Genomic DNA, 452,651 nt, shown 5'->3' with positions numbered 1-452,651 from the left:
TCGATCCCGACCTTCTCGCTCGACAGCGGTCTGGAGTTCGACCGCTCGGTGCGGCTGTTCGGGCAGGACTTCATCCAGACGCTCGAGCCGCGGCTGTTCTACGTCTACACGCCGTACCGCAACCAGCTCGACGCGCCGCTGTTCGATACCGCCGAGTCCGACTTCGGGCTCGCCGAGATCTTCACCACCAACACCTTCGTCGGCAACGACCGGATCGCCGACGAGAACCGCATCACCGCCGCGCTGACCACGCGATTCCTGAACCCGGCCACGGGCGACGAGCGCGCGCGCTTCGTGATCGCGCAGCAGTATTACTTCACCAACCAGCGCACCACGCTGCTGCCGACCGACTCGGTCGCGCAGGCGCGCCACTCGGACCTGATCCTCGGCGCCTCGGTGAAGCTCGGTGCCGGCTTCGCGTCGGAGACGGCGTTCCAGTACAACGCCGACAACAATCAGCTCGTGAAGTCGAGCGTCGGCTTCGGCTACAGTCCCGGCGAGCGCAGCGTGATCAACGTGGCCTATCGCTACACGCGCGCCAATACCACGCTCAACGGCGATCCGATCAATCAGGTGCTGATCTCGGGCCAGTGGCCGCTCACGCGCCATTTGTACGCGGTCGGCCGCTTCAATTACGATCTGGCCAGCAACCGGGTGGTCGACGGTCTACTCGGCTTCCAGTACGATGCCGACTGCTGGGCGCTCGGCGTCGGCGTGCAGCGCTACGCGAACGGCGTCAACACGTCGGGCCAGCAGAGCTCGGCGACGCGCTTCATGGCGCAGCTGACGCTCAAGGGGCTGACGAGCATCGACAACGGGCTCGTCGCCGCGTTCCGCCAGGGCATTCCGGGCTATACGCCGCTGCCGCCCCAGGCCCCGCCGCTGGCCCGTTTCAGCAACTATGAGTAACCAAGCTTCGCGCACCATCGCCGCGCCTGACACGGTGCCGGCCAGCCTGCTTTCAATGGAGTCTCCGTGGCAATGAAGAAAACCCTTCGCTTCGCAGCAATCGTGTCCGGCCTCGTCGCCGCCATGTCGCTGCTGTCCGTCACGCCGGCGGTCGCGCAAGCGCTCGGTTCGAATGGCGCGACGCTGGCCGACGAGGTCGTCGCCGTCGTCAACAACGACGTGATCACCGGCCGCGAGCTCGACCAGCGGGTCGACCTGATCGCGCGCCGGCTGCGGCAGCAGAAGGCGCCGGTGCCGCCCATCGACGAGTTGCGCATGCAGGTGCTGAACCAGATGGTGTTGGAGCGCATCCAGGTGCAGAAGGCGAAGGAGGACGGCATCGTGGTGGACGACGCGATGGTGCAGGCCACGCTGCAGCGCCTGGCCGCCGCCAACAACATGTCGCTCGACCAGTACCGCGCGCGGCTCGAGGCCGAAGGGGTGCCCTGGAACATCTTCGTCAGCGACGCGCGCACCGAACTGATGCTCTCGCGCCTGCGCGAGAAGGAAGTGGACAGCAAGATCACCGTGTCCGACGCCGAGGTGGCCAGCTACATCGCGAGCCAGCGCGGCCCGAACGCGGGTTCGCAGCAGGACCTCCGGCTCGAGCACATCTTCGTGGCCGCCCCGCAGAACGCGCCGGAAACGCAGATCGACGCCGCCCGGAAGAAGGCCGAGGGCCTGCTCAAGCAGGCCCTCGCGCCGGGCGCCGATTTCGAGCGGCTCGCGAAGAACAATTCCGAGGCGAAGGACGCGAAGTCGGGCGGCGACCTCGGCTTCAAGCCGCCGGGCTCGCTGCCGGCCGACGTGGTGCAGGCCGTCGCGCAACTGCGGCCGGGCCAGGTCAATCCGGCGCTGATCCGCGTGCCGGACGGCTTCGAGATCGTGCGTCTGGTCGATCGCCGCCCCGCGCAGGGCACCTCGGCCGCGTCGCCGAAGATCGTGCAGACCCACGTGCGCCACATCCTGCTGCGCGTCGGCGAAGGCAAGTCCGAGGCGCAGGCGCGCCAGCAGCTGATCGACATCCGCAACAAGGTGGAGGCGGGCGGCGATTTCGCGAGCTTCGCGCGCACCTACTCGCAGGACGGCTCGGCCTCGCAGGGCGGCGATCTCGGCTGGATCAGCCCGGGCGAGACGGTGCCGGAATTCGAGCGCGCCATGAATTCGCTGCAGGACGGCCAGATCAGCAACCCGGTGCGCACCGAGTACGGCTATCACCTGATCCAGGTGCTCGGCCGCCGCGACGCGGAAGGCTCGATCCAGCAGCAGATGGACATCGCGCGTCAGGCGATCGGCCAGCGCAAGGCCGAGCAGGCCTATGCCGACTGGCTGCGCGAGCTGCGCGATTCGTCCTACGTGCAGATCAAGATCGGCCAGCCGCAGCCCTGAGCGAGCCCGCCATGGCCACCGACCCGACGCTGCGCATCGCGATCACCACCGGCGAGCCGGCCGGGGTCGGCCCCGAGCTGAGCGCGCGCGCGCTTGCCGAGGCGCCGCTGCGCTGGCCCGACGCGTGCTTCGAGGTGCTGTGCGACGCGGCGCTGTTCGCCGAACGCGCGCAGGCGGCCGGCGTCGATCCGGCCGCGCTCGGCGTCGGCCAGCGCGTGACGGTGGCGCATCGCCCGCTCGCCGCGCCGGCGCGGGCCGGGCAGCTCGACGCGGCCAACGGCCGCTACGTGCTGGGCCTGCTCGACGCGGCGATCGACGGCGCGGTGGCGGGCCGCTACGACGCGATCGTCACGGCGCCGCTGCAGAAGAGCACCATCAACGATGCCGGCGTACCGTTCACCGGCCATACCGAATATCTGGCCGAGCGCACCGGCACGCCGCGCGTCGTGATGATGCTGGCCGGCACCGGCGAGCGGCCGCTGCGCGTCGCACTCGCCACCACGCACCTGCCGCTCAAGGACGTGTCGGCCGCGCTGACGATCGACTCGCTGGTCGAGACGCTCGCCATCGTCGACGCCGACCTGCGCCGCCATTTCGGCCTGGCCGCCCCGCGCATCCTCGTCACCGGCCTGAACCCGCACGCGGGCGAGAACGGCTACCTCGGCCGCGAGGAGATCGACGTGATCGCGCCGGCGCTGGCCGAGGCCAAGGCGCGCGGCATCGACGCGCGCGGCCCGTATCCGGCCGACACGCTGTTCCAGCCGCGCTACCTCGAGCACGCCGACTGCGTGCTCGCGATGTTCCATGACCAGGGCCTGCCGGTGCTCAAGTTCGCGACGTTCGGCGAAGGCATCAATGTCACGCTCGGCCTGCCGATCGTGCGCACCTCGGTCGACCATGGCACCGCGCTCGATCTGGCCGGCACCGGCCGCGCCGATCCGGGCAGCCTGATCGCCGCGCTCGACACCGCGGTCGCGATGGCGCGCCACCGCCGCGGTGCCTGAGGCACCGCTCGCTCCACTTTCGTTTGATTCTTTCGATGTCGAACAGCAGACAGCACCAGGGACACTTCGCGCGCAAGCGCTTCGGGCAGAACTTTCTCGTCGACACCGGCGTGATCGACTCGATCGTCTCGACGATCCGCCCCGAGCGCGGCCAGCGCATGGTCGAGATCGGCCCCGGCCTCGGCGCGCTGACCGGCCCCGTGATCGAGCGGCTCGCCACGCCGGAGGCGCCGCTGCACGCCGTCGAGCTCGACCGCGACCTGATCGGCCGCCTCAAGCAGCGCTTCGGCAGCCTGCTGGAGCTGCATGCCGGCGACGCGCTCGGGTTCGATTTCGGCGCGCTCGCGCTGCCGGGCGAGCAGCCGTCGCTGCGCATCATCGGCAATCTGCCCTACAACATCTCCAGCCCGCTGCTGTTCCACCTGATGAGGTTCGCCGAACGCGTGGTGGACCAGCACTTCATGCTGCAGAACGAGGTGGTCGAGCGGATGGTGGCCGAGCCGGGCAGCAAGGCGTTCAGCCGGCTGTCGGTGATGCTGCAGTACCGCTACGTGATGGACAAGCTGATCGACGTGCCGCCCGAGTCGTTCCAGCCGCCGCCGAAGGTCGATTCGGCGATCGTGCGGATGATTCCGCATGCGCCGCACGAGCTGGCCGAGGTGGATGTCGGCGTGCTCGGCGAGGTGGTCACGGCGGCCTTCTCGCAGCGCCGCAAGATGCTGCGCAACACGCTCGGCGCGTACCGCGACGTGGTCGATTTCGAGGCGCTCGGCTTCGATCTGGCGCGCCGCGCCGAGGACGTCGGCGTGGCCGAATACGTGAGGCTGGCGCGCACGGTCGCCGCGACGCGGCCCGCCGCCGGCTGAGGCGGGCGGCGGCGCGGGCCGTCATGCCCGCGGTCCGGATCGGCCGGCCGGGCCGGTTCGCGGATGCGCCGGCCCGCCGGCGAAAATCGGCCGCGTCTGGTAAATTCGGCTGTTCCCCCAGATGGTTTACACGGAGTTCCCCACCATGCGAATGCTGCATACGATGCTGCGCGTCGGCGATCTCGACCGCTCGATCCAGTTCTACACCGGGCTGCTCGGCATGAAGCTGCTGCGCCGCAACGACTATCCGGAAGGCAGGTTCACGCTCGCGTTCGTCGGTTACGAAGCGGAATCGACCGGCACCGTGATCGAGCTGACCCACAACTGGGACACGCCGTCCTATGAGATCGGCACCGGTTTCGGCCACCTCGCGATCGAGGTCGACGACGCCTACGCGGCCTGCGAGCGCATCAAGGCGCAGGGCGGCAAGGTCACGCGCGAAGCGGGCCCGATGAAGCACGGCACGACCGTGATCGCATTCGTCGAGGACCCGGACGGCTACAAGATCGAATTCATCCAGCGCAAGTCGCACTGAGCCGGATGCCCATGAAAAACGGCGCCTCACGCGAGGCGCCGTTTTTCATGGCGCGGCATGCTGCGCGCCTACAGCGCGGGCAGCAGCTCGGGCGGATGGTGCTTGAGCGTGTGCCGCGCCTCGCGGAATTCCGGGAAGATCGATTCGACCGTCTGCCAGAACGCGGGGCTGTGATTCATCTCGCGCAGGTGCGAGAGTTCGTGCGCGACCACGTAGTCGATGATCGAGACCGGGAAATGCACGAGCCGCCAGTTCAGGCGGATCTTGCCGTCGCTCGAGCAGCTGCCCCAGCGCGTCGAGGCCGACGACAGCGCATAGGCGCTGTAGCTGACGCCGAGCTTCTGCGCGTACACCACCAGCCGCTCGCCGAAGATGCGCCTGGCCTCGCCCTGCAGCCAGCCCTGCACGCGGTCCTTGATCTGCTGCGGCCCGGCATGCGCGGGCAGCCCGAGCGCGAGCACCGAACGCGCCGCGTCGTAGCCGAGCGAGCCGTCGGCCGACGCCAGCGCGATCTCGACCGGCTTGCCGAGGAACGGGATGCGCGCGCCGTCCTTCCAGTCGATCTGCGGCAGCGCGCGCTGCTCGATGCGGGTCTGCCATTCGGCGAGCTTCACGAAGATCCAGCGGCGCTTCTCGGCGATCGCGGACTCGATGTCGGCGAGCGTGACCCAGCGCGGCGCGGTGATGGTGAGCCCGCTGCCGTCGATCGCGAAGCCGATGGTGCGGCGTGCCGAGCGCTTGAGCCGGTACTCGAGGACGCGGCCGTCGAGCGTCAGCGAGCGCCGCGACCGGTCGCGCTCGGGCGACGGCGAAGCGGGCGGCGCGGGCGGCGGGCCGTCGAACAGCGGCAGATCGAGCTGGTGGTGATCGAGTGCGACGACGGCGGGCCGTGGCCTGGGACGCTTGGGCATCAGTTCGCTTCGTTTGGCGGTGCGCAATATGAATGAAACCTTGAATCGGGGTCGTGCGGCGGGCTCCGGCCGGGCATCGTCAGCGGCGCTCGCCGCTTGCGCCTCGATAGGCGTCGGGATCGATGCGGCGCATTTCCGTCTCGATCCACTGCTCGACGCGCGCATTCAGCTCCTCCGGGGTGAGGCCGCGCGAATCGATCGGCTTACCGATCGACACCGTGACTATACCCGGATACTTGATGAACGAATTGCGCGGCCACACGCGCCCCGCATTATGGGCGATCGGCACCACCGGCGCGCCGGTGCCCACCGCGAAGCGCACGCCGCCCGTCTTGTACTTGCCCTGGCTGCCGGTGGGGGTGCGCGTGCCTTCCGGGAACATGATCACCCAGGCGCCCTCGGCGAGGCGCTTCTTGCCCTGCCGGATCACCGAGTCGAATGCGTTCTTGCCTTCGCTGCGGTTGATGTGGACCATGTGCAGCAGCCCGAGCGCCCAGCCGAAGAACGGCACGTAGAGCAGCTCGCGCTTGAACACGTAGCAGAGCGGGCGCGGCATCAGTGCCGGAAACGCGAGCGTCTCCCACGCCGACTGGTGTTTCGAGAGCAGCACGGCCGGCCCGTCGGGCAGGTTCTCGAAGCCCTCGATGCGGTAGCGGATGCCGTTCAGCCAGCGCGTCACCGCGAGCGTGGAGCGGCACCAGCCCGCCGCCATCCAGTAGCGCGCGTCGGGACGCAGGAACGGGAACGCGATGAAACAGGCGGTGGCGTAGGGCACCGTGTACAGCACGAAGAAGATCAGCAGCAGCAGCGAACGGAGGAGGCGCATCGGAGTCGGGGGCTCGGGGGTGGGGAGGGGGCGGCGGGCGGCGGCGGATGCCCCCTCAGGCCGGCTCACGGGACAGGAAATCGAGCGCGAAGGCGCGCAGGTCGTCGTGCACGCGCGTGCCGTCGGGCAGGTTGCCGGCGGCCAGCGTCCGGCGGCCCTTGCCGGTCAGCACCAGGTGCGGCTGGAAGCCCAGCGCGGCGCCCGCCTGCAGGTCGCGCAGCGAATCCCCGACGACCGGCGTCTGGTCGGGCTCGACCTCGAAGCGCTCGGCGATCATCGCCATCATGCCGGGCTTCGGCTTGCGGCACTCGCAGTTGTCGCCGGCCGTGTGCGGGCAGAAGAACACCGCGTCGATGCGCGCGCCCACCGCCGCGGCGGCCTTGTGCATCTTCAGGTGCATCGCGTTGAGCGCGGCCATGTCGAACAGTCCGCGGCCGATGCCCGACTGGTTGGTCGCCACCACCACGCGATAGCCCGCGTGGTTGAGCCGCCCGATCGCCTCGAGGGCGCCGGGCAGCGTGATCCATTCGTCGGGCGTCTTGATGAACGCGTCCGAATCGACGTTGATGACGCCGTCCCGGTCGAGGACGACGAGCTTGCGGTTGGCATTCGTCGGCATGGCGTGCTCTCCTGGCGCTGGCTGGCGGTGGGCCGCCCGGGGCGGCGGGTTGGGCGGCGGTGAGGGCGCTCAGGCGGCGAGCTTCGAGATGTCCGCCACGCAGTTCATCTGCTGGTGCAGCGCCCCGAGCAAGGCGAGGCGGTTGGCGCGCAGCGCCGGGTCCTCGGCGTTCACCATCACGTCGTTGAAGAACGTGTCGACCGGCGCGCGCAGCGCGGCGAGCGCCGACAGCGCGCCCGTGTAGTCGCGCGCGGCGAGCTGCGCCTGCACGCGCGGGGCGACCTGCGCGAGCTCGGCGGCCAGCGCCTGCTCGGCCGCCTCGGCCAGCAGCGCCGCGTCGACTTCGCCCGGCGCGCCGCCTTCGGACTTCTTCAGGATGTTCGAGATGCGCTTGTTGGCGGCCGCGAGCGCCCCGGCCTCGGCCAGACGCGTGAACTCGCGCACCGCGTCCAGGCGTGCGATCAGGTCGTCGACGCGGCTCGGCTCGAGGCCCAGCACCGCGTCGATCTCGCCCGTCGAGTAGCCGCGCTCGCGCAGCAGGCCGCGCAGCCGATCGAGGAAGAACGCATAGATCGCGTCGGTCGATTCGGCCACCCCGGCGATGCCGGCGAAGCTCGCGTAGGTGGTGCGCAGCAGGCCGCGCAGGTCGAGCGGCAGCTGCTTCTCGACGAGCAGGCGCAGCACGCCGAGCGCGTGGCGGCGCAGCGCGAACGGGTCCTTCTCGCCGGTCGGCGCGAGGCCGATGCCCCAGATGCCGACGATCGTCTCGAGCTTGTCGGCCAGCGCCACTGCCGTGCTGACCGGCGCGGCCGGCAGCGCGTCGCCCGAGAAGCGCGGCTGGTAGTGCTCGGTGCAGGCCACGGCCACTTCGTCGGCCTCGCCGTCGTGGCGCGCGTAGTAGGTGCCCATGGTGCCCTGCAGTTCGGGGAACTCGCCGACCATGTCGGTCAGCAGGTCGGCCTTCGCGAGCCGCGCGGCGCGGCGCGCGAGCGCGGCATCGGCGCCGACGGCCGGCGCGATCTGCTCGGCCAGCGATTCGATGCGCTCGACGCGCGCCAGCTGCGAGCCGAGCTTGTTGTGATAGACGACGTTGGCCAGGCGCGGCACGCGGTCCACCAGTGGGGTCTTCTTGTCGGTCTCGAAGAAGAACTTCGCGTCGGCCAGGCGCGGGCGCACCACGCGCTCGTTGCCGTCGATGATCTCGGCCGGGGTGGCCGTCTCGATGTTCGAGACGATCAGGAAGCGCGAGCGCAGCTTGCCGGCCGCGTCGGTCAGCGCGAAATACTTCTGGTTGGTCTGCATGGTCAGGATCAGGCATTCCTGCGGCACCTGCAGGAACTCGTCCTCGAACTTGCAGGCGTAGACCACCGGCCATTCCACCAGCGCGTTGACTTCATCGAGCAGCCACTCGGGCATCACCACGGCGTCGCCGCCGGCGTGCTCGGCGAGCGCGGTGCGGATCGATTCGCGGCGGTCGGCGAAGTGCGCGATCACGCGGCCCTTCTCGCGCAGCGTGTCGGCATAGCGGCTCGCCGAGCCGATCGCGACGAGCCCGTCCGACAGGAAGCGGTGGCCGAGCGTGGTGTCGCCGGCGTCGATGCCGAACGCCGACACCGGCACCACGTGCGTGCCGTGCAGCACGGTCAGGCGTTTCACGGGGCGCACGAACTGCACGTCGGTGCCGTCCGGGCGCTGGTAGGTCATCACCTTCGGGATCGGCAGCTTCGCTAGCGTCTCGTCGAGCGCGGCCTGCAGCCCGTCGGCGAGCGTCGCGCCGGGCGCCGAATAGTTGACGAAGAACGCCTCGGCCTTGCCGTCCTGCGCGCGTTCGAGATCGGCGACCGTCAGGTTCGGATGGCCGAGCGCGGCGAGCTTCTTGGCAAGCGGCGCGGTGGGCTGGCCGGCCGCGTCGAGCGCGACCGACACCGGCAGCACCTTTTCGCGGACCTGGCGCTGCGGGGCGACGGCGCGCACGTTGGTGATCACCACGGCCAGCCGGCGCGGCGTGGCATAGCGTTCGAAGACGGGCGCGCCGTCGGTCAGGTCGCGCGCGGCGAGGCGCTGGGCGAGGCCCTCGGCGAACGCGTCGCCGAGGCGCGCGAGCGCCTTCGGCGGCAGTTCCTCGGTCAGCAGTTCGACCAGCAGCGGAGCGGATTGGATGTGCGTCATGATGGGGGGAATCTCGTCAGTCCTGATCGATCTTGCGTTCGGCCTTCAGCGGCGGCGCCCAGCCGGGCTGTGCCGCGTCCTGCGCGTCGGTCGTGAGGCCCGGCACGCCGCGGATCGGGTCGCCGATCATCGGGAAGCCGAGCGCCTCGCGCGATTCGTAGTAGCTCTGCGCGACGAGGCGCGACAGCGCGCGAATCCGGCCGATGTAGGCGGCGCGCTCGGTCACCGAGATCGCGCCGCGCGCGTCGAGCAGGTTGAACGTGTGGCCGGCCTTGAGCACCAGCTCGTAGGCGGGCAGCGCGAGCTTCGCCTCGATCATGCGCTTCGCCTCCGCTTCGTAGCTGTTGAAGAACGTGAACAGCAGGTCGACGTTGGCGTACTCGAAGTTGTAGGTCGACTGCTCGACCTCGTTCTGGTGGTAGACGTCGCGATAGGTCAGGCGCCGCGTCTGCGGGCCGTTCGGGCCCAGCTCCTCCCACTCCGTCCAGACCAGGTCGTAGATGTTCTCGACCTTCTGCAGGTACATCGCGAGCCGCTCGATGCCGTAGGTGATCTCGCCGAGCACGGGCTTGCAGTCGAGGCCGCCCACCTGCTGGAAGTAGGTGAACTGCGTCACCTCCATGCCGTTGAGCCAGACTTCCCAGCCGAGGCCCCAGGCACCCAGCGTCGGATTTTCCCAGTCGTCCTCGACGAAGCGCACGTCGTTCTGCTTCAGGTCGAAGCCGAGCGCCTCGAGCGAGCCGAGATACAGGTCGAGGATGTTCTCCGGTGCCGGCTTCATCACCACCTGGTATTGGTAGTAGTGCTGCAGGCGGTTCGGATTCTCGCCGTAGCGGCCATCCTTCGGGCGGCGCGATGGCTGCACGTAGGCGGCGCGCCACGGTTCGGGGCCGATCGCGCGCAGGAACGTGTGGACGTGCGAGGTGCCGGCGCCGACTTCCATGTCGATCGGCTGGAGCAGGGCACAACCCTGTTTGTCCCAGTAGGACTGGAGCGTCAGGATGATTTGCTGAAACGTGAGCATGAGGGGCCTTCGTAGGCGCTTTGCGTTCCGGGGTGAAGCCGGCGCGAGCGGGCTCGGGCCGGGGCTCCAGTCCGGCGCGCGGCTTGGATGGGCGTAAAGCGCGTAATTTTACCGGATCGGCGCGACGCTGCGGCCGCGACCGCCGCCACGGACTGCCGGGCCGGCCGCACGCGGCCGCGGCGGTTGGCTTTCACGCCGCGCAAGCGGGTGCGCAGCAGGTCGCGAACGACGGCGTGGCGGGCGCCGCGCGTTAAGATGCCCGGACTGCCGCTCGTGCCGATCATGGACCGATGACGCTCATGTTCAAACCGCCCGTCGACCCGCATTTTCCGTTCTACCCGCCGTTCCTCGAGTTCCTGCGCGAGGCCGCCGCCGCCGGCGCAGCGGGCCGCGAGACGGCGCGTGCGGTGTGGCTCGACGCCGCCTCGCGGCTGCACGCGCTCGACTACGCGGCGCTCGCGCGGCTGACCGCGAGCCTGATCGAGCGCCAGCGCCACGCCGATGCGGCCGAGTTCGCGAGCTGCCTGTGGCGCATCGAGCCCGACGTGGCCGCGCTCGCGTTCAATTGCGGCTACGCGCTGCAGATGGGCGGCCGCCACGCCGAGGCGCTCGCGCCGTACCGGCACGCGCTGGCGCTCGATCCCGACTGGCCGTCGCTGCGCAACAACCTGGCGCTCGCGATCCGCCTGTCGAACGGCGATCCGGCCGAGGAGCTCGCGCTGTTCGAGCAGGCCGTCGCGGCGAACCCGCGCGACGAACAGGCCTGGATCAACCTGATCGTCTCGTATCGGGCGCGCGGCGATCTCGCGGGTGCGCTCGCCGCCGCCGGGCAGGCGCTCGCGCTCGCGCCCGACAGCGCGCTCGCCTGCAACAACGCGAGCTGTGCCTACAAGGAGGCGCAGCGCTGGGACGAGGCCGAGCGCTGCGCGCGACGCGCGCTCGAGCTCTCGCCCGGCGACCCCGCGTTTCGCTTCAATCTCGCCATCATCGAGCTCGTGCGCGGCAACTTCGCCGCCGGCTGGCTCGGCCACGAGGCACGCTGGCAGGGCTCGCTCGAGCTGCGCGCCTCGTGGCCGAGCCTGCCGGCGCCGCGCTGGCGCGGCGAGCCGCTGGCGGGCAGGACGCTGCTGGTATGGGGCGAGCAGGGCATGGGCGACCTGCTGCAGCTGTGCCGCACCATCCCGCTGCTGGCCGAGCGCGTGCATCGAGAAGGCGGGCGGCTCGTCTGGAACGCGTTCGCGCAGATGGGCGCGCTGCTCTCGCGCAGTCTCGGCAGCTACGTCGAGCTTTATCTCGACGAGGCCGACGCCGATCGGCTGCCGCCCGCCGATTACCACCTGCCGATCGGCAGCGTGGCGTGGCAGCTCGGCCTGCCCGACGCGGCGGCCGGCGCGGCCGTGCCCTACCTGCGCGCCGACGCGGCCGCGCGCGAGGCGTGGCGCACCCGCCTGGCGGCCGAGGCGCGGCCCGGCGAGCGGCTGCGCGTGGGGCTCGCCTGGACCGGCAGCGCCGGGCACCAGCGCAATCCGTTTCGGCGCATCGACATCGGGCGCTATGCGGCGGCCTTCGCGGGCATCGAGGGTGTGAGCTTCCACTCGCTGCAGCCGGGCGGCGAGGCCGAGGTGGCCGCCGCGCGCGCGCTCGGCCTGCCGATCGTCGATCACAGCGCCGAATGGCGCAGCTTCGACGACACGGCCGCCTATCTCGGCGCGCTCGACCTCGTGATCACCGTCTGCACCTCGATCGCCCACCTGAGCGGGGCGCTGGGACAGGCCTGCTGGGTGTTGCTCGACGTCAATCCGCATTGGGTCTGGCAGCTCGAGCGCCGCGACAGTCCGTTGTATCCGAGCGCGACGCTGTACCGGCAGCCGGCCTTCATGCAATGGCAGCCGGTGCTCGACGCGGTCGCGCGGGATCTGCGCGCGCTGGCGGCGACGGGCGGCCGGGGCGGGTGAGGTGAGGCGAGGCCGGCCCGGCGCCGGCCGGGCCTCAGCCGCGCCGGCGCAGCCGCGGCCCGGCCGCCAGCGCGAACGCGAGCAGCAGCGCGGCCACGGCCAGCACGATCGCGTTGCCGTGGGCGACGAACGGCGTGATGCCCTGGGTGCCCTCGATCGTCACGTCGAGCGAGCCGACCGTGAACGGCTTGAGGCGTCCGATCACGCGGCCGTGCGCATCGATCGCCGCGGTCATGCCGGTGTTGGTGGCGCGCAGCATCGGCCGGCCCGTTTCCAGCGCACGCATCCGCGCGATCTGCAGGTGCTGGTCGAGCGCGATGGTGTCGCCGAACCAGGCCAGGTTCGTGACGTTGACGAGCACGCCCGGCGACGGCGAGTTGTCGCGCACGGTCGCCGCGATCTCCTCGCCGAAGATGTCCTCGTAGCAGATGTCGGCCATCACCGGCTGGTCGTGGACCAGGAACGGCGGCTGCACCGGCGCGCCGCGCGCGAAGTCGCCGAGCGGCATCTTCATCAGCTTCACGAACCAGTGAAAGCCCCACGGGATGAACTCGCCGAACGGCACCAGATGGTGCTTGTCGTAGTGGTAGATCTTCATCGAGCCCGGCGACACGCCGTACAGGCTGTTGGTGTAGTCGACGATGCTGCCGTCGGGCAGGATCGTGTCGCCGACGGCGCCGAACAGCACCGAGGTGCCGGTCCGGTCGACGAAGCTGCGCACCGCCTTCGCGAACGGCGCCGGCACGTCCTGGATCATCACCGCGATCGCCGTCTCGGGCGTGACGACGAGATCGGCCGGCTTCTCGGTGATCATCTTCGTGTACATGCGGATCGCCGCGTCGATGCCGGCCTGCTCGAACTTGATGTCCTGCTTCACGTTGCCTTGCAGCAGGCGCACGTTGAGCGGCTTGTTCTCGGGCTGGGTCCACGGCACCAGCGGCAGCAGCAGGCCGAGCACCACGAGCGCGGCGGCCAGCGCGGCCGGGGCGAACGCGCCGCCGCGCGCGCGGCGCGCGCGCACGATGGCGTTGACCACCAGCGCCGCGAACAGCGCGAGCACCCAGCCGATGCCGTAGACGCCCGCCACCGGCGCATAGCCGGCGAACGGGCCGTCCACCTGCGGATAGCCGCTCGCCAGCCACGGAAAGCCGGTCAGCACGGTGCCGCGCGCCCATTCGCCCAGCGCCCAGGCGCTCGCGAACGCGAACGCGCCGTGCCACGACGGCGCGAACGCCTGCCCCGCGCGCTTGCCCGCGGCCAGCGCCCAGGCCAGCGACGACAGCGCCGGATAGAGCGCGAGGTAGAGGCAGCACAGCACGAGCGCGCCGGCCGCGATCGGCGTGGCCATCTCGCCGTACACGTGCATGCTGATGAACAGCCACCAGATGCCGGACAGGAAGTTGCCGAAGCCGAACGCGGCGCCGGTCAGCGTGGCTTGCCCGCGCGTCGCGCTGCGCGCGAGCTGCGCGTAGAACCAGATGAACACGAGCAGCTGCAGCCAGCCGCCGTGCGGCGTGGGCGCGAAGCTCAGCGTGTTGGCCGCGCCCGCGAGCAGCGCGGCCGGATAGTGCCAGCGCGGCAGCGCGCGGCTGCCGGCCGCGAAAGTGGCGCCGCGTCGCGCGCGGGTCGGGAACGATTCGGCCATGCGGGTCGAGGGTGAGGCGTTGACTGAGGAGGCGGCCGGACGATCAGTCCGCGCCGGCCGATTCGCCGCGGCGGCCGGCGGCGAGCGGGTCGCGGCGCACCAGCAGCACGTGGATCTGGCGTGCGTCGCCGCGCTGGATCTCGAAGATCAGCCGGCCCAGCCGCAGTTTTTCGCCGCGATGCGGCACGCGGCCGAAATGATGGGTGATCAGCCCGCCGATGGTGTCGACCTCGTCGTCGGGGAAGTCGGTGCCGAACGTCTCGTTGAACTGCGAGATCTCGGTCAGCGCGCGCACCCGGAAGCGCCCGTCGGGCGCCGAGATGATGTTGCCGGCTTCCTCGTCGAAGTCGTATTCGTCTTCGATGTCGCCGACGATCTGTTCCAGCACGTCCTCGATCGTGATGAGGCCGGCCACGCCGCCGTATTCGTCGACCACGATCGCCAGGTGGTTGCGGTTCACGCGGAAGTCGTGCAGCAGCACGTTCAGGCGCTTCGACTCGGGGATGAACACGGCCGGGCGCAGCATCCCGCGCACGTCGAATTCCTCTTCCGCGTAGAAGCGCAGCAGGTCCTTCGCGAGCAGCACGCCGATCACGTTGTCGCGGTTCTCTTCGTAGACGGGGTAGCGCGAGTGTGCCTTGTCGAGCACGAACGGAATGAAATCCTCGGGCTTGTCGGCGATGTTGAGCGCGTCCATCTGCGCACGCGGCACCATGATGTCGCGCGCGCAGAGGTCGGAGACCTGGAACACGCCCTCGATCATCGACAGGGAATCGGCGTCGATCAGGTTGCGCTCGTGCGCGTCCTGCAGGATTTCGAGCAGCTCGCCGCGCGATTCAGGCTCGGGCGAGATGAAATCGGTCAGGCGTTCGAGAAGCGAACGCTTTTCGGAAGGTTTGTCGGCGGACTTTCGACTGGGATACGAATCGTTCATGGTGGTGCGCCCGGGGCGGACCGCGGACGCGTGATCACGGAGTTGGCAAGGATACACCAAGGCCGTGGTGCTGCCGTGTCGGCCGGATGGCGAACGCGGAGGCCGGCCCGGCGGCTCGCGTCCATCCTAACCCGGAAACGGCGCCGCGCCCAACGGGCCAAAAAGCGGGGCGCGCGCGGCCGGCCGGATGCCCCGGCCGAGGCGGGCGGCCGCACCTTCGGGCGTGACGGCCGGCCGTCCGCCCGAAAACGGGGCCTGCTGGCGCCGCGCGGGCCGCCGGCGCTCGTCTCAGCCGCAGCGCGCGAGCAGCGCCTCCAGCGCACGGTCGGGAATGCCGCTTTCGCGCAGCGCGGCCACGGTGCGCGTCACGTAGTCGAGCGTGGTGCCGTAGCGGCCCTGCGCGCTGCCGAACACGGCGCGCACCACCTCGTCGGACAGCTTGCCGGTGTAGGTCGGCACGTCGCGACGCATCACGAACGCGAGCGCGCGTACCCGCTGGCCGGTCCTGAGCGTGCAGGGCAGCCAGGCGGGCCGGTACGAACCCATCGGCATTTCGCGCTGCCAGAGCGTTTCGAGATGCGGCAGCGCGCTGGGCCCGGCGATCCGGAACGCCACGCCGCTGCATGAGCCGCCGCGGTCGAGCGCGAGCACGAGGCCCGGCCGCTCGGGCGTGCCGCGGTTGACGCGCGACCACAGATAGAGGCCGCGGTGATAGCCGTGGACGCGCCCGTGGACCTGTTCGACGGTCGGCAGGCCGGGATTCCAGATCAGCGAGCCATAGCCGAACAGCCAGAGATCGGCCTGGCGGTCCCAGTGCGCCAGCGTCGCCTGGAGCGAGGCGGCGAGTTCGGCTTCGGAGAGCAGCCGGCCGGAGCCGATCGACGGCGGATACGCGTTGGTGGCGGGAAAGGGCGTACTCACGATGGGGGCTCGCGGCCGGTTCAGGGAATCGACGATGCCCGGCCGGCCGTGCTGCCCCTTATTGATACGGGTTCGGGAAGCCGAGCTTGGCGAGGATGTCGGTTTCGAGCGCTTCCATTTCGGCCGCGTCCTCCTCGCTACGTTCGTGATCATACCCCTGCGCGTGCAGCGCGCCATGGACGAGCAGATGCGCGTAATGGGCCAGGAGCGGCTTGTCCTGCTCGGCTGCCTCCTTTTCCACCACCGGGCAGCAGATCACCAGATCGCCGATCGTGGTGCCGTCGGGCGCCGCGTCGTAGGCGAAGGTCAGCACGTTGGTGGGGTAGTCCTTCTTGCGGTAGCCGCGGTTCAGTTCGCGGCCTTCCTGCTCGCCGACGAAGCGCACCGTGAGCTGCGCATCGGCCGACAGCGAGGTCGACAGCCATTCGGCGATCAGCTTGCGCTTGGGCAGCGTCTTGCGCTGCGCGGTGGTGATCTCGTCGCCGTATTGCACGACCAGTTCGAGCTCGGGGGCGCCGGCCGGCGGCGGGGCGTCGTCGTCGTCGCAGGGGGCCGCTGCGTTGCCGTCGAGATCGGGCAGGATCGCGTCGGCCGCGGCCGCTTCGGCGCCCACCGACAGCGTGAGGCTGTCGTAGTGTTCGGGGCGCAACGTCAGCGTCGCGCGCTGCTCGGGATCGGCATGCTGCGCGACGATCGCGACCGAGGCGTCGCCGGCACCGCCGGACAGGTCGAACATCAGCGCGCGGCCGTCGGGAAAATCGATGCGCAGGCCCTGCGCGTCGATCGACTTGACCTTGCCGCGTTCGTCGAACAGCGAGACGCGGGGGGCGCCGGTGAGGGCGGGCTTGGAGGCTTTCTGGGAGCGGGAGGATTTCATCGCTGGAGGAGCAAACGCAATCGTCCGAGCATACACCAAACGGCCTGCTGTTTCGCCCTCCCGGCAGGCCGGCAGGCGTGCCGCGGCAGGCTTGGGCAACCCGCCGAAACGCGGCGCCCGGGCCGCCGCGCCGCGCCGGCGCGGCTTCGCGCCGGCGCGGCTGCCGGCGGCCGCCCGCCTGCCGTGACGGACGGTCGCGCCGCGACGGCGAAGCGGGCGCGCCGCTCAGTCGTCCTGGCGCTGCGCGTGGAACTCGTCGTAGGCCTCGACGATCCGCGCCACCAGCGGATGGCGCACCACGTCGGCGCTCGTGAAGCGCGTGAGCGCGATGCCGCGCACCTGGCCGAGCACCTGCTGGGCCTCGACGAGGCCGCTCTTGTGGCCGCGCGGCAGGTCGATCTGGGTGGTGTCGCCGGTGACCACCGCCTTCGAGCCGAAGCCGATCCGCGTCAGGAACATCTTCATCTGCTCGGGCGTGGTGTTCTGCGCCTCGTCGAGGATGATGAACGCATGGTTCAGCGTGCGCCCGCGCATGTAGGCGAGCGGCGCGATCTCGATCATCTGGCGCTCGAACATCTTGGCGGTCTTGTCGAAGCCGAGCAGGTCGTAGAGCGCGTCGTAGAGCGGGCGCAGGTACGGATCGACCTTCTGCGAAAGGTCGCCTGGCAGGAAGCCGAGCCGCTCGCCGGCCTCGACGGCCGGCCGCGTCAGCACGATGCGCTTGACCTGGTCGCGTTCGAGCGCGTCCACCGCGCAGGCCACGGCGAGGTAGGTCTTGCCGGTGCCGGCCGGCCCGATGCCGAACGTCACGTCGTGCGAGAGGATCTGCTTCAGGTACTCGCGCTGCGCCGGGGTGCGGCCGCGCAGGTCGGCGCGGCGCGTGTAGAGCTTCGGCGCCGGCTCTTCGTCGGGCGGGGCGGCCGGAGCCGCGGCGGGCTCGTCGAACGGGTGGTCGGGGCTGCCGCGAAAGCGCACGTCCGGCGCGTCGTCGCCCAGGCCGCCGCCGTCGCGCCCGCTGCCCGGGTGACGCGCCTCGACCAGCGCGAGCTGGATGTCGTCGAGCGAGAGCGGATCGCGCGCGCGGTTGTAGAAGTTTTCCAGGGCGGCCAGCGCAAGCTTCGCGCCGCGGCCGCGGATCGCGATCCGGTGGCCGCGACGCTGCAGCGTGACGTCGAGCGCCTGCTCGATCTGCCGAAGGTTCTCGTCGAGCGGACCGCAGAGGTTCGCGAGGCGCGCGTTGTCGTCACGCGGCGCGGTGAATTCCAGGGCTTGGGTGGCTTTCAAGGTTGCGTCGGCTTCCTTCGGTTGGGCGCTCAGTGGCTGGCCGTGCTGGCGTCGTCGTGGGCCAGCACGAGTTCGCCGCGCAGCGAATGCGGATAGGCATGGTTGATCCGCACGTCGATCATCTGGCCGATCAGCCGCGCGTGCGAGGCCAGCGGTGCCGGGAAGTTGACCACGCGATTGTTCTCGGTGCGTCCCGCCAGCTCGTTCGGGTCCTTGCGCGACGGGCCTTCCACGAGAATCCGCTCGACCCCGCCGACCATCGACGCGCTGATATGCGCGACGTTCTCCTCGATGGTGGCCTGCAGATGTTGCAGGCGTTTGAGCTTGACCTCGCGCGGCGTGTCGTCGTGCAGGTTGGCGGCCGGCGTGCCGGGGCGCGGGCTGTAGATGAACGAGAAGCTGGTGTCGTAGCGCATCTCGTGGACGAGCGCCATGGTCTTGTCGAAGTCGGCCTCGGTCTCGCCGGGGAAGCCGACGATGATGTCGGTGGACAGCGACAGGCCGGGGCGGATCGCGCGCAGCTTGCGGATCAGCGACTTGTATTCGAGCACCGTGTAGCCGCGCTTCATCGCCATCAGCACGCGGTCCGAGCCGTGCTGGACCGGCAGGTGCAGATGGTTGACGAGCTTCGGCACGCGCGCGTAGACCTCGAGCAGGCGCTGCGTGAATTCCTTCGGATGCGAGGTGGTGTAGCGGATCCGCTCGATGCCGGGCAGGTCGGCCACGTACTCGATCAGCGTGGCGAAATCGGCGATCTCGGTCGAGCCGGCCGTCAGCGCGCCGCGGTAGGCGTTGACGTTCTGGCCCAGCAGCGTGACTTCGCGCACGCCCTGGTCGGCGAGCCCGGCGATCTCGGTCAGCACGTCGTCGAGCGGGCGCGAGACCTCGTCGCCGCGCGTGTAGGGCACCACGCAGTAGCTGCAATACTTGCTGCAGCCTTCCATGATCGAGACGAACGCGCTCGGGCCCTCCACGCGCGCGGGCGGCAGATGGTCGAACTTCTCGATCTCGGGAAACGTGATGTCGACCTGCGAGCGGCCGCTCGCGCGGCGCGCGTCGATCATCTTCGGCAGCCGGTGCAGCGTCTGCGGGCCGAACACGAGGTCCACGTAGGGCGCGCGCGCGACGATCGCCGCGCCTTCCTGGCTCGCCACGCAGCCGCCCACGCCGATGATCAGCCCGGGCTTGGCTTCCTTCAGCTCGCGCACCCGGCCGAGATCCGAGAACACCTTTTCCTGGGCCTTCTCGCGCACCGAGCAGGTGTTGAACAGGATCACGTCCGCGTCTTCGGGCCTGTCGGTCTTTTCGAGCCCTTCGGCGGCGTTGAGCACGTCCACCATCTTGTCCGAGTCGTACTCGTTCATCTGGCAGCCGAAGGTCTTTACGTAAACTTTTTTCGTCATCTGGGGTTCGCCGTTCGCAGTGGTTGACCTGGGGGCGTCGTTGCGGGGGAATCGGGACGGTCCGGGCGGCCCGCGCCCGGTTGCGCTGCCGGCCCCGCGCCGGCGGGACCGCTTCGCCGGGGTGGAGCGGAAGGCGCCGCGAAAAAGGGCCGCATGGTGGCCGCGCGGGCCGGCCGGAGCCGTCTGGAAAACCGTGCATTATAGCTTTTCGAAGGCCGGATCGCCGGTGCGGGAGACGGCGCCGGGCGCGATGGCGGTGCCGATCGCGCCCGGCGCGGCGGGTGAACGACTCCTTCGCGATACTGATAACAGTGTGAAGATAACTTCGTTTGCCGCCGAAAACCGTGGTGCTAGGCTTGCCGCCAATCGAGTTCGCTGCGCGCCAGGCGCGCTGGAGGCTACCCATGCATTCGCCCCTCGCGCTGGTGCGCGACCCCTCGCCGGCCGACCCGGCCGCCGCCGCGCCGGCGGAATCGTTCGATGCGCTGGAGCGGCTGGTCGGCCTGAATCTGGCGCGGCTGCGCGCCGAACGCCAGCTCTCGCTCGACGCGCTGGCGCGCCTGTCGGGCGTGTCGCGCGCGATGCTCGCGCAGATCGAGTCGGCGCGCAGCGTGCCGTCGATCAAGGTGCTCTGCAAGGTCGCCGCGGCGCTGAAGGTGTCGGTGGCCGCGTTCCTGCGGCGCCACGCGGTGCTCGGCTTCGAGCATCTGCCGGCCGAGCGCGCGGTGCGCGTGGTCGGCTCCAGCGGCCGCTTCTCGTCGCGCGCGCTGTACCCGGAGGGGGAGCCGGCCGCCGCCGAATTCCACGAGCTGCGGGTCGCGCCGCTGCACACCGAGACGGGGGCGCGCCGCGCGCCCGGCACCACCATCAACCTGGTGGTCAGCGAGGGCACGCTGGAGCTGGCCGTCAACGATCGCCGCCAGTTGCTCGCCACCGGCGACGCGATCGTGTTCGACGCCGACCAGCCCTACACCCTGCGTAATCCGGGCGACTCCGAGGCGCGCGCGTTCCGCGTCACGATCAACGCGGAAGTGCCGCCGCGCTGGGATCTGCCGCAATAGGGCGGGCGGCGGTTCGCGCCGCCGGGCGGGCTGCCGCTACGATTGCACGTCGCCGAATTCGCCGCGCATGCCGGCCTCCACGAGCGCCGGCAATTCGCGCATGCTGCGCACGATCCGCGTGATGCCGGTCGCGCGCAGCACGCTCTCGTAACCATCCGGAATGTGGCTCGCGCCGACGAACGCGATCGTCTTCATGCCGGCCGCGCGCGCGGCGGTCAGCCCCGACAGGCTGTCCTCCACCACCACGCAGCGCGCCGGTTCGACGCCGAGCGTGCGCGCGGCGAGCAGATAGACGTCGGGGTAGGGCTTCGGCCGCGCCACCTGGTCGGCGCTGAACACGCGTTCGCCGAACACGTCGGTGAGCGCGGCGCGCGCGAGCGAGTTGCGCACGCGTTCGCCGCGTGCGTTGGATACCACGGCGGCCGGCAGCGGGATGCGCAGCAGCGCGTCGCGCACCCCCGCGATCGGCGCGAGCGTGCGCGCGAGTTCGGCCTCGGTGGCGCGATCGATGGTGGCGACGAAGCCTTCCGGCATGCGGATGCCGTGGCGCGCCTCGACCGAGGCGAGAAACAGCGAGGTCTTCTGGCCGAACGCGGCGGCCGCGTCGGCGCTGAAATCGAGCGAGGGAAACGTGGCGCCGAGCACGTCGAGCAGCACGCGGTCGGCGATCACTTCACTGTCGACGAGCACGCCGTCGCAGTCGCAGATCAGATGGTCGAGCATGGCAAGCGGCAGGGCGCGGACAATCGCTGAGTTGGGCGAATCGCCATCATACGTGCTTTCGCGGCGCGGCCCGGGCAGCCCGCGCGCGCCGCGCAGGCACCGATGCGTGGCACGTTGGGAGGGACCATGAAAGACGGCGCACGCGAGCCGGACGACCCGCGTGCCCCGTGCTGTTGCGGCAAGCTGCGCTCAGTGCGTCCGGTGCAGGGCCAGGTAGAGGCAGGCCGCCGCCGCGCCGCCCGCGAGCGGGCCGAGCACCGGAATCCAGGCGTAGCGCCAGTCGCTGTCGCGCTTGCCGGGGATCGGCAGCAGCGCATGCATGATGCGCGGCGACAGATCGCGCGCCGGGCTCATCGCATAGCCGGTCGGGCCGCCGAGCGAGATGCCGATGCCGAGCACCAGCAGCCCGACCGGCAGCGCGTCGAGCGCGCCCAGCCCGACCTGCGGGGCCGCCAGATACAGCACGCCGAGGATCAGCACGAAGGTGCAGATCGCCTCGGTCAGCACGTTGTGCACGACGCTGCGGATTGCGGGCGCGGTGCAGAACACGGCCAGCTTCAGGTCGGGGTCGGCCTCCTTGGCGAAATGCTGGCGATAGGCGAGCCATACCAGCAGCGCGCCTGCCATCCCCCCCAGCATCTGCGCGGCGATGTAGCCGCCGACCTTCGACCACGCGAACTTGCCGGCCAGCGCGAGACTGATCGTGACGATCGGATTCAGGTGTGCGCCGCTGAACTTCGCGGTCACGTAGACGGCCACGAACACGGCCATCGCCCAGCCCATCACGATGACGATCAGGTCGGCGCCGCGACCTTTCGTTTTCGCCAGGAGCACGTTCGCGACCGCGCCGTTGCCGAGCAGCACGAGGATTGCCGTGCCGATGAACTCCGCAATATAAGGTGACATTTGGGTGTCTCTCTACCAATGCGGCGGACTCGCGCGCTGCACGGTCCGCCTGCTCGTTATGAATCGTGGTGGTGTTGCCCGCTGCCGGCCGCCGCGGTCGTGCGGCGGACCCGCAGTTTACTGCGCGTCGTCGGCCCACGCCTTGGCGGCGCGCACCGCGCGCTGCCAGCCGGCCAGCGCCGCGCTCACCTCGTCGGACGGCAGCGACGGCGAGAAGCGCCGGTCGAGCTTCCACTGGCTGCGCACCTCGTCGATGTTCTGCCAGTAGCCGGTGGCGAGCCCGGCGAGATACGCGGCGCCGAGCGCGGTGGTTTCGGTGATGCGCGGGCGCACCACGTCCACGCCGAGCAGATCGGCCTGGAACTGCATCAGCAGGTTGTTCGCGCTCGCGCCGCCGTCCACGCGCAGCTCGCCGATGCTGATGCCCGAATCGGCTTCCATCGCCGCGAGCACGTCGAGCGACTGGTAGGCGATCGCGTCGAGCGCGGCGCGCGCCAGGTGCGCATCGGTGGTGCCGCGCGTGACGCCGAACAGCGAGCCGCGCGCGCGGGCGTTCCAGTGCGGCGCGCCGAGCCCGGCGAAGGCCGGCACCAGATAGACGCCGTCGGTGTGCGGCACGCTCGCCGCGAGCTTCTCGATTTCGGCGGCCGACTTGATGATGCCGAGCCCGTCGCGCAGCCACTGCACCACCGCGCCGGCGATGAAGATGCTGCCTTCGAGCGCGTAGTTCACCTGGTCGCCCACCTGCCAGGCGATGGTCGTGACGAGGTTGTTGCTCGACTCGATCGGCGTGTCGCCGGTGTTCATCACGAGGAAGCAGCCGGTGCCGTAGGTGTTCTTCACCATGCCCTTGGTGGTGCACATCTGGCCGAACAGGGCCGCCTGCTGGTCGCCCGCGATGCCGGCCAGCGGCAGTTTCGAGGCGAACACGGTGGTCTTGGTGTGGCCGTAGACCTCGGACGAGGCGCGCACCTCGGGCAGCATGCTGCGCGGGATGTCGAGCGCGGCCAGCAGCTCGTCGTCCCATTGGCGCGTGTGGATGTTGAACAGCATGGTGCGCGACGCGTTGGTCACGTCGGTCACGTGCAGCTCGTGCTTGGTGAAGTTCCACACCAGCCAGCTGTCGACGGTGCCGAACGCGAGCCGGCCCTGGCGCGCCTTCTCGCGCGCGCCCTCGACGTTGTCGAGGATCCAGCGGATCTTGGTGCCCGAGAAGTAGGAGTCGATCGGCAGGCCGGTCTTCGCGCGCACCATAGCTTCCAGGCCGTCGGCCTTCAGCGCGTCGCAGAAGTCGGCGGTGCGGCGGTCCTGCCATACGATCGCGTTGTAGATCGGCTGGCCCGTCTCGCGGTCCCAGACGATGGTCGTCTCGCGCTGGTTGGTGATCCCGATCGCGGCGATCGCGGTGCCGTTGAGGCCGACTCGCGTGACCGCCTCGGCGGCGACGCCGGCCTGCGTCGACCAGATCTCGTGCGGGTCGTGCTCGACCCAGCCCGGGCGCGGATAGATTTGTTCGAACTCCTTCTGGGCGATCGATACGATGTTGCCCTGGCGATCGAACAGCATCGCGCGTGAGCTCGTCGTGCCCTGGTCGAGTGCGAGGATGTATTGATCCTGCATCTGTCTCATCTCCATTTGGTGCGTAATTGTGATCCGCATCGCCCTGGTGGCGGCGCGTGCTGCTGTCGCTGCCGCGCGGCGCGCCCCTCGGCGCCCCGCGCGTTTACTGCCTTCAGTGGGCGGCGGGGACGGCCTGCCGCGCGCCCGCGAACCAGGCGTCGAGCGCCGCCGTGACTGTCTCCAGCGTGCCGGGCGCGACGTGCAGCCCGAGCTTGCTGCGCCGCCAGAGCACGTCGTCGGCGCAGGTGGCCCATTCGGTGTCGCGCAGATAGCGCAGCTCGGCCTCGTAGAGGCCCGGCGCGACGGCCGCGCCGAGGCCGGCGAGCGAGGTGGCGCCGGCGATCACGCGCTCGGCGCGGGTGCCGTAGGCGCGCGCGTAGCGCTGCGCGAGCGCGGCCGGCAGCCAGGCATGGCGTTTCGCGAAATCCGCTGCGAACGGCGCGAAGCGCGCGCCGGCGATGTCGCCGCCGGGCAGCGGCCGGCCTGCCGTCCAGGCCGGCGCGGGCGCGCCGAGCGCGTCGCACAGCATGCCGGTGGCTTCCTCGGCGAGCTTGCGGAAGGTGGTGATCTTGCCGCCGAACACCGACAGCAGCGGCGCGCCCGGGCCGTCGTCCATCTCGAGGCGGTAGTCGCGCGTGACGGCGGACGGATTGTCGGCGTTTTCGTCTTCGAGCAGCGGGCGCACGCCCGAGTAGGTCCAGCGCACGTCGGCGGGCGAGATCTTCTGCTTGAAGTAGCGGTTGATCGAGTCGCAGAGATACTGCGTCTCGGCGCCGTCGATCGCGACCTTCGACGGATCGTCGTGGTACTCCACGTCGGTCGTGCCGATCAGCGTGTAATCGTGCTCGTAGGGAATCGCGAAGATGATCCGCTTGTCCGGGTTCTGGAAGATGTAGGCGTGGTCGTGGTCGAACAGCTTCGGCGTGACGATGTGGCTGCCCTTGACGAGCCGCACGCTGTGGCGCGCCTCGCGGCCGAGCGCGCCGTGCAGCAGCGAGCCGACCCATGGGCCGGCCGCGTTCGCGATGGCGCGCGCCTTTACCTCGAAGCTGGAGCCGTCGGGCCGCTGCAGCTGCGCGCGCCAGGTGTCGCCGTCGCGCGAGGCGGCGGTGAGCCGCGTGCGCGTGAGGATCTCGGCGCCACGTTCGCGCGCGTCGAGCGCGTTGAGCACCACCAGCCGTGCGTCTTCCACCCAGCCGTCCGAGTAGACGAAGCCGCGCCGGATCGAATCGACCAGCGGCGCGCCGGCCGCGTGGCGTTGCATCGTGATGCCGCGCGAGCCGGGCAGCAGCTCGCGCTTGGCCAGGTGATCGTAAAGGAACAGGCCGAGCCGGATCAGCCAGGCCGGGCGCAGGTTCGGCATGTGCGGCATGACGAAGCGCAGCGGCCAGATGATGTGCGGCGCCGCGCGCAGCAGCGTCTCGCGCTCCTGCAGCGCCTTGCGCACCAGCCCGAACTCCTTGTATTCGAGGTAGCGCAGACCGCCGTGGATCAGCTTGGTGCTCGACGACGAGGTGTGCGACGCCAGATCGTCCTGTTCGCAAAGCAGCACGGACAGCCCGCGCCCGGCGGCATCGCGTGCGATGCCGGCGCCGTTGATACCTCCGCCGATCACGAGTAGGTCGTAGCGAGTCTGTTCAATCACCTGCGGGCCTCTCTCCATTGTTCGAACTAAAATTTTCGAATTCGAAATTTAATGAACAAAAGCGAAAAAGTAAAGTTCTTTTAAGCAGGGCGGGAACCGGAGGGCGGTTGCGGCGCGGCATGGCGCGCGCCGCGATCCCGAACGATACTGGCGGAATTGTCGACACCGAGGAGGGAACATGCGTCAGATCATGCTGGCGGGAGCGTTCGCGCTGCTGGCGGGATGCGCGGGAATGCCGAGCTTCGGCCCCGGCCCGTCGCTCGATGCGCTGCAGCGCGCCTGCGGCGAGCCGCACGACTATGGCGGCGACGCTCCGGCCGTCCAGGCCGCGTTGCAGGACGCCTGGGTGGCCCAGCGCCACCGCGGGCTCATGCAGGCGCAGTATTGCGGGTTCGCGAACGCGCTCGCGGCGCACCATGCGGCGCTCGGCGCCCGGCCCGGCGCCGCCGCGCGGGAGCAGTGGGTGAATTATCTGAACGAGCAGCGCGCGCAGGCGATCAGCTGGCGCTCACGGGTCGATCCGACGCTGCGCGGCGGCTGAGCCGCGCAGCGCGCCGGCTGGCGGGGGGCGCCGATCGGGCGCGACGCGCCTGGGCGGCCCGTGCGCCGTGCCACGCCGACGAGGGCGCCACCAAGCGCGGCACGAACGGCGCATGCCGGCGAGCGCGGTGGCGCGGCTGGCGCATTGGCCATGGCAGAAGGGTGAGGGCGGCGGTGCCGCAATACGCGCGGGCCGCCGTCCGGATACGGCGGCCCGCGGTTCAGGAGTAGCGGACCTTGATCGAGCGCAGCGCGGCGTCGCCGCTCTCGGTGACGCAGTATTTGCGGCCCGAACCCAGCGCTTCCAGCCGGACCAGTTGCTGCTCGAGCAGCGCATCCAGCTCGTCGCGGTCCATTTCGGCCTGGTCGGGCGCATCCTTGACGAGCAGCAGGGTGGCGAATTCATGCGGACTTAGCATCGTTCTCTCCAGACAAACCATACTTCTCACGGCCGGACGATTCCGGGGCGCGTTACCCAGCAAGGCTGGCGTGGGGGAATTAAGCTTCACGCCGGCACGCGTGGCACACGGGCGGCGGGGATTCGGAGTGTAGTCAAGCTCGGGCCGAATACCAAATGTGGCCCTAAAAATTTTCCGATTGACAATTCGTCACAATTAAAGCGATCGAGGCAGCGCGCCAACTTCTTGATTTCACTTCAAGTTCACGCTGCGACGCAGCACGGCGCGCGCGCTGCCGGCGGGGGGATCGCCGTGCGCGCCGCCGCGCGCCAGGGACGGGTTCAGTCGGCGATGTAGACCTGCGTGCCGGCCGCGGCGATCGTATCGCCCATCTCGGCGGGCAGCGCCTTGTCGGTGAACAGCGCGTGTACCTGCGACAGGTGGCCCTGACGCACCAGCGCGGGGCGCCCGAACTTCGAGTGGTCGGTGACGAGATAGACGGTGCGCGCGTGCTGCATGATCGCCTCGGCGACGCGCACCTCGCGCGTATCGAAGTCGCGCATCGTGCCGTCGGTCTCGATCGCCGAGGTGCCGATGATCGCGTAGTCCACCTTGAACTGGCGGATGAAGTCGATCGCGAGCTCGCCGACGATGCCCTTGTCCCAGGGCCGCACGATGCCGCCGGTGATCAGCACCTCGCACTCGGGATAGCCGCTCATCATGCTCGCCACGTTCAGGTTGTTGGTGACCACCCGCAGGCCGCGGTGGCGGTTCAGCGCGCGCGCGACCTCCTCGGTGGTGGTGCCGAGATTGATGAACAGCGACGCCTGGTCGGGGATGTGCGAGGCCGCCAGCGCGGCGATGCGGCGTTTCTCGTCGTGGAACATGCGCTGGCGGGCGCTGTACGAGACGTTTTCCGAGCTGGTCGGCAGGCTCGCGCCGCCGTGATAGCGGCGCAGCAGGTTCAGGTCGGCGAGCCAGTTCACGTCGCGGCGGATCGTTTGAGGCGTCACGTCGAAGTGCGTCGCGAGATCGTCGACGGTGACGAAGCCGTCGCGCTGCACCCATTCGAGCAGTTCCTGCTGGCGGGCGTTCAGCGACAGGCGGGGGTCTCGTGTCATGTTCGTTCGAAGGCTCGGGAAGCGGGTTCCGTATTGTAAGCAATGTGCGCGAACGAACATTCCGTTTTCGCGCGCGCCCGCCCGATACCGATGCCCCGCTTGCTCCGCGCGCGCATTCGCGCTGCAATGGCGCTTTGTCGCCTGCGGCAATCGCTTGCCTTGCCGCGCGCCCTTTCTGTTGTCGGCCGTGTTCGCACGTCCATTCCACCGGAGCCGCAGCATGACCCGCTTCAACTGGCAGAACCCCTATCCCACCGTCCGGCAGCCCGTGTTCGCCCGCAATCTGGTCTCGACCTCGCACCCGCTCGCCGCGCAGGCCGGCCTGCGCATGCTCTGGCAGGGCGGCAACGCGGTGGACGCGGCGCTCGCCGCCGCCGCCGCGCTCACCGTCGTCGAGCCGGTCTCGTGCGGACTCGGCGGCGACGCGTTCGCGCTGGTCTGGGACGGGGCGACGCTGTCGGGCCTCAACGCCTCGGGCGTCGCGCCCGCGGCCTGGAACCCGGACTATTTCCGCCGCCGCCATGGCGAGGACGGCAACGGCCACGCGCGGCAGCCCGAGCGCGGCTGGGATACGGTGACGGTGCCGGGCGTGGTCGCGGGCTGGGAGGCGCTGCACGCGCGCTTCGGCTCGCTGCCGTTCGCCGACCTGCTCGCGCCGGCCATCGAACTGGCCGAGCGCGGTCATGCGGTGGCCTCGATCGTGGCCCAGAAGTGGGCTGCCGCGGTGCCGGCGCTGCACGACCAGCCCGGCTTCGCGGCGGCGTTCCTGCCGCGCTCACGCGCGCCGGAGGTGGGCGAGCGGGTGGTGATGCCAGGCCACGCCCGCACGCTGCGGCTGCTCGCGCGCGACGGCGCGCGCGCCTTCTACGAGGGCGAGCCGGGCGCGGCGCTGGCCGCGTTCGCGCGCGAGACGGGCGGCGCGCTGACGGCCGAGGACCTGCGGGCCTGGCGCCCCGAGTGGGTCGAGCCGATCGGCAAGTCGTTTCGCGGCCACACGGTGCACGAGATCCCGCCGAACGGGCAGGGCATCGCGGCGCTGATCGCGCTCGGCATCGTCGAGCGCTTCGACCTGGCCGGGCTGCCGCTCGATTCGCCCGAGGCGCAGCACGTGCAGATCGAGGCCATGAAGCTCGCGTTCGCCGACGTCTACCGCTACGTGGCCGATCCGCGCGCGATGGAGGTGACGCCCGAGGCGATGCTCGACGATGCCTACCTGGCCGAGCGGGCGAAGCGCATCAACCTGTCGCGCGCGACGCATGTCGAGCACGGCAGGCCGCGCGCGGGCGGCACCGTCTACCTGTCGGCTGCCGACGAGCGCGGCATGATGGTGAGCTTCATCCAGTCGAACTACATGGGCTTCGGCTCGGGCCTGGTGGTGCCCGGCTACGGGATCGCGCTGCAGAACCGCGGCCACGGGTTCTCGATGGACCCGGCCTCGCCGAACGTGGTGGCGGGCGGCAAGCGGCCGTTCCATACCATCATCCCGGCCTTCGTCACGCGCGAGCGCGACGGCCGCCGCGAGGCGGTGATGAGCTTCGGCGTGATGGGCGGCGACATGCAGCCGCAAGGACACCTGCAGACCCTCGTGCGCATGCTCGGCTATGGGCAGCAGCCGCAGGCCGCCTGCGACGCGCCGCGCTGGAAGGTGAACCGCGATTTCACGCTCGACGTCGAGCACACCCTCGACCGCGGCGTGGTGGCCGCGCTCGAGGCGCGCGGCCACCGGCTGCAGTCGATCGCCGATCCCTACATGGACTTCGGCTCGGGCCAGTTCATCTGGCGGCTCGACGCCGACGATCCCGAGCGCGGCTACGTGGCCGCCAGCGACAGCCGTCGCGACGGGCTCGCGGCCGGCTTCTGAGCGCGGCCGCGTGTCGCGTCCCGGCCGCATCGGCGCGCGGCGCTGCCCCGCCGCGCGCGCGCGGGGCCTGCGGCATGCGCGCCCGGTGCCGCCTGGTCCGGATGCCGATTTCGCAGATTTCAATGGAATGACCGGCAAGCTTCGAATTACCTGTCAGTTATGGGCGGTCGGCGGCGCGGAACTGCAACGTGCGGGTACGGTCAGTGCTGGATGCACATTCAGTCAACTCCGGCTAAGATAAGCGGATCCAGATCGAATAATTCAATTCATACCCGCTTCGCCTGACAGGCTCGCGGCGGCACCGGCAGGACTGACGCCGGCCGCTGCGCCATGCCGGGACGAGGCGTTTGGGAGCCATACGATGCTGGCCGAAACGAAACACGTGATGCCCTGGCGCATCGAAGACATCGACCTCACGCGGATCGACCGCGCGAAAGCCGCCGCCGACGAGGATCTGCTGCTGCTGCTCTGCGCGGCCTCGTTCATCGAGAGCGGGTCCGATCTCTACACGAGCAATCTGAGCCAGTTCTTCGGCGAGGATCCCGAAGTGGCCACCTGGCTCAACGAGCAGTGGGAGCATGAGGAACTGCAGCATGGCCGCGCGCTGAAGGCCTACATCGGCTACGTATGGCCGGAATTCGACTGGGATCTCGCGTTCCGCAATTTCTTCGACGAATACTCGAAAATGTGCTCGCTCGACGCGTTCGAGAAGACGCGCGCGCTCGAGATGGTGGCGCGCTGCGTGGTGGAGACGGGCACCGCCACGCTGTACCGGGCGATCAACGAGTGTTCGCAAGAGCCGGTGCTGAAGGAAATCACCAACAACATCCGTACCGACGAAGTGCGTCATTACAAGCACTTCTTCAAATATTTCAAGAAGTACAACGAGATCGAGGGCAACGGCCGGCTCGCCGTGCTCGGCGCGCTGACGCGCCGCGTGCTCGAAATGCGCAACGAGGATTCGGAAGTCGCGCTGCGCCATGTGTTCGCGGTGCGCTATCCGGACCGCGTCGGCGACGCGGCCTACGTCCGCGAGCGCACCCATCGCGTCAACACGCTGGTGCGGCGCAATCTGTCGGCCGACATGTGCGTGAAGATGCTGCTGAAGCCGCTCGACCTGCCTTCGAAGATCCAGCCCGGCGTGCAGTATCCGCTGACGAAACTGACCCAGCATGTGTTCTTCCGCTGATCGCGGTGCGGCGCCGGCCGGCCGCCACGCGCTCGAGCGCTGGCAGTTCGAGCGCTGGCCGCCGGCTTGCCTCGCGCTGTTCGACGGCGAGGCGCTGGCCGACAAGGCGGGCTTTTCGGCTTCGCTGGTGGTGGTCGAGCGCGGCGTCGAGCCGCCCGAGGCGCGTACCACGCTGCTCGGCGTCGGCGAATTGTATGCGAGCGATCCGGCGACGCTGTTCATCGCCCTCTGGCCGGGTTCGCGCGCCGCGCGGCTGCTGGCACAAGAGCGCGCGGCGATGCTGAGCTTCGTCGCCGACGCTGCGTTCTACCAGGCGCGGCTGCGCGTGAGGCCGGCCGGCTTCATTGGCGACGGCCCGGCCGACGACGGCTCGGCGCTGCCGGGGCTGGCCTGCTTCCGGGCCACGCTGGCGGGCGGCGAGGCGCAGCGCGTGGCCTACGCGCGACTGACCTCGGGCATCGCGTTCGAGCTGGAGGACGGCGGCGAGGCCGTGCTCGCACGCTGGACCCGGCAGATCGAGCAGATCCGGCTGATCGCGGCGGCGTGACCGGCCCCGGCCGCGGCGCTTGCCTGCGGCCGCTTGCGGCCCTTCCATCCTCGGGCCGACCCTTCCGAAGCCAAAAAAAGCGGGGAGCGCGACGCCGTCGATGCGTCGCGCTCCCCGTCTGTCACGATCGGCTGGCGCGGTGAAAAACCGCGCGCGGCTCAGCGCCCGCGCTGGCTGCCGCCGCTGCCGCGTCCTGAGCGGCTGCGATTCGCCGGCTGCGCACCGTTGCCATTGCCGCCGCCCGCTTGCGGCCTGGCGGCAGGCTTCACGGCCGGCTTCGCAGCACCGCCGCCCGCGGCCTTGACCGGCCTGGCGGCGGGCTTCGCGGCGCCCGACTGGCCGCCGTCGCGGCGCGCCGCCTGCGGCTTGCCCTGTCCGCCGCCCTGCGGCTGGCGCCCGCCGCCGCCGCCGCTGCGGCGCTGGATCGGCTCCGGCTTGGCGTTCGGATCGGGCTCGAAGCCGGCGATCACCTGCTGCGGAATCTCGCGCTTGATGAGCCGCTCGATGTCGCGCAGCAGCGGCTTCTCGTCGACGCAGACCAGCGACACCGCCTCGCCGTTCGCGCCCGCGCGGCCGGTGCGGCCGATCCGGTGGACGTAGTCTTCCGGCACGTTCGGCAGCTCGTAGTTGACCACGTGCGGCAACTGGTCGATGTCGATGCCGCGCGCGGCGATGTCGGTCGCCACCAGCACCTGCAGCGTGCCGGCCTTGAATTCGCTGAGCGCGCGCGTGCGGGCCGACTGGCTCTTGTTGCCGTGGATCGCGAGCGCGCTGATGCCGTCCTTGGTCAACTGCTCGGCGAGCCGGTTCGCGCCGTGCTTGGTGCGCGTGAACACCAGCACCTGAAACCAGTTGTGCTCGCGGATCAGGTGGGTGAGCATCTCGCGCTTGCGGTCGCGGTCCACCGGGTGGATCTTCTGGGCGATCGTCTCGGCGGTGGTGTTGCGGCGCGCGACCTCGATCAGCGCCGGCGAGTCGAGCAGGCTGTCGGCGAGCGCCTTGATCTCGTCGGAGAAGGTGGCCGAGAACAGCAGGTTCTGGCGCTTGGCCGGCAGCTTCGCCAGCACGCGCTTGATGTCGTGGATGAAGCCCATGTCGAGCATGCGGTCGGCCTCGTCGAGCACCAGGATGTCGAGCTGCGAGACGTCGATGGTCTTCTGCTGCATGTGGTCGAGCAGGCGCCCGGGGGTGGCCACCACGATGTCGACGCCGCGCTTGAGCGCGTCGATCTGCGGATTGATGCTGACCCCGCCGAACATCACGGTGGAGCGCAGCTTCAGGTACTTGCCGTAGGCGCGCACGCTTTCCTCGACCTGCGCGGCGAGTTCGCGGGTGGGCGTGAGGATCAGCGCGCGCACGGCGCGCTTGCCGTTCGCGTTGGCGGGCTGGAACGCGTTCAGGCGCTGCAGGATCGGCAGCGTGAAGCCGGCGGTCTTGCCGGTGCCGGTCTGCGCGCCGGCCAGCAGGTCGCCGCCGCCGAGCACGGCCGGGATTGCCTGGGTCTGGATCGGGGTCGGTTCGTTGTAGCCGAGTTCGTTGACGGCTCGCACGAGGGGTTCGGCGAGGCCGAGGGAAGCAAAAGACATAAACTCTCTTGGTGTTCAGGAAGGCAGCGCCGCCGCCCAGGTCGGAGCGGCGGGCGTGCCGTCGTACAAAAAACAAAAGGGCGCGGCCCGCGGTTGCCCGCGGCCACGCCCCGTGGTTGTGAACCGTCCGTCAGTCGAGCGGCGCGGATCTCAGATCGCTGACCTGCTGCGGTGAAATCGGCGAACCGTTGTTGCCCCAGGCCGATCGAATATACGACACGACTGCTGCAACCTCTTGATTCGACAGGGCTTGCGCGAACGGCGGCATCCCGTATGGACGCGGATTCCGGAACGTGCTCGGCGGGTATCCGCCGTTCAGCACCATCCGGATCGGGTTCACTGCAGACTCCATCATAATCGAATGGTTCTGCGCGAGCGGCGGATACGCCGGCGGCTTGCCCTGACCGGACGCGCCGTGGCAGGTCGCGCAGTTGTCCGCGTAGAGCTTGCGGCCCTGTTCCAGCAGCTGGTTGCCGAACTGCTGCGAGGTCTCGTACTGCAGGTGCGACGGCGCCTCGCCCTTCTGCGGGATCGACTTCAGGTAGATCGACATCGCCCGGGTATCGTCGTCGGTCATGTATTGCAGGCTGTTGTGGACCACGTCGGCCATCGGCCCGAACACGGCGCCGCGATTCGACACGCCGGCCTGCAGCAGGTCCGCGAGTTCCTGCACGTGCCAGTCGCCGAGGCCGAACTCGGTGTCGTTGGTCAGCGACGGCGCGTACCAGTTCTGCAGCGGGATCAGGCCGCCCGCGAAGGCCGAGGAACTGACCGGCGCGCCCATCAGGTTGATCGAGGTATGGCACATGCTGCAGTGGCCGAGCCCCTCCACCAGGTAGGCGCCGCGGTTCCATTCCACCGACTTGGTCGGATCGGGCCGGAATTCGCCCTCCTTGAAGAACAGCGTGCGCCAGCCGATCAGCAGGTTGCGGTTGTTGAACGGGAATCTCAGCTCGTGCGGGCGGTTCGGCTGGTTGACCGGCGCGACCGAGCGCAGGTAGGCGTAGATCGCGTCCGAATCGGCGCGCGAAACCTTGGTGTAGCTCGTGAACGGGAAGCCCGGATAGAGCAGGCTGCCGTCCTTCGAGCGGCCCGTGTGCATCGCCCGGTAGAAGTCGTCCGCGCTCCACTTGCCGATGCCGTACCGCGGGTCGGGCGTGATGTTCGGCGTGTACATGGTGCCGAACGGCGTCGGCATCGCGAGGCCGCCCGCGAACGGCTGGCCGCCGCGCACGGTGTGGCAGGCCACGCAGTCGCCGATCCGCGACAGATACTCGCCCTTCTTGACGAGCGCGGCGTTCGAGGCGTCGCCCTCGGTGGCGGCGCGGGCGGAGGTGCCGAACAGCTTCGCGGCGCCGGGCCAGAACACCGGGGCGAGCGTCGCGGCCGCCGCGAGCAGCACGGCGCAGAAGGCATACAGGGACTGGCGTTTCATGGCGTCTGTCTCCTGGGTCTCATTGCGGTTCGCTGCCGCACGCGAGCGGCAGCTTCAGCGAGCGGGCCGCAGCCGGCACCGGATTGGCCGGCGCGGGCTGCGCGGCGAGCCACGCGGTCACGGCGGTCACGTCGTCGTCGGTGAGGCGCGTGGCGATCTCGTGCATGCAGTCGGGCGCCTTCGCGCGCCGGTTGCCGGAACGCCAGGCGCCGAGCTGCGCGCTCAGGTAGTCGCTGTGCAGGCCGACGAGGCCGGGGATGGCGGGCTGCATGCCGGTCAGCGCGCTGCCGTGGCAGGCCACGCAGGCCGGGACCGAGCGCGCGGCGTCGCCGTGCATGGCGAGCGCCTTGCCGCGCGCCAGCACGTCGTCGGACACGCTCGGCGTGGCCGGCGCCGGATAGGGCGGCCGCAGGTTCGAGAAGTGGGCGGCGATCTCGTGCAGGTAGTCGTCGCTGAGGTAGGTGAGCAGGTAGTTCATCGGCGGATACTTGCGCCGCCCGTCACGGAAATTCATCAGCTGGTTGTACAGGTACTCGACGGGCTTGCCGGCCAGGCGCGGGAAATAGTCGTTGTCGGTGCCCTGGCCCTGCGCGCCGTGGCAGGCGGTGCAGCCGCGCACGCGCTCGGCCATGGTGTCGGGCGCCTTCAGCGGCGCGGCGCCGGCGGTGCCGGCCGGGGTGGCGTGAGACGGGGGATTCTGGGCCCGCGAGGGGAGCGGCAGGCAGGCGGCGCCGATCGACAGGGCGGCCAGCAGGGCACGGAAGACACGCATTGAAGACACGAGAGGCTCCAATTTTTTATATCGTCGGGGACCTGGCCGGCTGCGCCGGCTCGGGCTTTGACTACACGTGTTTCGGCAGCCCATCTCCGGTCGGCTGCGCTGCGAAGTTTAGCATCGATGCCCGACGCGGGCGAACCGCCCGACGGCCCGCCTCGCAGGCGCTCGGCGCGATAACAACAGGGCGGCGGCGCGCGCCTGCAGGAATTCCGGGCTTTTTGACGAACCCTCGCGCCGCTTCGCGATCGAAGCCCGTACACTCGCTACTCGCGCGCCGCCGGCCAGCACCAAGCCGGACCGGGCGATCGTTCCCACTCCGAAATGCCGATTCACGTGCCGATGTTCCCGAACCTTCCCGTACCCGATTTACCGCCTTACAGGTTTTCCCCGATTCCCTCCGCCGCGCGGCTGCGCGCGGCGTGCGAGCCCGCCGTGCGGGAGGGCGCCCGATGACGTTCGACAGCCTCTGGACCGGGCAGGTCGCGATGGCCGCGCTCGCGCAGATCGCCTTCGCGATGGCGGTCGGCTCGCTGCTGTTCGGCGCCTGGCTCGGCGCCGAGGGCGGCCGCGCCAAGGTTTCGCCGGCCCATTACGCGTGGCGCCGCGCGCGCGGCTCGCTGAGCCTGGCCGCGCTGGTGCTCGGGCTGGCCGAGCTCGGCTGGCTCGTCTACGAGGCGGCGGCGATGAGCGGTGCGGGGCTGGGCGGCGCGTTCGGCGCGCTGCCGACGGTGCTGGCCGACACCCACGTCGGGCACGCATGGAGCTTGCTCATGCTCGGCGCGCTGGCGCTGCTGGTGCTCGCGTGGCTGCGGCCCGCCGGCCCGGCGGGGGGCGCGCTGCTCTGGCTCGCGGTGCTGGTGGTGGCGGCCGGCCAGGCCTCGATCGGCCACGCGGCCGACGCGGGGCCGTGGTCGCCCGCGGTGCTGGTGCAGATGCTGCACGTGCTCTCGACGGCGGTCTGGGGCGGCATCGTGCTGGCGGGCTGGATGGCCGTGCTGCCGGCGCTGGGCGCCTCGATTGCGCGCGGCGCGCTGATCCGCGTCGCGCAGCGCGTCTCGCGCGTCTCGATGGCGGCGGTGCTGGCGGTGCTGGCCAGCGGCGCGTTCAACGCGTGGCGCGGCACCGGCGGCTCGCTGGCCGTGCTCGACGCGAGCCCCTGGGGCCGCGTGCTGCTGCTCAAGCTGGTGCTGGTGGCGCTCGCGCTCGTGCTGGGCGGGTTGAACCGGTTCTCGGCGCTGCCGCGGCTGCGCCGCACCGCCGCGACCGCGGACGCGCGCACCTTCACCAACGTGCTCTATCTCGAGGCGATTGCAATGATCGGCGTGTTCGTGGCGGCGGCCGTGCTCGCCTCCATCGTGCCGGGCTTCGCGGCGATGCGGTGAGCGCCGGCGCACGGCGCCGCGCGGCCGCGCCGCGCCGGTTCGGGTAGCATGGCGCCGTGGCCGGCATCGGGCACGGATCGTGCCGCGTCGGCCGCGGCCGGTTCGGTGCGCCGTGCCGGATGGTCCCGGCCCGCCGGACATGAAGGGGAGAACACGAGATGGTTGCGCAGGGCAATGAAGCAGCAAGGCAGGCGGTCGCGCGCCATGTCATGACGGTGTTCGACGGCATGCCGAAAGCGCAGCCGTTCTCGCGCGACGCGCGCGAGCTGGCGGTGCTGTCGGTGGCCGATGCGCCGGACGAGGACGTGGTGTCGTACAGCACCGCCGGCCTGTGCGAGTTCGCGCTCGACACGGGCGGGTTCGACACGCGCATCGAGCTGTGCGGCGCGATGCCGGACGACGTGGCGCACTGGCCCGACATCCTCGCGGCCGCCGCGTTCGAGCTGGCCGCGGCGGCCTCGCCAGTGCGGCCCGGCGTGGTGGTGCGCGAGGTGGTGGCGCGTTGCTATCCCAAGACCACGGTGCCGCATCTCTATCTGTCGATTCCGTTCATCTGGAACGACGGCGAGTTTCCCGAGTGCCGGCTGGACGGCATGCGCATCAACTGGCTGCAGTGCTTCCCGGTCTCGGACGAGGAGGCACGGCTCGCGAGCGAGCTCGGCGCCGACCGCTTCGAAAGCCGGCTCGACGAGGCCGGCATCGACACCTACGACCTGCGCCGCAAGTCGCTCTGAAGCCGAACGGCGCCGGCGTCGATCACCACTCGGCGACGCTGCCGTCCGCGTGACGCCACACCGGGTTGCGCCAGCGATGGCCGACCTTCGCCATCTCGCGCACCTTTTCCTCGTTGACGTCGATGCCGAGCCCCGGACCCTGCGGGATCGTCACGAAGCCGTCCTCGTAGCGGAACACTTCCGGATTGCGGATGTAGTCGAGCAGATCGTTGCCCTGGTTGTAGTGGATGCCGAGGCTCTGCTCCTGGATGAACGCGTTGTAGCTGACCGCGTCGAGCTGCAGGCACGCGGCCAGCGCGATCGGCCCGAGCGGGCAGTGCAGCGCGAGCGCGACGTCGTAGGCCTCGGCCAGCGAGGCGATCTTGCGGCACTCGGTGATGCCGCCGGCGTGCGAGGCGTCGGGCTGGATGATGTCGACGTAGCCGCCCGCCAGGACGTGCTTGAAGTCCCAGCGCGAGTAGAGCCGCTCGCCGAGCGCGATCGGCGTGTCGGTCTGGTTGACGATGTCGCGCAGCGCCTCGGCGTTCTCCGAGAGCACCGGCTCCTCGATGAACATCAGCCGGTACGGGTCGAGTTCCTTGGCGAGCACCTTGGCCATCGGCTTGTGGACGCGGCCGTGGAAATCGACGCCGATCCCCACGTGCGGGCCCACCGCCTCGCGCACCGCGGCCACGTTCGCGATCACCTTCTCGACCTTGTCGTAGGTGTCGACGATTTGCAGTTCCTCGGAGCCGTTCATCTTGACGGCCTTGAAGCCGCGCTCGACCACCGCGCGCGCGTTGTTGGCGACGTCGCTCGGGCGGTCGCCGCCGATCCACGAATAGACCTTGATGCGATCGCGCACCTGGCCGCCGAGCAGCGCGTGGACGGGCGCGCCGTGGAACTTGCCCTTGATGTCCCAGAGCGCCTGGTCGACGCCCGCGATCGCGCTCATCGTGACCGGGCCGCCGCGATAGAACCCGGCGCGGTACATCACCTGCCAGTGGTCCTCGATCAGCAGCGGGTCGCGCCCCACCAGGTAGTCGGCCAGCTCCTGCACGGCGGCCTCCACCGTGTGCGCGCGCCCCTCGACGATCGGCTCGCCCCAGCCGACGATGCCCTCGTCGGTCTCGATCTTGAGGAACAGCCAGCGTGGCGGGACGACGAAGGTTTCGAGGCGGGTGATCTTCATGGCGGTGTCTCCGTGAGGGGGACGCGTCAGGCGGCGTCGATGATGGCATCCTACACGAAAGCGCTAAAAAGTAGTATTAATAGCACTTTTGCGCAGATAGTGGTCAGCGGCATGCCGCGTGACGAGGAGAACCGTGATTCAACGAGACCTGCATGGACAAACCGCGTTCCGGCTCGCAACCGCGATCCTGCGCGGCGACTACGCGCCCGCGGCGACGCTGCCGCGCGAGGCCGAGCTGATGCGGGCGTTCGGCGTGAGCCGCACGGTGCTGCGCGAGGCGCTGCGCACGCTGACCTCGAAGGGGCTGATCGAGTCGCGGCCGAAGGTCGGCACGCGGGTGCGCCCGCGCCACGCCTGGAACCTGCTCGATGCGGAGCTGCTCGACTGGTATTCGCAGGTGGCGCCGCCGCTCGCCTTCGCGATGCAGCTGCAGGAGATGCGCGAGATGGTGGAGCCCTACGCGGCGGGGCTCGCCGCGCGTGCGTGGGCACCCGACACCCTGGCCGAGATGGAGGCCGCGCACGAGGCGATGTGCGAGGCCAGGCAGGTGGACGAATGGGTGCGCGCCGACCTGCGCTTTCACCTGAGCGTGCTGGCCGCGGGCGGCAATGAACTGCTGATTCCGCTCGGCGCGCTGATCGAGCGCACGCTCGAGGCGCAGCTGCGCGTCAACGCGCGGCGCGCCGACGTGTTCAACGCGTCGCTGGCCGAGCACACGCGCGTGTGCGAGGCGATCCGCGCGCGCGATGCCGAGGCGGCGCGCCGCGCGATGGCGGCGCTGCTCGGCACCACGCGCGCGCGCATCGAGCGCTGAGGCCGCCGTCGGCGCCGCGGTCGCGCCGCAGCCGCCGGCCTCAGCCGGCCGGCTTCGCGCCGGCCGCCGCGTCGGCCGGCACCTGCGGCGCGGTCGCGTCGGTCTGCCAGCCGAGGCCGAGGCTCTTTTGCAGCGAGATGTAGTCGTCGAGCAGCTCGGCCTGTCCGGCGATCACGTTCTGCCGTGCCGAGAGCGCCGCGCGCTGGGTGTCGAGCAGGTCGATCAGCGACGACACGCCGGCCCGGTAGCGCTGGTTCATCAGCGCGGCCGAGCGCGTGGCCGAGGTCTCGATCTTGGCCAGCGCGACGACGTGGTCGCGCTGGTGCCCGTAACGCGACAGGGCGGTGTTGGCGTCCTGCAGCGCGGCCAGCACGGCCTTCGTGTAGTTCGCCTCGGCCTCGTCGCGCGCGGCTTCGGCCGCGCGCACGGCACCGCGCGTGCGGCCGAAGTCGAACAGGTTCCACTGCAGGTAGGGCGCGCCGATCCACGAGTAGTTCTGCTTGCGCAACAGGTGGCCCGGGTCGGACGCGCTGAAGCCGAGGTCGCCGAACAGCGTGACCTTCGGAAAGTAGTCGGCCACGCGCTCGCCGATCTGCGCGTTGCTGGAGGCGAGCCGGCGCTCGGCCGCACGGATGTCGGGACGCTGCTTGAGGAGCGCGCCGGCGTCGCCGATCGCCACCGTCGCGGGCAGCGTCGGCAGCGCGGCGCCGGGTGCCGAGAGCTGCGCATCGAGCGTGCCCGGCGCGCGTCCCGTGAGGATCGCGAGGCGGTCGAGCGACTCGGTCACCTGCGCGTCGAGCGGGATCAGCGTGGCGCGCGTGTTTTCCACCTGGGTGGTGAGCCGCTCGATGTCGGCATCGTCCACCACGCCGCGATCGCGCCGCTGCAACGTCAGCTCGAGCATGCGCTGCTGCAGTTCGGCGGTGCGCCGCGACAGCGCGAGGCGCTGCTGCTGGTCGCGCAGGCCGACGTAGGCGTTCGCGACTTCGGCCGCGAGCGAGACCTGGGTGTCGGCGAGATCGGCGTCGACGGCCTCGGCCTGCGCGGAGGCGGCCTCGATCGCGCGCCGCGTGCCGCCGAACAGGTCGATTTCCCAGCTCGCGTCGAAGCTGGCCGTGTAGAGCTGGATCGGGCCGGTGCCGGGCCGCGACGCAGCGTTGCCCGAGCCGCTGGCGCCGCTCGAGCCGGTCAGCGCCGCGAACGCGTTCGCGTCGGGCTCGCGCGTGCGCAGCGCGGCTGCGTCGGCGCCGAGCTTCGGCAGCGCGTCGGCGCGCTGCCGGCTCAGTTGCGCGCGCGCCTCGCGCAGGCGCGCCTGCGCCGCGTGCAGGTCCGGGTTATGGGCCAGCGCGGCGGCGATCAGCGCGTCCAGCTGCGGGTCGCCGAGCGCGTGCCACCAGGCGCTCGGCGCCGGCGCGGCGGCCAGCACGCCGGCCTGCGGCGCGCGCACGAAGCCGGCGTCGGCGGGCGCGGGCGGCGCGCCGTGATAGTCCGGGCCGACCGTGCAGCCGGCGAGCAGGCCGGCGAGCGCGAGCAGCGTGAGGGGCGCGGCGGCGCGGCGGCGGGCGGGCGGGGAAAACGTCATGATCTGCATCGATTCAATGGCCGGACGAGGCGGGCGGCGGCGAACCGCGGCGCGGCGTTCTGAGCAGCAGCGCGAGCGGGACGCAGGCGATCAGCGCGAGTCCGAGCAGGTAGAAGGTTTCGGAGTAGGTCATCACGGTGGCCTGCACCTGGATCTGCTGCGCGATCTGGCCGAGCGCGCGCAGCTTCGAGTAGGCCATGTCGCCGGTGCGCGCGAACCAGCTCGCCGCATAGCTGGCGATGCGCTCCTGCCCGACCGGCGAGTTGGCGCTGAGCGACTCGCGCAGCGCGGCGGTATGGAACGTGGTGCGCCGGTCGATGATGGTGCCGATGATGGCCAGCCCGATCGAGCCGCCGAGATTGCGCGCCATGTTGTAGAGCCCGGCCGCGTCGCCCGATTCCTCGCGCGAGACGGCGGCCATCGAGGCCTGGTTCAGCGGCATCATCGCGAGCATCTGGGCCACGCCGCGGATCAGCTGCGACCAGACGAAGTCGTGGCCGACGCTCTGCGCGGTCAGCGAGATGTCGAGCATGCAGCTCAGGAAGAACAGCAGCAGCCCGGTGATCACGAGGATCCGGAAATCGACCTTGCCGAGCAGCCTCGGCAGGATCGGCATCATCAGGAACGCGGGCAGGCCCGACAGCAGCATGATCTCGCCCGCCTGCTCGGCGTTGTAGCCGGACACGATCGCGAGGAACTGCGGCAGCAGGTACGACACGCCGTACAGGCCGGCACCGACCGCCGCGACGATCAGGATCACGCTCGCGTAGCGCGGGTTGCGCATCAGCGAGAGCCGCAGGATCGGCCGCCTGGCCGTGAGCTGCGAGATCGCGATCAGCAGCATGCCGGCGAACGAGACCCAGCTCAGCGTGACGATCATCTGCGACTCGAACCAGCGCTCGCGCTGGCCTTCCTCGAGCACCACCGTCAGCGACGACAGCCCGATCGCGAGGCCCGCGATGCCGACCCAGTCGGCGTCGAAGAACTGCCGCCACTGCGGCTTGTCGGAGCTGAGGCCCACCACCAGCAGCGTGATCAGCAGCAGGCACACCGGCAGGTTGATGAAGAAGCACCAGCTCCAGCTGACGTTCTCGGCCAGCCAGCCGCCCAGCACCGGCCCGAACAGCGGCCCGAGCAGCACGATCAGGCCGAACAGCGTCATGCCCACCGGCAGCTGCGAGGGCGGCAGCCGGGTGCGGATGATGGTCTGCGCGGTCGGGATCATCGCGCCGCCCGTGAAGCCCTGGCCGATCCGGCCGACCACCATCAGCGCGAGCGTGTTCGACCAGCCGCAGATCATCGAGAACGCGATGAACAGCACCGACGAGGCGAGCAGGAAGTTCTTCAGCCCGAACACGCGCGTGAGCCATGCGGCGAGCGGGATCATCACGATTTCCGACATCAGGTAGCCGGTGGAGATCCAGGTGCCCTCGGTGCCGGTCGCGCCGATCTCGCCCTGGATCTGCGGCAGCGCCGAGTTGGTGATCGAGATGTCGAGCGTGGCCATCAGCGCGCCGAGCGAGCCGGCTGCCACCGCGATCCAGTCGGAGGCGGTGGCGCGCTCGGCGGCCGGGGCGGGGGCGGCCGGTGCGCCGGCCGGCGTGGCGGACTCAGCCATGCTGGTTCCCGTCGTCGCGCGTATCGACGTCGACGGTCACCGACAGGCCCGGCAGCAGCACGCGGCGCGCCTGGTCGTCGGTGTCGACGTGGATCCGCACCGGCACGCGCTGCACGATCTTCGTGAAGTTGCCGGTGGCGTTCTCGGGCGGCAGCAGCGCGAACTGCGCGCCGGTGCCGGGCGCGAAGCTCTCGACCCGGCCGTGCAGTTCGCGGCCCGGCAGCGCGTCCACGTGCAGCGTGACGGGCTGGCCCGGGCGCATCCGGCCGAGCTGGGTTTCCTTGAAGTTCGCCACCAGATAGAGGCTCTGCACCGGCACCACGGTCAGCAGCCGCGTGCCGGGCTGCACGTACTGGCCCACGCGCACGGTGCGGTCGCCGACCCGGCCGTCCAGCGTGCTGCGCACCACGGTGTTGTCGAGGTCGAGCTGCGACTGCGCGGCGCTCGCCTGCGCGGCCTCGAGCTGCGCCCGCGCCTGCTGCAGCTGCGCGGTGCTGGCGGCGATCTGGGTGCGGGCCGCGGCGATCGACGCCGTGTTGGCGGCCAGCGTGGCCTGCGCCTGGTCGCGCGTGTTCCTGAGATCGGCGATGCGCTCGCGGGTCTCGGCGCCGGTCGCGGCGAGCGGCGCGTAGCGCGCGTACTCGTCGCTCGCGTGATGCAGGTTGATGCTCGACACGCGCGCCTGCGCCTGGGCCTGCTCGAGGTTGGCGCGCTGCTGGGCGATGTCGGCCTCGGCGCGCGCGATGTCGGCGCGGCGCGCGTCCACGGTGGCTCGCGCCTGCTGCAGCGCGACCTGATACTGGCGCACGTCGAGCCTCACGAGCGGCGCGCCGGCCTTCACCGGCTGGTTGTCGCCCACGTAGACGTCGGTCACGTAGCCCGACACCTTCGGCGCGGCGGTCATGCTGTCGGCCTGCAGGTAGGCGTCGTCGGTGCTTTCGATGAAGCGGCCCACGGTCCACCAGTGAAGCAGCCAGATCGCGCCGCCGAGCAGCGCGAGCACGGCCAGCGCGATCAGGATCCGGCGCCGGTTCGGCTTGCGTGCGGGGGTGTCGGGGGAAGGCTTGCCCGCAGACGGCGTGGCGGCAGGTTCCTGACGATTGCCTTGCGGTGCATCCTGAGGGGTCGACGACATTCGGGTATCCAAATTATTCCAAGCGGAAGAATTATTCCAGTTGGTAAATTTGTGTCAAGTAGAATGTGGTCTGTTTGAATTGCGAGGGGTCTATGACGGAAGCGAAGAAGCTGCGTCGCGCGTCGTCGAGCGGCTATGCGCGGGGCGACGAAACACGCCAGCGCATCATCGAGGCCGCCATCGAGCTGTTCGGCGAGCGCGGGTTCGCCGGCGCCTCGACGCGCGAGATCGCCGCGCGCGCGGGGGTCAACGCGCCGGCGCTGCAGTATTACTTCGAGAACAAGGAAGGGGTGTTCCGCGCCTGCGCCGACGCGATCGCCGACAGCGCCTGCGGGGCGTTCGGCCCGCCGCTCGACCACGCGCGCGCGATGCTGGCCGCGCAGGCCGGCGTGGAGACGCTGATCGACGCGTTCCTCGGCATCATGCATGCGCTCCTGGAGCGGATGTTCACGGCGCCCAAGACGGCTCACCAGCGCATGTTCTTCGCGCGCGAGCAGGCCGGGCTCGAACCGGACGTGGCCACCGAGATCCTGATGGAGCGCATCCGGCGTCCGCTCAACGACGTCTGCGCGGAGCTGGTCGGCCGCATCTCGGGCCTCGATCCCGACAGCCCCGTCACGCGGATTCGCGCGTTCAGCCTGCTCGGCCAGCTCACGGTGTTCCACATCGCCCAGCGCTCGGCGCTGACGCTGCTCGGCTGGGAGTCGTTCGACGGCGGGCGCGGCGCGCTGCTGCGCGCCACCATCGACGGCCAGACGCGCACGCTGCTGCGCCAATGGCACGCCGAGCACGGCGTGCTGCCGGCCGCGCTCGCCGAGGCGGCGACGGCCATCGGCAGGCCGTCGTCCGGGTCCGCCCCGCCGTCTTCACCGGCGCCGCGCCGCGCCGCCGCGCGCCGTGCCCCGGCCGCGCGCGGCACCAGGCACGAGCCGCCGGCCGACGGCGAGCCGAAGCCGGCCGCGCCGCGGCGGCGCGCGCCGCGCCCGGACAACAAGACGCGCGCGCGCTGAGCGTGCCGCCGGCGGCCGGACCGAGCCCGGTTCACGGCCCGGCGCCGCGTGCATGACATCCGCGCGTCACGATTGCCGGTCTATCGTCGGGGTTCCGGGCGACGGCGAGGGCCGTCGCCTCCCTCGTGCAGCGCCCGGCCGTGCCGCCCTCGGGCCGCCCCGGCCGGGCCGCGCGATCGATACGAGACAAGATCGGAGCCCACCGATGTCGAAACAGACGCCCCCCGAAGCACCGTCCGCCGGCCCGCATGCGTCGCAGCACGCAGCGGTCTCGCGCCGCGGTTTCCTGAAGCTGGCCGGCGTGTCCGGCCTCGCCACCGCGAGCGGCCTGGGCGCCGTGCGCGCGGCCGCGGCCGCGCCGGACGGCACGCCCGAGCAGATCCACCTGACCTGGGGCGACGATCCCTCGTCCGAGGTGACGATCTCCTGGGCCTCGCTCGCGCCCGCCGCGAACCCGCGCGTGCGCGTGTCGGGCGACGCCGGCCGGCCATTCACGGTGCATGCCGTGCAGCGCAGCTACACCGACGGCCTGAACGGCGCGGTGGTGTTTGCCTATCACGCGCGCCTGCTCGGGCTGCGGGCCGACTCGCGCTACGCCTACGAAGTCACCGCCGACAACGACGCCAACGCCGCGCGGCCGTTCGCTGCCAGCTTTCGCACCGCGCCGCGCGGGCGTGCGCCGTTTCGCTGGACCAGCTACGGCGACCTGGCCACGCCGAACACGGGCTGGGTGCTGTCGTCGCCGCAGAGCCGCTTCGCGGTGCAGGCGGTGGAGCGCTTCCAGCCGCTGTTCCACCTGCTCAACGGCGACCTCTGCTACGCGAACCTGAATCCCGCGCACCAGCCCGACGTCTGGCGCGACTTCGGCAACAACAACCAGAGCTCGGCCGCCAACCGTCCGTGGATGCCGTGCCCCGGCAATCACGAGATCGAGTTCCACAACGGCCCGCAGGGGCTCGATTCCTACCTCGCGCGCTACGCGCTGCCCGGCAACGGCACGCGTTTCCCGGGGCGCTGGTACACCTTCCGCGTGGGCGCGGTGCGGTTCATCTCGCTCGACGCCGACGACGTGGTCTACCAGGACGGCGCGGCCTTCGTGGCCGGCCCCGCGCCGCTGGTGCCGGCCGCCAGCACCGGCCACGAGCCGGTGGCGCCGGGCACCTCGTTCTACGTGCGCGGCTACAGCCAGGGCGAGCAGACCCGCTGGCTCGAACGGACGCTGCGGCATGCCTCGCAAGACGGTTCGATCGACTGGATCGTGGTGCAGATGCACCAGGACGCGCTCAGCTCGTCGAAGTCGGGCAACGGCTCCGACAAGGGCATCCGCGAGGCGTGGCTGCCGCTCTTCGATCGCTACGGCGTCGATCTCGTGCTGTGCGGCCACGACCACGACTACGAGCGCAGCTTCCCGGTGCGCGGCTGCCATCACCACGCGGGCGTGGACGCGGCCACCGGCTCGGTGGTCGACACGCTGCAGCCGAAGCCGGTGGTCACCGCCGATCCCGAGGACCGCACCTTCGACACGCGTCACGGCACGATCCACCTGATCCTCGGCGGCGGCGGGACCAGCGCGCCGACCGACAAGTATGGCGACGATCCCGCCACCGGGCAGCCGCAGGCGATGGTCTTCACCAAGCCGAACCGGCCGGTGCCGGGCGCCACCGCCGGCACCTTCGTGCGGCCCGGCGCCGATGCGCGCGAGGACGCGGTCTGGTCGGCGCGGCGTGATGCCGGCAGCGGTTACGGGATCGCCGTGTTCGACTACGAGCCGGGCGAGGTGGGCGGCAATACCACCATCACGGTCAGCTACTACCACGCGGCCGGCGCCGACTCGACGCCGAACCCGGACTACTCGCTGTTCGAGACCATCGTGCTGAGCAAGCCGCATCGCTGCTGAGCGCGGCGCGGGCAACCAGGCGCGCGCCATCGAGCACGCGGGGCGCCGCTGACGAGCCGGCGCCCCGCCTGTCGTTGCGGCCCGCCGTGGCCGGCACCGCGCGTCGGTCAGCCGTGCGAAACCGTCTCGGCGGGCGTCGCGGTGGTGCCGCGCGCCGCCGCGTCGGCGCCGGCCGGGCTGCCGGCGGTGCCGTGCGCCGCCTTCAGCGCCGCGTCCGGCCCCTCGACGAGCGGCTGCAGCGCCGGAGCCAGCGATTTCAGCAACTGCACGGCCAGCGCGCTCGTGTATTCGTAGCGCGCGGCGTAGGGCTCGTGCGCGTTGGCCGTCAGCACGCCGAAGAAGCGCTCGCCGATGCCGAACACGAAGGTCGCGCTGCGGTTCACCTTGCGTGATTCGATCAGGCGCGCGCCGGGCGCGTAGACGTTGAAGCGCTGGTCGCCGGTGCCGGTCTTGCCGAACACCTCGAGCGTCCTGCCGTCGGGGAACGTCATGCCCTGCGCGAGCCGCTTGCCGGTGCCGTGCTGCACCACGTCGCGCAGCATCGGCTGCACGGCCGCCGCGATCTCGGGCGAGAGCAGCGGCTTCGGCGCGGTGTCGGCATGCACGAAGCGCGTCTCGAAGGGCGTGTCCTTCGCGAACGCGAGCTGCGTGATGCTCTCGGTGGGCATCTGCGCGCCGCCGTTGGCGACGAGGCCGATCAGCTTCGCGAGCGCGTCGGGCTGGTCGCCCGAGGCGCCGATCGCGGCGGCGTAGGACGGCGTGAGCGCCGCGAACGGATAGCCGAGCGCCTGCCACGACCGGCCGATCTCCTGGTAGGCCCGCAGCTCGACCATGCGGCGGATCCGGCGGTCCTGGGTGGCGTGGTACCGGGTCTTGTAGAGCCACGCGTAGGAGGCGGCGCGCACCTCGCGGCTCGCGCCCTGCACGGCGTCGAGCGTCGCGTCCGGATGCGCGCGCAGGTAGGCGAGCGTCCAGAGCGCGAGCGGATGCACGCTGGCGATGTAGCCGCGGTCGTTGAGGCTGAAGCGGTCGGCGCCGTACTTCGCGTAGAGCGCGGCCAGCTCGTCGTCGGCGAGGCCGGCGGCCGGCGTGCCCTTCAGCGCCGTCTTCATTTGCGTGTCGAACCACGGGCGCGGTGCGTCCGGCGCCACGCTGCGCAGCACGGTGGCCAGCTTCGGCGGCGTCTTGCGTACCGTCCTGAGCATCAGCGCGAGCGCGTCGTCGGGCGGCTTGCCCGCGTACTGCACGTAGAAGCGCTTCACGTAGACGCGGCTTTCCTGGTCGACGAACTGCGCGAGGTAGCGCGCGCGCAGGTCCGGATCGTCGAGCCATTGCGCCGACAGGCCCGCGGCCTGCACCATCTCGTAGCGCACGATGTCGCGCATCAGCCGCACGAACACGAGGTTGACCGAGTCGCGGAACGCGAGCCGGATCGTCAGGATCTGGCCGTCCTCGCTCTTCTCGAAGTTGGTGAAGGTCTGTGCTCCGCCGCCGGTGTAGAACGTCTCGCCGGGCGAGGCCGAGTACTTGCGTTCGAGCGCGGCATCGAGCATCGGCGCAAGCGAGCGGTCGCGCGCGCCGATCAGGTAGTCGAGCGACCAGCGCGTGAGCGGGTCCTGCGGGTCGGGCTGCACGCGCCTGAGCTCTTCGGTGGAGCGCGGCGCGTACTGGTCGTGCAGCCGCGAGACGATCTGCAGGTAGGTCAGCACGGTGCGCAGCTTCGCGGTCGAGCCGAGGTTCAGGCGCGCGCCGCGGTTGACGTCGAACGGCTGGTCCACGCTGTCGGTCTGCACGCGCAGCAGGTTCGCGCCGCCCTGCCGTTCGTAGAGCGTGAAGCTGTACGAGATCTTCGAGGGATCGTCGCCGGGCCGCAGCATCTGCTGGCCGATCAGGCCGGCCTGCCTGGCGCCGTCGCGCGTGGTCACGGCCGCGAGCTGGTCGGCCACGGCCTGCTGCACGGCGTTGTCGAGCGTGACGGTGGCGTCGAGGTCGAGCCGGTCGAGCTGGTAGGTGCTCGACAGGCCGAGCGCGCCGAGCAGCCGCGAGCGCGTGGAGGTGATCGCCTTGCGCGTCACGTAGGACGCCTGGGCCGGCAGCGCGGGCGGCGCGTGCCGTTCGATGCGAGCGGCCAGCGCCGCGTCGCGCAGCGCCGGCGTGATCGCGCCTTCGTTGGCGAGCAGCCGCAGATAGCTGTCGGTCAGCTTCTGCAGGTCGGCATAGCCGCGATTGAGGAAGAACGACGGCGCGCGCTGCGCGATCAGCAGCGACAGCACCTCGCGATAGGTGCCGGCCTGCTCGGCGCGGTTCGCCTCGCTGGGCGGCGCGGCGAGGATGCGGTTCACCTCGCCGAAATCGCGTCCGTACCAGGCCGCCAGGCCGTCGCCGATGCCCGTCACCTCGCCCACGTGCGCGCGCGCCGCGAGCGGCACCGAGTTCAGGTAGCGCACCACGATCTGGCGGCGTGCCGGCAGCGTCTGCGGGCCGTCGAGATAGGCGCGCACCGAGGCCGACGCGATCTGGCGCAGCTTCTCGGGCGGCGTGGCGGTGCGCCCGTCGGGCGAATGGCGGAACTTCTCGATCTGGGTGGCCAGCGTGCTGCCGCCCGGCGTTTGCTGGTGGGGGTTCACGTAGCGCAGCGCCTGGTCGGACAGCGCGCGGCCGAAGCGGCGCCAGTCGATCGCCGGGTTGCGATTCGGCGCGTCGGGATCGAGCAGGTAGCGGTCCTCGATGAACAGCAGCGAGCGCACCACCAGCGGCGGTATCGCATCGAAGTCCGGATAGACGCGGTGCGGGAACGTGGCGTCGTAGATCGGCTCGCCGCGCGCGTCGCGCACCGTGAGGCCGGCCTGGTCCTTTTCCGCGTAAGGCACGAAGAGGCCCTGGTCGGCCAGCGAGAGCAGCCGCTCCGAGCCGCGCGCCTGCGCCGCGATCGTGTAGCCGCGCGCGACGAGGCGAGGTTCGAACTCGGGCAGCTGGGAATAACCGAGGCGCAGGTCGTAGGGGCCGCCCGCCGGGTAGCGGATGCTGTCGCTGGGACCGGGGCCCATCGTGTAGCCGACGTCGCCGGCGAGGCTGGAGAGGTAGCGCGCCTGCCACCGGGAGGTCGCGAATTCGATCTGACAAAGCCGCGCCACCACCACCAGTGCGATCAGCACGGCCGCGACCAGCAACCATTTGACGCGCTTCCAGACCGGCATGGCGGTGCGGGCGGCGCGCAGCGGGATTCGGATAACCGGCCGATTCATGGCATCTCCCCGACGGCGCAAATCGTCCGACCCCCGCGCCGCAACGCGACCAGTGTAGTCCTGAATTCGAGATACGGTGGGACAGAAAATCGTGGACTGTGACGCGGATGCAACCGCCGCCGGAACGGAGAATTGGGGGCGCATTTAGGGGACGGCGCGGCCGTCGGCCGGGGCGGGCGAAGCGGGGTGCCGCGCTCCCTTCGGATGCGTCCGCGAGGCGCCGCGGGCGGGCCTCGGAGCGGGCCTCGGAGCGGGCCTCGGAGCGGGCCTCGGAGAGAGCAACGGGCGCTGCGCACGGCTGCGACAGGCGGGCCACGCCGGGGGCGATTCGGCCGGGCGATTCGGTCGGGCGGCGCGCCCCCGGAGGGGCCGGCAGCCACGCGCGGTGGCTGCGAGCGGCTGCCGCGCCAAGGCGGGCTGCTTGCGGGCTCGCGTGGCGCGCGCGAGCGTGCGACGGCGTGCCGGCGGCCCGCCGCTCAGCAGTCGGAGAACGTCGAGCAGACGATCCGCACGTCGAACAGCTGCGCGATCGTGGTCAGCGCGTAGAGCAGCGCGAACGAGTGGCGGTCGGCATAGGGCAGCGAGGGCTGGAACGCGCTGCCGTGCCATTGCCAGTCGGCCTCGGCCTCGGTGTCGCGGCGCGGCCGGTCGAACACCGCCTCGATCTCGTAGCCGCCTGCGCCCTTGGCCGGGATGCCGACGTTCAGCGCGAGCCCGGCGAGCCGGTCGAGCGGGAAGCGGAAGCTGTCGCGGCCGAGCCGAAAGCCGGCCCAGCGCGCGTCCCGGCTGCGGAACGCGACGAACAGCGTGTCGTCGGCGCGCTTGAGGGCCTCGAAGTGCTCGGGCAGATCGTCGAGCGGCGCGATGCCGGGCTGCTGTTCGGCCGGATTGTCGTCGATGTCGACGTGCTTGAGGCAGGCCGCGCGCAGGCCCGCGTAGAGCTGGCGATGAACGGCGCCGGGCGAGGTCGCGCGCAGGTCCACGTCGAGCACGATGCGCTGGTAGCTCGCGTAGTCGCCGAGGAAGGCCGGCAGCGGCTGGCCCTGGTCGGCGCCGAGGAATGCGGAGCGGCTGCCGAGCGGGCTTGGCAGCAGGTCGATCGGGCGCGGCCGGTCGTCGGGGCGGCGCGCCCGGATCTCGGCCAGGCGTGCCGCGGGCGAGCGCGCCGGGGCCGGAGTGGATGCGTGCGCATCGATCCCGGGCGCGGCGGAGGGCTCGGCGGCCAGCGGATCGGGAGCGGCGAGCCGCTCGGCGTCTTCCGCGGCGGCGGCGCGGCGCGCGGCGGCCTTCGCGTCGCGGCGCCGGGCCAGCACGCCCGCCACCGACAGCAGCAGGAGTTCGGCGACGGTGGCCACCGCGCCGGCGGCGAGGCCGGCCAGCACGCCGTCCCGGAAGCCGGCGATCAGGCCGGCCAGAAGCGGTATCAGCAACAGGAGCGCGAGCATCGGCGTTCGATCGTGGGGGTGGGGCGGTGCAAGGCCGGCATCCCGCTTCGCCGCCCGGCGAGGCAGGCGCGGGCGCCGCGGTACGGCACGATGATAAGCGCGCGGGCGCTCGCCGAACAAGCGGGAATCGGCGCGCCGCGTGCCATGCGCGGCCCGGCTGGCGGGCCGGCCCGCGGCTCCCGTCGCCGACGGGTCGCCGCGCGTGCCGGCGCGAGCCCCCGGGCGCGCGCCGCGCCCTTGCCGGCGCGGGCTTCGTGGCCGGCGCAAAGCGGCCGCGCCGTGCCGCTTCGCAGGCGTCGCCGTGCTGCCCGGGCAGGGCAAGCGGCGTGTCTCGCGGCACGCCGCCGGCGCGGCCGCGCCGCCGGGCACGCAGGCGGCGCGCGCCGCGTCGAACGCGCGGCCGCGTCCCGGCACGCACCGAAATTTGACCATCACGGCGGTGTCGAAGCGCCAGCGTAGAATGCCGCTGCTGCCGTGCGGTGCCGGCATCAGTTCTTTCGTCAGCGATGCACGTCGACCTTCTTACTTTTTATTTCCTCGCGATCGGAACGCTGCTTGCCAGCGCGGGCATGACGTTCTGGGAACATCGCACCCATCCCAATCGCAGCCGGGCGCTGCGCACGTTCGCGGCGGGCTATGCGACGCTCGCGATCGGCTGCGCCGTGGTGCTGGTGCGGGGCCGCCTGCCCGGCGCGTGGGGGTCGGCGCTCGCCAACCTGGTGATGGTGTCCGGCTACCTGCTGATCCTGGACGGCGTGGCCATCCTGAACGGCAGGTGTCGGCGCGGCGCTTCGCTGGGCCTGGTCGCGCTGCTGGCGCTGGCCTGGGTCGTGGCCGGCACGCGCGGGCAGCAGACCATGTGGCTCTATCTGAGTGCGATTCCGATCGCGCTGGCGAGTGCCATGACCACGCGCGAACTGCTGCGCAACGCGGCGTTGCGCGTGCTCCCGGCCTGGCGCATCGCGGTTGCGGTGACGGGCCTGCATGCGCTGCTCTATCTGGCCCGCGCGCTCGCGCTGCCCTGGCTCGCGAGGGAATTCGGGCCGTCGTTCGTGCTGGCCGCCAGCCAGCTCACGATGTACGAGGGCGTGCTCTATTCGGTGGTGCTGCCGATGACGCTGCTGCGGCTGGTGCGCGAGGAGACGCATGGCGAGCTGCTGCGCGAATCGCGTACCGACTACCTGACGCGGCTCGGCAGCCGCCGCTGGTTCTTCGAGGAGGGCGAGCGCGTGGTGGCCGCGGCGGCGGGGCGGCAGGCGCTCGCCGTGCTGGCCTTCGACCTGGATCACTTCAAGCGCATCAACGACCGTCACGGCCACAAGACCGGCGACGAGGTGCTGAAGACTTTCGCGGAAGTCGTGCGCGGCGAGCTGGGCGAGGGCGCCATCGTCGCGCGCCTCGGCGGCGAGGAGTTCGCCGCGCTGCTGGCCGGTGCCGATGCGCAGCGCGCGGCGGCACTGGGCAGGGCCGTCGCGCGCCGCTTCGCCGAGACGATCGACAGCCGCGGCGACGGCCTCGAGATCCGGGCCACCGTCAGCATCGGTCTGGCCGCCGACGAGGCCGGCACCCCGCCCCTCCCGCCGCCCCTCCCGCCGGCGCTGCTGCTGGCCGACCTGCTGGCCAGTGCCGACGGCGCGCTGTACCGCGCGAAATCGCTGGGCGGCAACCGGCTCGAACGGGCATAGCGCCGCCTCGCCCGCGCGCCGCGCGCCGCGCGAGGCCGGCTGTCGGCAGGACGAGCCGGCCTCGGCCGGCCGGTGCGATGGCGAACGCCCCGCATGCCGTGCTTGCGCCGCCTCAGCTGCTGATCTGCAGGCACCCCTCGATCACCGCGATCCGGCCGCCGCCGCTCGAGAGCGCGGCCGTGGCGTGCCGGAACGGATGCTCGGGCGCGTCGGTCGGCCGCCACGCGTAGCGGCGCAGCAGCTCCAGATAGCCGCCGCGGATCACGAAGCCGTCGCACTTGGCCAGGTAGGCCTCGCGACGCATCCGGTACGCGGCCGGCAGCTGGAACCACGGCAGGCTGGGCAGATCGTGATGCACCAGATGGTAATTGTTGTTCAGGTAGAGCAGGCGCATCGCGAGGCCGGCCTCGTTGATCGCGATGCGTGCCTTCGGATGGACCGCGGCGCGATGCTCGTGCAGCGAGCGCACCATCGCGAGCGACAGCGCCGGCCAGCTCACGGCGAGCAGGTAGACCCACCAGGCGATGCCGGCCGAGTGCTGCACCCAGGCCAGCAGCGCCGCCACGCAGGCGCCGTGCGTGGCCCACATGCGCAGGGCGCCGCGCTCGCCGCGCCGGATGCGCCGCAGCGCGTCGGCGAGCGTCGCGGCCACGCTCATCGGCGGCCCCACCACGAGCCGCCCGACGAAGGTCTTGCGCAGCACCCACAGCGCGCGCCGCCAGCGCGGCAGCGTCGCCCATTGCCCGCGCGGCAGGTAATTGCCTTCCGGGTCCACGCCGGGCACGGTCAGATCGTCGTCGCGATGGTGCGCGAGATGCGTGTCGCGATAGCAGGTGTACGGATACCAGATCGCGAGCGGCGGATAGGCGAGCAGCCGGTTCAGCCAGTCGAGGCGCGTGGGATGGCCGTGCAGCAGCTCGTGCTGCAGCGACATCTGCCAGGCCGCCAGCACGATCAGCATCGGCGCGGCCGCCGCGAACGGCAGCGCGCCGGCGCGCACCAGCAGCATGACGCCGAGCCAGCCGCCGTAGATGGTCGCGATCAGCAGCCAGGTCGGCCACTCGGTGCGCGCGGCGAAGCGGGCGCCGAGCGCGCGGATCTGGTTGGCGTGGTCTACGTCGAAATATTCGGCCATGTCGGGAAGGCGGGGCGGCGCGCGGGATGCGGGGCGGCGCCTCGACGGCGGGTGCCGGACCCGGCTCGCTCGCGGTTCGCGTGACGCAGCGCTCACTCTAGCGAAGCGGCGGCGCGCCACCAAGCAACGAATTCGCATTTGCTTATCAGGCATCAGGCGCGCGGCCGCCGCGATCCGGGCGCAGAATGAGGGCCCGCCACGCCACCTTTTCCGAACCTGCTGGCCAGGAGCCGCCGCGCATGAGCCGATGGATCGCCGGACTGCCGATGTACAACGTGACGCCGCGCCATGGCGCGCTCTGGCGCGCACTGCTCGACGATGCGCTCGAGGCGTTCGCGCGGCGCGGCGGCACGCGCGAGGTCAGCGTGCTCGGCGAGCCGTTCGGCGAACTGATGCCGCTCTGGCGCCGCGCCGATCTGCTGCTGTCGCAGACCTGCGGCTATCCGTTTCGGATGCTCGGGCTCGCCGGGCTTGCGCGGCTGATCGCGACGCCGTGCTTCGACGCCGAGGGCTGCGACGGCGCCCGGTATTCGAGCGTGCTGGTGGTGTCGGCCGCCGCGCAGGCGGGCGGCGCCACCACGCTGGCCGCCTGCCGGGGCCTGCGCGCGGCCTGCAACGGCAACGATTCGCACAGCGGCATGAACGCGTTTCGCCATGCCGTCGCGCCGCTCGCGCAGGGCGGGCGATTCTTCGCCTCGGTCACGGCGTTCGGCTCGCATCGCAACGTGCTCGACGCGCTGGCGGCGGACCGGGCCGATTGCGCGGCGATCGACTGCGTGACCTTCGCCTATCTGCGCGACGCCCAGCCCGAGCGGCTGCGCGAGATTCGCGTGATCGGCGCGAGCGCGGGCGCGCCGGGGCTGCCGCTCATCGCCTCGCGCCGTCTCGGCGACCACCAGGCCGGCTGGCTGCGCGAGGCGCTCGACGCGGCGTGCCGCGCCGATCCGGCGCGCGCGCGGGCGCTGCGCCTGCGCGGCTTCGAGGCATTGGAGGAGGCCGATTACGAACCGATCGCGCGGATGGCCGACGAGGCCGCGGCGCTCGGCTATCCGCGGCTGGCCTGACGGGCGCGCCGGCAGCAGGCGCCGGCACCGCCGCACGGCGGCGCGCCGCCCGTGCGCACAGCACTTGTCCACCGCGGCGCTTGGATAAATGCTGTGCGCGGCGGCCGGCTCCGCGGCCCTGCGATTTGGGCGGCGCGGCCCTGGTCGTGCGGCTCAGGCCGTGCGCAGCGGCGGCGCCATGAATTCCGGCCCGACCGGGTCGGTCACGTGCCGCGCCAGGAGCGCGTCGATGTCGGCCAGATCGCGCGCGTCGAGCCGCCAGCCGAACGCGTCGCCGATGCCGCTCAGCTGCTCCGGCCTGCGCGCGCCCCACAGCGCGATGGTCGGCCCCTGGTCCAGCACCCAGCGGATCGCGAGCGCCAGCACCGATTTGCCGTGCCGCTCGCGGGCGAGGCCCGCCAGCGCGTCCACCGCCGCCAGGTATTGCGCGAAGCGCGGCGCCTGGAACTTCGGATCGGTGCGGCGCAGGTCGTCGCCCTGGAAGCGCGTGTCGGCCGTCATCCGCCCCGACAGCAGGCCGCGGCACAGCGCGCCGTAGGCCAGCACCTGCAGCCCATGCTGCTGCGCATACGGCAGCACGTCGGCCTCGATCGCGCGCTCGAACAAGTTGTAAGGCGGCTGCACGGTGGCCAGCGGCGCGGCCGAGGCGAATCGCTCCATCTGCGCCGGGCTGTAGTTGCTCACGCCGATCGCGAGGATCTTGCCGTCGCGGCGCAGGCGTTCGAGTTCGGCGGCGGTCTCCTCGAACGGCACCAGCGGGTCGGGCCAGTGGACCTGATAGAGGTCGATGCGGTCGGTGCGCAGCCGGCGCAGCGAATCCTCGATCTCGCGGCGGATCCGCGCGACGCTGGCATTGCGCATGACCTGCTCGTCGGCGTTCCACTCGAGCGCGACCTTGGTGGCGATCACGGCCTGGTCGCGGATGCCCGCGAGCGCCTCGCCGACGATCGACTCGGCATGGCCGAAGCCGTAGACGGGCGCCGTGTCGATCAGGTTGATGCCCTGCTCGACGGCCTGGCGCACGGTGGCGATCGACTGCCGGTCGTCGGTGCCGCCCCACATCCAGCCGCCGATCGCCCAGGTGCCCAGGCCGATGCGCGACACCGGCGTGTCGATGCCCGCGATGCGGGTGGTTTCGATGTTCATGCTGATCTCGCTTGGCGGGTTGAAAGCGCCAGTCTAGACCGGCGATCAATGCGCTGCGCGCGCTTGCCGCGCCGTTGCGGCGGCAGGCCGGCACGATGGGGTGCCCGGGCCGGCGGGTGCCGCGGCGGGCGCGGTGGGCGAGGCTCCCGGGCGGCGGGCGCCGTGCGGATCGAACCGGGCGCGTGCGCTTGCCGGTCGCCCGATGCCGCATGTCGCGTGCCGCATGCCGCCGGGCGCGCGGCCGAGCTGCCCGGCTTCGGCCCGGCCTCAGCCGTGCCGCTTGCGCTGGTCGGCGAGCGCCCAGGCGTGGACGCCGATCCCGGCCAGCGCGAGCAGGCTGCCGACCCAGCCGGTGGACGACCAGCCGAGCCCCGCGTCGATGGTGAGACCGCCGAGCCAGGCACCGAGCGCGTTGGCGATGTTGAACGCGGCGTGGTTCAGCGCCGCGGCGAGCGTCTGCGCGTCGCCGGCCACGTCCATCAGCCGCGTCTGCAGCGTGGCGGCCAGCGCGACGATGGTGCCCACCAGCAGGACCGTGAGCGGCCCGAACACGGCGCTGTGCGAACTGAAGGTATAGGCGCCCATCACCACCACGGCCCAGATCAGCACGTAGCGCACGGTCTTCTCCAGCGCGCGGTCGGCGAAGCGCGAGCCGGCCAGGTTGCCCGTCACCATGCCGAGCCCGAACAGCGCGAGCACCACCGGCACCAGCGCGACCGGCAGATGCGCGAGCTCGGTCATGGTCGGCTTCACGTAGCTGAATACCGAGAACACGCCGCCCGCGCCGATCGCGCCGATGCCGAGCGTGAACATCACCTGCCGGCTGCGCAGCGCGCCCAGTTCGCGCAGCGGGCTCGCCCCCGCGTCGCCGGGCATGAACGGCACCCAGCGCCGCACCAGCAGTGCCGAGAGCAGGCCGATCGCGCCGACGATCGCGAAGGCGAGGCGCCAGCCCAGCCACTGGCCGATCGCGGCCACGACCGGCACGCCGAGCAGCGTGGCCACCGTCAGGCCGAGGAATACCAGCGCCACGGCCTGGGTGCGCCGCTCGCGCGGCACGAGCCCGGCCGCGACCAGCGCCGCGACGCCGAAGAAGGTGCCGTGCGGGAAGCCGGTCAGGAAGCGCGCGAGCGCCATCGACGCGAAGCCGGGCGCGACGGCGCTGACCAGATTGCCGAGCGCGAACACCAGCATCAGCCCGACTAGGAAGCTGCGCCGCGCCCAGCGTGCGCCCAGCACGGCCAACAGCGGCGCGCCGATCACCACGCCGAGCGCGTAGATGCTGATCAGGTGGCCCGCCTGCGGGATCGTGATGGCGAGGTCGCGTGCCGCGTCGGGCAGCAGGCCCATGATCACGAATTCGCCGGTGCCGATGCCGAAGCCGCCGACGGCGAGGGCAAGCAGGGCACGGCGCGTCTGGGCAGGCGAGACGGCAACGCAGGGGCGGGCCACGTCGTGTTCGACGATGCCGGAGGTGCTGGTCATGGGAGAGAGAATCGATTCGCGGATGGACAGGATCGTGGCCCGCGCGCGGGCCGGAGGCGGTGCGCGGATCGTAGCGTTTAAACCGGTGAAGGGAATTCAATAAGAAAATGAGATAATCTCACCAATCGCGCGCGTCGGGCGGATTCGTCCCGGGCGAGGCGGCCGGGCGCCGCCCGGCTCGCTACCCGGCGGCCGCGGCGCGAAAGCGCGGGCCGAAAGCGCGGGCCGGACGCCCGGCCGAGGGCGCGCGAGAGGTCGGGGCGAACCGGCAGTCCTTGCGCGGCGAGCTCGGCGCCGCCTGTTGCCGGCGGTCAAACGCAGGCGAGCACGTCGCACCGGCGCCACGAGCGGCCGGCCGACCGTGGCGGTCAGGGGCGCGGGTTGGGGCGATCAGGGGCGATCAGGGGCGATCAGGGGCGGGCGCCGCCGAGGGTAAATACCGACAAAACTCGCGAGGCGCCGAAGGCAACCAGAAAGCGTCCGATTTTTATACTTGGCACCGTTGGCGCGGCGCCTGCGCGTTATCCCGTTTTCCGCCGCGCGGCCTGGCCGACCGGAGTTCCCGAACACAAGCGCGGCGTCGGCACCGCGAGAAGGAGACAGTTTTCCCGATGCGTTCCCTGGCCCGTCATCTCGGTCGATGGTTGCGATCCGGCATGCTGGCGTTCGTGCTCGCCGCCGGCGGCGCGACGTTCGCGGTGCCGGCCGGCGCCGAGCCGATCAAGCTGATGATGGGCGGGATGTCCAAGATCTTCTATCTGCCGGTCGTGCTGGCCGACCGGCTCGGCTATTTCCGCGACGAAGGGCTCGACGTGCGCGTGCTGTCGGTGCCGGCCGGCATCGACACCTCCACCGAGCTGATCGCGGGCGCGATCCACGGCGCGGTGGGCTTCTACGACCACACGATCGACCTGCAGAGCCGCGGCCAGGACGTGCTGTCGGTGGCGGTGTTCGTGCGCGCGGCCGGCCTCGCGGAGCTGGCGTCCACGCGGCCCGCCGCCGGCGCCGCGATGACCTCGGTCGACGAGGCGCGCGGCCGCCGGCTCGGCGTGACCGGCTTCGGCGCCTCCACCTGGCTGCTCACGCGCTATCTGACCGCGCGCGCCGGCGTGGCGCCCGGCGACTACACGGTGGTGCCGCTCGCCTCGGACACGCGTTTCGTCGAGGCGATCGAGCAGGGCACGATCGACGCCGGCATGGTCGAGGAGCCGACCGCCACGCGCCTGCTGTCGAGCGGCGCGGCGCGCGTGCTGGTGGACCTGCGCAGCGTGGAGGGCTCGCGCGCGCAGCTGGGCGGCACCTATGTCGGCGCGTGCCTGTACCTGCGCCGCAGCTGGGCGCTCGCGCATCGCGACGAGACCGCGCGGGTGGTGCACGCGCTGGTGCGTGCGCTGCGCTTCATCGGCAGCCACGATGCCGGGCAGATCGCCGCCGTGCTGCCGCCCGGGCTGGTCGGCAAGGACCGCGCCGGCTACGTGTCCGCGCTCGCGCTGGCCAAGCCGTCGTTTTCGGCGGACGGCCGGATGCCCGCGGATGCCCCGGCCACCGTGCTGAAGGTTCTGGTATCGACGGGAACCGGCCTGATGGCGCGGCATGTCGACTTGTCGCGTACCTACACGAATGCGTTCGTCGACGGCACGCAGCAGGAAGCGTTTCATTGAACCGGCTGCCGCGGCGCCGGAACGCGTGATGTAACACCGATGAGAGCGATTCGAATCGAGCCAGACGGCCCTGTGCCGCGTCGAGAGTCCCGTGCCCGTGCCCGTGCCGGGTCCGGGCGAGGTGCTGATGAGGCTCGCGGCTGCCGGCATCGGCTGGCCGGGCGTCCCGCCGCGCCAGGGCAGGCGCCGCGATTCGCGGGCCCGCCCGATGCGGATTGGCTGCGCGCCCGGCATCGAGCTCGACGGCCGCTACGGGCTCGACGGCGTCGAGGCCGCGCATCGGCTGCCGGAGCCGCGCCGGCAGGCCGGCAAGGCGCTCATGCGGCTCGCCCGACGGGGCCGCCGCCCGCGGCGACGGCCGCGTGAGCTGCCCGCTTCGTCGTCGTTTCATCGTTTTTCTTCGCCGTGGAGGCGGCCCGCCGGGGCCGCCGCGGCAACAGGCGCACAGCGCAAGGAAGGTCCCCATGTCAGCAGTCATCCAAGTCGAGCGGCGCGATTCGCGCGCGCGTTCGGTGTTTCGCGCCGTCAGCGGCAATTTCCTGGAGATGTACGACTTCACCGTCTACGGCTATTACGCGGCCGCGATCGCGGCGACGTTCTTCCCGTCCGGCAACGAGTTCGTTTCGCTGATGCTGGCGTTCTCCGTGTTCGGCGCGGGCTTCCTGATGCGCCCGATCGGCGCGATCGTGCTGGGCGCCTACATGGACCGCCACGGCCGCCGCAAGGGGCTGATCCTGTCGCTCTCGCTGATGGCGGTGGGCACCATGTGCGTGGCGTTCGTGCCCGGCTACCAGAGCATCGGCCTGGTGGCGCCGGCCATCGTGCTGTTCGGCCGGCTGCTGCAGGGCTTCTCGGCCGGCGCCGAACTCGGCGGCGTGTCGGTCTACCTGGCCGAAATCGCCTCGCGCGGCAACCGCGGCTTCTTCTGCTCGTGGCAGTCGGCCAGCCAGCAGGTGGCGGTGGTGTTCGCGGCCTCGCTCGGCGTGCTGCTCAACGCGTTCGTGCCCGCCCAGCAGATGACGAGCTGGGGCTGGCGCGTGCCGTTCCTGGTCGGCTGCCTGATCGTGCCGTTCCTGTTCTACATCCGCCGCACGCTGCAGGAGTCGGACGAATTCGCCGCGCGCAAGCACCATCCCAGCATCGGCGAGATCACCCGCACCATCGTCGCCAACGCCGGGCTGATCCTGGCCGGCATGGGCCTGGTGATCATGACCACCACCTCGTTCTACCTGATCACCGCCTATACGCCCACCTTCGGCAAGGTGGTGCTGAAGATGTCGTCGTTCGACGCGCTGCTCGTCACGGCCTGCGTGGGCGTCTCGAACTTCATCTGGCTGCCGATCTCGGGCGCGGTGTCCGACCGCGTGGGCCGGCGCCCGGTGATGCTGGCGTTCACCATCCTGACCGTGTTTACCGCCTATCCGGCGGTGCAGTGGCTGATCCACGCGCCGTCGTTCGGCAAGCTGCTGGCCGTGGAGCTGTGGCTTTCGCTGCTCTATGCGTGGTACAACGGCGCGATGGTGGTGGCGCTGACCGAGCTGATGCCGGCCAAGGTGCGCTCCACCGGCTTCTCGATGGCCTATAGTCTGGCCACGATGGTCGGCGGCTTCACGCCGGCGATCTCCACCTGGCTGATCCATGCCACCGGCGACAAGGCCGCACCGGGCGCGTGGATGGGCGCGGCCGCCGTGTGCGGCATGGTGGCGACGCTGCTGCTGTACCGGACGAAATCCGCCCGCGAACAGTATCGGCTCGCCTGATTCGAATCGTAGCGGGAGGGCGCGTGAGGCTGCTGCTCGTCGAGGACAATGAGGAGCTGGCGCACTGGCTGGCGATGACGCTGACGCACGACGGCTTCATGCTCGATCGCGTCGGCGCCGGCGAGGCCGCCGAGGATGCGCTGCGGGCGTCGACCTACGACGTGGTGCTGCTCGACCTGAACCTGCCCGGGGTCTCGGGCAAGACCGTGCTGCGCCGCATGCGCGAGCGCGGCGACGCCACCCCGGTGCTGATCCTGACCGCCACCGGCGCGGTGGACGAGAAGGTGGTCTGCCTCGGCGCCGGCGCCGACGACTACATCGTCAAGCCGTTCGACGCGCGCGAGCTGGTGGCGCGCATCAAGGTGCTGGCGCGCCGCCAGGCGCCGTCGCGCTCGAACCGGGTCCGCTGCGGCAACCTCGTCTACGACATGGACCGCCTGCAGTTCGCGATCGACGATGCGCCGCTCGTGCTCACGCCGCGCGAACACGCCGTGCTCGAGGCGCTGATGCTGCGCGCCAGGAAGACGGTGTCGAAGGCCACGCTGGCCGAATCGGTCAGCGCCGCCGACGCGCCCACCAGCGAGGACGCGATCGAGATCTACGTGTCGCGGCTGCGCCGCAAGCTCGAGGCGAGCAGCGCCACCATCATCACGCTGCGCGGGCTCGGCTATCTGCTGGAAGACGGCGCCGCCGATGAATAGCCTGCGCGTGCGGCTGCTGATCTGGCTGGCGCTGCCGATGACGGTGTTCATCGTCGCGGCCGGCCTGATCACGCGCAGCAACGCGTGGCGCACCGCCAACCTGCTGCAGGACGAGGTGCTGCTGTCGGCCGCGCGCGTGATGGCCGGCAATGTCGGCTGGGACGGCAACGACCTGAGCGCGGCCGTCTCGCCGAGCGCGATCGAGATCCTCAGCACGCCGCGCGAGGACCAGGTGTTCTTTCGCGTGCAGGAGATCGGCGGGCCGATGATCGCCGGCACGTCGGACTTTCCGCAGGTGGTGCCCGAGGTCTCGCCGAAGTGGTACGACGCGGTGATGAACGGCGAGCCGGTGCGCGCCGTGTCGGTGATCCGGCCGATGTACGACGCCGGCGTGACGCGCCGCGTGGTGATCTCGGTGGGGCGCACGCTGCGGCAGCGCGATGCGCTGGTGCACGCGCTGTGGCGCCCGCAGATGTTCTATTTCTCCGCGATCCTGACGATCGCCGTGGTGCTGGTCTGCGTCGGGCTCACGCTCGAGCTGCGGCCGCTCGCGCGGCTCGCGCGGCGCATGCCCGAGCGCGTCCTGACCTCGTCGGTGCGCGTGAAGGTGGAGCCGCTGCGCAGCGAGCTGCGGCCGATCGTGAGCGCATTCAACCAGTGCCTCGAGATCATCGAGAAACAGACCGCCATGCAGCGGCGCTTCATCGCCGACGCCGCGCACCAGCTGCGCACGCCGCTCACGCTGCTCGGCACGCAGCTGCAGTACGCGCGCCGCCAGCACGATCCGGAACAGGTGCAGGACACGCTGAAGGCGATGGCCCGCAGCAATCGCTCGCTGGTCGCGCTGACCAACCAGCTGCTGACGCTGGCGCAGGCCGAGGCGGCCGACTACGCGCAATACGCGGGCGTGAAGGTGGACCTGCGCGCGATCGCGACCGGCACCATCGAGCAGCTCGCGCTGCTCGCCCAGCGGCGCCGCGTGGAGCTGGCCGCCCGGCTCGACGCGCCCGATGCGTTCGTGAACGGCAACGAGCAACTGCTGGCGGTGCTGGTGTTCAATCTGGTCGACAACGCGATCCGCTATTCGCCCGAGGGCGGTACCGTGACGGTCTCGCTCGAGGCCGCGCCGGAGGCGGTGCGGCTCGCCGTTGCCGACGAGGGGGCGGGCATCGCCGCCGGGCTGCGCGAGAAGGTGTTCGAGCCGTTCTTCCGCGCCTCGCCGCTGCCAGGCAGCGGGCTCGGGCTGGCGATCGTGCGCGAGATCGCGCGCGCGCACCGCGCGACGCTGCGGCTCGACGACGGGCCGGGCGGGCGCGGGCTGCTCGTCACGGCGGCGTTTCCGGCCGGCTGAGCAATCGGGCGGGCCGGCCCGCCGCGCCCCGGCCTCAGGCCTGCACGTGCGCTTCGCCCGGCACCCAGCCCAGTTCGCGCCGGGCCTTCTGGTTGGATACCTCGCCGTTGTCGTCGACGATATTGAACACGCCGGTGGCCTTCTTCTGCAGCACCAGCAGCGCCGCGCGCGCCGCGTCGTTGACATGCAGCGCCGGCGCCGCGGGCGGCGCGTCGGCGCCCGTTTGCGGGCCGTAGAGGCGGCCGTAGCGCAGCACCGCGCCTTGCAGCTCCGGCGTGTCGAACACGGCCTGCTCGAGCGCGGCCACCCCGCCCACCGAGATCTTGCGGGCGCCCTCGGCCGCCAGGTCGAGCGGCTGCGCCTCGCCGTAGGGCTTCTCGCCCAGCGACGCGAACGCCCAGGCGATGCTCTGCGCGATCATGCGCCGGCAGCCCGCGGCCAGCGACGCCTGCACGAGATTGCGCGTGCCCTCGCCGCGAATCCGCGCGTTGTTGACGATGGCCTGCGCCATCTGCGAGGGATCGAGGCCGGCCGGCAGGTCGGTCAACTGGTGGATCACCGCGGCCGGCGCGATGCGGCGCAGCTCGCTCGTGAGCCGGTCGGCGTTGAACACGTCGACCACCACCGGCTCGGCGCCCAGGCCGGTGAGCAGCGCCGCGCGCTCGGCACGGCGCGTGGCGCCATAGACCCGATAGCCGGCTTCGACCAGCAGCGGCACCAGCACGCGGCCGATCACGCCGGTCGCGCCGGCAACGAACAGTTTTTCACTCATGATAGGGCTCCGGGGTTCTTTGATGGTTTCGGTGGCTTCGACCGGGCCGCGTCGCGTCGGCCCTTGCCGGACGGCGAGCGGCGCATGACGGGACAGCCTACCCTGCTCGATGGCCCGCCGTAAGGTCCAAATTCGATCAAAACGACCAGGACATGGGCGGGCGCGGCGGGCCGTGCCTGGGCGCCGGCCGCGTTGCGTGGCGTGCCGCGATATGCCAACCTTGTCGCCCGCCGCCCCAGCGCGGTCAGACCGAGGAGTTCACCGAATGCGCAATTCGTGCCGGATCGAGACCAAGCTGCCGCAAAGCGGCATTTCCGTCTTCTCCCGCATCGCGGAGCAGGCCGCGCGGCACGATGCCGTGAACCTGTGGCAGGGCGCGCCGTCGTTCCCCGCCGACCCGGCGCTGATCGCCCGCGCCGAGCGGGCGATGCGCTCGGGCCTGAATCAGTACGCGCCGATGGCCGGCTACGCGCCGCTCAGGGCGGTGCTCGCGGAGAAGACCGAGCGCCTGCACGGCGCGCGCTACCGGCCCGACAGCGAGATCACGGTGACTGCCGGCGCGAGCGAGGCGATCTACGCGGCGATTGCGGCGCTCGTGCAGGCCGGCGACGAGGTGATCTTCTTCGAGCCCGCGTTCGAGGTATACGAGCCGTCGATCCGGCTGCAGGGCGCCACGCCGGTGGCGCTCGGCATCCGCCTCGACACGCTGCGCATCGACTGGGACGAGGTGGCCGCCGCGATCACGCCGCGCACCCGGATGATCATCGTCAACACGCCCCACAATCCCACCGGCGCGCTGCTCGACGCCGGCGACCTCGCGCGCCTGGCCGCGCTCACGCGCGACACCGACATCGTGATCCTCTCCGACGAGGTGTACGAGCACATGGTCTATGACGGGCGCGAACACCTGAGCCTCGCGCGCGTTCCCGAGCTGGCCGAACGCAGCGTGATCGCGCTGTCGCTCGGCAAGACCTATCACGCCACCGGCTGGCGCGTCGGCTACTGCCTCGCGCCGGCCGAGCTGACCACCGAGATCCGGAAGGTGCACCAGTACGTGGTGTTCTCCGCGCCCGCGCCGCTGCAGGCCGCGCTGGCCGAGGCGCTGGCCGAGCCGCACAGCTATCTCGGGCTCGCCGCGTTCTATCAGCGCAAGCGCGACCTGCTCGTCGAGTCGATGGCCGGCTCGCGGCTGTCGGTCGTGCCGAGCGCCGGCGGCTTCTTCATGCTGGTGCGCTTCGATCGGGTTTGCGCGCAGGGCGACGAGGCGTTCGCGATGGCGGTGCTGGAGCAGCATGGGGTCGGCACCATTCCGCTCGCGAGCTTCTACCAGGACCGGCGCGATACCGGCATGCTGCGCCTGAGCTTCTGCAAGGACGACGACACGCTGCGCGAAGGCGGCCGGCGCCTCGCGGCGATCTAGCCCGGCCCTGCGGGCGGTTTCGACGGGATCGTCGGTTCGTTCCGGTATCGGCGATTGCGCCGCCTATGCCGCGGCGCGACCCTGCGGAATCGATGCCACCCAATGATGCGCACGCCTGCCCGAGCGGCACGCGCGCGGTGCGCGCCTGCACCAGCTGCGAGGCGCGCCGGCCGGCCGCGCGCACCCCAGCGCGCCGCGTCGGCCGGCGCGGGCGGCCGGCCGATGCTTGCGGCCGCACCAAAATTCCTTGTGAATACAACCGAATAGTCGCGCGCGCGGCGGCGCCGCCCGATGGTCGCGCGCATGGCGTGCGCAGATGGGTCTGTTGTTTGCTCTGATATGACGGCGGCACGCTTCCGTCCATCGGACCCAAGGGGAAACAGACATGGCCAATCCACGCGAAATCGTCGATTTGACATATGCGGTCAGAAAGCTCGCCGCCGGCAAGATCGGCGACATCAACGACATCAATCGGGAGACGACCTTCCTGGCGCTGAACGCGCGGATCGAGGCCGCGCGGGCCGGTGCAGCGGGCAAGGGCTTCGCCGTCGTCGCGAATCAGGTCAAGCAGGTCTCCACGCGCATCGGCGAGATCACCGAGAGCCTCAACAAGGAGCTGGCGGGGTCGCTCACGCGGCTCACCGAGCTGGGCGACAGCATGATCGAGCGCATGCATCTGCTCGACGGCCAGCGCTGCGCCGATCTCGCGCTGAACATGATCGACATCGTCGATCGCAACCTCTACGAGCGCTCATGCGACGTGCGCTGGTGGGCCACCGATTCCGCGCTGGTCGACTGCGTGACCTGCCACGGCGACGAGCTGAGCCGGCATGCCGGCGAGCGGCTCTCGGTGATCCTCGACAGCTACACCGTCTACCAGGACCTGTGGGTGGTCGATGCCGGGGGCGTGGTGGTGGCGAGCGGGCGCGGCGCGACCTATCCGGTGGCCGGGCAGCGGGTGGGCACGGCCGGCTGGTTCGACGCCGCGCTGCGTACCGCGAGCGGCGCCGACTATGTGGCGTTCGACATCGAGACCCAGCCGCTGCTCGGCAACGCGCAGGTCGCCACCTATGCCACCGCGATCCGTGAGGGCGGCGAGGCGAACGGGCGCGCGCTCGGCGTGCTCGTGATCTTCTTCGACTGGGCGCCGCAGGCCGCTGCCGTGGTCAAGGGCGTGCGGCTCAGCGACGAGGAATGGACGCGCACGCGCTGCCTGATCGTCGACGCGGCGGGGCGCGTGATCGCCAGCTCGGACGGCCAGGGCCTGCTGCAGGAGCGCTTCCGGCTGCGTGCGGACGGCCGGGCGGCAGGGTTTTACCGCGACGAGGCAAACCGCATGACGGTGTCGTTCGCGGCGACGCCGGGGTATGAGACGTATCGCGGGCTCGGATGGTACGGGGTGATCTGTCGGCGCGATGCGGGAGCGGGACAGGGGCCAGTCAGCTGAACGCCGGGCGCGGCTCGCGCTGCCAGGCGGCCGGGCCAGGCATCGGGCGGCGGCGCGCGTTTCCTTTAGCCGTTGCCTGCCCGGGCTCAGGGCAGGGATGGCGGGGCGATCCGGCCTCTGCACACGAAATTACCGGCACGCCGCCGCTGCCGGCCTGTCATTCACTCTTTTGCGACACGGTGAGACTATGCAGCATGTAGGTATCGTATTCGAGCCGCGAAAACTTCCGGTCGAGCACCAGCACCGCAATCACCACGAGTATCAGCAAGCTCACCGCGAAACCATAGCCATACGCGTTCGGGCTCATCTGCAGCGTGCACCACGTCAGCACGCCGTTCAGCAGCACGAACGCCGCGCACAGGCGTAGTACCGTGCGGCGCGCATCGAGGTAGAAGAACACGTTCAGCAGGCCGAGCAGCACCACCTGCAGGCTGGCCGCGATCGCGTCGACGGTCAGCAGCGGCATGTAGAGCGTGGAAACATGCAGCGCCCGCAGCAGGTGGCTGCCGAACGCCACGATCAGCAGCAACAGGACGGCCTGAATCTTGACGATCTCATAGAGGCCCGAGCGCACGCTGCTCACCATCATGTCGCGCATGTCGTTGATGTGACGCAGCGTCGAGCCCTTGCGCACCGCATCGTAGAACGCGTCGTAGTACTCGACGAAATCGGTTTCGATGCGCACCAAGAAGGCCGCCATGCCGGGCATCACGCACACGTAGGCGATGAACACCGGCATGTCATAGATCACCGACGCGCGTAGCGGCCCGATGACCGGCGAACCCGTGTCGGGCGAATACCAGAACATGAACTTGTCGATCCACACGCCGAGGTTGAACAGCAGCCCGACGAGCGCGAGCGACGGATACGCGAAGCGTCGGTCGAACGCCTCGAACGAGATCAGCCGGCCGCTGCGATAGCCACGGTAGATCAGCCCCGACAGGCCACCCAGCAGCACCACGTGCCCGGCGACGAAGCCGCCGAGCAGGCCGGCCAGCCCGTACCGGTTCAGCGACAGCGCGAACGCCACCGTGCAGCCGTAGCCCGCCACGAAGGTGTAGAGAATCTGCCGGTACTGCTTGACGCTCGACAGGAAGATCACCGAGATCCAGATGTTGCTCATCACCACGAAGCCCGCCACCATCAGCACGCGGTAGGCGAGCGGCTCGCCGCGAAAGCCGGCCGCCATCGCGAGACTGGCCGACAGCCCGGCGGCCAGCGTGGTCACCAGCACCACGCCGTTATAGTTCGACAGCACGAGGTCGTCACGCTTCTCGAACAGGCGATCCGAGATGAAGCGCGTGAACGCGAGCTGCAAGGGCCCGGTGAGGATCAGGCTCAGCGCGATCAGGTAGGTGACCGACACCTGGAACTGCACGATCGCGAACTTCGGCACGACCACCGCCAGGCTCATCACGCCGATCAGCAGGATGCCGAAGATCGACAGGATCAGCGGCCCGGAGCTGATCAGCCCGGCATACGCGTAAGCGCGCGCGGCGCCGAACAAGGTGTCCTTGCGCAGAATCTTGCGCAGTTCGAAACCGATCCCGGCCATCAGCGTGCCTCCCCGGCCGGCTTGGCACCGTGCGGCGCCGGACACGCGCGCCCGGTGCCCGGCGCCGGCCGCGCATCGGGCGCGGCAGCGAGCTGCGTGTAGAGCGCGGCGTAGCGGTCCGTCATCTGCGCCTTGGTGTAGTAGCGGCGCACGCGCGCGAGGCCGGCCTGCTGCGCGACGCGCCAGCGCGTGTCGTCGTCGAGCAGCGCGAGCGCCGCCCGCGCGAATCGCGCCGGGTCGGCGATCGGCACGACCGCGCCAGCGCTGCCGAGCGCGCGATCCTCGTCGCCGTAGCCCTCGATCAACTGGCGGCACGAGCCCACGTCGGTGGTGATCGCGGGCACCCCGGCCGCGAAGCCCTCCAGCACGACCAGGGGCAAGGCTTCGCTGATCGACGACAGCGCGATCAGGTCGATCTTCGGCAGCACCGCATCGATTCGCTGGAAGCCGAGGAACTTCACGCGCGAGGCCAGGCCCAGGCTCTCGACGAGCGCGCGGCATTCGAGCGCGTAGGCCGGATCCTCCTCCTCCGGGCCGACAATCCAGCCTTCGAGGTCCGGCCTGCTGTGCGACGCGACGAACATCGCGCGAATGAACGTCTTGATGTCCTTGATCGGCACCACGCGGCCGATCAGCGCGACCACGCGACGTGGTCCGTCGGTGCGCTGCGCGACCAGCGGCGCCAGCGCGTCCACATCGACACCATTGGGAATGCTGCGGGTTTTCGCGGCGGGCGCGCCGTCGGCCACCTGGCGCAGCCGGTTCGCCTCGTAAAGCGCGACGATCTCGTCGGCGGCCTCGTACGCGAGCCGGCCGAGCGCCTCGAAGAAGCGCACCCACAGCTCGCGGAAGTAGCTGATGCGCGAGATGTCGCGCTCGAACGCGCCGCGATTGTCGCGAATCCACTGGCTCTGCAGCAAGTCGATCTTGCGTTCCTTCGTATAGATGCCGTGCTCGGACACCAGCAGCGGCCGCCCGCTGCGGTAGTGCAGCAGCGTGCCGAGAAAGCCGGCATAACCGGTGGACACCGTGTGATAGAGGCGCGCCGGCGGCAGCTGCTCGGCCACGTTCGCCAGCTGCCACAGCGGCTTGTGCATGATCCGCACGGTCCAGAAGTAATCGGTAAACGACGGGTCGGTGCAATGCCGCTCGTATTGATCGACGATGAAGTCCCAGGCGGCGCGGCTGGTGGAGAACTGCTGTTCGTTGAGCGTGCCGTGCGCGCCGAGCGTGGGTGCCATCTGCGCCATCAGGGCGGCCACGCTGTCGCCGCCCGTGCGCTGCGCGCCGCTCGCGCCGCGCAGCGCCTCATGCAGCCGCGCCGACTGCGCGAACGCGGCCGGGTCGCCCGCGACCTCGCGCGGCCGCTCGTCGACGCTGCCGGCCGTCGCGTACAGGTAATGCGCCTCGAAGTGCACGACGTTGTCGGGCAGCGCGTAGGCGGCGTCCCGGTAGTCCTCCTCGCGGCTGCCGATGAACACCACGGCAAAGCGCAGATGCGGGTACGCGCGCAGCATCTCGTTGACCCAGCTCGACACGCCGCCGCGCACGAACGGGAAGGTGCCCTCCAGCAGCAGGCAGACATCGGCATCGGCGGCGCGCCGGTTTAGGGACGGGTTCATCGGGACCAGTAGGTGACAATCGGTTTGAGCGTCGGCAGCACCGCGGCGTTGCCGTGCGACGCCAGCAACTCGCGCACGCGCAGGTAATCGCCGCGCAGGAACGCTACCTCGGCGAGCCACGGCGTCAGGCGCTCGCGCGGAAAGCCGAGCTCGAGCGCGCGCGCCATCGCGAGGCCCGCATCGTCGGCGCGCCGCTCGGCAAGCGCGAGACGGCCGAGGATCAGCCACAGCGCGGCATCGCGCTCGTCCACCGCGAGCGCGGCGCGCGCGTACCGTTCCGCCTGCGCCAGCGTGTGCCGGTACACGGCGCCCTGCACGAGCCGCTGGTAGATCAGCTCGAAATAGAGCTCGGCGAGCTGGCGGTTCAGCGCGTAGCGCTCGGGCTCCGAGCCGGCCCGGGCCAGCGCCTGCCCCGCGGCGTAGATTTTCTGCGTGATTTCGTTTTCGGCCTGATCGAGCGTGCCATACGCGATCAGCCGCACGTCCTCCACCGGATCGGTCAGCAATTCGCGCAGCAGGCTGCCGGTGGTGCGGGTCGGCATGCTCTGGATCGCGACGAGCGCCGTCAGCCGGTCGGTGGACGACACCTGCGTGTTGACGAGACGCGCCTGCAAGCGCGCGCCGCCGCCATGCGCGACGCGCGACACCAGATGGGTAATGAACTCGGGGCGCCCCACCTCGGCGAGCCGGTCGTTCTCGCGCTCGGCCGGCAACAGCGCCGCCCAGGCGCAGCTCGCGAGCACCAGCATGCCGCCCGCGAGCGGCATGAACGTCAGCAAGGCCCACAGCAGCGCGAAGCTCGCGCGGCGCGGTTCGCGATAGCGCGACGGCAGCATCGGAAGCAACAGCCAGGCCTGTACCGCAGCGGCGAGCGCCTGCAACGCGAGGCCGGCCAGCAACGGATCGAAGTCCGCGCCGGCCCGCCCGGCCGCCCGCCAGACGAGCGCCTCCGCCAGCAGGCAGCCCGCCACGCGCAGCACGCCGGCGACGAAGACGGCGGGCCTAGACATCGACGCCACTGCGCTTGAGCAGGCGCCGCAACGCCGCGCCCGGTTCGAGCGGGCCCAGGTGCAGCGTGTGCACGCCGATATGGGCGCGTTCCATGTCGAGCCCGAACTGCGAGTCGAGACTGGTTTCGATGCGCGCCAGGTAGCCGTCGACGCCGGTCGTGTCGGTGGCCGGCATCAGGTTCACCAGCACCGAATGCGAGGCGGTCTGCAGCGGCCACATCAGGTCGAGTGCGCGGCGGCGGCGCAGCACGTGCTCGAACAGCGAATCGCCCGCTTCGCTGCGCGGAAACGCCAGCGCGACCAGCGACGACGCGATGCCCGCGTCGCGATTCAAACGCGCGAGGCGGCCGAGATCGAGCGCGAAGTCGTATGGGCAGCCCGGCACGTCGGCAAGAATGTCGCGCACCACGCTCGCATGCTCGACGCCGTCCGCGTAATACGCGAGCAACACGAGCAGCAGCTGCAGGTTGTCGAAGTTCAGCGCCAGGAACGGCATGCGCGGCACCGCCAGCAGCGCGATCACCTCGCCGTCGGCGCTCACCAACGGGGCGCACACCAGGTAAGCGCTCTGTGCGAGGTCGGCATGTTCGCCGCGCAAGTGCGCGACGCTTCGGGTACGCAGCGCGTGCACCACGAGTTCGTCGCTCGTGCACAGCGGGAACGCATCGCCGACGCAGGCCACGGCCTCGGTCGCGGGCCGGCCGTCGAGCACCGGAAACACCGCGCCGATCTCGATCTGGCAGACCTGCGCCACGAATTCGAGCATGCCCGCCGCCGACGGCAGCGCACGCAACGGTGCGGGCGCGCCGGGCCCATCCTGCGGCTCGGCGCCGACCGACAGGCGCCGCAGTTCGGTGATCGAGTCGCGCAGGGTGGTGGGCTTGGACAGCAGATCCTTTTCCAGCCGCTCGTGCGACAGGCGCATCAGGTAGTGGCTGTTGGTGATCGCGACGAGCCGTTCGTTCAGGTAATCGTTGAGCGTCGAGGCGCGCCGCGCCCGATGGCCCCAGGTGTCGCCGAAGTGCCCGGCGATCACCGTCTGGGTCAGGCCGCCCACGAACATCATCACCGGCCACGGCGCCCCCGGCGGATAGCCGAGCTTCCAGGCGGCCACCATCAGCGCGCCGCCAAGCAGCCCGAGCAGCGTGCCGTAACGCAGCGCGACGATCATCGGCGGGAACCACAACCAAGGGAAGCCGGCCTGCAGCAGCAGCGGATCGTGCGGCGAGCACAGGCGGCTCACGGCCAGCGCCAGCATGACGAACGCGACCGCCTCGACGATCGCGAACGGCCGCGTGACGGCCGGCGCGATAAACCGGCGCATCGGCCCGAGCCGGCCCAGCGCGTTGGAGCTGCGCGTCTTCGACGCGTCGGCGGCGGATTGCATCGCAACGGAATTCACTGCCGGTTCCTTTTCATGAGTTCGGAAGCGCAAGGGCAAGCGCGTGGCGCGCCCGGCCTCAGCCACGTGGCGCGAGCGGCGCGAGCACCTTCTCGATCAGCCCGGTAGCCACGCCCGCGAGGCTCGAACGGCTCCAGCCGCTGCGCGTGCCGGTGGCGCTCCAGACCACCTTGCCGGTGTTCACGTCGGTCAGCTCGAAGGTCAGGCCGACCACCGGCTCGCCGTCCACGCCGGTCTTGTAGCGCCACTCCTCGACCGAGCCGGACAGGACATAGCGGATCTGCCGGGACCGCGCCCACGCCAGCTTCTGCTGCCCGTCGCTGCGCTGCGCGGTATCGAACAGCGCGTTCGAACCCGCGTCGTCGGGCGCGAGGCGCACGTCCGCGAGGCCGTCCGCGCGCAGTACGTTGGCTGCGATCGACGCGGCGCTCTGGCCGGCCGAAGGCGTTTCGGTGTAGTTCGCGATCGAGCCGACCGCCACCGCGTCGTGCGCCTGCAGCGCCGGCGCCGCCGTGCTCTTCAGCGTACCGCAGCCGGCCAGCAGCAGCGTTGCTGCGAGGGCCGCCGCGCACCACGACCGAGCCCGCTTGCCACGTTCCATTCCACTCATTTCCTTGCCCCTTCGTTCATGTCGTCATGCATTCGCGGCGCGCGGGCCGGGTCGGCTCGCGCGTCAATAGAACCAGCTGTAGCGGCCGCCGATCACCGTTACCGGTTGCGAGCTGGCCTGCGACACGCTTTCGCGCTCCAGATAGAGCACCGCGTGATCGCCGCCGAACACGCTGCCGGCCGCGCCCGCGGTAATCTGCGGCCCCCAGCCCTGCACCGAGTCGTGCACCAGGCCGATATCGAGGAATGGCCGCCAGCGATGCGTGTAGCGATCGAGCAGATCGGTGCCGAAGCCGAACGAGAGCCCGTACTGCGCATAAGTCGGCGGCATCGCGTTCGCGGCGGTGAGCGGCCCGAGCGCGGCCGGCGACAGCCGCGCCAGCAACGGGTCCACCGTGCCGGTGGCGTTGTATCGGCCGCGCGCGCCGCTGAGCCGCAGCGTGAAGTCCGGATAATCGATGCGGACCTTGTATTCGATCTCGCCCGAGCTCAGCACACCGCTGCCCAGGAAGTTGCGAGCCTGGCTGCTGAAGCGGTCCGCCTCCACGCTGCCCGTCACCAGCAGGCGCTGCGAGACGGTCCAGCGCGCGCTGCCGATCAGGTTGTCCTTGATGCCGCCCACCGACAGCAACTGCGATTCGGTCGCCCGCTGGTTGTGCCCGATGCTGCCCGTCAGCCCCACCCATGAATCGCGGCCCAGCTCACCCGACACGCTCGCCGTGTTGAAGCCGTCGGCGCCCTCGCGCCGCCCCAGCGTCACCTGCACCGCGGTGCTGCGCGTCTGGCGGCGCAGGCTGAGATCGAGCGAGCGGTCCACGCCCGGCACGTTCACCAGTTGGGTCGGGTCGGCGCTGTGCTGGAAACGTTGCAGCGCGGTGGCGCCCACCATCAGCGTGTCGCCGAGCTTCGCGCTGCCGCTGATGCGGTGCTCGACGGTGTCGAGCGGATGCTCGACCTGGCTTTCGATGCCCGTGCCGAGCGACTGCGGCCACGCCATCGAGGTATCGACCATGCGATCGTGCAGCAAGGTGTTGCGCGGCGCGCCGGCCAGGCCGTCGAACGCGAGCTGCTCGGCTGCGCCGGGGCGATCGAGCGCGAGCAGCGCATCGATGCGCCCGTCGATCGGCAGCCGCGAGCCGCGCTGGTCGACGAGCCGCTGCATGGTCGCGGTGTCGCCCTCGGCCAGCGCGAGCGTCAGTTGCGAATCGGCCGGGCGCGCGAGCCGGCTCGCGTATTGCCGCGCCAGCCAGCGCGTCGCGAGCGGATTGGCGTCGTGCGACAGCGCCGAGGCGATCGCCACGTCGATCGCCACCGCCGAGCGCAGCCGCGCGGCCGCCGCCCGGTCCAGCGCGTGGCTGGCCGGCGCGGGCGGCAAACCGGCCGCGTCGCCGAGCAGCGTGCGCCGCGTCGCGGCCATCGCGTCGATTCCGCCGTCGTTCTTCAGCAACTGGCCGAGCAAGGCAGCCGCCGCGTCGCCGTTCTCGAAGATGTCGGCCAGCAACACGCGGCGGCCGCGCAATTCTGCGCGACGCTCGGCGTCCTGCCCGGCGCGGCGTGCCTGCAGCGCGCGCGCCGCGTCGCCGCCCGCTGCCGCGGTCTTGACCTCCTGCGCCATCTGCAGCCAGACTTTGCGGCGGATCGACCACGCCAGGTCCGCATCGCCCGCGTCCTCATGGGCCTCGGCGAGCGTGAGCAGCCACAGCGGATCGCGCGACATCGACGCGCCCTGGCGCCGCAGCAGATCGAGCGCGGCGGCCGGCCGGCCCATCCGCATCTCGGCCGCCGCGAACGGCCCCCACAGCGCGCTGTCCTGCAACGCGCGCGCGCGCCACGCCACCATCACCTTGCGCAGCTCGGCATCGCTGCCGTAATCGACCAGTGTCCAGATCAGCGCGGCGCGCACGTCGTCGCTCGCGCCCGGCAGGCCGACCGCGCGCCGCAGGTCGGCGAGCGCCGCAAGCGGCGCGCCGGTCTCGCGGTAGAACTCGGCACGCGCGCCGAGCACGCCCGGCGATTGTTCGGCGCGCACCCGATCGTCCGGCGAGAGGCCCTTGAGCAGCGCATCGACGCGGTCCATCGCGCGCGCGAGCGTGTAGTAGTAGATCGCTTCCTGCAACGCGCGCATCGTGTGATCGCGCTCGAACTGAAGCTGCGAGGTCCGGCCCGCATCGAGCGGATTCGGATCATAGAAATACGTCATCGCGCTCAGATCGTCCGGGGCCGCCGCGCCGCTGGCCAGCAGGTGCCGGTAGGCCGTGTCGGCGATGCCGTCCTGCTGCAGCAGGCGCGCGAGCTGCGCCTCGTTGCGCCAGAACTCCGTGTCGGCATCGGCCGCGCCCGGCTGCGCGGTCTGCAGCATCGCCAGCGCGGCGGCATACTGGCCCTGGCGATACAGGATGCTCGCGCCATGCAGCGCATACGAGGTGTTGCTCGGCTCTGCCTGCTGGAGCTTGCGCCAGATGCCGAGCGCCTCGTCGTCGTGGCCGGCGCGCTCGGCCAGCAGCGCCATGCGCTCGTCCAGCGCGTGGCTGCCGGCCGTGCGCAGGCGCGCGTGCAGGAAGGCCAGGGCGTCCTCGGGCCGGCCCAGCCGCTCCAAGGTCTCGGTGGTGGCATCGACCAGCCGCATGTCGTGCGGCGCCGCATCGGACGCATGCTCCAGCGCCACCGCGTAGCTCGCGTCGTCGTGCAGCATCGGCGCGAGCCGCAGCACGTTGGACCAGCCAAGCGGGTCGTTCGACGCCTGCGCGTAGCTCAGCCACGTATGCAGCGCGAGCAGCGGCGCGTTGTTCCATTCGGCGGCCTGCGCTAGACGCTTGAGCCACGGCGCCGAATGCGGATGCCTGGCGACCTGGGCGGCGGCGACCTTCTGCGCGTTGGCGAGGTCGTTCGATTCAAGGAACGACTGGTAGAGCAGGCTCGGCAGATCGTCGGAGGCGCGCCGGGCGGCGGGGGCGCCGGCGGCCCGCGCCGCGGCTTGGCCGGCGGCGGCGATGGGTAGGATGCGCGCCTCGCCCACCTGCGTGGCGATGCGCTGCAGGCCCTGCCAGCCATCGCCGGCCGGGCCGTCCATGTAAAGGCGCGCCACGCGCTCGGGCCTCGGCAGCGGCGCGACCCGCAGCGCGGCAGGTGCGATCCGGCCCGCGTCCGTGTGGCCCGCTTGCTGCTGCGACGCGTCGAGCAGCGACCTCGCGTAGCGGTCCACCAGGTCGGGGCGTTGCGCGGCACGGGCCAGATTGAGCAGCACGATCAGGGTGTCGCGATCGTCGGTGAGCGTGCCGATGTGTGCCTGAGCGGCCGCCAGCGCCTCGTCCAGATGATTGCCCGCGCGCAGCGCGGCCACGCCCGCGATGAAGCAGCGCCGCTGTTCGGCACGCGTGGCCGCATCGTCCTGCAAGCGGAACCATGCCGCCGCCGCACGCCGGTAATCGCCGCCCCACAGGGCGTACTTCGCCACCTCGGTATTCCAGTGCCGTCGGTTCGGCGCGTCCTGCCGCACCAGGCGCTCGTAAAACTGCGCGGCCAGCGCCGGCAGATCGAGCGAGGCGGCGTCACGGGCCAGCACCGTCAGATCGGCGGTATCCCACGCATCGCCCGCCACCGCCGCGAGCCGGGCCTGCAGCGCGGCGATCGCGCTCGAGCGGCGCCGATCGCCGGGCGGGAACGCGAACGCCTGCTGCTCGTCCACCTTCAGGCGCAGCAGCGTGGCCGCGCGATGCAGGCGCACATCGGGCTGCGCGTCCATGCGCGCGGCGATCCGCTCGGCGTCGTCGCGACGGCCCATTTGCTCGTATTGCTCGCCGAGCGTCTTGAGCAGCTCGACGTTGTCGGGCTGCGCGCGCAGCCAGGCTTCCTGATACGCCACGCCCAGTTCGCTCGGGCCCGCCGTCGAGGCGATCCGCTCGCGCAGCGCTTCGCGCGGCCATGCCGTATAGAGGATCACGACCACCCCCAACGCAAGCAGCAGCACGAGCCAGGGCGGGGCGATGCGCGGACGACTAGCGGTCACAATCGATCTCGACGGGTTGATAGGTGACGCGCGCGCCGGCCACGCCCGTCGTGTCGAACCGTAGCAGCGCGCCGTCGGCGCGCGTCGCGACCGGCTGGCCGGCCACGCGCGCGCGGCAGCGCTGCGCGTTCGCCAGCTCGACGAACGGCTGGTAGTAGCCGCCGAATTCGAATGCCAGGCCGTGCGGCGTCACCCGGAAGCGGCGCACGAAACCGTTGGCCTGCGCGATGTACGGGCGCTGCGGCGCGGCGCCGGAAGCGGGCGCGAGCGTGAAGCGCGCGGCGCCGCCGTCGATATGAAGGTAGTTGCCGTCGGGGCCGGGCGCGTAGCCGGTCACGCCGAAAGCCTGCGTGAGGTCGGGCACCTCGCTGCCGGCCCAATGCAGCTCGCGCACCGCGCCGTTGCCGCGCACCACCCAGCCGTCGCGCGTGCCGGTCTGACGCGCCACCGCGAACGTGCGCCAGTCGAGCACCTTGCGGATGTAGTCGGTCACGTGCACCGGCAGCAGCGGCTGCTTCAGCACCGCCGAGTAGATCTTGTCGAGCGAACGCAGCGACGCCAGCTTGGTGCCGCTGTACATGTGGTAGTAGATGTCGATCGGCTTGAAGCGCAGCGGGCTCTCGGTCATGGCGAAGGTTTCAAGCACGCGGTCGAAGCCGTAGAACGGGCCTTGCCAGTCGTTGGTATAAACATTTTCGTCCTGGTTGGGCGCGTAGACCTGATAGGCGTTCGGCCCCTTGTCGACGCCGATCGGCGCGATCGCCGTCCAGGTCGGCTGCGAGCGCGTGATCACCGTATCGCCGCCGTTGAAGTTGTAGACGCCGGCCTCGTAGACCTTGCGCACAACGATGCCGGGCGGCTGACAGTCGCCCGACCATTGCAGCACCACCACCTTTTTGCCCGGCGGCGCGAGCTTCGCGTTGATGTAGTCGATCGAGCCGGAAATCTCGCGGTCGATGTTGAACTTGTAGCCCGGAATGTTCAGCGAGAACGCTGCATCGCCGCCGCCGCGATCGACCTTCGCGCCGGTGCTGCCGTCCACGTCTTCCCACTGGAACGGGTGCGAGTAGGTATGCGTGCCGATCTCGACCCACGGCAGCGCGAACATCTTGCGCGCGATCTCTTCGAGCCGCGGCGAAATCTTCGGATACAAGCCCGCCGGGCCGACCTCGCCCTCGATCACCGACAGCGTCATCGGGATCTTGTAGTGCGAGAAGATCTGCTCGTAGAGCGCTTCGCCCGAATAGTCCGGGCCGGGAAACTCGGTGCGCGACGCGAAGCCGTCACCGTCAACGTGCGTCATGAGCAGCCGACGGCCGTTTTCGGTGGTCACGCTCGGCGACGGCAGCGCCGGCAAGCGCAGCGCCGCAGTCAGGAACCGCATCGGCTGGATCGCCCAGCGCTCCATCTGAACGCCGTCGAGCGACACCACCGTGTACGGCGCGAGCGCGTAGCCGCCCCATGGCAGGATCGCCACCGGGTCCAGCTCGCCGCCGTTCACGCTCAGGCGCAGCAGCGCGTGCCCCGTCTCGCCGACGCGCACGCCGAGCAAGTCGCGCGGATCGTTGCGAGGATTGATTTCGAAACCGATCATCGGATCGCGCGCGATCACGTTCACCGGCCCCGAGAACGGCCCCTGCACCGTTTGCAGGCCCAGTCCGGCCGCAAGCGGGCCGGATGGATCGAAGCCGAACTGGTCGAGGAACGCCACCGGCACATGATCGACGATGCGCGCGGCGACCCAGCGTTCCCAGGCGCGCGTGTTCGGCACGCCCGTGCCTTGCAGCCACACGACCACGCCCGCGTATCGGTCGGGCGTGATGTCGTCGGGCAGGCCCGACGCAAAATCCGCGTATTGCACGTCGTAGCCGAGATAATTCAGCGGCGTGGCGAGATCGCGCACGCCGATGCTGCCGTCGAGCGGCTGCTTCGGGTTGTGATCCTGCACCACGAGAATCTTGCGCGGCAGCACCTCGATTGCGCCGATCCCGACGACGTCGCGCGCGGGGTTCGTCACGTACGGCTCGACGCCAAGCTGCAGCACCGTTTCGGCGGTCTGGCGCGCGCAGTTGCGATCGGTGCGCGCGCAGTATTCGATCGACACCACCGGCACCCCGGTTTGCGCGGTGAACGCACGGGCGGCCGCCGCGCGGCTGTCGCGCAACGCCGGCGGCACATCGAGCGGGAGCGTACCGGGCGCGTCCAGGCCGCGCACCAGCGATTCGCCGACCACCGCGTAGAGTTCGCGCGCGAGCGGCATGGCGGCCCGCAGCGCATCGGGGCCGCCGGCGATGAGCCGTGCATCGGGGTGTGCCGCGTGGATCGCGGCGACGGCGGCGAGCGCCTCCGGCGAGTCGAGCAAAAAGCCGCGATAGCCGCGCTGCCACAGCGGCTCGATGGCCTGGGCGACGAACTGCGCCGGAGTTTGCCCGGCCTCGGCCGTGGTGCGCGCCATCCACAGCGTGTGCGCGAGCGGATGGGCCTGCGGATCGAAACCGCGCGAGGCATCGACGACCACCGCGTCGAAGGCCTGCAATGCGTCGACGGGCGGATTCGCGCCGAAGAAGAATGCCAGATTCGGGCGGCTGGCGGTGGCCGCGAACGGCTGCACCGCCGGCGGCACTGCGCCGTGCGCGGGGGCCGGTTCGGCGAGCGCCTGAGCGGGTGCATTGATCGCGCAAACGAGCAGCCACCACCGGCCGAGACACTGCGCACGCGTCACGATGCGGCGTAGCGCGTTCCACTGTAGCCGGGGTGCGCGCGATGCAGTGCCTGACAGATTGGTTTGGTTTCGCATGCGGGTCTTCGGAGTGCACCGCGCATGAAAGCGCAATGTCATTTTGGGTTTGCGAATTTCCGGCGCGGGAAATCGCTGTGACAGTCGGCGGCGGCCGTAATGTTGAGCGATGCTGCGGCGGATGCCGCCAGTGGCTTGCCGGGTGGATCAGCGCCACTCCCCATCAGTGAAACGTCGCGGATTGTAACTTGATTGCAAAATCTTAAACGTTATTTTTTTATTTACACTTCGATCAGGAGTGAATCGCGGCGAATGCGGGTGATTGTTTTTTTAAAATTTGGAGTTTACATCTTCGCAAACGTTTTCTTATTTTTTATCGGCGAACGGCCCGCCGGAAAATAACTTCGATTGAACTTCCAATCCTCCGGATCGGTGCCTGGGAGCGGCGCATTCGCGGCGCCGCTTGGTCCGCTTTCCGAACCGCGCAAGCTCTTTGTTAATCGTTGTGTAATCTTTGTCGGCACCATGTAATCGCGGTAATTGACCTGCCCGGCCGGTTTCGGACCGGTTGGCGCTTGAGAGAATAGCTTTCAATGCAGAAAGAAAATCGTGAACCAGAGGCGGTTCACGCAATGGCAAATGGCCAGGATCCTGCGCGAGGCGGACGAGGCGCCGGCTGCCGGGGTGTCGAAGCGGCATGGATTCAGCGCGCAGATCGTCCACAACTGGCTTGCGGTCGGGATATCCGAAGCGGCGCGGCTTTGGCGGTGGCAGCAGTGGTGCGATCCGTGCCCGCGGTTCGGCATCGAGGGTTGGCTTACCCATCTCCTTGGCGCGTTTGTCACGACGGTCAAGGTCAACAGGATGCTGAAAAATTCAGTTTGGGGGCGTTCGGATTGCCTGCATGGATGCCGGTTGCAGGAGCTGAAGTGGTCAGCTTGTACCAAGTTAATGTCGGCGGACCGGCGCTGCTTTCCGGGGAGTGCGCGGGATGGCCGGTGGTTCTGTCGCGATGATGTTGTCTGGTGGAGTGACGAGCCGAAAGCGTTTCGAGATATGACCCTGAAGCTGGCGGGAACGTTCGACATCGCGAGGCGAATCGCTGAAAATCAGCCGATCGGCCAACTCACGAGGAGCCTCGCAATGGCAGAAGTCAATCTTTCCGAGGTGTACCGAGACTATATTGCGTGTCTGAACGCGCAGGACTGGTCCAGGCTCGGACGCTTTGTCAGCGACGACGTGGTGTACAACGGGAAAACGATCGGCTTATCGGGCTATCGCGAGATGCTCGAAAGGGATTTCCGCGAAATTCCGGATTTGTGCTTCGACATTAAGCTCATCGTTTGCGAGCCACCGCACATCGCAAGCCGTTTGCACTTCGACTGCACTCCAGTCGGGACCTTTCTCGGGCTTCCCGTGCAAGGCAAGCGGGTTGTGTTCACCGAAAATGTTTTCTATAAGTTTCGCGACGACAGAATTCAGGAAGTCTGGTCGATTATCGATAAAGCTGCGATTGAAAAACAGCTGTGTCAACGCGGGGAGTGACTGGCAGGTCAGTGAGCGGAGGGCCCGTGAGCTGCAAGAAGATGGGCTCGACGGAGGGTTGGGAAATTTCTAGAGATCGCTGCGGCCCACCTTGGTTTTCCCCGAATCCCGTCGGCACTATCCAGACAGGGGTTACATCGAGCGTGCCTTGGAGTATCGCGGATGGGAAATATGACGATGGCGCTCGGCGCCAAAAGTAATGTTAGAGGTTTGAATTTGGGTGTGACCCGCTCCCCGCGTTAAGTGAGTGGCCGTGTACGGCGTTTCAGGGAGCTGCTCCACTTGTGCATCGGCGGATGGCTCACCAAGTGGCTCACCGCGCGCCGAATGGCAAAAGGCCCGTGTTCCTGAGAACACGGGCCTCTGCGCTGATTTGGTGGCGAATCAGGGACTCGAACCCCGGACCTGCGGATTATGATTCCGTCGCTCTAACCGACTGAGCTAATTCGCCAACAGAAGACGGATTATGAGGAAAGATCGTGGCAGTGTCAACACTTTCCTCGAATTTTTTCAGCTAGGCGCCACCGCCCCGCCCGCTCGCCTCAATCCTGCGAGTAGATGTTCGACCCCTTCGTCTCCTTCACGAACAGCAGCCCGATCACGAACGTCACCAGCGCGATCGTGATCGGATACCAGAGCCCCGAGTAGATGTTGCCCTTGGCGGCCACGATCGCGAACGCCGTGGCCGGCAGGAAGCCGCCGAACCAGCCGTTGCCGATGTGATAGGGCAGCGACATCGACGTGTAGCGGATCCGCGTCGGGAACATCTCCACCAGCATCGCCGCGATCGGCCCGTACACCATCGTCACGAAGATCACGAGGATCGTCAGCACCACGATCGCCATCGGCCAGTTGATCTGCGACGGGTCGGCCTTCGCCGGGTAGCCGGCGCCCTTCAGCGTCGCGGCCAGCGTCTTGTCGAACGCGGCGGCCTTCAGCTTGGCGTCGGCGGCCTTGCCGTCATAGGTGTCGATCACCGTCTCGCCCACCTTGATCTGCGCCAGCGTGCCGGCCGGCGCGGCCACGTTGTCGTAGTTGAGCCCGGCCTTCGCCAGCGCCGCCTTCGCCACGTCGCACGAGTTCGTGAACTTCGCCGTGCCCACCGGGTTGAACTGGAACGAGCATTCGTCCGGGTTCGCGATCACGCTGATCGGCGCCTTCTGCGTTGCGGTCTCCAGCGCCGGGTTCGTGTAGTGCGTGAGCGCCTTGAACAGCGGGAAGTAGGAGAGCGCGGCGATCAGGCAGCCGGCCAGGATGATCGGCTTGCGGCCGATGCGGTCCGACAGCGAGCCGAAGAACAGGAAGAACGGTGTGCCGATCAGGAGCGCGATGGCGATCAGGATGTTGGCGCTGCTGCCGTCCACCTTCAGCGTCTGGGTCAGGAAGAACAGCGCGTAGAACTGGCCCGTGTACCAGACCACGGCCTGCCCGGCGGTCAGCCCGACCAGCGCGAGGATCACGATCTTCAGGTTCTTCCACTGGCCGAACGCCTCGGTCAGCGGCGCCTTCGAGGTCTTGCCCTCGGCCTTGATGCGCAGGAACACCGGCGATTCGTCGAGTTGCAGCCGAATCCATACCGACACGCCGAGCAGCAGGATCGAGGCGACGAACGGGATGCGCCATGCCCAGGCGGCGAACGCGTCCTCGCCGAGCGCCAGGCGCACGCCGAGAATCACCAGCAGCGACAGGAACAGGCCCAGCGTGGCGGTGGTCTGGATCCACGCGGTATAGAAGCCGCGCCGGTTCGACGGCGCGTGCTCGGCCACGTAGGTGGCCGCGCCGCCGTACTCGCCGCCCAGCGCGAGCCCCTGCAGCAGCCGCATCACGATGAAGATCACCGGCGCGGCAATGCCGATCGACGCGTAGCCGGGCAGGAAGCCCACCACGAAGGTCGACAGCCCCATGATCACGATGGTCATCAGGAACGTGTACTTGCGCCCGACCATGTCGCCGAGCCGGCCGAACACGATCGCGCCGAACGGGCGCACGGCGAAGCCGGCAGCGAACCCGAGCAGCGTGAAGATGAACGCGGCGGTCGGGTTGACGCCGGAAAAGAAGCTCTTGCTGATGTAGGCCGCGAGCGAGCCGGCCAGATAAAAGTCGTACCACTCGAACACGGTGCCGAGCGACGACGCGAAGATCACCCGCTTCTCGTCACTCGTCATCGGCGAATGCGCGATGTGTTCGCCTACTGTCGCCATGAGTCGTCTCCAATCTTGATGTCGATATGTCGGTTCGCCATCCTGACGAACTGGCGACGATTATTGGCGGGCAAACTTACGGCCTACTGACTGGTGCGGCGATCAGGGTTTGTCGGGAGAGGGGCGCGGTGGCGGCGACAAGATCGGGGAATTCGCCAAAAACTAGCCGTCAACATCGCGCATTTCCGCTTTACGTGCGAATTCGCCGCTGCGCGAGACTGCCCGCGGGGCGGCGGCTCAGGGTTATTCCCGGGCGGCTCGGCGCGGCGCGAAGCTGACGCGTACCAGCGTGCCGGCGCGCGGCGGCGACGCCTGATAGACATGATCCTCGATCGTCAGCGTGCCGCCGTGCTGGGCCACGATCTCGCGCACGATCGCGAGCCCCAGCCCGCTGCCTTCCCCGCCGCGGCCGAGAATCCGGTAGAAACGTTCGAGCACGCGGCCGCGTTCGTGCACGGGAATGCCGGGGCCGGTGTCCTCGACCTCGAGATGGACATGGTCCGGCGGCACGTCGCCGCCGGGCGCGCGGGAGCCGGCGCGCACCCGTACCGTGATGCGGCCGCCCTCGGGCGTGTAGCGGATCGCGTTGTCGATCAGGTTGCCGAGCATCTCGCGCAGCATCACCGGGTTGCCGTCGATCACGAGTGGTGCGGCGCCGGCCGGTTCGCCGTCGGCATCCGGCCCTTCGTAGCCGAGATCCATGTGCCGCGCGAACGCGGCCTGCATCCAGTCGCGCACCGTCACGCGCGCAAGTGCGGCCGGATCCACGGGCTCGAAGGTCAGGCCGCTCGCGCGGTTCTCGGCCCGCGCGAGCGCGAGCAGCTGCGTGACGAGCCGGGCGGCCTGGCTCGAGCTCGTCGCGATCTGCTCGAGCGAGCGCGCTACCTCGGCCGATACGTCGTGCCGCAGCGCGAGTTCGGCCTGGGTGCGCAGGCCGGCGAGCGGTGTCTTCATCTGATGCGCCGCGTCGGCGATGAAGCGCTTCTGCAGTGCGATGTTCTGCTCCAGGCGCGCGAGCAGGTCGTTGAACGAGGTGACGAGCGGCTCGATCTCGGGCGGCGCGCGCTGCGCATCGACGGGGGAAAGGTCGTCGGGGCGCCGCTCGCGGATCTGCGCCTGCAGGGCGGTGAGCGGCGCGAGCCCGCGCGAGAGCCCGAACCAGACCAGCACGATGGCCAGCGGCAGGATCACGAATTGCGGCAGGATCACGCCCTTGATGATGTCGTTGGCGAGCGCGTTGCGCTTGTCGAGCGTCTCGCCCACCTGCACCAGCACGGGCTGCGCGCCGCGCACGCCGGGCAGCGCGACGGTGGTGTAGGCCACGCGGATCTCGTTGCCGCGCAGCAGGTCGTCGCGGAACACCACGACGCCGGGCGGCGGGCGGTCGTCGTCGCGCGGCAGCGGCAGGTCGGCCTCGCCCGCCACCAGCTCGCCGCGCGCGCCGAGCACCTGGAAGTAGAGGCTGTCGACGTTGTCGGCGCGCAGCAGGTCGAGCGTCGCGCGCGGCAGCACCAGCTCGGCCGCGCCGTTGACGGGCGTGATCTGGCGGGCGAGCACGTAGGCGTCGGTCTCGAGCGCGCGGTCGAACGGGCCGTTGGCGATCGTCTTGGCCACCAGATAGGTGACGGCGATGCTCATCGGCCAGAGCAGCAGCAGCGGCGCGAGCATCCAGTCGAGGATCTCGCCGAACAGCGAGCGCGCTCGCGTGGCCTCGCCGGCGTCGGCGTCGTCGGGCGGCGCGAACGGATCCTCGTAGCGCGCGTCGCGTTCGGCGTCGCGCAGGTCGGCGGGGCGCCGAGCGGCGCGAAGCGGCGGGCTCATGGCCGTGGCGCGCGCGGCGCGGGCGCCCGTCAGCGCAGCGACGGCGTCGCCGCGGGGTCGACCGCCCCGGCTGCCCCGACCGATCCCGCCGGGGCGCCGGTCGAGGCCGGATCGGCGGCCGGCGCGGCCTTTTCGAGGCAGTAGCCGAGGCCCCGCACGGTCGCGATACGGGCGCCGCTCGGCTCGATCTTCTTGCGTAGCCGGTGGACGTACACCTCGATCGCATTGTTGCTGACTTCCTCGCCCCATTCACAGAGGTGGTCGACGAGCTGCTCCTTCGAGACGAGCCGGCCCACGCGCTGCAGCAGCACTTCCAGCAGCCCGAGCTCGCGCGCCGAGAGGTCGAGCACGCGCTCGTTGGCATAGGCCAGCCGGCCGACCTGGTCGAAGCTCAGCGAGCCGTGGCGGATCACGGTCGGGCCGCCCCCGGCGCCGCGCCGCGTCAGCGCGCGCACGCGCGCCTCGAGTTCGTTGAGCGCGAACGGCTTGGCCATGTAGTCGTCGGCGCCGAGATCGAGCCCCTTCACGCGCTCGTCGACGCTGTCGGCGGCGGTCAGGATCAGCACCGGCAGCACCGAATTGCGCGCGCGCAGGCGCCGCAGCACGTCCAGGCCGGGCATCTTCGGCAGGCCGAGGTCGAGGATCAGCAGGTCGAAGGTCTGCATCGACAGCGCGGTGTCGGCGTCGACGCCGCTGCACACGTGGTCGACGGCATAGCCCGACTGGCGGAGTGATCGGGTCAAGCCGTCCGCGAGTATGCTGTCGTCTTCGGCAATCAGGATTCGCATGGTGCGTGGCCGTGGGCCGGCGGCACGGCGAGGTGGCGCGGGCGCGGTGTCTCCGGAGTGGATCGGACGTGCGAAACCCGCAAATCGGGCTTGCACAAACCACTGTTTTTTTATACAGTGTCTGCATTCGTGCACCTAACGGCTTGTCTGCCCGGTGCGCCCCAATCAGACGCTGCTCATCATAGCAAAGGACGATTCATGGAAGATAGCAAGAAAGGCGCCGGGCTGACCGCGGAAAAGAGCAAGGCGCTGGCCGCCGCGCTTGCGCAGATCGAGAAGCAGTTCGGCAAGGGCTCGATCATGAAGCTCGGCGATGCCGAGGCCAAGGAAGACATCCAGGTGGTCTCCACCGGCTCGCTCGGCCTCGACATCGCGCTCGGCGTCGGCGGCCTGCCGCGCGGCCGCGTGGTCGAGATCTACGGTCCGGAATCGTCGGGTAAGACCACTCTCACGCTGCAGGTGATCGCCGAGATGCAGAAGCTCGGCGGCACCGCGGCGTTCATCGACGCGGAACACGCGCTCGACGTGCAGTACGCGGCGAAGCTCGGCGTGAACGTGCCGGAGTTGCTGATCTCGCAGCCGGACACGGGCGAGCAGGCGCTCGAAATCACCGACGCGCTGGTGCGCTCGGGCTCGATCGACATGATCGTGATCGACTCGGTCGCGGCGCTGGTGCCGAAGGCCGAAATCGAAGGCGAGATGGGCGATTCGCTGCCGGGCCTGCAGGCCCGCCTGATGTCGCAGGCGCTGCGCAAGCTCACCGGTACGATCAAGCGCACCAACTGCCTCGTCATCTTCATCAACCAGATCCGCATGAAGATCGGCGTGATGTTCGGCAACCCGGAAACCACCACGGGCGGCAACGCGCTGAAGTTCTACGCGTCGGTGCGCCTCGACATCCGCCGGATCGGCTCGATCAAGAAGAACGACGAGGTGATCGGCAACGAAACGCGCGTGAAGGTCGTCAAGAACAAGGTCTCGCCGCCGTTCCGCGAGTCGATCTTCGACATCCTCTACGGCGAGGGCATCTCGCGCCAGGGCGAGATCATCGATCTCGGCGTGCAGGCCAAGATCGTCGACAAGGCCGGCGCCTGGTACAGCTACAACGGCGAGAAGATCGGCCAGGGCAAGGACAACGCGCGTGAATTCCTGCGCGAGAATCCCGATATCGCCCGCGAGATCGAGAACCGCATCCGCGAATCGCTCGGCGTGGCGGCGATGCCGCAGGACGTGATCGGCGGCGGCTCCGAGGCCGACGAGGTGCTGGACGAAGAAGAGTGATGCGTCGAGGCCGCGGCCGCTCGGACGCATCGTCGCCCACGTCGCCGCGCGAGGATCGCGCGGCCGATGGCGGGCCGGACGATCGATCCACGGCGGCGCCGGTTTCGCGCGACGGGCGGCCCGCGGGCCGCTGCGCAACGAGGGCATCGGACGATGCCCTCGTGTCGTTTGCGGGCGCAGCGCCGGGCGAGGCGGCCGCTGCCGGCGCGCCCGCGCGACGGCGCGGCGGGCCGGATACGACGGATTGCGCTGCGCCGGCGGGTTCGACCGCTGCGGCGGACCGCGCCACTGGCGCCTTCGATTCCGACGAGTCGTTCGAGGCTCATGACGTGGCGCGCGGCATCCGCACCCGCACCGTGCGCGGCGCGGCGAGTTCGCCGATGTCCGCTCACGACGGCGCGGCGCGGCCGGTCGCGCCGGCCGTACCGCGTTCGTCCAGCGGCCGCCACTTCGAGAGCGCGGGCGGCGACCACTATTCCCGCACCAGCGAGCAGGCCCGCCGCGGCCGCCGCGCAGCGGGGCCGTTCGAGCACCGCGAGTCGCGCCCGGATGGCGGCATCGGTGCCGCGCAGGCATCCCCATCCGCCGAATCCCGCGAAGCCGACGAAACGCTGCGCCCCGCGCGGGCACGCCCGGCGCGTTCGCTGAAAGGGCGTGCGCTCGATTACCTGTCGCGCCGCGAATACAGCCGTTCGGAACTCGCGCGCAAGCTGGCGCCCCATGTCGGGGAAGGCGATGCGCCCGAGGCGCTGCTCGACGCGCTCGAGCACGAGGGCTGGCTGTCCGACGCGCGCTTCACCGAGAGCCTCGTGCATCGCCGCGCGTCGCGGCTCGGCACGGCGCGCATTCTCGGCGAGCTGAGGCGTCATGCGGTGGACGGCGCGCTCGTCGAGTCGGTGGGCGAGCAATTGCGGGAAACCGAGTTCAGCCGCGCGCAGGCCGTGTGGCGCAAGAAGTTCGGCAGCCTGCCCGCCACTCCGGCCGAACGTGCGAAGCAGGCGCGTTTCCTCGCCTCGCGCGGGTTTTCCAGTGCCACGATCGTGAAGCTGCTGAAGGTCGGCGACGACGAGTTCGGCGAATTCTAGCGGCACCGTACCGTGGTCGGCCCGCCTTGGTCCGCATGCACGCAGGCGCCGGTCGGCCGTGCGCCGTGCCGTGTCCGCCGCGCCGGCCCCGGGTTCCGACCCGTCATGTTGCACTGCATTCGCTTTGCCAATGCGGGTCACACCGGATATTCCGTGGCGGCGCGACAAACACCCGGTATGCTAAAATCCGCCGGTTTTCCTATTCGGCCTCAACCTTTCGCATGCCGTCATTCGAGCCCGTGTCACGCCAGCCGCGCCATTGCGCGGCCGCGGCGGAAACCGACCCGCGCGGCGGCGTGCGTGGCAGCGTCGTCGCTGCGCCGGCCGGCCCGCATCGCGCGGCGCCACCGGCACGACGCACGCGACCGAGTGGACAGCCGAACCATGAACTCGGGCTCAGCCCCCGCTCCGATCGCGAATCCCAGGTCGTCGACGCCGCCGCGTCGTCCGCCCGGACAAGACATTCCGGTCGCCGCGAAGCCGCCCATCCCGCCTGCCCAGTCCGCGCCGCTCACTTTCCAGCGTTCACGTTTCCCCCGTTTTCTCCCGTCGCATCGCGCACCGCTTCGCCGGCCGCGCCGGTGCGGCTCGGGCGCGTCCGGCGTGGCCGGGCAGCCGCCGCGCGACGAGCAGACGGAACCGGGCACGGCGGCGCGGGCCAGCGCGGCGCCCGGGGGGCCGGCCGTTCTCTCCGACATGGCTCGGCGCGAGCCGCCACGCGCGTCTGCCGCGCGGGCGGCGCGCACGAATGATCGGAAACATCAGTAGAAAGAAGCGACATTCAATCGACTTTTCATCCAACTCTCAGACTGAAGGAATCACGCATGAAGATTCACGAGTACCAGGGTAAGGAAATCCTGCGGAAGTTCGGCGTCGCGGTCCCGCGCGGCAAGCCGGCGTTCTCGGTGGACGAGGCGCTGAAGGTGGCGGAAGAGCTGGGCGGCCCGGTGTGGGTCGTCAAGGCGCAGATCCACGCGGGCGGCCGCGGCAAGGGCGGTGGCGTGAAGGTGGCCAAATCGCTCGACCAGGTCCGTGAATACGCGAGCCAGATCCTCGGCATGCAGCTGAAGACCCACCAGACCGGCCCGGAAGGCCAGAAGGTGAATCGCCTGCTGATCGAGGAAGGCGCCGACATCAAGAAGGAACTGTACGTCGGCATCGTGATCGATCGCGTCACGCAGAAGGTCGTCGTGATGGCCTCGAGCGAAGGCGGAATGGACATCGAGGAAGTCGCGGAAAAGACGCCGGAGGCGCTGCACAAGGTCGCCGTCGAGCCGTCGAAGGGCCTGCAGGACGCGGAAGCCGACGAGCTCGCCACCAAGATCGGCGTGCCGGCTGCCTCGCTGCCGCAAGCGCGCGCGATCCTGCAGAACCTGTACAAGGCGTTCTGGGAAACCGACGCGTCGCTGGCCGAAATCAACCCGCTGGTGCTGACGGGCGACGGCAAGGTGATCGCGCTCGACGCGAAGTTCAACTTCGATTCGAACGCGCTGTTCCGTCATCCGGAAATCGTCGCGTACCGCGATCTGGACGAAGAAGATCCGGCTGAAATCGAAGCCTCGAAGTTCGACCTGGCCTACATCTCGCTCGACGGCAACATCGGCTGCCTGGTGAACGGTGCCGGCCTGGCGATGGCGACCATGGACACGATCAAGCTGTTCGGCGGCGAGCCGGCCAACTTCCTCGACGTGGGCGGCGGCGCGACCACCGAGAAGGTGACCGAAGCGTTCAAGCTGATGCTGAAGAACCCGGACCTGAAGGCGATCCTGGTGAACATCTTCGGCGGCATCATGCGCTGCGACGTGATCGCCGAGGGCGTGATCGCCGGCTCGAAGGCCGTCAATCTGGGCGTGCCGCTCGTGGTGCGCATGAAGGGCACCAACGAGGACCTGGGCAAGAAGATGCTCGCCGAATCCGGCCTGCCGATCATCTCGGCGGACAGCATGGAAGAAGCGGCGCAGAAGGTCGTGGCGGCCGCTGCCGGCAAGTAAGCATCGTTGCATTGAACACGCATGGCGGCGCGCCGGTTCGCGACGCCTATCGAACAGAGGTCAATACATGTCGATTCTGATCAACAAAGACACCAAGGTCATCACGCAGGGCATCACCGGCAAGACGGGCCAGTTCCACACGCGCGCTTGCCGCGAATACGCGAACGGCCGCGAGGCATTCGTCGCGGGCGTGAACCCGAAGAAGGCCGGCGAGGATTTCGAAGGTATTCCGATCTACGCGAGCGTCAAGGAAGCGAAGGCCGAGACCGGTGCGACCGTGTCGGTCATCTACGTGCCGCCGGCAGGCGCGGCAGCGGCCATCTGGGAAGCCGTCGAGGCCGATCTCGATCTCGCGATCTGCATCACGGAAGGCATTCCGGTCCGCGACATGATCGAAGTGAAGGACCGCATGCGCCGCGAAGGCCGCAAGACGCTGCTGCTCGGGCCGAACTGCCCGGGCACGATCACGCCGGACGAGCTGAAGATCGGCATCATGCCGGGTCACATCCACCGCAAGGGCCGCATCGGCGTCGTGTCGCGTTCGGGCACGCTGACGTATGAAGCGGTCGCGCAGCTGACGGCGCTGGGCCTGGGCCAGTCGTCGGCGGTCGGTATCGGCGGCGATCCGATCAACGGCCTCAAGCACATCGACGTGATGAAGATGTTCAACGACGATCCGGAGACGGACGCGGTCGTGATGATCGGCGAAATCGGCGGCCCGGACGAAGCGACGGCGGCCGAGTGGATCAAGGGCAACATGAAGAAGCCGGTGGTCGGCTTCATCGCCGGTGTCACGGCGCCTCCGGGCAAGCGCATGGGCCACGCCGGCGCGCTGATCTCGGGCGGTGCGGATACGGCCGAGGCGAAGCTGGAAATCATGGACGCGTGCGGCATCAAGGTCACGCGCAATCCGTCCGAAATGGGCCGTCTGCTGAAGGCAGCGATCTGAATTTCGGTTGGGGCGTCCCGCCCCGCGGTAAGGAAACGCCGGCTTCGCGCCGGCGTTTTTTTTGCTAGTCTTCACGGACGGCGTGGGCGGCGGCCCGGGTCGGCACTGCGTCGCGCCGCGATGTTCGACCCGCGCCGGCGGCCGCGCCGTCCGGTCTTCGCCGCCGCGACCGCGCCGCGCCTCGAGCGCGCCCGGCTTCGCGCCACGCCCCGCCGCCGGCACCAGCCGTTCGCCCGCGTCTGTTCCCATCTTCTTCTTTGCTGCCATTCCTGCCGATGATCGAATTTCTCGCCACGCTTCATTGGGGCGCCGTCCTGCAGATCGTCGTCATCGATCTGCTGCTCGGCGGCGACAACGCCGTCGTGATCGCACTGGCCTGCCGCAACCTGCCGGACTCGCAACGCCTGCGCGGCGTGATCTGGGGCACCGTGGGGGCGATCGTGCTGCGCGTGGTGTTGATCACGTTCGCGGTGCTGCTGCTCGATATCCCGTTCCTGAAGCTCGCGGGCGGCCTGCTGCTGCTCTGGATCGGCGCGAAGCTGCTGGTGCCCGACGACGCCGCGCACGACGGCATCCAGGGCGCGGACCGGCTGTGGGCCGCGGTGCGCACCATCATCGTGGCCGACGCGGTGATGAGCATCGACAACGTGATCGCGATCGCGGGCGCCGCCGAGCGCGCCGACCCGGAGCATCGGCTCGCGCTCGTGATCTTCGGCCTGGTGGTCAGCATCCCGGTGATCGTCTGGGGCAGCACGCTGGTATTGAAACTGCTCGACCGTTTCCCGGTGATCGTGATGCTCGGCGCGGCGCTGCTCGGCTGGATCGCGGGCGGGCTGATCATCGCCGACCCCGCGCTCGACCGCTGGCCGCAGCTCGACGCGCCCGCCGCCGGATATGGCGCGAGCATCGCCGGGGCGATCCTGGTGGTGGTGGCCGGCATGGCGTGGAAGCGGCGCCGCCGCCCGGCCGGCGCGCATTGAGGGGCGGCCTCGCCGCCTCGGCCCGACGCGGCCGCGGCGGGCGAGGGCGATGCGCGCGTGCTTGCCCCGGCCGCGACCCTGGCCGTCCGGCCGACTGCCCGGCGCGCGACGCGCTGGCTAGGATCGAGGTGCCCGTCCTGTCATCGACGGGCATCGTTCGTTTCCGGAGCCCTGCATGTTCGAAGCCCTGTCCCTTGCTCTCTTTCACCTGTTCTCGCGGCGCCTTCGCGGCATGCGCATGCGCGCGCCGGCCGGCCCCGGCCGGGCACGGCTGCGCGCCTTCACGCTGATCGAGTTGATGATCGTGCTGGCCATCGTCGGCGTGGTCGCGGCCTACGCGATCCCCGCCTACCAAGACTACCTGGCCCGCAGCCGTGTCGGCGAGGGCATCTCGCTCGCCGCCTCTGCGCGGCTCGCGGTGGCGGAGAACGCGGCGAGCGGCGCCGCGTTCGGCAGCGGATACGGGTCGCCGCCCGCCACGCGCAACGTCGAATCGATCACGATCGACGACGACACCGGCCAGATCCGCATCGCCTACACCACGCGCGTCGCGCCGGCCGGCTCCAACACGCTGGTGCTGGTGCCGTCCGCGCCCGACAACGCCGAGGCGCCCACCGGCCGCGTCGCGCTCGCGAAGGGCAGCCTGCAGGCCGGCTCGATCACCTGGGAATGTTTCGCGGCGGGCAAGACGGCCTCGTCGCTGCCGGCACCGGGCGCCGGGCCGATGCCGGCCGACGCGGCGACGCTGGCGGGCCGGCTCGCGCCGCCGGAGTGCCGCACCTAGCGCGGGCCGGCTTTGCCCGACCGCATGCGCGGGGCGGGGCGGTGAGCCGGCAACGCCGCGCGGCCAACGCCCGCCTGGCGCGCGCCAGGCGCGAGCGGGCGCGCCGGCAAACGGGGGCGGACCATCGGCAGACCGGCCGCGGCTGACGATGTGCCGACAGTTGCGCACACGGGCGACTCAGCGCCGGAAATTTTTTGTATAGTGCGCCGGTTGCTGACATCCGGTTCGCTCATGCCCTCATCCGTTCTGCGTTCTCTGGCGCTGATTGCGCTTGCCGTCGCCCTGATCCTGCCCTACGCGGTTACCAACCACACCTATCCGATCCCGACGTTCTATTCCGAATTCACCGCATTCGGCCTCTATGCGTTGCTCGGCGTGCTGGTGGTGCTGCTCGCGCGCGGCGAGCGCGCGGTGCGGCCGTTCGCGGCGCCGCTCGCCTGGGGCGCGCCGCTCGCGTTCGGCGCGGTACTGGTCGTGCAGACGCTGGTGCTGCCGCTGTCGCAGCCGTCCATGAACGGGCTCGCGCTCGGCTACCTGCTCGCCTCGCTGGTGGCGATGCAGTCGGGCTACGTGCTGGGTCGCGTGCTGTCGGTGGAGGCGGTCGCGCGGATGATGGCCGGCGCGCTGATCGTCGGCGGGGTGTTCGCGGTGGGCTGCCAGGTGGTGCAACTGCTCCATCTCGAATCCACGTTCTCGCCGTTCGTGGTCAGCTACGGCGTGCTCGCCGACCGCCGGCCATACGGCAACATGGCGCAGGCGAACCACCTGGCCACCTACATCGCGTTCGCGCTGGCGAGCACGCTCTATCTCGCGCAGGCGCGCCGGCTGCCTGCCTGGGGCTGGCTGCCGCTGTCGATCGTGCTGTCGGCCGGGCTCGCGTTCACGGTGTCGCGCGGGCCGTGGCTGCAGGTGGCGGTGATGGTGGCGGCGGGGCTCTGGACGGCGCTGGCCGCGGCGCGGCGCGGCCAGGGGCGCGGCGCGGCGTGGCTGTATCCGCTCGCGCTGGCGGTGGTGTTCGTCGCGGTGAACGTGGCGGTGCGCTGGGCCAATCTGCACTATCACCTCGGTCTCGCGGAATCGGCCGCCGAGCGCATGCGCGACGCCGGGCAGATCGCGCCGCGCCTCGCGCTCTGGAAGTACGGGCTGACGATGTTCCGTGAGCATCCGTGGCTCGGCGTGGGCTGGGGCGAATTCCCGCTGCATCAGTTCGAGCTGGTGCGCGCGCTCGGCGGCGTCGAGATCGCCAACAACTCGCACGACATCTTCATCGATCTGCTCGCGAAATCGGGCTTGCTAGGCCTTGGCGCGCTGCTCGTCACGCTGCTGCTGTGGTTCGTGCGCGTGCTGCGCGTGCCGCACACCGGCGAGCGGCTCTACGGTCTCGCGCTGCTGGGCGTGCTGCTGATGCATGCGCTCGTCGAGTACCCGCAGCAATACACGTTCTTCACGCTGCCCGCGATGTTCGTGATCGGCCTGCTCGAGACGCGCGCGCTGCGCGCACTGCCGGGGCGGCTCGCCTATGCGGTGTTCGCGATCGTGTCGGTGGCGGCGCTGCTCGCGCTGTATCCGGTGCTGCGCGACTATCAGCGCGCCGAGGTGCTCTATTACGGCACGAACCCGGCCGAGCAGTATCGCGCGGCGCCGGCGTTCCTGTTCGGCGCCTGGGGCGAATACGGCGCGGCGACCCTGATGCCGATCTCGCGCGAGGGCCTGCCGGCCAAGCTGGCCGCACACCAGCGCGCGATCGCGCTGCTGCCGGGCGAGACCGTGCTGCGCCGCTACGCGGTGCTCCAAGCGCTCGACGGGCGCGACGGCGACGCGCTCGACACGGTCGCGCGCCTGCGGATCTTCGCCGAGGAACTGCACGACTGGCCCGCGCAGCTTGCGGCGCTCTACAAGCTCGTCGACGCGCAGCCCACGCTGGGCGCCTTCAAGCAGGCGCTGGTGGCGCGCTACGGCAAGGACGCGGCCGCGCCGGACGACGCTGACGACGGCGACGATTCGGACGACTGACGCACGAGCGCACGAGCGCAGGAGCGCACGCGAGGCCCGGGCCGCCTCGCCGCGGCGTGCCGCGGGGCGTGCGTTCCCGCAGCCGAGCGATGCACCGCACAGGCCCGCAGGACGGGCACCAACTCGGCCTCGCTCCTGCGGCACGGGCTTGCTGCAAAGGCCGTCGATTCCGCCCGCATGACGCGGCGCCGGCGCGGGCGAGCGCGAAGCCACGGCTGTCCTGGCGGCGGCTCGGCAGCCCCGCCGTCCATCGCCGGAGGATCGCGATGCCGCTTCGCACCGGCCGGGCCGTCGCCGCCAGCGTCATGATCGGCCTGCCCGAGCAGCCCGGCGGCGCGATCAAGGCGGCCCGTCGCTGATGCCGGGCTGTCTTCGCGATGCCGCCGGCCTGCCGCAGTTGCGCATCCCGGAGCCGGTGGCTCGCCGGCGGCGCCAGCGCCGAGCAAGGCGTGCCTGCCGGCAATCCCGGCACCGACGCCGGGCTCACGAGCGATGCACGCGGCAGCCTCGATGTCGGCAGCGGCACGAGGCTCGCCTCCTGCGGCCGCGGCATCCGGCCAGCGCTGACGACGCAGATTTGCGACGCCTTGCTGACGCCGGCGAAGCCGATGCGGTAAGCTCGTCGCGCGCCGCTTCCGAACGGCCACACCACGCAGCGAGACCATGCGGGGCCGCCACCATCACGAGCGCGCCCGCGCGACATAAGACATAACTTACGGGGAAGCCTTCCAGATGATTCGCCACGCAAAGCGTTTCGCCTTGCCGCTCCTGGCTGCGCAGCTTGCCGGCTGCGCGACCTTCCAGTCGCACGACAACACGCTGTCGTGCTCGATTCCGGTGGCCGTCTATCCGTCCGATGCGCGTGCGCTCGATCGTCCGCTGACGGTGCTCGTGCGCGCGCTGATCAACACCGCCGGCGAGCCCGAGAACGTGACGATCACCACCAGCAGCCGCAACGCGGCGGCGGACCGGGCCGCCGTGGCGGCGATGTCGCGCGCGCACTGCACGCAGCATGCCGCAGGCAGCGGCCGGCCCGCGCCGTTCACGCTGACGCAGCCGTTCGTGTTCGAGCCGGCCGGCACGCCGGGCAAATGACGCGCCGGCGTCGCGCCGCGATGCCGGCGGGCATCGATGCCTTGCAGCAGTTCACCGACGCAGCCGCCTACCCATCTCGTCGCGTTCGCGCAGGCTGCCGGGCCCTACGGCGGAGCGCTGCAGTGACAAGGACGAACCCGGCGAGCCGGTGCCGAGCCTCGATCACCTGCTGCAACTGCGCGGCGATCTGCTGAAGACGGCCGCGCGCGGCCAGGGGGGATCTCGCGCGTGTTCGGCCAGCCGCCCGAGCCGATCCGGGCCGACCTGCACGTGCCGGACATCCGCAGCGGCTCCGACCGATTCGAATGACGCAACCGGGAGGCTCGCGCGGCGGACTCGTCGCCGGTGAATCAGGAGGAAGGCACGGCCTATTTGCCGAACGGCTGCGCGCTGCCGGAGAGCGACGAATCGGCGAGCACGCAGCAGCGTCCCGATCCGGCCTGCCGATGGTAGGCGCAGGGGAAGTTCGTCGAACTGAAATACGAGCGCGACGCGCGCTCCGCCGATCTGCCGGTCATGCCGGGCGACCAGCTCGATCTGCGGATTCGGTCCGAGGCCGCGTGGCTCGAGACGTTCGGGCCGGCCGACGAAGCGGCGCGGGCCAGCTACGCGAGCGAGATTCCCGCGCTGCTGAGGCAGCGGCACGCGGCCGAGGCGAAGGCGCGGGGGTGCGGAGGCTGACCGACTGGATCGGTCCGGCCATCGCCGGCGTGGCGGTGCCGTGGCAGTGAGGCGGCGAGGGTGCGTGAACCGATTGCGCATCCATGACGGACCGATTGCGGATCGCTGACGGGATGCTTCGTTTTCCCTACGATCACCGCACGCTTGACGGCCTGCCGTTGCGAGGATGGCGCCGCCGGTGCGGGCTGGAAATCCGTCGCCGCGATCCACGTGTCGCGTTGCGGCCACACCGGTAAACGCCGCGAAAGTTTGCCTCTCTACAATCCCCGTCCGCAGTCTTGGTCGCAGCGCACAACATCATCACGAATCAAACGCGCTTTACGGGGATTTCATGAAAATAGCAAAAACACTCGTTCCTGCGGTGCTGGCCGTCGGTGCCGGCATCGCCCATGCACAGAGCAGCGTCACGCTGTACGGGACGATCGACGAAGGCTTCGAGTACGCCAGCAATCTGGGCGGGAAGTCGGCCTACCGGCTGGTGAGCGGCAACCGTCAGCTCGGCGACCGCTGGGGCCTGAAGGGCAGCGAGGACCTCGGCGGCGGCCTGCATGCCGTCTTCCAGCTCGAGAACGGCTTCAACCTCAATAACGGTGCGCTTTCGCAGGGCGGCGAGATGTTCGGTCGCCAGGCCTTCGTCGGCCTGGCCTCGGAGCGCCTCGGCACGCTGACGCTGGGCCGCCAGTACGATTCCGTGGCCGACTACGTCGCGCCGCTGAGCGCGGCCGGCAGCTGGGGCGGGTCGTTGTTCTCGCACCCGTTCGACGCCGACAATCTCGACGAGACGTTCCGCATCAACAACGCGATCAAGTACGCGAGCCCGGAATACGCGGGGCTGCAGTTCGGCGGCCTGTACGGCTTCAGCAACCAGGCCGGCGGCTTCACGTCGAACCGCGCCTGGAGCGCGGGCGCGCGCTACCGCCTCGGCTCGCTGGTGGCGGCGGCGGCGTTCCTGAATGTCGACGGCGAGGATCGGAACACCAGCGGCGCCGCGGTGGGGACGCCCTACGAGGCGGCCAGGCAGACCGTGGCGGCCGCGGGCCTCGGCTATGCGTTCGGGGCGGCGACCTTCGGTTTGGTCTACACGCATACGAACCTCGACGGCGCGCCGAGAACCACCTTCCTGCGTCACGTGCGATTCGACAACCTCGAGTTCAACGCGAAATACGACCTCACGCCGGCGTGGTATCTGGCGATGATGTACCTGTACACCAGCTCGTCGATTCGGATCGACGGCCTGAAGCGGGACCCGTCGGTTCGCGTCACGGCGCCGCTCAACAGCCCCCATTACAACGAGCTCGGGGTGACGGTGGGCTACCACCTGTCGCGGCGCACCGAGATCTATCTGCAGGGTCTCTATCAGCACGCCTCGGGCAATCAGAATGCGTCGATCGGCGCGCTCGAGGAGTCGTCCACGGGTAACCAGACCGTCGCCCGCGTGGGTATCCGTACCGCGTTCTGAGGTGGCGCCGGCGGGGCGGAGCGGGTATTTCCGCTTGCGGCGGCGGGTTGCGCCGGATGGTGCGGGGGCCCGCCCGCCAGCCCTGCGCATCGGCGCGAAGCCGCCGGCGGCTCAGCCCTCCGCCTTCCACTCCCCCGACTTCCCGCCTTTCTTCTCCACCACCCGCACGTCGGTGATGGTCATCCCGCGATCCACCGCCTTGCACATGTCGTAGACGGTCAGCAGCCCGACCTGCACGGCCGTCAGCGCCTCCATCTCCACCCCGGTCCGGCCCAGCGTCTCGACCTGCGCGGTACACCGCACGCCCGGCAGCGCCTCGTCGAACTCGAAATCGACCGTCACGCGCGTGAGCGCGAGCGGGTGGCAGAGCGGGATCAGGTCCGCCGTGCGCTTCGCGCCCTGGATCGCCGCGATCCGCGCCACGCCGATCACGTCGCCCTTCTTGGCGCGGCCGTCGCGGATCAGCGCGAGCGTGTCGGGCAGCATCCGGATCATGCCGCGTGCCACGGCCACGCGGCGCGTTTCCTGTTTGTCGCCGACGTCCACCATATGCGCGTGGCCTGCCGCGTCGAAGTGAGTCAGTCCTGACATGATGCGCTCCTGAAGATGGGCGCCCATCATAGCAGCGCGCCGCCCCAGTACAATGAGCGCGATTCGCCCGGCGTGGATTCCGGGGCGCGCCGCGCGCCGCCGTCGAATCGCGTCGCGGGCCGCCCGTCGCCTCCGCCGCGTTCGATGTCATCCATGCGTCCGAAATCCCTGCTCGCCGTGTCGCTGTCGCTCGCCCTCGCGCTGCCGCCGGGCAGCCGCGCGCAGTCGTCGCCCACGCCGCCGCTGCCGCGCGTTCTCGACGCCATTTCCACGGCCCCCGAGATTCCGCCCGAGATCGCGCCGGGCGTGTTCGGCACCTACGGCGGCGAGCATGCCCGGCTCGCGGGCACGCCCGGCGCGGCGGCGCCGAGCCTGCGCGGGCCGCTGCACAACCCGCAGCTGCCCGACCTCGGCGACGGCTCGGGCGGCGCGCTGACGCCGCAGGCCGAGCGCCGTCTCGGCGAGCGCGTGATGCGCGAGATCCGGCGCGACCCCGACTATCTCGACGACTGGCTCGCGCGCGACTACCTCAACGCGGTCGCGGCGAAACTGTCGGCGGCGGCGGCCGCGCAGTTCATCGGCGGCGATCGTCCCGATTTCGACCTGTTCCCGATGCGCGATGCGCAGATCAACGCCTTCTCGCTGCCGGGCGGCTTCATCGGCGTGAACACCGGCCTCGTGATCGTGACGCGCACCGAGTCCGAGCTGGCCTCGGTGCTCGGCCACGAAATGGGCCACGTGCTGCAGCGGCACATCGCGCGCATGCTCGGCGCGAGCGAGAAGACGGGCTACGCGGCGCTCGCGGCGATGCTGCTCGGGGTGCTGGCCGGCGTGCTCGCGCGCAGCGGCGATCTGGGCAGCGCGATCGCGGTGGGCGGCCAGGCCTACGCGGTTGACAACCAGCTGCGCTTCTCGCGCGGCGCCGAGCGCGAGGCGGATCGCGTGGGCTTCCAACTGCTCGCGGGCGCCGGCTTCGATCCGTATGGCATGCCCGGCTTCTTCGAGCGCCTGGAGCGCGCGTCGATGGGCGACGCGGGCGTGCCCGAATACGCGCGCACCCATCCGCTCACCATCGACCGGATCGCCGACATGGAGGCACGCGCGCGCCGCGCGCCGTACCGCCAGCCGCGCCAGTCGAGCGAATACGGCTTCGTGCGCGCACGGCTGCGGGTGCTGCAGCTGCGCGCGCCGTCCGACATCGCCGACGAGGTGCGGCGCATGCGCGGCGAGATCGACGACCGGCTCGCGCCGAACGTGGCGGCCAACTGGTACGGCATCGCGCTCGGCGAGATGCTGCTCGGCCGCTATCCGGAGGCGGATGCGGCGCTCGCGGCCGCGCGCGGGCGTTTCGAACGGTTCGAGGCCGACCAGGGCGCGCTCCCCGCCAGCTCGCCGAGCCTCGACGTGCTGGCGGCCGACATCGCGCGCCGCGCCGGCCGCGCCGCCGACGCGGTGCGGCTCGCGGCGGCGGCGCAGCAGCGCTGGCTGGCCTCGCACGCGGCGATCGCGATGCATCTGGAGGCGCTGCTCGCGGCGAAGCGCTTCGGCCAGGCGCAGGCGCTCGCGCAGGAGCAGGCCCAGGCGGACCCGCGCCAGCCCGACTGGTGGCGCTATCTCGCGCAGGCGGCGCAGGGCAGCGGCGATGCGATCATGCGGCGCCGCGCGCTGGCCGAGCAGCTCGCGCTCGGCGGCGCGTGGCCGTCGGCGATCCGTCAGCTGCAGGAGGCGCGTGACGACAAGTCGGTCAGCTTCTACGAGCAGTCGATCATCACCGCGCGGCTGCACGACTTCGAGGCGCGCTACCAGGAGGAGCAGGCCGACCGGGACGAGCGCGGCTAGGGCCAGGGCCGGCCTGCGGCGGCGCGGCGTCAGCCGCCGGCCGTGCCCGCCGCGCCGGCGCCGCCCGCCCGCGCCGCCGGGCTGGCGACGAACGCGAAGCGTGCCGGCACGTCGTCGCGGCGGATCGCACCGAGCGCGAGATCGGCACCGGGCCGCCAGTGGAAGCGGCCGCCCGCGCCGTCCTCGTCGAGCGTGGCGTGGTCGGCGAACAGGTCGAGGTCGTGGTCGTGCAGCACGGCCACGCGCGGCGGCGCGCCCGCATCGGAGAACAGCACGCCGCCGGCGTCGTCGAGCCAGGCGGCCGCCGGCTCGAACGGCGCGCCGGCCTGGTCGGTCAGCGTCAGCGCGCCGTCCGCGCCGGTGGCGAGCCGCACCACCCACGGCGTGTAGGCGAGCTCCACGTAGACGCGCTGCGGCCCGTTCTGGAAGAACCACTGGCCGGCCTCGTCGCGCGCGTAGTTGCGCGTGATGAACGCGATCAGCGCGGCGTGCCGGATCGGCGAGCCGGGCGCGCCGGCTGCCTGGGCGGCCTCGTCGCGCATGCGCCAGGCGCCGCGCCGGTCGAGCTGCAGCCAGCCGGTGCAGTGCGGTACGTTCGGCCATTTGGCGAGGGCCTGGCGGACGATTTCATCCATGTCGGGTCGGCGCCGCAGGCGCGAAGCGGGAAATGAAACGGAACACGCGCAGCGGCATCCAGTCGTCGTGCCCGGGGAACGGGCCGGTCATGAAGCCGACGTGGCCGCCGTGCGCGGGCTGGTCCAGTTCGACGGCCGGCGCCACGTCGGCCGGCCCCGGCAGCGCCGAGGCGGGCAGGAACGGGTCGTTGCGCGCGTTGAGCAGCAGGGTCGGGATCTCGATGGCGCGCAGCAGCGGGCGCGTGGTGGCGCGGGTCCAGTAGTCGTCGGCGCTCGCGAAGCCGTGCAGCGGCGCGGTGACGATGTCGTCGAATTCGTGCATGGTGCGCGCGGCCAGCATCCGGCGCGCGTCGAACAGGTCCGGATGCTGGACCAGCTTGGCCGAGGCCTTGATCTTCAGGGTCTTCAGGAACGAGCGCGTGTAGACCATGGAGAAGCCCTGCGAGATCGCGCGGCCGCCGGCATGGACGTCGAGCGGCGTCGACACGGCCGCCGCCGCCGTGACGATCGAGCGATCGCCGCGCCGCTCGCCGAGCCAGTGCAGCAGCACGTTGCCGCCGAGCGAGACGCCGACCGCGAACACCGGGCCGCGGCGGCCGGCGGCGAGCCGGCGCAGGATCCAGTCCACCTCGGCGCCGTCGGCCAGGTGATAGAAGCGCGGCAGCCGGTTCAGCTCGCCGCTGCAGCTGCGGAAATGCGGCACCACGCCGTGCCAGCCGCGCTCGCGCGCGGCGGCCATCAGCAGCAGCGCGTAGCGCGAATCCGAGTTGCCCTCGAGACCGTGGAACACCACCATCAGCGGCGCGTCGGGCGCCGGTTCGGCGCCGGCCGGATGGGCCAGCCAGTCGAGATCGATGAAGTCGCCGTCGGGCGTGTCCCAGCGTTCGCGCCGATAGGCCACGGCAGGCCGGCGCCCGAACAGGGCCGGGAAGATGGTCTGCGCGTGGCTGTTGGGCAGCCAGCGCGGCGCGCGGTAGCGCGCCGCGCCGGCCGGCTCTTCGGGCCCGGCCAGCGGCGAGGGCGGGGAGGCGGAGGACATCGCGCGGGCGCCTCGCTCAGTGCAGCGGGCCCTGGCCGTGACGGATCTTGGCGGCGAACTGGGTGGCCGCCTGCTCCGGGATCGGGCTCGCATGGATGTGGGCGATCCGCCATTCGCCGCGCTCGTGGATCATCACGTAGGTCGCGAACACCATGCCCGGATCGGCGGCCGGGTCCGCGTACTGGTGCGCCTCGGCCACCGTGTAGACCACCGTGCCGAGGCTGTCGTAGACGCGGATGTCGAGCGGCTCGATCGTGACCGGCTGCGACGAGAGGCGTTGCCCGAAGCCGCTGCGGATCTGTTCGAGGCCGTGCAGATGCGCACCGTCGGACCAGATGCAGCTCGCGAAATCCTCGTCGATCCACAGGACCATCAGGGCGTCGAGGTTCGCGTCGGCGACCGCCTGGTAGTAGGCGTTCAGCGTATCGGCGGCAGCTTCGAAGAGGCGGGCAAAACGTGGCATCGGGTTTGTCTCTTGCGCTTGCGCGCTGTTACGGGGCAGCGGCCGCGAGGCCGCCAGCGTCAGTCATGCGTCGAGGTCGGATACCGGGGCCGTCAGCGCTGCGCCACGAGCATCCCGCGCAGATCGGCGAATACCTGCTCCGGACTCAGCTCGCGCAGGCAGTTCAGATGGCCGAGCGGGCATTCTCGCTGGAAACAGGGACTGCATTCGAGATGCAGCCATTGTACCTTTGCCAGATCGGACAGCGGCGGGGTGTGGCGCGGATCCGTCGAGCCGTACAGCGCGACGAGCGGCCGGCGCAGCGCGGCGGCCACGTGCATCAGCCCGGAATCGTTGGTGACCACCGCGTTGGCGCGCGCGATCAGCGCGCAGGCCTCGGTGAGCGAGGTCTGGCCGCACAGGTTGCGCACGCCCGGCGCCTGGTCGGCGATCGCCTGGGCGGCCGGGGCGTCCTTCGGCGAGCCGAGCGCGATGATCTGCGTGTAAGGGAACGATTGGCCGACGATCCGCGCGAGCGCCGCGAAATGCTCGGGCGGCCAGCGCTTGGCGGGGCCGTATTCGGCGCCGGGGCAGAACACGATCAGCGGCTTGCGCGTATCGAGGTGAAAGCGCGCCGAGACGCGCGCGGCCTCGTTGAGATCCGAATCGAGCCGCGGCATCGGCAGCGCCTGGAGCGTCTCGTCGAGCCGCACGCCGGGCTTGTAGGCGAGCGCGGCATAGAACGGCACCATCGGCGGGCGCGCGTCGCGCGCCTTCGGCGGATTGGCATGGCGCACGTTGAGCAGCGCGTAGCGCGACTCGCCGGTGTAGCCGATGCGCAGCGGGATGCCGGCGAGCCACGGGATCAGCGCCGACTTCAGCGAGTTCGGCAGCACGTAGGCGGCGTCGTAGCCCACCTCGCGCAGGTCGCTCGCGAGTTGCCAGCGGCGCAGCATCTGCAGCTTGCCGTGGGCCAGGTCGGTGGCGTGCACCTCCTGGATCTCGGGCATCCGTTCGAGCACCGGCGCGACCCAGCCGGGCGCCAGCGCGTCGATTTTGAGGCGCGGATGCAGTTTCTTGAGCAGCGCGAAAAGCGGCTGCGCCATCAATGCGTCACCGATCCAATTCGGTGCGATTACCAACGCGCGACGCATCAGGTCGATATCCGGTGTCGTGATGAAACGCGGCGCCGTGGCGCCGCGCTCGGGTGGGCGGGACGAGTGAGACGAGGGGCGGCCCGGGCGGCGCGCCGGGTTCGGCGGGGCCGGCGGCCCTCAATGGCCGTGGACCACCTCGCCGTCGCGCAGCTTGTAGCGCGTGCCGCAGTAGGGGCAGCGCGCCTCGCCGTGCGTGACGTCGATGAACACGCGCGGATGGGCGCTCCAGCGCGCCATCGCCGGGTTCGGGCAGTACGCCGGCAGATCCTTTGCCGACAGTTCGACGAGCGGTCGTTCCTTGATTTCACTCATGGCGGTCTCTTGTTGCGGTAAAGGGGGAACGGCGCGCGCCGCCTGGCGAATCACGGGCCTGGTCAGGCGTGCCGTCGTTGCCCGACACGATAGCGAAAAAACCCCGCGCGCGGCAGGCCATCGTCCGAGCAGTCGGGCCGCACCGTTGCGCCGGGCCGCGCCGGTCGGGCATTTTAGCGTCTTTTAGCGCCTCGACGGTTCGCTCGGGCGGGGTCCGGCGCTATAATCCTGCGGTCGTTCCACAAAAGCACCACGGCAGACAACGCGGTCCGCGCGCCAGCCCGCCCCCATTGCGCCGCCGCCCGGCGCCGTTCCATGCTCGCTCGCCTGTCCCCCACCGATCGCCACGCCTGCCTGCAGGCGGCGCGCGACTATGCGCCGACGCTGACGGCGATACTGTCGTGGGGATTCGTTACCGGGATCGCGATGAGCCAGTCGGTGATGACGACCGGGCAGGCGGTCTGGATGTCGCTGCTCGTCTACGGCGGCTCGTCCCAGCTCGCGGTGCTGCCGCTGATGGCGGCCAAATTGCCGCTCTGGACCCTCCTGCTAACGGCCGCGATGGTCAACCTGCGCTTCGTGATCTTCAGCGCCGGCCTCGCGCCGCACTTCTGCTACCTGCCGATGTGGCGCCGCATCCTGATCGGCTATTTCAACGGCGACGTCATCTACCTGATATTCGTCAAGCAGGGTTTCGCGACCGGCCGCGTGCCGGGCAAGGAAGCCTACTTCTGGGGCATGGCGCTGCTCAGCTGGGTGTCGTGGCAGGCTTCGTCGCTGGCCGGCATCGCGCTGGCGAGCGTGGTGCCGGCCAGCTGGGGGCTGGGTCTGGCCGGCACGCTCGCGCTGCTGCCGATCATGGTGTCGGCGGTGGCGAACCGCTCCACGCTCGCGGCGGTGGCGGTGGCCGGCGTGGTCGCGCTGCTGGCGCTCGACCTGCCTTACCGGCTCGGGCTGCCGCTCGCGGTGTTCGCCGCGCTCGCGGCCGGCACGCTGGCCGACACCTTCGTCGAGCGCGCCGACTGGCGCCGGCTGCGTGCCCGGGTGCGCAGCCGCGACGCGGTCGATCCGGCCGCGGCCGCGAGCGACGGCGAAGGAGGCCGGCGGTGAGCGGCGCGCAGGTCTGGTGGCTGATCGCGGGCATGACGCTGGTCACCGCGCTCACCCGCGCGCTGTTCCTGATCGGCGGCGCGCGCACCGTCCTGCCCGCGCGCGCCCAGCGCGCGCTGCGCTACGCGCCGGCCGCGGCACTCGCCGCGGTGGTGCTGCCGGACCTGCTCGACACCCCGGCGGGGCTCTCGTTCTCGCTCGCCAACCACGATTTCTACGCGGCCGCGGCCGGCCTCGGCTGGTTTCTCTGGCGCCGCAGCATGCTCGGCACGATCGTCGTCGGCATGCTGGTGTCCACCGCCCTGCGTCTGATGATTTGACCGCGCCGCACCGCGCGTGGCGGCCTGCTGCCAGGCCGCGGCGCCGGGCGCGGCCAAATAGAGGGAATTCGCCCTGCGTCACGGCAGGCCGCCGGACGGATCGGCTAGAATGGCCCTTTCCGGAGATCTCGAACGTGTCGCACGGCCCAGCCCGGCCGTCCGGCGCCCCCGTCGGCAGCCCGCGCGCGAGGTTTCAGCACCGCCTTCCTCATCAACCTTCAATCAGTCCCATGAGCCAAGTAAAGCGTCTTACCGACCTGATCGCCGAAGGCAAAGTCTCCGGCCAACGCGTGTTCATCCGCGCCGATCTGAACGTGCCGCAGGACGACCACGGCAACATCACCGAGGACACGCGCGTGCGCGCCTCGGTGCCGGCGATCAAGGCGGCGCTCGACGCGGGCGCGGCGGTGATGGTCACCTCGCACCTGGGCCGTCCGACGGAAGGCGAGCTCAAGCCCGAGGATTCGCTCGCGCCGGTGGCCCGGCGCCTCGCCGAGCTGCTCGGCCGCGACGTGCCGCTGGTGTCGAACTGGGTCGAGAACGGCGTGAACGTGACGCCGGGCAACGTCGTGCTGCTCGAGAACTGCCGCGTGAACAAGGGCGAGAAGAAGAACGACGACGCGCTCGCGCAGAAGATGGCCAAGCTCTGCGACATCTACGTCAACGACGCGTTCGGCACCGCGCACCGCGCCGAGGCCACCACCCACGGCATCGCCAAATATGCCGGCATCGCCTGCGCGGGCCCGCTGCTCGCCGCCGAGCTCGACGCGCTCGGCAAGGCGCTCGGCAATCCGAAGCGGCCGCTGGTGGCGATCGTCGCCGGCTCGAAGGTGTCCACCAAGCTGACCATCCTGAAGTCGCTGGCCGAGAAGGTCGACCAGCTGATCGTCGGCGGCGGCATCGCCAACACCTTCATGCTCGCCGCCGGCCTCACGATCGGCAAGTCGCTGGCCGAGCCGGACCTCGTCGACGAGGCGCGGACCATCATCGACGAGGCCCGCAAGCGCGGCGCATCGGTGCCGATCCCGTCGGACGTGGTCACGGCCAAGCAATTCGCCGCCACCGCCCAGGCCACCGTCAAGCAAGTCGGCGAGATCGAGGCGGACGACCTGATCCTCGACATCGGCCCGGAAACGGCCAAGGCGCTCGCCGGCCAGCTCGAGAAGGCCGGCACCATCGTCTGGAACGGGCCGGTCGGCGTGTTCGAGTTCGACCAGTTCGGCAACGGCACCAAGACGCTCGCCGAGGCGATCGCGAATTCGCCGGCGTTCTCGATCGCCGGCGGCGGCGACACGCTCGCCGCGATCGCCAAGTACGGCATCCACGACAAGGTCAGCTATATCTCCACCGGCGGCGGCGCGTTCCTCGAGTTCCTCGAGGGCAAGACGCTGCCGGCCGTGGAGGTGCTGGAAACGCGCGGCGCCTGAGATGGCGCGAGGCCGCGCGGCAGCAAGCCGGAAGGCGGCGGGGGCGGCGCGCTCGCGCCCCGGACCGCGCGCCGGCGCCCGGCCGGAGCGCGTCGCCCCCGCCCGCCCGGCCATCATGATGACGGACAGCCAGAACAAAGCGACGCCGGCCGAAGCCGGCGCGCGCACCGGAGCACCGGCCGCTGGGCCCGGCGGCTCCGGCTCTCGCAGCAGTATCTCCAGCGCTTCCTCCACCCAGACCATCATGAGGAGTTTCATGCTTCGCGCCACCAAGATAGTCGCCACGATCGGCCCGGCTTCCAGTTCGCCCGAGATTCTGCTGCAGATGATTCAGGCGGGCCTCGACGTCGTGCGGCTCAACTTTTCGCACGGCACCGCCGACGACCACCGCCAGCGCGCCGAGATGGTCCGCGAGGCCGCGCGCAAGGTCGGCCGGGAAATCGCGATCATGGCGGACCTGCAGGGCCCGAAGATCCGCGTCGGCCGGTTCGAGAACGGCAGGACCACGCTCGCGCCGGGGCAGCCGTTCATCCTCGACGCCACCTGCGAACTCGGCAACGACGAGCGCGTCGGCCTCGACTACAAGGACCTGCCGCGCGACCTGAAGGCGGGCGACGTGCTGCTGCTCAACGACGGCCTGATCGTGCTGACCGTCGAGCGCGTGCTCGGCGACGAGATCCACACCATCGTCAAGGTGGGCGGCGAGCTCTCGAACAACAAGGGCATCAACCGGCAGGGCGGCGGGCTGTCGGCGCCGGCGCTGACCGCGAAGGACATGGAGGACATCCGCACGGCGATGTCGCTCGGCGCGGACCTGGTGGCGGTGTCGTTCCCGAAGAACGCCACCGACATGGAAATGGCGCGCCAGCTCGCGAACATCGCGGGCGCGCCCTACGGCATCAAGCCGAAGATGATCGCGAAGATCGAGCGCGCCGAGGCGATCCCGGCGCTGCAGGACATCCTCGACGCCTCGGACGGCATCATGGTGGCGCGCGGCGACCTGGCCGTCGAAGTCGGCAACGCGGCCGTGCCGGCGCTGCAAAAGCGCATGATCCGCATGGCGCGCGAGTCGAACAAGCTGGTGATCACGGCCACCCAGATGATGGAATCGATGATCCACGCGCCGGTGCCCACCCGCGCCGAGGTGTCGGACGTCGCCAACGCCGTGCTCGACGGCACCGACGCCGTGATGCTGTCGGCCGAATCGGCCGCGGGCAAGTACCCGGTCGTGACGATCGAGACCATGGCCGCGATCTGCGTCGAGGCCGAGAAGTCCGAGCAGGTCGAGCTCGACCGCGATTTCCTCGACCGCACCTTCACGCGCATCGACCAGTCGATCGCGATGGGGGCGCTCTTCACCGCCTACCACCTCGGCGCCAAGGCGATCATCGCGCTGACCGAGTCGGGCTCGACCGCGCTCTGGATGTCGCGCCACTACACGCACGTGCCGATCTTCGCGCTGACGCCGCGGGTGGGCAGCGAGCGCACCATGGCGCTGTTCCGCAACGTCACGCCGCTGCACGTCGATTTCAACAGCGACCGCGATTCGGCGATGCAGGCCGCCATCGAGATCGTGATGCGGCAGGGCTACGTGGGGCTCGGCGACATGGTGGTGCTCACCGTCGGCGAACCGATGGGCCAGGCGGGCGGTACCAATACGCTCAAGATCGTGCGCGTCGGCGAGACGTTCTGATCGATCTGTCCCGATATTTCGGGCCATAAAAGCCGCGCGGGGTCGAACGCCCCGCGCGGCTTTTTTCGCATTTTTGCCGCGATGGCCGGCACGGAATTCGTAACAAATTGCTGAAACGCGCGGCAATCTGGGCAGGGGCCCGGCGGCTTCGCGATAAAATGTCGCTCATTCGACGCTCGGCCGCGCCGCGCCCGCCCCGTGTTCTCGTCCGGAGCCGGCATGTCGCCGCCGCCCAAAGCGCACCGGTTTTCATTAGACGGAGTACCACAATGCCTCTCGTATCAATGCGTCAACTGCTGGATCACGCGGCAGAGCATGGCTATGGCCTGCCGGCATTCAACGTGAACAACCTGGAGCAGGTGCAGGCGATCATGGCGGCGGCCGACCAGGTCGGCGCGCCGGTGATCATGCAGGCGTCGGCCGGCGCCCGGAAGTACGCAGGCGAGGCGTTCCTGCGCCATCTGATCGAATCGGCGGTCGAGTCGTATCCGCACATTCCGGTCGTGATGCACCAGGATCACGGCCAGTCGCCGGCGGTCTGCCTCGCGGCGATCCGCAGCGGCTTCTCGAGCGTGATGATGGACGGCTCGCTGGAGGCCGACGGCAAGTCGGTGGCGTCGTATGAATACAACGTCGACGTGTCGCGCAAGGTCGTCGAGATGGCCCACGCGATCGGCGTGACGGTGGAGGCCGAACTCGGCGTGCTCGGTTCGCTCGAGACCATGAAGGGCGACAAGGAAGACGGCCACGGCGCCGACGGCACCATGACGCGCGAGCAGCTGCTGACGGACCCCGAGCAGGCCGCCGACTTCGTCAGGGAGACGCAGTGCGACGCGCTGGCGATCGCGATCGGCACCTCGCATGGCGCCTACAAGTTCTCGAAGAAGCCCACCGGCGATATCCTCTCGATCGAGCGGATCAAGGAGATCCACGCGCGCATCCCGAACACGCACCTCGTGATGCACGGTTCGTCGTCGGTGCCGCAGGAACTGCTGGCCGAGATCCGCGAGTTCGGCGGCGACATGAAGGAAACCTACGGCGTGCCGGTCGAGGAAATCCAGGAAGGCATCAAGCACGGCGTGCGCAAGATCAACATCGATACCGACCTGCGTCTGGCGATCACGGGCGCGATCCGTCGCTACCTGTTCGAGAACCCGTCGAAGTTCGATCCGCGCGACTATCTGAAGCCGGCCCGCGAGGCCGCCAAGCAGGTCTGCGTGGCGCGCTACCTCGCGTTCGGCTGCGAAGGCCAGGCCGCGAAGATCAAGCCGGTGCCGCTCGACAAGATGGCCGAGCGCTACAAGGCGGGCGAACTGGCCCAGCTCGTGCGCTAACATAGCTGCCGCGGCCGCCCGGTGCGCCGGGCGGCTGTCGGCCGGAGGCCTCGCCGCCGTTCCCGCCTGTCGAAGGGGAACGGCGTTTCCCTTTTGTTTGGCTCACATTTTCTTCGATACGACGATGTCTACCCTTTACGAATCCACGCTCCGTTCGCTGCCGCTCCTCGGTCGCGGCAAGGTCCGCGACAACTACGCGGTCGGCACCGACAAGCTCCTGATCGTGACGAGCGACCGGCTCTCGGCGTTCGACGTGGTGATGGGCGAGCCGATTCCGAACAAGGGGCGCGTGCTGAACCAGATGGCCAATTTCTGGTTCGAGAAGCTCTCGCACATCGTGCCGAACCACCTCACCGGCGACGCGCCGGAGGCGGTGGTGGCGGCCGACGAGGTCGAGCAGGTGAAGGGCCGCGCGGTGGTGGTCAAGCGCCTCGAGCCGATCCTCGTCGAGGCGGTGGTGCGCGGCTATCTGGCCGGCAGCGGCTGGAAGGACTACCAGGCCACCGGCGCGGTGTGCGGCGTCGAGCTGCCGCCGGGCCTGCAGAACGCGCAGAAGCTGCCCGAACCGATCTTCACGCCGGCCGCCAAGGCCGAGCTGGGCCACCACGACGAAAACATCAGCTACGACGAATGCGAGCGCCGCATCGGCACCGAGCTGACCGCCACGATCCGCGACATCTCGATCCGCCTCTACAAGGAAGCGGCCGACTACGCGGCCACCCGCGGCATCATCATCGCCGACACCAAGTTCGAGTTCGGCCTCGACCAGCACGGCAAGCTCTACCTGATGGACGAGGCGCTGACGGCCGATTCGTCGCGCTTCTGGCCGGCCGACCAGTACCAGGTCGGCACCAACCCGCCGTCGTTCGACAAGCAGTACGTGCGCGACTGGCTCGAAACCCAGGACTGGCCGAAGGCGCCGCCCGCGCCGAAGCTGCCCGACGAAGTGATCGCGCGCACCAGCGCGAAGTATCAGGAAGCGCTCGAGCGCATCACGGGCCGCCCGCTCGTCTGAGCGCGCCGCCCCCCGCGGATAACGAAGGAAACGCCGTACATGAGTGAAGTCCAGACCGCCCACACGCACAGCGCGCCGCTCGTCGGCGTGCTGATGGGCTCCAGTTCCGATTGGGACGTGATGCAGCACGCCGTCGTGATCCTGCAGGCGTTCGACGTGCCCTATGAAGCGAAGGTCGTGTCCGCGCACCGGATGCCCGACGAGATGTTCGCGTATGCCGAAGGGGCGCGCGAGCGCGGGCTGCGCGCGATCATCGCCGGCGCGGGCGGCGCGGCGCACCTGCCCGGCATGCTGGCCGCGAAGACCACGGTGCCGGTGCTCGGCGTGCCGGTGGCGAGCAAGTACCTGAAGGGCGTCGATTCGCTGCACTCGATCGTGCAGATGCCCAAGGGCGTGCCGGTGGCCACCTTCGCGATCGGCGAGGCGGGCGCGGCCAATGCCGGCCTGTTCGCCGTGTCGCTGCTGGCCGGCACCTCGGTCGATTACGCGAACCGGCTCGCTGCGTTCCGCGTGCGCCAGAACGAAGCCGCGCATGCGATGGTGCTGCCGCCGCTGTAAGCGGCGCGGCTCCCGAAGTCCCACGGCGGCGCGCCCGACGGCGCCCGCCGCGCTCGATCACTGACATGACTGCACACTCCACTCCGGTTTCACCGATCCTGCCCGGCGCCTGGCTCGGCATGGTCGGCGGCGGCCAGCTCGGCCGCATGTTCTGCTTCGCGGCGCAGGCGATGGGCTATCGCGTCGCCGTGCTCGATCCCGACGCGGCAAGCCCCGCCGGCTCGGTGGCCGACCGCCACCTGCGCGCGGCCTACGACGACGAGGCGGCGCTCGCCGAACTCGCCGCGCTGTGCGCGGCCGTGTCGACCGAATTCGAAAACGTGCCGGCCGCGAGCCTCGAGTTCCTGGCCCGCACCACCTTCGTCGCGCCGGCCGGGCGCTGCGTGGCGATCGCGCAGGACCGGATCGCCGAGAAGCGCTTCATCGCTGGCTCGGGCGTGCCGGTCGCGCCGCACGTCGTGATCGAATCGGCCGACGCGCTGGCCGCGCTTGGCGACGCCGAGCTCGACGCGGTGCTGCCCGGCATCCTGAAGACGGCGCGCCTGGGCTACGACGGCAAGGGCCAGGTGCGCGTGGCGACGGCCGCCGAGGTGCGCGCCGCGTTCGCCTCGCTGCGCGGCGTGCCGTGCGTGCTGGAGAAGCGCCTGGCGCTCAAGTACGAAGTGTCGGCGCTGATCGCGCGCGGCGTCGACGGCCGCTCGGCCGCGTTCCCGCTCGCGCAGAACACGCATCATCAAGGCATCCTGTCGCTGACGGTGGTGCCGGCGCCGGCCGCCGACGCCGCGCTGGCCGCCGCCGCGCAGCAGGCCGCGGTGCGGATCGCCGATTCGCTCGACTATGTCGGCGTGCTCTGCGTCGAGTTCTTCGTGCTGGAGGACGGCAGCCTGGTCGCCAATGAGATGGCGCCGCGCCCGCACAACTCCGGCCACTACACGGTCGATGCCTGTTCGGCCAGCCAGTTCGAGCAGCAGGTGCGCGCGATGACGCGGCTGCCGCTCGGCAACCCGCGCCAGCATTCGCCGGCGGCGATGCTGAACGTGCTCGGCGACATCTGGTTCGCCGACGGCGCGAGCGAGGCGGTCACGCCGCCGTGGGAGCGCGTGGCGGCGATGCCGGCCGCGCACCTGCACCTGTACGGCAAGCAAGAGGCGCGCGTGGGCCGCAAGATGGGCCACGTGAACTTCACCGCCGAGACGCTCGACGCGGCGCTCGAGGCCGCGCACGACTGCGCGCGGCTGCTGCGCGTGCCGCTCGACTGAGGGGCGCGCCACGATGACTTCCGACGCCCGCCCGACGCCCGCCGGCAGCGCGCCCGACGCATCCGGCCCGCACGGCGTGCCGGCCGCGCGGATCGACGAGGCCGCGGCGCGGCTCGCCGCCGGCGAGCTCGTCGCGTTTCCGACCGAAACCGTCTACGGCCTCGGCGGCGACGCCGAGTCGCCGCAGGCGGTCGCGCGCATCTACGCGGCCAAGGGCCGGCCGGCGAATCATCCGGTGATCGTGCACCTGCCGCCGGGCGGCGATCCGGGCTACTGGGTGCCGGCGCTGCCCGCCGACGCACGCCGGCTGATCGAGGCGTTCTGGCCCGGGCCGCTCACCTTGATCCTGAAGCGCGCCGCGCACATCCCCGACGCGGTCAGCGGCGGGCAGGACTCGGTGGGGCTGCGCTGCCCCTCGCATCCGGTCGCGCAGGCGCTGCTCGCGGCCTTCAGCGCGCGGCGCGCCGGCCACGGCGGCGTCGCCGCGCCGTCCGCGAACCGCTTCGGCCACGTCAGTCCGACCACCGCGCAGCACGTGCGCGACGAGTTCGGCGACGCGGTCCACGTGCTCGACGGCGGCGCCGCCGAGGTCGGCATCGAATCGACGATCCTCGATCTGTCGCGCGGCTTCCCGGCGCTGCTGCGGCCCGGCCACGTCACGCCGCAGCAGATCGCCGAGGTGCTCGGCACCCTGCCGCGCCTGCCGGACGGCGGCGACCCCGGCGCGCCGCGCGCCTCCGGCACGCTGAAGGCGCACTACGCGCCGCGCACGCCGCTCGTGCTGCTGCCGTTCGGGCGGCTCGCGCCGCTGCTCGAGGCGGCCGCGGCGGCCGGCGAGCCGGTCGCGCTGGTGGCGCGCGCCTCCAGCGCCGGCGCCTGGGCCGCGGCGCCCGGCGTGCATTTCGTGGCCGCGCCCGAGGATCCGCAGGCCTATGCGCGCGAACTCTACGGCCTGCTGCGTGCGCTCGATCGCGCGAGCGTGACGCGGATTCTGGTCGAGCAACTGCCCGGCACGCCCGAGTGGGCCGCCGTCAACGACCGGCTCGGCCGTGCCGCCGCGGCGTTCGAACACGGTGCCGGCACCGGCCGCTGAAGCGCGGCGTACCCGATTCAGCGGCGAGCGGGCCGCCGGGCGCTCCGGCGGTCCATGAAACAACGCCCGGCGCAAGCGCCGGGCGTTGTCGTCTGCGGCGCCCGGCGGCGCCGATTTCGCTGCTTACTTCGGCGCCCCCACGCCGGAGGCCGTGATCTGCTGCTCGACGAACTGCGCGAACAGCGCATGCAGGCGCGTGCTCGGATGGACCGAGTCGGCGAACATGTAGGTCTGGTCGGCGTTGGGGGCCGTGTAGGTCTGCGGCGAGCAGAACAACGACGAGGCGAACGCGCTCGCCTGCGCCACGCCGGCCTTCGCGGCGGCGGTGGCCATCGCGGTGAGGTTGCAGGCGGTGCCGGTGTTGCCGACCGAGAAGCCGTTGGCCGCCAAGTTCGCGCCGATGCCGTCCTGCCACGTGAAGGTGTCCATCAGCTTGACCTTCGTGGTGTCGACGTTCAGCGCCGTCAGCGTGCCCGCCAGCGTCTTGTTGAAGAGGCCCGAGAGCTGCGTGAGCGCGGCCGCCGTGGCCGCGCCGCCCGCCACCGCGAGCGGCGTGGTGCCGATGTCGGGCATGTTCGATACGAACACGTGGGTCGCGCCCGAGGCGGCGATCTTCGCGATGATCCCGCCCAGCTGCTGCGCGGCGAGGCCCACCGCCTGGGCCGCCGCGAGCTGCGCGGCCGGCGTGCCGCCCGCCGCCTGCGCGATCTGCGCCTGCAGCAGGATGTCGTTGGCGCCGCCGTTGACGAGCACGATCTGGTTCGCGTTGAAGCTGCCGTACTGCTGCAGGTACTGCTGGACCTGGGTCGAGATCGGCGTGGTGGTGGCCTGCGCGTAATCGGCGTTCGCCACCGACGCGTCGGCGTGGCCGATGCCGGGCTGCTGCGTCACGCGCGAGCCGCCCTGCGCGTAGCCGAGGCCGCCCGTGGCCTGCAGCGGCACGCCGAACCCGCCTTCATAGGCCGGCTTGAGCGTGTCGCCGTAGAACTCGGCCACCTTCTGGGTCCAGACTTCGCCCGGATTGGTGGTGAAGCGCCCGCCGCCGAATCCGAGCAGGATCTGCGGCGAGTAGGTGCCGACGTCGGACAGGCTGTCGCCGAACGACACGACCTGCATCTTCACGCTGGCCGTCTGGGTGGGCGCGGCGTTGTCGTCACCGCCGCCGCAGGCGGCGAGCAGCGCAAACACGGCACTCGCGATTGCCAGCTGCGCCGTGCGCTTCAGGCGGCCCGGCTGGCGGGGCGTGGCGGTGGGGGTCGGCTTCATGCGTTCATCTCCTCGTATAGATATATGGCCAGACTGCTTGGTGTTACGCGTCGTCGGACGCGTGAGGCCCGATGTCCGGCGGCACGGCGGCGTGCCGTCTCGTGCCTTCCGGCCCCCGTCGGGCCGCGGCGGCCGCGGTGGGCGGCGCGCCGGTAACCTGCGCATGATAAGCGCTTGCCCACTCGGGCGCTCCGAAAATCGCGCGCCACTTGTTGCGCGCGCCGGCCGCCGAGATCGCGTCGGCCGCCATCGAGCGCCATTCGTGGAACGTCGCGGCGAGCGGATTGTGCGTGTTCAGCGGCTCGACGATGCCGTAGACGGGCGGGTCGCGCGGATCCTCCTCCGCATAGCTGCCGAACAGCCGGTCCCAGATCACCAGCACACCCGCGTAGTTGCGGTCGATGTAGCGCGGGTTGCGCGCGTGGTGCGCGCGATGGATCGACGGCGTGTTCAGGAAGGTTTCGAGCCAGCCGAGCTTCGGCACCGTCTGGGTGTGTACAAAGAACTGGAAGGCCAGATTGATCAGGACGACGCCCACGATCTGCTGCGGTGCAAAACCGAGGAACGCGAGCGGCAGCCAGAACAGCCACATGCCGGCCACCGGATACATCAGGCTCTGGCGGAACGCGGTCGAGAAGTTGAGCCGCTCGGACGAGTGGTGGACCACGTGCGCGGCCCACAGCCAGCGCACCCGGTGGCTCGCGCGGTGGAAGCCGTAATAGAGCAGGTCCTGCGCGACGAACAGGACCAGGAACGGCAGCCAGCCCGCGGGCCAGGTGTGGATGCGGTAGTGGTCGTAGCAGTAGGCGTAGATCGGGAGCACCACCAGCCAGGCGAGCTTGTCGGCGCCCTGGTGCATCAGCGCGAGCGCCGCGTTGCAGAGCGTGTCGCGCCAGCCGTAGACGGCGTCCTGCGGGCGTGTGCGCGCCAGGTGCCACGCTTCCCAGCCGATGCAGAGCAGGAATACGGGCGCCAGCGCGAGCAACAGCAATTCGACGTCGAATTGCATGGTGGTCTCCCCCTCTTCGAGTCTGGTCAGCCATCGCCCCGGCTCGTTCATGGCCGGCCGGGTGGGATGCAGAGGCCAAGCGTACGCAATCGCCGCCGGCGGCGCGACAAGTTCCGTAGAGGGAGTGTTCGGGGCAGGGTTTGCCCGCAAGGCGCGGCGCCCGAGGGGGCGCCGCCGGGGCCGCTCAATTGCCGTGCGGCCCCGCGTAGACCCATTCGAGCAGCGCGTCGTGGGCCGCGCGCGCGGCGGCCGCATGGGCATCGTTGATGAAGCTGACCACCACGTAGCTGTTGCCGTCGGCCGAGGCCACGTAGCCGGCGATCGCACGCACGTCGCGCAGCGTGCCGGTCTTGATGTGCGCGTTGCCGAGCACGGGCTGGTTGGTCAGGCGCCGCTTCATGGTGCCGTCCACGCCGACGATCGGCAGCGAGTCGATGAACGGCTGGGCCACCGGGCTCGCATTGGCCGCCTGCAGCAGCGCGGCGAGCGACAGCGCGCTCACCTGTTCCTCGCGCGACAGGCCCGAGCCGTTCTCCAGCACCAGCTCCGGCATGGCGATGCCGCTTCTGGCGAGGAACGCGCGGATCACGCCGGCCGACTGCTCGGGCGTGGCGGGCGGCTTGCCCTCGATCGCGCCGAGCGACAGGAACAGGTTGCGCGCCATGGTGTTGTTGCTGTTCTTGTTGATGTCGTAGACGATGCTCGACAGCACCGGGCCGCGGTGGACGGCCACCGGGCGCGCCGTGGTCGGCACCTTGCCCTCGACGATGCGGCCGTTGAAGATGCCGCCCGTCGAGCGCCACAGCGCGAGAAAGCCCTGCGAGAAGAACTGCGAGTGATCGAGCACGGCGATGTTGGTGGTGATCGGTTCGCAGTGCCGGGGGAAGCGCCCGGCGAAGGCGGCCGTCAGCGCGCCGTTGGGGTCGGTCGTCAGATGCGGGCGCGCGGCCGCGGCCGCCGCCGCGCAGGAGCTGCCGCCCTCGCTGACCTCGTTGTCGATCGTCAGGTTCGCGAGCGGCGGCTGCACGTCGATCGCCACCGCGCCGCCGTCGCCCGGGGTGACCGTAAACGACAGCGACTTGAAGGCATAGAGCAGCGGGTCGGGGCCGACGTTGTACGGCGCGAAGGTGCCGTCGTCGAACGCGGGCAGGTCGCGCGTGGACGGCGCGAAGAAGGTCTTGTCGAGCACCAGCGCGCCGTCGATGTTGACGATGCCGGCACGCCGGATCTTGTCGACCAGGTCGATCAGTTCCTCGGGCACCAGCTTCGGATCGCCGGTGCCCTTGATGTAGAGGTTGCCGTGCAGCGTGCCGGTGGGGTCGACCGTGCCGTCGGCCCAGGCGCTGGTGCGGTAGCGGTAGTCGGCGCCGAGCAGCGCGAGCCCCGAGTAGGTGGTCACGAGCTTCATCGTCGAGGCCGGCAGCATCGGCCGCTCGCCGTTCCAGTCCACCACCGGCGCGCGCGCGCCGATCTTCTCCACCACCACGCTGAGGTTCGCGGCCGGCACGTGGGCGCGTTGCAGCCCGGCCAGCACCGAGGCCGGCAGGATGCCGCGCGCGGCGGCCACGCTGGCGGCGGGGGCCGCCGCCACGGCCGCCGCGCGCCGTGCGGCGCGCGGTTTCTTGCGCGCCTCGGCCGGCGCGGCGAACGCGAGCGCCGCGCAGGCGGCCAGCACGAGGGCGGTGCGCCCGTGACGCGCGCGGGAATGAAGGACAACGGTAAGGCGGCGAATGGGATTCATCGACGAGCGAGTAGAGCGAAGCCGGCCGGATTTGGCCGCGAGCGCACATTGTAGAGACAAGCGTCGCGGCCGGGATGACGAAATGCGCCGCGCGCGGCGCTACAATGAAGGCCATTGATTGCGGCGTCATGGATGCGGACACGATGCGAATACTGCTGGTCGAAGACGACAGGATGATCGCCGAGGGCGTGCGCAAGGCGCTCAAGGCCGATGGCTGCGCGGTGGACTGGGTGCAGGACGGCGAGGCCGCGCTGACCGCGCTCGGCGGCGAAACCTACGACCTGATGCTGCTCGATCTCGGGCTGCCCAAGCGCGACGGCGTGGAGGTGCTGCGCACGGCGCGCGCGCGCGGCCACGCGCTGCCGGTGCTGATCATCACCGCGCGCGACGCGGTGCCGGACCGCGTGAAGGGGCTCGACGCCGGCGCCGACGACTACCTCGTCAAGCCGTTCGACCTCGACGAGCTCGCCGCGCGCATGCGCGCGCTGATCCGCCGCCAGGCCGGGCGCAGCGAATCGGTGATCCGCCACGGCGCGCTCACGCTCGATCCGGCCTCGCATCAGGTCACGCTCGACGGCGCGCCGGTGGCGCTTTCGGCGCGCGAGTTCGCGCTGCTCGAGGCGCTGCTCGCACGGCCCGGCGCGGTGCTCTCGAAGAGCCAGCTCGAGGAGAAGATGTACGGCTGGGGCGAGGAGATCGGCAGCAACACCGTGGAGGTCTACATTCACGCGCTGCGCAAGAAGCTCGGCTCGGACCTGATCCGCAACGTGCGCGGGCTCGGCTACATGGTCGTCAAGGAAGCGTAGCGCGTGCGGTCGATTCGTCATCAATTGCTGATCTGGCTGCTCGCGATCGTGGTCGCGGGGGTGGGCGCGGCCGGCTGGCTGATCTACCGCCAGGCGCTCGCCGAGGCCAACGAGCTGTTCGACTACCAGCTCCAGGAGATCGCGGCGGCGCTGCCGTCCGAGCCGTTCTCGCAGGTATTCGGTTCGCGCACCACCGGCGGCGACGAGGGCATCGTGATCCAGATCTGGAATCGCAACGGCAACCTCATGTATTTCTCGCACCCGCGCGCGCCGATCGCGCCGCGCGCGGAGCTCGGCTTCTCGACCGAACACACCGATCGCGGCGAGTGGCGCGTGTACGGGGCGATCGTCGGCGACAACGTGGTGCAGCTCGCGCAGCCGGTGTCGGTGCGCAACCGGCTCGCGGCCAGCGTCGCGCTGCGCACCTTGTGGCCGCTGATCGTGCTGCTGCCGTTCCTCGGCGCGGCGGTCTGGATGATCGTCGGGCGCGGCATGCGGCCGTTGCGGCGCGTCACGCGCGCGGTCGAGTCGCGCCGCCCCGAGGCGCTCGATCCGCTGCCCGATGCGCGCCTGCCGCTGGAGGTGCAGCCGCTCGTGCATGCGCTGAACGGGCTGCTGTCGCGGCTGGCGGCCGCGCTCGACACGCAGAAGGCGTTCGTCGCCGATGCCGCCCACGAGTTGCGCACGCCGCTTGCCGCGGTGCAGATCCAGGCCCAGCTGGTGGCGCGCGCGCAGGACGACGAGACGCGCCGCGAGGCGCTCGCCGACCTGCAGAACGGCGTGACGCGCGCCACGCGCCTGGCCGAGCAGTTGCTCGCGCTGGCGCGCTCGGAGCCCGACGGCGCCGGCGTGATCGAGCCGGTCGCGCTCGACGAGGTGCTGGCCGGCTGCGTGAGCGCCTATGCGATCGTGGCGCAGAAGCGCGGCATCGACCTCGGCATCGAGGCGACCGAGCCGGCCGTGATCGACGCCGACATCGGCGCGCTGCGCGTGATGATCAACAACGTGCTCGACAACGCCGTGAAATACACGCCCGACGGCGGCCGCATCGACGTCTCGCTCGGCTTCGCGCCGGACGGCCCGGCGCTGGTGCGGATCGCCGACAGCGGACCGGGCATTCCGCCCGACGAGCGCGAGCGCGTGTTCGACCGCTTCTACCGCGACTCGTCCGCGCGCGCGCGTACCGACGTGTCGGGCAGCGGCCTCGGGCTCGCGATCGTCAAGCGCGTGGCCGCGCAGCAGGGCGCCGTGGTCACGCTCGGCGAGTCGGACGCGGGCGGGCTGCTGGTGACGCTCGCGTTCGCCGCCGCGCGGCGCCCTTGAAAGCTGTTTGAATGCCGCCCGGCCTGGCCTTTGGCTCTGGCCCCGGTTCGGTTAAGCCTCCTTTAAGACAGCGTCGTTACGCTGCGAACCAACATGAGGAGGTAGTGACGATGAAGACTCGTTTCCTGGCGCGCAGCGCCGTCGCCGTGGCCGTCGCGGCCGCATTGTCAGCAGGTTATGTCGCCGGCACGCGTCACGCGCAGCCCCCCCAGATCATCACGCCGGCCTCGGCCGCCGCGCTGATGCCGGCTGAGGCCGCCGCCAAGACCGGCATTCCGGACTTCTCCGGGCTGGTCGAGACCTACGGCCCGGCCGTGGTCAACATCAGCGCGAAGCACGTCGTGAAGGCGTCGGCGCGGCGCGGCGGCGGTGGTCCGCAGCAACTGCCGATCGACCCGAGCGATCCGTTCTACCAGTTCTTCAAGCATTTCTACGGCCAGGTGCCGGGCATGGGCGGCGGCCAGACCGACGACCAGCCGAGCACGAGCCTCGGCTCGGGCTTCATCGTCAGCCCGGACGGCTACATCCTTACCAACGCTCACGTGATCGACGGCGCCAACGTGATCACCGTCAAGCTGACCGACAAGCGCGAGTATCGTGCCAAGGTGATCGGCTCGGACAAGCAGTCCGACGTCGCGGTGCTGAAGATCGATGCCACCGGCCTGCCGGTCGTGAAGATCGGCGATCCGCAGCAGAGCAAGGTGGGCCAGTGGGTGGTGGCGATCGGCTCGCCCTACGGCTTCGACAACACCGTCACCTCGGGCATCATCAGCGCCAAGTCGCGCGCGTTGCCCGACGAGAACTACACGCCGTTCATCCAGACCGACGTGCCGGTCAACCCCGGCAACTCGGGCGGCCCGCTGTTCAACCTGCAGGGCGAGGTGATCGGCATCAATTCGATGATCTACTCGCAGACGGGCGGCTTCCAGGGCCTGTCGTTCGCGATTCCGATCAACGAGGCGATCAAGGTCAAGGATGAGCTCGTGAAGACCGGCCACGTCAGCCGCGGCCGGCTCGGCGTGGCGGTGCAGGGCCTCGACCAGACGCTGGCCAGCTCGTTCGGGCTGCCGAAACCCGACGGCGCGCTGGTCAGCTCGGTCGATCCGAAGGGGCCGGCCGCGAAGGCGGGCCTGCAGCCCGGCGACGTGATCCTGGCGGTCAACGGCGTGCCGGTGCAGGACTCCACCATGCTACCGGGACAGATCGCGAGCCTGAAACCGGGCACCAAGGCCGAGCTGCAGATCTGGCGCGACAAGTCGAAGAAGGACGTGTCGGTGACGCTGGCCTCGCTGGCCGATAGCCAGCAGACCGCCAGCAACGACGGTCCTGCCGAGCAGGGGCGCCTGGGCGTGGCGGTGCGGCAACTGACCCCGCAGGAACGCGCCGGCACCTCGCTCACGCACGGGCTGGTGGTGCAGCAGGCGACCGGGCCGGCCGCCAACGCCGGGATCCAGCCGGGCGACGTGATCCTTGCCGTGAACGGCCGGCCGGTGACGAGCGCCGAGCAGCTGCGCGATGCGGTGAAGAGCGCCGGCAACAGCCTCGCGCTGCTGATCCAGCGCGACAACGCGCAGATCTTCGTGCCGGTTGATCTGAGCTGAGCGGATGAAGGCCGCCGCTGCCGGCGCCGCCCCGTCTGTGCCAAGCTACGCTCGGGCCGGATGGCGCGCTGGCGTCCGCTCCGGCCAGATCACGCGGCGGCGCGTGCGAGCGCGCCGCCTCCGATTTACCGACCCAGTAGGGAGACGAACCATGCAACATCAACGCATTTCGAAGTACGTGCTTGCCGTGGCGCTGGCTGTCGGCCTCGTCGGCGGAGCCTATGCGCAGACCGACGCCGGCTTGCCGGCCGTGCAGCAGCAGGGCAGCGTCGGCTACGTGTCGGGCGGCGTCGGCCTCGACGAGTCGACCGCGTTCCAGCGTGCCGAGCACCACTGGCCGCTGTCGCTGCGCTTCACCGGCCAGGGCGGCGAGTTCCTGGCGGGCGTACACGTGTCGATCGTCGGCCATGGCGGCGACGAAGTGCTGAAGGCCGACACGCGTGGCCCGTACATGCTGGTGCGGCTCGCCCCGGGCAGCTACAAGGTCAGTGCGTCCTACAACGGCAAGACCGAGACGCGCAGCGTGAGCGTGCCCGCCAAGGGCGGCGCGAAGGTGGCGTTCTCGTGGAACGCGCAGTGAAGTCGGCCTAAGCGGCCCGGCTCGCGATCCCTGCACGCGATCGCGGCGTTTCCGAGATAATGAAAACCACGGCTCAGGCCGTGGTTTTTTTACGTCCGCCGCCGGTCCGCCGGCCCGCCGGCCGGCATGGCACCGCAGGCGGCGCGGCGACCGCGGATTTCGAGGAGACGCATGGAGCTGAACGACGCGCTGTGCATCCCGCTTGCGCCGTCGGATGTCTGGGCGGCGCTGCAGGACATGGCGCTGCTGCGGGCGAGCATCGAGCATTGCGAGGCGCTCGCCAGGCTTTCCGCTGACGATTACACGTTCGTGTTGACGGTGCCGTTCGGGCCGTTGCGCGCGCGCTACGACGTCCGCGTCCACCTGCGCTCGCCGTCGGCGAGCCGGCCGCGCCGCGCCTTCGAGTTCGCCGCGCGCAGCGAGGGCATCGGCATGCTGCGGGGCCAGTTCGAGATCCGCCTGGCCGGCTGGCGCAGCGGCGACACGTTGGGCACGCGGATTCACTACGGGATTCGCGCCACCGCCAACGGCGCGCTGGGGGCGCTGCCCGCGCGCCAGATCGAGCACGCGCTGCACGGCCTGGCCGAGGATTTCTTCTCCGAATTCAGCGCGAGCCTGCTGGCTCGCCACGGCCTGGCGCCGAATCTCGCCACGGCCGAGCCGCGCCGCCGCCACGTGTTCCTGCGCCCCGACGAGTTGTCGGCCGCGCTGCGCGGCGCGCGCGCGCATTCCTCGCTGCTCGGCCAGGCGCTGGCGGGCCGCGCGCAGGACGCGCCGCCCGGCGACCGCCCGGCGCGCCACCCGCTGCAGCCCTGGGCATGGGGGGGATTGGTGGTGCTGGTGATCGCCCTGCTGGGGCTGGCGCGCTGGCTCGCCGGCGGGCAGTGACGGGGAGCGCCGAGGCGCGGCGCGGGGGCGCGACGAGAACGCGGATGGCTCCCGCGCGCCGGGCCGGCCGATAATCGGCGCCGGGCCGGCCGCGGATGGCTCAGTCCGGCGGCGGCGCGCGCCGCATCGCCGGGCTCAGGCTCAGCATGTCGAACACGGCATCGACGAGCCGCTCCGCGTGCTGCTCCGCGTCGATCTCGTCGGGCAGCATCAGCATGTCGCGCACGAAACCGCTCACCAGCGTGTGCAGCATCAGCGTGGCGCGCCAGGTGTCGAGGTCGGCCGGCAGCTCGCCGCTGGCCACCGCCTGTTTCAAATCGCCCTCGATATTGTGCAGCGCCTTGGACATGCCGGCGCGGTTGCGCTGCAGCAGCGGCTCCATGTCGGCCACGTACTCGCACTTCATGAACAGGATGCTGAACACGCGTCGCAACTGCGAATCGCGCGCCACGCCGAGCAGACACCAGACCAGGATCTTGCGGATCCGCCCGAGCGGATCGGCACGCGGTTTGTCCGAGGTTGCCTTCAGCTCGTCGATCGGCAAGAACACACGGTCGGACATCGCATCGAACAGCTCGCTCTTGTTCGCGAAGTGCCAGTAGATGGCGCCGCGCGTGACGCCGGCGTGCTGGGCGATGTCGGCGAGCGTCGTATGCGACACGCCTTTCTCGAAGAACACGTGTTCGGCGGCATCGAGGATGCGGTTGCGGGTTTCGAGCGCTTCCTCTTTGGTGCGTCTGGCCATTGCGAGTGTCGGTGGCGACGTGCTTGGACGTCGGTAGTGATGAGGGGAAAGGCCGTCGATTGATTCGAATCGTGCAAGAATCGGTGCGACGGGCCCGATTATGTAAGCGTCGGTAATTTGTAAGTGTTTGTGTCGTTCATAAACTGCTTTTACATACATACATGAACGTATATACAATACCATCCACGATCGAACTCCCCAAGCAATAGATCGAAACCCGTGGTGATCAGTTACTATCGCTTTCGCTGATTTCCTCCCGTATCTGCGCCGCGGTTTCTCGCGCGGCGTCCCCCGGCACAGCGGTTGGTGTGCCGTTGTCGTATTCGCAGTCCCGCATCTCTGGTGGGTTCGATCAGCGCCGCGAGGCGCGTTCGTGTCGTGGCTCCAGCCCGCACCCAATTCTTTTGTTACAAACGAGGTCGCTCCATGCGCGTCGAACGGGTTCCATACCGCTTAATCAGTGTTGCCGCGGCAGCCGTATTCCTTGCCGCTTGTGGAAAAAAACAACCGGCACCGCAACAGCAGATGCCCGAAGTCGGCGTCGTGACGGTGCAGCCGCAATCGGTACCGGTGATCACCGAGCTGCCGGGGCGCACCACCGCGTTCCTCGTTGCCCAGGTGCGCGCGCGCGTGGACGGCATCGTGCTGCGCCGCGAGTTTACCGAGGGCTCGGACGTGAAGGCCGGCCAGCGCCTCTACAAGATCGACCCGGCGCCGTACCTTGCCGCGCTCAACAGCGCCAAGGCCACGCTCGCGAAGGCCCAGGCGAACCTGGTCTCGACCAACGCGCAGGCCGCGCGCTACAAGGTGCTGGTGGCCGCCAACGCGGTCAGCAAGCAGGACTACGACAACGCGGTGGCCGCCGCGGGGCAGGCCGCGGCCGAGGTCGCGGCGGGCAAGGCGGCCGTCGACACCGCGCAGATCAACCTGGGCTATACCGACGTGCTCTCGCCGATCTCGGGCCGGGTGGGGATCTCGCAGGTCACGCCGGGCGCCTACGTGCAGGCGAGCGCGGCGACGCTGATGTCGACCGTGCAGCAGCTCGACCCGATGTACGTCGACCTGACCCAGTCCAGCCTGGACGGGCTGAAGCTGCGCCAGGACATCCAGAGCGGCCGCCTGAAGACGGCGGGTCCGAACGCGGCGAAGGTGTCGCTGATCCTGGAGGACGGCCGGACCTATTCCACCGAGGGCAAGCTGCAGTTCACCGACGTGACGGTGGATCAGACCACGGGGTCGGTGACGATCCGCGCGATCTTCCCGAACCCCAACCGGGTGCTGCTGCCCGGCATGTTCGTGCGCGCCCGGATCGAGGAAGGGGTGAACGACAACGCGTTCCTGGTGCCGCAGATCGGCGTGCAGCACGATCCGAAGGGCCAGCCGACGGCGCTGGTGGTGGGGCAGGACGGCAAGGTGGCCACGCGCGTGCTGAAGACCAGCGGCACGCACGGTCAGGACTGGGTCGTGGAAGGCGGTCTGCAGGCGGGCGACCGCGTGATCGTGCAGGGCGTGGCGAAGGTGCAGCCGGGCATGACCGTCAAGCCGGTGGCCGCGCAGTTGCCGCCCGCGCCGGATGCGAGCGCGCCGCAAAGCGCGGCCGACAGCGGCAATGCGAACGCGAACGCGTCGGCGGCATCGGGGGCTTCCGGCGCCTCGTCGGCGGCACCCGCGAGTGCGGCTGCCGGTTCGGCAACGAGTGCGACGGCGGCTTCGGGCGCGTAATCACAGGGGGCCTGTTTCATGGCAAAGTTTTTTATCGATCGCCCGATCTTCGCGTGGGTGATCGCCATCATCCTGATGCTCGCGGGTATCGCGGCGATCTTCACGCTGCCGATCTCGCAGTATCCGACGATCGCGCCGCCGTCGATCCAGATCTCCGCCACCTATCCGGGTGCGTCGGCGAAGACGGTCGAGGACACGGTCACGCAGGTGATCGAGCAGCAGATGAGCGGCCTCGACAACTTCCTGTACATGTCGTCCACCAGTGACGATTCAGGGACGTCGATCATCACGCTGACGTTCGCGGCCGGCACCAACCCGGACATCGCGCAGGTGCAGGTGCAGAACAAGCTGTCGCTGGCCACGCCGATCCTGCCGCAGGTGGTGCAGCAGCTCGGCCTGAAGGTCACGAAATCGAGCAGCAGCTTCCTGCTGGTGCTCGCATTCGTGTCCGAGGACGGCAGCATGAACAAGTACGACCTCGCGAACTACGTGGCCTCGCATGTGGAGGACCCGATCAGCCGTCTGAACGGCGTGGGTACCGTCACGCTGTTCGGCTCGCAGTATGCGATGCGGATCTGGCTCGACCCGAACAAGCTGACCAACTACAGCCTCACGCCATCCGACGTGACGGCCGCGATCACCGCGCAGAACGTGCAGATCGCGGGCGGCCAGATCGGCGGCACGCCGGCGGTGCCGGGCACCGTGCTGCAGGCCACCATCACCGAGCAGACGCTGCTGCAGACGCCGGAGCAGTTCGGCAACATCCTGCTGAAGGTGAACCAGGACGGCTCGCAGGTGCGTCTGAAGGACGTCGCGAAGATGAACCTCGGCGGCGAGAACTACAACTTCGACACGAAGTACAACAACCAGCCCACGGCCGGCCTCGGCATCCAGCTCGCGACCAACGCCAACGCGCTGCAGACGGCCAACGCGGTGCGCGCCAAGATCGACGAACTGTCGAAGTACTTCCCGCACGGGCTGGTGGTCAAGTACCCGTATGACACGACGCCGTTCGTGCGCCTGTCGATCGAGGAAGTGGTCAAGACGCTGCTGGAAGGCATCGTGCTGGTGTTCCTGGTGATGTATCTGTTCCTGCAGAACCTGCGGGCCACGATCATCCCGACCATCGCAGTGCCGGTGGTGCTGCTCGGCACCTTCGCGATCATGTCGGCGGTGGGCTTCTCGATCAACACGCTGTCGATGTTCGGCCTGGTGCTCGCGATCGGCCTGCTGGTGGACGATGCGATCGTGGTGGTGGAGAACGTCGAGCGCGTGATGTCGGAGGAGAGGCTCTCGCCGAAGGAAGCCACCAAGAAGGCGATGGGCCAGATCACCGGCGCGCTGGTGGGCGTGGCGCTGGTGCTGTCGGCGGTGTTCGTGCCGGTGGCGTTCTCGGGCGGCTCGGTGGGCGCGATCTACCGGCAGTTCTCGCTGACGATCGTCTCGGCGATGGTGCTCTCGGTGCTGGTCGCGCTGGTTCTCACGCCGGCGCTTTGCGCGACGATCCTGAAGCCGATCCCGAAGGGCCATCACGAGGAGAAGACGGGCTTCTTCGGCTGGTTCAACCGCAACTTCAACCGCAGCCGCGACAAGTACCACTCGGGCGTGCATCACGTGATCAAGCGCTCGGGCCGCTGGCTCATCATCTATCTGGTGGTGATCGTCGCGGTCGGGCTGCTGTTCGTGAGGCTGCCGAAGTCGTTCCTGCCGGACGAGGATCAGGGCCTGATGTTCGTGATCGTGCAGACGCCCTCGGGCTCGACGCAGGAAACCACGGCGCGCACGCTGAAGAACATCGCCGACTACCTGCTCAACGACGAGAAGAGCATCGTCGAATCGGCGTTCACCGTGAACGGCTTCAGCTTCGCCGGCCGCGGCCAGAACTCCGGTCTCGTGTTCGTGCGGCTGAAGGACTACTCGACGCGCCAGCACGCCGACCAGAAGGTGCAGGCGCTGATCGGCCGGATGTTCGGGCGCTACGCCGCGTACAAGGACGCGATCGTCGTGCCGTTCAATCCGCCGTCGATCCCGGAACTGGGCACCGCCGCCGGCTTCGACTTCGAGCTGACCGACAACGCCGGCCTCGGCCACGACGCGCTGATGGCCGCGCGCAACCAGCTGCTCGGGATGGCCGCGAAGGATCCGACGCTGCAGGGCGTGCGTCCGAACGGCCTGAACGACACGCCGCAGTTCAAGGTGGACATCGACCGCGAGAAGGCCAACGCGCTCGGCGTGACGGCGGCCTCGATCGACCAGACCTTCTCGATCGCCTGGGCCTCGCAGTACGTCAACAACTTCCTCGATACCGACGGCCGGATCAAGAAGGTGTACGTGATGGCCGACGCGCCGTTCCGCGCCACGCCGCAGGACATGGACATCTGGTACGTGCGCAACGGCTCGGGCGGGATGGTGCCGTTCAGCGCCTTCGCGTCGGGCCACTGGACCTACGGGTCGCCGAAGCTGGAGCGCTACAACGGCATCTCGGCGATGGAAATCCAGGGCCAGGCCGCGCCGGGCAAGAGTACCGGCCAGGCGATGGCGGCCATGGAGAAGATCGCGCAGAAGCTGCCGAACGGCATCGGCTATTCGTGGACCGGCCTGTCGTTCCAGGAACTCCAGTCGGGCTCGCAGGCGCCGATCCTCTACGCGATCTCGATCCTGGTGGTGTTCCTGTGTCTGGCGGCGCTGTATGAGAGCTGGTCGATCCCGTTCTCGGTGATCATGGTGGTGCCGCTGGGCGTGATCGGCGCGCTGCTGGCCGCGACGCTGCGCGGGCTCGAGAACGACGTGTTCTTCCAGGTCGGCCTGCTGACCACGGTGGGGCTGTCGGCGAAGAACGCGATCCTGATCGTGGAATTCGCGCGCGAGCTGCAGATGGGCGAGAAGATGGGGCCGGTCGAGGCGGCGCTGGAGGCGGCGCGGCTGCGGCTGCGCCCGATCCTGATGACCTCGCTCGCGTTCATTCTCGGCGTGCTGCCGCTCGCGATCAGCAACGGCGCTGGCTCGGCGAGCCAGCACGCGATCGGCACCGGCGTGATCGGCGGGATGTTGACGGCGACATTCCTCGCGATCTTCATGATCCCCATGTTCTTCGTGAAGGTGCGGGCGGTGTTCGGCGGCGAGAAGGAAGACGCCGACGAGGCGCTGCGTCTGGCGCAGGAGCACGCGCACCGGACCCAGGAAGGCGGCGACGGCAACAAGGAACAGTGACAATGCGAAAATTTGCTTTGACTGCAATGGCGGTCGCGCTGGTCGCCACCGGCTGCACGCTGGCCCCGCACTACGAGCGTCCGGCCGCGCCGGTCGCGGGTACGTTCCCGTCCGACGGCGTCTACGCGACGCAGCCGGGCGCGAGCGCGACCCGCAGCGCGAACGGCCAGGCCGCGAGCGACATCGGCTGGCGCAACTTCTTCACCGATCCGCGGCTGCAGCGGCTGATCGAGCTGGCGCTGAAGAACAACCGCGACCTGCGCGTATCGGTGCTCAACGTGGAGGCGGCGCGCGCGCAGTATCAGATCACCCGCGCCGAGCTGCTGCCGGCCCTGAACGGCACCGGCACCGGCTCGATCCAGCGGCTGCCGGCCGGAGTCTCGACCACGGGGGCGCCGCTCATCTCGCGCACCTACAACGTCGGGCTCTCGGCGTCGTGGGAGCTGGACCTGTTCGGCCGGATCCAGAGCCTGAAGGATCAGGCGCTCGCGAAATACCTGTCCACGGCGCAGGCGCGCAAGGCCGCGGAGATATCGCTCGTCTCGCAGGTGGCGGACCAGTATCTGACGGTGCTGTCCACCGACGACCTGCTGAAGGTGACGGAAGACACGCTGAAGACGGCGCAGGCGTCGTACAACCTGACCAAGCTGCAGTTCGACAACGGCACGGGCTCGGAGCTGGATCTGCGTCAGGCGCAGACGGTGGTCGAGCAGGCGCTGGCGAACCAGCAGGCGCAGGCGCGGGCGCGGGCCCAGGCGCTCAACGCGCTGGTGGTGCTGGTGGGCGAGCCGCTGCCGGACGACCTGCCGGCCGGGCAGCCGCTCGACTCGCAGGACCTGCTGACGGACATCCCGGCCGGATTGCCGTCGGAGCTGCTCACGCGCCGGCCCGACATCATGGAGGCCGAGCAGACGCTGCGCGCGGCCAACGCGAACATCGGCGCGGCGCGCGCGGCGTTCTTCCCGCGCATCTCGCTGACGGGCGCGTTCGGCTCGGCGAGCCCGACGCTGGGCGGGCTGCTCAAGGCGGGGACGGCGGCCTGGTCGTTCGCGCCGGACCTCACGCTGCCGATCTTCGCGGGCGGCTCGAACCTGGCGAACCTGGACCTGGCGCGCGTGCAGAAGCGCATCGAGGTGGCGAACTACGAGAAGGCGATCCAGACGGCGTTCCAGGAGGTGTCGGACGGTCTGGCCGCGCGCGGGACGTACGACCAGCAGATCGCGGCGCTGCAGCGCAACGAGCAGGCGCAGCGGCGCCGCTACGACCTGTCGGAGCTGCGCTACAAGAACGGGGTCGACAACTACCTGACGGTGCTGACGGCGCAGACGGACCTGTATTCGGCGCAGCAGTCGCTGATCTCGGCACGGCTGTCGCGCTGGACCAACCTGGTGGACCTGTACCGCGCGCTGGGCGGCGGCTGGCTCGAGCACTCGGGCGACACGCCGCGCGAGGCGGATGCGCCGGCCGACTACGGCAAGGCCGCGCCTGCGGTGCCGGCTTCGCAGGCCACGGCGGGCTGAGCCCGGCCGAATCCCGCGCGCGGCACGGCAGCACGTCACGACACCCCGGCAGGCTTCACGGCCTGCCGGGGTGTCGTTTTTCTGCGCCGCAACGCGCCACACCCGAACGCGGCCGGGCGTTGCCTCAGCGCCGCCGGCGCGCCGCGCGGCGCGCCGCGCGGCGCGCCGGCGTCGTGCGCTCAGTGCAGGCCGGCCGGGCGCCGTTCGAGGTCGTGGCCGGCGCGGCGGATCTCGCATTCGGCCTGCTGCTCGCTCCTCACGCCGTTGAACACGAGGTTCAGCAGCACTGCCGACACCGAGGCGAGCAGGATGCCGCTGTGCAGGAGCGGGGCGAGCGCGCCCGGCAGCTTCGCGAAGAAGTGCGGCGAGACCACCGGCACGAGGCCTAGCCCGATGCTGACCGCGACGATGAACAGGTTGTTGTGATTGGTGACGAAATCGACGCGTGAAAGCGTTTTCACGCCGTTCGCGGCCACCATTCCGAACATCACGATGCCCGCGCCGCCCAGCACGAAGGCCGGCACCGAGGCGACGATCTGCGCCATCTTCGGGAACAGCCCGAGCAGCACCAGGATCACGCCGCCCGTCACGCACACGAAGCGGCTCTTCACGCCGGTCACGCCCACCAGCCCGACGTTCTGCGAGAACGAGGTGTGCGGAAACGAGTTGAAGATGCCGCCGATCAGCGTGCCGAGGCCGTCCACGCGCAGGCCGCGCACCAGGGCCTGCTGGTCCACCGGGCGCTCGACCATGTCGCCGACCGCGAGGAACATGCCGGTCGATTCGATGAAGGTGACGAACATCACGATCACCATGGTCGCGATCGACAGCGCGTCGAAGTGCGGCACGCCGAAGTGGAACGGCATCACGACGCCGACCCAGGGCGCGGCCGCGACGCCGTCGAGATCGACGCGCCCGAGCCCGAGCGCGATCGCGAAGCCGGCCACGATGCCCAGCAGCACCGCGATGTTGGCAAGGAAGCCGCGGCCGAACCTGTTGATCAGCAGGATCAGCGTGAGCACCAGCAGCGACAGGCCGAGGAACACCGGGTCGCCGTACTCGGGGTTGCCCACGCCGCCGGCGGCCCAGTTGATGCCCACCCCCATCAGCGACAGGCCGATCACCGCGATCACGGTGCCGACCACCACCGGCGGAAAGAAGCGCAACAGCTTGCCGATCACCGGCGCGATCACGATGCCGATCACGCCCGCCGCGATGGTCGAGCCGAATACGTCGAGCAGCCCGAGGCTCGGATTGGTGCCGATCGCGATCAGCGGGCCGACCGAGGCGAAGGTGCAGCCCATGATCACCGGCAGACGGATGCCGAAGATCCAGACGCCGAGCGTCTGGATCAGCGTGGCGATTCCGCACGCGAACAGGTCGGCGCTGATCAGGAACGCGATCTGGTCTTTCGGCAGCTTCAGCGCGCCGCCGATGATGAGCGGCACCGCGACCGCGCCGGCGTACATCACGAGCACGTGCTGCAGACCGAGGGTGACGAGCCTGCCGGCCGGCAAAATCTCGTCGCACGGATGGACCGTGTTCGATTGCATCTGTCTCACTCCATGATCTTGTTGTCGGGGTGGTGTGAAGTTATGCGCATCGCAGCAGGCCAACAAGAGCATTGGACGCTATTCCACGGTTTGCGGGCGGGATATGCGATTGTCGATGCCGGATGCCGAGAATTCATGGGAGACGCCCCGCTGTAATGGGATTGACGAAAGTTATATCCAGTCAAAAACCGCGTGGCGCCGGTGCCAAATATGGTCCCGGTTATGGTCTGTATCCAGCATGGCGCATGGGGCCGCTTCGGACCGGCCGCCCGGGCGGCCGGGTTTACCCGGCAGGCAAGGGTTTTCGCGGGGTCGGACGGCAGTTTGGGCAGGGCGGCGCGGGCCGACATCGATTCGTCGCGTGGCGTCATGCCAGTTTTCGCGGACGGCGTTTACACTTCGGGCTGGTTTCGCCGCGCCGGTCCGGCGCGACTCGCGGCCCGGCGCGCGCCGCATGCCCGCCCCGGGCCCGGCGTCGGCCGCCGCGCGCCGCCGTGCGCGGCGAGCAAGCCCGCAACGTCACAGCACAGACAAGGAGCATCACGATGAAGACGAAAGCCGCGATCGCATGGAAGGCCGGTGCGCCGCTGACCATCGAGGAAGTGGATCTGGAAGGCCCGCGCGCGGGCGAGGTGCTGATCGAGGTGAAGGCCACGGGGATCTGCCATACCGACTACTACACGCTGTCGGGCGCCGATCCGGAAGGCATCTTCCCGGCGATCCTCGGCCACGAGGGCGCGGGCGTGGTGGTGGACGTCGGCCCCGGCGTGGGCACGCTCAGAAAGGGCGACCACGTGATTCCGCTCTACACGCCCGAATGCCGCGAGTGCAAGTTCTGCCTGTCGCGCAAGACCAACCTGTGCCAGAAGATCCGCGCCACGCAGGGCAAGGGCCTGATGCCGGACGCCACCTCGCGCTTCTCGCTCGACGGCAAGCCGATCTTCCACTACATGGGCACCTCGACGTTCTCGAACTACATCGTCGTGCCGGAGATCGCGGTGGCGAAGATCCGCGAGGATGCGCCGTTCGACAAGGTCTGCTACATCGGCTGCGGCGTGACGACGGGGGTGGGCGCCGTGGTCTACTCGGCGAAGGTCGAGGCCGGCGCGAACGTGGTGGTGTTCGGCCTCGGCGGGATCGGCCTGAACGTGATCCAGGGCGCGAAGATGGTGGGCGCCGACAAGATCATCGGCATCGATATCAACCCGGCGCGCGTCGAACTGGCGAAGCAGTTCGGCATGACGCACTTCATCAACCCGAAGGAGGTCGAGAACGTGGTCGACCAGATCGTGCAGCTGACCGACGGCGGCGCGGATTACTCCTTCGAGTGCATCGGCAACGTCACCACCATGCGTCAGGCGCTCGAATGCACCCACAAGGGCTGGGGCCAGTCCTTCATCATCGGCGTGGCGGCGGCCGGCCAGGAGATCAGCACGCGGCCGTTCCAGCTCGTCACGGGCCGCGAATGGAAGGGCTCGGCGTTCGGCGGCGCGCGCGGGCGCACCGACGTGCCGAAGATCGTCGACTGGTACATGGAAGGCAAGCTCAACATCGACGACCTGATCACGCACCGTCTGCCGCTCGAGCAGATCAACGACGGCTTCGACCTGATGAAGAAGGGCGAGTCGATCCGCTCGGTCGTGCTCTACTGATCCGGAGGCAGCGATCATGCTTGAACTGACTGCGTCGCATGCATGCTTCGGCGGCGAGCAGCGTTTCTATCGCCACGAATCGTCGATCATCGGCCTGCCGATGAAGTTCTCGGTGTTCCTGCCGCGGCAGGCGGTGCAGGGCGGCACGCGCGTGCCCGCGCTGTTCTTCCTGGCGGGGCTGACCTGCACCGAGGAAACCTTCATGATCAAGGCCGGCGCGCAGCGCTTCGCGGCCGAGCACGGCATCGCGCTGATCGCGCCCGACACGAGCCCGCGCGGCGCCGGCGTGCCGGGCGAGGCCGATGCCTGGGATTTCGGGGTGGGCGCGGGCTTCTATCTCGACGCCACCCAGGCGCCGTGGGCCACGCATTACCGGATGGAGTCGTACCTGATGGACGAGCTGCGCGCGCTGGTGCTCGGCGCGCTGCCGGTCGAGGGCACGCGGCTGGGCATCTTCGGCCATTCGATGGGCGGCCATGGCGCGCTGACGCTCGCGCTGCGGCACCCGGGCGTGTTCCGCTCGGTCTCGGCGTTCGCGCCGATCGCCGCGCCGATGCGCTGCGCGTGGGGCGAGAAGGCGTTCAGCGGCTATCTCGGCGAGGATCGCGAGGCCTGGAAGGCGCACGACGCGAGCGAGCTGGTCGCGCGCAGCGATGCGCCGCGCTATGCCGACGGGATCCTCATCGATCAGGGGCTGGCCGACCAGTTCCTGCCGACCCAGCTCAACCCCGAGGTGTTCGAGGCCGCCTGCCGCGAGGCCGGCCAGCCGCTCACGCTGCGCCGCCACGAAGGCTACGACCACGGCTATTATTTCATCTCGACGTTCATCGCCGACCACCTCGCGCATCACGCGCGCACGCTGCTCGCGTGACGGAGCGGGCGGCTGGCGCTGCCCGGCCCCGCCCGATGGCTCGGGCCAGGAAACGACGAAGCCCGCCGCCGCGCCCGCCAGCGCGCCGGCGGGCTTTTTCTAGCGCGCGGCGCGCGGCCGCCTCAGGCCGAGGCGCCCGCCGCGAGCCGGCGCCCGCCGAGGCTTGCGGCGTAGACGAGCGCGGACAGCGCGGTGATCCAGAAGCTGGTCGGCCAGTCGGTGTAGTAGGCGAGCGTGATGCCGAGCCAGGCCTCGCCGAGCGCGAACAGGGCGGCCAGCCAGACCCCGGTGGCAAGCCGCGTGGCGAGGTTCTGCGCGGCCGAGGCCGGCCCCACCAGCAGCGTGAACACCAGCAGCACGCCGACGATCTGCGTGCAGGCCGCTACCGCGAGCGCGCAGATCGCGAGGAACAGCACCGACACGAGCCGCAGCGATACGCCCTTGGCCTCGGCCAGTTCCGGCTGCAGCGAGGCGAACAGCAGCGGGCGCAGGATCGCCGCGAGCGCGAGCAGGCTGACCACGCCGATGCCGGCCAGCGCCATCAGCGTGGCGTGGCTCACGCCGAGTACGTTGCCGAACAGCAGCGCGGTGACCTGGGTCGCGTAGCTGGTGTAGAAATGCAGGAACAGCAGGCCCGCGCCGAGCGCCACCGAGAGGATCACGCCGATCGCGACGTCGCGGCCCGCGAGCCGTTCGCCGAGCGCGCCCATCGCGATGCCGGCCGCCAGCGTGAAGCCCACCATCCCCCAGATCGGCGAGAGGCCGAGCAGCACCGCGCCGGTGGCGCCGGTGAAGCCGACGTGCGAGAGCGCGTGGCCGGCGAAGGTCTGGCCGCGCAGCACCAGGAAGTAGCCGACCACGCCCGCCAGCACCGCGACGATCCCCGACGCGGCGAACGCGTTGACCATGAATTCGTATTCAAACATCGTGCGCCTACTCGTGCGAAGGGCCGTGCGGATGAGCGTGGCCGTGCGAATGCGGGTGGGCATGTCCGTGCCCGTGGTGGCCGTCGTCCTCGTGTTCGTGATCGTGCTTTTCCACCTCGACGTCGCCCGACATCACGAAGATCCGGCCGTTAACGCGCATCACGTCGATCGGCGAACCGTACAGGCGCGACAGCACCGGCCGGGTGATCACCTCGTCGACGGTGCCGAGCGCGGCGGTGCCGTTGCCGAGATAGAGCACGCGGTCCAGCGCGTTGAGCAGCGGGTTCAGTTCGTGCGCCGAGAACAGCACGGTGATGCCGAGCTCGCGCTGCACGCGCCGCACCAGCTCCACCACGCCGCGCTGGTGATGCGGGTCGAGGCTGATCAGCGGCTCGTCGAGCAGCAGCAGCTTCGGCGCGCCGAGCAGGCACTGCGCGAGCAGCAGGCGCTGGCGCTCGCCGCCCGACAGCTCGGACAACGGACGTCGGGCGAGCGCCGTGCCGCCCACCAGATCGAGCACGCGCGCCACGTCGGCGCGCACTGCCGGGTTCGCGCGCGGCAGCCCCCAGCGGTGGCCGTCGGCGGCCATCGCCACGAAGTCGTAGCCGCGCACGCGGCGCCCGGCCAGCGCGCTGCGGATCTGCGGCATGTAGCCGATCGCCGGATTGCCGCGCGAGACGGGCGCGCCCGCCACCGAGATGGCGCCGCGCGCAGCCGGCACGAGGCCCAGCACCGAGCGCATCAGGGTGGTCTTGCCGGCGCCGTTCGGGCCGAGCACGCCGACGAATTCGCCGGCCTCGACGGCCAGGCTGACGTCGCGCAGGATGGTGCGCCCGCCCAGTTCGAGCGTGACGCGTTCGAGCGCGAGCGCGGCGCAAGCAGCAGTGGTCATGGTCTCAGTGGCGGCCCAGCGCGGTGCCCAGCGCCTCGAGCTGCGCGAGCATCCACTGCTGGAAGGTCTTGCCGGCCGGCTCGGTCTCGGTGACGCTGACGGTCGGCACGGACGCGTCCTTCGCGATCTTGAGCATGCGCTTGGTCATCGGCTCCTCGGCCTGGCTGTTGTAGATCAGCACGCGCACCTGACGCGTGCGCAGATCGTTCTCGAACGCCGCGATGTCGCTCGCGCTCGCCTCGGTGTCGTTCATGGTCGCGAGCTGGAAGCTCAGGTTGCGCATCGTCAGGCCGATCGCGTCCGACATGTAGCCGAACACCGGCTCGGTGGCGGTGACCGGCACGCCGCGGTATTGCGCGCGCAGCGCGGCGATCTTCGCGTCGATCGGCTTGAGCGAGGCGAGGAAGCTCGCGAGGTTCGTCTCGTACTCGGCCCGATGCGCGGGATCGGCCGCCGCGAGGGCGGCGGCGATGGCTCGCGCGGCGGCCGGCATCGTGGCCGGATCGTACCAGAGATGCGGGTTGTCGCCGGGCTTTTTGCCGACCAGGTCGGCCACCACGATGGTCTTGCGCGCGGCGTTGTTCGAGGCCGCCAGCAGCTTGGCCATCCACGGATCATAGTCGGCGCCGTTGTAGACCACCAGGTTGGCATGCTGCAGCTCGCGCGCCGTCTTCGGGCTCGCCTCGAACAGGTGCGGGTCCTGGTCCGGGTTGCTGAGGATGCTCGACACCGCCACGTTGGCGCCGCCGATTTGCCTGACCACATCGCCATAGAAGTTCTCGGCGGCCACCACCTGCAGCTTCGCGGCCTGCGCGAGCGCCGGCGCGGCGAGTGCGAGCGCGGCGCAGCCGGCGGCGAGCCAGCGGCCCAGGCGGGAGCGGACGGAGCGGGGGGAGCGGGGGGAGCGGGGGGAGCGGGGGGAGCGGGCGCGCAGCGGCGCGCGCGACGTGGCGGCGAAAGTCATGCTGATTCCTCGACGGAGTGGGCGAGCCGCGCGCCCGCAACGGGCGCGCGGCGGGACGGGTCACGCGTTCGGCGCGCCCTTGGGATGAGTCTTGCATTCGCCGCAGAGGCCCGTCAGCTCGATCACCTGACGGTGCATCTCGAAGCCGTGGGCGGATTCGCTGGCGGAGAGCTGGCGCGCGAGTTCGGCGCCGGGAATCTCGACGGTGTCGCCGCATGATTCGCAGATCAGGAACTGCCCCTGGTGGGGCGGGCCGATCTCGCAGCAGGCGAAGAACGCGTTGCGCGATTCGATGCGATGAATGAAGCCGTGCTCGACGAGGAAATCGAGCGCACGATAGACGGTGGTGGGCGGCATGCGGCCGCGCTCGGGCGTGAGTTCGGCGATCAGGTCGTAGGCGCCGATCGGCTTCTGCGCGGCCAGCACCTTCTCGTACACCTGCCGCCGCAGCGGCGTCCAGGTCAGGCCGTGCTCGGCGGCGAACGCATCGGCACGGGCGAGGCGGGCATCCAGGGACGAGGTCGAGGCCATGACGGTGCACCAGCGGAGAACGAGAGATAGCGGATGATATAACGTATCCAGCCATCGTGCATCCGGCCGGTCTTGCGCGGCCCGCAGCGGCGCCCCGCGCCGGCCGCCGTCGCGGCCCGTGCGATGCGGCGGCGCATCATCGAAAGCGGCGTTTTCGCCTTGACAGTCCCGATGCGGTATCCGATTATTCGATCGCAATCTGAGCAAATGATCGTTTAATGAGCGTTAGCTCAGTCAATACCGGATCACAGACGGATAACGAATCGGAGACAGCCAGTGAGATTGCAGGACAAGGTCGCGATCCTGACGGGCGCCGCCAGCGGCATCGGCGAAGCGGTCGCGCAGCGATATCTGGAAGAGGGCGCGCGCTGCGTGCTGGTCGATCTGAAGCCGGCGGGCGGCTCGCTGGCGGCGTTGATCGCCGAGCACCCCGAGCGCGCGATCGCGCTCACCGCGGACGTGACGCGGCGCGAGGACATCGCGCGCATCGTCGCCACGGCGGTCGAGCGCTTCGGCGGCATCGACATCCTGTTCAACAACGCGGCGCTGTTCGACATGCGCCCGCTGCTCGACGAATCCTGGGACATCTTCGACCGCCTGTTCTCGGTCAACGTGAAGGGCATGTTCTTCCTGATGCAGGCGGTCGCGCAGCGGATGGTCGAGCAGGGCCGCGGCGGCAAGATCGTCAACATGTCGTCGCAGGCCGGCCGGCGCGGCGAGGCGCTGGTCTCGCACTACTGCGCGACCAAGGCCGCCGTGCTCAGCTACACGCAATCGGCCGCGCTGGCGCTCGCGCCGCACCGGATCAACGTCAACGGCATCGCGCCGGGCGTGGTGGACACGCCGATGTGGGAGCAGGTGGATGCCCTGTTCGCGCGCTACGAGAACCGTCCGCTCGGCGAGAAGAAGCGCCTGGTGGGCGAGGCGGTGCCGCTCGGCCGCATGGGCCTGCCCGCCGACCTGACGGGCGCCGCGCTGTTCCTTGCCTCGGCCGACGCCGACTACATCACCGCCCAGACGCTCAATGTCGACGGCGGCAACTGGATGAGCTGACGCCATGGCCGAGCTCGTCGTCGCGGGCGAACTGCTCGCCGAATTCGTCGCCGCGCAGCGCGGCCAGGGCTTCGCCGCGCCGGGCGAATTCAGCGGCCCGTTTCCGAGCGGCGCGCCGGCGATCTTCGCCGATCAGGCGGCGCGCATGGGCGTGTCGGTGGCCTACGCGGGCTGCGTGGGACGCGATGCGTTCGGCGACGCGATCGTGGCGCGGCTCGATTCGCACGGCGTGAGCACCGGCGCGATCCGCCGCGTGGCGCGTCCCACCGGGCTCGCGTTCGTGGCCTACCGCGACGACGGCAGCCGCCAGTTCGTCTACAGCATCGACGGCAGCGCCTCGGCGCTGCTCGAGGCGGCCGACATCGGGTCCGAGCTGTTCGAGGGCTGCCGCTATTACCATGTGATGGGCTCGTCGCTGACGAGCGAGAACGCGATCGCCGCGGTCAAGCGCGGCGTGAGCGAGGCCGCGCGCGCGGGCGCCAGGATCTCGTTCGATCCGAACGTGCGCGCCGAGATGCTGGCCGCGTTCGGGCCGATGCGCGCCGCGCTGGAGGAACTGCTCGACGCCTGCCATCTGTTCCTGCCGAGCGAGGCCGACCTGCCGTTCTTCTGCGGCCCGCAGCCGGCCGAGCGCGCGATCGCCGGGCTGCTCGCCACGCGGCCGCTGCTGGAGCGCGTGGTGCTCAAGCGCGGCGCGGCCGGCAGCGCCGCGTTCGACCGCGAGGGCCGGCTCGAGATCGGCGGCTACGAGACCACCGAGCTCGATCCGACCGGCGCCGGCGACTGCTTCGGCGGCACGCTGGTGGCGAGCCTGATCCAGGGCTGGCCGATCGACGCGGCGCTGTCGCGCGCCAACGCGGCCGGTGCGCTGGCGGTGGCCAGGCTCGGGCCGATGGAGGGCAACAGCTCGCCCGCCGAGATCGTCGAATTCCTGGCCCGCCGGGGGGTGGCATGCCCGGCCTGAGCCCCGCCGCCGAATGCAGCCAACGCAGCGAACGCCGCGACGCGCAGCCGGCGGCCGATGCCGGCCGCACCCTCGGCGCGATCTTCGATGCCAATCGCGCCGGCGCGCGGCGCGGCATCTATTCGGTCTGCAGCGCGCATGCGCTGGTGCTGGAGGCGGCCTTCGAGGCCGCGCGCGACGACGGCTCGCCGCTGCTGATCGAGGCGACCTGCAACCAGGTCAACCATCGGGGCGGCTACACCGGCGCCACGCCGGCCGATTTCCGCCGCGACGTGGAGGCGCTCGCCGTGCGCACGGGCTTTTCGCTCGACGCGCTGGTGCTGGGCGGCGATCACCTCGGCCCGAACCCGTGGCGCCACCTGCGCGCCAAGGAGGCGATGCGGGAGGCGGCGGCGATGGTGGCCGCCTACGTGGCGGCCGGCTTCACCAAGATCCATCTCGACGCCAGCATGGCCTGCGCCGACGACGCCGCACCGCTCACCGACACGCTCGTGGCCGAGCGCGCCGCGCAGCTCTGCGCGGCGGCCGAGGCCGCGGCCGAGGCGGCCGGCACGGCGCCCGTCTACGTGGTGGGTACCGAGGTGCCGGTGCCGGGCGGCGAAGCGGGCGGCGAAGCAGGCGGCGAGGCCGACGGTGGCGCCGGCCCGATGTCGCATATCAGGGTGACGCGCGCCGAGGCGATCCGCGCCACGCTCGACGCCCATGAGGACGCGTTCGCGCGCTACGGCCTCGAAGCGGCCTGGGCCCGCACGGTGGCGGTGGTGGCGCAGCCCGGCGTCGATTTCGACGAACGCCGGGTGCTCGACTACGCGCCGGCCCGGGCCGAGGCGCTGGCCGCCAGCATCCTCGAGGTGCCGCGCTTCGTGTTCGAGGCGCACTCGACCGACTACCAGACCGAGGCCGCGCTCGCCGCGCTGGTGCGCGACCATTTCGCGATTCTGAAGGTCGGCCCCGGCCTGACCTTCGCGCTGCGCGAGGCGCTGTTCGCCTTGAGCTTCGTCGAGGACGCGCTGTTCGACGAGCCTCAGCGCTCGCGGCTGCGCGACGTGGTGGACGAGGCGATGCTCGCGCGCCCCGAGCACTGGGCGCCCTACTACCGCGGCGACGCCGCCGCGCAGCGGCTCGCGCGCCAGTTCAGCTACAGCGACCGGATCCGCTACTACTGGCTGCAGCCGGCGGTGGCCGCCGCGGTCGCGCGCCTGTTCGCCAACCTGGCGCGCCGCGCGCCGCCCGAGACGCTGCTCGCGCAGTGGCTGCCCGACGTCTACGAGGCGCGGCGCGCGCACGCGCTCGGCGACGATCCGGCCGCCTGGGTCCGCTTCCGGATCCGCCACACGATTGCCCGCTATGCTCGCGCGTGCGGGATGCAGCAAGGCGGGTAAGGCGCGCGCACCACCGCGCGGCGCCCGCATCACGATGGACAGACCCCAGACGACAAGCCGATAACACAGGAGACATGCCATGCAACGACCGACGCTCATCGCCGCCGCCACGCGAATCCTCGCGGGCGCCGCGCTCGCGTCGTCGGCGCTGGCCGCGCAGGCGGCCACGCTGACGATCGCCACGCTGAACAACCCCGACATGATCGAGCTGAAGAAGCTCTCGCCGGCGTTCGAGAAGGCCAACCCGGACATCAAGCTGAACTGGGTGATTCTGGAAGAGAACGTGCTGCGCCAGCGCGCCACCACCGACATCACCACCGGCAGCGGCCAGTTCGACGTGATGGCGATCGGCACCTACGAGGCGCCGCAATGGGGCAGGCGCGGCTGGCTCTCGCCGATGACGGGCCTGCCCGCCGACTACGATCTGAACGACGTCGTGAAGACGGCGCGCGACAGCCTCTCGTACAACGGCCAGCTCTACGCGCTGCCGTTCTACGTCGAGAGCTCGATGACCTACTACCGCAAGGACCTGTTCGCAGCCAAGGGCCTGACGATGCCGGCCCAGCCGACTTACGACCAGATCCGGCAGTTCGCCGACAAGCTGACCGACAAGGCCAACGGCGTCTACGGCATCTGCCTGCGCGGCAAGGCCGGCTGGGGCGAGAACATGGCCTACGTGTCGACCGTGGTGAACACCTTCGGCGGCCGCTGGTTCGACGAGAACTGGAACGCCCAGCTCACCTCGCCGGAGTGGAAGAAGGCGGTCACCTTCTACGTGGACCTGCTGAAGGCCGACGGCCCCCCGGGAGCGAGCTCGAACGGCTTCAACGAGAACCTGACGCTGACCGCCTCGGGCAAGTGCGCGATGTGGATCGACGCCACGGTGGCGGCCGGCATGCTCTACAACAAGCAGCAATCGCAGGTGGCCGACAAGATCGGCTTCGCGGCCGCGCCGGTGGCCGTCACGCCGAAGGGTTCGCACTGGCTGTGGGCCTGGGCGCTGGCGATCCCCAAGACGTCCAAGCAGCAGGACGCCGCCAGGAAGTTCATCACCTGGGCGACCTCGAAGCAGTACGTGGAGGCGGTGGCCAAGGACGAGGGCTGGGCCTCGGTGCCGCCGGGCACGCGCCAGTCCACCTACGCGCGCCCCGAGTACAAGGCCGCCGCGCCGTTCTCGGACTTCGTGCTGAAGGCGATCGAGACGGCCGACGTCAACGATCCGTCGCTGAAGAAGGTGCCGTACACGGGCGTGCAATACGTCGGGATTCCTGAATTCCAGTCGTTCGGCACGGTCGTCGGCCAGTCGATCGCGGGCGCGTTGGCCGGCCAGATGACGGTCGACCAGGCGCTCGCCGCGGGCCAGGCCGCGGCCGACCGCGCGGTCCGTCAGGCCGGCTACAAGAAGTAAGCCGGGCCAGTCGCGCGACCCGTGCCGGCCAGGCGCGGGTCGCCTCGCCGCAAGGCGCACGCGCTGCCGCGCGGCATGCGGGTGCGCCAGTTTCAGGAGGTCCGAGCATGCGTCACTTACGTCTTCCCCTACATCATCCGGCGCCCATGACCGATTCGTCTCCCGCCTCCGCCGCGTCCTCGCGCGGCAAGCCCGCCCGCTGGCTCGTCGCGCCGTCGGTGGCGGTGCTGCTGCTGTGGATGTCGATCCCGCTCGCGATGACGATCTGGTATTCGTTCCGGCGCTACAACCTGCTCAATCCGGACGAGAAGGGCTTCACCGGCCTCGACAACTACCGCTATCTGGCCACCGACCCGTCGTTCCTGCCCGCGATCTGGCATACGCTGGTGCTGATCGTGGCGGTGCTCGCGATCACCGTGGTCGGCGGCGTGCTGATGGCCGTGCTGTTCGACCGCAAGTTCTATGGGCAGGGCATCGCGCGCCTGCTCGCGATCGCGCCGTTCTTCGTGATGCCCACCGTCTCGGCGCTGATCTGGAAGAACATGATCCTGAACCCGGTCTACGGCCTGATCGCCCACCTGATGCGCGGGCTCGGCATGACGCCGATCGACTGGTTCGCCGACTACCCGCTGAGCGCCGTGATCATGATCGTCGCCTGGCAATGGCTGCCGTTCGCGTTCCTGATCCTGTTTACCGCGATCCAGTCGCTCGACCAGGAGCAGAAGGAGGCCGCGCGCATCGACGGCGCCGGACCGTTCGCGATGTTCTTCTACATCACGCTGCCGCACCTCAAGCGCGCGATCGCCGTGGTGGTGATGATGGAAACCATCTTCCTGCTGTCGATCTTCGCCGAGATCTACACCACCACCGGCGGCGGCCCCGGCAACGCCACCACCAACCTGTCCTACCTGATCTATGCGCTCGGCCTGCAGCAGTTCGACGTGGGCCTTGCCTCGGCGGGCGGCATCCTCGCCGTCGTGCTCGCGAACGTCGTGTCGTTCTTCCTGGTGAGGATGCTCGCGAAAAACCTCAAAGGGGAGTACGAAGCATGAGCGACCTGACCGCAAACCGCGCCGCGGGCTCGCCGGGCGGCGCGTTCGGCACCGTGAAGCGCGCCATTCCCGGCGTGCTCGCCTGGCTGATCGCGCTGCTGCTGTTCTTCCCGATCTTCTGGATGGCGATCACCGCGTTCAAGACCGAGCAGCAGGCCTACTCGATGTCGCTGATCTTCACGCCGACGCTCGACAGCTTCCGCGAGGTGTTCGCACGCAGCAACTATTTCGGCTTCGCCTGGAACTCGATCCTGGTCTCGGTCGGCGTGACGCTGCTGTGCCTGCTGCTCGCGGTGCCGGCCGCCTACGCGATGGCGTTCTTCCCGAACCGCCGCACCCAGAAAGTGCTGCTGTGGATGCTGTCCACCAAGATGATGCCGTCGGTGGGCGTGCTGGTGCCGATCTACCTGCTCTGGAAGAACTCGGGCCTGCTCGACACCGTGAGCGGCCTCGTCATCGTCTACACGCTGATCAACCTGCCGATCGCCGTGTGGATGACCTTCACCTACTTCGCCGAGATCCCGCGCGACATCCTGGAGGCGGGCCGCATCGACGGCGCCACCACCTGGCAGGAGATCGTCTACCTGCTGATGCCGATGGCGCTGCCCGGCCTCGCGTCCACCGCGCTGCTGCTGGTGATCCTGTCGTGGAACGAGGCGTTCTGGAGCATCAACCTGACGAGCTCGAACGCCGCGCCGCTGACCGTGTTCATCGCCTCCTACTCGAGCCCCGAGGGGCTGTTCTGGGCCAAGCTGTCGGCGGCCTCGCTGCTGGCCGTGGCGCCGATCCTGATCGTCGGCTGGCTGTCGCAGAAGCAACTGGTGCGCGGCCTCACGTTCGGAGCGGTCAAATGAGCGCGAGCGACATGCGCCTGCCCGCCGGCGAGGGCCGCGACCGCCTGCTGATCTGCGATTGCGACGGCGTGCTGATCGACAGCGAGGCGGTGGCCGCGCGCGTGCTGGTGAGCGAGCTGGAGGCGCGCTGGCCCGGCGTGGACGTGCGCCCGGTGGTGCTGCCGCTGCTCGGGCTGCGCACCGAGTGCCTGCTCGAGCGCGCGGCCGGCCAGGTCGGCCGCGCGCTTGCGGGCGCCGAGATCGCGGCGATCCGCGCGGCGGTGGAGCGCGCGGCGGTGCTCGCGCCGGCCGTGGACGGCATCGACGCGGCGCTCGCCGCGATCGCGCTGCCGATGGCCTGCGCCAGCAACAGCAATCGCGCCTATGTGGAGGCGGCGCTCACGCGCACCGGCCTCAAGCCCTACTTCGGCGAGCGGCTGTTCTGCGCCGACGGCGTTGAACGGCCCAAGCCCGCGCCCGACGTCTATCTGGCCGCCGCCCACACGCTCGGCTTCGCGCCCGAGCACTGCCTGGTGGTGGAGGACAGCGCCACCGGCATCACCGCCGCGGCCGCGGCCGGGATGGCCGTGATCGGCTTCATCGGCGGCGGCCATGCCTCGCCGTCGCAGGTCGATGCGCTGCGCGCGGTCGGCGCGCGCCGCGTGTTCGACCGGATGGACGCCTTGCCCGGCCTGGCCGCGCAGTGGATCGAGACCGGCAGCGTGCCGTTGCAGTAGGCGAAACGAATCGCGTGCCGCGCCGGCGCCACCGGCCGCGCGGCGCGTCACGAAATCAGCGGTAAGGAAAGCGGAGACAAATCATGGCAAGCCTGCTTCTGCGCAACATCGGCAAGCGCTACGACGACAACGAAGTGCTCGGCAACGTCAACCTCGACATCGCGGACGGCGAGTTCGTGGTATTCGTCGGCCCGAGCGGCTGCGGCAAGTCCACCCTGATGCGGATGATCGCCGGGCTCGAGGACATTTCCAGCGGCGACCTGCTGATCGACGGCGTGCGCGTCAACGACCTGGCGAGCGCCAAGCGCGGCATCGCGATGGTGTTCCAGTCCTACGCGCTGTATCCGCACATGACGCTGTACGACAACATGGCGTTCGGCCTCAAGCTGGCCGGCGCGAAGAAGCCCGAGATCGACGCGGCGGTGCGCAACGCCGCGAAGATCCTGCACATCGACCATCTGCTCGACCGCAAGCCGAAGCAGCTCTCGGGCGGCCAGCGCCAGCGCGTCGCGATCGGCCGCGCGATCACGCGCAAGCCGAAGGTGTTCCTGTTCGACGAACCGCTGTCGAACCTCGACGCGGCGCTGCGCGTGAAGATGCGCCTCGAGTTCGCGCGGCTGCACGACGAGCTGAAGACCACCATGATCTACGTGACGCACGACCAGGTCGAGGCGATGACGCTGGCCGACAAGATCGTGGTGCTGTCGGCCGGCAGCGTGCAGCAGGTGGGCGCGCCCAACACGCTCTACCACGCGCCGGCCAACCGTTTCGTGGCCGGCTTCATCGGCTCGCCGAAGATGAACTTCCTGGAAGGCGTGGCGCAGGCCGTGACGGCCGACGAGGCGGTGGTGCGCTTCGAATCCGGCGAGGCGCAGCGCGTGGCGGTGCGCACCGGCGCCTTGAAGGTCGGCGACAAGGTGACGGTCGGCATCCGCCCCGAGCATCTGCTGGTGGGGGCCGCGCCCGACGGCGCGGGCGTGTCGGTGCGCACCATGGCGGTGGAGTCGCTCGGCGACGCCGCCTACCTGTACGCCGAAACGCCGGTCGCGCCGGACGGCATGATCGCGCGGATTGCGCCGCTCGAGACGCACCGGCCGGGCGAGATGCTGCGCGTGCATGCGCAGCCCGAGCACTGCCATCTGTTCGACGCCGGCGGCCTCGCGTTCGAGCGGCGCTCGCCGCACGCGCTGGCCGCGTGAGGCGGCGCACGGCAGCGCCGACTGCGCGGTAGGCCGCGCAGTCGGCCTGGCGGCCCGGTTCGGACTCAGCCGGCCAGCGCCGCCCGCGCGCAGGTCTCGTCGGTGACGAGTCCCGACAGCCAGCCGCCGCGCAGCGCGGCCAGCACGGCGGCCTGCTTGCGCGGCCCGCCCGCGAAGCCGATGGTCGGCCGGCGCGGCGGCGCCTCCATCGACACGCTCGTCACGCGCGCCGTGGACGGCGTGACCACGCGCCGGCCTTGCGCGTCGATCGGCAACCCGACCATCTCGGCCACCGCGCCGCACGCCATCATCTCGTTCAGCTCGTCGGGCGTGAGGAAGCCGTCCACGAACAGCGGACAGTCCGGCCCGACGTTGCCGATCCCGACGAACGCCACGTCGGCGTCGGCCGTCAGTTGCTCGACGATGCGGTAGAGCCGGTGGTTGCACCACTGCGCGCGTTCGGCGTCGTTGTCGGCGACGAGCGGCGCCGGCAGCAGGAAGTGCTTGCCACCCGTCTTCTCCGAGATGTGCTGCGCGACGTCGTAGGGGTTCGACGAGCCGTCGCGCGCGATCGCGCCCACCATCGACACCAGCCGGTGCTGGGGGCGATCGAGCTGCGCGATCTGCGCGACGGCCGCCTTCAGCGTGCGGCCGCTGCTGACCGCGATCACCATCGCGCGCTCCTCGTTCAGGTAACGCTCCATGACCTGCGCACCCGCCACCGCGAGCTTGCGGTCGACCGCGTCCGGGGTGTCCGAGTCGATCGGCACCACCTCGCACATCGACAGGCCGTAGCGCTTCGAGAGCTGCGCGGCCAGATCGAGGCAGTCGGCCACGCCGTGATCGACGCGCACGCGGATCAGGTTCTTCTCGACCGCGAACGCGACCAGCCGCTGCGCGACCGGTCGCGACACCCGCAGCTTTTCGGCGATCTCGTTCTGGGTGTTGCCGGCCACGTAGTAGAGCCAGGCGGCGCGTGTCGCGAGATCGAGTTTTTCAGAGGATTTGGACACGATGTGTGGACTGTCGGACGAGCGGCTGGACAAGGAGCGGATCGTAACGCAGGCGCCGTCAGGCGAGGCGTGCGCGCGACGGTTCGAACAGCGGCCGGACGTGGCGATACAGCGCGCGATAGGTCTCGAGTCGCTCGCGCAGCCACGCATGGCGGCCCGCGGCCGGCACGTACTCGGCCGACAGCGGCGGCTTCGTCAGCACCTGCGCCGGGTCGCCGCCGTCGGCGAGCCAGCCGAGCCGCGCCGCGCCGAGCGCCGCGCCGGTGGCGCCGCCGCCGAGCTGATGGGTGCGCACGTCGAGTGCGTCGGCCACCAGCTGGGCCCAGTACGCGCTGCGCGCGCCGCCGCCGATCAGCGCGAGCGAGCCGGCCGCCGAGCCCGCCGCGACGAGCGCGTCGTGGCCGTCGGCGAGCGCCAGCGTCACGCCCTCCAGCACCGCGTAGCCGAGCCGCGCGCGATCGGTGCCGTGCGTCATGCCGTAGAACACGCCCTGCGCATAGGGGTCGTTGTGCGGAGTGCGCTCGCCCGACAGGTAGGGCAGGAAAAGCGGCGCGTCGGCGAGCGCGGCCGGATCGAGCGCCTCGACCTCGCCGATCAGGGTCGGCTCGTCGGTGCCGGTCAGCTTGCAGACCCAGCGCAGGCAGCTCGCCGCCGACAGCACCACGCTCATCTGCTGCCAGCGGTCCGGGATCGCGTGGCAGAACGCGTGCAGCGCCGATTCGGGGTAGGGCATGAAGCGGTCGCCGACGATGCTGAGCACCCCCGAGGTGCCGAGCGAGACGAAGCCGTCGCCGGGCTGCGTCGCGCCGATGCCGAGCGCGCTGGTGGCGTTGTCGCCGCCGCCGCCCGCCACCACGATGCCCTCGCGCAGGCCCAGCTCGCGCGCCACCTCGGCGCGCAGCGTGCCGGACGGTGCGTTGCCCTCGACGACGCGCGGCATCTGCTCGCGCGTCATGCCCCCCGCCTCGAGCAGCGCGTCCGACCAGTCGCGGCGCGCCACGTCGAGCCACAGCGTGCCGGCCGCGTCCGACGGATCGGACACGCGGTTGCCGGTCAGCTGCAGCCGCAGGTAGTCCTTCGGCAGCAGCACGCAAGCGATCTGCGCGAACGTCTCGGGTTCGTGCGCGGCCACCCAGATCAGCTTGGGCGCGGTGAAGCCGGGCATCGCGAGGTTGCCGGCGAGCCGGTGCAGGTCCGGCGCGCGCCGCGTGAGCGCCGTGCATTCCTCGTCGCTGCGCATGTCGTTCCAGAGGATGGCGGGGCGCAGCACGCGGTCGTTGCGATCGAGCAGCACCGCGCCGTGCATCTGGCCCGACAGGCCGATGCCGCGCACCTGCGCATAGGCGGCGGGATGGCGTTCGCGCAGCGCGGCGAGTGCCTCGCGCGTGCCGCGCCACCAGTCTTCCGGATGCTGCTCCGCCCAGCGCGGATGCGGGCGCGACACGCTAAACGGCGTACCCGCCGTGCCGACGACCGCGCCGTCGGGGGAAAGCAGCAGCACCTTGACTTCCGAGGTGCCGAGATCGATGCCGAGATACATGGTGGGGGCGGGCCGTGGGTCGTCTGAGAGTCGCTAATGTAGCCGGGCGACGCGGCCCATGCCAATGCCGGTTGACCCGGAGCGGGCCGGGCTTGGCCGCCGCGCGCCCTGCGGGGCGCTCACGCGAGCCAGGCGTCGACGCGTGCGAGCCCGGCGCGCAGCGCCCGCACCAGCCGCTCGTCGCCGGCCAGCGAGCCCCACAGCGCGCGCTCGGCGGCCAGCGCGGCGACCGGATCGTCGGCCGCCACGATCGCGCGCGCGACGCCCGGGTCCATCACGCCGTCCTGGTATTCGTAGGGCAGCAGGCCTTGCGCCCAGCGGCCCAGGAAGCGCAGGAACAGCGCCGGCAGCACCGCGGTGGAGACCGGCTCGGCGCCGCGCGCGAAGCAGTCGGCGAAGGTCGGTGCGATGAAGCCGGGGATCTTCGAGAAGCCGTCGGCCGCGACACGCTGGTTGGTGTCGAGGACGTAAGGGTTGCCGAAGCGTTCGAGCACCACGTCGCGATAGCGCGCGAGATCGAGCGGGCTCGGCCTGAGCGAGTCGATCACGTCGTCGCTCACGTAGGCATGCGCGAGCGCGCGGATCGCCGGATCGTGGGTGCCTTCGTGGATGTAGGTCAGGCCCGCGAGCGTGCCGGCCCAGGCGATGCAGCTGTGGGTGGCGTTGAGGATGCGGATCTTCGCCTCCTCGTAGGGATGGACGTCGTCCACCAGCTCGGCGCCCGCCAGCTCCCAGCGCGGCCGGCCCGCCACGAAATCGTCTTCGATCACCCACTGGATGAACGCTTCGCCCATCACCGAGCAGGCGTCGTCCACGCCGGTGGCGGCCTTGACGCGCTCGCGCACGTCGGGGGTCGGGCGCGGCGTGATGCGGTCGACCATCGCGCTCGGGCACGACACGTGCGCGTCGAACCAGCCGAGCAGGCCGTTCAGGCCGCGCCGTTCGAGGAATTCGCGCATCCCGGCGCAAAACCGCGCGCCGTTGCTGCGCAGGTTATCGCAGCTTTGCAGCGTGAGCGGGCCGGCGCCGCGCGCCTGCCGCTCCGCCAGGAGCGCCGCGAGCGCGCCATAGATGGTGGTGCGCGCGCCCTGCAGGTCGGCCGCGAGGTCCGGGTTGCCGGCGTCGAGGCGGTTGTGTTCGTCGAGGTAGTAGCCGCCCTCGGTAACCGTGAACGAGACGATCCGACAGGCCGGATCGGCGCCCGCCTCGATCAGCGCGGCGAGGTCGATCGACCAAGGCAGCACGCGCGCGATCGAGCCGATCGTCTCGTAGGCGCGCTCGCCGTCGGGCGTGACCGTCTCGAGCGTGTAGCGGCCCTGTTGCGCGGCCAGCGCATCCATCGTCGCGCGCATGTCGTCGCGGATGTTGGCGACCACCAGCGACCAGCGGCTGGCCGGGTCATCCGGCGCGGCCTGTTCGTTGACGCGGTGCAGATACCACGCCTGATGCGCGCGATGGAACGAACCGGCGCCGATGTGGAGGATCACCGGCGCGGCGGTCGGCGGAGGATTCATCCCTTGTCTCCTTGCGGCCGGACATGGCCTCGTTAAGATCATTTGCTCTATTGGTGGGCGAATGATCGTATTCGGCTCCGCGAAAGTCAAGGCGGCCGCACGGGATTTCGATGCTGCACTGCGGCGCTCCGCCCGTCCGCTGGGCGTCTGCCCGCCCCGGGGCATCGAATCGGCCTATGATGCGCGGGCTCGTTCGCGGCCGCGGCGCCGCCGGGCGCGCGCGCCGCGCATCGCGGCAGGCCGCCTGCCATGATTCGGCGCGCGGAACGCGGCATCCCGAGGAGAGACCGACATGAACCGATTCGCGCCGCGCCGCGCGGCCCGCTGCCGATCGCCCGCCGCCCGGTTCGCAGCGGGCGCGGCCAGGCCGGCCCGCTTCGATGTCGGCGCGGCGCTCGACCATGGGCCGTTCACGCCGAGGCAGGCGCTCGCGGTGCTGCTCGCGGCGCTGTCGATCGTGCTCGACGGCTTCGACGGCCAGTTGATCGGCTTCGCGATTCCCGCCCTGATCCGCGAGTGGCATCTCACGCGCGCCGCGTTCGCACCGGCCGTGGCGGCCGGCCTCGTCGGGATGGGCATCGGCAGCGCCGGCGCGGGCCTGCTCGCCGACCGCTCCGGCCGCCGCCGCGCGGTGATCGCGAGCGTGTTCGTGTTCGGCGCGCTCGGCTGCGCGGTGGCGATCGCGCGCTTCGGCTCGCGCTGGCCGCTGCTGTCCTGCAGCCTAGGCGGCGCGGCGAGCGCGGCCTGGCTGCTCGGCATCGACGCAGCCGCAGCCGGCCAGCGCGGCTGGCTGCTGTTCGGGCTCGGCCTGCACGGCCTGTTCGTCAATGCGGTGCAGGCGAGCCTGTATGCACCGTGCGCCGGCCTGTATCCGACGCCGGTGCGCGCCACCGGCGCCGCCGGCGCGCTGCTGTTCGGGCGCCTCGGCGCCATCCTCGGCGCGTTCGCGGGCGCGTTCGTGATCACCTCGGGCGGTGCCGCCGGATACTGGGGCATGCTGGCCGCGGCGATGGCGGCCGCCGGCCTCGCGCTGGCGCTGCTGCGCGGCCATCTGCGGCCGTGGCGCGCGCAACCGGGCGCGGCGCCCGGCGGGCCGGCGGCACGGCGGCGCTGAGCCGCGCCGCGCGAGACGTGCCGGCGCGGCAAGGAAAGCAGAGGGAAAGCGAGCCGCGGCCGGCGCGTGGGCCGCGGCTGTCACTCACAGCGTCGTGCGCACGTGCCAGAGTTCCGGAAACAGCACCACGTCGAGCATCTTGCGCAGGTAGGGCGCGCCGTTGGTGCCGCCCGTGCCCTGCTTGAAGCCGATGATGCGCTCGACCGTCGTGACGTGGCGGAAGCGCCACTGGCGAAACGCATCCTCGAGATCGACCAGTTCCTCGGCCATCTCGTACAGATCCCAGTGCGCCGACGGCTCTCGGTAGACGGCGAGCCAGGCCGCCTCGACCGACACGTCGTGCGTGGTCGGCGCGCGCCAGTCGCGCGCGAGCCGCTCGGCCGCGATCGGGAAGCCGCGCCGCGCGAGCAGGCGCACCACCTCGTCGTACAGCGACGGCGCGTCGAGCGTGGCCTCCACTTCGGCCAGGATCTCGGGCCGGTGCGCGTGCGGCTTGAGCATCTGCGCGTTCTTGTTGCCGAGCAGGAACTCGAGCTGCCGGTACTGGTACGACTGGAAGCCCGACGACGCGCCCAGGTAGGGCCGCATCGCCGAGTACTCGGACGGCGTCATGGTGGCCAGCACGTTCCAGGCCTGCACCAGCTGCTCGAGGATGCGCGAGACGCGCGCGAGCATCTTGAAGGCGGGCGGCAGCGCGTCGCTGCCGATCGAGGCGAGCGCGGCGCGCAGCTCGTAGAGCGCGAGCTTCATCCAGAGTTCGCTGGTCTGATGCTGGATGATGAACAGCATCTCGTTGTGATCGGGCGAGAGCGGATGCTGGGCCGTGAGGATCGGGCCGAGCGAGAGGTAATCGCCGTAGCTCATCGACTTCGAGAAGTCGAGCTGCGCGTCGTGCCAGCCCTCGGGGCCGTCCGGTGCGGCGGCCGGGGCGCCCGAGAACGGGCAGCGCGCGGCGTCGGGCGCGCCCGCTTGCGGTTGATGGGAACTCATGATGGGGGACTCTCCGGCTGGTTTCGTTGCAACGGGTCGGCTCGGCGGGCGATGCGGCGCCGCGGCTCAGGTCACGGCGGTTCGCGCGGCGAATTCGGGCGCCTGCCAGGCCCGGGTCTCGAGGATCTCGCGCAGCACCTCCACGGCGTCCCAGACATCCGCGTAGCGCGTGTAGAGCGGCGTGAAGCCGAAGCGCAGGATGCGCGGCTCGCGGTAGTCGCCGATCACGCCGCGCGCGATCAGCGCGCGCATCACCTCGTAGCCGTGCGGGTGCTCGAAGCTGACCTGCGAGCCGCGTCGCGCATGCTCGCGCGGCGTGACGAGCGTCAGGTCGAGCCCGGCGCAGCGGCGCTCGACGAGCGCGATGAAGGCATCGGAGAGCGCGAGCGACTTGCGGCGGATCGTTTGCATGTCGGTCTCGTGGAAGATGTCGAGCCCGCACTCCACCATCGCCATCGAGACGATCGGCTGAGTGCCGCACTGGAAGCGCGCGATGCCGGCGTCGGGCGCGAAGCCGGGCTCCATCGCGAACGGCGCGCGGTGGCCCCACCATCCCGAGAGCGGCTGCTCGAACTGCGCGAGGTGGCGCTGCGGCACCCAGACGAAGGCCGGCGAGCCGGGGCCGCCGTTCAGGTACTTGTAGGTGCAGCCGACCGCGCCGTCCGCGCCGGCGCCGTTCAGGTCGACCGGCACCGCGCCGGCCGAATGCGCGAGATCCCACAGCATCAGCGCGCCGGCCTGCTGCGCGTGGCGCGTGACGGCCGGCATGTCGTGCAGGTAGCCGGTGCGGTAGTTCACGTGCGTGATCATGGCCACGGCCGTCTGCGCGTCGATCGCCGCTTCGAGTTCGGCCGGATCGTCGACGAGGCGCAGCGTGTAGCCGCGATCGAGCTGGGCGATGAGGCCCTGCGCGATGTAGAGATCGGTCGGGAAGTTCGAGCGCTCGGAGACGATCACGCGGCGTTCGGGCGCGCGCTTGGCCTGCTCGCGCAGCATCGCCGAGAGCAGCTTGAACAGGTTCACCGAGATCGTGTCGGTGATCGTCACCTCGCCGCTCGCCGCGCCGATCAGCGGGGCGAGGCGGTCGCCGAGGCGGCGCGGCAGTGCGAACCAGCCCGCGGTGTTCCAGCTGCGGATCAGGTCGCGGCCCCATTCGTCGGCGATCACGGCCTGCGCGCGCGCGGCTGCAGCGGCCGGCCGCGCGCCGAGCGAGTTGCCGTCGAGGTAGATCGTGTCGTCGGGCAGCAGGAAGCGGCCGCGCAGGGCGGCGAGGGGGTCGTCGCGATCGAGCGCGAGTGCGTCTTCACGTGAGTTCATGGCGAAATCCGGGTGAGGAAAGAACCAATCCTGATTCAGGCCGGCGGCCGCGGCCGGCAGGCGGATGACCGGGAGCGGGGGCGATCTGCGGCCCGAGCCGCCGCCGCGGCCCGCCGCCTACGGCGCGGCCGGTGCCGGCAGCGCGCGCAGCACCGCGCGCACCGGGCTTGCGTCGAGCGTCGTAAACTTCAGCGGCAGCGCGATCAGCTCGTAGTCGCCCGCCGCGACCTCGTCGAGCACCAGCCCTTCGAGGATCGCCATCGCATGCGCGCCGACGCGCCGGTGCGCGTCCATGGTCTTCGATTCCTGCGGGTCGAGCGACGGCGTGTCGATGCCCACCAGCCGCACGCCGTGCGCGGCGAGCAGGTCGATGGTTTCGGGCGCGACGGCGCAGAATGCGCTGTCCCAGGTCTCGCGCGGGGCGCGCGCGTAGGTGCGCAGCAGCACGCGCGGCGGCGCGCCGGCGAGCGAGGCGGCCAACTGCTCGGGCCGCACCAGCGGCGCGGCGCCCAGGCAGTGGATCACGCGGCACGCGCCGAGGTAGGTGTCCAGCGGCACGGCACCGATCGGCGCGCCATGCGCGTCGTAGTGCAGCGGCGCGTCGGCATGTGCGCCGGTATGCGGCGAGAGCGTCAGCCGGGCGACGTTGACGGGCGAGCCGGCCTCGATGCGCCAGACGCGATCGACCGACACACGCGTGTCACCCGGCCAGACCGGCGTATCGGCGAAAATGTCGGGGGAGATGTCCCAAAGCGTAGCCATCTGCGTGTGTTTTCGGGGTATCGATGCACACGATCATAAGCAAACGTCGCCGAAAGGTGCTTGCGAAATAAACATGGACATTCGGCAAATATCGCAGATAATTTGAACGATAGGTAAAACGGGGATCAGAAATGCACGCAATCTCGCTGGATGCTACCGATTGCCGTATTCTCGCCGTATTGCAGCAAGAGGGCCGGATCAGCAACCTCGATCTGGCCGAACGTATTTCGCTGTCGCCGTCGGCCTGCTTGAGGCGCATGCGCCTGCTCGAGGAGCAGGGCGTGATCGAGTGCTATCGCGCCTGTCTGAGCCGCGAGAAGCTCGGTTTCGAACTCGAGGCCTTCGTCCAGGTATCGATGCGCAATGACCAGGAGCAGTGGCACGAGCGCTTCGCCGAGGCGCTGAAGGCCTGGCCGGAGGTGGTGTCGGCGTTCGTCGTGACGGGCGAGACGCACTACCTGCTGCGGGTGCTCGCGCACAATCTGAAGCACTACTCGGATTTCGTGCTGAACCAGCTCTACAAGGCGCCGGGCGTGATGGACATCCGTTCGAACATCGTGCTGCAGACGCTGAAGGACGAGTCGGGCGCGCCCGTGTCGCTGGCGCGCACCGGCTCCGTCAGAGCGGACTGATACCGTGGAACGTGCCGCCGTGGAACACGAGCGGCGCGGCCGAACCGGGGCCGGCATGCCGGCCGCAGCGCTCGACCTCGCCCACGAAGATCACGTGGTCGCCTTCCTCGTAGCGGCTGCGGTTGTGGCACTCGAACCAGGCCAGCGCGTCGTCGAGCACCGGCATCCCCGACTGCCCCGCCGCGTGCGACACCCCCTCGAAGCGGTCGCCCTTGAGGGTCGCGAAGCGCTTGCACAGATCGAGCTGCGAGGCGGCCAGCACGTTGATCACGTAATGACTGTTGCCGCGGAACACCGGCAGCGAGGCCGAGCGCGTGGCGAGGCTCCACAGCACGAGCGGCGGGTCGAGCGATACCGAATTGAACGAACTGGCGGTGATGCCGACCAGCGCGCCCGACGGCGCGCGCGTCGTGATCACGGTGACGCCGGTGGCGAACTGGCCGAGCGCCTGGCGGAACGCGGCGGTATCGAAATCGGGGGGCGCGGCGTGCATCGTCATTGCGGCACCGCCTGCGTCGCCGCGGCGGCACGTGCCGGGGCCGGGAAGCGAGAAATCACGAAAAGAGAAGTCATCGGGCACTCGGAATAGGTGCTCCGATTCTAGCGGAATCGATCTCGGGCCGGCTCGTTCGTCACTGGGGCCGGCGCAACGCGCCGCCGGGCGCTCGCGCGTGGCGGGAGCGCGAAGGACCGGATTCCGGTGCACCTGACCCGGCGGCGCCGTCGAGCTTGCGCTTGCCGTGCCAGCCGCGGGGCCTGGGGAAAAGCACCGGATCGGCGACGTGGGCCGGACGCCCGGCCACGGCAACTGGGCTAAACTTGCCGCAGCGAGGCGGTCGCGGCGCTTGCCCCGGAGCGGCGCGTCGCGAAGGCGGCCGCCCGGGCCACGGCGATGCGCCCGGCCCCACTGCTTTATCGAGAGGACATGACATGGAAAATCAGGTTTCGACGGCCGTGCTCGGCGGCGGATGTTTCTGGTGCACCGAAGCGGTGTTCCTCGACGTCGTCGGCGTGCACTCGGTCGAGTCGGGCTATGCCGGCGGCAGCGTCCCCAACCCGACCTATGCCGCGGTCTGCGAAGGTGACACGGGCCACGCGGAAGTCGTGAAGATCACGTTCGATCCGGCGCGCGTCGGCTATCGCGACATTCTCGAGATCTTCTTCGCCACCCACGATCCGACCCAGCTGAACCGGCAGGGCGCCGACGTCGGCACGCAATACCGTTCGGTGGTGTTTGCCGAAAACGAGGAGCAGCGCGCGATCGCGCAAGAGGTGATCGATGCGCTCGAGCGCGACAAGGTGTTCGACGCGCCGATCGTCACGCGCGTCGAGAAACTCGACGGCAACTTCTGGCCGGCCGAGGAATACCATCGCGACTACTTCGCGCGCAATCCGCAGCAGGGCTATTGCGCGGCCGTGATCGGGCCGAAGATCGCGAAATTCCGCCAGAAGTTCGCGCATCGCCTGAAATCGAACCGCGGCTGAGCGGGCGGGGCGGCACGCGGCGCAGTAACCGGCGGCGGCACAGGAACGTGCCGCCGCTTGTCATTTTGTCGTCGGGTTCGCCGCAGGGCGGCGGCGCCCAAGGTGTCCGCTCAGGCCGGATCGGCGCGCAGCCGCTCGAGCGCCGCGCCGATCGCCTTGGCCAGCTCGATGCATGACAGCGGCGCCGAGCCTTCCGCCTTGTTGTTGATGGTGATGAGCACCGGCTGTCCGGCCAGCACGTAGCGCGCGGCCAGATCGGCGAGCGCGTGGCGCGTGTGCGGGTCCTCGTCGACGAGCCGGTCGAACGGATCGTATTTCGCCTTCGCCTGTTCGTACTTGAAGCCGCCGTGCAGGCTCCAGCGCACCACCAGCGGGCCCGGCGCGTCGCCGTCGAGCAGCGCGAGCGCCGCCGCCTGCCGCAGCGGGTCCGGCATCCGCGCGTGCAGGCCGACGCAGTAGCGCACGCCGGCCGCGGCGAGCGTGCGGATGAAGCGCGGCGTGAGCAGGCTCGCGTCGCGGATCTCGATCGCGTAGCGTGGGCCGTCGGCCTCGCCGCCTCCATCCGGCAGCGGCGGCAGCGCCGCGAAGAATGCCGCGAGCCGCTCGATCAGCGCGGCCGGGTCGGCCAGCAGAGCGTCGGGCAGCGGCGAGAACTGGAACACCAGCGCGCCGGCCTTGCGGCCGAGCCCGTCGAGACAGGGGCGCACGAAATCGTCGGTGGCGATGCGCGCGTCGAGGAACGCCGGATTCGGGCCGGCCGGCTCGCCGCGCGGGCCGCGCACGACGGCATCGGTGACCGAGGCCGGCGCCTTCACGACGAAGCGGAAATCGTCGGGTACCTGCTGCGCATAGCGCAGATAGTCGGCCATCGGCAGCGGCGCGTAGAACGAGCGGTCGATGCTGACGCTCCTGAGCAGCGGATGCGCGCCGTAGGCATCGAGCCCGTCGCGTGAAAGCTTCTGCGCCGAATAGTCGTCGCCATAGACGATGCCGTTCCAGCCCGGAAACGACCAAGTCGAGGTTCCGAGCCGCAGGTTCGGCGGCAGCGCGGCCGCGATCGCGGCAAGCTCGTCGCTGATCGCGGCGCGCGCCACGGCGCGCTTGCGCGAACGGCGCGGCGCCGCGGCAGGGCCGGCGGCGGTATCGGCGGCCATGGACTGGGGGGGCAGTGCCTCGTCGCCCCAAAGCGAGGCGGGCGCCGCCGTGTCGTTGCCGACGGGCGCGGTATGGCGCGAGGCGGCGCCGGGCGTGGACGAACCGGCCGCGGCGCAAGGCGCGGCGTCCGCATGACCGGCATGGCCGCGAGCGACCGGGGCGGGCGGCCCGCCGTCGGCGGCGGGCTCGGCCACGGGCCCGGGCGGCGGCGCGCCGAACAGGTCGAACTGTTCGGCCTCGTGCGCCGCCCGGTCGTGCTTGATGGTGCGCGCGGCGTCGCGCTGCGTGCTGCCGTCAGCCATGCCTGCTCATTGCGTCGTCGGGCGCCGCCGTCAGCGCGGCAGCGGGTTTTCGTACATGTAGCGTCGCGACCACGGCAGCGTTGTCGCGCTGCGGCCGGCCTTGCGGCAGACGAGCTGATAGATCGACACGTCGTCGTTCTCGAACGCATAGGCACAGCCGGCGAGATAGACGCGCCAGATCCGGAACTTCTCGTCGTCGACGAGCTGTCTCGCCGCCTCGGCCTTCGCCTCGAAGTTGTCGGTCCAGATCGCGAGCGTGCGCGCATAGTGCCGGCGCAGGCTTTCGACGTCAACCACTTCCAGGCCGCCGCGCTGCGCCGATTCGAGCGCGAGGCTGATGTGCGGCAGCTCGCCTTCCGGGAACACGTAGCGGTCGATGAACTCGCCGCCGCCGAGCGAGGTTTCGCCGCTGTCGGCGTCGGTCGACGTGATGCCGTGGTTCATCGCGACGCCGTCGTCGGCCAGCAGTTCGCGTACCTTGGTGAAGTAGGCCGGCAGGTTCTTGCGGCCGACGTGCTCGAACATGCCGACGCTGGTGATGCGGTCGAACTGGCCGTCCACGTCGCGGTAGTCCTGCAGGCGGATCTCGATCTGGTTCTCGAGGCCGGCTTGCCTGACGCGCTCGGTGGCGAGGTCGAACTGGTTCTGCGAGAGCGTGACGCCCACGCAGTGCGCGCCGAACTTCTGTGCGGCGCGCAGCACCAGCGCGCCCCAGCCGCAGCCGATGTCGAGCAGGCGCTGGCCCGGCTGCAGCTGGATCTTGGTCAGGATGTGGTCGATCTTCTTGAGCTGCGCGGTGGCCAGATCCTCGTCGCCGTTCTCGAAGTAGGCGCAGGAATAGACCATGTTCTCGTCGAGCCACAGCTTGTAGAACGCGTTCGAGACGTCGTAGTGATACTGGATCGACTTCTTGTCGGAACTCTTGGTGTGGCTGAAGTAGCGCGTCACGCGGGCCAGCTTGCTCGCGTTCGTGACGGTGTTGCGCGCGAGCGAATAGCCGATGTCGATGATGTCGGGCAGCCGCCCGTCGATGTCGATCTTGCCCTTCACGTAGGCCTCGCCGAGGTTGTCGAGGCTCGGCTCGAGCAGCAGCGGCAGCGCCGAGGCGCTGTTGACCTTCAGCGTGACGGCCGGCGCGCTGAAGGTGCCGAAATCATGCTGTTCCCCATTCCAGAGCACGAGGCGCGCCGGCAGATTCGCCTTTTTCCGCACTTCGTCCGCCCACTGTGACAGCTTCTTTTCCCAGAACATTTGGATTCTCCGTTGCCCGTTGAAATGAATACAGCCAAGTCATGGTTCCGGCGCTGCCGCGGCGAGGCGGCGGGCCGTGTTGCAAAACGAAACTCGGAAGGTCGCGGACGAACCCGGGGCGGACCGGTAAGGCGGTGCCGGCCCGGACGATCAGGGCGAGAGGCGTTCGATCACCCAGCGATCGGGCAGGCCCTCGTCGCGCCGGTAGCGCAGGCGGTCATGCAGCCGCGACGGCCGGCCCTGCCAGAACTCGATCGATTCCGGCACGACCCGGAAGCCGCCCCAATGCGGCGGACGCGGCGGATTCTCGCCGTAGCGCTCGCGGGCCTCGCGCTCGCGCGCTTCCAGCACGGCGCGATCGGCAATCACGGTGCTCTGCGCCGAGGCCCAGGCACCGAGCCGCGAGCCGAGCGGACGCGACGCGTAGTAGGTATCGCTTTGCTCGGCGGCGATCTTTTCGAGACGCCCTTCGATGCGCACCTGGCGTTCCAGCTCGATCCAGTAGAACAGCAGCGCGGCGTGCGGGTTCGCCTCGATTTCGCGGCCCTTGCGGCTCTCGTAGTTCGTGAAGAACACGAAGCCGCGCTCGTCCACGCCCTTGATCAGCATGATGCGCGCGGATGGCCGCCCGGCGGCGTCGGCGGTCGCGAGCGTCATCGAGTTCGGTTCGGGCAGCTTGGCGTCGAGTGCCTCGTTGAGCCACTTGTCGAATTGCCGGAAAGGATCGGAGGCCACGTCGTGCTCGTCGAGCGACGCGCGGGAATAATTGATACGGAGATCTGCGAGAGACGTCATGTTCATGCGAACCCTTCAATATGGGGCCAGTATAGCCAAGGATGCGAAATCATGCGTCGGAGCGGGGTGCCCGGCCGACACCGCGCCGATCAGGCAGAATAGGTGCTTTCGCGGCCAGGCCGCTTTCACTTCTCTTACTTTCAGCATGGCCCGAATCGACGTCGTCACGACGCAAGCCGATCTTACTCCTGGCTCGGCGAGACATTTTGACCCGGATCGGGCGAGGCGCTTTGGCGGCGTCTCGCGCCTGTACGGGCCCGACGCGCTGGCGGCGTTCGAGCGTGCGCACGTGGCCGTGATCGGCATCGGCGGCGTCGGCTCGTGGACGGCCGAGGCGCTCGCGCGCAGCGCGATCGGCAACCTGACCCTGATCGATCTCGACAATGTCGCGCAAAGCAATACGAACCGCCAGATCCACGCGCTCGACGGCAATTACGGCAAGGCCAAGGTGGACGCGATGGCCGAGCGGATCGCGCTGATCGATCCGGCCTGCCGCGTGCACCGCGTCGAGGATTTCGTCGAGGCCGAGAACTTCGACGCGCTGCTGGGCGGCGGCTTCGACTACGTGGTCGACGCGATCGACAGCGTGCGCACCAAGGTGGCGCTGATCGCCTGGTGCGTCGCGCGCGGCCAGCCGCTCGTGACGGTGGGCGGCGCGGGCGGCCAGCTCGACCCGACGCGGATTCGCATCGACGACCTGGCCCTGACGATCCAGGACCCGCTGCTCTCGAAAGTGCGCGCGCAGTTGCGCAAGCAGCACGGTTTCCCGCGTGGACCGAAGGCGAAGTTCAAGGTCAGCGCCGTCTATTCGGACGAGCCGCTGATCTACCCGGAGGCGGCCGCCTGCGAGGTCGACGACGCCACGGCCGGCGAGGTGTCCGGCACGGGCGGCCCGGCCGGGCTCAACTGCGCGGGCTTCGGCTCGAGCGTGTGCGTGACGGCGAGCTTCGGGTTCGCCGCCGCCGCGCACGCCCTGCGCGCGCTCGCGGTGGGCGCGCCGCGGTAGGCGCCGGCCGCCCGCGCCGCGGCCTCAGTAGAGCAGCGCGCTGAGCTTGCGGCGCCACGCGGCGACCAGGTTCGGCTGGTCGGCCGCCAGCTCGAACACCGACACCATGGTCTTGCGGCCGACGTCGTCCTTGAACGTCCGGTCGCGCTTGACGATCTCGAGCAACTGTTCGAGCGCACCTTCGTAGACGCGGTGCGCGATCAGCAGCTGGGCGAGATCGAAGCGCGCCTCGAGATCGTTGCCGTCGGCGGCGATGCGGGCCTCCAGCGCATCGGTCGGCGGCAGCTCGACGGCGGCGTCGAGCGAATCGAAGCGCGTCTTGATCGCCTGGTAGCGCGGGTCCACGCCGTTTACGGTCTGCGGCGAGAGCCGCGTGGCCTCGTCGCGCGCGGCGTCGACGCGATCGACGGCCAGCAGCAGTTCGATCAGGTCCAGGCGAATGTCGTCCTGGCCCGGGTTCAGCGCGAGCGCGGCCTGCAGATGCTTGATGGCGTCGTCGTAGCGCTCCTCGGCCAGCGCGATCTGCGCGGCGCGGCGCTCGGCATCGTCGGGCGACGGCAGCAGGCGGTCGATGAAGGCGCGGATCTGGCCTTCGGGCAGCACGCCGACGAACTGGTCGACGGCGCGGCCGTCGGCGAACGCGATCACGTGCGGGATGCTGCGGGTCTGGAAATGCGCGGAGAGTTCCGGGTTCTCGTCGACGTTGACCTTGACGAGTTTCCAGCGCCCCGCGTAGTCGGCCTCGATGCGTTCGAGCAGCGGACCGAGCGTCTTGCACGGGCCGCACCAGGGCGCCCAGAAGTCGACGAGTACCGGGACGTCGAGCGATGCTTCGATGACGTCGCGTTCGAAGGTGGCGAGCGTGGTTTCCATGGGGGTCCTCGTGGATCGGAATAATCACGTAGATGGGGCCGAAGCCGGGTCTTTCAATGCGGGCGCGCCGGCCGCCGCAGGCCGCCGGCGCGCCCCCGGGTTCAATGCGCGCGGCGCTCGGGCAGCGCAATCCAGTCGGTCTCGCCCGGTACGCCGCCCATTGCCTGCCTGGTCCAGGCCGCCTTCGCGCGTTCGATCGCCTCGCGGCTGCTGGCCACGAAATTCCACTCGATGAAGCGCTCGCCGGCCAGCTTCGCGCCGCCCAGCAGCATCAGGCGTGCGCCGCCGCGGCTCGCGAGCGACACCGCCGCGCCGGGCGCGAGCACTGCCATCCGTTCGGCCTCGAGCGGCGTGCCGTCGATCGTCAGGTCGCCCGCCACCAGGTAGACGGCGCGCTCCTCGTGGTCGGCGTCGAACCGAAGCGTCGCGCCGGCCGCGAACTCGGCGGCCGCGTAGAGCGTGCGCGAGAACGTGTTGACCGGCGAGACGAGGCCGAACGCGTCGCCGGCGATCACGGTCAGCGCCACGCCGTCGCGCGCCAGCTTGGGCAGCGTCGCGGCCGGATGGTGCTCGAAGGCGGGCTCGGTGGTCTCGTGCTCGAGCGGCAGCGCCACCCAGGTCTGGATGCCGTGGAGGGTCTGGCCGCGCTCGCGGATCTCGGCGGGCGTGCGCTCGGAATGGACGATGCCGCGCCCGGCCGTCATCCAGTTCACGTCGCCGGGCAGGATGGTCTGCACCGAGCCGAGGCTGTCGCGGTGCAGGATCGCGCCGTCGAACAGGTAGGTGACCGTGGCGAGGCCGATGTGCGGGTGCGGGCGCACGTCCAGGCCGCTGCCGGGCGGCAGCGCGGCCGGCCCCATGTGATCGAAGAAGATGAACGGGCCGACGAGGCGCGCGGCCATCGCGGGCAGCGAGCGGCGCACCTGCAGGTTGCCGATGTCGCTGACATGCGGTTTCAGGACCGCTCGGATCGAGTCGCTCATGGTGGTCGTGGGGCTGGCTTGGGGCGGGCTGCAATTGCGCTCATTGTATCGGGCTCGCGGAAAGCGCGGCGACGGGTTGTCACAGCCGTTACACTGCCGGTTTGGTTCGGTCGGGATCACGGAGGGCATGACGCGATGATGGCCATGAAGGACCTGTTGCTCGCGTTGGTGGTGATCGTCGCGTGGGGCGTCAACTTCGTCGTGATCAAGCTGGGCCTGCACGGCGTGCCGCCGATGCTGCTCGGCGCGCTGCGCTTCGCGCTGGCGGCGCTGCCGGCCGTGTTTTTCGTGCCGCGGCCGCGCATCCCGCTGCGCATGCTGGTGCTGTACGGCGCGACCATCCTGCTCGCGCAGTTCGTGTTCCTGTTTACCGCGATGAACGTCGGCATGCCGGCCGGGGTCGCCTCGCTGGTGCTGCAGGCGCAGGCGTTCTTCACGCTCGGCTTCGCGCGGCTGTTCCTCGGCGAGCGCGTGCGCGCCTGGAACCTGGCGGGCCTCGCGATCGCCGCGCTCGGGCTCGTGACGATCGCCGCGCGCAGCGGCGGAGCGATGACGCTGGCCGGCTTCGCGCTGACGCTCTGCGCGGCCGCGTCGTGGGCGCTCGGCAACATCGTCACGAAGCGGATCGGCAAGGTGGAGCTGGTGCCGCTGGTGGTGTGGGGCAGCCTGGTGCCGCCGCTGCCGTTCCTTGCGCTGTCGTTCGCGCTCGAAGGCCCGGCGCGGATCGAGGCCGCGCTCGGCGCGCTGTCGGGCGCGTCGGTGTTCGCGATCGTCTACCTCGCGTGGGTCGCCACGCTGGTCGGCTACGCGCTGTGGGGCCGGCTGCTGTCGCGCTATCCGGCCGCGCAGGTCGCGCCGCTCTCGCTGGTGGTGCCGGTGGTCGGCATTGCCTCCTCGGCGCTGCTGCTCGGCGAACGCATGAGCGGCGCCGAATACCTGGGCACCGCGCTGGTGATGGCCGGGCTCGTGGTCAACGTATTCGGCGGGCGGCTCGTGCGGCGCACGGCCTGAACACGGCCCGCGCCGCGCGAGGCCTTTTGCGTTGGACGGCGTGGCGGTGCGGCGAAGGCGTCAGCAAACCGCCGCGGACCGGCGGCCGGGCTTTAGGCCATCCGGTTCTTCGCGAGCGGCGGATTGGCCGCGAAATAGCGCTTGATGCCGCGAAAGATCGCGTCGGCCATCTGTTCGCGATAGGTTTCGTCGTTCAGGCGACGCTCTTCCTCGGGATTGCTGATGAAGGCCGTCTCGACCAGGATCGACGGAATGTCGGGCGCCTTCAGCACCGCGAAGCCGGCCTGCTCGACCGAGCCCTTGTGCAGCTTGTTGATGGTGCCGACTTCCTTCAGCACGAAGTTGCCGTAGCGCAGCGAGTCGCGGATCTGCGCCGTGGTCGACATGTCGAACAGCGCGCGGTTGACCGACACGTCCTGGGTCTTCACGTTGATCCCGCCGATGGTGTCCGACGAGTTCTCCTTGTTGGCCATCCAGCGTGCCGCGGCGCTGGTCGCGCCGTGATCGGACAGCGCGAACACCGACGAGCCGTGCGCCTGCGGCGTCGTGAACGCGTCGGCATGGATCGACACGAACAGGTCGGCGCCGACGCGCCGCGCCTTCTGCACGCGCACGTTCAGCGGCACGAAGAAGTCGTTGTCGCGCGTCATCATCGAGCGCATGTTGGGCGTGCCGTCGATCTTCGCGCGCAGCCGCTTGGCGATGTCGAGCGCGATGTGCTTCTCGTAGGTGCCGGCGCCGCCGATCGCGCCCGGGTCCTCGCCGCCGTGGCCCGGGTCGATCGCGACCGTGAGCAGCCGCACCGTGCCGTTCCTGCCCTTCGGCGCCGTGAACGCATAGGACGAATCGCCGTCGTCGTCGTCCTGCTTCGCGATGACGGGCGGCGGCTTGATGGCGGGCCTGGCCGGGTTCGACGGCGCGGAGGGCGAGGGCCGCGCCGCAGGCGCCGGGTTCTGCGCGAAGCGCTGGAAGAACGCGTCGCTGTTGTCGCCGCCCGCGGGCGGCGGCGTGCCGGGGCCGTTCAGCGTCGCCTGCGGCGGCTGCGCTTGCTGCGCGCGCACCGAATCGTTCAGCTGCTGTTCCTTGCGCTCGGTCTGCGCGATCAGCTCCGACAGCGGATCGGGCGCGACGGCCGGATACAGGTCGAACACCAGCCGGTAGCGATACGAGCCGACCGGCGGCAGCGTGAACATCTGCGGCTTCACCGAGCCTTTCAGATCGAACACCATGCGTACCACGTGCGGCTGGTACTGGCCGACGCGCACCGACTGGATCTGCGGATCGTTCGGCGTGATCTTCGAGACGAGTTCGCGCAGTGCCTGGTCGAGATCGAGCCCGTCGAGGTCGACCACCAGCCGATCGGGGCCTTGCAGCAACTGCTGGGCGGCCTGCAGCGGCTGATCGGATTCGATCGTCACGCGCGTGTAGTCGCGCGCGGGCCAGACCCGCACGCCGAGCACCGACGAGGCGCGCGCCAGACTCGGCGCGACCAGCCCGAGCACGAGCGTCGAGGCGCCCGCGACGAGCACCTGCCGACGCCGCCAGTTGTGGGTGACGGTGGCAGCCGATTCGATCGACCGGAACGGCTTGATCAACATCTTTCGAGACATGCGTATCCTGAAGCGCTGTAGGCCCGCGCGTCGAGCCGGCGGCCGTCGCCGTCGATGTCGAGCGCGAACACGAGATCCGGCACGCCGAGCAGCGTGCCGGCCTGCTGCGGCCATTCGACGAGGCAGATCGCACCGGCGTTGAAATATTCGCGAAAGCCCGCGTCCGCCCATTCGGCCGGATCACTGAATCGATAGAGATCGAAATGATGGACCATGAGTTCCCCGCCGTCACGCGCGAGCACGTAGGGCTCGACGAGCGTATAGGTGGGGCTCCTCACGCGGCCGGCGTGGCCGAGCCCGCGCAGGATCGCGCGCACCAGCGTGGTCTTGCCGGCGCCGAGGTCGCCCGCGAGCTGAATTTGCAGGCCGGCGAACGCGTGCCGCGCGACGGCCTGGGCGCGCACCGCCTCGAGCGCGTGCGCGAAGCGCTCGCCGAACGCGGCGGTCGCGGCCTCGTCGGGCAGCGCGAAGCGGCGCTCCGCGAGCGGTGCGGCGGAAACGGACACGGCATGCGGATGGCTGGGCTGCGCGGGCATTCTCGTAAAATAGCGCGATGAACCGTAAACCGGAACTCGCCGTGATCGACGCGCCCGCTTCGCCAAGCGACGGCGCCGCGTGGCGCTGCCTCGACGAGGCGGCGCTGGAGGCGCTTGCGCGGCGCATCCGGGCCTGGGGGCGCGAACTGGGTTTCGGGGCGATCGGCATCAGCGACGCCGATCTCTCGGAGGCCGAAGCGGGGCTCGCCGCCTGGCTGGAAGCCGGTTGCCACGGCGAGATGGATTATATGGCCAAACACGGCATGAAACGCGCGCGCCCGGCCGAACTTGTGGCCGGTACGCGACGTGTGATCTCGGTGCGGCTCGCCTATCTGCCGGCCGCCACGGCGGCGGCCGGCGCCGCGTCCAACGCGTCGGGCTGGCGCGCGCACGAGCTCGCGCGGCTCGAGGACCCGGCCGCTGCGGTGGTGTCGATCTATGCGCGCGGCCGCGATTATCACAAGGTGCTGCGCAGCCGGCTGCAGACGCTGGCCGAGCGCATCGAGGCCGAGATCGGGCCGTTCGGCTATCGCGTGTTCACCGATTCGGCGCCGGTGCTCGAGGTCGAACTCGCCCAGAAGGCCGGCACCGGCTGGCGCGGCAAGCACACGCTGCTGCTGCAGCGCGACGCCGGCTCGCTGTTCTTCCTGGGCGAGATCTTCGTCGACGTGCCGCTGCCGACCGACGCCGAGCTGCATCCCGAGGCCGCGCCCGAAACGCCGGGCTCGCACTGCGGCAGCTGCACGCGCTGCCTCGACGCCTGCCCGACGGCGGCGATCGTCGCGCCGTTTCGCGTCGATGCGCGGCGCTGCATCTCGTACCTGACGATCGAATTGAAAGGCAGTATTCCGGAAGCGCTGCGCCCGCTGATCGGCAATCGCGTGTATGGCTGCGACGACTGCCAGCTCGTCTGCCCGTGGAACAAGTTTGCGCAGGCCGCGCCGGTGGCCGATTTCGACGTGCGCCACGGGCTCGACCGGGCCTCGCTCGTCGAGCTGTTCGGCTGGAGCGCGACGGAGTTCGACGAGCGCATGCAGGGCAGCGCGATCCGGCGCATCGGCCACGAACGCTGGCTGCGCAACCTCGCGGTCGGGCTCGGCAACGCGTTGCGCGCGCCGGCCGGGCGCCTGACGGGCGACGCGCGCGCGGCGATCGTGGCGGCCCTCGAGTCACGCGCCGGCGATGCCTCCGCGCTCGTGCGCGAACATGTGGAGTGGGCGCTGCGGGCCGCCTGACGGCGGCAAGGCGACGATCAAGGCTGTTTCCTGAAGACCAAGCGCTGGTTGCTCGCGCATGAAGGGATCGATTACTGATGACGAGGCAGATCGACGAACCCGCCGCCATGCCGGCGGACCCGCCGCGCGCCGCACCGGCACGCGGCGCCGGCCAGGCGCTGCCTGACGGTGACGGCGCGCCGGTGGCGGCCGGCGCGCCGATGGAGCGCGCGAAGCGGCTGACGGGTATCAAGGGCGCGAGGACCATGAAGGATGCGAAGAACTTGAAGGCCGCCGCGGCGCCGGCCGCGGCCGGCAAGCCGCGTGGCGCGGCGGGCCGCAAACCGCGCACGGCGGCCGGCTCGGCCAACGGGGCAGAGCCGCTCGGCGCAAGCCCGGAGCGCGAGGCGAGCCGGACCTCGATCGAGCTGTTCTGCGATGCGCTCTGGCTCGAACATGGCCTGTCGCAGAACACGCTCGATGCCTACCGGCGCGACCTGACGCTGTTCGCGCAATGGCTCGCGACCGTCCACGGCGCGAGCATCGACGCCGTGGACGAGGCGATGCTGACGGGCTACATCGCCGCGCGCAGCGACGGCAAGGCCACCTCGTCGAACCGGCGCCTGTCGGTGTTCCGGCGCTACTACGGCTGGGCGCTGCGCGAGCACCGCGCCGCGCTCGATCCGACGCTGCGCCTCCTCTCCGCGAAGCAGCCGGCGCGGTTTCCGGCGACGCTCTCGGAGGCGCAGGTCGAGGCGCTGCTCGCGGCGCCCGAGGTCGGGACCGCGCTCGGGCTGCGCGACCGCACCATGCTCGAGCTGATGTATGCGAGCGGGCTGCGCGTGAGCGAACTCGTGATGCTGAAGACCGTCGAGGTCGGGCTCAACGACGGCGTGGTGCGCGTGATGGGCAAGGGCTCGAAGGAGCGGCTGGTGCCGTTCGGCGAGGTCGCGCACGGCTGGATCGAGCGCTACCTGCGCGAGGCGCGCCCGGCGCTGCTCGGCGCGCGCACCTCGGACGCGTTGTTCGTGACCGCGCGCGGCGAAGGCATGACGCGCCAGCAGTTCTGGAACATCATCAAGCGCCACGCGATGCGAGCCGAGATCCGGGCGCACCTGTCGCCGCACACGCTGCGGCACGCGTTCGCCACGCACCTGCTCAATCACGGCGCCGACCTGCGCGTCGTGCAGATGCTGCTCGGCCACAGCGACATCTCGACGACGCAGATCTACACGCACGTCGCGCGTGAACGGCTCAGGACGCTGCACGCCGCGCACCATCCGCGCGGTTGAGGCCGCCCGCGCGCCGGCGGCGATGCCGCGGCGGCGACTGGCGCGCGGCCCCGTGCGCCTTACTCGCCGTAGGCCGGGTGCTCGCGCAGCCGGTGCTTGAGTACCTTGCCCGTCGAGGCGGCCGGCAGCGCATCGACGGCGACGATGCGCGCCGGCCGCTTGTAGGGCGCGAGCCGCGCCGCGCACCAGGCCGCGAGTTCGTCGGACGCGAGGGCCGCGCCCGGCGTCAGCTCGACGAAGGCCATCACTTCCTCGTTGCCCGCCACCGGCCGGCCGATCACGGCCGACTGCACGACGGCCGGATGTGCGTTGAGCGCATGTTCGACCTCGGCCGGATAGACGTTGAACCCCGAGCGGATGATCAATTCCTTGCTGCGGCCGACGAGGGTCAGCGAGCCGTCGTCGGCCGCGCTCGCGAGGTCGCCCGTCTTCAGCCAGCCGTCGGCCGTCACGGCCGCGCGCGTCGCTTCCGGGTCGCGGTAATAGCCGAGCATCACGTTGGGGCCGCGCACGAGGATTTCGCCGACCTCGCCGGGCGCGGCGTCGCATCCGTCCACGCCGGCCAGGCGCACCTCGATGCCGGGAATCGGCGTGCCGACCGAGCAGTCGGCGCGCGGCGCGTCGAGCGAGGTTTGCGCGACGGTCGGGCTGCTCTCGGTCATGCCGTAGCCGTTGTGGATCGGCAGGCCGTAGATGCGCTCGACGCGCGCCTTCAGGTCGGCGTCGAGCGGCGAGCCGCCCGAATAGACGAAACGCAGGTGCGGCGCGTGCCACGCGTGGCCGTGCGCCTGCAGATGGTCGAGCAGCTTCGCGTGCATCGCCGGCACGCCCTGGAAGATCGTCACGCGTTCGTCGGCGAGCGCGCGGCGCAGGGCCTCGGGCGTGAAGCGCTGCACCAGCCGCAGCGTGGCACCGGCATAGAGGCTGCCGAGGCAGACCGAGGTCAGGCCATAGACGTGCGATACCGGCAGCGCCGCATAGACGACGTCGTCGGGACTCACGCGCCGCAGCGTGCTCGACATCGCGGCGACGAACAGCAGGTTGCGGTGCGACAGCATCACGCCTTTCGGCGCGCCGGTGGTGCCGGTGGTATAGATCAGCGCCGCGCACTGCCGGGCGGCGCCGGACTCCACCGGCTCGGCGCCGGCATCGGGATCGAGCGCGACGGCCCAGGTGCCGATGCCGGGCTCGCCCTCGGCGGCGTGCAGCGCGCGGTGGCGCGCCGCGTGGGCGGCCGCGTCGGACGAGGTGGCGGTGACGAACGCGATCGCGCGCGGCCGGGCGTGCGCCGCGATCGCATCGAGTTCGGCCGCCGACAGCCGCGCGTTCGCGAGGCAGGCCCAGGCATCGAGCGAGGCGGTCGCGAACAGCAGCACGATCTGCGCGATGCTGTTCTCGGCGACGATCATCACGCGGTCGCCGCCGCGCACGCCGAGCGCGCGCAACTGGCCGGCCGTCGCCTCGATCGCCGCCGCGAGCTGCCGGTAGTTGAGCCGGCGCGCGTCCTCGACGAGCGCCGGATGGTCGGGCTGGCGCGCCGCGATCCGCGCGGGGATCGCAGTGATCCGCTCGGGCAGCGCGGCGAGCAGCGCCGCCACGTCGAGGCCCGGGGCGGGCGGTGAAAGTGACATCGGGCCTCCGGAAATGAGGCCGTCGCGGGCGCGGCGCGGCCTTTCGCAGGAAAACGTGCCGATCGTGCCATGCCCGCCCGGGCGCGGCAATCCGCCGAACGGACAATAGTGCTTCGCGGCGCGCGCAATTAAAATGCGCGCATGAGCAAATCCCGACACGTATCCGAAACGCCGGCGACGCAGTGGCTGCGCCGCCACGGCATCGCCTTCGGCGAGCACACCTACGATTACGTCGAGCACGGCGGCACCGGCGAATCGGCGCGGCAGCTCGGCGTGGACGAGCACGCCGTCGTCAAGACGCTGGTGATGGAGGACGAGCACGCCAGGCCGCTGGTGATCCTGATGCACGGCGACCGCACGGTGTCGACCAAGAACCTGGCTCGGCAAATCGGCGCCAAGCGCGTCGAACCCTGCAAGCCCGAGGTCGCCAACCGCCACTCCGGCTACCTGGTCGGCGGCACCTCGCCGTTCGGCACGAAGAAGGCGATGCCGGTCTACGTCGAGGCGAGCGTGCTCGACCTGCCGTCGATCTTCGTCAACGGCGGCCGGCGCGGCTACCTCGTGAGCCTCGCGCCGGCGGTGCTGACCGCGGTGCTCGGCGCGACGCCCGTGCAGTGCGCGAGCGTCGACTGAGGGTTTCACCGGCGGCCCGGGCCGGCGCGCTTCGGTAGAATGGGCGCCGCCGCGGCCCGGCGCACGGCGCCGCTTTCCCATTCCTTCGTCGAAATCACGTTCCCATGCAGATTCTGATCGCTACCGTCGCTGCCTACCTGATCGGCTCGGTGTCGTTCGCCGTCGTCGTCAGCGCGTTGATGGGCCTCGCCGATCCCCGCTCGTATGGCTCGAAGAACCCCGGCGCGACCAACGTGCTGCGCAGCGGCAACCGCAAGGCCGCGATCCTGACGCTGCTTGGCGATGCGTTCAAGGGCTGGCTGGCCGTCTGGCTGGTGCGGCACTTCGGGATCGGCGGCGAGACCGGCGTCGCGCTGGCCGCCATCGCGGTATTCCTCGGCCACCTGTATCCGGTTTTCTTTCGCTTCCAGGGCGGCAAGGGCGTGGCGACGGCGGCCGGCGTGCTGCTCGCGATCTCGCCCGTGCTCGGCATCGCCACGCTCTTGAGCTGGCTCGTGATCGCGTTCTGCTTCCGTTATTCGTCGTTCGCCGCGCTGGTGGCCGCCGGGTTCGCGCCGTTGTTCGACGTCTACCTGTTCGGCACGCACGACAATCCGGTCGGCTGGGCCGTGCTGGCGATGAGCGTGCTGCTGGTCTGGCGGCACCGCAGCAATATTTCGAAGCTGCTGAAGGGGCAGGAAAGCCGGATCGGCGAGAAGAAGAAAGCCGCGCCGGCGCCGCGCGCGGAGTGAGCCGGCGCGCGGCGGGCGGCGAACGCCGCCCATGCCAGCGCCGCGGTCAGTCGCGGAAGTTGTTGAAGTCGAGCGGCGTGTCGGAGATTTCCTTGCGCAGCAGCGCGATCACGCTTTGCAGGTCGTCGCGCTTGGTGCCCGACACGCGCACGGCGTCGCCCTGAATGCTGGCCTGCACCTTGATCTTGCTGTCCTTCACGGTGCGCACGACGCGCTTGGCCAGATCGCCCGTCACGCCCTTCTTGATCGTGACGACCTGCTTGAGCTTGTCGCCGCCGATCTTCTCGACCTTGCCGTAGTCGAGGAAGCGCACGTCCACGCCGCGCTTGGCCATCTTGCCGATCAGCACGTCCTTCACCTGGCCGAGCTTGAAGTCGTCGTCGGCAAACATCGTCAGCTCCTGGTCCTTGTGCTCGACGCGCGCGTCGGAGCCCTTGAAGTCGAAGCGCGTCGAAATCTCCTTGTTCGACTGCTCGATGGCGTTTTTCACTTCAATCATGTTCGCTTCGGAAACGACGTCGAACGATGGCATGCGATTCTCCCTGTAAAACGCGCGTCCCGCGCGGAGCGCGGCGCGCTCACTCGCTATAATTGCGGACCTATCGTCATTTTACCGATGCCCCCGCGTTTGCCCAAGGCCGCCCGCCCGCCGCACCGGCGCGGGTTGCGCGAACCGCGCGCCGTCGCCCTCTGCCTGCCGCCGATGTCCGAAGCCCCGATGCCGTCCGATCCCGCCCAGCCGCCCGTCGCCGCCGCGCCGCCGTCGCCCGCGCCTTTGCGTCCCGCGCCTTTGCGTCCCGATTACCCGCTACGCGAGCACAACACGTTCGGCTTCGACGTGCGGGCGCGTTTCGCGGCGACCATCGCCACGCCGGCCGGGTTCGCCGCCGCAGCGCGCGACCCGCGCGCGTCCGGGCTGCCGGTGCTGGTGCTCGGCGGCGGCAGCAACGTGGTGTTCACCGGCGACGTGGACGCGCTGGTGCTGATCAACGACGTGCGCGGCCGCGCGCTGGTGGGCGAGGACGACGAGGCCTGGTACGTGGAGGCGGGCGGCGGCGAGAACTGGCACGCCTTCGTCGACTGGACGCTCGCGGCCGGCATGCCGGGCCTCGAGAATCTCGCGCTGATCCCCGGCACGGTCGGCGCCGCGCCGATCCAGAACATCGGTGCCTACGGCATCGAGATGTGCGAGCGCTTCGTCGCGCTGAAGGCCGTCGACCTGGCCAGCGGCGAGCCGGCCGAGTTCGACGCCGCGGCCTGCGCGTTTGGCTATCGCGACAGCGTGTTCAAGCGCGAGGCGCGCGAGCGTTTCGCGATCGTGTCAGTCACGTTCCGGCTGCCGAAGCGCTGGGCGCCGCGCACCGGCTACGCGGACGTCGCCCGCGAGTTCGCGGCGCGCGGCATCGAGCCGGCCGCCGCGACCCCGCGCGACGTGTTCGACGCGGTGGTCGCGATCCGGCGCGCGAAGCTGCCCGACCCGCGCGTACACGGCAACGCGGGCAGCTTCTTCAAGAATCCGGTGATCGACGCGGCGCAATGGGCGGCGCTGCGCGAACGCGAGCCCGACCTGGTCTCGTATCCGCAGGCCGACGGGCGCGTCAAGCTCGCGGCCGGTTGGCTGATCGATCGCTGCGGCTGGAAGGGGCGCGCGCTCGGCGCGGCGGCGGTCCACGAGCGCCAGGCGCTGGTGCTGGTCAATCGCGGCGGCGCGACGGGTGCCGACGTGCTCGCGCTCGCGCGCGCGATCCAGGCCGACGTGGAGGCCCGCTTCGGCGTGCGGCTCGAGATGGAGCCGGTCGCGATCTGAGGCCGGCCGCGCCGGGCCGCCCAGCCGGGCGCCCAGGAAAAAGCCCCGCTCGGGCGGGGCTTTTTCCTGTCAGCTGCGGTGCAACGCTCAGTGGTTGAGCTTGCCGAGCAGCAGGAATTCCATCAGCGCCTTCTGCACGTGCAGGCGGTTTTCCGCCTCGTCCCAGACCACGCTCTGCGGGCCGTCGATCACGCCGGCCGACACTTCCTCGCCGCGGTGGGCGGGCAGGCAGTGCATGAAGAGGGCGTCGGGGTTCGCGCCGGCCATCATCTCCTCGTCGACGCACCAGTCGGCGAAGGCCTGCTTGCGGACCTCGTTCTCGGCCTCGAAGCCCATGCTGGTCCACACGTCGGTCGTCACGAGATCGGCGCCGCGGCAGGCTTCGTTCGGATCCTCGACCACTTCGTAGGCCGACGCGCTGGCGGCGTCGACGAGCGCCATGTCGAGCGCGTAGCCGGGCGGCGTGGACAGGCGCAGCTTGAAGCCGAGGATCTGCGCGGCCTGGATCCAGGTGTAGAGCATGTTGTTGGCGTCGCCGACCCAGGCGACCGTCTTGCCGCGGATCGGGCCGCGGTGTTCGTAGTACGTGAAGATGTCCGCCAGCACCTGGCAGGGGTGGAACTCGTTGGTCAGGCCGTTGATCACCGGCACGCGCGAATTGTCGGCGAAGCGCTGGATGATCTCCTGCTCGAAGGTGCGGATCATGATGATGTCGACCATCCGCGAGATCACCTGTGCCGAATCCTCCACCGGCTCGCCGCGGCCGAGCTGCGTGTCGCGCGTGCTCATGAACACCGCGTGGCCGCCGAGCTGGAAGATGCCGGCCTCGAACGAGAGCCGCGTGCGCGTCGAGTTCTTCTCGAAGATCATCGCGAGCGTGCGGTCGTGCAGCGGATGGTAGGTTTCGTAGCTCTTGAACTTGCGTTTCAGGATACCCGTGCGTTCGAGCACGTACTCGTAGTCTTCCAGCGAGAAATCCTTGAACTGCAGGTAGTGACGAATGGTTTTGGCGGTCATGAAACGAGACGCGGCGGGGGGCAGGCGGCGCTCGCGCGCCGTGCGGCGCCCGCCGTCGGAGTGTTGTAATCCGGTCGAGCATAAAGGATTTTGCCGGCTTTGACGAGCCGGGGCGCCCTGGCGCGTCCCCGCGCGATGGAGCGGCCGGCGCCGTGCGAAGCGGGCGCGGGCCGGCACGGGCGGCGGTGCGCGGATCGCGCGGCGGCCGCGGCATCGGGGCGCCGCAGCATGCGGCGGTGCGGTATAATTTCGCGGTTTTCCGAAGCCCGGCAGATCGCGCTGCCGGAGACGGGCAGCGCCCACGCTCGCGCGTGGCTGCGTATACCGGTGTGCCTGCGGGCAGCGTCCAGCGAGGGCGGCGGCAAGGCGTCGCGCAGCCGGCATCGCAAGCCGCCGTTCCCCGTTTCCGTCGCGGCCGCCTCATGCCGTCGGCCCATCATCTGGGACCCTTCATGGCAGAAACACCCCCGACCGAATTCTTCATTCAAGGCGTCACGAAAGACGGCAAGACGTTTCGTCCGAGCGACTGGTCGGAACGGCTTGCCGGCGTGATGGCCCAGTTCGGACCGGGCGCGAGCGGCCGCAATGCGTACATGAAATATTCGCTGTACGTGCGGCCGACGATCGTCAGCGGCATCAAGTGCGTGATCGTCGACACGCGCCTGCGCGATATCGAGCCGATGGCCTTCGATTTCGTGATGAACTTCGCGCGCGACAACGACCTGGTCGTCACCGAGGCCTGCGAGCTGCCGCTCGGCAAGCATCCTTGAGCGATGCCGCGCGGGCGGATGGCAGGGCCGCCCCGCCGGCGCCATCCGTCCCGCATCCTGCCCGTCTCCGGCACGCGCCGCCATGCGCAGCGGCACGGCGCGTGAACCGACAGGCACGACAAAAAGCCCGCCGAAGCGGGCTTTTTGCGATCGCGGGAAACAGGGGCCCGCGCGAGGCGGGCACACCGGATTCGAGTTACTGCGCGGCGGCCTGCAGGCCCTTGATCGCTGCCGACAGGCGGCTCTTGTGGCGAGCGGCCTTGTTCTTGTGCACGATCTTCTTGTCGGCGATCGTGTCGATCGTCTTGGTGGCGGCCTTGTACAGCTCGGCAGCCTTGGCCTGATCGCCGGCGTCGATCGCCTTGCGAACCGACTTGATCGCGGTGCGGAATTTCGAGCGCAGCGCCGAGTTGTGCGAGTTAGCCTTCGCTGCCTGGCGGGCGCGCTTGCGTGCTTGTGCGGAATTAGCCATGACGGTTCCTTATCCTGTCCTGTTCCCAGAGCTTGGAGCCTGACGGCCAAGCGCTGCTTTTCGATCCGACCCTCGAGAGCGATTGCCCGGGGCGCAAAAAAACATTGGTTTCACCGAAGTCGGCAACGTGCTCGATGATAGGCGCAGCGCGAATGCAGACTCAGAAACGGGCGATTATAGCAACAAAATCAAGGCAGTGACAAGCTTGCCGATATCGAGTCCTGTCGGGCGATATCGATCCGTATGGCGACAGCCGGGCGGCGCGTGCGGCGCCTTTTTCCGCCGAAGGGGCGGACCGCGACGGGGCTTCCGTATAATAGGCGCCCCATGAATCTATTCCGAGCCCTGCTGACGGTCAGCGGCTTCACGCTGTTGTCACGCGTGACCGGCCTGGCCCGCGAAACGCTGATCGCCCGTGCGTTCGGCGCCAGTCAATACACCGACGCGTTCTACGTCGCCTTCCGGATTCCGAACCTGCTGCGCCGGCTGTCGGCCGAGGGCGCGTTTTCGCAGGCGTTCGTGCCGATCCTGGCCGAGTTCAAGAACCAGCAGGGCCACGACGCCACCAAGGCGCTCGTCGACGCGATGTCGACCGTGCTCGCCTGGGCGCTCGCGCTGCTCTCGCTGGCGGGCATGGCGGGTGCGTCGTGGGTGGTCTACGCGGTGGCTTCGGGCCTGAGCAACGACGGCCATGCCTATCCGCTCGCGGTCACGATGACGCGGATCATGTTCCCTTACATCATCTTCATCTCGCTGACCACGCTCGCCTCGGGCGTGCTGAACACCTACAAGAACTTCTCGCTGCCGGCGTTCGCGCCGGTGCTGCTGAACGTGGCGTTCATCGTGGCCGCGGCGTTCGTCGCGCCGCACCTGACAATGCCGGTCTTCGCGCTGGCCTGGGCCGTGATCGTCGGCGGGCTGCTGCAATTCGCGGTGCAGTGGCCGGGGCTCAAGCGCATCGACATGATGCCGCGCATCGGGCTCGATCCGCTGCGCGCGCTCGCCCATCCGGGCGTCAAGCGCGTGCTCGCGAAGATGGTGCCGGCCACCTTCGCCGTCTCGGTCGCGCAGCTCTCGCTGATCATCAATACCAACATCGCGTCGCGGCTCGGGCAGGGCGCCGTGTCATGGATCAACTATGCCGACCGGCTAATGGAGTTCCCCACCGCGCTGCTCGGCGTCGCGCTCGGCACGATCCTGCTGCCGAGCCTGTCGAAGGCGCACGTCGACGCGGATTCGGCCGAGTATTCGGCACTGCTCGACTGGGGCCTGCGCGTGACCTTCCTGCTCGCGGTGCCGAGCGCGCTCGGGCTGCTGCTGTTCGCCACGCCGCTCACGGCCACGCTGTTCAACTACGGCAAGTTCGACGCGCACACGGTGCAGATGGTCGCGCGCGCGCTGGCCGCCTACGGTGTCGGTCTGATCGGCATCATCCTGATCAAGATCCTCGCGCCGGGCTTCTACGCGAAGCAGGACATCAAGACGCCGGTGAAGATCGCCATCGGCGTGCTGATCGTCACCCAGCTGTCGAACTATCTGTTCGTGCCGATGCTCGGCACCGCGGGCCTCACGCTCAGCATCGGCGTGGGCGCGTCGCTGAATTCGCTGCTGCTGTTCCTGGGGCTGCGCCGCCGCGGCATCTACCGGCCGTCGCCGGGCTGGCCGCGCTTTCTCGCCCAGCTCACCGGCGCCTCGCTGGTGCTGGCCGGCACGATCCACTGGTTCGCGATCAATTTCGACTGGATCGGGCTGCGCGCGCAGCCGCTCGCGCGCATCGCGCTGACGGCCGCCAGCCTGGTCCTGTTCGCCGCACTATATTTCGGTATGTTGTGGTTGATGGGATTCAAATACGCGTATTTCCGCCGCCGCGCCAAATGACGAGCACCATGACCCGCGTTCTCGATTTCTTCAGCGCCCTCGTCGCCGAGGACGACAGCCTGCCTCTGACCGAGGCCGCGCTCTCGCTCGCCCAGGACGCCTATCCCGACCTCGACATGCAGGCGGCGCTCGCCGAACTCGACACGCTGGTCGTGCGTTTTCGGCGGCGCGTGCGGACCGAACTGCCGAAGCGCGAGATGGTGGACGCGCTCAACGATTATTTCTTTCGCGAGCTCGGCTTCGCCTGCAACCACAACGACTATTACGATCCCGACAACAGCTATCTGAACATGGTGCTCAAGCGCCGCCGCGGCATCCCGATCTCGCTCGCGGTGCTGTACCTGGAGCTGGCCGGCCAGCTCGGGCTGGCGGTGCGCGGCGTGTCGTTCCCCGGCCACTTCCTGCTGCGCGCGACGCTGGCCGACGGCGACGCGATGATCGACCCGACCACCGGGCGCTCGCTGTCGGAGACCGATCTGGTCGACATGCTGGAGCCGTATGTCGCGCATCCCGAGGAAACCATGTCGAGCACGCTGCGCGCGCTGCTGCAACCGGCCACCGGCCGCGAGGTGCTCGCGCGCATGCTCAACAACCTGAAGTCGATCTACCTGCAGACCGAGCGCTGGCAACGGCTGCTGGCCGTGCAGCAGCGGCTCGTGATCCTGCTGCCGGGGCAGCCCGACGAGGTGCGCGACCGAGGCTTCGCCTATGCGCGGCTCGACTACCTGCGCCCGGCGCTCGAGGATCTCGAGTCGTATCTCGACGAATGCCCCGAGGCGGTCGACGCGACCATCGTGGAGGCGCAACTGACCGAGCTGCGGCAGCGCATGCGGCGCGGCGGCGACTGACGCCCCGGCCGCCTTCCGCAGTCCCGTACGACGACGCCCGCCCGCTGCGCCGCCCACGCCGCGGGCGGCGCGGCGCGCGGCTCGCTAGGCCGCGCCGGCGCTCATTTCGGCTGCATGCGGATCGCGCCGTCCAGGCGGATCACCTCGCCGTTCAACATCGGATTCTCGATGATCTGGCGCACCAGCATCGCGTATTCGTCGGGCTTGCCGAGGCGCGGCGGGAACGGCACCATCGCGCCGAGCGCGTCCTGCACCTCCTGCGGCATGCCGAGCAGCATCGGCGTCTCGAAGATGCCCGGCGCGATCGTCATCACGCGGATCGCGTTGCGCGACAGGTCGCGTGCGAGCGGCAGCGTCATGCCGGCCACGCCGGCCTTCGAGGCGGAATAGGCGGCCTGGCCGATCTGGCCGTCGAACGCGGCCACCGAGGCGGTATTGACGATCACGCCGCGCTCGCCGGTTTCGATCGGCGCGTTCGCGGCCATCGCGGCCGCGGCCAGGCGCGCCATGTTGAAGCTGCCGACGAGGTTGATCGACACGACCTTCGCGAACAGCTCGAGCGAATGCGGACCGTCCTTGCCGACCGTCTTCGCGGCCGGCGCGATGCCGGCGCAGTTGACGAGGCCGCGCAGCGTGCCGAGCCCGGTGGCCGCCTCGACGGCGGCCTGCGCGTCGGCTTCGCGTGTGACGTCGCAGCTGACGAAGCGTGCGCCGAGCTCGGCCGCGAGCGCTTCGCCCGCCTCGCGGTTCAGGTCCGCGAGCACCACCTTCGCGCCCGCGCCGGTGAGCATGCGCGCCGTGCCGGCGCCGAGGCCCGATGCGCCTCCCGTGATCAGAAAGACGTTGCCGCGTAATTCCATCTTCGCTCCTTGGTTGTCGCGATCCGCCGCCGTGATCGGCCGGCGCGATCCATTGCCGGACGATTGTACGAAACCGCGCGCGGTGACGGCAAAAAATGAACGATCGTGCGATTTATGGCGCGAGGCGAAAAAAAACCGCTCCGGGGAGCGGCGTGTTGCGGCTCGCGGGCCTTACTTCAGGGCCTCGAACGCGCGCTGGCGGATTTCCTCGACGCTGCCGAGGCCCGAGATCTTGCGATAGGCGGGCGCCTGCAGGCCGTTTTCGGCGCCGCGCGCGGCCCAGTCGCCGTAATACGAGATAAGCGGCTTGGTTTGTGCCTCGTAAACGTCGAGACGCTTCTTCACCGTCTCTTCCTTGTCGTCGTCGCGCTGAATCAGCGGCTCGCCCGTCACGTCGTCCTTGCCCTCGACCTTCGGCGGGTTGAACGTCACGTGGTAGGTGCGGCCCGAGGCCGGATGGGTGCGGCGGCCGCTGATGCGCTCGATGATTGCCGAGAACGGCACGTCGATCTCGAGCACGTAGTCGATCGCGACGCCGGCATCCTTCATCGCGTCGGCCTGCGCGATGGTGCGCGGGAAGCCGTCGAACAGATAGCCGTTGGCGCAGTCCGCTTCCTTCAGGCGCTCCTTGACGAGCCCGATGATCAGCGAATCCGGCACCAGCTTGCCCTCGTCCATATAGCCCTTGGCCTCGACGCCGAGCGGCGTGCCGGCCTTCACGGCCGCGCGCAGCATGTCGCCCGTCGAGATCTGCGGAATGCCGAACTTTTCCTTGATGAACGTGGCCTGGGTGCCCTTGCCGGCGCCGGGAGCGCCCAACAGGATCAAACGCATGGTGATATCTCCAAGTTTCGTGAATGTGTGGCGCGAGGGGATGACATCGGCGCGCGGCCCGGCGGTCGGCTTCCACACGGCTCCGGCCGGTCTGACGGCGGCGCGGGCGGGTAAGCCCGCGCGGCTGCCGGCGGGGGAGCTGGCGAGCGCGACTCAACGTGGGCGGCGCCTGACGGCTCGCACAGTCGCCCGATTATGCCATGGGTTATTTTTGTGACGTCTGAAAAAGGGCCTGCACGCGCGCGAGATCGGCCGGCGTGTCGACGCCCGGCGCCGGCGCGGCGTCGGTCACGAGCACGGCGATCCGCTCGCCATGCCACATCGCGCGCAACTGTTCGAGTTGCTCGGCCTGCTCGATCGGTGCCTGTGCGAGCGAGGGATAGCTGCGCAGGAAACGCGCGCGATAGGCGTACAGCCCGATGTGCCGATATACCGGGAAGGCCGGCGCCGGCATGGCTTCGACGGCGGGCCAGTGCGGCTGCCAGGCATCGCGCGACCACGGGATCGGCGCGCGCGAGAAATACAGCGCCACGCTCTTGGCATCGAGCGCGACCTTCACGACGTTCGGGTTGAACACGTCGGCGGCATCGTGGATCGGATGCGCGGCGGTGGCGATGGCGCAGGCCGGATGGGTGGCAAGGTGCGACGCTACGTCGCGGATTAGTGCCGGGTCGATCAAGGGCTCATCGCCTTGAACGTTGACGACGATCGTTTCGTCCGGCAATTCGAGCAGCGTCGCGACTTCGGCGAGGCGGTCCGTGCCCGACGGTTGGTCGGCGCGCGTGAGCAGCGCGTCGAAGCCGGCCGCGCGCGCGGCGTCGAGCACGCTCTGCGCGTCCGAGGCGACCAGCACGCGCGCGGCGCCCGCGTCGCGCGCGCGCTCGGCCACCCGCACCACCATCGGCTTGCCGCCGAGATCGGCGAGCGGCTTGTTCGGCAGACGCGTCGAGGCGAGGCGGGCGGGAACGACGGCGATGAAGGGCGACGGGATGGGCATCGGAGTTTCGGCGGCGAGCGGGTATGGAGTCGGGGGAGCGTGGGGCGAGGGCGCCGGAGCGCCCGGAACCGGGGCGCCGCGCGCCCGCCGCGAGGCGCGGGCGCGAACCGATGCCGGACGCAGTACCGGTGCCGCGGCCGCGGCGCTGGCCGCGGTCAGTGCGTGGCGGCGGGGCCGGCCGGATCGACCGGCGTGCCTTCCACGGTCTGGCGCGCCTCGTCGACCAGCATCACGGGGATGCCGTCGCGGATCGGGTAGGCGAGCTTGTCGGCGTGGCAGATCAGTTCCTGCGCGGCGCGGTCATGGTGGAGCGGGCCTTTGCAGATAGGGCACACGATGATTTCAAGCAGGCGAGCGTCCACGGAGTTTCTCCACAACGAGAGCGATAAGGCGGGGATCGAGCGCGGCCTCGACAGGGACCACCCAGAGTCGGGCATCGCGCCAGGAAGCGCCCAATTTTACTGCATCCTTCTCGGTGATCAGGATCACCTCGGCATCGTCGGCCGCGAACGGATTCTCGGCGAACGCGTAATGATCCGGCAGCGCGCGCGTGGCGGGCGCGAGGCCGGCCGCGCGCAGCGTCGCGAAGAAGCGCTCGGGCGCGCCGATGCCTGCCGCGGCCAGCACGCGCTCGCCGGCGAACTGCGCGAGCGGGCGGCGCCGCGACGGCTCGTCGAGATGCCAGGCGTCGCCGGGCGTGAGCCGCAGCGCATAGGTGTCGGGCCACGGCGGCAGCGCGCGGCTGTAAGGATCATTGACGAGCGTGGCGTCGCGCTGCCGCGTGAGCGGCTCGCGCAGCGGGCCGGCCGGCAGCAGGAAGCCGTTGCCGCCGAGCCGGTGATCGAACACCACCAGCTCGACGCGGCGCGCCATCCGGTAATGCTGCAGGCCGTCGTCGCTGACCACCACGTCCACCTCGGGATGCGCGCGCGCGAGCGCCCGGACCGCGGCCACGCGGTCCGGGCAGACCATCACCGGCGCCTGGGTGCGGCGCGCGATCAGCAGCGGCTCGTCGCCGGCGCGCGCCGCAGGCGAATCGGGGCGGACCTCGGTCGGCTCGCGAATCTCGGCGCCGTAGCCGCGCGAGACCACACCGGGCTGGAAGCCGTTCGCGCGCAGCGCGTCGACCAGCGCGATCACGGTCGGCGTCTTGCCGGTGCCGCCTACCGTGACGTTGCCGACCACCACCACCGGCAGGCCGGCGTCGACGGTTTCCTTCCAGCCGGCCGCGAAGGCGGCGCGGCGCAGGGCGGCACCGGCGCCGAACAGCGCGGCGAGCGGCGTGAGGGCCCAGGCGAGCAGGCCGCGCCGCTGCCATTCGCGGGCGAGCGCCGCCTCGACGCGCGCGAGCGGGCCGCCGCTCATCGGGCGAGGGCGCCGGCGAGGCGCGAAGCGGACCACGGATCGATCAAGCGGATTCTCCAGGACAGCGGGACCGGGGCGACGCGGCCGGGACGGCGCGCGGGATTCCCCTTGGAAGGCGGCACTCTAGCGCGGCGGCGCCGTGCGCGGCAAGTCGAGCCGCGCCGGTGGGCGGCACCGGCGCGTCGCTCTCACGGGGCCAGACGTCGAAGCGCCTGTGGATAACTCTGTGAAGAACTGCCAGGGGGATCGGCGCAGACGCCCGTCTGGCGGGCGTCGGATCGGTGGCAAGACACAATATGTCATAAATATATTGTGTTAAATCAAAAGCTTATTGGAATTTGTGCGGATTTTTCAAGGGGGTGGCGCAACCTCGGCGCGCGCCGGGGCGCATGTGGACACTTCGGGCCGGGTGCGCGCAGGCCGGCTGCGGGGCGGCCGCCCCGCAGGCCGACGCCGAGCACGACGCTTGCCGACGCGGCGCGACGAGGCTATCGTGTGCGCGCCTTCATTCCTCCCTACGCGATGCCATCCGATTCCTTTCCGTCCGGCCCGGGCGGCGCCACTTTCGGCCGTGCCGGCGACACCGGCGACGGCGTGATTCCCGTTTCCGCGCTGAACCGCGCGATCGGCTCGATGCTGGAGCGGTCGTTTCCGCTCTGCTGGGTGTCGGGCGAGGTGTCGAACTTCACGCGCGCGGCAAGCGGCCATTGGTACTTCTCGATCAAGGACAAGGACGCGCAGATGCGCTGCGTGATGTTTCGCGGCCGGGCCCAGCATGCGCCGTTCACGCCGCGCGAGGGCGATCGCATCGAAGTGCGCGCGCTGGTCAGCATGTACGAGCCGCGCGGCGAGGTGCAGCTCAACGTCGAAGCGGTGCGGCGCACCGGGCAGGGCAAGCTGTTCGAGGCATTCCTGCGGCTCAAGGCGCAGCTCGAGTCCGAGGGCCTGTTCGACCCGCAGCGCAAGCGGCCGCTGCCCGCCCATCCGCGCGCGATCGGCATCGTCACCTCGCTGCAGGCCGCCGCGCTGCGCGACGTGCTGACCACGCTCGCGCGCCGCGCGCCGCATCTGCCGGTGATCGTCTATCCGGCGCCGGTACAGGGCTCGGGCGCGGCCGAGAAGCTCGCGGCGATGGTCGAGACGGCCAATGCGCGGCGCGAGGTGGACGTGCTGATCGTGTGCCGCGGCGGCGGCTCGATCGAGGATCTCTGGTCGTTCAACGACGAGGCGCTGGCGCGCGCGATCGCCGCCAGCGCGCTGCCGGTGGTGAGCGGGGTCGGCCACGAAACCGATTTCACGATCGCCGATTTCGCCGCCGACCTGCGCGCGCCGACACCGACCGGCGCGGCCGAGCTGGTCAGTCCGCAGCGCGCGCTGCTGCTGCGCGAGCTGGCCGAGCGCCAGGCGGCGCTCGCGCGCGGCCTGCGGCGCGGGCTCGACGCGCGGGCCCAGCAGCTCGACTGGCTGGCGCGGCGCCTGGTGAGCCCGGCCGAACGGCTCGCCAGGCAGCGCACCCATCTGCAGCAGCTCGCGCTGCGGCTCGCCTCGGCCGGCGCGCGGCCGGTGCGCGATGCGCGGGCGCGCTTCGCGCTGGTGATGCTGCGCTGGCAGCGCGTCCGGCCCGACGCCGCCGCCGCGCGCCAGGCGCTCGCCGGCTGGTCGCAACGGCTCGCCACGGCGCTGCGGCATCGGCACGAGCGCGCCGCGGCGCGCGTGTCCGGCTGCGCGGCGCGCCTCGAGGTGCTGAGCCCGCAGCGCACGCTGGAGCGCGGCTACGCGGCGCTGATCGACACCCAGACGGGCCGCGCCGTGCGCGCGCCGGGCGCGCTCGCGCCGCAGCGCCGGCTCACCGTGCATCTCGCCGAAGGCACGGCGGACGTGTCGATCGCCGACGTCCAGCCGCGCCTCGATGAAACGTTCTGATCGATCGTTTCGCGGGGCCGCGGCGGGACCGGAATCTGCTGAGGCAGGCGGGCGTGCCGCGGGCGCACTGCGGGCTTGCCCTCATCGGGCTTGATCTCGATGTCGGCTATCACGTCGGGGCCGCTGGTCCAACGGAGGCGAGCCGGTCCGAAGACCCGCGAGTTTGCGGGGTTATTCGGTCTCGCCTACAATCGGACGCTTCGCAGGCCCTAGTCCCACACATACACTTCAAAGGAATCCGTCATGGCTCATACGCTCCCGCCGCTGCCCTATGCTGAAGACGCGCTTGCTCCGCACATCTCGCAGGAAACGATCCAGTTCCACTACGGCAAGCACCACCAGACGTATGTGACGAACCTGAACAATCTGATCCCGGGTACGGAATTCGAAAACCTGTCGCTCGAAGAGATCGTGAAGAAGTCGTCGGGCGGTATTTTCAACAACGCCGCGCAAATCTGGAATCACACGTTCTTCTGGAACAGCCTGTCGCCGAACGGCGGCGGCGCGCCGACGGGCGCGCTGGGCGACGCGATCAACGCCAAGTGGGGCTCGTTCGACGCGTTCAAGGAAGCGTTCACGAAGACCGCGGTCGGCACGTTCGGCTCGGGCTGGGCATGGCTCGTGAAGAAGGCTGACGGCTCGCTCGACCTGGTCTCGACCAGCAACGCCGCCACGCCGCTGACGACTGACGCGAAGCCGCTGCTGACGATCGACGTGTGGGAACACGCGTACTACATCGACTACCGCAACGCGCGTCCGAAGTTCGTCGAAGCGTTCTGGAACATCGTGAACTGGGACTTCGCCGCGAAGAACTTCGCGTAAGGTCCGCCGAACCGCCGGCCGGCTGGCCGGCGCGCCTGCCGATGCCCTCCTCGCGAGGGCATCGTCGCTTCGGGCCTATCGGCTTCGGCTGTCGCGTCAGGCGCCGCTGGCGCGCCGTCGCGCCTTTTCATGACGCCGTGCCGGCCCAGGCCGGCCGATCGATCGCCGCGCGCGTCACGGTCGCCGCGCTCGCTTCGACGGTTTGCCCTAGCGCGCCTCGCACCGCGCGCGCCGGCTCAGATCGCGCGGCCGACCTCGCCGCTCGCGGCCCGCAGCGCGTCGATATCGAGGATCTCGATGGCTCCCGCCTGCACGCGCAGCACGCCGCGCGCGGCCAGTGCCTTCAGCAGCTGGTTGGTGGTCTGCCGGGTCAGCGAGGCGAGCGCGGCGAGCCGGTCCTGCGAGAGCCGGATGCGCGTGCGGCCGGTGCTGATGCCGCCGTAGCCCTCGGCGATCATCAGCAGCCGCGCGGCCAGCCGCTGCGCCGCCGGCATCAGGCTGATGGCCTCCACGGTGATGAACGACAGTCTAAGCTTCTGCGCCATCAGGATGCCGAAATATTGCCAATAGCGCGGCTCCTCGTCGAGCAGTTGCTGCAATGCAGCTTGCGTGAAATGCAAAACTCGTGTGTTCTCCACGGCAATCGCATCGTGCGTGCGCGGCTGGCCGTCGAACAGCGAGATCTCGCCGAACCAGGTGGTGGGCTCCAGCACGCTCAGCAGCGCTTCGCGGCCGTCCGAGTCGACCGCGCCGATGCTGAGCGCGCCGGACAGCACCGCGTAGAGTCCGCAGGGCGGATCGCCGCGCCGGAACAGCGTGGCGCCGGCCGAGAGCGTCCGCACGGTGGCGCTGGCGAGCAGCCGGGCCCGCAGCGCGTCCGGCAGGGTCTGGAACCAGGGGCTCGCGTCGAGTTGCGACGCAACGAGGTCGGGCGGCGTGGGCATGGGGATGTCGGGTAGCTGACAGCGCGGGCCTGGGGCAACGCGCATGATAGCGCTCGTCAAAGGAGGCGAACACGATGAAAACACTGATCGATCAACTCGCGAACTACGCCGCATATCACCGCGATACACGCAATATCGTCACTCACCTGTTCGGCATCCCGATGATCGTCGTCGCAGTTGCCGTGCTGCTGTCGCGGCCCGCGGCGGGCCATGCGGCGGGCGTCGCGCTGTCGCCGGCGCTGGTGCTGGCGGTGGCCGCCGCGATCTACTACCTGCGGCTCGACGCGCGCTTCGGCGCGGCGATGAGCGCGCTGCTCGCGCTGGCGATGTGGGCCGGCCAGTCGCTCGCGGCGCAATCCACCGCCTGCTGGCTCGCCTGGGGCGTCGGGCTGTTCCTGGTCGGCTGGGTGATCCAGTTCGTCGGCCACGCGTTCGAGGGGCGCAAGCCCGCGTTCGTCGACGACGTGATCGGCCTGGCGATCGGGCCGCTGTTCGTGGTCGCCGAGGTGGCGTTCTTCGCCGGCCTGCGCCGCGAAGTGCGCGACGAGGTGGAACGGCGCGCGGGGCCGCCGCGCCACCGGCCGCACGGCGCGCGGATCTGAGCGACGGTGGCGATGCTCGCGATCTTCGGCGCGGGCACCATCGGCTGCTATCTCGGCGGCCGGCTGGCACTCGCCGGTGCCGAGGTGGGGTTCGTCGGGCGCGCGGCGACGGGCGAGATGCTGCGCCGGCACGGTCTGACCCTGACCGACTACCAGGGCCGCGAGGCGCAGGTGGCCGCCTCGCGGATCGTCTTCGACACCGATGCGCGGGCGCTCGCCCAGGCCGACGCGGTGCTCGTCACGGTCAAGTGCGCGGCCACGCCTGCCGCGGCTGCCGCGCTCGAACCGATGCTGCGCCCCGGCACGGTGGTGATCAGCTTCCAGAACGGCGTGCGCCAGGCCGATGCGCTGCGCATCGCGTTGCCGGGCCGCACCGTGCTGGCCGGCATGGTGCCGTTCAACGTGATCGCGCGCGGCGACGGGGTGTTTCATCAGGGATCGGCGGGCGTGCTCGCGGTGGAGGCGTCGCCGCGGCTCGCGCCGGTGGCCGCGGCCTTCGAGCGGGCCGGGCTGCCGCTGCAGGCGCGCGAGGACATCGTCGCCGTGCAGTGGGCCAAGCTGCTGTTCAATCTCAACAACGCGATCAACGCGCTGGCCGCGATGCCGCTGCGCGAGCAGCTCGGCACGCGTGACTACCGGCGCTGCCTCGCGCTCGCGCAGGCCGAGGCGCTGCGCGTGATGCGCCGCGCCGGCATCCGCCCCGCGCGGCTCACGCCGCTGCCGGCCAGTTGGCTGCCGAGCGTGCTGTCGCTGCCCGACGCGCTGTTCATGCGGCTCGCGGGCGCGATGCTGGCCATCGATCCGCTCGCGCGCTCGTCGATGGCCGACGACGTCGCGGCCGGCCGCGCGACCGAGGTGGACTGGCTCAACGGCGAGATCGTGCGGCTTGCCGCCGAGTTCGGGCTCACCGCGCCGATCAACGCCCGGCTGTGCGAACTCGTGCGGCTCGCCACGCGCGACCACGCGCGCACGCGCTGGCGCGCCGACGTGCTGCTGCACACGCTGCGCGATTCGGTTCACGATCTGCCGGTGATCGCCGACGAATCCTGAGCGGCCGCCGCGCACGGCACGGCGTCGGGCACGGCGCCCGCGCTCACCAGTTGATGTCGACGCAGAGCACCTGCATGCCGCTCGCGCGCGGCACCGCTATCGAGGCGGTCACGCACAGATGCGCCTCGTTGATCGACAGATAGGGCGCGGTCACGCGCACGCGCCCCGGCGCGCGCATCGCCTCGATGAAGTACGGGCGCCGCTCCCAGCTCGCGCCTTCCGAGTGCAGCAGCGGCCGGAAGCGCTTCGCGCGCTGCGAGGCGCGCGTGCGCGGCAGCACGTTGTCGCCGATCTGGCGGCCCGAGGAATCGAGCACGAAGCAGCGCGCGGTGTCGGCGAGCGCAAGCAGCTCGCCGGTGGCGCTGTCCACGTCGTCGCCGGCGGCGAGCCGCGCGCCGGACTGCTGGAGCGCGATCACATAGGGCGCGAGCCGCGCCTGCTGGCCCCGCTCGCGCTCGGCCACGCGCAGCCGCAGCGCGGCCGACAGCGTGTCCATCGCGCCCGCGGCCGCCTGCGGCTGGACCGGCTCGACGCTCGGCCCCGAGAAATACTGGCCCTGCACGAAATCGACGTTGCATTCGAGCGCGATCAGCGCGTCGCGCTCGGTGGACAGGCCGCCCATCATCACGAGCTGCCCCGATTCGTGCAGCAGCGAGACGAGCCCTGGCAGCACGCGTTCGAGGTGCGAGTGCTCGCTTGCCTGCGCGAGGATGCCGCGATCGAGCGCGACGATGTCGGGATGCAGATGCCAGACCCGGTCGATGTTCGAGTGCTTTGCGCCGAAGCCGCCCAACGCGATCAGGAAGCCTGCCTTGCGCAGCCCGTCGACGATCGCGCCGAAGCGCGGGGTCTCGCCGCCTGCCTGCTCCGGCACTTCCAGCACGACGCGCTGCGGCGGCAGGCCGAGCGCCTTCAGGTTGGCGAGCAGCGCGTCGCCGTAGATGGTGTCCATCAGCGCGGCCGGATGCAGGCTCAGGAAAAGCCATTCGTCGTGGCTGTCGAAGGCATGGAAGTTGCCGAGGTGCAGCGATTCGGCGAGCCGGCCGAGTTCGAGCAGGTCCCCGCGCCGCGCCGCCTGCGTGAACACCTCGTGCGACGGCACCGGCTGGCCGTCGGCGCCGCGCGCGCGCAGCGAGGCGTGATAGCCGATCGCGCGCCGGTGCGAGACCGAGAACACGGGCTGGAACACGCTGAACACGGTGTAGTCGCCGTACAGCACGGTGCGCCGGTTGCCGTCGTCGCCGGCGATGGGGCGCGGCGGCTGGAAGCCGGGGGGATCGATGTCGATCATGGTCATCATGATGTCGGCCGGGAAGAGTATGACAGTTTACCTACCCGGTGTGACCGAGCAAGAAACATGCGCGCCGCCGGCCGGGCCCGACGGCGCGGGCCGCGGCGGCGCCCGGCACGATCGGGCGGCGCGGGCGCATCGATCACAGGCAGCGTCGGTGCGGACCGGGGCCGAGTCGCGCACCGCGTTGGTGCGCCCGGCGCACACGCCGGTGCGCCGGCGGCGGCGCGTCGTTGCCGCCGCCCCGTGCCGCCTGCGCGCTAGGTGCGCTCGGACGGATCGGTCTTTTTCGTGCTGGCGCGCACGTCCGGCGCGAGCTGCGCGAAGATCCACGCCGAGCCGGCCGTGATGATGCCGACGCAGAAGAAGGTCGCGTGGAACGCCGGCAGCGTGTGGGTGGGCGTCACGCTGCGGATCACGCCGGTGAAGGTGGTGAGCAGCGCGCCCGCCACCGTCACGCCGAGGCTCATCGACAGCATCTGCACCAGCGAGAACAGGCTGTTGCCGCTGCTCGCGCCGCCGGTGCCGAGGTCCTTCAGCGTGAGCGTGTTCATCGCCGTGAACTGCATCGAATTGAAGCCGCCGAACACGGCCAGCTGCAGCACCTGCACCCACACCGGCACGTTGTCGCGCATCAGCGCGAAGCTCGCCATCAGCAGCCCGACCATCACGGTGTTGACGAGCAGCACCTGGCGATAGCCGTGACGCTGGATCAGATGCGTGATGAGCCGTTTCGAGAACATCCCCACCACCGCCACCGGCAGCATCATCAGGCCGGCCTCGAATGCCGAATAGCCGAGGCTCACCTGCAGCAGCAGCGGAACCAGGTAAGGCATCGCGCCGCTGCCGATGCGCGCGAACAGGTTGCCGAGCAGGCCGACACTGAAGGTGTGGATGCGGAACAGTTCGAGCGAAAAGATCGGGCTCGGCGCGCGCACCGCGTAGAGCCCGTACGCGACGAACGAGGCGAGGCCGAGGATCATCAGCACCAGCACGGCGGCGTGGTCCATGCCGAGGTCGGCGAGGCCGTCGAGCGACAGCGACACCGCGACCATGCCGACCGTCAGCAGCAGGTAGCCTTTCAGGTCGAAGCGGCCGGCTGCCGGGTTGCGCGAATCGGGCATCGAGTAGAACGTGGCGAGGCAGCCCGCCACGCCCACCGGCACGTTGATCAGGAAGATCCAGTGCCACGACGCGATCTTGACGAGCCAGCCGCCGAGCGTCGGCCCGATCAGCGGGCCGATCAGGCCCGGTATCGCTACGAACGACAGCGCCGGCAGGTAGCGTTCGGCCGGGAACGTGCGCAGCACGGCCAGCCGTCCGACCGGCAGCAGCATCGCGCCGCCCACGCCCTGTGCCACGCGCGAGGCCACCAGCTGCGGCAGCGTGTGCGAGCTCGCGCAGAGCAGGGAGCTGGCCGAGAAGATGAGGATCGCGCTGAAGAACACGCGCCGCGTGCCCAAGGTATCGGCCAGCCAGCCCGAGACGGGGATCATCACCGCCATCGTCAGCGAGTAGGCGATCACCACCGACTGCATGCGCAGCGGCGATTCGCCGAGGCTCGCGGCCATCGACGGCAACGCCGTGTTGACGATGGTCGCATCGAGCGTCTGCATGAAGAAGCCGGTCGCGACGACCCACAGCATCACGGTCAGGGACGATTCGCTCGGGGTGGGGGCGGCAGGACGGGACATGGGCGGGGGCGTGGGCGCGAAACAGCCGACATTGTAAGAAAATCAGGCGGCGCGCGCAGGACAGGTGGGCACGGAGGAGTGCGCGGGATCAGCCCGCGCGCGTCGGACGCCGCGGCGCGATCAGGGCGGCGGCGGTGCGCGCTACTTGCGCAACTCGACCACGAAGTCGTAGTAGTCGTTGCGGCAGTAGGTATCCGTCAGCTCGATCGCGCGCTGGTCGCTGGTATAGCCGATGCGCGTGATCAGCAGCAGCGCGTCATGCGGCGCGATGCCCATCTGCTGCGCGATCTCCTCGCTCGCGTTGACGGCGCGGAAATGCTGCAGCGCGCGCACGATCGGCGTGCCGCGCTGCTCGAGCCAGCTGTAGAGCGAATCGCCGATGGCGCCCGGATCGGGGATCAGCGTGGCCGGGAACGTCGAGTTCTCGACCGCCATCACGATGCCGTCGGCCAGCCGCAGCCGCTTGAGCCGCGTGACGGATGCGGCGGGCGAGAGCCCCAGCTGGATCACCTCGTCCCGGTTGGCGGGCTGCACGCTGCGCGCGATCCAGCGCGAGCTCGGCGTGAAGCCGCGGCGGCGCAACATCTCGCTGAAGCTCGACAGCCGCGAGAGCGGGTCTTTGTAGCGCGGCTGGATGAAATTGCCGGCACCGTGGGTGCGGCGGATCAGCCCTTGCTCGACCAGCAGCGAAATCGCCTTGCGCGCGGTGATGCGCGACACGCCGAGCGCCTCCGACAGCACGCGCTCGGACGGCAGCGCCTCCCCGGCCGTCCAGCGGTTCTGGTGGATCGCGTCGCCGAGCTTGCGCGCGAGTTGCAGGTACAGCGGCGTGTCGTGGTCCGGGTCGGGGCGCAGATCGTGCCAGCGGTCTTCCGTCGATGGCTTCATGAGGGCGGCGTGAAACAGGGTGGGGTCATTTTATGACATTCGCGCGCCGCGGTTGCAGCCGGCCGCGACAGCGGGCGGGCCAGGGCGGCCCCGGCGCCGTGCGCGACTCGCTACACTGATGGCTCGGCATGGTGCCGGACTACTGGCGAGGACGAGATGGCAAACACGATCGAGACGATTGCGCTGCCCGACGGCGAGCGGGTGGCGAAGCTCGGGCAGGGCACCTGGGAGATGGGCGAGCGGCCCGCGCGTCGCGCCGCCGAGATCGCGGCGCTGCGCGCCGGCATCGAGCTGGGGCTCACGCTGATCGATACGGCCGAGATGTACGGCGACGGCGCGACCGAGGAGCTCGTCGGCGAGGCGATCCAGGGCCTGCGCGACGGGCTGTTCCTGGTCAGCAAGGTCTATCCGCACCATGCCGACCGCCGGCAGATGATCGCCTCGTGCGAGGCGAGCCTGCGCCGGCTCGGCACCGACCGGCTCGACCTCTACCTGCTGCACTGGCGCGGCGAGGTTCCGCTCGACGAGACGCTGGAAGCGTTCGAGCGCCTGCGCGCGGCGGGCAAGATCCGACACTGGGGCGTGAGCAATTTCGACACCGACGACATGGAGGAACTCGTCGCCGCGGGCGGCGCCGGTTGCGCGACCAACCAGATCCTCTACAACCTGGCGCGGCGCGGGCCGGAGTTCGACCTGCTGCCGTGGCAGGCGACGCGGCACATTCCGGCCATGGCGTACAGCCCGATCGACCATCTGCGCCTGCCGAAAGGCACCGTGCTCGACGAGATCGCGCGCGAGCGCGACGCCACGCCCCAGCAGGTCGCGCTGGCCTGGGTGCTGCGCCGCGACGACATGATCGCGATCCCGAAGGCGGGCGACGTCGAGCACGTGCGGGCGAACCGCGCGGCGCTCGACCTGGTGATCGACGACGCGGCGCTGGCCCGGCTCGACGTGGCGTTTCGTCCGCCGCGCGAGAAGCAGGCGCTGGAAATGCTGTAGGCGCGGGCGCGCGCCGAGGTGGCGCCGCGCCTGGTCAGACGGGCTGCGTCAGACGAGCTGCGTCAGACGAGCTGCGTCAGACGAGTTGCGAGCTGGCGCGGCGCCAGCGGTGGAACAGGATCGAGCCGACCCAGCAGGCCAGGAACAGCGCGACGATGGCGTAGCCGATCGTGCCGAAGCGATCGTTGATCGCGCCGATCAGGTCCCAGACGCCGCCGGCCAGGCCGAGCCGGTCGGCGACGAGGCCGAGCGCCTCGACGCCGCCGATCACGAGCGCGACCGCGGCCGAGACGAAGGTGATGCTGAGGTTGTAGGCGAGCTTGCGCCGCGGGTCGTCCATCGCCCAGCCGTAGGCGTGGACCATCAGCACGTTGTCGGTCGAATCGATCAGCGTCATGCCGGCCGTAAACAGCGCCGGAAACACCAGCACCGCGTGTAGCGGCAGCCCCTGGTTGGCCTGCGCGGCGGCGATCGCGAGCAGCCCGATCTCGGTGGCCGTGTCGAAGCCGAGTCCGAACAGCAGGCCCACCGGGTACATGTGGGCGCTTTTCGTGACGAGCCGGAACAGCGGGCGCAGCAGGCGCGTGAGCAGGCCGCCCGCCGCGTGATGGTGGCCCGGATGGCCCGCGTGCGCGTCGGCGGCGGGATGGGCGCCGGCCGCGTCGGCTTTGCGCGCGTGCCGGTAGCGGCGCCAGATGTCGCGCAGGATCACGAGATTGATGATCGCGAGCACCAGCAGGAAGCCGGCCGACACCGCCGTGCCGATCGTGCCGCCCACCGCCTTGAAGCCGTCGAGGCGCGTGCGCAGCGCGAGCGCGGTGATCGCGATGCCGAGCGTGGCGACGATCACGATCGTCGAGTGGCCGAGCGAGAAGAACAGGCCGACCGAGAACGGCCGCTGGCCTTCCTGCATCAGCTTGCGCGTGACCGTATCGATCGCGGCGATGTGGTCGGCGTCCACCGCGTGACGCAGGCCGAAGCCGTAGGCGAGCGCGGCCGTGCCGAGCAGCAGCGGATGGCCGTGCAGCGCGACGAGCGCCCAGCTCCAGGCGGCGAGGTTCGCGCCGATGAGCGCGGCGTAGAGCATCAACAACTGGCGGCGGGGCGAGACGGGCATGGCGTGGGGCGGGGCGGTCTGCGGGATTCGCGGATTCTGACACGAGCAAAATTCCAGCGGTATGAGCGGAGCCGCCAGCCGGCGGCAGCAAGATATACAGATTAACTGTACAGTTTTCCTGTAAAAATGATAACGTGTGCGGATGCTTGATATTCCTCATTCCTCCGATCCCGACGATTTGCCCGGCGAGGCCGAGCCGGCCGCGCTGGCCGGAGAGTTGCGGATCGCGCTCGGCAAGCTGATGCGGCGCCTGCGCGAGCAGGGGCGCAGCGGTGACTTCACGCCCTCGCAGCGCTCGGTGCTGCTGCGGCTCGAACGCGACGGGCCGGCGACCGTATCGGCGCTCGCGCGTGCCGAGAGCGTGCGTCCGCAGTCGATGCGGGCCACCGTCGCCGCGCTCGAGGCGCAGGGCGCGGTGCTCGCCTCGCCCGATCCGGCGGACGGCCGGCAGACGCTGATGGCGCTCGCCGAGCCGTTTCGCGAGCGCCTGCGGGCGAGCCGCTCGGCGCGCGAGGATTGGCTCGGGCGCGCGCTGGACGCGCAGCTGTCGGCGCGCGAGCGGCGCGAGCTGGCGGCCGCCGTCGCGTTGCTGCAGCGGCTCGCGGAGTTCTGAGGCATGGGCGCGCCGGCCGGTCCGGCCCGGGCCGTCGTTCCCGCGCGGGCCGCCGGGTCGGATGTGCCGGCCCGCGCCTGCCGGCCCGAGGGCCGCTGGTGCAGCGGGGCGCGGCAATGAGCCTGGCGCGCTCGTTCCGTTCGCTACGTCATTCGAACTACCGGCTGTGGGCGGCCGGCGCGCTCGTCTCGAACGTCGGCACCTGGGTGCAGCGCACCGCGCAGAGCTGGCTCGTGCTCACGCAACTGACGCGTCACGACGCCTCGGCGGTCGGCATCGTGATGGCGCTGCAATATGCGCCGCAGATGCTGCTGCTGCCGTGGACCGGCTACGCGGCCGACCATTTCGACCAGCGCAAGCTGCTGCGCGCGACCCAGGCGCTGATGGGCGCGCTCGCGTTCGGGCTCGGTGTGATCGTGGTGGCGGGCGTGGCGCGGCTCTGGCATGTATACCTGTTCGCGCTGCTGTTCGGCAGCGTGGCCGCGTTCGATGCGCCGGTGCGGCAGACCTTCGTCACCTCGCTCGTCGGCGACGCGGATCTCGCCAACGCGGTCGCGCTCAACTCCACCGTGTTCAACGCGGCGCGCATGATCGGCCCCGCCGTGGCGGGACTCCTGATCTCGTCGGTCGGCACCGGCTGGGCGTTCGTCGCGAACGGCCTGTCGTTCGGCGCGGTGCTGGTGTCGCTGTCGCGGCTGCGCGTCTCGCCGCAGCACCCGGGGGCGCAGTCGCGGCGCGCGCGGGGCGGCCTCGCGGCGGGCGCGCGCTACGTGCGCGGCCGGCCCGACCTGCTTGCGATCCTCGCGATGCTGTTCCTGATCGGCACCTTTGGGCTCAATTTCCAGATCTACCTCTCGACGATGGCCGTCGACGTGTTCCACACCGGCGCGAGCGGTTTCGGGCTGCTGTCGTCGATCATGGCGATCGGCACCATCGCGGGCGCGCTGGTGGCCGCCGGCCGCGACCGTCCCACGCTGCGCACGCTGCTCGGCGGTTGCGCGGCGTTCGGCATCGGCTGCGCCTGCGCGGCGCTGGCGCCGGGCTTCTGGAGCTTCGGCGCGATGCTGGTGGTGGTCGGCGTCGCCGCGCTGACCATCACCAATTCCTCGAACAGCCTGATGCAGCTGTCCACCGAGCCGGGCATGCGCGGGCGTGTGACGGCGTTGCGCGTGGCGATCGTGATGGGCGGCACGCCGCTCGGCGCACCGATCGCCGGCTGGGTGGCGGACCGCTTCGGGCCGCGCTGGTCGCTCGGCGTGGGCGCGGCGGCCGGCGCCGCAGCCGCCGTGGTGGCGCTGCGCGCGATGCGGCGGCAGGCGCGCGAGGCGCGGGCCGCGGCCGAGGGAAGTGACGAGGCCGTCGCGCGCGAGGCGGACCAGAGGGCATCGCGCGCGGTGCGGCGCCGCTGAACGCGGCACGCCGGGAGCGTGCCGCGCAATGAAAAAGCCCGCCCGGAGCGGCCTCCGGGCGGGCTGGCTGGCAGGCGCGCCGCGTCGCGACGAGGCGCGCCCGTTCGCGGGCCTCAGCGCCCCTTCGCGCTGATCACCGCTTCCGACACGTTGGCCGGCGTTTCCGCGTAGTGCTTGAACTCCATCGTGTAGGTCGCGCGGCCCTGCGTGGCCGAACGCAGCGAGGTCGAGTAGCCGAACATCTCCGAGAGCGGCACCTCGGCGCGCACCACCTTGCCGCCGCCGCCGGCGATGTCGTCCATGCCCTGCACGATGCCGCGGCGGCTCGACAGGTCGCCCATCACATTGCCCATGAAGTCCTCGGGCGTCTCGACTTCCACCGCCATCATCGGTTCGAGCAGCACCGGCTTGGCGCGGCGCATGGCTTCCTTGAACGCCATCGAGCCGGCCATGCGGAACGCGTTTTCGTTCGAATCGACGTCATGGTAAGAGCCGAACGTCAGGTGAACCTTCACGTCGACGATCGGGTAGCCGGCCAGCACGCCGCTCTTGAGCGTGTCCTGGATGCCCTTGTCGACGGCCGGGATGTACTCGCGCGGAATCACGCCGCCCTTGATCTCGTCGATGAACTCGTAGCCCTTGCCCGGGTTCGGCTCGAGCGTGACCACCGCGTGGCCGTACTGGCCGCGCCCGCCCGATTGCTTGACGAACTTGCCCTCGACGTCCTTGGCCGTGGTGCGGATCGTCTCGCGGTACGCCACCTGCGGCTTGCCGACCGTGGCCTCCACGCCGAACTCGCGCTTCATGCGGTCCACCAGGATTTCGAGGTGCAGCTCGCCCATGCCCGAGATGATCGTCTGCCCCGACTCCTCGTCGGTCTGCACGCGGAACGACGGGTCTTCCTGCGCGAGGCGGTTCAGCGCCAGGCCCATCTTCTCCTGGTCGGCCTTGGTCTTCGGTTCGACCGCCTGGGAAATCACCGGCTCGGGGAATTCCATGCGCTCGAGGATGATCGGCGCGTTCACCGCGCAGAGCGTGTCGCCGGTGGTGGCGTCCTTCAGGCCGACCGCCGCGGCGATGTCGCCGGCGCGCACTTCCTTGATTTCCTTGCGCTCGTTGGCGTGCATCTGCAGGATCCGGCCGAGGCGCTCCTTCTTGTCCTTGGTCGCGTTGAGCAGCGTGTCGCCCGATTCCACCACGCCCGAATAGACGCGGAAGAAGATCAGCTGGCCGACGAACGGGTCGGTCATGATCTTGAAGGCGAGCGCAGAGAACGGCTCGTCGTCGCTCGGGTGGCGCTCGGCCTGCTTTTCCGGGTCCTGGAAGTCGTGGCCGAGGATCGCCGGCACGTCGACGGGCGACGGCAGGTAGTCGATCACGGCGTCGAGCATCGCCTGCACGCCCTTGTTCTTGAACGCGCTGCCGCACAGCATCGGCACGATCTCGTTGGCGATGGTGCGCTGACGCAGCGCCGCCTTGATCTCCGCCTCGGTCAGCGAATCGTGGTCGGTCAGGTATTTGTCGAGCAGTTCCTCGCTCGCTTCCGCGGCCGCCTCCACCATCTTCTCGCGCCATTCGTGCGCGAGTGCGACGAGATTCGCCGGAATCTCCTCGTAGGTGAATTTCACGCCCTGGCTTTCGTCGTCCCAGAGGATCGCCTTCATCTTGACGAGATCGACCACGCCCTGGAAATGATCCTCCGCGCCGATCGGAATCTGGATCGGCACGGCCACGCCCTTCAGGCGGTCGCCGATCTGCTTTTGCACGCGGAAGAAGTCCGCGCCGATGCGGTCCATCTTGTTGACGAACGCGATGCGCGGCACCTTGTACTTGTTGGCCTGGCGCCAGACCGTCTCGGACTGCGGCTGCACGCCGCCCACCGAGTCGTACACCATGCAGGCGCCGTCGAGCACGCGCATCGAGCGTTCCACCTCGATCGTGAAGTCGACGTGCCCGGGGGTGTCGATGATGTTGATCCGATGCTCCGGATAGTTGCCGGCCATGCCTTTCCAGAACGCGGTCGTCGCAGCCGACGTGATCGTGATGCCGCGCTCCTGCTCCTGCTCCATCCAGTCCATCGTGGCCGCACCGTCATGCACTTCGCCGATCTTGTGGCTCACGCCGGTGTAGAACAGGATGCGCTCGGTCGTCGTGGTCTTGCCGGCGTCGATGTGAGCGCTGATCCCGATGTTTCTATAGCGCTCGATGGGGGTTTTGCGGGGCACGTGAACCTCCTGTGGTTCCTGGACAGATCGAACCGGCCGACATGACCGGTCCGCTACGGCACTTCCGAGATTTCAAGCATAGCCTGTACACGTTGCTTTTGCAGGTGGGGGCGCCGGGCCGGGAAACAAGCGGGGCGGGGCAGGGGCGCTCGGGCGGCCGGAACGGCGGGCGCGGCCCCGGAGGTGGGGCGTTGCGGAGGATGCCGCGGCGAGGGCGGCGAGGGCGGCGAGGGCGGCGAGCGGGCCCGCGGCTGAGACCGGTTCGGCCCGCGCTGCGGCGCCTGGATGGGCGGGACGCCCGTGCGCGCGGCGCTGATTCGCCATGCGGGGCCGGATCGGCCGCGCTTGCGCGCGTGCCGGATATCAAGTGCCGTCAGCCACGGGCGGCGCGCGTTCCGTCGGGCCGCTTACTGCGGTGCCGGCAGCCCGTCGATCTTCATGCCGGGCTTGATGCCCTTGGCCTGGAACCAGCCCTTGCTCATTTCTAGCGCGTAGACGCCATTGTTGCGCGGACAATGATTGTCGGTGGTCTCGGCGCGCATTTCGTCGATGTCGGTGATCGTGCCGTCGGCGCGCATGAATGCGATCGACAGCGGGATCAGCGTGTTCTTCATCCAGAAGCAATGCACGGCGTTCTCGCCGAATACGAACAGCATGCCCTCGTTCGGCGCGAGCTGGCTGCGATACATGAGCCCCTGCTCGCGGTCCGCGTCGTTGGCGGCGATCGCCGCGTCGATCACGTACATGCCCACGCGCAGCTTGGTGTGCGCAAACTCGCTCGGCTGCTTGGCGCCCGGCGGGATGCCGTTCGATTGCTCGAACGCGGGCGCGAGGCCGCCCGCGGCAAGCGCGAGCGCGACGGGGAACACGGCGGTCCGCACGAGGCGGGCGAGCGTGGGGCGCGGAAAGAGTCGCACGACGAAGCTCCTGATCGGGTAATCGAGGGCTGCATGGTACGCGATGCGCGCGCTCCGGTGCAGCAAGGCAATGACGGCCGGATGACGGGGCAAAAAGAAAAGGCAGATCGCCTTGCGGTGATCTGCCTTTCAACGGCGCGGAAACCGGACTGCAGGTTCCCTGCGTTTCTTACAGTCTGCTTGCTTAGTTCGAAGCAGCTGCCGGTGCTGCTGCCTCGCTGGCAGCGGCCTTCTTATGTGCATGCTTCTTCGCTGCGTGCTTCTTGTGCGTGGCCTTCTTCGCCGGTGCCGAAGCGGCTTCCGGAGCGGCAGCCGGTGCCGAAGCTTGTGCGAATGCAGCCGTTGCGAACAGGCCAGCGACCAGAGCGGCGATCAGTTTGTTCATCTTGTGTTTCCTCAGCTTTAGTTAATTAACCAAATGACCCGGCATAGGAGTCAGTTCGTCTAACGAGGCCATCCACCTTTCGGTTGACAGACGCGGCAAGAAAAAAAAATTCCTTGGCGCTGCGGACACTTGGCTGCGAGTCAGGCGTCGCGGACGACACCGGTTTCGCGGCTTGGCGCCAATGCCGGATAGCTTCGGTCGGCATCTTCGTGAAATAACGGACGGTCGAGTCGATTGGTTGACGCGAGTCATGAAACTTTCATTCGATCGGCGCAAAACCGTCCCAGGGCGCGCGCGGCGGCAGCTCGATGGTCTCGCCGGGCGCGAGGCCGAGCGCGAACAGGTCGAGCGCGCCGATGCCGACGCGCACCAGCCGCAGCGTCGGAAAACCGACCGCGGCCGTCATCCGGCGCACCTGGCGGTTCTTGCCTTCGCTGATCGCGAGTTCGATCCAGGTGGTGGGGATCGCAGCGCGAAAGCGCACCGGCGGGGTACGCGGCCAGAGCGTGGCGGGCGGCTCGACCAACGACGCGCGGCACGGGCGCGTGACGTAGTCGCCGAGGTCGACGCCGCGCGCGAGCGCCTTCAGTGCGGCCGCGTCGGGTGCGCCCTCGACCTGGGCCCAGTAGCGCTTGACGAGCTTGTGGCGCGGCTCGGCGATGCGCGCCTGCAGCGCGCCGTCGTCGGTCAGCAGCAGCAGGCCCTCGCTGTCCGCGTCGAGCCGGCCAGCCGGATAGACGCCCGGGGCGCGTACCCAGTCGCCGAGCGAAGGCCGGGTTTCGTGCGGCGAGAACTGGCAGATCGTGCCGAACGGTTTGTTGAGGGCGACCAGAGGCATCGGGCGGGCTGCGCGGCTCGCGCCGCGTCGTATGGCAAATGGCGAAATCTTAATGCATAATACGGAACGGCAGGTCTTTTGTCTTATATAAGACTTGATGGCGGGCGGCGGCACGGCCGTTACGGGCGCTAGAATAGCGGCAACGTTTCTGTGCATCAGCCAGGCAAGCCCCCGCTTTCCATCAGCCCAGCCATATCACTGGAGTCGACCATGCCGTATCAGCACATCGTGGTGCCGGACGGCGGTGACAAGATCACCGTCAACAAGGACTTTACGCTCAACGTCTCGGACCAGCCCATCATCCCGTACATCGAGGGCGACGGCACGGGGGCCGACATCACGCCGGTGATGCTGAAAGTGGTCGACGCGGCCGTCGAGAAGGCCTACGGCGGCCGGCGCCGGATCCACTGGATGGAGATCTTCGCCGGCGAGAAGGCCACGCGCGTCTACGGCCCCGACGTCTGGCTGCCCGACGAGACGCTGCAGGCGGTGAAGGACTACGTCGTGTCGATCAAGGGGCCGCTGACCACCCCGGTCGGCGGCGGCATCCGCTCGCTCAACGTTACGCTGCGCCAGGAACTCGATCTCTACGTCTGCCTGCGCCCGGTGCGCTATTTCAAGGGCGTGCCTTCGCCGGTGCGTGCGCCGGAGAAGACCGACATGGTGATCTTCCGAGAGAACTCCGAAGACATCTATGCCGGCATCGAGTGGCCTGCCGGCTCGGAGAAGGCCAAGCGCGTGATCCGCTTCCTGCAGGAAGAGATGGGCGTGAAGTCGATCCGCTTTCCCGACAGCTCGGCGCTCGGCGTCAAGCCGGTGTCGCGCGAAGGCACCGAGCGCCTGGTGCGCAAGGCGATCCAGTACGCGCTCGATCACGAGCGCAAGTCGGTCACGCTGGTCCACAAGGGCAACATCATGAAGTACACCGAGGGCGCGTTCCGTGACTACGGCTACGCGCTCGCGCAGAAGGAATTCGGCGCCGAGCTGATCGACGGCGGCCCATGGATGCGCGTGAAGAACCCGAAGACGGGCGGCGAGATCGTCATCAAGGATTCGATCGCCGACGCGTTCCTGCAGCAGATCCTGCTGCGGCCCGCCGAATACGACGTGATCGCCACGCTGAACCTGAACGGCGACTACATCTCCGATGCGCTCGCCGCGCAGGTCGGCGGGATCGGCATCGCGCCGGGCGCCAACCAGTCCGATTCGGTCGCGATGTTCGAGGCGACCCACGGTACGGCGCCGAAGTACGCGGGCAAGGATTACGTGAACCCCGGTTCCGAAATCCTGTCTGCCGAGATGATGCTGCGCCACCTCGGCTGGACCGAGGCGGCCGACCTCATCATTTCGTCGATGGAGAAATCGATCCAGCAGAAGCGCGTGACGTATGACTTCGCGCGGCTGATGGAGGGCGCGACGCAGGTGTCGTGCTCGGGTTTCGGCAACGTGCTGATCGAGAACATGTAGGCACGATGCGGTAATGCCGGATCCGTTCCGGCCACCCCGGCGCCAGGCCGATGTCGCCGGGGTGGGAGCTAAGGTTCGTCGGCGCTTGTTCGCGGTCGGTTCGATCGCGGCCCGTTGGGTTCGCTGTCAGCGATCTTCTGTCAATTTTCTCGTAGCAACGCATCAACCATGTCCACCTCGTCCAAGATCATCTACACCCTTACCGACGAAGCTCCGGCGCTGGCGACCTATTCGCTGCTGCCGATCGTCAAGGCCTTCACGCGCTCGTCGGGCGTGGCCGTCGAAACCCGCGACATCTCGCTCGCCGGCCGTATCATCGCCGCGTTTCCCGAGGCGCTCACTCCCGAGCAGAAGATCAGCGACGATCTCGCCGAGCTTGGCCAGCTGACCTTGCGTCCCGAAGCGAACATCATCAAGCTGCCGAACATCAGCGCCTCGGTGCCGCAGCTGAAGGCCGCGATCGCCGAGCTGCAGGCGCAGGGCTACAAGCTGCCGAACTATCCCGACGAAGCGAGCAGCGACGCCGAGAAGGACGCCAAGGCCCGCTACGACAAGATCAAGGGCAGCGCCGTGAACCCGGTGCTGCGCGAAGGCAACTCGGACCGCCGCGCGCCGCTGTCGGTCAAGAGCTACGCCCGCAAGCACCCGCACAAGATGGGAGCCTGGACCGCCGATTCGAAATCGCACGTCGCGCACATGAGCGAGGGCGACTTCTACGGCAGCGAGAAGTCGGCGCTGATCGACGCGGCCGGCAGCGTCAGGATCGAACTGACCACGGCCGATGGTACGAAGAAGGTGCTGAAGGAAAAGACCGTCGTCAAGGCCGGTGAAATCATCGACGCCTCGGTGATGAGCCGCACCGCGCTGCGCAGCTTCATCGAGGCGCAGATCGCCGACGCGAAGGCCCGCGGCGTGCTGTTCTCGGTCCACCTGAAGGCGACCATGATGAAGGTCTCCGATCCGATCCTGTTCGGCCAGTTCGTGTCGGTGTTCTACGAGGACGTGCTGACCAAGCACGCCGAGACGCTCGTCAAGATCGGCTTCAACCCGAACAACGGCATCGGCGACCTGTACGCACGCCTGAAGGACCTGCCGGCCGAGAAGCGCGCCGAGATCGAAGCCGACATCAAGGCCCAGTATGAAAAGCGCCCGTCCCTCGCGATGGTCAATTCGGACAAGGGCATCACGAACCTGCACGTGCCGAGCGACGTGATCGTCGACGCCTCGATGCCGGCCATGATCCGCGATTCGGGCGGCATGTGGGGCGCGGACGGCAAGCTGCACGACGCCAAGGCCGTGATTCCGGACCGCTGCTACGCGGGCGTCTACCAGGCCGTGATCGACGACTGCAAGCAGCACGGCGCGTTCGATCCCGTCACCATGGGCAGCGTGCCGAACGTGGGCCTGATGGCGCAGGCGGCCGAGGAATACGGTTCGCACGACAAGACCTTCCAGATCACGGCCGACGGCGTGGTGCGCGTGACCGACGAGGCCGGCCGCGTGCTGCTCGAGCATGAAGTGAAGTCGGGCGACATCTGGCGCATGTGCCAGACCAAGGACGCGCCGGTGCAGGACTGGGTCAAGCTGGCCGTGAAGCGCGCGCGCGCCTCGAACACGCCCGCCGTGTTCTGGCTCGACGCCGCGCGTGCCCACGACGCGCAGATCATCAAGAAGGTCGAGCGGTATCTGAAGGATCACGACACCAACGGTCTCGACATCCGGATCCTGCCGCCCGTCGAGGCGACGCGCTTCTCGCTCGAGCGCATCCGCGCCGGCAAGGACACCATCTCGGTGACCGGCAACGTGCTGCGCGACTACCTGACCGATCTGTTCCCGATCATGGAACTGGGCACCAGCGCGAAGATGCTGTCGATCGTGCCGCTGATGGCGGGCGGCGGCATGTTCGAAACCGGCGCGGGCGGCTCGGCGCCGAAGCACGTGCAGCAGTTCAACGAGGAAGGCTTCCTGCGCTGGGATTCGCTCGGCGAATTCCTCGCGCTGGCCGCTTCGCTCGAGCACCTCGGCAACGCCTATCACAACCCCAAGGCACTGGTGCTCGCGAAGACGCTCGACCAGGCCACCGGCAAGTTCCTCGACGAGAACCGTTCGCCGGCACGCAAGGTGGGCGGCATCGACAACCGCGGCAGCCATTTCTACCTGTGCCTGTTCTGGGCGCAGGCGCTGGCCGCGCAGACCGAGGACGCGGAACTGGCCGCGCAATTCGCCGGTGTCGCCAAGACGCTGACGGAAAACGAGGCACGCATCGTGGCGGAACTGGGCGCGGCGCAGGGCAAGCCGGTCGACATCGGCGGCTACTACCGTCCGGACGCCGCGCTGACTAGCCGGGCCATGCGTCCGAGCGCGACGCTCAACGGCGTGATCGACGCACTGGCGTAAGCCGTGCGGGCGGTGCCGAGTCCGGCGTTCAACGCGCGAGCGCGCGGCGGCGGCAAGGTGCCCGCTCCAACGCGGCGCAGGCGGCGAACGTCACCGCCTGTACCGCGCCGCCGCGCGCGTCCGATCTGGCGCGTGCGGCGGCACATCACATAAGCAATGGCGCAAACAACGGCGCACGCGCGAGGCAAGGCACGCGTGCGCCGTTTCCCGTTTACACGTGGACGATTTCCCAATCGTCGATCTGTCCGGGGATCTCGAGCGTCGAGGTGTCGATCTCGTCGAGCGCCGCGCAGTGCGCGCCGCGCGCCAGGTGATCGACTGCATGCTCCGGGCTCTTGAACTCGCCCAGCGATGCGTTGCCGAACGTCGCCTCCCAGCCGTCGTTGCCCGGCAGGATGTAGAACGACCCCTGGTCCGATCCATAGCGAAATCCCTTCATGTCAGCCTCCGTTCACCATTCAAGAAAGAAATCGGTTGCGCTCCCGCCGCGCGGCGGGAGCCGGCTCGTCGACGTCCGCGCCGGTGGCGGGCGAGGGGCCGGCGGATCGTGGCCCTCGCGTTGCGTCGATCCATGGAAATCAGTCTACGTGGGCGACGCGCCGCGATCGAGGGCGTAGAGCGTCTGCTCGAAACAAAAATAATCTTGTTAAAACAATGGTTTGGAATTGCATTTTCAGACTGCGGAACGCGTTGCAACATCGCGAAAACGCGTTTTGGTGCTGCGCATCATGATTTTTTACGACGCGCGTTGACGTTCCGTATCATGAAAAATGACGGATTTCGGCGGCGGGCGGGCAGGTGGGGCGGCACGGCGCGGGCATCGGGCGCGTGGCACGAGCACGTCTTCGCCCCGACGAGCGGCCCGCAATTAACGGCCGTCGGTCTTCAAACTTGAGGCGTCGCACGCGAGGCGGCAGCGAAATACAGCATTTCGGATTCGATGCCCGACGGGTCATCGTGAAGTCATACGCCGGCAGCCATAATGCGCCCGCCCGGCGATTCGTCCGACTTTCCAAGTCGATCGGACGGGCGGGCCGGACTCACACACATGGCTGCTACGGGGATTCACATGACCATCCGACATCGCATTACGTTGCTTGTGGCGCTGATGTTCGTCGCGCTCGCGGCGATCGGCGGCTATGCCGTCTATCAGGCGCAGCGCAGCGCGGCAAGCGTTCGTCAGGTGACGCAGGGCGTCGTACCGAGCGCACTCGCTTCCTCCGATCTGGTTGCCGACCTGAAGGACGTGCAGATCGCGATGATGACGTTCGTCTACGCCCCCGACGCGACCATGGCGTCGCAGGCGCTCACGGAACTGAATACCAAGGAGGCGTCGCTGCGTGCGGCGCTCGACGCGCAGAGCCGCTCGGCGAAGGGCCAGGCGCAGACCGGGCTGATCTCGCAGGCGCGCGACAGCCTGAGCAACTACTTCGATGCGATCCACGACACCGCGAAGATGAAGTCGGAGGGCAAGAACGAACTGGCGCAGGCCTACCTGTTCGCCAACGTCGCGCAGTACCGCGACGAGCTCGAAGGCATCATCGAAACGCTGCGCATCGAGAAGAACCGCCAGAAGGACGAGGCGATCGCCACGCTGAACGGCATGCTGGCCACCACCACGATGACGATCGCGATCGTCGCGGGCATCGTGAGCGTGGTGCTGATCGGCGTCGGCCTGATGCTCTACCGCCAGATCGTGCGTCCGCTCGGCCGGATGCAGCACATGATGAGCGAGATCGCGTCGAGCCAGGACTTCACGCGCCGCGTGCCGGTGGGCCGCATGGACGAAATCGGCCGCTCGATCGTTGCGTTCAACGGCATGATCGAGACCATCCAGCGCAACGCCGCCCAGCTCAAGCAGCGCACCGCCGACATCCAGGCGATGCTGCAGAACATGCAGCAGGGCATCCTGACGATCGTGCCGGGCGGCACCGTGCATCGCGAATACTCGGCGTTCCTCGAGCGCATCTTCGAGACCGACGACATCGCCGGCCGGTCGGCCATGGAGCTCGTGTTCGCCGACTCGGACGTCGGCTCGGACGGACGCGCGCAGATCGAGGCGGCGATCGACGCGTGCCTCGGCGAGGACGGCATCAACTTCGAATTCAACCAGCACCTGCTCGTCAACGAGATCGGCAAGCGCATGCCGAACGGCGCCGAGAAGCGTCTCGATCTGTCGTGGTCGGCGATCACCGACGAGACCGGCACCATCGTGCGCCTGATGCTGTGCGTGCGCGACGTGACCGAACTGCGCGCGCTGTCGGCGCAGGCCAACGAGCAGCGCCGCCGCCTGGAGATGATCGGCGAGATTCTCGCGGTCAGCCAGGACAAGTTCCACGATTTCGTGGAGAGCGCCACCGGCTTCCTGCATGAGAACGAGCGCATCATCCGCCAGCACGAGCGCGCCGACAGCTCCGCGCTCGCCGCGCTGTTCCGCAACATGCACACCATCAAGGGCAACGCGCGGACCTACAGCCTCCAGCATCTGACCAACATCGTGCACGAGGCCGAGCAGGTCTACGACGAGCTGCGCAGCGCGGACGCGGCGCGCGAGTGGGACCAGCACGAGCTGATGAGCGATCTGGCGCGCGTGCGCGAGGCGCTCGACCACTACGCGACCATCAACAACGTGAGCCTCGGGCGTCGCGGCCCGGCCACGGGCGCGGAGCCGGACCGCTACCTGGTGGTCGAGCGCGCGCGGATTCGCGAAAGCCTGCGCCTGCTCGACGCGGCCGATCCGGCCGACCCGCACAACTGGCTGTCGATGCGCGATTCGGTGCGCGACACGCTGCGCCTGCTCGGCACCGAAACGCTCGGCGGCATGATCGCCGGCGTGACCGAATCGCTGCCGGCGCTTGCCGCCGATCTCGGCAAGGCCGCACCGGTGGTGCGCATCGACGACAACGGCTATCGCGTGCGCAGCGAAGTGGCGACGGTGGTCAAGGACGTCTTCATGCACCTGCTGCGCAACGCGCTCGACCATGGCATCGAGGCGCCCGAGGCGCGCCGCGCCGCAGGCAAGCCGGACGCGGGCACGATCGACATCGAGGTCGGCGTCGATGCCGGCATGCTGCAGATCACCGTCAGCGACGACGGCCGCGGCCTCGCGCTGGAGCGGATCCGGACGATCGCCGGCGAGCGCGGCTGGCTCGACGACGCGGCGGTGGCCAACGACGACGAGGCCGTGGCCGCGTTGATCTTCCGCCCAGGTTTCTCGACCGCGAGCGCCGTCACCGACGTGTCGGGCCGCGGCGTCGGCATGGATGCGGTGCGCAGCTTCGTGGTGCGCGTCGGCGGCAGCATCGCGCTGCGCTTCACGGACGATCGTCAGGGGGCCGCGTTCCGGCGCTTCCAGACCATCGTCAGCCTGCCGGACCACTACGCCGTCGACAGCGTCGGCATCGAGGTCGCGAGCGCCGAGGCAGCGGCACGCGACGACCAGGCGATCGATCGGGCGTAACGCGATGTCGATGACGGGTGGACTCTGGGCAGCAGGGCTGGGGGTGGTCGCGATCGCGGCCGTCGTATTCGGCTGCGTCATGTATCTGCGCGCGACGCGCGCGCTGGCCGAGGTGGGCCGGCTCGAGGCCGGGCAGGCGGCGGCCGAGGCGCATGCCGCGGCGGCGCAGGCCGACTGGGCGGCGCGCAGCGCCGACCAGGCCCGGCAGGCGGCCGCGCGCGAGCACGCGCTCGACGCCTCGCTCGAGCAGGCGAGCGCGCAGATCGCCGCGGCGCGTGCCTCGCTCGCGAAGGCCGAGGGCGAGCGCGACGCCGCGCATGCACTGGCCGGGCGGATCGCCACCGAGGCGGCGCGGCTGCGCGGCCTGGCCGGCACGTTCGAGCGCTGGCACGAGCAGATGATCTCGCTGATGACGCAGAACCAGGACATGCATGCGAAGAATCGCGAGCTTTCGTCGATCGTCGCGCACGTGCTGATCGTCTCGCTGAACGCCTCGATCGAGGCCGCGCGCGCCGGCACGGCGGGGCGCGGCTTCTCGATCGTGGCCAGCGAGGTGCGCTCGCTCGCCTCGCGCTCGCAGGAGCTTTCCAAGAGCTACCAGAACAGCCTGGACCGCAACGACCTGGTGACCGCCGCCACGTTCCAGGACATCCAGGCGGGCGGCAAGATGATCACCGCCTCGCTCGGCAACGTCGACCTGCTGGCCACCCAGTTGCGCGACCGGCTCGAACGGAGCGAATCGTGATCGGCGCGAACGCGCGCGAGAGCTTCGAGCGGATCTTCTTCGGCGCGGCGCAGGCGCGGCTCGCGACCGACGGCGTCTGCGAGATCACGCCGCGCGAGGCGCCGGATGTGTCGCGCGGCATCGAGGCGATCGTGCTGACCATCTCGTCGCTGCGCTTTCGCCTGCTGCTGCTGCTGCACTACCGCGACGACCCCGCCACGCGCGCCTATTACATCGGCACCGGCGGCACGGCCGGACAGCGGCCGCTGCGCGAGGCGTTCCTGGAAGTCGCGAACCTCTGCTGCGGCGCGATCAACCAGGCGCTCGTCGAGCATTTCCCCGATCTCGGGATGTCGACGCCGTATGGCCTGAACGGCGCGAGCGCCGCGCATCTCGTCGAGCTGAGGCCCGACCACGTGAGCGCCTATGACCTGATGGTGGGCGGCACGGTGCGGCTCGGCGCGACGCTCTGCGTCTGCGCGAACGCGCCCGTCGATTTCGTGGCGCAGACGCTCGATGTCGATGCGGGCGCGGGCGAGCTCGAATTGTTTTGATGGAAGAACCGAATCACCCCTCGGCAGGAGAAGGCATGACGACTCACGACACGCCCGTCAGCAAGGTGCTGGTGCTCGACGACAGCGCGACCCACCTCGACGCGATCCGCCAGTTCTGCGACGAGCACAACCTGGTCGGCCTCAAGGCGCGCCGCAACCGGCTGCTGAAGGTGCTGCGCTCGAACATCGATCTCGGCGCGGTGCTGCTCGCGTTCGACTACGGCGGCTCGACCGACGAGGCTGCCGCGGTGGCCGCGCAGATCGACGCGCTGCGCCCCGAACTGCCGATCATCGTGCGGCGTCCCGACGGCAGCGCCGCCGACGGCCTGCCCGAGGCGCTCAGGCGCGTGGCCTGCGCCAGCTACGCGCTGCCCGACCTCGCGCCGCTGCGCCGCGCCGTCGACGAATACTTGTTCAGCCTCGCCTACCCGAACGCACTGGTGCGCGGCATCGAGGAGATCACCGAGGCGCGCCTCGCCACGATCTTCCGCGGCATGACGATCGGCTGCGAGACGCCCTGCATCGTGCGCGACCAGATCATCTACGGCGAGGTGTTCAGCCTGATCGCGCTGGAAAGCGCGTGGTGCCGCGGCTACATGATGATGCAGACCGACGAGCAGCCGATGCTCGACTTCGTCGCGGCGATGCATCCGGACGAGCGGGCACCGGATTTCCGCGACCTGAACGGGGTGCTCGGCGAGCTGACGAACCTGGTGTGGGGCGCCTTCAAGGATCGCTTCCTGGGCAGCAGCCAGATACCGGCCGCGAGTTCGGTGCAGGTGCCGCTGCTCGTGAACCACAAGCACAAGTACATTTCGTTCGGCTCCGAGAACCCGCAACTGTGTTTCAAGTACCGGGTGACCGACGACAAGTCGGGCCGCACCGTGACGCTGCATCAGCGTTTCGTGTTCAGCCTGCAATGGTCGCCGGAGTCGTTCGACGATCACGCGCAGGCGGTCGGCGACATGGTCGACGCCGGCGAGCTGGACTGGTTTTAAGCAACCGACAAGGGACGACGAACATGGCAAAGATTCTGGTGGTGGACGATTCGAGCACGGTGCGCGACGAAGTGGCGGGCTTCCTGCGCAAGAACGGGCTCGAGGTGGAAACGGCGGTGGACGGCAAGGACGGTCTGGCGAAGCTGAAGACGAGTCCGGCCATCCGCCTGGTGGTCAGCGACGTGAACATGCCGAACATGGACGGCCTGACGATGGTCGAGAAGATCCGCAGCGAACTCGGCAACGCCTCGGTCAACGTCGTGATGCTGACCACCGAAAGCAGCCCCGCGATGAAGGAGCGCGGCAAGGCGGCCGGCGTGCGCGGCTGGATCGTCAAGCCGTTCCGCGGCGAAGCGGTGCTCGAAACGTTCCGCAAGCTCGCCGTCTGACGCGAAACGGCGCGTGCGCCGCTGCAGCGGTGCACGCGCCGGTGTATCGTCATCGCTTCGCTGACAGGGGAGTCGATCGATGATACGCAGGCAATTTCTCCGCCGCGCGCTCGGCGCGGCGGCTTCGCTCGCCTTCGCGCGCGGCGCGCTCGCGAAGGTGCCGGCGGCGGAGGCGCCGCATGCCATGGAGCAGATGAGCGGCATGGCGGGCATGCATGCGGCGCCGGACGCGGCGGGGCCCGCCGGTGGCGGCACGCTCGCGGCTGCCGACGCGCTGCCGGCCGGCGCGCCGCTCGCGCCGCTGCGCGTGCTCGCCAACGAGAGCACGACGCCGGGGCAATTCCGCGCGACGCTCGTGGCGCAGCCGGTCGCGCGGCAGCTATTGCCCGGCGCGGCACCCACCGGCATGTGGCTCTACGGCGACGCGGCGACGGGTGCCGTGGTGGGGCCGCTGATCGAGCTGCACGAGGGCGACGCCGTCGAGATCCGTGTCGTCAACCACCTGCCGCAGCCGACCACGGTCCACTGGCATGGCCTGCCGGTGCCGCCCGACCAGGACGGCAACCCGCTCGCGCTGATCGCGCCCGGCGCTTCGCGCACCTATCGCTTCACGTTGCCGAAAGGCAGCGCCGGCACCTACTGGTATCACCCTCATCCGCACATGATGACGGCCGAGCAGGTGTTTCGCGGCCTGGCCGGGCCGCTCGTGGTGCGCGCGGCCGACGATCCGCTCGCCGGCTGGCCCGAGCGCCAGCTGTTCGTGTCGGACCTGAAGCTGGCGGCCGATGGCGCGATCGCCCCGAACGACATGATGGACTGGATGAACGGCCGCGAAGGCCAGTTCGTGCTGGTCAACGGCGCGCGCCGCCCGCGCCTGGAGGTGGCAGGCGACGAGCGCTGGCGTGTCTGGAACGGCTGCAGCGCGCGCTTCCTGAACCTGTGCTTCGACGACGGCCGCGCCTTCGAACAGGTCGGCACCGACGGTGGCCTGTTCGAGCGGCCGCGCCGCGTGACCGCGCTGCTGCTCGCGCCGGGCGAGCGCGCCGAATTGCTGGTGCGCGCCGGCGAGCATGCCTCGCGCGCGGTGCTGCGCGCGGCCACCTACGACCGCAGCAAGATGGCCATGGCCATGTCGGCCGACGAGGATGCCTCGCTGCCGCCCGATCCGCCGCTTCCGCTCGCGGACCTCAGCTTCGCGCCGGCGCCGGCGCGCGAGGTGCCCGCCGCGCTGCGCGCGGTGCCGGCGCTCGGCACGCCGGTGGCGCGCAAGTCGGTTACGTTCGGCGAGGCGATGGACATGGACGCGATGATGGCCTCGGCGCCGGGCACCCGCCCGGCCGGCATGCGCTTCCTCGTGAACGGGCAGACCTGGTCGCCGCATCGCGCGACGCTCACGAGCCGGCGCGGCGAGGTCGAACTGTGGACCATCACCAACACCACCGACATGGACCACCCGTTCCATCTGCACGGCACGCAGTTCCAGGTGCTCGAGCGCGAACTGCGCGGGCAGCGCACGCCGGAGCCGTTCCGCGCCTGGCGCGACACCGTCAACGTCAGGAAGGGCGAGACGGTGCGGATCGCCACGGTCCAGCACCAGGCCGGCGAGCGGATGTTCCACTGCCATATCCTCGAACACGAGGATCTCGGCATGATGGGCACCTTGAAGGTCGTCTGAGGCGCGGCGGCCGAGCATGGCCGCCGCCGAACGGCGAAGAGGCCGACGCCGATGGGGCCGGCGAAAAAAAACCCGGCTCGGAGCCGGGTTTTTATCGAGAATCCAATGCGCTCAGGCTGCCTGGATGTTCGAAGCCTGCTTGCCCTTCGGGCCTTGAACCACCTCGAAGCTCACTTTCTGGCCTTCTTTCAGGGTCTTGAAACCCTGCATGTTGATGGCCGAGAAATGTGCAAACAGATCTTCGCCGCCTTCATCGGGCGTAATGAAACCGAAGCCCTTCGCGTCATTGAACCACTTGACGATACCAGTTGCCATACCTACTTCCCCTGTCACTCAGTCGTTACCACGAGCACGCTCGAAAAGCTAAACGACCGGCAAATGCAGCCGTTCCCCCCTCACAAGCTCACCTCGGCCCATTCTCCGTCGTCAACACAGACAAAAAGAAAAAAGTGCCAGCTTGATTGTTGGCGCTCTTTATTTGGGTGTCAAGGGGAATTTGTGGGCGGTTTGAGGGCCGTTGTAAAGAATCCATTTTCAGGGTTTATCCCGCTTTTCAGCGCCGGTCGCGTGCCGAGCAGCAATGCTTGAAAAGCCCCATAATCGGCTCATATACCCGACGCGGGTGACGGGCCTTCGAGCTCGCCGGGAATATGGGATACTGATCCGAGCGTCGCGTCACGGTAGCGGTTCCGTGGTCGCATGCGCGACGGGGGCCGGTGCCGCGAGCCGGATGCCGCGTCGCGCCTACCACGCAGATCTGCGAGCATGCAGTCAGAACGGTGCCGGCCGCAAGGCTGGTTAATGACAGGATTGCGGGCCTGTCCGAGTTGTTTAGAATGGGTGTATGGCGATCATCCCGGACAAGCAGGACAACACCGTCCTGGAACGCAGCGAGCAGAAGCTGAAGCCGCCTTCGATGTACAAGGTGGTGCTGCTCAACGACGATTTCACCCCGATGGAATTCGTCGTGATGGTGGTGCAGGAGTATTTCAAGAAAGACCGCGAAACCGCGACGCAGATTATGCTGAGGGTACATCGCGAGGGGCGGGGGGTATGTGGGGTCTATACGCGGGACATCGCGTCGACCAAAGTTGAGCAAGTCGTTACCCATGCGCGGCAGGCAGGGCATCCGCTGCAGTGCGTGATGGAGGAAGCATGATTGCCCAGGAATTGGAAGTCAGCCTGCACATGGCGTTCATGGAAGCGCGCCAGGCGCGGCACGAATTCATAACGGTCGAACACCTGTTGCTCGCGCTGCTGGACAACCCGACGGCGGCCGAAGTGTTGCGCGCATGCGCGGCCAACATCGAGGATCTGCGCCAGAACCTGCGCAACTTCATCCACGACAACACACCGACAGTGCCGGGTACCGACGACGTCGACACGCAGCCGACGCTCGGTTTCCAGCGCGTGATCCAGCGCGCGATCATGCACGTGCAGTCGACCTCGAACGGCAAGAAGGAAGTCACGGGCGCGAACGTGCTGGTGGCGATCTTCGGCGAGAAGGATTCGCATGCTGTCTACTATTTGCAACAGCAGGGCGTGACGCGGCTCGACGTCGTGAACTTCATTTCGCATGGCATCGCCAAGACGGGCAGCTCCGACGCGGCGAAGGCCGGTGACGGCACGCCGGAGTCGGAGGACGCGAACGCGCAGAAGGAAACGCCGCTCGCGCAGTTCACGCAGAACCTGAACCAGATGGCCAAGGACGGCCGCATCGATCCGCTCATCGGTCGCGAGACCGAGGTCGAGCGCGTCGTGCAGGTGCTCTGCCGCCGTCGCAAGAACAACCCGCTGCTGGTCGGCGAGGCCGGAGTGGGCAAGACCGCGATCGCCGAGGGCCTGGCATGGCGCATCACGCGCGGCGAGGTGCCCGACATCCTCGCGAACGCACAGGTGTTCTCGCTCGACATGGGCGCATTGCTCGCGGGCACGAAATATCGGGGCGATTTCGAGCAGCGTCTGAAGACGGTGCTGAAGGAACTGAAGGAGCGTCCGCACGCGATCCTCTTCATCGACGAGATCCACACGCTGATCGGCGCGGGCGCGGCCTCGGGCGGTACGCTCGACGCCTCCAACCTGCTCAAGCCGGCGCTCTCGTCGGGCAATCTGAAGTGCATCGGCGCGACCACCTTCACCGAATATCGCGGCATATTCGAGAAGGATGCGGCGCTGTCGCGGCGCTTCCAGAAGGTCGACGTGAACGAGCCGAGCGTCGAGCAGACGGTGGCGATCCTGCGCGGGCTGAAGTCGCGCTTCGAGGAGCACCACGGCGTCAAGTATTCGTCTGGCGCGCTGTCGGCGGCCGCCGAGCTGTCGTCACGCTTCATCACCGACCGGCACCTGCCGGACAAGGCGATCGACGTGATCGACGAGGCCGGCGCGGCGCAGCGGATCCTGCCGAAGTCGAAGCAGAAGAAGACGATCGGCAAGGCCGAGATCGAGGAAATCATCTCGAAGATCGCGCGCGTCCCGCCGCAAAGCGTGTCGCAGGACGATCGCAGCAAGCTGCAGACGCTCGATCGCGACCTCAAGAGCGTGGTGTTCGGCCAGGATCCGGCGATCGACGCGCTGGCGGCCTCGATCAAGATGGCGCGGGCCGGCCTCGGCAAGCTCGACAAGCCGATCGGCGCGTTCCTGTTCTCCGGCCCGACCGGCGTCGGCAAGACCGAAGTGGCGCGTCAGCTCGCGTTCACGCTGGGCATCGAGCTGATCCGCTTCGACATGTCGGAGTACATGGAGCGTCACGCGGTGAGCCGGCTGATCGGCGCGCCGCCGGGCTATGTCGGTTTCGACCAGGGCGGGCTGCTGACCGAGGCCGTCACCAAGAAGCCGCACTGCGTGCTGCTGCTCGACGAAATCGAAAAGGCGCATCCGGACATCTTCAACGTGCTGCTGCAGGTGATGGACCACGGCACGCTGACCGACAACAACGGTCGCAAGGCCGATTTCCGCAACGTCATCATCATCATGACGACCAACGCGGGCGCCGAGTCGATGCAAAAGGGCACGATCGGGTTCACGACGCGCCGCGAAACCGGCGACGAAATGGCCGAGATCAAGCGCCTGTTCACGCCGGAATTCCGCAACCGACTCGACTCGACCATCAGCTTCCGCTCGCTCGATGAGGAAATCATCATGCGCGTGGTCGACAAGTTCCTGATCCAGCTGGAAGATCAGCTGCACGAGAAGAAGGTGGATGCGCTCTTCACCGACGCGCTGCGCAAGTATCTGTCGAAGCACGGCTTCGATCCGCTGATGGGTGCGCGGCCGATGCAGCGTCTGATCCAGGACACGATCCGCCGTGCGCTGGCCGACGAACTGCTGTTCGGCAAGCTCGTCAGCGGTGGCCGCGTGACGGTGGACGTCGACGAGAACGACGCGGTCCAACTGTCGTTCGACAACTCGGCCGAGCCGCCGAAGCCGAGCGAAGAGACGGTCGAAGTCGAGTAATCGATCGGATCCGGCGATCCGGTCCGCTCGCGCGCGGTGCGTGTGAGCCCAACGGCGCGGAGTTCACTCCGCGCCGTTTTTCTTTTTCGTCAGGGGTGCCCGATTGTTGCGCATTCGGTGCGAGTTTGCGCTCCTGAATGCGTGGCGGCGGCCGCCGGCATGGCCGGCAAACGCCGCCGGCCGGTGATTCGAATGGAATAAACGTACTAATCGCGGCGGCCCCCGCGAGCCCCCCGCGACGTCCCTGCGGCGGGCGCTCTGGTCGCCCTTGGGCCGTCAGCCACGGCCGGTGCTGCCGAAGCCGCCTTCACCGCGCTCGCTCTGTGCGAACGCTTCGACGACGTTGAAGCTCGCCTGCACGACCGGCACGATCACGAGCTGGGCGAGCCGCTCGAACGGCTCGAGCGTGAACGCGGTCTGCCCGCGATTCCAGGTCGAGATCATCAGCTGGCCCTGGTAATCGGAGTCAATCAGGCCGACGAGGTTGCCGAGCACGATGCCGTGCTTGTGGCCGAGGCCCGAGCGCGGCAGGATCAGCGCCGCATAGCGGGCATCGGCGAGGTGGATCGCGAGCCCGGTCGGCACCAGCGTCGTTTCGCCCGGCTGCAGCGTGACGGCGGCGTCGAGGCAGGCGCGCAGGTCGAGGCCCGCGCTGCCCGGCGTCGCGTAGTTCGGCAGGTAGTCGCGCATGCGCGCGTCGAGGATCTTGAGGTCGAGTTTCATGCGGCGGGTCTGCTGGCAGGAGTCGTGAAATTGCAACATGCACCGGGCCGCGCCATGCGTTGCGGCCCGGCGGCTTGGATGGATCAGATCAGGCGCGTGTCGGGCAGACGCTTCGCGATTTCGTCGATCAGCGTGTGCGCGAGCGTGGCCTTCGGCGCGCGCGGCAGCCGCGTCGTGCCGCCGGCTTCGAACAGCACGACCTCATTGTCGTCGAGGCCGAACGTCAGCGGGCCGAGGTTGCCGATCAACAGGGGCACCCCTTTGCGCAGGCGCTTTTCCTCGCCGTGTACGTCGAGGTCGCCGCTTTCGGCCGCGAAGCCGACGCAGTAGGGCGCGTCGGGCAGTGCCGCGACCGCGGCCAGGATGTCGGGATTCTCGACGAAGTTCAGCACCGGCATCCGGCGATCGGCGGTCTTCTTGATCTTGTGCTCGGCGGGCTGGTCGACGCGCCAGTCGGCCACGGCCGCCACCGCGATGAACAGATCCGCGTCGGGCACCGCATGCATCACGGCGTCGTGCATCTGCTGCGCGGTCTGCACGTCCTCGCGGTAGACGCCCCACGGCGTGGCGAGCGGCACCGGGCCCGCCACCAGGTGAACCTCGGCACCGGCCTGCTGCGCGGCGCGTGCGAGCGCGAAGCCCATCTTGCCGCTGGAGCGGTTGGTGAGCCCGCGCACCGGATCGAGCGGTTCGAAGGTCGGGCCGGCCGTGATCAGCACGCGCTTGTGGGCGAGCCGCTTCGGCCGGAAATGCGAGACGATTGCCTCGTAGATGGCGCCCGGCTCGAGCATGCGCCCGTCGCCGACTTCGCCGCAGGCCTGCGCGCCCGAATCGGGGCCGAGCACGGCCACGCCGTCGGCGCGCAACTGCGCTGCGTTGCGCTGCGTGGCCGGGTTCTGCCACATCTGGCGGTTCATGGCCGGCACCACCAGCAGCGGGCAGTCGCGCGCGATGCACAGCGTCGCGAGCAGATCGTCGGCGAAGCCGTGCGCGAGCTTCGCGAGGAAGTCGGTCGAGGCCGGCGCGATCACGATCGCGTCGGCGTGGCGCGACAGGTCGATGTGCGCCATGTTGTTGTCGACGCGCGCGTCCCACTGGCTCGTGAACACGGGCCGCCCCGACAGCGCCTGCATCGTGACCGGCGTGATGAACTGCGTGGCGGCCTCGGTCATCACCACCTGCACGGTCGCGCCGGCCTTGGTCAGCAGGCGCGTGAGTTCGGCGATCTTGTAGCAGGCGATGCCGCCCGTCATGCCGATCACGAGATGTTTTCCTGCCAGTTCCTGGTGTTCCAACTGGACCTCCGGTAACGAAACGGGCCGGCGCCACGCGGCCCGGCCCTGTCACGCGCCGCGCCGCTCGGGCGCGACGGTGAGGCTCAGCGCGTGCCGCGCACGCGGCGCAGCTCGTCGTAGACGAGCAGCACGGCGCCGATCGTGATCGCCGAATCGGCGAGGTTGAACGCCGGCCAGTGCGAGCCGCGCAGATGGAAATCGAGAAAATCGATCACGTGACCGTACATCAGCCGGTCGATCACGTTGCCGAGCGCACCGCCCAGGATCAGCGCGAGCGACAGGCTGAACAGGCGCTGGTGGCCGTGGCGCTTGAGCAGGTAGCAGATCACCAGCGTCGCGGCGATGCCGAGCGCGGTGAACGCCCAGCGCTGCCAGCCGCTCGCGGCCGACAGGAAGCCGAACGCGGCGCCGCGGTTGAACACCAGCGTGAGGTTGAAGAAGCTGGTGATCGGGTGCATCACGCCGTAGCTGAAGGTCTTCAGCACCGCGATCTTGGTCAACTGGTCGAACAGGATCACGATCAGCGAAATGCCAAGCCACGGCGCGAGCGAGCCGCTCGCGGATTTCGACAGGGTTTTCGCCATGGTTAAGCAGCGCTCCGGGTTTCGCCGTTTTCAAAGAGGTTGGAGAAGCAGCGGCCGCACAGCGTCGGGTGCTCCGCATGCGCGCCGACGTCGGCGCGATAGTGCCAGCAGCGTTCGCACTTCGCATAGGTCGAGGCCGCGACTTCGACCGCTTCGTCGGCCGGCGTCTCGACGCGCACGACCTTGGCCGCCGAGGTGATCAGCACGAACTTGAGATCCTCGCCGAGGCTTGCGAGCGCATCGTGGCGCGCGCCGCTCGCGCGGATTTCGATCTCGGCCTGCAGCGACGAGCCGATCCGGTTCGCCGTGCGGGCTTCCTCGAGCGCCTTCGTGACGTCGGCGCGCACGGCGCGCAGCAGGCTCCACTTGTCGATCAGCGCGGCCGCGCCGTCGATCGCCGGATAGGCGTAGTAGGTTTCCGTGAAGATCGTGTCGCTGGCCGGCTGGAACACCTTCCAGGCTTCCTCGGCCGTAAACGAGAGGAACGGCGCGAGCACGCGCAACAGGCCCTGCGTGACGTGGTAGAGCGCGGTCTGCGCCGAACGGCGCGCGGCCGAATCCGGCGCGCTCGTGTAGAGGCGGTCCTTCAGCACGTCGAGATAGAAGCCGCCGAGGTCCTCCGAGCAGTACGTCTGCAGCTTCGCGACGATCGGATGGAACTCGTACCTCTCGTAGTGTGCGAGCAGCTCGGCCTGCAGTTGCGCCGAGAATGCGATCGCATAGCGGTCGATCTCGAGCCATTCGGCGGCCGGCAGGGCGTCCTTCGCGTAGTCGAAGTCGGACAGGTTCGCGAGCAGGAAGCGCAGCGTGTTGCGAATCCGGCGGTAGCCTTCCGTCACGCGCTTGAGGATTTCCTCGGAGATCGCCAGCTCGCCCGAATAGTCGGTCGAGGCGATCCAGAGCCGCACGATCTCGGCGCCGAGCCGGTTCGACACCTCGTGCGGATCGATGCCGTTGCCGAGCGACTTGCTCATCTTGCGGCCCTCGCCGTCCACCGTGAAGCCGTGCGTGAGCAGGGCCTTGTACGGCGCGCGGCCGTCGATCATCGAGGCCGTCAGCAGCGACGAGTGGAACCAGCCGCGGTGCTGGTCCGAGCCTTCCAGGTAGAGATCGGCCGGGAACTGCAGCGCGTCCTTGTGCGAGCCGCGCAGCACGTGCCAGTGCGTCGTGCCCGAATCGAACCAGACGTCGAGCGTGTCGCGGTTCTTCTCGTAGAGGTTTGCCTCGTCGCCGAGCAGCTCGCGCGCATCGAGCGTCTGCCATGCCTCGATGCCGCCCGCCTCGACGCGCTCGGCCACGGCTTCGAGCAGCTCGAGCGTGCGCGGATGCAGCTCGCCGGTTTCCTTGTGGACGAAGAACGCCATCGGCACGCCCCACTGGCGCTGGCGCGACAGCGTCCAGTCGGGGCGGTTCGCGATCATGCTGTAGAGGCGCTGCTTGCCCCACGAGGGATAGAACGCGGTGGCCTCGACGCCCTCGAGCGCGACTTCGCGCAACGTGCGCCCGCCGTCCTTGGGCGGCGTGTCCATGCCGGCGAACCACTGCGAGGTCGCTCGGTAGATGATCGGCGTCTTGTGGCGCCAGCAGTGCATGTAGCTGTGCGTGTATTTCTCGCTGCGCAGCAGCGTGCCCGCGGCCTGCAGCGCCTCGACCACCTTCGGATTGGCATCCCAGATCGCCAGGCCGCCGAACAGCGGCAGCGATTCGATGTAGCGGCCGTCGCCCATCACCGGGTTGATGATGTCGGCGTCGGTCATGCCGTGCGCCTTGCAGGAGACGAAGTCTTCCACGCCGTAGGCCGGCGACGAGTGGACGATGCCGGTCCCGGTGTCGGTCGTCACGTAGTCGCCGAGATAGACGGGCGCGGTGCGCTGGTAGCCGGGGTGCGCGCTCGCGAGCGGGTGATGGAAGCGCAGGCCCGCGAGCTTCGCCCCCGGCGTGGTGGCGATCGTGTTGCCGGTCAGCTTGAATGCCGCCAGACAGGCGGCGACGCGTTCCTCGGCGAGGATCAGCAGGCCGCGCGGCGTGTCGACCAGCGCGTAGACGATTTCCGGATGCGCGTTGAGCGCCTGGTTGGCCGGGATGGTCCACGGCGTGGTGGTCCAGATCACGATGCCGCCTTCCTGACGCGGCAGCGCTGCCAGCCCGAACGCCTGCGCGGTCTTTTCCGGCTCGGCGAAGCCGAACAGCACGTCGATGGTCGGGTCGCTGCGGTCCTTGTACTCGACCTCGGCCTCGGCCAGCGCCGAGCCGCAGTCGAAGCACCAGTTCACGGGTTTCAGGCCGCGGTAGACGAAGCCCTTCTCGATGATCTTGCCGAGCGCGCGCAACTCTTCCGCCTCGTTGACGAAGTTCATCGTCTTGTACGGGTTCTGCCAGTCGCCGAGCACGCCCAGCCGCTTGAAGCCGAGCTTCTGCTTCTCGATCTGCTCGGTCGCGTAGGCGCGCGCCTTCTGCTGCACTTCGGCGGCCGGCAGCGACTTGCCGAACTGCTTCTCGATCTGGATTTCGATCGGCATGCCGTGGCAGTCCCAGCCCGGCACGTAGGGCGCGTCGAAGCCGGCCATGTTGCGCGACTTGACGACGATGTCCTTCAGGATCTTGTTGACCGCGTGGCCGAGATGGATGTCGCCGTTCGCATAGGGCGGGCCGTCGTGCAGGATGAACTTGGGCCGGCCGGCACTGGCCGCGCGGATCTTCTCGTAGACGCCGCGCTGCTCCCAGTCCTGAACCCATTCGGGCTCGCGCTTGGGCAGGTCGCCGCGCATCGGGAACGGCGTGTCGAGCAGGTTGACCGGATACTTGGCCTGCGGTTTCGTGTCGGCTTTCTTGTTGCTCATGTCGGGAGTCGCTATCTCTTCTCGGTGACGCTCGCGCGTCGTGAAATCGGGGAGGCCGGCGCCGGGGCGGCGCGGCACATGCGTGCAGCGCCCGGGGCGGATCAGCTAATTCGGTCGGTGGCGGAGATCGCGAAGCCGGTCCCGCGGCCGCCGTGCGCGGCGAAATAGGCGCGCGTGTCGGCGACGTCCTGCGCGATCGCGCGCGTCAGCGTTTCCAGGTCGCTGTACTTGGCCTCGTCGCGCAGCTTCTTCAGGAACTCGACGCGCACGATCTTGCCGTAGGCGTCGCCGTGCCAGTCGAGCACGTGCGCTTCCAGCAGCACGCGGCCCGCGTCCATCACGGTCGGGCGCACGCCGAGGCTCGCCACGGCCGGCAGCGGGTGGCCGGCCAGTCCGTGCACCAGCACCACGAAGATGCCGGACAGCGCGGGCCGCTTGTGCGCGATCGGCAGGTTCAGGGTCGGGAAGCCGAGGTCGCGGCCGAGCTTGAGCCCGTGCGTGACGTGGCCGCTGATCGCGTAGCCGTGGCCGAGCGCGGCCTTGGCCGCCTCGAGGTCGCCCGCGGCGAGCGAGGCGCGCACGCCCGAGCTCGAGATGCGCGTGCCGTTCGGCGCAGTGAGCGTGGCCATCTGCTCGACGTCGAAGCCGTAGCGCCGTCCCGCCTCGCGCAGCGAGGCGAAATTGCCGGCGCGCCTCGCGCCGTAGCAGAAATCGTCGCCGACCATCATCCAGCGGGCGTGCAGGCCGTTCACGAGCGTCTGCTCGACGAACGCCTCGGGCGGCTGGTTCGCGAACGTGTGGTTGAAATGCTCGACGACCACCCGATCGACGCCGTTCTCGCGCAGCGCCTCGAGCTTGTCGCGCAGCATCGCGATGCGCGGCGGCGCGCCGGCCGGGTTGAAGAATTCGCGGGGATGCGGCTCGAACGTCATGACGCAGACCGGCAGCCCGCGCGCGTCCGCCGCCGCGCGCACGCGCGCGAGCAGCGCCTGATGGCCGCGATGGACACCGTCGAAGTTGCCGATCGTGAGCGCGCACGGGGCGCGGCTCTCGGCGTTGGGCAGGCCGCGAAAGACTTTCACGATAGCGGGTGGCAGCGGGCGAGTGGTGCGGGCGGATGCCGCAAAACGCAAGATTATAAACGTTCGGGCGGCGCGGCGGCTCGGGCGGCGGGAAACCGCCATCCCGAATGGTAAAATCCGCGGATGAAAAAACTTGTCATTCTGATTTCAGGTCGCGGCAGCAACATGGAGGCCATCGTCGACGCGTGCGAGCGCGAGAGGTGGCCCGCCAGCGTGGCCGCCGTGATCGCAAACCGGCCCGACGCGGCCGGTTTGTCGTTTGCGGCCGCGCGCGGGATTCCCGCCGTCGTGGTCGATCACCGCGATCACGACGGCCGCGAGGCGTTCGACGCCGCGCTGGCGGCCGAGATCGACCGCTTCGCCCCGGATCTCGTCGTGCTCGCCGGCTTCATGCGGATCCTCACGCCGGCCTTCGTCACGCGTTACGAGGGCCGCATGCTGAACGTCCATCCGTCGCTGCTGCCGAGCTTCAAGGGCATGCGCACCCATGAGGCGGCGCTCGCCGCCGGCGTGGCGCTGCATGGCGCGACCGTGCATTTCGTGATTCCCGAGCTCGACAGCGGCGCGATCGTCGCGCAGGCGGCGGTGCCGGTGCACGACGGCGATACGGCTCAGACGCTGGCCGCGCGCGTGCTGGTGGCCGAGCATCAGCTCTATCCGCGCGCCGTGCGCTGGTTCGTCGAGGGCCGGCTGCGGCTCGACGGCGGCCGTGCGGTGGTCGCGCCCGGCGCGTGCCGATGGCTCGTCGCCGCCGACAACAACGAACAGGGTGAGGGTGTATGAAGCTGCATGGTTTTCTGATTGGTCAAACCGAGACCTTGCTCGCCGAGGTCCTGAAATTCACCGGCCCCGCCGACGCCGCCACCAGCCGGTTCTTCCGTGCGCATCCGAAGCTCGGCCACGGCGAGCGCGGCGTGATCGCCGAGGCGGTGTTCGCGGTGCTGCGCCGGAAGATGGAGTTCTCGCACCTGGCCGAAAGCGGCTCGGGCAGCCCGGCGCGGCGCCTGACGCTGCTCGGGCTGATGCAGACGGCGGGCCGCTCGGCGCTCCGGCAGCATGTGTCGGACGCGGAGTGGGCATGGCTCGAGCACGTCGCGAAGATCGATCCGGCCAGCCTGCCGCTGCGCGTGCGCACCAACCTGCCCGACTGGATCCATCAGGCGCTCGGCCAGCGCTTCGACGCCGAGGCGCTCGCGCAGTTCGCGGCCGCCGTCAACTATCCGGCGCCGCTGGATCTGCGCGTGAACCTGCAGAAGGCGACCCGCGAGCAGGTGCTCGATGCGCTGCGCATTGCCGGCATCGAGGCCGGCGAGACGCCGTTCGCGCCGAACGGCGTGCGCGTGGTCGGCAAGCCGGCGCTGACGCGGCTGCCGATCTTCCAGGACGGCCTGATCGAAGTGCAGGACGAGGGCAGCCAACTGCTCTGTTCGCTCGTCGCCCCGCGCCGCGGCGAGATGATCGTCGACTTTTGCGCCGGCGCCGGCGGCAAGACGCTCGCGCTCGGCGCGGCGATGCGCTCCACCGGCCGGCTCTATGCATTCGACGTCTCCGAGAAGCGGCTCGCCAAGCTCAAGCCGCGCCTCGCGCGCAGCGGGCTGTCGAACGTGAACCCGGTGCTGATCGACAGCGAGCACGACGCGAAGATCAAGCGGCTCGCCGGCAAGATCGACCGCGTGCTGGTGGATGCGCCGTGCAGCGGGCTCGGCACGCTGCGCCGCAATCCCGACCTGAAGTGGCGCCAGACGCGCGACTCGATCGAGGAACTCGCGCCGAAGCAGGCCTCGATCCTGGCCAGCGCCGCGCGTCTCGTGAAGGCGGGCGGGCGGCTCGTCTACGCGACCTGCAGCGTGCTGGAGGCCGAGAACGAGGCGATCGTCACGCAGTTTCTCGCCGCGCATCCCGATTTCGTGCTGGTGCCGGCCAGCCAGGTGCTCGCCGAGCAGCGCATCGGGCTCGATACGGGCGATTACCTGTCGCTGTGGCCGCATCGTCACGCCACCGACGGTTTCTTCGCCGCCGTGCTCGAACGCCGTCCGAAGCCGGCCGCCAAGGCCGCGGGGAAGCCGGCCCCCGAGCCAGCGGCCGGGAACCAGGCCGAGGCGGCAGGGCAAGCGGCCGGGCCGACGGCGCAGGAGTCCGCCGGGCCGGCCGCCGATCAGGCCTGAGGGCCGTGCGATGGACGGCCTCGGAGCCGCAATGGCTGGCCTGCGCGAGCCTTGATGTCGGGCAGCCGGAGGCGATCTCGTAGCTCGCGGTCAGTCGGGACGCTGGCGCCGGCATCCGGCGCCGGCCTGGCGAGCCCGGGTCGGCGCTGTTTCCGAGGGTGGGGCAGCGGCACGGACGGCGGGCCCGGCTCGGCTTGGTGTGTCCCTTTTCGGCGTTTTCAGAGCGTATCTGGACTCCGAAACCTTCGATGTCCGACGTTAGACTGCAATCCCCTTGCGCCATAGCAACAATCATTCATTTTTGACAGTTGCCAGGAACGGATACAGTAAAATTGCGTCTACACGCGGTAGGCTTTCATTTTTATGACGTCGGCGGCCGCGTCCCGGCGCCGTCTCTGAACCACGGGTAATTTGCCTTGCTGAATTCTGTGCTCGACTTTCTGGCCCACGGGCTGTTGCGTTTTTCGTGGTGGCAGATCGTGCTGTTTACGCTCGTTGCCACGCACGTCACGATCATCTCCGTCACCATTTATCTGCATCGCTGTCAGGCGCACCGCGCGCTCGATCTGCATCCGGCCGTCAGCCACTTCTTCCGGCTCTGGCTGTGGATGTCGACGGGCATGCTGACGGGCCAGTGGGCCGCGATCCACCGCAAGCATCACGCCAAGTGCGAGACCGAGGAAGATCCGCACAGCCCGCAGACGCGCGGCCTCTGGAAGGTGCTGCTGGAGGGCGCCGAGCTCTATCGCGCCGAGGCGAAGAACGAGGAAACCATGCGCAAGTTCAGTCACGGCACGCCGAACGACTGGATCGAGCGCAACGTCTATTCGAAGTACACGATCCTCGGCGTGAGCCTGATGATGGTGATCGACGTGGCGCTGTTCGGCATCGTCGGCCTGTCGGTCTGGGCCGTGCAGATGGTCTGGATACCGTTCTGGGCGGCCGGTGTCGTCAACGGCCTCGCGCACTACTGGGGCTACCGCAATTTCAACTCCACCGATGCGAGCACGAACCTGATTCCCTGGGGCATCGTGATCGGCGGCGAGGAAATGCACAACAACCATCACACCTTCGCGACCTCGGCGAAGTTCTCGAACAAGTGGTACGAATTCGACATTGGCTGGATGTACATTCGCATCCTGTCGGCGTTCAAGCTCGCCAAGGTGAAGAAGATCGCGCCGACGCCGCGCCTCGTGGCACGCAAGGCCGTGGTCGACCAGGAAACGCTGCAGGCCGTGCTGTCGAACCGCTACGAAGTGATGGCGCGCTACGGCAAGGCGCTCAAGCGCGCCTACCGCCAGGAACTCGCGCACCTGAAGGAACTCGGTGCGCGCGAAAAATACCAGCTGATGCGCGGCGCGCGCAAGTGGTTCCACAAGGAAGAGGGCGGCCTGAACGAGCCGCAGAAGCGGCTGCTGCCGGAAATCTTCGCGAACAGCCAGAAGCTGCAAACCTACTTCCAGCTGCGCCAGGAACTGGCCGCGATGTGGGACCGTTCGAATGCGTCGCGCGAGCAGTTGCTGATGCAGTTGCAGGACTGGTGCCATCGTGCCGAGCAGAGCGGCATCAAGGCGCTGCAGGAGTTCGCGACGCGCCTGCGCCGCTACGCATAACCGGAAATCGATTAGAATTTCGGTACGTCACAAACCCCGCGCTGGCGGGGTTTTTTCTTTTGTGCCGCCGGTTTCACGGCGGCCGATCGGCAGGGCAGAGGAGAAGGAAGATGCAAGCGGCGATCAAACCCGTCGAATACGACCGGCCGGGCGCTACCTGCGGCATCGGGCAGGCGTGGGCGAAGGTGCCCGACAGCCCGTCGGCGACGGAGCGCGACGTGCTGAAGGCGCGAATCAGGGCGCTGCTGGCGCGCGAGAAGGCCGTGCTCGTCGCGCACTATTACGTCGATGCGGAACTGCAGGAACTGGCCGACGAGACCGGCGGCTGCGTGGCCGACTCGCTCGAGATGGCGCGCTTCGGCCGCGATCACGACGCGCAAACGCTGATCGTGGCCGGCGTGCGCTTCATGGGCGAGACGGCCAAGATCCTGAGCCCGGGCAAGCGCATCCTGATGCCCGATCTCGACGCCACCTGCTCGCTCGATCTCGGTTGCCCGGCCGACGAATTCTCGGCGTTCTGCGACGCGCATCCGGAGCGCAAGGTGGTGGTCTACGCCAACACCAGTGCCGCCGTGAAGGCGCGCGCGGACTGGATGGTCACCTCGTCGATCGGCCTCGAGATCGTCGCCGACCTGCATGCGCGCGGCGAGAAGCTGATCTGGGCGCCGGACCGGCACCTGGGCAACTACATCCAGAAGAAGACCGGTGCGGACATGCTGATGTGGCAGGGCTCGTGCCTCGTCCACGACGAATTCAAGGGCATCGAGCTCGACCTGCTGCGCGCCCAGTATCCCGACGCGAAGGTGCTCGTGCACCCGGAATCGCCCGAGGGCGTGGTCGCGCTCGCCGACGTGGTCGGCTCGACCACGCAGTTGATCGACGCGGCGGTCAGGCTCGACGCGCAGCGCTTCATCGTCGCGACCGATCTCGGCATCCTGCACAAGATGCGCCTCGCGGCGCCGGGCAAGACCTTCATCGAGGCGCCCACGGCCGGCAACAGCGCGACCTGCAAGAGCTGCGCGCATTGCCCGTGGATGGCGATGAACGGCCTCGCGAACCTGGCCGACGTGCTCGAGCGCGGCCACAACGAGATTTACGTCGATCCGGCGCTCGGCCTGCGTGCGCGCGTGCCGATCGACCGCATGCTCGCGTTCGCCGCCGAGCACAAGCGGCGCGTGCAGGCCAGCGGCGACCTGCAGCGCGATGCGAGCCTGTTCTCGAACGTGGGGGCGGCATGACGGCGGTCTCCGCGATCTACGGCGAGATCGTCGCCGAATACGGCGCGGCCTTCGAGGCCGCGATCGCGCGCAATGTCGCCGATGCGATTGCCGAGGACGTCGGCAGCGGCGACCAGACCGGCCGGCTGATACCCGACGGCCTTGCGCGGCGCGCGCGCGTCATCGTGCGCGAGCGTGCGGTGCTATGCGGCGTGCCGTGGTTCGAGGCGGTGATGCGCGCGATCGATCCGTCGATCGAAGTCGACTGGCGCTATCGCGAAGGCGAACTGATGGAGGCCGACGCCACCGTCTGCGAGCTGCGCGGCCCGGCCCGGGCGCTGCTGACGGCCGAGCGCAACGGCCTGAATTTCCTGCAACTGCTCTCCGGCGTGGCGAGCGCGACGCGCCGCTACGTCGATCTGATCGACGGGCATCGCGGGCGCATCCTCGATACGCGCAAGACGCTGCCGGGGCTGCGGCTCGCGCAGAAATACGCGGTGCGCGTGGGCGGCGGGGCCAACCAGCGGCTCGCGCTGTACGACGGCATCCTGATCAAGGAGAACCACATCGCGGCCGCGGGCGGCGTCGGCGCGGCACTCGACGCGGCGTTCGCGCTGCAGTCGGGCGTGCCGGTGCAGATCGAGGTGGAGACGCTCGCGCAGCTCGATACCGCGCTCGCGCATGGCGCGAAGTCGGTGCTGCTCGACAACTTCACGTTCGAGATGATGCGCGAGGCGGTGCGGATCGCGAGCGGCCGGGCCGTGCTCGAGGTGTCGGGCGGCGTCAATGCCGATACCGTCGTCGAGATCGCGTCGACGGGCGTTGACCGGATCTCGATCGGCGCGCTGACGAAGGACGTGCGCGCCACCGATTTCTCGATGCGCATCGTCGACTGAATCACGAGGCGCGATCAAAGCGAAGCCGCGCGCGGAAGGGTCCGCGCGCGGCTTCGTCGTTTTTCGAGCCGATTCGCCGGTTCGCCGGCCCGCTGCATTAGGGCGGCGCGCAGCCGGCGGCGCTCAGCGCGCCGGCGACAGCACGGTCGGCAGCGCCTTGGGCAGCGTGTCCGGCCAGTCTCGGCTGTAGTGCAGCCCGCGGCTTTCCCGCCGCGAGCGCGCGCTGTCGACGATCAGCGAGGCGACGTCGACGAGATTGCGCAGTTCGAGCAGGTCGGGGCTGACGCGGAAGTTCGCGTAGTACTCGTGGATCTCGTCGCGCAGCAGCTCGATGCGATGTCGGGCGCGCGCGAGGCGCTTGTCGGTACGCACGATCCCGACGTAGTTCCACATCATCCGGCGCAGTTCGTCCCAGTTGTGCGCGACCACCACCTCCTCGTCCGGATCGGACACGCGGCTCTCGTCCCAGGCCGGCAGCGCGCCGTGCGCGGCGGGCTCGTAGCCGGCCGCCTCGATCGCATCGGCGGTCGCGCGGCCGATCACGAGGCATTCGAGCAGCGAGTTGCTGGCGAGCCGGTTCGCGCCGTGCAGGCCCGTGCAAGCCGTCTCGCCCACCGCGTAGAGCCCGGCCAGATCGGTACGGCCGGCCAGATCGGTGACCACGCCGCCGCAGGTGTAGTGGGCGGCCGGCACCACCGGGATCGGCTCCTTCGCGATGTCGATGCCGAATTCGAGGCAGCGCGCGTGGATGGTCGGGAAGTGCCCGCGCAGGAACGCCTCGGGCTGGTGGCTGATGTCGAGGTAGACGCAGTCGATGCCGCGCTTCTTGATCTCGAAGTCGATCGCGCGCGCAACGATGTCGCGCGGCGCGAGTTCGGCTCGCGCATCATGGGCCGGCATGAAGCGCGTGCCGTCGGGCAGCTTCAGCAGGCCGCCCTCGCCGCGCACCGCCTCCGAGATCAGGAACGATTTGGCATACGGATGGTAGAGGCAGGTCGGATGGAACTGGATGAACTCCATGTTGGCGATGCGGCAGCCCGCGCGCGAGGCCATCGCGATGCCGTCGCCGGTCGCCGTGTCGGGGTTGGTCGTGTAGAGGTAGACCTTGCCGGCGCCGCCGGTGGCGAGCACGGTGTGCGGCGCCTCGATCGTCACGGTCAGGCCGGTGCGTACGTCGAGCGCGTAGAGCCCGACGCAGCGCCCGCCCGCGAGGCCGATGCGGTCCGAGGTGATGAGGTCGATCGCGTGGTGGTTTTCGAAGAACGTGATGTTCGGATGGCGGCGCGCGCGCTCGCTCAGCGTCGCAAGCACGGCGTGGCCGGTCGCGTCGGCCGCGTGGATGATGCGCCGATGGCTGTGGCCGCCCTCGCGCGTCAGGTGGAAGCCGAGTTCGGCGGCCGCGTCGCGCGTGAACGGCACGCCCTGCGAGATCAGCCACTCGATCGCGGCGCGACCGTGCTCGACGATGAAGCGCGTGGTGGTCTCGTCGCAGAGGCCGCCGCCGGCGATCAGCGTGTCGCTGACGTGATTCTCGATGCTATCGGCCGAATCGAGCACCGCCGCGATGCCGCCCTGCGCGTAGTCGCTCGCGCCTTCCATCATCGATCGCTTCGCGATCAGCGCGACCCGGCGCGTCTGCGCCAGGTTCAACGCGACCGACAGACCGGCCAGACCGCTGCCGACGATCGCCACATCGAAATTCATCTTGCCTCCGTTTCCACGCTTTGATCCGATGTTTCCGCCGGCGGGGGCCGCGCGAAAGGGCAGAGCATACCGCGTTCGCCACACCGATGTGTCACCGACAAGACAAAAACCGGCGTCGCCAACCACGGGTGCGCCGGCAAAACAAAAAGCCCCGCGCGAGCGGGGCTTTTCGTGTCATCAGACAGGAGACGGAAGATTACTTGATCTTCGTTTCCTTGTACGCCACATGCTTGCGGACGACGGGATCGAACTTCATGATCTCCATCTTTTCCGGCATGTTGCGCTTGTTCTTCGTGGTCGTATAGAAGTGACCCGTACCAGCGGTCGACTCGAGCTTGATCTTGTCGCGTGCGCCCTTTGCCATGTTCGTGCTCCTTGGACTTAAGCTTCGCCGCGTGCGCGCAGGTCAGCGAGCACGGAATCGATGCCGTTCTTGTCGATCAGGCGCAGGCCGGCGTTCGAGACGCGCAGACGCACCCAGCGGTTTTCGCTTTCCACCCAGAACCGGCGATTTTGCAGATTCGGCAGGAAGCGACGCTTCGTCTTGTTGTTGGCGTGGGAAACGTTGTTGCCGCTCATCGGCGCTTTCCCAGTTACTTGGCATACGCGTGCCATGAGAGCACTCCTAATACGCTGAATTCGGGTTCAATGGCCGGTGAAGTTTCTTCGCTCAACGACTGCGGACCCCGCTGCCGTCTTGGAAAGACCAAGCCATTGGTGATGGCCGGACCCTTCGTCCCTTCTTGGCTTCAGAACTGGTTGGAAAAAAGTCAGACGGCGATTCTAACAGAAAAAATTCAGGAAAATCAACCCAATTTCCCGAGCCGGTTTGACGGCGATCCGCCGCCGGGCCCGTTGCCTTGCCAGCGGCCATGGGGCCATATCAGAACGGGCGGCCAGCCGGCGCTGCCGCAGCGGGCCTGCGCGTTCGTCCGCCGTCCGTCACATCAGGCCCGCCTGGGCAAACGAGAACGTCTCGCTCGCGCCTACCACGATGTGATCGATCAGCCGCACGTCGACGAGCGCGAGCGCGTCGTGCAGCACGCGCGTGAGCCGCCGGTCCTCGGCGCTCGGGCGTACCGCGCCGGACGGGTGATTATGCGCCACGATCAGGGCGGCTGCCTTCAGCTCCAGCGCCCGCCGCACGATCTCGCGCGGATAGACGGCCATCCGCGTCAGCGTGCCGTGGGTGGCTTCCTCGTCGTGCACGAGCCGGTGCTGCGCATCCAGATAGAGACAGACGAACACCTCGTGGGCCCGGGTGCCGATCGTCAGCCGCAGATAATCCTCCACGGCGCCCGGCGAATCGACGAGCGGGCGCTCGCTGGCGCGTTCGACGAGCGCCCGGCGCACCAGCTCGGTGGTGGCGAGCAAGACCGCGGTACGCGCCGGGCCGATGCCGGACAATGCGCTGATCGCGCCCGGGCTCGCGTCGAGCAGCGCGCGCAGCGATCCGAAGTGCCGCAGCACCGACCCGGCGATGCCGGCCGTGCCGGGCCCGGCGATGCCGTTGCCGAGCAGCAGCGCGAGCAGTTCGTGGTCGGCCAGCGCGGCGGGGCCGCGATCGAGCAGCCGTTCCCGCGGCCGATCGTGGTGTTCGTTGTGGCGCCGGCATGGGGATTGGCGGCCCGGCGGCGCCGCTGGCGGGCGAAGCGCCGGCGCGGGCCCGGGGGCGGCTCCGGCGCCGTGAGGGTCGTGCCCGGCAGCGGGGCCGCCCGCCATGCGATTGCGGTCCGAACGCATGCGATGATTCTCCGGGTGAGGAGCGCCCGACGGCGGCCGTGGTCCGGCATTCCGCCCCGCGCGCCCAGGTGACTTACAATAGCGGTTTTGCGTTGTGCCGCCCGGCGGCGGATTGAACGAGTAACTCATGAGCCTCATCGATATTTCAGAAGTGAAGCCCGGTTCCCACGTCACGCTTCATTACCGGCTCGCGCTCGCCGATGGTGCGGACATCGTCAATACTTTCACCGACAAGCCGGCTACCCTGCTGCTCGGTGCCGGGCAACTCGCCCCGGCGCTCGAGGCCATTCTGCTCGGCCTGAAGTCCGGACACCATTCGACCTTCCAGCTAGCGGCTGGCGAGGCGTTCGGTCCCCGCAATCCGGAGATGATCCAGCGCGTCAGCCTGAAGACGCTGCGCGAGAACGGCATGGTGGGCGACGACTTCACGCCCGGCGACCTGATCGAGTTCAATGCGCCGGACGGCGGCCGCTACGCGGGCGTGCTGAAGGAGGTCGGCGAGACCTCGGCGCTGTTCGATTTCAATCACCCGCTTGCGGGGCAGGCCATTACGTTCGAAGTGAAAATCATCGGGATCCTGTAACCATGAGCTCCACCGATACGCTGTCCGGCCCCACCGTCGCGGCCGATGCCGAAATCCTGCTCGCCCAGCCGCGCGGCTTCTGCGCCGGCGTCGACCGCGCGATCGAGATCGTCGAGCGCGCGATCGCGATGCATGGTTCGCCGATCTACGTGCGCCACGAGATCGTGCACAACAAGTACGTGGTCGAGGATCTGAAGACGAAGGGCGCGATCTTCGTCGAGGAGCTCGAGGAAGTGCCGTCGGGCAACACGGTGATCTTCAGCGCGCACGGCGTGTCGAAGGCGGTGCGCGACGAGGCCGCGGTGCGCGGCCTGCGCATCTACGACGCGACCTGCCCGCTCGTCACGAAGGTCCACGTCGAAGTCGCGAAGATGCGCCAGGACGGCGTGGACATCGTCATGATCGGCCACAAGGGGCATCCCGAGGTCGAGGGCACGATGGGGCAGGTCGAGCGCGGCATGCATCTGGTCGAGAGTGTCGAGGACGTGCTGGCGCTGGAGTTGCCCGATCCCGAGCGCGTCGCGCTCGTCACGCAGACCACGCTGTCGGTCGACGATGCGGCCGAGATCATCGCGGCGCTCAAGCGCAAGTTTCCGGCGATCCGCGAGCCGAAGAAGCAGGACATCTGCTACGCGACGCAGAACCGCCAGGACGCCGTGAAGTTCATGGCGCCGCAGTGCGACGTGGTGATCGTGGTCGGCAGCCCGAACAGCTCGAATTCGAGCCGCCTGCGCGAAGTGGCGGAAAAGCGCGGCGTCGACGCCTATATGGTGGATTCGCCGGACCAGATCGATCCGGCCTGGGTGGCCGGCAAGCGGCGGATCGGCGTGACCGCCGGCGCGTCGGCGCCGGAGGTGCTGGCCCAGGCGGTGATCGCGCGCCTGCGTGAACTGGGCGTGCGCAACGTGCGCGCGCTCGAAGGGATCGAGGAAAACGTCTCGTTCCCGCTGCCGCGCGGGCTCAATCTGCCGCCCGCTGGCTGAGCGGCGCCTGCTCCCCGGATCGTCCCGGGCTGCCTCGTCTCGAGCCCGAGCGGGTATCGACTCCTACCAAAGCGCGCTTCGGCGCGCTTTTGTTTTAGCGGCCGCTCCCCTGATTTTTTTCGTTTTGCAACTGCTCGCTTCGGATCGGGCGCAACCCGGTTGCGCCGATTTTGAGACGTTTGTTCAAAAATTCGGTTGCAATGCAGGAAAACCCTGTCGAATCAGGAATATTGGTCATCCAGAAATTGGAGTTACAATGCGCGCGTTTTGAAGCTGTAATGCGTTGCAGGCAAGGTTTTGCAATGAGCAGGAGACCGATTTAATGCAGCGTAAGTGGGCCGTCAGCCGCTCGGCGGTAACCCGGGTTGCAATGGGGCAAGACGTTGCGGCGCGAAGTTCGGCCGTGCCGATCGAGACGGTCTCCGGCGAATCCGGGGCCGAATTGAAAGCAGGGTGCCGGCGGGGCGTGCCCAACGGAAAGCAAAACAGGAAGCAGAACGATAACGAGGTCTGTTTGGGGATCGAAGCAATGCGTTTGCGTGACCAAAAGGGCGCGCAAAGCCGGACGACGGCCAGCGAACGGCCGGTGGGTGTCGAAACAGGCACGCAAATTGCTGAAATGTCGGGGCGGGCCGACGTGGCCGGCGCGCGCGACGCGACAGCCGCGATGGCGCCGGCCTGCGCACTCGGCATTTTTGGCGGTTTGGATTTGGGTATTGTGCAGACTACGTCTTTCTCGAGCCGGACCATCGGCCGCGGCGCACCGGCGGTGTGCATGGATGTGCCTGTTATCGGGGCAGGCCTTGCCGGTGACGTGGAGCAATCCGGCGCCGCGCGCAGCGGGCCGGGCCGGACTTCGTGTCGTTCCTATCGGCGTGTCGCGGTTCGCGCCACCTTTCTCAGGACTGTCCCGGGTCGCTCGCGTGCAGGCCACGCGGCGGCCGGCGCGCGCGCGGCCGCTCGCGCGCGGGATGCGGCCGACTCTCATGTTCGGATGCCTAACGACTTCAAGGAGGCCAGGCTTATCGTCCTCGATGTCGTAGAGATGTAGCGACGGGACTCGTCACGGCACCGGAATCGTGCGGTGCCGTTTTTGTATCCGTCCCGACGGCGCGCGCGGTTTCATAGACCGCGTGGCGCGGCCGGGACGTCATTACCCTTACCGGTATTTATTCGTACCCGCAGTGCAACCGGAATCGCGTATCCGCCGCTCGTCGGCGCGGGGCCGCGATTGTCCGGTCGCACGGATCAAGGAGCTTTTCATGGATATTTTCGTCCAGCAGGTCCTCAACGGACTGGTGCTCGGCAGTGTCTACGCCATCATCGCGTTGGGCTACACGATGGTGTACGGCATTCTCGGCATCATCAACTTCGCGCACGGCGATGTGCTGATGATCGGCGCGATGGTGGCCTTGTCGGCGATCACCGTGTTGCAGAACCATTTCCCCGGGCTCGGCAACGTCGCGACGCTGACCATCGGCCTCGTGATCGCCGCGGCGGTGTGCGCGGTAGTGGGCTTCGCCATCGAGCGCGTGGCCTATCGGCCGCTGCGCCGCGCGCCGCGTCTGGCTCCGCTGATCACCGCGATCGGCGTGTCGATCCTGCTGCAGACCGCCGCGATGATGATCTGGTCGCGCAACCCGCTGCCGTTCCCGCAACTGCTCTCGACGAATCCGCTCAACGTGATCGCGGCGACCGACACGACGCCGGGCGCGGTGATCTCGGCCACGGAAATCGTGATCATCGCGGTGGCCTTCATCGTGATGGCCGGCCTGCTGCTGCTGGTCCACAAGACCAAGCTCGGCCGGGCGATGCGCGCGATCTCGGAGAATCCGAACAACGCCAGCCTGATGGGCGTGAACCCGAACTTCGTGATCTCGGCGACCTTCATGATCGGCTCGGCGCTGGCCGCCCTGGCCGGCGTGATGATCGCGTCCGAATACGGCAACGTCCACTTCTACATGGGCTTCATCCCGGGCATGAAGGCGTTCACGGCGGCCGTGCTGGGCGGGATCGGCAATCTTGGCGGCGCGATGGTGGGCGGCGTGCTGCTCGGCCTCATCGAGCAACTCGGAGCCGGCTACATCGGCAATCTGACGGGCGGCGTGTTCGGCTCGAACTACCAGGACGTGTTCGCGTTCGTCGTGCTGATCGTGGTGCTGGTGTTCCGTCCGTCCGGCCTGCTGGGCGAGCGTGTGGCCGATCGCGCATAAGGAGACCAACATGACTTCCATTCAACCGGTCGAAACCTCGACGACGCTCATCGAAGAGCGCAATACCGCGAAGACGCTCGCCATCGGCGTAGTGGTCGCGCTGCTGGTGGCGGCGGCCCCGTTCCTGATCGGCGCGGCCGGCGGCAACTACTGGGTCCGCGTGCTCGATTTCGCGATGCTGTACGTGATGCTGGCGCTGGGCCTGAACGTGGTGGTCGGTTTCGCCGGCCTGCTCGACCTCGGCTACATCGCGTTCTACGCGGTGGGCGCCTACGTCGCCGCGCTGCTGACCTCGCCGCACCTGACCACGCAGTTCGCCTGGATCGCCGCGATGTTCCCGAACGGCCTGCACACGCCGTACTGGGTGGTGGTGCCGGTCGCGATGGCGCTCGCCGCGCTCGCGGGCGTGCTGCTCGGCGCACCGACGCTGCGCCTGCGCGGCGACTACCTGGCGATCGTCACGCTGGGCTTCGGGGAAATCGTCCGGATCTTCATGAACAACCTGGACCGTCCGATCAACATCACCAACGGGCCGCAAGGGATCACGGGCGTCGCGCCGCTGCACTTCGGCAGTTTCAACCTGTCGCAGACGCACACGCTGTTCGGCTTCAGCATCACCTCGGTCTACCTGTACTACTACGTGTTCGTGATCTGCTCGCTGCTGGTGATCTGGGTCTGCACGCGCTTGCAGCATTCGCGCATCGGCCGTGCCTGGGCCGCGATCCGCGAGGACGAGATCGCCGCCAAGGCGATGGGCATCAACACGCGCAACGTCAAGCTGCTCGCGTTCGCGATGGGCGCCTCGTTCGGCGGCCTGTCGGGTTCGATGTTCGGCGCGTTCCAGGGCTTCGTGTCGCCGGAATCGTTCACCTTCTGGGAATCGATCGTGGTGCTGGCCTGCGTGGTGCTGGGCGGCATGGGCCATATTCCCGGCGTGATCCTCGGCGCGGTGCTGCTGGCCGTGTTCCCGGAAGTGCTGCGCTCGACCATGGGTCCGCTGCAGCATGCGCTGTTCGGCCACGAGATCGTCGACACGGAAGTGATCCGCCAGGCGCTCTACGGCCTCGCGATGGTGCTGATCATGCTGTACCGCTCGGAAGGCCTATGGCCGGCGCCGAAGCACGAGGACAAGATCGCCAGGATCTCGAAGCGCAACGGCAAGAAGACGGCGGTTCGCGCGTAACGGACGGATACGGAGAAACAAGCAATGAGCGAGAACATTCGACTGTCCGTGAAGGGCGTGAACAAGCGCTTCGGCGGCCTGCAGGCGCTGTCGGACGTCGGGCTGCAGATCCGCGAGGGCGAGATCTACGGGCTGATCGGTCCGAACGGCGCGGGCAAGACCACCTTCTTCAACGTGATCACGGGCCTCTACACGCCCGATTCCGGCGAATTCAAGCTGGACGGCACCGACTACACGCCGACCGCCGTGCATGAGGTGGCGAAGGCGGGCATCGCGCGCACCTTCCAGAACATCCGCCTGTTCGGCGGCATGACCGCGCTCGAGAACGTGATGGTGGGGCGCCACGTGCGCACGCGCCACGGCCTGCTCGGCGCGGTGTTCCAGACGCCGTCGGAGCGTCAGGAGGAGCGCGAGATCAAGGAGCGTGCGATCGAGCTACTCGATTACGTCGGCGTGCTGCAATACGCGGACTATACCTCGCGCAACCTCTCGTACGGCCACCAGCGCCGCCTCGAGATCGCACGCGCGCTCGCGACCGATCCGAAGCTGCTCGCGCTGGACGAGCCGGCGGCCGGCATGAACGCGACCGAGAAGGTCGAACTCACGCGCCTGCTCGACAAGATCCGCGCCGACGGCAAGACGATCCTGCTGATCGAGCACGACGTGAAGCTGGTGATGGGATTGTGCAACCGGATGACGGTGCTCGATTACGGCAAGGTGATCGCCGAGGGTCTGCCGCAGGACGTGCAGAAGGATCCGAAGGTGATTGAGGCATATCTCGGCGCAGGGGTGCACTGATGGCAGCGGCAATGTTGAAGATTACGGGCTTGCAGGTGAACTACGGCGGCATCCAGGCGGTGAAGGGTGTCGACATGGAAGTTCGCCAGGGCGAGCTGGTCACGCTGATCGGCGCGAACGGCGCGGGCAAGACCACCACCATGAAGGCGATCACGGGCCTCAAGCCTTTCTCGGGCGGCGACATCAGCTACGAGGGCAAGTCGATCAAGGGCGTGCCGGCGCACGAGCTGCTCAAGCGCGGCCTCGCAATGGTGCCGGAGGGCCGCGGGATTTTCGCGCGCATGTCGATCCTCGAGAACATGCAGATGGGCGCCTACCTGCGCCGCGACAAGGACGGCATCAAGTCCGACATCGAGCGCATGTTCGGCTTCTTCCCGCGCCTGAGGGAGCGTGCCACGCAGTTCGCCGGCACGCTGTCGGGCGGCGAGCAGCAGATGCTCGCGATGGCGCGCGCGATCATCAGCAAGCCGAAGCTGCTGCTGCTCGACGAGCCGTCGATGGGCCTCTCGCCGATCATGGTCGAGAAGATCTTCGAAGTGGTGCGCGAGATCTCGAAGGAAGGGCTGACCGTGCTGCTCGTCGAGCAGAATGCGCGGCTCGCGCTGCAGGCCGCCGACCGCGGCTACGTGATGGATTCGGGCACGGTCACGATGGAAGGCCAGGCGAAGGACATGCTCGACGATCCGAAGGTGCGCGCCGCCTACCTGGGCGAGTGATCCGACCCGTCAGGGCCTGAACGGGCCGGCCGCGGGGCCGGTCACGCAAGCCCGGAAGCCCCTGCGAAAACAGGCCGCCGCGGTTTTGCCGCGGCGGCCTGTTGCATTGGGCCGTACCCCGGATGCCACCGTTCAGGCCGACATCGGCAGGCGCTTGCCGAACGACACCAGCTGCTCGACCTGATAGCCGAGCGCCGCATAGAAGCGGCAGGCCTCGTCGTTCTCGGCGAGCACCTGCAGATTGATCTTGCGGCAGCCGAGCGTGGCGAGCGCGGCCTCGGCGTGCGCCATCAGCGCGCGGCCGATGCCGAGCCGGCGCGCCTCGCGCGCGACCGCGAACGAGTAGAGCCAGCCGCGATGACCGTCGTAGCCGGCCATCACGGTGCCCGTCAGCCTGGCGCCGCGCAGCGCGACGAAGAACAGTTCCGGCTGCACGGCGAGCTTGGCCTCGATCGAGCGTCGCGGGTCGCGATGCGGCACGCTTGCATCCGAGTAGTTCGGGAACGCGTCGGCCCACAGCGCGATCACGGGCTCGGTATCGGCGCGCGCGAAGGCGCGGATCGTCACGTCGTCGTCGAGGCGCATGGGCGGCTCCCGGGAAGGCTCAGAGGGTGTCGAGGATCGAACGCAGCATCGCCATCATCTGGTCGATTTCCTCGTTCGTCACGTTCAGCGCCGGCATGAAGCGCAGCAGGTTGGGGCGCGCCGCGTTCAGCAGCAGGCCGTCGGGCTGCATTTCGCGCGCCCTTTCGACGATCTGCGGGCCGATGTCCTTGCCGAGCAGCAGCGCGCGCAGCAGCCCCTCGCCGCGCTCGCCCGCGAAGCCGCGCTCCTCCGACAGCTCGAGCAGGCGCCGCTTCAGGTATTCGCCGCGCTCGCGCACGCCTTCGAGGAAGCCCGGCGCGACCAGCTGCGAGATCACCGAATGGCCGACCGCCGTCATCAGCGGGTTGCCGTTGTAGGTGCCGCCCTGGTCGCCCGCCTCGAACACCGCGACCTCGGCTTTCGAGAGCAGGGCGGCGAGCGGCACGCCGCCGCCGATGCCCTTGCCGAGCGTCATGATGTCCGGCTCGACGCCGGCCAGCTCGTAGGCGAACAGCGTGCCCGCGCGGCCGCAGCCGCTTTGCACTTCGTCGACGATCAGCAGCAGGCCGTGCTGCTGGGTCAGCGCGCGCAGCTGCTGCATGAATTCGCGCGTGGCCGGGATCACGCCGCCTTCGCCCTGGATCGGTTCGAGCATGACCGCCACGGTCTTCTCGTTGATCAGCTTCTCGACCGAGGCGATGTCGTTCAGGTCGGCCTTCGGGAAGCCCGGCACCTGCGGCGCGTAGATCGTGTCCCAGCCCGGCTTGCCGCTCGCCGACATGGTCGCGAGCGTGCGGCCGTGGAAGCTGTGGTCGAACGTGATGATCTCGTAGGCGCCGTTGCGGAACTTGCGGCCCCACTTGCGTGCGAGCTTGATCGCGCCTTCGTTCGCTTCCGCGCCGCTGTTGGCGAAGAACACCTTGTCGAACACGCTGTGCTGCGTGAGCAGCGCGGCGAGCCGCGCCATCGGCTCGTTGTAGAACGCCGGCGACGGGTTCAGCAGCGTCTCGGCCTGCGATTTCAGCGCCTCGACCATGCCTTCGTTGCAGTGACCGAGCGCATTTACCGCCCAGCCCTGGATGAAATCCAGATAGCGCTTGCCGGTGTGATCGTAGAGCCACGAACCCTTGCCGTGCGTGAACACGATGTCAGGGCGGTTCGTGATGTACATCAGCGAGTCGATCGGATATTCGTTCAAAGGCATGGCGGCGAGCTCCAGCGGGTAGCGACGGGAAAAAGACAATAAAAAAGCCACGGAATGCCGTGGCTTGGTGGTCCGAACAGCTTGGCGTAACGAGGAGGGGGTTACGCGTGCGTCCGTGACGAGCCTGCGGCATCCATGAGGAGCGGCGAGCGGCGTCGGAGGGCGGACAGGAAGCGGTTCATGGCGCAAGCATACGGCATCGAGCCGCACCAAGTAAACCGCCTGGTTGCGACAAACGGGTGTCGCCGCGCGAATTTCCGCGTTCCGCGCCGCCGGGCACGCGCGCCGATGCGCTCAGACGGCGTGGGCGAGATCGGCCGCGCTGGTGAAGGAGTCCGCGTAGAACTCGTCCTCGGGCAGCCCGTGGTGCGCCGTGAAATCGCGCTGCGCCGACTCGACCATCACCGGCGCGCCGCAGGCATAGACCTGGAACGGCGAGAGGTCGGGCAGATCCTCGACGACGGCGCGGTGCACGAAGCCGGTGCGGCCGGTCCAGGCATCGTCGGCGTCGGGTTCCGAGAGCACCGGCACGAATTCGAAGTTGGGGATCTCGCGCGCCCATTGCTCGGCCAGCTCGAACAGGTAGATGTCCTTGCGGCGGCGCGCGCCCCAGTACAGGCGCATCGGCCGCGTGAAATTGCGGTGGCGCGCGTGCTCGACGATCGCCTTGATCGGCGCGAAGCCGGTGCCGGAGGCGAGCAGCACGATCGGCTTTTCCGAATCCTCGCGCAGGAAGAACGTGCCGAGCGGGCCTTCGAAGCGCAGGATTTCGCGCTCCTTCATGGTGTTGAACACGTGGTCGGTGAACTTGCCGCCCGGCATGTGGCGGATGTGCAGTTCGAGCGGACCTTCCTCGTGCGGCGCGCTCGCCATCGAATAGCTGCGGCGCGTGCCGTCCTTCAGGATGAATTCGATGTACTGGCCGGCCAGATACTGCAGACGCTCGTTGGCCGGCAATTGCAGCTTCAGCACCGCGACATCGTCGGCGCGGCGCTCGATCGCGTTGACGCGGCACGGCAGCTTCTTCACCTGCACGCCGTCCACGCCGGCGATCTCGCGCACGTCGATCTCGAGGTCGCACTGCGCCGTGGCGCAGCAAAGCAGCGCGAGCCCGCGCGTGCGTTCGTCGTTCGACAGCGCCGAGGCCGCGTGCGGGCCCTGCTCGATCTGCCCCTGCACGATCTGTCCCTTGCACGAACCGCAGGCGCCGTTCTTGCAGCCGTAGGGCAGGTGGACGTTCTGGCGCAGCGCGGCTGCCAGCAAGGTTTCGTCGGCCTCGACCTGGAACTGCCGGCCGCTTTGCTTGAGGGTTACGTTGAATGCCATAAGTCGGTTGAACAAAAGTGGGGACCGTGCGAATCGGGCACGGCGGCTACAATGGTTGTGCTACGAATTCCGCTTACATCCATGATTGCGACACGAATCCTGCGTCGTCCGCGCGTGCTGATCGTCGGTTGCGGCGATGTCGGCATGCGCTGCGTCGAGCAACTGCGCCGGCGGGCGCGCCCGCCGCGCATCATCGCGCTGACGAGCCAGCCGGCGCGGCGCGCCGAACTGCTGGCGGCGGGAGCCTTGCCGATCGTCGGTGACCTCGACCGGCGCACGACGCTGGCGCGGCTCGGTGGTCTCGCGCCGCTCGTGCTGCATCTTGCGCCGCCGCGTCCCTCGGGCGACGGCGATGCGCGCACACGCGCGCTGCTCGCGGCGCTCGGCGCGCGCCCGGCGGTGCGGCGCGGGCCGGCCCGGCAGGCCGCGTCGGCGGTGGGCCGGCTGCGCGCGGCGGTCAGTCACTTGCCTCGCGGCGCGGCCAATCGGGCAGCGCGTATTGTACCCGAGGGGCTCCGACGGCCGATGACGCTCGTCTACGCGAGCACGAGCGGTGTCTACGGCGATTGCGGCGGCGCCCACGTCGACGAAACGCGGCCGGTGCGGCCGGCCAATGCGCGCGCCGTGCGGCGCGTGTCGGCCGAGCGTCAGCTGCGGCGCGCCAGCGCGCGCGGGGCGCTCGACGCGCGGATCGTGCGGATTCCCGGCATCTATGCGGCCAACCGGCTGCCGATCGCGCGGCTCGAACGCGGCACGCCGGCGCTCGTCGAAGCCGACGACGTCTATACCAATCACATCCATGCCGACGATCTGGCCGGCATTCTGCTCGCGGCGGCGCGGCGCGGCCGCATCGGGCGCGTGGTGCATGCCAGCGACGATACCGAGATGAAGATGGGGGAGTATTTCGAGCGCGTGGCGCGTGCGAGCGGCCGTGCGAGCCCGCCGCGCATCACGCGCGAAGAGGCCGAGCAGCGCCTCGAACCGGTGCTGCTGTCGTTCATGCGCGAGTCGCGCCGGCTCGTCAACCGGCGGCTCAAGCGCGAGCTGCGCTTCGTGCTGCGCTATCCGAGCGTCGAGGACTTCCTGCGCACCGTGTCCGCCGACAGCGAACTCGGCTCGCTCAGGTAAGGGCGGGCAGCGCCTCGATCAGCAGGAAGCAGAGCAGGGCGCCGAGCATCGCGCCGATCGGGTTCGGATGGTAGGTTCGCCTGCGGTGCATCATGGCCAGCAGGCCGCCGATCAGCGCGGCGCCGACGAGGGCGAACGTGAGCATGACGGGCGAAAGGGCAAACGCGGTGTCGACCATGATCTTCCCCCTTGAACCATACCGACTCTTGATGTCGTTGTGATTCGAGTATAGCGAGGGCGCAGCGGAGTTCCACATTGCGCCGCAGCGCGCCGTGCGTGGGCGCAACGGCGGGGATTGTGCGGATCGACGCGCGCGCGGTGCCGGGGTAGGCGCGTTCAGCGTGCCGGCGCGGCGGCACGCAACGAGGCGAGGTCGGCCTCGTCTAGCCAGCGCCAGGCACCGGGCGGCAGCGCGTCGGCCGGCAGCGCGAAGCCGCCGATCCGCTCGCGGTGCAATTGCTCGCAGCGGTTGCCCGCGGCGGCGATCATCCGCTTCACCTGATGGTATTTCCCTTCCTGCACGGTCATTTCGAGCTGGTGCGTGCCGCGCGCCTGCGCGTCGAGCGCGGCGATCGGCTTCGGTTCGCCGTGCAGCAGTACGCCGTCGCGCAGCGCGGTCAGTTGCGCGGCGTCGAGCGGATGCTTGAGGGTGGCGAGATAGGTCTTCGGGACCTTGCGTTTCGGCGAGGTGTAGGCATGCACGAACTGGCCGTCGTCGGATAGCAGCAGCAGACCCGTGGTGTCCTGGTCGAGCCGGCCCACGCATTGCACGCCGCGGGTGGCGAGCTGCGGCGGCAGCAGCGCGAACACGCTTTCGTGGTGCTGCGGCTCGCGCGAGCATTCGTAGCCGGCCGGCTTGTTCAGCACGAGGTAGGCGTGCTGTCGGTAGAGCCAGCGCGTGCCGTCGACGTCGAATTCGAGGCCGTCGGTGGGAAAGGACTGCTCGGGATCGTCGCAGATCGCGCCGCCGATCGCGACGCGTCCCGCGGCGACGAGCGCGCGGCATTGGCGGCGCGAGCCGAAGCCCTGCGAAAAGAGGATGGTTTCGAGGTTCATGGCGCGCGCATTGTAGCAAGGGCGAAGGACATGAAAAAACCCGCGAAGCGTTGTGCTGTCGCGGGTTTTGGGACTTCCGGGAATTTCCCGGAACTATGTCATGGTCAGGGCCGGAATGAAATAATTCTCTGTGATGCCCGCAGTGTAAGGGCATTGCTTGTTGGGTGTTGCTGAGTTGCCCCCAGAGTTGCCCCCCGCGCTTCTGGCAGCCGCAGAATTCATATCGCTCTGCTGCGTGTGCCGTTCGGGCGAGGTCGTTCAGAAGATACCGACGGGCGTATCGGCGTAGGCTCGATCAGTCGAAGGCCCGTGCCGTGCGGAACGTTGCTGTGCCGCCGGAAGCAAAAATATTTGGAGATTTGGAGATAGACGGTTGTATCGGCCTGTAAGCCTTGTCTGGTAAGGCTGTGGTTATCTCCAAATCTATCTCCAAAGTACACATTTTCTTGGAGATAAAGTTGGAGACAGGCTGCTTAGCCATGGGGCCCGTACGACGACGTTGAGAGTTGCCCTGCCTTCTGGAACGCTGCGCGCAAAGAACGCCCCGCGCGCCCACGCCCCCGAGCCGCCGTCACGCTAGAAAGTTACTTTGCAACCGTCGCATCACGTCAGTGATTGGCACGAGCAAGCGCGGCATAATCGCGACAAGATTGGTGATTCGGGGGCTGAGATGTGCAAGTCCAGACCTGATCTCTCAGTCGGAGGCAGATCAGGTCTGAGATTGCGTGGACGTCACCTCATCAAGGGCCGTGATCGACCCGGAGCAGACTCACGGAGCTCCCGGTTACGGTCCTTCAACGTCGCCATTTTGCCGACTGCTGGCGACAGCAATCGGCACGGGATGCACCTACGCGAGAGCGATGTACTTACTCATCGGCACGCACGCCAATTCCAATCCACGCGAAGTTCGATATGTCGAAATCGAGTCGCCCGTCCAACCGCAACTACGATAGAACGGCGCTGCATTCAGCGTTGCATCGAGGCGCATTTCGACCAGGCCATGTTCGGCGGCCAACGCCTCGAGAAAGCGCAGCATCGTGCGGCCAATACCACGGCCCATATGGGATGGACGGACGAAGATTGCGTCGACCTGCCCGTTCTCGACTGTAAGCATGCCTGTGCCAACAACCAGTTCTTCATCGATGGCAACGTAGAAGTCACGTGCGACGACGCTCACCCATTTATCGGTGAGCACACCATCGACCCATCCGGACAGAGCGGCCTCCGAATAATGCTCAGCGCATGCAGCATGCACTGAAGTTTTACGTATATCCCATGCGTCGACGGCGTCATCGCAACCCGCTTTTCGTATCGTCAGCATGTCACTCTCCTCGGCTCGAGCGATCGAGTTGACACGCCTGCAAAGGCTCCGGGTACGGAAATACCTACTCTGTCATGCATGCAATCACTCCTGTTTGAGCCAATGCAATCCGGAGCGACTGAAAAGACACGGCCCCGTCATGATGGCGGGGCCGTAGAGGAAATGTGTGTGCGATGTATGAACGTCACGTCTCCCACGACTCGCCATAGGCTGTCATGGTGCACATCATGGATTGGAGCGCGTTGAAGTTCATGCCGACCATATTGCCGTTCCACGAGGTAGCCGTCAATGACCAGCCGGAAATCGAGCGATTCAAGCAGTCTACGCGAATGTCTCAAACTGGCCGAACTGAGCCAGACAACCTGTCTGCTTGGTCCGCTGAGCCGGGCTCTAGCAGGGCGTGAGTTGAACGACGCGCGCCGCTTAGAGGCCAGTTCAAAAACCCTGCTCAGCTCGTCTGAAGATGTTCCAACAGATGAGCGAGCAGCCAAGTTTGAGGAATGCTTCGTGAATGTAGGCACGTCGCTCGAAGCGAGTGCGTAGGCGACGGAAATTGTGGAGCCAGGAATGCGTACGTTCGACTACCCAACGATACTTGCCCAGACCACTGCCATGCTCGGTCCGGCGCTTGGCGATCACGGGCTTGATACCGCGTTCGCGCAACGCGCGACGATGTCGGGTGGAATCGTAGCCACGATCGGCGTAGACGACGCCGGGCTTCTGAAGCGGTCGGCCACGAACGCCGCGAATGGGTGGAATCGCATCAACGAGCGGCAGCAACTGCGTGACGTCGTTGGTGTTCGCGCCAGTCAGGATCGCAACGAGAGGAACGCCGTTGGCGTCTACGAGGACGTGGTGCTTGGAACCGGGTCGCGCGCGATCGGTGGGGTTCGGGCCAGTTTTTCGCCCGCCCCAACGGCGCGCACGGACGACGAATCGACCGCAGCGTATGACAGATCGATTTGGCCGGCCGCACGCAACTTGTCGAGAAGCAACTCGTGCAGTTGGTCCCATACACCAGCCTTTTGCCAGTCGCTCAATCGCCGCCAGCATGTGGCGCCCGAGCCAAAGCCCAGACGAGTCGGCAAGTGGTTCCAACGAATTCCCGTTTTGAACACGAACAGGATGCCGTTGAGAGCCGCACGGTCGGACACGCGCGGGCGACCAGGATCGCTCTTCGCTCGAAGCTTCGCAGGTGGCAGCAATGGTTCGATCAGTATCCACAGTTCGTCGTCAATGATTGGCGCTTCCATCCTTGGACTTCCGTTGTTCTGATGCCCAAGGTTAACAGCTTGCCGAGGAAGTAAACAGCCCCTCTCGGGAGTTTTTGAACTGGCCTCTTAGGCTGCGTCGCGTACCCGCATGATCGTCTGGCGGCTCGTGCCAAATCGCCGAGCAAGCGCGGCCACGCTTGCCCCCGCGTCCAACTCGCGCAGCACGTCCGCCCGCTGCTCGTTTGACAGGGCGGACGGCCGCCCCATCGCCTTGCCTTCCGCCTTCGCGCGAGCGATACCAGCGTGCGTGCGCTCAATCAACAGATCCCGCTCGAATTCGGCCACCGCGTTCAATACCTGCATCGTCATCCGGCCGGCCGCGCTAGTCAGATCGACGCCGCCCAGGGCGAGACAATGAACCCGGATACCGCGTTCGGCCAATCCCTCGACCGTGGCCCGCACGTCCATCGCATTGCGGCCGAGTCGGTCGAGCTTCGTCACGATCAACACGTCGCCTTCTTCCATCTTGACGAGCAACTGCGCAAACCCCGGCCGCTGATCGGCGCTTACGCTCCCCGAAATGCTTTCCGACACAACACGGCGCTTGTCGACCGAGAAGCCGGCCGCCTCAATCTCTCGTAACTGGTTCGCGGTGGTCTGGTCGGACGTACTGACACGGGCATAGGCAAAGGTTCGGGACATATCGGGCACTCAATCTGTACGAAATGGACGTCCGAATGTAAGGCGATGTCCAAAACATTTCAACCCTTATTTACGGACAGGGCAAAATGCCCCTGTCCGCAAGGGATCGGTTTTGGACAGGCGCATTTGATTGGTGGCCGATTGCCTTCCGGTCGGTCGCTGGGACAGACCCGAACCTCTACCGAGTGCCATCGGCGGGTTGGCCGGTATCCGGATCACTAAACAACGACGGGAAATCGCGCTCAAGCTTGGCGCTGAGTTCATGGGTAGGGAAACGTTCTATCGCAGCCGTCCAAATGTCCAGCGCCGTCGCTGCATCGCCACTATTCCAGTGGGCGCCGCCAAGGTCGAACATCGCCACAGCATCGTCTGGGTCGAGCCCAAGCGTCCTCTCGTAGGCGTCAATCGCCTCTGACCACCTGCTAAGGGAGGCGTAAGCTGCAGCCAGCTGAAACCAGCTCTTGGCATCCGGTTGAATGGTCTGAGCCTGTTCCAGCAGGAGCGGCACGCTCTCATCGAACCTCCCCAATTCCATGAGGGCAATCGCCATGCAATAGCCGTATTCGCCGCCCGCCAATTCATACGCCTTGCGAAAGCAGCGCTCCGCCTCCGCCCAGTCTTGGTCGTCCTGCGCCCAGTGGCCCAGACGATCCCAAGGCAGCGCGGCATCGTCGGGGTCGATGTGGGCGATGTGCCTATCGAATTCCTCGCGGAATTCACTATAGGTTTTCGAGACATCCTCTCCTCGGCCGCGCAGATAGAACGTCGTCATGAGAAGTTCCCAATTTCCGGCGGGATCCTCAGGGTTCGCCCTCACGTAGCGTTGCCAGAAGGGCAACGCCTGACGGGCGTTGTCCACATTCGCGCGTCCGAAGGCCGTGACCAGACGGGAACACCACGGCCAAATCCAACGGAAGCGGTCAGCCTGAGCTACCAGGCCGTTGATCTCGCGAAACGCAGCACGGCCGTCGCCGAGATTGAAAAGAACGTTGACGCGCCAGCCGACGACCGCAGAAGTCCTGCCCTGCTTTTGATCCGAGAAGACGACTTGGTCGAGATGACGCAAAGCGTCCTCGTACTTGCCCAAACGAACGTAGTGGGTGCCCAGGGAGTTGTGGGCCTCCGCAAGATCGGGATTCAACCGCAAAGCTTCGCGGTAGTGAGCCACCGCCTGCCCGTCGTCGCCAAGCACGGCGCAACTGGAGCCGAGGTTTTTGTGGATCTGAGCTGCTAGTTCGGAAGTGGCAGCGAGCGCAGGATCGGCGAGCGCGGCTTCGAAAGCTCGCTTTGCTTCTTGCTCGTTACCGAGAGCATGGAAGGCGTTTCCGATCGTGTAGTGCAGGTCGCCGATTTGATAACGATCATCTGCAAGCCTGATCCGAAAAAAACTGATGGCTTCCTCGATCCTCTCTGGGTGCCGGCTCATGCCATCCATGCCGAGGTTGATTTCGGCCATGTAGCAAACGCCCATTTCGTCACTGCCAACGCCGAAAACGGCCGCGAACTTGGCGAAGCCGGCGCTAATCTCCTCGTCGGCGTTCTTCTCGTAGAGTTGTACGAGAAGCTCGCGCGCCAGGGCAGTCTCCTGGGGAACGTGAATATCACGCGGCGACCCCAGAACGTGATTGGATAGGTCGGCGGCGGCCACCCCGACTTGGCCTACGCGCCGATCGCGTGATGACTTTGCCCCGGCACGGGCAAGAGCCGCGAGCCGGCCAAGGCGCTCAATCGACAGCTCCTCAACGAAAGAGACAGTCAGCGACCGCTGGTCGGTCCAGTTTTTCCCGCTATGCTCATATTGACGGGCAACACTTTCTGCCGTGCGAATGCGTAAGGAACCTGTCGGTGCGTGATAGGCAACGTAAACGCTATAGGGCTGCATAAGCAGATAGTTGAGGTTCGTGCGGCGAACTTCGACACTGAGCGAGCCGTCAGCGTTCAACGCACTCTCAGTGCCCTTTAGCTGGACGTGTACCCGGGCGTTGGTGGCATGCCCATCAGCCACCACCTCGATCTGACAGTCCGTTCCGTAGTCCTTGCGGTCCTGCGCCTGAAGGATGAAAGCGCCACTATCGGTGAGCCGCATCTGGAAGGCGGCAATCGCCTCGTCTTCGATCTCGTGATTACCGTCACGACGCGGTAGCTCGTCAAAGTGGCTCATAGCGTTGGCTTGATGCGGGCGTTCGGTGGTTCCGGTTGCTATAGACGATACCTACGACGTCGACCGCACGAACTTGAGCGTTGGCGCCACCAAGACTTTCGTTTGTCGATTGAGGTCTTGGTGCGCCCACTCCGCGATCGCCATGTAGTGTTTGAATGATCCTGTTCGGGCGGCGTTATGAGCTGCATTGTAATTCCCCCCACCTCTGCGTGACCGCAACTCCAGCCGTCCCATGCGTTATCTGATAACCCGTTGTCGAAGTGGTTATCCACGGCTGTGGAATATACGGCATTGAATATGGATGCTCGTTACGCGCCGCTCTCGGATCCCACGTGACCACTCCTCGAACTGGGCCGCGAAGGCGTGTTTTTTGCCGGCAACCGTCGGCCAAGACTCTGTTCGCTGCGCTCAGAGGTCCGCCGTCCACCTCAGAGTAATATTTGACGGCTCGAACTGTCGGGCTACAAATAAGGAGAGCGAGATGAGACTGGAATCTGTTTCGATAAAAAACTTCCGTTGCTACCGTGAAGAGACCACGGTATCTATGGCGGACCTGACGACTTTTGTTGGGAAAAATGACATAGGAAAGTCCTCGGTCCTCGAGGCGCTGGAGATCTTCTTCAACAACGAAACTGTCAAGATAGAGCAGGGTGACGCGAACATCTACAGCGGCGCCCCCCTGGTTTCTATCACCTGCGAATTTTCTGATTTGCCATCCCAGTTGAGCCTCGACGCAGGGGCAGAGACGACTCTAGCAGCAGAATACCTTCTCTCTACCAGGGGCACCCTGAAGATCCAAAAGGTATTCGATTGCAGCAAGAAGACGCCGTCCGCCGAAGTGTATATCCTTGCGAACCACCCGACGGCAACCGGGGTTGCAGACCTTCTTGATCTGAAGGAAAAGGATCTTCAAAAGCTTGTAAAAGACCAGAAGCTCGATGCCGCGCTTAAAGGGAATCCAGGTATGCGGCGGGCCTTGTGGGCGGCGGCGAAAGACCTCGAACTGCAGGAAGTGGCTCTTCCTGTCACCAAGCCGAAGGAAGATAGCAAACGGATCTGGGATCAGCTCGAAAACTACTTGCCGATGTATGCGCTGTTTCAGAGCGATCGGAGCAGCCGCGATTCTGACGGGGAGGTACAAAATCCGATGAGGGCAGCAGTGGCAGCCGCCATCGCCGAAGTGCAGGACGACATCAACCGGATTCAGGAAAAGGTTCGCGAGAAAGCCGAGCTAATTGCGAAGATCACTCACGAAGCTTTGAAGACGATCGACCCCAACCTTGCCAAGGAGCTGACGCCGCAATTCATGCCACCGACTGCAGCCAAGTGGACCGGGTTGTTTTCGGTCGGCATGGACACCGACGACGGCATTCCGCTAAACAAGCGCGGCAGCGGCGTCCGTCGCCTTGTCTTGGTTGCCTTTTTCAAGGCGGAAGCGGAGCGCAGGTTGAAGGCCGGCACCAGCAGGAGCATCATTTACGCGATCGAGGAGCCCGAGACGGCGCAGCACCCGAACAACCAACGCATCCTTATAGAGTCATTCAAGACGTTGGCTTTGGAGCCCGGATGTCAGGTTTTGCTCACGACGCACAGCCCCGGCTTCGCGTCGGATCTGCCTACCGCCAGTATCAGGTTTGTAACGCGAGACGCGGCTCTTCAACCCGTGATCCTGGAGGGCGCAGACGTATTCGGGCAGGTGGCTGAAACGCTCGGTGTCGTGCCGGATAGTCGTGTCAAAGTCCTACTTTGCGTCGAAGGACCGACAGACGTGGCCGCCTTTAAATCGCTCAGTCGGGCGTTACATTTGACCGACCCAACCCTGCCGAACCTAGCTTCGGATGACCGAGTGGCCTTCGTATTGCTCGGTGGCTCAACGCTCAAGCATTGGGTCACACAACATTATCTCCGGTCGCTCAATCGTCCCGAGGTCCATATCTACGACAGCGACGTGGCCAAGTATGCGGAATCTGTTGCTGAGGTAAACCTGCGCACGGATGGCTCCTGGGCCGTGCAAACGAACAAGCACGAGATCGAATGCTATCTGCATGCGGACGCGATCAAGGATGCTTTTGGCGTCGAGATTGTCGTCGTCGATCAGCCCGGCGCCGACGGGAAGTCTGTCCCGAAGATTTTCGCTGAAGCCTTCTCTGCGAAGCAACAGTACGATGGGGTTATGGGCGATGAAAAAGCAAAGCTACGCCTCGCGGATAAGGCATTTCCCATGATGACTGCGGAGCGGCTGGCCGAAAGGGATCCCGCACGAGAGGTTGAGGGGTGGTTCCGCAGACTTGGGGCGATGCTGTAAGCGCCGGATACGCGGGCCGCGCGCTTGCGGCCCGTGCGACAGGAGTGACATAGCTGCCGGCCACGAATGGCACTTTTTGAAGCTATGTGATCACTCCCCTATATGTCGAGCTAAATGATCGCAATCAGGACTAAAGCGAATACGTGGCCCACAATCACGACAGACCGCTTGTAGTCGAACAGTGACACCACGTATTACGGTCTTAGATAATCCGAGACAAATCTTTTGTGGGGGCAGATCTTTCGATATAATTGCGGTACTTGTTAGCACCTAATCGAACACGGTTCTAGGAATCTGTGGGCGATGCAAGGAAAAAGGCGGGGAATGCTCAATCGTTGAGCATATTTCGTCGCGCTGACGAGAGGGTGCCGGGGGTGTGCTACCAACACATCCCGCCGGCGATTTTTGGCTTGGCTGCCTGTTCCATAATTGGAGGAACCACAAGAGCCACCGCGCCTAGGAAACGCATAGCTCTTGTTAGGACGAATGATACCGCGCGCGGCGCGCCGCGCAAAGTAACTTTGCAAAGTTACTTTGCGCGTCTCCCCCGAACTTCATTGCGCCCGTACTTTGATAGTACGGCGTGGTTTATTGCCGCCGCTTTCCTCCTTCTTGCGGAACAGGCCATTTCTGAACAGAAAATGGCTCTTAAGATTCTTCGACTTATTGGTGTGCTGGATTGCGTCGGCGTCAAGAAAACGACGCTGTATCGCTGGATTCGTGAAGGCAAGTTTCCAGCGCCGGTCCAGTTAGGGGCCAGGAGCGTCGGCTGGCGCGCGCAAGACGTCCAGAACTGGGTCGAATCCCGCCAATCGACGCGGGAGCAAGCATGAGCGCGCCCTCCCTTATGATCGATCGCGGCGGCCCGTATGGTCGCGCGATGGGCGCGGCCGTCACGGCGCGCGACGCCGCGCTCGTGCGTTGCCGCGACGCCCGCCTCCGCAAGCTCGCAGGGATCCTCGATGACATCGAGAGTTGCTTCTGGAATCGTGGCGATGACGCAGGGAAGCTCGTAGCGATCGCCGTCACGCTCGCCTCGACGCTCGCGCTTGAAGCCCCGCGTCTGACGACAAAGCAACTTGGAACCGCCTGCGACAAGTTCGTCCAGGCGATTGCCGCTGCTGAACAGGACTCGGCGAACTATCGTCGTCGACAGTATCGACAACTGCGGCAAGCCTATCGTGCGCTTTACAACGACATCGATGCGCAGTGCACGGACGGGACGCGCCGTTTGCAAGTTAGCGCCCTGCTGCGGGGCGTCGCGCTCGGCCAATCACTGGCGCAGGGCAGCTCGCGACTGGATATCGAACAGCTCAAGCTGGCGACTGCCGTGCTCAAGGGGGAGGCCGCCTGATGCTCGCCCAAAGTCGCTTTGCACTAGGCAATACACGGCGAGGGCGTTGCGATTTGCGTCGTCCAGCATCGCGCGGTATCCTGTGCGCGTCGCTGAGACAACAGCGACCGGGATTTGCAGCCCGACAGTTCCAAGGCGGACGACCGCCGCAGTGCGGTTTTTTTACGTCCGTGTGCCTTCGCGCGCCTCTACGATCAATGGGTGGGCGACGGTGGGGAGGCTTCGGCCTGCCGGTTCCCTTGGACGCCGGTCTGCAAACCCTGCCGTCTGCCCGCCCACCCCAATTTGCAGTGGGGAGCGGGGTTCACCCGTCCAAGGAGGTCGCATTCAATGCGCCAGTCCAAACACGCCCGTACCGGGCAGCAATCCCACCTCATTCAATCCATCGTCCGCGCAGCACTGCGCGACGCGGCAACCGCCAGCACGTATCAAGACGCCCTCGATGCAACCGGCGCGGCACTGGCAGCGATCGCGGCGCTCGTTCGTGCGGAGGTACGCCATGGCTGAGCTGCGCTGCAAGATCGGCGATCTGGCGATCGTCACGCAATGCGATGCGCGCTCACGCATTGGCATGCTGGTTGAGGTGGCATCGGCTTCCCCGACGCCCGATCACGATTGGCGCGTGCGGATCTTGGGCGGCCCCGTTGCGGGGCGCAGCGCCTACGATCGGCGGTTCGGCGAATTCACGCATGCTGCCGTCCACGACTGGAACCTCACACCGATTCGCGGCGAAGCGGAGCAGGATTGCACGATCGACGTCCGGCAACTCCTCGCGTCGATCCTGGAGGTGCGCCATGTCTGAATTCCGCCTGCCGAACGAAGTCAAGATGATCGCCATGTGTGCGGCCCATCAGTTCGCCCATCTCGAAGCGCTGTTCGATGCCGTCCGTGCGCATCTTCCGGAGGACACCTACGAGCGCTCGCTCGTCGACATGGGGCAAGGCGTTGCGAGCCGGTACTCGGCCGAAATGCGCCGTACCGCGCAGCCGGAGGTGTGCCATGACTGATCAGCGCATCCGAACCGCGGTTATCAACGGATTCGACAATGCGCCGCCACTCGATACCGGCGCTCCGATCGAGCTGCAATTCGCCGTCGACCTTGGCGCGATCTGCGCTGACGCGTGGCTCGACCTGAAAGGTGACGTGCGGCTGCACGACTACGCGGCCCATCAAGCCGGCGCGTTCGCGCGCGGCATGGAAGCCGCCATGCAGGACGCAGGCGACGTCGACGCGCACCGCCTGACGATCAGCCGCCAAGCGTTCGCGGCCGGCCTGATGGGGCGGGTGCAACAGCACCTGTTCGCCGCGCTCGGCCTCGTCACGCGCGAACCGCGCACGACGCACTGAGGGGCGGCCATGGCAAAGACGAACAAGAATGCCGTGCAACCGCTCGCGTCGCACTTCGTGGCCGAGGTGAATCGGCCCGATCACTACCGCATCGGCACGCGGATCAGCGATGCAATGGAGCTGCTGGACAGCCTGCATTGGGCGGCCGACAAGGCCATGTCCGATGACGACTACTGGCTTGTGCTGAGCCTGTTTCGCGCGTCCCTCCCTTCGATCGGCGCGGCGCTGGAGGCGGCGAACGACGCCCTTGGCGAGTCGCGGCTCGGCCGCTACGTCTACAGCAACGACGTCACGGCCGGCGGGGCCGTTCTGTCGGTGCCTCGCGCGGCCGGCTGACACTCCGCCGCTAGGCATCGTCGCATCATTCAATTCTTCGTGCGTCGAGTCGGTGCTTGCCCGATATGGACTACTAATCGGGAGTCGACCGACGCGCGTCCAGCGGGAATCTATGAGTAACGCACCCATGTCGGAATTCGAGCGGGCGAGAGTCGCGCTCGGCTATGTTCTGCCCGACGACCGCGACACGTGGCGTCAGGTGGGGATGGCGCTCAAGGCCGAGTTCGGCGAGGAGGGCTTTGCCCTCTGGAACGAATGGAGCCAAGGCGCGCAGAACTACAACGGCAAGGACGCGCGGGATGTGTGGAAGTCGTTCAAGGGCGGCAAGATCACCATCAACACGCTGTTTCATCTCGCCAAGGTCGGCGGCTTCGATCCGCGCGCGCATCGGGCGAAACCGGTCGATCCAGCGGAGCGCGAGCGGCAGAAAGCCGAGCGCGCGGCCCGCGAAGCGGCCGAGCTGGCCGAACTGACCGAGAAGCAGCAAGCCGCGTCGGCGCTCGCGGAATCGATCTGGTCGGCGGCCGACCCTGCGCCGGCCGATCACCCGTATCTCGTTCGCAAGCGCATCCCGGTCGACGCGCTGCGCGTCTATCGCGGCGGCTTGTGCATCGGCACGGCCGCGTGCGACGGCGCCCTCGTCATCCCGGCCCGTGACGCGGACGGCAAGCTGTGGACGCTGGAGTTCGTCCTCACGGACGGCCAGAAACGCTATCTGCCGAACGGCCGCAAGGCGGGCTGCTTCTCGTTGATCGGCGGTCCGCTATCTTCCGCGCCGTCCACGCTGCTGATTGGCGAGGGTTACGCCACGTGCGCGACGCTCGCGGCCGCGACGGGCTGCCCGGCCGCCGTCGCGTTCGACGCCGGCAACCTGCACGCGGTCGCGACGGCGCTACGCGGCCAGTATCCGGACACCCGCATCGTCGTGTGCGCCGACGACGACCACACGACGAAGGGCAATCCGGGCGTGACGAAGGCTCGCGCGGCGGCCGAAGCCGTCGCCGGCATCGTCGCGGTGCCGGACTTCGGTCCGAACCGTCCAGCGGCCGGGACGGACTTCAACGACCTGGCTGCGCACGTCGGCCCGGAGGCGGTGGCCGCCGCCGTGCAGGCTACGCTCGCGCCGGCCGGCTCGGCTGACGCTGGCAAGGGCAAGGCCGCTCCAGCCGCCACGAAGCCCGCCAAGCGCCCGAAAACGGCCCGCGCGCAGGACGGCAAGTCGCGGTTCGTCGTCGACGACAAGGGCGTGTGGTTTCACGGCTTCAACAATCAAGGCGACCCGCTCCCGCCGCATTGGGTCAGCACGCGGATCGACGTGATTGCGGAGACGCGAAACGAGATGAACAGCGAGTGGGGCTACCTGCTCGAATTCACGGACCGCGACGGCATCCTGAAACGATGGGCGGTGCCGGCCGGCCTCTTTGCCGGCGACGGTACAGAGCTGCGCCGCATGTTGCTCGATATGGGCGTGAAGCTTGGCGTGACGCAGATCGCCCGCACGCAGATAGCGAACTATGTGCAGATGGCGCAGCCGGACGAGCGCGTGCGCTGCGTGCCGCGCGTCGGCTGGCATCACGGCGCGTTCGTGCTGCCCGATCGCGTGATCGGCACCGGCAAAGAGTCGCTGATCTATCAGGCCGACACGCCGATCCAGAGCCAGTTCAAGGAGCGCGGCACGCTGGACGACTGGCAGCGCGAGGTCGCGGCCTACTGCGTCGGCAATAGCCGGCTGCTGTTCTGCGTCGCTACCGCCTTCGCTGGTCCGTTGCTGCACTTCTCCGGGCTTCAGTCGGGCGGCTTTCACCTGCTCGGCACCACATCCAAAGGCAAGTCGACGGGCGGCGTCATCGCCGCGTCCGTGTTCGGCTCGCCGGACTACGTGCGGAGCTGGAAGGCGACCGACAACGCGCTCGAAGCTGTCGCGACGCAGCATAGCGACGCGCTGCTGATCCTCGATGAAATCGGGCAGGTCGAGCCGCGTCTGGTTGGCGATGTCATCTACATGCTTGCCAACGAGTCGGGCAAGGCCCGTGCGTCGCGTAGCGGCTCGGCAAAGCCGGTTCTCACGTGGCGGCTGCTGTTCTTGTCGAACGGCGAAAAGAGCGTGTCCGCGCTGATGGCCGAGGGCAACAAGCCGATGAAAGGCGGTATCGAAGTGCGCTTGCCCGCGATCCCGGCCGAGGTGGGCGAAATGGGCGTCGTGGAGAGGCTGCACGGCTTCCCTACGCCGGCCGCTCTGATCGAGCATCTAGAGCGCCATGCCGGCATGCACTACGGTACAGCCGGCCCCGCGTTCATCGAGTGGGCGTCGTCGCAGGCCGGCGAGCTGGCCGAGCATCTGCGTGTGCGCGTCGACGAGCTGGTCGGGCAATGGGTGCCGGACGGCTCGCATTCGCAGGTCGCACGCGTTGCCAAGCGGTTCTGCCTCGTTGCGGTGGCCGGCGAGCTGGCGACGGCGCACGGGCTGACCGGCTGGCCGGAGGGCGAAGCGGTCGAGGCCGCGCGTCGCTGCTTCGAGGGCTGGCTCGAACTTCGCGGCGGCACCGGCAATTCGGACGAAGCCGAAGCCGTGCGGCAGGTACAGCATTTCCTCGCCGCGCACGGCGATAACCGTTTCGTGTGGATGAACCGGGCACAGGACGACCATCGGCCGAACGTGCCGCATCGAGCGGGCTTCAAGCAGCACGTGAAGCGCGACGAGCGCCGCACGCCTATCGCCTCCGATCGGGAGTATTACGCCGAGTTCGGCGGCAAGATGAGCGCCGACGACGCGGAAAGCGTCGAGACGGAATACCTGATCGAAGCGGCCGTGTTCCGCAAGGACGTGTGCGCCGGCTTCGATCACAAGATCGTCGCCAAGGCACTGATGAAGCGGGGCGTGCTGATGCCGCGTAGCGACGGCTATCCGTACCGGCAGGAGTACATCCCCGGCCATGGGAAATTCATGGTCTACCGCGTGTTGCCGTCCATCTTCACGCTTGAGCTGTGAAATGCGCCGCCGCCGTCCGGGAGGGCGGTGGCGGGCATTCCTTTGCGCGGCATTTTTGGCCCGCGCGTCAAAGTTACTTTGAGCGATCCGCTCCAGACGGAACCGGGGCGGCGGTTGCTGCGAATCTTGCTGTAGCTGTAACAATCCAGCCCGGTTTATCTCCAGTATCTCCAGCGTTCTCCAAATCGTTTGGAGACACCCGAAGCCTTACCCCACAAGGCTTTGCGGCCGATTCAGGCGTTTATCTCCAAATCTCCAACTCGTTTTGCACTGAGCGGACAGGCAGCGACCGCCTGCGTCGACCGTGAAGCCAGACACGGTGTGGCTCTCCGGGATTAGAAGGGCATCAGCGACGTGTTTTGAAGGGGGCATCTGCGATGCGCCCCGATCCGGCATTGTTACGCCTACAGCAAGTGTCGGGGCGGCCGGAAATGCGGGGGACCCTGCGTCTAGGGCAGAGACGCGGGGGCTCACACCCGCGCTTTTTCTCTACCCCAGAGACGCCAAGGGGGGTCATATTCATACCGAAATGCAGGGAGTCGGTAGCGTCTGACCAAGTACTGGAAAATGGTGGGAGGGGCGTGACAAGGGGGTCATACGCGTGGCGGCACGGGTCTATCCGGCCGCCGCGATCGGAATGATTTCCGCCCCTGCTTTGAGCTTGTCGAGGTAGTCCGCCCACTGTTGCATCATCGAACGTCGGGCCTTGATGAATTTTGTTCGGTTGTACGCCCGCCCAAGGCTGTCAGGGACGGTATGTGCTAGTTGGTGCTCGATCACTTCCGGCTTTTCCTCCAGCTCTTCATGCAGGATCGTCCGTGCCATCGCCCGGAAGCCGTGACCGGTAATCTCGGTGCGAGTGTCGTAGCCGAGGCGACGAAGGGCTGCATTGATAGCGGCCTCGCTCATCGGGCGATTTCGGTCGCGGGCACCGGGGAACACGTAGACGCCATCGCCAGTCAGGGCGTGAAGCTCGCGCAAAATCGCAACCGCCTGTGTGGCCAGCGGAACAAGGTGATCCGTTTTCGTTTTGTTGACGAAATAGCGCCACTCGCCTTTGTCGAGCTCGAATTGTGACCACTGCGCCTTGCGTAATTCGCCTGGGCGGACGAACAGCATCGGGGCTAGTCTGAGCGCGCAGAGAACCGGGAAAGTACCCGTGAAGCCGTCGAACGCGCGAAGCATCTCGGCAACTTTCTCGGGCTCGGTGATCGAGGCAAAGTGCGTTGTCTGGGCGGGCGGAATGGCATCTACCAAATCTCGGGCTGGATCGGCCTTGCAGTGCCCCTCTTTGATGCCGTAGCGGAATACCCGGCTAATCTCGCTGCGGATGCGATGGGCGGTAAATCTGGCACCACGCCCGTCTACGCGCTTCAGTACAACCAGTATCTCCGGGGCGTCGATTTCAGCGATAGGGCGCTTGCCAAGCCATGGGAATACATCGTTCTCCATGCGGGCGAGTGTCTTGTCATGCTGCGCTGGCTCTACAGTCGTCTTGCGCTCGGCCATCCAGCCGCGAGCGACAACCTCAAACGAATGGGCGGCCGCAAGCAGGCCGGCCCTTTTTTCCGCCTTCTTCGCTTCACCGGGATCGATGCCGGCAGCGAGCTTTTCACGGGCTTCGTCGCGCTTCTTCCGTGCGATCGCCAATGTAACGTCCGGGTAGACGCCGAGCGAGTAGCGCTTTTCCTTGCCCCCAAACCGGTATTTGAGGCGCCACCACTTGCCCCCGCTCGGGGCGATTTCCAGATAGAGGCCGCCTCCGTCGAACAGGCGCAAGGGCTTGTCGGCCGGCTTGGCGTTCCGGATGGCTGTATCGGTTAATGGCACGGGGGCAACTCCTGACGGGTAAGGCAATTTCGGGTGGGTTGCCCCCAATGTTGCCCCCACTTGCCCCCGGCTGTCTACGCACCACACGGCACTTTGCCGGAATGAAAAAACCCGCGAAGCCTAGAGCTGTCGCGGGTTTTAGGACTTCCGGGAACTTCCCGGAACTATGTACTGGTGCCCAGGGCCGGAATCGAACCGGCACGCCTTGCGGCGGGGGATTTTGAGTCCCCTGCGTCTACCAGTTTCACCACCTGGGCAGAAGCTGTTGCAGCCTCGCGCGTTCGGTTGCGCGCGAGCGAAACGCGGATTATGTCGGAAAACGCCGCGCCGGGCAAGCCGCCCGTGCGCCGCGGCGGCCGGCGGCCAGGCCGTGTCCGTGCACGCCTTGCCATCGCGCATGGGAAAAGCGCTTGCGCCCTCACAGCTCGTAGGATTCTGCCTCGCCCTGCAGCGCCTGCTCGATCAGCTTGCGGTTCAGCGTCGGCGACAGCAATTCGACGAGCGTATATACATAGCCGCGCAGGTACGCGCCTTGTTTCAGCGCCACGCGCGTCACGTTGCTGCCGAACAGGTGCCCGACCGAAATCGCGCGCAGGTTGCGGTCGCGCTCCGGGTTGAACGCGATGTCGGCCAGGATGCCGACCCCGAGCCCCAGTTCCACGTAGGTCTTGATCACGTCCGCGTCGATCGCCTCCAGCACGATGTCGGGCGACAGCCCGCGCAGCGCGAACGCGTGATTGATCTTCTTGCGGCCCGCAAACGCGTCGTCGTAGGTGATCAGCGGATATTGCGCCAGGTCGTCGAGCGAGGGCGGGCGCCGCTCCAGCAGCGGATGGTCGGCCGGCACCACGGCGGCGTGATGCCACTGGAAGCAAGGCAGCGACACCAACTCCTTGTAGTCGGCGATCGCCTCGGTCGCGATCGCGAGATCGGCCTGATCGTGGATCACCATCTCGGCCACCTGGGTCGGGCTGCCTTGCAGGATCGACAGATGCACCTTCGGAAACCGCTTCTTGAATTCGGCGATCGCCCCCGGCAGCGAGTAGCGCGCCTGGGTATGCGTGGCCGCGATCGTCAGGTTGCCCTGGTCCTGCGCCGCGTAATCTTTCCCGACCCTTTTTAAGCTTTCCACTTCCTGCAAAATGCGTTCGACCGAGGCGAGGATGATCCGGCCCGGTTCGGTCAGCGAGCGCACGCGCTTGCCGTGGCGCCTGAAGATTTCCACGCCCAGTTCGTCCTCGAGCTCGATGATCGCCTTCGACACGCCCGGCTGCGACGTAAACAGCGCCTTCGCGGCCTCGGTGAGGTTGAAATTCTGGCGGACGGCCTCGCGCACGAAGCGAAATTGGTGCAGGTTCATATATAACCCTTTCGCATATGGACAGAATTTTTTAGTCGTTTGAAATATAAGGCGAGTTTATTACGATCCTTCCTGGTTTTTCAAATATGGATATCTGTTTTCGTCATTAGCAAGTGACGCCGCCGGGGAGCAGCCGGCTCGGCGTGGCGGGCGCGAACGAGGCAGAATTCAGGCCTGGCGTGGCTAGGACGCCAAGCCGTCAACACGAAACCTGGGGTCCCCAATGTATCAGTACGACCAGTACGACCAGACGATCGTCGACGAACGCGTCGCGCAATATCGCGACCAGGTGCGTCGCCGGCTGTCGGGCGAATTGAGCGAGGAAGAATTCCGTCCGCTGCGCCTGCAGAACGGCCTGTACATGCAGCGTCACGCGTACATGCACCGGATCGCGATTCCCTACGGCAATCTGCGCAGCGACCAGCTGCGCATGCTGGCACGCATCGCGCGCGAGCACGACCGCGGCTATGGCCACTTCTCGACGCGCTCGAACATCCAGTTCAACTGGATCCGGCTCGAGGAAACGCCGGACCTGCTCGCCAAGCTCGCGTCGGTACAGATGCACGGCATCCAGACCTCCGGCAACTGTATCCGCAACATCACGGCCGACCAGTTCGCCGGCGTCGCGCCCGACGAGACGATCGATCCGCGCCCGTGGGCCGAAATCCTGCGCCAGTGGTCGACGTTCCACCCCGAATTCGCCTGGCTGCCGCGCAAGTTCAAGATCGCCGTGTCCGGCTCGAAGGTGGACCGCGCCGCCGTGCAGATGCACGACCTGGGCGTCTACCTGTCGCGCAATGCCGACGGCGAGATCGTCGCCAGCATCCTCGCGGGCGGCGGCCTGGGCCGCACCCCGATCGTCGGCTCGATCATTCGCGAGAATCTGCCGTGGCAGCATCTGCTGACCTACTGCGAGGCGGTGCTGCGCGTCTATAACCGTTTCGGCCGCCGTGACAATCTCTATAAAGCGCGGATCAAGATCCTCGTGAAGGCGCTTTCGCCGGAGAAGTTCGCGCAGCAGGTCGAGGCGGAATGGCAGCACCTGAAGGACGGTCCCTCGACGCTGACGCAGGACGAAGTCGAGCGCGTGTCGCGCTGCTTCGCCCCGCCGGCCTACGAGAAGCTGGCCGACACCGACGCCTCCTACGAACAGCACCTGCTCGAGAACAAGGCGTTCGCACGCTGGGTCGAGCGCAACGTCGCGCCGCACAAGGTGTCGGGTTACGCGGCGGTCACGCTGTCGCTGAAGCCGAACGGCGTGGCGCCGGGCGACGCAACCGACGCGCAGATGGAGGCGGTGGCCGACTGGGCCGATGCCTATTCGTTCGGCGAGCTGCGCGTGTCGCACGAGCAGAACCTGATTCTCGCCAACGTGAAGAAGCGCGACCTGTTCGAGCTGTGGGAAAAGGCCAAGGCGGTCGGCTTCGCGACGCCGAACATCGGCCTGCTGACCGACATCATCGCGTGCCCGGGCGGCGATTTCTGCTCGCTGGCGAACGCCAAGTCGATCCCGATCGCGCAGGCGATCCAGGAGCGTTTCGACGATCTCGACTACGTCTACGACCTCGGCGAGATGTCGCTGAACATCTCGGGCTGCATGAACTCGTGCGGTCACCACCACGTCGGCAACATCGGCATTCTCGGCGTCGACAAGGACGGCTCGGAGTGGTACCAGGTGTCGCTCGGCGGCGAGCAGGGCACGGGGCAGGACGGCCTGAAGCTGGGCCGCGTGATCGGCCCGTCGTTCTCGGCCGAGGAAGTGCCCGACGTGATCACGAAGCTGGTCGATACCTACGTCGAGTCGCGCATCGACGGCGAGCGCTTCATCGACACCTACAACCGCATCGGCATCGCGCCGTTCAAGGAGCGGGTCTACGCGGCGCGCCAGCCGGCCCACGCGTAACCCCAAGAGGAATTCAGCAGATGGCTTCGATTATCAAGAACCGCGCAGTGACCGACGACGCCTGGCAGGTCGTGCGCGCGGGCGAGGACGGCGCGCTGCCCGAGGTGGGCGCGCTGCCGGCCGGCAAGGTGCTGGTGCCGCTCGCCTACTGGCAGGCCGAGCGCGAGGCGTTGAGCGCCGCGAAGACGAAGGACGAACTCGGCGTGTGGCTCGCGCCGGACAGCGAGCCGGCCGAGCTCGTCGCCGACTTCGACAGGCTGACGGTGATCGCGGTGGACTTCCCGCGCTTCGGCGACGGCCGCGGCTACAGCACCGCCCACCTGCTGCGCAAGCGCTACGGCTGGACCGGCGAGCTGCGCGCGATCGGCGACGTGCTGCGCGACCAGCTGAACTACATGTCGCGTTGCGGCTTCGACGCGTTCGCGGTGCGCGCGGACCGCGACCCGCACGACGCGCTGAACGCGTTCAGCGAATTCTCGGAACGCTACCAGGGCGCGGTGGACGACGCGACACCGTTGTTCCGCCGCCGCGCCGCCGCCGGCCGGGTGGGCGCATGAGCGGCGCCCTCAGCCCCGAACTGGCGGCCAAGGTCGAGCGGCTCGACGCGCTGCTCGCCGCGATCGCCGGGCGCCACCCGCGCGTGAAGTTCGCGAGCAGCCTCGCGGCCGAGGACATGCTGCTCAGCCACGCGATTCTCTCGAAGGGCCACGCGATCGGCATCTTTTCGCTGAACACGGGCCGCCTGCACGCGGAAACGCTCGGCATGATCGACCGCGTGCGCGAGCGCTACGGCTACGAGATCGAGCAGTTCCACCCGCAGCCCGACGCGATCGACCAGTACGTGTCCGAGCACGGCCCGAACGCGTTCTACGAGAGCGTCGAGCTGCGCAAGGCGTGCTGCCAGATCCGCAAGGTCGAGCCGCTCAACCGCGCGCTCGCCGAGGCCGACGCCTGGGTCACGGGCCAGCGCCGCGAGCAGTCGGTCACGCGCGCCGAGCTGCACGAGCAGGAGCACGACGAGGCCCGCGGCATCGCCAAGTACAATCCGCTCGCCGACTGGACCGAGGCCGAGGTGTGGGCCTGCCTGAAGGCGTTCGACGTGCCGGTGAACCCGCTGCACGCGCGCGGCTACCCGAGCATCGGCTGCGAGCCCTGCACGCGCGCGATCCGCCCCGGCGAAGACAGCCGCGCGGGCCGCTGGTGGTGGGAGTCGCGCGACACCAAGGAATGCGGCCTGCACATCACGGTCGCGCCGGTGTCGGAACTGCCGGGCCGCGCCAACGCCTGAGGCGCCGCCGTGCGCCTCGCCCACGAACGACAGCAAGCGCGCCGCCCGCCCCGGCGGGCGGCCATCAGCAAACCAGCAAGGACTGACATCATGAGCACGACGCTCGAACCATCCACCTTCGCCCGGCCGGCCGGCACTGCCGGCCGGATGGGCCATCTCGACTGGCTCGAGGCCGAGTCGATCCACATCCTGCGCGAACTCGTGGCCGAGTGCAGCAAGCCCGCGCTGCTGTTTTCGGGCGGCAAGGATTCGGTGGTCGTGCTGCATCTGGCGCTGAAGGCATTCGGCCTGGGCGCGGGCCGCAAGACCGCGCTGCCGTTCCCGCTGGTCCACATCGACACGGGCCACAATTACGACGAGGTGATCGATTTCCGTGATCGCCGCGCCAAGCAGATCGGCGCCGAGCTGGTGGTCGGCCACGTCGAGGAGTCGATCGCGCGCGGCACCGTGGTGCTGCGCCGCGAAACCGATTCGCGCAACGCCGCGCAGGCCGTCACGCTGCTCGAGACGATCGAGCAGCACGGCTACACGGCGATGATCGGCGGGGCGCGCCGCGACGAAGAAAAGGCGCGCGCCAAGGAGCGCATCTTCTCGTTTCGCGACGAGTTCGGCCAATGGGACCCGAAGGCCCAGCGTCCGGAACTCTGGAGCCTCTACAACGCGCGCCTGCACCCGGGCGAGCACCTGCGCGTGTTCCCGATCTCGAACTGGACCGAGCTCGACGTCTGGCAATACATCGCCCGCGAGAATCTCGAGCTGCCCTCGATCTACTACGCCCACCAGCGCGAGATCGTGCGCCGCAACGGCCTGCTGGTGCCCGTCACGCCGCTCACGCCGATGCGCGAGGGCGAGACGAGCGAGCGCGCGCTGGTGCGCTTCCGCACGGTGGGCGACATCAGCTGCACCTGCCCGGTGGAGAGCGATGCCGACGATGTCGAGAAGATCATCGCCGAGACCGCAGTGACCGAGATCACCGAGCGCGGCGCGACGCGGATGGACGATCAGACCTCGGAAGCGGCGATGGAGCAGCGCAAGAAGCAGGGTTATTTCTGAAGCACGCGAGGATACAGACATCATGAGCATCATCGAGAACCACGAAGACCTCGGCGTGTTGCGCTTCATCACGGCGGGCAGCGTCGACGACGGCAAGAGCACGCTGATCGGCCGCCTGCTGTACGACAGCAAGGCGGTGCTGTCCGACCAGCTGTCGGCGCTGTCGCGCGCGAAGAACAAGCGCACCGTGGGTGACGAGCTCGACCTCGCGCTGCTCACCGACGGGCTCGAAGCCGAGCGCGAGCAGGGCATCACCATCGACGTGGCCTACCGCTACTTCGCCACCGCCAAGCGCAAGTTCATCATCGCCGACACGCCGGGCCACGAGCAGTACACGCGCAACATGGTGACGGGCGCCTCGACCGCGCACGCCGCGATCATCCTGATCGACGCCACGCGCGTGACGGTCGAGGGCGGCGTCACGCAGCTGCTGCCGCAGACCAAGCGCCATAGCGCGATCGTGAAGCTGCTCGGCCTGCAGCACGTGATCGTCGCGATCAACAAGATGGATCTGGTCGAGTATTCGGAGGCCACCTTCGACCTGATCCGCGAGGCCTACGTCGCGCTCGCCGATCAGCTGGGCCTGGCCGGCGTGCGCTTCGTGCCGGTGTCGGCGCTCAAGGGCGACAACATCGTCACGCTGTCGGACAGCATGCCGTGGTATTCGGGCGAGCCGCTGCTGGACCTGCTGGAAACGCTGCCGGTGGCGGTCGACGGCGGCGCGGCGCTGCGCTTCCCGGTGCAGTGGGTGGCGCGCCAGGACGGCAGCTCGGCCGACGACTTCCGCGGCTACATGGGCCGCGTGGAGGCCGGCGAGGTGCGGGTGGGCGACGAGATCGCGGTGCTGCCGTCGGGCCGCACGGCGACGGTGGCCGAGATCATCGCGCCGGTGCCGGGCGGCACGGCTGCGGTAGAATCCGCGTTCGCGGGGCAGACGGTGACGATCCGCCTCGGCGAGGATGTGGACGTGTCGCGCGGCGACGTGTTCGTGCCGAACGCGCAGCGCATCGAGCCGGCCAAAAAGCTCGAGGCGGACCTGTGCTGGTTCGACGAGATGCCGCTGTCGCCGCAGCGCAAGTATCTGCTCAAGCAGACCACCAACATGGTGTTTACGAAGATCGGCGCGGTCCGGCAGGTGCTCGACGTGCATACGCTGTCGCAGGCCACCGACCGCCTGGATCTGAAGATGAACGACATCGGCCGGGTCGCGCTGACGCTGCAAAAGCCGATCGTCTGCGATACCTACGACGCGCATCCGGGCACCGGTGCGTTCGTGCTGATCGACGAGGCGACGCATCACACGGTTGCGGCCGGCATGATCCGCGCGTATTCGGCGTGATGCAGCGCCGTGGGCGGCGTGCGCCGCCCACGGCGACCAACCAATGAAGGGTGTATGGGCAAGGTGTATCTGATTGGCGCGGGGCCGGGCGCAGCGGACCTGATCACGGTGCGCGGCGCGCGGCTGCTCGGCCTGGCCGACGTGGTGCTGCACGACGCGCTGGTGGAGCCGGCGATGCTCGAGCATGCGCCGCACGCGCGGCTCGTCCCGGTCGGCAAGCGCTGCGGGCAGCGCTCCTCCGCGCAGCAGTTCATCAACAAGCAGATTGTCGACGCCGCGCGCGAGCATGCCGTGGTGGTGCGCCTGAAGGGCGGCGACCCGATGCTGTTCGGCCGCGCCGACGAGGAAATGCGCGCGCTGGAGGCGGCCGGGATCGACTACGAGGTGGTGCCGGGCATCACCGCGGCGCTGGCCGGCGCGGCCACGCTCAAGCGCTCGCTGACGCTGCGCGGCGTCGCGCGCAGCGTCGCGTTTGCCACCCGGAGCCGCGCGCCGGGCAGCGACGAGATCCGCGAGCAGGTCAACGCCGATTCGCTGGTGTTCTACATGGGCCGCGACAGCGCGCCGGGCATCGCGCGGCAATTGATCGACGCGGGCCGCGCGGCCGACACGCCGGTGGCGATCGTCGAGGCCTGCAGCACGGCTCGCGAGCGCACGCTCGAGCTGACGCTGGCACGGATGGCGGCGGGCGAGGCGCAGGCCTGGCTCGATCCCGCGCAGCCGAGCCTGCTGATGATCGGCGCCGCGTTCGGCGAGCGCGGGCGGCTCGCGGACGACGGCGCGCCGGCCGAGGCGGGCACGGACGGCGACGGCATGCGCAACGCGGCCTGATGGATGCGCCCTCAATGCAAAACGCCGGCCCCTGGGGGCCGGCGTTTTGCATTGAGGCGCCGCCGCGGCGGGCGGTGTGATCCGTCAGGCGCTCGCCTGCTGCAGGCAGTAGCGTGCGATCGCGTCGAGCACGGCGTCGTCCTCGCCGATCGCCGTGGCGCAGCGGATCTCGATGCCCGGATGGGCGGCGCGGCACGCCTCGACGAGTTCGGGCAGGTCGCGCCGCACGTGGCCGCCCTGGCCGACGAATACCGGCACGATCGTGATGGCCGCGCAGCCCTGCGTGGCGTGCGCGGCCACCGCGTCCGCCAGTTCCGGCGGCATCAGTTCGAGGAACGCGAGCGAGACCGGGCCGAGCGTGTGCGCGGCGCGCACGCGCTCGGCGAGCCGCTCGAAGGGCTCCATCCAGCGCGGGTCGCGCGAACCATGTCCGAACAGGATGATCCCATGCTTGCTCATCGTTCCTCCGTTCTCTGCGGTAATCGGTGATCAGTGCCGGTCGACCCACTTCAGCGCGAACAGGCCGAGCGCGAGGTAGATCAGGGCGGGAAGCGCCGCCGTGAGCGGCGCGGGCCAGGTATTGAGCGTGCCGATGTGCGAGAACAGCGTGTTGAAGAGCTGGAAGCTCATGCCGAGCATGATGCCGCCGAACACCTTCACGCCCACCACCCCGGCGCGCGTATGCAGGTACGCGAACGGCAGCGACAGCACCAGCATCACGAACACCGCGAACGGGTACAGCAGCTTGCGCCACAGCGCGATGTCGTAGGTCTGGGTGTCCTGCTGGTTCTCGCGCAAATGCTGAATATAGCGGAACAGGTTGAAGATCGACATCCGCTCCGGCGACACCAGCAGCACCGACAGGATCTGCGGCGTGAGATCCGAGCGCAGCGAATACTGCGGCATCGACACCTGCTCGGAGCGGTAGACCGGGTTCAGCGCATCCTTCGGCGCATGGCTGTCCGGCGGGATCGGCGTGAGCTGGGTGTCGGTCACGTCGGTCAGCAGCCAGTGGCCGGGCGGCGCGTAGCGGCCCGACTTCGCGATCCGCACGTTCTGCAGCTGGAACTTCGAATCGAACTCGTAGATCCGCACGTTGCTGATGGTCGAATCGGGCGACAGCGTGCCGACGTTGACGAAGCGCGTGACCGGCTCGCCGTTGTCGCGCGCGGTCAGCGTGTCCTTGACCCAGACGCCCGAGGCGAAGTTCGACGACACCGACGAGCCGAGCGCCTCGAGCCGCACGCGCTCGGAGAGCTGATCGGTGTAGGGGCCGATGAATTCGCCGATCAGGTAGGTGACGATCACGAGCGGCACGCCGATCTTCAGCAGCGAGCGCAGCGCCTGGTTGGTGGCGAGGCCCGAGACGCGGAAGATCGTGAACTCGGAGTTCGCTGCCATCTGCGCGAACACGTAGATCGCGCTGATCAGCGTCGCGACCGGGATGATCTCGTAGAAGCGCGAGGGCGTCTGCAGCGCGACGCGCAGCACCGCGTAGCCGAAGTTGTAGGCGCCGTGGCCGACCGAGTTCAGCTCGCTGATCAGGTCGAAGAAGAAGAACAGCCCCGAGAACGCGAACAGCACGAAGATGAACGTCAGGTAGATCTGGCGCGCGAAATACTTTTCGTAGAGCCGCATCGGTCAGGCTCCCCGGCGGAACGTGGCCCGCGAGATGAGCGGCCGGTTGCGCACGCGTAGCCAGAACAGGAACGCGACGATGCCGGCCACCACCAGGTGCAGCACCACCAGCCCGACGCCGAACGGCAGCTTGCCGCGCTCGATCTGCGATTGCACCACGTTCAGCAGGTTGGAATAGGTCAGGTAGATCAGCACGGCCATCACGAGGTTGACGGTGCGGCCGCGCCGCGGATTCTGATAGGCCAGCGGGATTGCCAGGATCATCAGATTGATTGCGATCAATGGCAGGCCGGCGCGCCAGGCGAATTCGGCCAGGTTTTCCTTGGTCGGATCGCGCAGCAGCTCGAGCGTGGACGTGCTGGTGGTGGTGGGCTGCGTGACCACCTGCTTGCTCTGGATCTTCACGCCGTAGCGCTCGAACTGCATGATCTTGAAGTTCGGCTGGCCGGGCACGCCGTCGTAGCGGCGGCCGTTCTCGAGCACGATGAAGCGGTCGCCGTTCTTCTCGGTTTCGACGCGGCCGGTCTGCGAGACGACGATGTTGACCTTGCCCTGCTCGGTGGTCGTGACGAACACGTTCTGCACCCGGGCCTGGTCCGGCGACATCTTCTCGATGAAGAACACGCGGTGGGTCGCGGTCGATTCGCGGAACTGACCCGGCGCGAGCAGCGAGACCTCGTCGCGCTGCTGGAAGCGCGCCTTGATCAGCTTGCTCTGCTGGTTCGACCACGGCCAGCCGACGAACGCGAAGAACGCGATGAGCAGCACGATCGGCGTGGAAAACACGCCGATCGGCCGGATCAGGCGCGTGAGGCTCACGCCGGAGGCGAGCCAGACCACCATTTCGGAGTCGCGGTACCAGCGCGTGAGCACGAACAGGATCGACACGAACAGGGTGCCGACCAGGATCATCGCGAGATAGCCGATCACGGTGAGGCCGATCAGCACGAGCACGTCCTTCGGGCTCACCTGACCGGACGCTGCGTAGCCGACGATACGGATCATCATCGACGTCAGCATGATCGTGAGCAGCACCATGAAGACAGCGCCGGCCGTATACGCAAGCTCGCGCTGGAGGGAGCGTTCAAAGATCATGTTTGATGCGAAGAGGGCGGGAGGGGGTGGGGCGCGCGCCGCCAGGGAAAAAATAGCGGATAATTGCGGCTTTCACCCTTAGCCCAGATTTTATCCGAGGACAAGCGCGATGGACTTTAGCATAAAAGGCTTTGATTGGAGCAAAGGTGCTGCCAAGGGGTTCCTGACCGGAAAATCCGACTGCGTCGTGATCGGCGTGTTCGAATCCCAAACGCTGTCCGGCGCCGCGCTCGACACGGATGAAGCCACCAAGGGGCTGCTGTCGCGGATCATCAAGGCCGGCGACATGGACGGCAAGGCCGGCAAGACCCTGCTGCTGCACGAAGTGTCGGGCATCGGCGCCTCGCGCGTGCTGCTCGTCGGCCTCGGCAAGCAGGACGGCTTCGGCCAGAAGGCTTACCAGGAGGCCGTCCGCGCCGCCTGGCGCGCGCTGCTCGCGACCAAGGTCGGGCAGGTCGCGTTCACGCTCACGCAGTTGCCCGTCGCCGAGCGCGCGTCCGACTGGTGCGTGCGTGCCGCGATTCTCGCGCTGCGCAACGAAACCTACCGCTTCACGCAGATGAAGAGCAAGGCCGAGCCCGAGCCGGCCACGCTCAAGCGCGTCGTGTTCAGCGTCGATCCGGCCGAGGAGAAGGCCGCCAAGCTGGCCGTGAAGCAGGCCGTGGCGATCGCCAACGGCATCGATTTCACGCGCGATCTCGGCAACCTGCCCGCCAACGTCTGCACGCCCACCTATCTTGCGAACTCGGCCCGGCAGATGGCTAAGGACTGGAATCTCAGGTCCGAGGTGCTCGGCCTGAAGCAGATCCAGGCGCTGAAGATGGAGTCGTTCCTGGCGGTCGCGCGCGGCTCGGTCGAGCCGCCGCAGTTCATCGTGCTGCACTACCAGGGCGGGCCGGCCAAGGCGGCGCCGATCGTGCTGGTCGGCAAGGGCATCACGTTCGACACGGGCGGCATCTCGCTGAAGCCGGGCGAGGGCATGGACGAGATGAAGTACGACATGTGCGGCGCCGGCTCGGTGCTCGGCACGATGCGCGCCGTGGCCGAAATGGGGCTCAAGCTCAACGTCGTCGCGATCGTGCCGACCTGCGAGAACATGCCGGCGGGCAACGCGCTGAAGCCGGGCGACATCGTCACGAGCATGAAGGGGCTGACGATCGAGGTGCTCAATACCGACGCCGAGGGCCGCCTGATCCTCTGCGACGCGCTCACCTACGCCGAGCGCTTCAAGCCGGCCGCCGTGATCGACGTCGCGACGCTGACGGGCGCCTGCGTCGTCGCGCTCGGCCACCACCACAGCGGCCTGTTCTCGAAGGACGACGCGCTGGCGGGCGAGCTGCTCGACGCCTCGCGCGAGGCCGGCGATCCGGCCTGGCGTCTGCCGCTCGACGACGAGTATCAGGAGCAGCTGAAGTCGAATTTCGCCGACCTGACGAATCTCGGCGGGCGTCCGGGCGGCAGCGTGACGGCGGCGTGCTTCCTGTCGCGTTTCGCCGAGGCTTACCCATGGGCGCACCTCGACATCGCCGGCACCGCCTGGAAGAGCGGCGCGGCGAAGGGGGCCACCGGCCGGCCGGTGCCGCTCCTGACGCAGTTCCTGATCGACCGCGCCGGCGCGTGAGCGGCGCGGCGACGACGCAGCGGTGCGCGTGATGACGCGGATCGATTTCCACTCGAACGTCGGCGATTCGCTGGCGTATGCGTGCCGGCTGCTGCGCAAGGCGTATCTGGCGGGGCAATCCGTCGTCGTCTGCGCGGAGCCGGCGCGGCTGCGCGCGCTGGACGAGCGGCTCTGGACCTTCTCGCCGCTCGATTTCATTCCGCACTGCTCGATCGACAGCCCGCTCGCCGGCCAGACGCCGATCGTGCTGACCACCGATCTTTCCCGCGCGCCGCACGACGGCGTGGTGCTCAATCTCGGCGCCGAGGTGCCCGCGCAGTTCGCGCGGTTCGCGCGGCTGCTCGAGGTGGTCGGCAACGCGCCCGAGGAACTGGCGGCCGGCCGCGATCGCTATCGTTTCTATCGCGATCGCGGCTATGCGCTGAACAACTACAAGCAGGGCGGCTGACCCGCGCCCGGAGGCAACATGCCCGACACCAACCGCGAGTTCGACATTCCTGTTCTGACCGATGTGCTGGTGCCCGGCAAGTCCGTGCCGGCCAGCTCCGCGACCCCGACTCCGACGCCCGCGCCGCGTGCCGACGGCCTTCCCGTCCTGCAGCCGCAAGCCGCCCCCGAAACGGCCGGCTCCGGGCTGCCGCCCGCCGAGACCCACGCGCCGCTGTCGACGGCCTATGACGCGCCGGCCGGCGCGGCCGGCGCCGATGCGCTGCCGGTAGCGAGGCTGGCGCCCGGGCCGGACGAGACGCGGCTGCGGCAAGCGCGGCCGCCCGCTGCGGACGGCGCGCTTGGCGAGGCTGGCGAGGTGCCCGCCGCGCCGGCCGAGCCGCATGCACCCGCGCCAGCGGCCGGCGCGGCCGCCCCCGACGTTCCCGACGTTCCCGACGTTCCCGCGCCGTTCGTTGCGCCGGAGCCGGCGGTGCCGCACGAACTGGCCGGCGCGCCGCAACCGGAGCCGGCTGCCGATCCGGAACTGAATGCATCGGGGGCGCGGTTCGCCTCGCCTGACACGGCGGCGCGGCCGCAATCGGCCGAGGCGGCCCCGGCGTCCGACGTGCCCGACGCGCCTTTCGCGCCCGAGCCGGCGACGCCGCAGGCATCTACCGCTGCGCCCGAGCCGGTTGCCGCGCCCGAGGAGGCGCGCGCGCCATTGACGCCGCCCGCTCATAGCGGGCTCAGTGACGCGGAGGCAGCGTTCGTCGCGCCCGAGCCTGCCGTGGCGCCGGAATTCGCGGCAATGCCGGAGCCGCTTGCTGCACCGCAGCCCGGCGTGGCATCCGTGACATCGCCGCCGGCCGCCGCGCCGCATGAGGCGGGCGCCGCGCCACTGGTTGGCGACGACGAGCATGACGCCCCGGACGATGGCTCGCTCGCCTACGCGCTGGCCGATCCGGAACAGGCTGCCGAGCAGCGCGACGCCGGGCCGGTCGCTGCCGGCGGTCGCGACGCTTCCGGCATCGCCGCCGCCGTCGACGCGCCGGCCGACAGCGACGTCGTGGCCCGCACCGAGTCGGCGCTGCACGCGATCGAGGCGATGCCGCCCGCCGCATTCGCCGAACTGACGCCGTTCGGCGCCGACGAGCCGATGCCGGCGCGTTTCGCCGATCAGGAGGCGCCGCCGCCCGCCGAGTTGCAGCACGGCGCACCCGAGCCCTTGCCGGTCGCGGCGGCGCCCGCGCCGGTGGCGCCCGCCGTCGATGCGCGGCGCCTCGCCGAGCGGCTGCACGGCCGCGTTGCCGGCTATCTGGCAGGCGAAGGTCGCGCGCTGATCGACGCACGCTGTCGCGAGCTGGTCCAGCAGCACGCGGCGGCGCTCGCGGAAGAAGTCTCGCAGCAGGTGCTGCTGGCGCTCGCGCCTGAAATCGAGCAGTGGGTGAGCGAGGCGGTCGGCGAGGCGCTCGCGGATCACCCGCCGCCGCCGGCGTGAAGCCATGTGATCGAGGCGCGGGCGGCGAGGCCCGCGCACTCGGCGGATCATGGCCGATGCCGCACCTGCCCCGCCAGCGGCGGCGCCGGTGCGGGGGCGAGCGCCTACTTCAGCGTCATGATCCAGCGGGCGAGCAGGTATGCCTCGTCAGTGGTCAACTGCGTGTTGGCCGGCATCGGCACCGGTCCCCAGACGCCGACGCTGCCCTTCACGATCGATTGCGCGAGATAGTCGGCCGCATCGGCGCGCGCGAGGTAGCGGTCGGCGATGGCGTGGAACGGCGGCCCCATCAGCGGGGCCGCGATGGCATGGCAGGCCATGCAATTCTTGCGTTGCGCGAGTAGCGGGCCGCTCGCGGGCTGCTGGGCATGCGCGGGCATAGCCGCGATCAGCAGCGCGGCAGCGGTCGCTCGCAGAAGCTTCATTCTCATACAGGGGTCTCCACCGGCTCGGCGGCCGGTCTGGCTGTCCGCGCATTATAGAAGCAAAGGCCGCCCGCACCGCTGCGCGTCGCCGGCCGGGGCCGCGCGCGGGCGCCGTCGTCATGCCGTGCGGCATGGGATGGCGGCAACCGCCCGCTCGCCTCGCGCGGTCCAGCCGCAGGCCCTGCCTGCCGTGCTCGATGCGCCCGGCGATCGTCTTGCGTGAGGCGGGCGAAGGCTTCGTGCCCTCGGTGTCGGTCGACAGGCGGTCGGCGTCGGTGCGGTTCGCCGAGCCGGCCGATCCGACGCGCGCGATCGGCCCGCTTCGTTGGACGTCCGGCTTTTATGACATCATTACGGGCCGCAACGGCGCGCTCGGCCTGGCGCCGCATATTGGCCTGGCGCCGCGTATTGGCCGGGCGGCGTCCGGCGCCGCACGATCACAGCCTCGCGCGGGCGGCGGGCCGTGGGCGCCGCACGCGTGCCGTCATCGCCGCCGGCCGCTGGCGGGCGGCGTGCCGATCGTCGAGATGAGCCTCGGCCGGCGCACGCGCGAGGCGAGCCCGGTATCCGCGGATTTCATCGAGATCGTGCGGGGCGCGGCGGCGGCCGGATCCGCGTCGCGTGCCGAACGCGCGCGGCGAAACACCTTCAAAGGGCGGGCGCGGCGCATGAACGCCGCACCGATTCAGCAACCTTCCACACCGACTCATGATCATTCACCCCAATTTCGATCCCGTCGCGATTCATCTTGGACCGCTCGCCGTGCGCTGGTACGGGCTCATGTATCTCGTCGGCTTCATCGCGGCGATCGTCGTCGGCCGGGTGCGGCTCAAGCTGCCGCACGTCGCGGCGCAAGGCTGGACCGCCAAGGACATCGACGACATGATGTTCTACGGCGTGCTAGGCGTGGTGCTGGGCGGCCGGCTCGGCTACGTGCTGTTCTACAAGGCGAGTTATTACTTCGCGCATCCGCTCGACATCTTCCGCGTCTGGGAGGGCGGGATGTCGTTCCACGGCGGCTTCCTCGGCGTGCTGGCCGCGATGATGCTGTTCGCGTGGCAGCGCAAGCGCTCCTGGCTGCAGGTGACCGACTTCGTCGCGCCGATGGTGCCGACCGGGCTCGCGGCCGGGCGCTTCGGCAATTTCATCAACGGCGAGCTGTGGGGCCGCGTGACGAGCCCCGATGCGCCATGGGCGATGCTGTTTCCGGGCGCCGCGCGCGACGACGCGATCTGGCTCGCGGCACACCCGGATATCGCTGCGAAATGGCATCTGAACGAGGTGTTCATGCAGTACCAGATGCTGCCGCGCCACCCGTCGCAACTCTACGAGATCGCGCTCGAGGGGATCACGCTGTTCCTCGTGCTGTTCTTCTTCTCGCGCAAGGCGCGACCCACCGGCGCGGTGTCGGCGCTGTTCCTGATCGGCTACGGGCTCGCGCGCTTCACCGTCGAGTTCGCGCGCGAACCCGACGATTTCCTCGGTCTGCTCGCGCTCGGGCTGTCGATGGGGCAGTGGCTGTCGCTGCCGATGGTGGTGGCCGGCGTGCTGCTGATGCTGTGGGCCTATCGCCGCAAGCGCGAGCCGGCTGCGGCATGAAAACAGCCCGGCGGGGCAGGCCCGCCGGGCTGTCGGTGCCGGCGCGCCGCGTTCGTGAAGCCGGGCGCGACGGCGCGGCGGTCCCGCCTGCCGGCGGCCCGCTTACTTCATCTGCACCGAACCGTTGACGGTGACGGTGACGGTGGCCTTGCCGCCCTCGACCGCGATCGGCGCGGCGGCCTTGGCGGCCATCATCGGCGCCGCGTCCATCGCCATCATGCGCGAATACGGCTGCACGCTGCGGCCGCCGCCCACGTTCACCTCGCGGATCGCGAAGCCGCTGTAGCCGAACGCCTTGGCGGCCTCGGCCGCGCGGTCGCGGAACGACTCGATCGCCTGCGAGGTCAGCTTCTGCTCGGCCGCACGCTGCGCCTCGGGCGACAGCGAGAACGCGACGTTGCCGACCTGCAGCGAGTTCGACAGGTCGCCGGCCAGCTTCGAGGCGGCCGCGAAGTCGCGCGATTCGAGCACGATCTCGGTGCGGCCGCGCCAGGCCGAGATTTTGCCGTCGCGGTCGGTGCTCGGGTACACCGAGAAGCCGCCCGTGTGGGCGCTCACGCCCGACACGCCGCGCGCACGCGCGAGCGCCGCATCGGCGCGGCGGTTCAGCTCGGCCGTCAGGCTGCCCGGGTCCTTCGCCTCCTGCTCGTAGAACAGCGTGATGTCGACGACGTCCTGCGGCACGTCGGTGCTGGCCTGGGCCGACAGCGACAGCACGCCGGCGGGCGGCGGCGTGACCTGCGCGCGGGCGGCCGGGGCCGCACCGAGGGCGAGGGTGGAGATGGCGAGCGCGAGTGCGGCAGCGGATTTTTTCATCGTGTGAGCTCCGGTTGGTGCGCGGTAGCCGCGAGCGTTCGCGGTGCCGTGCGTCGTGTCGAGGCAAACGGGCGCGAACCTGCGTCTGCGCCGTTTGCGCGATCATTAGGCCGACGAAAGATGCGCCGAGTTCCGGCGCGGCGCCCGCCAGCGGGCCGATCCGGGCCGGCCCGGCGAGCGGCGCGGCGGCGCGGGTCTCACTTCATCAGCCGCTCGGTGATGAAGCGCCATTCGGCGCGCGTGACCGGCGTGATCGAGAGCCGGTTGCCCTTGGCGAGCACGCGCATCTCGGCAAGCGCGTCGTGCTCGCGCAGCGCGGCGAGCGGCACCAGCGCGGTCTTCTTCACGAAGCGCACGTCCACCAGCACCCAGCGCGGCGCGTCCTGTTTCGATTTCGGGTCGTAGTACGGGCTGTCCGCGTCGAACTGGGTGGGGTCGGGATACGGTGTGGACGCGACTTCGGCCAGCCCGGCGATGCCCGGCTCCGGACAGCTGGAGTGGTAGAACAGCACGCCGTCGCCGACACGCATCGTGTCGCGCATGAAGTTGCGTGCCTGATAGTTGCGCACGCCGGTCCATGGCAGCGTGCGTTGCGGCGCGGCGGCGAGATCGTCGATGCTCGCCTCGTCCGGTTCGGATTTCATCAGCCAGAATTGCATGGATGCTCCGCGCGACAGGGAACAGGGGGGCGGCAGGCCGTGCGCCGCGCACCGCGGCCAGGCGGCGGTGCCAATGAAAAACGGCATCGGACAAGGTCCGATGCCGTCGAATAGGTCCCCGCCTTGGCCGCTAGGCCGGCATCCTGAACCTGAGGTTCAGAATTGGTCGCAGTTAGCAGCACTTCGGGTACATCAGACAGAGTGACGCGCGCGCCCGTGCTACAAATTTCCGCAACCGTGCACATGGCATTGGTTCAAGGAATATATGACCTTGGCGAACCAGGCAGGGAAGCTGAGCAAATCGTTCCAACCAAATCTTTCCGACCGAACCGCCGCCGTGAGCGCGTCGCTTACCGCGCTTCGTGCTGGGCCAGGACCGCGCCGAGCTGTTCGTTCATGTGGCGCATTGTACGCCGGATTTCCTCGGCGGGAAATGCTTCGCCGTGGCGAACGCTCTGTTGCAGGCGAAGCAACTCCGAGGCCAGCGACAGCGCGGCCATCACCGCGATCCGGTCGGTGCCGCGCACCGAACTATTGGTACGGATCTTCGACATCTCGGCGTCCACGCGTGCCACCGCTTCGAGCAGCGCCGCTTCGGTTTCCGGCGAGCACGCGAGGCGATACGCCTGGCCGAGAATCGAGACTTCGATCTGCTTGGTGGTCATGCATGTTCTCCGTGGCTGGACGCACCGCTGCCCGCCGCTTCGGCCGGGGCGTCGAGCAGGTCGAGCTGGCTCTCGCCGTCGGCCGCCTGCTTCGTACGCGGGAGTTTTTCGAGGATCGCATTCAGTTTCACCTGGGCGTCGTCGATCTTCGCGGACAGCGTGTCGCGTTCGGCCACCAGCGCGTTGCGCTCCTCGCGCAGTTGGTCGAGTTCGACGCGCAAGGCTTCGGCCTGCGCGCGCAGCTGCGCGACTTGCTCCTCGAGTGCGATGCGTTCCGTATGATGGCGTTGGTTCAGCGCGATCAGGCGGCCAATGTTCTGGGATAGGGTTTCGAGTTCGTTGAGCATCTGCTGCGTCCTCTAAAGACCGGGCATTTTAGCGCGGAAACGCCGGTGTTCCGACTTTTGTAACGTATCCAGACGTAACACCCCCGCTTCTTGCCGCGAAATGCGCGGCAAATGCCGGATGCCGCGCACGCGCCTGCGCGCGGTCCGCCATGCCGCCGCAGAGGGGCCGCGCCGCGCTGCATGGCGGCCGCCAGCGCGCGGCGCGCTTTGCTTGACGCTCGCTAGACCCGCTCCTACACTGGCGCCGCTTCGGTGCATGCGTGCGAGACCTTGTCGCACGCAGTTAAACGGGAAGCAGGAAGCCGCCGATCCGGACGAGCCAACCTGCGCTGCCCCCGCAACGGTAAGCGACCGCGTCGATCGCGCATCGATCACGACGCGAACCACCCCTTTGGATCGGCCTTCCCTCGCGCTCGCGCGACCGCGCACGGATGGCCGGGGCCACTGCGCTCGCGCGCGGGAAGGCGGGGCCGGTGGTCGCCAGCCCGGATACCGGCCGGAGTGGGGAAGCGTGTCGCCCGCGTGCGCCGCTTCCGTGAGGCGGAACCTGCGGGGAAGCGGGGGCCGCGCTTGTCGACAGGATGTTTTCCGATGCGCACCGCTTTGGTTCGCGCCACGCTCGCCGCGCTATGCGGCCTGCCCGGCTTCGCCCGGGCGCAGTCCGCCGCATCCGCGCCGCCCCCGTCTGTCTCCACTTCCGCGCCGGCTGCCGGGGCGAGCCGGGCGCCCGCCGCCACGGCCGCGGCCGGCGCCGTCGAGCCGGCCGTCCTCGATTCCGTCGTCGTGACCGCGAGCCGCAGCCCGCAGACGCTCGCCGACGCGCTGCCGCAGACCACGCTGTTTACGCGCGAGGACATCGACCACGGCAGCGCCACCGATCTGCCCGGGCTGCTCGCGCTCGCGCCCGGCGCGCAGATCGTGCGCAACGGCGGCCCCGGTTCCACCGCCACGCTGTTTTTGCGCGGCGCGCAGTCCACCCAGTCGCTGGTGCTGATCGACGGCGTGCGCGTCGATTCCGCCAGCCTCGGCGCCGCGCAGCTCAGCCAGCTGCCGCTCGCGCAGATCGATCACGTCGAGGTGGTCAACGGCAACGTCTCGTCGCTGTACGGCTCGGGTGCGATCGGCGGCGTGGTGCAGGTGTTTACGCGCGACGGCGGCAATCATCCGCCGCGCTTCTGGTTCTCGGCCGGCTATGGCAGCTACCACACGCAGTCGCAGGACGCGGGCGTGTCGGGCCGGCTCGATGGCGACGGCCGCAGCACCTTTTCGCTCGCGCTCTCGCGCGAGAAGACCGACGGCTTTTCCGCGCTGAACCCCGCGCAGCAGCCGCGCGCCAATCCGAATGCGAACGGCAACCTCGGCGAGAGTGTCTCGGCCGCGCTCAAGCACCGCTTCGCGAACGGCTGGAGCGCCGGGCTCACCTACTTCCAGTCGAACGGCGCGAACAGCTACGACAATGCGTTCGGCCTGCCCACCGACCTCAACACGCTCTACAGCCGCGTGCAGCAGCTATCGGTGTTCGCCGACGGCAGGCTGGCCGACGGCTGGACCACGCATCTGCGCGTCTCGACCGGCAACGACCGCAGCCAGTCCTGGCTCAACGGCGCCTATACCGACCACTTCGATACCGACAACCGCCAGTACACCTGGCAAAACGATTTCCGGCTCGCGCGCGGCCAGACCGTCCAGGCCGGCTACGAGCGGCTCGACCAGGCACTCGATTCGAACGAGTACGCGGCGCCGCGGCGCCATGTGAACTCTGGCTGGCTCGGCTACACGGGCCGCTTCGGCAACAACCGGTTCCAGGCCAACGTCCGGCGCGACGGGTATTCGGATTTCGGCGGCGCGAACAGCTACTATCTCGGCTACGGCCTGGACCTGGGCGAGCACTGGAAAGTCACGGCGAGCGTGTCGGACGCGTTTCGCGCGCCGACCTTCAACGACCTGTACTTCCCGGGCGCGAGCAACCCCGCGATCCAGCCGGAGCGCAGCCATTCGGTGGAGGCGGCGCTGCAGTACGCCTCGGACGCGCTCGGCGTGATGCGCCTGAGCCTGTTCCAGACGCGCTACACCAACCTGATCCAGTACGTGCCGGACGCCACCGGCTTCGTCTACACCGCGCAGAACGTCGGGCGCGCCAAGGTGCAGGGCATCGAGGGCGCGTGGCAGGGGCAGCTCGGCAAGACCGACCTGCGCGTGGCGGCGACCCTGCAGAACCCTGTCGACGAGAGCGCGAACCAGGATCTGGTGCGCCGCGCGCGGCACTTCGCGTCGTTCTCGGCAAACCGCGCGTTCGGCGGCTGGCGCGTGGGCGGCGAATGGCTCGTGAGCGGCGCGCGCGACGACAGCGGCGAGCCGCTCGGCGGCTACGGCATCGTGAACCTGACGGCGCGCTACGACATCACGAAATCGTGGTACGTGAGCGCGCACCTCGACAACCTGCTCGACAAGGACTATCAGCTTGCGTATGGGTACAACACGCCGCGCCGCGGCGCCTACGTCACGATCGGCTGGCGGCAGCCGTAGGGCGTCGATCATGCCGCGCGCGCCGCGCGCCGCATGCGGGGGGCGCGGTTGCGCGGCGCCGCGATGACGCCCGGCCGGGCCGCGGCGATCTGGGCCGCGCTCGCGGTCGCGGCCGGGCTCGTGCTGGTCGCGTCGCTCGCGCTCGGCAGCGTGCCGATCACGCCGTGGCAGGCGCTGTGCGCGCTGTTCGCGCCGGGCCGCGATGCGCTCGCGGGCGAGATCGTCACCACGCTGCGCCTGCCGCGCGCACTGGCCGGCTTCGGCTGCGGCGCGCTGCTGGCGCTGGCCGGGGCGCTGCTGCAGGTGCTGCTGCGCAATCCGCTCGCCGAGCCCTACGTGCTCGGCGTGTCGGGCGGCGCGGCCGGCTTCGCGCTGGCGGCGATGATCGCGGGCGCCGCCTGGTGGCTCGTCGACGCGGCCTCGTTCGTCGGCGCGCTGCTGTCGACCGCGCTGGTGCTGGGCCTGACCTATCGGCCGCTGGTGCGCGGCGCGTGGCGCGCCGGCCCGGGGGACGCGCGCGATGCGTCGCCCAGGCTGCTGCTGACCGGCGTGGTGATCGCGGCCGGCTGGGGCGCGCTCGTCACGCTGATGCTGTCGATCGCGCCCGACGATCGCCTGCGCGGCATCCTGTTCTGGCTCGCGGGCGACCTCGGCAGCGCGGCGCCGCCGTGGTTCGCGCTCGGTGCGCTGGCCTGCGCCGCGGCGGCCGCGCTGCCGGTCGCGCCACAACTGAACGTGCTGCTGCGCGGCGATACCGCGGCGGCCGCGCTCGGCGTGCCGGTCGCGCGGCTGCGGCTGCGGATCGTGCTGATCGCCTCGCTGGCCGCCGCCGCCGCGCTCACCACGGCCGGCACCATCGGCTTCGTCGGCCTGGTCGTGCCGCATGCCTTGCGGCTCGCGTTCGGCAACGACCAGCGCATGCTGCTGCCCGCCTCGCTGCTGGCGGGCGGCGCCGTCGTGATGGGCGCCGATCTGGTGGGGCGCACCGTGATCGCGCCGGCGCAGTTGCCGGTCGGTGCGATGACGGCGCTGCTCGGCGTACCGGTGTTCCTGTGGATGCTGCTGCGCCGGCCCGCGCCATGAGCGGCGGGGCGAACCGCGCCGCTGGCGCCGGCGGCTGGCGCGCCTGCGGGCTGCGGCTCGCGGCCGGCTCGCGCACGCTCGTCGAGGCCCTGTCGCTCGCGTTCGGCGCCGGCGAACTGTGGTGCATCGCCGGCCCGAACGGTGCCGGCAAGACCACCCTGATCTCGGTGCTGGCGGGGCTCGCCGAGCCGGCCGCGGGACACGTCGAAGCCGACGGCAGACCGCTCGCCGCATGGCGGCCCGAGTCGCTCGCGCGGCGCCGCGCGCTGATGGCGCAGACGCGCCACGACGCGTTCGCCGCGAGCGTGTTCGACACGGTGCTGGCGCATCGCTTTCCGCATCTGGGCGGCTGGGGCTGGGAGCGCGAGGCCGATCGCGCCGCCGCGCGCGAGGCGCTGGCCAGGCTCGATCTGGCGGCGCTCGCGCCGCGCAACGTGCTGACGCTGTCGGGCGGCGAGCGCCAGCGCGTCGCGCTGGCCGGCGTGCTGTGCCAGGGCGCGCCGCTGCTGCTGCTCGACGAGCCGCTCGCGCACCTGGACCTGCACCATCAGGCCGATTGCCTCGACGCGCTCGCGCGCTGGTTGCAGGACGGTGCGCCGCGCAGCGTGATTTTCTCGTGCCACGATCTGAACCTCGCGCGCCGTTTCGCGACCCACGCGCTGCTGCTCGACGGCCGCGGCGGCGCGCTGGCCGGCCCCGCGCGCGAGGTGCTGACGGCCGAGGCCGCGAGCGCCGCGTTCGGCTACCCGCTGGTGCTGATCGAGCGCGACGGCCACGAGGCGCTGGTGCCGGCCTGGCCGGCGCAGCCGCAGCGGGGGCGCACGGCGCCATGACGGCGGCCACGCCACCGACCCACTTACCGAGGCCGGCGCGATCCACGCGCGGGCCGCTATTCGAAACGAATCCGGCATGAACGATACCTACCTGGTCCCGGCCGTCGACGCGCTCGACGACACGCTCACGGCGACGCTGCAGCGCCTGATCGATACCAAGACCAAGCCGCCCGGCAGCCTGGGCCGGCTCGAGGCGCTGGCGCTGCAGCTGGGCCGCATCCAGCGCAGCACCGCGCCGCGCGTCGAGCGGCCCGTGACGATCGTGTTCGCGGCCGACCACGGCATCGCCGCCGAGGGCGTGAGCCCCTATCCGCAGGCGGTGACCGCGCAGATGGTGGCGAACTTCCTGGCCGGCGGCGCGGCGATCAACGCGTTTTCGAAGGTGGCCGGCTGCGAGCTGGAGATCGTCGACGCGGGCGTGGCCACGCCGCTACCGGCGTCGCCCGCGCTGGTGTCGGTGCCGGTCGCTCCCGGCACGCGCAACTTCGCGCGCGAACGCGCGATGAGCGACGCGCAGTTGCATGCGGCGCTCGCGGCCGGCGCGGCGCGCGTGGCGCACCATGCGGCGCTCGGGACCAACGTGCTGGGCTGCGGCGAGATGGGTATCGCCAACACCTCGTCGGCGGCCTGCCTGATGAGCCGCTTCACGGGCCTGCCGCTTGCCGAGTGCGTGGGGCGCGGCACCGGCCTCGACGATCGCGGGCTGGCGCACAAGCGCGCGGTGCTGGAGGCGGCGCTCGCGCGGCACGCCGACGCGCAGGCGCCGCTGGCGGTGCTGGCCGCGTTCGGCGGCTTCGAAATCGCGATGATGACGGGCGCGTTTCTCGCGGCCGCGCGGCTGCGCATGGCGATCGTGGTGGACGGCTTCATCGCCAGCGCGGCGCTGCTGGCCGCCGTGGCGCTCGCGCCGGCCGTGCGCGACTACTGCGTGTTCTCGCACGTCTCGGACGAGGCCGGCCACCGCCGCATGCTCGACCACCTCGGCGCCGCGCCGCTGCTCGCGCTGGACCTGCGGCTCGGCGAGGGCACGGGCGCCGCGCTCGCGCTGCCGCTGCTGCGCGCGGCGGCCGCGTTCGTCAACGAGATGGCCAGCTTCGAGGCCGCCGGCGTCGCGAACCGCGGCGACGCGTAGGCGGGGGCACGCGATGCGCTGGTCCGCCGAATTGCGCTATTTCTTCGTCGCGCTCGGCTATTTCACGCGCGTGCCGATCCCGCGGCGGATCGGCTACGCGGCGGGCGACCTCGATCAAGCGGCGCGCTACTTCCCGCTGGTCGGCGTCGGCGTCGGCGCGCTCGCGGCGGCCGTCTACCTGGGCGCGGCGCGGATCTGGCCGGCCGGCGTGGCGGTGCTGCTGTCGATGGCCGCCACGCTGGTCGCGACCGGCGCGTTCCACGAGGACGGCCTGGCCGATAGCTGCGACGGCTTCGGCGGCGGCTACGCGCGCGACGAGGTGCTGCGGATCATGCGCGACTCGCGGATCGGCACGTTCGGCGCGGCCGCGCTCGCCGTCTCGCTGGCGCTGAAGTGGCAGGCGCTCGCGGCGCTGCCGCCCGCGCGCGCGGCCTGGACCCTGCTGGCCGCGCATGCGGCGAGCCGGGTCGGCGCGGTGAGCCTGCTCGTCACGCTCGACTACGTGCGCGAGGAGGGCAAGGCCAGGCCGGTCGCGCGGCGCATGTCGGCGCGCGCGTTCGCGTTCGCGGCGCTGTGCGGGCTGCCGTGGCTGCTCTGCCCGGGCTGGCCGGACTGGCGCCTGGGGCTCGCCGCGCTGGCCGCGCTGCTGGCGGCGCGGGCCGGCATCGCGCGTTATCTGCGGCGCCGGCTCGGCGGATACACGGGCGACTGCCTCGGCTTCGCGCAGCAGCTGTGCGAGCTCGCGATCTACCTGACGGTGCTCGGATGGACGTCGTCCTGATCCGGCATCCGGCGCCGGCCGTTGCCGGGGGCGTCTGCTACGGCGCGACCGATCTGCCGCTCGCGGGCGACGCGGCGGCGGCGGCGGCCGAACTGGCGGGACGCCTGCGCGCCGATGGCCTCGCGCTGCCGGACCGGATCGTCACGAGCCCGCTGCGGCGCTGCGCGGCGGTGGCCGAGGCGCTCGGCGCATTGCTGCAGGTGACGGTGTGCAGCGAGCCGCGGCTGCGCGAGATCGATTTCGGCGGCTGGGAAATGCGCACCTGGGACGAGATCGGGCCGGCCGCGCTCGACCGCTGGCAGGCCGATCTGATGGGCGCGCGCGAGCATGGCGGCGAGGGCGCGGCGCAGTTCGTCGCGCGCGTGGTACCGGCCGCCGCTTCGCTCGAGCGCCGGGCCGGCGCGCCGCCCGTGATCGCCATCACGCATGCCGGCGTGATTCGCGCGCTCGCCTCGCATTGGCTGGGCGTGCCGCTCGCCAGCCTGCTGGCGCGCCCGATCGCCTACGGAGGGCGGGTCGGCTTCGCGCGCGACGCGCGGGGCTGGCACCTGCGGCGCTGGGACGAGCCGGCGGGCTGAGACGGCGACGGCTCCGGCGGTTCGAGCGGGGCCGCCGAACCGCGGTGGCGGGCGGCTGGCCGGCTGCGCTCGACGATGGCCGCAATCGCGCGGCGGATGGCGGCGCCCGTCGCGCGCGGCGTGACGCCCCCTGCGGCGGCGCCGATGCCCGTCCCGTCGGTGGCGCACGGGCGGGCCGTCCGCGTGCCGCCGCGCCCGGGGCGCGCCTCAGGGGCGCCGCGAGCGCGCCGTCTCCAAATCGCGGCAGACCTGCTCCGCGCCGAGCGCGAGGCGCGGCGTGGGCCGCGTCAGCAGATCCCCGTCGATCGCGAACAGATTGCCGCGCGCAACCGCCGTCAGCAGCGGCCAGCGCTGCCAGCGCGCGAGGCTCGGCAGCGCCGCGTCGCCGGCGGTGGCGCCCTGCGCGGTCGCGATGATCGCCTCGGGATCGGCCGCCAGCACCGCCTCGTCGTTGACGGTCGGCGCCACCGGCTTCAGCGCCGCGAAAACGTTGCGCCCGCCGCAGAGGCGCAGCACGTCGCTGACGGTCTGGCTGCCGTTCAGCGTCATCAGCGGCCGGTCCCAGATCTGCAGAAACACCGCCACGGGCGGCCGCGCGGCGTAGCGTGCGCGCAGCGCCGCGATGCGCCGCCGGTACGCGTCGGCCGCCGCGTCGGCCACCTCGCGCGTGCCGAGCAGCCGGCCCAGCCGGTCGAGCGATACCGCCACGTCGTCGAGCCGCTGCGGCTCGCTGACGTAGACGGGGATGCCTAGCGCCTGCAGCTGCGCGGTCTGGCGCTCGGCGCCGCCGTGGCGCCAGACCACGATCAGGTCGGGCTTCAGCGCCGCGATGCGTTCGAGATCGAGCGAGCGGTTGTCGCCAACGCGCGGCAGCGCGCGTGCGGCCGCCGGATAGTCGCTGTAGGCGACCGCGCCCACCATCGCGGCGGCGCCGCCCGCCGCGTAGAGCAGCTCGGTCGCGTGCGGGGCGAGGCTGATCACGCGCCGCGCCGGCGCGGCGAGCGTGACGGCGCGACCCGCATCGTCGGTCACGGAGACGGCCGCCGCGGCCGCCGGCGCCGCACCGCCGAGGCCCAGCGCGAGGCCCAGCGCGAGGCCCAGCGCGAGGCCCAGCGCGAGGCCCAGCGCGAGGCCCAGCGCGAGGCTGCGCGCGCACCGCGCCGCGCACCGCGGCGGCACCGCCGGATCGGATGGCGCGCGCATCGTTCAGCGCGCCGTCCGGCCGCCGGCCGGCGCGGACGAGTCGAGCCGCTCGGCCGGGTGTGCCGATGCGGCCGATTCGGCCGCGAAGCCGGCGAGCGCGTCCGCGAGCCGCTGCCATTCGGCGTTCGTGCCGGGCAGGCCGATCCGCACGCTCGGCGCATGCGCGAAGAAGCGGGTCCAGATACCCTGCCGCGCGAGCGAGTCGTGCAGCGCAGCGGCGCGCGCGTCGTCGGTCCAGCAGAACAGCGGCGTGGCGCGCACCCTCATCCCCAGCGCGCCGAGCAGTGCGGCGAGCCGGGCGCCGTCGCGGGCGAGCCGGGCGCGCGTGGCGCGCTGCCAGTGCGCATCGGCCAGCGCGGCGTGCACGGCATGCCGCGCGGGGCCGCTGACGGTCCACGCGCCGAGTTCGGCGCGCAGCCGCGCGAGCAGGGCCGGCGCGGCCAGCACGAAGCCGGCGCGCACGCCCGCCAGCCCGAAGAACTTGCCGACCGAGCGCAGCACGACGAGGCCCGGGCGGGCGACCTCGGCGGCGAGCGTCGCGTCCGCCTCGCCGGCGTCGGCGAACGCCTCGTCGACGATCAGCGTGCCGCCGCGCGCGGCGAGTTGCGCATGCCAGTCCAGCAGCCGCGCGCGATCGACCCGCTCGGCGGTCGGATTGTTGGGGTTGCCGACGATCACGTGGCGCAGTGCGGCGGGCAGCCGCGTCGCGCCGACGTCGATGGGCGCGATGGCATGGCCGTGCCGCGCGAAGGCCGGCGCGTATTCGCTGTAGGCGAGCGGCGCCACGCCGGCCGTGCCGTGGGCGAGCAGCCCCGGCAGCGCGCGGATCGCCGCCTGGCTGCCGGCCACCGGCAGCACGTGCGCGGGGTCGGGCGCGCCGTAATGGCTGGCGGCCAGCGCGGCGAGCGGGGCATCGTCGCCGGGCAGCCGGCGCCACGCGTCGGCCGGCACCGGCGGCACCGGATAGCCGAGCGGGTTGATGCCGGTCGAGAGATCGAGCCATTGCGCGGCCGGAATGCCGTAGCGGCGCGCCGCGTCGTGCGGATTGCCGCCGTGCGTGATCGCGGGCGGCGTGAAGACGGAGTCGGTCATGAGCTGAGGCGGCGGCTGCCGGAGGAAAAACGGAGACGGGCGCGAGCCAAGGAGGCCGGCGCCGTGCCGCCGGATGCCGGAGCGCGTGCCCGTGACGGCGCGGCGCGCCTCGCGCAGAGCGGCCCGCGCCGCGCCGCCCGCCGCGGCCGGCGCGCGCGGCGGGCGTCAGCCATGATGCGTCGCCACCGCGAGCGCCGCGCAGGCGAGCAGCAGCGCGAGCCACAGGATCGAGGTGCGCGCGACCAGCGACAGCGCGGCGCGCACGTGTTCGGGCGCGGCCGGGCGGCCGGCGCCGAGCGTCGGCCGCGCTTCGAGCTCGCCGTGGTAGACGGCCGGGCCGCCGAGCACGACGTTGAGGCTACCCGCGCCGGCGGCCATCACCGGCCCGGCGTTCGGGCTGTCCCAGTGGCGCGCCTGGGTGCGCCAGCAGCGCCAGGCGCTCGCGGTGTCGCCGAGCAGCGCATAGCTGGCGGCGGTGAGCCGCGCGGGCACCCAGTTCAGCGCGTCGTCGATGCGCGCGGCGGCCCAGCCGAAGCGCAGCAGGCGCGGCGTGCGGTAGCCCCACATCGCGTCGAGCGTGTTGGCGAGCCGGAACATCAGCGCGCCGGGCCCGCCCGCCACGGCGAACCAGAACAGGGCGCCGAAGATCGCGTCGTTGCCGTTCTCGAGCGCCGATTCGACGGCCGCGCGCGACAGCGCCGACATATCGGCCTCGCGCGTATCGCGCGAGACGATCCGCGCGGTCAGCACGCGGGCGTCGGCGAGGTCGCCGCGCACCAGCGCCGCGCCGATCGGCGCGATGTGTTCGGCGAGGCTGCGCGCGCCGAGCGCGAACCAGAGCAGCGCGACATGCAGCGCGAGCGCGAGCGGCCAGGGCAGCAGCGCGATGCAGAGCGCCGCCAGCGCGACGGGCGGCACGACCGCCAGGCACCAGGCGCTGACCCCCGCCAGCCGGCCCCGCGCGCCGGTGTTCAGGCGCGCCTCGAGTCGGGCGGCGAGCCTGCCGAAGCCGACCAGCGGATGGGCGCGGCGCGGCTCGCCGAACCGCCAGTCAACGAGGAACGCGGCGACCGCGAGGATCGCGACGGCGGGCAGCGACAGCATCAGCATCGCGGGGCCGCCTGCGCGGCAGCGGCGGCCGCCGGCGCGCCCTTGAGGGCGAGCGGCAGGCCGGCCACGACCAGGGTCACGCGCGTGGCCAGCGCGGCGATGCGCTGGTTGAGCCGGCCGAGTTCGTCGACGTAGCGGCGCGTTTCGGCGCCGAGCGGCACCACGCCGAGCCCGATCTCGTTGCCGACCACGATCACGCGCGCGCGCGAGGCGGCGAGCGCGGCTTCCAGCGCGCCGACGCGCGCTTCGAGCACCGCGTCGGAGACGCTCGCGCCGTCGGGTGGGCACAGCAGGTTCGCGAGCCACAGCGTCAGGCAGTCGACCAGCACGCAGCCATGCGGGTCGTCGAGTGCGGCGAGCGCCTCGGCGAGCGCCTCGGGCGCCTCGACGAGCGCCCACGACGCGGGCCGGCGCGCGCGATGGTGGGCGATGCGCGCGTCGAATTCGGCGTCGCCGACCACCGCGGCGGTCGCGACATAGGTGACGGCGCGGCCGCTGTCGGCCGCGAGCCGTTCGGCGAACGCGCTCTTGCCCGAGCGCGCGCCGCCGAGGACGAAGGTGAGGTCGTGCGAAGTCATCGCGTGATTGTAACGGGGCGGGAGATAATGCGGCCTTCGCCTCCCGCCAGTTTTCGCTCCGATGACCGCTTTCGATCGCCTGCCCGCCGGGCCGCTGCCCATGCCCCGCGGCACGCTGATGATCCAGGGCACCACCTCCGACGCCGGCAAGAGCACGCTGGTGGCCGGCCTGTGCCGGCTCGCACGCCGCGCGGGGGCCCGCGTCGCGCCGTTCAAGCCGCAGAACATGGCGCTCAACAGTGCGGTGACGGCCGACGGCGGCGAGATCGGCCGCGCCCAGGCGCTGCAGGCGATCGCCGCCGGCATCGAGGCCCATACCGACCTGAACCCGGTGCTGCTCAAGCCGACCAGCGACCGCGGCTCGCAAGTGATCATCCACGGCCATGCGCACGCCAATCTCGACGCGCGCGCCTACCACGCCTTCAAGCCGGTCGCGTTCGAGGCGGTGCTGGCGTCCTATGCGCGGCTGCGCGCCGGCTACGACGCGGTGATCGTCGAGGGCGCGGGCAGCCCCGCCGAGATCAATCTGCGCGAGGGCGACATCGCCAACATGGGTTTCGCCGAGCGCGTCGACTGCCCGGTGGTGCTGGTGGCCGACATCGATCGCGGCGGCGTGTTCGCGCATCTGCTCGGCACGCTCGCCTGCCTGTCCGACAGCGAGCGCGCGCGCGTGCGCGGCTTCGTGATCAACCGCTTCCGCGGCGATCCGGCGCTGCTCGAGCCCGGCCTCGACTGGCTCGAGCAGCGCACCGGCAAGCCCGTGCTCGGCGTGGTGCCCTACCTGCCGGGCCTCGCGCTCGACGCCGAGGACATGCTGCCGAGCCTCGCCCACACGCGCGCCTCGGATCGCGCGGCGAGCGTGCTGCGGGTGGTCGTGCCGGCCCTGCCGCGTATCAGCAACCACACCGATTACGACGCGCTGCGCGCGCATCCGCGCGTCGATTTCTCGTACTGGAAGCACGGTCCGATTCCGCCCGCCGATCTGGTGATCCTGCCGGGCTCGAAGAGCGTGCAGCGCGATCTCGAATGGCTGCGCGCGCACGGCTGGGAGGCGGCGCTCAAGCGCCACCTGCGTTACGGCGGCAAGGTGATCGGGATCTGCGGCGGAATGCAGATGCTGGGTCGCACGCTCGACGATCCGCACGGCCTGGAAGGCGCGCCCGCGCGCGTGGCCGGCTTCGGGCTGCTCGATTTCGACACCACCCTGATGCCGCAGAAGACGCTCCTCAACGTGAGCGGGCGGCTCGGCTGGGGCGCCGGCGCCGCCGTGGCGGGCTACGAGATCCACATGGGCGAGACGCGCGGCCCGGCGCTCGCGGCTCCCGCGCTGCTGCTCGACGGGCCGCAGGGCACGCGCCCCGACGGCGCGCGTTCGGCCGACGGGCAGATCCTCGCGACCTACGTGCACGGCGTGTTCGAGCGGCCCGACGCCTGCGCGGCGCTGCTCGAATGGGCGGGGCTCGACGCGGCCGAGGCGGTGGACTGGGCCGCGCTGCGCGAGGCGTCGATCGAGCGGCTTGCCGACACGCTCGGCGTGCATCTCGACCTCGATCGCACCTTCGGCGCGTTCGCCTGACGAGGGTGCTCCGATTCATTCTCATTGGGAAGTAATGTAAGCCGTTTCGGCGACTTATCGAGGCATCCGGCTTCGAATACAGTTTGCTGCCTTCCCTTTCGAACCGGAGTCGACGATGAACCCCAACCGTTCTGCCGAACTGGGCGCCACCCTGCTGCGCGTGGTGCTCGGCCTGCTGTATCTGATCCATGCCGCCCAGAAGATATTCGTCTTCACGCTGCCCGGCACCGCGCAGTTCTTCGCGTCGATGGGCCTGCCGGGCTGGCTCGCCTACCTGACCACCGCGGTCGAACTGGCCGGCGGCCTCGCGCTGCTGTCGGGGGTCCAGGTACGGGCCGCCGCGCTGGTGCTGCTGCCGTTCATGCTCGGCGCCGCGCACGCCCACTATCCGAACGGCTTCGGCTTCGCCTCGCCGCACGGCGGCTGGGAATATCCGGGGTTCTGGGCGGTCGCGCTGGTCGTGCAGGCGCTGGTCGGCGCCGGAGCCTACGCGCTCGGCGGCCGCAGCGCCGGGCCGCGGGCCGGCGCGCGCGCCGCGACTTGATGCGGCGTGGCGCAGAAATATTGCAATTTGCCTTCGATCGAGGCGCGCGCCAGCCGGCGCGCCGCGTCCGCTGCCCGGCCGTCGCCGCGTCGACTTGCGCGCCTCGTTCCGGTGCGATGCATTTTGCCGATATCATCGATCCCTGTATCCGCAATCTCGCGGCGCCGGCCGATCGGCGCCGCACGGCTTTCCGGGGGCGTACATGACGGTGATCGTGGTGGCAAATCCGAAGGGCGGCGTCGGCAAGAGCACGCTGTCCACCAATCTGGCGGGCTATTTCGCGGCGCAGGGCGCCTGGGTGGCGCTCGCCGATCTCGACCGGCAGCAGTCCTCGCACGGCTGGCTCGGCCTGCGGCCCGCCACGCTGCCGCCGATCGAGGCCTGGGCGCTCGATCCCGGCAATCCCGCCAAGCCGCCGCGCGGCCTCGAATATGCCGTGATCGACACGCCGGCCGGCCTGCACGGCAACCGGCTCGACGTCGCGCTCGATCTGGCCGACAAGGTGATCGTGCCGCTGCAGCCCTCGATGTTCGACATCCTCGCCACCCAGCATTTTCTCGAGCGCCTCGCGAGCGAGAAGGCGGTGCGCAAGGGCACGGTGCAGATCGGCATCGTCGGGATGCGGGTGGATGCGCGCACACGCTCGGCCGAGCAACTGCAGCGTTTCGTCGAGGGGCTGAAGCTGCCGGTGCTCGGCTACCTGCGCGACACGCAGAACTACGTGCAGGTGGCCGCGCACGGCCTGACGCTCTGGGACGTCGCGAGAAGCCGCGTCGAGAAGGATCTCGAGCAGTGGCAGCCGATCGTCGAGTGGGCGCAGGCCAGGCCCGCGAAAGGCGAGGGCAGGGGCGAGGCGAAGAGCTGACGCCGGAGCGCGCGTCTTGCCGCGCGGGCGCCGCGCCGGCCGTTGGCCGGAACGGCCCTAGGGAGCCGCCTCCGGGGGACCATCACCAACGGGCCGCCTAAAGAAGCCGCTTGCAGGAGCCGCCTACAGGGGGCCGCCTACAGGGGGCCGCCTACAGGGGGCCGCCTACAGGGGGCCGCCTACAGGGGGCCGCCGGCAGGGGGGCGCCGGCCGGTGCCGGCCATCAGGCGCCGCCACCGGCGGCTGGCCCCGGTGCCTGCCCCGGGACGGCTCAGGTCCAGCTCTGGGTCGGCACGTGATCGCGGCTGCCCTTCACCTTGTTGTGCTCGTCGACGAACACCAGGTCCGGCTTCCAGCCCGCCTTCAGGTCGGCCTCGTCGACCACCGCGAACGCGGCGATGATCACCAGGTCGCCGAGCTGCGCGCGGCGCGCGGCCGAACCGTTCAGCGAGATCATCCCGCTGCCGCGCTCGCCCTTGATCGCATAGGTCGAGAAACGCTCGCCGTTGTTGATGTTCCAGATATCGATCCGTTCGTTCTCGACGATGTTCGACGCTTCGAGCAGATCCTCGTCGATCGCGCAGGAGCCCTCGTAATGGAGCTCGCAGTGCGTGACCGTGGCACGGTGGATCTTCGATTTCAGCATGTGGCGCTGCATGGCGTTTCCTGGCGTGGGTTGGCGGGATCGCGGCCGGCGGGCCGTCAGATCTCGAGATTGTCGATGAGGCGCGTGGTGCCGAGCTTGGCGGCCGCCAGCACCACCAGCGGCTCGCCGGCTTCGAGCTGGGCGGCGCTCGGCGCCACCAGATTGGCGCGGCGGCGCACCGCGACATAGTCGGGCTGCCAGCCGCGCGCGGCCAGCGCCTCGCGCGCGCGCGCCTCGACGGCCGCGAGGTCGCGCTCGCCGCCAAGCACGCTCTCGCGCACGCGCTGCAGCGCACGCGCGAGCTGCGGCGCCTCGGCGCGCTCGGCCGGGCTCAGGAAGCGGTTGCGCGAGGACATCGCGAGGCCGTCGTCGTCGCGCACCGTCTCGGCGGCGACGATCTCCACCGGCAGCGCGAGCTGATGGCACATGCGGCGCACGATCATCAGCTGCTGGTAATCCTTCTTGCCGAACACGGCCACCTTGGGCGACACGCAGGCCATCAGCTTGGTGACCACGGTGCACACCCCGGTGAAGAAGCCGGGGCGGAACTCGCCCTCCAGGATGTCGCCGAGGTCGTGCGGCGGCTGCACGCGATATTCCTGCGGCTCCGGATAGAGGTCGCGCTCGGTGGGCGCGAACAGCACGTAGACGTTTTCCTTCTGCAGCTTCTCGATGTCCTGCTCGAGCGTGCGCGGATACTTGTCGAAGTCCTCGTTCGGGCCGAACTGCAGCCGGTTCACGAAAATGCTCGCGACCACCGGGTCGCCGTGCTGGCGCGCGAGCCGCATCAGCGACAGATGGCCGTCATGCAGGTTGCCCATGGTCGGCACGAAGGCCGTGCGGTTCTGGCCGCGCAACTGGTCGCGCAGTTCCTGGATCGTGCTGATGACTTTCATGATCGGTCAGGCGGTTCCTCGCGCGTCTCGCGCGTTGCCGCCGCGTCTGGCGCGGCGTCGTGATCGGAGGTGTCGCTCGCCCGGTGCGGCGCACGGCGGCGGGCAAGCGCGAGCGTCGGCGATTGTAGAGGATTTGCCGCGCCAGCGCACCGATAAGCGCACGATCGTTCGGTTTTTGGCGCAAAGGCTGCGGCGTCGCCCGCCACCGGCCTCAGGCCGGCAGATACGCGAGCCGCACGTAGATCGGCGCGAACGGCTCGGGCTGGGTGATCTCGATCAGCGATTCGCGCGCCAGTTCCAGCATGGCGATGAAGTTGACCACCACCACCGGCACGCCGCGCGAGGTGTCGAACAGCTCGGCGAACTCCATGAAGCGCACGTTCTGCAACTGGCGCAGGATCAGGCTCATGTGCTCGCGCACCGACAGCTCCTCGCGCGAGATCTTGTGATGCTGCACCAGCTTCGCGCGCTTGAGCACGTCGGCCCAGGCCGCGCGCAGGTCGTCGGCGTTCACGTCGGGAAAGCGCGGCGAACTGCTCTGCTCGATGTAGACGTCGGCGCGCAGGAAGTCGCGGCCGAGCTGCGGCAACTGGTCCAGCCGCTGCGCGGCGAGCTTCATCTGCTCGTATTCGAGCAGGCGGCGCACGAGTTCGGCGCGCGGATCCTCGGCTTCCTCGCCGGTGTCGGCCTTCTTGACCGGCAGCAGCATGCGCGACTTGATCTCGATGAGCATCGCGGCCATCAGCAGATACTCGGCCGCGAGTTCGAGATTGGACTCGCGGATCTGGTCGACGTAACCGAGGTACTGCGCGGTGACCTCGGCCATCGGGATGTCGAGCACGTTGAAGTTCTGCTTGCGGATCAGGTACAGCAGCAGGTCGAGCGGGCCCTCGAAGGTCTCGAGGAACACCTCGAGCGCATCGGGCGGGATGTAGAGATCCTGCGGCAGCTTGAAGAGCGGCTCGCCGTACAGGCGCGCGAACGCCGCGACGCCGTCGACGGTGTCGGGCGTCGAATCGGCGCCGGCCGGCGCGGCGAGTGCGTCCTCGGGCTTGGCGGCGGCCTCGTCGGCGGCGCTCACGGGTTCAGAAGTTCTGGTAGTAGACGTAGGAGGTCTGCTTCACGCGCGACTGCTGCTGCGCCGAGCGCTCGTCGAGGTCGATCGGCTGCTTGTCCCACAGCAGCGCGCGGCCCTTGCGCTGTTCTTCCTCGAGCGACGGCTTCTGCTGCTTGAGCTGGTTCAGAAATTGCGTGACGTCGGACTGATACGACATGGTCGGTTCCGTGCGAAACGGGCGCGCCGCGTGCCGGCGGGCCGCCCGGGTTGGGGATGCGGGGATTTTACCGCATCGCGGGGAACAGGCGGCAGCAGGCGGCGTCGAAGCAGCGCGACCCGCCGAGTGCGGCCGCGGATTTGAAGATCTTTCAAGGTTTCGCCGCGGCTACCGGGTGCCGGTGTGGTCAAATGGCGTCTTTTGTTCCGACTATTTTCCGAAGGGGGCGGTATTTGACAGGGCAGGCCATTTCACCAGACGAGCGTCGCGCCCGCCGCGCGGCCACGCACGCTCGCACGGCGGCGCGGCCGCCGCGCCTGTTCCCATGGCTTGCATCGCTGCGGCCGCGCCTCGCGGGCATCCTGCTCGGCTGCCTCGCGGCCGGCTTCGCGCTGCCGGCCCAGGCCAAATACGAGGTCGACATCGACGCGCCGCGCTCGGTGCGCAGCCTGCTCAAGCAGCATCTCGACCTGTCGCGCTTCGCCAAGCGCGACGACATCTCCGACGACCAGTTCGAGTTCCTGGTCACCGCGACGCCGCAGCAGGTGCGCGACCTGACCGCCACCGCCGGCTATTTCTCGCCGGTGGTCTCGACCGACGTGCGCAATCACGACGGCAAGCGCGCGGTGACGGTCAAGGTCGATCCCGGGCCGCAGACGGCCGTGGCCGGCGTCGACCTGAGGTTCCGCGGCCCGGTCGGCACCGAGGACCCCGAGCAGGAGACGGCCACGCGGCTCGCGTTCTCGCTGCACGAAGGCGACGCGTTCACGCAGTCGGGCTGGGACGACGCCAAGAACGGCGCGCTCAGGCAGCTGCAGTCGCGCCGCTATCTGGGCGCGAAGATCGTCGCCTCGCAGGCGCGCATCGATCCGCGCACGCGCACCGCGAAGCTGTCGGTCACCTTCGACAGCGGGCCGACGTTTACGCTCGGCGCGCTCGACGTGAGCGGCCAGCGCCGCTATCCCGAGCGCATCATCCGCAACGTCAACCCGCTCGGGGTGGGCGAGATCTACGACGTGCAGCGCATCAACGAACTGCAGCGGCAGGTGCAGAACACGCCGTACTACGCGAGCGTCGCGATCGACGTCGGCGACGACACCGCGAAGCCCCACGACACGCCGGTCCACGTCAAGGTCAGCGAATACCCGTTCAACAGCGTGCGCGGCGGGGTGGGCTATGCCACCGACACCGGGCCGCACGTGCAGGGTTCGTACACGTATCTGGACACGTTCGGGGCGGCCTGGCCGCTGCAGGTGTCGGGCCGCATCGACCAGATCCAGCAGTACGGCCAGGTGCAGCTGTCGATGCCGCCCGGCCCGCGCGCCTGGACCAACAGCGTGCTGGCCTCGTACACCAACACCAACGTGTCGGGCACGCGCATCTACAGCGCACGGGTGGGCGCGCAGCGCGCGAAGACGAGCCAGAACATCGACTACAGCTACTCGATCATGTTCTACGAGGACCGGCTCGACCAGAACGGCGCCGGCCCGACCACCAGCCGCGCACTGGTGCCGCAGTGGTCGTGGACGCGCCGCAACGTCGACGATCCGCTGTTCCCGCGCTCGGGCAACCTGATCCACGCCGAGGCCGGCTTCGCGATCAAGGGCGCGCTGACCGACCAGACCTTCGTGCGCGGCTACGCGCGCGGCCAGCAGTACATTCCGGTCGGCAAGCGTGACCTGGTGCTGTTCCGTGCCGAAGTGGGCGGCGTGTTTACGAGCGGCGGCTCGGCCGGCATCCCGGCCTCGCTGCTGTTCCGCGCGGGCGGCTCGAACTCGGTGCGCGGCTACGGCTACCAGAGCATCGGCAACACCGTGGACGGCTCGGTGCTGCCGACCAAGTACCTGATGACGGGCACCGCCGAATACCAGCACTGGTTCAACCATGACTGGGGCGCGGCGACCTTCTTCGACGTCGGCACCGCCACCGATGCCTGGGGCGAGCGCGTGTTCTATCCCGGCGTCGGCGTGGGCGCGCGCTGGCGCAGCCCGGTCGGGCCGGTCAACGTCGACCTCGCCTACGGGCTGCGCAACCACAGCGTGCGGCCGTACCTGACGCTCGGCATCGCATTCTGACGATGGTTTTCCGGATTCCAGCATGACGAAGGACGATTCCGTGCCGCCCGGCGGCACCCCGAACCCGGGCGGCCCGCCGCCCGATCACGAGGCGCCGCCGCCCGCGCCGCGCCGCGGCCGCCGGCTTGGCCGCGCGCTGGCCTGGACGGCGGGCGTGCTGCTGCTGGTCGCGGTGCTGCTGGCGGGCGCGCTGGCCGGGGCGGTGTTCACCGAGCGCGGCACCAGGCTCGCCTGGAACGCCGCCGTGGCGCTGCTCGGCGGCCGGCTGTCGGGCACCCTGGAAGGCGGCTCGCTGGCCGCCGGCGTGCGCCTGAAGGACGTCGTCTGGACGTCGCCCGGCGGCAAGGGCACCGAGGTCCGGGTCGATCGAGTCGAGTCGCGCTGGGCGCTCACGCGCGCGCCGCTGCGCTTCACGGTCGATACGCTGCGCGCCGGCACCATCGACGTGACGCTCGCGCCGACGCCGCCGAGCAAGACGCCCGCCGCGCTGCCGCGCAACCTGGACCTGCCGCTGCAGCTGAGACTGGGCGAGCTGCGCTTCGACACGCTGCGTATCCACGAGGGCGGCGCGACCACGGTGCTGTCGAACCTGCTGCTGCATGGTGCGAGCGACGGGCGCCATCACACGCTGTCGCTCGAGCGGCTCGATACGCCGTTCGGCGCGCTGAGCGCGAACGCGCGGCTCGACGGCGCGCGGCCGTTCGCGATCGACGGTGCGGCCAGCTACACCGGCAATCTGTCGAACCAGCAGGTCGACGCGCATGCGCGGCTGTCGGGCTCGCTCGAGGCGCTCGCGGTCGATCTCGACGCCTCCGGCATGAAGCTGGCCGGCCGCGCGCACATCGAGGCCGCGCCGTTCGGCGCGGTGCCGCTCACGCGCGCCACGCTCGCGTTCGATCACGTCAACCCGCGCGCGCTCGCGCCGGGCGCGCCGCTCGCCGACCTGACGGTGCGCGCCGAGCTGGCGCCGGCGGGGGGCGATGGCCCTGCCGCTTCGGCAGGCCCGGGTGCGCCCGCGGCGGTAGCGGCTTCGACGGCGGCGGCCTCCCGCCCGGCGCTGGCCAGGCCGGCCGTGGCGGCGTCAGCCTCGGCCGGTCCGGCATCCGGCGGGGCCGCGCCGGCCGCGTCGCCCGGCTTCGTGGTGGCCGGCACGGTGTCGGTGGTCAACGCCGCGCCGGGCCTGCTGGCCGACGGCAAGCTGCCGCTCGTCGACATCCACACGCGCGTCAGGCTCGACGCGCACGAGCAGCGCCTCGACGGCTTCGTGTTGCGCATGTTGCGCGACGGCAGCGTGACGGGCGGCGGCGCGCTGGTCGCGAACCGCGGCCGCTTCGACCTGAAGGCCGCCAACCTCGATCCGACGCTGTTCTCGAACGCGGTGCGGCCGATGCGGCTCGGCGGCCCGATCATGGTGGCGCTCGATGCCGGCTCGCAGCACGCGACGGTGGAGCTGACCGATCCGAAGCTCGCGCTCGGGCTCAGCGCCGACCTGACGACCGACGCGAACGCCACCACCATCCGGCGCGCGCGCGTGTCGGCCGGCAAGGGCCGCCTGGACCTGAGCGGCGTGCTCAAGCGCGACAAGGCGGCCAGCTACGACCTCAAGGCGACGCTCGTCGATTTCAATCCGCTGGCGTTCTCGACGCTGCACGCGGGCGCCTCGGCCGCCGCGCGCGGCAAGCCCGCGGCGCACCGGCCGAAGGCGGCCCAGGCCGAGGCGCCCGTCGAGGCGCGCGTGAACGGCACGCTCGCCGCCAGCGGCACGCTCGCGCCCGCCTTCGCGGCGAAGCTGCGGTTCCAGCTCGGCGATAGCGTCTACGACGGCGTGCCGATGACGGGGCAGGGCACGCTGCGGCTCGCCGGCATGCGCATGCTGCCGAGCACGGCCGAACTCTCGGTGGCGGGCAACCAGGTGTCGCTGAACGGCAGCTTCGGCGCGGCCGGCGACCGCCTGCGCTTCGCCGTCGACGCGCCGCGGCTCGACCGGCTCGGCTTCGGCCTGCAGGGCCTCGTGGCCGCGCACGGCGAGCTGACCGGCAGCTTCGCGCATCCGAACGTCGAGGCCGACTACAAGGCCACCGGCGTGGTGGTCGGCAGCAACCGGATCGGTTCGGCCGAGGGCCGCGCGCAGATCCGCGACGGCGCGAACGGCGCGCTCGCGCTGTCGGTCGACGCGAACGATCTCGCGCTCGGCTCGATCAGCCTCAAGACGCTCAGCGCGAAGCTGGCCGGCACGCGCGCCAGGCACACCCTCGAGGCGTCGGCGCTCGGCAGCGCCGACGGCCGCGTGATCAACCTGCATCTGGCCGCGGCGGGCGGCCTGAGCGAGGTCGCGGGCGCCAGCCGCTGGGACGGCACGGTTTCGGAGCTGGTCAATCGCGGCACGCCGGCGGTCTCGCTCGACGCGCCGCTCTCGGTGTCGGCCGGCGCCGGGCACCTGGTGCTCGGCGCGACGAAGCTGACCGTCGAGGGCGCGGTGCTCGCGCTGCGCGGCTTCGCGCTCGACCACGGCACGCTGCGCACGGCCGGCACGCTCACCAACCTGTCGGTCGCGCGCGCGCTGCAGGTGCGCGAGTTCCTGACGGGCGCGCGCGCGCCGCTGCGCACCGATCTCGTGCTCGACGGCGACTGGGACCTGACGCTGGCCGGCACCGCCAGCGGCCACTTGCAGATCCGCCGCCGCTCGGGCGACGTGACGATCGAGGCCGGGCGCGGCATCGCCTCGCTCGGCATCACCGAGCTGAGCGCGCGCGCCGAGTTCGGCGCCGGCAATCGGCTCGACACCACGCTGCATGCCAAGGCGAGCCGGATCGGCACCGCCGACGCCGCCCTCGGCGTGCCGTTCAACTTGCGCGACGGCGTGCTCGCCGTGGCCGACGACGGCCCGCTGTCGGGCAACGCGGACCTGGAGATCCCGGCGCTGCGCACCACCGGCGGCCTGCTCGGGCCGAGCTACCTGTTCGACGGGAACGCCGCGCTCAAGCTCAGCGTGGCCGGCACGCCGGCCAAGCCCCAGCTGTCCGGCACGCTGAACGGCGACAAGCTGTCGGTGACGATGGTGGACCAGGGCGTGCAGCTGAAGGACGGCATCGTGCGGATTCGCCTCACCGACAATCTCGTCGATTTCCAGCAGGTCGAATTCCACGGCGCCGAGGGCACGCTGCGCGCGCTCGGCCGCGTGCGGCTGGACGGCGGCGCGCCCGATCTCACGGCCAGCATCGTGGCCGACAAGCTCGAACTGTTCGCCTCGCCGGACCGCAAGCTCTCGCTGTCGGGCCGCGCGAGCGTGCAGAACGACGGGCCGCACGGCCAGCTCGCGATCAACGGCAAGTTCACGGTGGACCGGGCGCTGTTCGACCTGCCCGAGTCGTCGGCCCCCAGCCTGTCCGACGACGTCGTGATCGTGCGTCCCGACGGCTCCGTGCCGGGCGAGACGAAGACCGCCGCCGGCGTGCCCACGGCGGTCGCCGAGAAGCCCGCGTCGGCGCTCGGCCCGCGCGCCAACATCGACATCGATCTCGGCGACCATTTCCGCTTCAAGGGGCACGGCGCCGACCTCGGCCTGCGCGGCACGATCACGGTGATGAGCGCGCCGGGCCTGCCGCTGCGCGCGGTCGGCAACGTCCGCGTGACCGAGGGTTCGACCTACTCGACGTTCGGCCGCAAGCTCGCGATCGAGAACGGCTTCTTCACCTTCAACGGCCCGATCTCGAACCCCGGCATCAACATCCTCGCGATGCGCCGCAATCAGGAGGTCGAGGCGGGCGTGCAGGTGACGGGCACGGTGCAGGCGCCGGTCGCGAAGCTGGTCTCGGAGCCGAACGTGACCGACAACGAGAAGCTCTCGTGGCTGCTGTTCGGCCATGGCACCGACCAGGGCAACAACCTCGGCCAGCAGAACACCATGACGACCGCGCTGGCGCTGCTGGGCAGCGCCACCGGCAAGCGCGTCGCGCAGTCGGTCGGCCTGGACGAGTTCACCATCGGCCGCAGCGACGTCGGGCTCACCGACCCGCAGGTGGTACAGATCTCGAAGGCGATCAACGAGCGCTTCGTGCTCGGCTACGAGCAGGGCCTGCAGTCGGCCAGCAACGCCTTCAAGATCACCATCAACCTGTCGCGGTTCTGGTCGGTGTCCGCCTACGGCGGCACCTTCCAGGGCATCGACCTGAACTACACGCGGCGCTTCGACAAGTGGTGGTGGGCGCGCGGCCACTGACGGCGTTGCCGCCGCGCGCATGAAAAAACCCGCTCGTCGAGCGGGTTTTTTTCCGGGTGCCGCGGCAAGCGCATGAAGCGCGGCGGGGGCGCGCCTTCAGCTCACGCGCATGCCCGGCTTGGCGCCGCTGTGCGGCTCGAGGATGTAGAGGCCCGGTTCCGACTTCTCGTCCTTGGCCGAGGCGGCCAGCACCATGCCTTCGGACATGCCGAACTTCATCTTGCGCGGCGCGAGGTTGGCGACCATCACGGTCAGCTTGCCCACCAGATCCTCGGGCCGGTAGGCCGACTTGATCCCCGAGAACACGTTGCGCGTCTTTTCCTCGCCCACGTCGAGCGTGAGCTGCAGCAGCTTGTCCGAGCCCTCCACGGCCTGGCACGCGACGATCTTCGCGATCCGCAGGTCGATCTTCGTGAAGTCGTCGATCGAGATCGTGCCGTCGCCGGTCGCGGCCGCGGTCTTCGCGTCCTTGGCCGGCTTGGCGTCCTTGGCGCCTTTCGCCTTCGGATCGGCGCTCGCGGCACTGGCCGCCGCGTCGGCCGCCGCGAGCGAGCCGTGGTTCGCCTCCAGCAGCGCCGCGATCTGCTTCGGATCGACGCGCGTCATCAGGTGCTGGTAGGCGTTGACGGGCTGCGTCGACGAGAGCGGCGTCGCGACGCTCGCCCAGGTCAGCGGCGCGATGCCGAGGAACGCCTCGACCGCTTCGACCACGCGCGGCAGCACCGGCTTGAGCGCGAGCGACAGCAGGCGGAACGCCTCCAGGCTCACGCTGCAGGTCTCGTGCAGCGCCACCGCGTTGGCCGGGTCCTTGGCCTGCTCCCAGGGCTTGGCGGTGTCGACGTAGCCGTTCACGGCGTCGGCCAGCTCCATGGTCTGGCGCAGCGCGCGGCCGTATTCGCGCGCCTCGTAGTGCGCGGCGATCTGCGGAATCGTGCCGCGCAGCGAGGCGAGCAGCGGGTGGTTCATCGCGCTGTCCTGCACGCGGCCCTCGAAGCGCTTGATCAGGAAGCCCGCCGCCCGGCTCGCGATGTTCACGTACTTGCCCACCAGGTCGCTGTTCACGCGCGCCTGGAAGTCCTCGAGATTCAGGTCGAGGTCTTCCATCGTCGCGTTCAGCTTCGCGGCGAAGTAGTAGCGCAGCCACTCCGGGTTCAGGCCCGCGTCGATATAGCTCTGCGCCGTGATGAAGGTGCCGCGCGACTTCGACATCTTGGCGCCGTCCACGGTCAGGAAGCCGTGCGCGAACACGTTGGTCGGCGTGCGGTGGCCCGAGAACTCGAGCATCGCGGGCCAGAACAGCGTGTGGAAATAAAGGATGTCCTTGCCGATGAAGTGATACTGCTCGGTCGTCGAGCCGGGACGCGTCCAGGCGTCGAAGTCGAGCCCGAGCTTCTCGCAGTGGTTCTTGAAGCTCGCGTAGTAGCCCACCGGCGCGTCGAGCCAGACATAGAAGTACTTGCCGGGCGCGCCGGGGATCTCGAAGCCGAAGTAGGGCGCATCGCGCGAGATGTCCCAGTCGGCCAGCTTCGCTTCGCCGGCCTCGCCGAGCCATTCGCGCATCTTGTTGGTGGCCTCGGGCTGCGCGAGCCCGCCCACCCAGCCGCGCAGGAAGTTTTCGCAGCGCGGGTCGGACAGCTTGAAGAAGTGATGCGTGGACGTCTTGCGCACCGGCGTGGCGCCCGACACCACCGAGTACGGATTGAGCAGCTCGGTGGGCTGATAGGTCGAGCCGCACACCTCGCAGCTGTCGCCGTACTGGTCCTTCGCGTGGCACTTCGGGCACTCGCCCTTGATGAAGCGGTCCGGCAGGAACATTTGCTTGACGGGGTCGTAAGCCTGCTCGATGTCGCGCTCGGCGATCAGCCCGGCATCCTTCAGCGCCAGGTAGATGGTCTCGCTCAGCACGCGGTTCTCGTCGGAGTCCGTGGTGTAGAAGTTGTCGAACGAGATCGCGTAGCTGTCGAAGTCACGCTTGTGCTCGCGCCAGACGCGCTCGATCAGCTGCTTGGGCGTGATGCCTTCCTGCTCGGCGCGCAGCATGATCGGCGTGCCGTGCGTGTCGTCGGCGCCGATGTAATAGACCTCGTGGCCGTGCATTCGCAGCGTCCGCACCCAGATGTCGGTCTGGATGTACTCGACCAGGTGGCCGATGTGGATTTGCCCGTTCGCGTAGGGCAGTGCGGAAGTGACGAGGATCTGGCGGCGGCTCGAGGGTGCGCCGGCCTGCACGGTATTGAGATCGGATGCGGACATAGGGTCGTCAGGGATGGCCGCGCAGGTCGCGGCTCGGGTCGGGAATGCGTCGGAATGCGAGATTCTAGCAGGCGGTGCGCGAGTGCTCCCCGCGTGGCGGCTACCGCCGCGGCCGGGCGCGGTTTCGGTGGTTTTTCAGCTGGATCCGGGCGGCTTCGCCGCGATTGCGCGAACTCGGCAGCGTGCCCGGCAACAATTTTTCAAAATGCTTTCGGCGCGGGCCGCCACTGTGTTCGCGCGCAGCCGGGGCCGCTGTTGCGGTGCAATATTGCGGTTTCGGGCAAAAAAAACCGGGGCGAATGGAGCCCCGGAGCAACAACGACAAGAGGAGAATGGTGACGCGGCGGCGTTCATTCCACCGCGTACCGTAAGGAAAGACCAAGGCCCGCTCAATAAGTTCGAAAAAATTTTCGGTGCTCGAGCCGGGCCGCCGCAAGGCTTGTCGGGCGGGCCGGCGAGCGATCGGCGCGAGCCCGCCCTGCGGTCGGTGCGCGTTATTGCGGCTGCTGCTGCGGCTGCTGCGGGGCGCGCAGGTAGATCTCGACGCGGCGGTTCTGGGCGCGGCCGGCGTCGGTCGCGTTGTCGGCCACCGGGTTCGAGGCGCCCATGCCCTGCGCCGACAGGCGGCTGCCCGCCACGCCGCGCTGCACCAGCGCGGTGACCACGCTCTGCGCGCGGTTCTGCGACAGCGTCAGGTTGTGCGCGGCCGAGCCGGTGCTGTCGGTATAGCCGACCACCGAGGCGGTGATCTGCGGATTCTGGTTCAGCGAGGTGGCCAGCTCGTTGAGCAGCGGGGCGAATGCCGGTGTGATCGCGTACTGGTCGGTCGCGAACGTCACCGAGCTCGGCACGTTCAGCTTCAGCGAGCCGTCCGGCTGCTCGGTCACCTGCGTGCCGGTGCTCTGCGCCGACGGCGCGAGGCGGTTCTTGATCGCCTGCCAGTTGTAGCCGGCCACGCCGCCGGCCAGCGCGCCGATCCCGGCGCCGATCGCCGCGCCCTTGCCGCCGCCCGCCAGCGCGCCGATGCCCGCGCCGAGCGCGGCGCCCGCGCCGGTGCCCACGGCGGTGTTGTTGCCCTGTGGCGTGGCGCAGCCGGCGAGCAGGGCGCCGGCGATGGCGAAGACGGAGAGGCGCGTCGCGATTTTGGTATTCATGTCGAGTTCCTTTCTGAAGTGAACGAATCGGTCACTACGCTGATGCAAGGCCCGAGGGCGGGCCTTGCACGCAGGCCGCAAGCCCTGTTCGGGACCAAGGCTGTTCGCACGAAGCCGCGTCCAGCCTCTACAATATAGGCGTTGCGGGGCGATGTGTCCCCGAGGGGCGCCGCAGGCGATCATTGCGCCGCCGGCGGTTTCGCGCAATGACTGCAATAAATTTTTTCACTTTTCCCGCCGGCCGGGCCGTTTTCTGACGATTCTTCACGTTTCGTTGCGCCCAATGCGGCTACGCGCCACGCGCGGGTGGATCCACGTCTTCACGGAGTTTCGATGAGTATTGACCGGGCCACTGTCGACGCCGCGCTCGCGGCGCTCGTCGACCCCAACACGGGCCGCCCGTATGCGGCGAACAAGGGCTTGCGCGAGGTCGCGATCGACGGCGACACGGTTTCGGTGTCGGTCGTGCTCGGCTACCCGGCGCGCAGCCAGCACGAGGACCTGCGCCGGCGCGTCGCCGACGCGCTCGCGGCGGTGCCGGGCGTGCGCGCCGCTCGCGTGGCGGTGCAGCAGGAAATCGCCGCGCACACGGTGCAGCGCGGCGTGAAACTGCTGCCGAACGTGAAGAACATCGTCGCGGTGGCCTCGGGCAAGGGCGGCGTCGGCAAGAGCACGACCGCCGTCAACCTCGCGCTCGCGCTGGCCGCCGAGGGCGCCTCGGTCGGCATCCTCGACGCCGACATCTACGGCCCGTCGCTGCCGACCATGCTCGGCATCCGCGGCCGCCCCGATTCGCCCGACAACCAGTCGATGAATCCGATGGAGGGCCACGGCCTGCAGGCCAACTCGATCGGCTTCCTGATCGACGAGGACAACCCGATGGTCTGGCGCGGGCCGATGGCCACCTCGGCGCTGGAGCAATTGCTGCGCCAGACCAACTGGCGCGACCTCGACTACTTGATCGTCGACATGCCGCCCGGCACCGGCGACATCCAGCTCACGCTCGCGCAGCGCGTGCCGGTGACGGGCGCCGTGATCGTGACGACGCCGCAGGACATCGCGCTGCTCGATGCGAAGAAGGGGCTCAAGATGTTCGAGAAGGTCGGCATCCCGATCATCGGCATCGTCGAGAACATGAGCCTGCACGTCTGCTCGAACTGCGGCCACGAGGAGCCCATCTTCGGCGCGGGCGGTGCGGCGCGCATGGCGGCCGACTACGGCGTGCCGGTGCTCGGCAGCCTGCCGCTCGACATCGCGATCCGCGAGCAGGCCGACGGCGGCACGCCGACCGTGGCGGCCGCGCCCGACTCGCCGGTGGCGGCGCGCTATCGCGAGATCGCGCGGCAGGTGGCGATCGCGATCGCCGAGCGCGCCAAGGACATGAGCTCGAAGTTCCCGTCGATCGTGGTGCAAAATACCTGAAACAGGGGCCAAAACGTCGTTTCACGCGCGGCGAGCCGCGGTATCATGGCGACTTTTCCCCTGGTCCCCTTTCCTGTCGGCCAGCGGGGCTGCCGGTGCGGCAGGCCCGTTGGCGTGAGGATCGCATGAAACAACGATTCGAGCGGACGGCCTGCCTCAGCGCCGGTGCCGTCCTGGCCGCCATGGTCCTGCTCAACGGCTGCACGTCGTTCGCGTCCACGCACGAGAAACGCGCCGACGCGCTGCTGCAGCCCACCTTCGGCAGCCAGGCGCGCGGCACGCTGACGTTCGTCGAGCGTCCCGACGGCGTGCAGGTCACCTACAACATCGCCGGGCTGCCGCCGAACACCGATCACGCGCTGCAGGTGCACGACCGCGGCGACTGCAACGCGGTGGACGGCGCGAGCGCGGGCCCCGTGTTCGCGCCCAGCGCCGACCGCCTGCGCGCCGGCGCGCGCGTGGCGGGCGATCTCGGCAACATCCACGCCGATTCGAACGGCGTGGCCGCCGGCTTCATCGTCGCGCCCGACGTGGCCCTCGACGGGGTGCGCTCGGTGCTCGGCCGCTCGGTGCTGATCCACCGCGATGCCGGCGATCCCGCCTTCCCGCAGCACAGCGCCGGCCCGGGCCTCGCCTGTGGCGTGGTGCGCTGAGGATGCGGCGGCGCGTGCCGGCCGCGATCGCGTAAAATGTGCGCCTTTCCCCGCCGCCCGGTGCGACCGGCGGCGCGACCCCGATCTGTAGCGTTATCTGGCGCCTTTTTATGAGCATCAAGTCCGACAAGTGGATCCGGCGCATGGCCGAGCAACACAAGATGATCGAGCCGTTCGTGCCCGATCAGGTCCGTGCGTCCGAGGACGGCCGCAGGATCGTCAGCTACGGCACGTCGAGCTACGGCTACGACATCCGGTGCGCGGACGAATTCAAGATCTTCACCAACATCAATTCGACGATCGTCGATCCGAAGAACTTCGACGAGGGCTCGTTCGTCGACTTCAAGGGCGAGGTCTGCATCATCCCGCCGAACTCGTTCGCGCTCGCGCGCACGGTCGAATATTTCCGCATCCCGCGCACGGTGCTGACGGTCTGCCTCGGCAAGTCCACCTACGCGCGCTGCGGGATCATCGTCAACGTCACGCCGTTCGAGCCCGAGTGGGAAGGCTACGTGACGCTCGAATTCTCGAACACCACGCCGCTGCCGGCCAAGATCTACGCGAACGAGGGCGTCGCGCAGGTGCTGTTCTTCGAGAGCGACGAGGTTTGCGACGTGTCGTATGCCGACCGCGGCGGCAAGTACCAGGGCCAGCGCGGTGTCACGCTGCCGAAAACCTGATCTGGTTGTTTACGGTTGCATGCCAACCAGTGACCGGGTGACCGCCGCGCTTTGAGGCGCCGCGGTCGTTCTTTTTGGAGATTCGCCCATGAAGTTTCGCTTTCCCGTCGTCATCATCGACGAAGATTTCCGTTCCGAGAACATCTCGGGCTCCGGCATCCGGGCGCTTGCCGAAGCCATCGAGAAGGAGGGCGCGGAAGTGCTCGGCCTGACGAGCTACGGCGATCTGACCTCGTTCGCGCAGCAGTCGAGCCGCGCGTCGTGCTTCATCCTGTCGATCGACGACGACGAACTGATGCTGGGCGAAACCGGTCCCGACGGCGAACTGCCCGAGCTCGCCACGGCGATCCTCGAGCTGCGCGCGTTCGTGACCGAAGTGCGCCGCCGCAATGCCGACATCCCGATCTTCCTGTACGGCGAGACGCGCACCTCGCGGCACATCCCGAACGACGTGCTGCGCGAGCTGCACGGCTTCATCCACATGTTCGAGGACACGCCGGAGTTCGTCGCGCGCCACATCATCCGCGAAACCAAGGTCTACCTCGATTCGCTCGCGCCGCCGTTCTTCAAGGAACTCGTCAAGTACGCCGACGAGGGGTCGTACTCGTGGCACTGCCCGGGACACTCGGGCGGCGTGGCGTTCCTGAAGAATCCGCTCGGCCAGATGTTCCACCAGTTCTTCGGCGAGAACATGCTGCGCGCCGACGTCTGCAACGCCGTCGACGAACTCGGCCAGTTGCTCGACCACACCGGCCCGGTGGCGGCCTCGGAGCGCAATGCGGCGCGCATCTTCAGCGCCGACCACCTGTTCTTCGTGACCAACGGCACCTCGACCTCGAACAAGATCGTCTGGCACGCCACCGTCGCGCCGGGCGACATCGTGCTGGTGGACCGCAACTGCCACAAGTCGATCCTGCACGCGATCACGATGACGCATGCGATTCCGGTGTTCCTCACGCCGACGCGCAACCACTTCGGCATCATCGGCCCGATCCCGCGTGACGAGTTCAAGCCCGAGAACATCCGCAAGAAGATCGAGGCGAACCCGTTCGCGCGCGAGGCGTTGAAGAAGAACCCGAACGCCAAGCCGCGGATCCTGACGATCACGCAGAGCACCTACGACGGCGTGATCTACAACGTCGAGCAGATCAAGGATCTGCTCGGCGACCTGCTCGACACGCTGCACTTCGACGAGGCGTGGCTGCCGCACGCCGAATTCCACGAGTTCTACCAGGACATGCACGCGATCGGCGCGGGGCGGCCCCGCACCGGCGCGCTGGTGTTCGCGACGCACTCCACGCACAAGCTGCTGGCCGGCATCTCGCAGGCCTCGCAGATCGTGGTGCAGGATTCGGAGAACCGCACGTTCGACAAGCACCGCTTCAACGAGGCCTACCTGATGCATACCTCGACGAGCCCGCAGTACGCGATCATCGCTTCGTGCGACGTGGCCGCCGCGATGATGGAGCCGCCGGGCGGCACCGCGCTCGTCGAGGAGTCGATCGCCGAGGCGATCGAGTTCCGCCGCGCGATGCGCAAGGTGGACGCCGAGTATGGCGACGACTGGTTCTTCTCGGTGTGGGGCCCGGACACGCTGCCCGACGAGGGCATCGGCTCGCGCGAGGACTGGATGCTGCGCCCGAACGACCGCTGGCACGGCTTCGGCCCGCTCGCGGAAGGCTTCAACATGCTCGACCCGATCAAGGCCACGATCATCACGCCGGGCCTCGACGTGGACGGCGAGTTCGGCGAGACCGGGATTCCGGCCGCGATCGTCACGAAGTATCTGGCCGAGCACGGCATCATCGTCGAGAAGACCGGGCTCTACTCGTTCTTCATCATGTTTACGATCGGCATCACCAAGGGCCGCTGGAACTCGATGGTCACCGAGCTGCAGCAGTTCAAGGACGACTACGACAACAACCAGCCGCTCTGGCGCGTGCTGCCCGAGTTCGTCGCGCAGTATCCGATCTACGAGCGCGTCGGCCTGCGCGACCTCTGCACGCAGATCCACGACGTCTACCGCGCCAACGACATCGCGCGGCTGACCACCGAGATGTACCTGTCGGACATGGAGCCGGCGATGAAGGCGTCCGACGCGTTCGCCAAGCTCGCGCACCGCGAGATCGACCGCGTGCCGCTCGACGAGCTCGAAGGCCGCGTGACCAGCATCCTGCTCACGCCGTACCCGCCGGGCATCCCGCTGCTGATCCCGGGCGAGCGCTTCAATGCGACGATCGTCAGCTACCTGCGGTTCGCGCGCGACTTCAACGAGCGCTTCCCGGGCTTCCATACCGACGTCCACGGCCTCGTCGCCGAGGAACTGAACGGGCGCGTCGAGTACTACGTCGACTGCGTGCGCGACTGACGATGGCACGGTTCGGGACGATGCGCAGCGGCGGTGCGCTGGCCGCGGCGGTGCTGGCCCTGGCGGGCTTCGCCGGCGCGGCCGCGCCGGCACGTGCGGAGGTCGCGGCGGCCGATCCGATCGACGTCGGCATGCGGCAGTGCCTGGCGCGGCGCGACCGCTCGTCGACGGTCGGCCAGATCCAGTGCATGGACGAGGCGCGCGCCAAGTGGCTGGCGGCCGTGGACGATGCGTTCGCGCAGCTGAACACGGTCGCGCCGGCGGCCGCGAAGCGCGGCTGGCAGGAAAGCCAGCGGCGCTGGCAGCTCTGGCGCAAGGACGAGACGCTGCTCGCGCAGGCCGTCTATGCGACCACCAGTGGCACGATGTACGCGATGGCGAGCGCCGACATGCGGATTCAGCCGGTGCGCGACCGCGCGCTGTCGCTGCGCGACGCGGCCGATCGCTACGCCAAGCCGGGCGGCGCGGCCGACGCCGTGCATCGCGTGCGGGCCTGTTCGGACGACGCGGCCTGCGAGCACGCGCTGTTCGACCTGAACCGCTACTACGTGAAGTTGCAAAAGCGCATGCCGTCGCGCTCGCGGCCGACCCTGGTGCGCGCCCAGCGCGCCTGGGTGGCGTTCCGCGACGCGACCACGCCGATGATCAGCGAGCAGCAGCGCGTCGACCTGATCGGCGCGCGCGTGGCGACGCTGAAGCGGTTCTCGGAGACGGTGAACAACAAGTAGCGTCGGTGACGCGCGCGGTCCACAAGCCCCAAAAAAACGGACGCCTCGGCGTCCGTTTTTCCTGGCTGCCCAGCCGGCCGGCTGGGCATGGTGTCGCGCGCGCGTCAGCCGAGTGCCGCACGCGCCGCGGCGATCGCCGCGCGCACTTGGTCCGGCGCCGTGCCGCCCGGGTGGTTGCGGCTCGCCACCGAGCCTTCGAGCGTCAGGTACGAGAACACGTCGTCGCCGATCAGGTGCGCCACGTTCGGCAGGTCGCGCTTCATTTCGTCGAGCGTGAGCTCGGCCAGGTCGATGCCGCGCTCGTCGCAGATCTTCACGGCGTGCGCGACGGCTTCGTGGGCGTCGCGGAACGCCAGCCCGCGCTTGACCAGATAGTCGGCCAGGTCGGTCGCGGTCGAGAAGCCCTGCAGCGCCGCGGCGCGCATCGGCTCGGCCTTCACGGTGATGCCGGCCACCATCTCGGCGAAGATCCGCAGCGTGTCGGCGACGGTGTCGACCGTGTCGAACAGCGGCTCCTTGTCTTCCTGGTTGTCCTTGTTGTACGCGAGCGGCTGGCCCTTCATCAGCGTCAGGAGCGCCATCAGGTGGCCGTTGACGCGGCCGGTCTTGCCGCGCGCGAGTTCGGGCACGTCCGGGTTCTTCTTCTGCGGCATGATCGACGAACCGGTGCAGAAGCGGTCGGCGATGTCGATGAAGCCCACGCGCGGGCTCATCCACAGCACCAGCTCCTCGGAGAAGCGCGAGACGTGCGTCATCACCAGCGCGGCGGCGGCCGTGAATTCGATCGCGAAGTCGCGATCCGACACCGCGTCGAGCGAGTTCGCGCAGATTCCGTCGAAGCCGAGCGTGGCGGCCACCGCGTGGCGGTCGATCGGGTAGCTGGTGCCGGCCAGCGCAGCCGCGCCGAGCGGCAGGCGGTTCACGCGCGCGCGGCAGTCGCGCAGGCGGCCCGCGTCGCGCGTGAACATCTCCACGTAGGCGAGCAGGTGGTGGCTGAACGTGACGGGCTGCGCGACCTGCAGGTGCGTGAAGCCGGGCAGGATCGTGTCGGCGTGCCGTTCGGCGAGGTCGAGCAGGGCGCCGCGCAGCTGGCCGAGCAGTTCGCCGATGCGGTCGATCTCGCCGCGCAGCCACAGCCGGATGTCGGTGGCGACCTGGTCGTTGCGCGAGCGGCCGGTGTGCAGCCGCTTGCCGGCGTCGCCGATCAGCGCGGTCAGGCGCGCCTCGATGTTGAGGTGGACGTCCTCGAGGTCGAGCTGCCATTCGAATTCGCCGCGCTCGATTTCGCCCCGGATCTGCGCCATCCCGCGCTCGATTGCGGCGAGGTCGTCGGTGCTGATGATCTTCTGCGCGGCCAGCATCTTCGCATGCGCGAGCGAGCCCTCGATGTCGACGAGCGCGAGGCGCTTGTCGAAAAACACCGACGAGGTATAGCGCTTGACCAGATCCGACATCGGTTCCGAGAAGCGGGCCGACCAGGCCTCGCCCTTTTTGTGCAATTGGGATGTCATGGCGATGAGTAATGGGAGTGACGCGGCGAGCGCCGCGGGGCAGGTGGGGATTCTAGCATTCGGCGACGCGCGGGCCGACCGGCGCCGGGCGGCAGGCGCGGGCAGCCGGGAACGGGCGGTCGGGAACGGGCGCGGCCAGACACGGGCGGCGGCCGCGGCAGCCCGCCCGCTTCAGCGCCGCTCGCTGCCCGCCGCGCCGTCGGGCACCAGCACGACGAACTTCAGGTCCTCGCGGTGGGCGGGCTTCAGCGTGGTCTGCTGGTAGATCAGGCGGCCCTCGCGCGGATGGTCGAACGCGCGCGCGCCGCCCTCGCGCTCGACCACGTCCTGCGAGGCCCAGTAGTGCGCGAAGGCTTCGCTGTCGGCGATCAGCGCGTCGATCAGCGCGCGGGTCGGCGCGTCGTTCAGATGGCGGATCGAGTCGGCGCGGAATTCGGCGACGAGCCGGCGCGCGCGCGCGTCCCAATCGACGATCAGCGTGCGCGCGGCCGGCGAGGTGAAGGTGAAGCGCAGCAGGTTGCGGTCGTGGCCGGCATCGAGCCAGCCCGTGAAGAGGGCCGCGGCCGGCGCGTTCCAGGCGAGCGCGTTCCACTGACGGTCGAGCACGTAGGCGGGCGCGGCCACCAGCTCGACGGCCGCCAGCAGCGTGTCGGGCAGGTCGGCGCTGGCCAGCTCCGGCTCGGCCGGGTCGCGCTGCGCGGCCAGCTCGAACAGATAGGCGCGCTCGGCGCGCGAGAGCCGCAGCGCGACGGCGATCCGCGCCAGCGCGTCGGCCGAGGCCGACACCTGGCGGCCCTGCTCGATCCAGGTGTACCAGGTCGGGCTCACGCCGCAGAGCTGGGCGACCTCCTCGCGGCGCAGGCCCGGGGTGCGGCGGCGCGGGCCGGGCGGCAGCCCGAGCGCGTCGGGCGAGAGGCGTTCGCGGTGGGCGCGGATGAACTCGCCGAGCGAGCGCGCCGGCGTGGCGTCGGGCGTGGGCGGAGCGGGGCGGGAAGAACTCATCGGAATACGGTGCGACAGGGAAAGGCGGGACGGCGAAACCACAAACGAACCGGGAGCAAGCGAACCGGGACCCCGCTCCGGGAGCCTCGCCGGGCGAGGTAGTGCCGATACCGGGATAAGGCGGCGGCCAGTACCGGTACGGCGAGCGTTGTCGTCATTGTAGCGGCTCGCGCCGCGACATGAACGGCGCAACGGCGCGGGCACCGTCGCCGATGCCCGCGCCGCGCGGTGGCGCGACTGCGCGCCCGCGTCAGCCGGTATTGCGCAGGCCGGCCGCGATGCCGTTGATGGTCAGATGGATCCCGCGCCGCACGCGCGCGTTGGTGTCACCGGCGCGGTGGCGCTTGATCAGTTCGACCTGCAGGTGGTTCAGCGGATCGAGGTAGGGGAAGCGGTTCTTGATCGAGCGCGCCAGCAGCGGGTTGGTGGCGAGCCGCGCCTCGTGGCCGGTGATCGCGGCGAGCGCGGCCGTGGTGCGCTCCCATTCGGCGACGATGCGGCCGAACACGTGCTTGCGCAGCTTCTTGTCGGCGACGAGTTCCGCATAGCGCGAGGCCACCGCCAGATCGACCTTGGAGAGCACCATGTCCATGTTCGAGAGCAGGTGCGAGAAGAACGGCCAGGTGCGGTTCATCTTCTGCAGCAGCGCGAGGCGCCTGGCGCGCTCGGCTTCGTCCCCGGCGCCGTCGAGGTAGGCCGCGAAGGCGCTGCCGAAGCCGTACCAGCCGGTCAGCAGCAGCCGGCACTGGCCCCACGAGAAGCCCCACGGGATCGCACGCAGGTCCTCGATCTTGCGGTGCTTCGGGTCCTGCAGCTTGCGCGAGGCCGGCCGGCTGCCGATGTTCAGCTCGGCGATCTCGTTGATCGGCGTCGAGGAGAAGAAATAATCGGTGAAGCCGGGCGTCTCGTAGACGAGCGCGCGATAGGTGGCGATCGCCACGTCCGACAGCGTCTGCACGGCGGCCTCGAACGCCGGCAGCTGCGCGGGCGCGTTGTTGCGCGGCAGCAGCGAGGCCTCGAGCGTCGCGGCGACCACCGTTTCGAGGTTGCGGCGGCCGATCTCGGGGTTCGAGAACTTGCTCGCGATCACCTCGCCCTGCTCGGTCAGGCGGATCTGGCCGTTCACGGTGCCGGGCGGCTGCGAGAGGATCGCCTCGTAGGTGGGGCCGCCGCCGCGGCCGACCGTGCCGCCGCGGCCATGGAACAGCCGCAGCCTGATGCCATGCGCGCGGAACAGCTCGACCAGCGCGAGCTCGGCGCGGTACAGCTCCCAGTTCGAGGTCAGGAAGCCGCCGTCCTTGTTGCTGTCCGAGTAGCCGAGCATCACCTCCTGCTCCCCGCCCTGGCGCGCGACGAGCGCCGCGGCGCCCGGCAGCGCGAAGTAGTCGCCCATGATCTCGGGCGCGTTGCGCAGGTCGGCGATCGTCTCGAACAAGGGGATCACCATCAGCGAATGCTTCGCGTCGGCCGCCCCGGCGCCGAAGGTGCCGTCGAGCAGGCCGGTCTCCTTTTGCAGCAGCAGCACCTCCACCAGGTCGGACACCGTCTCGGTATGCGAGATGATGTAGTTGCGCACCGCGCGCGGGCCGAACCGCGCGCGTACCTCGCGGGCCTTCTCGAGCACGCCGAGTTCGCTGTTCGCCAGCTCGGAGTAGTCGACGTAGGGAATCCGCAGCGGGCGCGGGTCGGCCAGCGCGGCGAGCAGCACGCGCAGCTTGTCGGCTTCGGGCAGCGCCGCGTAGTCGGCCTCGACGCCGGCGCGCGCGAGCAGCTCGGCGATCACGGCCTCGTGGATGTCCGAGCTCTGGCGCAGGTCGATGCTGGCGAGATGGAAGCCGAACGTCTCGGCCGCGCGCACCAGCGGCGCGAGGCGCGGCGTCGCCAGCAGCGCGCCGTGATGGGCGACGAGCGAGTCCTGCAGCACGCGCAGGTCGCTCGCGAACGCCTCGGCGTCCGGATACGGCGTCGCGCGCACCGGCGGCGCGCCGCGCCCGGCGCTGCGCACCGCCACCACGCCTTCGCCCAGGCGCACCCGCGCGCTCGCGGCGATGCGCGTGTAGATGCCGATCAGCGCGCGGCGGTACGGCTCGTCGACGCGATGCGGCGACTGGTCGGGCGAGGCGGCCGCGAGCGCCCTGACCTCGTCGCTCGCGCCCACCAGCAGGTCCGACACCGACAGCTCGGCGCCGAGCTTGTGGACCTGCTCCAGGTAGTGCTCGAGGATCACGGCGCCCTGGCGGTGGATCGCCTCCTCGAGCGTGGCGGCCGTCACGTTCGGATTGCCGTCGCGGTCGCCGCCGATCCAGCTGCCCATCTGGAAGAAGGCCGGCACGCGCGCGGCCAGGCCGTGTTCGGCGAGCGCCTCCTCGATGTCGGCGTAGAGCGCCGGCAGCTCGTGCAGGAAGGTCGCGCGGTAGTAGGACAGCGCGTTGTCGATCTCGTCGGCCACCGTCAGCCGCGCGTCGCGCAGCATGCGGGTCTGCCACAGCGAGGCGACCCGCGCGCGCAGCAGCGCGTCGTTGTGGGCGCGCTCGCGCGCGGTCAGCTCCTGGTCGCGCTCGGCCAGCAACCGCGCGATGTCGTGCTGGGCGTCGAGGATGCTCTTGCGCTGCACTTCGGTGGGGTGCGCGGTCAGCACCGGCACGATCAGCGCCTCGTCGAAGAAGCGGCGGATCACCTCGGCCGACGCGTCGCCGGCCGCCTTGAGCGCCTGCAGCGCGTAGGCCACGGTGCCCGCCTGCGGCGCGGAGCCGGCCAGCGCATGAATCCGGCGGCGGCGGTTGTGATGGCGGTCCTCGGCGATATTGGCCAGATGCGAGAAGTAGCTGAATGCGCGCACCACGCTCACGGTCTGCTCGGGCGTGAGCTTGCGCAGCATCTTGTCGAGCGCCTGCGCGGCCTCGCGATCGTCCTCGCGGCGGAACTTCACGGCGTGCTGGCGGATCGTCTCGACCACCTCGAACACGGCCTCGCCTTCCTGCTCGCGCACCACGTCGCCGAGCAGGCGTCCCAGATAGCGGATGTCCTCGAACAGCGGCTGATCCTTGTCGTCGCGCGTGCGGCCGTTGGCCTTCGGCTTCGGCCGCTCGGCCGCGGTCGCGCCGCCGGTCCGCGCCGGCGTTCCGCCGGGTGTCGCGGCCGGCCTGGTCGGGCCGGCCTTGCGGGGCGTCGCGTCGCCGTTGGCGGCCGGTCTTGCCGGTTTCTTCGTGGTTGCCGCCTGGGCGGCGGGTTGGGCGGCCGTGGTCGTGCCGCGCTGGCGCGCGGGGGCGTCGGTCGTGGCCGGCGCGGTGACGTTGGACGAGGCAGCATTGCGGCGCGCAGCGCGCGCCGATCCGGAGGACTTCACGATGGGTTTCCTTGGGAAAGCACGAGTGAACGGGAGACTGCGGTACTGTCGATTTGCCGGCGGCGGACCGCCGCGCGCCACGCCGGTCGCCGGCGGGCGACCCCGGCGCATGCGCCCGGGCCGCCTGAAAAGGGGGACGGGCGTGCGTGCTACCATTGTTCGTCCCTGATTCCCGTCCTTCGATGCCGCTGCAATGAATTCCGAGACTCTTACGGCCGACGTTCCGGCGACGCTCACGATCGCTTCGCGGGAGAGCCGCCTCGCGATGTGGCAGGCTGAACATGTGCGTGACGCGCTGCGCAAATTATATCCAGCTTGCGACGTGAAGATCCTCGGGATGACGACCCGGGGGGATCAGATCCTCGATCGCACGCTCTCGAAGGTCGGCGGCAAGGGCCTGTTCGTGAAGGAACTCGAGACCGCGCTGGCCGACGGCCGTGCCGACCTCGCCGTCCATTCCCTGAAGGACGTGCCGATGTCGCTGCCCGAGGGCTTCGCGCTCACGGCCGTGATGCGTCGCGAGGACCCGCGCGACGCGTTCGTGTCGAACGACTACGCGTCGCTCGACGAGTTGCCCACCGGCTCGATCGTCGGCACCTCCAGCCTGCGCCGCGAGGCGATGCTGCGCGCACGCTATCTCGATATCGACGTGCGGCCGCTGCGCGGCAACCTCGACACGCGGCTGGCCAAGCTGGACCGGGGCGACTACGCGGCGATCATCCTCGCCGCGGCGGGGCTCAAGCGGCTCGGGCTCGACGCGCGGATCCGCTCGCTGATCGAGGTCGAGGCGAGCCCGCCCGCGGCCGGGCAGGGCGCGCTCGGCATCGAGATCGCGGCGGCGCGCGCCGAGCTCGCGCGCTGGCTCGCGCCGCTGCACGACCCGGCCACGGCGCTCGCCTGCGAGGCCGAGCGCATGGTCTCGCGCGCGCTCGGCGGCAGCTGCGAGGTGCCGCTCGCCGCCCACGCGGTATGGGACGGCGACGTGCTGCAGTTGACGGGCCGCGTCTCGAACCCGAGCGGCACGCGCGTGCTCAATGCGCGTGCGCGGGCGGCCGTTTCGACGCCCGACGCGGCGCTCGCGCTGGGCCGGCAGGTCGCCGACGAGCTGGCGCGGCAAGGTGCCTTCGAGATCGTCGAGGCACTGCTCGGAGGGCGCTCCTGATGGCCGCCGCCCGCGCGTTCACGGCGGTGCTGACCAAGCCCGAGGGGCAATCGGCGGCGCTCGCCGCGCAGCTCGCGGCGGCCGGCATCGAAAGCTTCGATTTTCCGCTGATCGACATCGCGCCGGCGACGGACTTCGGCCCGCTCGACGCGGCGTTCGCCCGCCTCGACGCCTATGCGCTGGTGGTGTTCGTCTCGCCGAACGCGATCGACCGCGCGCTCGCGCGCTTCGGCGCGATCTGGCCGCATTCGCTGCCGGTGGGCGTGGTCGGTCCCGGCAGCGTGGCGGCGCTGGCGCGCCACGGCATCGCGGCACCCGCGCATCGCGTGATCGCACCGGACGGCGCGCTGGCGCCCGCCGGCGCCGCCGGGACCGACGGCGGCGAGCCGCGCTACGATTCCGAAGGCCTTTACGCGCAGATCGAACGCGCGTTCGGCATGGCGGCTGCGCACCCGGCGGCCGGGCAGGTCGCCGATGACGCGGCCGGCGCCACGGCGAGCGGCGGCGTGGCCCTGGACCGTCGTGACGACACTGCCGCCCGCGCAGCCGGCGCCGGCCCGGACGCCGTGCCGGACGCTCCGGGTGGCTCGGACGGCTCCGGTTCCCCCGCGGCATCGGCGGCGGCGGCTCGCGAGTCCGCCGCCGCGGCGCATGCGCAGGCCGGGCGTGCCGATGCCGCCATGCCGCCGCCCGCCGGACCGCTTGCCGGCAAGCGCGTGCTGATCGTGCGCGGCGACGGCGGCCGCGAATGGCTCGCCACGCGGCTGCGCGAGGCCGGCGCCGAGGTTGAGTTGGTGGCCGCCTATCGCCGGATCGTGCCCGAGCCTTCGATCGGTGCCTGGGAGCGCGTCCATGCGCTGCTCGGCGGCGCGCCGCACGCGTGGCTCGTGACGAGTTCGGAGGGCGTGCGCAATCTGCACGAGCTGGCGGTCGACCATCTGACCGCAGCCGAGATCGAGGCGCTGCTGCACGCGCCGCTGGTCGCGCCCCATTCGCGCATTGCCGATACGGCGCGGGCATTGGGTTTTGATAGGATTACGCAGTCCGGCGCGGGTGACGAACGGATCGTCCGCGCGTTCAGAACGTTGGCCGACACGGCCGCTCACGCGGTGCAAGCCGCCTCGGTACCCTCTCGCATGACAGACACTAACGATTCCAGCAAGGCTTCCTCCGCGGGCGGCGCGCCCGCGCGGCCCGCGGCGCCGCCGCCGCCCAATCCGCCGTTTACGCCGTTCGAGGCGCAAGGCCCGAAACGCCGCGGCGGCGCGGCCGGCGTGCTGCTCTGGTGCGTGGTGGTGGTGCTCGCCTGCGGCGCGGGCGCCGGCGGCTACGTGCTGAACCGCAAGCTCGACAAGCTCGAGCAGCTCACGGTGCAGCGCCAGAACGCGCTCGACGCGGCCACCGCGGCGGCGCGGCGCCAGTCCGAGCAGGCGCTCGCCAACAGTCATCAGGTGGACAGCGAGGTCTCGCAGTTCGCCGGCAAGCTCGCCGACGCGCAGGCCCAGCAGCAGGCGCTGCAGCAGCAGTACCAGGACCTGTCGCGCAATCGCGACGCCTGGCTGCTCGACCAGGTCGAGCAGACGCTGTCGGGCGCGAGCCAGCAGCTGCAGCTCACGGGCGATACGCAGCTCGCGCTGGTCGCGCTGCAGAACGCCGACGCGCAGCTCGCCACCTCGCAGGGCGCGCAGGCGATCGCGGTGCGCAAGGCGATCGCGCAGGACATCGACAAGCTCAAGGCCGCGCCGTCCGTGGACCTGACCGGCCTCGCCATCAAGCTCGACGACGCGATCGGCCGCATCGACGCGCTGCCGCTTGCCGGCGAGGCGTCGATCGGCCGCGCGGTGCCGCGCGCCGGGCATCCGGCCGACCTCGCGCAGCAGGCCGCCGCCACCGGCCAGCCACGATGGAAGATCTGGTGGCACGACCTGTCCACCGGCGTCGCCGCGCAGCTCGCGAGCCTCGTGCAGGTGCGCCGCATCGACCACGCCGACGCGATGCTGATCTCGCCCGAGCAGGGCTACTTCGTGCGCGAGAACGTCAAGCTGCGCCTGCTGACGGCGCGGCTCTCGCTGCTCGCGCGCAACGAAGCGGCGATGAAGTCCGACCTGCACGCGGCGCAGGCCGCGCTCGGCCGCTATTTCGACGCCTCGTCGAAGGACACGCGCACCGTGCAGGACCTGCTCAAGCAGGTCGACGCGGCCTCGCTGTCGGTGGCGGTGCCGAACCTGAACACGAGCCTCTCCGCGATCCAACAGTTCAAGAGCCGGGGGTGACGATGACGCTGCGAGGAATCCTCTGGCTGGCCGTGCTGTTCGCCGTCGCCGTGGCGCTCGCCACGGTCGGCCGCTTCGACGGCGGCCAGGTGCTGATCGTCTACCCGCCGTATCGGGTGGACGTGTCGCTGAACCTGTTCATCGTCGCGATCGTGGTGCTGTTCGTCGTGCTCTACGCGCTGCTGCGCATCGTGCGCAACGTCTGGCGCATGCCGCAGCGGGTGGCGGCCTATCGTGCGCGGATGCGTCGCGAGAAGGCGCATGCGTCGCTGCGCGACGCGATCGCGAACCTCTACGCGGGCCGCTTCTCGCGCGCCGAGAAGGCCGCGCGCGACGCGCTCGCGGTGGACGCGAACCAGGGCGCGGCGAGCCTCGTCGGCGCGGTGGCCGCGCATCGCATGCACGAATACGCGCGCCGCGACGAGTGGCTCGCGAAGGTCGACGGCAACGACTGGCAGGAGGCGCGGCTGCTCGCCACGGCCGAGATGCGCGCCGAGGCGCGCGACGCCGAGGGGGCGCTGGCCGCGCTCGCCGAGATGCAGCAGTCGGGCGGCAAGCGCATCCACGCGCAGCAGGTCGCGCTGCGCGCGCAGCAGCAGTTGAAGAACTGGGCCGAGGTGCTGAAGCTCGCCAAGGCGCTCGAGAAGCGCGAGGCGCTGCACCCGGCCGCGGCGGTGCGGATGCGCCAGCAGGCGGCCGAGCATCTGCTGCGCGATCGCCGCCACGACGCGGACGCGCTGCTGGAGGTTTGGCAGTCGCTGTCGGCGCCCGAGCGGCAGTCGCCGCGCCTGGCCGATCTGGCCGCCGAACTGCTGGTCGCGCTCGATCGCCAGCCCGAGGCGCGCCGCATCGTCGAGGACGCGCTCGCGCATCACTGGGACGCGCGCCTGCTGCGCCGCTATCCCGATACCGTGAGCGGCGACGCGCTGCCGCTGATCCAGAAGGCCGAGGGCTGGCGGCGCGATCATGCCGACGATGCCGACCTGCTGATGGCGCTCGGCCGCCTCTGCCAGAAGCAGCAGCTGTGGGGCAAGGCGCAGTCGTTCCTCGAAGCGGCGCTGAAGCTGTCCGACAACGACGCGCTGAAAGTGCGCGCGCACCGCGCGCTGGCAAGCCTGTTCGAGCACCTCGGCGACACCGACAAGGCCGCGCGCCACTACCGCGAGAGCGCGCTGGCCACGCACGTGGCCTAGCCGCGCGGCGCCGCGCGTTGCCGGCAAGCGGCGGCCTTCGGGCCGCCGTTCCGTTTTGCGCGGGGGCGGCGCTTAGCGGTTGACGAGCGCCTTCGGCACCGACAGCGCGAGCAGGCCGCCCAGCACGCAGAACGCGGCGAGCATCAGCATGCCGGACGCGTTCGAGCCCGTCACGGTCTTGAGCCAGCCGATCAGGTAGGGGCTCAGGAAGCCGGCCAGGTTGCCGATCGAGTTGATGAGCGCGATGCCGGCCGCGGCCGCGGTGCCGCCGAGAAACGCGGTGGGCAGGCTCCAGAACAGCGGCAGGGTGGTGAGGATGCCGATCGTCGCGAGCGTGAGGCCCACCATCGCGAGCGCGGTCTGGTTCGCCCACACCACCGACAGCAGCAGCCCGAGTGCGCCGAGCGCGGCTGGGAACACCAGGTGCCAGCGGCGCTCGCGGCGGCGGTCGGCGCTGCGCGCGATCAGGGTCATGCCGATCACGGCCGCCGCGTAGGGGATCGCCGAGAGCAGGCCGATCGAGAACGCGTCGGTCACGCCGGTCGACTTGATGATGGTGGGCAGCCAGAAGCCCACGCCGTACAGGCCCATCACGAACGAGAAATAGATCAGCGCCATCAGCCAGACGCGCGGGCTCGCCAGCACGCGCGCCACCGACGGGTCGTCCTTGAGCGCCTCCTCGTCGGCCACGTTGCGCATCAGCAGCGCCTTCTCGTCGCCGCTGAGCCAGGCGGCGCGGGCAATGCGGTCCTCGAGCCGGAACAGCACCAGCAGCCCGACCAGGATCGACGGGATGCCCTCCAGCAGGAACAGCCACTGCCAGCCGTGCCAGCCGTTCGCGCCGTGGAAGGCTTTCAGGATGTAGCCCGAGACGGGGCCGCCCACCACGCCCGAGATCGCGATCGCGGTCATGAAGAAGGTGGTCATGCGGCCGCGCCGGTGCGCCGGATACCAGTAGGTCAGGTAGAGGATCACGCCGGGGAAGAAGCCGGCCTCGGCCACCCCGAGCAGGAAGCGCATCACGTAGAACATCGCCGGCGTGGTGACGAACATCATCAGCGCCGAGATGAGGCCCCAGGTGATCATGATCCGCGCGATCCAGACGCGCGCGCCCACCCGGTGCAGGATGATGTTGCTCGGCACCTCGAACAGGAAATAGCCGAAGAAGAAGATGCCGGCGCCGAGCCCGTAGACGGTGTCGGACAGGTTCAGGTCGGCGGCCATCTGCAGCTTCGCGAACCCGACGTTGACGCGGTCCAGGTAGGCCACCACGTAGCAGAGCATCAAAAGCGGCGCGAGCCGCCAGGTGACCTTGCGGTAGGTGGCCGCCTCGAACGCGGAAGGCTGGCCGGAATCGGCCGTTACGGTGCTCGCCATGGGTCGTCTCCTTACGGGATGGTTCGGTCGTCTTGGTATGGGGCGGCGGCGCGAGGATGCCGCGATTGCGTGGTGGCGGCGCGCGCCGATGCGTCAGGTGTGTCAGGTGCGTCAGATGCAGCGGCCGCCGTCCACCTCCAGGCAGATGCCGGTGATGAATTCGGCTTCGTCGGAGGCCAGATAGAGTGCCGCGTTGGCGATGTCGCGCGGCGTCGAGAGCCGGCCGAGCGGAATCGTGGCGAGGAAGCGCTGGCGGTTCTCGGGCGTGTCGTCGACGCCCATGAATTCGGTCATGAGGCCGGTCTCGCCGAGCACCGGGTTGATGCAGTTGACGCGGATCCGGTCGGCGCCGAGCTCGGCCGCGAGCGCCTTGCTGGCGGTGATCATCGCGCCCTTCGTGCTGTTGTACCAGACGAGGCCGGGGCGCGGCCGGACCCCGGCGGTGGACGCGATGTTGACGAACACGCCGCCGCCCGCCTCGCGGAAATACGGCACCAGCGTCTGCACGCACCAGAACAGGCTTTTCATGTTGACGGCGTAGACGCGGTCGTACTCGGCCTCGCTCACGTCCAGCACGGGCTTGTTGCGGTGCGTGGTGCCGGCATTGTTGACGACCACGTGAACCTGCCCGAAATCGTCGAGGGCGGCGGCCAGCAGCGCGCGCCAGTCCTCGCCCTTCGCGACGTCGCCGGCGATCGCGATCGCCCGCCCGCCCGCCATCGCGATCTCGCCGGCCACGCGCTCGGCCGCCGCGCCGTTCAGGTCGTTGACGACCAGGTTCGCCCCCTCGCGTGCGTAGGTCCTGGCGATGCCCTCGCCGAAGCCCGAGCCGCCGCCCGTGACGATCGCTGTCTTGCCTGCAAGCCGCATGGCTGTCTCCTTGTCCGTGTCGGATCGGGTGGTGGTAGTGGTTGCGTGGCTGCCGCGCGGCCGGCCCGCGCGGCTCAGCCGTGTTTGAGCGCGACGGTCTTCAGCACCGTGAAGCCGTAGAGCGCCTCGAAGCCCTTCTCGCGGCCGTGCCCGGAGAGCCCGCTGCCGCCGAACGGCAGCTCGACGCCGCCGCCCGCGCCGTAGTTGTTGACGAACACCTGCCCGGCCCGCACGCGCCGCGCGAGCCGCATCTGGCGCGCGCCGTCGCGGGTCCAGAGGCCGGCCACGAGCCCGTAGGCGGTGCCGTTCGCGAGCGCGACGGCTTCCTCCTCGTCATGGAACGGCAGCGCGGCCAGCACCGGGCCGAACACTTCCTCCTGCGCGAGCCGGTGTGCGGGCGGCACGTCGCGCAGCAGCGTCGGCGCCTGGTAGAAGCCGCTTTCGGGCGCCTCGGGCACTACCTCGCCCTGCGCGGCCACCGCGATGCCGTCGTGCTGGGCGTCGGAGAGGAAATCCCAGACGCGCTGCTGCTGCCTGGCGTTGATGAGCGGGCCGCAGTCGAGGTCGGCGAGGCCGGGGCCGACGCGCAGCGCGCCGAACGCGTCCGCGAGCCGCTCGAGCAGCGGCTCGTAGACGGCACGCTCGATCAGCACGCGGCTGCCGGCCGAGCAGGTCTGGCCGCCGTTCTGCACGATCGCCGCGACCAGCACCGGCAGCGCGGCGTCGAGGTCGGCGTCGGCGAACACGAGCTGCGGGGACTTGCCGCCCAGCTCGAGCGTGACCGGCACGTGCCGCTCGGCGGCCGCCAGCGCGACGAGGCGGCCGGTCTCGGGCGAGCCCGTAAACGAGATATGGTCGATGCCGCAATGGGCGGTGAGCGCCGCGCCGGCCTCGTGGCCGGTGCCGGTGACGATATTGAGCGCGCCCGGCGGCAGGCCGGCCTCGGCCGCGAGCCGGGCGACCTGCAGCAGCGACAGGCAGGCGTCCTCGGCCGGTTTCACGACGCAGGCGTTGCCGGTGGCGAGCGCCGCGCCGACGCTGCGCCCGAAGATCTGCATCGGGTAGTTCCACGGCACGAGGTGGCCGGTCACGCCATGCGGCTCGCGCAGCGTCAGCACCGTGTAGCCGGCCTGATAGGGCAGCGTCTGGCCATGCAGCTTGTCGGCCGCGCCGGCGTAGAACTCGAAGTAGCGCGCAAGCGCGGCGGCGTCCGCGCGCGCCTGGCTGAGCGGCTTGCCGGTGTCGCGGCATTCGAGCCGCGCGAGCGTGTCCTGCTGCTCGGCCACGCGCTGCGAGAGGCGGTACAGCAGCCGGCCGCGCTCGGCGGCGCTGGTCGCGCCCCAGGCGCCCTCGAAGGCCGCGCGCGCGGCGCCTACCGCGGCGTCGACGTCGGCGGCGCTGCCGCGCGCGAGGCGCGCGAACGGCGCGCCGTCGGACGGGTCGATGACGGCGAGCGTCTCGCCGCTCGCGGGCGCGACCCATGCGCCCGCGATGAAGTGCCTTGCCTCTTCCATGCCTGCTCCCGGATCGTCGGCGGCGATGCGCGTTTCGGGTTCTGTCGGGTTCGGTGCGCATGCGGCGCGGCTGCCGCGCCGCGCGGGCCGGGGCCCGCATGCCGGCCAAGTGTGCGCCTAACTTCGGCCGAGCGCCATCGGGTGATTGGCTATAATGGCGGCTCTTCGCGGGCCGCGATCGTTGGCGCCCCGTGCCGTTTTCCCATCGTCATGCAGAGAGTGCTCATGAGCTTCAGCAATGTTCCGGCCGGCAAGGATCTGCCGCACGATTTCAACGTCATTATCGAAATTCCGGCGCAAAGCGACCCGGTCAAGTATGAAGCGGACAAGGACCTCGGCGTGCTCGTGGTCGACCGTTTCGTCGGCACCGGCATGCGCTACCCGGTCAACTACGGCTTCATTCCGCAGACGCTGTCGGGCGACGGCGATCCGGTCGACGTGCTGGTGATCACGCCGTTCCCGCTGCTGGCCGGCTCGGTGGTGCGCGCGCGCGCGCTCGGCATGCTGCAGATGACCGACGAGTCGGGCGTCGACGCGAAGCTGATCGCCGTGCCGCACGACAAGGTCTGCCCGATGACGGCCAACATCAAGTCGATCGACGACGTGCCCGAGTACCTGAAGGACCAGATCAAGCACTTCTTCGAGCACTACAAGGCGCTCGAAAAGGGCAAGTGGGTGAAGGTCGAGGGCTGGGCCGGCATCGACGCCGCGCACAAGGAAATCAGCGAGGGCCTTGCGAACGCGAAGAAGTAAGACGCCGTCCGCGACGTGGCATCAGGCCGCGCGTGCCCCGTTCCGGGGCCGCGCGGCTTTGTTTTGGACGGCGCGCATCACGCGGCGGCGCAGACGCGCCGGCCGGAGCGGCCGGTGGCCGGGCGCGCGGGCTTCGGCCCGCCGGCCCGGCGGCGGCCGGCGCTGAGGGACCACGCCGGCTGCGGGTCCGGCGCGGCGCCGTCGTCCGCCTCGACGGCCCACGGCGCGCCGCCGGCATGGCGCGAACGCAGGCCGCGCGCGATGCCGGGCGCATCCGGCGCGGCGTCACGGGGCGGTCCGTCGACGATGCCAGCCGGCAGCACCGATTCGAGCGTGCGCAGCCCGCTCGCGAGTTCGCGCTTGCGCGCCGGCGTCAGGCGCTTGACCCAGTATTCGGCCCGCGAGGCGACCGAGCGGTCGGCCAGCGGGAACGCGGCGAGCACCGCACGCGGCTTGCGCGAGCGCGTGTAGCGCGCGCCCGTGCCGTTCGCGTGCCGCGCGAAGCGCGCGTCCACGTCGGTCGTGATGCCGGTGTAGACGCTGCCGTCGGCGCATTCGATCAGATACAGGAACCAGGACATGGCGGGCGGCCGGTAGCGGGCCGTCAGTGGCGTCGAAGGCCGCGCGCGCTCACTGCGCGCCGTCCTTGAACGGATTGTGCTCGCGCAACTCGTCCATGTAGGCATGGATCTGCCCCGTCTCGCGCTCGAGGAACGCGCCGACCGCGTCGGCGAACGCCGGGTGCGCGAGCCAGTGCGCCGAGCGCGTGACGGTCGGCATGAAGCCGCGCGCGAGCTTGTGCTCGCCCTGCGCGCCGCCCTCGAACGCGCTCAACTGCTCCTCGATGCAGAACTCCAGCAGCTGATAGTAGGCGGTTTCGAAATGCAGGCAGGGCACGTGTTCGAGCGCGCCCCAGTAGCGGCCGTAGAGCGTGCCGCCGCCGGCCGGATCGCGCCGGTACACGGCCAGCGCGCTGGCGATCGGCTTGCCTTCGGCCTCGGCGATCACGAGCAGCAGATTCTCCGGCATGGTCGCGCCGATGCGCCGGAAGAAGTCGAGGTTCAGGTACGGGCTCGAATAGTGTTCGCGGTAGGTCTGCCGGTAGCAGCGCGAGAAGAAGCGCCAGTCGGCGTCGGTGGCGTCCTCGCCGCGCACGCGGCGCAACGTGACGCCGGCCTCGGCCACCTTGCGCCGCTCGGCGCGAATGTTCTTGCGCTTTTTCTGTTCGAGCGTCGAGAGGAAATCGTCGAAGTGCCGGTAGCCGTCGTTGAGCCAGTGGAACTGCACGCCTTCGCGCAGCATCATGCCCATCTCGCCGAGCAGCGCGGCTTCGTCGGTGCTCGGAAACAGCACGTGCAGCGACGACACCTCGCTCTGCTCGGCCAGCGCGACGAGCGTGGCCGCGAGCTGGCGGCGCGCGCGCGAATCGGCGGCGATCAGGCGCGTGCCCTGCACCGGCGTAAACGGCACCGCGCAGAGCAGCTTCGGATAGTAGGGCAGGCCGTTGCGCTGGTAGGCGTCGGCCCAGGCCCAGTCGAACACGTATTCGCCATACGAATGCTGCTTGGCGTAGAGCGGCGCGGCCGCCACCAGCGCGTTGGTGGCCGTGTCGGTGAGCGTGACGAAGTTCGGCGACCAGCCGGTCTCGCCGGTCGCGCAGCCGGTGGCGTGCAGCGCGGCCAGAAATTCATGGCGCAGGAACGGCGTGGGATGCGCCTGCCGTTCGAGCAGGGCGTTCCATTCGTCGGCGCCCGTTTCGAGCGGAGACGACAGGAGCCCCATGCGATAATCGTTGCGTTCGTGTTTCAACCGTCAGAGATCCGTTTGGTTCGGCGCGCGCGACGCGGCGCGCACCGGTGATGCGCCCGCGGGCGCTCGTCACGCGAGCCGCGAGGCCGCGCAGATTCCGTCATGAAAACCCGTATCGCTCTCGCCCAACTCAACGTCACCGTCGGCGATTTCGCCGGTAACGTCGCCCGCATCGTCGAGGCCGCGCGCGCCGCGCACGACGATGGTGCGCAGCTGCTCGTCGCGCCGGAGCTCGCGTTGTCCGGGTATCCGCCCGAGGATCTGCTGCTGCGTCCGGCGTTCTACACCGAGGCGGCCGAGGCGCTGGCGCGGCTGGCCGAGTGCCTGAAGCCGTTCGAGGGGCTCGCGGTGCTGGTCGGCCATCCGCTGCGCACGCCCAGCGCCGATGGTAATGCAAACCGTCCGATCGGGCGCGGCGCGACGCCGGTGGACACCTACAACGCGGCGTCGCTGCTCGTCGGCGGCGCGATCGCGGCCACCTATCGCAAGCAGGACCTGCCGAACACCGAGGTGTTCGACGAGAAGCGCTACTTCGCCACCGATCCGCAGCCGTGCGTGTTCGAGCTGAACGGCACGCGCTTCGGCGTGATCATCTGCGAGGACGCCTGGCACGCCTCGGCCGCCCAGCTCGCGAAGGCCGCCGGCGCCGAGGTGCTGCTGGTGCCGAACGGCTCGCCGTATCACATGGACAAGGACGCGGTACGGGTCGGGATCGTGCGCGCGCGGATCCGCGAGACGGGGCTGCCGGTGGTCTACGTGAACCTGGTGGGCGGGCAGGACGAGCTCGTGTTCGACGGCGGCTCGTTCGTGCTCGACGGCGCGGGCGAGCTGGTCGCGCGCATGCCGCAGTTCGAGGCGGGCCACGCGATCGTCGAGTTCGACGGCGCGCGCCCGCTGCCGGGCGAGATCGCGGCGCCGCTGCCGGTCGAGGCGCAGGTCTACCGCGCGCTGGTGCTCGGCGTGCGCGACTATATCGGCAAGAACGGCTTTCCCGGCGCGCTGATCGGCCTGTCGGGCGGCGTCGACTCGGCGCTGGTGCTGGCGGTGGCCTGCGACGCGCTCGGCCCCGAGCGGGTGCGCGCCGTGATGATGCCGTCGCGCTACACGGCCGACATTTCCACCACCGACGCGGCCGAGATGGCGCGCCGCGTGGGCGTGCGCTACGACGAGATCGCCATCGCGCCGATGTTCGACGCGTTTTGCGGCGCGCTCGCCGACGAGTTCGCCGGCCGCGACGAGGACGCCACCGAGGAGAACATCCAGGCGCGGATTCGCGGCACGCTGCTGATGGCGCTGTCTAACAAGTTCGGCTCGATCGTGCTGACCACCGGCAACAAGAGCGAGATGGCGGTGGGCTACTGCACGCTGTACGGCGACATGGCGGGCGGCTTCGCCGTGATCAAGGACATCGCGAAGACGCTCGTCTATCGTCTCTGCCATTACCGCAACGCGGCCGCCGAGTTCGGCTCGACCGAGGTGATCCCGGCGCGCATCCTCAGCCGCGCGCCGTCGGCCGAGCTGCGCGAGAACCAGACCGACCAGGACAGCCTGCCGCCCTACGACGTGCTCGACGCGATCATGCGCATGTACATGGAAGAAGACCAGCCGCTCGCGGCGATCGTCGCGGCCGGCTACGACGAGGCCGACGTGACGCGCGTCACGCGTCTCATCAAGATCAACGAATACAAGCGGCGCCAGGCGCCGATCGGGATTCGCGTCACGCACCGCGCGTTCGGCCGCGACTGGCGCTACCCGATCACCTCGCGCTTCACCGAGCGTATCGACTGACGGCGCGCCGCGCGTAGAATCCGTTCCAGTCATCCATTTACCGGAGCCTCATCATGAAACGCATTACCGCCATCATCAAACCGTTCAAGCTCGACGAAGTTCGCGAGGCGCTCGCCGAGGTCGGCCTGACCGGCCTCACCGTGACGGAAGTGAAGGGCTTCGGCCGCCAGAAGGGCCATACCGAGCTGTATCGCGGTGCCGAATACGTCGTCGATTTCCTGCCGAAGATGAAGATCGAGGTGGTGGTCGCGGCCGACCAGGTCGACCAGGTGATCGACGCGGTGATCGGCGCCGCGCGCACCGGCAAGATCGGTGACGGCAAGATCTTCGTGTCCGACGTCGAGCGCGTGATCCGGATCCGCACCGGCGAGGAGAACGAAGCGGCGGTCTGAACCCGCGCGGCGCGTCACCGCCGCGCGGGCAGCCGGCGCGGGCGCGGCGGGCCGCCAATAAAAAACGGTGCGATACCCGTTGGGGTATCGCACCGATACGCGCCTCTCGCAGCAGCGTGAAACTGTCAGTGTTGCTCCGGGCTCCGGTTCGTCGCGGACGATCAGAACAGGTGCTGGATGCCGGCGTAGATGCCCGTCTGCGAGCCGCCCGCCTTCGGGTTGCCGGTGGTGACGGCGCTGCCTGCCGGGTTGGCGTTCAGGCCGAAGTTCGCGGTCTTGCTGTTGCGAACCGTAGCCGCCTGCAGGTCGAGCAGGGTGCGCTTGGACAGGTTGTACGAGCCGCCGATCGTGTAGATCGTCGCGTTGCCGCCGCCGTTGTTCGCATTCACGTGGTAGACCGCCGCGATCAGCGCGGCCGCCGGCGTTGCCTGCCAGGTCACGCCGCCCCAGACTTGCTGCGTCGAGGTGATGCCGTTGTTGCCCACCGGGCCGGCGCTGTCGGCGTGCGAGGTCTGGTATGCCGCCTGCAGCTTGAACTGGCCGAGGAACACGTTGGCGCCGACGAAGTATTCGCGCGAGAAGTTGAACACGTCGTCGAACTTGCCGTTCGCGCCGTCACGCGTTTCGTCAAACAGGCCGCGGACCTGGAACAGCGAGTTCGTGTAGGTCAGCTGCAGGCCGTCGCTGCGGCCCTGGCTGCCCGCTGCACCGGTGCCGCCGTTGAAGGTCGTCTGGTTCGACAGCGAGTACTGGCCGTAGGCGTCGAAGCCGTAGAACGACGGCGACTGATACGAAACGTTGTTGCTGGTCTTGTTCCAGTTGCGGCCGCGCACGAGCGAGGCGGTCGACCAGCTCGACTGGCCGAACGGATCGAAGTCCCACACGCCGTTCGCGATCGCGAGTTCGCGACCGAACAGCAGCGTACCGTAGGCATCGTTCGAGATCCCGACCGTCGCGAAACGATCCCAGATCGAACCGGTCGTGCCGAGGCCGCCGTTCATCGTGTTGAATGCGCCTTCGAGGTGGAACAGGACCTTGTAGCCGCCGCCGATGTCCTCGGTGCCCTTGATGCCCCACAGGCTCGTGCCCCAGTCACCGCTTTCCGCGCGGATGCTGTGACCGTTCTGCAGGCCGTTCAAGTATTCGAGCCCGGCGTCCAGGCGGCCGTACAGCGTCACGCTGCTTTGTGCCTGCGCTGCCACACCGGCAGTCATCAGCGCTGCCGCCAGCAATGCTTTCTTCATCATCTCCTCCATACCCTGTCAAAAAGTCAACCCACCAACTGCGCAAGATGCCGGACGCTGAATGCGTCCGGTCAACATGGGATAACCAGGGAGACCGTGTGCGGCTGCCGGATGGGCGGACGCGATAGGTGCGGACCGAACCGTTTTTCAGGCCGTTTTGCCGGGCAGGCAAGCCGGGGTCTCCTGTTGCCATGAAGTCAAACTACATTTCATGACTTTCGTTTTGCTACTTTGGTTACTAATTTAGCAAAAATACCCTTTGATGGCGACGAAAATCGTTGTCTGACCCGGCGGTGTCTCAAAATTGCCAAACGCACAGGGAGCGATCCTTGCTACCGGCGCTTGCCGGCGCACGCAATGCCTTGTCCGGCAAGGCGTTCACGGCTTTCGGCGAAGTGGGTCAAGGATTGCCACTATTGACGAGAAGGTGCGGCGTGCGTACAAAAAAATCGGCGGAAATCGTTGGTTTTTCGTAAGAAATGCCGGCCGATGGCGCTAAACAAACTGAAGTGCGCAGATTTCGTTGCACTCAACCGCCGGGGCGGCGCGCGGAGTCGAGCGAGCGAAGGCGGGGCGCGCGGACGGCGCCGGCGGCCGTCGTGACCGGGCACGACGGAGCGCGAAGTGGCGTGGGGGGCTTGGGGGCGTGGAGGCGGCGCGGCGAGGGCGGCGGGGAAAGGCGGGGCGAGCGCGGAATAAGGCAGGTGCCCCGGCGCGGCGGCGCCGGGCCGGCAGCCTTACTTGTAGAAGTCGCGACCCGATCTGACAGTTACCCGTTCCGACGGTGCGTGACTGTCAGATCAGATTCAGGTGGCTCACTTTCTCCTTCCACACCTCCTTGCCCGCGATGAGCGTTTGCAAAGGCGTGCGACCACAACACATCTTACCTTGATGCGTTCGCTCGCCGTTGTAGTACATCAGCCAAGTATCGAGATCGACCTGCAGTTCCGCCAGCGTCAGATAGAGCTTGTGGCGGAACGCGACCTGATAAAACTCCTGCAGGATGGTTTTATGGAACCGCTCGCAGATGCCATTGGTCTGCGGATGTCGCGCCTTGGTTTTGGTGTGCTCGATGTCGTTCAGCGCCAGGTACAGCTGATAATCGTGCGATTCCGGCTTGCCGCAATACTCCGTGCCTCGATCGGTCAGCATGCGGATCACACCCATGCCGTGCTCCTCGAAGAACGGCAACACCCGGTCATTGAGCAGATCGGCCGCCGTGATCGGTGTCTTGGTCGTGTACAGCTTGGCCATCGCCACTTTGCTGTAGGTGTCGACGAAGGTCTGCTGGTAAATCCGGCCTACGCCCTTGATCGTGCCCACGTAGAACGTGTCCTGCGAGCCCAGATAGCCGGGATGAGCGGTTTCGATTTCGCCATGAGCCACATCGTCGTCCTGCTTTCTTTCCAGCGCGGCCACCTGGTCCTCGCTCAGCACGATGCCTTTTTCAGCGACCTGCTTCTCCAGCGCCACGAGCCTCAGCTTGAAGGACGACAATTCGTGACGCAGCCAGATCGAACGAACGCCGGATGCAGACACGAAAATACCGCGCCGGCGTAATTCGTTGCTGACCCGAACCTGCCCGTGGGCGGGCTGCTCGATGGCATAGGCCAGCACGGCGATTTCCGTCGCTTCATCGACTCGATTCTTGGGATTCGGCTTGCGCCGATTGCTGTCGAACAGGGCATCGACGCCGCCCTCGGCCACGGCATTCTGATAGCGGTAGAACGTATCGCGCGACAGCCCCATCACCTTGCAGGCCTTCGACACGTTCCCGAGCTCGGTGGCCAGATTCAGCAGACCGATCTTGTGGCGGATGACATTTTGGTTGAGACTACTCACGGGGTTACTCCTTGGCGCTTGCGCGCTGTTTTGATGAAGATTCGCACCTCTATCAAAACGGGTAACCCCGCCTCTTGGCAAGGCCTTACTGTCAGATCAAGTCTGAACTTCTACACCTTACTTGAGGCTGCCCGAGAGGAATTGCTTCAGGCGCTCGCTGCGCGTGTTGCCGAACACCTCGGCGGGCGCGCCTTCCTCCTCGACGCGGCCCTGGTGCAGGAACATCACGTGGTTCGAGACGTTGCGCGCGAAGCCCATCTCGTGCGTGACCACGATCATGGTGCGGCCTTCCTCGGCCAGCTTCTGCATCACCTTCAGCACCTCGCCCACCAGCTCCGGGTCGAGCGCCGAGGTCGGCTCGTCGAACAGCATCACGTCCGGGTGCATCGCCAGCGCGCGCGCGATCGCCACGCGCTGCTGCTGGCCGCCCGACAGATGCGACGGATACTGCTTCTCGACGCGCGGCGGCAGCCCCACCTTCTCCAGGTACTCGCGCGCGCGCGCCTCCGCCTCGCGCGTGGACAGGCCAAGCACGTGCACCGGCGCCTCGATCACGTTCTCGAGCACGTTCATGTGCGACCAGAGATTGAAGTGCTGGAACACCATCGCGAGCTTGGTGCGCACGCGCTGCAACTGCTTCGCGTCGGCCGCCTTCAGCGCGCCGGTCTTGTCCTTCGCGGTGCGCACTTCCTCGCCGTCCACGAAGATGCGGCCCGCGTTCGGCTGCTCGAGGAAATTGATGCAACGCAGCATCGTGCTCTTGCCGGAGCCGGACGAGCCGATCACGCTGATCACGTCGCCGGCCTGCGCCTTCAGCGACACGCCCTTCAGGACTTCGTTGCTGCCGTACTGCTTGTGGAGATCGTCGACGAAAAGCTTGTGCATCTTGGAATTCATCAGGAGTCCTCGCGCCGTTTATTTGCCTTGCGGGCGCAGGTAGGCGAGCCAGCGCCGCTCGGCCTGGCGGAACAGCCACACGAGCGTAAACGAGATCGCGAGATAGAGGAGCGCGGCGATGCCGAACGCGTGGAACGACATGTAGGTGGCCGAGTTGACGTCGCGCGCGATCTTCAGGATGTCGGGCACGGTGGCCGTGAACGCCACCGTGGTGGCGTGCAGCATCAGGATCACCTCGTTGCTGTAGAGCGGCAGCGCGCGGCGCAGCGCGGAGGGCAGGATCACGCGGCGGTAGAGCGTGAAGGTGGACATCCCGTAGGCGCGCGCGGCCTCGATCTCGCCGTAGGCGGTCGCCTTGATCGCGCCGGCGAAGATCTCGGTGGTGTAGGCGCAGGTGTTGAGCGTGAACGCGAGCAGCGTGCAGTGCATGCCGTCGCGGAAGAACTCGTTCAACAGCGGCGTGCCGCGCACCGCCTGCAGGCTGTAGAGGCCCGTGTAGCAGAGCAGCAGCTGCACGTAGAGCGGCGTGCCGCGGAACACGTAGGTATAGAGCCACACCGCGCCGGCCAGCCACTTGCGCTTCGACACGCGCGCGCAAGCGAGCGGCACCGACAGGCAGAAGCCGAGGCCGATCGACACCACCAGCAGCCACAGGGTGATCGCCACGCCGGTGATGTGATAGCCGTCGGTGTAGAGGTAGTTGCGCCAGTATTCCTGAATCAGTTCGATCATAGGTCAGCCTTGCGGACGCCCGTGGAGTAGCGCTTTTCCAGCCACATCAGCACGAAGTTCGAGATCGTCGTGATCGCGAGGTAGATGGCCCCCGCGAGCAGCGTGAAGAAGAAGAAACGCAGCGTGCCCTTGCCGGCGTCCTGCGAGGCCTTGACCACGTCGGCCAGGCCGATGATCGACACCAGCGCGGTGGACTTGACGAGCACCTGCCAGTTGTTGCCGATGCCGGGCAGCGCGAAGCGCATCATCTGCGGGAACATCACGCGCGAGAACACCCGCCAGTTCGACATCCCGTAGGCGGCGCCCGCCTCGAGCTGGCCGCGCGGCACCGACAGGAACGCGCCGCGGAAGGTTTCGGTGAAGTAGGCGCCGTAGATGAAGCCGAGCACCAGCACGCCGGCCGCGAACGGGTCGATGTCGATCTGATCCCAGTTCATCATGTCGGTGAATTGGTTGAGCCAGATCTGCAGGCTGTAGAACAGCAGCAGCATCAGCACCAGATCGGGCACGCCGCGGATCAGCGTGGTGTAGAGCGTGCCGAGCCCGTTCGTGATCCGGTTGCGCGAGAGTTTCGCGGCCGCGCCGAGCAGGCCGAGCACGAACGCGAAGGCGAGCGACAGCACGGCGAGCTTGATGGTCTGCCAGGTGCCGGAAAGTATCAGCGGGCCGTAGCCTTGAAGAAACATATGAAGTCCTTGACGGCGCAACGCGGGCGCCGAGAAAGACGCGTGCCGCGGGTCGGGCGGCACGCCCCGTGCATGTGGGTCGGGCTGCCCGGTGATTCCGCCGGGCGGCTGGCGACTTCCTCGTGCCGGACTGGCCGCCGCGCGCGGTGACGCGCGGCGGCCAGTCCGGCCGAAACGTGGTTACTTCGCCGAATACACGCTGAACGAGAAGTACTTGTGCGACAACCTGTCGTAAGTCCCATCCTTGTGCATCGCGGCGAGAGCGGCGTTGATCTTCGCCTTCAGATCCGTGTCCTCCTTGCGCAGGCCGATCGCGGTGCCGTCGCCGATCGTCTTCGGGTCCTTCACTTCCGGGCCCGCCCACGCGAAACCCTTGCCGCGCGGCGTGCGCAGGAACCCGTAGTCGGCCTGCAATTCGTCCTGCAGCGCGGCGTCGAGCCGGCCGGTCCCGAGATCGGCGTAGACCTGATCCTGGTTTTGGTACGGCACGATCGTCACACCGCGCGGCTCCCAGTAGGTCTTCGCGTAGGTTTCCTGCGTCGACCCCTGCTCGACCCCGACGCGCTTGCCCTTGAGCGAGGCGAGCGTGGGCAGCAGCGGCGAGCCGGCCGGCGCGATCATCCGCGCGGGCGCGTCGTACAGCTTGTCCGAGAAGTCGATCTGCTCGCGGCGCTTGTCGGTGACGGTCAGCGACGACATGATCACGTCGAACTTGCGCGCCTTCAGGGCCGGGATGATCCCGTCGAGATCCTGCGCGACCCAGGTGCAGCGCACCGCGATGCGCGTGCAGATTTCCTTCGCCAGGTCGACGTCGAAGCCGACGATGTCGCCGTTCTGCGCGACCGATTCGAACGGCGGGTAACTGGCGTCGACGCCGATCCGGACCGTCTTCCATTCCTTCGCGACGGCGCCGCTCGCCGCCATGGCGAGTGCTGCGCACAGGGCGAGCTTCTTCATCTGATTCCTCTTACGACTGCCGCGCGCCGGCCTTCGCCCGCGCCGCGCCGGCCGTATTCTAGTCAGTCAAAATTCGGTGTCGGCGGCTTCGGCGATCGGGCGGGCGGGGCCGGCCGGCCAAAAGGGCGGTATTTTACCCGAGCCTGCGGCGTGCAAGGTCGAATCTCGATTCGGAAAGCGGCGCGGGCCGTTACCGGCTGCGGCCCGCACGGTAGGGGGCTGCTGTGGATCGTGCCGCCGGCCCGCCGACGGGCGCGGGGCGGCCGCCGATCATGGCGGTGGGCGGCAGGGCTGCGCGCCCGGTGTGGGACGTGGTGTGGTGCGGCGACGTGCGCCGGCATCGATGCCCGCGGGGCGGGGCGGCCGGCGCGGGCGGCGCCTACTGCGAGGCCGCCGTCGCCTGCGAGGCGTGATGGTGCTGCCAGCGCGCCTTCCGCTGCTCGTGGCGCGCCTTCATGTTCGCGAACTGTTGCTTGAGGGCGGCGCTGACGGTCGTTTTCTGCTGGTCGTTCAGGCCGTCGTAGAACGCGAGCCAGGCGCGTTCGGTCTGCTCGCGCAACAGCGCGTTCTGCTGCTCGACCTGCTGGCGCGCGCTGTGCAGCGCGTCGAGGTCGAGGATCGGCTGGCTCTGCGCGGCCTCGAGCTGCGAGCGCGCCTGCTCGAAGTTCCGGCGCATCGCCTGGCGGTTCTGCTTCGAGGTGGCGGCGGCGGCCTGGTACTGTTGCTCCTGCCGCGCGTTCAGCCCGAGCTGGTCGTGCAGGCGCTCGAACACGGCTTCGGGACCGCCGTGGCGGTGCCAGTGCGGCCCCGGGCCGCCATGCGCGTCGGCGGGCGGCATGGCGGCGCCGGCGGTCTGGGCCTGGGCGGCGGCGCTCAGCGAGAGGGCCAGTACGGTCGCGGCGGCGATAGCCATGCGGGACGTCTTCTTATACATTGCGGTGACTCCTGATTGGATGAACGGGTCGACGTGGCGGCGCGGTGCGCGAAGCGGCCAGCGCCGTCCGCATCGGTAGGACGCAGCGTAGCCAAGCACGCCGCCGCCGGTGTTACGTCGGCCCCGTCCCCGGTTACCGCGCATTACATCCGGCTTGCACGGTAATTCCCAGTAACCCATTGGCCGGTATGTTTCAGCCGGGCCCGCCAAGCCGCACGGTAAACTTCACGCCATGACTACCCAGATCCTCATCGTCGACGACGACCAAGAACTGCGCGACCTGCTGCGCGACTACCTCGTGCGCCAGGGCATGGAAGTGTCGGTGCTGCACGACGCCGCCTCGCTCGAGAAGCGCCTGGAGCGCGAGCGCCCCGACCTGATCGTGCTGGACCTGATGATGCCGGGCGTCGACGGCTTGACCGCGCTGCGCCGGCTGCGCGCGGCCGGCGACGACATCCCGGTGATCATGCTGACCGCGCGCGCCGACGACGTGGACCGCATCGTCGGCCTCGAGCTCGGCGCCGACGACTACCTCGGCAAGCCGTTCAACCCGCGCGAGCTGCTGGCGCGCGCCCAGGCGGTGCTGCGCCGGCGCCGCGCCACGCCGTCGGCGGCGGCGCCCGAGCAGCGCGAGCCCTACGCGTTCGGCCGCTTCGTGCTCGACTTCCAGGCGCGCACGCTGTCGGTGGACGGCCGGCCCGCCACGCTGTCGAGCAGCGAGTTCGCGCTGCTGAAGATCTTCGTCAACAACGCGCTGCGCACGCTCACCCGCGAGCGCCTGCTCGAACTGCTGCACGGCCCCGAGTACGACGGCACCGACCGCGGCATCGACGTGCAGGTCTGGCGCCTGCGGCGGATCCTGGAAAGCGATCCTTCCACGCCGCGCTTCATCCAGACCGTGCGTGGCCGCGGCTACGTGTTCGTGCCCAACGGCGAGGCCCATGCGCAGACCCATTGATTCGCTGTTCGGCCGGCTCGCCATGCTGGTGGTGGGCGTGCTGCTGCTGTCGCACTTCGCGTGGTACCTGGCGATCCGGCTCGACCGCAACGAATCGCAGATGCGCTATGCCGTGGAGGAGGCCGCGTTCCTCGTCGAAGCGGTCCGCCAGCACGAGCAGCACACGCCGGACCAGCCGCTGCCCTCGCGGGTGCGGATCGTGCCGCCCGACAGCCCCGACGTGCCGCGTGAAGACCCCGACATGGCGGCGCCCCCGAAGCGCTTCCTCGACGATCTGCGCGACCGCATGCCGGCCGGCACCGAGGTGCGCTTCGGCCAGCCGGGCAAGCCGCCCGTGCTGTGGGTGAAGGAGCCGAACGACCGCAACTGGATCGTGGTGCCCGCGCAGCCGTTGCGGCCGCGCCGCTCGCGCGACCGCATGCTGATGTGGCTCGGGATGATCTTCTCGGCCGCGGTGATGGCGGCGCTGTTCGCCGCCTGGCAGTTGCAGCAGCCGCTGCGTTCGCTGGCGCGCGCGGTGGGCCGCTTCGGCCGCGGCATGACGGTGCCGCCGGTGCGCGAGGCCGGCCCGCGCGAGCTGCGCCAGCTCACGCGCGGCTTCAACCAGATGGTCGAGCAGGTGTCGCGCGCCGAGAACGATCGCGCCGTGATGCTGGCCGGCGTGGCGCACGACCTGCGCACGCCGCTCGCGCGCATGCGGCTGCGCGCCGAGATGATGGACGACATGCGGCTGCGCGACGGCGTGGTACGCGACGTCGATTCGATGTCGCACATCGTCGACCAGTTCCTCGTGTTCGCGCACGGCGGCGTCGATCGCAGCGAGGTGGTGGAGGTCGATCAGGCCTGCGAGCGGATCGCACGCACCTATCGGGCGGTCGCGCCGAACGCGCCGACGGTCGACGTCGCGCTCGCGGCGGGCAGCGGCTTCCGGCTGCCGGCCGCGACGCTCGACCGGATTCTCTCGAACCTGCTCGACAATGCGCACGCCTATGGCGCGCCGCCGGTGCGGGTCGCCACCGAGCGCACCGGCGAGGGTTACCTGCTGAGCGTGAGCGACCACGGCAAGGGCATCGCGCAGCGCGACCTGGCCGACGCCACGCGGCCGTTCGTGCGGCTCGACCCGGCGCGCGGCGGCAACGGCCACAGCGGGCTCGGGCTCGCCATCGTCGAGCGGCTCGTGCAGCGCCTCGGCGGGACGTGCCGGATCGGTAACCAGGAGCAGGGGGGGCTGCGCGTCGCGATGGTGTTCCCGTTGGACGCGGTGCCCAAACCCGAACGCGACCCCGCGGGGGCGTGAGCCGCCGGGACTCGAAAGCAAGCGGAGAGGGCCGGCGCGGCGGGCGCCGCGCCGGCGTGTCGGGCTACTCGCCGAACAGCGACCCGAGCGTTTCCGCCGCGTGGCTGTCGATGGTGTTGTAGGTGACGCTCGTCGCCTCGAAGATATACAAAGTCGTGTACTTGCCGAGCCGCTCGAGGATTTCGTCCTGCAGCGATTCCGGCACGATGTTCATGTTCAGATACCACGCGGTAGACGACAGCCGCGCCTGGAACGCACCGTACTCCTGCATCAGCGTGTAGAACGCGTCCGCGTCCTGATCCCGGCACACGATAACCAGATTTCCTGCCATTCAGCCCTCCTGCATGTAGACGTTCGTTCTTGCCAAGCAGACTCGATCATACCTGCTTCGCTGCGGCTCTTTGCCCACGTTTGGCCGGACCCGCGCGGCGCCGCTGTTGCATCCGCGCCCGGGCGGGTTTCGCCGCGTGCCGGATCGCGGCATAATTCGCCCTTGCACGGCGGCGCGCACGTTGCAGCCCGCTTGCAAGTTCTTTCAAAGTCCCCGCGATCCACCCGTTTCGGGTCGATTTCTCCACGATTCGCGGCGGATACCAGCATGATGTATGCCGCGAGCTTGTGCCTGAAACACGGGTTGTAGTAGTGTCTTGCCGTCGTCGCGTCGGTCGGTTTTGCCGACGACGGGGGAGGCGAGGCGGACGGGGCAGCGGTGGCCTCGATCCGCAATTGCCAGTCGTAACGAAACACCGCGCTTCGCGCCTTACCATGAGTCGTGTGTACATGATGGCCTTAATCTTTGACTCGATCGGCCGTACCGGGGAGGGCGCCTGATGGACTTTGGCTTCAATCCGAACCGCATCGCGAACGCCTCGGCGTGGCGCGTGCTCCCGAACCGTTGGGACTTCATCGCCTTTCCGTTGATCCTGTGCGTGATCGCGATGGCGGCGGTCGGCTTCCACGAGACGATGGCGCCGATCGCCACGCTCTCCACCCAGAAGATTTCGCTCGATCCGGCGAACCTGCCGGAGTACGCGCTGCGCACCACGCTGCGCATGCTGGCCGCGATGATCGCCTCGCTCGTCTTCACGCTGGTCTACGGCACGCTGGCGGCCAAGAGCCGCCGCGCGGGGATGGTGCTGGTGCCGATCCTCGACATCCTGCAGTCGGTGCCGGTGCTCGGCTACATCTCGTTTACCGTTACGTTCTTCCTCGCGCTGATCCCGAGCCGCGTGGCGGGCGCCGAACTGGCCGCGATCTTCGCGATCTTCACCAGCCAGGCCTGGAACATGACGTTCAGCTTTTACCAGTCGCTGCGCACCGTGCCGCGCGACCTCGACGAGGTCTCGCGCGGCTTCCACCTGACGTCCTGGCAGCGCTTCTGGAAGCTCGAGGTGCCGTTCTCGATGCCGGGTCTGGTCTGGAACATGATGATGTCGATGTCGGGCGGCTGGTTCTTCGTGGTGGCCTCGGAGGCGATCACGGTGGGCAACCACACCATCACGCTCCCCGGCATCGGCGCCTACCTGGCGCAGGCCATCACCGAGCAGAACCTGCACGCGGTGGGCTGGGTGATCCTGACCATGACGGTGGTGATCCTTGCCTACGACCAGCTGCTGTTCCGCCCGCTGGTGGCCTGGGCCGACAAGTTCCGCATGGAGAACACCAGTTCGGGCAACGCGCCCGAATCCTGGCTGCTCGATCTGGTGCGCCGCACGCGCCTGATCCACCAGCTGCTGGTGCCGGCCGGCTGGCTGTTCGCGAAAATGGCACGGCTGCCGTTCCGGCTGCCGAGCTTCGACGCCGCGCGCTTCGCGCTGCCGCGCGTCGAGAAGCAGGCGTCGCGCGTGGCCGACATCGGCTGGGCGATCCTCGTGCTGCTCGGCACCGCCTACGTGGTCTGGCGCGTGGTGGCGTTCGTCAGCACCGGCGTGACGCTCGCCGAGGTCGGCCACGTGTTCCTGCTCGGGCTCGCCACGCTGCTGCGCGTGGTGGTGCTGATCGTGATCGCCTCGGTGATCTGGGTGCCGATCGGCGTCTGGATCGGCCTGCGCCCGGCGCTCGCCGAGAAGGCCCAGCCGGTCGCGCAGTTCCTCGCGGCGTTCCCGGCCAACCTGCTGTTCCCGGTGTTCGTGATCGTGATCGCGCGCTACAAGCTGAACCCGGACATCTGGCTGTCGCCGCTGATCGTGCTCGGCACGCAGTGGTACATCCTGTTCAACGTGATCGCGGGCGCGACGTCCTACCCGAACGACTATCGCGAGGCCGCCACCAATTTCCGCATCCGCGGCTGGCAATGGTGGCGCCAGGCGATCCTGCCCGGCATCATGCCGTACTACATCACGGGCGCGATCACCGCCTCGGGCGGGGCCTGGAACGCGAGCATCGTCTCGGAGTTCGTCCAGTGGGGCGACACCAAGTTCGAGGCGCACGGGCTCGGCGCCTATATCGCGCAGATGACGGCGGCCGGAGACTACCCGAAGATCATCATGGGCATCACCGTGATGTCGCTGTTCGTGACGCTGTTCAACCGCCTGTTGTGGCGCCCGCTGTACGCCTATGCCGAAGCCAAGCTGCGGCTCGACTAAGACTCATTGAGAGCGAAACGCGATGCAAAACCAGAATGCTGCCCCGACGCCGGCGCCGCTGCGCCTGGGCGACGAGATCCTGAACGTCAAGGATGTCAGCCGTGGCTTCAACAAGACCCAGGGCGAGCTGCTCGTGCTGGACGGTGCCAACCTGTCGCTGCGCGAAGGCGAGATCGTCGGCCTGCTCGGCCGTTCGGGCTCCGGCAAGTCGACGCTGCTGCGCATCATCGCCGGGCTGATCGAGCCGACGGGCGGTGAGGTCACCTATCTCGGCAAGCCGCTGACCGGCCCCGCCGAGGGCGTCGCGATGGTGTTCCAGACCTTCGCGCTGTTCCCGTGGCTGACCGTGCTGCAGAACGTCGAGGCCGGCCTCGAGGCGCTCGGCGTGGGCGCGCGCGAGCGGCGCGAGCGCGCGCTCGCGGCGATCGACCTGATCGGCCTGGACGGCTTCGAGAACGCCTATCCGCGCGAGCTGTCGGGCGGCATGCGCCAGCGCGTCGGCTTCGCGCGCGCGCTGGTGGTCGATCCGACCATCCTGCTGATGGACGAGCCGTTCTCGGCGCTCGACGTGCTGACCGCCGAGACGCTGCGTACCGACCTGCTCGACCTGTGGACGCAGGGCCGCATGCCGATCAAGTCGGTGCTGATCGTCACGCACAACATCGAGGAAGCGGTGTTCATGTGTGACCGCATCCTCGTGCTGTCGTCGAACCCGGGCCGCGTGATCGCCGAGATCAAGGTGCCGTTCAAGCATCCGCGCAACCGTCTGGACCCGGCGTTCCGCCGCCTGGTGGACGACATCTACGCGAAGATGACGGCGCGCCAGACGGGCGAGGCGACCAAGAAGGGGCTGGAGCTCGGCAGCTGGCTGCCGCAGGTGTCGACCAACCTGATGGCGGGCCTGATCGAGACGCTGGCCGCGGCGCCGTATCACGGCCGCGCCGACATGCCCGAAATCGCGCGCTCGCTGCACCTGGAGGTGGACGATCTGTTCCCGATCGCCGAAGTGCTGCAGTACCTGGGCTTCGCCGACGTGCGCGAGGGCGACGTGTTCCTCACGCCGCCGGCCCGCGTGTTCGCCGAGTTCGGCACGCAGGAGCGCAAGCTGATGTTCGCCGACCACCTGCTGCGGCATGTGCCGCTCGCGGCGCGGATCAAGAAGGTGCTCAACGAGCGGCCCGGCCATCGCGCGCCGCGCGTGCGCTTCGAGCAGGAACTGGAGGACTTCCTGTCCGACAGCGCCGCGGAGGAAACGCTCGACTCGGTGATCGACTGGGGCCGTTACGGCGAGATCTTCTCGTACAACGACCAGACCGAGATTTTCAGTCTCGAGGACGTGGAGTCCTGATCGGCGGCGGGCGGCGGCGGGCGCCCGCCGCTTCGCCTCATGGCGCCCCCGCGGCCGGCCGCGGCTATTGCAGGCTGCCCCAGCGCGCCACGGCCGGCTCCGCCGAGGCCCAACTCCAGCGGCCCTGCGGCGCCTGACAGGCGCTGGCGATGAACCAGTCGGCCGTCTGGCCGTCCTTCACCGAGAACGCGAACTCCTTGCAGAGCGCCAGCGGCGTCGAGAACGCCCGCGTCACCCGCACCTCGCCTTCGCCATTCTCGATCGGCACCCGGTTCTTCACCTTCCACGGCGCCGTCTCGCCCACCGCGAGCGCGCCCGCCGTGGCCGCGATCACGTCCTGCTGATGCGCGTGGAAACCCTTCATGGTGCGGTTGACGGCCTCGTCGGTGGCGGCCTGCACGGCGATGCCCACGCCGATGCCGACGGCCGGATTGGCCGTGACGAGCCCGGTGGCCGCGCCGGCCAGCGCACCGCTCGCCGCGCCCACCGAGCCGCAGCCGGGCAGCGTGGACACCGCCGCCGCGAGCGCGCAGACGGCCGCCGCGCCGCGCCACGCGCTCATTGCAGTGCTCCCCAGCGCGCCGTGGCCGGTTCGGCCGAGGCCCATTTCCATTTCGGCCCGTCGCGGCAGATAGTCGCGACGTAGAACGACGAGCCCAATTGCGCGGGCGGCGTCGCGGCCGCCGCGGCCGAGGCCGCCGATGCGGCGGCCGGAGCGGCGGCACCCGAGGCCGCGCTGGCCGCGGCCGCGTGCTTCGCGTCGCTGTCCACCGCGAACACGATTTCCTTGCAGTCGAGCGGCCCGACGCTGATCAGGCGGCTGACCGTCACGCGGCCGTATTCGTCGTCCTCGATCGGCACCGTGTGATGGGCGGACCAGCGCGCCACGCCGCCCACCGGAAGCGGGCCGGCCGCGTCGGCGATCTGGGCCTGCGAATAGGTATGGGCGACGCGCTGCGTGTACTGCACGCCGGCGCGCGCGGCGGCCACCGCGCCGAGGCCGATGCCGGTGGCCACCGCCGCGTTGTTGGTGACCTTCGCGGCCACCGCCGCGCCGGCGATGCCGGCGCCGGCGGTCGCGCCTTCGCTATAGAGGGAATTGCAGCCGGAGAGCAGCAGCGACAACGCGGCGCCGGCGAGCGCGAGGCTCGCGGCGCGGGGCGGCCGCCGAAACGAAGCGGTGCGTGAGTTCATGCTGGATGCGGTCCTGTCGGGAATGCGCCGCGTCCGCGGCTGCTTGCGCGGCATCGGCGTCATTGTTCCGCAATGTTTCGATCCGAATTGCAAAGAATGGAAAAAAACGTTCGCGGCGCCGGTTGGCACATAGTGTCATACAAATCGCTGGGGGAGGGTCGCATCGTTACAAATTGAAGGTAATTGTTACCGTTGCGCCGTCCGGGCCGGCCTACACTGGTTTGTCACTGTTTCAACGGCGATGCGCCGCACAGCTCGATGAGACATCCCGCAATGCGCCGTACCCGGCGCAATCCCCGCCCGGAAAGCGGCAGCAGCGCGCGCCGGCCGGCACCCGCCGACACCGCCGCGCCCATGCCGTCCGGCGCCCCCGCTGACGGTGAGCACAACCAGGGCGGCGCGCGCCCTGAAGGGATCGACTATCAGCGCGATCTCGGCGCCGAGCAGGACGCCTGAGATACCTGTTCCCGGCGTCCTCCGCGCCTTCCGCATCGCGGCGCCGGCCGTTCGCGCCGGCTGCCATCGCCGTCCAGTCCAAGCGTGACATCCGCGCCGTCGCGCCGGGCACCTCGCGTGCTTGCGACGGGGGACCGGGCGTGGTCACGCACCGTGGTATCCAGCACAGGAGGTCAGGCCGTATGAGCAGATTGATCGTGGTTTCGAATCGTGTGGCAGCCGGGCAGGACACGCGTCCGTCGGCGGGCGGGCTCGCGGTGGGCGTGCTCGATGCGCTGCAGCAGTCGGGCGGGATCTGGTTCGGGTGGAACGGCGAGATCGTCGGCGAGCCGGGCGAGCCGGTGATCGAGCGCGAAGGCAACCTCACCTACGCGACGGTGGGGCTCACGCGGCGCGATTACGACCAGTATTACCGCGGCTTCTCGAACGCCACGCTGTGGCCGGTATTCCACTACCGCATGGATCTCGCGCGCTTCGACCGGCAGGAGTACGAAGGCTATCAGCGCGTGAACGCGACGCTCGCCGCGCAACTGCGTGCGCTGATCCGGCCCGACGACATCATCTGGGTTCACGATTACCACCTGCTGCCGTTCGCGCACGCGCTGCGCGCGCTCGGCGTGCAGAACCCGATCGGCTTCTTCCTGCACATCCCGTTCCCCTCGCCGGAGGTGCTGCGCACCGTGCCGCCGCACGAGGAGCTGGTCCGCTGCCTGTGCGCCTACGACGTGGTGGGTTTCCAGACCGAATCGGACCAGCAGGCGTTCGTCGACTACATCGAACGGCGCGGCATCGGCACCGCCAGCGAGGACGGCATGCTCCACGTCCACGGCCGCGTCGTGAAGGTCGGCGCCTATCCGATCGGGGTCTATCCGGAGGCGATTGCGGAAGCCGCGCGCCAGCATGCGCAACGCAAGCCGGTGGCCGCGCTGCGCAACGCGGTCCGCGATCGCAAGCTGGTGATGAGCGTGGACCGGCTCGATTATTCGAAGGGGCTCGTCGAGCGCTTCCAGGCGTTCGAGCGGATGCTGGCCAGTGCGCCCGGCTGGCAGGGGCGCGTCTCGTTCGTGCAGGTCGCGCCGCCGACGCGCTCCGACGTGCAGACCTACCAGCGGATTCGCCAGACGCTGGAGCAGGAGGCGGGCCGTATCAACGGCCGCTTCGCGCAGCTCGACTGGACCCCGATCCAGTATCTGAACCGCAAGTACGAGCGCAACCTGCTGATGGCGCTGTTGCGGCATGCGCACGTCGGCTACGTGACGCCGCTGCGCGACGGCATGAATCTGGTTGCGAAGGAATACGTCGCCTCGCAGAATCCCGAGGATCCCGGCGTGCTGGTGCTGTCCGAGTTCGCCGGTGCCGCGGCCGAGCTGCCGGGCGCGCTGATCGTCAATCCCGCCGACCTTTCGCAGATGGCCGAGGCGCTCGAGCGTGCGCTGTCGATGCCGCTCGGCGAGCGGCGCGAGCGGCACGCCAGCAACTTCGCCGCGCTCAAGCGCAACGATCTCTCGGTGTGGCGCGATTCGTTCGTCTCGGACCTGCGCAGCGTGGCCACGGCCGTGTCGGTCACGCAGCGCGCGGGACGGCGCACCGCGGATGCGTGACGGCCAGCAGGCTGACTGGCCCGGCCAAGCCGGGCCAGTCAGAGCAACGCAGGCAAGGGGCGGCGCCGCGGCGCCGCCTTTTTTCGTCGTCACAGGCGGGCCGGGCGCGGGCAAGAGCACCCTCGTCGACGCGCTGGCCGCGCGCGGGCTGGCCCGCACCGACGAGGCGGGGCGCGGCGTGATCGTCGACCAGGTGGCGATCGACGGGCCCGCGCTGCCGTGGCGCGATCGCGCGGCGTTTGCGGAGCTGATGCTCGCCTGGGAAATGCGCTCCTACGCGATGGCGGAACGCGTGGCGGCGCGCGGTGCCGGGCCGGTGCTCTTCGATCGCGGCGTGCCGGACGTGATCGGCTATCTGCGGCTGTGCGGGCTGCCCGTGCCGCCGCACGTGCTGGCGGCGGCGCGGCGATATCGCTATCGCAGCCCGGTGTTCCTCGCCCCGCCGTGGCCCGAGATCTACGTGCGCGACGCCGAGCGCAAGCAGGATTACGCCGAAGCGGTGCGTACCGCGGAGGTGATGAGTCGGGTCTATCGCGCGCTCGGCTACCGGCTCGTCGAACTGCCTTGCGTGGCGGTCGAGGCGCGCTGCCGGTTCGTGCTCGACACGCTCGCCGCCGACGGCTCGGCGCACGCGCGCTGAGCCGTCGGCCCGGAAGGCTCAGGATCCGGCGTCCGCGGCGCCTGCACCGATTCGCAGCAGGCTCACGCAGGCGGCGAGCGCCGCGAACGCGGTGGCGACGTACAAGGCAAGGGTCGGCCCGTGCGTGGGCGCCACGTTGAAGATCAGCGCGACCAGCGCGGCGCCGAGCGTCTGTCCGCTGAGCCGTGCCGTGCCGAGCATGCCGCTCGCGCCGCCGCTGCGGTGGCGCGGCGCCGACGACAGGATCGCGCGATTGTTGGGCGATTGGAACAGCCCGAAGCCGGCCCCGCACAGCGCCATGCGCCAGATGATGTCGAAAGGGGCCGGGTGCGCGCCGAGCGTGGCGAGCGCGAGCAGCCCCGCGGCGAACAGCGCCAGGCCGATGCCGCCCAGCGTGCCCGCGGAGTAGCGGTCCGAAAGAACGCCCGCGAGCGGCGCGGCCACCATGATCACGAGCGGCCATGGCGTCATGTAGAGCCCGGTCTCGACCTGCGATAGCCCGAGCGTGTGCTGCAGCCAGAACGGCAAGGCGACGAAGGTGAGCATCTGCGAGGTGAACGAGGCCACCGAGGTGCCGATCGACAGCGCAAACAACGGGATTCGCAGCAGGTCGACGGGCAGCAGCGGCGCGGGCTGCGACAGTTGCCGGCGCACGAACACGTAGCCGAGCACCACCGCGCCGATCGCACCGGCCGCGACGAGGCCGTGGTTGCCGCCGTGGCCGAAGCCGTCGACGGTGAGGATCACGAGGCCGAACACGCAGGCGTTCAGGATCGCGCTCGGATAGTCGTACGGCGCGTCGTCGCCGCGCGTGACCGGCAGCGCGCGCAGGCCGACCGCGACGGCCGCGATGCCGATCGGCACGTTGATCGCGAACAGCCACGGCCAGGTCGTGACCGCGAGCACGGCCGACGCGATGGTCGGCCCGATCGCCGAGGCGAGCGCCACCACCATCGCGTTGAGCGAGACGCCCCGCCCGAGCAGGCGCGGCGGGTAGATCATCCGCACCAGCGCGGTGTTGACGCTCATGATGCCGGCCGCGCCGAAGCCCTGGATCACGCGCATCGCCGCGAGCGAGGCGAGCGAATCGGCCAGCGCGCAGCCCAGCGACGAAACCGTGAACAGCGCGAGCCCGGCGACATAGACGCGCCGGTAGCCGATTCGGTCGCCCAGCGCAGCCAGCGGCAGCAGCGAGATCGTGATGGTGAGCTGATAGGCGTTGACGACCCAGATCGAGGCGGCGTCGGTGGCGTGCAGGTCGCGCGCGATGGTCGGCAGCGCGACGTTCGCGATCGCGCTGTCGAGCACGGCAAGCAGCACGCCGAGCGCGACGCAGAGGATGGCCCAGTAGCGTTCGGGAAGCGGCAGGCCGTTGTCGTCGGCGTTCATGGTCGGGGGGCGGAGCGATACGGGCGGTGGGCCGGCGCATGGGCGCCGGCCGATCGGTGCGACCGCGACCGCAGGCGGCCGCGTCGGCGCGCCAGCCCTGGGGTGCGCGCCGGCGGCTGCGGTCGCGCGGGGGCTTACTTCAGCGCATAGAGGCCGGTGTAGCTGGCCGACGCGATCTCGTTCAGATGGATCATGAAGCGCGCCACCGCGTTGGTGGTGTCGGGCGTGACGGGCAGGCTGTCCACCTTCAGCGCATGGACGCGGAAGATGTAGCGATGCGGCTTGTCGCCTCGCGGCGGGGCCGTGCCGCCGAAGCCGTCGTCGCCGTAGTCGTTGCGCACCTGCACCGCGCCGGCCGGCAGCTTTGCGCCGCCCGCCGCACCCGCGCCTTCCGGCAGGCTGGTGGTGCCGACCGGCAGGTTCACCGCGACCCAGTGCCAGAAGCCGCTGCCAGTGGGCGCATCGGGATCGTAGACGGTGACGGCGAGGCTTTTCGCATCGGCCGGCACGCCTTCCCAGCGCAGCGCGGGCGAGGTGTTGCCGCCGTCCACGCCGAACCCGGCGTGGTGGTATTCCTGCGCTTTCGGCATCAGCGCGCCATCGGCAAAGGCGTCGGTTTGGAGCCGGAATTCAGCCATGGTGATGGATCTCCTGAGTTCGGTGGGAAGCCGCCGCGAACCGGGCCTGCCGGCCGCGCCGGCGCGGATCGGCCGAGTGTATCACCGGCGTTCCGATCACGACGGCGGCCGATGCGCGCGTGACGCGGCCCGGCCGGCCTTCGCGGCCGCCGGAGCGCCTCACGCTTCGAAATCGAGTCCCCCGAGCAGCACGTGCGGCGTGGTCTGCGTGCGCGAGCCGAAGTCGAGGCCGCGCGCGCTTTCCCAGCCCGGCAGCTTGCACGACAGGGCGTTGAGATAGCGCGCGAAGCGGGCGCCGTCCTGGTCGGCGACGAGCCGCTCGATCTCGTCGCCGTCCCAGGTCAGCGTGACGTCGAGCGGATGGTCGAAGCCGCGGACGTGGACGGGCGTGGTGCTGACGACGTGGATCTGGCTCGGGTGGCCGTGGCCGCCGTAGCGTACGGCGACGACGCGCACGCGCGGACCGAGCATCGTCGCGATGCGCGCGGCGATGCGGGGAGCGAGTTCGGTGTCGAACCGGTGCGCGGTGTCGGGTTTCATGATGAAGGCGTGGCGGTCCCGGGTGGGCGTTGCGTCGCTTCGTCGCGGTGTTCGAAAATCCTAGCATGCGACCGCCGCGCAGCGCTCGTGGCGCGCATCAAGTGCCCGTAACCGGGCGTTACCACTTGCTGCACCTGTTACGGCGAGCGCATCCCACAATTCGCTCCATCACGTACCACTTCGAGTGGAGAGCATCATGATCAACAAGAAAATCGTCGCAGTGCTGGTGGCCGCCGGGACGCTCGTCGCCGCCGGCCCGGCTTCCGCTCATGGGCGCTGGCACGATCACGGCGGGGGCGGCGCGGTGGTCGGTGCGCTGATCGGGGGCGCCGTGCTCGGCGCGATCGTCTCGTCGGCCTTGACGCCCGAGCCGGCCTACGCGGCGCCGGCCTATCAGCCCGTGTATCAGCAGCCCGCGCAGTATCAGTACCAGCAGACTTATGCCGGCCCGCCGCCAGGCACCTGCTATGACGGCTACCGCAATGCCTACGTGGCCTGTGGCCCGCAGCCGGCCCCCGACTACTATCCGCAACAGGGATGGTGAGCAAGCGCCGCGCGCCGCCCTGGCGGCGGCGACGGCGGCGCGTGGTATTCAGCTAGGCAGAATATGAAAAGCGCCCGCACCGGCACCGCCGGGCGGGCGCTTTTTTTTGCGCGACGCGGGATGAGCCGGCGCCGCGAGGCGTGACCGATGCAATCCGCCTTCCGGTTGGCGATACAACCAGTTGCAAATCCCGTGCTGCCGGCGCGCGGAGCGGCCGGCTTCGCCCGCGATTGCCGGCTTCGTCAGCCGGGCTAGTGGCCATGCCCTGCGCCGCGCCCGCCGCCGCCGTGCCCGCCGGGCCAGCCGCCGGGACCACCACCGGGACCACCACCGGGACCACCACCGGGACCACCACCGGGACCACCACCGGGACCACCACCGCGCCAGCCGCCGCCGCCGTTGCCACCGCCGCCGTTGCCACCCCCGCCGCGCCAGCCGCCGCCATGCCAGCCGCCACGATCGTGCCAGTCGCCGCCGCGGCCACGCCAGTCGCCGCGGTCGCGCCAGCCGTGGTCGCGATAGCCACCCCCGCCGCCCCAGATGTTGACGGTGCCGTAGACGGGCGCGTAGCCCCCGCCGCCATAGCCATAGCTGTCGGCATAGCCATTCGTGTAGTAGGGTTGCGAATAGCCATAGCCGCCGTCGGGTACGGCGACGCAGCCAGCCAGCGCGGCGGCGATTCCGAGGATTCCGATCCGTCTCAGCATGATGAGTCTCCAGAGTGCTGATGATAGGAAGGGTGCGGCTTCGGCGAGTTCGGGAGCAATTGTGTCGGGAGATTACAATCGCGTAAGTTGGCGCGCCACTCGGGCGGGCCGCCAGGCGCCACCGCCGTGGAGAGTTCGGGCGGCCCGCGGCGCGCGCCGGCGCAGGTTCCCGGGCGGCTCGCCCGTTTCAACCGGTTTCAACCGATTCGATCCACTTGCCCGATTCGTCAAACAGGAGATCCGTATGCGTCGTTCGTTCCGGCTGTCCCTCGTATTTACCGCGGCCGTGGTGTCGCTCGGCGGCGCGCATCTGGCGTCCGCGCAGTCCGTTGCTTCGGGCGCCGCCGCGTCGGCACCGGCTGCGGCGGCGGCCGCCGCCGATCTGAAAATGTTCCCGGCTCCGCAGCCCGGCATGCAGCGCGCGGTGATCTCGCTGCCGCCGGCCGAACTCGAGGACGACCTGCGCGTGCAGGTGATCGTCGGCAAGACGATGCCGACCGATTGCAACGTCCATTTCTTTCCGGCGCGCTTGCAGCACGACACCTTGCCGGGCTCGGGCTATCCGTACTACCGCGTGACCGACATCGGCCCGGTGGCCGCCACCAAAATGGCCTGCGCGCCGTCGGCCACGCCGCAGTCGGCGTTCGTGATCGGCCGCGGCGACGGTTTTTTGCTGCGTTACAACAGCCGCCTGCCGGTGGTCGTCTACGTGCCCGACGGCTATGAGGTGCGCTACCGGCTCTGGCAGGGGTCCAACGAGGTCGGGCGCGCGGTGGTGCGTTGAGCGCGCCGCCGCCGATGAAGCCACGGCAGGCGCGGTGCTAGCGTAGCGAGCAGGCCAGCCAGTTGCGGATGCGGATCGCGTCGGCGACATGGTCGCGCGGCCCCGGGGCGTCGAGCAGCACCACGTCCACGGGTCGAGCGCCGATGCGGTAGCGGATCACGAGGCAGTGGCCTGCCTCGTTGATGAAGCCGGTCTTCTGCAGCCGGATCCGCGTGTCGCCGCCGCGGACGAGCGCGTTCGAATTCACGTAGCTCAGTTGTCCGCGGCCGGGATGCACGACCTGCGCGTGGTCGGTCGAGAACGTGCGGATCGCCGGGTAGCGGGCTGCGGCCGACAGTAGGCGGGCCAGGTCGCGGGCCGTCGAGACGTTCTGGGGCGAGAGCCCCGTTGCGTTGACGAAACGCGTGTTCGTCATGCCGAGCATGCGCGCCTTGCGGTTCATCGCGGCGATGAAGGCCGGCCGCCCGCCCGGATAGTCGCGCGAGAGCGCCGCCGCCGCGCGGTTCTCCGACGACATCAGCGCGATGTGCAGCATGTCGCGCCGCGACAGCACCGAGCCGACCTTCAGGCGGGAACCGGTGAACTTGATCGTGTCGCGATCGCTGACGGAGACGCGCAGCCGGTGGGTGAGCGGCACGTGCCGATCGAGCGAGACCACCGCCGTCATCAGCTTCGAGACCGATGCGATCGGCTTGATCCGGTTCGCATGGCGTTCGAGCAGCACCGTGCCGCTGCGCTCGTCGATCACGTAGATCGCCTGGGAATGCAGCAGGCGCCGGGTGGCCGGCGTGTAGCCGCAACTCGCGAGCAACTGCGGTTTGGCGCTGCTGACGGTGCTCGCGGTGAGCGGCGCCGGCGGCACATGCGCGTGCCTTGCGGTATGCCGCGGCTGGCCGACGGGCCGATGCGGCTTGCGCCTCGCGGTTCTCGCGCGCGTCGCGCGCTGGCGATGCTGCCGCTCGTGCGAGACGGCGCCGTGCGTGGGCGCCGCGCGGCGGCGCGGCTTGCGGCGCGCCTTCGCGTGCCGTGCCGGCTTGGCGTGCCTGGCGGGGCGCACCGTGCAGCGCGCGCGGTGCGCGCCGTGGGCTTTCGCGCAGGTGCGCGAGGTGGGCGCGGCCGTTGCGGCGTCCGGCAGCAGGACGGCCGCCAGCGCGATCGTCAGCAGCACGAGGGGGCGCCGCAACGGCAGGGAAACTCGGAACAGACGGGTGATCGGGTGCTGGGTCATTCTGAATACGGCGAGGGAGCGGGTTGAACTGGTCGCGTCGCGCGTATGACCGGTCGCGCGCAAAAAGATTCGCGCGCGGCCGCCGGCGCAGGCGTCAGTCCCAGATGCTGCGGATGGCGATGGCGACGATCACGGGCACCGAGAACACCAGCGGAATCGCGAAGTAGGGCGCTTCACGGTCGACGAGGTAGCTATAGATTACCCAGGCGGCGCCGATCGCGAACGTGGCGATGCCGGCGAGCACGGCGATCAGGTTGAGCGTGCGGGTCGACAGGCGGCGCGGTTTGTCGGGTTCGGTGGGCATCGTCGGCGACAGCGGAAATAGAGGGCGCGGAAATGGCGGCGGTCGGACGCGCGGCGAGCGACCGCATTCATCATCGCAGCAAAGCGCCGCACTGCGCAAGGCGCGGCGCCCGGCACGAGCGTCAGGGGGCGCCGTCGCCCTGCGGCTCGACGCCGGCCGCGCCTTCGAGCAGGCGGCGCGTGGCTTTGTACGAGTGCAGCATCTGCTCCGGCCACGGCGATTGCAGCATCACCGCTTCGTGGTTCTCGAAGGCCGACGACAGCAGTTGCGCCAGCTGCGGCGAACACAGATGGCGCAGCAGCACCGTCAGCGCGATCGCGGTGGCCTGGCCGGCGCCTGCCGTCTGCAGTTCGGCGGCGGTTAGCGCGGCGATTTGTTCGTTGACGTTCATGAAGAAGCTCCCGAGGCTGATAGCTGAATGGCATGGGCCGCGCCGGGCGCGGCAAAATCGTGATTTTCGCATGAGCCGCACGGCGGAGCGGCGTTCTTTTCGGGAGGGGCGATGAGGCATCCGAACTATCTGCTGATTGCGATCGGCTTGGTCCTGGCGCTCGCGGCGGCGTCGAGCGTCTACCGGACCGCTGAGTTCTCCGCGGCGTCGGCCGTCACGACCGGCACCGTGGTGCGTCTGCTGGCGGGCGCTCACCATCCCGAAATCGTGTTCGAGGCGGCGGACGGCCGGCATTATCGGCGCGCGATCGGCACCTGGCGCTCGCTCGCGGCCGGGGAGCGCGTGCCGGTGCGTTATCTCGCGGACGACCCTGACGGCAGCGTGGAAATCGACTTTGACGCCGACATCTGGTCGCTGCCCGTGTTCCTGTGCCTGATGGCGGGGCTGTTCCTCTGGAACGGCGCGAGCGGGGCGCCGCCGCGCGGCCGCTGAGCACTGGCGCGGGCGCCCGGCCCCTGTGCGTAAGCCGGCGCGGTGCGCCGTGCGCCGCACGAATCAGGCGGAGATTCGGAATTCGATTGGCGGCTTCGCGAGCCGGGGGATGGCGCAGGCTGATTGCTATGTAATCGGTCGAGCCCCATCCGACCCGACGAGTTCATCCCCATGGTGGCCCCCCGTTCACCCGTCCGCCGCGCCGTCCGGCGCCACTGCGTTGCCCGATACCAGCCAGGCTTCCGCCGCCTCGCAGGCGGGCGGCCCGGCCGCGCCGCGTCGCAACGGTCATGCCGGGCCGCCGCAGCACATGCCGGGCAGCTTCGCCGCGCGCCGCCCGGACAGCCGGCCGGTTGCAGCGGCTGCCGCCGGCCGGGCGGACGCGTTGGACGCCGTGATCCGTCATTTCTCGATGCTTCAGGATCAGGCGTCGATGGACCGGCTGAGTTTGATGTCGACCGGGGACAACCCGATGCCGAGACTCAATGGCGCCGTGATGCAGTTCCCGACGCCGGGACTCGGCGGTGAACTCGCCGGCGCGAGCAGTCTGGCGCTCGGCCAGCGGATGATGACATGGCACATGCTGAGGTCCATCGAGGGCATCGGGCAGGAAATGCTGAACACGATCAAGGACGGCAAGGTGAAGGACGAGGATGCGTGAGCGACCCCGTGCGGCGGCATCTGCCGGCCGTGCGCTCCGGCCGTAGCGGCCGGTCCGGAATGCGCCGGACCGGCGCCGCTCCATGGCCTTGGCGGTGCTAGCGCAGCGAGACGCCGTCGAACCGGTGGCTGCCGAGCGGTGAGAACACCAGCCCCTCGACGCGCTTCGAGGCCGGCAGCGAGACGATCGAATGCGCGATCGGCGTGAACGGCACCTGCTGCTTGAAGATCACCTGCGCCTGCTCGTAGCGTGCCGTGCGCGCCTTCAGGTCGGGCTCGGCGCGCGCCTTGGTGATCAGCGCGTCGAACGCCGGATCGCACCATTTCGAGACGTTGCCGCCGTGGACGGCGGCGCAGCCGAGCAGCGCGCCGAGCCAGTTGTCGGGGTCGCCGTTGTCGCCCGACCAGCCGTAGAGCAGCGCGTCGTGTTCGCCGTTCTGCTTGGCGCGGCGGTTGTATTCACCCCATTCGTAGCTCACGATCCGTGCGCGCACGCCGATCTTCGCCCAATCCTGCTGAATCATCTGCGCCATCAACCGCGCGTTCGGATTGTAGGGGCGCTGCACCGGCATGGCCCACAGCGTCAGGTCGAAGCCGCTCGCGAGGCCCGCCTTCGCGAGCAGCGCGCGCGCGGCGGCCGGGTCATGCGGCGCGTCCTTCAAGGCCGGGTTGTAGGACCACTGCGCTGGCGGCATCGGATTGGTCGCGACCCGCGCGTTGCCTCCGAACACCGCCTCGATGATGGCCGGCTTGTCGATCGCCATGTCGAGCGCGCGGCGCACCTCGACGCGATCGAGCGGCGCGTGCTGCGTGTTGTAGGCGAGAAAGCCGACGTTGAAGCCGACGCCCGAGACGAGCTTCAGCGCGGGATTGCGCTTGACGGCCTCGAGGTCCGCCGGACGTGGAAACACCGAGACCTGACATTCGCCGCTCGCGAGCTTCTGGATGCGCACGCCTGGATCGGGGGTGATCGCGAATACCAGATGCGCGAGTCGGACGTCCTGGGGCCGCCAGTAATCGGGATTCGCGTCGTAGCGGATCAGCGAGTCCTTCTGGTAGGAGCGGAACACGAACGGCCCCGTGCCCACCGGCAACTGGTTGATGTCGGCCTCGCGGTGGCGCGCGCTCAGTTGCGCGGCATACTCGGCCGACAGGATCGATGCGAAGCTCATCGCCAGGTTGCGCGCGAAGATCACGTCGGGCGTCCTGAGATGGAAGCGCACCGTGTTGCCGTCGAGCTTTTCGATGCGCACGATGTTGCGGTCGAATCCGAGGTCGCTGAAGTACGGGAAGCTCGTCGGGTAGGCACGGCGAAACGACAACTGCGGATCGAGCATGCGGTTGAACGTGAACAGGACGTCGTCGGCGTTGAACTCGCGTGTCGGATGGAACCAGGGCGTGGTCTGGAATTTCACCCCGCGGCGCAGGTGGAACGTGTAGACGCGCTGGTCCGCCGAGCTTTCCCAACCCGTCGCGAGCCCCGGTTCGAGATCGAGCGTGCCGTTGCGAAACTGCACGAGTTCGTTGTAGACCGTGTACGTGCTGGCGTCGAAGTCGGTGCTGGTGGTGTGCTGGCCCGGATCGAAGCCGGCCGGGCTGCCTTCGCTGCAGAACACCAGCGTGCCGCGCGGCGTGGCGCCGGCGACTGGCGGCGCCAGGGTCATGGCGAGCGCGGCGGCCGCGACGAGGGGCATCAGCAAGGCGCAGGCCCGGCTTCGCGCTGGCGCGAGGCGGGCGCGGAACAGATCGAGTGGCATGGTGTCGTGTGATGAGGCCGGCGCCCGCCGCCATCGGGCGCGCGGCCGGGCCGGCGGTTGTCGATCGCATCGATTCTCGGCGCGTCCGGCGCTTCGGCACCACCAATTTATCCGCACAAGGATAGTCGGCTGCGCCATATGAAGCGGGGCAGGCCGCCGGCTTGACACATGGCCGCCATACCGCCGCTCGTCGCTCGGCCGGCGCGGCGGCGGTGGGCGGCATCGCCTGACCGAGATAGGTGTCGCGGCGAAATCGCCAGCGGCCGGATCATCGCGCCGAGTGCGCCGTGACGCGCCTGGCAGCCTTCCTACCCATGACTCGCCGGGGCAACCGGCCATGCGGCCGTGGATGTACCGAACCGCCGGTTGATCGATCGGTATTGTCGTGTGAGGCGGCACCGGGGCTGTCTATGTCGGCGAGCCCGGCCTATGCAGGCTCGGGTTCCGGTCCGGTGGGCACGATTTTCCGTAGCGTGAGGTATCGCAGCCCAAGCCCGAGCACGCGCGTGTCGGTCGGGGCGCCCCCCACGTCGCAGGCCCGCAGCGCGCCGCGCACTTCGGCGGTAATCAGGAGCAGGCGGCGCTCCAGGGCGTGGGTGTCGAGCTGGATGGCCCATTCCATGCCGTCTTCCTGGCTGGAGCGCAACTGGCACTCGCGGCCGTTGACCACGAGGCGTATGGCGGGTGGCGTGGCGCCGGCCGGCGCCCACGGATGGCCGTACAGCGCCAGTTCATAGCCGGCGCCCGGCTCGATGTCTTCCAGCAGTACGGCCAGGCAGGCGCGCGGCTCGGCGCTCCAGACGCCCCAGGGCTCGGGCCAGTGCCAGCCGTGCGCGAACCCGATGCTCGCCGCGCCGGGCGTATTGACGGCGAGGCTCAGCGACGCTCCCGGGGCGAGCGTGGGCAAATCGGGCAGACCGCTGGCGGCCGGATCGAAGCCCCAGCGATAGCCGAAGATGGTGTTGAGCATGTCGTCGGGGAAGGCCGAGGGCCTGCCGGTGACCGGTGACGGAGGAACCGTTTTGCCTTGCCGTGCCTTCGAGAACGCATCCAGCGAGCGAAGGCTGGCGACTTCGGACCAGACCGGAATCCACGGCGAGCAGGCGGCCGGCAGCCGGCTGGCGTCATTGCGATCGTCGACCGCCAACTGGCGGATGTCGTGGCAGCCCAGGTAGTGTGCTTCCCCGAGCACGCTCGAGGAGATCGCGCTGACGAACGCGAGGTTTTCCGCGCATAGCAGGCTGTAGGTATGGCGGCTGATGAGCGTGGCGTTGGGAATCCGGTCGAGCAGCGGGTGCAGCGGGCTCGTGTCGATCTGCGCGGGGTGCGGGCATATGGCCAGCAGATCGACCTGCCGCGCCCATTGCGCGAGGGACTCGATGAAGTCGTTCGGCTCCATCAGGCGGCCGTCGCCGACCACGGCCTGGTCGATGTCCATCTGGCCGACGAACACGCCCACGCTGAGATCGGGGCGCGCGATGAAGGCATTTCCGCGCCGTGCGAATTGGCCGCGCAGTCCCGCCGCGGCGCCCCAGAACGTCTCCTCGTCGATGCGCAACTGCTCGAGTTCAAGCCGGATGCCGGCATCGTTGGTGCGCATCGCTAGATGCAGGTCGCGGGTGAAGCGGATCGCGTGGATTTCCACGTCGATGAACGCGGCGCCCTGGAGGTCGATGTAGTGCAGCACGGACGGCGGCATGCCCCAGCCGATCACGAGGCTGGCCGGGGTCAGGGTGAGTTCGTGCAAATGGTCGGCCGCCCGGCCCAGGTCGGCCGTGCAGGCGGCGGCCCAGCCGTGCGGGCTGCGGGGCAGGCCCAAGGCTGCCATGATGTCGACCAGCGGAATTTTGCCTCCTTGCGATTGCGGGCTGATTTCACGAACGCGCCAGCCCAGCCGCGACGCCGCGACACCGAAGAAAGCGCGCAGGAATTTGCGGTTTCCGGGCGAGACTGCGGGCAGAGCGTTCTCTTCCGCACGCAGGAAATCGTCGGCGAAGACGACTTCCTCGATGGGGGGGTGGTACTTCGGTTCCTGCATGGCTGCTTGTTCCATCCTGCTGGTCATGGCTGTCTGTGGCGGGGCGGACATGCCCGGGTTGCGGTCGTGGTGGTATCGACGATGTCTTGCGAGGCGCCGGCGCGGTGCGAGGGCGAAGGCACGCGTGGCTAGCGGATTGTTTGGGAGGAAATGTAGCCAGGCGGCGGGAAGCGCTGGCGATTTTCCGGAAATTTTCTTTCGCGATCGCCGTGGTTTTTTTGCTGGCCGAATCTGGCACCGAGCCGATGAGCCTTGTGACCAGAGTTTGCAGGAAAAATGCGTGCAATGCTAGATGGATTTTCGGGCGGGATGGGGATTGCCGAAATCTCTGGTAATAATTGTGTCGAGCGCTTGGTGAACCGTTGGGGGGCGTGGGGCAGTGAGAATTTATATTGGCTTATCCGGTATGGCACGGGACATAATGTGAAAATAACGGCCCCAAAACCATCCCCAAGGCTCATAAAAAGGCGGCAGAACGGTGGCTCGTCTGCGGCGTGGGCCAAGTAACGATAATTTGACGATCTATTCTACCTAAGAGGTGGCCTCACACATTCGGACAGGTTTCTGAGATTTTTAAGTGGAACATCTGAGGTGATCATGCTGCCGATTGGATGGCAGGCAGCGTCGCGAAGCATGCCTGACCCGGCGTGCGATCCGCCAGGCTCGAATGGGGCCGTTTCCGGTTGTACAGCTCGATGTAGTCGTTGATGGAGCGCCGGGCATGGCTGACCGCCTCGTACGCTTTCAAATTGACTTCTTCGTATTTGACGCTGCGCCACACGCGCTCGACGAACACGTTGTCGCGCCAGGTTCCTTTGCCATCCATGGACAGACAAACCTGTCGGCCCAGCGCCGCCTCGGTGAACGCGCCGGCCGTGAACTGGCTACCCTGACCGGTGCTGACGATATCGAGCAGTCCGTAGCGGGCGAACGCCTCCTGCAGCGCCTCGACGGCGTGCGAGGCCTCCAGCGTGAACGCCACCCGATGCACGAGAATCTTGCGGCTCGCCCCAGTCCACCACCGCCGTCAGGACACGAAGCCACGCGCCATCGGAATGTACGTCGTATCCAGCGCAAACGCCTGGTTGGCTCGCTCGATCTTCATGCCGCGCAGCAGGTATGCACCAGATCTTGTGCCGAGCGTTGCGCCGGCTCGTGTTCGGCTTGCAGTACAACGCCTCGACGCCCATGCGCGTCATCAGCCTGCGCACGCGGCGACGGCCAACCTCGTGGGCATCCCGGCGCATCAATCGCTGATCCGCTTCGCCCACCGGCTGGGGCTGGCAGTACACACTCGATCTGGCAATTCCCACAAGCCGGGCTTGCCGCGATACCGGCAAGGCATGGTGACGGCCAATCATTTCTTTGCGCTCGGCAATCCCGCCTTGTCGAGCGCGCCGCTTAAAGAAGCATTTTCCAACGTCAGTTGCCCGATCTTCGCGTGCAGCGATTTCAGTTCAACCGGCGACCCGCTCGATGGCGCACCGCCCGCGCCAAACACGTCCGACGCGCGCGCCTGCAATTGCCGCTTCCATTCCGTGATCTGGTTGGGATGCACATCGAACTGCTGCGCCAGTTCAGCCAGCGTCCGCTTGCCCTTGGCTGCCGCTGAGTGTGTCCGTCGGGTTAGCTTCGTCATTTTCCAGGTTCCTTTGCCAGCGTTATCGCTGGCTCAGGCCCCAGCCGCTCCACTTATCCGGCTGTCCGAATTTGCGCGGCCACCTCTTTTTTCGAGTTGATCACATCTTTTCTGATCCGTTACCGTGACGCAACCTTCGCTTAGACGCATGCGTCCCATCGGATGCAATCTGAAATTTTCCGGCTGCCCTTTTTCTGCAAACGTCGAATCGACGCTTTTTGCATTCCGCAATATAAACCACTTCGTGTGATCCGCGGACCCGGAGCTTTACTTTGATGCCGCCTCATGCAGCCAGCCGAATAGCCCGACAGATTGTCGATCGACTATATAAATACTCCAGCTACTCGCTAAGAAGGCGCTTGAGTTCATCAAGAAAGGAAGCCGTCGTGTGATTCCACGAAACGGGGTTGAAAAAAAGCCCGTAGAGCGCTTTAAATGAGGCATCCAAGTCACTGGAGTTGTCGCAACGAAAAGCATCGATATCACGTCCCAGCTGCGAGCGCGCCGATATGTCATTTTCGCTCTTGTAGAGGGCAAATATTTCCTCTATTGTATTTCCCCATAAATCGAAATCTTCGCCAAAATAATTTTTAATGAAATTTGAAAGCTCGGGGTATCTATCGCTTGATTTCATAAATTATTTAATCAGATATGCTGTAATAATATAATATGGCATGCCGTTATAAAATTCCTTTTTCAGAAATACTTGGGATTTGCTTAATTCGATCATCTTCCCGGTTTCTCTGATCAAACCATATCCGACATTCCGTCCTGTCTCGCCAACCAGCTGAAGTCTATTGGATCCGCTAGTTGACTGCGCCCAGGCACTAACCCGAGCCGAGTGTTTCTGCAACACTTCCGAAATAGCCCATTCAGCAGCATTCATATTTCTAAATGAGCTTGCTATTTCAAGTTTCGGCTCGCGCGCCAGCCTGTCTCGCAACCACGCTTCACTCTTTCCGACATGCCTTTCGATGGTGTGCCCTCCGAGCCTTGCATCGGATGCCTTTGCCTCATGCATTTCCAGATTGATCCGGCCCATCGTGACCCGAGCCGCGCGAGCCGCTTTGATCGAACCCGCAAAGCCGAACGGCACGATCATATCCAACGACAGGCCGAGGCTGTTCGCCATGTCCGGGCCGACCTTCATCGTCTCGGCCAGCTTCGTCATGCCTTGTTGGGTCAGCGTGATCGTGTCCTGGCCGCTCCAAACCTGCCGCCAACCCGCCGACACGGTATCCGAGCCGTGTACGCCGAATACGATACATCCGGCCTTGCTCGCCATCGTCGGTTCCGGTGCGACGCAGAGTACCGCCGCCCCCGCCATTTCCATCACCCCGCCGACGATTTGGAGGCCGCCCCATAGTCGGTTGGATAGAATTTCCGTCTGGTTGATCGACTGGCGAGCGAGCACTGCCGCCAGCTGTGGCGCACTCAGTACCACGCGCAGTCCGTCTGTATCCCGTCTATCCGCCATTCGATTCTCCATTGTGATCTGGTGGGCCTTCGAAGCTAACGAGGCACGACGGAACAAGAAATGGGCGAAGGCTGACTTTGGAGGGGAGCGACGTTTGGCCGAATGTGGGTAAGGCAGAAGGCTTTCCCGCTCTTTGATTTCGCGGTTACGAAAAAAGGATGAGATAGGTAGCGAGCCGCACCGAGAATCGAGGAGGCTAATTGGTTTCAATCAATGCCGGAACGTCAGCGGCATTCCGAGTTGCCCATAATAGTTTGCCTCGCCTCTGCGGGCGCGAGATAGCCGAGCGGATTCGTCATCCGATGCTGGCTTTACCAGGCGGCCGATTATAGCGTTGCCCATTCAACGGATTTTTTCACGTTTCAGGAGCGCCGCCGATGATGAATTGGTTGCGCTTGTACAAGCCGTTGTTCACCTGTCCGGGGGGAGCAAAACGGAGCGGGCCGCGCGCGCGAGCGGGCCCCTGAGAGTGGCGAGATGTCGGGGCCTCAATGTCGGCTAGGGAAGGGCTAGGAGCGCGTTGGCTCCGCCGGCCGAACATCATCAATCGCGGCCAACTCATCGAGCCGATCCGCCCGGCGCTGCATCATCTGCAGCCGCTCCGGCAGATACTCGGCATGCACGTAGGCCGCGGTGACTGGATTGCGCTCCGCATGTGCCATCTGCCGCTCGTCTACATTGCCGCCGTACCCCAACTCGCGCAGGGCGGTGGCGGCCAGTCCGCGAAAGCCGTGGCTCGTCATCCGCGATTTGTATCCGATCCGATACAGCGCATAGAGCGTCGTGTTGTTCGAGATGTGGCTACGCCCCGCATGCTGTAGAAAACCAAGCGGTGTTGCCCGTTGATCTCGCGTAGCCGGGCCAGCACCTCCAGCGCTTGTCGGGAGAGCGGCACGATGTGCGGGTCCGCATCTTCATGCGCTTGTCCGCCGGCTTGGTGGTGCGGATCTTCCGATCGGTGATGGGCATGGTCTGGTGCCCCCGGAGGGGGCGTTTGGGGGTGTTCGCCGAAGCCGCAAAACAACCCCAAATGGGGGGCTGCTGATGGTAGATGGGGAAGTTTGAAACAAAAAAACCCACGCAGGCAGGCTGGGCGGGGCTTTTCGGTAGACGCTGGTGGAACTTTGGAGGATCTCTGGTCCCCCCGACAGGAATCGAACCTGTATCTAGCGCTTAGGAGGCGCTTGTTCTATCCATTGAACTACGGGGAGCGGATAGTTTGAGCGGGAATCGATGGAGCCTTGTGCTACAAGCCCTTCGCCTTATCCCATCAGCCTCTCGGCCAATTTTTTTGTGCCGCTCAATGACAGTCTGTGAGGCGGAATGATACAGAGTTTAACGGCCGCTCTGCTACACTTTTGCTACAAATCACCGCTGTAGCATGCCTCTCTAACGCCGCATTGCTACAGTTTCTAAGGGGTAGCGTGTGGCATCGATCATCAAGGTTGGCAATCGCTGGCGGGCTCAAGTCCGCCGGCAGGGGCACAAGAGTACAGCAAAGACGTTCGGAACGAAAGGTGCCGCCGAGGCTTGGGCTCGGGAAATCGAGACAGCGATCGACAAGGGCGTGCGTGCGGTTGATGAATCGAGCGTCACGGTCGGCGAGCTGGTACGACAGTATCGTCAGGCCCGCCAGGATTCCGGCCGTGGGATCGTCGAGAGATCGAACGAGCACTACATGCTCGCGCGGCTCGAAAGGTACTTTGACGATGAAGTCGCGATCAAGCTGTCGACGCAGCGGCTGGTGAGGTTTGCCCAAGAGCGAAAGAAGGAAGGCGCTGGCCAGTACACCATCGACATGGACATTTCCAAGCTCGGCACCGTCTTCAAGCATATGGCATCGCTACTCGATCTGCGGTTGCCGCACGCGCCGAGCATCGCCCGGCCGACGTTGAATCATCTCCAACTGGTCGGCCCAGGCGGGCATCGCGATCGTAGACCGACTCGCGAGGAGATACAGAAGATTTTCGACTGGTTCGCGGAGCACCCGGAGCGCGAGCAGGCCGTGCCGGATGTCATCCGGATCGCCATGAAAAGCGCGTTCCGCCGTGGCGAGTTGTTCCGGCTGACGTGGTCGGATCTCGACGTCGAAAAGCGCTTGGCCCTCGTGCGAGATCGGAAGCACCCAAGGCAGAAGAAGGGCAACAACGAGTGGGTGCCGCTGATCGGGGATTCGCTCGAAGTCTTGCTGCGGCAGCCACGGTATCCGGTGCCGCCCGACTACGAGATGCGGCGTGCCGCCGATCCTGCTTGCCCGCCTCACGCGAATGAGTACATCTTCCGGTTCGACAAGAGTCTGGCCAGCAAGTATTTCAAGATGGCGTGTGACGCCAAGGGCATCGTCGATTTGCGACTACATGACTTGCGGCACGAGGCCACGAGCGCACTCTTTGAGGGTGGATGGGATATTCCGGAGGTGGCAACCGTGACCGGACACAAAGACTGGCGCAACCTCAAGCGGTACACGAATCTGCGGCCGGATGAGGTTGCCAAGAAAGGGCAGTTGAAGATGGCGGGTGGGCAGTGACAGGCGGGGCTACTTCCCCGCTCCTCGGCGTTGCTTGATCCAGCGCGCGGTACGCAGGGCGCTGGCGCCGGGGAAGGGCACGCGGTGCGCCCGCTTTACCGCCCCTTGGCGCGGGGATGCCCCGCTGCGATCGAGGAAAATGCCTTTCGAGCGGAGTCGGAGATCTGTTTTTTCCCTTGCTTTAGCGCTGCGACCTCGGATTTCCTCAGCGGTACGGAAGCCGATAAGGTACTGGGCCTCGTCGGCCGTGAGCGCAGTTGGCTCGATGCGGAACGTTTGGCGGATGACATGGCCGTATTGCTCCTCTAGACGGCGCACGATTTTTCGTGCAGGGAACAGTTTACCAGATCGGCTTGCATTCACTAGGACGCAGGCCGCGACCACGTTCCCGCCGCTTCGGCGGATGTAGTCGGAAAGATCGCAAAGCGTGCCGCCCAATGTGGTGACGTCATCGACCAGAACGTAGTTTCCGCCTCGCCGTACTGGTCCTTGGAAGCTGGCCCGGGCGATGAGGCGTTCCATGGCGTCGGCACCCGTGTGATACACCTTCGTCGTCTGCACAATCCGTTCGTCGACCTCGCCTAAGCCGAAGCTCAAAAAAACAGCAAGCACCTGGGGAATCGCATTGTCTCCTCGGGCTTCACGTGCGTGAGGGGCAACAAATATCAGCGGTTCTGCCCAGCCTCTTGCATGCAGCACTTTCCCAACTTGTTGCGAAAGTGGATCCGCAAGATCAAGGATCAGGTCAATCGCGGCAGTAGTGTCGCCGGCTTTGGCTGCGGAATACGCGGGGTGAGCCTTTAGCTCGGCATCGTTGCGCCAACGGAAGATGGGTTCATCGAGGCTACTGGGGAATCCGAGTGTACGCATCGGCGTACCGCTCGAAGTGTGCTTGCCTAGCAGTGGCGATCGTGATGCTCTGCGTTTGGATTTCAAGCGGAAGTATTGGCGACGGGTTGCAACAGCCGGAGTATAGCTTGCAGGAGGGCAACTCGATCGACGTCGAGGCGAAGTAGGCGGGATTGGCGGCGCCTCTCGTTAGAATGCGGATGCGGATTTCCGCTACCACCCACATTCAACGAGAGGGCGACCCTATGGAACAAGACAAGCTTGATACCCTGCTGGTAACTCAAGTACTGATTCTCGCAAGGCTGATTCAGGCGGAGAAGAACACCAATACGACGGCTGGCTACTATGTGCCAGAAGCGGTCAAGCTGGTTTCGCAATCTCGCGAGCGCATTCTTCAGATGCTGTCCGAAAATCATTCGTAGTGCAGTCAAGGACGAGTTGTCCGTTTAGCCAGCCATCTACCTGACGGAGGACATATTTGATATTGCCAAGCGACATGCCGTCAAAATGTGTCCTGAGCAGTTCGAGCGCTCGATGGCGGGCTTCTTCTTCACTGATTGGGTTCAACTGGATACTCCAAAGTAACTTTGAGGATTAGGCGGCCATGCGTCGCGCTTCGGCAGACATTTGGTCAAGATAGTCTGCGACGGCGTCATACGCCGCGAATCGCCCAGCTCCTTCCTTGTACGTCGGGATGGGGAAAGTCTCGGCACTGATCTGGTTGCGGATGGTTCCCTCTGACATCTGCAGCAGTTGCGCAAGCTGCGAGAGGTTCATGCGAGGGCCGAATTTCTCAAGGATGTATGCGCGGGTCAAGAGGCTCACTGGCTACCCCCGTTCGCGATATCTTCGGCAATCACGACACGTGTCGTCGAACGGCGCTTTTTGCCGATCGCCCATGTCTGTTTCTCATATGTGATCGTTCGAATGGCGCGGCCGTGTTCTTGGCCCGCGACACCGCTAGGATCTGGCTGATTGGTCGCCTCGTCTCGTTGTTCGCATAGGTCGCAAATGGCGTCGAACAGCACCTCGACACGAGTGTGTGGCGCGATTACCGGAGAGAGAAATTCGAGGAGTGCGCTGCCGAGGTTCGCGAGGTCTGCGATCTTCCGCCAGCCGCTCGGCTCGAAGGCAAGATCGCAATCATAGACGGCGTGGAATCGATCGATTGCCCGCGTCGCATGGAGGTATTGTTCGGCCTGGCCCATTAGATCGGTGCAGTCGATGTGGGCGGCACGTAGGCGCCTCACGGACGCGACTACGATTTCACGTGCCTTGGTGATGTGTGCTGCGTGGAGGGCTTGATCAATCATGTCGGGTTCTCTGGGCGGTGGAATTGGGAAGAGAGCGGGCTAGCTGCATGAGGCCGGTTTCGAGCGTGATGCCGGCGGTTGCTGCCCAGGTGCGGGCTTCCTGCGCGGCCTTGTGGCGTGCGAACGAACCGACCTCGTCGGCCATCAGATCCAGCAGCTCGACGTCGGCCGCGTACGAGACCTCGGCGATCAGCGTGCGGATCTCGATGCGAAGCGCATCGAGCCGCGCGAGCCGGCCTTGGCGGGTATCCGCCAAGGCTTCGTTCGTCTGGATAGGTTTGCGCCGCGCGAGCGGCGCCTTCCCTTTCTGGATTGCTTTTGCGGGCGGAAGCCCGCTGCTGTCCGCCTGCATCGACGTCCCGTTGACGGTTACGAGCGCGATAGCCGGGTGCTTCGTCGCGCGTTCCCGCTTGCGCGGCAGCGGACGTGGGGTAGAGGGGGCCGGGCGAGGCATCATTGAACCTCCTTTTCGGCTATGCGCTTGGCTGCAAGCTCGGGCGTCCAGTCGGGATCGGGCATCGTGTACAGCTTGTCAAGCCATCGCCGTACGACGTCTGCGCCCTTTGCCTTCGACATCGACGCCGACGACTCCAATGCGTGCGTGATGTCGGCCACTGCAGCCCGGATTGCTTGTCCGCGCGTAGGCGACGTGGTGGTAAAGCTTCCCAAGGATGGAAGGCCGGTCATGCCGCTCGTACCCAGCTCTAGCGAGAACGAATGAATCCAGGTCTGCTCGTCGACATGAGCAAGACGAATTTCGGCGGGTGCCGGCCCTTTGTTTTTGACGCGTGGCGACGTGATCCTCTCGCACTGTTCGAACACGCCGTGCTTATTCGGCACGTGGATCGGGTGTTGGCCTGCGCGCGAGGGGAGATCGAGCATGTCCTCAAGGCCGGTCAATGCAGCATGGACGCCGTGGATCGTCCCAGGGGACAACTGGCCGAACATCGGATCATGCAGCACTGCTTGCAGCGCGAGCAAAAGTTGCTTTGCCTGCTGCTCGCCGATCTTGGTGGGTGCGCTCGATCGCGCGGATGGTTGCTCTGGCTTCGGCGATTTCTCGGGCAGGTGATCGGGCGGCGCTGCGGCTGGCTGTCGAGCGTTTGGCGATGCGTCGAGGAGTTTCTTCGTCACGCGGCCCTTGCCGGACTCCGATGCCTTCGCCGCACCTATCTGAAGTCGTTCAAGAGCTTTTTCGGCCCCGTGTTCGCGAATCTGCTCGATCGCCAGTGTGCCGGCAACGGCGCCATTGCGAACCATCTGGTGCAGTTCAACCGGGGCTCGTTCGAGCAGCCCGACATCGCGGACGGTTTGGTCCGTGATGTTCAAGCGCTTGCAGATCGCCGCGAGCGTCATGCCGTGAATGTCCCGCAACTCGGCGACGACGCCCGCCAGTTCGAGAGGCGACGAGCGCTTGCTGTCGTTGCTGAGATAGCCGTCGATCACCATTTCGGCCCGGATGACCGTCTTGGCATCGCGTACGACGACGGGGATCTTTCCGACGTCCTTACCTGCCTCGATTGCCTTCCCGGCCGCGAGGTAGCGGTGCTGCCCCTTGTAGACATACAGCAGATCCTTGCCGTCCACCTTTCGCACATAGCAATGCAGCGGCGAACCCTTGTCGTAGCCGTTTTCGACGATTAGTGCGGTGAGGTGAGTAACCCACTCGGGGTCAACCGGGCGGATATTGTCGGCCGGGTCATAGTGAAGTTGACCGTAAGGCACCATCCAGAGATCTGCGGACGTTGCGCCGGCTGCTGCTGCGGCTGCTTTCGCGGTTCCAGTCAGAATTGGCGCAATGAGGTCGAGGTGGCGCGTCCGTTCGTCCATTACGCGGTCTCCCTGGCCGTCTGACGTTGACCGTTATCGCGCTTCTTCGCCTTGCGGATTGCCATCGACGCCGTCTTGGCCGCTGCTCGCTTCTTGTCACGCAGCCGCTTCACTGCTTGCGCGCAGTCGTCTTCGCTTGGGATCGAGATCTGGGTGCCGGCAATGTCTCCTTCGTCGAGGATCAAATACAGCGTGTGCAAGCTGTCGGGGATGGGGCGACGGGCGACGACATATTTGCCGATGAGGATCGGGGTGGATGGGCGAGCGGCATTGCGGTCATAGCGCACAACGGTGCGGAGCGAGAGGGTGTGGCGGCGATCAGCAGTGACGGGGGCGGTGGCTTTGAGCTGGATGCGCGGCATGGTCATGATCTCCATGGCGCCGGGGAGTACCCCGGCATAAGCGGGGCAGTTAGGCAGTGAGGGGGCGTGCGGCCGGCTGTGCTTCGGCCGGCGCTTCTTGTGCGAGGTCTGCGGCGACGATCAGAAGGATCGCAACAACTGCGACGCGAACGATCGTGGATTTCTCAAAGTTACTTTGACGAGCTGCATCGGCCGTAACCACGCGCGGTGCTTGTTCGTCACGGATTCGCTTTTGGCGTTCTTCGGTGTACAGATCGGTCGTGTTCAAGGCAGTTTCTCCGGGTTACGCGGCATTGCGCAACCCGGAGATTAGTCTTTTATGGCTTACTTAGTCAAGCCATAAAAGACTGTCTTGAGGAGTATAGGAGCCTGTCAAATGCGGGGGCGGGGCTTATTTGACTTGATCCCGTTGGCGTCGCTCTTTGTGCGGGCGGCCAAGCCGGCTACCAGTTGGCCGAGAACGGACAGGGCGACGTCAATCCAAGGGATGACGTTGATATATGTGGCTGCGAGGATGGCAGTCGAAAGGAGGGGAAGTAACTTTGCAAACCCGGCTTGGCCGCTGTGTGAGGGCCGTTTGCTAGTGCTTGTCTCGATGTGCCGCGTGATGCGGCGCAGGCCGGATTGGATGGCGGGTGCGAACTGAGGCTCGATACCGGCCCCGGATATCGTAACTTCGCCATCCTCGGACAGGAGCACGGCAGCGTAAGCGACAATTGGAACGTCTCGCGAATTGAGTTCACCTAATAAGGCGTTCCGGGCGAAGGCTGCCCGCTCGCGGGTGGAATTTTTTGAGGTGGTCGGTGGTAGTTTGTGCTTGCGTGCTCGATAGTCAGACAAATCAGCGATGCCGGCGCTTTCCCTCGTTTGCGTGGCTTTGGTTCTCATGAATGCTCAACGTTTTGTTTGATAATGGTTGTTGAGCTGCCCGACGGACCGCCTCAGCCTGAGCGGGCGTCGCAGGAATGCGTTCCGAAAAATTCAGTGGTTCTTCGGTCTGGCTACGTGCCATGCCGCTGGCACTTATGACGAACTCGATGTACGACTCGATTTTCTTCTTGTCCTCTTCCGACAAGCGGTGGACGGCGTCTATATCGTAGTGCAACGTCGACCCTTGAGATTGCTCGTCGGAGATCAAGTCGATCAATGGCACGCCGAGTGCGGTCGCGACGGCTTCGACGTGCCCGAGCTGAGGGTCAGCCTCATTCTTCTTCATGCGCCCGACCGTGCGCTGTGCCAGTCCAGCCCGAGCGGCGAGCTTGCCCTGTGTGTTCAGTATCGGGTGTGCGTCCATCAACGCTGACAGCTTGTCGGCGAGGATCTCGCGTGCGGATCTCTTGTTCATTGTTTGATGTTGCCGAATATGGCTAGTCATAAGTGACTATTCTCGCGACGAGCTGGCCTTGAAAAATAGCCATAAAAGACTTAACATCGGGCTTACATAGAAATTGGGGAGCGCTATGAGTCGGAGTGCCGGTGAATGGTTGACGTTCGTTGTCGACAGCTTGCGAGCGAGCAAGGGGAAGTGGCGCCAGATCTCTGCCGATACAGGCGTGCCGTACGACACCTTGACGAAGATCGCGCTTTCGCGTGTATCCGACCCGCGAGTGTCCAACGTTCAGGCGCTGCACGACTACTTTGTTGCCGCCGAATCTTCCATGTCCGAGCGAGTTTCCCCGTCCGCAGTTGACCCTGCTGCGATGTGCTGAATCGTAAGCCGTCGCCTTCTGCCGTAACAGCATGAAAGCGCCGCAATCTCAAAACTTCGATATGACCTGCCGATACGACAGTACCGAATGGCTGGGCGTGCTCTACACGTCCGTGCGCAATACGCCGGGTGGCGTCGCCGACGCCGCGAACCACCTCACGAATCGACGGGGAAAGAACATCACGCCCGAGTCGCTGCGCCTTCGCCTGCGTGGCGTCGGCGACAGCCGGCTCTCGATGGAGATGTTCGAGCTGCTGGTCGAGTGGATGCAGGAAAAAGCCGAGGCGAGCGCGCATGCGCTCGACGCCTTGCACGCATTGAATGCACGGTTCGGTTTGGTCGCTGAGTCAGTCGACGAGCAGGGCGTGGACGACGCGGGCGAGGGCAGTGCGATGCGGCTGGTATCGACTGCCCTGAGCCTGCAAGCGCACGTCGGGCTTGTTGCGGACGATGTTACGCGCGCCCTTGTCGATCGTCGTATCGACGACAACGATGCGGAGAAGATCATCGCGACGGGACGGAAGGGACAGCGTCTCTTTCAACGCCTGATTCACGCGGCCCGCAACCTCGCAGCCCGACGTCGGCGCCGCCATGGATCGAATTGAACCGGGTATGGGCTGCTGCCGCATAGCGCGGGAGCATGTCGGCCTGTCCTGCGATCGAGGGCAGCAACTCGCGTGTGGACGAGCCGCGCTGGCCTGTCGCCTCGACAGGGCGCCCGAGGATGCGGGGCGGCTGTTCAAGTCGCTGATGTCGACGTTCCCCGATCGCCTCGCGATGTTTGCCGACGAGGCAATCCAGGCCGGCCGCGTCGATGCTTTTGTGCGCGTCGCTGCTCGCGTGTGCGCCGCGCTTCCCACCAAAGCGGAACGCCATTCGTTCCGTGATCAGTTCGCCGGGTGCATACCGGCGGATGACCTGTCCGCGTTCGATACCCAGATGGCCGCCGAGTGGCGCCGCCTGCGCGGCAAATAACCGGAGACCAAAGTGACTTTAGAGCGTGTGAGCCGCGCATTGCGTCGGCGGCACTCGGTGCCGCTGCGTAAATCGATCGGCGTGAATGTCTATGCCGCTGGCCGTAAGGCTTGGCGTTCCACCCTGCATCAAATTGAACTGGAAAGGAGAATTGCGGAATGTCGTCGCTAGACCAGATTCGCGCGCAGTTGGCGGCAGCGGGTCATCCTGAGCTGCCTGTCGGACACCCCGTTGCGGACGGCAAGCACCATCGATACGGTCCCCGCAAGAAGTATTGGTATCAACTGCGCGAAGTCGTGAGCAAGGGCGCCGTCATCGGCTACTCGGGCACCTACGGCTATTTCTCCGGCGACGATCCCGGCACCGAGCGGTTCCAGTGGGCCGGTGCGCCCCTGAGCGACGAGGTGCTTGCCGAAACGCGGCGCCGCCAGGAAGCGGCCGAGCGCGAGGAGAGCGAGCGGGCGGCACGTCAGGCGCAACTAGCGGCCAACCGCGCACGCAGCCAGTGGGATCGAGCAAGCGACGTTGGTGCATCCGCCTATCTGCAGCGCAAACAGATCACGCCCGAGGGCGTGCGGTTCGACGCGGACGGCACGATGTTCGTCCCGATGTACCGCTATGAAGCCGAGGGGCGGCTCGTCGGTCTGCAGAAGATCACGCCGAACGGCGAGAAGCGCTACAACAAAGGCATGGAGAAGAGGGGCGCCAGCCGGCTGCTCGGCAGCATCGGCGCCGAGGACAAGATGGTGCTGGTCGCCGAGGGGTACGCCACCGGACGTTCGATCCGTATGGCGACGCGTGAAGCCTTCGCGGTGTCCGTCTGCTTCGACGCGGCCGGCATCCAGTCGGCGGTGCAGGGGCTGCGTGCAGCCTTCCCGGCGGTTCATATTCTGGTGTGCGCCGACGACGACTGGAAGATCGAGCAGCGCCTTCGCGAATGGCTCGTCGAGGAGTTTGGGTTTCGCGGCGAGCTGACATACGGCGCATCGCCGATCAAGGTCGAGGCGAAGAACACGTGGTACATGCTGGCCGCGCACAAGCGTGTCGACGACAACGGCGTGCAATTCGTCGAGGCGACGTACGGCAACGACGTGATGCCGCTGCGTCGTAAGCGCTTCGAAAACACGGGCCTTAAACGCGCTCACGAGGCGGCAGCCGCGGTCGACGGCGCGTCGGTCACGTATCCGACGTTCGCCGATCGAGGCGATCGGAAGCTGACCGACTTCAACGATCTGCACGTCGAGGAAGGGCTGGAAGCCGTCGAGCGGCAATTGCATGCGGCGATTCGGGCCGTCCTCGCGCCAGCCGATGACGAGCAGCAGCCCGCCGAGGTCGTGCCTGCCGAGCGCGCGATGCAGCCGGCCGCGACGTCCGCTGCCGCAGAGGAGCGGGAGTGGGACGGACGCGAAGCGGAGAACGGTGCCTTCACCTGGGAGGAGAGCCTTGCGAGATCGGACAAGGGCACGCTGCTGCCGACGCTTGGCAACGTCCATCTGATCCTGTCGAACCATGCGGAGTGGCGCGGTGTCATCGCCCAGGATGATTTTGCCGGTCGGGTGGTCAAGCGTCGCGTGCCGCCGTTCGGGCAGGGAGCGCTGGGTGAATGGACCGACATGGATGACCATCGCAGCACGCTCTGGTTGTCGCAGAAGTATGGCCTGAACGTTCGGCCAGACATCGTCATGAACGCTGTCTTGCTCGTTGCCGATGCCACGCATTTTCACGACATACGCGAGTACCTGAACACCCTGGAATGGGATGGCGTCGAGCGCGTGAAGTCGATGCCCGCGACGTACCTGCACGTGGCCGACAGCGAATATGTCCAGTTGGCGTTCATGAAGTGGATGATCGCCGCCGTCGCGCGTGTCATGCAGCCGGGCTGCAAGGTCGACAACGTCTTGATTCTCGAAGGGCGGCAGGGCTGGCGGAAGTCGACGGCGCTGAAGGTGCTGGCCGGCAAGCAGTGGTTCACCGATACCCCGATCCAGATCGGCAACAAGGATACGTACGCCGTCATGGCCGGCAAATGGATCATCGAGCTGGCCGAGCTGGATTCGCTCAACAAGACTGACTCGTCGGCCGCCAAGAGCTTCTTCGCGACGGAGACGGACCGGTTCCGTAACTTCTACGGCAAGCGGGCCACCGACGTCCATCGTCAGTGCGTGTTCGCGGGCTCGGTCAACTTCGATGCCTACCTGAAGGACGAGTCGGGTAACCGGCGGTACTGGCCGCTGCGTTGCGGCGGTCTGGTCGATATTGACGGCATCGCACGCGCACGTGATCAGCTTTGGGCCGAGGCGGTCCACCTGTATCGGCAGGGCGTGGTGTGGCACGTCACTGAGGCCGAGCGGCCCCTCTTTGAGGTCGAGCAGGCCGAGCGCTACGAGGGCGACGTGTACGAGGACGTGATCGGCAAGCAGATCGCGCATTCCAGCCGCACCACGATGGAGGAGATCCTGCGCGACGTGCTCAGGCTGGACTCGTCGAAATGGACGCTGCCCGAGCAGCGGCGTATCGGCAAGGCGCTGAAATCCCTTGGATGGGTGCGCAAGCGCGAGTCGACCGGATCGCGCGGCTGGTACTACGTGCCGGATGAAGAGCAGGAGGCGGAGCCGGTGCTGGAGGCAGTGTGCGCGGGCGACGACGACAGCCCGCTATGAGCGAATGGCGCGCTGTGCCGGCATCTCCGGCGCGCTTTGTCGCCGGTCTTGGCGCGCTTGGGACGTCCCAATGTCCCAACGTCCCAAGAGCCCGCCTCGGGCGCGCGTATGTGCCTGCGACGTGCGCGACGTAGGCAGCGCATGTCGCGCGGGCGCGCGCCCCTGCAAGCCTTTTTCTTTGGGACATTGGGACGTTGGGACGAATAGGAGAGAGTGAAATGATCGATTTGAAGGAGCGGGCAGGTGTGGCAATGAGCGTGCGTGGTCAGTTCACCGATCCCATTGCCGATCCGAAAGTTACTTTGGGGGCACTCGCCTTTGCGAACGATCTCGGTCGTTTGCTGACTCGAATCAAGGCCGGCCCGCAAGCGACGCCTGCGATGATTCGACGAGCAACGTTGCTGTTGGCGCAGATGATCCGGACGTCCGGCAGGTTCAAGCGGGCGCGATTCACGGGCTATACACGCGATGAGCGTCGCGATCAGCGTTCGGGGCATGCTGTCGAGCGCGCAAACGTCGACATCGTCGAACGGTTCGCGCTGCGTTTGCTGGACGAGTGGGTGAACGATCAGTGTGTCGAGTGCGAGGGGCGCGGCGTGGTGCGTCGTGCGCGTGCCGTTACGACAGCAACGCATGCATGCGATTCATGTGGAGGAAGCGGAAAGGTGTGCGTGTCTGAGGAGCGCATTCCGTTCTTTGAAGGGCGTAGCGGGCCGGTTGTCTTTCGGGAATACGAACCATGCGACGACTGTGGCGGGATGGGCCGGATCGCGGCATCGCCTGTCGCGGATGCGAAGGGCCGGCACATTTGCCCTGAATGTTCAGGATCGGGGAAGCGGCAGATCGACGACGCTGGCCGAGCCCATGCACTCGGTATCTCGCTCATCGACTATCGCCGCAACTGGTCGTGGCGCTTCCACGACATGCTCGCGCTCCTCGATAGCGTCGATGGTTCGGTATCCGACACAATGCGTCGGCAATTGCGAGGATGAAACGTATTCCATTTCAAGAGCGGATCGCTTACACTCTGTATGTCCTTTACCGAGTCACTGGACACATGAGCGACCGCATACTCGTGTCGCAACCTTCGCCCGACAGGCGTACTGAATCGCGGGAGCGCCGCGACCAACAACGATAACTGTCTGTCGGGAACTGTTGGGAGGGCGTTCGCCCTCACGAAATGAATATCAAAGCCCTGAGCGCGAAAGCCCTCGGGGCTTTTTGCATTGGGGCGCCGAAATGCGAATCGAATCAACAGGGGCGGGCCTGAACGAGTTCTGGTCGGCATCGGATGAGTACGGTCGCCTGGACTACGTTACCGCGCGCTCCTTCGACCTGGGCGATGTGGTTGATCGTATCGCGTGGGCGATGGAGCGTGCCGGCGGGGCCGGGGCGGCCGAGCGGGCAGCGGCAGGGGGTATGCCTACCTTTTAGGCAGGGCACCCCTGCTCAGAAAGTGGGCAGGGACCCCCCAGCAGGACGGACATGCGGGGGCTCGCACCCGCGTTTTTTCTCTACTGGTGAAACTTCAAGGGGGGTCATATTCATGCCCACTCAATTACAGATTGCGGAACACCTTGACCTCGACCAGTCAGCGGTTTCGCGCTTCGTCGACAAGATCGGTCTTGATTACCGGGACGCGACGATTGATGACGTGCGTCTCGCATACATTCGGCATCTACGCGAGATGGCTGCTGGCAGAGGAAGTAATGGTGGCCTCGATCTCGTTGCAGAGAGAGCGAAGACAGAAATCGTCGAGCGCGAACTGAAGCTGCTGGCGCTTGCGGAGAAGAAGCGCGAGCTTGTCAACGCACAACAACTTGAACGTGCCTACGGCGAGATGGTGACTGCGTTTCAGATTGAGCTGTTGGCCTTCCCGGACAGCTTGGTCCAAGAACTACGCACGTTGTACGGCGTGGACGTCGATGTCGAATGGCTGAATGAGCACATTTATGGATTTCTTGATCAACTATCTCGATACGGCTCAGACGGTGAAGGACGTCATCCGCCGACTGGCTGCGCTGCTCCGACCGCCGGAGAAGATTGGTACGACGGAGTGGGCGACAAATTACCGCCGGATGAGTGCGAAGGCGGCGGCGAAGCCCGGACGCTATAACCCCAACGTCACGCCGTGGGTTATCGGCATGCACGCTGCGCTAGACGATCCAAAGGTGCAGAAGGTCGTGTGCATGAAGTCAGCGCAGGTCGCATGGACCGATGGCGTACTGCTCAACTACATCGGCAAGCGGATTGACGTTGATCCGTGCCCAATGATTGTGATGTTTCCAAAGGAGGGCGCTGCGAAAGATTTCAGCAACGAGAAATTCAAGCCCATGGTGGAGGTGACGCCGCGCCTGCTATCAAAGTTGCCAGTTCAGGCTCGACGAGACAAAAACAACTTGTGGTATCACAAGACGTTTCCTCGTGGGTTCTTGAAGTTCGTTACCTCGAATTCACCGACTGCGGTTAAGTCGACGCCGGCCCCCGTGGTGGCGGTGGAGGAGCCCGACGACGCGAACACCAACGTGCGCGAGCAGGGTGACTCGATCACTCTGCTAGAGGAGCGGACCAAGAGCTATTCGGACAGCCGGCGCAAGGTGATCTTCGGCGGCACGCCAACGGTCGATGGCTTCTCGCGGATCCAGGCGGCGTATCACGCGTCGGACCAGCGCGTGTTCCTCGTGCCTTGCCCTGATTGTGGCGAAGAGCACGAACTGGCATGGGAGAACGTTACCTGGACTGATGACGCTGAAAAGCCGCATGAAGTGTTCGGGCGGGCGCGGCCTGATTCGGCCCGCTACATCTGTCCGCACTGCGGATCGTTGTGGGACGATGCCGCAAGGATCCGGGCGGTGCGCAAGGGGCGCTGGCTCGCAACGGCGCCGTTCCATGGTGTTGCGGGCTTCCGGCTGAATGAGCTTGTGTCGCCGTTCCCCGGCTCGCGTATGCCGGAACTGGTCAAGAAGTGGCTCACGGCCGAAAAGGCGCTGCTCGCGGGCGACGACACGAAAATGCGGTCGTTCGTGAACAACTCGCAGGGGCGGCCCTACAAGTACAAGAGCGACTTGCCCGAGCTGGATGAGCTGGCCGAACGCGCGATGCCCTATGCGGCATTCACGGTGCCGGCAGGCGGCCTGCTGCTGACGCTGGGTGTCGACGTGCAACACGATCGGATCGCGCTTGTTCTGCGCGCATGGGGGCGGGGCGAGGAAAGCTGGCTGGTCGTGTGGGACGAGATCCATGGCAACGTGCTGCATCAAGACGAGAATCCGCTCGAAGGTGGTGTATGGGGCGCGTTGACCGAGATGCTGATGAGTGGCTATCGCCACGAAACCGGCGGTGTGCTCCGGATCCGCGCGATGTCGATCGACTCGTCGGACGGCTCGACGTCGGACGCCGTCTACAAGTACGTGCGAGCCGCGCGGCGAGTCGGCCTAAATGTCATGGCGATCAAGGGCAGCACCGATGCGAACGCGGAGGTTTTCAGCGTACCGAAGCAGTCGGTCGACTCGACACGGAACAACAGCAAGGCGGCGAAGTATGGCTTGCGCCCATTCATGGTGGGCGTGAGCAAGGCGAAAGACCTGATTCTCGAGAATCGTTTCAAGCTGGACGGCGAGGGGCCGGGGCGCATGCACTGGTATGTCGGGGTGCGCTCCGACTACCTGTCGCAAGTCACGGCCGAGGTGAAGGTTCCGGGGCGCATCGGTTCGAAGCGAGTCTGGCAGAAGAAAGCCGGTGCCCGAAACGAGGCGCTGGACTGCGAGGTCTACGCCCTGCACGCGGCTCGCAGCGTGAAAACGCACATGATGACGGAAGCGCACTGGAGCGTGGAGCAGGTCCGCATCTCGCAGTCGTCGTTGTTCGAGGCAGTGCCGATTCTGGAAGCGCTGCCGTCCGCGTTGCCGATCGAGGAAGTGCCGGATCCGCCGGCCGAGTTGGTGCCGTCCGAGACGACGGAGCCGGCGCCTACGCAGCCGGTGCCTACTCAGCCGGTGCCGCAACAAATCAAACCCGCCGAAACCCCGCCACCGAGCGGGGTTTCGCGCATTCAGGGGCGTCGCATGGGCCGGTCGAGCTATCTCGGGCGGCGCTAGGAGGTAGAGCATGGCATACACGAGGCAGGATCTGGAGCGCGTCCAGTCGGCAATCGCCAAGGGCGAGCTGGAGGTGCAGTACGCCGACAGGCGCGTGCGTTACCGCTCGATCAGCGAGCTGCGCGACGCGCAAACCGAGATCGTTCGCGCACTCGACGGGGCGGCTGGCCGGCCCCGCATGTTTCGCCTGCGGCATGCCGGCAAGGGGGTGCGATGAGTCGCGCTTACCCCTCGCTCGCGCAGCGCGGGTTTGTCGTTCCGACTCGGGTGAAGGCGGCGGCGTACGAATCGGCCAGCACGGTCGGCGCCCGTGCGAAGGCGTGGCGCGTGTCGGGCGCCGGGCCGAACGCGGCGGCGGTGCAGAACCTGCCGTTGATGCGAGCCCGCGCACGGGACGCGATCCGTAACGATCCTTGGGCGAAGACGGCCATCGGCCGGCTGGTGTCGAACACGATCGGTGCCGGCATTCAAGCGCATCCGCAACACCCGATCGATGCGATCCGAAAGGAGCAAAAGCAACTTTGGGAGGACAGCGGGGAGGAGATCGATGCCGATGGCCGATACGATCTGGCGGGCGTGCAGAGCCTCGCCGCGCGCTCGTTCTTCAGCGACGGCGAGGTGCTGGTGCTCCGGCGAATGCGAAACCTGCGAGACGGGTTGGCTGTCCCGATGCAGATCCAGGTACTGGAAGGCGACATGCTGCCGATGGACAAGAACGAGATCGTGGCCGGCGGGGAGATCATCAACGGCGTCGAATTCGATCACGATGGCCGGCGCGTCGCTTATCACCTGCATCGGCGGCATCCCGGCGAATACGGTCGCGCGTCTTTCCCAAGCGTGCAGACCGTGCGCGTGCCCGCCGACCAGATCGCGCATGTGTTCCAGGCGCTGCGGCCGGGGCAGGTGCGCGGCGTGCCCGAGCTGTCGACGGTGCTGCTGCGGTTGCGCTCGCTCGACAACTTCGACGATGCGGTGCTGTTCCGGCAAGAGGTCAGCAACCTGTTTGCCGGCTTCATCGTCAAGCCGCATTCGGAGCCGGGCTTGATTGGCGATCCGATTACTGGCGCCGCTGTCGATTACGACGCGGACGGTTTCTCGCCGGTGGTTTCGCTCGAACCTGGGGGCATGCAGGAACTGGCGCCGGGGGAGGACGTGCGATTTGCGTCGCCGCCGGGCGCTGGCACCGACTACGCGCCCTTCATGCGGCAGCAATTGATGGCGGCGGCGGCCTCGGTCGGCATGCCCTATGAGGTGCTGACGGGCGATCTGCGCGACGTCAGCGATCGAGTGCTGCGGGTGATCCTGAACGAATTCCGGCGGGCGGTCGAGCAGATCCAGTGGAACGTCTTCATTCACCAGTTCTGCCGTCCGGTCTGGCGCTGGTGGGTCGACGCGTGCGCGCTGTCGGGGGCCATGTCGATGCCGGACTACTACCGCAGGCGCCGGGACTACTTCCGGGTGCGATGGGTGCCGCAAGGATGGCCATACATCCATCCGGTGCAGGACGTCACGGCCAAGCGCATGGAGATCCGCTCAGGCTTGGCGAGCCGGTCGGGCGCCGTGCTCGCGCGAGGCGACGATCCGGAGCAGGTGGACAACGAGAACGCGGCGGACCTTGCACGCGAGCAGCGGCTCGGGCTGCGCTACGACACGCTGGTGCCGGTCGAGGACACGAGCAGCAATTCGAATGGGGATGACGAATGAAAGGCAAAAAGAAGTGGTGGGACATCCGCGCGCAGGCGAACGCGGATGGCGGTAACGACGTCGAGATCCGGATCTATGGCGACATCGGTTTCTGGGGCACGGACGCCGAGCAGTTCGCGGCACGGCTCGACGAGGTCGGCTCGTCGGCGGCATCGATCGTCGTTGCGGTCAACTCGATGGGCGGCGACGTGTTTGATGCCTTCACGATCTACAACCTGCTGCGGCGCTACCCCGGCAAGACGACGGGGCGCGTCGACGGCATCGCCGCGTCGGCCGCATCGCTGCTGTTGATGGGGTGCAGCCAGATCGTGATGCCATCCAACGCGATGCTGATGATCCATAACCCGCATACGCTCGCGGCGGGCGACGAGGGCGAATTGCGCCGGTTGGCGGATCTGCTGGGCAGCACGAGCGCGAACATGCTGACGGCGTACGCCGAGCGCAGCGGACAGACCGAGGACAAGGTGCGCGAGCTGATGGACGTCGAGACCTGGCTGACGGCGGCGCAAGCCGTCGAGCTGGGATTCTGCGACGCGATCGAGGAACCGATTCGGATTGCGGCGTACGCCGGCGCCCAGCCGCTCGTCGCGCGGTTCGCGGCGATGCCCGAGCAGGTCCGCGCCCTGGTCGATGGCGAGCCCGAGGCGCCGCCGAATCCGCCTGTCGATCCGCCCGTGGATCCTGTCGATCCGCCGGCCCCGCAAGATCCGCCTGCGCCGCCGCAGGCGCCGAATGTCGCGGCGCTGGCCTCGCATGTGTACGCGTCGTGCCGCGACGCGCGGATCGAGCACTGCGCTGAGGGCATCGTGCTCGCGACGGGTCTGCGGGATCGCGCAACGGTGGACGCGGCGATTCGCACCGCGCAAGACATCGCAGGCATCTGTCTAGCGGCCAACCTGACCGAGCTGACGGCCGGGTTCGTGTCGGACGGTCTGAGCCCGGATCAAGTTCGCGCGCGGCTCTATGAGCGCGTGACGGCATCCCAGGCGCATATCAATCCCAGGCAGACGCCGAGCAGCCCGAGCGAGCCGGTGATCGCCGCAAACGCGCCGCGTGCGGCCTCCATCTACGCAGCCCGCCGTAGCGGCGGAAAGTAACTTTGACGTCCCATGAGGAGGGGCAAACCATGTCGATTGTGAAGGAACAGGGCATTCTCCCGGCCGAATTTCTGGTGTCCGAAGGCAACGGCCAAATCTCTCGCGAGCAGATCGTCGTCAAGGCCGGGCCGGCGCTGCCCGCCGGTCAGGTGCTCGGCGTGACGAACACGGGCGAATATGCCCCGTACGACAACAAGGCCGAGGACGGCGCGGAAGTCGCGGGCGCGGTGCTCTACGCGCCGCTGGCGGCGTCCGACGAAGCGCGGCCGGCGACGGCCATCGTCCGACTCGCCGAGGTCGTGGGTGGCTTGCTGACGGGCCTGGATGCGGCGGGGCGTACCGATCTCGCGGATCGCCACGTGATCGTCCGCTGATCGAGAGGCAAGACAGGCTCACGAAGGCCACGCAATGCGTGGCCTTTTTCTTTTCCATTTCCAGGTTGGAGGTTGTATGGCGGATATCGCCCTGTTTCAAGACGACGCTTTCTCGCTTTCGTCGCTCACGGCGGCAATCAACGATCAGCCAGCGGTGCCGGGCCGCGTCGGCACGCTCGGGCTGTTCGAGGAAGACGGTATCACCACGACGACGGTCCAGATCGAGCGCGACGGCGATACGCTCGCGCTCGTGCCGGCCGGCCAGCGCGGATCGCCCGCCCCAGTGGTCGGTGGCAGCAAGCGCAGCATGATCCCGTTCAACACGGTCCACCTGCCGCAGCGCGGCTACATCGCGGCCGACGAGGTGCAGAACCTGCGTGCGTTCGGTTCCGAAAGCGAGCTGGAGGCGCTGTAGACGGTCGTGAATCGGCGCCTCGCCAAGCTCCGGCGCCAACTGGACGCCACGCACGAGTTCCATCGCATTGGCGCGATCAAGGGCGCCGTGCTCGACGCGGACGGCAAAACCGTGCTGATCGATCTGCTGAAGTATTTCGGCATCAAGCAGACGGTGATCGGCTTCGAACTGGACAAACCCGAGACCGAGATCCGCACGAAGTGCAGCGAGGTGCAGGACGCGATCGAGGACGCGCTCGGCGCGATGACCTACACGGGCGTGCGCGTGTTGTGCGGCAGGACCTTCTGGAACAAGCTGATTGTCGCGAAGACGGTGAAGGAAACCTACCTTGCGACGAGCATGGCGGCGGCACTGCGCGGTGACGCGCGTGATGCGCTCGACTTCGGCGGCTGCACGTTCGAGCGGTATCGCGGGCGTGTCGGCGACGTCGGCTACGTGGCCGACGACGAAGCGCATGCCGTGCCGGAAGGGGTGCCCGACCTGTTCATCTCGCGCTTCGCGCCGGCCGACTACGTCGAGGCGGTCAATACGACGGGCCTGCCGTACTACGCGAAGCAGGAGCTGGCGCCGTTCGGCAAGGGGATCGACATCGAGGCGCAGTCGAACCCGATCCATCTCTGCACGCGCCCGAAGGCGCTGATCAAGCTGAAGGCTTGAGATGCGGTTCCGCGATCTGATGGCGGACGTCGATGCCGCCGTGAAGCGCGATCTGGCCGACGACGACGTCACGATCGACGGCAAGCCGGTGCAGGGCATGTTCGCGGCGCCGTGGCTTGGGCCGGATCTCGGCTCACGGCGCACGCAGCTGGTGGCGCCTGTCCTGCACATCACGGATGCCGATGCCGCGGTCGTCAAGGTCGGTAGCATCGTCGTGGCCGGCGGGAACCGCTACCGCGTTCATGAACTGCAGCCGGACGGCACGGGGTGGACGGTCTTGATCTTGGGGTAACGCATGGACCTGCTGAAAGTCGAAATCGACGTGAAGGGGGCGCTCGAAGCGCTCGCCGCTCTGCCGCCTGCCGCGATGCAGTCGGCATGGCGGCGAACGCTCCGGAAGACAGCGGCCTGGATCAAGAGCCAGACGGCGAAAGATGTCGGCCGCGCAACGGGTATACAGCAGAAGGTGATCCGACAGCGGACGTATTTCTACATGCGGTCTGCCGATAGCGGGAAGGTGTGGCTCGGCCTCAATCCGATCGGGGCACACCGGCTCGGCGCCGTGCGTCGGACGCGCAAGGGCATTCGCGCCGGCAAGACGCTGTTCGAGGGCGCCTGGCGCATGACGGGGAAGGCGCCGGACGGTCCCGTGTTCCGCCGAACCGGCAAGGGGCGCACGCCGATCGAGGTGGTGAGGTTCGATTGGGCGCATGAGGGAGATCCGGCCTTTCGTCGGGCTGCCCGAGCGTGCGAGCAAAGACTGCTGGCGGTACTGCGGCAGGAGGTCAACTACGAAATCCAGAAGGCGGTGGGCCGTGCTCGATAACCTCAAGCAACTGCACGACGCGATAGAAACCGGGCTGCGTGCCCGGCTCGTGGGGCTCGACCGGGTGCTTGCTTATCCGGGGATCGGGAAGTCGATCGAGACGCCGCTGGTGGCGATCGAGCTGGCCGAGCTGGAACCAGGGCACGACGACGGCACGGGCCGCGTGCCGTTGATCGGGCGGATGCAGGCTCGCATCGTCGTCGATCCGCTGGTCCCCGGCGCGGACATCCTCGTGCGCGAGCTGTCCGCCCGCGTGCTGCGAGCCGTTCACGGAGAGACCTGGGGATTGCCGATCACGCCGGGCAAGCAGATCGGATCGGCGGCCGAAGACCCGTTCCGGCCGGATCTCGATACCTATCTGGTGTGGCTGGTCGAGTGGGTGCATGAATTCGACCTGGGCGAGATAGTCGAGCCGCCACCGCAGGGCCGGGAGATCCGCTGGGGCGTCTACCCGGAGACAGGAACTGAGCATCAAGGCGACTACGTCAACGTGGCAATCGCAGAGGAGGGGCGACAGTGAGCGACTACGAGCTGGGCGAAATGGATCGCCGCATGGCGTGCCTGACGCAGTCGGCCATCGTGGAGGCGGTGACCTACGATCCGCCGCGCGTGAAGGTGCGCATCGGCGATTGGGTAAGCGACTGGCTGAAATGGCAAGCCGGCGCGGCCGGTGCGGTTCGCCAGTGGCGTCCTCCCTCCCGCGACGAGGAGGTCGCTTTGTGGGCGCCGTCCGGCGATCTGGCGGCAGCCTTCGTCGCGCCCGGCTACTACACGGATCAGCACGGCGGTGCTGGCCGGACGAGCCCGGATGAGACGGCCATCGATTATCCCGATGGGGCGTTCGAGCAATACAACCATGCAACGCACGACTACACGCTGTCGGTGCCGGCCGGTGGCCGGATCCTGTTTCGCATCGGCTCAACCGAGTTCGAGCTTCGGGCTGATGGTGCTACGCTCCGGAGCGACAAGCTACTCGCCGAAGTGCCGGATTCGACATTCACGGGCAACACGACGACGGAGCGGCTGCTGACCTTCAACGGCGGCATGCAGGGACGGCCGGGAGACGGGCAGGGCGTAGCGGTGAAGGTCGACGGCGGTGCGGAATTTACGGCGGATGTCGTTGCAGCTGGCACGTCAGTTCACGGGCACCAGCACCGCGAGCAGGGGGACGGTGAGCTTGTGAGTCCACCGGTTTGATGGAATCTGTAGTTTTCGACAGCTATCGAACTTTCAATTGTTGTGTATGTTCCTCGCGCGGCTGAGTGTCGCGCAAAGATACGTCATAACAATGAGGGCCTATAGATGAGTACTGTCGAAGAGAAGAAATCAGAGTACATGCGTCTGCGAGACTGGCCGTGGCCAGTAATCGCGTCTGTCATTGGATTGTTGTTGTTGGGTATTGCATACTCATCCGGGGATGCATATTACAAAGCATTCATGAAGCAATTTTGGATCGAGGCTGAAGCGTTTCCAATAGATAAATCCAGGCATCTAATATTATCGGTGTGGGGAGGGTTGAATGCATCGATAGCGGTTCAGAAATGGCTTGGAGAAAATTGGGAACGGTTGCTCTGGATGATTTTGGGTCTGTTGGCATACATTGCCGTCTGGGTGCTCTTTGAGAAGGGGGCAACGTGGCTTGCTGCTCGTTTGCGATTTCGAAAAGATGGTACTCCTAGGTCGTACACAATTTCACCACTTTTTTTGCGCTATCTCAGTTTCGTATTTTGGTGGGTATTCGGCGCCAGTACTTTTTTTGTTTTGAGTTGGGCAATTCCAGTGGTGCTTGCGATACCGTCGGGTATTGGCGAGGCGGTCGGTAATAGTATTGCTTCCGACTACAAGCATGATTTAGATCGTGGTTGCGCAAAATCGGAGGAGCGTTGTCAAATCCTCGTTAAGAACGGTCAGGAGGTGGCCCGTGGCTATGTGATTGCGCAATCCCCTACGCGTATTGCGCTGTACTACGACGGTAACACTCGTCAAATACCGATGGATGGGATCGAAATGCGAACAGCGGATCGAGCGCTTCCTCGTTGATTCGAAGTGCCCACCGCAAAGTTACTTGCCCCGCCTAGTGCGGGGTTTTTCATTTCTGGAGATGCATATGTCGAAACAGGTAGACGTTTCGGTGCCGGTCGTGTTCGTCGATACCGAGTATCGCAGCCGCGTCGTGGTGTTTCCTGACGGCTCCTTCATTCCGGTGCTCGCCGGAAAGGCCGAGGTGACGGCGCCCGAGCACGTCGCCTATCTGGAGTCGAATCCGAGTTTCACGCGGATCCCGGCGAAGGAGCAGTCACGATGACCCTGGTCGGGATGTGCCGCCGCTCAGGGCGGCTGATCAGCGGCGTCGAACACCTGGTGCAGAGCATCGGCGACATCCTGAGCACGCGCAAGGGCACGCGACGGCAGCGGCCGGAATACGGCTCCGATCTCCCGGCCATGGTTGACTTGCCCGTGACGCGCGGTTGGATCTCGGCCGTCCAGGCCGAGGCGGCCGGCGCGATCGGACGGTGGGAGCCGCGTATCAAGCTGGATCGGGTCGCGGTGCAGTCGGTTGTCGACGGCAAAGTAACTTTCCTCATTGCCGGTCGTTATGACGATGGCGATGTCGTGTTCGAGGTGACGGTATGACCATGATCGATCTCTCGGCGATGGATCCGCCGGATCTCGTTGAAACGCTCGATTTCGAGGCTGCCTATCAGCTGAAGCTGGCTCATTTCAAAGGCATCTACCCGGATTGGACTGCGGCGCTCGAATCGGACCCGGTGGTCAAGCTGCTGGAGTTGGCGGCGTACGACGAGGTTCGATATCGAGCGCGTATCAATGATTGCGGGCGGGCTGTTCTGCTCGCCTGCGCGACCGGGGCTGATCTCGAACATCTCGCCGCGCTTTGGAACATCAAGAAAGAGATCGTCGATCCCGGCGATCCCGATGCGCATCCGCCGGTTCCCGTGACCTACGAGAAAGACGATCGCCTGCGCCTTCGCACGCAGATGGCGATCGAGCAGGCGACGACGGCCGGGCCGGCGGGTTCGTATCGGTCGATTGCGCTCAACGCATCGGCCGACGTTGCGGACGTGCGGGTCGATCGCGGTGTGCCGGGCGTCGTCCGCGTGGTCGTGAAGTCGCAATCGAACGGTGGGGTGCCAAGTGCCGCGCTGCTCGATGTGGTTCAACATGCCCTGACGCCCGAGGATCGGCGCCCGCTGAACGACACGGTGCAAGTGCTGCCCGCTCGGCCGGTCGACTACTCGATCGTGGCGGACATCTACGTCGGTCGCGGCCCTGATCCTGACGTCGTGATCGCCGCACGTCGCTTCGATCTCGATATTGCGGTCAACGATGGCGCCCGACTGCGCAATGGCATGCCGCGCTCGGCGATCACCGGGGCGCTGCATCCGAAGTCGTCGGGTGTCGTTCGGGTCGAGCTGACGGCCCCGGCTGCCGACGTCGAATGCGAGTTCGACCAGTTCGCGCGGTGCGCGTCGATCACGCTGAATGCGAAGGTGAAGGATGACGACTGAACCGCTCTTGCCGGCGAATCAAACCTCGCTTGAGGCGGCGCTCGCTCAGATGATGCGGCCGAGCGTCGAGCCCGACATCATCCGCACGCTGTGGGACGCGGACCGCTGCCCGGCTGCGTTCCTTCCGTGGTTGGCGTGGTCGCTTCAGGTGGACGGGTGGGAACTGGCCGAGTCCGACGAGGCACGCCGCGAGCTGATCAAGTCGTCGCTGGCGATCTATCGGCGCAAGGGCACGCCGTGGGCGATTCGGGAGATCGTACGGCGGCTCGGGTTCGGCGAGGTGGATATTCAAGAGGGGCGTGGCCTTGCTCGCCGCGACGGCTCGGCACGCCGCGATGGGCGCTATCTGCATGGCGGCGACGGTGCCTGGGCCGAATACATCGTCACCCTGCGTCGTGCCGTGACGCGCGACCAGGGCGAGAAGATCAAACGGGCGATCGAACGCTACGCGCCGGCCCGCAGCAGGCTGGCATGGCTGGATTTCTCCGAGGTTGCGATCCGGCACAACGGCGTCGCGACACGCAACGGGCAATTTACACGAGGGATTATCGGAACATGGCCAATCTGAAAGAGGACAGTGCCTGGGTAGACGGTATCTACCAGTTGGAAACGTCGGATCCCGTGCAGGGTGGCCCCGATGGTGTCGACAATGTGCAGGCAAAGCAACTTGGGAGTCGCACGCGATACCTGAAGGATCGTGTCGACGCGACCGACAAGCGGGTCGATGCGATGGGGCAAACGGTGGCGGGCCTCGGCACCGACAAGCTTCCCATCGCAGGCGGAGCGATGAAGGGGGCATTGCTGGGAAAGCCCGGCGAAATTACGGCGCTCAACAAGCTGAATGCGGGCTTCGTGTTCGATGAGGATACGGATACCGGGATGTTCTCGCCGCGTGACGGGTATGTGCAGATCGGAGGGAACGGGGTTTCGCACTTCGAGATTCGCGACGGGAATACGTTCGTTGGACCGGAGGCCGTCGCTGGTCTGCTCGTGCTCGTCACGGGAGCCGCCGAGCGGGCTCGCATCACATCCGATGGTCGCATGCTGGTCGGTACGCAAGGGGGCGACGACGGCGTAAGCCGGCTTCAGGTTGCTGGCACGGTTCGAGCAGACGGGGTGGTGTCGGACACGCCGGATGCGGGCGGTGCGCATTTCCGTGCGCGCTATGGCGGCTATGGTGCGTATCTTCGTAACGACGGATCGAGCGTCTATCTGCTTTCGACGAAAAAGGGCGACCCGTCCGGGCAACCGAACGACTACCGGCCATTCGCGTGGAATCTCGGGACCGGCTACGTCACCATCGATGCCGGTGGCCATGGCACGGCGATCGGCGGCAACGCGACGATTGTTGGCGATGTGCGGATCGGACACGGCTTGGACGAGGGGCACGCGCGAATCGGCCCCCTAGATGGTTACTTCTATTCGAACAAGACCTCTGTCGGTTGGTGGTCGCCGACAGTCGGATCGTTCCAGTATGTGGCTCAGGACCGAACGTTTCGCGTCGACGGCTACCTCGTCTGGCACAGCGGCAACATGACACCGCTCGATGCCAATAAGGGGGGCGTGATCGGCGGCAATGTGACTTTTGCTGCCGGGCAGCGGCTGTTTCTGGACGAAGGCAGCGCAGCATTCCCTTCGCTCGCGTTCGTGAACGATGGCGTCCCCGATACCGGCTTCTACCACGCTAGAGACGGTGTCTTTGGTGTGACCTGCAATGGCGAGGTCACGGTCACCTTCGCGCAAGAGGCAACCTATTTCCAGAAACCAGCGGCCGGGCCTTCTCCGGCACCGGACGACAGCTCGCTGCGCTTCGCCACGACGGAGTGGGTCACGGCTGCAATTGGCACTGCATCGATCGGTCAGATCGTCATGGAGGCGCGGACGTCGCCGCGTGCGGGCTATGTGAAGTGCGACGGCTCGCAATACAAACGCGCGGACTATCCGGCGCTGTGGGCCTATGCACAGGCCAGCGGTGCACTGGTATCGGAAGCCGAGTACACGGATGGGCGATGGGGCGGTTTTTCGACCGCCGATGGGCAAACGTACTTCCGTGTTCCGGATCTTCGTGGCGAATTCCTGCGCTGCTGGTCGGACGGACGCGGGGATGTCGATCCCGGCCGCGCAATCGGCTCATTCCAGGGCGGTCAGAACCAGGCCCATGCGCACGGCGCGTCCTCGGATCCCGATGGTGCTCATGTGCATGACGCATGGACTGGTGGTGCCGGTTGGCATAGCCACCACGGCGTGACAGGAGGCGGGGGGATGCACAACCACGCCAATGGGGTGTTTAGTCGGCTGCTGCGTCCGCCTTATCTCGGGTCGCTCACGGGATCAGACACCGATGGCAGTGGTAATGAACAGGCTGTGGGAGGCGGTGATTCGGCAGATATCGCGTGGGCGGGGGAACACCAGCACGAATTCTGGACGGACGGTGCTGGCGATCACGTTCATGCCGTGGGCATCGGCAATGCCGGCGGGCACGCGCACGCGATCCACGTTCAAGCCGATGGCGGCGCCGAAGCGCGTCCGCGCAACGTCGCGTTGCTGGCGATGATTCGCGCCTATTGATGAGGGAGAAGACATGCTTTGCAACCACTACGACAGACAGACGGGCCAATACCTGAGCAGTACGCTGGCTGATTCGGATCCGAAAGACGACAGCCGATGGCTCGAACCAGCATTTTCGACCGTTACGCCGATACCCGAGCGCAAGCCGCTGACGTGGCCGTTCTGGAAGGACGGCGCCTGGGTACTGATGCCCGACTATCGTGGTCGCGTGCTGTATCGAACCGATACCGGCGAGCGATCCGAGATCCTGGCAGCCGGCGTTACGCCGGCCGACGCCGGTCTCACCGAGACGCCACGGCCGTCCGACGAGTATCGCTGGAGCGATGGCGCCTGGGAGATCGACCCGGACATCGTGGCACGCAAGGCCAAGGAGCGGGCGACGGCGGAATTTCAGCATCGGCTGGCGAACGCACAGACGAAAAACTACGGTCGAGCGGACGCGCACGCGGCCGGCCTGCTGACGGATGTCGAGGAGGCGCAGTTCGCTGCGTGGTCCAAGTACCAGATCGATCTCGTACGCGTCGTGAATGCGCCGGACTTCCCGGCCTCGGCAGTGTGGCCAGTCGAACCGGACGACGAAGCGATCCGCCGCGACGTCGAGGCGAAGCGAGCCGCTGCCGCAGCGGCGGTGAAAGCAGCCGAGGCACAGCAGGCGGCGGACAAGACGGAAGCGGCCCAGGCTGGCCGGGTCGACCCAGATCGCGTGTCGGATGCCGACAGCGCTCGTGAAAAGTAACTTTTCAGACATTGATTCAATCATTCATAGAGCCGCCCACTTGGGCGGCTTTCTCATTTCTGGAGACCGGTATGGGAGCAACATCGTTTTTCCATGGCATCACGACGACGATCGTCGACTCGGGGCCGCGCACGATCGCCGTGCCGTCGTCGTCGGTGGTGGGGCTCGTTGATACGTACGCACCACGTGTCGGTCTGGCGCAGCCGAACATGCCCGTGCAACTGACGAGCTATCGCGATGCGGTGATGGCGTTCGGCGACACGAGCGCCATCGCGCGAGCTGCGCGCGCGATCTATGCGCAGAGCCGTGCGGTGATCGTCGCGGTGGGCGTGCCGGCCGACGGCGACGAGGCGCAGCGCACTTCGGCCGTGATCGGGGGCGTGACGGCAGGCGGAGCGCGTACGGGCATGCAGGCGCTGCTCGATGGGAAGTCGCGGTTCAACGCACAGCCGCGTTTGCTGATCGCACCGGGACACTCGGCCAAGCAGGCGGTCGCGACGGCGGCAGACGAAATCGCGGCGAAGCTGCGCGGAATCGCCGTGATAGACGGCCCGAACGAGGACGACGAGGCAGCGATTGCCTATGCGCAGAACTTCGGCAGCAAGCGGCTCTACATGGTCGATCCTGGCTCGACGATGTGGGATACGACGGCAAACGCCGATGTCGCGGTGCCGTCGTCGGTGTTCGCGGCCGGCCTGTTCTGCCAGACCGACGCCAACATTGGCTTCTGGGCGTCGCCGTCGAACAAGGAAATCACGGGCATCACGGCAACGGCTCGGCCAATCGAATACCTCGATGGCGACGAGACCTGCCGCGCGAACCTCCTGAACAACGCCAATATCGCGACCATCATCCGCGACGGCGGGTATCGGCTGTGGGGCAATCGGACGCTGTCGGCGGATCCGAAGTGGAAGTTCGTCACACGCGTGCGCACGCTCGACATCGTCATGGACGCGGTCCAGGCCGGGCACAAATGGGCGGTGGACCGCGGCATCACGGCGACCTACGTTAGCGACGTGACGGAGGGGCTGCAGGCGTTCATGCGCGACCTGAAGCGCCAGGGTGCCCTCATCAATTTCGAGGTCTATCCGGATCCCGAGCTGAACACGGCCAGCCAGCTGGAGGACGGCAAGGTGTACTGGAACATCCGCTTTACCGATGTACCGCCGGCCGAAAACCCAATTTTCCGCTTCGAGGTCACCAATCAGTGGATGACCGAAGTGCTCGATAACCAGGTCTAAGGGGGAAAGATGGTTCCGGAAACTCTGTACAACTGCTCGGTGGCGGTGGACGGTCGCGGGTACGCTGGCCGGGCGACGGGCATGACGCCGCCGAAACTGAAACTCAAGACCGACGACTACCGCGCGGGCGGCATGGACGCGCCGTCCAAGGTCGACCAGGGCATGGAAGCGCTCGAAGCGTCGTTCGCCATGGCGTCCATGGAACACGACGTGCTGAAGTATTTCGGCATCCTCGACGGGAACGCGTTCAGCGGCAATTTCCGCGCGGCTTTCAAGGACCACTACGGCAAGGTCAAGTATGTCGGGGCGTTCTTTCGCGGCAAGCTGACCGAGGTGGATCCGGGCGAGTGGAAGCCGGGCGAGAAGGCGGAAACGAAGTACACCATCGCTGTCGATTACTACCGGATGGAGATCGACGGGGCCGTGGTTCACGAGATCGATGTGTTCGCGTGCAAGCGCGTGGTCAATGGCGTCGACCAACTGGCCGAGGTGCGTAAGGCGCTCGGCATGTAGCGCGGCCGGCTGGTCACGAGCAAAGTTACTTTTCACTCAACGGCGGGCCGATGGCTCGCCGTTTCTCTTTGAGGACACGATATGGACAAGGTCACCGTCACGCTGGCTTACCCGATCAAGCTGAACGGCGTCGAGTGCGACAAATTCACGATGCGCCGCCCGAAGGTGCGCGACATGCGCGGCGCGCAAAAACTCGCACCGAAAGACGAGGAGCAACAGGAGCTGATCCTGTTCGCTTCGCTCGCCGAGGTGTCGCCGGACGACATCGAGGAGATGGACATGGCCGACTACGCGCGCGTGCAGGACGCCTACTACTCCTTTCGATCCGTACGCCAAGACGGACGCCAAGACGCTGAAGGCGCTGGCGAGGCGGCTCGCGCTTGAGTTTGGCATGTCGCCTGCCTCGATTGACGACATGACGATCGACGACATGATCTGGTGGTTGACTGACTGAGAGGTGCGGACATGGCAAAGGATATCGCCCTGGGCATCGTGATCGGGGGCGCCGTGTCGGCGACGTTCGGCAAGGCGATCACGGATACGACGTCGAAGATCGACGGTATGAAGAAGCGTGCGAACGATGCTCGCCTCTGGCAGCGGCAGATTGGCGAGACGGTCCGCCTGCAGGAGGAGTTCCGGCGGCTGCATGCCGCCGGGGATAGCGCGGCGGATGGCATCCGCCGCAAGCTGGACAGCAACCTGAAATCGTTGCGCGACGCGGGTGTCGAGGTGAGCAAGCTCGATCGCGCGTATGCCCAACTCGGGCGCACGGCGCGGGGGCTCGATCTGAAGGCGGCCGGTTTCGAGCGGATGGAAGCCGGCAAGGAAGCGGGTCGCGGGGTGATCGGTGACGCGGTCAAGCTGTCGGCGGCCGTGGCGGTGCCTGCGACGATCGCGGCTAACTATCAGGCGATCATTCGCGACATCTCGATCAAGGCCGGCATCGCGCGCACGCAGCAAGAGGCGGCGATGGGCGTGCGCATCCGCAAGGATGCGGCGGACAACGGGATCGGCCGCAACGAGCTGGCCGACGCCATCAACCAGATGGTTGCGGGCGGCATGGATCTCGACCGGGCGCTCAACTTCGGGCCGCTGGTCGCGAAGTTTGCGATCGGGCAGGGCGCGACAACGGTCGAGACGGCGAAGATGATCCAGGCGCTCCAGCAGAACGCAGAGATTGTCGATCCGCGTCAGATGTCGAAAGCGCTGGAGGCGATCGCTTATCTCGGCAAGGAAGGGTCGTTCGAGTCGGTCGACATGGCGCGGTGGTTCCCGGTGCTGCTCGCCGAAATGAAGAAGATCGGCATCACGGGGCAGGATTCCGTCACGCAGTTGGGCTCCATGCTGCAGGTGCAGATGAAGACGGCCGGCGGCGCCGACGAGGCTGCGAACAACCTCAAGAACTGGTTTTCGAAGATCGGCTCGGGGGAGACCGAGCGCAACTACGCGAAAGCCGGGGTCGACTACCAAGCGAAGATGCGCGAGGCGATCGGCAAAGGCTGGTCGACGCTGGAGGCGTCGTTTGTGCTGGCTCGTGCGTACATCGAGCGCGTGGATCCGGAGAGGGCGAAGCAACTGGCTGGCGCGGCCAAGCAGTTCAATGCGGAGATGGATCCGGCGAAGCGGCAAGCGCAGATGGATGCGTTCGCCGAGACGATGAAGACCGGCGATCTGTTCAACGATATGCAGGTCAAGGCGGCGCTGACGGCCTACATGCAGAACGCGGATCTGTACAACGAGCTGAAGACCAACGCGCAGAAGGCAAGCGGCGAGATCCAGAAGGATCTCGAAGCTCGCCGCGAGACGTCCAAGCAGATCTGGAGCGAGGTCGGCCAGCAGTGGGACGACGCGATGCGCAGCATCGGCGACGCGTTGCGGCCGGTCACGGATCTCGCGGGGAAGGCGGCAAAGGGGCTCGGCGGCACGGTGCGCGAAGCGGCGGACAAGGCGCCGGGTGTCACGGCAGCGGTGGTTGGCGTGGCCGGCGCGGCCGTCGCCTATCGCGGGGCAAAGGCACTTTGGAACATCGGGCGCGGTGTGTTCGATATCGCTCGCGGCACGGTTCTGGGCCGTGGCGGGGGAGGCTCCGGCGTCCGTGGCGATGGAAAGGGCGGTGCAGCGGGCAGGGCGCTCGATGCCCTCGCCGGTTCGGCTGGCGGGGTGCAGCGGGTGTTCGTCGTGAACATGCCCGGAGGCGCGGGTGGACTCGGCGGGGGCGGTTTGGCCGATGTCCCGGCGAGCGGCGGTAAGGGACGGGCAGGTGGAGGTGGTGCCGCGCGCGGCGGGCGCATCGGTCGTGCCCTGCGCGCCGGGCGCTCGCTCTTCGGCAAGGTAGCGCCCTATGCCGGAAAGATCGCGCTGGCCGGGACGGTCCTGAAGGTTGGTTTCGCTGCGAAGGACGCGTATGCCGTCGCGTCGAGTACCGAAACGCGCGAGCGTAAGGCGACGCAGTTCGCCGGGATTGCCGGAAGCCTTGCCGGAGGCTTCGCGGGCGCGAAGATCGGCGCTCTAGTCGGTGCCTTCGGTGGTCCGATCGGCGCGGCCGTGGGAGGCGTGATTGGCGGTGCGATCGGCACCTTCGCGGGCGACAAGGCATTGAGCGCGATCGCGCGCAAGGTGTTCGAGCATAAGTCGAGCGAGCCGCCGGTCAGCGCGGAGGCGGTCGCGAAAGCGGCGGTGGCAGGTGCCGGCGACCGCGCTACGCCCCGAGCTGGCCTACGCGTCGAGCAGACGAACACGTTCGCGCCCGTCTTCCATGTACGTGTGGAAAGCAACGAGGCGGACGCGGCCGAGAAGTTTCTGGCGCGGGTCAGTCCGACGTTGACGCGGATGATGGCCGAGCAGCAGCGCAAGACAACCAACTTTTCGGCGATGTTTGATGCGCCGCATCTATGAGGGTAAAGCATGGACCTGATCAGACAGATCACGTCGGCCGCGACGCAGGCGAGTGTCGCCTCGGAGCGCGTCCGGCAGATGGTGCGCGTCGCCGATCGCAACCGGGCCGCGAGCGCGACAACGGTCGAGACGTTGCAAAAGCTCGCGACCGGCAATCTCAGCAGCGCGGCCGAGTTGCTGACCGGTGCCAAGAGCGCGATGTCAGTCGCTGGTGATCTGTTCCCCCAAGTCGGGATCGTGACGCGCAGCTTCAACGCCACGCAGGCGTCGGTCGGCTCGATCCTGAAGATGGCGGACAGTTCGAGCTTTCCGCTCGTTCGCTCGGCCGCCGATAGCGTCAAATCGGCACTTGGCGGGGCAGTGAACCAGTTCTCGAGCTTGGTCGGCATCAAGGACAAGGCGGCGGCCGACGCGGACAAGGCGACGAGCCTGAGTTCGTTGTTACCAGGGCTGGCCGATGGTGCGACGTCGAGCACGCCGCACTTGATGACGATGGCGGCCGACGACGGCAGCGCGTTCCATTTCAACCTGTCCACGGCCGCGTTCGAGAAGCTTCGGCGGGCGACGCGATACCGCGTCGCCACGCAGGAGCGCTTGAACCGGCAGGAGGCGTTGCAGCCGGTCAGCGAGGGCGGCGAGACGATCACCTTGTCCGGCGTCGTCTTCCCCACCCTGGGTGCCGGCACGACGCAGATCAGCAAGCTGCGTGCGATCGGCAGCCGCATGAAGCCGGTGCGGCTCACGACGGGCAGCGGCGAAGTGCTGGGCCGCTGGCTGCTGCAGACGATCGAGGAGGAGCAGGACGCCATGCTGGCCGATGGTCTGCCCCGCAAGCAATCCTTCACTGTGGAGTTTGGCCGCTATGGCGAAGATTTTAAGAACGTCTGAGGGGGACGTGCTCGATACCTTGTGCTATCGGGCGTACGGAACGCTGCAGGGCACGGTAGAGGCTGTTTACGAGGCGAATCCCGGCCTTGCCGCGAGACCGCAGCCGTTCGCCTCGGGCGTCGAGATTGTCATGCCGGATATCGAGGCGCCGCGCGACGAAACCGTGTCGCTTTGGACATAGCGAGGCGCGATGGAAGCGATCTTTCAGATTATCGCGAACGGCGACGACGTCACCAAGGTGATTCAGGACCGGGTCATGGAGATCCGGACCGTCGACAAGCCTGGCCTGGATGCGGACGAATGCACGATCACGCTCGACGATCGCGACGGCCGGATCCGATTCCCGCCCAAGGGCGCGACGGTCAAGGTGTCGCTGGGATGGGAGGGGCAGGGGCTGTCGATGCTGGGCGAGTATGCCGTCGACGAGGTCGGGCTGCGTGGGCCGCCGGCCAGCGTGGTGTTTCGCGGCAAGCCTGCGAACATGCGGGCGACGTCGAAGACGCAGCGCTACGGGAGCTGGTCGAACGTGCGGCTGGCCGACATCGTCGGCGATGTCGCGCGACGCAACAAGTGGTCGGCCGCGTGCGATGTCAACGTGGTGGTGCCTCGGATCGACCAGTTTGGCGAAAGCGATCTGCATTTCGTGACGCGACTCGCCCGGCAGTATGGAGCGACGGCGACGGTCAAGGCCGGCAAGCTGATCGTGCTGCCCCGAGGCGGCGGCAAGAGCGCGAGCGGCAAGCCGTTGCCGGTGGTGACCCTGACGCCCGAGCTGCTGCTCGACTATGACATCAATTTCCCCGATCGCGCGAGCTTCGCGGCGGTCCGCACCAAGGTCCACGATCGCAAGACGGGGAGGAAAATCGATCTGACGATTCCCAATCCGGATGCGCCGCAAGGGGCGGCCGCGGTTCATACCGAGCGGCACGCCTTCGCCAGTCCGCAGGCGGCGAAGGCGGCCGCCACGTCGAGGCTCGAAACGCTCAATCGGCACACGTCGGCGAGCCGCCTGACGATGCGCGGCCGGGCGGACCTGTCCGCCGAAAAGACGATCGCGCTGAAAGGGTTCAAAGAGGGAGTCGACGGAGAGTTTCTGATCGAGGCGGTCGAGCACACGTTCGCCTCGCGGGGCTGGATCACGGTGGTGACGTTGAATGGAGGAAACAAGGGCAAGGCGAAGGTGGGGCACAAGAAGAAGTCGGGCAAGAAAATCGATCTGGTGGTGCCGGCGCCGACGTAACGCGCCACACGAGAACGATGCAGGCCGCTCACGGGCAACCGGAGCGGCCTTTCTTTTTTCAACGGGGGTGGGATGGGTGACGAGAAGCAGGAGGGGCTGGCGGTACAGATCGCCACGCTCACGCAGCAGATGCGATCGGTCGCGGCGAGCGTGGAGGACATCAAGCGCTCGGTGCAGCCGTTCGCGGATCTCGATCGCGGATTTGCCGAGATGCGCGTGCGGGCGGAATCGGTGCGTGAGGACGTCGGGCTGCTGTGGGCGCGGTCGCAGGCCGAGGAGCGTGCGCGGCTCGACCAAGCCAGCGATATCGCCGAGGTCGACCGGAAGGTCGACGCCATGAGGAACCGGGCGACGGGCGCTGTGTGGGTGCTCGGTATCGGTCTCGGGGCGGTGCAAGCCTTCGTCGTCGGCTCGATCGTCTGGGTCTTCACGCACGTCAACGAGGCGGACGTGCTCAATCGACTGCAACAGCAGCGTATCGAAACGCTGGAACTGGCCATTGGCCGAGGGGGAAAGCCATGAATGTCACGGCGAAGATCGACGCGCTGATCGGGCGCGAGGGCGGTTTTTCGAACGATCCGAGCGACCGGGGGAATTGGTATCTCGGCAAGCTGGAGGGGACGATGTGGGGCGTGACGGCCGCCGAGGCGCGGGCGAACGGCTACCTCGGCGCGATGAAGGACATGCCGCGCGCAACGGCCATCGCGATCTACGCGTCGCGCTACTGGTCGCGACCGAAATTCGACCAGATCGACGCGATCTCGACGACGCTGGCCGAGAAGCTGTTCGATATCGGCGTGAACGCGGGGCCGGCAACCGGGGTGAAGTTCATGCAGCGGGCGCTCAACGTGTTGAACCAGGGCGGCAAGGCGTTCCCGGACATCGCGGCCGATGGCGGGATCGGCCCGATGACCCTCGCGGCGCTGAAGGCGTTCCTGCAGCAGCGAGGGGCGGACGGGCATCGCGTGCTGTACGGCATGATTGCCGCGCAGCAGTCGGTGTTCTATATCGAGCTGGCCGAGCGTCGCCCGGAGAACGAGGCGTTCGAGTATGGCTGGCAACTCAACCGTGCGCTGGGAGTGTGAGCATGCTCGACATTTTGAAAACGGTGGCGCCCTGGCTCGTCACCGCATTGACGGGGGGCGTGCCGGGTGTGGCGGCAATGGCCGCCTCGGCGATCGCTGACCGGCTCGGCCTGGGCGATGGATCGGTCGAGGCGGTGACGTCGGCGCTGTCCGGTCAGTCGGTGACGCCCGAGCAGTTGCTCGCGCTAAAGCAGGCCGACGCCGACTTCGAGTTGAAGATGCGGCAGGCGGGTTTCGCGCATGCGGAGAATCTGGCCGGGATCCAGGTGCAGGCCGACAAGGTCGCGGCCGACGATCGCGCCGGCGCTCGGCAGTATGCGGCGTCCGAGCACGATCACACGGCGCGGAATCTAGCCTACATGTACACGGTGGCGCTGTTCGTGGTGATCGGGCTGGAGTTCTATCTGGCGATCGGCGAGATCCGGATGCCCGATGTCGTGAAAAGCACGCTCGACACGTTGCTCGGCGTGCTGATCACGATGGTGATCGGCTCGAAGGAGTATTTCTTTGGATCGTCGTCGCGGGCGGACAAGCAGACGGCGGAGATCACGCGCTTTGCGGTCTCGCCGGACATTACCGTCAGCGCGGGCATGGCGCGAGGAGGGGAGGCGGACAAGTCACTTTGATCGCGCAAAAGCGCTGAGGAAGAACAGGGCGGTCGGACGACGTGCGGGAACATGTCGACCGGCCGCCTTTCCACTGTGCGTGCCAGTGAGTCAGCCAAGGCCCTGTTACCTACCGGTAGGCGGGCCGGATTCTACACCAAGTTTAAAAAAAGGCTTTCACAATGGCGGAACCCATCATTCCCTGGCTCGGCGGCAAGCGCCGTCTGGCAGACATCCTGATTCCCCGCTTTCCTGCGCACGAGTGCTACGTCGAGGTGTTCGCGGGCGGGGCGGCGCTGTACTTCCTTCGGCCGCCGGCCAAGGTCGAGGTGATCAACGACATCAATGGGGAACTGATCAACCTGTATCGGGTGGTGCAGCACCATCTGGAGGAGTTTGTACGCCAGTTCAAATGGGCGCTGACGAGCCGTCAGGTGTTTGAATGGCTCAAGCAGACAGTCCCGGAAAGTCTCACCGATATCCAGCGTGCGGCGAGGTTCTATTACCTGCAGAAAAGTTGCTTTGGCGGCAAGCTGGAGGGGCAGACGTTCGGCACGAGGACGGCCGCCCCGCCGAGCTTGAACCTGATCTGTAGAAGTCGCGACCCGATCTGACAGTTACCCGTTCCGACGGTGCGTGACTGTCAGATCAGATTCAGGTGGCTCACTTTCTCCTTCCACACCTCCTTGCCCGCGATGAGCGTCTGCAAAGGCGTGCGACCACAACACATCTTACCTTGATGCGTTCGCTCGCCGTTGTAGTACATCAGCCAAGTATCGAGATCGACCTGCAGTTCCGCCAGCGTCAGATAGAGCTTGTGGCGGAACGCGACCTGATAAAACTCCTGCAGGATGGTTTTATGGAACCGCTCGCAGATGCCATTGGTCTGCGGATGTCGCGCCTTGGTTTTGGTGTGCTCGATGTCGTTCAGCGCCAGGTACAGCTGATAATCGTGCGATTCCGGCTTGCCGCAATACTCCGTGCCTCGATCGGTCAGCATGCGGATCACACCCATGCCGTGCTCCTCGAAGAACGGCAACACCCGGTCATTGAGCAGATCGGCCGCCGTGATCGGCGTCTTGGTCGTGTACAGCTTGGCCATCGCCACTTTGCTGTAGGTGTCGACGAAGGTCTGCTGGTAAATCCGGCCTACGCCCTTGATCGTGCCCACGTAGAACGTGTCCTGCGAGCCCAGATAGCCGGGATGAGCGGTTTCGATTTCGCCATGAGCCACATCGTCGTCCTGCTTTCTTTCCAGCGCGGCCACCTGGTCCTCGCTCAGCACGATGCCTTTTTCAGCGACCTGCTTCTCCAGCGCCACGAGCCTCAGCTTGAAGGACGACAACGCGTGACGCAGCCAGATCGAACGAACGCCGGATGCAGACACGAAAATGCCGCGCCGGCGTAATTCGTTGCTGACCCGAACCTGCCCGTGGGCGGGCTGCTCGATGGCATAGGCCAGCACGGCGATTTCCGTCGCTTCATCGACTCGATTCTTGGGATTCGGCTTGCGCCGATTGCTGTCGAACAGGGCATCGACGCCGCCCTCGGCCACGGCGTTCTGATAGCGGTAGAACGTATCGCGCGACAGCCCCATCACCTTGCAGGCTTTCGACACGTTGCCCAGCTCGGCGGCCAGATTCAGCAGACCGATCTTGTGGCGGATGACATTTTGGTTGAGACTACTCACGGGGTTACTCCTTGGCGCTTGCGCGCTGTTTTGATGAAGATTCGCACCTCTATCAAAACGGGTAACCCCGCCTCTTGGCAAGGCCTTACTGTCAGATCAAGTCTGAACTTCTACACCTGATCCGGCTGGAAGAGGATCTGTCGGCGGCACATCTGCGGCTCTCTGGCGCGTACATCGAGCGTCTGGATTGGGCCGAGTGCATCGATCGATACGATCGCCCGCATACGCTGTTCTACTGTACGCGGTCTTTTAACGACGCCCCTCAGCGGTTGAGGCCAGCAGACATTCTCCAAGGCATGAGATCGGCGTAGTCGTCGGCGGTTGCAGCGAGCGGCAACCTGGTGAACAGCCAGACCAGATAGCGATACGGCTCGATGCCGTTCGCCTTGCACGTCTCGACGAGGGAGTACAGGTTGGCACTGGCCTGCGCACCGGCGACCGTATCAGAGAACAGCCAGCCCTTGCGGCCGACGACGAACGGCCTTATCGCGTTCTCGCACAGGTTGTTCGAGATCGGCCAGTTGCCGTTCTCGACGTAGCGGACCAGCTTGGGCCACTGTCCGTTCATGTACTGCAATGCCTTGCCGAGCAAACTCGACGGCACGACGCCCGGCAGATGCTCGATTAGCATGCGCTCGATGATGACGAGCACGCGGGCGCTGTACCGGGCGCGCAGCCGTCGCCGACGTTCAGACTCCCACTTCGCGCTGCGCGCCTCGGCCGCGAACAGCTTGCCGATCAGTGCCACGAAGCGTGTGGCCAGCAGATCCGGTGAGCGTGCCGCCTTCGGCACCGACTCCTCGGCCTTGATGAAGCCGCGGCGCACGTGTGCCCAGCATCCGAGATGCACGAGCTGGTGATCGTGGGCGATGCCGTTATAGAGCTCGTAGCCATCCGTCATCAGCGCAGTGCCGGGCTGTACACCGGCATACAGCTTCTGCGCATGTTGAGCACCGCGCCCGGGCGAGTAGGAGAACATCCGCACGGACGGCCCCGAGCCGTTGACCTGCGCCCACAGGTAACTCTTCGTCTGCGGCCTTCGTCCTGGTTCCTTCAGCACCTGGAACGTGGTTTCGTCGCCGTAGATCAAGTTCGATTCGAGCAGCGCGTCGCGCATCAGGTTGATCACCGGCTGCGTGGCCAGACCTACCCGCACCACGCTGGCGGCCAGCGTATTCGACGAGATGTCACCGCCGAAGCGACGCAGCAGTGTGGCCTGACGATACAGCGGCATGCCGTACTGATACTTGCCGGTGATGATCCACGCCAGCGCGGATTCCGTGAGCAGCCCGCGCGGAATGATGCGCGTCGGCGCCAGCGTGACCTTGATGCCGAGATCGCAGCATGGGCACGCGTACTTGACCCGCTGGTGCTGAACGACGCGCACTTGCTCGGGAATCACGTCGAGCTGTTCGCTCGTTTCCACGCCGATCTCGACGAGGGCCTGGCCGTCATGGGCGCAGAACCGTTCGGACTCGGGCAGCTCGTGCCGCACGACCTCGCGCGGCAGATTCGGATCGAGTGGTTTGCGCCCGCGCTTGCCTCGCGTGTGGGCCGCGACCGATGTACCGGGCATATCCTCGCGCGCGGGCGCGTCGGCAGTCGTCGCCAGCGCCTCGGCTTCGTTGAACAGGCCGAGCTGGTCGGCATGGCGCGCCTCGCTCGAGGCGCCGAACAGTTCGTGCTTGTAGGCCCGCAGTTTCTCTTCGGCCAGATCGCGCTGAGCCGTCACGAGCCGAAGCTCACCGCGCAGCGCATCGCGTTCGGCGAGCAGTGCCTGGTATTGCTCAACACTCGGCATGACGGGGCTGTTCGGCATGGCCAATTAGACCACGCCACCTGCGTGGTGTTCAGCTCATCCGCGCGTAATATCGCTGGGGATGCTTCTGGATCACGGCCAGGTCGATGCCGTCGAGCAGCCAGTGCAACTGCTCGGTGCTGATCGTGATCGTGTCGCCACCGTTCGGCCAGACGAAGCGGTCGGCTTCGAGTCGCTTGAGCAGTAACCAGAAACCGTTGCCGCCCCAGCCGAGGATCTTGACTCGATCACGACGGCGGTTGCCGAAGACGAACAGCGCCGAGGTCATTGAGTTCAGGCGCATCGCCTGTTCGACCAGGATCGACAGCCCGTTGATGCCCATGCGGAAGTCGACCGGATCGCGATGCAGGTAGACCTTCAGCCCTTCGTCGAACCGTAAGCGCTCAATTCGCCACACGTTGACGGTCGGGCCGAAGCTATGCGCTCGATCGATCAAGGCGGCGGCGGTGTAGCCGTTTGCCGTTTCGCGAAGTTGAACGGCAGCAAGTCCGTGATGTCGGCATCCGGGGCTCGCTGAGGCAGTTCGGTGAGCACATGAAGCAGGTAGGCATACGGCTCGACGTTGCATGCGCGGCACGTGAGCATGAGACTGTAGACCATTGCGCTCGCCTTCGCGCCAGCGACCGTGTCGCTGAACAGCCAAGATTTGCGGCCTGTGCAGAAGGGCCTGATGTCGCGTTCGATAACGTTATTGTCGATTGGGGCGCGGCCGTCGATGACGTAGCGGCTCAGATACTCCCATTGATTGCGCGTATAGCTGATCGCCTTGCCCAGCAGACTTTCGGGCAACACGTGTGGCGCCTGCTCGTCCAGCCAGGTCTTGAATGCAGTGAGCAACGGCACGCTATGTTCCTGGCGTAATCGGTACGTGTAATCGTCGCGGGTTTCTCCTTCGGGCAGACCGCCCTTGGCGAGCGTCTCGACCTGATACAACGCCTTGAAGTACTCAAGAGCCTGTGCCGCACGCCCACCGGGCTTCTTCTGACCTTTGAGCGCATCGACGAACGCCCTACGGGCGTGGGCAAGGCAGCCCAAGTGCGTCGCTGCGTCGAGCGTGCGCCACGCAGCGTAGCCGTCACTCATCAGCATGCCCGTGTATCCGGCCAGGAACGCTTGCGGATACTCTTGGCCGCGCCCTGGCTGGTAGTCGAACAGCACCACCGGCTGCTCGCATTGCTCGGCACTGCGATAGACCCACATATACGAGGTGCTTTGCGCGGTCTTGCCCGGTTCTTTGAGAACCTGCACCGTCGTCTCGTCGCCGTGAATCAACTGTTGCGATAGCAGCGTTTGGCGCAAGGCCTCGTACAGTCGGCTGTAGTGCAGTTGAGCGGGCCGGATGATCCAGTTGGCCAGCGTGCCGCGGCCCACCGCGATGTTCGCGCGCGAGAGCGCATCCTCCATGCGGTATAGCGGCGTGCCATCGACATATTTGCCCGCCGTCACGGTGGCGATGAGCGCTGCGCTCGCATTGCTGCCCGGCAGCGGCTGCGCCGGCATCGGGGCGGTCACGATCGGCGTGCTCTCGGCATTGCGCTCGCAGTGGCGACATGCGTACTTGAAGCGAACGTGCTGCAGCACAGAGGCTTTCACTTCGAAGTGCAGTTGCTCGCTGACTTCTTCGCCCATGCGATGCATCGCGCTGCGGCAGCAGGGGCAGACCTTCTCATCGTCGGGTAGATCGTATTCAATGCGCTGGCGCGGCAGCTCGGCCGGCAACGGTTTGCGGCCTCGCTTGCCCCGCTCTGGCTCATCGGGTGCGGGCAGCCCTGTGTCCGGCAACGCGAACGCGTCGTCGTCGGGGTCCTCCGATGGCGCTGCCGCAGCCATCTGCTCGGCCTCGTCGAATACGCGGTCCTTCAGCTTCTCGCTGCTCGGTGCGAAGCGTTTGCTCTGCGCCAAGCGGAACTGCTCCTCCAACTGGGCGATGCGTTCGCCTAGTTGTCGGTTGCGCGCCTCCAGTTCTCGGATATAGGCCTGAGCGGCCGACGGCAATTGCGAGAAGTCATGTTCGTCCATGCCGCTCACCATACCGGAGCGGCGCGCCCAGTGGGTTTACGGAAATGGGCAACAACCGTCGCGCGCGTTGTTTACCGACAACATCAGTTGGCGCCGCCTTCAACTCGCATGACGATACCGGCGCGCCGGGTGTCGCTGCATGGCGTCGATATCGATGCCGTCGAGCAGCCAGTGAAGCTGCTCGGTCGTCAACTCGATCACCGCTTGCTCTCGGTGGGGCCAGACGAAGTGGTCCGCTTCAAGACGCTTTAACATGAGCCAGAAGCCGGTGCGCTCATACAGCAGCAGCTTGACCCGATTGCGCTTGCGATTGCGGAACGCGAATATCGCTCGCGCGAACGGATCGAGCTGTAACGACTGCTCGACCAGCATCACGAGGCTGTTGATGCCGGCTCGGAAATCAATCGCATCGCGGTGCAAGTAGACCCGCAATTCGGCGTCGAGCCGAAACATTAGCGCACTCCCAATGCTTCGATCATCGCTCGCACGAGGGCGGCATCGTGCGCTGCGCATTCGAGTCGCAGCGTCACGCCATTGGGCAACTGCGCCGAAAGTCGAGCCTGCACGGCGGAGCTTATCGAGTGGTTCTTCTTCGGCGATTCAGGCGCGGGTGCGCGCTGCGCCACGGACATCACGTCGTTGACGGTCACGACCGGTACGAATGCCGATGGCGCCGGCTTACGAGTTGTCGTCAGCGCAGTCCCGCTCGTACGCTCGCGCAAGTGAATCCATTTATGCAGTTGGTTCGCGTTGACGCCGGCCTTCAGCGCAAGTCCGGCAATCGACGCACCTGGCTGCATACAGGCCTCGATCAGCTTGCGCTTACCCTCTGGATCAAAGCGTCGCTTGCCGGTGGCGGTCACGCCCGTCACCCGCAGCGGAAAGAAATCAACTTCGTTCTCTGTCATAGGTTGCGTCCGCAAGTTGTGGTTGCGGACGCAAGCCTGCGCGCATTCATCCGGGAATTCTAGGTGCGCTTAAATTCGCGCTTACGTCGAACCGGAACACGGCAGCCTCCCGAGCATCTGGACGAGCATCGTCAGTTCATCGAAGTTCGCCTGGCTCAGCTCCAAGGAAACGCCGTTTGGTAAGTGCACCTTCAGCGAGGACACCGCAGCCGATTTAGCCGGAGTGGGGGCAGCCGCAGAGGTGACGACCTGCATGAAGGCTGATTCCTCAGGCACGGAAGCCGTCGACAACTCGACGCGAGCCTCTCGTGACGGCTCCGCCGCGGAGCTGGCTATCTCGCCCGCGGCTTGTTCGCGCTGATACTTGGAAATCCACGTCCGAACGAGGTTCGGATTGATGTCGTGCTCCATGGCCGTCCGCGCGATCGACACCCCTGGCTTCAGACACGCCTGTATCAACTCGCGCTTCGCATCCTCGTCGTACTTGCGCCGTCCGTCTCGCTTGCGATCGGCCACCAACCGGCTCTGCAAACCTCCGTGTTGCTCGTTCATGCACACCTGTCCACGCTCATTGAACATGGACACGTAGCCTCGGTGAATCAGCCTCGTCGTGCAATGGCGTCCTTCAAAGAGCGCTTACGTTCTACTTGGATCCGCCGTATCTCGACACGGCCGGCTATGGCGTAGCGTTTCTGTCCAATCAATACGAGAAGATGGCCGAGCGTCTACGGACGCTCAAGGGCCGTGCGATCGTGAGCCTGAATGATCACCCGGAGATCCGGCGCGTTTTCGATGGATTCCATATCGAAACAGTGCCGATCCAGTACACGGTTGGCCTGGAGGCCGCAAGCCGCCGCGAGGTGATCATTTCGAGCTGGGACGTCGGCGCAGAGCCGGCTGGGTTGTTCTAAAGCGGTTGACGGTGCGGCTGCCCACTCGTGCCAGGAGCAGCCGCGCACTTGCTTTGCCGGGACAAGCTTGCTTTTCGTGAATAACAAGTGGATGCGATATCGAACTGCAATCTTCCTTGTTTTGATTTGGATGCCTAAGATATTGAGGAAACTCACGGGAGGCGCTTGTGGTGAATGCTCAAATTGATTGGAAGAGGGCTCCCAAGGGAGCGCGCTGGTGGGCACTTGATGAGGATGGGCGTGCACACTGGTTTGTGGCTCCGAATGTGGCTGCGTACACCGATTTCTGGTTTTCGGAACCGATACCTGCACCGCGCTTCGGCTTCACGGGAAACTGGAGGGAGAGCTTGACGGAGCGCCCAGATTGAGTGGGCCGCTCCAGCCGTCGACTGCGTGGCAACCTCGTCCGCTCGACTCGCACCTGGCGATAGAGCGGCAAAATCTTAGAGGTCAGACGTCCGTGTATCTCGGCAGAAGGTCCAAGTCGACGAGACGAATCTCTATTCGGTTCGCGGTTTCGATATGGCCGGGGTTGTCCATCGAGAATGGGGCGTCGATTACGCTGACGATGATCGTACCGATCTGCTTCCCGTCTATGGTAACAGGCAAAAGGGAGTGTGCTTCGGGCACCTGTTGCGACGTGATTGGCTTTGGTAGGTATAGCATCCATCCGACGCCGGGTTTGTCGTCGAACACCTGCTTGTCGGCATAACCCTGCGGCTCGACGGTCACGTATGCCGGGTTCGTCTGTCGGGCGATAGCTTCGACGATTGCAGCGACTTGCTCGGCGGAAAATTCGCGCTCGTCGTTGAAGTCGGCTTCGATCTTTTTCGGTCGCTCCTTGGCTGCGACGAGATAGGTCAATACCGCGCCAGTGCGTTGATCGTCGCCACCGTCCCACAAAGAGATGATCTGCGGTCGGTGCTCTGCTCCTTCGAACTCGGTCCGCAATACTGCCAGTGCGGCAGTCGTTGGAGTCCAGTTCTCAAACGCCGGATACAGATGCGCTTCTTCTTTTGAGTCGCCGGTCAGGAACCATTGCGCGAACCGGGGGGCGCTAGCATGTATCGCCTCGGCGATCGATCCGAGTTGTTCAAAGACGGTCGGCAGGTTCGACGCATCATGCAGCGGATCTCGAAAGCGGGAAGTGATTTTCATGGTCAACCAGTGACGACGTAGGGAATTCCGTTTTCCGCGAGCGTGGTGCGGAAATAGGACATCGTTAGCGGAGTCTGGAAATAGTACTGGAGTTTGGTGGGCGGGTTTGCATGCACCTTCATCGCGCGCTCTTCTATCTCAACCGTGATTTTGGAAAGCCCTTTGAACCATGTAACCGGCTTCTTCGTCTGAGGATCGAAGAACTGATCATAGTCACCTTTCGCTTCCTGCAAGAGGCATTCCGGTTGCTGGAACCCGTCGAAATCCGTGCCGAGCCATGCCCATTCTTCGCTCCATCCTTCCTCGACACTGTACGGTCGGCCGGTGATGCGGCCTTGATACTCCCGAGGTTCACGATTCATGTGGTAGCGCCGACGTGCCGGCACACCGGTTTGCTCGGGCGGGCATTGCTTACACTTTTCTCCAGTGCGAGGAAGGGCGCGCACTGCTGGCGTTGTGCTGCTCTGATCCTTTGTCGTGTCACCCGATAGGCTCGCCGTTCCTGCCACCGCCGTCCCGCCCAACAAGGCGGCGCCAACTCGCGCCAATACTGGCCCAAGTTCCACCGCTGCTCCCTCGATTATCGGCACTGCCAGTCCCGCCATTTCGATCTCCCTCAGTGTATTTCGGATGGTCGATACGCCATTTGATGACGCGAAGATAATCACGGAAGCGTTCATCGGCCGAGCGGCCGGGCCGGGTTAGCCACGCGCGTATCGCTGGCTTCTCGTAAAAATTCGGTGCGTACGCCTCGATTCGGAGAAAAGCGGCCACGTTCTCGTCGGACTGGATGTCGAGCCGAATAGCAGCGAGGTACGCCTTCCAGAGGCGCGTCGGCAGCTTGTCGTCGTCTGCTAACTTCGGATCCCCTTTGACGAGATCCTGTCGGATGCGCTCGACGTATCCGCGTGCATCGATCTCGGCAAGACCTGCGACCTGTTCGTCTGTCAGTTCAAGCATGCGGATGTACTCCCTTCAGTGTTCCGTTCAATTCGACGAGCCAGTCAAAGGTCGGGACAAAGAACTGCATGCGCTGACTGAAGGTCATCAGTGATGCCATGTCGGCGGCTATGCGCGCGTCGTAAAACCGAAATAGCGCCATGCGCCCATCCGGCAAACGCACGTCGAGTCGATGACGCAGCTCGTCGGCCAGTGATTCGATCGGGTAGGCACTGATCAACCACGATACGCCAGTCGGGCCAGCGGCCATTGCAGAGAGCGCGTGTCGAATGCTGCTGGATGCTTGCTCCCAGGCGAGCAGCCATGGACCCGCTTCGGCGAGCGACGCGTCTGGTGTGCCGTCGAACAGTGCGACTGCTGCTTGAGATCGTTGCGGCGCGGAGCCGCCGGCTGCATCCGCGAGCAGTAAGCCGTCGACGAGCGCATACAGGTGTGCTCGTATGGTCACCTGCTGTTGTCGCTGGGAGAAAAACGCTTCGATTGAGACGTTCGTCATGAGCCTATCCGCGCGCAATCATCGTCGCGGCGTTTTCGGCCGCAGACTTCAGGCATTCAAGGCAGAGCGTCGAGGATGGGGCCAGCCCTGTAGCGGCAGCGACGGCACCGCCAGTCATTGCTTCGCCCGCGCCGACGTCGTCTAGTGTCGTGGCCGATTGGCTGGCGATGAGCGTGGCGCCACATGCGGTTTTCATGCCTTGGATGGCGGTGTCGCGGCCCGTAATTTGGTGCGGGTAACGCCGCCCGGTGGCGGGGAGGATGGGGAAGACGCCTTTGCACTGAGGGCAAAGTACCTTGTGACCCACGCCCGCGATGGGCTTCCCGTCAATGGTGGCGATTGCGCTGCCCTCCAGCACGCGCCCACCGTGCGTCGTAGTGTCGCCGACGCAGATCATGGCTCGGCCCATATGCTCTCTCGTAGGTATGGTTTTCGTATGAATTTACCACTTTTCGCGAAGGCGGCCGGTCGCCGGTTGGAGTGGTCCCACGTATCTGAGGACGCGAGGACTCTCTAAAACCTAACGGCGTCCTCGTGTCTTGGGTTGCAGGGGCAACTCCATCATGTTCGATTGGCGCAACTCCTATTTAGCAGTGTTTCGCAAGTCTCGGTCGGCCGCTATTTTCTTCGCGAAAGGCGATGGCACCGGCTCCGCAACCAGAGGCGCGTCCAGTCGAACGCGTATGTCCCGAAGGGAGCGTTCTATGGCGTCGAGCCGCTTGGCACTTTCTTTTCCCTGGCTAATGAGATCCGCGCGCTGTTGCTGAGTGTGAGGAGGCTCTGCGGAAACTTCCACTATAGTCGGCTGTCCTCTAGAGAACACCCACTGGACAGTTGCCAATAGGACTCCACTAAAACCAACGGTGAATCCCCATTTGACGATCTCCCGCGCAGCTATGGAAATCCGCGAATCGTGCATCCGACCATCCACACTGCGTCGATGTAGGAATCGGAGCTTAGCCACAGTCCATCGGTCCCACATAGTTGGCAGACCATCTAAGCAAGTACATTGCATATAGGCTATGAGCACTCGGAAGTAGCGCGCAAGGATTGTGTCCTTCGCGAATTCAGCTGCGTCGTCGACGACACCGAGTTCAAGGGCGTCCTCCAAAGGTTTCATCCCCTCACTAGTTGCCGGGTACAGGGTTACGTGGACTCTGCCGAGATCATCTCGCACAAACTCTAAAGTTGCGCCTTGCTCCGCGAGCAACTTCATCGTCGGCCGAAACGAACGGTCAAAGCCTTCATGTTCATCGTACGGTCGGGCACCAAAGAAAACTTCGAACTGGCGCCGGTTGTTTCCTCCTAGCCGGCCCCCGGGAGTAACGCACAAACTGTAAATATCGTTAAGCCGCTTAGCTGTCGGATTGAGATCGCACAGTGCCTCGAACGTCGTTGGCGCGGAGTTTAAAAACTCTTGAAATGCTGAGTAGCGCTTATGGCGAGAGTTGGGCATAGTTGATGTCACTTAAAGTTATCTTCGTCGTTAAAGCGTAGAGCGCCTAGCGTGATGGCGGCCCATGGATTGTACCGACCGGATTGTCCGAAGGCTTCACTTGCCCCGGATAACGTCGTCTCACGTCCACTTTTCGTTGCATCAACGGGTTGAATCCGCAGCTGAAAACTGCCGATCGTCCCGCCCGCCTCTGAATGACCGGTGCGCCAACTGCTGTCAGCGAAGGTAAATGTCAAACGTTTCTGGTAGCATCCGACTAGCCTATGCACAGGCTATACGATAAGCAATCAGGCTTTGAGGGGGAGCCGTGGGTAAAGCCAAGCCTATCATCCTTTCCAACGGGCGCAGCTGGTCTAAAAAAGGCGATGCCGTGGATCACTTCAAGAAGATGCTTGCCCGGTACCGAGATGGCTCGCGGATTTCTGACCCGACCGATCACAATGACTTGGCGTCTCTGCTGGAAGTATATGACTCGGTCTTGAATGCTGATCAGCCGAGCAAAGCGGGAACTGGCGTGTCGCACTTTGAGCGACGCAGCGACCAGGATCACCCAGGCCACACCTCATGCTTCTTCGTCGTTCGCACCGATGGTACCAGCAACGACTTTAGCACTCGGCGGGCGCTCGATGTCGCAAGCGAGAAGACGTCCTGACAGTACGAACCCACGCGGCTAAGTCGCTTTGATAGATCGTTCCTCTCATGCGACTAGGGGTTGGATGACCTTGCCTTCCCATTGGATCAAGTGAAACTCCAGTCCAGCTGTTGCTGTCATGAAGACCGACTCGTCCTCATCGAACGACGCGGCAACGATGGCCTGAAGGCCGGGCTGCGCGATTAGCAGTTGAAGTAGCGCGCGCTGACTGGCTGAACGCATCGAATGCTGGCCAGGTTCATCCATCAGAAGGAGCCCGGGGTGCTGCCCTTCGAACTCGCGCGTCGCCGAAGTTTGGTACAGCGCCAGCAAGTAGCTCCAGATGAGGCGGACGAAGTCGCTCGCGCTCGAGTCCGCAGTTAGGCTTGTCTGCACCTTCGGACGTAGAATCTCGCGCAGCTCGAGCTCCGAGAGGATAGGTGTCAACGTATCCAAGCTAATGCGAATGTCGTCAATGTCTGCACTTTCATAACCGAAGGAACTGGCATTGCCTCTGAAGTTTTTCTCGAAGAGCGAGATTCTAGATAAGTCAACATCGCTGTAGGTCTCTTTAGGAAGAGCCCGCCTGTCGCGTTGGTTCGCTGCCAGACGATCGGCAATCTCCGCGAAGGTAAGCATGAGAGCTTCCGCCTGCGTGTTGAGTGCTTGCAAGTTCGACAGTTCTAGTTCGATCTGAATCTGTCGGCGGACGATGGCGCGAGACTCCGTCATACCGGTGCTCACGTCGCCGCGTAGCGAGTTGCAGAAGTCATGAGTTGCCGCCAAACGACGAGCTACGTCGGCAACGGTAATTTCTGACTGGCGAATTTCCTCTGCCGCCCCGTTGATTTGGTTTTGCAGCATCCTCCGCTGGCTATCGAGATAGTCGATGTTGGTGTTCAGGTCCATCAGCGGACCTGTCACGATGCCGAGCAGCAGCGTGTCGTCGACTGCCTGATGGCAGGTCGGGCAATGGTCTGTCGCGACCTCTATCTCCATCTGAGCGCCAAGATTCCGCAGCTTCAGAGCCGTCTTGTTCCGCTCCAGATCTTCGCTGGCTTCGGCTAGAAGGAGGCGCAGTTCATCCAAGGCAGCTTTCTGTAACGTCAGATTCGTGGTCGCACGTTCGTGCAGCACGCTGAGCCGTTGCAGTTCGGATGAGGCAACCTCGATTTCTTGTAAAGCCTCTGCGCCCGAGGCCTTTCTGTATGCCTCCGCCTTCGCTCCCAGCGCATTGTGTTCGGCGCGAAGGTTGCTGACTTGGTCGAGCAGAGTGGTCTTGATGTTACCATCGGACTTCACGAGAAGGACGGTCGCGGGGTCGAACATTGAGACTGGCGTGGCAGACAGACCTTCAATGACGATTCCGTTTGCAGTTGCGGCCTGCCGCAGAGTGTCGTAGGCCTTGCGCCAGTCAGAGTCAATCGCCATGGAGTCGGTGTCGAGTGCCGCTCGTTTAGCCTGTCGTTCGAAGACTCCCAGGCCCAGAAGGAACTCGGTGACCCTAATGCGGGCATCGCGAATTCCGAAGAAGGGGATATTAGCGATGTAGTCAGTCCACCCACGCTTCTGCTCCACGGCGAGCGCGGCGAAGATCGTCTGAAGATACAGCTTGGCCATGCCGCCATTCGTCGCTGGGACTTGTGGCAGTTGGTAGCCCATGAACCCTTCGAGGAACTGGAAATACCCTTCGTGCTTCTGGGCGCTGCCTGGATCAAAGAGGTAGGTCGGCCGCGGCATACCCAGTTCAGTGCCATCCGTGAGATGGGCGCCCTCAAAAACCTCCATCAACTTGGACTGGCGCACGGAATCGCGAATTGCCCGACGCAACGTGACGCAACTCCCAGAGGCATTCTCTAGCTCGACAAGAACCTCGGAACTCTCCACTGCGACGTGGCTAGCGCCATGCACGAAATACTCTTTGACCGCATAAGGCAGCACCTTCTCGCCCTTGCCGCCGATTAGCTCTTCCATGCCCAAGCCGTAGATTAGGGTGTTGTAGAGCGTGCTCTTGCCGCTCGAATTGCTACCCCGGATGACGGTTAGGCCACGGCTGAATTCAAACTTGAAGCCGAACTCGCCTTGGGCTGCGGTGATTCTTAGTTTTACTGCTTTGATCTTCATGCCGACTCCCATCCCTTCGCAACTTTCTCGACCATGCCTTCAGTGATGTCTTTACCGATCTGCGTTAGAAGCTGGCGCTCGGGCGTGAAGGCGTCGGTATCCTTAAGGACTTCGGTAACGAAGGCTCGGCCTTTTTCGGTCAATTGGTATCCGGTTGACGTGGTGTCGATCAAACTCTCGGCCACGGCAAACCGAATGGCGATAGCTAGAGCGGGGTCGAAGCCCCACGCCGTCATGTTCAATACCTTGGCCTTCGCGGCGTCGACCAATTTCTGAATCCGGTCGGTACTCTTCAATGCCCAGTTGAACAGGTGCAGGCGCGGCAGCGTTGACTTACCACCACGAGACGACATCTGCAGAACCAGAAGCAGCTGCGTGATCTTGTAGAGCGGCCGGTGTTCCACCAGCACTGGAGACGGCCGTCGGACGAAGCGCAGACGTCTAGACTCGAAGGCCACGGCTTCAGTCATAGTCAACCTCACAAACTGCAATCCACCTTGCGACGATCATGCGGGCGATGTCTGCGGCGTCGGTTTCCCCAATAGAGGGGGCTAGCTCCCTGACTATGCGCGCGGTAAGGCCGTCGCGAATCTTGTCGGTCAGCTCTTGGGGTGTTCCTTCCCAGGTAAAGCACCTTTCATCGACTTCAGCTTCGTACCCGTTTATGAGCCGCGCAAGTCTTGAATGCACGGTTGGTGCCGTGTCGTTTATCCGTTTTAGGTAGGAGCCGTGGTCAAGGAACTCTCGCAGAGTCTTCGCGTAAAGGCGAGTAACGCGACTTTCCAGCTTGTCGGCCGGAGCCTGCGCAAGTCGCGCCCGCGTCTTGCGCATGATGTTTTTCTCGTAGATCTCGGAATTACCGTTCAGGTCGGGCAAGACCGCAGGCAGGCTGCCGAAATCCAGTGCCTGACCGACGGCTAGCTTCATCTCCTGAATCTCTGTCGCGTAGTGGTCAGCGTCGTGGACCAGCACTTGGAAGTCCGGGGCCAAAATTGACAGGTTCCACCCGCGAACCTCGGCCTCCTTCGCCTGCGCATGCTTGATGAGGTCGTTGTGAGCGATGGTTGGCGTCACCAAGTGCCATCGCCGCAGCTTGGTCGTTCCCAGCACCCTCGTCAGCTCGGTTGTGTTGGTCTGAAGCTTCTTCAGGTCTGTCGTGATTTTGTCCCGCTGCTTCTCATAGAGGTCTTTCGCCGGATAGACCTTATCTGGGCAGTAGCACTGATATCCATAACCTGTTGTCTTAGTGAAACCTTCTAGACCGTAGTCGCCGGGAGTAGCCGGAATGTGGGTGTAGCCGTCGTCCGTGAACTTGCGCTTAAAGACGAGCTGACATAGCCGTTCCCAGCTGTTTCCGTCGAATGGACCGTAGGGAGTCTGAAACACGATTGAGTTACCGTGATCGCTTAGCCGAGATCCGGCACGCAGATACCAATGATCACTGCTTTCGGGAAAAGTAGTGATGTCGTTTGGCGGCTGCCGTCTGAAGTGATTGGTCTTGTGCGCAAGCGATCCTCCCCGATTGTTACCGCGCTGTAGCTGTATAAACATGCCGCGCGGCGTGTCAATTACGCATTGTTCGGTACAAATAGTTGCTTGTAAAGCAAAAAGTCTGGGAGTTGATTGATCAAATTTGGCAAGGCGGCACATCTAGCGATGCGGCAGAACCTATGTGACTACGGGGCCTATTGTTTGGAAGATCGGATCGAGCAATGATGTACTGTATATAAAAACAGTAGCTATCGTGCTCATATTGTCTTCTTCAGAGTTGATTTTGCGTGTGGCTCGAAGTCGCACAAGCCCTGAGTAAATGCCGCTGAGATAAGGAGCTACGCAGCTTTTTATTTGCCCCTGAGCTAGGGTTGTGAGATTTCGCCGGTTCATTGCCACTTCCTGACTCTCGGCGCGCAATGTCGAAGGACCGGGAAATGCTGCAAAGCGGTCAGCCAGGTCGATTGGCCAAGACGGGGTGGCAACAGCCTGCCCAAAAAAACGAATGTGTAGGTCTAGCTTTGTGCACTTGATCTTTTCAGATAAGGCGAAGGTGCTGATATAGCATCGGTCGCAGCAAGTTGCTTTGCAACAAAATGCAGGCCGGGGTCGAGAAGCACGAAAGCCCTCAACGAGCGGGGCTCTTTTCGGTGCTACGAATCTGCTACAGCAACAGGTGTGAGCCTTACTGGGCAAGCCTTTTGCTTGTCATTCCATCCCCTGAACTACGGGGAGCGGATAGTCGCGAAGCGAGTCGTGTGCGGGCGGCGTGCCGGCAAACGTCGGCTGGCGTGCGTGACCTCGGGCGATAGGGCTTCAGGGCTTCGTGCCGACCTCGTTTCGTGAGGCGGGCACATAGCGCCGAGCGCGAATCGCCCGGCAGCCTTCGTCGCCGACGGCCGTTCAGCGGGGGAGAGTATAGCAAAGACCGGCGAAGCCGAAAGCCGGACGCGCGCCCCTCTCGCGATCACGCACGGCTCACGCGGCACGCCAGAGCCGTTGCCGGCCTGCGCCCTCACGCTTCAAGGCCGCGAAGTCGTCCTTGCCCACGTCGCGGAAGCGGGCCGCGCCAGTCGGCCCACAGGTCCGCGAGCCGCCTGGCGGCGGGAATGCCTTCGTCGGCAGACTTCCCGCCTCGTTGTCGATCAGATCGGGCAGCGCCAGCGCTTGTCCTCCACCACCTGGCTCACGACGGTAATCCGCACTGCGATATCGAATCCTCGAAGAACCCGGAAAGGGCCACGCCGGCACGGCTCACGCTCGTGCCGCCAGCCTCGCGCGAGGCGCGCCGCCGCCGGCCAACCGCGCAATAACCCCCGAAACGCCGCCCCGGCCCGCCTGACGGCGCCCTCGCGCGCCACAGTGTATGCTTGCGGCGCTTCACCCCTATCCCCGTACCGCCTGACAACAAAACAGCAGGCAATAGGAAAAAGGAGAGAACGATGATCAGCAAACGATGGATGGCCGCCACGCTTTGCGCTACCGCGCTTGCCGCGTCCGCCGGCGTCGCGCATGCCGCGCAGCCGCGCGTGTATTTCGTCGAGCCGAAGGACGGCGCCACGGTGTCGAACCCGGTGCACGTGGTGTTCGGCGTCGACGGCATGGCGATCAAGCCGGCCGGCGACCTGACGCCGAACACCGGGCATCACCACCTCGAAATCGACGGCGGCCCGGTGCCGAAGGATCAGGTGATCCCCGCCACGGAGCGCTCGCTGCACTTCGGCAAAGGCCAGACGGAAACCGACCTGAAGCTGCCGCCCGGCCCGCACACGCTCACGCTGCAGTTCGGCGACGGCGCGCATCGCTCCTACGGGCCTGATCTGAGCCAGACGATCCACATCGACGTCAAGTAAGCGGCCGCCGCATCCCAGCCGCCGCGCCCGCCCGCTCGCCGGGCGGGCGCCACCGCGGCACGCCGAGGCGCGTTCCCGCTCACCCCCAGGTGTTTCGCCGGCTTCTCGCGCGCTGCGGCCGCGCTGGCCGACCGGCCGGTACGGCGCCCGGCCCGATGCCCGTTACAATGGGCGTTTCCGAATCCTTCTCTTCGCCGTCTTCCCCATGTCGCTCTATTCCATTACCGGCGCGCAGCTTGCGTTCGGTCACGTCGCGTTGCTGGATCACGCGGATTTCTCGCTCGAAGCTGGCGAGCGCGTCGGTTTGATCGGCCGCAACGGCGCGGGCAAGTCGTCGCTGCTGAAGATCGTCGCGGAGCTCGCACGCCCCGACGACGGCCTGGTCACGCGCCAGCAGGATCTGGTGACGGTCTACGTGTCGCAGGAGCCCGAGTTCGAGCCGGGGCAGTCGGTGTTCGACGCGGTGGCCTCGGGCCTCGCGCACACGCAGGCGCTGCTCGACGAGTTCGACACGATCGCGCACCGCCTCGCGGACGCGCCGGAGGGCGCGGAGCACGACGCGCTGCTGGCGCGCATGAACACGCTGCAATCGGCACTCGACACGGCCGATGCCTGGAACTGGCGCACCCGCGTGGCCACCACGCTCGCGCAGATCGGCCTGGATGGCGCGAACCGGGTGGAGGCGCTGTCGGGCGGGATGAAAAAGCGCGTCGCGCTGGCCCGCGCGCTGGTGCTGCAGCCGGACGTGCTGCTGCTCGACGAGCCGACCAATCACCTCGATTTCGAAGGCATCCGCTGGCTGGAGGAACTGCTGATCTCGCAGCGCTCGAGCGTGCTGTTCATCACCCACGATCGGGCCTTCCTCGACCGCGTCGCCACCCGCATCGTCGAGCTCGATCGCGGCCGCCTGCTGTCCTATCCGGGCAACTTCTCGGCCTATCAGACGCGCAAGGCGCAGCAGCTCGAAGTCGAGCGGGTGGAGAACGAGAAGTTCGACAAGCTGCTCGCCCAGGAGGAAGTGTGGATCCGCAAGGGCGTGGAGGCGCGCCGCACGCGCAGCGTGGGCCGCATCGCGCGGCTGGTGCAGATGCGTGCGGAGCGCGAGGAGCGCCGCTCGACGCAGGGCAACGTGCGTTTGGACGTGGCGCAGGGCGAGAAGTCGGGCAAGATCGTGGCGGAGCTGACCGACGTGACGGTCCGCTACGACGGCCGCACCTACATCGACCGCTTCACGGCAACGGTGATGCGCGGCGACAAGATCGGCCTGATCGGCCCGAACGGCGTGGGCAAGACGACCATGCTCAAGCTGATCCTCGGCGAGCTGACGCCGGACGAGGGCAAGGTGCGCACCGGCACCAACCTGCAGGTGGCCTACTTCGACCAGATGCGCGCGCAGCTCGACCTCGACCGGAGCCTGGCCGACACCATCAGCCCGGGCAGCGAGTGGGTGGAGATCGGCGGCGCGAAGAAGCACGTGATGAGCTACCTCGGCGATTTCCTGTTCGCGCCCGAGCGGGCGCGCTCGCCGGTGCGCTCGCTGTCGGGCGGCGAGCGCAACCGCCTGCTGCTGGCGCGCTTGTTCGCGCGGCCGGCCAACGTGCTGGTGCTCGACGAGCCGACCAACGACCTCGACATCCCGACGCTCGAACTGCTCGAAGAACTGCTGGCCGACTACGACGGCACGGTGCTGCTGGTCAGCCACGATCGCGCCTTCCTCGACAACGTCGTGACCTCGGTGATCGCCTCGGAGGGCGACGGCCGCTGGCGCGAATACGTGGGCGGCTTCTCGGACTGGCAGGTGCAGCGCACGCGTGCCGACGAGCTTGCCCAGCAGGACGCGGCCCGGCGCACGCCGCGCGAGGCCGCGCCGAAGGACGAGGCCGGCAAGGGCGCGGCGGCCGGAGCCGGCGCGCCGGCCGCCGGCCGTAACGCGCAGCGCACGGTCAAGCTCTCGTTCAACGAGCAGCGCGAGCTCGACGCGCTGCCGGAACGGATCGCGGCGCTCGAGGCCGAGCAGAAGGCGATCAACGAAAAACTCGAGGACGGCTCGATCTTCGCGCGCGACGCGAAGGAGGGCACGCGGCTGACGGAGCGCTTCGCGGCGCTCGACGACGAGCTGCTTGCGGCACTGGAGCGCTGGGAGGAACTGGAGGCCAAGCGCAAGCCGTCATGAGCGCGCACGCAAGGAACCAGTAAAATACGCCGCGTTCCGGCCCCCGGTGCTGCTTGCGGCGCCGGCGTGCCCTGCGCCGTCGGAGCGGTCGCGTAACCGCGAGGTTCCGAGCGGCGCGTTCATCGAATTCAACGTTTTGTCCATGCGCTTGTCGGCCCCGGCGGCCGGCGATCACCCGGACGATTGACGAAACTGGCGCCTATGTCCACGAAAAAGCCCGCAGCGGCATATAGCGAAGCATCGATCAAGGTGCTGAAGGGCCTCGAGCCCGTCAAGCAGCGGCCCGGTATGTATACGCGTACCGAAAACCCGCTGCACATCATTCAGGAAGTGATCGACAACGCCTCGGACGAGGCGCTCGGCGGCCACGGCAAGCAGATCACGGTCACCCTGCATGCGGACCAGTCGGTCTCGGTGGAGGACGACGGCCGCGGCATTCCGTTCGGCCTGCATCCGGACGAAGGCGTGCCGGTGGTGGAGATCGTGTTCACGCGGCTGCACGCGGGCGGCAAGTTCGACAAGGCCGCGGGCGGCGCCTACACCTTCTCGGGCGGCCTGCACGGGGTGGGCGTGTCGGTCACGAACGCGCTCGCCACGCGGCTCGACGTCACGGTCTGGCGCGAGGGCAAATGCGCCGAGCTCGGCTTCGCGCACGGCGACGTGGTCAAGCCGCTCGTCACGCAGCCGGCCGGCCGCGGCGAGAAGAAGTCGGGCACGCGGGTGCGCGTCTGGCCCGACGGCAAGTATTTCGATTCGCCGAACCTGCCGCTCGGCGAGCTGCAGCGGCTGCTGCGCTCGAAGGCGGTGCTGCTGCCGGGCGTGGAAGTGGTGCTCGTCATCGAGAAGTCGGGCGAACGGCAGAGCTGGAAGTACGAGGACGGCCTGCGCGGCTACCTGCTCGACGAGATGAACGGCAGCGAGCTGCTGATTCCGCTGTTCGAGGGCGAGCGCTTCGCCGATTCGAAGTCGGGCGACGACAGCTTCGCCGACGGCGAGGGCGCCTCGTGGGTGGTGGCCTGGAGCGAGGAAGGCTCGCTCACGCGCGAATCCTACGTGAACCTGATCCCCACGCCTGCCGGCGGCACGCACGAGTCGGGCTTGCGCGACGGGCTCTACCAGGCGGTCAAGAGCTTCGTCGAGCTGCACAATCTGCAGCCGAAAGGCGTCAAGCTGCTGGCCGAGGACGTGTTCGCGCGCGTCTCGTTCGTGCTGTCGGCGAAGGTGCTCGACCCGCAGTTCCAAGGGCAGATCAAGGAGCGGCTCAACAGCCGGGACGCGGTGAAGCTGGTCTCGTCGTTCACGCGCCCGGCGCTCGAGCTGTGGCTGAACCAGCACGTCGAGCACGGCAAGAAGCTCGCCGAGCTCGTGATCAAGCAGGCGCAGGCGCGCACGCGCGCGGGCCAGAAGGTGGAGAAGCGCAAGAGCTCGGGCGTGGCGGTGCTGCCGGGCAAGCTGACCGACTGCGAGACGCAGGACATCACGCGCAACGAGCTGTTCCTGGTCGAGGGCGATTCGGCGGGCGGCTCGGCCAAGATGGGGCGCGACAAGGAGTATCAGGCGATCCTGCCGCTGCGCGGCAAGGTGCTCAACACCTGGGAAACCGAGCGCGATCGGCTGTTCGCGAACAACGAGGTGCACGACATCTCGGTGGCGATCGGCGTCGATCCGCACGGTCCCGACGACAACGTCGACCTGTCGAACCTGCGCTACGGCAAGATCTGCATCCTCTCGGACGCGGACGTGGACGGCGCGCACATCCAGGTGCTGCTGCTCACGCTGTTCTTCAAGCATTTCCCGCAGCTGATCGAGCGCGGCAACGTGTTCGTGGCGCGCCCGCCGCTGTTTCGCGTCGACGCGCCGGCGCGCGGCAAGAAGCCCGCGCAGAAGCTCTACGCGCTCGACGACGGCGAGCTCGAGGCGATCCTCGACAAGCTGCGCAAGGACGGCGTGCGCGACACGCAGTGGACCATCAGCCGCTTCAAGGGCCTCGGCGAGATGAGCGCCGAGCAGCTGTGGGACACCACCATGAATCCCGACACGCGGCGCCTGATGCCGGTGGCGCTCGGCCAGCTCGACTACGACGCGACCGTCTCGCGCATGACGATGCTGATGGGCAAGGGCGAAGCCGCGGCGCGCCGCAGCTGGCTGGAAGAAAAGGGCAACGAGGTCGAGGCCGACATCTGAGCGGCGGCGCGCCCGCCCGAGGTGCCCGCCTGCCGCCCCGAACCGATACGCAAGCATACGGAAGCGATACCCGATGGACGACAACACTCCCGACTTTTTCGATCCGCCGCCGCCCCCGCCCGAGGGCGGCGACGTGCTGACGCTCGGCCATTACGCCGAGAGCGCCTACCTCGGCTACGCGGTCAGCGTGGTCAAGGGCCGTGCGCTGCCGGACGTCTGCGACGGCCAGAAGCCGGTGCAGCGCCGGATCCTCTACGCGATGAACGAAATGGGCCTCGGCAACAACGCGAAGCCGGTGAAGTCGGCGCGCGTGGTCGGCGACGTGCTCGGCAAGTACCACCCGCACGGCGACCAGTCGGCCTATGACGCGCTGGTGCGGCTCGCGCAGGATTTCTCGATGCGCTATCCGCTGATCGACGGCCAGGGCAATTTCGGCTCGCGCGACGGCGACGGCGCGGCCGCGATGCGCTACACCGAGGCGCGGCTCACGCCGATCGCGCAGCTGCTGCTCGACGAGATCGACCAGGGCACGGTCGATTTCATGCCGAACTACGACGGCTCGTTCGACGAGCCGAAGCTGCTGCCGGCGCGCCTGCCGTTCGTGCTGCTCAACGGCGCCTCGGGCATCGCGGTCGGCCTTGCCACCGAGATCCCGTCGCACAACCTGCGCGAGATCGCGGCGGCCGCGGTCGCGCTGATCCGCAACCCGAAGCTCACCCACGCGGAGCTGATGCAGATCGTGCCGGGGCCGGATTTCCCGGGCGGCGGCCAGATCATTTCCAGCGATGCGGAAATCGCGGCCGCCTACGAAACCGGCCGCGGCAGCCTCAAGGTGCGCGCGCGCTGGAAGATCGAGGATCTCGCGCGCGGCCAGTGGCAGCTGGTGGTCACCGAGCTGCCGCCGAACACCTCGGGCCAGAAGGTGCTCGAGGAGATCGAGGAGCTGACCAATCCGAAGATCAAGGCCGGCAAGAAGACGCTGTCGCCCGAACAGGTCAATACCAAGAAGACGATGCTCGACCTGCTCGACGCGGTGCGCGACGAGTCGGGCAAGGACGCGCCGGTGCGGCTCGTGTTCGAGCCGAAGTCGCGCAGCCTCGACCAGGCCGAGTTCGTGCAGTCGCTGCTCGCGCACACCAGCCTCGAATCGAACGCGCCGCTCAACCTCGTGATGATCGGCAACGACGGCCGGCCCGCGCAGAAGGGGCTCGGCACGATTCTCGGCGAATGGGTGCGGTTCCGCCAGCTCACGCTCACGCGCCGCTGCCGCCACCGCCTCGGCAAGGTCGATGACCGGATCCACATCCTCGAAGGGCGGATGATCGTCTTCCTCAACATCGACGAGGTGATCCGCATCATCCGCGAGTCGGACGAGCCGAAGGCCGCGCTGATGTCGGCGTTCGGGCTGACCGAGCGGCAGGCCGACGACATTCTCGAGATTCGGCTGCGCCAGCTCGCGCGGCTCGAGAAGATCAAGATCGAGAAGGAGCTCGAGGAGCTGCGCGCCGAGAAGGCGAAGCTCGAAGAGCTGCTGGCCAACGAAAGCGCGATGAAGCGCCTGATGATCAAGGAGATCGAGGGCGACGCCAAGCAGTACGGCGACGATCGCCGCACGCTGATCCAGCAGGAGAAGCGCGCGACGTTCGAGGCCAAGGTGGTGGACGAGCCGGTCACCGTGGTGGTCTCGCAGAAGGGCTGGGTGCGCGCGCTGAAGGGCCACGGGCTCGATCCGGCGAGCTTCACGTTCAAGGCCGGCGACGGGCTCTACGCGGCGTTCCAGTGCCGCACGCCGGACGTGCTGATCGCCTGGGGCAGCAAGGGCCGCGTCCATTCGGTGCCGGTGCAGGTGCTGCCCGGCGGGCGCGGTGACGGCGTGCCCGTCACCTCGCTGATCGAGCTCGAATCGGGCACCCATCTGATGCACTATTTCGCCGCCAACGCCGAGCAGCAGCTGTTGCTGGCCTCGAGCAACGGCTTCGGCTTCATCGCGAAGCTCGGCGACATGGTGAGCCGCGTGAAGGCCGGCAAGGCGTTCATGACGATCGACGAAGGCGCCGAGCCGCTCGCGCCGATGCCGGTGATGCCGCTCGCCACGCAGGTGGCCTGCCTGTCGGGGCAGGGACGCCTGCTGGTTTTCGGCCTCGACGAGATGAAGACGCTCTCGGCGGGCGGGCGCGGCGTGATCCTGATGGCGCTGGAGGACAAGGAGACGCTCGCGCAGGCGCTCGCGATCGACGGCCGCGGCGTCGTGCTGCTCGGCGCGGGCCGCGGCGGCAAGGCACAGGAGGTCACGCTGGCCGGCGCGGCGCTCGCGCCGTATCTCGGCAAGCGCGCGCGCAAGGGCCGTGCGCCCGACGTGAAGCTGAAGCCGACCGGCCTGCGGCCGATTCTCGACTGACGCGCGCGCGGCGCGCGGCGGCCCCCGGCGGCGCCCGTTGCGGGCGGCGCCGGGGCATGTCCACGCAGGCTGGCCGCGCCGCGACTTCGGGGCATGCCGTGCCGTGCCCCGCCGGTCGGACGATTTCCCCCGAAATGGCGCGCCGCGTCGAACCGGTCAGGCTCGCGGCGGTCGAACCCGGTCATGCCGCAGCCGTTGCGTCGCCGTTCGCGGCGAGGCCGCCGCGCTTCCTTCCATCACGACACCCCACAGGATTTGCTCATGTCCCACGCCATCGCCGTCGCGCTGTTCCTTCACCTTCTCGCCGTCGCGGTGTGGGTGGGCGGAATGGTGTTCGCGCATTTCTGCCTGCGCCCCGCGCTGTCGGATCTCTCGCCGCAGCTGCGGCTGCCGCTCGTGGAGGCCGTATTCGGCCGCTTCTTCAACTGGGTGGCGGGCGCCGTGATCGTCACGCTGCTCACGGGCGGCTACCTGCTCACGGCGTTCGGCGGCGCGCACGCGAACTGGCCGCTGCATGCGATGGCCGGCTGCGGCGTGCTGATGATGCTGATCTTCGGCCACATCCGCTTCGCGATCTTCCCGCGCATCCGCCGCGCCGTGCAGGCGCAGAACTGGCCGGACGGCGCGCGCGCCGTGGCGGCGATGCGCATGCTGGTGATGGTGAACCTCGTGCTCGGCGTCGTGACGATCGCCGTCGCGGTGCTCTCGCGCGGCTTCTGATGCGCGCCGCGCGCGGTGCCGGCGGCATCCGGCACGGTTGGCCGGCTTGCCCCGTAGCGCGGCATCGCGCGGGGCCGCGCCGCGCTCAATGCGCCGCGAGCAGCAGCCATCCCCCGCAGCCGGCCGCCACGGTCCCGTACACCGCGTAGACCGGCACCCCGAAGCGCGCGAACGCGAAACAGGCCAGCGCGCCGATCGCCCAATAGCCCGGCGCGGCCGGCGTGCCGCTCAGGATTCGCACCACGGCGATCGCGAGGAACGCGGTGGTGGCCGCGCGCAGCATCCGCATGCCGTGCTCGAAACGCGGGCTGCGGCGCAGCCGGTGCAGGTGCCGCTGTGCGAGCACCACCAGGCAGCCGGACGGGATGAACAGCGCGGCCGTGCCGAGCAGCGCGCCGCGCCAGCCGTCCATCAGGTAGCCCAGGAACGGCACGACGTTCAGCAGCGGCCCGGGCGAGACCGGCGAGAGCGCGAAGGCCAGCGTGAAATCGCTGTCGGACAGGCCGGTGGCCGGCGTGACGAGCAGCGCCTTCAGCACCGGCAGCGCCGAGAAGCCGCCGCCGAACAGCGTCATGCCGGCGCCGGCGAGCCGCAGCCACAGCAGCCTCGCCTCGCAGGCGTCCGGCAGCGGCAGCGCGAACAGCACCACCAGCGGCGCCAGCGCGAGCAGTACCAGGCGCTCGGCGCAGGCGAGCCGCGGCCTCGGCACCGCGCCGCGCGCCGCGCTGCTGAACCAGCCCGAGGCGAACGCGCCCGCCAGGATCGCGACGAACGCGCTCGGCCGGTGCGCCGCCATCAGCAGCGCCGTGGCGGCCGCGGCCACCAGCCGCTCGGCCGGCCCTGCCGCGAGCGTGCGGATCTGGCGCCGCCAGGTCACCCCGATCAACGCGGCCAGCACCATGCCGAACGCGTGCAGCAGCATCGGCGCCGCGAGCGAGCGCACCGCCGGCGCGCGATAGAAGATCGCGAACAGCGTCATCGGCACGAAGAACGGCAGCACGCTCGCGATGCCGGCGAGCCAGGCGCCGACGCGCCCGCGCAGCGCCTGGCCGAGCTGGATCGCGACGTTGCAGCCGACCGGACCGGGCACGATCCAGGCGAGCGCCACCAGGTCGGCATAGGCAGCGGCGTCGAGCCGCCCGGTGCGCTCGACGTAATGGCGCTCGAGCTGCGCCATCATCGCGAGGCCGCCCCATGACACGGCGGACACGCCCGCGACCGTCCGGAACAGCGACCACAGGGATTCCTGCTCGCCGCCCGCGACGGCGCCATCGGTTGTCGTATTCATATTGTTGTGAGCTCTCAGCGACGTGCGCCGGCCAGCGCGGCGTCGATTCCGCCTTGATTGGCCACGGGCCGGCTCCGTGCCGGGGCCGGCCCGCGCCGGGTCACGTCGCCGTGACGCGCGGCCGTGCGTGGCGGGTTTCGCACGGCGGGCGCGGTTGCTGCCGCCTCGCTTGCTGCGCTTGCTGCGATCGTCGCGATCGTCGCGCGATGGCCGCATCGGGCGCGGCGGCCGCCGGTGCCGCTCAGCCGGTGCCGCTCAGTTGTTGCCGCTCAGTCGTTGCCGCCTTCGCCCGGCGCGTCGGTCCGACCGCCGAGCGCGCGCGGCGGCGTCTCGGCCATGGCGCGCGGCTCGGGCGCGCCGCACACGCCGAAGCGGGCGAGCAGGGCGGGAATCGCGTCGGCCGGCACCGGCCGCGAGAACAGGAAGCCTTGCGCCTGGATCGGTCCCAGCGCCGAGAGCCAGTCGACCTGCTCGTCCGTCTCGGTGCCCTCGACCACCACCGTCAGCCCGAGCGCGCGCGCCAGATGCACGATCGACGACACCATCACGCACACGCTGCGGTCCGCCGGAATCGCCTGCACGAACGAGCGGTCCACCTTCAGCGTATCGACGGCGAAGCGGTGCAGGTAGGACAGCGACGAATAGCCGGTGCCGAAATCGTCGAGCGCGATGCGGATGCCGAGCTTCTTCAGCGCCACGATCTTGTCCGAGACGAGATCGGGGTACTCCATCATCGCGGTCTCGGTGATCTCGATCTCGAGCCGGCTCGCATCGATGCGGGTCTCGCCGAGCGCGTTCGAGATCGTCTCGATCAGGTCGCCGCGCCAGAACTGCACGGGCGAGACGTTGACGGCCAGCGTCAGCGTGTCGTGGCCTTCCTCCTGCCAGCGCGCGAGCTGCTGGCAGGCGGTGCGCACCACGTAGTCGCCGATCGGCACGATCAACCCGGTCGATTCGGCGATCGAGATGAACTCGCTGGCGGCGATCACGCCGTGCTCGGGATGGTCCCAGCGCACCAGTGCCTCGAAGCCGGTGATGCAGCGCCGCGCCAGGTCGATCTTCGGCTGGTAGGCGAGGAACAGCTTCCCCTCGGCCAGCGCCACGCGCAGTTGCTGTTCCCAGCGCATCAGGTGGTCGGCGCGATGCGAGAGGTGCGGCGCGTAGAACTGGTAGCAGTTCTTGCCGGCGTCCTTGGCGCTGTACATCGCCAGGTCGGCTTTCTTGAGCAGGTCGATCTCGCTTTCGTTGGCCACCGAATGCAGCGCGATGCCGATGCTCGCGTGCAGCACGAAGGTGCTGCCGCGCACGTCGAACGGCTTGCCGAACATGCGGATCACCGATTCGGCGAGCCGCACCGCGCGGGCCTCGGCGCCGTCGCCCTTGACCACCACCACGAATTCGTCGCCGCCGATCCGCGCGAGCGTGCCCTGGTCGGCCACGGCGTCGGACAGGCGGGCCGCCGTCATCTGCAGCACGATGTCGCCGGCGTTGTGGCCGAGCGTGTCGTTGACGGTCTTGAAGTTGTCGAGATCGATGAACAGGATCGCGAGCCGCTTGAGGCTGGAGGGCTGCGCCACCTCGTTGCGCAGCGCGCGCAGCGTCGTGTAGCGGTTCGCCAGGCCGGTCAGCAGGTCGTATTCGGCAAGGTGCGTCATCTCGCGTTCACGCCCGAGCAGCTTGCCGATCAGCCCGGTGGCCACGCCGAAGAACGCCAGCATCGCGAGCGTGATGAAGCTCGTCATCAGCAGGTAGATGTTGCGCGTATGGTGGTAGTCGGACATTTCCTCGGCCTGCGAGAGTCCGACCAGCACGCCGAGCGGATAGCCGTCCAGGTGCCGGTATGAGACGATGCGCTGGGTGCCGTCGATCGGATCCGCGTAGGTGCCCGACACGCGCTCGGCGATCGGGTAGACGCCGCTGGCCGAGAACGCGCCCGCCGCGCTGGCCGACGAGCCGGTGCGGCGCGCCAGCACCGCGCCGGTGTCGGAGATCACCGCGATCACGCCGTCCTTGCCGATCGCCGCATTGTTGTAGAAATCGCTGGTGAAGTAGCTCGGATCCTCGGACACCACCACCACGCCGGCGAACTTGCCGTCGGGCGTGTTGAGCCGGCGCGTCATCTGCAGGGTCCACTGGCGCGACACGCGGCCGAGCACCGGGCGGCTGATGTAGAGCTCGTCGTCGTTGTGGCTCGCGTGGACCTGGAAATGCTCGCGGTCCGAGAAATCGAGCGGCTTCGGGTGCTGCTCGCTGGTATTGGCGACCAGACGTCCCTTGGCGTCCAGGATCGAGACCTGGATCAGCGTGTCGCTCGGCACCACGCCCTTTTCGACCGTGCTCGCGAGGTTGAAGTGATCGGGCGACTTCTCGAACTCGTATTTGACGAAGCGCGTGATCTGGTCGACCTGGTGGATCGCCTTGACGGTATGCTGCTCGAGCGCGGTGGAAAGAATCGCGGCGGAGGCGGCCGCCTCGCGATAGGCGCTGTCCTTCTCGACCGCCAGCCGCATGACGATCACCGCCCACAGCAGCGCGAGCGCGATCACCCCGAGCAGGGGGATCGCGAACAGCGCGCGGCGGCGGGTCTTCCGCCCACGGGACAGGCGCGCGTGCGCGGTGAGGTGACGGGGAGAATTCATCGGATGGCTAACGGCTGTTCGACATGGATGCGTGTTTGGACACGACGGCAACGACAGCTCGCGATGGCATGCGTGGAACCGGCAGCGCATCTGCGGGCCGCCCTGGGCGCGGCGGGCCGGCTCTCTTCCAGCCGCGCGCGCGATGGTGTCGCTCCCGACCTTCGCGGGTTGGGTGTGGTATCCGACTCCTTCATCGAAGCGCCGCCCGTGCGCGACGCGCGACAGGCGGTCGATCTTCCGGTTGAACCCGGCGCCGGCCCCGGCGCGGGTGGATGGTCCGGCGAGTGCGCGTGATCCGGCGCCGTGCGTCTGCGGCGACGCCCCGAACGCCAGTACCACGGATCATCCGACCGTGCCGCCGGCGGCGGCAGCGACCGATGAGTCCCGATATTACTGGTTGAAAAGGGAATTAGATAGCGAGGACAAAAACCGAGACGCGGCCTGCGACATTTGGCTTGCGGCGCTGGCGGGGCCTGTCCCGCGAAGCCGCGACAGCCGTCGCCCGATGGCCCCGCGAAGGCGGGCGCGGGCGCTGCGAAATGCCCGCCCTGCGTGGTTCAGGGCAGCAGGAACGTGCCGTCCACCACAGTGACGGCATCGCCGCCAATCCAGATTTTCCCGGTATCGTCGTATTCGACCGACACGCGGCCGTCGCGGCCGATCGCGGTGCCCTGGCGCACCGTGTAGCCGTGCCCGGGCGGCCGGCCGCCGCGCGCGAGCAGGCCGGCGATGGCGGCGTTGGCGCTGCCGGTGACGGGATCCTCGCCGAGGCCGAACCGCTCGCCCGTCATCAGGCAACGCACCTCGAAGCTGGCAGGGCCGCCCGCCGGATGCGGCGCATAGGCGGCCAGGCCTTGCGCGCCGACCGATGCGACGAGCGCGCCGAGCGCCTTGGCGTCGGGCGCGAGCGCGAGGCAGTCGGCGGCCGTGGCCAGGCGCACCACCAGCCATGGCGCGCCGTTGTCGACGCCGCACGGCGGGGCTTCCTCGAAGCGCACCGCCGGGCTGCGCAGCGCGGCGGCCAGGGCCGGCCACGCGGCCTCGGGCAGCGGCGTGACGCGCGCGGCCGGCGCCGCGAAGGCGCGCCGGCCGTGCTCCGCCTCGCGCAGCTCGACGAGTCCGGCGCCGCATTGCTGGACCAGGCGCCCGGGCGTGCGCGGCGCGAGCCCCGCCTCGCGCACCGCGTGGGCGGTGCCGAGCGTCGGATGGCCCGCGAACGGCAGCTCGCCGCCCGGCGTGAAGATCCGCACCCGGTAGTCGGCGCCGGCATCGGTCGGCTCGCAGACGAACACCGTCTCCGACAGGTTCGTCCAGTGCGCGATCGCCTGCATGTCGGCATCGGCCAGGCCGTCCGCGTCGAAGATCACCGCGAGCGGATTGCCGCGCATCGGCACCGCCGTGAAGACGTCGACCTGCTTGAAGCGAACGCGCCGGGCCGTCATTCGACTTCCGCGATCAGCTCGATCTCGACGCAGGCGCCAAGCGGGATCTGCGCGACGCCGAACGCCGAGCGCGCGTGCTTGCCGGCCTCGCCGAACACCTCGGCGATCAGCTCGGAGGCGCCGTTGGTGACGAGGTGCTGCTCGGTGAACTCGAGCGTCGAATTGACGAGGCTCATCAGCTTGACGATGCGCTTGACCTTGTTCAGGTCGCCGGTATGCGTGTGCAGCGTGGCGAGCAGGTCGATCGCGACGTTGCGCGCCGCGAGCTTGCCGTCGTCGGTGGACAGATCGGCGCCGAGCTTGCCGACCCACACCTTGCCGTCCCGCTTCGCGATGTGGCCGGACAGGTAGACGGTATTGCCGCTCTGCGCGCTCATCACGTAGGCCGCCGCCGGTGCGCCCGCGCTCGGGAGTTCGATGCCGAGTGCCTTCAGTTTGTCGTAGACGTTTGCCATCAGTGGTATTTCCTCGTGGTAGGGAACAATCGGTGCGCGCCGGGGCGAGGCCCGGCGCGCCGCATCAGACGCGCTCGCGCAGCAGCTGGCCGAGGCGCGCGACGCCCTGCTCGATCTGCTCGGGCGGCACCGTCACGAACGACAGGCGCAGCGTGCTGGCCTGCGCCTCGTCGGCGAAGAACGGCGCGCCGGGCACGAACGCCACGTGCTGCGCGATCGCGGCCTCGAGCAGCGCCATGCTGTCGATCCCGTTGGGCAGCTGCACCCAGATGAACATGCCGCCCTCGGGGCGGTTCCAGCTCACGCCTTCGGGCATGTGGCGCGCGAGCGAGCCGAGCATCGCCTCGCATTGTGCGGCATAGAGCGTGCGGATGGCCGGGATGTGCGTGTCGAGGAAGTCGTCGCGGAGTACCTCGTGGGCGATGCGCTGCGTGAGCGACGGCGTGTGCAGGTCGGTGGCCTGCTTGGCCTGCACGAGCTTGGCGTGCAGCGCCTCGGGGGCGATCACGTAGCCGATCCGCAGGCCCGGCGCCAGCACCTTCGAGAACGTGCCGAGATGCACGATGTGCTCGGGCGCCATCGACAGCAGGGTCGGCAGCGGCTCGCCCCGGTAGTTGAGCGCGCCGTAGGGGTCGTCCTCGATCACCGGGAACGCGCTCTCGCGCGCGAACGCGGCGAGCGCCTCGCGGCGCGCCACCGGCATGCGGCGCCCGGTCGGGTTCTGGAAATTCGGCTGCGCGTAGAGCAGGCGCGCTTCGCGCGTGAGCGCCGGCACGAGCGCCTCGGGTACGAGCCCCGCCGCGTCGCTCGGCACCTGCACGTAGGCCGGCTCGTAGAGCGAGAACGACTGCAGCGCGCCGAGGTAGGTGGGCGTCTCCACCAGCACGCGGCTGCCCGGATCGATCAGCACCTTGCCGAGCAGGTCGAGCGCCTGCTGCGAGCCGGTGGTGATGAGCACCTGCGTGAGGCGCACGCGGTAGCGCTCGGCGATCCACTCGCGCAGCGGCAGGAAGCCCTCCGTCGCGCTGTATTGGAGCGCCGCGCCCGGCGCGTCGCGCAGCACGCGCTCGGCCGCCTCGCGCATGCGTTCGGCCGGGAAGGTGGCCGGCGCCGGCAGGCCGCCCGCGAACGAAATGACTTCCGGGCGCTCGGTGACCTTCAGGATCTCGCGGATCGCGGAGCTGGTCAGCTTGCGGGCGCGCTCGGACAGGAGCCAGTTCGGTTGGGGCAGGTCGCTCGGGTTCATCTCGTTTCCTCGGTGGGTCAGGCGAAACACTCATCGAAACCGGTGTGAATTATCGCTCGCGGGCTCAGCCCGCGCGAGCGGGCTGCGGCAGGGTGCGCACGCCGGCGCGGCGTCCCAGCACGACGGTGGCGATCACGGCGGCCGCGAACAGCCAGGTCGACGGCGCGACCGATTCCCCGAACAGCAGCGCGGAGAACGCGATCGTGAAGAAGATCTGCAGCAGCTGCACCTGGCCCACGCGCGCGGTGCCGCCCATCGCGAGGCCCGCGTACCAGGCGAAGAAGCCGAGCAGTTGCGAGAACAGCGTGACGTAGCCGAACGCGAGCCAGACGGCCGGGCGCACCGGGCCGGGGTGGGTCAGGTGATGCTGCCAGCCGAGCCAGCCCACCGGCAGCACCAGGAACGGCGCCGATACCACCAGCGCCCAGCAGATCACCTGCCAGCCGCCGATCTGCCGGGCCAGGCGCGCGCCTTCGGCATAGCCGAGCGCGCCGATGCCCACCGCCACCAGCATCAGCAGGTCGCCCGCGCGCGCGGCGCCGCCGCCGTCGCGCAGTGCGTAGACGATCACCAGCGCGCTGCCGGCGAGCGCGCTTGCCCAGAAGCCGCGCGACGGCCGCTCGCGCGACAGCCAGGCGGCGTAGAGCGCCACCAGCAGCGGCTGCAGCCCGTTGACGACCGCGCCATGCGCGGCCGGCACCGTCTTCATCGACCAGGCCGAGAACACCGGATAGGCGACGATCACGCCGGCCGAGACCACCGCCAGGCTCTTCAGCTGGGCGCGCGTCGGCCAGCGCTCGCGGCGCCACCAGAGCAGCAGCGCGGCCGGCACCGCGGCCGCCAGTGCGCGCCCGAGCCCGTTGAGCAGCGGATGGAATTCGGTGACGACGACGCGCGTCATCGGCAGCGTGAGGCTGAAGGTCATCACGCCGAGCAGGCCGAGCAGCATGCCGCGGGTTTCGCGCGAATCGGACATGTCGGTGAGGCTCCTGAAGATGGGGGGCATTGGCAACGGGGGCAACGGGGGCGGCGGGGCGGGCGCGGCTCAGCGCAGCGTGCGCGGGCCGCGCGGGGTATCGAAGCTGGCGACCAGCGCGGCGGCCGCCTGGGCCTCGCCTGCCTCGCCGCCGCCGGCCGTGGCGGTGGCGAGCGAGATCAGATGGCCGACGCCGAGCCGCTCCAGCGGCGCGGCCAGCGCTTCGGCTTGCGGATGCGTCGCCGCGAGCGAGCGCAGCACGACGTCGCCATGCGGCAGCGCATCGGACGGATGGCGCGCGCTGTCCCACTGGATCAGCGACGGCACGACGCCGTCACCGGCCAGGCCCGCCGCGCCCGGCAGCGAACCGTCGACGGGCACGCTCAGGCGCCAGTGCCAGTCGCCGCGCTGCATCCGCACGACGGGCGCGATCAGCGCCGGGTATTGGCGCTGCCATCGCTCCAGCTGCCGCGGCGGCTCGACGCGCGCCACCCAGTGGATCAGCGCCGGCCCGCGCTCGAGGCGCGCGCGCATCGCCGGCGTATCGAGCGCGAACAGGCGCGGCCGCGGCGTCGTGCCGGCCGGCGCGCCCGCCTCGGGATCGATCGCGATCACTTCGAGGTAGGCGCCGCCCCACAGGCCGAACAGCCGGTTGTGCGTGCGCATCAGCGGATGCGCGCCGCCGCCGGCGGGCTCGATGCCGAGCGCGTCGGCGACATGGGCGGTGCCCTCGTCGAGGGTGCGCGCGGCGACGACGAGATGGTCCAGTTTCAGCGCGGGTGCGGTCATCTTGGGTCGAACAGTGAAATCGTTGCGATGAAAGGAGGCGCCAGCCGTCACGCCTGCCCGCCGCCTGGGCGGCGGGCGCCATCCGGGGCCAGCGCAGGCGCGGGCACCCGGCGGGCGTGTCGGTGCAAACCGGGGATGGATCGATCCGCGGCTGCCGCACGGAGGGCGGACGGAGCATGCGAGGGTAGCGGGTATCCGTCCGGGCCGCCAGGCACGGCGCGGGATCACGGGCATCGCGCCCGTATCTTGGCGGCCTGGAAACTGTAATCGCGCGGACCGGAACAGTAACGGTACAATCGACTCGATAGCTTTCTGTACAGTTCTCAAGGGGCCGCGATGTCCACCGTTCCGCTCGACCAGATTCCCGCGCCGCACGACACGGCCACGCTGACCCTCGTCGACCAGCTCGTGCAATGGGCGCGGCGGCGCATCGACGAGCGGGTGTTCCGGCCCGGCATGCGCATGCCGTCGATCCGCAAGCTCGCGGTGGACAAGAACGTCTCGCGCTTCACGGTGGTGGAGGCCTACGAGCGGCTCGTCGCGCAGGGCTACCTCGATTCGCGGCGCGGCTCCGGCTTCTACGTGCGCGAGCGCACCCCCGCGGCGCTGCCGGGCGAGGCCGCGCGGCGCGCCGGCGGGGCGCCGCCCATGCCGGTCGACAATCCGATCGACGTGGTCTGGCTGCTGCGCAACATGCTGCACACGGTCAGCCCGGAAAAGGGGCCGGGGCTCGGCTACCTGCCGGCGCGCTGGCTCGACGGCGAATTGATCACCAGCGCGCTGCGCGCGCTCGGCCGCCAGACCGGCGCGCAGATGCTCGGGCTCGGCAGCGCGCAGGGCTTCCTGCCGCTGCGCCAGCAGCTGCAGACGCGGCTCGCCGAGTTCGAGGTCGGCGCCACTCCGGAGCAGATCGTGCTGGTGTCCGGCGTCACGCATGCGATCGACCTGATCGCGCGGCTCTACGTGCGCCCGGGCGATGCCGTGATCGTCGGCGATCCGGCCTGGTTCCAGATGTTCGGGCGTTTCGCCTCGCAGGGCGCGCGGCTGGTCGGCATGCCGTACACGCCCGACGGTCCCGATCTCGACGCGCTCGAGGCGCTGGTCCAGCAGTGGCGGCCCAAGATGCTGGTGATCAACTCGGTGCTGCACAACCCCACCGGCACCTCGCTGTCGGCCGCCCAGGCGTTCCGCATCCTGCGGCTCGCCGAGGCCTACGATTTCCTGGTGGTCGAGGACGACATCTACGGCGATCTCTGCCCGGCCCGCTATCCGGCCACGCGGCTCGCGAGCCTCGACCAGTTGAAGCGCGTGATCCTGCTCGGCAGCTTCTCCAAGACGCTCGCGGCCAACCTGCGGGTGGGCTACATCGCTTGCTCGCGCGAGGTCGCCGACGCGCTGACGGATCAGAAGATGCTGGCCGGCATGGCCACCCCCGAACTCAACGAGCGCGTGCTGTACAAGGTGCTGACCGACGGCCATTACCGGCGCCACGTCGAGCGGCTGCGCGGGCGGCTCGACGGCGTGCGCGACAAGACCGCGAGGATGCTCGAGCGCGTCGGCCTGCGCCTTTTCACGACGCCGGCGGCCGGCATGTTCCTGTGGGCCGACACCGGCGCCGACGCCGACGCGCTGGCCGCCGCGGCGCACGAGGCCGGCTTTCTGCTGACGCCGGGCAGCCTGTTCTCGCCGCAGCAGTCGCCGTCCACCTGGACGCGCTTCAACGTCGCGAATTGCGGTGATCCGGCGCTGGCCACGTTTCTCGCGCGCTATCTCGACGCGGTGCCGCGGCGCGCCGCGGAAGGCGAGCGCCGCGGGTTCGACGCGGCCTAGGCGCGCCGGCCCGCGCCCCGGCGCCTGGCACATCGCCCGGGCGCAAGACGTGGTCGGCGGCAGGGTCTTGAAATCGCCGCGGCCGGCCCCATTTCGAAGCCCGAAGACGGATTCGGCACCCGATCCGGCCCCGCGCGCGGGGCCGCGCGCCGCGGCGCCACCGGACATCCATTCAACCCATCCTGCAACGGAAATACGCCCATGGCACATGAAACGATGAGCTTCCAGGCGGAGGTCAAGCAGCTCCTCCATCTGATGATCCATTCGCTGTACAGCAACAAGGAAATCTTCCTTCGCGAACTGGTGTCGAACGCGTCCGACGCAGCCGACAAGCTCCGTTTCGAGGCGCTCGAGAACGGCGCGCTCTACGAGAACGATCCGAACCTGCGGATCCGCATCGGCTTCGACAAGGCCGCGCGCACCATCACGATCGACGACAACGGCATCGGCATGAGCCGCGACGAGGCGATCGCGAACCTCGGCACCATCGCGCGCTCGGGCACCAAGGAATTCTTCTCGAAGCTCTCGGGCGACCAGCAGCGCGACGCCGCGCTGATCGGCCAGTTCGGCGTGGGCTTCTACTCCGGCTTCATCGTCGCCGACCGGATCACCGTCGAGACCCGTCGCGCCGGCACCCCGGCCAGCGAAGGCGTGCGCTGGGAGAGCACGGGCGAGGGCGATTTCACGGTCGACGCGATCGAGCGCGCGCAGCGCGGCACCACCATCACGCTGCACCTGCGCGAAGGCGAGGACGACCTGCTGTCGTCGCACCGGATCAAGTCGATCATCCGCAAGTACTCGGACCACGTCGGCCTGCCGATCCTGATGAAGCAGGAGGAGTGGAACCAGGAAAAGGGCGAGATGGTCGAGAAGGACGAGGACGAGACCATCAACCAGGCGAGCGCGCTCTGGACCCGCTCGAAGCAGGACATCAGCGAGGAGCAGTACAAGCAGTTCTATCAGCATGTCGCGCACGACCACCAGGACCCGCTCGCCTGGACCCACAATCGCGTCGAGGGGCGCAGCGAGTACACGCAGCTGCTGTACCTGCCCGCGCACGCGCCGTTCGACCTGTGGAACCGCGACTATCGCGGCGGCCTGAAGCTGTACGTGAAGCGCGTGTTCATCATGGACGACGCCGAGCAGCTGCTGCCGCAGTACCTGCGCTTCGTGAAGGGGATCGTCGATTCGGCCGACCTGCCGCTGAACGTCTCGCGTGAAATCCTGCAGGAAAGCCGCGACGTGCGCACGATCCGCGACGGCGTGACCAAGCGCGTGCTGTCGATGCTCGAGGAGCTGGCCAACGCCGAGGACGATGCCGGCAAGGACAAGTACAAGACGTTCTGGACCGAGTTCGGCCAGGTGCTGAAGGAAGGCGTCGGCGAGGACCACGCGAACCGCGAGCGCGTCGCCAAGCTGCTGCGCTTCGCCTCGACGCACGGCGAGAGCGCCGAGCAGAACGTGTCGCTGGCCGACTACGTCGCGCGCATGAAGCCCGAGCAGTCGAAGATCTACTACGTGACGGCCGACACGTGGCAGGCCGCCACCCACAGCCCGCATCTGGAGGTGTTCCGCAAGAAGGGCGTGGAAGTGCTGTTGCTGACCGACCGCGTCGACGAGTGGATGCTCTCGTACCTGAACGAGTTCGACGGCAAGCCGCTCGCGAGCGTGGCGCGCGGCGACCTCGACCTCGGCGCGCTCGACGACGAGGAAAAGAAGGCGCAGCAGGAAACCGGCGAGGCGATGAAGCCGGTGGTCGAGAAGATCAAGGAAACGCTTGGCGACAAGGTGAAGGACGTGCGCGTGACGTTCCGCCTGACCGACTCGCCGTCGTGCCTGGTGGCCGACGAGCACGACATGAGCGGCTACCTGCAGCGCATGCTGAAGGCGGCCGGCCAGCAGGCGCCGGCGATGCAGCCGATCCTCGAGATCAATCCCGACCACGCCCTGATCAAGCAGCTGAACACCGAGGGCGCCGACTTCGCCGACTGGTGCCACCTGCTGCTCGATCAGGCGCTGCTCGCCGAGGGCGGCGCGCTCGAGGACCCGGCTGCGTTCGTCAAGCGCACCAACGCCCTGCTGCTGTCGCGCGGCGCGTGACGCGCGTGCGATTCAGCGCGGCCGACGCGAGCTGGTGCGCCACCCCGCGCCCCGGCCTCGCGCCTGCGCAGAAGCACTGGCTCACGCGCGGCGGCTCGCTGACCGCGCACCTTGCCACGCTCGGCAAGGTGAGCGTGGCCGTCACGCGCGAGACGGTGGCCCTGCCATGGGCCGACGAGCCGGCCGCGCTGGGCGGCTCGCCGCGCACCGCGTGCTGGGTGCGCGAGGTGGTGCTCAGCGTCGACGGCGAGCCCTGCATGGCCGCGCACAGCCTGACGCCGCTCGGCGCCAGCCGCGGCGTCTGGCAGGCGATCCGGCGGCTGCGCACGCGGCCGCTCGCCGAACTGCTCTACAGCGACATGCAGGTCGGGCGCTCGGCGCTGGTCAGCCGGCGCGTGATCGCCGGGCATCCGCTGCATGCCCTCGCGGCCCGCGCGCTGCCGGCCGACGCGCCGCTGCCGCATGTGTTCCTCGCGCGGCGTTCGGTGTTCGAGCGGCACCAGGCGCCGCTGATGGTCACCGAATGCATGCTGCCCGGCCTGTGGCGACGCGTGATGGGCCATCCCGGCAGCGGCGCCAGTGAAGCCGGCGGCTCGCCCGAGCGGCGCTCGCATCGCAGGGGCGCCCGGCCGTGACGCTCAAGCGCAGTTTCGCGCCGGTGGTCGATGCCCAGACGCGCGTGTTGATCCTCGGCAGCCTGCCGGGCGAGGTCTCGCTGGCCCAAAGCCAGTATTACGCGCATCCCCAGAACCGTTTCTGGCGCCTGCTCGGTGACGTGCTCGGCACCGAGCTGGTCGCGCTCGACTATGCGAGCCGGCTTGATACGCTGCTGCGGCATCGCATCGGCCTGTGGGACGTGGTCGCCGAGGCCACGCGGATCGGCAGCCTCGACAGCCGGATTCGCGACCACGCCAGCAACGACCTGAGCGCGCTGGTCGATACCCTGCCGAACCTGGATACCATCGCGTTCAACGGCGGCACCGCCGCGAAACTCGGCACGCGCGCGCTGGCTGAGCGCGGCGCGCGCTATCGCCTGCTGCGCCTGCCGTCGAGCAGCCCGGCCTATGCGGCGCTTCCCTACGCGGACAAGCTGCTTGCCTGGCGGCAACTGCTGCTGGCGTAGCCAGCTCGGCGGCGCGCCCGCCCGCCGGTGCTATTCTCTCGTTCCCGCCATTTTTTCACCGAGTCGCGCCCTGCCGCGCGAAATGCCAGATGACCCGACTGATCAAGCGCGCGTCCGCCGAGGCGCGCGCGTTTTCCCGTGACGATGCGCGGGCCGAACGACGTGCCGCGCAGCGCGCCGATGTCCGCGGCGCCGCGCGCCTGAAGTCGCGTGCCAACCACGACGACCTGCGCGACGCGCCGGTCATCGAGGCGCCGCGCAAGCCGCGCTTCGCCCCCGTCACGTTCTCCGAGGAGCGCGGCGTGCGCTACCTGCATTTCGGCACCGAATGGGTGCAGGGTGCGATGCGGCTGGCGAAGCCGCTTGCCATCGAGCTCGAATACGCGCAGCAGATGATGGCATGGCTGCTGTTCCTCGAAACGCCCGAGCGCATCGTCCAGCTCGGGCTCGGCACCGGCGCGCTGACCAAGTTCGCGCACGCCTACCTGCCGCGCGCGCGGGTCGAGGCCGTCGAGCTGAATCCGGCCGTGATCGTCGCGGCGCGCTCGATGTTTGCGATGCCGCCCGACGACGAGCGGCTGAGCGTGCATGAGGCCGATGCCTGGGATTTCGTCAACGACGCGGCCAACCGCGGCACCATCGGCGCACTGCAGATCGATCTCTACGACGCGACCGCGCGCGGCCCGGTGCTCGACACCGTCGCGTTCTACCGCGCGGCGCGCGCCTGCCTGGCCGAGGCCGGCATCGCGACGATCAACCTGTTCGGCGATCACCCCAGCTTCGTGCGCAACATGAAGCATCTGAACGCGGCGTTCGACCAGCGCGTGATCGCGCTGCCGGAAGTCCACGACGGCAACCGGATCGTGCTCGCGTTCTCTGGCCCCGCGCTGTCGGTGCCGTATGCCCGGCTCGAGGCGCGCGCGCGCCTGATCGCCGCGCAACTGAAGCTGCCCGCGCGCAAGTGGGTGGACGCGCTGCGCGCATCGGCGGGCGGCGATCGGGACGTCTTCACGATCTGACCGGTTGCACGCGGTGCGCCGCGCGACCCGCCCGGCGCCGCTGCCTGCGCCGGACGAGCCGTTCGGGCGCCGTGCGGCGGGCGCGGGAAGGTCGCGCCCGAGGCGCAGCACGGGCCGCGACGAGGCTGCCGCGGCCCGTCTCTCGTCAGGCGACGGGCCGCGCGGCCGGGTCCTCGACGTTGATCATCCAGTGCACGCCGAAGCGGTCGCGCAGCATGCCGAAGCCGAGCGCCCAGAAGGTCGGGCCGAACGGCATCACGACCGTGCCGCCGGCCGCGAGCGCGTCGAACCGGCGGCGGCCCTCGTCGAGCGTGGCGGGATTCAGCGACAGCGAATAGCCGTCGTGAACCTGCGGCGCCGCCTGCCGGAGGTCGCCGTCCGAGCACATCAGCGTCGATTCGCCGATGCGCAGGCTCGCGTGCATCACCTTGTCGGCCGCAGCCGCATCGACCGGCATGTCGGGGCCCGGCGGCGCGTCGCGGTAGCGCATCAGCAATTGCAACTGCGCGCCGAGCGTGTCGCGATAGAACGCGATCGCCTCGTCACAGCGTCCGCCGAAGAACAGATACGGTTGGACTTGCATGGTCGCCTCCTGGGGGCATCATCCGTCGCACTTGCCGGGACGGGCCGCGGCATGCGCGGTATCGTCGATTGTAGTGCGCCGGAGCCGGCGCGGACGTGAAAACGGCCGCGCGAGGCGGCCGTCGTCGGGCGGGCAGAAGCGGGCCGGCGCGGCCAGCAAGCGGCCAGCAAGCGGCCAGCAAGCGGTCAGCAAGCGGTCAGCAAGCGGGCTGCAAGCGCGCTGCCGCGCGCTGCCGCGCGCGTCGATCAGCGCAGCGCTTCGATCAGGCCCTCGAGCTTCACCGCGTCGGCGGCGAACGCGCGGATGCCTTCGGCGAGCTTCTCGGTGGCCATCGCGTCGTCGTTGAGCTGGAAGCGGAACGAGGACTCGTCGATCGCCACGCGATCGGCCGGCGCGTCGCCGGTGCGATCGGCCGACAGCTTGCGCTCGACCTTGTCGTTGCTTTCGTGCAGCTTCTGCAGCAGGTCGGGACTGATCGTCAGCAGGTCGCAGCCGGCGAGTTCGACGATCTGGCCGGTGGTGCGGAAGCTCGCGCCCATCACCTCGGTCTTGTAGCCGAACTTCTTGTAGTAGGCGTAGATGCGGCGCACCGACTGCACGCCCGGATCGTTCGCGCCGCCGTTCTTCGCCTCGTCCCAGCCGGCGCCGGCCTGCTTCTTGTACCAGTCGTAGATCCGGCCGACGAACGGCGAGATCAGCTGCGCGCCCGCTTCGGCGCAGGCGGCGGCCTGGACCAGCGAGAACAGCAGCGTCATGTTGCACTTGATGCCTTCCTTCTGCAGCACCTCGGCGGCGCGCACGCCTTCCCAGGTCGAGGCGAGCTTGATCAGCACGCGCTCGCGGCCGATGCCGGCGGCTTCGTAGAGGCGGATCAGCTCGCGGCCCTTGTCGATCGAGGCCGGTGCGTCGAACGACAGGCGCGCGTCCACCTCGGTCGAGACGCGGCCCGGGATCAGCTTGAGGATTTCGGTGCCGAACGCGATCAGCAGGCGGTCGATGATCACGCCGGTGGGCTCGCCCGCGTGGTCGCGCACGGTCTTCTCGAGGAGCGGCTTGTAGGCATCCTTCTGGACCGCCTTCAGAATCAGCGAAGGGTTGGTGGTCGCGTCCTGCGGCTGGTATTGCGCGAGCTGCTGGAAATCGCCGGTATCGGCGACGACGGTCGTGTACTGCTTCAGCTGGTCGAGTGCGGTAGTCATGGCGAATCGTTGGATGGGCGCAGCGCGCCGGGTTCGACGGAAGGCCGCGCGGCGGGGCGCGCGGCGGCGAAGCGGGCCGGCCGGGCCGCGCGGGCCCGGCTGCCGGAATCCTCTATTCTAGGCTTGATTGACCAAGCCGTCCGTGACTGCCGAGCCCGGCAATGGCGGGCGCCCGGCGGCCAGCCCCGCGCCGGCGGCGCGGGCGCGGCGCCCGGCCCCTCAGGCGCGCCGCGCGTTCAGGATGAGATGGGTGACGATGCCGGCGACGAGCCCCCAGAACGCCGAGCCGATCGACAGCAGCGTCAGCCCCGAGGCCGTCACCATGAACGTGACGAGCGCCGCCTCGCGTTGCCGGACCTCCTGCATCGCGTTGGCCAGCCCGCTCATGATCGAGCCGAACAGCGCGAGCGCGGCCACCGACACCACCAGCGCCTTCGGCAGCGCATCGAACAGCGCGGCGATGGTCGCGCCGAACACGCCCGCGATCAGGTAGAACACGCCGCACCAGACGGCGGCGGTGTAGCGGCGGCGAGGCTCGGCGTGGGCCTCGCCGCCGGTGCAGATGGCCGCCGTGATCGCCGCGAGATTGATGCCGTGCGAGCCGAACGGCGCGAACACGAGCGAGGCGAGGCCGGTGGCGGCAAGCAGCGGTGAGGACGGCGTGGCGTAACCGTCGGCGCGCAGCACGGCGATGCCGGGCACGTTCTGCGAGGCCATCGCGACGATGAACAGCGGAATCCCGATACTGATGATCGAGGCGGCGGAGAAGGCCGGCAGGGTCAGCACGGGATGCGCGAGCGCGACGTGGAAGCGGCTGAAGTCGAGCAGGCCGAGCGCGCCCGCAACGGCCGTGCCCGAGGCGAGCGTGACGATGATCGCGTAGCGCGGCACGAGGCGCTTGACCACCAGGTAGGTGAGGAACATCGTGATCACGAGCGCGGGCCGGATCTGCGCGGCATGGAAGATCTCGATGCCGATCTCGAACAGGATGCCGGCCAGCAGCGCCGAGGCGATGCCGGCCGGAATCCGCTTCATCAGCGCGTCGAACATGCCGCTCACGCCCACCGCCGTCAGCAGCAGCGCGCAGACCACGAACGCGCCGATCGCGTAGGGGTATGGCACGCCCGGCAGCGAGGCGATCAGCAGCGCGGCGCCCGGCGTCGACCACGCGGTGACGATGGGCGCGCGGTAGCGCAGCGACAGGCCGACGGTGGTCAGGCCCATGCTGATCGACAGGGCCCAGATCCACGACGAGATCTGCGCGTCGCTCAGGTGCGCGGCGCGGCCGGCCTGGAACATCAGCACGAGCGCGCTGGTATAGCCCGTCATCATCGCGACGAAACCGGCGACGAGCGTGGACGCCGAGGTGTCCACGAGGAAGCGCGAGGCAGAGGCGGCGCGCGGCGTGGCTGGTGCGTGAGGCGAATTCATCTGGCGAGGGCTCAAAGGAGGAGGAACGGCAAGCACGCGGCGCGGGCGCCGCGGCGAGCGTAGCAGAATGCGCGCCGGCGCGCAAAAAACCGGAAGCGTGGCGGCGGCGAAGGCGCGAAACGGGCGGCGGCCGGGGCGGAAAAAGGGGGGCGACGCCCTTAGAGGCCAGTTCAAAAACCCTGCTCAGCTCGTCTGAAGATGTTCCAACAGATGAGCGAGCAGCCAAGTTTGAGGAATGCTTCGTGAATGTAGGCACGTCGCTCGAAGCGAGTGCGTAGGCGCCGGAAATTGTGGAGCCAGGAATGCGTACGTTCGACCACCCAACGATACTTGCCCAGACCACTGCCATGCTCGGTCCGGCGCTTGGCGATCACGGGCTTGATACCGCGTTCACGCAACGCGCGACGATGTCGGGTGGAATCGTAGCCGCGATCGGCGTAGACGACGCCGGGCTTCTGAAGCGGTCGGCCACGAACGCCGCGAATGGGTGGAATCGCATCAACGAGCGGCAGCAACTGCGTGACGTCGTTGGTGTTCGCGCCAGTCAGGATCGCAACGAGAGGAACGCCGTTGGCGTCTACGAGGACGTGGTGCTTGGAACCGGGTCGCGCGCGATCGGTGGGGTTCGGGCCAGTTTTTCGCCCGCCCCAACGGCGCGCACGGACGACGAATCGACCGCAGCGTATGACAGATCGATTTGGCCGGCCGCACGCAACTTGTCGAGTAGCAACTCGTGCAGTTGGTCCCATACACCAGCCTTTTGCCAGTCGCTCAATCGCCGCCAGCATGTGGCGCCCGAGCCAAAGCCCAGACGAGTCGGCAAGTGGTTCCAACGAATTCCCGTTTTGAACACGAACAGGATGCCGTTGAGAGCCGCACGGTCGGACACGCGCGGGCGACCAGGATCGCTCTTCGCTCGAAGCTTCGCAGGTGGCAGCAATGGTTCGATCAGTATCCACAGTTCGTCGTCAATGATTGGCGCTTCCATCCTTGGACTTCCGTTGTTCTGATGCCCAAGGTTAACAGCTTGCCGAGGAAGTAAACAGCCCCTCTCGGGAGTTTTTGAACTGGCCTCTTACTTGCTCAACTGGCGCATCGCGGCTTCCAGCCCGGCGAGCGTGAGCGGGTACATCCGCGCGCCGAGCAGGTCGCGGATCAGCGCGATCGACTGCCGGTATTCCCAGAGCCGCTCGGGCTCGGGATTGAGCCAGGCGTGGTGCGGGAACTGGTCGGCGAGCCGGCGCAGCCAGACCGCGCCGGCCTCGGCGTTGTTGTACTCGACCGAGCCGCCCGGCTGCACCACCTCGTAGGGGCTCATGGTGGCGTCGCCGACGAAGATCAGCTTGTAGTCGGGCGTGAACTTGTGAAGGATGTCCCAGGTCGGGGTGCGCTCCGCGTGGCGGCGGCGGTTGTGCTTCCAGACGAAGTCGTAGACGCAGTTGTGGAAGTAGTAGAACTCGAGATGCTTGAACTCGGCCTTTGCCGCCGAGAACAGTTCCTCGGTGCGGGCGATGTGATCGTCCATCGAGCCGCCCACGTCGAGCAGCATCAGCACCTTCACGTTGTTGTGCCGTTCGGGCACCATCCGCAGGTCGAGCCAGCCGGCGTTCGCGGCGGTGCTGCGGATCGTGCCGGGCAGGTCGAGCTGGTCGGCCGCGCCCTCGCGCGCGAAGCGGCGCAGCCGGCGCAGCGCGACCTTGATGTTGCGCGTGCCCAGCTCGACCGAATCGTCGTAGTCGCGGTAGGCGCGCGCCTCCCATACCTTCAGCGCGGTACGGTTGCCGGCCGACGGTCCGCCGATGCGGATGCCTTCCGGATTGAAGCCGCCGTGCCCGAACGGCGAGGTGCCGCCGGTGCCGATCCACTTGTTGCCGCCCTCGTGGCGCGCCTTCTGCTCGTCGAGCAGTTCGCGCAGCCGGGCCATCAGCTTGTCGAGGCCGCCCATCGCCTCGATCTGGGCCTTTTCCTCGGGCGTCAGCTCGCGCCGCAGCTTTTGTTCGAGCCAGTCGGCCGGCAGGTCGAACGCCTCGGCGGGCAGTGCTGCGACGCCCTTGAAATAGGCGCCGAAGGCCTGATCGAAGCGGTCGAAATACTGCTCGTCCTTCACCAGCGTCATGCGCGCGAGGTAGTAGAACGCGTCGATCGACGGGGGGATGACGTCGCGGCGCAGCGCGTCGAGCAGCGTCAGATATTCCTTGACCGAGACCGGCAGCTTCGCCGCGCGCAGCGAATAGAAGAAGTCGATCAGCATCGCGGCCTCCGGGCGCCGGGCCGGGCGCCGCCAGTGGCGGCCGGCCCGGCCGCCGGGCAGGCGGCGCGGCGCGCGGCGGCGCACTGGGTTGTCAGGAAGGCGCGGCGGGACATGGCGGGCTCTCCTCGGGCGCGGCGGCCGCTCAGCGGTTGTGGCGGTTCATCTGTACCAGCCGCTCGAACAGGCTCAGATCCTGCTCGTTCTTCAGCAGCGCGCCGGCCAGCGGCGGCACCACCAACTTGTGGTCGGTCGAGCGCAGCGCCTCGGGCGGGATGTCCTCGGCGAGCAGCAGCTTGAGCCAGTCGAGCAGTTCGGAGGTCGAAGGTTTCTTCTTGAGCCCCGACACGGCGCGCAGCTCGAAGAAGCTCTCGAGCGCGGCGCGCACCAGCGCCTGCTTGATGCCGGGGTAGTGGACCTCGATGATGCGCTGCATCGTGGCCGGCTCGGGGAACTGGATGTAGTGGAAGAAGCAGCGGCGCAGGAACGCGTCGGGCAGCTCCTTCTCGTTGTTCGAGGTGATGATGACGAGCGGCCGGTGCTTGGCGCGTACCAGTTCGCGCGTCTCGTAGACGTGGAACTCCATGCGGTCGAGCTCGCGCAGCAGATCGTTGGGGAATTCGATGTCGGCCTTGTCGATCTCGTCGATCAGCAGCACGCACGGCTCGTCGGCCGTGAAGGCCTGCCACAGCACCCCGCGCACGATGTAGTTGGCGATGTCCTTCACGCGCTCGTCGCCGAGCTGCGAATCGCGCAGCCGCGAGACCGCGTCGTACTCGTAGAGCCCCTGCTGGGCCTTGGTGGTGGATTTCACGTGCCACTGCAGCAGCGGCATGCCGAGCGCGGCGGCCACCTCCTCGGCCAGCATCGTCTTGCCGGTGCCGGGCTCGCCCTTGACGAGGAGCGGCCGCTGCAGCGTCAGCGCGGCGTTGACGGCGAGCTTCAGGTCGTCGGTGGCGACGTATTGCGAGGAGCCTTCGAAGCGCATGGCGGCGGTTTTCCGGGCGAAAAATCCCAGTATAAGTCAGAAGCGCTGTTGCGTCGGCGCGTCGCTTGCTATCGTTGCGGCGCTGTCGGGGCGGGGCCTCGCGGCCCGACGGCGGCGGCCTCGCGATTGCGGCCGGCACGGGTGGACTGCGTCGTCGGCAGCGCGGTACAATCGGCCGACTTTCGGCCCGCGTGTCTCACCTATAAGCAAAATGACGCGGTCCGTTGCCTTACCGGGCGACAGGTTTTCCCCTCAAGCTAGGTACAAGCTATGAACAAATTCGTCGGCAAACAGGTCGTGGCCGCGGCGCTCATGGCGCTCGCGGCCACCTCGCAGGCGGCTGGGGTGGTGGGCAACCCGCAGAACGGGGCCAGCAAGGCTGCGATGTGCATCGGCTGTCATGGCATCGAAGACTACCGCACGGCGTATCCGGAGGTGTACCGGGTGCCGCTGATCGGCGGACAGAGTCAGCAGTACCTGGAAAACGCGCTGAAGGCGTACCGGAAGAAGGACCGGCATTTCGCGTCGATGAATGCGATCGCGGCCTCGCTGTCCGACCAGGATATCGCGGACCTCGCCGCGTACTACGCGTCCCGCAAGCCCGATTCGAAGTCCAATCCCTACAAGTGACGCCTGCGCTGGCCTTCTCAGCAGGACAGGAGCCCTCATGAACACGCTTCAACCGGCATTCCGCACCGCGGCGGCGCTCGCGCTGGCCGCCTGTTTCGCGGTGGGCACCGCGCACGCGGCCGACGCGGCCAAGGGCAAGCAGCTCGTCGAGTCGCACAACTGCGCCGCCTGCCACGGCGCCACCTTCGACAACCCGATCAACGCCGAATATCCGCGCCTCGCGGGGCAGCGCGCCGACTACCTGGTCTGGGCCATGCGCCAGTATCAGATGGGACTCGACAATCCGATGCTAGGCCGCAACAACGCGATCATGCGTGCGCAGGTGCAGAACCTGTCGGTCAGCGACATGAAGGACATCGCCGCCTATCTGGAGACGCTGCCGGGCAGCCTGGTGTTCAAGAAATGACGCGCCGGGCCGCCCGGCGGTGATCCGCGCGATGCCCCGCCTGGCGGGGCATTTTTTTGGGCGCCCGCCGCCTCGCTCGGCCGGTTCCATGATCGCCTGCGGCGCTCCGGCCTCGCGGGCCGCGCGTGGTCAGTCGCGCGAGGCGCGGCGCAGGATCCGCTGCAGATAGGCGTCGGTGTCGGGCGGCGTATGGGTGCGCTGCGCTTCCCAGATCGTTTCGCCGAGACATTCCATGATCGCATGCTGGGCGTCGTGCGCCGACGGCAGGCGCGCGGCCAGCCGCTCGTGGGCGGCGCGGATGCCGGGCGGCTGGTCGATCGACAGTTGCTCGCTGATCGCGAGATGCATCGACAGGTGCAGGAACGGATTCGTGCGGCCGCTCTCGGGCGGATACTCGCGCGTGCCGGCGCCCTCGTGGTCGTCGAGTTCGGCGTGATATTCGGGATGCTCGGCGATCCAGTCGGCGGCAATCGCCTCCAGCGGCGTGAGGATTTCGCCCTCGCGCTGCTTGCGGCGGGTGTCGATGAAGAAGCGACGGACCTCGTCGCGGCTCGGATTGAACATGATGGCGGGGGCTCTGATGCGCTGCGGCATGCCGCGCAAAGCGGCCATTCTACGCCGGCTCGCCGGGGGCTGCCGGCGGGCCCCGGCGCCGGCCGGGCGGCGCTCGCCGGGCGCCGGCCGGGCCGTTGCTTCGCGAGCGGGGGAGTCGGCGCGGTGTCGCGAGTTTCACTGCGGTGCGGCATGCCGGGCACGCGCGGTTGCGCGCGGGGCGCGGAGAGGATCGATCGGAATGCTAAGCGACCGCCAGCCGGGCGGAGCGGCGGGGCCGATCTGCCGTTCGGGCAGGCAGCCGGCCCGGCGGCGGCGCACCGGGTGCGCCGGTGTGCGCCTATTCGAGCGGCGGCGGCGTCTTCGGCTTGAATTCGCAGAGCGGCTCGATCGCGCAATGCCAGCACTCGGGGCGGCGCGCCTTGCAGACGTAGCGGCCATGCAGGATCAGCCAGTGGTGCGCGTTTTGCCGGAACTCGGCCGGCGTGAATTTCTCGAGCGCGGCCTCGACGGCGCGCACGTCCTTGCCGGGCGCGAGCCCGGTGCGGTTGGCGACGCGGAAGATATGCGTGTCGACGGCGATGGTCGGCTGGCCGAACGCCGTATTCAACACCACGTTGGCGGTCTTGCGCCCGACCCCGGGCAGCGCTTCGAGCGCCTCGCGATCGGCCGGCACCTCGCCGCCGTACTGGTCGAGCAGAATCCGGCAGGTGGCGATGACGTTCTTCGCCTTGGTGCGGTACAGGCCGATCGTCTTGATGTACTCGGTGACGCCTTCCTCGCCGAGCGCAAGCACCTGTGCGGGCGTGTTCGCCACCGGAAACATCCGGCGCATCGCCTTGTTGACCGACACGTCGGTGGCCTGTGCCGACAGCATCACCGCGATCAGCAGCTCGAACGGCGTCGAGTATTCGAGTTCCGTGGTCGGATGCGGGTTGAGGCTCTGCAGCGTTTCGTAGATCGCTTGGCGTTTCTTCGGGTTCATTCGTCGCGAGGCTCGGAGGCGGGCGGCGTGCCGTCGCTACGCTCGCCGTCGCGCGCGGCCTCGGCCGCGCGCCGTTCCTGTTCGATGCGCCGGCGGCGCGCTTCGGCGGCGTCGATCTGCGCCTGCACGGCCGGGCTGACGTTCTCGGTATTCTTCGGCGCATCGCCCTGCGCGGCCAGCTCTTCCTTTTTCTTGCGCGCGCGCTCGAGCGCGGCCGCGATGATCGCGCGTTTTCGTGCTTCCGGATCGTCTGCGGGGGCCTGAGCGCCGGCCGCGTTCGCGGCGCTGGCCGCGCGCCGCGCCGCGGCACGCGCCTCGGCCGCTTCGCGCTCGCGGCGCTGGCGCGCGAGGCGCCGCTCGTGGCGCGCCCGCGCGGCGTCGGCCTGCTGCTGGCTCCAGGCATCCCAGCCGGTGCGCTCGCCCGTGACGGGAATCATCGCGATGCAGTCGACCGGGCACGGCGGCACGCAGAGATCGCAGCCGGTACAGAGCTCGGCCACCACCGTATGCATCTGCTTCGGCGCGCCGACGATCGCGTCCACCGGGCAGGCCTGCATGCAGAGCGTGCAGCCGATGCAGAGCTGCTCGTCGATCACCGCGAGCGGGCGCGGGCGTTCCTCGCCGTGCTCGACGGCAAGCGGAATCACCGGCTTGCCGAGCAGCGCGGCAAGCCGCTCGATGCCTTGCTGGCCGCCGGGCGGGCATTGGTTGTAGCCGGCGGTGCCGGCGGCGATCGCCTCGGCATACGGACGGCAGCCGTCGTAGCCGCACTTCGTGCATTGCGTCTGAGGCAGCAGATCTTCGATGCGATCCGCGAGTTTTCTGGTGTCGGTCACGGTGACTGCGTGGGGCGGCGTGCGCCGCGCGAGTGGGGTTCCGCGCGGCCCGAATCGTTCGTCAAACGGCAATTATCGCCGATTTCCTGCCTTGCGCTCGGCAGCGGCTATGCGCATAATCAACACGCATTTTCTGCTCGACCGCAGCAGGGCGCGACGCCTATCGGGCCTCGCCCACGCCGGTGCCGGAGGCGACGAGGCGTTGCCGGCACGAGCCGGCCGGATCCACGCGAGCCCAACCCATGACTCAGCCAAAAATCAAAAGAGATCCCGAAGGAACCCGTCGCCGCATCCTGCTAGCCGCCGCCGAGGAGTTCGCCAGCGGGGGCCTGTCCGGTGCCCGCGTCGACCAGATCGCGCGGCGCGCCGAAACCAACGAACGGATGCTCTACTACTACTTCGGCAGCAAGGAGCAGCTGTTTACCGCCGTGCTCGAGCACGCGTTTTCCGCCCTCAACGAAGCCGAGCGCGTGCTCGATTTCGACGGCGTGCCGCCGGTGGAAGCCGTGACGCGCCTGGCGCATTTCATTTGGGATTACTACCGGGATCATCCTGAGCTGCTGCGGCTCGTCAACAACGAGAACCTGCACGAGGCGCGCTACATGCTGAAGTCGCCGCGCATCAGCGAAATGATCTCGCCGCTCGTGCAGACGCTCGGCAGCGTGCTCGCGCGCGGGCAGAACGCCGGGCTGTTTCGTTCCGACGTCGATCCGCTGCGGTTCTACGTGACGCTGTCCGGGCTCGGCTATTACATCGTGTCGAACCGCTACACGCTGGCCGCGATGCTCGGCCGCGATTTCAGCGCCGCCGACGAGCGCAACGAGATCGTGCGAATGAACACCGACATCCTGCTCGCCTACCTGCTGCGCCGCTGACGGCGCCGCGCGGGCGGGCCGTCGCGCGCGTCCGCTGTTGCGCACACGAAAACGCCACGCAGCGCTCGACCTTCGAGGCCGGGTGCTGCGTGGCGTTGAACAATGCGAGGCGGCGTTGCGCCACCCGGATCGCGGCCGTGGAGCGAGCGCCTTCGTCAGGCCGGCTTACGGCTGCGCGACGAGGCGGCTTTCGGCGCGGCCCGCTTGGCGGCGGGCTTGCCGGCAGCCGATTGCGTCGCCGCTTTCGCCGCCTGCGAGACGCGGCGCGTGGCCGGCGTGCCGTGCTGGGGCGCCGCGTTGCGCGCCGCGCTCGACGCCGCGCCGTGCGGGCTCGCGCCGGCGCTGGCCGGGGTGGCGGCGGCCGGCGGCACCGGCTCGGCGTCGTCGCTGCCGGGCGCCACCGGCGGCGAGCCGGCCGGGCTCTTCGGCGCGGGCTGATGCTCGCGGATGAACTCGCGCAACTGCGGATAGATGATCGTGCGCCAGCGCCGGCCCGAGAAGATCCCGTAGTGGCCGCACTTCTCGGCGGTCAGGCTGCGGCGGTGCTCGGCCGGGATGCCGGTGCAAAGCTGCTGCGCGGCGTGGGTCTGGCCGCTGCCGGAGATGTCGTCGAGTTCGCCCTCGATCGTCATCAGCGCGGTCTCGCCGATGTCGGCCGGGTTCACGCGTTCGCCGCGCACGTGCCAGGTGCCCTCGGCGAGGCCGAATTCCTGGAACACGATGCGGATCGTATCGAGGTAGTACTCGGCTGCCATGTCGAGCACGGCGTTGTATTCGTCGTAGAAGCGGCGGTGCGCTTCGGCGTCTTCCTCGTCGCCGCGCAGCAGGCTCTGGTAGAAATCCCAGTGCGACTGCGCGTGGCGCTCCGGATTCATCGCCACGAAGCCGGTGTGCTGCAGGAACCCCGGATAGACATGGCGGCCTTCGCCCGGATAGTTGGCCGGCACCGTGTGGATCACGTTGTTCTCGAACCACGCGAGCGAATGGTTGGTGGCGAGCGAATTGACCGAGGTCGGGCTCTTGCGCGCGTCGATCGGGCCGCCCATCATCGTCATCGTCAGCGGGGTGGGTTCGCCGCGGCTCGCCATCAGCGAGATCGCCGCGAGCACGGGCACCGTCGGCTGGCACACCGAAATCACGTGCAGGTTGCGCGCGCCGATGTGGCGGATGAATTCCTGGATGTAGTCGACGTAGTCGTCGAGATGGAACGGGCCGGTCTCGACCGGCACCATGCGCGCATCGATCCAGTCGGTGAGGTAGACCTTGTGATCCTGCAGCAGCGTGCGCACCGTATCGCGCAGCAGCGTCGAATGGTGGCCCGACAGCGGCGCGCAGACCAGCACCACCGGCTCTTCCTTGAGCTGGCCCACGGCCATCGAATCGTCGGCGAAGCGCTTGAAGCGCAGCAGGCGGCAGAACGGCTTCTCGATCACGGTCTGCTCGACGATCGGGATGTGATGGCCGTCCTTCTCGATCTGGTGCAGGTTGAATTCCGGTTTTTCGTAATCCTTGCCGAGCCGGTACAGCAACTCGTAGGCGGCGGCCCAGCGCGTCGCGCCCGGCATCAGCGACAGCGGGCTGGACGGATTGGCGAACGATTTCGAGGCGGCCTGGGCCCAGGCGGTCAGCGGGCTCAGCAGCGCCCGCTGGAATTCGTGCATTTGATAGAGCATGGAGGCTCCCGAGGGGAGGACGACGCGGCAGCGGCGCTCGATGCCGCTGCGCGTTGTGGGTCCGGGGCCAGACCGCGCTGGGCGGCAGGCCAATCGCGACGATCATAGCGGGTTCCCGGCTTTGCCGCAATGCAGCATTTTCCCGGAGATCGCCGGCTTTTTGTGATCCGGCGAATCGTCGGCGCGGCCCGCCGCTGGCGTCGTGAGGCCGGCGCCGGCGCCGTGCTTCAGGGCCGCCCGGCCGGCGGGCGGGCCGCGCTCAGTGGCCGTCGGTTTCGATCGCGACCGGCTGGCCTGCCGCCAGCGCCATCTCTTCCTCGTGATGCATCAGGTTCATGGCCGTATGCACGAGCGCGACGTGCGAGAACGCCTGCGGGAAATTGCCGACCTGCCGCCCTTCCACCGGATCGTATTCCTCGGCGAGCAGGCCGAGATCGTTGGCGAGCGAGAGCAGCCGGCGGAACAGCCGGTGCGCGTCGTCGATCCGGCCGAGCAGCGCGTAGTTGTCGACCAGCCAGAAGCTGCAGGCGAGGAAGGTGCCTTCGCCGGGCGGCAGGCCGTCGTCGAAATCGGTGGTGCGATAGCGCATCACGAAGCCGCCGTGCAGCAGCTCGCGCTCGATCGCCTCGACGGTGGCCGCCACGCGCGGGTCGGACGGCGGCAGGAAGCCCACCATCGGCAGCATCAGCACGCTCGCGTCGAGCTCGTCGCTGCCGTAGCTCTGGGTGAAGGCCTGCTTGCGTTCGTTCCAGGCGTTTTCGCAGACGTCGGCGTGAATCACGTCGCGCAGCGCGCGCCAGTGGTCGAGCGGCGCGGACAGCCGGAACTGCTCGGCCGACTTGATCGCGCGATCGAACGCGACCCAGGCCATGATCTTCGAGAACGTGAAGTGCTTGCGCCCGCCGCGCGTCTCCCAGATGCCCTCGTCGGGCTCGCGCCAGATCTTCTCGAGGTGCGTGAGCAGCGCGCACTGCACCGACCAGACCGTGTCGTCGGCCTGCAGCCCGCCCACGCGCGCCAGGTGCAGCGCCGACATCACTTCGCCGAACACGTCGAGCTGGAGCTGGTCGGCCGCGTTGTTGCCGATCCGCACCGGCTTCGAGTTCTGGTAGCCGGGCAGCCAGCCCAGTTCCATCTCGGGCAGGCGCCGCTCGCCGGCGATGCCGTACATGATCTGGATCTGCTCGGGCGAGCCCGCCATCACGCGGCCGAGCCAGGCGCGCCACGCGCGCGCCTCGTCGTAGTAGCCGGCACGCATCAGCGCGAGCAGCGTGATGGTGGCATCACGCAGCCAGCAGTAGCGGTAGTCCCAGTTGCGCGTGCCGCCCAGCTGCTCGGGCAGCGAGGTGGTGGGCGCGGCCACGATGCCGCCCGTCGGTTCGTAGGCGAGCGCCTTCAGCGTGATCAGCGAGCGGCGCACGGCGGCGGCGTAGCGGCCCTGGACCGGACAGCGCGAGGACCACTCGAGCCAGTGGTTCTCGGTGCGCGCGAGCATCGACAGCGGCTCGCGCGCGGGCGGCGGCCGCAGGTGCGAGGGGGCATAGCCGAGCGAGAACGGCACGCGCTCCTCGGCCTGCACGGTGAACTCGGCGACGGTGCGCAGGTTCTCGCCGGCCAGCTTGACGGGCGTGCGCAGCACCACCGTGTCGGGCCCGGCGATCGCCTTCACGCCCGCCTCGCGCGGCAGGCGCGTGACCCATGGGATCGAGAAGCCGTAGTCGAAGCGCAGCACGAGCTCCATCTGCATCGGCACGTGGCCGCGCTTGCCGACCACGATCCGCACGAGTTCGGACCAGCCGTTGCCGGGCGGCATGAAGTCGATCACGGTGACGGCGCCCGTCTCGCATTCGTAGTCGGTCTCGAGGATCAGCGTCTCGCCGCGGTAGCGGCGCGTACTCGACAGGAGTTTGGCGTCGGCCGCGGGGCGCAGCAGCCAGCGGCCGTGCTCGGGCGTGCCGACCAGCGCGGCGAAACAGGCACCCGAATCGAAGCGGGGCCAGCAGAGCCAGTCGACCGAGCCGTCGCGTGAGATGAGGGCGGCAGTGTGGCCGTCTCCGACGAGCGCGTAGTCTTCGATGAGGGCTGGCATGGTGGGAAATTCTCCGCAGAGGCTGACAATTGGCTTTCCGGGCCTCGCGCCGCGCCGATCGACGGCAACGCGCGAGGCCCCATATACTGGCGCACTGGCGAGGCGGGCAGGGATGCCCGAATCGTTGAACAATCACAACACTTGAGGCATTCCGTAGCAAGGAAGTTCCGACGAACGTGCGATTCCTGCAACGAAGCCGCGCCAAATCGAGAGGTCAACGTCAATGTCATCGCTCAGGCTGGGTCACTGGATCAAGGGTTTCGCCGTGGTACTGTCGCTGTCCGCCGGACATGCGTTTGCGCAGGATACCGCCAATGCCCCGAACGATGCCGTCTACAATCTGCTGGTCGGAACCTATACCGATGCCGGCAGCGACGGCATCTACGTCTACCGGTTCGATACGCGTACCGGCGAGGTCTCCCCCGTGAGTTCGGCGAAGACGGTGAATCCGTCCTATCTGCTGCCGAGCCGCGATGGCCGCTTCGTCTACGCCGTCAACGAGCTGCCCGGCGACAACGGCCCCGCGAGCCAGCGCGGCGGCGTGAGCGCGTTCGGCTTCGACGCGAAGACGGGCGCGCTGACCTTCCTCGACCGCGTGTCGTCGGAAGGGAACGATCCGTGCTATCTGAGCCTCTCGCCCGACGGCAAGTATCTCGTCACCGCGAACTATTCGGTCGCGGCCGACCCGGGCGGCAGCTTCACGGTGTTTCCGGTGGAGGCCGACGGCAAGGTGGGCCAGTCGGTGCTGAACGTGCATCACGAGGGCCGCGGTCCCGTGAAGGGGCGCCAGGACGGCGCGCATGTCCACTCGACGGTGTTCTCGCCCGACGGGCACTATCTGTTCGTGCAGGATCTCGGCGCCGACAAGATCTTTGAATACCGCTACACGCCCGACGGCAGCCGCGGCCTGATCAGCCCGACCGAGTCGCGCTACACGCTCGTGCGGCCCGGCAGCGGCCCGCGCCACCTGGTGTTCGCGCGCAGCGGCCGCTTCGCCTACGTGACCAACGAGCTGAATGGCAGCGTCGACGTGTACGGCTATCACGACGGCAGGCTCACCCATCTGCAGAACCTGCCGATGGCCGCGCCGGGCTTCCATGGCCGGGAGGGCGGCGGCGCGCTGCATCTGTCGCCGGACGGCCGCTTCCTCTATGTCACCAATCGCGGCGATGCCAACGAGATCGTCGCGTATGCGGTGAACGCGGAGAACGGCCGGCTCAGCTTCGCGAGCCGCCAGTCCACGCTCGGCAAGACGCCGCGCGAATTCG

At 68.5% G+C, this 452,651-nt stretch carries 406 protein-coding genes, 3 tRNA genes, 1 other RNA gene, 10 pseudogenes and 1 riboswitch (2 of these 421 running past the window's edge); of the genes and pseudogenes, 213 read left to right on the top strand and 207 right to left on the bottom strand.

Going from position 1 to position 452,651, the window contains the following annotated elements; genetic code table 11:
• The 5 genes from KS03_RS15095 to gloA form a co-directional block, all read left to right on the top strand.
• On the top strand, positions 1-909 hold the 3' portion of the coding sequence (locus tag KS03_RS15095) for an LPS-assembly protein LptD (RefSeq protein ID WP_015876980.1). Its footprint begins 1,449 nt before the window's first position; the window shows 909 of its 2,358 coding nt (coding positions 1,450-2,358); the start codon falls outside the window, past its left edge; the stop codon is at positions 907-909.
• Positions 910-981: 72 nt separating this feature from the next.
• Positions 982-2,337: a peptidylprolyl isomerase gene (locus KS03_RS15090; RefSeq protein WP_015876979.1), complete on the top strand. Its 1,356-nt coding sequence runs from the start codon at positions 982-984 to the stop codon at positions 2,335-2,337.
• Between the two features lie 11 nt (positions 2,338-2,348).
• Positions 2,349-3,341, top strand: a complete 993-nt coding sequence (pdxA, locus tag KS03_RS15085) for a 4-hydroxythreonine-4-phosphate dehydrogenase PdxA (protein WP_015876978.1) — start codon at positions 2,349-2,351, stop codon at positions 3,339-3,341.
• Positions 3,342-3,376: 35 nt separating this feature from the next.
• Positions 3,377-4,207: a 16S rRNA (adenine(1518)-N(6)/adenine(1519)-N(6))-dimethyltransferase RsmA gene (gene rsmA, locus KS03_RS15080; RefSeq protein WP_015876977.1), complete on the top strand. Its 831-nt coding sequence runs from the start codon at positions 3,377-3,379 to the stop codon at positions 4,205-4,207.
• Between the two features lie 145 nt (positions 4,208-4,352).
• Positions 4,353-4,742 (top strand): lactoylglutathione lyase, encoded by a 390-nt coding sequence (gene gloA / locus KS03_RS15075; protein WP_015876976.1) that lies wholly within the window; start codon positions 4,353-4,355, stop codon positions 4,740-4,742.
• A gap of 68 nt (positions 4,743-4,810) precedes the next feature.
• Here gloA and KS03_RS15070 read toward each other — a convergent pair whose 3' ends face one another.
• From KS03_RS15070 to glyQ, 5 genes are all read right to left on the bottom strand, one after another.
• Positions 4,811-5,653 (bottom strand): M48 family metallopeptidase, encoded by an 843-nt coding sequence (locus KS03_RS15070; RefSeq protein ID WP_015876975.1) that lies wholly within the window; start codon positions 5,651-5,653, stop codon positions 4,811-4,813.
• A 79-nt stretch (positions 5,654-5,732) separates the two neighbouring features.
• Entirely contained in the window at positions 5,733-6,479 is a 747-nt protein-coding gene (locus KS03_RS15065) for a lysophospholipid acyltransferase family protein (protein ID WP_015876974.1), read from the bottom strand.
• A 55-nt stretch (positions 6,480-6,534) separates the two neighbouring features.
• Positions 6,535-7,098, bottom strand: coding sequence for a D-glycero-beta-D-manno-heptose 1,7-bisphosphate 7-phosphatase (gmhB, locus tag KS03_RS15060; RefSeq protein ID WP_015876973.1), 564 nt, complete (start codon positions 7,096-7,098; stop codon positions 6,535-6,537).
• Positions 7,099-7,167: 69 nt separating this feature from the next.
• A complete protein-coding gene (gene glyS, locus KS03_RS15055; protein ID WP_015876972.1) occupies positions 7,168-9,267 on the bottom strand; it encodes a glycine--tRNA ligase subunit beta in 2,100 nt (699 codons plus the stop codon).
• A gap of 16 nt (positions 9,268-9,283) precedes the next feature.
• A complete protein-coding gene (gene glyQ / locus KS03_RS15050) occupies positions 9,284-10,291 on the bottom strand; it encodes a glycine--tRNA ligase subunit alpha (protein ID WP_015876971.1) in 1,008 nt (335 codons plus the stop codon).
• 299 nt (positions 10,292-10,590) lie between these two features.
• On the opposite strand from glyQ, the gene KS03_RS15045 reads away from it, so the two are divergent.
• Complete coding sequence (locus KS03_RS15045; RefSeq protein ID WP_015876970.1) at positions 10,591-12,246, top strand: tetratricopeptide repeat protein; 1,656 nt, start codon at positions 10,591-10,593, stop codon at positions 12,244-12,246.
• 34 nt (positions 12,247-12,280) lie between these two features.
• Here the strand turns inward: KS03_RS15045 and lnt are convergent, their stop codons facing one another.
• The 6 genes from lnt to miaB all read right to left on the bottom strand — a co-directional run bounded on the left by lnt (position 12,281) and on the right by miaB (position 19,310).
• Entirely contained in the window at positions 12,281-13,891 is a 1,611-nt protein-coding gene (gene lnt, locus KS03_RS15040) for an apolipoprotein N-acyltransferase (RefSeq protein ID WP_015876969.1), read from the bottom strand.
• Positions 13,892-13,934: 43 nt separating this feature from the next.
• Entirely contained in the window at positions 13,935-14,825 is an 891-nt protein-coding gene (locus tag KS03_RS15035; protein WP_015876968.1) for an HlyC/CorC family transporter, read from the bottom strand.
• A gap of 288 nt (positions 14,826-15,113) precedes the next feature.
• Positions 15,114-15,746 carry a gamma-glutamylcyclotransferase gene (locus KS03_RS15030; protein ID WP_015876967.1) on the bottom strand — a complete coding sequence of 211 codons (633 nt, stop codon included), beginning with the start codon at positions 15,744-15,746 and terminating at the stop codon, positions 15,114-15,116.
• Between the two features lie 58 nt (positions 15,747-15,804).
• Positions 15,805-16,623, bottom strand: coding sequence for an rRNA maturation RNase YbeY (gene ybeY / locus KS03_RS15025; RefSeq protein WP_015876966.1), 819 nt, complete (start codon positions 16,621-16,623; stop codon positions 15,805-15,807).
• A gap of 225 nt (positions 16,624-16,848) precedes the next feature.
• A complete protein-coding gene (locus KS03_RS15020) occupies positions 16,849-17,907 on the bottom strand; it encodes a PhoH family protein (protein WP_015876965.1) in 1,059 nt (352 codons plus the stop codon).
• A gap of 29 nt (positions 17,908-17,936) precedes the next feature.
• Positions 17,937-19,310: a tRNA (N6-isopentenyl adenosine(37)-C2)-methylthiotransferase MiaB gene (miaB, locus tag KS03_RS15015; RefSeq protein ID WP_015876964.1), complete on the bottom strand. Its 1,374-nt coding sequence runs from the start codon at positions 19,308-19,310 to the stop codon at positions 17,937-17,939.
• A 404-nt stretch (positions 19,311-19,714) separates the two neighbouring features.
• Between miaB and KS03_RS15010 the strand changes: the two genes are divergently transcribed.
• Positions 19,715-20,371, top strand: coding sequence for a helix-turn-helix domain-containing protein (locus tag KS03_RS15010; RefSeq protein ID WP_015876963.1), 657 nt, complete (start codon positions 19,715-19,717; stop codon positions 20,369-20,371).
• A 36-nt stretch (positions 20,372-20,407) separates the two neighbouring features.
• Here KS03_RS15010 and KS03_RS15005 read toward each other — a convergent pair whose 3' ends face one another.
• From KS03_RS15005 to glpD, 4 genes are all read right to left on the bottom strand, one after another.
• A complete protein-coding gene (locus KS03_RS15005; protein ID WP_015876962.1) occupies positions 20,408-21,094 on the bottom strand; it encodes an HAD family hydrolase in 687 nt (228 codons plus the stop codon).
• A 189-nt stretch (positions 21,095-21,283) separates the two neighbouring features.
• Positions 21,284-22,000: an MIP/aquaporin family protein gene (locus tag KS03_RS15000; RefSeq protein WP_015876961.1), complete on the bottom strand. Its 717-nt coding sequence runs from the start codon at positions 21,998-22,000 to the stop codon at positions 21,284-21,286.
• A gap of 117 nt (positions 22,001-22,117) precedes the next feature.
• Positions 22,118-23,620, bottom strand: coding sequence for a glycerol kinase GlpK (gene glpK / locus KS03_RS14995; RefSeq protein WP_015876960.1), 1,503 nt, complete (start codon positions 23,618-23,620; stop codon positions 22,118-22,120).
• 112 nt (positions 23,621-23,732) lie between these two features.
• A complete protein-coding gene (glpD, locus tag KS03_RS14990) occupies positions 23,733-25,265 on the bottom strand; it encodes a glycerol-3-phosphate dehydrogenase (RefSeq protein ID WP_015876959.1) in 1,533 nt (510 codons plus the stop codon).
• 178 nt (positions 25,266-25,443) lie between these two features.
• Here glpD and KS03_RS14985 point away from each other — a divergent pair, with 178 nt between their 5' ends.
• The gene (locus KS03_RS14985; RefSeq protein WP_015876958.1) at positions 25,444-25,806 is read left to right on the top strand and encodes a hypothetical protein; all 363 of its coding nucleotides are present in this window, start codon (positions 25,444-25,446) and stop codon (positions 25,804-25,806) included.
• A 220-nt stretch (positions 25,807-26,026) separates the two neighbouring features.
• Here the strand turns inward: KS03_RS14985 and KS03_RS14980 are convergent, their stop codons facing one another.
• Together KS03_RS14980 and KS03_RS14975 are read right to left on the bottom strand one after the other, a co-directional pair.
• Positions 26,027-26,224 carry a phage tail assembly chaperone gene (locus KS03_RS14980; RefSeq protein ID WP_015876957.1) on the bottom strand — a complete coding sequence of 66 codons (198 nt, stop codon included), beginning with the start codon at positions 26,222-26,224 and terminating at the stop codon, positions 26,027-26,029.
• Positions 26,225-26,544: 320 nt separating this feature from the next.
• Positions 26,545-27,324, bottom strand: a complete 780-nt coding sequence (locus KS03_RS14975) for a DeoR/GlpR family DNA-binding transcription regulator (protein ID WP_015876956.1) — start codon at positions 27,322-27,324, stop codon at positions 26,545-26,547.
• A 220-nt stretch (positions 27,325-27,544) separates the two neighbouring features.
• On the opposite strand from KS03_RS14975, the gene KS03_RS14970 reads away from it, so the two are divergent.
• The 3 genes from KS03_RS14970 to KS03_RS14960 all read left to right on the top strand — a co-directional run bounded on the left by KS03_RS14970 (position 27,545) and on the right by KS03_RS14960 (position 30,921).
• Complete coding sequence (locus KS03_RS14970; RefSeq protein ID WP_015876955.1) at positions 27,545-29,185, top strand: gamma-glutamyltransferase family protein; 1,641 nt, start codon at positions 27,545-27,547, stop codon at positions 29,183-29,185.
• A gap of 361 nt (positions 29,186-29,546) precedes the next feature.
• Positions 29,547-30,374, top strand: a complete 828-nt coding sequence (locus KS03_RS14965) for a ferritin-like domain-containing protein (protein WP_015876954.1) — start codon at positions 29,547-29,549, stop codon at positions 30,372-30,374.
• Positions 30,358-30,921: a hypothetical protein gene (locus tag KS03_RS14960; RefSeq protein WP_015876953.1), complete on the top strand. Its 564-nt coding sequence runs from the start codon at positions 30,358-30,360 to the stop codon at positions 30,919-30,921. Before KS03_RS14965 ends, KS03_RS14960 begins: the two co-directional genes overlap by 17 nt.
• Before the next feature lie 158 nt (positions 30,922-31,079).
• Here the strand turns inward: KS03_RS14960 and KS03_RS14955 are convergent, their stop codons facing one another.
• The 3 genes from KS03_RS14955 to KS03_RS14945 all read right to left on the bottom strand — a co-directional run bounded on the left by KS03_RS14955 (position 31,080) and on the right by KS03_RS14945 (position 34,723).
• Complete coding sequence (locus tag KS03_RS14955) at positions 31,080-32,507, bottom strand: DEAD/DEAH box helicase (protein ID WP_045678850.1); 1,428 nt, start codon at positions 32,505-32,507, stop codon at positions 31,080-31,082.
• A 130-nt stretch (positions 32,508-32,637) separates the two neighbouring features.
• Entirely contained in the window at positions 32,638-33,942 is a 1,305-nt protein-coding gene (locus tag KS03_RS14950) for a c-type cytochrome (RefSeq protein ID WP_015876951.1), read from the bottom strand.
• A 19-nt stretch (positions 33,943-33,961) separates the two neighbouring features.
• Positions 33,962-34,723, bottom strand: coding sequence for a c-type cytochrome (locus KS03_RS14945; protein ID WP_015876950.1), 762 nt, complete (start codon positions 34,721-34,723; stop codon positions 33,962-33,964).
• A gap of 446 nt (positions 34,724-35,169) precedes the next feature.
• Here KS03_RS14945 and KS03_RS14940 point away from each other — a divergent pair, with 446 nt between their 5' ends.
• Both KS03_RS14940 and KS03_RS14935 read left to right on the top strand, forming a co-directional pair.
• Entirely contained in the window at positions 35,170-36,102 is a 933-nt protein-coding gene (locus KS03_RS14940) for a CopD family protein (protein ID WP_015876949.1), read from the top strand.
• 158 nt (positions 36,103-36,260) lie between these two features.
• Positions 36,261-36,836 (top strand): suppressor of fused domain protein, encoded by a 576-nt coding sequence (locus tag KS03_RS14935; RefSeq protein WP_015876948.1) that lies wholly within the window; start codon positions 36,261-36,263, stop codon positions 36,834-36,836.
• 22 nt (positions 36,837-36,858) lie between these two features.
• Here KS03_RS14935 and dgoD read toward each other — a convergent pair whose 3' ends face one another.
• A complete protein-coding gene (dgoD, locus tag KS03_RS14930) occupies positions 36,859-38,007 on the bottom strand; it encodes a galactonate dehydratase (protein ID WP_015876947.1) in 1,149 nt (382 codons plus the stop codon).
• 133 nt (positions 38,008-38,140) lie between these two features.
• Here dgoD and KS03_RS14925 point away from each other — a divergent pair, with 133 nt between their 5' ends.
• On the top strand, positions 38,141-38,821 hold the full coding sequence (locus KS03_RS14925) for a FadR/GntR family transcriptional regulator (RefSeq protein ID WP_015876946.1): 681 nt from the start codon (positions 38,141-38,143) through the stop codon (positions 38,819-38,821).
• Positions 38,822-38,861: 40 nt separating this feature from the next.
• On the opposite strand, the gene KS03_RS14920 is transcribed toward KS03_RS14925, so the two are convergent.
• The 3 genes from KS03_RS14920 to KS03_RS14910 are packed head-to-tail and all read right to left on the bottom strand — an operon-like array spanning position 38,862 to position 43,156.
• Positions 38,862-40,412, bottom strand: a complete 1,551-nt coding sequence (locus tag KS03_RS14920) for an efflux transporter outer membrane subunit (protein ID WP_015876945.1) — start codon at positions 40,410-40,412, stop codon at positions 38,862-38,864.
• 4 nt (positions 40,413-40,416) lie between these two features.
• Positions 40,417-42,021, bottom strand: coding sequence for an MDR family MFS transporter (locus KS03_RS14915; protein ID WP_015876944.1), 1,605 nt, complete (start codon positions 42,019-42,021; stop codon positions 40,417-40,419).
• Positions 42,014-43,156: an HlyD family secretion protein gene (locus KS03_RS14910; RefSeq protein ID WP_015876943.1), complete on the bottom strand. Its 1,143-nt coding sequence runs from the start codon at positions 43,154-43,156 to the stop codon at positions 42,014-42,016. Before KS03_RS14910 ends, KS03_RS14915 begins: the two co-directional genes overlap by 8 nt.
• 92 nt (positions 43,157-43,248) lie before the next feature.
• Here KS03_RS14910 and KS03_RS14905 point away from each other — a divergent pair, with 92 nt between their 5' ends.
• Together KS03_RS14905 and KS03_RS14900 are read left to right on the top strand one after the other, a co-directional pair.
• On the top strand, positions 43,249-44,166 hold the full coding sequence (locus tag KS03_RS14905) for a CerR family C-terminal domain-containing protein (protein ID WP_015876942.1): 918 nt from the start codon (positions 43,249-43,251) through the stop codon (positions 44,164-44,166).
• A gap of 205 nt (positions 44,167-44,371) precedes the next feature.
• A complete protein-coding gene (locus KS03_RS14900) occupies positions 44,372-46,063 on the top strand; it encodes a purple acid phosphatase family protein (RefSeq protein ID WP_015876941.1) in 1,692 nt (563 codons plus the stop codon).
• A gap of 107 nt (positions 46,064-46,170) precedes the next feature.
• On the opposite strand, the gene KS03_RS14895 is transcribed toward KS03_RS14900, so the two are convergent.
• Together KS03_RS14895 and KS03_RS14890 are read right to left on the bottom strand one after the other, a co-directional pair.
• Positions 46,171-49,308: a transglycosylase domain-containing protein gene (locus tag KS03_RS14895; protein WP_015876940.1), complete on the bottom strand. Its 3,138-nt coding sequence runs from the start codon at positions 49,306-49,308 to the stop codon at positions 46,171-46,173.
• A gap of 476 nt (positions 49,309-49,784) precedes the next feature.
• On the bottom strand, positions 49,785-50,753 hold the full coding sequence (locus KS03_RS14890) for a hypothetical protein (RefSeq protein WP_015876939.1): 969 nt from the start codon (positions 50,751-50,753) through the stop codon (positions 49,785-49,787).
• 506 nt (positions 50,754-51,259) lie between these two features.
• Between KS03_RS14890 and KS03_RS14885 the strand changes: the two genes are divergently transcribed.
• Entirely contained in the window at positions 51,260-52,438 is a 1,179-nt protein-coding gene (locus KS03_RS14885) for a GGDEF domain-containing protein (RefSeq protein ID WP_015876938.1), read from the top strand.
• Between the two features lie 112 nt (positions 52,439-52,550).
• On the opposite strand, the gene KS03_RS14880 is transcribed toward KS03_RS14885, so the two are convergent.
• Complete coding sequence (locus KS03_RS14880) at positions 52,551-53,573, bottom strand: fatty acid desaturase (RefSeq protein ID WP_015876937.1); 1,023 nt, start codon at positions 53,571-53,573, stop codon at positions 52,551-52,553.
• Between the two features lie 239 nt (positions 53,574-53,812).
• Between KS03_RS14880 and KS03_RS14875 the strand changes: the two genes are divergently transcribed.
• The gene (locus KS03_RS14875; protein ID WP_015876936.1) at positions 53,813-54,637 is read left to right on the top strand and encodes a phosphate/phosphite/phosphonate ABC transporter substrate-binding protein; all 825 of its coding nucleotides are present in this window, start codon (positions 53,813-53,815) and stop codon (positions 54,635-54,637) included.
• A 153-nt stretch (positions 54,638-54,790) separates the two neighbouring features.
• On the opposite strand, the gene KS03_RS14870 is transcribed toward KS03_RS14875, so the two are convergent.
• Both KS03_RS14870 and KS03_RS14865 read right to left on the bottom strand, forming a co-directional pair.
• Positions 54,791-55,783 (bottom strand): aldo/keto reductase, encoded by a 993-nt coding sequence (locus tag KS03_RS14870; RefSeq protein WP_015876935.1) that lies wholly within the window; start codon positions 55,781-55,783, stop codon positions 54,791-54,793.
• A 267-nt stretch (positions 55,784-56,050) separates the two neighbouring features.
• On the bottom strand, positions 56,051-57,268 hold the full coding sequence (locus KS03_RS14865) for an MFS transporter (protein WP_015876934.1): 1,218 nt from the start codon (positions 57,266-57,268) through the stop codon (positions 56,051-56,053).
• A 656-nt stretch (positions 57,269-57,924) separates the two neighbouring features.
• Here KS03_RS14865 and KS03_RS14860 point away from each other — a divergent pair.
• The 4 genes from KS03_RS14860 to KS03_RS14845 all read left to right on the top strand — a co-directional run bounded on the left by KS03_RS14860 (position 57,925) and on the right by KS03_RS14845 (position 62,741).
• Positions 57,925-58,929 carry an ABC transporter substrate-binding protein gene (locus KS03_RS14860; RefSeq protein WP_232252227.1) on the top strand — a complete coding sequence of 335 codons (1,005 nt, stop codon included), beginning with the start codon at positions 57,925-57,927 and terminating at the stop codon, positions 58,927-58,929.
• 464 nt (positions 58,930-59,393) lie between these two features.
• On the top strand, positions 59,394-60,689 hold the full coding sequence (gene tcuC / locus KS03_RS14855) for an MFS transporter (RefSeq protein WP_015876932.1): 1,296 nt from the start codon (positions 59,394-59,396) through the stop codon (positions 60,687-60,689).
• 23 nt (positions 60,690-60,712) lie between these two features.
• Positions 60,713-61,390 (top strand): response regulator, encoded by a 678-nt coding sequence (locus KS03_RS14850; protein ID WP_015876931.1) that lies wholly within the window; start codon positions 60,713-60,715, stop codon positions 61,388-61,390.
• Complete coding sequence (locus KS03_RS14845) at positions 61,383-62,741, top strand: sensor histidine kinase (RefSeq protein WP_015876930.1); 1,359 nt, start codon at positions 61,383-61,385, stop codon at positions 62,739-62,741. The genes KS03_RS14850 and KS03_RS14845 overlap by 8 nt, the downstream gene beginning before the upstream one ends.
• Before the next feature lie 34 nt (positions 62,742-62,775).
• Here KS03_RS14845 and KS03_RS14840 read toward each other — a convergent pair whose 3' ends face one another.
• A complete protein-coding gene (locus KS03_RS14840) occupies positions 62,776-63,513 on the bottom strand; it encodes an NAD-dependent epimerase/dehydratase family protein (protein WP_015876929.1) in 738 nt (245 codons plus the stop codon).
• A 265-nt stretch (positions 63,514-63,778) separates the two neighbouring features.
• Here KS03_RS14840 and KS03_RS14835 point away from each other — a divergent pair, with 265 nt between their 5' ends.
• Together KS03_RS14835 and KS03_RS14830 are read left to right on the top strand one after the other, a co-directional pair.
• Complete coding sequence (locus tag KS03_RS14835) at positions 63,779-64,933, top strand: methionine aminotransferase (RefSeq protein WP_015876928.1); 1,155 nt, start codon at positions 63,779-63,781, stop codon at positions 64,931-64,933.
• A 385-nt stretch (positions 64,934-65,318) separates the two neighbouring features.
• Positions 65,319-66,380: a methyl-accepting chemotaxis protein gene (locus tag KS03_RS14830; protein ID WP_015876927.1), complete on the top strand. Its 1,062-nt coding sequence runs from the start codon at positions 65,319-65,321 to the stop codon at positions 66,378-66,380.
• A 157-nt stretch (positions 66,381-66,537) separates the two neighbouring features.
• On the opposite strand, the gene pelG is transcribed toward KS03_RS14830, so the two are convergent.
• From pelG to KS03_RS14795, 7 genes are all read right to left on the bottom strand, one after another.
• A complete protein-coding gene (pelG, locus tag KS03_RS14825; protein ID WP_015876926.1) occupies positions 66,538-67,935 on the bottom strand; it encodes an exopolysaccharide Pel transporter PelG in 1,398 nt (465 codons plus the stop codon).
• Entirely contained in the window at positions 67,935-69,557 is a 1,623-nt protein-coding gene (pelF, locus tag KS03_RS14820; RefSeq protein WP_015876925.1) for a GT4 family glycosyltransferase PelF, read from the bottom strand. The genes pelG and pelF overlap by 1 nt, the downstream gene beginning before the upstream one ends.
• Positions 69,554-70,567 (bottom strand): tetratricopeptide repeat protein, encoded by a 1,014-nt coding sequence (locus tag KS03_RS14815; RefSeq protein ID WP_015876924.1) that lies wholly within the window; start codon positions 70,565-70,567, stop codon positions 69,554-69,556. The genes pelF and KS03_RS14815 overlap by 4 nt, the downstream gene beginning before the upstream one ends.
• Positions 70,560-71,969, bottom strand: a complete 1,410-nt coding sequence (locus tag KS03_RS14810; protein WP_015876923.1) for a PelD GGDEF domain-containing protein — start codon at positions 71,967-71,969, stop codon at positions 70,560-70,562. Before KS03_RS14810 ends, KS03_RS14815 begins: the two co-directional genes overlap by 8 nt.
• 58 nt (positions 71,970-72,027) lie before the next feature.
• Positions 72,028-72,570, bottom strand: a complete 543-nt coding sequence (locus tag KS03_RS14805) for a hypothetical protein (RefSeq protein WP_015876922.1) — start codon at positions 72,568-72,570, stop codon at positions 72,028-72,030.
• Positions 72,571-72,642: 72 nt separating this feature from the next.
• Positions 72,643-76,584: a tetratricopeptide repeat protein gene (locus tag KS03_RS14800; protein ID WP_035982589.1), complete on the bottom strand. Its 3,942-nt coding sequence runs from the start codon at positions 76,582-76,584 to the stop codon at positions 72,643-72,645.
• Positions 76,574-79,381: a bifunctional glycoside hydrolase/polysaccharide deacetylase family protein gene (locus tag KS03_RS14795; protein WP_045678849.1), complete on the bottom strand. Its 2,808-nt coding sequence runs from the start codon at positions 79,379-79,381 to the stop codon at positions 76,574-76,576. Before KS03_RS14795 ends, KS03_RS14800 begins: the two co-directional genes overlap by 11 nt.
• A 1,083-nt stretch (positions 79,382-80,464) precedes the next feature.
• Between KS03_RS14795 and KS03_RS14790 the strand changes: the two genes are divergently transcribed.
• Entirely contained in the window at positions 80,465-80,866 is a 402-nt protein-coding gene (locus KS03_RS14790) for an ester cyclase (RefSeq protein ID WP_015876919.1), read from the top strand.
• Between the two features lie 374 nt (positions 80,867-81,240).
• On the opposite strand, the gene KS03_RS14785 is transcribed toward KS03_RS14790, so the two are convergent.
• The 4 genes from KS03_RS14785 to KS03_RS14770 form a co-directional block, all read right to left on the bottom strand.
• Positions 81,241-81,317, bottom strand: a tRNA-Met gene (locus tag KS03_RS14785).
• Between the two features lie 91 nt (positions 81,318-81,408).
• A complete protein-coding gene (locus tag KS03_RS14780; RefSeq protein WP_015876918.1) occupies positions 81,409-83,067 on the bottom strand; it encodes an MFS transporter in 1,659 nt (552 codons plus the stop codon).
• Between the two features lie 243 nt (positions 83,068-83,310).
• Positions 83,311-84,888, bottom strand: coding sequence for a sensor histidine kinase (locus tag KS03_RS14775; protein ID WP_015876917.1), 1,578 nt, complete (start codon positions 84,886-84,888; stop codon positions 83,311-83,313).
• 29 nt (positions 84,889-84,917) lie between these two features.
• A complete protein-coding gene (locus tag KS03_RS14770) occupies positions 84,918-85,676 on the bottom strand; it encodes a response regulator transcription factor (RefSeq protein WP_015876916.1) in 759 nt (252 codons plus the stop codon).
• 198 nt (positions 85,677-85,874) lie between these two features.
• Between KS03_RS14770 and recA the strand changes: the two genes are divergently transcribed.
• The 8 genes from recA (at position 85,875) to KS03_RS14720 (ending at position 95,854) form a co-directional block, all read left to right on the top strand.
• Positions 85,875-86,957 carry a recombinase RecA gene (gene recA / locus KS03_RS14765; protein ID WP_015876915.1) on the top strand — a complete coding sequence of 361 codons (1,083 nt, stop codon included), beginning with the start codon at positions 85,875-85,877 and terminating at the stop codon, positions 86,955-86,957.
• Positions 86,957-88,042, top strand: a complete 1,086-nt coding sequence (gene recX, locus KS03_RS14760; protein ID WP_015876914.1) for a recombination regulator RecX — start codon at positions 86,957-86,959, stop codon at positions 88,040-88,042. Before recA ends, recX begins: the two co-directional genes overlap by 1 nt.
• A gap of 809 nt (positions 88,043-88,851) precedes the next feature.
• Positions 88,852-90,033: an ADP-forming succinate--CoA ligase subunit beta gene (gene sucC / locus KS03_RS14750; protein ID WP_306819433.1), complete on the top strand. Its 1,182-nt coding sequence runs from the start codon at positions 88,852-88,854 to the stop codon at positions 90,031-90,033.
• A 67-nt stretch (positions 90,034-90,100) separates the two neighbouring features.
• Positions 90,101-90,982 (top strand): succinate--CoA ligase subunit alpha, encoded by an 882-nt coding sequence (gene sucD / locus KS03_RS14745; protein WP_015876911.1) that lies wholly within the window; start codon positions 90,101-90,103, stop codon positions 90,980-90,982.
• 275 nt (positions 90,983-91,257) lie between these two features.
• On the top strand, positions 91,258-91,962 hold the full coding sequence (locus KS03_RS14740) for a TerC family protein (protein WP_015876910.1): 705 nt from the start codon (positions 91,258-91,260) through the stop codon (positions 91,960-91,962).
• 175 nt (positions 91,963-92,137) lie between these two features.
• Entirely contained in the window at positions 92,138-92,746 is a 609-nt protein-coding gene (locus KS03_RS14735) for a pilin (RefSeq protein ID WP_015876909.1), read from the top strand.
• A gap of 231 nt (positions 92,747-92,977) precedes the next feature.
• Complete coding sequence (locus tag KS03_RS14730) at positions 92,978-94,759, top strand: PglL family O-oligosaccharyltransferase (protein WP_035983017.1); 1,782 nt, start codon at positions 92,978-92,980, stop codon at positions 94,757-94,759.
• 732 nt (positions 94,760-95,491) lie between these two features.
• Positions 95,492-95,854, top strand: a complete 363-nt coding sequence (locus tag KS03_RS14720; RefSeq protein ID WP_015876907.1) for a TonB family protein — start codon at positions 95,492-95,494, stop codon at positions 95,852-95,854.
• Between the two features lie 368 nt (positions 95,855-96,222).
• Here KS03_RS14720 and KS03_RS32170 read toward each other — a convergent pair whose 3' ends face one another.
• Positions 96,223-96,372: a hypothetical protein gene (locus tag KS03_RS32170; RefSeq protein ID WP_017433163.1), complete on the bottom strand. Its 150-nt coding sequence runs from the start codon at positions 96,370-96,372 to the stop codon at positions 96,223-96,225.
• Between KS03_RS32170 and KS03_RS32825 the strand changes: the two genes are divergently transcribed.
• Together KS03_RS32825 and KS03_RS14715 are read left to right on the top strand one after the other, a co-directional pair.
• The gene (locus KS03_RS32825) at positions 96,371-96,535 is read left to right on the top strand and encodes a hypothetical protein (RefSeq protein ID WP_017433164.1); all 165 of its coding nucleotides are present in this window, start codon (positions 96,371-96,373) and stop codon (positions 96,533-96,535) included. The two genes, KS03_RS32170 and KS03_RS32825, sit on opposite strands and share 2 nt — an antisense overlap.
• A gap of 331 nt (positions 96,536-96,866) precedes the next feature.
• Positions 96,867-97,994 (top strand): porin, encoded by a 1,128-nt coding sequence (locus KS03_RS14715; RefSeq protein WP_015876906.1) that lies wholly within the window; start codon positions 96,867-96,869, stop codon positions 97,992-97,994.
• 111 nt (positions 97,995-98,105) lie between these two features.
• Here the strand turns inward: KS03_RS14715 and moaC are convergent, their stop codons facing one another.
• Together moaC and KS03_RS33075 are read right to left on the bottom strand one after the other, a co-directional pair.
• Positions 98,106-98,585 carry a cyclic pyranopterin monophosphate synthase MoaC gene (gene moaC, locus KS03_RS14710; protein WP_035980809.1) on the bottom strand — a complete coding sequence of 160 codons (480 nt, stop codon included), beginning with the start codon at positions 98,583-98,585 and terminating at the stop codon, positions 98,106-98,108.
• A 26-nt stretch (positions 98,586-98,611) separates the two neighbouring features.
• The gene (locus KS03_RS33075; protein WP_017433166.1) at positions 98,612-98,740 is read right to left on the bottom strand and encodes a hypothetical protein; all 129 of its coding nucleotides are present in this window, start codon (positions 98,738-98,740) and stop codon (positions 98,612-98,614) included.
• Between KS03_RS33075 and KS03_RS14705 the strand changes: the two genes are divergently transcribed.
• Positions 98,739-100,424: a M48 family metalloprotease gene (locus tag KS03_RS14705; RefSeq protein ID WP_015876904.1), complete on the top strand. Its 1,686-nt coding sequence runs from the start codon at positions 98,739-98,741 to the stop codon at positions 100,422-100,424. The genes KS03_RS33075 and KS03_RS14705 overlap by 2 nt on opposite strands.
• Positions 100,425-100,453: 29 nt before the next feature.
• On the opposite strand, the gene KS03_RS14700 is transcribed toward KS03_RS14705, so the two are convergent.
• From KS03_RS14700 to KS03_RS14680, 5 genes are all read right to left on the bottom strand, one after another.
• Entirely contained in the window at positions 100,454-101,059 is a 606-nt protein-coding gene (locus tag KS03_RS14700; RefSeq protein WP_015876903.1) for a DUF2946 family protein, read from the bottom strand.
• Complete coding sequence (locus KS03_RS14695) at positions 101,052-102,098, bottom strand: hydrolase (RefSeq protein ID WP_045678848.1); 1,047 nt, start codon at positions 102,096-102,098, stop codon at positions 101,052-101,054. The genes KS03_RS14700 and KS03_RS14695 overlap by 8 nt, the downstream gene beginning before the upstream one ends.
• A gap of 16 nt (positions 102,099-102,114) precedes the next feature.
• Positions 102,115-102,561: a nuclear transport factor 2 family protein gene (locus tag KS03_RS14690; protein WP_015876901.1), complete on the bottom strand. Its 447-nt coding sequence runs from the start codon at positions 102,559-102,561 to the stop codon at positions 102,115-102,117.
• A 92-nt stretch (positions 102,562-102,653) separates the two neighbouring features.
• Complete coding sequence (gene waaF / locus KS03_RS14685; protein WP_015876900.1) at positions 102,654-103,694, bottom strand: lipopolysaccharide heptosyltransferase II; 1,041 nt, start codon at positions 103,692-103,694, stop codon at positions 102,654-102,656.
• 120 nt (positions 103,695-103,814) lie between these two features.
• A complete protein-coding gene (locus tag KS03_RS14680; protein WP_015876899.1) occupies positions 103,815-104,009 on the bottom strand; it encodes a zinc-finger domain-containing protein in 195 nt (64 codons plus the stop codon).
• A gap of 315 nt (positions 104,010-104,324) precedes the next feature.
• Between KS03_RS14680 and KS03_RS14675 the strand changes: the two genes are divergently transcribed.
• From KS03_RS14675 to KS03_RS14635, 9 genes are all read left to right on the top strand, one after another.
• On the top strand, positions 104,325-105,119 hold the full coding sequence (locus tag KS03_RS14675; protein ID WP_015876898.1) for an AzlC family ABC transporter permease: 795 nt from the start codon (positions 104,325-104,327) through the stop codon (positions 105,117-105,119).
• Complete coding sequence (locus tag KS03_RS14670) at positions 105,116-105,439, top strand: AzlD domain-containing protein (protein ID WP_015876897.1); 324 nt, start codon at positions 105,116-105,118, stop codon at positions 105,437-105,439. The genes KS03_RS14675 and KS03_RS14670 overlap by 4 nt, the downstream gene beginning before the upstream one ends.
• Positions 105,440-105,669: 230 nt before the next feature.
• Entirely contained in the window at positions 105,670-106,866 is a 1,197-nt protein-coding gene (locus tag KS03_RS14665; RefSeq protein WP_015876896.1) for a phosphoglycerate kinase, read from the top strand.
• A 256-nt stretch (positions 106,867-107,122) separates the two neighbouring features.
• The gene (pyk, locus tag KS03_RS14660) at positions 107,123-108,559 is read left to right on the top strand and encodes a pyruvate kinase (protein ID WP_015876895.1); all 1,437 of its coding nucleotides are present in this window, start codon (positions 107,123-107,125) and stop codon (positions 108,557-108,559) included.
• Between the two features lie 269 nt (positions 108,560-108,828).
• Entirely contained in the window at positions 108,829-109,893 is a 1,065-nt protein-coding gene (fba, locus tag KS03_RS14655; protein ID WP_015876894.1) for a class II fructose-bisphosphate aldolase, read from the top strand.
• 124 nt (positions 109,894-110,017) lie between these two features.
• Entirely contained in the window at positions 110,018-110,908 is an 891-nt protein-coding gene (locus tag KS03_RS14650; RefSeq protein ID WP_017423646.1) for a phosphoribosylaminoimidazolesuccinocarboxamide synthase, read from the top strand.
• Positions 110,909-110,947: 39 nt separating this feature from the next.
• On the top strand, positions 110,948-111,466 hold the full coding sequence (gene purE / locus KS03_RS14645) for a 5-(carboxyamino)imidazole ribonucleotide mutase (RefSeq protein ID WP_015876892.1): 519 nt from the start codon (positions 110,948-110,950) through the stop codon (positions 111,464-111,466).
• Positions 111,467-111,531: 65 nt separating this feature from the next.
• Positions 111,532-112,725 (top strand): 5-(carboxyamino)imidazole ribonucleotide synthase, encoded by a 1,194-nt coding sequence (locus KS03_RS14640; RefSeq protein ID WP_015876891.1) that lies wholly within the window; start codon positions 111,532-111,534, stop codon positions 112,723-112,725.
• A 13-nt stretch (positions 112,726-112,738) separates the two neighbouring features.
• Entirely contained in the window at positions 112,739-113,818 is a 1,080-nt protein-coding gene (locus KS03_RS14635) for an L-threonylcarbamoyladenylate synthase (protein WP_015876890.1), read from the top strand.
• Positions 113,819-113,941: 123 nt separating this feature from the next.
• On the opposite strand, the gene KS03_RS14630 is transcribed toward KS03_RS14635, so the two are convergent.
• The 3 genes from KS03_RS14630 to dacB form a co-directional block, all read right to left on the bottom strand.
• Complete coding sequence (locus tag KS03_RS14630; protein ID WP_015876889.1) at positions 113,942-115,084, bottom strand: SGNH/GDSL hydrolase family protein; 1,143 nt, start codon at positions 115,082-115,084, stop codon at positions 113,942-113,944.
• 43 nt (positions 115,085-115,127) lie between these two features.
• The gene (locus KS03_RS14625) at positions 115,128-116,093 is read right to left on the bottom strand and encodes a sterol desaturase family protein (protein ID WP_015876888.1); all 966 of its coding nucleotides are present in this window, start codon (positions 116,091-116,093) and stop codon (positions 115,128-115,130) included.
• 184 nt (positions 116,094-116,277) lie between these two features.
• Entirely contained in the window at positions 116,278-117,834 is a 1,557-nt protein-coding gene (gene dacB, locus KS03_RS14620) for a D-alanyl-D-alanine carboxypeptidase/D-alanyl-D-alanine endopeptidase (protein ID WP_045678847.1), read from the bottom strand.
• A 143-nt stretch (positions 117,835-117,977) separates the two neighbouring features.
• Between dacB and KS03_RS14615 the strand changes: the two genes are divergently transcribed.
• The 5 genes from KS03_RS14615 (at position 117,978) to KS03_RS14595 (ending at position 123,032) form a co-directional block, all read left to right on the top strand.
• Positions 117,978-118,640, top strand: a complete 663-nt coding sequence (locus KS03_RS14615) for a response regulator (protein WP_085962404.1) — start codon at positions 117,978-117,980, stop codon at positions 118,638-118,640.
• 3 nt (positions 118,641-118,643) lie between these two features.
• Positions 118,644-119,963 carry an ATP-binding protein gene (locus KS03_RS14610; protein WP_015876885.1) on the top strand — a complete coding sequence of 440 codons (1,320 nt, stop codon included), beginning with the start codon at positions 118,644-118,646 and terminating at the stop codon, positions 119,961-119,963.
• 110 nt (positions 119,964-120,073) lie between these two features.
• Positions 120,074-121,564: a DegQ family serine endoprotease gene (locus KS03_RS14605; protein ID WP_015876884.1), complete on the top strand. Its 1,491-nt coding sequence runs from the start codon at positions 120,074-120,076 to the stop codon at positions 121,562-121,564.
• Positions 121,565-121,715: 151 nt separating this feature from the next.
• On the top strand, positions 121,716-122,144 hold the full coding sequence (locus KS03_RS14600; RefSeq protein ID WP_015876883.1) for a peptidase associated/transthyretin-like domain-containing protein: 429 nt from the start codon (positions 121,716-121,718) through the stop codon (positions 122,142-122,144).
• A gap of 171 nt (positions 122,145-122,315) precedes the next feature.
• Positions 122,316-123,032 (top strand): SRPBCC family protein, encoded by a 717-nt coding sequence (locus KS03_RS14595; RefSeq protein ID WP_015876882.1) that lies wholly within the window; start codon positions 122,316-122,318, stop codon positions 123,030-123,032.
• 100 nt (positions 123,033-123,132) lie between these two features.
• Here the strand turns inward: KS03_RS14595 and KS03_RS14590 are convergent, their stop codons facing one another.
• On the bottom strand, positions 123,133-123,777 hold the full coding sequence (locus tag KS03_RS14590) for a TetR family transcriptional regulator (protein ID WP_015876881.1): 645 nt from the start codon (positions 123,775-123,777) through the stop codon (positions 123,133-123,135).
• 426 nt (positions 123,778-124,203) lie between these two features.
• Between KS03_RS14590 and KS03_RS14585 the strand changes: the two genes are divergently transcribed.
• The 3 genes from KS03_RS14585 to KS03_RS14575 are packed head-to-tail and all read left to right on the top strand — an operon-like array spanning position 124,204 to position 130,229.
• Positions 124,204-125,499 (top strand): efflux RND transporter periplasmic adaptor subunit, encoded by a 1,296-nt coding sequence (locus tag KS03_RS14585; protein ID WP_015876880.1) that lies wholly within the window; start codon positions 124,204-124,206, stop codon positions 125,497-125,499.
• Between the two features lie 18 nt (positions 125,500-125,517).
• On the top strand, positions 125,518-128,709 hold the full coding sequence (locus KS03_RS14580) for an efflux RND transporter permease subunit (protein ID WP_015876879.1): 3,192 nt from the start codon (positions 125,518-125,520) through the stop codon (positions 128,707-128,709).
• A 2-nt stretch (positions 128,710-128,711) separates the two neighbouring features.
• Positions 128,712-130,229 (top strand): efflux transporter outer membrane subunit, encoded by a 1,518-nt coding sequence (locus KS03_RS14575; protein ID WP_015876878.1) that lies wholly within the window; start codon positions 128,712-128,714, stop codon positions 130,227-130,229.
• A gap of 179 nt (positions 130,230-130,408) precedes the next feature.
• On the opposite strand, the gene KS03_RS14570 is transcribed toward KS03_RS14575, so the two are convergent.
• Complete coding sequence (locus tag KS03_RS14570) at positions 130,409-131,782, bottom strand: nucleobase:cation symporter-2 family protein (protein ID WP_015876877.1); 1,374 nt, start codon at positions 131,780-131,782, stop codon at positions 130,409-130,411.
• Positions 131,783-132,327: 545 nt separating this feature from the next.
• On the opposite strand from KS03_RS14570, the gene KS03_RS14565 reads away from it, so the two are divergent.
• Both KS03_RS14565 and fghA read left to right on the top strand, forming a co-directional pair.
• Positions 132,328-133,434 carry an S-(hydroxymethyl)glutathione dehydrogenase/class III alcohol dehydrogenase gene (locus tag KS03_RS14565; RefSeq protein WP_045678846.1) on the top strand — a complete coding sequence of 369 codons (1,107 nt, stop codon included), beginning with the start codon at positions 132,328-132,330 and terminating at the stop codon, positions 133,432-133,434.
• Positions 133,435-133,450: 16 nt separating this feature from the next.
• A complete protein-coding gene (gene fghA / locus KS03_RS14560) occupies positions 133,451-134,305 on the top strand; it encodes an S-formylglutathione hydrolase (RefSeq protein WP_015876875.1) in 855 nt (284 codons plus the stop codon).
• A gap of 122 nt (positions 134,306-134,427) precedes the next feature.
• Here the strand turns inward: fghA and KS03_RS14555 are convergent, their stop codons facing one another.
• The 4 genes from KS03_RS14555 to KS03_RS14540 are packed head-to-tail and all read right to left on the bottom strand — an operon-like array spanning position 134,428 to position 137,618.
• Positions 134,428-135,231 (bottom strand): metal ABC transporter permease, encoded by an 804-nt coding sequence (locus KS03_RS14555; protein ID WP_015876874.1) that lies wholly within the window; start codon positions 135,229-135,231, stop codon positions 134,428-134,430.
• 7 nt (positions 135,232-135,238) lie between these two features.
• Entirely contained in the window at positions 135,239-136,123 is an 885-nt protein-coding gene (locus KS03_RS14550) for an ABC transporter ATP-binding protein (protein WP_015876873.1), read from the bottom strand.
• Positions 136,124-136,127: 4 nt separating this feature from the next.
• Positions 136,128-137,087, bottom strand: a complete 960-nt coding sequence (locus KS03_RS14545; protein WP_045678845.1) for a metal ABC transporter solute-binding protein, Zn/Mn family — start codon at positions 137,085-137,087, stop codon at positions 136,128-136,130.
• Positions 137,088-137,147: 60 nt separating this feature from the next.
• Positions 137,148-137,618 carry a Fur family transcriptional regulator gene (locus KS03_RS14540; RefSeq protein ID WP_015876871.1) on the bottom strand — a complete coding sequence of 157 codons (471 nt, stop codon included), beginning with the start codon at positions 137,616-137,618 and terminating at the stop codon, positions 137,148-137,150.
• 276 nt (positions 137,619-137,894) lie between these two features.
• On the opposite strand from KS03_RS14540, the gene KS03_RS14535 reads away from it, so the two are divergent.
• The 8 genes from KS03_RS14535 to KS03_RS14500 all read left to right on the top strand — a co-directional run bounded on the left by KS03_RS14535 (position 137,895) and on the right by KS03_RS14500 (position 146,246).
• Complete coding sequence (locus KS03_RS14535; protein WP_015876870.1) at positions 137,895-138,671, top strand: L-iditol 2-dehydrogenase; 777 nt, start codon at positions 137,895-137,897, stop codon at positions 138,669-138,671.
• A 4-nt stretch (positions 138,672-138,675) separates the two neighbouring features.
• Complete coding sequence (locus KS03_RS14530) at positions 138,676-139,635, top strand: sugar kinase (RefSeq protein WP_015876869.1); 960 nt, start codon at positions 138,676-138,678, stop codon at positions 139,633-139,635.
• On the top strand, positions 139,623-141,017 hold the full coding sequence (locus tag KS03_RS14525) for a D-tagatose-bisphosphate aldolase, class II, non-catalytic subunit (protein WP_015876868.1): 1,395 nt from the start codon (positions 139,623-139,625) through the stop codon (positions 141,015-141,017). Before KS03_RS14530 ends, KS03_RS14525 begins: the two co-directional genes overlap by 13 nt.
• A gap of 79 nt (positions 141,018-141,096) precedes the next feature.
• Positions 141,097-142,425, top strand: coding sequence for an ABC transporter substrate-binding protein (locus tag KS03_RS14520; protein WP_015876867.1), 1,329 nt, complete (start codon positions 141,097-141,099; stop codon positions 142,423-142,425).
• Positions 142,426-142,532: 107 nt separating this feature from the next.
• Entirely contained in the window at positions 142,533-143,477 is a 945-nt protein-coding gene (locus KS03_RS14515) for a carbohydrate ABC transporter permease (RefSeq protein ID WP_015876866.1), read from the top strand.
• A complete protein-coding gene (locus tag KS03_RS14510; RefSeq protein WP_015876865.1) occupies positions 143,474-144,331 on the top strand; it encodes a carbohydrate ABC transporter permease in 858 nt (285 codons plus the stop codon). The genes KS03_RS14515 and KS03_RS14510 overlap by 4 nt, the downstream gene beginning before the upstream one ends.
• Entirely contained in the window at positions 144,328-145,047 is a 720-nt protein-coding gene (locus KS03_RS14505; protein WP_015876864.1) for an HAD family hydrolase, read from the top strand. Before KS03_RS14510 ends, KS03_RS14505 begins: the two co-directional genes overlap by 4 nt.
• An 83-nt stretch (positions 145,048-145,130) precedes the next feature.
• Positions 145,131-146,246 carry an ABC transporter ATP-binding protein gene (locus tag KS03_RS14500; RefSeq protein ID WP_015876863.1) on the top strand — a complete coding sequence of 372 codons (1,116 nt, stop codon included), beginning with the start codon at positions 145,131-145,133 and terminating at the stop codon, positions 146,244-146,246.
• Between the two features lie 65 nt (positions 146,247-146,311).
• Here the strand turns inward: KS03_RS14500 and KS03_RS14495 are convergent, their stop codons facing one another.
• The 3 genes from KS03_RS14495 to dalD all read right to left on the bottom strand — a co-directional run bounded on the left by KS03_RS14495 (position 146,312) and on the right by dalD (position 150,313).
• Positions 146,312-147,259: a sugar-binding transcriptional regulator gene (locus KS03_RS14495; RefSeq protein ID WP_015876862.1), complete on the bottom strand. Its 948-nt coding sequence runs from the start codon at positions 147,257-147,259 to the stop codon at positions 146,312-146,314.
• A gap of 58 nt (positions 147,260-147,317) precedes the next feature.
• Positions 147,318-148,799, bottom strand: coding sequence for a xylulokinase (gene xylB, locus KS03_RS14490; protein ID WP_015876861.1), 1,482 nt, complete (start codon positions 148,797-148,799; stop codon positions 147,318-147,320).
• A 119-nt stretch (positions 148,800-148,918) separates the two neighbouring features.
• Positions 148,919-150,313, bottom strand: coding sequence for a D-arabinitol 4-dehydrogenase (gene dalD, locus KS03_RS14485; protein WP_015876860.1), 1,395 nt, complete (start codon positions 150,311-150,313; stop codon positions 148,919-148,921).
• Between the two features lie 292 nt (positions 150,314-150,605).
• Here dalD and KS03_RS14480 point away from each other — a divergent pair, with 292 nt between their 5' ends.
• Positions 150,606-151,427 carry an MFS transporter gene (locus KS03_RS14480; protein ID WP_015876859.1) on the top strand — a complete coding sequence of 274 codons (822 nt, stop codon included), beginning with the start codon at positions 150,606-150,608 and terminating at the stop codon, positions 151,425-151,427.
• A gap of 84 nt (positions 151,428-151,511) precedes the next feature.
• Here KS03_RS14480 and kynA read toward each other — a convergent pair whose 3' ends face one another.
• The 3 genes from kynA to kynB form a co-directional block, all read right to left on the bottom strand.
• The gene (kynA, locus tag KS03_RS14475) at positions 151,512-152,417 is read right to left on the bottom strand and encodes a tryptophan 2,3-dioxygenase (RefSeq protein ID WP_015876858.1); all 906 of its coding nucleotides are present in this window, start codon (positions 152,415-152,417) and stop codon (positions 151,512-151,514) included.
• A 66-nt stretch (positions 152,418-152,483) separates the two neighbouring features.
• Positions 152,484-153,734, bottom strand: coding sequence for a kynureninase (kynU, locus tag KS03_RS14470; protein ID WP_015876857.1), 1,251 nt, complete (start codon positions 153,732-153,734; stop codon positions 152,484-152,486).
• A 117-nt stretch (positions 153,735-153,851) separates the two neighbouring features.
• A complete protein-coding gene (kynB, locus tag KS03_RS14465; RefSeq protein ID WP_015876856.1) occupies positions 153,852-154,496 on the bottom strand; it encodes an arylformamidase in 645 nt (214 codons plus the stop codon).
• A gap of 131 nt (positions 154,497-154,627) precedes the next feature.
• Between kynB and KS03_RS14460 the strand changes: the two genes are divergently transcribed.
• Positions 154,628-155,128 carry an Lrp/AsnC family transcriptional regulator gene (locus KS03_RS14460; protein WP_015876855.1) on the top strand — a complete coding sequence of 167 codons (501 nt, stop codon included), beginning with the start codon at positions 154,628-154,630 and terminating at the stop codon, positions 155,126-155,128.
• On the opposite strand, the gene KS03_RS14455 is transcribed toward KS03_RS14460, so the two are convergent.
• Positions 155,115-155,627, bottom strand: a complete 513-nt coding sequence (locus KS03_RS14455; RefSeq protein WP_015876854.1) for a flavin reductase family protein — start codon at positions 155,625-155,627, stop codon at positions 155,115-155,117. The genes KS03_RS14460 and KS03_RS14455 overlap by 14 nt on opposite strands.
• Positions 155,628-156,058: 431 nt before the next feature.
• On the opposite strand from KS03_RS14455, the gene msrA reads away from it, so the two are divergent.
• On the top strand, positions 156,059-156,613 hold the full coding sequence (gene msrA, locus KS03_RS14450; protein WP_015876853.1) for a peptide-methionine (S)-S-oxide reductase MsrA: 555 nt from the start codon (positions 156,059-156,061) through the stop codon (positions 156,611-156,613).
• Between the two features lie 110 nt (positions 156,614-156,723).
• Here the strand turns inward: msrA and KS03_RS14445 are convergent, their stop codons facing one another.
• From KS03_RS14445 to pdxH, 3 genes are all read right to left on the bottom strand, one after another.
• A complete protein-coding gene (locus tag KS03_RS14445) occupies positions 156,724-158,070 on the bottom strand; it encodes a DUF72 domain-containing protein (RefSeq protein WP_015876852.1) in 1,347 nt (448 codons plus the stop codon).
• 30 nt (positions 158,071-158,100) lie between these two features.
• Entirely contained in the window at positions 158,101-159,321 is a 1,221-nt protein-coding gene (locus KS03_RS14440; protein ID WP_015876851.1) for an SAM-dependent methyltransferase, read from the bottom strand.
• 150 nt (positions 159,322-159,471) lie between these two features.
• Positions 159,472-160,116 (bottom strand): pyridoxamine 5'-phosphate oxidase, encoded by a 645-nt coding sequence (gene pdxH, locus KS03_RS14435; protein ID WP_026051732.1) that lies wholly within the window; start codon positions 160,114-160,116, stop codon positions 159,472-159,474.
• A 145-nt stretch (positions 160,117-160,261) separates the two neighbouring features.
• Between pdxH and tcdA the strand changes: the two genes are divergently transcribed.
• A complete protein-coding gene (gene tcdA / locus KS03_RS14430) occupies positions 160,262-161,122 on the top strand; it encodes a tRNA cyclic N6-threonylcarbamoyladenosine(37) synthase TcdA (protein WP_015876849.1) in 861 nt (286 codons plus the stop codon).
• Positions 161,123-161,146: 24 nt separating this feature from the next.
• Here the strand turns inward: tcdA and trxA are convergent, their stop codons facing one another.
• A complete protein-coding gene (trxA, locus tag KS03_RS14425) occupies positions 161,147-161,995 on the bottom strand; it encodes a thioredoxin (RefSeq protein WP_015876848.1) in 849 nt (282 codons plus the stop codon).
• Between the two features lie 101 nt (positions 161,996-162,096).
• Positions 162,097-162,978 (bottom strand): pirin family protein, encoded by an 882-nt coding sequence (locus KS03_RS14420; RefSeq protein ID WP_015876847.1) that lies wholly within the window; start codon positions 162,976-162,978, stop codon positions 162,097-162,099.
• A 138-nt stretch (positions 162,979-163,116) separates the two neighbouring features.
• Here KS03_RS14420 and KS03_RS14415 point away from each other — a divergent pair, with 138 nt between their 5' ends.
• On the top strand, positions 163,117-163,989 hold the full coding sequence (locus KS03_RS14415) for an EamA family transporter (protein WP_026051731.1): 873 nt from the start codon (positions 163,117-163,119) through the stop codon (positions 163,987-163,989).
• 92 nt (positions 163,990-164,081) lie between these two features.
• Here the strand turns inward: KS03_RS14415 and KS03_RS14410 are convergent, their stop codons facing one another.
• Positions 164,082-165,599: an N-acetylmuramoyl-L-alanine amidase gene (locus KS03_RS14410; protein ID WP_015876845.1), complete on the bottom strand. Its 1,518-nt coding sequence runs from the start codon at positions 165,597-165,599 to the stop codon at positions 164,082-164,084.
• Positions 165,581-166,135: a bifunctional tRNA (adenosine(37)-N6)-threonylcarbamoyltransferase complex ATPase subunit type 1 TsaE/phosphotransferase gene (locus tag KS03_RS14405; RefSeq protein ID WP_015876844.1), complete on the bottom strand. Its 555-nt coding sequence runs from the start codon at positions 166,133-166,135 to the stop codon at positions 165,581-165,583. Before KS03_RS14405 ends, KS03_RS14410 begins: the two co-directional genes overlap by 19 nt.
• Positions 166,136-166,152: 17 nt before the next feature.
• Here KS03_RS14405 and queG point away from each other — a divergent pair, with 17 nt between their 5' ends.
• Together queG and xerD are read left to right on the top strand one after the other, a co-directional pair.
• Complete coding sequence (gene queG / locus KS03_RS14400) at positions 166,153-167,370, top strand: tRNA epoxyqueuosine(34) reductase QueG (protein ID WP_015876843.1); 1,218 nt, start codon at positions 166,153-166,155, stop codon at positions 167,368-167,370.
• A gap of 245 nt (positions 167,371-167,615) precedes the next feature.
• A complete protein-coding gene (xerD, locus tag KS03_RS14395; RefSeq protein ID WP_015876842.1) occupies positions 167,616-168,641 on the top strand; it encodes a site-specific tyrosine recombinase XerD in 1,026 nt (341 codons plus the stop codon).
• Between the two features lie 59 nt (positions 168,642-168,700).
• On the opposite strand, the gene KS03_RS14390 is transcribed toward xerD, so the two are convergent.
• Complete coding sequence (locus KS03_RS14390; RefSeq protein WP_373419828.1) at positions 168,701-170,431, bottom strand: class I adenylate-forming enzyme family protein; 1,731 nt, start codon at positions 170,429-170,431, stop codon at positions 168,701-168,703.
• Here KS03_RS14390 and ybaK point away from each other — a divergent pair.
• Both ybaK and plsY read left to right on the top strand, forming a co-directional pair.
• Positions 170,414-170,905 (top strand): Cys-tRNA(Pro) deacylase, encoded by a 492-nt coding sequence (ybaK, locus tag KS03_RS14385; protein WP_015876840.1) that lies wholly within the window; start codon positions 170,414-170,416, stop codon positions 170,903-170,905. The genes KS03_RS14390 and ybaK overlap by 18 nt on opposite strands.
• A gap of 104 nt (positions 170,906-171,009) precedes the next feature.
• Positions 171,010-171,636, top strand: coding sequence for a glycerol-3-phosphate 1-O-acyltransferase PlsY (gene plsY / locus KS03_RS14380; RefSeq protein ID WP_015876839.1), 627 nt, complete (start codon positions 171,010-171,012; stop codon positions 171,634-171,636).
• Positions 171,637-171,682: 46 nt separating this feature from the next.
• On the opposite strand, the gene KS03_RS14375 is transcribed toward plsY, so the two are convergent.
• Positions 171,683-172,168: a YajQ family cyclic di-GMP-binding protein gene (locus KS03_RS14375; protein WP_015876838.1), complete on the bottom strand. Its 486-nt coding sequence runs from the start codon at positions 172,166-172,168 to the stop codon at positions 171,683-171,685.
• Between the two features lie 186 nt (positions 172,169-172,354).
• Here KS03_RS14375 and murB point away from each other — a divergent pair, with 186 nt between their 5' ends.
• Positions 172,355-173,443, top strand: coding sequence for a UDP-N-acetylmuramate dehydrogenase (gene murB / locus KS03_RS14370; RefSeq protein ID WP_015876837.1), 1,089 nt, complete (start codon positions 172,355-172,357; stop codon positions 173,441-173,443).
• An 87-nt stretch (positions 173,444-173,530) separates the two neighbouring features.
• Here murB and argF read toward each other — a convergent pair whose 3' ends face one another.
• A complete protein-coding gene (gene argF / locus KS03_RS14365; protein WP_015876836.1) occupies positions 173,531-174,460 on the bottom strand; it encodes an ornithine carbamoyltransferase in 930 nt (309 codons plus the stop codon).
• Positions 174,461-174,912: 452 nt separating this feature from the next.
• On the opposite strand from argF, the gene KS03_RS14360 reads away from it, so the two are divergent.
• Positions 174,913-175,230 carry a DUF3579 domain-containing protein gene (locus tag KS03_RS14360; protein ID WP_015876835.1) on the top strand — a complete coding sequence of 106 codons (318 nt, stop codon included), beginning with the start codon at positions 174,913-174,915 and terminating at the stop codon, positions 175,228-175,230.
• A 196-nt stretch (positions 175,231-175,426) separates the two neighbouring features.
• Here KS03_RS14360 and rpsT read toward each other — a convergent pair whose 3' ends face one another.
• Complete coding sequence (gene rpsT / locus KS03_RS14355) at positions 175,427-175,702, bottom strand: 30S ribosomal protein S20 (RefSeq protein ID WP_015876834.1); 276 nt, start codon at positions 175,700-175,702, stop codon at positions 175,427-175,429.
• 243 nt (positions 175,703-175,945) lie between these two features.
• On the opposite strand from rpsT, the gene murJ reads away from it, so the two are divergent.
• Together murJ and KS03_RS14345 are read left to right on the top strand one after the other, a co-directional pair.
• The gene (gene murJ / locus KS03_RS14350) at positions 175,946-177,580 is read left to right on the top strand and encodes a murein biosynthesis integral membrane protein MurJ (RefSeq protein WP_373419827.1); all 1,635 of its coding nucleotides are present in this window, start codon (positions 175,946-175,948) and stop codon (positions 177,578-177,580) included.
• A gap of 8 nt (positions 177,581-177,588) precedes the next feature.
• Positions 177,589-178,428, top strand: a complete 840-nt coding sequence (locus KS03_RS14345; RefSeq protein ID WP_015876832.1) for a SirB1 family protein — start codon at positions 177,589-177,591, stop codon at positions 178,426-178,428.
• A gap of 101 nt (positions 178,429-178,529) precedes the next feature.
• Here KS03_RS14345 and KS03_RS14340 read toward each other — a convergent pair whose 3' ends face one another.
• The 5 genes from KS03_RS14340 to lpxK form a co-directional block, all read right to left on the bottom strand.
• On the bottom strand, positions 178,530-179,288 hold the full coding sequence (locus KS03_RS14340; protein WP_015876831.1) for an SDR family NAD(P)-dependent oxidoreductase: 759 nt from the start codon (positions 179,286-179,288) through the stop codon (positions 178,530-178,532).
• Positions 179,289-179,459: 171 nt separating this feature from the next.
• Positions 179,460-180,122: an adenylate kinase gene (adk, locus tag KS03_RS14335; RefSeq protein WP_015876830.1), complete on the bottom strand. Its 663-nt coding sequence runs from the start codon at positions 180,120-180,122 to the stop codon at positions 179,460-179,462.
• A 205-nt stretch (positions 180,123-180,327) separates the two neighbouring features.
• Positions 180,328-181,119, bottom strand: coding sequence for a 3-deoxy-manno-octulosonate cytidylyltransferase (gene kdsB, locus KS03_RS14330; protein WP_015876829.1), 792 nt, complete (start codon positions 181,117-181,119; stop codon positions 180,328-180,330).
• Positions 181,120-181,274: 155 nt separating this feature from the next.
• Positions 181,275-181,481: a Trm112 family protein gene (locus KS03_RS14325; protein WP_015876828.1), complete on the bottom strand. Its 207-nt coding sequence runs from the start codon at positions 181,479-181,481 to the stop codon at positions 181,275-181,277.
• Positions 181,462-182,484: a tetraacyldisaccharide 4'-kinase gene (gene lpxK, locus KS03_RS14320; RefSeq protein ID WP_015876827.1), complete on the bottom strand. Its 1,023-nt coding sequence runs from the start codon at positions 182,482-182,484 to the stop codon at positions 181,462-181,464. The genes KS03_RS14325 and lpxK overlap by 20 nt, the downstream gene beginning before the upstream one ends.
• 522 nt (positions 182,485-183,006) lie before the next feature.
• On the opposite strand from lpxK, the gene xseA reads away from it, so the two are divergent.
• Positions 183,007-184,407 (top strand): exodeoxyribonuclease VII large subunit, encoded by a 1,401-nt coding sequence (gene xseA, locus KS03_RS14315; RefSeq protein WP_015876826.1) that lies wholly within the window; start codon positions 183,007-183,009, stop codon positions 184,405-184,407.
• A 243-nt stretch (positions 184,408-184,650) separates the two neighbouring features.
• Positions 184,651-185,229: a superoxide dismutase [Fe] gene (gene sodB / locus KS03_RS14310; RefSeq protein WP_015876825.1), complete on the top strand. Its 579-nt coding sequence runs from the start codon at positions 184,651-184,653 to the stop codon at positions 185,227-185,229.
• A gap of 236 nt (positions 185,230-185,465) precedes the next feature.
• Here sodB and KS03_RS14305 read toward each other — a convergent pair whose 3' ends face one another.
• Entirely contained in the window at positions 185,466-186,173 is a 708-nt protein-coding gene (locus tag KS03_RS14305) for a Crp/Fnr family transcriptional regulator (protein ID WP_015876824.1), read from the bottom strand.
• A 74-nt stretch (positions 186,174-186,247) separates the two neighbouring features.
• On the opposite strand from KS03_RS14305, the gene KS03_RS14300 reads away from it, so the two are divergent.
• Both KS03_RS14300 and KS03_RS14295 read left to right on the top strand, forming a co-directional pair.
• The gene (locus KS03_RS14300; RefSeq protein WP_015876823.1) at positions 186,248-186,775 is read left to right on the top strand and encodes an Mpo1 family 2-hydroxy fatty acid dioxygenase; all 528 of its coding nucleotides are present in this window, start codon (positions 186,248-186,250) and stop codon (positions 186,773-186,775) included.
• A 12-nt stretch (positions 186,776-186,787) separates the two neighbouring features.
• Entirely contained in the window at positions 186,788-187,825 is a 1,038-nt protein-coding gene (locus KS03_RS14295; protein WP_285293122.1) for a 2-dehydropantoate 2-reductase, read from the top strand.
• Between the two features lie 43 nt (positions 187,826-187,868).
• Here KS03_RS14295 and KS03_RS14290 read toward each other — a convergent pair whose 3' ends face one another.
• The 3 genes from KS03_RS14290 to KS03_RS14280 all read right to left on the bottom strand — a co-directional run bounded on the left by KS03_RS14290 (position 187,869) and on the right by KS03_RS14280 (position 191,698).
• Positions 187,869-189,122 carry an EAL domain-containing protein gene (locus KS03_RS14290; protein ID WP_026051499.1) on the bottom strand — a complete coding sequence of 418 codons (1,254 nt, stop codon included), beginning with the start codon at positions 189,120-189,122 and terminating at the stop codon, positions 187,869-187,871.
• Between the two features lie 254 nt (positions 189,123-189,376).
• Positions 189,377-190,810 (bottom strand): multidrug transporter subunit MdtD, encoded by a 1,434-nt coding sequence (gene mdtD, locus KS03_RS14285; RefSeq protein ID WP_015876820.1) that lies wholly within the window; start codon positions 190,808-190,810, stop codon positions 189,377-189,379.
• Between the two features lie 141 nt (positions 190,811-190,951).
• Positions 190,952-191,698: a GntR family transcriptional regulator gene (locus tag KS03_RS14280; protein WP_015876819.1), complete on the bottom strand. Its 747-nt coding sequence runs from the start codon at positions 191,696-191,698 to the stop codon at positions 190,952-190,954.
• 156 nt (positions 191,699-191,854) lie between these two features.
• Between KS03_RS14280 and KS03_RS14275 the strand changes: the two genes are divergently transcribed.
• Positions 191,855-192,697, top strand: a complete 843-nt coding sequence (locus tag KS03_RS14275) for an aldo/keto reductase (RefSeq protein WP_015876818.1) — start codon at positions 191,855-191,857, stop codon at positions 192,695-192,697.
• A gap of 76 nt (positions 192,698-192,773) precedes the next feature.
• Here KS03_RS14275 and KS03_RS14270 read toward each other — a convergent pair whose 3' ends face one another.
• Positions 192,774-193,814 carry a HoxN/HupN/NixA family nickel/cobalt transporter gene (locus tag KS03_RS14270; RefSeq protein WP_015876817.1) on the bottom strand — a complete coding sequence of 347 codons (1,041 nt, stop codon included), beginning with the start codon at positions 193,812-193,814 and terminating at the stop codon, positions 192,774-192,776.
• 142 nt (positions 193,815-193,956) lie between these two features.
• Here KS03_RS14270 and KS03_RS14265 point away from each other — a divergent pair, with 142 nt between their 5' ends.
• Both KS03_RS14265 and KS03_RS14260 read left to right on the top strand, forming a co-directional pair.
• Positions 193,957-194,427 (top strand): MarR family winged helix-turn-helix transcriptional regulator, encoded by a 471-nt coding sequence (locus KS03_RS14265; RefSeq protein WP_015876816.1) that lies wholly within the window; start codon positions 193,957-193,959, stop codon positions 194,425-194,427.
• 116 nt (positions 194,428-194,543) lie between these two features.
• Positions 194,544-195,836 (top strand): MFS transporter, encoded by a 1,293-nt coding sequence (locus tag KS03_RS14260; protein ID WP_015876815.1) that lies wholly within the window; start codon positions 194,544-194,546, stop codon positions 195,834-195,836.
• 113 nt (positions 195,837-195,949) lie between these two features.
• On the opposite strand, the gene fusA is transcribed toward KS03_RS14260, so the two are convergent.
• The 4 genes from fusA to KS03_RS14245 form a co-directional block, all read right to left on the bottom strand.
• On the bottom strand, positions 195,950-198,061 hold the full coding sequence (gene fusA / locus KS03_RS14255; protein WP_045678844.1) for an elongation factor G: 2,112 nt from the start codon (positions 198,059-198,061) through the stop codon (positions 195,950-195,952).
• Between the two features lie 407 nt (positions 198,062-198,468).
• The gene (locus tag KS03_RS14250; RefSeq protein ID WP_042967685.1) at positions 198,469-198,978 is read right to left on the bottom strand and encodes a DUF192 domain-containing protein; all 510 of its coding nucleotides are present in this window, start codon (positions 198,976-198,978) and stop codon (positions 198,469-198,471) included.
• A 184-nt stretch (positions 198,979-199,162) separates the two neighbouring features.
• Entirely contained in the window at positions 199,163-199,363 is a 201-nt protein-coding gene (locus tag KS03_RS30050; protein WP_015876812.1) for a hypothetical protein, read from the bottom strand.
• A 259-nt stretch (positions 199,364-199,622) separates the two neighbouring features.
• Complete coding sequence (locus KS03_RS14245) at positions 199,623-200,201, bottom strand: pseudouridine synthase (protein WP_015876811.1); 579 nt, start codon at positions 200,199-200,201, stop codon at positions 199,623-199,625.
• A gap of 210 nt (positions 200,202-200,411) precedes the next feature.
• Between KS03_RS14245 and icd the strand changes: the two genes are divergently transcribed.
• Positions 200,412-201,668: an NADP-dependent isocitrate dehydrogenase gene (gene icd, locus KS03_RS14240; protein ID WP_015876810.1), complete on the top strand. Its 1,257-nt coding sequence runs from the start codon at positions 200,412-200,414 to the stop codon at positions 201,666-201,668.
• Between the two features lie 168 nt (positions 201,669-201,836).
• Complete coding sequence (locus KS03_RS14235) at positions 201,837-204,065, top strand: NADP-dependent isocitrate dehydrogenase (protein ID WP_015876809.1); 2,229 nt, start codon at positions 201,837-201,839, stop codon at positions 204,063-204,065.
• A 211-nt stretch (positions 204,066-204,276) separates the two neighbouring features.
• On the opposite strand, the gene KS03_RS14230 is transcribed toward KS03_RS14235, so the two are convergent.
• The gene (locus tag KS03_RS14230; RefSeq protein ID WP_015876808.1) at positions 204,277-204,504 is read right to left on the bottom strand and encodes a hypothetical protein; all 228 of its coding nucleotides are present in this window, start codon (positions 204,502-204,504) and stop codon (positions 204,277-204,279) included.
• Positions 204,505-204,636: 132 nt separating this feature from the next.
• Between KS03_RS14230 and KS03_RS31415 the strand changes: the two genes are divergently transcribed.
• The 7 genes from KS03_RS31415 to KS03_RS14200 all read left to right on the top strand — a co-directional run bounded on the left by KS03_RS31415 (position 204,637) and on the right by KS03_RS14200 (position 211,865).
• Positions 204,637-204,960: a hypothetical protein gene (locus tag KS03_RS31415; RefSeq protein WP_127913926.1), complete on the top strand. Its 324-nt coding sequence runs from the start codon at positions 204,637-204,639 to the stop codon at positions 204,958-204,960.
• Positions 204,961-205,134: 174 nt separating this feature from the next.
• The gene (locus tag KS03_RS14225) at positions 205,135-207,525 is read left to right on the top strand and encodes an ATP-binding protein (RefSeq protein ID WP_015876807.1); all 2,391 of its coding nucleotides are present in this window, start codon (positions 205,135-205,137) and stop codon (positions 207,523-207,525) included.
• Positions 207,526-207,529: 4 nt separating this feature from the next.
• A complete protein-coding gene (locus KS03_RS14220) occupies positions 207,530-208,270 on the top strand; it encodes a methyl-accepting chemotaxis protein (protein ID WP_015876806.1) in 741 nt (246 codons plus the stop codon).
• Positions 208,267-208,803, top strand: coding sequence for a hypothetical protein (locus KS03_RS14215; RefSeq protein ID WP_015876805.1), 537 nt, complete (start codon positions 208,267-208,269; stop codon positions 208,801-208,803). Before KS03_RS14220 ends, KS03_RS14215 begins: the two co-directional genes overlap by 4 nt.
• Positions 208,804-208,838: 35 nt before the next feature.
• On the top strand, positions 208,839-209,801 hold the full coding sequence (locus KS03_RS14210) for a chemotaxis protein CheX (RefSeq protein WP_015876804.1): 963 nt from the start codon (positions 208,839-208,841) through the stop codon (positions 209,799-209,801).
• 23 nt (positions 209,802-209,824) lie between these two features.
• Entirely contained in the window at positions 209,825-210,190 is a 366-nt protein-coding gene (locus tag KS03_RS14205; protein WP_015876803.1) for a response regulator, read from the top strand.
• 79 nt (positions 210,191-210,269) lie between these two features.
• Positions 210,270-211,865, top strand: coding sequence for a multicopper oxidase family protein (locus KS03_RS14200; protein WP_015876802.1), 1,596 nt, complete (start codon positions 210,270-210,272; stop codon positions 211,863-211,865).
• 111 nt (positions 211,866-211,976) lie between these two features.
• On the opposite strand, the gene KS03_RS14195 is transcribed toward KS03_RS14200, so the two are convergent.
• A complete protein-coding gene (locus tag KS03_RS14195; protein ID WP_004196460.1) occupies positions 211,977-212,180 on the bottom strand; it encodes a cold-shock protein in 204 nt (67 codons plus the stop codon).
• Between the two features lie 529 nt (positions 212,181-212,709).
• On the opposite strand from KS03_RS14195, the gene clpS reads away from it, so the two are divergent.
• Together clpS and clpA are read left to right on the top strand one after the other, a co-directional pair.
• On the top strand, positions 212,710-213,024 hold the full coding sequence (clpS, locus tag KS03_RS14190) for an ATP-dependent Clp protease adapter ClpS (RefSeq protein ID WP_015876801.1): 315 nt from the start codon (positions 212,710-212,712) through the stop codon (positions 213,022-213,024).
• The gene (gene clpA, locus KS03_RS14185; protein WP_015876800.1) at positions 213,021-215,318 is read left to right on the top strand and encodes an ATP-dependent Clp protease ATP-binding subunit ClpA; all 2,298 of its coding nucleotides are present in this window, start codon (positions 213,021-213,023) and stop codon (positions 215,316-215,318) included. The genes clpS and clpA overlap by 4 nt, the downstream gene beginning before the upstream one ends.
• Positions 215,319-215,594: 276 nt before the next feature.
• On the opposite strand, the gene dut is transcribed toward clpA, so the two are convergent.
• The 5 genes from dut to KS03_RS14160 all read right to left on the bottom strand — a co-directional run bounded on the left by dut (position 215,595) and on the right by KS03_RS14160 (position 221,842).
• Entirely contained in the window at positions 215,595-216,041 is a 447-nt protein-coding gene (gene dut / locus KS03_RS14180) for a dUTP diphosphatase (protein WP_015876799.1), read from the bottom strand.
• Positions 216,042-216,124: 83 nt separating this feature from the next.
• Positions 216,125-217,336 (bottom strand): bifunctional phosphopantothenoylcysteine decarboxylase/phosphopantothenate--cysteine ligase CoaBC, encoded by a 1,212-nt coding sequence (gene coaBC / locus KS03_RS14175; RefSeq protein WP_015876798.1) that lies wholly within the window; start codon positions 217,334-217,336, stop codon positions 216,125-216,127.
• An 83-nt stretch (positions 217,337-217,419) separates the two neighbouring features.
• The gene (gene lspA, locus KS03_RS14170) at positions 217,420-217,920 is read right to left on the bottom strand and encodes a signal peptidase II (protein WP_015876797.1); all 501 of its coding nucleotides are present in this window, start codon (positions 217,918-217,920) and stop codon (positions 217,420-217,422) included.
• 2 nt (positions 217,921-217,922) lie between these two features.
• Positions 217,923-220,760: an isoleucine--tRNA ligase gene (gene ileS / locus KS03_RS14165; protein WP_015876796.1), complete on the bottom strand. Its 2,838-nt coding sequence runs from the start codon at positions 220,758-220,760 to the stop codon at positions 217,923-217,925.
• A gap of 101 nt (positions 220,761-220,861) precedes the next feature.
• A complete protein-coding gene (locus tag KS03_RS14160; RefSeq protein WP_035980355.1) occupies positions 220,862-221,842 on the bottom strand; it encodes a bifunctional riboflavin kinase/FAD synthetase in 981 nt (326 codons plus the stop codon).
• 123 nt (positions 221,843-221,965) lie between these two features.
• Here KS03_RS14160 and purN point away from each other — a divergent pair, with 123 nt between their 5' ends.
• The 5 genes from purN to nadC all read left to right on the top strand — a co-directional run bounded on the left by purN (position 221,966) and on the right by nadC (position 227,733).
• Entirely contained in the window at positions 221,966-222,625 is a 660-nt protein-coding gene (purN, locus tag KS03_RS14155; protein ID WP_015876794.1) for a phosphoribosylglycinamide formyltransferase, read from the top strand.
• The gene (locus tag KS03_RS14150) at positions 222,622-224,007 is read left to right on the top strand and encodes an RsmB/NOP family class I SAM-dependent RNA methyltransferase (RefSeq protein ID WP_015876793.1); all 1,386 of its coding nucleotides are present in this window, start codon (positions 222,622-222,624) and stop codon (positions 224,005-224,007) included. Before purN ends, KS03_RS14150 begins: the two co-directional genes overlap by 4 nt.
• Before the next feature lie 416 nt (positions 224,008-224,423).
• Positions 224,424-225,620, top strand: coding sequence for a DesA family fatty acid desaturase (locus KS03_RS14145; protein WP_017433328.1), 1,197 nt, complete (start codon positions 224,424-224,426; stop codon positions 225,618-225,620).
• A gap of 110 nt (positions 225,621-225,730) precedes the next feature.
• Positions 225,731-226,858 carry a quinolinate synthase NadA gene (nadA, locus tag KS03_RS14140; RefSeq protein ID WP_015876791.1) on the top strand — a complete coding sequence of 376 codons (1,128 nt, stop codon included), beginning with the start codon at positions 225,731-225,733 and terminating at the stop codon, positions 226,856-226,858.
• Positions 226,855-227,733 carry a carboxylating nicotinate-nucleotide diphosphorylase gene (nadC, locus tag KS03_RS14135; protein WP_015876790.1) on the top strand — a complete coding sequence of 293 codons (879 nt, stop codon included), beginning with the start codon at positions 226,855-226,857 and terminating at the stop codon, positions 227,731-227,733. The genes nadA and nadC overlap by 4 nt, the downstream gene beginning before the upstream one ends.
• Positions 227,734-227,856: 123 nt before the next feature.
• Here nadC and nadB read toward each other — a convergent pair whose 3' ends face one another.
• The 4 genes from nadB to radC form a co-directional block, all read right to left on the bottom strand.
• Positions 227,857-229,437: an L-aspartate oxidase gene (gene nadB / locus KS03_RS14130; RefSeq protein ID WP_015876789.1), complete on the bottom strand. Its 1,581-nt coding sequence runs from the start codon at positions 229,435-229,437 to the stop codon at positions 227,857-227,859.
• A gap of 196 nt (positions 229,438-229,633) precedes the next feature.
• Positions 229,634-229,801 carry a 50S ribosomal protein L33 gene (gene rpmG, locus KS03_RS14125; RefSeq protein ID WP_007586229.1) on the bottom strand — a complete coding sequence of 56 codons (168 nt, stop codon included), beginning with the start codon at positions 229,799-229,801 and terminating at the stop codon, positions 229,634-229,636.
• Positions 229,802-229,818: 17 nt separating this feature from the next.
• On the bottom strand, positions 229,819-230,052 hold the full coding sequence (gene rpmB, locus KS03_RS14120) for a 50S ribosomal protein L28 (RefSeq protein WP_004186391.1): 234 nt from the start codon (positions 230,050-230,052) through the stop codon (positions 229,819-229,821).
• 327 nt (positions 230,053-230,379) lie between these two features.
• Complete coding sequence (gene radC / locus KS03_RS14115; RefSeq protein WP_015876788.1) at positions 230,380-231,180, bottom strand: RadC family protein; 801 nt, start codon at positions 231,178-231,180, stop codon at positions 230,380-230,382.
• Between the two features lie 127 nt (positions 231,181-231,307).
• Between radC and KS03_RS14110 the strand changes: the two genes are divergently transcribed.
• The 7 genes from KS03_RS14110 (at position 231,308) to KS03_RS14080 (ending at position 237,656) form a co-directional block, all read left to right on the top strand.
• Positions 231,308-231,763, top strand: coding sequence for an FKBP-type peptidyl-prolyl cis-trans isomerase (locus tag KS03_RS14110; protein WP_015876787.1), 456 nt, complete (start codon positions 231,308-231,310; stop codon positions 231,761-231,763).
• Between the two features lie 2 nt (positions 231,764-231,765).
• Positions 231,766-232,746, top strand: coding sequence for a 4-hydroxy-3-methylbut-2-enyl diphosphate reductase (gene ispH, locus KS03_RS14105; protein ID WP_015876786.1), 981 nt, complete (start codon positions 231,766-231,768; stop codon positions 232,744-232,746).
• Between the two features lie 403 nt (positions 232,747-233,149).
• Complete coding sequence (locus tag KS03_RS14100; protein WP_127913927.1) at positions 233,150-233,797, top strand: hypothetical protein; 648 nt, start codon at positions 233,150-233,152, stop codon at positions 233,795-233,797.
• A 211-nt stretch (positions 233,798-234,008) separates the two neighbouring features.
• A complete protein-coding gene (locus KS03_RS14095) occupies positions 234,009-234,959 on the top strand; it encodes a branched-chain amino acid ABC transporter permease (protein WP_015876785.1) in 951 nt (316 codons plus the stop codon).
• A gap of 10 nt (positions 234,960-234,969) precedes the next feature.
• Positions 234,970-236,142: an ABC transporter permease subunit gene (locus tag KS03_RS14090; RefSeq protein ID WP_015876784.1), complete on the top strand. Its 1,173-nt coding sequence runs from the start codon at positions 234,970-234,972 to the stop codon at positions 236,140-236,142.
• A 24-nt stretch (positions 236,143-236,166) separates the two neighbouring features.
• Positions 236,167-236,940, top strand: a complete 774-nt coding sequence (locus KS03_RS14085) for an ABC transporter ATP-binding protein (protein ID WP_015876783.1) — start codon at positions 236,167-236,169, stop codon at positions 236,938-236,940.
• Complete coding sequence (locus KS03_RS14080) at positions 236,940-237,656, top strand: ABC transporter ATP-binding protein (RefSeq protein WP_015876782.1); 717 nt, start codon at positions 236,940-236,942, stop codon at positions 237,654-237,656. The genes KS03_RS14085 and KS03_RS14080 overlap by 1 nt, the downstream gene beginning before the upstream one ends.
• 132 nt (positions 237,657-237,788) lie before the next feature.
• Here the strand turns inward: KS03_RS14080 and KS03_RS14075 are convergent, their stop codons facing one another.
• From KS03_RS14075 to KS03_RS14065, 3 genes are all read right to left on the bottom strand, one after another.
• Positions 237,789-238,241 (bottom strand): GNAT family acetyltransferase, encoded by a 453-nt coding sequence (locus KS03_RS14075; protein WP_015876781.1) that lies wholly within the window; start codon positions 238,239-238,241, stop codon positions 237,789-237,791.
• A 19-nt stretch (positions 238,242-238,260) separates the two neighbouring features.
• Positions 238,261-239,445 carry an acetylornithine transaminase gene (locus tag KS03_RS14070; RefSeq protein ID WP_035980154.1) on the bottom strand — a complete coding sequence of 395 codons (1,185 nt, stop codon included), beginning with the start codon at positions 239,443-239,445 and terminating at the stop codon, positions 238,261-238,263.
• A 294-nt stretch (positions 239,446-239,739) separates the two neighbouring features.
• Complete coding sequence (locus KS03_RS14065) at positions 239,740-240,771, bottom strand: CDP-6-deoxy-delta-3,4-glucoseen reductase (RefSeq protein WP_015876779.1); 1,032 nt, start codon at positions 240,769-240,771, stop codon at positions 239,740-239,742.
• Positions 240,772-240,797: 26 nt separating this feature from the next.
• Between KS03_RS14065 and KS03_RS14060 the strand changes: the two are divergent.
• Positions 240,798-241,899 (top strand): annotated as a pseudogene (locus tag KS03_RS14060) (NAD-dependent epimerase/dehydratase family protein).
• Here the strand turns inward: KS03_RS14060 and KS03_RS14055 are convergent.
• From KS03_RS14055 to KS03_RS14035, 6 genes are all read right to left on the bottom strand, one after another.
• Positions 241,892-242,077, bottom strand: coding sequence for a hypothetical protein (locus KS03_RS14055; RefSeq protein WP_015876777.1), 186 nt, complete (start codon positions 242,075-242,077; stop codon positions 241,892-241,894). The pseudogene KS03_RS14060 and the gene KS03_RS14055 sit on opposite strands and share 8 nt — an antisense overlap.
• A gap of 158 nt (positions 242,078-242,235) precedes the next feature.
• Positions 242,236-242,955 (bottom strand): pseudouridine synthase, encoded by a 720-nt coding sequence (locus KS03_RS14050; protein ID WP_015876776.1) that lies wholly within the window; start codon positions 242,953-242,955, stop codon positions 242,236-242,238.
• Positions 242,956-243,802: 847 nt separating this feature from the next.
• Complete coding sequence (locus tag KS03_RS30045) at positions 243,803-244,276, bottom strand: GNAT family N-acetyltransferase (RefSeq protein ID WP_080763591.1); 474 nt, start codon at positions 244,274-244,276, stop codon at positions 243,803-243,805.
• 435 nt (positions 244,277-244,711) lie between these two features.
• Positions 244,712-245,529, bottom strand: a protein-coding gene (locus KS03_RS30040) for an IS5-like element ISBugl2 family transposase (protein WP_085962346.1) whose coding sequence is annotated in 2 segments (ribosomal slippage) — positions 244,712-245,181 and positions 245,181-245,529 — 819 coding nt in all. Because the reading frame shifts where the segments join, the coding sequence is not laid out codon by codon here.
• Positions 245,530-245,616: 87 nt separating this feature from the next.
• Entirely contained in the window at positions 245,617-246,192 is a 576-nt protein-coding gene (locus KS03_RS14040) for a recombinase family protein (RefSeq protein ID WP_015876775.1), read from the bottom strand.
• A 178-nt stretch (positions 246,193-246,370) separates the two neighbouring features.
• Positions 246,371-248,353, bottom strand: a complete 1,983-nt coding sequence (locus KS03_RS14035) for a tetratricopeptide repeat protein (protein WP_015876774.1) — start codon at positions 248,351-248,353, stop codon at positions 246,371-246,373.
• Positions 248,354-248,834: 481 nt separating this feature from the next.
• On the opposite strand from KS03_RS14035, the gene KS03_RS14030 reads away from it, so the two are divergent.
• The 9 genes from KS03_RS14030 (at position 248,835) to KS03_RS14000 (ending at position 256,684) form a co-directional block, all read left to right on the top strand.
• Positions 248,835-250,658, top strand: coding sequence for an ATP-binding protein (locus KS03_RS14030; RefSeq protein WP_015876773.1), 1,824 nt, complete (start codon positions 248,835-248,837; stop codon positions 250,656-250,658).
• Between the two features lie 557 nt (positions 250,659-251,215).
• Positions 251,216-251,491, top strand: a complete 276-nt coding sequence (locus tag KS03_RS30035; RefSeq protein WP_017432796.1) for a helix-turn-helix transcriptional regulator — start codon at positions 251,216-251,218, stop codon at positions 251,489-251,491.
• The gene (locus KS03_RS14025) at positions 251,488-252,012 is read left to right on the top strand and encodes a hypothetical protein (protein WP_017432795.1); all 525 of its coding nucleotides are present in this window, start codon (positions 251,488-251,490) and stop codon (positions 252,010-252,012) included. Before KS03_RS30035 ends, KS03_RS14025 begins: the two co-directional genes overlap by 4 nt.
• 330 nt (positions 252,013-252,342) lie before the next feature.
• The gene (locus KS03_RS32285; protein WP_015876771.1) at positions 252,343-252,519 is read left to right on the top strand and encodes a hypothetical protein; all 177 of its coding nucleotides are present in this window, start codon (positions 252,343-252,345) and stop codon (positions 252,517-252,519) included.
• Positions 252,512-252,814: a hypothetical protein gene (locus KS03_RS14020; RefSeq protein ID WP_015876770.1), complete on the top strand. Its 303-nt coding sequence runs from the start codon at positions 252,512-252,514 to the stop codon at positions 252,812-252,814. Before KS03_RS32285 ends, KS03_RS14020 begins: the two co-directional genes overlap by 8 nt.
• Positions 252,807-253,019, top strand: coding sequence for a hypothetical protein (locus KS03_RS14015; protein ID WP_009962292.1), 213 nt, complete (start codon positions 252,807-252,809; stop codon positions 253,017-253,019). The genes KS03_RS14020 and KS03_RS14015 overlap by 8 nt, the downstream gene beginning before the upstream one ends.
• A complete protein-coding gene (locus tag KS03_RS14010) occupies positions 253,012-253,359 on the top strand; it encodes a hypothetical protein (protein ID WP_015876769.1) in 348 nt (115 codons plus the stop codon). Before KS03_RS14015 ends, KS03_RS14010 begins: the two co-directional genes overlap by 8 nt.
• Before the next feature lie 9 nt (positions 253,360-253,368).
• Entirely contained in the window at positions 253,369-253,695 is a 327-nt protein-coding gene (locus tag KS03_RS14005; protein ID WP_015876768.1) for a hypothetical protein, read from the top strand.
• A gap of 127 nt (positions 253,696-253,822) precedes the next feature.
• The gene (locus KS03_RS14000; protein WP_043307671.1) at positions 253,823-256,684 is read left to right on the top strand and encodes a DUF927 domain-containing protein; all 2,862 of its coding nucleotides are present in this window, start codon (positions 253,823-253,825) and stop codon (positions 256,682-256,684) included.
• A 615-nt stretch (positions 256,685-257,299) separates the two neighbouring features.
• Here KS03_RS14000 and KS03_RS13995 read toward each other — a convergent pair.
• The 3 genes from KS03_RS13995 to KS03_RS13985 form a co-directional block, all read right to left on the bottom strand.
• Positions 257,300-258,514 carry a tyrosine-type recombinase/integrase gene (locus KS03_RS13995; RefSeq protein ID WP_042967208.1) on the bottom strand — a complete coding sequence of 405 codons (1,215 nt, stop codon included), beginning with the start codon at positions 258,512-258,514 and terminating at the stop codon, positions 257,300-257,302.
• Positions 258,515-258,686: 172 nt separating this feature from the next.
• Positions 258,687-258,771, bottom strand: a tRNA-Leu gene (locus KS03_RS13990).
• Between the two features lie 161 nt (positions 258,772-258,932).
• Positions 258,933-259,874, bottom strand: coding sequence for a CysB family HTH-type transcriptional regulator (locus KS03_RS13985; protein ID WP_015876765.1), 942 nt, complete (start codon positions 259,872-259,874; stop codon positions 258,933-258,935).
• 223 nt (positions 259,875-260,097) lie between these two features.
• Here KS03_RS13985 and KS03_RS13980 point away from each other — a divergent pair, with 223 nt between their 5' ends.
• The 6 genes from KS03_RS13980 (at position 260,098) to cobA (ending at position 266,288) form a co-directional block, all read left to right on the top strand.
• Complete coding sequence (locus tag KS03_RS13980) at positions 260,098-261,777, top strand: nitrite/sulfite reductase (protein ID WP_015876764.1); 1,680 nt, start codon at positions 260,098-260,100, stop codon at positions 261,775-261,777.
• A 20-nt stretch (positions 261,778-261,797) separates the two neighbouring features.
• A complete protein-coding gene (locus KS03_RS13975; RefSeq protein WP_015876763.1) occupies positions 261,798-262,334 on the top strand; it encodes a DUF934 domain-containing protein in 537 nt (178 codons plus the stop codon).
• Positions 262,331-263,065, top strand: coding sequence for a phosphoadenylyl-sulfate reductase (locus KS03_RS13970; RefSeq protein ID WP_015876762.1), 735 nt, complete (start codon positions 262,331-262,333; stop codon positions 263,063-263,065). Before KS03_RS13975 ends, KS03_RS13970 begins: the two co-directional genes overlap by 4 nt.
• Before the next feature lie 90 nt (positions 263,066-263,155).
• Positions 263,156-264,118, top strand: a complete 963-nt coding sequence (cysD, locus tag KS03_RS13965; protein ID WP_015876761.1) for a sulfate adenylyltransferase subunit CysD — start codon at positions 263,156-263,158, stop codon at positions 264,116-264,118.
• 22 nt (positions 264,119-264,140) lie between these two features.
• Positions 264,141-265,457, top strand: coding sequence for a sulfate adenylyltransferase subunit 1 (locus KS03_RS13960; protein WP_015876760.1), 1,317 nt, complete (start codon positions 264,141-264,143; stop codon positions 265,455-265,457).
• Between the two features lie 54 nt (positions 265,458-265,511).
• Positions 265,512-266,288 (top strand): uroporphyrinogen-III C-methyltransferase, encoded by a 777-nt coding sequence (gene cobA / locus KS03_RS13955; protein WP_015876759.1) that lies wholly within the window; start codon positions 265,512-265,514, stop codon positions 266,286-266,288.
• An 84-nt stretch (positions 266,289-266,372) separates the two neighbouring features.
• Here the strand turns inward: cobA and KS03_RS13950 are convergent, their stop codons facing one another.
• The 3 genes from KS03_RS13950 to lptF are packed head-to-tail and all read right to left on the bottom strand — an operon-like array spanning position 266,373 to position 269,021.
• Entirely contained in the window at positions 266,373-266,747 is a 375-nt protein-coding gene (locus KS03_RS13950) for a sirohydrochlorin chelatase (protein WP_015876758.1), read from the bottom strand.
• Positions 266,748-266,777: 30 nt separating this feature from the next.
• Entirely contained in the window at positions 266,778-267,926 is a 1,149-nt protein-coding gene (gene lptG, locus KS03_RS13945; RefSeq protein WP_015876757.1) for an LPS export ABC transporter permease LptG, read from the bottom strand.
• Between the two features lie 3 nt (positions 267,927-267,929).
• Entirely contained in the window at positions 267,930-269,021 is a 1,092-nt protein-coding gene (gene lptF / locus KS03_RS13940; protein WP_015876756.1) for an LPS export ABC transporter permease LptF, read from the bottom strand.
• 109 nt (positions 269,022-269,130) lie between these two features.
• Here lptF and KS03_RS13935 point away from each other — a divergent pair, with 109 nt between their 5' ends.
• Genes KS03_RS13935 through KS03_RS13925 form a run of 3 tightly spaced genes read left to right on the top strand, consistent with a single transcriptional unit; the run spans position 269,131 to position 272,569 of the window.
• Positions 269,131-270,642 (top strand): leucyl aminopeptidase, encoded by a 1,512-nt coding sequence (locus KS03_RS13935; protein ID WP_015876755.1) that lies wholly within the window; start codon positions 269,131-269,133, stop codon positions 270,640-270,642.
• Between the two features lie 31 nt (positions 270,643-270,673).
• Positions 270,674-271,090: a DNA polymerase III subunit chi gene (locus tag KS03_RS13930; RefSeq protein ID WP_015876754.1), complete on the top strand. Its 417-nt coding sequence runs from the start codon at positions 270,674-270,676 to the stop codon at positions 271,088-271,090.
• Between the two features lie 18 nt (positions 271,091-271,108).
• Positions 271,109-272,569, top strand: a complete 1,461-nt coding sequence (locus tag KS03_RS13925; RefSeq protein WP_015876753.1) for a DUF2486 family protein — start codon at positions 271,109-271,111, stop codon at positions 272,567-272,569.
• A gap of 104 nt (positions 272,570-272,673) precedes the next feature.
• On the opposite strand, the gene KS03_RS13920 is transcribed toward KS03_RS13925, so the two are convergent.
• Positions 272,674-273,000, bottom strand: coding sequence for a c-type cytochrome (locus KS03_RS13920; protein WP_017433498.1), 327 nt, complete (start codon positions 272,998-273,000; stop codon positions 272,674-272,676).
• Between the two features lie 702 nt (positions 273,001-273,702).
• On the opposite strand from KS03_RS13920, the gene lgt reads away from it, so the two are divergent.
• Positions 273,703-274,593, top strand: coding sequence for a prolipoprotein diacylglyceryl transferase (gene lgt, locus KS03_RS13915; RefSeq protein ID WP_015876751.1), 891 nt, complete (start codon positions 273,703-273,705; stop codon positions 274,591-274,593).
• Positions 274,594-274,695: 102 nt separating this feature from the next.
• On the opposite strand, the gene KS03_RS13910 is transcribed toward lgt, so the two are convergent.
• The 5 genes from KS03_RS13910 to KS03_RS13895 form a co-directional block, all read right to left on the bottom strand.
• Positions 274,696-275,409, bottom strand: coding sequence for an SIMPL domain-containing protein (locus KS03_RS13910; protein WP_015876750.1), 714 nt, complete (start codon positions 275,407-275,409; stop codon positions 274,696-274,698).
• A gap of 197 nt (positions 275,410-275,606) precedes the next feature.
• Positions 275,607-276,068 (bottom strand): EVE domain-containing protein, encoded by a 462-nt coding sequence (locus KS03_RS13905; RefSeq protein ID WP_015876749.1) that lies wholly within the window; start codon positions 276,066-276,068, stop codon positions 275,607-275,609.
• A gap of 111 nt (positions 276,069-276,179) precedes the next feature.
• A non-coding RNA gene (gene ssrS, locus KS03_RS30025) (6S RNA) lies at positions 276,180-276,361 on the bottom strand.
• A 57-nt stretch (positions 276,362-276,418) separates the two neighbouring features.
• Positions 276,419-276,733, bottom strand: a complete 315-nt coding sequence (locus KS03_RS13900; protein ID WP_015876748.1) for a cell division protein ZapA — start codon at positions 276,731-276,733, stop codon at positions 276,419-276,421.
• Positions 276,730-277,080, bottom strand: a complete 351-nt coding sequence (locus KS03_RS13895; RefSeq protein WP_015876747.1) for a coiled-coil domain-containing protein — start codon at positions 277,078-277,080, stop codon at positions 276,730-276,732. Before KS03_RS13895 ends, KS03_RS13900 begins: the two co-directional genes overlap by 4 nt.
• A gap of 233 nt (positions 277,081-277,313) precedes the next feature.
• A riboswitch (cobalamin riboswitch) is annotated at positions 277,314-277,595 on the top strand.
• A 76-nt stretch (positions 277,596-277,671) separates the two neighbouring features.
• Here KS03_RS13895 and KS03_RS13890 point away from each other — a divergent pair.
• From KS03_RS13890 to cobC, 6 genes are all read left to right on the top strand, one after another.
• The gene (locus KS03_RS13890; protein ID WP_015876746.1) at positions 277,672-279,606 is read left to right on the top strand and encodes a TonB-dependent receptor plug domain-containing protein; all 1,935 of its coding nucleotides are present in this window, start codon (positions 277,672-277,674) and stop codon (positions 279,604-279,606) included.
• 63 nt (positions 279,607-279,669) lie between these two features.
• Entirely contained in the window at positions 279,670-280,689 is a 1,020-nt protein-coding gene (locus KS03_RS13885; RefSeq protein WP_039203029.1) for a FecCD family ABC transporter permease, read from the top strand.
• The gene (locus tag KS03_RS13880) at positions 280,686-281,522 is read left to right on the top strand and encodes an ABC transporter ATP-binding protein (protein ID WP_039203026.1); all 837 of its coding nucleotides are present in this window, start codon (positions 280,686-280,688) and stop codon (positions 281,520-281,522) included. Before KS03_RS13885 ends, KS03_RS13880 begins: the two co-directional genes overlap by 4 nt.
• A gap of 76 nt (positions 281,523-281,598) precedes the next feature.
• A complete protein-coding gene (gene cobT / locus KS03_RS13875; protein WP_015876744.1) occupies positions 281,599-282,654 on the top strand; it encodes a nicotinate-nucleotide--dimethylbenzimidazole phosphoribosyltransferase in 1,056 nt (351 codons plus the stop codon).
• A 13-nt stretch (positions 282,655-282,667) separates the two neighbouring features.
• A complete protein-coding gene (locus tag KS03_RS13870; RefSeq protein WP_015876743.1) occupies positions 282,668-283,435 on the top strand; it encodes an adenosylcobinamide-GDP ribazoletransferase in 768 nt (255 codons plus the stop codon).
• A complete protein-coding gene (cobC, locus tag KS03_RS13865; RefSeq protein ID WP_015876742.1) occupies positions 283,420-284,013 on the top strand; it encodes an alpha-ribazole phosphatase family protein in 594 nt (197 codons plus the stop codon). The genes KS03_RS13870 and cobC overlap by 16 nt, the downstream gene beginning before the upstream one ends.
• A 207-nt stretch (positions 284,014-284,220) precedes the next feature.
• Here the strand turns inward: cobC and KS03_RS13860 are convergent, their stop codons facing one another.
• From KS03_RS13860 to cobU, 4 genes are all read right to left on the bottom strand, one after another.
• Positions 284,221-285,216, bottom strand: a complete 996-nt coding sequence (locus KS03_RS13860; RefSeq protein ID WP_088499457.1) for a cobalamin-binding protein — start codon at positions 285,214-285,216, stop codon at positions 284,221-284,223.
• 3 nt (positions 285,217-285,219) lie between these two features.
• Positions 285,220-286,308 (bottom strand): threonine-phosphate decarboxylase CobD, encoded by a 1,089-nt coding sequence (gene cobD, locus KS03_RS13855; protein WP_039205001.1) that lies wholly within the window; start codon positions 286,306-286,308, stop codon positions 285,220-285,222.
• Between the two features lie 165 nt (positions 286,309-286,473).
• Positions 286,474-287,418: an adenosylcobinamide-phosphate synthase CbiB gene (cbiB, locus tag KS03_RS13850; RefSeq protein WP_015876739.1), complete on the bottom strand. Its 945-nt coding sequence runs from the start codon at positions 287,416-287,418 to the stop codon at positions 286,474-286,476.
• A complete protein-coding gene (cobU, locus tag KS03_RS13845) occupies positions 287,412-287,996 on the bottom strand; it encodes a bifunctional adenosylcobinamide kinase/adenosylcobinamide-phosphate guanylyltransferase (protein WP_015876738.1) in 585 nt (194 codons plus the stop codon). Before cobU ends, cbiB begins: the two co-directional genes overlap by 7 nt.
• Positions 287,997-288,057: 61 nt before the next feature.
• Here cobU and KS03_RS13840 point away from each other — a divergent pair, with 61 nt between their 5' ends.
• The 3 genes from KS03_RS13840 (at position 288,058) to KS03_RS13825 (ending at position 290,981) form a co-directional block, all read left to right on the top strand.
• Positions 288,058-289,572 carry a cobyric acid synthase gene (locus tag KS03_RS13840; protein WP_045678841.1) on the top strand — a complete coding sequence of 505 codons (1,515 nt, stop codon included), beginning with the start codon at positions 288,058-288,060 and terminating at the stop codon, positions 289,570-289,572.
• 115 nt (positions 289,573-289,687) lie between these two features.
• Positions 289,688-290,116, top strand: a complete 429-nt coding sequence (locus tag KS03_RS13835; protein ID WP_015876736.1) for a DoxX family protein — start codon at positions 289,688-289,690, stop codon at positions 290,114-290,116.
• Between the two features lie 202 nt (positions 290,117-290,318).
• Positions 290,319-290,981 carry a ParA family protein gene (locus tag KS03_RS13825; RefSeq protein ID WP_015876735.1) on the top strand — a complete coding sequence of 221 codons (663 nt, stop codon included), beginning with the start codon at positions 290,319-290,321 and terminating at the stop codon, positions 290,979-290,981.
• A gap of 271 nt (positions 290,982-291,252) precedes the next feature.
• Here KS03_RS13825 and panD read toward each other — a convergent pair whose 3' ends face one another.
• From panD to KS03_RS13805, 4 genes are all read right to left on the bottom strand, one after another.
• Positions 291,253-291,639 (bottom strand): aspartate 1-decarboxylase, encoded by a 387-nt coding sequence (gene panD / locus KS03_RS13820; protein WP_015876734.1) that lies wholly within the window; start codon positions 291,637-291,639, stop codon positions 291,253-291,255.
• A 44-nt stretch (positions 291,640-291,683) separates the two neighbouring features.
• The gene (panC, locus tag KS03_RS13815; protein WP_015876733.1) at positions 291,684-292,523 is read right to left on the bottom strand and encodes a pantoate--beta-alanine ligase; all 840 of its coding nucleotides are present in this window, start codon (positions 292,521-292,523) and stop codon (positions 291,684-291,686) included.
• Positions 292,524-292,734: 211 nt separating this feature from the next.
• Positions 292,735-293,604, bottom strand: a complete 870-nt coding sequence (locus KS03_RS13810) for a segregation and condensation protein A (protein ID WP_015876732.1) — start codon at positions 293,602-293,604, stop codon at positions 292,735-292,737.
• A gap of 4 nt (positions 293,605-293,608) precedes the next feature.
• Complete coding sequence (locus KS03_RS13805; RefSeq protein ID WP_015876731.1) at positions 293,609-293,797, bottom strand: DUF3460 family protein; 189 nt, start codon at positions 293,795-293,797, stop codon at positions 293,609-293,611.
• A 317-nt stretch (positions 293,798-294,114) separates the two neighbouring features.
• Between KS03_RS13805 and KS03_RS13800 the strand changes: the two genes are divergently transcribed.
• Together KS03_RS13800 and KS03_RS13795 are read left to right on the top strand one after the other, a co-directional pair.
• Positions 294,115-295,872: an autotransporter assembly complex protein TamA gene (locus tag KS03_RS13800; RefSeq protein ID WP_230674524.1), complete on the top strand. Its 1,758-nt coding sequence runs from the start codon at positions 294,115-294,117 to the stop codon at positions 295,870-295,872.
• Between the two features lie 22 nt (positions 295,873-295,894).
• A complete protein-coding gene (locus tag KS03_RS13795) occupies positions 295,895-300,091 on the top strand; it encodes a translocation/assembly module TamB domain-containing protein (protein WP_045678840.1) in 4,197 nt (1,398 codons plus the stop codon).
• 96 nt (positions 300,092-300,187) lie between these two features.
• Here the strand turns inward: KS03_RS13795 and metG are convergent, their stop codons facing one another.
• Positions 300,188-302,344 carry a methionine--tRNA ligase gene (gene metG / locus KS03_RS13790; protein WP_015876728.1) on the bottom strand — a complete coding sequence of 719 codons (2,157 nt, stop codon included), beginning with the start codon at positions 302,342-302,344 and terminating at the stop codon, positions 300,188-300,190.
• Between the two features lie 494 nt (positions 302,345-302,838).
• A complete protein-coding gene (locus tag KS03_RS13785; protein WP_015876727.1) occupies positions 302,839-303,498 on the bottom strand; it encodes a YiaD family glycine zipper/OmpA-like lipoprotein in 660 nt (219 codons plus the stop codon).
• Between the two features lie 333 nt (positions 303,499-303,831).
• On the opposite strand from KS03_RS13785, the gene apbC reads away from it, so the two are divergent.
• From apbC to KS03_RS13760, 5 genes are all read left to right on the top strand, one after another.
• The gene (gene apbC, locus KS03_RS13780) at positions 303,832-304,920 is read left to right on the top strand and encodes an iron-sulfur cluster carrier protein ApbC (RefSeq protein WP_017923651.1); all 1,089 of its coding nucleotides are present in this window, start codon (positions 303,832-303,834) and stop codon (positions 304,918-304,920) included.
• A 125-nt stretch (positions 304,921-305,045) separates the two neighbouring features.
• Positions 305,046-305,573, top strand: coding sequence for a superoxide dismutase family protein (locus KS03_RS13775; protein WP_015876725.1), 528 nt, complete (start codon positions 305,046-305,048; stop codon positions 305,571-305,573).
• 110 nt (positions 305,574-305,683) lie between these two features.
• The gene (dcd, locus tag KS03_RS13770) at positions 305,684-306,253 is read left to right on the top strand and encodes a dCTP deaminase (RefSeq protein WP_015876724.1); all 570 of its coding nucleotides are present in this window, start codon (positions 305,684-305,686) and stop codon (positions 306,251-306,253) included.
• Between the two features lie 88 nt (positions 306,254-306,341).
• A complete protein-coding gene (locus tag KS03_RS13765) occupies positions 306,342-308,621 on the top strand; it encodes an arginine/lysine/ornithine decarboxylase (protein ID WP_015876723.1) in 2,280 nt (759 codons plus the stop codon).
• Between the two features lie 20 nt (positions 308,622-308,641).
• A complete protein-coding gene (locus KS03_RS13760) occupies positions 308,642-309,349 on the top strand; it encodes a lysozyme inhibitor LprI family protein (protein WP_015876722.1) in 708 nt (235 codons plus the stop codon).
• 104 nt (positions 309,350-309,453) lie between these two features.
• Here the strand turns inward: KS03_RS13760 and argH are convergent, their stop codons facing one another.
• From argH to ppc, 3 genes are all read right to left on the bottom strand, one after another.
• The gene (argH, locus tag KS03_RS13755) at positions 309,454-310,860 is read right to left on the bottom strand and encodes an argininosuccinate lyase (protein WP_045678839.1); all 1,407 of its coding nucleotides are present in this window, start codon (positions 310,858-310,860) and stop codon (positions 309,454-309,456) included.
• 171 nt (positions 310,861-311,031) lie between these two features.
• Entirely contained in the window at positions 311,032-311,862 is an 831-nt protein-coding gene (locus tag KS03_RS13750; RefSeq protein ID WP_015876720.1) for a helix-turn-helix transcriptional regulator, read from the bottom strand.
• A gap of 250 nt (positions 311,863-312,112) precedes the next feature.
• Positions 312,113-315,208 (bottom strand): phosphoenolpyruvate carboxylase, encoded by a 3,096-nt coding sequence (ppc, locus tag KS03_RS13745; protein ID WP_015876719.1) that lies wholly within the window; start codon positions 315,206-315,208, stop codon positions 312,113-312,115.
• Positions 315,209-315,401: 193 nt separating this feature from the next.
• On the opposite strand from ppc, the gene hemC reads away from it, so the two are divergent.
• From hemC to KS03_RS13730, 3 genes are read left to right on the top strand one after another with little or no spacing between them, the layout of a single operon-like run.
• Positions 315,402-316,370, top strand: coding sequence for a hydroxymethylbilane synthase (gene hemC, locus KS03_RS13740; protein WP_015876718.1), 969 nt, complete (start codon positions 315,402-315,404; stop codon positions 316,368-316,370).
• Positions 316,370-318,643: a fused uroporphyrinogen-III synthase HemD/membrane protein HemX gene (hemDX, locus tag KS03_RS13735; protein ID WP_015876717.1), complete on the top strand. Its 2,274-nt coding sequence runs from the start codon at positions 316,370-316,372 to the stop codon at positions 318,641-318,643. Before hemC ends, hemDX begins: the two co-directional genes overlap by 1 nt.
• Before the next feature lie 2 nt (positions 318,644-318,645).
• Positions 318,646-319,836, top strand: coding sequence for a heme biosynthesis protein HemY (locus KS03_RS13730; protein ID WP_035980043.1), 1,191 nt, complete (start codon positions 318,646-318,648; stop codon positions 319,834-319,836).
• 72 nt (positions 319,837-319,908) lie between these two features.
• On the opposite strand, the gene KS03_RS13725 is transcribed toward KS03_RS13730, so the two are convergent.
• The 3 genes from KS03_RS13725 to KS03_RS13715 form a co-directional block, all read right to left on the bottom strand.
• A complete protein-coding gene (locus KS03_RS13725) occupies positions 319,909-321,213 on the bottom strand; it encodes an MFS transporter (RefSeq protein ID WP_015876715.1) in 1,305 nt (434 codons plus the stop codon).
• A 111-nt stretch (positions 321,214-321,324) separates the two neighbouring features.
• A complete protein-coding gene (locus tag KS03_RS13720; protein ID WP_015876714.1) occupies positions 321,325-322,083 on the bottom strand; it encodes an SDR family oxidoreductase in 759 nt (252 codons plus the stop codon).
• 74 nt (positions 322,084-322,157) lie between these two features.
• Positions 322,158-323,597: an aldehyde dehydrogenase family protein gene (locus KS03_RS13715; RefSeq protein WP_015876713.1), complete on the bottom strand. Its 1,440-nt coding sequence runs from the start codon at positions 323,595-323,597 to the stop codon at positions 322,158-322,160.
• A gap of 225 nt (positions 323,598-323,822) precedes the next feature.
• Here KS03_RS13715 and ppa point away from each other — a divergent pair, with 225 nt between their 5' ends.
• On the top strand, positions 323,823-324,350 hold the full coding sequence (gene ppa / locus KS03_RS13710; RefSeq protein ID WP_015876712.1) for an inorganic diphosphatase: 528 nt from the start codon (positions 323,823-323,825) through the stop codon (positions 324,348-324,350).
• 77 nt (positions 324,351-324,427) lie between these two features.
• Here the strand turns inward: ppa and KS03_RS31385 are convergent, their stop codons facing one another.
• Together KS03_RS31385 and KS03_RS13700 are read right to left on the bottom strand one after the other, a co-directional pair.
• Positions 324,428-324,931 (bottom strand): GIY-YIG nuclease family protein, encoded by a 504-nt coding sequence (locus tag KS03_RS31385; RefSeq protein WP_015876711.1) that lies wholly within the window; start codon positions 324,929-324,931, stop codon positions 324,428-324,430.
• A 49-nt stretch (positions 324,932-324,980) separates the two neighbouring features.
• The gene (locus KS03_RS13700; RefSeq protein ID WP_015876710.1) at positions 324,981-326,159 is read right to left on the bottom strand and encodes a GNAT family N-acetyltransferase; all 1,179 of its coding nucleotides are present in this window, start codon (positions 326,157-326,159) and stop codon (positions 324,981-324,983) included.
• 102 nt (positions 326,160-326,261) lie between these two features.
• Here KS03_RS13700 and KS03_RS13695 point away from each other — a divergent pair, with 102 nt between their 5' ends.
• Positions 326,262-327,947: an NAD+ synthase gene (locus KS03_RS13695; protein ID WP_015876709.1), complete on the top strand. Its 1,686-nt coding sequence runs from the start codon at positions 326,262-326,264 to the stop codon at positions 327,945-327,947.
• Positions 327,948-328,000: 53 nt separating this feature from the next.
• Complete coding sequence (locus KS03_RS13690) at positions 328,001-328,339, top strand: P-II family nitrogen regulator (protein WP_013699037.1); 339 nt, start codon at positions 328,001-328,003, stop codon at positions 328,337-328,339.
• A gap of 161 nt (positions 328,340-328,500) precedes the next feature.
• Here the strand turns inward: KS03_RS13690 and KS03_RS13685 are convergent, their stop codons facing one another.
• From KS03_RS13685 to KS03_RS13655, 7 genes are all read right to left on the bottom strand, one after another.
• The gene (locus KS03_RS13685) at positions 328,501-329,586 is read right to left on the bottom strand and encodes a porin (protein WP_015876708.1); all 1,086 of its coding nucleotides are present in this window, start codon (positions 329,584-329,586) and stop codon (positions 328,501-328,503) included.
• Between the two features lie 792 nt (positions 329,587-330,378).
• Positions 330,379-331,425 (bottom strand): IS481 family transposase, encoded by a 1,047-nt coding sequence (locus KS03_RS13680; protein ID WP_012734099.1) that lies wholly within the window; start codon positions 331,423-331,425, stop codon positions 330,379-330,381.
• Positions 331,426-331,542: 117 nt separating this feature from the next.
• Complete coding sequence (locus KS03_RS13675; RefSeq protein WP_043307663.1) at positions 331,543-332,322, bottom strand: ABC transporter ATP-binding protein; 780 nt, start codon at positions 332,320-332,322, stop codon at positions 331,543-331,545.
• A gap of 18 nt (positions 332,323-332,340) precedes the next feature.
• Positions 332,341-333,054 (bottom strand): ABC transporter permease, encoded by a 714-nt coding sequence (locus tag KS03_RS13670; RefSeq protein ID WP_015876706.1) that lies wholly within the window; start codon positions 333,052-333,054, stop codon positions 332,341-332,343.
• Positions 333,051-333,740: an ABC transporter permease gene (locus tag KS03_RS13665; RefSeq protein ID WP_015876705.1), complete on the bottom strand. Its 690-nt coding sequence runs from the start codon at positions 333,738-333,740 to the stop codon at positions 333,051-333,053. Before KS03_RS13665 ends, KS03_RS13670 begins: the two co-directional genes overlap by 4 nt.
• Before the next feature lie 180 nt (positions 333,741-333,920).
• Positions 333,921-334,697 carry an ABC transporter substrate-binding protein gene (locus tag KS03_RS13660; RefSeq protein ID WP_015876704.1) on the bottom strand — a complete coding sequence of 259 codons (777 nt, stop codon included), beginning with the start codon at positions 334,695-334,697 and terminating at the stop codon, positions 333,921-333,923.
• A 379-nt stretch (positions 334,698-335,076) separates the two neighbouring features.
• Positions 335,077-335,631 (bottom strand): periplasmic heavy metal sensor, encoded by a 555-nt coding sequence (locus KS03_RS13655; RefSeq protein WP_015876703.1) that lies wholly within the window; start codon positions 335,629-335,631, stop codon positions 335,077-335,079.
• Between the two features lie 232 nt (positions 335,632-335,863).
• Between KS03_RS13655 and KS03_RS13650 the strand changes: the two genes are divergently transcribed.
• Both KS03_RS13650 and KS03_RS13645 read left to right on the top strand, forming a co-directional pair.
• On the top strand, positions 335,864-336,589 hold the full coding sequence (locus KS03_RS13650; RefSeq protein WP_015876702.1) for a response regulator: 726 nt from the start codon (positions 335,864-335,866) through the stop codon (positions 336,587-336,589).
• Positions 336,573-337,886: an ATP-binding protein gene (locus KS03_RS13645; protein WP_015876701.1), complete on the top strand. Its 1,314-nt coding sequence runs from the start codon at positions 336,573-336,575 to the stop codon at positions 337,884-337,886. Before KS03_RS13650 ends, KS03_RS13645 begins: the two co-directional genes overlap by 17 nt.
• 64 nt (positions 337,887-337,950) lie before the next feature.
• On the opposite strand, the gene KS03_RS13640 is transcribed toward KS03_RS13645, so the two are convergent.
• Entirely contained in the window at positions 337,951-338,217 is a 267-nt protein-coding gene (locus KS03_RS13640) for a double-stranded DNA-specific endonuclease (RefSeq protein WP_015876700.1), read from the bottom strand.
• Positions 338,218-338,716: 499 nt separating this feature from the next.
• On the opposite strand from KS03_RS13640, the gene KS03_RS13635 reads away from it, so the two are divergent.
• Together KS03_RS13635 and KS03_RS13630 are read left to right on the top strand one after the other, a co-directional pair.
• Entirely contained in the window at positions 338,717-340,471 is a 1,755-nt protein-coding gene (locus tag KS03_RS13635; RefSeq protein WP_015876699.1) for an ABC transporter permease, read from the top strand.
• Between the two features lie 22 nt (positions 340,472-340,493).
• On the top strand, positions 340,494-341,819 hold the full coding sequence (locus KS03_RS13630) for an ABC transporter ATP-binding protein (RefSeq protein ID WP_015876698.1): 1,326 nt from the start codon (positions 340,494-340,496) through the stop codon (positions 341,817-341,819).
• A 64-nt stretch (positions 341,820-341,883) separates the two neighbouring features.
• On the opposite strand, the gene KS03_RS13625 is transcribed toward KS03_RS13630, so the two are convergent.
• The gene (locus tag KS03_RS13625; RefSeq protein WP_015876697.1) at positions 341,884-342,381 is read right to left on the bottom strand and encodes a hypothetical protein; all 498 of its coding nucleotides are present in this window, start codon (positions 342,379-342,381) and stop codon (positions 341,884-341,886) included.
• On the bottom strand, positions 342,378-343,013 hold the full coding sequence (locus KS03_RS13620; RefSeq protein ID WP_015876696.1) for a hypothetical protein: 636 nt from the start codon (positions 343,011-343,013) through the stop codon (positions 342,378-342,380). Before KS03_RS13620 ends, KS03_RS13625 begins: the two co-directional genes overlap by 4 nt.
• 258 nt (positions 343,014-343,271) lie before the next feature.
• Between KS03_RS13620 and KS03_RS13615 the strand changes: the two genes are divergently transcribed.
• The 3 genes from KS03_RS13615 to KS03_RS13605 all read left to right on the top strand — a co-directional run bounded on the left by KS03_RS13615 (position 343,272) and on the right by KS03_RS13605 (position 345,710).
• Complete coding sequence (locus KS03_RS13615; RefSeq protein ID WP_015876695.1) at positions 343,272-343,469, top strand: hypothetical protein; 198 nt, start codon at positions 343,272-343,274, stop codon at positions 343,467-343,469.
• Positions 343,470-343,651: 182 nt separating this feature from the next.
• Positions 343,652-345,070 carry an alpha,alpha-trehalose-phosphate synthase (UDP-forming) gene (gene otsA / locus KS03_RS13610; protein ID WP_015876694.1) on the top strand — a complete coding sequence of 473 codons (1,419 nt, stop codon included), beginning with the start codon at positions 343,652-343,654 and terminating at the stop codon, positions 345,068-345,070.
• Positions 345,063-345,710, top strand: a complete 648-nt coding sequence (locus tag KS03_RS13605) for an AAA family ATPase (protein ID WP_015876693.1) — start codon at positions 345,063-345,065, stop codon at positions 345,708-345,710. Before otsA ends, KS03_RS13605 begins: the two co-directional genes overlap by 8 nt.
• An 18-nt stretch (positions 345,711-345,728) precedes the next feature.
• On the opposite strand, the gene KS03_RS13600 is transcribed toward KS03_RS13605, so the two are convergent.
• The 3 genes from KS03_RS13600 to KS03_RS13590 all read right to left on the bottom strand — a co-directional run bounded on the left by KS03_RS13600 (position 345,729) and on the right by KS03_RS13590 (position 348,277).
• Positions 345,729-347,099 (bottom strand): MFS transporter, encoded by a 1,371-nt coding sequence (locus tag KS03_RS13600; RefSeq protein ID WP_017433512.1) that lies wholly within the window; start codon positions 347,097-347,099, stop codon positions 345,729-345,731.
• Between the two features lie 134 nt (positions 347,100-347,233).
• Entirely contained in the window at positions 347,234-347,737 is a 504-nt protein-coding gene (locus KS03_RS13595) for a YbhB/YbcL family Raf kinase inhibitor-like protein (protein WP_015876691.1), read from the bottom strand.
• A 159-nt stretch (positions 347,738-347,896) separates the two neighbouring features.
• On the bottom strand, positions 347,897-348,277 hold the full coding sequence (locus KS03_RS13590; RefSeq protein WP_015876690.1) for a DUF5594 family protein: 381 nt from the start codon (positions 348,275-348,277) through the stop codon (positions 347,897-347,899).
• A 196-nt stretch (positions 348,278-348,473) separates the two neighbouring features.
• On the opposite strand from KS03_RS13590, the gene KS03_RS13585 reads away from it, so the two are divergent.
• Positions 348,474-348,821 (top strand): hypothetical protein, encoded by a 348-nt coding sequence (locus KS03_RS13585; protein ID WP_035981820.1) that lies wholly within the window; start codon positions 348,474-348,476, stop codon positions 348,819-348,821.
• Positions 348,822-349,072: 251 nt separating this feature from the next.
• Here the strand turns inward: KS03_RS13585 and KS03_RS32465 are convergent, their stop codons facing one another.
• Positions 349,073-349,528, bottom strand: coding sequence for a hypothetical protein (locus tag KS03_RS32465; RefSeq protein ID WP_080942757.1), 456 nt, complete (start codon positions 349,526-349,528; stop codon positions 349,073-349,075).
• A gap of 244 nt (positions 349,529-349,772) precedes the next feature.
• On the opposite strand from KS03_RS32465, the gene eco reads away from it, so the two are divergent.
• Positions 349,773-350,312 carry a serine protease inhibitor ecotin gene (gene eco, locus KS03_RS13575; protein ID WP_015876687.1) on the top strand — a complete coding sequence of 180 codons (540 nt, stop codon included), beginning with the start codon at positions 349,773-349,775 and terminating at the stop codon, positions 350,310-350,312.
• A 37-nt stretch (positions 350,313-350,349) separates the two neighbouring features.
• Here eco and KS03_RS13570 read toward each other — a convergent pair whose 3' ends face one another.
• From KS03_RS13570 to KS03_RS13560, 3 genes are all read right to left on the bottom strand, one after another.
• Positions 350,350-351,540 (bottom strand): serine hydrolase, encoded by a 1,191-nt coding sequence (locus tag KS03_RS13570; protein ID WP_045678837.1) that lies wholly within the window; start codon positions 351,538-351,540, stop codon positions 350,350-350,352.
• Positions 351,541-351,634: 94 nt separating this feature from the next.
• The gene (locus tag KS03_RS13565; RefSeq protein WP_015876685.1) at positions 351,635-351,844 is read right to left on the bottom strand and encodes a hypothetical protein; all 210 of its coding nucleotides are present in this window, start codon (positions 351,842-351,844) and stop codon (positions 351,635-351,637) included.
• Between the two features lie 121 nt (positions 351,845-351,965).
• Entirely contained in the window at positions 351,966-352,235 is a 270-nt protein-coding gene (locus KS03_RS13560; RefSeq protein WP_015876684.1) for a hypothetical protein, read from the bottom strand.
• A gap of 111 nt (positions 352,236-352,346) precedes the next feature.
• Here KS03_RS13560 and KS03_RS28965 point away from each other — a divergent pair, with 111 nt between their 5' ends.
• On the top strand, positions 352,347-352,727 hold the full coding sequence (locus KS03_RS28965; protein WP_017433131.1) for a DUF3592 domain-containing protein: 381 nt from the start codon (positions 352,347-352,349) through the stop codon (positions 352,725-352,727).
• Between the two features lie 220 nt (positions 352,728-352,947).
• The gene (locus KS03_RS13550) at positions 352,948-353,388 is read left to right on the top strand and encodes a hypothetical protein (RefSeq protein WP_017433130.1); all 441 of its coding nucleotides are present in this window, start codon (positions 352,948-352,950) and stop codon (positions 353,386-353,388) included.
• Between the two features lie 97 nt (positions 353,389-353,485).
• Here KS03_RS13550 and KS03_RS13545 read toward each other — a convergent pair whose 3' ends face one another.
• From KS03_RS13545 to KS03_RS13515, 8 genes and pseudogenes are all read right to left on the bottom strand, one after another.
• Entirely contained in the window at positions 353,486-355,081 is a 1,596-nt protein-coding gene (locus KS03_RS13545; RefSeq protein WP_373419886.1) for an ABC transporter substrate-binding protein, read from the bottom strand.
• A gap of 490 nt (positions 355,082-355,571) precedes the next feature.
• Entirely contained in the window at positions 355,572-357,182 is a 1,611-nt protein-coding gene (locus KS03_RS13540; RefSeq protein ID WP_017433129.1) for a hypothetical protein, read from the bottom strand.
• Between the two features lie 595 nt (positions 357,183-357,777).
• Positions 357,778-358,821: pseudogene (locus KS03_RS13535) on the bottom strand (IS3 family transposase).
• Between the two features lie 33 nt (positions 358,822-358,854).
• Positions 358,855-359,061, bottom strand: a pseudogene (locus KS03_RS33420) (tlde1 domain-containing protein); the annotation flags it as partial.
• Between the two features lie 100 nt (positions 359,062-359,161).
• The gene (locus tag KS03_RS30005) at positions 359,162-359,455 is read right to left on the bottom strand and encodes a contact-dependent growth inhibition system immunity protein (protein ID WP_015876681.1); all 294 of its coding nucleotides are present in this window, start codon (positions 359,453-359,455) and stop codon (positions 359,162-359,164) included.
• A 3-nt stretch (positions 359,456-359,458) separates the two neighbouring features.
• On the bottom strand, positions 359,459-360,298 hold the full coding sequence (locus KS03_RS13525; RefSeq protein ID WP_015876680.1) for an RNase A-like domain-containing protein: 840 nt from the start codon (positions 360,296-360,298) through the stop codon (positions 359,459-359,461).
• A gap of 509 nt (positions 360,299-360,807) precedes the next feature.
• A pseudogene (locus KS03_RS30000) lies at positions 360,808-361,205 on the bottom strand (tyrosine-type recombinase/integrase); the annotation flags it as partial.
• A gap of 229 nt (positions 361,206-361,434) precedes the next feature.
• A tRNA-Arg gene (locus tag KS03_RS13515) sits at positions 361,435-361,509 on the bottom strand.
• A gap of 215 nt (positions 361,510-361,724) precedes the next feature.
• On the opposite strand from KS03_RS13515, the gene KS03_RS13510 reads away from it, so the two are divergent.
• A complete protein-coding gene (locus KS03_RS13510; RefSeq protein WP_015876679.1) occupies positions 361,725-362,825 on the top strand; it encodes a site-specific integrase in 1,101 nt (366 codons plus the stop codon).
• A gap of 9 nt (positions 362,826-362,834) precedes the next feature.
• Here KS03_RS13510 and KS03_RS29995 read toward each other — a convergent pair whose 3' ends face one another.
• Complete coding sequence (locus KS03_RS29995; RefSeq protein ID WP_015876678.1) at positions 362,835-363,695, bottom strand: phosphoribosyltransferase family protein; 861 nt, start codon at positions 363,693-363,695, stop codon at positions 362,835-362,837.
• Between the two features lie 224 nt (positions 363,696-363,919).
• Between KS03_RS29995 and KS03_RS32055 the strand changes: the two genes are divergently transcribed.
• Positions 363,920-364,096, top strand: coding sequence for a hypothetical protein (locus KS03_RS32055; protein ID WP_017432303.1), 177 nt, complete (start codon positions 363,920-363,922; stop codon positions 364,094-364,096).
• Positions 364,097-364,268: 172 nt separating this feature from the next.
• On the opposite strand, the gene KS03_RS13505 is transcribed toward KS03_RS32055, so the two are convergent.
• The 8 genes from KS03_RS13505 to KS03_RS13480 form a co-directional block, all read right to left on the bottom strand.
• Complete coding sequence (locus tag KS03_RS13505; RefSeq protein ID WP_232252232.1) at positions 364,269-364,451, bottom strand: hypothetical protein; 183 nt, start codon at positions 364,449-364,451, stop codon at positions 364,269-364,271.
• Between the two features lie 44 nt (positions 364,452-364,495).
• The gene (locus tag KS03_RS13500) at positions 364,496-364,987 is read right to left on the bottom strand and encodes a hypothetical protein (protein WP_017432301.1); all 492 of its coding nucleotides are present in this window, start codon (positions 364,985-364,987) and stop codon (positions 364,496-364,498) included.
• The gene (locus tag KS03_RS13495) at positions 364,980-365,444 is read right to left on the bottom strand and encodes a hypothetical protein (RefSeq protein ID WP_017432300.1); all 465 of its coding nucleotides are present in this window, start codon (positions 365,442-365,444) and stop codon (positions 364,980-364,982) included. Before KS03_RS13495 ends, KS03_RS13500 begins: the two co-directional genes overlap by 8 nt.
• A complete protein-coding gene (locus KS03_RS13490) occupies positions 365,441-366,817 on the bottom strand; it encodes a ParB/RepB/Spo0J family partition protein (RefSeq protein WP_015876675.1) in 1,377 nt (458 codons plus the stop codon). Before KS03_RS13490 ends, KS03_RS13495 begins: the two co-directional genes overlap by 4 nt.
• A complete protein-coding gene (locus KS03_RS13485; RefSeq protein WP_017432299.1) occupies positions 366,817-367,194 on the bottom strand; it encodes a hypothetical protein in 378 nt (125 codons plus the stop codon). Before KS03_RS13485 ends, KS03_RS13490 begins: the two co-directional genes overlap by 1 nt.
• A 34-nt stretch (positions 367,195-367,228) precedes the next feature.
• A complete protein-coding gene (locus tag KS03_RS29990) occupies positions 367,229-367,447 on the bottom strand; it encodes a hypothetical protein (RefSeq protein ID WP_080569337.1) in 219 nt (72 codons plus the stop codon).
• A 104-nt stretch (positions 367,448-367,551) separates the two neighbouring features.
• Complete coding sequence (locus KS03_RS29985) at positions 367,552-368,067, bottom strand: hypothetical protein (RefSeq protein ID WP_050811421.1); 516 nt, start codon at positions 368,065-368,067, stop codon at positions 367,552-367,554.
• Complete coding sequence (locus KS03_RS13480) at positions 368,021-368,524, bottom strand: helix-turn-helix domain-containing protein (protein WP_015876673.1); 504 nt, start codon at positions 368,522-368,524, stop codon at positions 368,021-368,023. Before KS03_RS13480 ends, KS03_RS29985 begins: the two co-directional genes overlap by 47 nt.
• A 425-nt stretch (positions 368,525-368,949) precedes the next feature.
• On the opposite strand from KS03_RS13480, the gene KS03_RS13470 reads away from it, so the two are divergent.
• The 33 genes and pseudogenes from KS03_RS13470 to KS03_RS13315 all read left to right on the top strand — a co-directional run.
• On the top strand, positions 368,950-369,492 hold the full coding sequence (locus KS03_RS13470) for a hypothetical protein (RefSeq protein WP_174484820.1): 543 nt from the start codon (positions 368,950-368,952) through the stop codon (positions 369,490-369,492).
• On the top strand, positions 369,479-369,862 hold the full coding sequence (locus tag KS03_RS13465) for a hypothetical protein (protein ID WP_013698691.1): 384 nt from the start codon (positions 369,479-369,481) through the stop codon (positions 369,860-369,862). Before KS03_RS13470 ends, KS03_RS13465 begins: the two co-directional genes overlap by 14 nt.
• A gap of 158 nt (positions 369,863-370,020) precedes the next feature.
• Positions 370,021-372,522 carry a VapE domain-containing protein gene (locus tag KS03_RS13460; protein WP_015876671.1) on the top strand — a complete coding sequence of 834 codons (2,502 nt, stop codon included), beginning with the start codon at positions 370,021-370,023 and terminating at the stop codon, positions 372,520-372,522.
• A gap of 218 nt (positions 372,523-372,740) precedes the next feature.
• On the top strand, positions 372,741-373,514 hold the full coding sequence (locus KS03_RS29975; protein ID WP_015876670.1) for a zinc finger-like domain-containing protein: 774 nt from the start codon (positions 372,741-372,743) through the stop codon (positions 373,512-373,514).
• Positions 373,515-374,068: 554 nt separating this feature from the next.
• On the top strand, positions 374,069-374,638 hold the full coding sequence (locus KS03_RS29970; protein WP_015876669.1) for a hypothetical protein: 570 nt from the start codon (positions 374,069-374,071) through the stop codon (positions 374,636-374,638).
• Complete coding sequence (locus KS03_RS13445) at positions 374,526-376,619, top strand: phage terminase large subunit family protein (protein ID WP_325162584.1); 2,094 nt, start codon at positions 374,526-374,528, stop codon at positions 376,617-376,619. The genes KS03_RS29970 and KS03_RS13445 overlap by 113 nt, the downstream gene beginning before the upstream one ends.
• Before the next feature lie 10 nt (positions 376,620-376,629).
• On the top strand, positions 376,630-376,836 hold the full coding sequence (locus KS03_RS13440) for a phage head-tail joining protein (RefSeq protein WP_013698685.1): 207 nt from the start codon (positions 376,630-376,632) through the stop codon (positions 376,834-376,836).
• Positions 376,833-378,323, top strand: coding sequence for a phage portal protein (locus KS03_RS13435; RefSeq protein ID WP_015876667.1), 1,491 nt, complete (start codon positions 376,833-376,835; stop codon positions 378,321-378,323). Before KS03_RS13440 ends, KS03_RS13435 begins: the two co-directional genes overlap by 4 nt.
• Positions 378,320-379,420, top strand: a complete 1,101-nt coding sequence (locus KS03_RS13430; RefSeq protein WP_015876666.1) for a head maturation protease, ClpP-related — start codon at positions 378,320-378,322, stop codon at positions 379,418-379,420. Before KS03_RS13435 ends, KS03_RS13430 begins: the two co-directional genes overlap by 4 nt.
• A 29-nt stretch (positions 379,421-379,449) precedes the next feature.
• Positions 379,450-379,794 (top strand): head decoration protein, encoded by a 345-nt coding sequence (locus KS03_RS13425; protein WP_015876665.1) that lies wholly within the window; start codon positions 379,450-379,452, stop codon positions 379,792-379,794.
• Positions 379,795-379,870: 76 nt separating this feature from the next.
• Positions 379,871-380,866 (top strand): annotated as a pseudogene (locus tag KS03_RS13420) (major capsid protein).
• A gap of 1 nt (position 380,867) precedes the next feature.
• A complete protein-coding gene (locus KS03_RS13415) occupies positions 380,868-381,158 on the top strand; it encodes a head-tail joining protein (RefSeq protein WP_015876664.1) in 291 nt (96 codons plus the stop codon).
• Positions 381,159-381,161: 3 nt separating this feature from the next.
• On the top strand, positions 381,162-381,692 hold the full coding sequence (locus KS03_RS13410) for a phage tail protein (protein ID WP_015876663.1): 531 nt from the start codon (positions 381,162-381,164) through the stop codon (positions 381,690-381,692).
• A complete protein-coding gene (locus KS03_RS13405) occupies positions 381,682-382,212 on the top strand; it encodes a hypothetical protein (protein WP_015876662.1) in 531 nt (176 codons plus the stop codon). Before KS03_RS13410 ends, KS03_RS13405 begins: the two co-directional genes overlap by 11 nt.
• The gene (locus tag KS03_RS13400) at positions 382,209-382,889 is read left to right on the top strand and encodes a phage baseplate assembly protein V (RefSeq protein ID WP_015876661.1); all 681 of its coding nucleotides are present in this window, start codon (positions 382,209-382,211) and stop codon (positions 382,887-382,889) included. Before KS03_RS13405 ends, KS03_RS13400 begins: the two co-directional genes overlap by 4 nt.
• Positions 382,890-382,994: 105 nt before the next feature.
• Complete coding sequence (locus KS03_RS31375) at positions 382,995-383,732, top strand: hypothetical protein (protein ID WP_015876660.1); 738 nt, start codon at positions 382,995-382,997, stop codon at positions 383,730-383,732.
• A gap of 67 nt (positions 383,733-383,799) precedes the next feature.
• A complete protein-coding gene (locus KS03_RS13395) occupies positions 383,800-383,997 on the top strand; it encodes a hypothetical protein (RefSeq protein ID WP_015876659.1) in 198 nt (65 codons plus the stop codon).
• Positions 383,994-384,326, top strand: coding sequence for a GPW/gp25 family protein (locus tag KS03_RS13390; RefSeq protein ID WP_015876658.1), 333 nt, complete (start codon positions 383,994-383,996; stop codon positions 384,324-384,326). The genes KS03_RS13395 and KS03_RS13390 overlap by 4 nt, the downstream gene beginning before the upstream one ends.
• Positions 384,323-385,219, top strand: coding sequence for a baseplate assembly protein (locus tag KS03_RS13385; RefSeq protein ID WP_015876657.1), 897 nt, complete (start codon positions 384,323-384,325; stop codon positions 385,217-385,219). The genes KS03_RS13390 and KS03_RS13385 overlap by 4 nt, the downstream gene beginning before the upstream one ends.
• Entirely contained in the window at positions 385,209-385,787 is a 579-nt protein-coding gene (locus tag KS03_RS13380; protein ID WP_015876656.1) for a phage tail protein I, read from the top strand. The genes KS03_RS13385 and KS03_RS13380 overlap by 11 nt, the downstream gene beginning before the upstream one ends.
• Entirely contained in the window at positions 385,775-387,787 is a 2,013-nt protein-coding gene (locus KS03_RS13375; RefSeq protein WP_015876655.1) for a phage tail protein, read from the top strand. The genes KS03_RS13380 and KS03_RS13375 overlap by 13 nt, the downstream gene beginning before the upstream one ends.
• Positions 387,788-387,800: 13 nt before the next feature.
• Positions 387,801-388,523 carry a tail fiber assembly protein gene (locus KS03_RS13370; RefSeq protein WP_015876654.1) on the top strand — a complete coding sequence of 241 codons (723 nt, stop codon included), beginning with the start codon at positions 387,801-387,803 and terminating at the stop codon, positions 388,521-388,523.
• Between the two features lie 71 nt (positions 388,524-388,594).
• Positions 388,595-389,764 carry a phage tail sheath subtilisin-like domain-containing protein gene (locus KS03_RS13365; protein WP_015876653.1) on the top strand — a complete coding sequence of 390 codons (1,170 nt, stop codon included), beginning with the start codon at positions 388,595-388,597 and terminating at the stop codon, positions 389,762-389,764.
• A 9-nt stretch (positions 389,765-389,773) separates the two neighbouring features.
• Positions 389,774-390,277, top strand: coding sequence for a phage major tail tube protein (locus KS03_RS13360; protein ID WP_015876652.1), 504 nt, complete (start codon positions 389,774-389,776; stop codon positions 390,275-390,277).
• A gap of 81 nt (positions 390,278-390,358) precedes the next feature.
• Positions 390,359-390,661 carry a phage tail assembly protein gene (locus KS03_RS13355; protein WP_015876651.1) on the top strand — a complete coding sequence of 101 codons (303 nt, stop codon included), beginning with the start codon at positions 390,359-390,361 and terminating at the stop codon, positions 390,659-390,661.
• Positions 390,662-390,742: 81 nt separating this feature from the next.
• Positions 390,743-393,172: a phage tail tape measure protein gene (locus KS03_RS13350; protein ID WP_017432369.1), complete on the top strand. Its 2,430-nt coding sequence runs from the start codon at positions 390,743-390,745 to the stop codon at positions 393,170-393,172.
• A 9-nt stretch (positions 393,173-393,181) separates the two neighbouring features.
• The gene (locus KS03_RS13345; RefSeq protein WP_015876649.1) at positions 393,182-394,060 is read left to right on the top strand and encodes a phage tail protein; all 879 of its coding nucleotides are present in this window, start codon (positions 393,182-393,184) and stop codon (positions 394,058-394,060) included.
• Complete coding sequence (locus tag KS03_RS13340) at positions 394,035-394,241, top strand: tail protein X (RefSeq protein WP_015876648.1); 207 nt, start codon at positions 394,035-394,037, stop codon at positions 394,239-394,241. Before KS03_RS13345 ends, KS03_RS13340 begins: the two co-directional genes overlap by 26 nt.
• 9 nt (positions 394,242-394,250) lie before the next feature.
• Positions 394,251-395,300 carry a phage late control D family protein gene (locus tag KS03_RS13335; protein WP_015876647.1) on the top strand — a complete coding sequence of 350 codons (1,050 nt, stop codon included), beginning with the start codon at positions 394,251-394,253 and terminating at the stop codon, positions 395,298-395,300.
• A gap of 72 nt (positions 395,301-395,372) precedes the next feature.
• A complete protein-coding gene (locus KS03_RS13330; protein ID WP_017432368.1) occupies positions 395,373-395,822 on the top strand; it encodes a hypothetical protein in 450 nt (149 codons plus the stop codon).
• Complete coding sequence (locus tag KS03_RS13325) at positions 395,819-396,385, top strand: glycoside hydrolase family 108 protein (protein ID WP_015876646.1); 567 nt, start codon at positions 395,819-395,821, stop codon at positions 396,383-396,385. The genes KS03_RS13330 and KS03_RS13325 overlap by 4 nt, the downstream gene beginning before the upstream one ends.
• A gap of 2 nt (positions 396,386-396,387) precedes the next feature.
• On the top strand, positions 396,388-397,011 hold the full coding sequence (locus KS03_RS13320) for a hypothetical protein (RefSeq protein WP_042967285.1): 624 nt from the start codon (positions 396,388-396,390) through the stop codon (positions 397,009-397,011).
• A gap of 161 nt (positions 397,012-397,172) precedes the next feature.
• Positions 397,173-397,580: pseudogene (locus KS03_RS13315) on the top strand (DNA adenine methylase); the annotation flags it as partial.
• 53 nt (positions 397,581-397,633) lie between these two features.
• Here the strand turns inward: KS03_RS13315 and KS03_RS13310 are convergent.
• The gene (locus tag KS03_RS13310) at positions 397,634-398,680 is read right to left on the bottom strand and encodes an IS481 family transposase (RefSeq protein WP_015877383.1); all 1,047 of its coding nucleotides are present in this window, start codon (positions 398,678-398,680) and stop codon (positions 397,634-397,636) included.
• A 110-nt stretch (positions 398,681-398,790) separates the two neighbouring features.
• Between KS03_RS13310 and KS03_RS31370 the strand changes: the two are divergent.
• Positions 398,791-398,916: pseudogene (locus KS03_RS31370) on the top strand (DNA adenine methylase); the annotation flags it as partial.
• A gap of 26 nt (positions 398,917-398,942) precedes the next feature.
• Here the strand turns inward: KS03_RS31370 and tnpC (KS03_RS13305) are convergent.
• The 6 genes from tnpC (KS03_RS13305) to tnpA (KS03_RS13280) form a co-directional block, all read right to left on the bottom strand.
• On the bottom strand, positions 398,943-400,499 hold the full coding sequence (tnpC, locus tag KS03_RS13305) for an IS66 family transposase (protein ID WP_012732752.1): 1,557 nt from the start codon (positions 400,497-400,499) through the stop codon (positions 398,943-398,945).
• 31 nt (positions 400,500-400,530) lie between these two features.
• A complete protein-coding gene (gene tnpB, locus KS03_RS13300; protein WP_127913928.1) occupies positions 400,531-400,896 on the bottom strand; it encodes an IS66 family insertion sequence element accessory protein TnpB in 366 nt (121 codons plus the stop codon).
• Between the two features lie 35 nt (positions 400,897-400,931).
• Positions 400,932-402,518 carry an IS66 family transposase gene (gene tnpC / locus KS03_RS13295; protein ID WP_012732733.1) on the bottom strand — a complete coding sequence of 529 codons (1,587 nt, stop codon included), beginning with the start codon at positions 402,516-402,518 and terminating at the stop codon, positions 400,932-400,934.
• 99 nt (positions 402,519-402,617) lie between these two features.
• Positions 402,618-402,971 carry an IS66 family insertion sequence element accessory protein TnpB gene (tnpB, locus tag KS03_RS13290; RefSeq protein ID WP_012732734.1) on the bottom strand — a complete coding sequence of 118 codons (354 nt, stop codon included), beginning with the start codon at positions 402,969-402,971 and terminating at the stop codon, positions 402,618-402,620.
• Positions 402,971-403,426 (bottom strand): IS66-like element accessory protein TnpA, encoded by a 456-nt coding sequence (gene tnpA, locus KS03_RS13285; RefSeq protein ID WP_012732735.1) that lies wholly within the window; start codon positions 403,424-403,426, stop codon positions 402,971-402,973. The genes tnpB (KS03_RS13290) and tnpA (KS03_RS13285) overlap by 1 nt, the downstream gene beginning before the upstream one ends.
• An 81-nt stretch (positions 403,427-403,507) precedes the next feature.
• Complete coding sequence (gene tnpA, locus KS03_RS13280) at positions 403,508-403,978, bottom strand: IS66-like element accessory protein TnpA (protein WP_133164454.1); 471 nt, start codon at positions 403,976-403,978, stop codon at positions 403,508-403,510.
• A gap of 89 nt (positions 403,979-404,067) precedes the next feature.
• Here tnpA (KS03_RS13280) and KS03_RS13275 point away from each other — a divergent pair.
• Positions 404,068-404,337, top strand: a pseudogene (locus KS03_RS13275) (DNA adenine methylase); the annotation flags it as partial.
• A gap of 450 nt (positions 404,338-404,787) precedes the next feature.
• On the opposite strand, the gene KS03_RS13265 reads toward KS03_RS13275, so the two are convergent.
• The 5 genes from KS03_RS13265 to KS03_RS13250 all read right to left on the bottom strand — a co-directional run bounded on the left by KS03_RS13265 (position 404,788) and on the right by KS03_RS13250 (position 407,360).
• Positions 404,788-405,495, bottom strand: coding sequence for an immunity 52 family protein (locus KS03_RS13265; RefSeq protein ID WP_015876642.1), 708 nt, complete (start codon positions 405,493-405,495; stop codon positions 404,788-404,790).
• 2 nt (positions 405,496-405,497) lie between these two features.
• Positions 405,498-405,857, bottom strand: coding sequence for a restriction endonuclease fold toxin 5 domain-containing protein (locus KS03_RS33195; RefSeq protein WP_240155420.1), 360 nt, complete (start codon positions 405,855-405,857; stop codon positions 405,498-405,500).
• A gap of 118 nt (positions 405,858-405,975) precedes the next feature.
• Positions 405,976-406,455, bottom strand: a complete 480-nt coding sequence (locus tag KS03_RS32820) for a hypothetical protein (protein ID WP_015876640.1) — start codon at positions 406,453-406,455, stop codon at positions 405,976-405,978.
• Positions 406,448-406,951, bottom strand: coding sequence for a DUF4123 domain-containing protein (locus KS03_RS13255; RefSeq protein WP_042967740.1), 504 nt, complete (start codon positions 406,949-406,951; stop codon positions 406,448-406,450). The genes KS03_RS32820 and KS03_RS13255 overlap by 8 nt, the downstream gene beginning before the upstream one ends.
• A 4-nt stretch (positions 406,952-406,955) precedes the next feature.
• Entirely contained in the window at positions 406,956-407,360 is a 405-nt protein-coding gene (locus KS03_RS13250; protein WP_015876638.1) for a PAAR domain-containing protein, read from the bottom strand.
• Between the two features lie 1,354 nt (positions 407,361-408,714).
• Between KS03_RS13250 and KS03_RS29950 the strand changes: the two genes are divergently transcribed.
• Positions 408,715-409,059 carry a DCL family protein gene (locus tag KS03_RS29950; RefSeq protein WP_127913929.1) on the top strand — a complete coding sequence of 115 codons (345 nt, stop codon included), beginning with the start codon at positions 408,715-408,717 and terminating at the stop codon, positions 409,057-409,059.
• 45 nt (positions 409,060-409,104) lie between these two features.
• On the opposite strand, the gene KS03_RS13245 is transcribed toward KS03_RS29950, so the two are convergent.
• The 3 genes from KS03_RS13245 to KS03_RS13235 are packed head-to-tail and all read right to left on the bottom strand — an operon-like array spanning position 409,105 to position 412,548.
• Positions 409,105-411,162, bottom strand: coding sequence for an ATP-binding protein (locus KS03_RS13245; protein WP_042967743.1), 2,058 nt, complete (start codon positions 411,160-411,162; stop codon positions 409,105-409,107).
• Positions 411,159-411,632 carry a hypothetical protein gene (locus tag KS03_RS13240; RefSeq protein ID WP_045678834.1) on the bottom strand — a complete coding sequence of 158 codons (474 nt, stop codon included), beginning with the start codon at positions 411,630-411,632 and terminating at the stop codon, positions 411,159-411,161. The genes KS03_RS13245 and KS03_RS13240 overlap by 4 nt, the downstream gene beginning before the upstream one ends.
• A complete protein-coding gene (locus tag KS03_RS13235) occupies positions 411,625-412,548 on the bottom strand; it encodes a hypothetical protein (protein WP_015876637.1) in 924 nt (307 codons plus the stop codon). The genes KS03_RS13240 and KS03_RS13235 overlap by 8 nt, the downstream gene beginning before the upstream one ends.
• 1,547 nt (positions 412,549-414,095) lie before the next feature.
• Here KS03_RS13235 and KS03_RS13230 point away from each other — a divergent pair.
• The 7 genes and pseudogenes from KS03_RS13230 to KS03_RS13210 all read left to right on the top strand — a co-directional run bounded on the left by KS03_RS13230 (position 414,096) and on the right by KS03_RS13210 (position 421,981).
• Positions 414,096-414,506 carry a DUF4399 domain-containing protein gene (locus KS03_RS13230; protein ID WP_015876636.1) on the top strand — a complete coding sequence of 137 codons (411 nt, stop codon included), beginning with the start codon at positions 414,096-414,098 and terminating at the stop codon, positions 414,504-414,506.
• A 205-nt stretch (positions 414,507-414,711) separates the two neighbouring features.
• A pseudogene (locus KS03_RS33415) lies at positions 414,712-415,554 on the top strand (ABC-F family ATP-binding cassette domain-containing protein); the annotation flags it as partial.
• 201 nt (positions 415,555-415,755) lie between these two features.
• Positions 415,756-416,070 (top strand): annotated as a pseudogene (locus tag KS03_RS33410) (ATP-binding cassette domain-containing protein); the annotation flags it as partial.
• Between the two features lie 33 nt (positions 416,071-416,103).
• Positions 416,104-416,679: an ATP-binding cassette domain-containing protein gene (locus tag KS03_RS33405; protein WP_411800317.1), complete on the top strand. Its 576-nt coding sequence runs from the start codon at positions 416,104-416,106 to the stop codon at positions 416,677-416,679.
• 201 nt (positions 416,680-416,880) lie between these two features.
• A complete protein-coding gene (locus tag KS03_RS13220; protein WP_015876634.1) occupies positions 416,881-418,863 on the top strand; it encodes a DNA topoisomerase IV subunit B in 1,983 nt (660 codons plus the stop codon).
• A gap of 73 nt (positions 418,864-418,936) precedes the next feature.
• Positions 418,937-421,261 carry a DNA topoisomerase IV subunit A gene (gene parC, locus KS03_RS13215; RefSeq protein WP_015876633.1) on the top strand — a complete coding sequence of 775 codons (2,325 nt, stop codon included), beginning with the start codon at positions 418,937-418,939 and terminating at the stop codon, positions 421,259-421,261.
• Positions 421,262-421,522: 261 nt separating this feature from the next.
• Positions 421,523-421,981: a CopD family protein gene (locus KS03_RS13210; RefSeq protein WP_015876632.1), complete on the top strand. Its 459-nt coding sequence runs from the start codon at positions 421,523-421,525 to the stop codon at positions 421,979-421,981.
• Positions 421,982-422,066: 85 nt separating this feature from the next.
• Here KS03_RS13210 and KS03_RS13205 read toward each other — a convergent pair whose 3' ends face one another.
• The 7 genes from KS03_RS13205 to KS03_RS13175 all read right to left on the bottom strand — a co-directional run bounded on the left by KS03_RS13205 (position 422,067) and on the right by KS03_RS13175 (position 430,816).
• Positions 422,067-423,269, bottom strand: coding sequence for a chromate transporter (locus tag KS03_RS13205; protein WP_015876631.1), 1,203 nt, complete (start codon positions 423,267-423,269; stop codon positions 422,067-422,069).
• Positions 423,270-423,538: 269 nt separating this feature from the next.
• Positions 423,539-425,908, bottom strand: coding sequence for a bifunctional diguanylate cyclase/phosphodiesterase (locus KS03_RS13200; RefSeq protein WP_015876630.1), 2,370 nt, complete (start codon positions 425,906-425,908; stop codon positions 423,539-423,541).
• Positions 425,909-426,465: 557 nt separating this feature from the next.
• Complete coding sequence (locus KS03_RS13195) at positions 426,466-427,350, bottom strand: PhzF family phenazine biosynthesis protein (protein ID WP_045678833.1); 885 nt, start codon at positions 427,348-427,350, stop codon at positions 426,466-426,468.
• Positions 427,347-427,805, bottom strand: coding sequence for a RidA family protein (locus tag KS03_RS13190; protein WP_015876629.1), 459 nt, complete (start codon positions 427,803-427,805; stop codon positions 427,347-427,349). The genes KS03_RS13195 and KS03_RS13190 overlap by 4 nt, the downstream gene beginning before the upstream one ends.
• Positions 427,806-427,869: 64 nt before the next feature.
• Positions 427,870-429,051 (bottom strand): aminotransferase-like domain-containing protein, encoded by a 1,182-nt coding sequence (locus KS03_RS13185; RefSeq protein ID WP_035980910.1) that lies wholly within the window; start codon positions 429,049-429,051, stop codon positions 427,870-427,872.
• Between the two features lie 64 nt (positions 429,052-429,115).
• Positions 429,116-430,027 carry a DMT family transporter gene (locus KS03_RS13180; protein WP_015876627.1) on the bottom strand — a complete coding sequence of 304 codons (912 nt, stop codon included), beginning with the start codon at positions 430,025-430,027 and terminating at the stop codon, positions 429,116-429,118.
• A 69-nt stretch (positions 430,028-430,096) separates the two neighbouring features.
• Positions 430,097-430,816 (bottom strand): VOC family protein, encoded by a 720-nt coding sequence (locus tag KS03_RS13175; RefSeq protein WP_015876626.1) that lies wholly within the window; start codon positions 430,814-430,816, stop codon positions 430,097-430,099.
• 336 nt (positions 430,817-431,152) lie between these two features.
• On the opposite strand from KS03_RS13175, the gene KS03_RS13170 reads away from it, so the two are divergent.
• The 5 genes from KS03_RS13170 (at position 431,153) to KS03_RS13150 (ending at position 436,888) form a co-directional block, all read left to right on the top strand.
• Positions 431,153-432,646 (top strand): aminotransferase-like domain-containing protein, encoded by a 1,494-nt coding sequence (locus KS03_RS13170; RefSeq protein WP_015876625.1) that lies wholly within the window; start codon positions 431,153-431,155, stop codon positions 432,644-432,646.
• Between the two features lie 201 nt (positions 432,647-432,847).
• Positions 432,848-434,746: a molecular chaperone HtpG gene (gene htpG, locus KS03_RS13165; RefSeq protein WP_015876624.1), complete on the top strand. Its 1,899-nt coding sequence runs from the start codon at positions 432,848-432,850 to the stop codon at positions 434,744-434,746.
• The gene (locus KS03_RS13160; RefSeq protein WP_015876623.1) at positions 434,743-435,381 is read left to right on the top strand and encodes a chorismate--pyruvate lyase family protein; all 639 of its coding nucleotides are present in this window, start codon (positions 434,743-434,745) and stop codon (positions 435,379-435,381) included. The genes htpG and KS03_RS13160 overlap by 4 nt, the downstream gene beginning before the upstream one ends.
• Positions 435,378-435,869, top strand: a complete 492-nt coding sequence (locus KS03_RS13155; RefSeq protein WP_015876622.1) for a DNA-deoxyinosine glycosylase — start codon at positions 435,378-435,380, stop codon at positions 435,867-435,869. The genes KS03_RS13160 and KS03_RS13155 overlap by 4 nt, the downstream gene beginning before the upstream one ends.
• Positions 435,870-435,958: 89 nt before the next feature.
• Positions 435,959-436,888: a class I SAM-dependent methyltransferase gene (locus tag KS03_RS13150; RefSeq protein ID WP_015876621.1), complete on the top strand. Its 930-nt coding sequence runs from the start codon at positions 435,959-435,961 to the stop codon at positions 436,886-436,888.
• Between the two features lie 145 nt (positions 436,889-437,033).
• Here the strand turns inward: KS03_RS13150 and KS03_RS13145 are convergent, their stop codons facing one another.
• The 6 genes from KS03_RS13145 to KS03_RS13125 form a co-directional block, all read right to left on the bottom strand.
• Positions 437,034-437,471, bottom strand: a complete 438-nt coding sequence (locus KS03_RS13145) for a VOC family protein (RefSeq protein ID WP_015876620.1) — start codon at positions 437,469-437,471, stop codon at positions 437,034-437,036.
• A 245-nt stretch (positions 437,472-437,716) separates the two neighbouring features.
• Positions 437,717-438,670 carry a transaldolase gene (gene tal / locus KS03_RS13140; protein ID WP_015876619.1) on the bottom strand — a complete coding sequence of 318 codons (954 nt, stop codon included), beginning with the start codon at positions 438,668-438,670 and terminating at the stop codon, positions 437,717-437,719.
• A gap of 219 nt (positions 438,671-438,889) precedes the next feature.
• Positions 438,890-440,101, bottom strand: a complete 1,212-nt coding sequence (locus KS03_RS13135) for a benzoate/H(+) symporter BenE family transporter (RefSeq protein WP_015876618.1) — start codon at positions 440,099-440,101, stop codon at positions 438,890-438,892.
• A gap of 170 nt (positions 440,102-440,271) precedes the next feature.
• Positions 440,272-441,089, bottom strand: a protein-coding gene (locus KS03_RS29945; protein WP_085962346.1) for an IS5-like element ISBugl2 family transposase whose coding sequence is annotated in 2 segments (ribosomal slippage) — positions 440,272-440,741 and positions 440,741-441,089 — 819 coding nt in all. Because the reading frame shifts where the segments join, the coding sequence is not laid out codon by codon here.
• A gap of 87 nt (positions 441,090-441,176) precedes the next feature.
• Positions 441,177-442,352 carry a vWA domain-containing protein gene (locus KS03_RS13130; protein ID WP_015876616.1) on the bottom strand — a complete coding sequence of 392 codons (1,176 nt, stop codon included), beginning with the start codon at positions 442,350-442,352 and terminating at the stop codon, positions 441,177-441,179.
• A gap of 142 nt (positions 442,353-442,494) precedes the next feature.
• Positions 442,495-443,337 (bottom strand): AAA family ATPase, encoded by an 843-nt coding sequence (locus KS03_RS13125; RefSeq protein WP_015876615.1) that lies wholly within the window; start codon positions 443,335-443,337, stop codon positions 442,495-442,497.
• A 270-nt stretch (positions 443,338-443,607) separates the two neighbouring features.
• On the opposite strand from KS03_RS13125, the gene KS03_RS13120 reads away from it, so the two are divergent.
• Positions 443,608-443,967, top strand: coding sequence for a c-type cytochrome (locus KS03_RS13120; RefSeq protein WP_015876614.1), 360 nt, complete (start codon positions 443,608-443,610; stop codon positions 443,965-443,967).
• 37 nt (positions 443,968-444,004) lie between these two features.
• Complete coding sequence (locus tag KS03_RS13115; protein ID WP_015876613.1) at positions 444,005-444,373, top strand: c-type cytochrome; 369 nt, start codon at positions 444,005-444,007, stop codon at positions 444,371-444,373.
• Positions 444,374-444,502: 129 nt separating this feature from the next.
• Here the strand turns inward: KS03_RS13115 and KS03_RS13110 are convergent, their stop codons facing one another.
• The 3 genes from KS03_RS13110 to rsxB form a co-directional block, all read right to left on the bottom strand.
• The gene (locus KS03_RS13110) at positions 444,503-444,937 is read right to left on the bottom strand and encodes a DUF1841 family protein (RefSeq protein ID WP_015876612.1); all 435 of its coding nucleotides are present in this window, start codon (positions 444,935-444,937) and stop codon (positions 444,503-444,505) included.
• Between the two features lie 328 nt (positions 444,938-445,265).
• Entirely contained in the window at positions 445,266-445,910 is a 645-nt protein-coding gene (gene nth / locus KS03_RS13105; RefSeq protein WP_015876611.1) for an endonuclease III, read from the bottom strand.
• Entirely contained in the window at positions 445,907-446,746 is an 840-nt protein-coding gene (rsxB, locus tag KS03_RS13100) for an electron transport complex subunit RsxB (protein ID WP_015876610.1), read from the bottom strand. Before rsxB ends, nth begins: the two co-directional genes overlap by 4 nt.
• Before the next feature lie 242 nt (positions 446,747-446,988).
• On the opposite strand from rsxB, the gene KS03_RS13095 reads away from it, so the two are divergent.
• Positions 446,989-447,621 (top strand): TetR/AcrR family transcriptional regulator, encoded by a 633-nt coding sequence (locus KS03_RS13095; RefSeq protein ID WP_015876609.1) that lies wholly within the window; start codon positions 446,989-446,991, stop codon positions 447,619-447,621.
• A 155-nt stretch (positions 447,622-447,776) separates the two neighbouring features.
• Here the strand turns inward: KS03_RS13095 and KS03_RS13090 are convergent, their stop codons facing one another.
• Together KS03_RS13090 and KS03_RS13085 are read right to left on the bottom strand one after the other, a co-directional pair.
• A complete protein-coding gene (locus KS03_RS13090) occupies positions 447,777-449,294 on the bottom strand; it encodes a polyhydroxyalkanoate depolymerase (protein ID WP_015876608.1) in 1,518 nt (505 codons plus the stop codon).
• 259 nt (positions 449,295-449,553) lie between these two features.
• Positions 449,554-451,383 (bottom strand): glycoside hydrolase family 15 protein, encoded by a 1,830-nt coding sequence (locus KS03_RS13085; RefSeq protein ID WP_015876607.1) that lies wholly within the window; start codon positions 451,381-451,383, stop codon positions 449,554-449,556.
• Positions 451,384-451,606: 223 nt separating this feature from the next.
• Here KS03_RS13085 and KS03_RS13080 point away from each other — a divergent pair, with 223 nt between their 5' ends.
• Positions 451,607-452,651, top strand: partial view of a lactonase family protein gene (locus tag KS03_RS13080; protein ID WP_015876606.1) — the 5' portion only. The gene runs 161 nt beyond the window's last position; only the first 1,045 of its 1,206 coding nucleotides appear in the window; its start codon is at positions 451,607-451,609; its stop codon lies off the right edge, out of view.

It is taken from the genome of Burkholderia glumae LMG 2196 = ATCC 33617, assembly GCF_000960995.1.
Classification (GTDB): domain Bacteria; phylum Pseudomonadota; class Gammaproteobacteria; order Burkholderiales; family Burkholderiaceae; genus Burkholderia; species Burkholderia glumae.
The sequence above is the reverse complement of the archived record's forward strand: the minus strand, read 5'-3'. Positions and strand labels throughout refer to the sequence as shown.

Excerpts from the sequence above, each read along its gene's own strand:
- KS03_RS14860 (WP_232252227.1), top strand. The coding sequence starts at position 57,925 with ATGCTGGCGTTCGTGCTCGCCGCCGGCGGCGCGACGTTCGCGGTGCCG.
- KS03_RS13685 (WP_015876708.1), bottom strand. The coding sequence starts at position 329,586 with ATGATGAAGAAAGCATTGCTGGCGGCAGCGCTGATGACTGCCGGTGTG.
- KS03_RS14210 (WP_015876804.1), top strand. The coding sequence starts at position 208,839 with ATGACGACTCACGACACGCCCGTCAGCAAGGTGCTGGTGCTCGACGAC.
- adk (WP_015876830.1), bottom strand. The coding sequence starts at position 180,122 with ATGCGTTTGATCCTGTTGGGCGCTCCCGGCGCCGGCAAGGGCACCCAG.
- KS03_RS14635 (WP_015876890.1), top strand. The coding sequence starts at position 112,739 with ATGACTTCCGACGCCCGCCCGACGCCCGCCGGCAGCGCGCCCGACGCA.
- KS03_RS13900 (WP_015876748.1), bottom strand. The coding sequence starts at position 276,733 with ATGACCACCAAGCAGATCGAAGTCTCGATTCTCGGCCAGGCGTATCGC.
- KS03_RS13190 (WP_015876629.1), bottom strand. The coding sequence starts at position 427,805 with ATGGCAAACGTCTACGACAAACTGAAGGCACTCGGCATCGAACTCCCG.
- tcuC (WP_015876932.1), top strand. The coding sequence starts at position 59,394 with ATGTCAGCAGTCATCCAAGTCGAGCGGCGCGATTCGCGCGCGCGTTCG.
- KS03_RS13120 (WP_015876614.1), top strand. The coding sequence starts at position 443,608 with ATGAACAAATTCGTCGGCAAACAGGTCGTGGCCGCGGCGCTCATGGCG.
- sucD (WP_015876911.1), top strand. The coding sequence starts at position 90,101 with ATGTCGATTCTGATCAACAAAGACACCAAGGTCATCACGCAGGGCATC.
- rsmA (WP_015876977.1), top strand. The coding sequence starts at position 3,377 with ATGTCGAACAGCAGACAGCACCAGGGACACTTCGCGCGCAAGCGCTTC.
- xseA (WP_015876826.1), top strand. The coding sequence starts at position 183,007 with ATGCCATCCGATTCCTTTCCGTCCGGCCCGGGCGGCGCCACTTTCGGC.
- KS03_RS13485 (WP_017432299.1), bottom strand. The coding sequence starts at position 367,194 with ATGGAGATCATGACCATGCCGCGCATCCAGCTCAAAGCCACCGCCCCC.
- pelF (WP_015876925.1), bottom strand. The coding sequence starts at position 69,557 with ATGAACCCGTCCCTAAACCGGCGCGCCGCCGATGCCGATGTCTGCCTG.
- KS03_RS14570 (WP_015876877.1), bottom strand. The coding sequence starts at position 131,782 with ATGCAATCGAACACGGTCCATCCGTGCGACGAGATTTTGCCGGCCGGC.
- KS03_RS14600 (WP_015876883.1), top strand. The coding sequence starts at position 121,716 with ATGCAACATCAACGCATTTCGAAGTACGTGCTTGCCGTGGCGCTGGCT.
- KS03_RS13600 (WP_017433512.1), bottom strand. The coding sequence starts at position 347,099 with ATGAACGCCGACGACAACGGCCTGCCGCTTCCCGAACGCTACTGGGCC.
- KS03_RS14375 (WP_015876838.1), bottom strand. The coding sequence starts at position 172,168 with ATGCCATCGTTCGACGTCGTTTCCGAAGCGAACATGATTGAAGTGAAA.
- KS03_RS14705 (WP_015876904.1), top strand. The coding sequence starts at position 98,739 with ATGCGTCCGAAATCCCTGCTCGCCGTGTCGCTGTCGCTCGCCCTCGCG.
- KS03_RS13765 (WP_015876723.1), top strand. The coding sequence starts at position 306,342 with ATGAAGTTTCGCTTTCCCGTCGTCATCATCGACGAAGATTTCCGTTCC.
- KS03_RS14245 (WP_015876811.1), bottom strand. The coding sequence starts at position 200,201 with ATGCCTCTGGTCGCCCTCAACAAACCGTTCGGCACGATCTGCCAGTTC.
- icd (WP_015876810.1), top strand. The coding sequence starts at position 200,412 with ATGCCGTATCAGCACATCGTGGTGCCGGACGGCGGTGACAAGATCACC.
- KS03_RS14915 (WP_015876944.1), bottom strand. The coding sequence starts at position 42,021 with ATGGCTGAGTCCGCCACGCCGGCCGGCGCACCGGCCGCCCCCGCCCCG.
- KS03_RS14110 (WP_015876787.1), top strand. The coding sequence starts at position 231,308 with ATGAGCCTCATCGATATTTCAGAAGTGAAGCCCGGTTCCCACGTCACG.
- KS03_RS13975 (WP_015876763.1), top strand. The coding sequence starts at position 261,798 with ATGGCTTCGATTATCAAGAACCGCGCAGTGACCGACGACGCCTGGCAG.
- KS03_RS28965 (WP_017433131.1), top strand. The coding sequence starts at position 352,347 with ATGAGGCATCCGAACTATCTGCTGATTGCGATCGGCTTGGTCCTGGCG.
- tnpB (WP_012732734.1), bottom strand. The coding sequence starts at position 402,971 with ATGTTTCGGCTCGACGCCGAATTGCGGGTCTACTTGCACCGCGATGCG.
- KS03_RS14875 (WP_015876936.1), top strand. The coding sequence starts at position 53,813 with ATGAGCCGATGGATCGCCGGACTGCCGATGTACAACGTGACGCCGCGC.
- cbiB (WP_015876739.1), bottom strand. The coding sequence starts at position 287,418 with ATGCTGATGCTGTCGCTGCCCGCCGTCGCGATCCTCGCGGTCGCCGCG.
- KS03_RS13905 (WP_015876749.1), bottom strand. The coding sequence starts at position 276,068 with ATGCAATTCTGGCTGATGAAATCCGAACCGGACGAGGCGAGCATCGAC.
- KS03_RS14950 (WP_015876951.1), bottom strand. The coding sequence starts at position 33,942 with ATGAAACGCCAGTCCCTGTATGCCTTCTGCGCCGTGCTGCTCGCGGCG.
- KS03_RS29985 (WP_050811421.1), bottom strand. The coding sequence starts at position 368,067 with ATGAGAACCAAAGCCACGCAAACGAGGGAAAGCGCCGGCATCGCTGAT.
- plsY (WP_015876839.1), top strand. The coding sequence starts at position 171,010 with ATGCAGATTCTGATCGCTACCGTCGCTGCCTACCTGATCGGCTCGGTG.
- pyk (WP_015876895.1), top strand. The coding sequence starts at position 107,123 with ATGCTTCGCGCCACCAAGATAGTCGCCACGATCGGCCCGGCTTCCAGT.
- glyQ (WP_015876971.1), bottom strand. The coding sequence starts at position 10,291 with ATGCTCACGTTTCAGCAAATCATCCTGACGCTCCAGTCCTACTGGGAC.
- KS03_RS13675 (WP_043307663.1), bottom strand. The coding sequence starts at position 332,322 with ATGAATTCCAAGATGCACAAGCTTTTCGTCGACGATCTCCACAAGCAG.
- KS03_RS14195 (WP_004196460.1), bottom strand. The coding sequence starts at position 212,180 with ATGGCAACTGGTATCGTCAAGTGGTTCAATGACGCGAAGGGCTTCGGT.
- KS03_RS13920 (WP_017433498.1), bottom strand. The coding sequence starts at position 273,000 with ATGAGAATGAAGCTTCTGCGAGCGACCGCTGCCGCGCTGCTGATCGCG.
- KS03_RS13690 (WP_013699037.1), top strand. The coding sequence starts at position 328,001 with ATGAAACGCATTACCGCCATCATCAAACCGTTCAAGCTCGACGAAGTT.
- ileS (WP_015876796.1), bottom strand. The coding sequence starts at position 220,760 with ATGAGCAACAAGAAAGCCGACACGAAACCGCAGGCCAAGTATCCGGTC.
- KS03_RS13170 (WP_015876625.1), top strand. The coding sequence starts at position 431,153 with ATGTCCACCGTTCCGCTCGACCAGATTCCCGCGCCGCACGACACGGCC.
- KS03_RS32820 (WP_015876640.1), bottom strand. The coding sequence starts at position 406,455 with ATGCTTGAACTGACAGACGAACAGGTCGCAGGTCTTGCCGAGATCGAT.
- pelG (WP_015876926.1), bottom strand. The coding sequence starts at position 67,935 with ATGGCCGGGATCGGTTTCGAACTGCGCAAGATTCTGCGCAAGGACACC.
- kynB (WP_015876856.1), bottom strand. The coding sequence starts at position 154,496 with ATGGCTACGCTTTGGGACATCTCCCCCGACATTTTCGCCGATACGCCG.
- KS03_RS14065 (WP_015876779.1), bottom strand. The coding sequence starts at position 240,771 with ATGGCATTCAACGTAACCCTCAAGCAAAGCGGCCGGCAGTTCCAGGTC.
- KS03_RS14020 (WP_015876770.1), top strand. The coding sequence starts at position 252,512 with ATGGCTGAGCTGCGCTGCAAGATCGGCGATCTGGCGATCGTCACGCAA.
- KS03_RS13615 (WP_015876695.1), top strand. The coding sequence starts at position 343,272 with ATGAGACATCCCGCAATGCGCCGTACCCGGCGCAATCCCCGCCCGGAA.
- KS03_RS14540 (WP_015876871.1), bottom strand. The coding sequence starts at position 137,618 with ATGGCCTCGACCTCGTCCCTGGATGCCCGCCTCGCCCGTGCCGATGCG.
- KS03_RS14545 (WP_045678845.1), bottom strand. The coding sequence starts at position 137,087 with ATGACTTTCGCCGCCACGTCGCGCGCGCCGCTGCGCGCCCGCTCCCCC.
- argH (WP_045678839.1), bottom strand. The coding sequence starts at position 310,860 with ATGACATCCCAATTGCACAAAAAGGGCGAGGCCTGGTCGGCCCGCTTC.
- KS03_RS13440 (WP_013698685.1), top strand. The coding sequence starts at position 376,630 with ATGGCATACACGAGGCAGGATCTGGAGCGCGTCCAGTCGGCAATCGCC.
- KS03_RS14555 (WP_015876874.1), bottom strand. The coding sequence starts at position 135,231 with ATGTTTGAATACGAATTCATGGTCAACGCGTTCGCCGCGTCGGGGATC.
- KS03_RS14615 (WP_085962404.1), top strand. The coding sequence starts at position 117,978 with ATGCGAATACTGCTGGTCGAAGACGACAGGATGATCGCCGAGGGCGTG.
- KS03_RS13860 (WP_088499457.1), bottom strand. The coding sequence starts at position 285,216 with ATGCGCGCGCCATCCGATCCGGCGGTGCCGCCGCGGTGCGCGGCGCGG.
- KS03_RS13720 (WP_015876714.1), bottom strand. The coding sequence starts at position 322,083 with ATGCGGCTTGCAGGCAAGACAGCGATCGTCACGGGCGGCGGCTCGGGC.
- KS03_RS14695 (WP_045678848.1), bottom strand. The coding sequence starts at position 102,098 with ATGTCCTCCGCCTCCCCGCCCTCGCCGCTGGCCGGGCCCGAAGAGCCG.
- KS03_RS13085 (WP_015876607.1), bottom strand. The coding sequence starts at position 451,383 with ATGCCAGCCCTCATCGAAGACTACGCGCTCGTCGGAGACGGCCACACT.
- KS03_RS13095 (WP_015876609.1), top strand. The coding sequence starts at position 446,989 with ATGACTCAGCCAAAAATCAAAAGAGATCCCGAAGGAACCCGTCGCCGC.
- KS03_RS14525 (WP_015876868.1), top strand. The coding sequence starts at position 139,623 with ATGCCCGGCCTGAGCCCCGCCGCCGAATGCAGCCAACGCAGCGAACGC.
- KS03_RS13715 (WP_015876713.1), bottom strand. The coding sequence starts at position 323,597 with ATGGAAGAGGCAAGGCACTTCATCGCGGGCGCATGGGTCGCGCCCGCG.
- KS03_RS13365 (WP_015876653.1), top strand. The coding sequence starts at position 388,595 with ATGGGAGCAACATCGTTTTTCCATGGCATCACGACGACGATCGTCGAC.
- KS03_RS13435 (WP_015876667.1), top strand. The coding sequence starts at position 376,833 with ATGAGTCGCGCTTACCCCTCGCTCGCGCAGCGCGGGTTTGTCGTTCCG.
- KS03_RS14630 (WP_015876889.1), bottom strand. The coding sequence starts at position 115,084 with ATGAAGCCGACCCCCACCGCCACGCCCCGCCAGCCGGGCCGCCTGAAG.
- KS03_RS14585 (WP_015876880.1), top strand. The coding sequence starts at position 124,204 with ATGCGCGTCGAACGGGTTCCATACCGCTTAATCAGTGTTGCCGCGGCA.
- KS03_RS14720 (WP_015876907.1), top strand. The coding sequence starts at position 95,492 with ATGATTCGCCACGCAAAGCGTTTCGCCTTGCCGCTCCTGGCTGCGCAG.
- murJ (WP_373419827.1), top strand. The coding sequence starts at position 175,946 with ATGGCGACAGCCGGGCGGCGCGTGCGGCGCCTTTTTCCGCCGAAGGGG.
- KS03_RS14290 (WP_026051499.1), bottom strand. The coding sequence starts at position 189,122 with ATGACCATGATCGACATCGATCCCCCCGGCTTCCAGCCGCCGCGCCCC.
- KS03_RS13465 (WP_013698691.1), top strand. The coding sequence starts at position 369,479 with ATGGATCGAATTGAACCGGGTATGGGCTGCTGCCGCATAGCGCGGGAG.
- KS03_RS13335 (WP_015876647.1), top strand. The coding sequence starts at position 394,251 with ATGGAAGCGATCTTTCAGATTATCGCGAACGGCGACGACGTCACCAAG.
- KS03_RS14870 (WP_015876935.1), bottom strand. The coding sequence starts at position 55,783 with ATGAACATCGAAACCACCCGCATCGCGGGCATCGACACGCCGGTGTCG.
- KS03_RS13360 (WP_015876652.1), top strand. The coding sequence starts at position 389,774 with ATGGTTCCGGAAACTCTGTACAACTGCTCGGTGGCGGTGGACGGTCGC.
- KS03_RS14625 (WP_015876888.1), bottom strand. The coding sequence starts at position 116,093 with ATGCAATTCGACGTCGAATTGCTGTTGCTCGCGCTGGCGCCCGTATTC.
- lspA (WP_015876797.1), bottom strand. The coding sequence starts at position 217,920 with ATGGCGAAAACCCTGTCGAAATCCGCGAGCGGCTCGCTCGCGCCGTGG.
- KS03_RS13960 (WP_015876760.1), top strand. The coding sequence starts at position 264,141 with ATGAGCATCATCGAGAACCACGAAGACCTCGGCGTGTTGCGCTTCATC.
- KS03_RS32285 (WP_015876771.1), top strand. The coding sequence starts at position 252,343 with ATGCGCCAGTCCAAACACGCCCGTACCGGGCAGCAATCCCACCTCATT.
- moaC (WP_035980809.1), bottom strand. The coding sequence starts at position 98,585 with ATGTCAGGACTGACTCACTTCGACGCGGCAGGCCACGCGCATATGGTG.
- KS03_RS13775 (WP_015876725.1), top strand. The coding sequence starts at position 305,046 with ATGAAACAACGATTCGAGCGGACGGCCTGCCTCAGCGCCGGTGCCGTC.
- KS03_RS14905 (WP_015876942.1), top strand. The coding sequence starts at position 43,249 with ATGACGGAAGCGAAGAAGCTGCGTCGCGCGTCGTCGAGCGGCTATGCG.
- KS03_RS14305 (WP_015876824.1), bottom strand. The coding sequence starts at position 186,173 with ATGCCCACGCCGCCCGACCTCGTTGCGTCGCAACTCGACGCGAGCCCC.
- KS03_RS14230 (WP_015876808.1), bottom strand. The coding sequence starts at position 204,504 with ATGAAGGGATTTCGCTATGGATCGGACCAGGGGTCGTTCTACATCCTG.
- KS03_RS13835 (WP_015876736.1), top strand. The coding sequence starts at position 289,688 with ATGAACCCCAACCGTTCTGCCGAACTGGGCGCCACCCTGCTGCGCGTG.
- KS03_RS14070 (WP_035980154.1), bottom strand. The coding sequence starts at position 239,445 with ATGCCTTTGAACGAATATCCGATCGACTCGCTGATGTACATCACGAAC.
- lptG (WP_015876757.1), bottom strand. The coding sequence starts at position 267,926 with ATGCGGCTCTACGAAAAGTATTTCGCGCGCCAGATCTACCTGACGTTC.
- KS03_RS13460 (WP_015876671.1), top strand. The coding sequence starts at position 370,021 with ATGTCGTCGCTAGACCAGATTCGCGCGCAGTTGGCGGCAGCGGGTCAT.
- ppa (WP_015876712.1), top strand. The coding sequence starts at position 323,823 with ATGAGCTTCAGCAATGTTCCGGCCGGCAAGGATCTGCCGCACGATTTC.
- KS03_RS13910 (WP_015876750.1), bottom strand. The coding sequence starts at position 275,409 with ATGAAAAAATCCGCTGCCGCACTCGCGCTCGCCATCTCCACCCTCGCC.
- kynA (WP_015876858.1), bottom strand. The coding sequence starts at position 152,417 with ATGAGTTCCCATCAACCGCAAGCGGGCGCGCCCGACGCCGCGCGCTGC.
- trxA (WP_015876848.1), bottom strand. The coding sequence starts at position 161,995 with ATGGAAACCACGCTCGCCACCTTCGAACGCGACGTCATCGAAGCATCG.
- KS03_RS14530 (WP_015876869.1), top strand. The coding sequence starts at position 138,676 with ATGGCCGAGCTCGTCGTCGCGGGCGAACTGCTCGCCGAATTCGTCGCC.
- KS03_RS13950 (WP_015876758.1), bottom strand. The coding sequence starts at position 266,747 with ATGAGCAAGCATGGGATCATCCTGTTCGGACATGGTTCGCGCGACCCG.
- KS03_RS33075 (WP_017433166.1), bottom strand. The coding sequence starts at position 98,740 with ATGGATGACATCGAACGCGGCGGAGGCGACGGGCGGCCCGCGACGCGA.
- KS03_RS13650 (WP_015876702.1), top strand. The coding sequence starts at position 335,864 with ATGACTACCCAGATCCTCATCGTCGACGACGACCAAGAACTGCGCGAC.
- KS03_RS14605 (WP_015876884.1), top strand. The coding sequence starts at position 120,074 with ATGAAGACTCGTTTCCTGGCGCGCAGCGCCGTCGCCGTGGCCGTCGCG.
- msrA (WP_015876853.1), top strand. The coding sequence starts at position 156,059 with ATGGAAAATCAGGTTTCGACGGCCGTGCTCGGCGGCGGATGTTTCTGG.
- KS03_RS14840 (WP_015876929.1), bottom strand. The coding sequence starts at position 63,513 with ATGAGTGAAAAACTGTTCGTTGCCGGCGCGACCGGCGTGATCGGCCGC.
- KS03_RS13585 (WP_035981820.1), top strand. The coding sequence starts at position 348,474 with ATGATCAACAAGAAAATCGTCGCAGTGCTGGTGGCCGCCGGGACGCTC.
- KS03_RS32825 (WP_017433164.1), top strand. The coding sequence starts at position 96,371 with ATGCCGGGCGACCAGCTCGATCTGCGGATTCGGTCCGAGGCCGCGTGG.
- KS03_RS13655 (WP_015876703.1), bottom strand. The coding sequence starts at position 335,631 with ATGTATAAGAAGACGTCCCGCATGGCTATCGCCGCCGCGACCGTACTG.
- KS03_RS14735 (WP_015876909.1), top strand. The coding sequence starts at position 92,138 with ATGTTCGAAGCCCTGTCCCTTGCTCTCTTTCACCTGTTCTCGCGGCGC.
- KS03_RS14235 (WP_015876809.1), top strand. The coding sequence starts at position 201,837 with ATGTCCACCTCGTCCAAGATCATCTACACCCTTACCGACGAAGCTCCG.
- KS03_RS14715 (WP_015876906.1), top strand. The coding sequence starts at position 96,867 with ATGAAAATAGCAAAAACACTCGTTCCTGCGGTGCTGGCCGTCGGTGCC.
- KS03_RS13255 (WP_042967740.1), bottom strand. The coding sequence starts at position 406,951 with ATGACGAACGTCTCAATCGAAGCGTTTTTCTCCCAGCGACAACAGCAG.
- KS03_RS15010 (WP_015876963.1), top strand. The coding sequence starts at position 19,715 with ATGCATTCGCCCCTCGCGCTGGTGCGCGACCCCTCGCCGGCCGACCCG.
- fghA (WP_015876875.1), top strand. The coding sequence starts at position 133,451 with ATGCTTGAACTGACTGCGTCGCATGCATGCTTCGGCGGCGAGCAGCGT.
- cobD (WP_039205001.1), bottom strand. The coding sequence starts at position 286,308 with ATGACCGACTCCGTCTTCACGCCGCCCGCGATCACGCACGGCGGCAAT.
- KS03_RS13805 (WP_015876731.1), bottom strand. The coding sequence starts at position 293,797 with ATGTCGTATCAGTCCGACGTCACGCAATTTCTGAACCAGCTCAAGCAG.
- KS03_RS14900 (WP_015876941.1), top strand. The coding sequence starts at position 44,372 with ATGTCGAAACAGACGCCCCCCGAAGCACCGTCCGCCGGCCCGCATGCG.
- KS03_RS13320 (WP_042967285.1), top strand. The coding sequence starts at position 396,388 with ATGCTCGACATTTTGAAAACGGTGGCGCCCTGGCTCGTCACCGCATTG.
- dut (WP_015876799.1), bottom strand. The coding sequence starts at position 216,041 with ATGAAACTCGACCTCAAGATCCTCGACGCGCGCATGCGCGACTACCTG.
- KS03_RS13595 (WP_015876691.1), bottom strand. The coding sequence starts at position 347,737 with ATGGCTGAATTCCGGCTCCAAACCGACGCCTTTGCCGATGGCGCGCTG.
- KS03_RS14055 (WP_015876777.1), bottom strand. The coding sequence starts at position 242,077 with ATGGTCGACACCGCGTTTGCCCTTTCGCCCGTCATGCTCACGTTCGCC.
- cobU (WP_015876738.1), bottom strand. The coding sequence starts at position 287,996 with ATGACTTCGCACGACCTCACCTTCGTCCTCGGCGGCGCGCGCTCGGGC.
- ispH (WP_015876786.1), top strand. The coding sequence starts at position 231,766 with ATGAGCTCCACCGATACGCTGTCCGGCCCCACCGTCGCGGCCGATGCC.
- KS03_RS13885 (WP_039203029.1), top strand. The coding sequence starts at position 279,670 with ATGACGCCCGGCCGGGCCGCGGCGATCTGGGCCGCGCTCGCGGTCGCG.
- KS03_RS14295 (WP_285293122.1), top strand. The coding sequence starts at position 186,788 with ATGCTCGCGATCTTCGGCGCGGGCACCATCGGCTGCTATCTCGGCGGC.
- KS03_RS13415 (WP_015876664.1), top strand. The coding sequence starts at position 380,868 with ATGCGGTTCCGCGATCTGATGGCGGACGTCGATGCCGCCGTGAAGCGC.
- KS03_RS14085 (WP_015876783.1), top strand. The coding sequence starts at position 236,167 with ATGAGCGAGAACATTCGACTGTCCGTGAAGGGCGTGAACAAGCGCTTC.
- KS03_RS14650 (WP_017423646.1), top strand. The coding sequence starts at position 110,018 with ATGTCTACCCTTTACGAATCCACGCTCCGTTCGCTGCCGCTCCTCGGT.
- KS03_RS13385 (WP_015876657.1), top strand. The coding sequence starts at position 384,323 with ATGACCATGATCGATCTCTCGGCGATGGATCCGCCGGATCTCGTTGAA.
- murB (WP_015876837.1), top strand. The coding sequence starts at position 172,355 with ATGCCGTCCGATCCCGCCCAGCCGCCCGTCGCCGCCGCGCCGCCGTCG.
- KS03_RS14505 (WP_015876864.1), top strand. The coding sequence starts at position 144,328 with ATGAGCGCGAGCGACATGCGCCTGCCCGCCGGCGAGGGCCGCGACCGC.
- KS03_RS13390 (WP_015876658.1), top strand. The coding sequence starts at position 383,994 with ATGACCCTGGTCGGGATGTGCCGCCGCTCAGGGCGGCTGATCAGCGGC.
- KS03_RS13725 (WP_015876715.1), bottom strand. The coding sequence starts at position 321,213 with ATGGCGAGCACCGTAACGGCCGATTCCGGCCAGCCTTCCGCGTTCGAG.
- KS03_RS13625 (WP_015876697.1), bottom strand. The coding sequence starts at position 342,381 with ATGAGCGCGTGGCGCGGCGCGGCGGCCGTCTGCGCGCTCGCGGCGGCG.
- kynU (WP_015876857.1), bottom strand. The coding sequence starts at position 153,734 with ATGAACTCACGTGAAGACGCACTCGCGCTCGATCGCGACGACCCCCTC.
- sodB (WP_015876825.1), top strand. The coding sequence starts at position 184,651 with ATGGCTCATACGCTCCCGCCGCTGCCCTATGCTGAAGACGCGCTTGCT.
- KS03_RS14770 (WP_015876916.1), bottom strand. The coding sequence starts at position 85,676 with ATGCGAATCCTGATTGCCGAAGACGACAGCATACTCGCGGACGGCTTG.
- KS03_RS13605 (WP_015876693.1), top strand. The coding sequence starts at position 345,063 with ATGCGTGACGGCCAGCAGGCTGACTGGCCCGGCCAAGCCGGGCCAGTC.
- recA (WP_015876915.1), top strand. The coding sequence starts at position 85,875 with ATGGAAGATAGCAAGAAAGGCGCCGGGCTGACCGCGGAAAAGAGCAAG.
- KS03_RS14665 (WP_015876896.1), top strand. The coding sequence starts at position 105,670 with ATGAGCCAAGTAAAGCGTCTTACCGACCTGATCGCCGAAGGCAAAGTC.
- queG (WP_015876843.1), top strand. The coding sequence starts at position 166,153 with ATGAACCGTAAACCGGAACTCGCCGTGATCGACGCGCCCGCTTCGCCA.
- dgoD (WP_015876947.1), bottom strand. The coding sequence starts at position 38,007 with ATGAAGATCACCCGCCTCGAAACCTTCGTCGTCCCGCCACGCTGGCTG.
- KS03_RS14975 (WP_015876956.1), bottom strand. The coding sequence starts at position 27,324 with ATGACACGAGACCCCCGCCTGTCGCTGAACGCCCGCCAGCAGGAACTG.
- KS03_RS14225 (WP_015876807.1), top strand. The coding sequence starts at position 205,135 with ATGACCATCCGACATCGCATTACGTTGCTTGTGGCGCTGATGTTCGTC.
- KS03_RS14980 (WP_015876957.1), bottom strand. The coding sequence starts at position 26,224 with ATGCTAAGTCCGCATGAATTCGCCACCCTGCTGCTCGTCAAGGATGCG.
- KS03_RS13470 (WP_174484820.1), top strand. The coding sequence starts at position 368,950 with ATGACCTGCCGATACGACAGTACCGAATGGCTGGGCGTGCTCTACACG.
- pdxA (WP_015876978.1), top strand. The coding sequence starts at position 2,349 with ATGGCCACCGACCCGACGCTGCGCATCGCGATCACCACCGGCGAGCCG.
- KS03_RS13545 (WP_373419886.1), bottom strand. The coding sequence starts at position 355,081 with ATGCCCCTCGTCGCGGCCGCCGCGCTCGCCATGACCCTGGCGCCGCCA.
- KS03_RS14780 (WP_015876918.1), bottom strand. The coding sequence starts at position 83,067 with ATGGCGACAGTAGGCGAACACATCGCGCATTCGCCGATGACGAGTGAC.
- KS03_RS14340 (WP_015876831.1), bottom strand. The coding sequence starts at position 179,288 with ATGGAATTACGCGGCAACGTCTTTCTGATCACGGGAGGCGCATCGGGC.
- KS03_RS14890 (WP_015876939.1), bottom strand. The coding sequence starts at position 50,753 with ATGCTCGCGCTCCTGTTGCTGATACCGCTTCTGGCCGGCCTGATCGCC.
- KS03_RS13750 (WP_015876720.1), bottom strand. The coding sequence starts at position 311,862 with ATGAGTTCTTCCCGCCCCGCTCCGCCCACGCCCGACGCCACGCCGGCG.
- purE (WP_015876892.1), top strand. The coding sequence starts at position 110,948 with ATGAGTGAAGTCCAGACCGCCCACACGCACAGCGCGCCGCTCGTCGGC.
- hemC (WP_015876718.1), top strand. The coding sequence starts at position 315,402 with ATGAATTCCGAGACTCTTACGGCCGACGTTCCGGCGACGCTCACGATC.
- KS03_RS14740 (WP_015876910.1), top strand. The coding sequence starts at position 91,258 with ATGATCGAATTTCTCGCCACGCTTCATTGGGGCGCCGTCCTGCAGATC.
- KS03_RS14010 (WP_015876769.1), top strand. The coding sequence starts at position 253,012 with ATGACTGATCAGCGCATCCGAACCGCGGTTATCAACGGATTCGACAAT.
- KS03_RS13125 (WP_015876615.1), bottom strand. The coding sequence starts at position 443,337 with ATGCGCTTCGAAGGCTCCTCGCAATACGTCGCCACCGACGACCTGAAG.
- KS03_RS13220 (WP_015876634.1), top strand. The coding sequence starts at position 416,881 with ATGTCCACGAAAAAGCCCGCAGCGGCATATAGCGAAGCATCGATCAAG.
- KS03_RS31385 (WP_015876711.1), bottom strand. The coding sequence starts at position 324,931 with ATGTCCTGGTTCCTGTATCTGATCGAATGCGCCGACGGCAGCGTCTAC.
- eco (WP_015876687.1), top strand. The coding sequence starts at position 349,773 with ATGCGTCGTTCGTTCCGGCTGTCCCTCGTATTTACCGCGGCCGTGGTG.
- KS03_RS13665 (WP_015876705.1), bottom strand. The coding sequence starts at position 333,740 with ATGTTTCTTCAAGGCTACGGCCCGCTGATACTTTCCGGCACCTGGCAG.
- KS03_RS14030 (WP_015876773.1), top strand. The coding sequence starts at position 248,835 with ATGAGACTGGAATCTGTTTCGATAAAAAACTTCCGTTGCTACCGTGAA.
- KS03_RS14865 (WP_015876934.1), bottom strand. The coding sequence starts at position 57,268 with ATGACCAGCACCTCCGGCATCGTCGAACACGACGTGGCCCGCCCCTGC.
- KS03_RS13130 (WP_015876616.1), bottom strand. The coding sequence starts at position 442,352 with ATGCTGATCGACTTCTTCTATTCGCTGCGCGCGGCGAAGCTGCCGGTC.
- KS03_RS13870 (WP_015876743.1), top strand. The coding sequence starts at position 282,668 with ATGCGCTGGTCCGCCGAATTGCGCTATTTCTTCGTCGCGCTCGGCTAT.
- KS03_RS13330 (WP_017432368.1), top strand. The coding sequence starts at position 395,373 with ATGGGTGACGAGAAGCAGGAGGGGCTGGCGGTACAGATCGCCACGCTC.
- KS03_RS14090 (WP_015876784.1), top strand. The coding sequence starts at position 234,970 with ATGACTTCCATTCAACCGGTCGAAACCTCGACGACGCTCATCGAAGAG.
- KS03_RS14940 (WP_015876949.1), top strand. The coding sequence starts at position 35,170 with ATGACGTTCGACAGCCTCTGGACCGGGCAGGTCGCGATGGCCGCGCTC.
- KS03_RS14220 (WP_015876806.1), top strand. The coding sequence starts at position 207,530 with ATGTCGATGACGGGTGGACTCTGGGCAGCAGGGCTGGGGGTGGTCGCG.
- KS03_RS13370 (WP_015876654.1), top strand. The coding sequence starts at position 387,801 with ATGCTTTGCAACCACTACGACAGACAGACGGGCCAATACCTGAGCAGT.
- xylB (WP_015876861.1), bottom strand. The coding sequence starts at position 148,799 with ATGTATCTCGGCATCGATCTCGGCACCTCGGAAGTCAAGGTGCTGCTG.
- fba (WP_015876894.1), top strand. The coding sequence starts at position 108,829 with ATGCCTCTCGTATCAATGCGTCAACTGCTGGATCACGCGGCAGAGCAT.
- panD (WP_015876734.1), bottom strand. The coding sequence starts at position 291,639 with ATGCAGCGCCACATGCTGAAATCGAAGATCCACCGTGCCACGGTCACG.
- KS03_RS13325 (WP_015876646.1), top strand. The coding sequence starts at position 395,819 with ATGAATGTCACGGCGAAGATCGACGCGCTGATCGGGCGCGAGGGCGGT.
- KS03_RS13205 (WP_015876631.1), bottom strand. The coding sequence starts at position 423,269 with ATGAATACGACAACCGATGGCGCCGTCGCGGGCGGCGAGCAGGAATCC.
- KS03_RS14415 (WP_026051731.1), top strand. The coding sequence starts at position 163,117 with ATGGCCATGAAGGACCTGTTGCTCGCGTTGGTGGTGATCGTCGCGTGG.
- KS03_RS14345 (WP_015876832.1), top strand. The coding sequence starts at position 177,589 with ATGACCCGCGTTCTCGATTTCTTCAGCGCCCTCGTCGCCGAGGACGAC.
- KS03_RS13730 (WP_035980043.1), top strand. The coding sequence starts at position 318,646 with ATGACGCTGCGAGGAATCCTCTGGCTGGCCGTGCTGTTCGCCGTCGCC.
- dalD (WP_015876860.1), bottom strand. The coding sequence starts at position 150,313 with ATGAATCCTCCGCCGACCGCCGCGCCGGTGATCCTCCACATCGGCGCC.
- parC (WP_015876633.1), top strand. The coding sequence starts at position 418,937 with ATGGACGACAACACTCCCGACTTTTTCGATCCGCCGCCGCCCCCGCCC.
- KS03_RS14700 (WP_015876903.1), bottom strand. The coding sequence starts at position 101,059 with ATGGATGAAATCGTCCGCCAGGCCCTCGCCAAATGGCCGAACGTACCG.
- KS03_RS13265 (WP_015876642.1), bottom strand. The coding sequence starts at position 405,495 with ATGAAAATCACTTCCCGCTTTCGAGATCCGCTGCATGATGCGTCGAAC.
- KS03_RS14565 (WP_045678846.1), top strand. The coding sequence starts at position 132,328 with ATGAAGACGAAAGCCGCGATCGCATGGAAGGCCGGTGCGCCGCTGACC.
- KS03_RS14790 (WP_015876919.1), top strand. The coding sequence starts at position 80,465 with ATGGCAGAAGTCAATCTTTCCGAGGTGTACCGAGACTATATTGCGTGT.
- purN (WP_015876794.1), top strand. The coding sequence starts at position 221,966 with ATGAAAAAACTTGTCATTCTGATTTCAGGTCGCGGCAGCAACATGGAG.
- KS03_RS13175 (WP_015876626.1), bottom strand. The coding sequence starts at position 430,816 with ATGACCGCACCCGCGCTGAAACTGGACCATCTCGTCGTCGCCGCGCGC.
- KS03_RS13570 (WP_045678837.1), bottom strand. The coding sequence starts at position 351,540 with ATGACCCAGCACCCGATCACCCGTCTGTTCCGAGTTTCCCTGCCGTTG.
- KS03_RS14300 (WP_015876823.1), top strand. The coding sequence starts at position 186,248 with ATGAAAACACTGATCGATCAACTCGCGAACTACGCCGCATATCACCGC.
- KS03_RS14080 (WP_015876782.1), top strand. The coding sequence starts at position 236,940 with ATGGCAGCGGCAATGTTGAAGATTACGGGCTTGCAGGTGAACTACGGC.
- metG (WP_015876728.1), bottom strand. The coding sequence starts at position 302,344 with ATGTCCGCATCCGATCTCAATACCGTGCAGGCCGGCGCACCCTCGAGC.
- kdsB (WP_015876829.1), bottom strand. The coding sequence starts at position 181,119 with ATGCCCATCCCGTCGCCCTTCATCGCCGTCGTTCCCGCCCGCCTCGCC.
- KS03_RS14805 (WP_015876922.1), bottom strand. The coding sequence starts at position 72,570 with ATGGAACGTGGCAAGCGGGCTCGGTCGTGGTGCGCGGCGGCCCTCGCA.
- panC (WP_015876733.1), bottom strand. The coding sequence starts at position 292,523 with ATGAAAGTCATCAGCACGATCCAGGAACTGCGCGACCAGTTGCGCGGC.
- ybaK (WP_015876840.1), top strand. The coding sequence starts at position 170,414 with ATGAGCAAATCCCGACACGTATCCGAAACGCCGGCGACGCAGTGGCTG.
- tnpA (WP_133164454.1), bottom strand. The coding sequence starts at position 403,978 with ATGAACGAGCAACACGGAGGTTTGCAGAGCCGGTTGGTGGCCGATCGC.
- rpmB (WP_004186391.1), bottom strand. The coding sequence starts at position 230,052 with ATGGCACGCGTATGCCAAGTAACTGGGAAAGCGCCGATGAGCGGCAAC.
- KS03_RS15005 (WP_015876962.1), bottom strand. The coding sequence starts at position 21,094 with ATGCTCGACCATCTGATCTGCGACTGCGACGGCGTGCTCGTCGACAGT.
- KS03_RS14885 (WP_015876938.1), top strand. The coding sequence starts at position 51,260 with ATGCACGTCGACCTTCTTACTTTTTATTTCCTCGCGATCGGAACGCTG.
- KS03_RS31375 (WP_015876660.1), top strand. The coding sequence starts at position 382,995 with ATGAGTACTGTCGAAGAGAAGAAATCAGAGTACATGCGTCTGCGAGAC.
- KS03_RS14835 (WP_015876928.1), top strand. The coding sequence starts at position 63,779 with ATGCGCAATTCGTGCCGGATCGAGACCAAGCTGCCGCAAAGCGGCATT.
- cobT (WP_015876744.1), top strand. The coding sequence starts at position 281,599 with ATGAACGATACCTACCTGGTCCCGGCCGTCGACGCGCTCGACGACACG.
- KS03_RS13525 (WP_015876680.1), bottom strand. The coding sequence starts at position 360,298 with ATGGCGGATAGACGGGATACAGACGGACTGCGCGTGGTACTGAGTGCG.
- cobA (WP_015876759.1), top strand. The coding sequence starts at position 265,512 with ATGGGCAAGGTGTATCTGATTGGCGCGGGGCCGGGCGCAGCGGACCTG.
- tnpA (WP_012732735.1), bottom strand. The coding sequence starts at position 403,426 with ATGACAGAGAACGAAGTTGATTTCTTTCCGCTGCGGGTGACGGGCGTG.
- KS03_RS14955 (WP_045678850.1), bottom strand. The coding sequence starts at position 32,507 with ATGTCTTTTGCTTCCCTCGGCCTCGCCGAACCCCTCGTGCGAGCCGTC.
- KS03_RS13375 (WP_015876655.1), top strand. The coding sequence starts at position 385,775 with ATGGCCAATCTGAAAGAGGACAGTGCCTGGGTAGACGGTATCTACCAG.
- KS03_RS14050 (WP_015876776.1), bottom strand. The coding sequence starts at position 242,955 with ATGAACCTCGAAACCATCCTCTTTTCGCAGGGCTTCGGCTCGCGCCGC.
- recX (WP_015876914.1), top strand. The coding sequence starts at position 86,957 with ATGCGTCGAGGCCGCGGCCGCTCGGACGCATCGTCGCCCACGTCGCCG.
- KS03_RS13185 (WP_035980910.1), bottom strand. The coding sequence starts at position 429,051 with ATGAACCCGAGCGACCTGCCCCAACCGAACTGGCTCCTGTCCGAGCGC.
- KS03_RS15045 (WP_015876970.1), top strand. The coding sequence starts at position 10,591 with ATGTTCAAACCGCCCGTCGACCCGCATTTTCCGTTCTACCCGCCGTTC.
- glyS (WP_015876972.1), bottom strand. The coding sequence starts at position 9,267 with ATGACGCACATCCAATCCGCTCCGCTGCTGGTCGAACTGCTGACCGAG.
- lpxK (WP_015876827.1), bottom strand. The coding sequence starts at position 182,484 with ATGAGCGGCGGCCCGCTCGCGCGCGTCGAGGCGGCGCTCGCCCGCGAA.
- KS03_RS14460 (WP_015876855.1), top strand. The coding sequence starts at position 154,628 with ATGCACGCAATCTCGCTGGATGCTACCGATTGCCGTATTCTCGCCGTA.
- KS03_RS14575 (WP_015876878.1), top strand. The coding sequence starts at position 128,712 with ATGCGAAAATTTGCTTTGACTGCAATGGCGGTCGCGCTGGTCGCCACC.
- KS03_RS13925 (WP_015876753.1), top strand. The coding sequence starts at position 271,109 with ATGCCCGACACCAACCGCGAGTTCGACATTCCTGTTCTGACCGATGTG.
- KS03_RS13340 (WP_015876648.1), top strand. The coding sequence starts at position 394,035 with ATGGCGAAGATTTTAAGAACGTCTGAGGGGGACGTGCTCGATACCTTG.
- KS03_RS13350 (WP_017432369.1), top strand. The coding sequence starts at position 390,743 with ATGGCAAAGGATATCGCCCTGGGCATCGTGATCGGGGGCGCCGTGTCG.
- KS03_RS14590 (WP_015876881.1), bottom strand. The coding sequence starts at position 123,777 with ATGGCCAGACGCACCAAAGAGGAAGCGCTCGAAACCCGCAACCGCATC.
- KS03_RS13540 (WP_017433129.1), bottom strand. The coding sequence starts at position 357,182 with ATGCAGGAACCGAAGTACCACCCCCCCATCGAGGAAGTCGTCTTCGCC.
- KS03_RS14200 (WP_015876802.1), top strand. The coding sequence starts at position 210,270 with ATGATACGCAGGCAATTTCTCCGCCGCGCGCTCGGCGCGGCGGCTTCG.
- rpmG (WP_007586229.1), bottom strand. The coding sequence starts at position 229,801 with ATGGCAAAGGGCGCACGCGACAAGATCAAGCTCGAGTCGACCGCTGGT.
- KS03_RS14410 (WP_015876845.1), bottom strand. The coding sequence starts at position 165,599 with ATGTCTCGAAAGATGTTGATCAAGCCGTTCCGGTCGATCGAATCGGCT.
- KS03_RS13985 (WP_015876765.1), bottom strand. The coding sequence starts at position 259,874 with ATGAACCTGCACCAATTTCGCTTCGTGCGCGAGGCCGTCCGCCAGAAT.
- KS03_RS15065 (WP_015876974.1), bottom strand. The coding sequence starts at position 6,479 with ATGCGCCTCCTCCGTTCGCTGCTGCTGCTGATCTTCTTCGTGCTGTAC.
- KS03_RS13200 (WP_015876630.1), bottom strand. The coding sequence starts at position 425,908 with ATGAATTCTCCCCGTCACCTCACCGCGCACGCGCGCCTGTCCCGTGGG.
- KS03_RS13930 (WP_015876754.1), top strand. The coding sequence starts at position 270,674 with ATGACGCGGATCGATTTCCACTCGAACGTCGGCGATTCGCTGGCGTAT.
- KS03_RS14845 (WP_015876930.1), top strand. The coding sequence starts at position 61,383 with ATGAATAGCCTGCGCGTGCGGCTGCTGATCTGGCTGGCGCTGCCGATG.
- KS03_RS13560 (WP_015876684.1), bottom strand. The coding sequence starts at position 352,235 with ATGAACGTCAACGAACAAATCGCCGCGCTAACCGCCGCCGAACTGCAG.
- KS03_RS13890 (WP_015876746.1), top strand. The coding sequence starts at position 277,672 with ATGCGCACCGCTTTGGTTCGCGCCACGCTCGCCGCGCTATGCGGCCTG.
- KS03_RS13880 (WP_039203026.1), top strand. The coding sequence starts at position 280,686 with ATGAGCGGCGGGGCGAACCGCGCCGCTGGCGCCGGCGGCTGGCGCGCC.
- KS03_RS14815 (WP_015876924.1), bottom strand. The coding sequence starts at position 70,567 with ATGTCTAGGCCCGCCGTCTTCGTCGCCGGCGTGCTGCGCGTGGCGGGC.
- KS03_RS13840 (WP_045678841.1), top strand. The coding sequence starts at position 288,058 with ATGACCGCTTTCGATCGCCTGCCCGCCGGGCCGCTGCCCATGCCCCGC.
- KS03_RS30005 (WP_015876681.1), bottom strand. The coding sequence starts at position 359,455 with ATGAAATCAAGCGATAGATACCCCGAGCTTTCAAATTTCATTAAAAAT.
- KS03_RS13195 (WP_045678833.1), bottom strand. The coding sequence starts at position 427,350 with ATGACGGCCCGGCGCGTTCGCTTCAAGCAGGTCGACGTCTTCACGGCG.
- KS03_RS15090 (WP_015876979.1), top strand. The coding sequence starts at position 982 with ATGAAGAAAACCCTTCGCTTCGCAGCAATCGTGTCCGGCCTCGTCGCC.
- clpS (WP_015876801.1), top strand. The coding sequence starts at position 212,710 with ATGGCGATCATCCCGGACAAGCAGGACAACACCGTCCTGGAACGCAGC.
- KS03_RS14730 (WP_035983017.1), top strand. The coding sequence starts at position 92,978 with ATGCCCTCATCCGTTCTGCGTTCTCTGGCGCTGATTGCGCTTGCCGTC.
- KS03_RS13640 (WP_015876700.1), bottom strand. The coding sequence starts at position 338,217 with ATGGCAGGAAATCTGGTTATCGTGTGCCGGGATCAGGACGCGGACGCG.
- mdtD (WP_015876820.1), bottom strand. The coding sequence starts at position 190,810 with ATGTCCCGTCCTGCCGCCCCCACCCCGAGCGAATCGTCCCTGACCGTG.
- lgt (WP_015876751.1), top strand. The coding sequence starts at position 273,703 with ATGATCATTCACCCCAATTTCGATCCCGTCGCGATTCATCTTGGACCG.
- KS03_RS13565 (WP_015876685.1), bottom strand. The coding sequence starts at position 351,844 with ATGCCCACCGAACCCGACAAACCGCGCCGCCTGTCGACCCGCACGCTC.
- KS03_RS14680 (WP_015876899.1), bottom strand. The coding sequence starts at position 104,009 with ATGAGTGAAATCAAGGAACGACCGCTCGTCGAACTGTCGGCAAAGGAT.
- KS03_RS13620 (WP_015876696.1), bottom strand. The coding sequence starts at position 343,013 with ATGAACTCACGCACCGCTTCGTTTCGGCGGCCGCCCCGCGCCGCGAGC.
- KS03_RS14075 (WP_015876781.1), bottom strand. The coding sequence starts at position 238,241 with ATGCGCCTCGACGACGACGTGACGATCCGCGCCTTCGCGCGCGCCGAT.
- KS03_RS29975 (WP_015876670.1), top strand. The coding sequence starts at position 372,741 with ATGATCGATTTGAAGGAGCGGGCAGGTGTGGCAATGAGCGTGCGTGGT.
- KS03_RS14455 (WP_015876854.1), bottom strand. The coding sequence starts at position 155,627 with ATGACGATGCACGCCGCGCCCCCCGATTTCGATACCGCCGCGTTCCGC.
- KS03_RS14510 (WP_015876865.1), top strand. The coding sequence starts at position 143,474 with ATGAGCGACCTGACCGCAAACCGCGCCGCGGGCTCGCCGGGCGGCGCG.
- KS03_RS14270 (WP_015876817.1), bottom strand. The coding sequence starts at position 193,814 with ATGCCCGTCTCGCCCCGCCGCCAGTTGTTGATGCTCTACGCCGCGCTC.
- KS03_RS14515 (WP_015876866.1), top strand. The coding sequence starts at position 142,533 with ATGCGTCACTTACGTCTTCCCCTACATCATCCGGCGCCCATGACCGAT.
- htpG (WP_015876624.1), top strand. The coding sequence starts at position 432,848 with ATGGCACATGAAACGATGAGCTTCCAGGCGGAGGTCAAGCAGCTCCTC.
- KS03_RS13250 (WP_015876638.1), bottom strand. The coding sequence starts at position 407,360 with ATGGGCCGAGCCATGATCTGCGTCGGCGACACTACGACGCACGGTGGG.
- KS03_RS13210 (WP_015876632.1), top strand. The coding sequence starts at position 421,523 with ATGTCCCACGCCATCGCCGTCGCGCTGTTCCTTCACCTTCTCGCCGTC.
- KS03_RS15035 (WP_015876968.1), bottom strand. The coding sequence starts at position 14,825 with ATGAACGATTCGTATCCCAGTCGAAAGTCCGCCGACAAACCTTCCGAA.
- KS03_RS33195 (WP_240155420.1), bottom strand. The coding sequence starts at position 405,857 with ATGAATCGTGAACCTCGGGAGTATCAAGGCCGCATCACCGGCCGACCG.
- ybeY (WP_015876966.1), bottom strand. The coding sequence starts at position 16,623 with ATGAAATCCTCCCGCTCCCAGAAAGCCTCCAAGCCCGCCCTCACCGGC.
- dcd (WP_015876724.1), top strand. The coding sequence starts at position 305,684 with ATGAGCATCAAGTCCGACAAGTGGATCCGGCGCATGGCCGAGCAACAC.
- nadC (WP_015876790.1), top strand. The coding sequence starts at position 226,855 with ATGACGGCGGTCTCCGCGATCTACGGCGAGATCGTCGCCGAATACGGC.
- KS03_RS13345 (WP_015876649.1), top strand. The coding sequence starts at position 393,182 with ATGGACCTGATCAGACAGATCACGTCGGCCGCGACGCAGGCGAGTGTC.
- KS03_RS13660 (WP_015876704.1), bottom strand. The coding sequence starts at position 334,697 with ATGAAGAAGCTCGCCCTGTGCGCAGCACTCGCCATGGCGGCGAGCGGC.
- apbC (WP_017923651.1), top strand. The coding sequence starts at position 303,832 with ATGAGTATTGACCGGGCCACTGTCGACGCCGCGCTCGCGGCGCTCGTC.
- KS03_RS32465 (WP_080942757.1), bottom strand. The coding sequence starts at position 349,528 with ATGCTGAGACGGATCGGAATCCTCGGAATCGCCGCCGCGCTGGCTGGC.
- dacB (WP_045678847.1), bottom strand. The coding sequence starts at position 117,834 with ATGAATCCCATTCGCCGCCTTACCGTTGTCCTTCATTCCCGCGCGCGT.
- KS03_RS13760 (WP_015876722.1), top strand. The coding sequence starts at position 308,642 with ATGCGCAGCGGCGGTGCGCTGGCCGCGGCGGTGCTGGCCCTGGCGGGC.
- xerD (WP_015876842.1), top strand. The coding sequence starts at position 167,616 with ATGAAGGATGCGAAGAACTTGAAGGCCGCCGCGGCGCCGGCCGCGGCC.
- KS03_RS14260 (WP_015876815.1), top strand. The coding sequence starts at position 194,544 with ATGAGCCTGGCGCGCTCGTTCCGTTCGCTACGTCATTCGAACTACCGG.
- KS03_RS13895 (WP_015876747.1), bottom strand. The coding sequence starts at position 277,080 with ATGCTCAACGAACTCGAAACCCTATCCCAGAACATTGGCCGCCTGATC.
- KS03_RS14935 (WP_015876948.1), top strand. The coding sequence starts at position 36,261 with ATGGTTGCGCAGGGCAATGAAGCAGCAAGGCAGGCGGTCGCGCGCCAT.
- KS03_RS32170 (WP_017433163.1), bottom strand. The coding sequence starts at position 96,372 with ATGACCGGCAGATCGGCGGAGCGCGCGTCGCGCTCGTATTTCAGTTCG.
- KS03_RS32055 (WP_017432303.1), top strand. The coding sequence starts at position 363,920 with ATGGAACAAGACAAGCTTGATACCCTGCTGGTAACTCAAGTACTGATT.
- KS03_RS14690 (WP_015876901.1), bottom strand. The coding sequence starts at position 102,561 with ATGCCACGTTTTGCCCGCCTCTTCGAAGCTGCCGCCGATACGCTGAAC.
- KS03_RS13670 (WP_015876706.1), bottom strand. The coding sequence starts at position 333,054 with ATGATCGAACTGATTCAGGAATACTGGCGCAACTACCTCTACACCGAC.
- KS03_RS14015 (WP_009962292.1), top strand. The coding sequence starts at position 252,807 with ATGTCTGAATTCCGCCTGCCGAACGAAGTCAAGATGATCGCCATGTGT.
- tnpC (WP_012732733.1), bottom strand. The coding sequence starts at position 402,518 with ATGGACGAACATGACTTCTCGCAATTGCCGTCGGCCGCTCAGGCCTAT.
- cysD (WP_015876761.1), top strand. The coding sequence starts at position 263,156 with ATGAGCACGACGCTCGAACCATCCACCTTCGCCCGGCCGGCCGGCACT.
- KS03_RS14550 (WP_015876873.1), bottom strand. The coding sequence starts at position 136,123 with ATGACCACTGCTGCTTGCGCCGCGCTCGCGCTCGAACGCGTCACGCTC.
- KS03_RS30045 (WP_080763591.1), bottom strand. The coding sequence starts at position 244,276 with ATGCTGACGATACGAAAAGCGGGTTGCGATGACGCCGTCGACGCATGG.
- KS03_RS13495 (WP_017432300.1), bottom strand. The coding sequence starts at position 365,444 with ATGATGCCTCGCCCGGCCCCCTCTACCCCACGTCCGCTGCCGCGCAAG.
- KS03_RS14910 (WP_015876943.1), bottom strand. The coding sequence starts at position 43,156 with ATGTCGTCGACCCCTCAGGATGCACCGCAAGGCAATCGTCAGGAACCT.
- gloA (WP_015876976.1), top strand. The coding sequence starts at position 4,353 with ATGCGAATGCTGCATACGATGCTGCGCGTCGGCGATCTCGACCGCTCG.
- KS03_RS14275 (WP_015876818.1), top strand. The coding sequence starts at position 191,855 with ATGGCAAACACGATCGAGACGATTGCGCTGCCCGACGGCGAGCGGGTG.
- KS03_RS13795 (WP_045678840.1), top strand. The coding sequence starts at position 295,895 with ATGACGAAGGACGATTCCGTGCCGCCCGGCGGCACCCCGAACCCGGGC.
- KS03_RS14405 (WP_015876844.1), bottom strand. The coding sequence starts at position 166,135 with ATGCCCGCGCAGCCCAGCCATCCGCATGCCGTGTCCGTTTCCGCCGCA.
- KS03_RS13355 (WP_015876651.1), top strand. The coding sequence starts at position 390,359 with ATGGACAAGGTCACCGTCACGCTGGCTTACCCGATCAAGCTGAACGGC.
- KS03_RS14040 (WP_015876775.1), bottom strand. The coding sequence starts at position 246,192 with ATGTCCCGAACCTTTGCCTATGCCCGTGTCAGTACGTCCGACCAGACC.
- KS03_RS13245 (WP_042967743.1), bottom strand. The coding sequence starts at position 411,162 with ATGAAGATCAAAGCAGTAAAACTAAGAATCACCGCAGCCCAAGGCGAG.
- KS03_RS13110 (WP_015876612.1), bottom strand. The coding sequence starts at position 444,937 with ATGTTCAATCCGAGCCGCGACGAGGTCCGTCGCTTCTTCATCGACACC.
- KS03_RS13480 (WP_015876673.1), bottom strand. The coding sequence starts at position 368,524 with ATGAACAAGAGATCCGCACGCGAGATCCTCGCCGACAAGCTGTCAGCG.
- KS03_RS29970 (WP_015876669.1), top strand. The coding sequence starts at position 374,069 with ATGCCCACTCAATTACAGATTGCGGAACACCTTGACCTCGACCAGTCA.
- KS03_RS13630 (WP_015876698.1), top strand. The coding sequence starts at position 340,494 with ATGCAAAACCAGAATGCTGCCCCGACGCCGGCGCCGCTGCGCCTGGGC.
- KS03_RS13825 (WP_015876735.1), top strand. The coding sequence starts at position 290,319 with ATGACGGTGATCGTGGTGGCAAATCCGAAGGGCGGCGTCGGCAAGAGC.
- KS03_RS29995 (WP_015876678.1), bottom strand. The coding sequence starts at position 363,695 with ATGCGTACACTCGGATTCCCCAGTAGCCTCGATGAACCCATCTTCCGT.
- KS03_RS13380 (WP_015876656.1), top strand. The coding sequence starts at position 385,209 with ATGACGACTGAACCGCTCTTGCCGGCGAATCAAACCTCGCTTGAGGCG.
- KS03_RS13490 (WP_015876675.1), bottom strand. The coding sequence starts at position 366,817 with ATGGACGAACGGACGCGCCACCTCGACCTCATTGCGCCAATTCTGACT.
- KS03_RS13425 (WP_015876665.1), top strand. The coding sequence starts at position 379,450 with ATGTCGATTGTGAAGGAACAGGGCATTCTCCCGGCCGAATTTCTGGTG.
- lptF (WP_015876756.1), bottom strand. The coding sequence starts at position 269,021 with ATGATCTTTGAACGCTCCCTCCAGCGCGAGCTTGCGTATACGGCCGGC.
- KS03_RS31415 (WP_127913926.1), top strand. The coding sequence starts at position 204,637 with ATGGAAATCAGTCTACGTGGGCGACGCGCCGCGATCGAGGGCGTAGAG.
- KS03_RS13935 (WP_015876755.1), top strand. The coding sequence starts at position 269,131 with ATGGACTTTAGCATAAAAGGCTTTGATTGGAGCAAAGGTGCTGCCAAG.
- KS03_RS14965 (WP_015876954.1), top strand. The coding sequence starts at position 29,547 with ATGCTGGCCGAAACGAAACACGTGATGCCCTGGCGCATCGAAGACATC.
- KS03_RS13395 (WP_015876659.1), top strand. The coding sequence starts at position 383,800 with ATGTCGAAACAGGTAGACGTTTCGGTGCCGGTCGTGTTCGTCGATACC.
- KS03_RS14775 (WP_015876917.1), bottom strand. The coding sequence starts at position 84,888 with ATGAGCCCGCCGCTTCGCGCCGCTCGGCGCCCCGCCGACCTGCGCGAC.
- hemDX (WP_015876717.1), top strand. The coding sequence starts at position 316,370 with ATGGCCGCCGCCCGCGCGTTCACGGCGGTGCTGACCAAGCCCGAGGGG.
- clpA (WP_015876800.1), top strand. The coding sequence starts at position 213,021 with ATGATTGCCCAGGAATTGGAAGTCAGCCTGCACATGGCGTTCATGGAA.
- cobC (WP_015876742.1), top strand. The coding sequence starts at position 283,420 with ATGGACGTCGTCCTGATCCGGCATCCGGCGCCGGCCGTTGCCGGGGGC.
- KS03_RS13505 (WP_232252232.1), bottom strand. The coding sequence starts at position 364,451 with ATGAACCTCTCGCAGCTTGCGCAACTGCTGCAGATGTCAGAGGGAACC.
- otsA (WP_015876694.1), top strand. The coding sequence starts at position 343,652 with ATGAGCAGATTGATCGTGGTTTCGAATCGTGTGGCAGCCGGGCAGGAC.
- radC (WP_015876788.1), bottom strand. The coding sequence starts at position 231,180 with ATGCGTTCGGACCGCAATCGCATGGCGGGCGGCCCCGCTGCCGGGCAC.
- KS03_RS13150 (WP_015876621.1), top strand. The coding sequence starts at position 435,959 with ATGACCCGACTGATCAAGCGCGCGTCCGCCGAGGCGCGCGCGTTTTCC.
- KS03_RS13500 (WP_017432301.1), bottom strand. The coding sequence starts at position 364,987 with ATGATTGATCAAGCCCTCCACGCAGCACACATCACCAAGGCACGTGAA.
- gmhB (WP_015876973.1), bottom strand. The coding sequence starts at position 7,098 with ATGCCGACGAATGCCAACCGCAAGCTCGTCGTCCTCGACCGGGACGGC.
- tal (WP_015876619.1), bottom strand. The coding sequence starts at position 438,670 with ATGACTACCGCACTCGACCAGCTGAAGCAGTACACGACCGTCGTCGCC.
- KS03_RS13135 (WP_015876618.1), bottom strand. The coding sequence starts at position 440,101 with ATGAATTCGCCTCACGCACCAGCCACGCCGCGCGCCGCCTCTGCCTCG.
- pdxH (WP_026051732.1), bottom strand. The coding sequence starts at position 160,116 with ATGACGTCTCTCGCAGATCTCCGTATCAATTATTCCCGCGCGTCGCTC.
- KS03_RS13230 (WP_015876636.1), top strand. The coding sequence starts at position 414,096 with ATGATCAGCAAACGATGGATGGCCGCCACGCTTTGCGCTACCGCGCTT.
- KS03_RS13970 (WP_015876762.1), top strand. The coding sequence starts at position 262,331 with ATGAGCGGCGCCCTCAGCCCCGAACTGGCGGCCAAGGTCGAGCGGCTC.
- KS03_RS14205 (WP_015876803.1), top strand. The coding sequence starts at position 209,825 with ATGGCAAAGATTCTGGTGGTGGACGATTCGAGCACGGTGCGCGACGAA.
- KS03_RS14000 (WP_043307671.1), top strand. The coding sequence starts at position 253,823 with ATGTCGGAATTCGAGCGGGCGAGAGTCGCGCTCGGCTATGTTCTGCCC.
- KS03_RS15070 (WP_015876975.1), bottom strand. The coding sequence starts at position 5,653 with ATGCCCAAGCGTCCCAGGCCACGGCCCGCCGTCGTCGCACTCGATCAC.
- KS03_RS13695 (WP_015876709.1), top strand. The coding sequence starts at position 326,262 with ATGAAAACCCGTATCGCTCTCGCCCAACTCAACGTCACCGTCGGCGAT.
- KS03_RS14035 (WP_015876774.1), bottom strand. The coding sequence starts at position 248,353 with ATGAGCCACTTTGACGAGCTACCGCGTCGTGACGGTAATCACGAGATC.
- KS03_RS14360 (WP_015876835.1), top strand. The coding sequence starts at position 174,913 with ATGGCAGAAACACCCCCGACCGAATTCTTCATTCAAGGCGTCACGAAA.
- KS03_RS13090 (WP_015876608.1), bottom strand. The coding sequence starts at position 449,294 with ATGCTCTATCAAATGCACGAATTCCAGCGGGCGCTGCTGAGCCCGCTG.
- KS03_RS13645 (WP_015876701.1), top strand. The coding sequence starts at position 336,573 with ATGCGCAGACCCATTGATTCGCTGTTCGGCCGGCTCGCCATGCTGGTG.
- KS03_RS14595 (WP_015876882.1), top strand. The coding sequence starts at position 122,316 with ATGGAGCTGAACGACGCGCTGTGCATCCCGCTTGCGCCGTCGGATGTC.
- KS03_RS14265 (WP_015876816.1), top strand. The coding sequence starts at position 193,957 with ATGCTTGATATTCCTCATTCCTCCGATCCCGACGATTTGCCCGGCGAG.
- lnt (WP_015876969.1), bottom strand. The coding sequence starts at position 13,891 with ATGGCCGAATCGTTCCCGACCCGCGCGCGACGCGGCGCCACTTTCGCG.
- KS03_RS14150 (WP_015876793.1), top strand. The coding sequence starts at position 222,622 with ATGAAGCTGCATGGTTTTCTGATTGGTCAAACCGAGACCTTGCTCGCC.
- KS03_RS14095 (WP_015876785.1), top strand. The coding sequence starts at position 234,009 with ATGGATATTTTCGTCCAGCAGGTCCTCAACGGACTGGTGCTCGGCAGT.
- KS03_RS14420 (WP_015876847.1), bottom strand. The coding sequence starts at position 162,978 with ATGAGCGACTCGATCCGAGCGGTCCTGAAACCGCATGTCAGCGACATC.
- KS03_RS14830 (WP_015876927.1), top strand. The coding sequence starts at position 65,319 with ATGGCCAATCCACGCGAAATCGTCGATTTGACATATGCGGTCAGAAAG.
- miaB (WP_015876964.1), bottom strand. The coding sequence starts at position 19,310 with ATGACGAAAAAAGTTTACGTAAAGACCTTCGGCTGCCAGATGAACGAG.
- KS03_RS14795 (WP_045678849.1), bottom strand. The coding sequence starts at position 79,381 with ATGCGAAACCAAACCAATCTGTCAGGCACTGCATCGCGCGCACCCCGG.
- KS03_RS14675 (WP_015876898.1), top strand. The coding sequence starts at position 104,325 with ATGCTCGCTCGCCTGTCCCCCACCGATCGCCACGCCTGCCTGCAGGCG.
- KS03_RS14970 (WP_015876955.1), top strand. The coding sequence starts at position 27,545 with ATGACCCGCTTCAACTGGCAGAACCCCTATCCCACCGTCCGGCAGCCC.
- KS03_RS14580 (WP_015876879.1), top strand. The coding sequence starts at position 125,518 with ATGGCAAAGTTTTTTATCGATCGCCCGATCTTCGCGTGGGTGATCGCC.
- KS03_RS14895 (WP_015876940.1), bottom strand. The coding sequence starts at position 49,308 with ATGAATCGGCCGGTTATCCGAATCCCGCTGCGCGCCGCCCGCACCGCC.
- rpsT (WP_015876834.1), bottom strand. The coding sequence starts at position 175,702 with ATGGCTAATTCCGCACAAGCACGCAAGCGCGCCCGCCAGGCAGCGAAG.
- KS03_RS14500 (WP_015876863.1), top strand. The coding sequence starts at position 145,131 with ATGGCAAGCCTGCTTCTGCGCAACATCGGCAAGCGCTACGACGACAAC.
- tcdA (WP_015876849.1), top strand. The coding sequence starts at position 160,262 with ATGGCCCGAATCGACGTCGTCACGACGCAAGCCGATCTTACTCCTGGC.
- KS03_RS13430 (WP_015876666.1), top strand. The coding sequence starts at position 378,320 with ATGAAAGGCAAAAAGAAGTGGTGGGACATCCGCGCGCAGGCGAACGCG.
- KS03_RS14025 (WP_017432795.1), top strand. The coding sequence starts at position 251,488 with ATGAGCGCGCCCTCCCTTATGATCGATCGCGGCGGCCCGTATGGTCGC.
- KS03_RS14520 (WP_015876867.1), top strand. The coding sequence starts at position 141,097 with ATGCAACGACCGACGCTCATCGCCGCCGCCACGCGAATCCTCGCGGGC.
- KS03_RS15000 (WP_015876961.1), bottom strand. The coding sequence starts at position 22,000 with ATGTCACCTTATATTGCGGAGTTCATCGGCACGGCAATCCTCGTGCTG.
- KS03_RS13785 (WP_015876727.1), bottom strand. The coding sequence starts at position 303,498 with ATGAATACCAAAATCGCGACGCGCCTCTCCGTCTTCGCCATCGCCGGC.
- KS03_RS13115 (WP_015876613.1), top strand. The coding sequence starts at position 444,005 with ATGAACACGCTTCAACCGGCATTCCGCACCGCGGCGGCGCTCGCGCTG.
- KS03_RS14445 (WP_015876852.1), bottom strand. The coding sequence starts at position 158,070 with ATGGCTGACGGCAGCACGCAGCGCGACGCCGCGCGCACCATCAAGCAC.
- KS03_RS14280 (WP_015876819.1), bottom strand. The coding sequence starts at position 191,698 with ATGAAGCCATCGACGGAAGACCGCTGGCACGATCTGCGCCCCGACCCG.
- KS03_RS13635 (WP_015876699.1), top strand. The coding sequence starts at position 338,717 with ATGGACTTTGGCTTCAATCCGAACCGCATCGCGAACGCCTCGGCGTGG.
- glpK (WP_015876960.1), bottom strand. The coding sequence starts at position 23,620 with ATGCAGGATCAATACATCCTCGCACTCGACCAGGGCACGACGAGCTCA.
- KS03_RS13240 (WP_045678834.1), bottom strand. The coding sequence starts at position 411,632 with ATGACTGAAGCCGTGGCCTTCGAGTCTAGACGTCTGCGCTTCGTCCGA.
- KS03_RS30050 (WP_015876812.1), bottom strand. The coding sequence starts at position 199,363 with ATGAACAAACTGATCGCCGCTCTGGTCGCTGGCCTGTTCGCAACGGCT.
- KS03_RS13590 (WP_015876690.1), bottom strand. The coding sequence starts at position 348,277 with ATGAAACCCGACACCGCGCACCGGTTCGACACCGAACTCGCTCCCCGC.
- argF (WP_015876836.1), bottom strand. The coding sequence starts at position 174,460 with ATGACCGCCAAAACCATTCGTCACTACCTGCAGTTCAAGGATTTCTCG.
- KS03_RS14920 (WP_015876945.1), bottom strand. The coding sequence starts at position 40,412 with ATGCAGATCATGACGTTTTCCCCGCCCGCCCGCCGCCGCGCCGCCGCG.
- KS03_RS13180 (WP_015876627.1), bottom strand. The coding sequence starts at position 430,027 with ATGTCCGATTCGCGCGAAACCCGCGGCATGCTGCTCGGCCTGCTCGGC.
- KS03_RS14640 (WP_015876891.1), top strand. The coding sequence starts at position 111,532 with ATGACTGCACACTCCACTCCGGTTTCACCGATCCTGCCCGGCGCCTGG.
- KS03_RS13410 (WP_015876663.1), top strand. The coding sequence starts at position 381,162 with ATGGACCTGCTGAAAGTCGAAATCGACGTGAAGGGGGCGCTCGAAGCG.
- tnpC (WP_012732752.1), bottom strand. The coding sequence starts at position 400,499 with ATGCCGAACAGCCCCGTCATGCCGAGTGTTGAGCAATACCAGGCACTG.
- nadA (WP_015876791.1), top strand. The coding sequence starts at position 225,731 with ATGCAAGCGGCGATCAAACCCGTCGAATACGACCGGCCGGGCGCTACC.
- KS03_RS14985 (WP_015876958.1), top strand. The coding sequence starts at position 25,444 with ATGCGTCAGATCATGCTGGCGGGAGCGTTCGCGCTGCTGGCGGGATGC.
- KS03_RS13145 (WP_015876620.1), bottom strand. The coding sequence starts at position 437,471 with ATGCAAGTCCAACCGTATCTGTTCTTCGGCGGACGCTGTGACGAGGCG.
- KS03_RS14960 (WP_015876953.1), top strand. The coding sequence starts at position 30,358 with ATGTGTTCTTCCGCTGATCGCGGTGCGGCGCCGGCCGGCCGCCACGCG.
- waaF (WP_015876900.1), bottom strand. The coding sequence starts at position 103,694 with ATGCGTCGCGCGTTGGTAATCGCACCGAATTGGATCGGTGACGCATTG.
- KS03_RS14480 (WP_015876859.1), top strand. The coding sequence starts at position 150,606 with ATGAACCGATTCGCGCCGCGCCGCGCGGCCCGCTGCCGATCGCCCGCC.
- nth (WP_015876611.1), bottom strand. The coding sequence starts at position 445,910 with ATGAACCCGAAGAAACGCCAAGCGATCTACGAAACGCTGCAGAGCCTC.
- nadB (WP_015876789.1), bottom strand. The coding sequence starts at position 229,437 with ATGAATTTCGATGTGGCGATCGTCGGCAGCGGTCTGGCCGGTCTGTCG.
- KS03_RS14005 (WP_015876768.1), top strand. The coding sequence starts at position 253,369 with ATGGCAAAGACGAACAAGAATGCCGTGCAACCGCTCGCGTCGCACTTC.
- KS03_RS14880 (WP_015876937.1), bottom strand. The coding sequence starts at position 53,573 with ATGGCCGAATATTTCGACGTAGACCACGCCAACCAGATCCGCGCGCTC.
- KS03_RS13980 (WP_015876764.1), top strand. The coding sequence starts at position 260,098 with ATGTATCAGTACGACCAGTACGACCAGACGATCGTCGACGAACGCGTC.
- KS03_RS14440 (WP_015876851.1), bottom strand. The coding sequence starts at position 159,321 with ATGTTCTGGGAAAAGAAGCTGTCACAGTGGGCGGACGAAGTGCGGAAA.